Annotated in this window: 349 protein-coding genes, 1 tRNA gene and 2 pseudogenes (1 of these 352 only partly in view); 192 read left to right on the forward strand and 160 right to left on the reverse strand. The window is 71.2% G+C overall.

Annotated elements, in window-relative coordinates; all coding sequences use genetic code 11:
• Positions 1 to 351: 351 nt before the first annotated feature.
• The 3 genes from LV79_RS08365 to imuA' form a co-directional block, all read right to left on the reverse strand.
• Entirely contained in the window at positions 352 to 3,648 is a 3,297-nt protein-coding gene (locus LV79_RS08365) for an error-prone DNA polymerase (RefSeq protein WP_253833815.1), read from the reverse strand.
• A gap of 122 nt (positions 3,649 to 3,770) precedes the next feature.
• Positions 3,771 to 5,264 (reverse strand): DNA polymerase Y family protein, encoded by a 1,494-nt coding sequence (locus tag LV79_RS08370; protein ID WP_253835918.1) that lies wholly within the window; start codon positions 5,262 to 5,264, stop codon positions 3,771 to 3,773.
• Between the two features lie 50 nt (positions 5,265 to 5,314).
• Positions 5,315 to 5,980: a DnaE2-dependent mutagenesis accessory factor ImuA' gene (imuA', locus tag LV79_RS34905; RefSeq protein WP_490240419.1), complete on the reverse strand. Its 666-nt coding sequence runs from the start codon at positions 5,978 to 5,980 to the stop codon at positions 5,315 to 5,317.
• A gap of 437 nt (positions 5,981 to 6,417) precedes the next feature.
• Between imuA' and LV79_RS08380 the strand changes: the two genes are divergently transcribed.
• Positions 6,418 to 7,167, forward strand: coding sequence for an acyl-CoA thioesterase (locus tag LV79_RS08380; RefSeq protein WP_253833817.1), 750 nt, complete (start codon positions 6,418 to 6,420; stop codon positions 7,165 to 7,167).
• 290 nt (positions 7,168 to 7,457) lie between these two features.
• Here LV79_RS08380 and purH read toward each other — a convergent pair whose 3' ends face one another.
• The 8 genes from purH to LV79_RS08420 form a co-directional block, all read right to left on the reverse strand.
• On the reverse strand, positions 7,458 to 9,035 hold the full coding sequence (gene purH, locus LV79_RS08385; protein WP_253833818.1) for a bifunctional phosphoribosylaminoimidazolecarboxamide formyltransferase/IMP cyclohydrolase: 1,578 nt from the start codon (positions 9,033 to 9,035) through the stop codon (positions 7,458 to 7,460).
• A complete protein-coding gene (gene purN, locus LV79_RS08390) occupies positions 9,032 to 9,661 on the reverse strand; it encodes a phosphoribosylglycinamide formyltransferase (RefSeq protein WP_285469864.1) in 630 nt (209 codons plus the stop codon). The genes purH and purN overlap by 4 nt, the downstream gene beginning before the upstream one ends.
• Positions 9,662 to 9,726: 65 nt before the next feature.
• A complete protein-coding gene (locus tag LV79_RS08395) occupies positions 9,727 to 11,136 on the reverse strand; it encodes a cell division protein PerM (RefSeq protein WP_253833821.1) in 1,410 nt (469 codons plus the stop codon).
• Between the two features lie 138 nt (positions 11,137 to 11,274).
• Positions 11,275 to 11,946, reverse strand: a complete 672-nt coding sequence (locus LV79_RS08400; RefSeq protein WP_253833823.1) for a DUF5336 domain-containing protein — start codon at positions 11,944 to 11,946, stop codon at positions 11,275 to 11,277.
• Positions 11,947 to 12,106: 160 nt separating this feature from the next.
• Positions 12,107 to 12,997: a succinate--CoA ligase subunit alpha gene (sucD, locus tag LV79_RS08405; RefSeq protein WP_092777868.1), complete on the reverse strand. Its 891-nt coding sequence runs from the start codon at positions 12,995 to 12,997 to the stop codon at positions 12,107 to 12,109.
• A gap of 2 nt (positions 12,998 to 12,999) precedes the next feature.
• Positions 13,000 to 14,169, reverse strand: coding sequence for an ADP-forming succinate--CoA ligase subunit beta (sucC, locus tag LV79_RS08410; protein ID WP_253833832.1), 1,170 nt, complete (start codon positions 14,167 to 14,169; stop codon positions 13,000 to 13,002).
• Between the two features lie 158 nt (positions 14,170 to 14,327).
• Complete coding sequence (locus LV79_RS08415) at positions 14,328 to 14,582, reverse strand: hypothetical protein (RefSeq protein WP_253833834.1); 255 nt, start codon at positions 14,580 to 14,582, stop codon at positions 14,328 to 14,330.
• Complete coding sequence (locus LV79_RS08420) at positions 14,579 to 16,264, reverse strand: hypothetical protein (RefSeq protein ID WP_253833836.1); 1,686 nt, start codon at positions 16,262 to 16,264, stop codon at positions 14,579 to 14,581. Before LV79_RS08420 ends, LV79_RS08415 begins: the two co-directional genes overlap by 4 nt.
• Before the next feature lie 596 nt (positions 16,265 to 16,860).
• Between LV79_RS08420 and LV79_RS08425 the strand changes: the two genes are divergently transcribed.
• Both LV79_RS08425 and LV79_RS08430 read left to right on the forward strand, forming a co-directional pair.
• Positions 16,861 to 17,688, forward strand: a complete 828-nt coding sequence (locus LV79_RS08425) for a M23 family metallopeptidase (protein ID WP_253833838.1) — start codon at positions 16,861 to 16,863, stop codon at positions 17,686 to 17,688.
• 429 nt (positions 17,689 to 18,117) lie between these two features.
• Complete coding sequence (locus LV79_RS08430) at positions 18,118 to 19,278, forward strand: serine hydrolase domain-containing protein (RefSeq protein WP_253833847.1); 1,161 nt, start codon at positions 18,118 to 18,120, stop codon at positions 19,276 to 19,278.
• 17 nt (positions 19,279 to 19,295) lie between these two features.
• Here the strand turns inward: LV79_RS08430 and pcrA are convergent, their stop codons facing one another.
• Positions 19,296 to 21,665 (reverse strand): DNA helicase PcrA, encoded by a 2,370-nt coding sequence (gene pcrA, locus LV79_RS08435; protein ID WP_253833849.1) that lies wholly within the window; start codon positions 21,663 to 21,665, stop codon positions 19,296 to 19,298.
• Positions 21,666 to 21,943: 278 nt separating this feature from the next.
• On the opposite strand from pcrA, the gene LV79_RS08440 reads away from it, so the two are divergent.
• The 8 genes from LV79_RS08440 (at position 21,944) to LV79_RS08475 (ending at position 29,413) form a co-directional block, all read left to right on the forward strand.
• Positions 21,944 to 22,249, forward strand: coding sequence for a chorismate mutase (locus LV79_RS08440; protein WP_372495284.1), 306 nt, complete (start codon positions 21,944 to 21,946; stop codon positions 22,247 to 22,249).
• Positions 22,250 to 22,341: 92 nt separating this feature from the next.
• The gene (locus LV79_RS08445; protein ID WP_253833852.1) at positions 22,342 to 22,647 is read left to right on the forward strand and encodes a hypothetical protein; all 306 of its coding nucleotides are present in this window, start codon (positions 22,342 to 22,344) and stop codon (positions 22,645 to 22,647) included.
• A 109-nt stretch (positions 22,648 to 22,756) separates the two neighbouring features.
• Positions 22,757 to 23,488: a PIG-L deacetylase family protein gene (locus LV79_RS08450; protein WP_253833853.1), complete on the forward strand. Its 732-nt coding sequence runs from the start codon at positions 22,757 to 22,759 to the stop codon at positions 23,486 to 23,488.
• A 25-nt stretch (positions 23,489 to 23,513) separates the two neighbouring features.
• The gene (locus LV79_RS08455; RefSeq protein ID WP_253833854.1) at positions 23,514 to 24,572 is read left to right on the forward strand and encodes a hypothetical protein; all 1,059 of its coding nucleotides are present in this window, start codon (positions 23,514 to 23,516) and stop codon (positions 24,570 to 24,572) included.
• Positions 24,573 to 24,846: 274 nt separating this feature from the next.
• A complete protein-coding gene (locus tag LV79_RS08460) occupies positions 24,847 to 25,689 on the forward strand; it encodes a hypothetical protein (RefSeq protein ID WP_253833855.1) in 843 nt (280 codons plus the stop codon).
• Between the two features lie 241 nt (positions 25,690 to 25,930).
• Positions 25,931 to 27,262, forward strand: a complete 1,332-nt coding sequence (locus LV79_RS08465; RefSeq protein ID WP_253833856.1) for a serine/threonine-protein kinase — start codon at positions 25,931 to 25,933, stop codon at positions 27,260 to 27,262.
• A 17-nt stretch (positions 27,263 to 27,279) separates the two neighbouring features.
• Positions 27,280 to 28,890 (forward strand): serine/threonine-protein kinase, encoded by a 1,611-nt coding sequence (locus tag LV79_RS08470; protein WP_253833858.1) that lies wholly within the window; start codon positions 27,280 to 27,282, stop codon positions 28,888 to 28,890.
• Between the two features lie 262 nt (positions 28,891 to 29,152).
• Positions 29,153 to 29,413: a metallothionein gene (locus LV79_RS08475; RefSeq protein WP_253833859.1), complete on the forward strand. Its 261-nt coding sequence runs from the start codon at positions 29,153 to 29,155 to the stop codon at positions 29,411 to 29,413.
• Positions 29,414 to 29,502: 89 nt separating this feature from the next.
• On the opposite strand, the gene LV79_RS08480 is transcribed toward LV79_RS08475, so the two are convergent.
• On the reverse strand, positions 29,503 to 30,312 hold the full coding sequence (locus tag LV79_RS08480; protein ID WP_253833867.1) for a metal-dependent hydrolase: 810 nt from the start codon (positions 30,310 to 30,312) through the stop codon (positions 29,503 to 29,505).
• Positions 30,313 to 30,369: 57 nt separating this feature from the next.
• Here LV79_RS08480 and LV79_RS08485 point away from each other — a divergent pair, with 57 nt between their 5' ends.
• Positions 30,370 to 30,969, forward strand: coding sequence for a GNAT family N-acetyltransferase (locus LV79_RS08485; protein WP_253833869.1), 600 nt, complete (start codon positions 30,370 to 30,372; stop codon positions 30,967 to 30,969).
• Here LV79_RS08485 and LV79_RS08490 read toward each other — a convergent pair.
• A complete protein-coding gene (locus LV79_RS08490) occupies positions 30,919 to 31,311 on the reverse strand; it encodes a hypothetical protein (protein WP_372495285.1) in 393 nt (130 codons plus the stop codon). The two genes, LV79_RS08485 and LV79_RS08490, sit on opposite strands and share 51 nt — an antisense overlap.
• Before the next feature lie 123 nt (positions 31,312 to 31,434).
• Here LV79_RS08490 and LV79_RS08495 point away from each other — a divergent pair, with 123 nt between their 5' ends.
• The 4 genes from LV79_RS08495 (at position 31,435) to LV79_RS08510 (ending at position 34,690) form a co-directional block, all read left to right on the forward strand.
• Entirely contained in the window at positions 31,435 to 32,652 is a 1,218-nt protein-coding gene (locus tag LV79_RS08495) for an NADP-dependent isocitrate dehydrogenase (protein ID WP_253833871.1), read from the forward strand.
• A gap of 176 nt (positions 32,653 to 32,828) precedes the next feature.
• Positions 32,829 to 33,146 (forward strand): SH3 domain-containing protein, encoded by a 318-nt coding sequence (locus LV79_RS08500; protein ID WP_308208929.1) that lies wholly within the window; start codon positions 32,829 to 32,831, stop codon positions 33,144 to 33,146.
• Positions 33,147 to 33,167: 21 nt separating this feature from the next.
• Positions 33,168 to 33,974, forward strand: a complete 807-nt coding sequence (locus LV79_RS08505) for an exodeoxyribonuclease III (protein ID WP_253833873.1) — start codon at positions 33,168 to 33,170, stop codon at positions 33,972 to 33,974.
• A 413-nt stretch (positions 33,975 to 34,387) separates the two neighbouring features.
• Positions 34,388 to 34,690, forward strand: coding sequence for a hypothetical protein (locus tag LV79_RS08510; RefSeq protein ID WP_253833875.1), 303 nt, complete (start codon positions 34,388 to 34,390; stop codon positions 34,688 to 34,690).
• Positions 34,691 to 34,752: 62 nt separating this feature from the next.
• Here LV79_RS08510 and LV79_RS08515 read toward each other — a convergent pair whose 3' ends face one another.
• The gene (locus tag LV79_RS08515) at positions 34,753 to 36,273 is read right to left on the reverse strand and encodes a S8 family peptidase (RefSeq protein ID WP_253833877.1); all 1,521 of its coding nucleotides are present in this window, start codon (positions 36,271 to 36,273) and stop codon (positions 34,753 to 34,755) included.
• Between the two features lie 161 nt (positions 36,274 to 36,434).
• Between LV79_RS08515 and trpS the strand changes: the two genes are divergently transcribed.
• Positions 36,435 to 37,454: a tryptophan--tRNA ligase gene (trpS, locus tag LV79_RS08520; RefSeq protein WP_253833879.1), complete on the forward strand. Its 1,020-nt coding sequence runs from the start codon at positions 36,435 to 36,437 to the stop codon at positions 37,452 to 37,454.
• Here trpS and LV79_RS08525 read toward each other — a convergent pair.
• The gene (locus tag LV79_RS08525) at positions 37,451 to 38,116 is read right to left on the reverse strand and encodes a RhiA family protein (RefSeq protein ID WP_253833881.1); all 666 of its coding nucleotides are present in this window, start codon (positions 38,114 to 38,116) and stop codon (positions 37,451 to 37,453) included. The genes trpS and LV79_RS08525 overlap by 4 nt on opposite strands.
• Positions 38,117 to 38,301: 185 nt before the next feature.
• Here LV79_RS08525 and yhjD point away from each other — a divergent pair, with 185 nt between their 5' ends.
• Together yhjD and LV79_RS08535 are read left to right on the forward strand one after the other, a co-directional pair.
• Positions 38,302 to 39,309, forward strand: a complete 1,008-nt coding sequence (gene yhjD, locus LV79_RS08530; RefSeq protein ID WP_372495286.1) for an inner membrane protein YhjD — start codon at positions 38,302 to 38,304, stop codon at positions 39,307 to 39,309.
• On the forward strand, positions 39,306 to 39,878 hold the full coding sequence (locus tag LV79_RS08535; RefSeq protein WP_253833884.1) for a nucleotidyltransferase domain-containing protein: 573 nt from the start codon (positions 39,306 to 39,308) through the stop codon (positions 39,876 to 39,878). The genes yhjD and LV79_RS08535 overlap by 4 nt, the downstream gene beginning before the upstream one ends.
• A 501-nt stretch (positions 39,879 to 40,379) precedes the next feature.
• Here the strand turns inward: LV79_RS08535 and LV79_RS08540 are convergent.
• Entirely contained in the window at positions 40,380 to 41,726 is a 1,347-nt protein-coding gene (locus LV79_RS08540; protein ID WP_253833886.1) for a D-alanyl-D-alanine carboxypeptidase family protein, read from the reverse strand.
• Between the two features lie 91 nt (positions 41,727 to 41,817).
• On the opposite strand from LV79_RS08540, the gene LV79_RS08545 reads away from it, so the two are divergent.
• From LV79_RS08545 to LV79_RS08560, 4 genes are all read left to right on the forward strand, one after another.
• Entirely contained in the window at positions 41,818 to 42,030 is a 213-nt protein-coding gene (locus tag LV79_RS08545) for an SCO4848 family membrane protein (RefSeq protein ID WP_253833888.1), read from the forward strand.
• A 2-nt stretch (positions 42,031 to 42,032) separates the two neighbouring features.
• Entirely contained in the window at positions 42,033 to 42,374 is a 342-nt protein-coding gene (locus tag LV79_RS08550) for a hypothetical protein (RefSeq protein WP_253833891.1), read from the forward strand.
• Positions 42,375 to 42,405: 31 nt separating this feature from the next.
• Entirely contained in the window at positions 42,406 to 43,572 is a 1,167-nt protein-coding gene (locus LV79_RS08555; RefSeq protein WP_253833893.1) for a saccharopine dehydrogenase family protein, read from the forward strand.
• Positions 43,573 to 43,730: 158 nt separating this feature from the next.
• Entirely contained in the window at positions 43,731 to 44,414 is a 684-nt protein-coding gene (locus LV79_RS08560) for a hypothetical protein (RefSeq protein ID WP_253833901.1), read from the forward strand.
• Positions 44,415 to 44,461: 47 nt separating this feature from the next.
• Here LV79_RS08560 and LV79_RS08565 read toward each other — a convergent pair whose 3' ends face one another.
• Genes LV79_RS08565 through sdhC form a run of 4 tightly spaced genes read right to left on the reverse strand, consistent with a single transcriptional unit; the run spans position 44,462 to position 47,902 of the window.
• On the reverse strand, positions 44,462 to 45,247 hold the full coding sequence (locus tag LV79_RS08565) for a succinate dehydrogenase iron-sulfur subunit (RefSeq protein ID WP_092777926.1): 786 nt from the start codon (positions 45,245 to 45,247) through the stop codon (positions 44,462 to 44,464).
• A complete protein-coding gene (gene sdhA, locus LV79_RS08570) occupies positions 45,247 to 47,010 on the reverse strand; it encodes a succinate dehydrogenase flavoprotein subunit (RefSeq protein WP_253833903.1) in 1,764 nt (587 codons plus the stop codon). The genes LV79_RS08565 and sdhA overlap by 1 nt, the downstream gene beginning before the upstream one ends.
• A gap of 44 nt (positions 47,011 to 47,054) precedes the next feature.
• The gene (locus tag LV79_RS08575) at positions 47,055 to 47,468 is read right to left on the reverse strand and encodes a succinate dehydrogenase hydrophobic membrane anchor subunit (RefSeq protein WP_372495287.1); all 414 of its coding nucleotides are present in this window, start codon (positions 47,466 to 47,468) and stop codon (positions 47,055 to 47,057) included.
• 2 nt (positions 47,469 to 47,470) lie between these two features.
• On the reverse strand, positions 47,471 to 47,902 hold the full coding sequence (gene sdhC / locus LV79_RS08580) for a succinate dehydrogenase, cytochrome b556 subunit (protein WP_253833905.1): 432 nt from the start codon (positions 47,900 to 47,902) through the stop codon (positions 47,471 to 47,473).
• Between the two features lie 549 nt (positions 47,903 to 48,451).
• On the opposite strand from sdhC, the gene LV79_RS08585 reads away from it, so the two are divergent.
• The 6 genes from LV79_RS08585 to LV79_RS08610 all read left to right on the forward strand — a co-directional run bounded on the left by LV79_RS08585 (position 48,452) and on the right by LV79_RS08610 (position 55,220).
• Entirely contained in the window at positions 48,452 to 49,504 is a 1,053-nt protein-coding gene (locus tag LV79_RS08585; RefSeq protein ID WP_253833907.1) for a BMP family lipoprotein, read from the forward strand.
• A 131-nt stretch (positions 49,505 to 49,635) separates the two neighbouring features.
• Positions 49,636 to 51,180, forward strand: coding sequence for an ABC transporter ATP-binding protein (locus tag LV79_RS08590; protein WP_253833909.1), 1,545 nt, complete (start codon positions 49,636 to 49,638; stop codon positions 51,178 to 51,180).
• Positions 51,180 to 52,298 (forward strand): ABC transporter permease, encoded by a 1,119-nt coding sequence (locus LV79_RS08595; protein ID WP_253833911.1) that lies wholly within the window; start codon positions 51,180 to 51,182, stop codon positions 52,296 to 52,298. Before LV79_RS08590 ends, LV79_RS08595 begins: the two co-directional genes overlap by 1 nt.
• Positions 52,295 to 53,551 (forward strand): ABC transporter permease, encoded by a 1,257-nt coding sequence (locus LV79_RS08600; RefSeq protein WP_253833912.1) that lies wholly within the window; start codon positions 52,295 to 52,297, stop codon positions 53,549 to 53,551. Before LV79_RS08595 ends, LV79_RS08600 begins: the two co-directional genes overlap by 4 nt.
• Positions 53,548 to 53,946, forward strand: coding sequence for a cytidine deaminase (locus LV79_RS08605; protein ID WP_253833914.1), 399 nt, complete (start codon positions 53,548 to 53,550; stop codon positions 53,944 to 53,946). Before LV79_RS08600 ends, LV79_RS08605 begins: the two co-directional genes overlap by 4 nt.
• Positions 53,946 to 55,220: a thymidine phosphorylase gene (locus LV79_RS08610; RefSeq protein WP_253833916.1), complete on the forward strand. Its 1,275-nt coding sequence runs from the start codon at positions 53,946 to 53,948 to the stop codon at positions 55,218 to 55,220. Before LV79_RS08605 ends, LV79_RS08610 begins: the two co-directional genes overlap by 1 nt.
• Positions 55,221 to 56,090: 870 nt before the next feature.
• Here the strand turns inward: LV79_RS08610 and LV79_RS08615 are convergent.
• Positions 56,091 to 56,804 carry a TetR/AcrR family transcriptional regulator gene (locus LV79_RS08615; protein ID WP_253833918.1) on the reverse strand — a complete coding sequence of 238 codons (714 nt, stop codon included), beginning with the start codon at positions 56,802 to 56,804 and terminating at the stop codon, positions 56,091 to 56,093.
• Between the two features lie 93 nt (positions 56,805 to 56,897).
• On the opposite strand from LV79_RS08615, the gene LV79_RS08620 reads away from it, so the two are divergent.
• Entirely contained in the window at positions 56,898 to 58,367 is a 1,470-nt protein-coding gene (locus tag LV79_RS08620; protein WP_253833920.1) for an MFS transporter, read from the forward strand.
• 81 nt (positions 58,368 to 58,448) lie between these two features.
• Here LV79_RS08620 and LV79_RS08625 read toward each other — a convergent pair whose 3' ends face one another.
• Entirely contained in the window at positions 58,449 to 59,897 is a 1,449-nt protein-coding gene (locus LV79_RS08625; RefSeq protein ID WP_372495288.1) for a hypothetical protein, read from the reverse strand.
• Between the two features lie 246 nt (positions 59,898 to 60,143).
• On the opposite strand from LV79_RS08625, the gene LV79_RS08630 reads away from it, so the two are divergent.
• On the forward strand, positions 60,144 to 61,247 hold the full coding sequence (locus LV79_RS08630; protein WP_253835927.1) for an adenosine deaminase: 1,104 nt from the start codon (positions 60,144 to 60,146) through the stop codon (positions 61,245 to 61,247).
• 58 nt (positions 61,248 to 61,305) lie between these two features.
• On the opposite strand, the gene LV79_RS08635 is transcribed toward LV79_RS08630, so the two are convergent.
• The 5 genes from LV79_RS08635 to LV79_RS08655 form a co-directional block, all read right to left on the reverse strand.
• A complete protein-coding gene (locus tag LV79_RS08635; RefSeq protein WP_253833922.1) occupies positions 61,306 to 62,559 on the reverse strand; it encodes a SatS C-terminal domain-containing protein in 1,254 nt (417 codons plus the stop codon).
• Positions 62,560 to 62,643: 84 nt separating this feature from the next.
• Entirely contained in the window at positions 62,644 to 63,306 is a 663-nt protein-coding gene (locus tag LV79_RS08640; protein ID WP_253833924.1) for a YbaB/EbfC family nucleoid-associated protein, read from the reverse strand.
• Complete coding sequence (locus LV79_RS08645; RefSeq protein ID WP_253833926.1) at positions 63,303 to 63,707, reverse strand: YbaB/EbfC family nucleoid-associated protein; 405 nt, start codon at positions 63,705 to 63,707, stop codon at positions 63,303 to 63,305. Before LV79_RS08645 ends, LV79_RS08640 begins: the two co-directional genes overlap by 4 nt.
• Before the next feature lie 14 nt (positions 63,708 to 63,721).
• Entirely contained in the window at positions 63,722 to 64,846 is a 1,125-nt protein-coding gene (locus tag LV79_RS08650) for a C40 family peptidase (RefSeq protein WP_253833928.1), read from the reverse strand.
• Positions 64,843 to 65,205 (reverse strand): hypothetical protein, encoded by a 363-nt coding sequence (locus LV79_RS08655; protein WP_253833930.1) that lies wholly within the window; start codon positions 65,203 to 65,205, stop codon positions 64,843 to 64,845. Before LV79_RS08655 ends, LV79_RS08650 begins: the two co-directional genes overlap by 4 nt.
• A 198-nt stretch (positions 65,206 to 65,403) precedes the next feature.
• Here LV79_RS08655 and LV79_RS08660 point away from each other — a divergent pair, with 198 nt between their 5' ends.
• Positions 65,404 to 65,997, forward strand: coding sequence for a type II toxin-antitoxin system antitoxin SocA domain-containing protein (locus tag LV79_RS08660; RefSeq protein ID WP_253833932.1), 594 nt, complete (start codon positions 65,404 to 65,406; stop codon positions 65,995 to 65,997).
• A gap of 58 nt (positions 65,998 to 66,055) precedes the next feature.
• A complete protein-coding gene (locus LV79_RS08665; protein WP_253833934.1) occupies positions 66,056 to 66,634 on the forward strand; it encodes a Fic/DOC family protein in 579 nt (192 codons plus the stop codon).
• A gap of 85 nt (positions 66,635 to 66,719) precedes the next feature.
• On the opposite strand, the gene LV79_RS08670 is transcribed toward LV79_RS08665, so the two are convergent.
• From LV79_RS08670 to LV79_RS08695, 6 genes are all read right to left on the reverse strand, one after another.
• Positions 66,720 to 67,637 (reverse strand): dioxygenase family protein, encoded by a 918-nt coding sequence (locus LV79_RS08670; RefSeq protein WP_253833936.1) that lies wholly within the window; start codon positions 67,635 to 67,637, stop codon positions 66,720 to 66,722.
• A 145-nt stretch (positions 67,638 to 67,782) separates the two neighbouring features.
• Positions 67,783 to 68,634, reverse strand: coding sequence for a helix-turn-helix transcriptional regulator (locus LV79_RS08675; protein WP_253833938.1), 852 nt, complete (start codon positions 68,632 to 68,634; stop codon positions 67,783 to 67,785).
• Positions 68,635 to 68,806: 172 nt separating this feature from the next.
• Positions 68,807 to 69,673: an aldehyde dehydrogenase family protein gene (locus LV79_RS08680; protein ID WP_253833940.1), complete on the reverse strand. Its 867-nt coding sequence runs from the start codon at positions 69,671 to 69,673 to the stop codon at positions 68,807 to 68,809.
• The gene (locus LV79_RS08685; RefSeq protein WP_253833942.1) at positions 69,666 to 71,096 is read right to left on the reverse strand and encodes an aldehyde dehydrogenase family protein; all 1,431 of its coding nucleotides are present in this window, start codon (positions 71,094 to 71,096) and stop codon (positions 69,666 to 69,668) included. Before LV79_RS08685 ends, LV79_RS08680 begins: the two co-directional genes overlap by 8 nt.
• A complete protein-coding gene (deoC, locus tag LV79_RS08690; protein WP_253833944.1) occupies positions 71,097 to 72,032 on the reverse strand; it encodes a deoxyribose-phosphate aldolase in 936 nt (311 codons plus the stop codon).
• Positions 72,011 to 72,622, reverse strand: a complete 612-nt coding sequence (locus LV79_RS08695; RefSeq protein WP_253833946.1) for a DUF4386 domain-containing protein — start codon at positions 72,620 to 72,622, stop codon at positions 72,011 to 72,013. The genes deoC and LV79_RS08695 overlap by 22 nt, the downstream gene beginning before the upstream one ends.
• A gap of 54 nt (positions 72,623 to 72,676) precedes the next feature.
• Between LV79_RS08695 and LV79_RS08700 the strand changes: the two genes are divergently transcribed.
• Positions 72,677 to 73,321, forward strand: coding sequence for a TetR/AcrR family transcriptional regulator (locus LV79_RS08700; RefSeq protein WP_253833954.1), 645 nt, complete (start codon positions 72,677 to 72,679; stop codon positions 73,319 to 73,321).
• 73 nt (positions 73,322 to 73,394) lie between these two features.
• Here the strand turns inward: LV79_RS08700 and LV79_RS08705 are convergent, their stop codons facing one another.
• Entirely contained in the window at positions 73,395 to 74,033 is a 639-nt protein-coding gene (locus tag LV79_RS08705) for a DUF1707 SHOCT-like domain-containing protein (RefSeq protein ID WP_253833956.1), read from the reverse strand.
• 81 nt (positions 74,034 to 74,114) lie between these two features.
• On the opposite strand from LV79_RS08705, the gene upp reads away from it, so the two are divergent.
• A complete protein-coding gene (gene upp / locus LV79_RS08710) occupies positions 74,115 to 74,738 on the forward strand; it encodes a uracil phosphoribosyltransferase (protein ID WP_253833958.1) in 624 nt (207 codons plus the stop codon).
• Here the strand turns inward: upp and LV79_RS08715 are convergent.
• Positions 74,735 to 75,343 (reverse strand): TetR/AcrR family transcriptional regulator, encoded by a 609-nt coding sequence (locus LV79_RS08715; protein WP_253833959.1) that lies wholly within the window; start codon positions 75,341 to 75,343, stop codon positions 74,735 to 74,737. The two genes, upp and LV79_RS08715, sit on opposite strands and share 4 nt — an antisense overlap.
• A 911-nt stretch (positions 75,344 to 76,254) precedes the next feature.
• Between LV79_RS08715 and LV79_RS08720 the strand changes: the two genes are divergently transcribed.
• The 3 genes from LV79_RS08720 (at position 76,255) to LV79_RS08730 (ending at position 78,619) form a co-directional block, all read left to right on the forward strand.
• Positions 76,255 to 76,641, forward strand: coding sequence for a MerR family transcriptional regulator (locus tag LV79_RS08720; RefSeq protein ID WP_092777986.1), 387 nt, complete (start codon positions 76,255 to 76,257; stop codon positions 76,639 to 76,641).
• The gene (locus tag LV79_RS08725) at positions 76,638 to 77,618 is read left to right on the forward strand and encodes an aldo/keto reductase (RefSeq protein WP_253833960.1); all 981 of its coding nucleotides are present in this window, start codon (positions 76,638 to 76,640) and stop codon (positions 77,616 to 77,618) included. Before LV79_RS08720 ends, LV79_RS08725 begins: the two co-directional genes overlap by 4 nt.
• Before the next feature lie 68 nt (positions 77,619 to 77,686).
• Positions 77,687 to 78,619, forward strand: coding sequence for an aldo/keto reductase (locus LV79_RS08730; RefSeq protein WP_253835929.1), 933 nt, complete (start codon positions 77,687 to 77,689; stop codon positions 78,617 to 78,619).
• Positions 78,620 to 78,757: 138 nt separating this feature from the next.
• Here LV79_RS08730 and LV79_RS08735 read toward each other — a convergent pair whose 3' ends face one another.
• The 6 genes from LV79_RS08735 to LV79_RS08760 form a co-directional block, all read right to left on the reverse strand.
• Positions 78,758 to 80,284, reverse strand: a complete 1,527-nt coding sequence (locus LV79_RS08735; RefSeq protein WP_253833961.1) for an FG-GAP-like repeat-containing protein — start codon at positions 80,282 to 80,284, stop codon at positions 78,758 to 78,760.
• A gap of 154 nt (positions 80,285 to 80,438) precedes the next feature.
• Positions 80,439 to 80,891: a flavodoxin family protein gene (locus tag LV79_RS08740; protein ID WP_253833964.1), complete on the reverse strand. Its 453-nt coding sequence runs from the start codon at positions 80,889 to 80,891 to the stop codon at positions 80,439 to 80,441.
• 762 nt (positions 80,892 to 81,653) lie between these two features.
• The gene (locus LV79_RS08745; RefSeq protein ID WP_253833965.1) at positions 81,654 to 83,297 is read right to left on the reverse strand and encodes a phospho-sugar mutase; all 1,644 of its coding nucleotides are present in this window, start codon (positions 83,295 to 83,297) and stop codon (positions 81,654 to 81,656) included.
• The gene (locus LV79_RS08750) at positions 83,294 to 84,106 is read right to left on the reverse strand and encodes a purine-nucleoside phosphorylase (protein ID WP_253833967.1); all 813 of its coding nucleotides are present in this window, start codon (positions 84,104 to 84,106) and stop codon (positions 83,294 to 83,296) included. The genes LV79_RS08745 and LV79_RS08750 overlap by 4 nt, the downstream gene beginning before the upstream one ends.
• Positions 84,103 to 84,549: an ABA4-like family protein gene (locus LV79_RS08755; protein ID WP_253833969.1), complete on the reverse strand. Its 447-nt coding sequence runs from the start codon at positions 84,547 to 84,549 to the stop codon at positions 84,103 to 84,105. Before LV79_RS08755 ends, LV79_RS08750 begins: the two co-directional genes overlap by 4 nt.
• Positions 84,546 to 85,448: a hypothetical protein gene (locus tag LV79_RS08760; protein ID WP_253833971.1), complete on the reverse strand. Its 903-nt coding sequence runs from the start codon at positions 85,446 to 85,448 to the stop codon at positions 84,546 to 84,548. Before LV79_RS08760 ends, LV79_RS08755 begins: the two co-directional genes overlap by 4 nt.
• Before the next feature lie 66 nt (positions 85,449 to 85,514).
• Between LV79_RS08760 and LV79_RS08765 the strand changes: the two genes are divergently transcribed.
• Complete coding sequence (locus tag LV79_RS08765) at positions 85,515 to 86,189, forward strand: MerR family transcriptional regulator (RefSeq protein ID WP_253833973.1); 675 nt, start codon at positions 85,515 to 85,517, stop codon at positions 86,187 to 86,189.
• Positions 86,190 to 86,257: 68 nt separating this feature from the next.
• Here the strand turns inward: LV79_RS08765 and LV79_RS08770 are convergent, their stop codons facing one another.
• Complete coding sequence (locus LV79_RS08770) at positions 86,258 to 87,931, reverse strand: serine/threonine-protein kinase (RefSeq protein ID WP_253833975.1); 1,674 nt, start codon at positions 87,929 to 87,931, stop codon at positions 86,258 to 86,260.
• A 130-nt stretch (positions 87,932 to 88,061) separates the two neighbouring features.
• Between LV79_RS08770 and LV79_RS08775 the strand changes: the two genes are divergently transcribed.
• The 5 genes from LV79_RS08775 to LV79_RS08795 all read left to right on the forward strand — a co-directional run bounded on the left by LV79_RS08775 (position 88,062) and on the right by LV79_RS08795 (position 94,932).
• The gene (locus LV79_RS08775; RefSeq protein ID WP_253833977.1) at positions 88,062 to 89,900 is read left to right on the forward strand and encodes a methylmalonyl-CoA mutase family protein; all 1,839 of its coding nucleotides are present in this window, start codon (positions 88,062 to 88,064) and stop codon (positions 89,898 to 89,900) included.
• A complete protein-coding gene (gene scpA, locus LV79_RS08780; protein ID WP_253833979.1) occupies positions 89,897 to 92,080 on the forward strand; it encodes a methylmalonyl-CoA mutase in 2,184 nt (727 codons plus the stop codon). Before LV79_RS08775 ends, scpA begins: the two co-directional genes overlap by 4 nt.
• Complete coding sequence (gene meaB, locus LV79_RS08785; protein ID WP_253833981.1) at positions 92,073 to 93,071, forward strand: methylmalonyl Co-A mutase-associated GTPase MeaB; 999 nt, start codon at positions 92,073 to 92,075, stop codon at positions 93,069 to 93,071. The genes scpA and meaB overlap by 8 nt, the downstream gene beginning before the upstream one ends.
• 42 nt (positions 93,072 to 93,113) lie before the next feature.
• Positions 93,114 to 93,422: a hypothetical protein gene (locus tag LV79_RS08790; RefSeq protein WP_253833983.1), complete on the forward strand. Its 309-nt coding sequence runs from the start codon at positions 93,114 to 93,116 to the stop codon at positions 93,420 to 93,422.
• A gap of 205 nt (positions 93,423 to 93,627) precedes the next feature.
• Positions 93,628 to 94,932, forward strand: a complete 1,305-nt coding sequence (locus LV79_RS08795; protein WP_253833985.1) for a M20 family metallopeptidase — start codon at positions 93,628 to 93,630, stop codon at positions 94,930 to 94,932.
• A gap of 56 nt (positions 94,933 to 94,988) precedes the next feature.
• Here the strand turns inward: LV79_RS08795 and LV79_RS08800 are convergent, their stop codons facing one another.
• The 3 genes from LV79_RS08800 to LV79_RS08810 form a co-directional block, all read right to left on the reverse strand.
• Positions 94,989 to 95,540 carry an AMIN-like domain-containing (lipo)protein gene (locus LV79_RS08800; RefSeq protein WP_253833987.1) on the reverse strand — a complete coding sequence of 184 codons (552 nt, stop codon included), beginning with the start codon at positions 95,538 to 95,540 and terminating at the stop codon, positions 94,989 to 94,991.
• Positions 95,541 to 95,552: 12 nt separating this feature from the next.
• The gene (locus LV79_RS08805) at positions 95,553 to 96,119 is read right to left on the reverse strand and encodes an AMIN-like domain-containing (lipo)protein (RefSeq protein WP_253833989.1); all 567 of its coding nucleotides are present in this window, start codon (positions 96,117 to 96,119) and stop codon (positions 95,553 to 95,555) included.
• 99 nt (positions 96,120 to 96,218) lie between these two features.
• Positions 96,219 to 96,680: a gamma-glutamylcyclotransferase family protein gene (locus LV79_RS08810; protein WP_092778361.1), complete on the reverse strand. Its 462-nt coding sequence runs from the start codon at positions 96,678 to 96,680 to the stop codon at positions 96,219 to 96,221.
• 139 nt (positions 96,681 to 96,819) lie between these two features.
• Here LV79_RS08810 and LV79_RS08815 point away from each other — a divergent pair, with 139 nt between their 5' ends.
• The 3 genes from LV79_RS08815 to LV79_RS08825 all read left to right on the forward strand — a co-directional run bounded on the left by LV79_RS08815 (position 96,820) and on the right by LV79_RS08825 (position 99,426).
• On the forward strand, positions 96,820 to 98,220 hold the full coding sequence (locus LV79_RS08815; protein ID WP_253833991.1) for an NAD(P)H-quinone dehydrogenase: 1,401 nt from the start codon (positions 96,820 to 96,822) through the stop codon (positions 98,218 to 98,220).
• A gap of 183 nt (positions 98,221 to 98,403) precedes the next feature.
• On the forward strand, positions 98,404 to 98,556 hold the full coding sequence (locus tag LV79_RS08820) for a hypothetical protein (RefSeq protein ID WP_253833993.1): 153 nt from the start codon (positions 98,404 to 98,406) through the stop codon (positions 98,554 to 98,556).
• A 642-nt stretch (positions 98,557 to 99,198) separates the two neighbouring features.
• Complete coding sequence (locus LV79_RS08825) at positions 99,199 to 99,426, forward strand: hypothetical protein (RefSeq protein ID WP_253836059.1); 228 nt, start codon at positions 99,199 to 99,201, stop codon at positions 99,424 to 99,426.
• Positions 99,427 to 99,446: 20 nt separating this feature from the next.
• On the opposite strand, the gene glpK is transcribed toward LV79_RS08825, so the two are convergent.
• Together glpK and LV79_RS08835 are read right to left on the reverse strand one after the other, a co-directional pair.
• A complete protein-coding gene (gene glpK, locus LV79_RS08830; RefSeq protein WP_253833996.1) occupies positions 99,447 to 100,964 on the reverse strand; it encodes a glycerol kinase GlpK in 1,518 nt (505 codons plus the stop codon).
• A gap of 34 nt (positions 100,965 to 100,998) precedes the next feature.
• Complete coding sequence (locus LV79_RS08835; protein ID WP_253833998.1) at positions 100,999 to 101,739, reverse strand: MIP/aquaporin family protein; 741 nt, start codon at positions 101,737 to 101,739, stop codon at positions 100,999 to 101,001.
• A 216-nt stretch (positions 101,740 to 101,955) separates the two neighbouring features.
• On the opposite strand from LV79_RS08835, the gene LV79_RS08840 reads away from it, so the two are divergent.
• Positions 101,956 to 103,719 (forward strand): glycerol-3-phosphate dehydrogenase/oxidase, encoded by a 1,764-nt coding sequence (locus LV79_RS08840; RefSeq protein WP_253834000.1) that lies wholly within the window; start codon positions 101,956 to 101,958, stop codon positions 103,717 to 103,719.
• 102 nt (positions 103,720 to 103,821) lie between these two features.
• Here the strand turns inward: LV79_RS08840 and LV79_RS08845 are convergent, their stop codons facing one another.
• From LV79_RS08845 to LV79_RS08870, 6 genes are all read right to left on the reverse strand, one after another.
• Positions 103,822 to 104,553 (reverse strand): ESX secretion-associated protein EspG, encoded by a 732-nt coding sequence (locus tag LV79_RS08845; RefSeq protein WP_253834002.1) that lies wholly within the window; start codon positions 104,551 to 104,553, stop codon positions 103,822 to 103,824.
• Positions 104,554 to 104,567: 14 nt separating this feature from the next.
• The gene (locus LV79_RS08850) at positions 104,568 to 105,908 is read right to left on the reverse strand and encodes a PPE family protein (protein ID WP_253834004.1); all 1,341 of its coding nucleotides are present in this window, start codon (positions 105,906 to 105,908) and stop codon (positions 104,568 to 104,570) included.
• Positions 105,909 to 105,922: 14 nt separating this feature from the next.
• Positions 105,923 to 106,300 carry a transcriptional regulator gene (locus LV79_RS08855; protein ID WP_253834006.1) on the reverse strand — a complete coding sequence of 126 codons (378 nt, stop codon included), beginning with the start codon at positions 106,298 to 106,300 and terminating at the stop codon, positions 105,923 to 105,925.
• Positions 106,301 to 106,452: 152 nt separating this feature from the next.
• The gene (locus LV79_RS08860; RefSeq protein ID WP_253834008.1) at positions 106,453 to 107,001 is read right to left on the reverse strand and encodes a GNAT family N-acetyltransferase; all 549 of its coding nucleotides are present in this window, start codon (positions 106,999 to 107,001) and stop codon (positions 106,453 to 106,455) included.
• Positions 107,002 to 107,042: 41 nt separating this feature from the next.
• Positions 107,043 to 107,543, reverse strand: a complete 501-nt coding sequence (locus LV79_RS08865) for a DUF1707 SHOCT-like domain-containing protein (RefSeq protein ID WP_253834010.1) — start codon at positions 107,541 to 107,543, stop codon at positions 107,043 to 107,045.
• Between the two features lie 55 nt (positions 107,544 to 107,598).
• The gene (locus LV79_RS08870; protein WP_253834012.1) at positions 107,599 to 109,371 is read right to left on the reverse strand and encodes an acetyl/propionyl/methylcrotonyl-CoA carboxylase subunit alpha; all 1,773 of its coding nucleotides are present in this window, start codon (positions 109,369 to 109,371) and stop codon (positions 107,599 to 107,601) included.
• A gap of 142 nt (positions 109,372 to 109,513) precedes the next feature.
• On the opposite strand from LV79_RS08870, the gene LV79_RS08875 reads away from it, so the two are divergent.
• A complete protein-coding gene (locus LV79_RS08875) occupies positions 109,514 to 110,215 on the forward strand; it encodes a hypothetical protein (protein WP_253834014.1) in 702 nt (233 codons plus the stop codon).
• Positions 110,216 to 110,734: 519 nt separating this feature from the next.
• Here LV79_RS08875 and LV79_RS08880 read toward each other — a convergent pair.
• The 7 genes from LV79_RS08880 to LV79_RS08905 form a co-directional block, all read right to left on the reverse strand.
• Entirely contained in the window at positions 110,735 to 112,099 is a 1,365-nt protein-coding gene (locus LV79_RS08880) for a dicarboxylate/amino acid:cation symporter (protein ID WP_253834016.1), read from the reverse strand.
• A gap of 44 nt (positions 112,100 to 112,143) precedes the next feature.
• Complete coding sequence (locus LV79_RS34775) at positions 112,144 to 112,221, reverse strand: putative leader peptide (RefSeq protein ID WP_372495334.1); 78 nt, start codon at positions 112,219 to 112,221, stop codon at positions 112,144 to 112,146.
• A gap of 110 nt (positions 112,222 to 112,331) precedes the next feature.
• Positions 112,332 to 112,946, reverse strand: coding sequence for a Maf family protein (locus LV79_RS08885; RefSeq protein ID WP_253834018.1), 615 nt, complete (start codon positions 112,944 to 112,946; stop codon positions 112,332 to 112,334).
• A 327-nt stretch (positions 112,947 to 113,273) separates the two neighbouring features.
• Positions 113,274 to 115,100 (reverse strand): Xaa-Pro dipeptidyl-peptidase, encoded by a 1,827-nt coding sequence (locus tag LV79_RS08890; RefSeq protein ID WP_253834020.1) that lies wholly within the window; start codon positions 115,098 to 115,100, stop codon positions 113,274 to 113,276.
• An 11-nt stretch (positions 115,101 to 115,111) separates the two neighbouring features.
• Positions 115,112 to 116,716 carry an MFS transporter gene (locus tag LV79_RS08895; protein ID WP_253834028.1) on the reverse strand — a complete coding sequence of 535 codons (1,605 nt, stop codon included), beginning with the start codon at positions 116,714 to 116,716 and terminating at the stop codon, positions 115,112 to 115,114.
• A 208-nt stretch (positions 116,717 to 116,924) separates the two neighbouring features.
• On the reverse strand, positions 116,925 to 117,137 hold the full coding sequence (locus LV79_RS08900) for an acyl-CoA carboxylase subunit epsilon (protein ID WP_253834030.1): 213 nt from the start codon (positions 117,135 to 117,137) through the stop codon (positions 116,925 to 116,927).
• A gap of 10 nt (positions 117,138 to 117,147) precedes the next feature.
• Positions 117,148 to 118,770, reverse strand: a complete 1,623-nt coding sequence (locus tag LV79_RS08905) for an acyl-CoA carboxylase subunit beta (protein WP_253834032.1) — start codon at positions 118,768 to 118,770, stop codon at positions 117,148 to 117,150.
• A gap of 169 nt (positions 118,771 to 118,939) precedes the next feature.
• Between LV79_RS08905 and LV79_RS08910 the strand changes: the two genes are divergently transcribed.
• The 8 genes from LV79_RS08910 to LV79_RS08945 all read left to right on the forward strand — a co-directional run bounded on the left by LV79_RS08910 (position 118,940) and on the right by LV79_RS08945 (position 125,751).
• The gene (locus tag LV79_RS08910; protein ID WP_253834033.1) at positions 118,940 to 119,734 is read left to right on the forward strand and encodes a biotin--[acetyl-CoA-carboxylase] ligase; all 795 of its coding nucleotides are present in this window, start codon (positions 118,940 to 118,942) and stop codon (positions 119,732 to 119,734) included.
• An 84-nt stretch (positions 119,735 to 119,818) separates the two neighbouring features.
• Positions 119,819 to 120,409, forward strand: a complete 591-nt coding sequence (locus LV79_RS08915) for a PH domain-containing protein (protein WP_253834034.1) — start codon at positions 119,819 to 119,821, stop codon at positions 120,407 to 120,409.
• A gap of 1 nt (position 120,410) precedes the next feature.
• Entirely contained in the window at positions 120,411 to 121,352 is a 942-nt protein-coding gene (locus LV79_RS08920; RefSeq protein WP_253834035.1) for a hydroxymethylglutaryl-CoA lyase, read from the forward strand.
• A gap of 55 nt (positions 121,353 to 121,407) precedes the next feature.
• Entirely contained in the window at positions 121,408 to 122,136 is a 729-nt protein-coding gene (locus LV79_RS08925) for an SAM-dependent methyltransferase (RefSeq protein ID WP_253834036.1), read from the forward strand.
• Between the two features lie 134 nt (positions 122,137 to 122,270).
• On the forward strand, positions 122,271 to 122,696 hold the full coding sequence (locus tag LV79_RS08930; RefSeq protein WP_253834037.1) for a YbaB/EbfC family nucleoid-associated protein: 426 nt from the start codon (positions 122,271 to 122,273) through the stop codon (positions 122,694 to 122,696).
• A complete protein-coding gene (locus LV79_RS08935) occupies positions 122,696 to 123,001 on the forward strand; it encodes a WXG100 family type VII secretion target (RefSeq protein ID WP_253834038.1) in 306 nt (101 codons plus the stop codon). The genes LV79_RS08930 and LV79_RS08935 overlap by 1 nt, the downstream gene beginning before the upstream one ends.
• A 9-nt stretch (positions 123,002 to 123,010) precedes the next feature.
• Complete coding sequence (locus LV79_RS08940; protein ID WP_253834039.1) at positions 123,011 to 125,482, forward strand: glycohydrolase toxin TNT-related protein; 2,472 nt, start codon at positions 123,011 to 123,013, stop codon at positions 125,480 to 125,482.
• Complete coding sequence (locus tag LV79_RS08945; RefSeq protein ID WP_253834041.1) at positions 125,479 to 125,751, forward strand: hypothetical protein; 273 nt, start codon at positions 125,479 to 125,481, stop codon at positions 125,749 to 125,751. The genes LV79_RS08940 and LV79_RS08945 overlap by 4 nt, the downstream gene beginning before the upstream one ends.
• On the opposite strand, the gene hisN is transcribed toward LV79_RS08945, so the two are convergent.
• The gene (hisN, locus tag LV79_RS08950) at positions 125,728 to 126,507 is read right to left on the reverse strand and encodes a histidinol-phosphatase (protein ID WP_253834043.1); all 780 of its coding nucleotides are present in this window, start codon (positions 126,505 to 126,507) and stop codon (positions 125,728 to 125,730) included. The genes LV79_RS08945 and hisN overlap by 24 nt on opposite strands.
• 39 nt (positions 126,508 to 126,546) lie before the next feature.
• Between hisN and LV79_RS08955 the strand changes: the two genes are divergently transcribed.
• Positions 126,547 to 127,215, forward strand: coding sequence for a response regulator transcription factor (locus tag LV79_RS08955; RefSeq protein ID WP_092778371.1), 669 nt, complete (start codon positions 126,547 to 126,549; stop codon positions 127,213 to 127,215).
• Between the two features lie 2 nt (positions 127,216 to 127,217).
• Positions 127,218 to 128,516 carry a sensor histidine kinase gene (locus LV79_RS08960; protein ID WP_253834045.1) on the forward strand — a complete coding sequence of 433 codons (1,299 nt, stop codon included), beginning with the start codon at positions 127,218 to 127,220 and terminating at the stop codon, positions 128,514 to 128,516.
• Here LV79_RS08960 and LV79_RS08965 read toward each other — a convergent pair.
• Positions 128,513 to 129,052: a GtrA family protein gene (locus LV79_RS08965; RefSeq protein WP_253834047.1), complete on the reverse strand. Its 540-nt coding sequence runs from the start codon at positions 129,050 to 129,052 to the stop codon at positions 128,513 to 128,515. The genes LV79_RS08960 and LV79_RS08965 overlap by 4 nt on opposite strands.
• Positions 129,053 to 129,123: 71 nt before the next feature.
• The gene (locus LV79_RS33760) at positions 129,124 to 131,397 is read right to left on the reverse strand and encodes a sigma-70 family RNA polymerase sigma factor (RefSeq protein ID WP_285469433.1); all 2,274 of its coding nucleotides are present in this window, start codon (positions 131,395 to 131,397) and stop codon (positions 129,124 to 129,126) included.
• Positions 131,398 to 131,579: 182 nt separating this feature from the next.
• Here LV79_RS33760 and LV79_RS08980 point away from each other — a divergent pair, with 182 nt between their 5' ends.
• The 11 genes from LV79_RS08980 to LV79_RS09030 all read left to right on the forward strand — a co-directional run bounded on the left by LV79_RS08980 (position 131,580) and on the right by LV79_RS09030 (position 142,354).
• Positions 131,580 to 132,407 (forward strand): GGDEF domain-containing protein, encoded by an 828-nt coding sequence (locus tag LV79_RS08980; RefSeq protein WP_253834048.1) that lies wholly within the window; start codon positions 131,580 to 131,582, stop codon positions 132,405 to 132,407.
• Positions 132,408 to 133,459: 1,052 nt separating this feature from the next.
• Positions 133,460 to 134,488 (forward strand): glycosyltransferase 87 family protein, encoded by a 1,029-nt coding sequence (locus LV79_RS08985; protein WP_253834049.1) that lies wholly within the window; start codon positions 133,460 to 133,462, stop codon positions 134,486 to 134,488.
• A gap of 12 nt (positions 134,489 to 134,500) precedes the next feature.
• Positions 134,501 to 135,685 carry a 5-(carboxyamino)imidazole ribonucleotide synthase gene (locus LV79_RS08990; protein ID WP_253834050.1) on the forward strand — a complete coding sequence of 395 codons (1,185 nt, stop codon included), beginning with the start codon at positions 134,501 to 134,503 and terminating at the stop codon, positions 135,683 to 135,685.
• A gap of 145 nt (positions 135,686 to 135,830) precedes the next feature.
• The gene (gene purE / locus LV79_RS08995; protein ID WP_253835930.1) at positions 135,831 to 136,301 is read left to right on the forward strand and encodes a 5-(carboxyamino)imidazole ribonucleotide mutase; all 471 of its coding nucleotides are present in this window, start codon (positions 135,831 to 135,833) and stop codon (positions 136,299 to 136,301) included.
• 76 nt (positions 136,302 to 136,377) lie between these two features.
• Entirely contained in the window at positions 136,378 to 137,187 is an 810-nt protein-coding gene (locus tag LV79_RS09000; RefSeq protein ID WP_253834051.1) for a hypothetical protein, read from the forward strand.
• A 104-nt stretch (positions 137,188 to 137,291) separates the two neighbouring features.
• Positions 137,292 to 138,131 carry a hypothetical protein gene (locus LV79_RS09005; RefSeq protein WP_253834052.1) on the forward strand — a complete coding sequence of 280 codons (840 nt, stop codon included), beginning with the start codon at positions 137,292 to 137,294 and terminating at the stop codon, positions 138,129 to 138,131.
• 84 nt (positions 138,132 to 138,215) lie between these two features.
• Entirely contained in the window at positions 138,216 to 139,037 is an 822-nt protein-coding gene (locus tag LV79_RS09010) for a hypothetical protein (protein ID WP_253834055.1), read from the forward strand.
• Between the two features lie 2 nt (positions 139,038 to 139,039).
• The gene (locus tag LV79_RS09015) at positions 139,040 to 139,840 is read left to right on the forward strand and encodes a hypothetical protein (protein WP_253834056.1); all 801 of its coding nucleotides are present in this window, start codon (positions 139,040 to 139,042) and stop codon (positions 139,838 to 139,840) included.
• 77 nt (positions 139,841 to 139,917) lie between these two features.
• A complete protein-coding gene (locus tag LV79_RS09020; protein WP_253834058.1) occupies positions 139,918 to 141,078 on the forward strand; it encodes an acyl-CoA dehydrogenase family protein in 1,161 nt (386 codons plus the stop codon).
• Between the two features lie 374 nt (positions 141,079 to 141,452).
• On the forward strand, positions 141,453 to 141,680 hold the full coding sequence (locus LV79_RS09025; protein WP_253834059.1) for a hypothetical protein: 228 nt from the start codon (positions 141,453 to 141,455) through the stop codon (positions 141,678 to 141,680).
• A 143-nt stretch (positions 141,681 to 141,823) separates the two neighbouring features.
• Positions 141,824 to 142,354, forward strand: coding sequence for a DinB family protein (locus LV79_RS09030; RefSeq protein WP_253834060.1), 531 nt, complete (start codon positions 141,824 to 141,826; stop codon positions 142,352 to 142,354).
• Here the strand turns inward: LV79_RS09030 and LV79_RS09035 are convergent.
• The 3 genes from LV79_RS09035 to LV79_RS09045 are packed head-to-tail and all read right to left on the reverse strand — an operon-like array spanning position 142,314 to position 145,460.
• Positions 142,314 to 143,111, reverse strand: a complete 798-nt coding sequence (locus tag LV79_RS09035) for an SDR family NAD(P)-dependent oxidoreductase (protein ID WP_253834061.1) — start codon at positions 143,109 to 143,111, stop codon at positions 142,314 to 142,316. The two genes, LV79_RS09030 and LV79_RS09035, sit on opposite strands and share 41 nt — an antisense overlap.
• The gene (locus LV79_RS09040; protein ID WP_253834062.1) at positions 143,111 to 143,776 is read right to left on the reverse strand and encodes a TIGR03089 family protein; all 666 of its coding nucleotides are present in this window, start codon (positions 143,774 to 143,776) and stop codon (positions 143,111 to 143,113) included. The genes LV79_RS09035 and LV79_RS09040 overlap by 1 nt, the downstream gene beginning before the upstream one ends.
• Before the next feature lie 10 nt (positions 143,777 to 143,786).
• Positions 143,787 to 145,460 carry an LCP family protein gene (locus tag LV79_RS09045; protein ID WP_253834063.1) on the reverse strand — a complete coding sequence of 558 codons (1,674 nt, stop codon included), beginning with the start codon at positions 145,458 to 145,460 and terminating at the stop codon, positions 143,787 to 143,789.
• Between the two features lie 180 nt (positions 145,461 to 145,640).
• Between LV79_RS09045 and rfbB the strand changes: the two genes are divergently transcribed.
• Both rfbB and rfbD read left to right on the forward strand, forming a co-directional pair.
• On the forward strand, positions 145,641 to 146,633 hold the full coding sequence (rfbB, locus tag LV79_RS09050; protein WP_253834064.1) for a dTDP-glucose 4,6-dehydratase: 993 nt from the start codon (positions 145,641 to 145,643) through the stop codon (positions 146,631 to 146,633).
• 8 nt (positions 146,634 to 146,641) lie between these two features.
• Complete coding sequence (gene rfbD / locus LV79_RS09055) at positions 146,642 to 147,523, forward strand: dTDP-4-dehydrorhamnose reductase (protein WP_253834066.1); 882 nt, start codon at positions 146,642 to 146,644, stop codon at positions 147,521 to 147,523.
• A 592-nt stretch (positions 147,524 to 148,115) separates the two neighbouring features.
• Here rfbD and LV79_RS09060 read toward each other — a convergent pair.
• Positions 148,116 to 149,198 (reverse strand): glycosyltransferase family 4 protein, encoded by a 1,083-nt coding sequence (locus LV79_RS09060; RefSeq protein ID WP_253834067.1) that lies wholly within the window; start codon positions 149,196 to 149,198, stop codon positions 148,116 to 148,118.
• A 390-nt stretch (positions 149,199 to 149,588) separates the two neighbouring features.
• Between LV79_RS09060 and LV79_RS09065 the strand changes: the two genes are divergently transcribed.
• Positions 149,589 to 150,452 (forward strand): glycosyltransferase family 2 protein, encoded by an 864-nt coding sequence (locus LV79_RS09065; protein ID WP_253834068.1) that lies wholly within the window; start codon positions 149,589 to 149,591, stop codon positions 150,450 to 150,452.
• Between the two features lie 641 nt (positions 150,453 to 151,093).
• Here the strand turns inward: LV79_RS09065 and LV79_RS09070 are convergent.
• Complete coding sequence (locus LV79_RS09070) at positions 151,094 to 151,483, reverse strand: hypothetical protein (protein WP_253834070.1); 390 nt, start codon at positions 151,481 to 151,483, stop codon at positions 151,094 to 151,096.
• A gap of 131 nt (positions 151,484 to 151,614) precedes the next feature.
• On the reverse strand, positions 151,615 to 152,721 hold the full coding sequence (locus LV79_RS09075; RefSeq protein ID WP_253834071.1) for a mannose-1-phosphate guanylyltransferase: 1,107 nt from the start codon (positions 152,719 to 152,721) through the stop codon (positions 151,615 to 151,617).
• A 76-nt stretch (positions 152,722 to 152,797) separates the two neighbouring features.
• On the opposite strand from LV79_RS09075, the gene LV79_RS09080 reads away from it, so the two are divergent.
• Complete coding sequence (locus tag LV79_RS09080) at positions 152,798 to 153,700, forward strand: DNA-3-methyladenine glycosylase family protein (RefSeq protein WP_253834072.1); 903 nt, start codon at positions 152,798 to 152,800, stop codon at positions 153,698 to 153,700.
• A 7-nt stretch (positions 153,701 to 153,707) separates the two neighbouring features.
• Here LV79_RS09080 and LV79_RS09085 read toward each other — a convergent pair whose 3' ends face one another.
• From LV79_RS09085 to LV79_RS09105, 5 genes are all read right to left on the reverse strand, one after another.
• On the reverse strand, positions 153,708 to 154,199 hold the full coding sequence (locus LV79_RS09085) for a tetratricopeptide repeat protein (RefSeq protein ID WP_253834073.1): 492 nt from the start codon (positions 154,197 to 154,199) through the stop codon (positions 153,708 to 153,710).
• Between the two features lie 124 nt (positions 154,200 to 154,323).
• Positions 154,324 to 154,851 carry an NUDIX hydrolase gene (locus tag LV79_RS09090; RefSeq protein ID WP_121389778.1) on the reverse strand — a complete coding sequence of 176 codons (528 nt, stop codon included), beginning with the start codon at positions 154,849 to 154,851 and terminating at the stop codon, positions 154,324 to 154,326.
• Positions 154,848 to 156,179 carry a coenzyme F420-0:L-glutamate ligase gene (locus LV79_RS09095; RefSeq protein WP_253834074.1) on the reverse strand — a complete coding sequence of 444 codons (1,332 nt, stop codon included), beginning with the start codon at positions 156,177 to 156,179 and terminating at the stop codon, positions 154,848 to 154,850. Before LV79_RS09095 ends, LV79_RS09090 begins: the two co-directional genes overlap by 4 nt.
• Positions 156,172 to 157,170 carry a 2-phospho-L-lactate transferase gene (gene cofD / locus LV79_RS09100; protein WP_253834075.1) on the reverse strand — a complete coding sequence of 333 codons (999 nt, stop codon included), beginning with the start codon at positions 157,168 to 157,170 and terminating at the stop codon, positions 156,172 to 156,174. The genes LV79_RS09095 and cofD overlap by 8 nt, the downstream gene beginning before the upstream one ends.
• A gap of 70 nt (positions 157,171 to 157,240) precedes the next feature.
• On the reverse strand, positions 157,241 to 157,990 hold the full coding sequence (locus tag LV79_RS09105) for a site-2 protease family protein (RefSeq protein ID WP_253834076.1): 750 nt from the start codon (positions 157,988 to 157,990) through the stop codon (positions 157,241 to 157,243).
• Between the two features lie 230 nt (positions 157,991 to 158,220).
• On the opposite strand from LV79_RS09105, the gene LV79_RS09110 reads away from it, so the two are divergent.
• Together LV79_RS09110 and LV79_RS09115 are read left to right on the forward strand one after the other, a co-directional pair.
• Positions 158,221 to 158,535 carry a WhiB family transcriptional regulator gene (locus LV79_RS09110; protein ID WP_092778108.1) on the forward strand — a complete coding sequence of 105 codons (315 nt, stop codon included), beginning with the start codon at positions 158,221 to 158,223 and terminating at the stop codon, positions 158,533 to 158,535.
• A 172-nt stretch (positions 158,536 to 158,707) separates the two neighbouring features.
• Positions 158,708 to 162,070 carry a glycosyltransferase gene (locus LV79_RS09115; RefSeq protein ID WP_253834077.1) on the forward strand — a complete coding sequence of 1,121 codons (3,363 nt, stop codon included), beginning with the start codon at positions 158,708 to 158,710 and terminating at the stop codon, positions 162,068 to 162,070.
• On the opposite strand, the gene LV79_RS09120 is transcribed toward LV79_RS09115, so the two are convergent.
• Positions 162,028 to 162,486, reverse strand: coding sequence for a metallopeptidase family protein (locus tag LV79_RS09120; protein WP_204448825.1), 459 nt, complete (start codon positions 162,484 to 162,486; stop codon positions 162,028 to 162,030). The genes LV79_RS09115 and LV79_RS09120 overlap by 43 nt on opposite strands.
• 107 nt (positions 162,487 to 162,593) lie before the next feature.
• Between LV79_RS09120 and LV79_RS09125 the strand changes: the two genes are divergently transcribed.
• The 6 genes from LV79_RS09125 to LV79_RS09150 all read left to right on the forward strand — a co-directional run bounded on the left by LV79_RS09125 (position 162,594) and on the right by LV79_RS09150 (position 168,101).
• Positions 162,594 to 162,953, forward strand: coding sequence for a DUF3499 domain-containing protein (locus tag LV79_RS09125; RefSeq protein WP_253834078.1), 360 nt, complete (start codon positions 162,594 to 162,596; stop codon positions 162,951 to 162,953).
• Positions 162,954 to 163,075: 122 nt separating this feature from the next.
• Positions 163,076 to 164,428 (forward strand): phosphomannomutase/phosphoglucomutase, encoded by a 1,353-nt coding sequence (locus LV79_RS09130; protein ID WP_253834079.1) that lies wholly within the window; start codon positions 163,076 to 163,078, stop codon positions 164,426 to 164,428.
• 71 nt (positions 164,429 to 164,499) lie between these two features.
• Positions 164,500 to 164,715: a Trm112 family protein gene (locus tag LV79_RS09135; protein ID WP_253834081.1), complete on the forward strand. Its 216-nt coding sequence runs from the start codon at positions 164,500 to 164,502 to the stop codon at positions 164,713 to 164,715.
• The gene (locus LV79_RS09140) at positions 164,712 to 165,806 is read left to right on the forward strand and encodes a hypothetical protein (protein ID WP_253834083.1); all 1,095 of its coding nucleotides are present in this window, start codon (positions 164,712 to 164,714) and stop codon (positions 165,804 to 165,806) included. The genes LV79_RS09135 and LV79_RS09140 overlap by 4 nt, the downstream gene beginning before the upstream one ends.
• Positions 165,807 to 165,894: 88 nt before the next feature.
• A complete protein-coding gene (manA, locus tag LV79_RS09145) occupies positions 165,895 to 167,124 on the forward strand; it encodes a mannose-6-phosphate isomerase, class I (protein ID WP_253834086.1) in 1,230 nt (409 codons plus the stop codon).
• A 53-nt stretch (positions 167,125 to 167,177) separates the two neighbouring features.
• On the forward strand, positions 167,178 to 168,101 hold the full coding sequence (locus LV79_RS09150) for a cation diffusion facilitator family transporter (protein WP_253834088.1): 924 nt from the start codon (positions 167,178 to 167,180) through the stop codon (positions 168,099 to 168,101).
• Between the two features lie 57 nt (positions 168,102 to 168,158).
• Here LV79_RS09150 and LV79_RS09155 read toward each other — a convergent pair whose 3' ends face one another.
• From LV79_RS09155 to LV79_RS09165, 3 genes are all read right to left on the reverse strand, one after another.
• Positions 168,159 to 169,466: a glutamate mutase L gene (locus LV79_RS09155; protein ID WP_253834090.1), complete on the reverse strand. Its 1,308-nt coding sequence runs from the start codon at positions 169,464 to 169,466 to the stop codon at positions 168,159 to 168,161.
• Positions 169,467 to 169,477: 11 nt separating this feature from the next.
• The gene (locus tag LV79_RS09160; protein ID WP_253834091.1) at positions 169,478 to 171,016 is read right to left on the reverse strand and encodes an APC family permease; all 1,539 of its coding nucleotides are present in this window, start codon (positions 171,014 to 171,016) and stop codon (positions 169,478 to 169,480) included.
• A gap of 82 nt (positions 171,017 to 171,098) precedes the next feature.
• Positions 171,099 to 173,423 (reverse strand): alpha/beta hydrolase family protein, encoded by a 2,325-nt coding sequence (locus LV79_RS09165; RefSeq protein WP_253834093.1) that lies wholly within the window; start codon positions 173,421 to 173,423, stop codon positions 171,099 to 171,101.
• Between the two features lie 135 nt (positions 173,424 to 173,558).
• Between LV79_RS09165 and ahcY the strand changes: the two genes are divergently transcribed.
• The 3 genes from ahcY to LV79_RS09180 all read left to right on the forward strand — a co-directional run bounded on the left by ahcY (position 173,559) and on the right by LV79_RS09180 (position 178,617).
• A complete protein-coding gene (ahcY, locus tag LV79_RS09170) occupies positions 173,559 to 175,049 on the forward strand; it encodes an adenosylhomocysteinase (protein ID WP_253834095.1) in 1,491 nt (496 codons plus the stop codon).
• 279 nt (positions 175,050 to 175,328) lie between these two features.
• On the forward strand, positions 175,329 to 175,967 hold the full coding sequence (locus tag LV79_RS09175) for a dTMP kinase (protein WP_253834096.1): 639 nt from the start codon (positions 175,329 to 175,331) through the stop codon (positions 175,965 to 175,967).
• 19 nt (positions 175,968 to 175,986) lie between these two features.
• Positions 175,987 to 178,617, forward strand: coding sequence for an NACHT N-terminal helical domain 7-containing protein (locus LV79_RS09180; protein WP_253834097.1), 2,631 nt, complete (start codon positions 175,987 to 175,989; stop codon positions 178,615 to 178,617).
• On the opposite strand, the gene LV79_RS09185 is transcribed toward LV79_RS09180, so the two are convergent.
• On the reverse strand, positions 178,543 to 179,025 hold the full coding sequence (locus LV79_RS09185; protein ID WP_253834098.1) for a VOC family protein: 483 nt from the start codon (positions 179,023 to 179,025) through the stop codon (positions 178,543 to 178,545). The genes LV79_RS09180 and LV79_RS09185 overlap by 75 nt on opposite strands.
• A 92-nt stretch (positions 179,026 to 179,117) precedes the next feature.
• Here LV79_RS09185 and mtrA point away from each other — a divergent pair, with 92 nt between their 5' ends.
• The 6 genes from mtrA (at position 179,118) to secA (ending at position 188,461) form a co-directional block, all read left to right on the forward strand.
• Positions 179,118 to 179,795: an MtrAB system response regulator MtrA gene (gene mtrA, locus LV79_RS09190; protein WP_121391040.1), complete on the forward strand. Its 678-nt coding sequence runs from the start codon at positions 179,118 to 179,120 to the stop codon at positions 179,793 to 179,795.
• A 13-nt stretch (positions 179,796 to 179,808) separates the two neighbouring features.
• Positions 179,809 to 181,479, forward strand: coding sequence for an MtrAB system histidine kinase MtrB (gene mtrB / locus LV79_RS09195; protein ID WP_253834100.1), 1,671 nt, complete (start codon positions 179,809 to 179,811; stop codon positions 181,477 to 181,479).
• On the forward strand, positions 181,476 to 183,191 hold the full coding sequence (locus LV79_RS09200) for an LpqB family beta-propeller domain-containing protein (RefSeq protein ID WP_253834102.1): 1,716 nt from the start codon (positions 181,476 to 181,478) through the stop codon (positions 183,189 to 183,191). The genes mtrB and LV79_RS09200 overlap by 4 nt, the downstream gene beginning before the upstream one ends.
• A gap of 90 nt (positions 183,192 to 183,281) precedes the next feature.
• Positions 183,282 to 183,995, forward strand: a complete 714-nt coding sequence (locus tag LV79_RS09205; RefSeq protein WP_253834104.1) for a ComF family protein — start codon at positions 183,282 to 183,284, stop codon at positions 183,993 to 183,995.
• 526 nt (positions 183,996 to 184,521) lie between these two features.
• A complete protein-coding gene (gene hpf / locus LV79_RS09210) occupies positions 184,522 to 185,226 on the forward strand; it encodes a ribosome hibernation-promoting factor, HPF/YfiA family (RefSeq protein WP_253834105.1) in 705 nt (234 codons plus the stop codon).
• Positions 185,227 to 185,590: 364 nt separating this feature from the next.
• Complete coding sequence (secA, locus tag LV79_RS09215) at positions 185,591 to 188,461, forward strand: preprotein translocase subunit SecA (RefSeq protein ID WP_253834106.1); 2,871 nt, start codon at positions 185,591 to 185,593, stop codon at positions 188,459 to 188,461.
• A gap of 209 nt (positions 188,462 to 188,670) precedes the next feature.
• On the opposite strand, the gene LV79_RS09220 is transcribed toward secA, so the two are convergent.
• Positions 188,671 to 189,105: an Rv3235 family protein gene (locus tag LV79_RS09220; RefSeq protein WP_253834107.1), complete on the reverse strand. Its 435-nt coding sequence runs from the start codon at positions 189,103 to 189,105 to the stop codon at positions 188,671 to 188,673.
• Positions 189,106 to 189,196: 91 nt separating this feature from the next.
• Between LV79_RS09220 and LV79_RS09225 the strand changes: the two genes are divergently transcribed.
• Positions 189,197 to 189,616, forward strand: a complete 420-nt coding sequence (locus tag LV79_RS09225; protein ID WP_253834108.1) for an HAD-IA family hydrolase — start codon at positions 189,197 to 189,199, stop codon at positions 189,614 to 189,616.
• Here LV79_RS09225 and LV79_RS09230 read toward each other — a convergent pair.
• Positions 189,554 to 190,342 carry a TrmH family RNA methyltransferase gene (locus tag LV79_RS09230; RefSeq protein WP_372495289.1) on the reverse strand — a complete coding sequence of 263 codons (789 nt, stop codon included), beginning with the start codon at positions 190,340 to 190,342 and terminating at the stop codon, positions 189,554 to 189,556. The two genes, LV79_RS09225 and LV79_RS09230, sit on opposite strands and share 63 nt — an antisense overlap.
• Positions 190,343 to 190,408: 66 nt before the next feature.
• On the opposite strand from LV79_RS09230, the gene LV79_RS09235 reads away from it, so the two are divergent.
• The 3 genes from LV79_RS09235 (at position 190,409) to pruA (ending at position 194,122) form a co-directional block, all read left to right on the forward strand.
• On the forward strand, positions 190,409 to 191,812 hold the full coding sequence (locus tag LV79_RS09235) for a WS/DGAT/MGAT family O-acyltransferase (RefSeq protein WP_253834110.1): 1,404 nt from the start codon (positions 190,409 to 190,411) through the stop codon (positions 191,810 to 191,812).
• A gap of 5 nt (positions 191,813 to 191,817) precedes the next feature.
• Complete coding sequence (locus tag LV79_RS09240) at positions 191,818 to 192,321, forward strand: DUF6912 family protein (RefSeq protein ID WP_253835931.1); 504 nt, start codon at positions 191,818 to 191,820, stop codon at positions 192,319 to 192,321.
• A gap of 172 nt (positions 192,322 to 192,493) precedes the next feature.
• Complete coding sequence (pruA, locus tag LV79_RS09245; protein WP_253834111.1) at positions 192,494 to 194,122, forward strand: L-glutamate gamma-semialdehyde dehydrogenase; 1,629 nt, start codon at positions 192,494 to 192,496, stop codon at positions 194,120 to 194,122.
• A gap of 63 nt (positions 194,123 to 194,185) precedes the next feature.
• On the opposite strand, the gene LV79_RS09250 is transcribed toward pruA, so the two are convergent.
• The 3 genes from LV79_RS09250 to aroA all read right to left on the reverse strand — a co-directional run bounded on the left by LV79_RS09250 (position 194,186) and on the right by aroA (position 197,383).
• Positions 194,186 to 195,022, reverse strand: a complete 837-nt coding sequence (locus LV79_RS09250) for a PhzF family phenazine biosynthesis protein (protein WP_308208930.1) — start codon at positions 195,020 to 195,022, stop codon at positions 194,186 to 194,188.
• Between the two features lie 86 nt (positions 195,023 to 195,108).
• Positions 195,109 to 196,113, reverse strand: coding sequence for a ribosome small subunit-dependent GTPase A (gene rsgA / locus LV79_RS09255; protein ID WP_253834112.1), 1,005 nt, complete (start codon positions 196,111 to 196,113; stop codon positions 195,109 to 195,111).
• Position 196,114: 1 nt separating this feature from the next.
• Complete coding sequence (gene aroA / locus LV79_RS09260; RefSeq protein ID WP_253834117.1) at positions 196,115 to 197,383, reverse strand: 3-phosphoshikimate 1-carboxyvinyltransferase; 1,269 nt, start codon at positions 197,381 to 197,383, stop codon at positions 196,115 to 196,117.
• A gap of 135 nt (positions 197,384 to 197,518) precedes the next feature.
• Between aroA and LV79_RS09265 the strand changes: the two genes are divergently transcribed.
• The 4 genes from LV79_RS09265 to LV79_RS09280 all read left to right on the forward strand — a co-directional run bounded on the left by LV79_RS09265 (position 197,519) and on the right by LV79_RS09280 (position 200,092).
• The gene (locus LV79_RS09265) at positions 197,519 to 198,274 is read left to right on the forward strand and encodes an SOS response-associated peptidase (RefSeq protein ID WP_253834118.1); all 756 of its coding nucleotides are present in this window, start codon (positions 197,519 to 197,521) and stop codon (positions 198,272 to 198,274) included.
• A 4-nt stretch (positions 198,275 to 198,278) separates the two neighbouring features.
• Positions 198,279 to 198,899 (forward strand): alpha/beta hydrolase family protein, encoded by a 621-nt coding sequence (locus LV79_RS09270; RefSeq protein ID WP_253834119.1) that lies wholly within the window; start codon positions 198,279 to 198,281, stop codon positions 198,897 to 198,899.
• Positions 198,900 to 198,976: 77 nt separating this feature from the next.
• Positions 198,977 to 199,804: an SCO4651 family lipoprotein gene (locus LV79_RS09275; RefSeq protein ID WP_253834121.1), complete on the forward strand. Its 828-nt coding sequence runs from the start codon at positions 198,977 to 198,979 to the stop codon at positions 199,802 to 199,804.
• A gap of 99 nt (positions 199,805 to 199,903) precedes the next feature.
• The gene (locus LV79_RS09280) at positions 199,904 to 200,092 is read left to right on the forward strand and encodes a hypothetical protein (protein ID WP_092778166.1); all 189 of its coding nucleotides are present in this window, start codon (positions 199,904 to 199,906) and stop codon (positions 200,090 to 200,092) included.
• Positions 200,093 to 200,135: 43 nt separating this feature from the next.
• Here the strand turns inward: LV79_RS09280 and ybaK are convergent, their stop codons facing one another.
• Complete coding sequence (ybaK, locus tag LV79_RS09285; protein WP_253834123.1) at positions 200,136 to 200,612, reverse strand: Cys-tRNA(Pro) deacylase; 477 nt, start codon at positions 200,610 to 200,612, stop codon at positions 200,136 to 200,138.
• Between the two features lie 191 nt (positions 200,613 to 200,803).
• On the opposite strand from ybaK, the gene LV79_RS09290 reads away from it, so the two are divergent.
• Complete coding sequence (locus tag LV79_RS09290; protein ID WP_285469432.1) at positions 200,804 to 201,430, forward strand: sigma-70 family RNA polymerase sigma factor; 627 nt, start codon at positions 200,804 to 200,806, stop codon at positions 201,428 to 201,430.
• Entirely contained in the window at positions 201,427 to 201,747 is a 321-nt protein-coding gene (gene rsrA / locus LV79_RS09295) for a mycothiol system anti-sigma-R factor (protein WP_253834125.1), read from the forward strand. The genes LV79_RS09290 and rsrA overlap by 4 nt, the downstream gene beginning before the upstream one ends.
• A gap of 79 nt (positions 201,748 to 201,826) precedes the next feature.
• Here rsrA and LV79_RS34780 read toward each other — a convergent pair whose 3' ends face one another.
• Positions 201,827 to 201,901: a 50S ribosomal protein bL37 gene (locus LV79_RS34780; RefSeq protein WP_096498094.1), complete on the reverse strand. Its 75-nt coding sequence runs from the start codon at positions 201,899 to 201,901 to the stop codon at positions 201,827 to 201,829.
• A gap of 152 nt (positions 201,902 to 202,053) precedes the next feature.
• Between LV79_RS34780 and LV79_RS09300 the strand changes: the two genes are divergently transcribed.
• Complete coding sequence (locus tag LV79_RS09300; protein WP_253834127.1) at positions 202,054 to 202,269, forward strand: biotin/lipoyl-binding carrier protein; 216 nt, start codon at positions 202,054 to 202,056, stop codon at positions 202,267 to 202,269.
• A gap of 2 nt (positions 202,270 to 202,271) precedes the next feature.
• The gene (locus LV79_RS09305) at positions 202,272 to 203,783 is read left to right on the forward strand and encodes a sensor histidine kinase (protein ID WP_253834129.1); all 1,512 of its coding nucleotides are present in this window, start codon (positions 202,272 to 202,274) and stop codon (positions 203,781 to 203,783) included.
• A 373-nt stretch (positions 203,784 to 204,156) separates the two neighbouring features.
• Here LV79_RS09305 and LV79_RS09310 read toward each other — a convergent pair whose 3' ends face one another.
• Positions 204,157 to 204,411, reverse strand: a complete 255-nt coding sequence (locus tag LV79_RS09310; protein WP_054051690.1) for a WhiB family transcriptional regulator — start codon at positions 204,409 to 204,411, stop codon at positions 204,157 to 204,159.
• A 265-nt stretch (positions 204,412 to 204,676) separates the two neighbouring features.
• A complete protein-coding gene (locus LV79_RS09315; protein ID WP_253834131.1) occupies positions 204,677 to 205,606 on the reverse strand; it encodes a diacylglycerol/lipid kinase family protein in 930 nt (309 codons plus the stop codon).
• 276 nt (positions 205,607 to 205,882) lie between these two features.
• Here LV79_RS09315 and LV79_RS09320 point away from each other — a divergent pair, with 276 nt between their 5' ends.
• Together LV79_RS09320 and LV79_RS09325 are read left to right on the forward strand one after the other, a co-directional pair.
• Entirely contained in the window at positions 205,883 to 206,281 is a 399-nt protein-coding gene (locus LV79_RS09320; protein WP_253834133.1) for a hypothetical protein, read from the forward strand.
• On the forward strand, positions 206,278 to 206,754 hold the full coding sequence (locus LV79_RS09325) for a GNAT family N-acetyltransferase (RefSeq protein WP_253834135.1): 477 nt from the start codon (positions 206,278 to 206,280) through the stop codon (positions 206,752 to 206,754). The genes LV79_RS09320 and LV79_RS09325 overlap by 4 nt, the downstream gene beginning before the upstream one ends.
• Here LV79_RS09325 and LV79_RS09330 read toward each other — a convergent pair.
• From LV79_RS09330 to sodN, 3 genes are all read right to left on the reverse strand, one after another.
• A complete protein-coding gene (locus LV79_RS09330; protein ID WP_253835942.1) occupies positions 206,735 to 207,199 on the reverse strand; it encodes a GNAT family N-acetyltransferase in 465 nt (154 codons plus the stop codon). The genes LV79_RS09325 and LV79_RS09330 overlap by 20 nt on opposite strands.
• Positions 207,200 to 207,201: 2 nt before the next feature.
• Positions 207,202 to 207,738, reverse strand: coding sequence for a histidine phosphatase family protein (locus tag LV79_RS09335; protein WP_253834138.1), 537 nt, complete (start codon positions 207,736 to 207,738; stop codon positions 207,202 to 207,204).
• Between the two features lie 125 nt (positions 207,739 to 207,863).
• Positions 207,864 to 208,271: a superoxide dismutase, Ni gene (gene sodN, locus LV79_RS09340; RefSeq protein WP_092778191.1), complete on the reverse strand. Its 408-nt coding sequence runs from the start codon at positions 208,269 to 208,271 to the stop codon at positions 207,864 to 207,866.
• Between the two features lie 64 nt (positions 208,272 to 208,335).
• Here sodN and LV79_RS09345 point away from each other — a divergent pair, with 64 nt between their 5' ends.
• Positions 208,336 to 208,656, forward strand: coding sequence for a S26 family signal peptidase (locus LV79_RS09345; RefSeq protein ID WP_253834140.1), 321 nt, complete (start codon positions 208,336 to 208,338; stop codon positions 208,654 to 208,656).
• On the opposite strand, the gene LV79_RS09350 is transcribed toward LV79_RS09345, so the two are convergent.
• Positions 208,653 to 209,255 carry a dTDP-4-dehydrorhamnose 3,5-epimerase family protein gene (locus LV79_RS09350; protein ID WP_253834142.1) on the reverse strand — a complete coding sequence of 201 codons (603 nt, stop codon included), beginning with the start codon at positions 209,253 to 209,255 and terminating at the stop codon, positions 208,653 to 208,655. The two genes, LV79_RS09345 and LV79_RS09350, sit on opposite strands and share 4 nt — an antisense overlap.
• 389 nt (positions 209,256 to 209,644) lie before the next feature.
• Between LV79_RS09350 and LV79_RS09355 the strand changes: the two genes are divergently transcribed.
• Together LV79_RS09355 and LV79_RS09360 are read left to right on the forward strand one after the other, a co-directional pair.
• Positions 209,645 to 210,826: an NAD(P)-dependent malic enzyme gene (locus tag LV79_RS09355; RefSeq protein WP_253834144.1), complete on the forward strand. Its 1,182-nt coding sequence runs from the start codon at positions 209,645 to 209,647 to the stop codon at positions 210,824 to 210,826.
• A 61-nt stretch (positions 210,827 to 210,887) separates the two neighbouring features.
• Entirely contained in the window at positions 210,888 to 213,446 is a 2,559-nt protein-coding gene (locus tag LV79_RS09360) for a bifunctional diguanylate cyclase/phosphodiesterase (RefSeq protein ID WP_253834146.1), read from the forward strand.
• Positions 213,447 to 213,912: 466 nt separating this feature from the next.
• Here LV79_RS09360 and LV79_RS09365 read toward each other — a convergent pair whose 3' ends face one another.
• Positions 213,913 to 214,740, reverse strand: coding sequence for a hypothetical protein (locus LV79_RS09365; protein ID WP_253834148.1), 828 nt, complete (start codon positions 214,738 to 214,740; stop codon positions 213,913 to 213,915).
• A gap of 94 nt (positions 214,741 to 214,834) precedes the next feature.
• Between LV79_RS09365 and LV79_RS09370 the strand changes: the two genes are divergently transcribed.
• Entirely contained in the window at positions 214,835 to 215,269 is a 435-nt protein-coding gene (locus tag LV79_RS09370; protein WP_253834150.1) for a hypothetical protein, read from the forward strand.
• On the opposite strand, the gene LV79_RS09375 is transcribed toward LV79_RS09370, so the two are convergent.
• Positions 215,253 to 216,740 carry a bis-aminopropyl spermidine synthase family protein gene (locus LV79_RS09375; protein WP_253834152.1) on the reverse strand — a complete coding sequence of 496 codons (1,488 nt, stop codon included), beginning with the start codon at positions 216,738 to 216,740 and terminating at the stop codon, positions 215,253 to 215,255. The two genes, LV79_RS09370 and LV79_RS09375, sit on opposite strands and share 17 nt — an antisense overlap.
• 163 nt (positions 216,741 to 216,903) lie before the next feature.
• Between LV79_RS09375 and LV79_RS09380 the strand changes: the two genes are divergently transcribed.
• From LV79_RS09380 to LV79_RS09405, 6 genes are all read left to right on the forward strand, one after another.
• Positions 216,904 to 218,028, forward strand: a complete 1,125-nt coding sequence (locus LV79_RS09380; RefSeq protein ID WP_253834154.1) for an ABC transporter ATP-binding protein — start codon at positions 216,904 to 216,906, stop codon at positions 218,026 to 218,028.
• The gene (locus LV79_RS09385; protein WP_253834156.1) at positions 218,025 to 218,714 is read left to right on the forward strand and encodes an ABC transporter permease; all 690 of its coding nucleotides are present in this window, start codon (positions 218,025 to 218,027) and stop codon (positions 218,712 to 218,714) included. The genes LV79_RS09380 and LV79_RS09385 overlap by 4 nt, the downstream gene beginning before the upstream one ends.
• Entirely contained in the window at positions 218,711 to 219,436 is a 726-nt protein-coding gene (locus tag LV79_RS09390; protein WP_253834158.1) for an ABC transporter permease, read from the forward strand. Before LV79_RS09385 ends, LV79_RS09390 begins: the two co-directional genes overlap by 4 nt.
• Positions 219,437 to 219,450: 14 nt before the next feature.
• The gene (locus LV79_RS09395) at positions 219,451 to 220,380 is read left to right on the forward strand and encodes an ABC transporter substrate-binding protein (RefSeq protein WP_253834160.1); all 930 of its coding nucleotides are present in this window, start codon (positions 219,451 to 219,453) and stop codon (positions 220,378 to 220,380) included.
• Between the two features lie 42 nt (positions 220,381 to 220,422).
• Positions 220,423 to 221,199, forward strand: coding sequence for a class I SAM-dependent methyltransferase (locus LV79_RS09400; RefSeq protein ID WP_253834162.1), 777 nt, complete (start codon positions 220,423 to 220,425; stop codon positions 221,197 to 221,199).
• A gap of 673 nt (positions 221,200 to 221,872) precedes the next feature.
• Positions 221,873 to 223,069, forward strand: coding sequence for an MFS transporter (locus LV79_RS09405; protein WP_285469431.1), 1,197 nt, complete (start codon positions 221,873 to 221,875; stop codon positions 223,067 to 223,069).
• A 150-nt stretch (positions 223,070 to 223,219) separates the two neighbouring features.
• On the opposite strand, the gene LV79_RS09410 is transcribed toward LV79_RS09405, so the two are convergent.
• Positions 223,220 to 223,600, reverse strand: coding sequence for a hypothetical protein (locus LV79_RS09410; RefSeq protein ID WP_253834166.1), 381 nt, complete (start codon positions 223,598 to 223,600; stop codon positions 223,220 to 223,222).
• A 284-nt stretch (positions 223,601 to 223,884) separates the two neighbouring features.
• A complete protein-coding gene (locus LV79_RS09415) occupies positions 223,885 to 224,664 on the reverse strand; it encodes an IclR family transcriptional regulator (protein WP_253834167.1) in 780 nt (259 codons plus the stop codon).
• Between the two features lie 72 nt (positions 224,665 to 224,736).
• On the opposite strand from LV79_RS09415, the gene LV79_RS09420 reads away from it, so the two are divergent.
• The 9 genes from LV79_RS09420 (at position 224,737) to hutI (ending at position 234,734) form a co-directional block, all read left to right on the forward strand.
• Complete coding sequence (locus LV79_RS09420) at positions 224,737 to 225,234, forward strand: SigE family RNA polymerase sigma factor (protein WP_253834168.1); 498 nt, start codon at positions 224,737 to 224,739, stop codon at positions 225,232 to 225,234.
• A complete protein-coding gene (locus tag LV79_RS09425; RefSeq protein ID WP_253834169.1) occupies positions 225,231 to 226,238 on the forward strand; it encodes a hypothetical protein in 1,008 nt (335 codons plus the stop codon). Before LV79_RS09420 ends, LV79_RS09425 begins: the two co-directional genes overlap by 4 nt.
• 86 nt (positions 226,239 to 226,324) lie before the next feature.
• Entirely contained in the window at positions 226,325 to 226,831 is a 507-nt protein-coding gene (locus LV79_RS09430) for an RNA polymerase sigma factor (protein ID WP_372495293.1), read from the forward strand.
• Positions 226,828 to 227,853, forward strand: a complete 1,026-nt coding sequence (locus LV79_RS09435; protein ID WP_253834171.1) for a hypothetical protein — start codon at positions 226,828 to 226,830, stop codon at positions 227,851 to 227,853. The genes LV79_RS09430 and LV79_RS09435 overlap by 4 nt, the downstream gene beginning before the upstream one ends.
• A gap of 81 nt (positions 227,854 to 227,934) precedes the next feature.
• Positions 227,935 to 229,461 (forward strand): histidine ammonia-lyase, encoded by a 1,527-nt coding sequence (gene hutH / locus LV79_RS09440; RefSeq protein WP_253834172.1) that lies wholly within the window; start codon positions 227,935 to 227,937, stop codon positions 229,459 to 229,461.
• Positions 229,458 to 231,119 carry a urocanate hydratase gene (gene hutU / locus LV79_RS09445; RefSeq protein ID WP_253834176.1) on the forward strand — a complete coding sequence of 554 codons (1,662 nt, stop codon included), beginning with the start codon at positions 229,458 to 229,460 and terminating at the stop codon, positions 231,117 to 231,119. The genes hutH and hutU overlap by 4 nt, the downstream gene beginning before the upstream one ends.
• Positions 231,116 to 232,306: an allantoate amidohydrolase gene (locus LV79_RS09450; RefSeq protein ID WP_253834178.1), complete on the forward strand. Its 1,191-nt coding sequence runs from the start codon at positions 231,116 to 231,118 to the stop codon at positions 232,304 to 232,306. Before hutU ends, LV79_RS09450 begins: the two co-directional genes overlap by 4 nt.
• The gene (locus LV79_RS09455; protein ID WP_253834180.1) at positions 232,303 to 233,580 is read left to right on the forward strand and encodes a formimidoylglutamate deiminase; all 1,278 of its coding nucleotides are present in this window, start codon (positions 232,303 to 232,305) and stop codon (positions 233,578 to 233,580) included. Before LV79_RS09450 ends, LV79_RS09455 begins: the two co-directional genes overlap by 4 nt.
• Entirely contained in the window at positions 233,577 to 234,734 is a 1,158-nt protein-coding gene (gene hutI, locus LV79_RS09460; RefSeq protein ID WP_253834182.1) for an imidazolonepropionase, read from the forward strand. Before LV79_RS09455 ends, hutI begins: the two co-directional genes overlap by 4 nt.
• Here hutI and LV79_RS09465 read toward each other — a convergent pair.
• Positions 234,682 to 237,174 (reverse strand): NACHT domain-containing protein, encoded by a 2,493-nt coding sequence (locus LV79_RS09465; protein ID WP_253834184.1) that lies wholly within the window; start codon positions 237,172 to 237,174, stop codon positions 234,682 to 234,684. The two genes, hutI and LV79_RS09465, sit on opposite strands and share 53 nt — an antisense overlap.
• A 124-nt stretch (positions 237,175 to 237,298) precedes the next feature.
• On the opposite strand from LV79_RS09465, the gene LV79_RS09470 reads away from it, so the two are divergent.
• The 6 genes from LV79_RS09470 (at position 237,299) to LV79_RS09495 (ending at position 245,593) form a co-directional block, all read left to right on the forward strand.
• The gene (locus LV79_RS09470) at positions 237,299 to 238,291 is read left to right on the forward strand and encodes an aldo/keto reductase (protein WP_253834186.1); all 993 of its coding nucleotides are present in this window, start codon (positions 237,299 to 237,301) and stop codon (positions 238,289 to 238,291) included.
• A 246-nt stretch (positions 238,292 to 238,537) separates the two neighbouring features.
• Entirely contained in the window at positions 238,538 to 238,849 is a 312-nt protein-coding gene (locus LV79_RS09475; RefSeq protein ID WP_253834188.1) for a hypothetical protein, read from the forward strand.
• Between the two features lie 72 nt (positions 238,850 to 238,921).
• Positions 238,922 to 240,541, forward strand: coding sequence for a SulP family inorganic anion transporter (locus tag LV79_RS09480; RefSeq protein WP_253834189.1), 1,620 nt, complete (start codon positions 238,922 to 238,924; stop codon positions 240,539 to 240,541).
• Complete coding sequence (locus LV79_RS09485) at positions 240,538 to 243,243, forward strand: YbcC family protein (protein WP_253834190.1); 2,706 nt, start codon at positions 240,538 to 240,540, stop codon at positions 243,241 to 243,243. Before LV79_RS09480 ends, LV79_RS09485 begins: the two co-directional genes overlap by 4 nt.
• Positions 243,240 to 244,457: a proton-conducting transporter transmembrane domain-containing protein gene (locus LV79_RS09490; RefSeq protein ID WP_253834191.1), complete on the forward strand. Its 1,218-nt coding sequence runs from the start codon at positions 243,240 to 243,242 to the stop codon at positions 244,455 to 244,457. Before LV79_RS09485 ends, LV79_RS09490 begins: the two co-directional genes overlap by 4 nt.
• Positions 244,458 to 244,567: 110 nt before the next feature.
• Entirely contained in the window at positions 244,568 to 245,593 is a 1,026-nt protein-coding gene (locus LV79_RS09495) for a hypothetical protein (protein WP_253834192.1), read from the forward strand.
• A 596-nt stretch (positions 245,594 to 246,189) separates the two neighbouring features.
• Here LV79_RS09495 and LV79_RS09500 read toward each other — a convergent pair.
• From LV79_RS09500 to LV79_RS09545, 10 genes are all read right to left on the reverse strand, one after another.
• Positions 246,190 to 246,369: a DUF6104 family protein gene (locus LV79_RS09500; protein ID WP_253834193.1), complete on the reverse strand. Its 180-nt coding sequence runs from the start codon at positions 246,367 to 246,369 to the stop codon at positions 246,190 to 246,192.
• Between the two features lie 69 nt (positions 246,370 to 246,438).
• The gene (locus LV79_RS09505) at positions 246,439 to 250,245 is read right to left on the reverse strand and encodes a multifunctional oxoglutarate decarboxylase/oxoglutarate dehydrogenase thiamine pyrophosphate-binding subunit/dihydrolipoyllysine-residue succinyltransferase subunit (RefSeq protein WP_253834194.1); all 3,807 of its coding nucleotides are present in this window, start codon (positions 250,243 to 250,245) and stop codon (positions 246,439 to 246,441) included.
• A gap of 946 nt (positions 250,246 to 251,191) precedes the next feature.
• Positions 251,192 to 255,010: an ABC transporter ATP-binding protein gene (locus tag LV79_RS09510; protein WP_253834195.1), complete on the reverse strand. Its 3,819-nt coding sequence runs from the start codon at positions 255,008 to 255,010 to the stop codon at positions 251,192 to 251,194.
• A 79-nt stretch (positions 255,011 to 255,089) separates the two neighbouring features.
• Entirely contained in the window at positions 255,090 to 255,989 is a 900-nt protein-coding gene (locus LV79_RS09515; RefSeq protein WP_253834197.1) for a hypothetical protein, read from the reverse strand.
• The gene (locus tag LV79_RS09520) at positions 255,989 to 257,446 is read right to left on the reverse strand and encodes an ABC transporter ATP-binding protein (protein ID WP_372495294.1); all 1,458 of its coding nucleotides are present in this window, start codon (positions 257,444 to 257,446) and stop codon (positions 255,989 to 255,991) included. Before LV79_RS09520 ends, LV79_RS09515 begins: the two co-directional genes overlap by 1 nt.
• Positions 257,447 to 257,572: 126 nt before the next feature.
• Entirely contained in the window at positions 257,573 to 258,067 is a 495-nt protein-coding gene (locus LV79_RS09525) for a hypothetical protein (protein WP_253834199.1), read from the reverse strand.
• Between the two features lie 7 nt (positions 258,068 to 258,074).
• On the reverse strand, positions 258,075 to 258,275 hold the full coding sequence (locus LV79_RS09530) for a hypothetical protein (protein ID WP_253834201.1): 201 nt from the start codon (positions 258,273 to 258,275) through the stop codon (positions 258,075 to 258,077).
• A 650-nt stretch (positions 258,276 to 258,925) separates the two neighbouring features.
• The gene (gene ald, locus LV79_RS09535) at positions 258,926 to 260,041 is read right to left on the reverse strand and encodes an alanine dehydrogenase (RefSeq protein WP_253834203.1); all 1,116 of its coding nucleotides are present in this window, start codon (positions 260,039 to 260,041) and stop codon (positions 258,926 to 258,928) included.
• 158 nt (positions 260,042 to 260,199) lie between these two features.
• The gene (locus LV79_RS09540) at positions 260,200 to 261,735 is read right to left on the reverse strand and encodes a PucR family transcriptional regulator (protein WP_253834204.1); all 1,536 of its coding nucleotides are present in this window, start codon (positions 261,733 to 261,735) and stop codon (positions 260,200 to 260,202) included.
• A 55-nt stretch (positions 261,736 to 261,790) separates the two neighbouring features.
• Positions 261,791 to 262,660, reverse strand: a complete 870-nt coding sequence (locus tag LV79_RS09545) for an SGNH/GDSL hydrolase family protein (RefSeq protein ID WP_253834206.1) — start codon at positions 262,658 to 262,660, stop codon at positions 261,791 to 261,793.
• Positions 262,661 to 262,803: 143 nt separating this feature from the next.
• Here LV79_RS09545 and LV79_RS09550 point away from each other — a divergent pair, with 143 nt between their 5' ends.
• Both LV79_RS09550 and metX read left to right on the forward strand, forming a co-directional pair.
• Complete coding sequence (locus LV79_RS09550; RefSeq protein ID WP_253834208.1) at positions 262,804 to 264,108, forward strand: bifunctional o-acetylhomoserine/o-acetylserine sulfhydrylase; 1,305 nt, start codon at positions 262,804 to 262,806, stop codon at positions 264,106 to 264,108.
• Positions 264,105 to 265,184, forward strand: a complete 1,080-nt coding sequence (metX, locus tag LV79_RS09555) for a homoserine O-acetyltransferase MetX (protein WP_253834211.1) — start codon at positions 264,105 to 264,107, stop codon at positions 265,182 to 265,184. Before LV79_RS09550 ends, metX begins: the two co-directional genes overlap by 4 nt.
• A 576-nt stretch (positions 265,185 to 265,760) precedes the next feature.
• Here the strand turns inward: metX and LV79_RS09560 are convergent.
• The 4 genes from LV79_RS09560 to LV79_RS09575 form a co-directional block, all read right to left on the reverse strand.
• A complete protein-coding gene (locus LV79_RS09560) occupies positions 265,761 to 266,258 on the reverse strand; it encodes a hypothetical protein (RefSeq protein ID WP_372495295.1) in 498 nt (165 codons plus the stop codon).
• A 78-nt stretch (positions 266,259 to 266,336) separates the two neighbouring features.
• On the reverse strand, positions 266,337 to 268,400 hold the full coding sequence (locus LV79_RS09565) for a diguanylate cyclase domain-containing protein (RefSeq protein ID WP_253834225.1): 2,064 nt from the start codon (positions 268,398 to 268,400) through the stop codon (positions 266,337 to 266,339).
• Between the two features lie 11 nt (positions 268,401 to 268,411).
• Entirely contained in the window at positions 268,412 to 269,233 is an 822-nt protein-coding gene (locus LV79_RS09570) for an SAM-dependent methyltransferase (protein WP_253835952.1), read from the reverse strand.
• 219 nt (positions 269,234 to 269,452) lie between these two features.
• Positions 269,453 to 270,040, reverse strand: a complete 588-nt coding sequence (locus tag LV79_RS09575) for an SACE_7040 family transcriptional regulator (RefSeq protein WP_253834227.1) — start codon at positions 270,038 to 270,040, stop codon at positions 269,453 to 269,455.
• A gap of 162 nt (positions 270,041 to 270,202) precedes the next feature.
• Between LV79_RS09575 and LV79_RS09580 the strand changes: the two genes are divergently transcribed.
• The 5 genes from LV79_RS09580 (at position 270,203) to LV79_RS09600 (ending at position 276,488) form a co-directional block, all read left to right on the forward strand.
• Complete coding sequence (locus LV79_RS09580) at positions 270,203 to 270,991, forward strand: SGNH/GDSL hydrolase family protein (protein ID WP_253834228.1); 789 nt, start codon at positions 270,203 to 270,205, stop codon at positions 270,989 to 270,991.
• A 293-nt stretch (positions 270,992 to 271,284) separates the two neighbouring features.
• On the forward strand, positions 271,285 to 272,898 hold the full coding sequence (locus LV79_RS09585) for a carboxyl transferase domain-containing protein (RefSeq protein ID WP_253834229.1): 1,614 nt from the start codon (positions 271,285 to 271,287) through the stop codon (positions 272,896 to 272,898).
• A gap of 2 nt (positions 272,899 to 272,900) precedes the next feature.
• Complete coding sequence (locus tag LV79_RS09590; RefSeq protein WP_253834230.1) at positions 272,901 to 274,880, forward strand: acetyl/propionyl/methylcrotonyl-CoA carboxylase subunit alpha; 1,980 nt, start codon at positions 272,901 to 272,903, stop codon at positions 274,878 to 274,880.
• Between the two features lies 1 nt (position 274,881).
• Complete coding sequence (locus LV79_RS09595) at positions 274,882 to 276,036, forward strand: acyl-CoA dehydrogenase family protein (protein ID WP_253834231.1); 1,155 nt, start codon at positions 274,882 to 274,884, stop codon at positions 276,034 to 276,036.
• 56 nt (positions 276,037 to 276,092) lie between these two features.
• The gene (locus LV79_RS09600; RefSeq protein ID WP_253834232.1) at positions 276,093 to 276,488 is read left to right on the forward strand and encodes a hypothetical protein; all 396 of its coding nucleotides are present in this window, start codon (positions 276,093 to 276,095) and stop codon (positions 276,486 to 276,488) included.
• 4 nt (positions 276,489 to 276,492) lie between these two features.
• Here the strand turns inward: LV79_RS09600 and LV79_RS09605 are convergent, their stop codons facing one another.
• From LV79_RS09605 to LV79_RS09615, 3 genes are all read right to left on the reverse strand, one after another.
• Positions 276,493 to 277,686: an acyl-CoA dehydrogenase family protein gene (locus LV79_RS09605; protein ID WP_253834237.1), complete on the reverse strand. Its 1,194-nt coding sequence runs from the start codon at positions 277,684 to 277,686 to the stop codon at positions 276,493 to 276,495.
• A 19-nt stretch (positions 277,687 to 277,705) separates the two neighbouring features.
• Entirely contained in the window at positions 277,706 to 279,001 is a 1,296-nt protein-coding gene (locus LV79_RS09610; protein ID WP_253835954.1) for an acyl-CoA dehydrogenase family protein, read from the reverse strand.
• A gap of 114 nt (positions 279,002 to 279,115) precedes the next feature.
• The gene (locus tag LV79_RS09615; protein WP_253834239.1) at positions 279,116 to 280,072 is read right to left on the reverse strand and encodes a D-2-hydroxyacid dehydrogenase; all 957 of its coding nucleotides are present in this window, start codon (positions 280,070 to 280,072) and stop codon (positions 279,116 to 279,118) included.
• 793 nt (positions 280,073 to 280,865) lie between these two features.
• On the opposite strand from LV79_RS09615, the gene shbA reads away from it, so the two are divergent.
• On the forward strand, positions 280,866 to 281,432 hold the full coding sequence (shbA, locus tag LV79_RS09620; protein WP_253835963.1) for an RNA polymerase sigma factor ShbA: 567 nt from the start codon (positions 280,866 to 280,868) through the stop codon (positions 281,430 to 281,432).
• A gap of 360 nt (positions 281,433 to 281,792) precedes the next feature.
• Here the strand turns inward: shbA and LV79_RS09625 are convergent, their stop codons facing one another.
• On the reverse strand, positions 281,793 to 282,401 hold the full coding sequence (locus LV79_RS09625) for a class I SAM-dependent methyltransferase (RefSeq protein ID WP_253834241.1): 609 nt from the start codon (positions 282,399 to 282,401) through the stop codon (positions 281,793 to 281,795).
• A gap of 105 nt (positions 282,402 to 282,506) precedes the next feature.
• Positions 282,507 to 283,154: a TetR/AcrR family transcriptional regulator gene (locus LV79_RS09630; RefSeq protein ID WP_253834243.1), complete on the reverse strand. Its 648-nt coding sequence runs from the start codon at positions 283,152 to 283,154 to the stop codon at positions 282,507 to 282,509.
• A 101-nt stretch (positions 283,155 to 283,255) separates the two neighbouring features.
• Here LV79_RS09630 and LV79_RS09635 point away from each other — a divergent pair, with 101 nt between their 5' ends.
• Together LV79_RS09635 and LV79_RS09640 are read left to right on the forward strand one after the other, a co-directional pair.
• Complete coding sequence (locus tag LV79_RS09635) at positions 283,256 to 284,746, forward strand: MFS transporter (RefSeq protein WP_372495335.1); 1,491 nt, start codon at positions 283,256 to 283,258, stop codon at positions 284,744 to 284,746.
• Positions 284,747 to 284,866: 120 nt separating this feature from the next.
• Positions 284,867 to 285,619, forward strand: a complete 753-nt coding sequence (locus LV79_RS09640) for an SAM-dependent methyltransferase (protein ID WP_253834245.1) — start codon at positions 284,867 to 284,869, stop codon at positions 285,617 to 285,619.
• Positions 285,620 to 285,779: 160 nt separating this feature from the next.
• On the opposite strand, the gene LV79_RS09645 is transcribed toward LV79_RS09640, so the two are convergent.
• Positions 285,780 to 285,938 carry a hypothetical protein gene (locus LV79_RS09645; protein ID WP_253834247.1) on the reverse strand — a complete coding sequence of 53 codons (159 nt, stop codon included), beginning with the start codon at positions 285,936 to 285,938 and terminating at the stop codon, positions 285,780 to 285,782.
• Positions 285,939 to 286,468: 530 nt separating this feature from the next.
• Between LV79_RS09645 and LV79_RS09650 the strand changes: the two genes are divergently transcribed.
• The 5 genes from LV79_RS09650 to LV79_RS09670 all read left to right on the forward strand — a co-directional run bounded on the left by LV79_RS09650 (position 286,469) and on the right by LV79_RS09670 (position 291,130).
• Positions 286,469 to 287,350, forward strand: coding sequence for a helix-turn-helix domain-containing protein (locus tag LV79_RS09650; RefSeq protein WP_253834248.1), 882 nt, complete (start codon positions 286,469 to 286,471; stop codon positions 287,348 to 287,350).
• Positions 287,347 to 287,556, forward strand: a complete 210-nt coding sequence (locus LV79_RS09655; protein WP_253834249.1) for a DUF397 domain-containing protein — start codon at positions 287,347 to 287,349, stop codon at positions 287,554 to 287,556. Before LV79_RS09650 ends, LV79_RS09655 begins: the two co-directional genes overlap by 4 nt.
• Before the next feature lie 226 nt (positions 287,557 to 287,782).
• Positions 287,783 to 288,022, forward strand: a complete 240-nt coding sequence (locus tag LV79_RS09660; protein ID WP_253834250.1) for a hypothetical protein — start codon at positions 287,783 to 287,785, stop codon at positions 288,020 to 288,022.
• A gap of 185 nt (positions 288,023 to 288,207) precedes the next feature.
• Positions 288,208 to 289,683 carry a serine/threonine-protein kinase gene (locus tag LV79_RS09665; protein WP_285469427.1) on the forward strand — a complete coding sequence of 492 codons (1,476 nt, stop codon included), beginning with the start codon at positions 288,208 to 288,210 and terminating at the stop codon, positions 289,681 to 289,683.
• A 100-nt stretch (positions 289,684 to 289,783) separates the two neighbouring features.
• Positions 289,784 to 291,130: a WS/DGAT/MGAT family O-acyltransferase gene (locus LV79_RS09670; RefSeq protein WP_253834251.1), complete on the forward strand. Its 1,347-nt coding sequence runs from the start codon at positions 289,784 to 289,786 to the stop codon at positions 291,128 to 291,130.
• A gap of 38 nt (positions 291,131 to 291,168) precedes the next feature.
• Here LV79_RS09670 and LV79_RS09675 read toward each other — a convergent pair whose 3' ends face one another.
• Together LV79_RS09675 and LV79_RS09680 are read right to left on the reverse strand one after the other, a co-directional pair.
• Complete coding sequence (locus tag LV79_RS09675; protein ID WP_253834252.1) at positions 291,169 to 291,366, reverse strand: DUF5302 domain-containing protein; 198 nt, start codon at positions 291,364 to 291,366, stop codon at positions 291,169 to 291,171.
• Positions 291,367 to 291,449: 83 nt separating this feature from the next.
• A complete protein-coding gene (locus LV79_RS09680; RefSeq protein WP_253834253.1) occupies positions 291,450 to 291,872 on the reverse strand; it encodes an SRPBCC family protein in 423 nt (140 codons plus the stop codon).
• 83 nt (positions 291,873 to 291,955) lie between these two features.
• On the opposite strand from LV79_RS09680, the gene LV79_RS09685 reads away from it, so the two are divergent.
• The 4 genes from LV79_RS09685 to LV79_RS09700 all read left to right on the forward strand — a co-directional run bounded on the left by LV79_RS09685 (position 291,956) and on the right by LV79_RS09700 (position 294,666).
• Positions 291,956 to 292,465, forward strand: coding sequence for a hypothetical protein (locus tag LV79_RS09685; protein ID WP_253834254.1), 510 nt, complete (start codon positions 291,956 to 291,958; stop codon positions 292,463 to 292,465).
• Between the two features lie 84 nt (positions 292,466 to 292,549).
• A complete protein-coding gene (locus tag LV79_RS09690) occupies positions 292,550 to 293,023 on the forward strand; it encodes a cupin domain-containing protein (RefSeq protein ID WP_253834257.1) in 474 nt (157 codons plus the stop codon).
• A 66-nt stretch (positions 293,024 to 293,089) separates the two neighbouring features.
• The gene (locus LV79_RS09695) at positions 293,090 to 293,440 is read left to right on the forward strand and encodes a hypothetical protein (RefSeq protein ID WP_253834259.1); all 351 of its coding nucleotides are present in this window, start codon (positions 293,090 to 293,092) and stop codon (positions 293,438 to 293,440) included.
• Positions 293,441 to 293,697: 257 nt separating this feature from the next.
• Positions 293,698 to 294,666: a LysR family transcriptional regulator gene (locus LV79_RS09700; RefSeq protein ID WP_285469426.1), complete on the forward strand. Its 969-nt coding sequence runs from the start codon at positions 293,698 to 293,700 to the stop codon at positions 294,664 to 294,666.
• Positions 294,667 to 296,156: 1,490 nt separating this feature from the next.
• On the opposite strand, the gene LV79_RS09705 is transcribed toward LV79_RS09700, so the two are convergent.
• From LV79_RS09705 to LV79_RS09725, 5 genes are all read right to left on the reverse strand, one after another.
• Positions 296,157 to 297,119, reverse strand: coding sequence for an MFS transporter (locus LV79_RS09705; RefSeq protein WP_253834263.1), 963 nt, complete (start codon positions 297,117 to 297,119; stop codon positions 296,157 to 296,159).
• A gap of 103 nt (positions 297,120 to 297,222) precedes the next feature.
• Positions 297,223 to 298,080: an SMP-30/gluconolactonase/LRE family protein gene (locus tag LV79_RS09710; RefSeq protein ID WP_253834265.1), complete on the reverse strand. Its 858-nt coding sequence runs from the start codon at positions 298,078 to 298,080 to the stop codon at positions 297,223 to 297,225.
• A gap of 156 nt (positions 298,081 to 298,236) precedes the next feature.
• Positions 298,237 to 299,205: an XRE family transcriptional regulator gene (locus LV79_RS09715; protein ID WP_253834267.1), complete on the reverse strand. Its 969-nt coding sequence runs from the start codon at positions 299,203 to 299,205 to the stop codon at positions 298,237 to 298,239.
• Between the two features lie 219 nt (positions 299,206 to 299,424).
• Positions 299,425 to 300,054, reverse strand: coding sequence for a hypothetical protein (locus tag LV79_RS09720; protein ID WP_253834269.1), 630 nt, complete (start codon positions 300,052 to 300,054; stop codon positions 299,425 to 299,427).
• Positions 300,055 to 300,077: 23 nt separating this feature from the next.
• On the reverse strand, positions 300,078 to 300,575 hold the full coding sequence (locus LV79_RS09725) for an HIT family protein (RefSeq protein WP_308208931.1): 498 nt from the start codon (positions 300,573 to 300,575) through the stop codon (positions 300,078 to 300,080).
• Between LV79_RS09725 and LV79_RS09735 the strand changes: the two genes are divergently transcribed.
• The 3 genes from LV79_RS09735 (at position 300,559) to LV79_RS09745 (ending at position 303,698) form a co-directional block, all read left to right on the forward strand.
• Positions 300,559 to 301,179: a TetR/AcrR family transcriptional regulator gene (locus LV79_RS09735; protein ID WP_285469424.1), complete on the forward strand. Its 621-nt coding sequence runs from the start codon at positions 300,559 to 300,561 to the stop codon at positions 301,177 to 301,179. The two genes, LV79_RS09725 and LV79_RS09735, sit on opposite strands and share 17 nt — an antisense overlap.
• A gap of 849 nt (positions 301,180 to 302,028) precedes the next feature.
• A complete protein-coding gene (locus LV79_RS09740; RefSeq protein WP_253834273.1) occupies positions 302,029 to 303,177 on the forward strand; it encodes a trans-sulfuration enzyme family protein in 1,149 nt (382 codons plus the stop codon).
• A 47-nt stretch (positions 303,178 to 303,224) separates the two neighbouring features.
• Positions 303,225 to 303,698 carry an Lrp/AsnC family transcriptional regulator gene (locus LV79_RS09745; RefSeq protein ID WP_253834275.1) on the forward strand — a complete coding sequence of 158 codons (474 nt, stop codon included), beginning with the start codon at positions 303,225 to 303,227 and terminating at the stop codon, positions 303,696 to 303,698.
• A 51-nt stretch (positions 303,699 to 303,749) separates the two neighbouring features.
• Here the strand turns inward: LV79_RS09745 and LV79_RS09750 are convergent, their stop codons facing one another.
• Positions 303,750 to 304,391: an LPXTG cell wall anchor domain-containing protein gene (locus tag LV79_RS09750; RefSeq protein WP_253834277.1), complete on the reverse strand. Its 642-nt coding sequence runs from the start codon at positions 304,389 to 304,391 to the stop codon at positions 303,750 to 303,752.
• Positions 304,392 to 304,723: 332 nt separating this feature from the next.
• On the opposite strand from LV79_RS09750, the gene LV79_RS09755 reads away from it, so the two are divergent.
• Both LV79_RS09755 and LV79_RS09760 read left to right on the forward strand, forming a co-directional pair.
• Positions 304,724 to 305,185 carry a hypothetical protein gene (locus LV79_RS09755; protein ID WP_253834279.1) on the forward strand — a complete coding sequence of 154 codons (462 nt, stop codon included), beginning with the start codon at positions 304,724 to 304,726 and terminating at the stop codon, positions 305,183 to 305,185.
• Between the two features lie 72 nt (positions 305,186 to 305,257).
• Entirely contained in the window at positions 305,258 to 306,334 is a 1,077-nt protein-coding gene (locus LV79_RS09760; protein WP_253834281.1) for an MBL fold metallo-hydrolase, read from the forward strand.
• 6 nt (positions 306,335 to 306,340) lie between these two features.
• Here LV79_RS09760 and LV79_RS09765 read toward each other — a convergent pair whose 3' ends face one another.
• Positions 306,341 to 307,348 (reverse strand): hypothetical protein, encoded by a 1,008-nt coding sequence (locus tag LV79_RS09765; protein WP_253834283.1) that lies wholly within the window; start codon positions 307,346 to 307,348, stop codon positions 306,341 to 306,343.
• A gap of 43 nt (positions 307,349 to 307,391) precedes the next feature.
• Here LV79_RS09765 and LV79_RS09770 point away from each other — a divergent pair, with 43 nt between their 5' ends.
• From LV79_RS09770 to LV79_RS09790, 5 genes are all read left to right on the forward strand, one after another.
• The gene (locus LV79_RS09770) at positions 307,392 to 307,913 is read left to right on the forward strand and encodes a GNAT family N-acetyltransferase (protein WP_253834285.1); all 522 of its coding nucleotides are present in this window, start codon (positions 307,392 to 307,394) and stop codon (positions 307,911 to 307,913) included.
• Between the two features lie 57 nt (positions 307,914 to 307,970).
• Complete coding sequence (locus LV79_RS09775) at positions 307,971 to 309,464, forward strand: hypothetical protein (RefSeq protein ID WP_253834287.1); 1,494 nt, start codon at positions 307,971 to 307,973, stop codon at positions 309,462 to 309,464.
• Between the two features lie 538 nt (positions 309,465 to 310,002).
• Entirely contained in the window at positions 310,003 to 311,091 is a 1,089-nt protein-coding gene (locus LV79_RS09780; RefSeq protein WP_253834289.1) for a hypothetical protein, read from the forward strand.
• A gap of 53 nt (positions 311,092 to 311,144) precedes the next feature.
• The gene (locus tag LV79_RS09785) at positions 311,145 to 311,588 is read left to right on the forward strand and encodes an SRPBCC family protein (RefSeq protein WP_253834291.1); all 444 of its coding nucleotides are present in this window, start codon (positions 311,145 to 311,147) and stop codon (positions 311,586 to 311,588) included.
• A 41-nt stretch (positions 311,589 to 311,629) separates the two neighbouring features.
• Positions 311,630 to 312,085 (forward strand): hypothetical protein, encoded by a 456-nt coding sequence (locus tag LV79_RS09790; RefSeq protein WP_253834293.1) that lies wholly within the window; start codon positions 311,630 to 311,632, stop codon positions 312,083 to 312,085.
• 181 nt (positions 312,086 to 312,266) lie between these two features.
• Here the strand turns inward: LV79_RS09790 and treZ are convergent, their stop codons facing one another.
• The 4 genes from treZ to LV79_RS09810 all read right to left on the reverse strand — a co-directional run bounded on the left by treZ (position 312,267) and on the right by LV79_RS09810 (position 319,709).
• Positions 312,267 to 313,982 carry a malto-oligosyltrehalose trehalohydrolase gene (treZ, locus tag LV79_RS09795; RefSeq protein ID WP_253834295.1) on the reverse strand — a complete coding sequence of 572 codons (1,716 nt, stop codon included), beginning with the start codon at positions 313,980 to 313,982 and terminating at the stop codon, positions 312,267 to 312,269.
• Positions 313,982 to 316,219 (reverse strand): malto-oligosyltrehalose synthase, encoded by a 2,238-nt coding sequence (treY, locus tag LV79_RS09800; protein ID WP_253834297.1) that lies wholly within the window; start codon positions 316,217 to 316,219, stop codon positions 313,982 to 313,984. Before treY ends, treZ begins: the two co-directional genes overlap by 1 nt.
• The gene (gene glgX, locus LV79_RS09805) at positions 316,219 to 318,339 is read right to left on the reverse strand and encodes a glycogen debranching protein GlgX (protein ID WP_253834299.1); all 2,121 of its coding nucleotides are present in this window, start codon (positions 318,337 to 318,339) and stop codon (positions 316,219 to 316,221) included. Before glgX ends, treY begins: the two co-directional genes overlap by 1 nt.
• A 173-nt stretch (positions 318,340 to 318,512) precedes the next feature.
• Positions 318,513 to 319,709 carry a serine/threonine-protein kinase gene (locus LV79_RS09810; RefSeq protein ID WP_253834301.1) on the reverse strand — a complete coding sequence of 399 codons (1,197 nt, stop codon included), beginning with the start codon at positions 319,707 to 319,709 and terminating at the stop codon, positions 318,513 to 318,515.
• 289 nt (positions 319,710 to 319,998) lie between these two features.
• On the opposite strand from LV79_RS09810, the gene LV79_RS09815 reads away from it, so the two are divergent.
• The 3 genes from LV79_RS09815 to LV79_RS09825 all read left to right on the forward strand — a co-directional run bounded on the left by LV79_RS09815 (position 319,999) and on the right by LV79_RS09825 (position 322,389).
• The gene (locus tag LV79_RS09815) at positions 319,999 to 320,265 is read left to right on the forward strand and encodes a hypothetical protein (RefSeq protein ID WP_253834303.1); all 267 of its coding nucleotides are present in this window, start codon (positions 319,999 to 320,001) and stop codon (positions 320,263 to 320,265) included.
• Positions 320,262 to 321,518, forward strand: coding sequence for a cupin domain-containing protein (locus LV79_RS09820; protein WP_253834305.1), 1,257 nt, complete (start codon positions 320,262 to 320,264; stop codon positions 321,516 to 321,518). Before LV79_RS09815 ends, LV79_RS09820 begins: the two co-directional genes overlap by 4 nt.
• Positions 321,519 to 321,588: 70 nt before the next feature.
• The gene (locus tag LV79_RS09825; protein WP_372495299.1) at positions 321,589 to 322,389 is read left to right on the forward strand and encodes a sucrase ferredoxin; all 801 of its coding nucleotides are present in this window, start codon (positions 321,589 to 321,591) and stop codon (positions 322,387 to 322,389) included.
• Here LV79_RS09825 and LV79_RS09830 read toward each other — a convergent pair.
• The 5 genes from LV79_RS09830 to LV79_RS09850 form a co-directional block, all read right to left on the reverse strand.
• Positions 322,383 to 323,744, reverse strand: a complete 1,362-nt coding sequence (locus LV79_RS09830; RefSeq protein ID WP_253834310.1) for a DUF2867 domain-containing protein — start codon at positions 323,742 to 323,744, stop codon at positions 322,383 to 322,385. The genes LV79_RS09825 and LV79_RS09830 overlap by 7 nt on opposite strands.
• On the reverse strand, positions 323,741 to 324,070 hold the full coding sequence (locus LV79_RS09835) for a hypothetical protein (RefSeq protein WP_253834312.1): 330 nt from the start codon (positions 324,068 to 324,070) through the stop codon (positions 323,741 to 323,743). The genes LV79_RS09830 and LV79_RS09835 overlap by 4 nt, the downstream gene beginning before the upstream one ends.
• A gap of 63 nt (positions 324,071 to 324,133) precedes the next feature.
• Positions 324,134 to 325,162, reverse strand: a complete 1,029-nt coding sequence (locus LV79_RS09840; RefSeq protein ID WP_253834313.1) for a hypothetical protein — start codon at positions 325,160 to 325,162, stop codon at positions 324,134 to 324,136.
• Between the two features lie 109 nt (positions 325,163 to 325,271).
• On the reverse strand, positions 325,272 to 326,963 hold the full coding sequence (locus LV79_RS09845; RefSeq protein WP_253834314.1) for a dynamin family protein: 1,692 nt from the start codon (positions 326,961 to 326,963) through the stop codon (positions 325,272 to 325,274).
• A gap of 89 nt (positions 326,964 to 327,052) precedes the next feature.
• Positions 327,053 to 328,405, reverse strand: coding sequence for an IniB N-terminal domain-containing protein (locus LV79_RS09850; RefSeq protein ID WP_253834315.1), 1,353 nt, complete (start codon positions 328,403 to 328,405; stop codon positions 327,053 to 327,055).
• Positions 328,406 to 328,646: 241 nt separating this feature from the next.
• On the opposite strand from LV79_RS09850, the gene LV79_RS09855 reads away from it, so the two are divergent.
• Both LV79_RS09855 and LV79_RS09860 read left to right on the forward strand, forming a co-directional pair.
• Positions 328,647 to 329,927: an Hsp70 family protein gene (locus tag LV79_RS09855; protein ID WP_253834316.1), complete on the forward strand. Its 1,281-nt coding sequence runs from the start codon at positions 328,647 to 328,649 to the stop codon at positions 329,925 to 329,927.
• On the forward strand, positions 329,924 to 332,296 hold the full coding sequence (locus LV79_RS09860; RefSeq protein WP_253834317.1) for a helix-turn-helix transcriptional regulator: 2,373 nt from the start codon (positions 329,924 to 329,926) through the stop codon (positions 332,294 to 332,296). Before LV79_RS09855 ends, LV79_RS09860 begins: the two co-directional genes overlap by 4 nt.
• A 60-nt stretch (positions 332,297 to 332,356) precedes the next feature.
• Here LV79_RS09860 and LV79_RS09865 read toward each other — a convergent pair whose 3' ends face one another.
• The 3 genes from LV79_RS09865 to LV79_RS09875 form a co-directional block, all read right to left on the reverse strand.
• The gene (locus LV79_RS09865; RefSeq protein ID WP_253834318.1) at positions 332,357 to 332,770 is read right to left on the reverse strand and encodes a DUF1707 SHOCT-like domain-containing protein; all 414 of its coding nucleotides are present in this window, start codon (positions 332,768 to 332,770) and stop codon (positions 332,357 to 332,359) included.
• Positions 332,771 to 332,790: 20 nt separating this feature from the next.
• Complete coding sequence (locus LV79_RS09870) at positions 332,791 to 333,351, reverse strand: YceI family protein (protein ID WP_253834319.1); 561 nt, start codon at positions 333,349 to 333,351, stop codon at positions 332,791 to 332,793.
• A gap of 35 nt (positions 333,352 to 333,386) precedes the next feature.
• Positions 333,387 to 333,461 (reverse strand) — tRNA-Cys (locus LV79_RS09875).
• Positions 333,462 to 333,576: 115 nt separating this feature from the next.
• On the opposite strand from LV79_RS09875, the gene LV79_RS09880 reads away from it, so the two are divergent.
• Positions 333,577 to 334,776 carry a cysteine desulfurase-like protein gene (locus tag LV79_RS09880; protein ID WP_253834327.1) on the forward strand — a complete coding sequence of 400 codons (1,200 nt, stop codon included), beginning with the start codon at positions 333,577 to 333,579 and terminating at the stop codon, positions 334,774 to 334,776.
• 75 nt (positions 334,777 to 334,851) lie between these two features.
• Here the strand turns inward: LV79_RS09880 and LV79_RS09885 are convergent, their stop codons facing one another.
• Positions 334,852 to 335,979 carry a S1 family peptidase gene (locus LV79_RS09885; RefSeq protein WP_253834329.1) on the reverse strand — a complete coding sequence of 376 codons (1,128 nt, stop codon included), beginning with the start codon at positions 335,977 to 335,979 and terminating at the stop codon, positions 334,852 to 334,854.
• Positions 335,980 to 336,254: 275 nt separating this feature from the next.
• Between LV79_RS09885 and LV79_RS09890 the strand changes: the two genes are divergently transcribed.
• Genes LV79_RS09890 through LV79_RS09900 form a run of 3 tightly spaced genes read left to right on the forward strand, consistent with a single transcriptional unit; the run spans position 336,255 to position 339,060 of the window.
• Positions 336,255 to 336,515: a hypothetical protein gene (locus tag LV79_RS09890; RefSeq protein ID WP_253834331.1), complete on the forward strand. Its 261-nt coding sequence runs from the start codon at positions 336,255 to 336,257 to the stop codon at positions 336,513 to 336,515.
• 23 nt (positions 336,516 to 336,538) lie between these two features.
• Positions 336,539 to 337,432, forward strand: a complete 894-nt coding sequence (locus tag LV79_RS09895) for an alpha/beta hydrolase (RefSeq protein ID WP_253834333.1) — start codon at positions 336,539 to 336,541, stop codon at positions 337,430 to 337,432.
• Positions 337,429 to 339,060 carry an ABC-F family ATP-binding cassette domain-containing protein gene (locus LV79_RS09900; protein ID WP_253834335.1) on the forward strand — a complete coding sequence of 544 codons (1,632 nt, stop codon included), beginning with the start codon at positions 337,429 to 337,431 and terminating at the stop codon, positions 339,058 to 339,060. Before LV79_RS09895 ends, LV79_RS09900 begins: the two co-directional genes overlap by 4 nt.
• 40 nt (positions 339,061 to 339,100) lie before the next feature.
• Here the strand turns inward: LV79_RS09900 and LV79_RS09905 are convergent, their stop codons facing one another.
• Entirely contained in the window at positions 339,101 to 339,298 is a 198-nt protein-coding gene (locus LV79_RS09905) for an antitoxin (protein WP_253834337.1), read from the reverse strand.
• A gap of 91 nt (positions 339,299 to 339,389) precedes the next feature.
• On the opposite strand from LV79_RS09905, the gene LV79_RS09910 reads away from it, so the two are divergent.
• On the forward strand, positions 339,390 to 340,094 hold the full coding sequence (locus LV79_RS09910) for a TetR/AcrR family transcriptional regulator (RefSeq protein ID WP_253834339.1): 705 nt from the start codon (positions 339,390 to 339,392) through the stop codon (positions 340,092 to 340,094).
• Here the strand turns inward: LV79_RS09910 and LV79_RS09915 are convergent.
• On the reverse strand, positions 340,034 to 340,861 hold the full coding sequence (locus LV79_RS09915; RefSeq protein WP_253834341.1) for an isocitrate lyase/PEP mutase family protein: 828 nt from the start codon (positions 340,859 to 340,861) through the stop codon (positions 340,034 to 340,036). The two genes, LV79_RS09910 and LV79_RS09915, sit on opposite strands and share 61 nt — an antisense overlap.
• A gap of 120 nt (positions 340,862 to 340,981) precedes the next feature.
• On the opposite strand from LV79_RS09915, the gene LV79_RS09920 reads away from it, so the two are divergent.
• Both LV79_RS09920 and LV79_RS09925 read left to right on the forward strand, forming a co-directional pair.
• A complete protein-coding gene (locus tag LV79_RS09920; protein ID WP_253834343.1) occupies positions 340,982 to 342,430 on the forward strand; it encodes an AlkA N-terminal domain-containing protein in 1,449 nt (482 codons plus the stop codon).
• 20 nt (positions 342,431 to 342,450) lie between these two features.
• Complete coding sequence (locus LV79_RS09925) at positions 342,451 to 342,621, forward strand: hypothetical protein (protein ID WP_253834345.1); 171 nt, start codon at positions 342,451 to 342,453, stop codon at positions 342,619 to 342,621.
• Positions 342,622 to 342,857: 236 nt separating this feature from the next.
• On the opposite strand, the gene LV79_RS09930 is transcribed toward LV79_RS09925, so the two are convergent.
• Positions 342,858 to 344,102, reverse strand: a complete 1,245-nt coding sequence (locus LV79_RS09930; protein WP_253834354.1) for a nucleotide sugar dehydrogenase — start codon at positions 344,100 to 344,102, stop codon at positions 342,858 to 342,860.
• An 18-nt stretch (positions 344,103 to 344,120) separates the two neighbouring features.
• Complete coding sequence (locus tag LV79_RS09935) at positions 344,121 to 344,450, reverse strand: hypothetical protein (protein ID WP_253834356.1); 330 nt, start codon at positions 344,448 to 344,450, stop codon at positions 344,121 to 344,123.
• Positions 344,451 to 344,605: 155 nt separating this feature from the next.
• On the opposite strand from LV79_RS09935, the gene LV79_RS09940 reads away from it, so the two are divergent.
• Complete coding sequence (locus LV79_RS09940) at positions 344,606 to 345,583, forward strand: DUF3050 domain-containing protein (RefSeq protein ID WP_253834358.1); 978 nt, start codon at positions 344,606 to 344,608, stop codon at positions 345,581 to 345,583.
• A complete protein-coding gene (locus LV79_RS09945; protein WP_253834360.1) occupies positions 345,580 to 346,116 on the forward strand; it encodes an EF-hand domain-containing protein in 537 nt (178 codons plus the stop codon). The genes LV79_RS09940 and LV79_RS09945 overlap by 4 nt, the downstream gene beginning before the upstream one ends.
• Positions 346,117 to 346,801: 685 nt before the next feature.
• On the opposite strand, the gene LV79_RS33765 is transcribed toward LV79_RS09945, so the two are convergent.
• From LV79_RS33765 to LV79_RS09980, 7 genes are all read right to left on the reverse strand, one after another.
• Positions 346,802 to 348,088: an FAD-dependent oxidoreductase gene (locus LV79_RS33765; RefSeq protein WP_285469422.1), complete on the reverse strand. Its 1,287-nt coding sequence runs from the start codon at positions 348,086 to 348,088 to the stop codon at positions 346,802 to 346,804.
• Positions 348,085 to 348,483, reverse strand: a complete 399-nt coding sequence (locus LV79_RS09955; RefSeq protein ID WP_253834362.1) for a DUF6917 domain-containing protein — start codon at positions 348,481 to 348,483, stop codon at positions 348,085 to 348,087. The genes LV79_RS33765 and LV79_RS09955 overlap by 4 nt, the downstream gene beginning before the upstream one ends.
• Positions 348,484 to 348,537: 54 nt before the next feature.
• The gene (locus LV79_RS09960; RefSeq protein ID WP_253834370.1) at positions 348,538 to 349,464 is read right to left on the reverse strand and encodes a Gfo/Idh/MocA family protein; all 927 of its coding nucleotides are present in this window, start codon (positions 349,462 to 349,464) and stop codon (positions 348,538 to 348,540) included.
• On the reverse strand, positions 349,464 to 350,540 hold the full coding sequence (locus LV79_RS09965; protein WP_253834373.1) for an Ldh family oxidoreductase: 1,077 nt from the start codon (positions 350,538 to 350,540) through the stop codon (positions 349,464 to 349,466). Before LV79_RS09965 ends, LV79_RS09960 begins: the two co-directional genes overlap by 1 nt.
• Positions 350,541 to 350,631: 91 nt before the next feature.
• Positions 350,632 to 351,927: a M20/M25/M40 family metallo-hydrolase gene (locus LV79_RS09970; protein ID WP_253834375.1), complete on the reverse strand. Its 1,296-nt coding sequence runs from the start codon at positions 351,925 to 351,927 to the stop codon at positions 350,632 to 350,634.
• Between the two features lies 1 nt (position 351,928).
• Complete coding sequence (locus LV79_RS09975) at positions 351,929 to 352,759, reverse strand: sugar phosphate isomerase/epimerase family protein (RefSeq protein ID WP_253834377.1); 831 nt, start codon at positions 352,757 to 352,759, stop codon at positions 351,929 to 351,931.
• Entirely contained in the window at positions 352,756 to 353,763 is a 1,008-nt protein-coding gene (locus LV79_RS09980; RefSeq protein WP_253834379.1) for a Gfo/Idh/MocA family oxidoreductase, read from the reverse strand. Before LV79_RS09980 ends, LV79_RS09975 begins: the two co-directional genes overlap by 4 nt.
• 249 nt (positions 353,764 to 354,012) lie before the next feature.
• Here LV79_RS09980 and LV79_RS09985 point away from each other — a divergent pair, with 249 nt between their 5' ends.
• From LV79_RS09985 to LV79_RS10015, 7 genes are read left to right on the forward strand one after another with little or no spacing between them, the layout of a single operon-like run.
• The gene (locus LV79_RS09985) at positions 354,013 to 355,206 is read left to right on the forward strand and encodes a DegT/DnrJ/EryC1/StrS family aminotransferase (protein ID WP_253834381.1); all 1,194 of its coding nucleotides are present in this window, start codon (positions 354,013 to 354,015) and stop codon (positions 355,204 to 355,206) included.
• The gene (locus LV79_RS09990) at positions 355,203 to 356,327 is read left to right on the forward strand and encodes a DegT/DnrJ/EryC1/StrS family aminotransferase (RefSeq protein ID WP_253834383.1); all 1,125 of its coding nucleotides are present in this window, start codon (positions 355,203 to 355,205) and stop codon (positions 356,325 to 356,327) included. The genes LV79_RS09985 and LV79_RS09990 overlap by 4 nt, the downstream gene beginning before the upstream one ends.
• Positions 356,324 to 357,280, forward strand: a complete 957-nt coding sequence (locus LV79_RS09995; RefSeq protein WP_253834385.1) for a UbiA family prenyltransferase — start codon at positions 356,324 to 356,326, stop codon at positions 357,278 to 357,280. The genes LV79_RS09990 and LV79_RS09995 overlap by 4 nt, the downstream gene beginning before the upstream one ends.
• Positions 357,277 to 358,587 (forward strand): protoporphyrinogen/coproporphyrinogen oxidase, encoded by a 1,311-nt coding sequence (locus tag LV79_RS10000; protein WP_253834387.1) that lies wholly within the window; start codon positions 357,277 to 357,279, stop codon positions 358,585 to 358,587. Before LV79_RS09995 ends, LV79_RS10000 begins: the two co-directional genes overlap by 4 nt.
• Positions 358,580 to 359,377 (forward strand): class I SAM-dependent methyltransferase, encoded by a 798-nt coding sequence (locus LV79_RS10005; protein ID WP_253834389.1) that lies wholly within the window; start codon positions 358,580 to 358,582, stop codon positions 359,375 to 359,377. Before LV79_RS10000 ends, LV79_RS10005 begins: the two co-directional genes overlap by 8 nt.
• Positions 359,361 to 360,950, forward strand: coding sequence for a class I adenylate-forming enzyme family protein (locus LV79_RS10010; RefSeq protein WP_253834391.1), 1,590 nt, complete (start codon positions 359,361 to 359,363; stop codon positions 360,948 to 360,950). The genes LV79_RS10005 and LV79_RS10010 overlap by 17 nt, the downstream gene beginning before the upstream one ends.
• A gap of 19 nt (positions 360,951 to 360,969) precedes the next feature.
• Positions 360,970 to 361,632, forward strand: coding sequence for a DUF1990 domain-containing protein (locus tag LV79_RS10015; RefSeq protein WP_253834392.1), 663 nt, complete (start codon positions 360,970 to 360,972; stop codon positions 361,630 to 361,632).
• 674 nt (positions 361,633 to 362,306) lie between these two features.
• Here the strand turns inward: LV79_RS10015 and LV79_RS10020 are convergent.
• The 3 genes from LV79_RS10020 to LV79_RS10030 form a co-directional block, all read right to left on the reverse strand.
• Positions 362,307 to 363,299, reverse strand: coding sequence for a family 2 encapsulin nanocompartment cargo protein polyprenyl transferase (locus LV79_RS10020; RefSeq protein WP_301320939.1), 993 nt, complete (start codon positions 363,297 to 363,299; stop codon positions 362,307 to 362,309).
• Between the two features lie 179 nt (positions 363,300 to 363,478).
• Positions 363,479 to 364,888 carry a family 2B encapsulin nanocompartment shell protein gene (locus LV79_RS10025; RefSeq protein WP_285469421.1) on the reverse strand — a complete coding sequence of 470 codons (1,410 nt, stop codon included), beginning with the start codon at positions 364,886 to 364,888 and terminating at the stop codon, positions 363,479 to 363,481.
• A 68-nt stretch (positions 364,889 to 364,956) separates the two neighbouring features.
• The gene (locus tag LV79_RS10030) at positions 364,957 to 366,384 is read right to left on the reverse strand and encodes a family 2B encapsulin nanocompartment shell protein (RefSeq protein ID WP_253834395.1); all 1,428 of its coding nucleotides are present in this window, start codon (positions 366,382 to 366,384) and stop codon (positions 364,957 to 364,959) included.
• Positions 366,385 to 366,777: 393 nt separating this feature from the next.
• Between LV79_RS10030 and dprE2 the strand changes: the two genes are divergently transcribed.
• Positions 366,778 to 367,515, forward strand: a complete 738-nt coding sequence (gene dprE2 / locus LV79_RS10035) for a decaprenylphospho-beta-D-erythro-pentofuranosid-2-ulose 2-reductase (protein WP_253834396.1) — start codon at positions 366,778 to 366,780, stop codon at positions 367,513 to 367,515.
• 5 nt (positions 367,516 to 367,520) lie between these two features.
• On the opposite strand, the gene LV79_RS10040 is transcribed toward dprE2, so the two are convergent.
• From LV79_RS10040 to LV79_RS10055, 4 genes are all read right to left on the reverse strand, one after another.
• Positions 367,521 to 370,442 (reverse strand): helix-turn-helix transcriptional regulator, encoded by a 2,922-nt coding sequence (locus LV79_RS10040; protein WP_253834398.1) that lies wholly within the window; start codon positions 370,440 to 370,442, stop codon positions 367,521 to 367,523.
• A gap of 548 nt (positions 370,443 to 370,990) precedes the next feature.
• A complete protein-coding gene (locus LV79_RS10045; RefSeq protein ID WP_253834401.1) occupies positions 370,991 to 371,419 on the reverse strand; it encodes a hypothetical protein in 429 nt (142 codons plus the stop codon).
• Positions 371,412 to 371,789: a hypothetical protein gene (locus LV79_RS10050; RefSeq protein ID WP_253834403.1), complete on the reverse strand. Its 378-nt coding sequence runs from the start codon at positions 371,787 to 371,789 to the stop codon at positions 371,412 to 371,414. The genes LV79_RS10045 and LV79_RS10050 overlap by 8 nt, the downstream gene beginning before the upstream one ends.
• A gap of 151 nt (positions 371,790 to 371,940) precedes the next feature.
• Positions 371,941 to 372,690: a thioesterase II family protein gene (locus LV79_RS10055; protein ID WP_253834405.1), complete on the reverse strand. Its 750-nt coding sequence runs from the start codon at positions 372,688 to 372,690 to the stop codon at positions 371,941 to 371,943.
• 423 nt (positions 372,691 to 373,113) lie between these two features.
• Here LV79_RS10055 and LV79_RS10060 point away from each other — a divergent pair, with 423 nt between their 5' ends.
• Positions 373,114 to 375,606, forward strand: coding sequence for a helix-turn-helix transcriptional regulator (locus LV79_RS10060; RefSeq protein WP_253834407.1), 2,493 nt, complete (start codon positions 373,114 to 373,116; stop codon positions 375,604 to 375,606).
• A gap of 557 nt (positions 375,607 to 376,163) precedes the next feature.
• Here the strand turns inward: LV79_RS10060 and LV79_RS10065 are convergent.
• On the reverse strand, positions 376,164 to 376,874 hold the full coding sequence (locus tag LV79_RS10065) for a thioesterase II family protein (RefSeq protein WP_253834409.1): 711 nt from the start codon (positions 376,872 to 376,874) through the stop codon (positions 376,164 to 376,166).
• 197 nt (positions 376,875 to 377,071) lie between these two features.
• On the opposite strand from LV79_RS10065, the gene LV79_RS10070 reads away from it, so the two are divergent.
• The 4 genes and pseudogenes from LV79_RS10070 to LV79_RS10085 all read left to right on the forward strand — a co-directional run bounded on the left by LV79_RS10070 (position 377,072) and on the right by LV79_RS10085 (position 408,096).
• A complete protein-coding gene (locus LV79_RS10070; protein WP_253834411.1) occupies positions 377,072 to 378,313 on the forward strand; it encodes a cytochrome P450 in 1,242 nt (413 codons plus the stop codon).
• A 150-nt stretch (positions 378,314 to 378,463) separates the two neighbouring features.
• A pseudogene (locus tag LV79_RS10075) lies at positions 378,464 to 393,622 on the forward strand (type I polyketide synthase); the annotation flags it as partial.
• 19 nt (positions 393,623 to 393,641) lie between these two features.
• A pseudogene (locus LV79_RS10080) lies at positions 393,642 to 397,859 on the forward strand (type I polyketide synthase); the annotation flags it as partial.
• A 46-nt stretch (positions 397,860 to 397,905) separates the two neighbouring features.
• Positions 397,906 to 408,096 carry a type I polyketide synthase gene (locus LV79_RS10085; protein WP_253834415.1) on the forward strand — a complete coding sequence of 3,397 codons (10,191 nt, stop codon included), beginning with the start codon at positions 397,906 to 397,908 and terminating at the stop codon, positions 408,094 to 408,096.
• A 10-nt stretch (positions 408,097 to 408,106) separates the two neighbouring features.
• Here LV79_RS10085 and LV79_RS10090 read toward each other — a convergent pair whose 3' ends face one another.
• Positions 408,107 to 409,273 (reverse strand): MFS transporter, encoded by a 1,167-nt coding sequence (locus tag LV79_RS10090; RefSeq protein WP_253834416.1) that lies wholly within the window; start codon positions 409,271 to 409,273, stop codon positions 408,107 to 408,109.
• A gap of 91 nt (positions 409,274 to 409,364) precedes the next feature.
• Here LV79_RS10090 and LV79_RS10095 point away from each other — a divergent pair, with 91 nt between their 5' ends.
• From LV79_RS10095 to LV79_RS33770, 6 genes are all read left to right on the forward strand, one after another.
• On the forward strand, positions 409,365 to 410,930 hold the full coding sequence (locus LV79_RS10095; RefSeq protein WP_253834417.1) for an acyl-CoA carboxylase subunit beta: 1,566 nt from the start codon (positions 409,365 to 409,367) through the stop codon (positions 410,928 to 410,930).
• Positions 410,931 to 411,738: 808 nt separating this feature from the next.
• On the forward strand, positions 411,739 to 412,527 hold the full coding sequence (locus LV79_RS10100; protein WP_253834418.1) for an ABC transporter ATP-binding protein: 789 nt from the start codon (positions 411,739 to 411,741) through the stop codon (positions 412,525 to 412,527).
• Positions 412,512 to 414,395 (forward strand): permease-like membrane multi-spanning protein, encoded by a 1,884-nt coding sequence (locus tag LV79_RS10105; RefSeq protein ID WP_253834419.1) that lies wholly within the window; start codon positions 412,512 to 412,514, stop codon positions 414,393 to 414,395. The genes LV79_RS10100 and LV79_RS10105 overlap by 16 nt, the downstream gene beginning before the upstream one ends.
• 201 nt (positions 414,396 to 414,596) lie before the next feature.
• Complete coding sequence (locus tag LV79_RS10110) at positions 414,597 to 430,850, forward strand: type I polyketide synthase (RefSeq protein WP_253834421.1); 16,254 nt, start codon at positions 414,597 to 414,599, stop codon at positions 430,848 to 430,850.
• Positions 430,851 to 430,875: 25 nt separating this feature from the next.
• Entirely contained in the window at positions 430,876 to 454,443 is a 23,568-nt protein-coding gene (locus LV79_RS10115) for a type I polyketide synthase (protein WP_253834423.1), read from the forward strand.
• 48 nt (positions 454,444 to 454,491) lie between these two features.
• Positions 454,492 to 461,373, forward strand: partial view of a type I polyketide synthase gene (locus tag LV79_RS33770; protein ID WP_285469407.1) — the 5' portion only. Its footprint extends 15,594 nt past the window's final position; 6,882 of the gene's 22,476 nt are visible here — the first part of the coding sequence; its start codon is at positions 454,492 to 454,494; its stop codon lies beyond the right edge, outside the window.

Here is a 461,373-nt window from a genome sequence, read left to right on the forward strand (position 1 = left end):
GGCCTGACCCCCATCGAATGGGGGCACTTCCAGTCGCGAGTGTCGACGGGTCGCCGAACATCGGGGACATCACGTGTGCGCGCTCCTACCCGGTGAGTCCCGGTGCGGGTCTTGGAAGTCTCCAGGCTCGAGCACGTCGAGGCGGTGGCGCTGTTGGCAGAGGCCGCGGGTACCGCGGACGCGCGAGATCGACGACGCGTGAGGAGGGCGTCGCCCTGTGGCGGCTCGGTGGTGTTGCTCGGCTGTCCGGTGATCGGCTTGCCGCGACCAAGTGGTGGTTGGCGGCTCGTGAGTGCCTCTATGCGATTGGGGCCAAGGAAGCCGCAAGTGTCGACCGCGACCTGAGTGGGACTACCTGAAGTCGCGGGATTTGGATTCTATGTGCATGGGGAGGTTCTGGAGGTGGTCGGCGTAGAGGCTGATTACGCCTTCGTGTTTCTCCAGGGTGCCGCGGATGAGGAGGGCGGCGCTGGTGCGGGCTATGCGGCGGTAGCGGGTCCAGAGGCCGGGGGAGCAGACCACGTTGACCATGCCGGTTTCGTCTTCGATGTTGAGGAATGTGACCCCGCCCGCGGTTTGGGGGCGTTGGCGGTGGGTTACGGCGCCGCCGAGGAGGATTCGGGTGCCGCTGTCCATTGTGGATAGTTTGGCCACGGGGAGGGCGCCGATGCGGTCCAGGTGGGGGCGGATGAACTGGGTGGGGAAGGTATCGGGGGACAGGCCGGTGGCCCAGACGTCGGCTATGGCTTGGTCGAGGGTGTCCATGCCGGGCAAGGTGGGGGCGTTAGTGCCAACGGCGGTGCCGGGGAGGTGGCCCCGTCCTTCGGTGACAACGGCACCGGCGGTCCATAGGGCTTCCCTGCGGTGTGGGGTGAAACAGCCGAAGGCGCCGGCGGTGGCTAGAGCCTCGATCTGCGGGCGCGTCAGTTCGATCCGGCTTGCCAGGTCGGCCATGGTGGTGAACGGGACGTCGCCGCGGGTTTCGGTGATGCGGGTGGCGAGTTTGTCGCCGATGGTGCGGATGGTGCTTAGGCCAAGACGGATGGCGGGCCGTTCGCCCAAGGGTTCGAGGGTGGCGTAAGAGAGGCTGGCGTTGATGTCCGGACCTAGGACCGTCACGCCGTGCCTACGAGCGTCGGCTACTAGAGACTGCGGTGAGTAGAACCCCATGGGTTGCGCGCGCAGCAGGGCGGCGCAGAAGGCCTCTGGGTAGTAGAGCTTGAACCAGGCACTGGCGAAGACAAGGTAAGCGAAGCTGAGTGCGTGGCTCTCCGGGAAGCCGAAGTTCGCGAACGCCAGCAGTTTCGCGTAGATGCGGCCCGCCAGGTCTTCGTCGATGCCGTGCGCGGCCGCGCCGGAGTAGAACCGCTCCCGCAGCCGTTCCATCCGCCGGGTGGACCGCTTGGCGCCCATCGCGCGGCGCAGTTCGTCGGCCTCCGCCGGGGTGAAGTCGGCGATGTCCACGGCCATCTGCATCAGCTGCTCCTGGAACAGCGGCACGCCCTTGGTCTTGTGCAGCGCCTTCTCCAGCAACGGGTGGTCGTAGGTGATCTTCTCCTTCCCATTCTTGCGCCGGATGTACGGGTGCACTGACCCGCCCTGGATCGGACCGGGCCTGATTAGCGCTACCTCCACCACTAGGTCATAGAACTCGCGTGGCTTCAAACGCGGCAGGGTCGCCATCTGCGCGCGGCTCTCCACTTGGAACACGCCAACCGAGTCCGCCTTGCACAACATGTCGTACACCGCCAGATCGGACAGGTCGAGCTCACCGAGGTCGATAGACCTACCGTGGTGCTCTTCCACCGTCTCCACCATGTAGCGCAACGCCGAGAGCATCCCCAGCCCCAGCAGGTCGAACTTCACCAGCCCGACGGCGGCGCAGTCGTCCTTGTCCCACTGCAGCACCGTCCGGTCGGCCATCCGCGCGGGCTCGACCGGGCACACCTCGCTCACCGGCCGGTCGCAGATCACCATGCCGCCGGAGTGGATGCCCAGGTGCCGGGGGAAGTCCTCCAGCTGCCCGGCCAGCTCCAGCACCGCGTCCGGCACGTCCAGGTGGTTGTCGCCGACCGTGCTGGTCAGCGGGCCCCAGCGGTCGATCTGCTTGCTCCACGCGTCCTGCTGCCCCGGCGAGTACCCCAGCGCCCGCGCCATGTCGCGCACCGTCGACTTGGACCGGTAGGTGATCACGTTCGCCACCTGCGCCGCGTGCCGCCTGCCGTGCTTGGCGTAGACGTACTGGATCGCCTCCTCCCGCCGGTCCGACTCGATGTCCAGGTCGATGTCCGGCGGCCCGTCCCGCGCCGGGGCGAGGAACCGCTCGAACAGCAGCTCCCAGCGCACGGCGTCGACGTTGGTGATCCCCAGCGCGTAGCAGACCGCCGAGTTCGCCGCCGAGCCCCGGCCCTGGCAGAGGATCCCGTTCGACCGGCAGAACCGCACGATGTCCCACACGATCAGGAAGTAGCCGGGGAAGCCGAGTTCCTCGATCACCGCCAGCTCGTGCGCGATCTGCGCGTGCGCCCGGGGTGCCTCCGCCGCCGACCCGTACTTCTTGGCCGCACCCAGGTGCACCAGCTCACGCAGGTAGGTCACCTCGTCGTGGCCGTCCGGCACGTCGAACGGCGGCAGCTCCGGCGCCACCACCTTGAGGTCGAACGACAACGCCACGCCGAGGACCGCCGCCCGCTGCACCGCCCCCGGGTACCGCGCGAACCGGGCCGCCATCTCCGTCCCGGTCCGCAGGTGGGCCGTGGGCGCGGGCGGCAGCCACCCCTCCAGGTCGTCGAGACTGCGCCGCGCCCGCACAGCCGCCATCGCCGCTGCCAGGCGACCTCGGCCTGGGTGCGCGTAGTGCACGGCGTTGGTCGCCACGGTCGGTAGGCCTAACTCCGTTGCCATACCTGCGAGAAGGTCGTTGCGGACAGAGTCGTCGGGGTAGCCGTGGTCGACCAACTCGACGAACACTTGGTCCTTGCCGTAAGCGACCGTGAGCAGCCTCAACTGCTCAAAGGCTGCGGTAGGGCCACCTTCGCGGAGAGCCTTGCGAACGGCCCCTTTGCGGCAGCCTGTGAGGACGACGCAGTGGTCCCGCGTCTCTTCCACTATCTCCTGTAGGTCATATAGCGGCTTGCCCTTCTCCTCACCGTTCAGGTGGCCAGAAGTGAGGACCCGGCACAGTCGGTGGTACCCGCTCTGCCCGGACGCGAGGAGGAGGAGATGCTCCCCCTCGGGATCGGCCACCCCGTTCTGGGGGGCCGTCAACCCGAGGCTGAACTCCGTGCCGAAAACGGTCCTTACCCCTACCTCCCGCGCGGCCTCGGCGAACCTGACCACCCCGTACATGCCGTCGTGGTCAGTGATGGCGATGGCATCTAGCCCGAGGAGCGCCGCGGCCTCCACCAACTCCTCGGGGTGGGAGGCGCCATCCAGGAAGCTGAAGTTGCTGTGGCAGTGCAATTCGGCGTAGGGGACCCGGCCGTCGCCGTCGGCCTCATCGGTGATCGAGTTGCCCACCGACGAGACGTACCGCTCGCGGTGCCGCGTCCACGCTGGGCTGTCGCCACCGTCCCCGATCTGCGGGGCGCGGCCGGACAGGATCCGCTCCAGCTCCGACCAGCGGACCGGGGGATTGCTCCAGCCCACCCGCCCTCCTCGTTTCGGCTACCGCGCCCCGGTCTCCTCCGGTGACTTGCGCTGCTCGGGGATCAACTCGGCCAGGTCGAACAGGTCGAGCCACTCATCCAGGATCGGATCAGTCGGGGACATCAGTCGTAAACCCCTTCCACGGTCCACTTCTCGTTCTCGCGCACCAGCAGGAGCGCGTCTTGGTTGTCCACCTCGGACCGCTCGGCCAACAGGACCTGCAGCCGCGCCCGCCGCCGCCCGCCGTCCTCCTCCCACCACCGCTCGTCGGCGGGCCAGGGACCGGCCCAGGCGATCACTCGCCGGGTGTTGCCCGCTACCGCTACCTCGTCCGGTGGCGCTGTCAGCGTGAACCGTCCGGTTACGCCTACCTCGCCGCCGTCGCGGTCTATGACTGTCGCGGGGACTCTTTGGGCGGGGATGGTGGCTGGCGAAGGGGCCGGTAATCGGCCGGGCCAGGGGAGGTCTGGATCGCTGCTCGGGGTTTGTTCATCGCCCCACGGAGTCAGGGATACCTGGTCGTTCGGGCCACGGCCGCCGTTGATGGTGGGGGTGAAGACGCCCTCTTGGCCTAAGAGACCTTGGACGTGAACCATCGCGCGCGAGGCCCGTGAAGCCTGCTCGTCGTTGCCGCCCTGCCATAGACCCAACTGGAGCGCGTGGCCGTCGACCGTCTCCTCAGGCTCTAGGCGCAGCAACGTGATTCCGGCCGAGGGACGATCGGACCCGCGTAGCCATCCGTCTAGCTGCCAGCGGACACGGTCGGAGATTCCGGACGGGGTAAGAGGATCCGCACAGCGCCAGAGGCGGATGAGGTCTTCACCGTTGGCTGTGCTGGCGTGGATGGCTAGGCGGGTGCAGGCCAGGCCATGCGCGGCTAGCAGCGTGTGCAACTGGTCGCCCAGGGTGCGGGCGATGAAGGCGGCAGCGTCGACCCGGTCGATCGGCGGGTCAGGGGTATGCGTGACCGATAGGTCTACCGGCGGCCGTCTACGGGAAGGAGGACGTTGCTCCAGACCGCTGGCGAGGCGGTGGGCGTAACCGGCGTCCGCACCGAAACGGGACGTGACGTCGTTGTGGGACAACGCGGCGAAGGCGCCTAGGGTCTGGATCCCCAACCGCCGCAGCAGGTCCACCAGGTCGGGTCGGTCGGTCAGCTCGCGGATGTCCAGCGGCGCCAGGAACTGCGCGCTCTCGCCCGCCGGGATGACCAAGCCCCGGTGCGCGGCCAGCGTCGCGGCGAACAACCCGTCCGCCACGCCGACCTGCGACTCGGCGCCGGTGCGGATCGCCACCTGGTCGATCACCCGCTCGGCGGCCGACTCCTCGGACCCGAAGTAGCCCGACGGCCCCCGCGCGGGCACCGCGACCACCCCGGGGGCGACCACCTCGACCCCCACCGCCAGCTCCTCCACCGCGGCGGCCACCGGCTCGAACAGCCGCGCGTCGCGGTCGGGATCGGCGGGCAGCACGGCGATGTCCGGGCACCGGCCCTGCGCCTCCCGGCGGCGCAGGCCCGGCCGCACCCCCTCGCGGCGCGCCTGGGCGTTCGCGGAGACCACGCGGTTCGCCGCGACCACCACGGCGGGCGCGTCCACGGTCAGCCCCGCCGCCATGCCCGCGGCGACCACCGGCCACTGCGGGCACCACAGGACGAGCAGGCGGGTCACGGGTTTCTCCTGGTGGCAGCGGTGTTGGTGTCGAACATATGTTCGAACACCGGTGGCGTCAAGGGTGTCTCACCCCGCAAGGTGAACGCCGCGCGCCGGGGCCGGGCGGCCGCGCCGCGACCCCTGGCGCGCACCTCCACCCGGTGGTCGGTGAGGTGCCCGTGGCCAGTTCCCAAGCCGGACCAGCGGCCGCGCGCGACCGTCAACTCCAGCTCGGCACCCGGCCACGGCCCGACCGCGATCAGGACCGCGCCTCGGTTGCGAGCACGCGCGGACAGCTTGCGCGCGAGCTGCTCGCCGATCCGGTTGGCGGCCACCGCGACGAGGTCGAACCCGTCCAAGAGCGCTGCGACGACCGCGGCGATCTCCGCGCCAGGTTGGGGTATCAGGGCGACTCGCTGGACAGCCATACCTGCCTCGGAGGCGGCTAACACCCCGAGGTTGGGCATACCTACTACGGCAGTCCAAGAGCCCTGCGAACTCGCCTCTGAGAGCAGAGCGAATAAGAGCCCAGATGACCCCTGGACCGAGATCGTGCCGCCGCGCCGCAGGCCGCCCCAGGGGAACAGGCCGGACAGGTCGCGGTGGACAGGGAGGACGCGCGGACCGGCGAGAGCGCCTGGTTCGACGCGGAAGGGCTGTGGGCTCGAGTGCGCCGACATGCTCAGCCGCCGCAGGGTGAGGCAAGCGCGCCGTGGGCGCGTTGGGGCTTGAGGGGTTCTAGGACCGTTCCGCGATAGCGGGCCGATCGGGTGTCGCGGGGCGCTTACCGCTAACGGTGCGCCTATGGAGAAATGGTCGCTACCTGCTTCCGCGTACTTCCCCGCGACGGAAGCAGGTAGCGACCGCACCGCATACCTCCCACGGGTCCATCGCACGCGCCGCTCATTTCGCGTACGACCTGCCGTGGGGAGACGGCGGTTCCCGAACGTCCGGCCTCGACTCCGACCGCCCGGATCGAACAAGTGTTCGATGACAGAAGAGTACCCCACCCGGGGCCGGTGTCAAACGGGTCCCGCATGACGTAGATCTCCGCGCGTCGCCCCGTACCGGGCAGTAGGGTCGGTTGCGTAAAACCACTGACCACGGGGTGTGCCGCATGACTGTCCTGGCCGATGTCGAACGCGTCGACGAGAGCTGGCGCTCGTGGACCGGTGCCCACGGTGGACTCTTGGCGGGCATCGCGCTAGAGCACGCGGGGAGGCTGGTTTCGGGGCTACCGGCGCGGGCCGTGCACGTGTCGTTCCTCTCGGCAGTGCGGTCGGACGAGGTTCGCGTATCGGCTGACTTGGTCAAGTCGGGTCGCAGCAGCTCCACCGTCACCGCGCGTCTGGAGGCGGAAGACAAGCTTGCCTTGCTTGCTACCGCTACCTTCGGCGGTGGGGATACCGGGCCGGATAGCCCGGCGCTGGCTTTGCCGCCGGTCCCCGATGTCAATGACCTGGCGCCGTTCACGCTGCCGCCGGGGTTGGTGCCGTTCGCGCAGCACATCGAGTTCCGTCCTGTTGGGAGCGTCCCTCTTAGCGGCGGCGATAGTCCTGTCTTGACCTCTTGGGTCCGACTTGTCGCCCCGCCCGCGCGGCCCGAGTCGGCGGCGACGGTGCTGTTGGACGTCCTCGCACCCGCTCTCTATGCCACTCGCACGACCCCGGTTCCGATCCCGACGGTTGAACTGGCGGTGCACTTCACCGAGGCGGCCCACACGTTCCCCGCGGCGGACTGGGCCTTCGCGCGCATCCACACCGAACACGCGACCGCGGGCTGGTGCGTGGACGCCAGCGAACTCTGGACCCGCGACGGCACCCTCATCGCCACCGCCCGCCAAACCCGCCGCATCCTCGCCGTCTGACCGCAGGGCTCGACCAGGGCTGGGCATGACTAGCCTCCGCCAGCCCAGGCCGGGCGGCCATCGCCGCCGCCGCGAGCAGGCGCCCGCACCCGCCCATCACACCTTCGGGCGAAGCCCCTTGACGCTCCCGGGGGCCCTCCCCAAGCCTGGCCCGGCCCCCACCCTCTCCGGGGGGCGTCCCTGGGCCAGTTTACCGGCACCCACCGACAGTGGATCTTGGGAGCGCCCCCGTGGAGATCGACATGTGGATAACTTCTGTCGCCCGTAAGAGGGAAATTCGGCGGGGGTGGTCAGTGGGCGAAGTGGCGGGTTCCGGTGAGGTAGACGGTCACGCCCGCGGCTTCGGCGGCGGCGATGACCTCGGCGTCGCGGACGGAGCCGCCGGGTTGGACGATGGCGCGGATACCTGCTTCTACCAGGACTTCCAGGCCGTCGGGGAAGGGGAAGAAGGCGTCGGAGGCGGCTACGGCGCCGCGGGCCCGGTCGCCTGCTCGGGCGACCGCGAGGCGGGAGGCGTCGACGCGGTTGACCTGGCCCATGCCCGCGCCGACGGTGGCGCCGTCCTTGGCGATGAGGATGGCGTTGGACTTGACCGCGCGGCAGGCGCGCCAGACGAAGGCCAGGTCGGCGAGGGTGGCGTCGTCGGCGGGGGTGCCGGTGGCCAGGGTCCACTTGGCCGGGTCGTCGCCCTCGGCCTCGACCGTGTCGATGGTCTGCACCAGCAGGCCGCCGGACACCGGGCGCAGCTCCGCGCCCGCGCGGCGGGGCGGCTCGGCGAGCAGGATCCGGATGTTCTTCTTGCGCGCCAGCACCTCGACCGCGCCGTCGGCGTAGGCCGGGGCCACGATGACCTCGGTGAAGATCTCCGCGACCTGCTCGGCCATGGCCACGCTGACCTCGCGGTTGGCCGCGATCACGCCGCCGAACGCGCTGGTCGGGTCGCAGGCGTGCGCGTTGCGGTGCGCCTCGGCGATGTCCACCGCGGACACCGCGATGCCGCACGGGTTGGCGTGCTTGATGATCGCCACGCAGTCGGCGGCGTGGTCGTGCGCGGCGCGCCAGGCAGCGTCAGCGTCGACGTAGTTGTTGTACGACATGTCCTTGCCGTGCAGCTGCGTCGCCGTCGCCAGCCCGGACGAGCCGTCGCCCTGCACGTACAGCGCGGCGCTCTGGTGCGGGTTCTCCCCGTACCGCAGCACGTTCTTGCGCTGCCAGGTGGCGCCGACCCAACCGGGGAAACCCGAGCCCTCGTCGTCCGGCGCGAGCGTGCTGCCGATCCAAGAGGCCACCGCGACGTCGTAGGACGCCGTGTGCCGATACGCCGACGCGGCGAGGGACTGCCTGTCGCGCAGGGTAAAGCCACCTGCGGCGACCTGCTCCAACAGCCACGAGTACCGCGACGGGTCGACGACGACCGCGACGCTCGCGTGGTTCTTGGCCGCCGCGCGCACCATCGCCGGGCCGCCGATGTCGATCTGCTCGACGCACTCGTCCGGCGACGCGCCCGAGGCGACCGTCTTGACGAACGGGTACAGGTTGACCACCAGCAGGTCGAACGGCGCGATCTCCAGCTGGTCGAGCTGGGCCACGTGCGCCGGGTCGCGCATGTCGGCCAGCAGGCCCGCGTGCACCCTCGGGTGCAGCGTCTTGACCCGCCCGCCGAGCGACTCGGGGAACCCGGTGACCTCCTCGACCGGGGTCACCGGCACCCCGGCGTCGGCGATGGTCTTCGCGGTGCCCCCGGTGGACACGATCTCCACCCCGGCCGCGTGCAGCCCGGTCGCCAGTTCCAGCAGGCCGGTCTTGTCCGACACGCCGATCAGCGCGCGGCGGATCGGCCGCCGCTCGGCCGCCTCGGTAACGGTCACGGGATGCTCACCTTTCGTCCGTCCACGGTGTAGCCGGCCGCGGCCAACTTGGCGACAACGTCGACAAGCAACCGCCGCTCCACCGCCTTGATGCGTTCGTGCAGTGCCGCCTCGTCGTCGCCGACCAGCACCGGCACGGGTTCCTGGGTGATGATCGGCCCGGTGTCCACGCCGCCGTCGACCAGGTGCACGGTCGACCCGGTGACCAGCACGCCGTAGCCGAGCGCGTCGCGCACCGCGTGCGCCCCGGGGAACGCGGGCAGCAGCGCGGGGTGGGTGTTGATCACCCGGCCGCCGAAGCGGGCCAGGAACGCGGGGCCGAGGATCTTCATGAAGCCCGCCGAGACCACCAGGTCCGGCTCGTGCGCGGCGACCGCCGCGGTCAGCGCGGTGTCCCACGCGCCGCGGTCGGCGTGGTCGCGGGTGCGCGCGGTGAACGTCGCGACGCCCGCGCGCTCGGCCCTGGCCAGGCCCTCGATGCCGGTGCGGTCCGCGCCGACGGCGACGACAGCGGCCGGGTACCCCGGGCGCGCGCACTCGTCGAGCAGGGCCTGCAAGAGGGTGCCTGACCCGGAGACCAGGACGACGACCCTGGCAGGCGCGGTGGGCGGGTACTGGGCGCTCAGCGTGGTCTCCTGCGACGGCCGGAACGGGGGTGTCCCCAGCGTATGCGGTGCGCAGTCGATCTTGTTCAGCGGCCCGACGCGGGCTGCTCCCCGGCGTCCGCGGGCGCGTCCTCGTCCGCCGGGTCCGCGTCCTCAGCGGGCTCCTCGGCCGGGTCGTCCTCAGCCTCATCCTCGGTCAGCTCGGCGGCGCCCGAGTCCTGGAGGTCGTCATCGGAGTCGTCGGCGTCATCCGAGTCGTCCAGGTCGTCCAAGTCGTCCTCGTCGAAGTCCGAGTCCAGGTCGGAGTCCGGTTCCGGTTCCGGTTCCGGTTCGACGCGCAGGGGCTGCGGTCCGGCGGTCCACGCGACCACCGCGCCGGGCACCGCCACCCAGGCCACCAGCGCCACCGAAAGCCACGCCGCGCGCAGGTCGAGCGGGTCGAACGGCCCGCCGCCGAGCGCGCCCCCCGCCGCGCCGCCGAGCACCGCGAACGCCATCGCCACCACGACGGAGGCGACCACCACGGCCCGCACCCGCACCTTGGGCGACTCGTCGACCTCGCGCAGCACCCACCCGACCAGCGTCCCCACCGCGGCCGGGAACGCGAACAGCACCAGCCACCACGCCTGCCCCTGTTCTGGCAGGGCGCCGAGCAAGGGCAGCGGCGGCACAGTCCCACCGGTGAAGTCCATAGGCGACACCACAACCGACCCGAGCGCGAACCCGGGCCCTGCCGAGAACGCCGTCGCCGCTACCACCGCGTTCGGCAGGTATCCCAGCGACAGCAACAACATGCCGATCCCGCCGCCAAAGTCCTCTATGGCGAACAGGTGTCGCACCGTCGAGAAGGACAGCGCCAACGCGAGCGTCAGTACAAGTGCGCCCGCCGCCAGCAACGCCGCTACAGCGAGCAAACCGGCTCGCAGACCTCTCAGCGCTACCGCGTCCATCCGTTCCGACAACACACGCGACAACCCCGCGCGCGGCAACACACCTGCCACGGCAGCGATACCGGACAACAGTGCCGGGTAGTACAAACCAGCCAAGGGATCGATGGTGACCGTGCCACCAGAACACAACAACGCCAACGACAACCCTACTGCGGCGTGCGCACCGACGATCGCGCCTACGACCTGCGCGGCCTCTCGTGGCGTCTCGACGCCCAGGCGTTCCGCAGCGCTAGCCGCCGTCCGCCACACCAACACCAGCGCCAGCAGGGTCGGCAGCAGCGGCAACGCACCCAACTCGTGGCCCTCGATGCGCACCGGCACCTGGTAGGCGCCCAACCAGCCGGGCACCGCCGCGGCCAGCACCCCGGTGGTGGTGAACAACGCCCGCGCCGCGATCGCGGTGACCAGCGCCAGCACCGCGGCCACCGCCGCGTACCCGGTCAGCACCGGTCCGACCGCCGCCACCGCGAGCACCCGGACCCGCGTCGACCGGGCGATCTCGGCCCGGTCCTGCTCCACGGCCTCCAGCAGGTCGGTGTGCGGCATGGCCCCCACTCTGGCACCAGCGTTGCGCCGATCGGGTCAGGCACGCCGCCGCGTCACCATCCGGTGCGCCCCGGAAACGCGGAACGGGCGAGGTGGCCGGTGTTCCCGGTCACCCCGCCCGTTCGGCGAGAAGGCGCGTCAGCCCTGCTGCGGGTACCCGCCGGGCGGGGTGCCCGGCGCGTGCGGCGGCTGGCCGAACTGGCCCTGCTGCGGGGCGAACGTGGTCTGCGCACCCGGCTGCTGCTGCACCGGCGGCTGGCCGTAGGGCTGCTGGAACTGGCCGGAGGCCGGGTTCGGGTTGTAGCCGCCCGGCTGGCCGAAGTGCCCGTGGTGCTGGCGCGGCGCGGGCGGCTTGAGCACACCGGCCTCGAACAGGAACGCGGCGATCGCGCCGATGGCCTGCAGCAGCGCGAAGATCAGCACCATGATCCCGCCCGCCTTGAGCTCGGCGGGGATGGTGAAGACGGTGAACAGGAACGCCAGCGTCGTGCTGAGCACCACGGCGACCGAGCCGGGGCCGACCTTCTTGTCACCGGGCAGCACCGCGGGCAGCGCGAGCAGACCACCGGCGAACAGCAGACCCGGCACCCACCCCGCGAGGCCCTCGTAGAAGCTGGTGCTGGTCACCACCGGGGCGAACCCGAGGAACAGGTTCAGCGCACCGAGGCCGATGACCACCAGGTGCAGCGTCTGCGCCAGGGTGAACCGGCTGCCGACCGGCGGCGGTCCGAAGCCCGGCTGCGGCTGCTGCGGCGGCTGCTGCGGTTGTCCCGGCCCCGGGTATCCGCCCGGCGCACCTGGGTAGGTCATCGCGTGCTCTCCTCAGCGACGAAGAAACATCAGAGCCAACGAAAACGCTAGCCCATCCCTGCCCGTTCGACGTCGGCCGGTCGCGACCGGTTCCCGAACGGATGAACGAAGGTGGGGCCGGACGCTACCAGCGCCCGGCCCCACGTCCCACCGCGACGGTCTAGCCGCGCGCGGTGAACAGCTCCCTGGCGAGGGCGGCGGTCTCCGACGGCGTCTTGCCGACCTTGACCCCGGCGGCCTCGAGGGCCTCCTTCTTCGCCTGCGCGGTCCCGGCCGAGCCGGACACGATGGCGCCCGCGTGGCCCATGGTCTTGCCCTCGGGCGCGGTGAAGCCCGCGACGTAGCCGACGACCGGCTTGGTCACGTTCTCCTTGATGTAGGCCGCGGCCCGCTCCTCGGCGTCGCCACCGATCTCGCCGATCATCACGATCAGCTCGGTCTCGGGGTCGGCCTCGAACGCGGCGAGCGCGTCGATGTGCGTGGTGCCGATGATCGGGTCGCCGCCGATGCCGACCGCGGACGAGAAGCCGATGTCGCGCAGCTCGTACATCATCTGGTAGGTCAGCGTGCCCGACTTGGACACCAGGCCGATCTTGCCGGGGCCGGTGATGTCCGCCGGGATGATGCCCGCGTTGGACTTCCCTGGGCTGATCAGGCCGGGGCAGTTCGGGCCGATGATCCGGGTCTTGTGCCCGGTGGCGACCGCGTGCGCCCAGAAGTAGGCGGAGTCGTGCACCGGGATGCCCTCGGTGATGACGACCGCGAGGCCGATCTCGGCGTCGATCGCCTCCAGGACGGCGTCCTTGGCGAACTTCGGCGGCACGAAGATGACCGACACGTCCGCGCCGGTCTCGGCGATCGCCTCGGCGACGGTGGCGAACACCGGCAGCGACTGGCCCTCGATCTCGACCTTGGTGCCCGCCTTGCGCGGGTTCACCCCGCCGACGACGTTGGTGCCGGACTTGAGCATCCGCGCGGTGTGCTTGGTGCCCTCGGAGCCGGTGATGCCCTGGACGATGACCTTGCTGTTCTCGGTCAGGAAGATAGCCATGATCAGACCCCCGCAGCCGCGAGCTCGGCAGCCTTGTCGGCAGCGTTGTCCATAGTGTCGACGACGGTCACCAGCGGGTGGTTGGCCTCGGCCAGAATCCGCCGACCTTCGTCGACGTTGTTGCCGTCCAAGCGGACGACCAGCGGCTTGGTGGCCTCGTCGCCCAGGATCTGCAGCGCCGCGACGATGCCGTTGGCGACCGCGTCGCACGCGGTGATGCCGCCGAAGACGTTGACGAACACCGACTTCACGTCCGGGTCGCCCAGGATGATGTGCAGCCCGTTGGCCATCACCTCGGCCGAGGCGCCGCCACCGATGTCGAGGAAGTTCGCGGGCTTGACGCCCTTGTGCTTCTCACCGGCGTACGCGACGACGTCCAGGGTGGACATGACCAGGCCCGCGCCGTTGCCGATGATGCCGACCTGGCCGTCGAGCTTGACGTAGTTGAGGTCCTTGGCCTTGGCCGCGGCCTCCAGCGGGTCCTCCGCCTCCTTGTCGACCAGCTCGGCGTGGCCGGGCTGGCGGAAGGACGCGTTCTCGTCCAGGGTCACCTTGCCGTCGAGGGCGATGACCTTGTCCTGCGGGTCGCGCACCAGCGGGTTGACCTCGACGAGGGTGGCGTCCTCGCTGACGAAGGTCTCCCACAGCTTGACGATGACCTCGGCGGCCTGCTCGAGCACCGCGGCCGGGATCTTGGCCTGGGTCGCGATGTCGCGCGCGGTGTCCAGGTCGACGCCCTTGATGGCGTCCACCGGCACCTTGGCCAGCGCGTCCGGGCGCTCGACCGCGAGCTGCTCGATCTCCATGCCGCCCTCGGCCGACGCCATCGCCAGGAAGGTCCGGTTGGCGCGGTCGAGCAGGAAGGAGAAGTAGTACTCCTCGGCGATGTCGGAGGCGACGGTCACCAGCACCTTGCGGGTGATGTGGCCCTTGATGTCGAGACCGAGGATCGCCTCGGCCTTCTCCTTGGCGCCGTCGGCGGTGTCGGCGAGCTTGACGCCACCCGCCTTGCCCCGGCCGCCGGTCTTCACCTGCGCCTTGATGACGACGGTCTGCCCGAGCCGCTCCGCGATCGCGTGGGCTTCCTCGGGGGTGCTTGCCACGTCGCCCGGCAGGACCGGGACCCCGTGGGCGGCGAAGAGATCCTTCGCCTGGTACTCGTACAGGTCCACTCGACAGTCTCCTGACTTACGGTGTCGACGTGCTGCTGCTTAGGGGGCGGCAGGGCTTGCCTGACTCGGCGCTGCCGCCACGACACGGGAACCCTAGCGACGTGGGATGGGGCTTGACACTTCGCACCCGGTGAGGTCCGTCACGACCGGTGGTGACCTCACTCACCGGCCGTGTCGACCACCCAGGACACGATCGAGTCCACGCCGACCACGGCGATGTCCACCGCGCCATTGTCCGCCAGGAGCGCGGTGATCGCCGGGAGAGCGCCGGGCGCCGCGATCGCGTCGGCGTCCTCCTGCACGGCGGTGCGCACCAGCCCGAGCGGGTCGGCCCCGGCCAGGTAGACGACCTCGACGCCCCGGTCGCGCAGGTCCGCGGCCACCGACGGGTCGCCGACCAGGACGACCCTCACCGGCGGCTCAGCACCATCAGCCCGGCGACCACGAGGGCGCCTGCGCAGGCCAGCGCCAGCCACAGGCCGGGGCCGGGCACCGATCCGGCGGCGCGGGCGGCGGTCAACGGGTACTCCAGCACCCGCACGCCGACCAGGCCCGCGCAGCCGAGCAGCAGCGCGCCCGCCCGGTGCGGTCGGGACACCGGGGTGAGCGCGACGGCCACCACGATCGTGAGCACGGCGAGCAGCAAGCCGAGCGAGGCCAGCCGGAACTCGGTCCAGATGCCCGGCGGGACCAGGCCCTTGGCCTTGACCACCGGCAGCCCGAACGCGCCGACGGCGAGCAACCCGGCGACGGCGAGCGGGGCGAACAGCACCAGGTCGAGCGGCCGCTCCTCGGGCTCGCCGCGTTCGGCGCTCCCGGCGACCAGCGCGGTGACGGCGGCCGCCGCGGCGAGCACCCCGGCCGCGCCGGTGAACCAGACCGCCGCGCCGGTGCCGACGGTGGCGTCCACGGCGGTCGCGGTCACCACGGCGTCCAATGTGGACATCCCGGCGAGCGGGATGGCGGCGAGCGCGGCGGCGAAGGCCGGTCGCACCGGTGCCGCGCTCGCGCGGAAGAGAAGAGGTATCGACAGCGCGGCGACGAGGATGCCCGCGGGGTGGAACAGCCGGTTGGAATAGGTCTCCTGCGCGACACCGTTCACCGCGATCACGGTGGTGGTCGCGGCGGCGATCCCGGCAAGACCGGCGAGCAGACCGAGCGCGCCCGCGACGCGGAGCGGGTCGGCCTTGCCGTGCGCCCTGGTGGTCACCCACACCGACACCGCAAGTCCGGCCGCGCACACCAGGGCGACGTACGGACCGGGCGCGGCGTCGAGCAGGGGCACCCACAGCCCGGCGGCGATCTGCGGAGCGGTGATCGCGAGCACACCGAGCGCCGCGCCGAGGCTCACCCCGCGCGCGACCGACGGCCGGGACCCGGCGCCGACCAGGGCGGCCGCGACCACCCCGGCACAGGCGACGAGCAAGGCGAACCGGAGCAGCCACGGGCTGTCGATCAGGCCCTCGGCGAGCAGGAAGGCGTTGCCGGAGGTGAACGGGGACAGCTGCAGCCCGAACGCGGCGGCGATCCCGGCGACCAGACCCAGCGGCGCCGACCGCTGCCGCACCTCGTCGTCGAGCTCGGCGGCATAAGGGGTGCCGTAGGGAGCGCCCGCCCGGTTGGCGGCCAGCACGCCCGCCGCGATCACCAGGAGGTGCCCGATGAGCAGCGGCCACAGCCCGGCACCCGCCCGCAGCGGGGCGAGGCTCGTGGGCACCGTGATCTCCGGCCGCGACACGACCAGCGGGTCGAGCAGGAACTGCAGGTCGCCGAGTACCCGGCCCGGGGCGAGCAGCGCCGAGCCGACCAGGACAGCGGCGCCGACGATCGGTCGGCCGCCGACCGCGAACGCCGTCGCCACCACCGGAGGCAGCAGGGCGAGCGCGATCAGCAGGGGGAGCGCGGTGAACGCCGCGGGCGGGGCCGCGTCGACCACGCCGATCAGGGGACCCGCGATCTGGGCCACCGCCCCGGCCGCGGCCACCGCGAAGGCGAGGCGCAACCGGGCTGGGCTCTCCGCCCACCCGATCCGCGGACCGGTGCTGGCGTCGGCGGCCGAGTCGGCGGCGGGCGGGGTGCTGATCCGCAGAGTCATCGCGGGCAACGCTAGCAAGCAGCGCGGTCCGGCGCGGGGCAGCGGGCGGGTGCCGGGCGCGACTGCCGCCCCTGCGCACCCGCGTGATCACCCTGGGTTCGCACCCGGACCGGCGCGCACTCCCGTGTGCGGTCCGTACACAGAATTAGCGGTGGGTGCTGCGGTGGCGGGTGGGGCGTGCGGCGTGCATGTGGGTGAAGGCGGCGTTGACGCTCCGCAGTAGCCGGGCCGTGACCTGCGGCGGGTGGCGGACGGACCCGGCAGAAAACCGGTTGCCACCCGGATGGCTGATTGAACGGAGACGCAGCTCACACTAAGGGTGTGACTTTGGGTTAACTTTGCGTGATCGTCGCTGGGTGTCGCGGTCTGACCGTAGGGCGTGCGCTGAGATCCGGGTGAGCGCTGTTGCCTGCGGCGCTGCCGCCCCGTTACTGTCCCCGGGTCCGTTGTCACGGTCCGGTCACGAATAGGGCCGGGGTGGAATCCAGCCGGAAACCACCTCAGCCGGGTCCCCCGCCCGGTGCCCTGCACCAGCGCTCGTCCCCCGCGAGCAGGTGTCGACGCGATCGGACTCCCCGAAGGCGGAAGGCTAGGTCTTGTCCCGACACCGCTCCACCGGCGGCGAACCCGAGTTCGCCGCTCTTGACGAAGCGCTCGAACGCGGCGCCCGCCGCGCCAAGGGTGCGCACCGGATCGCCCCGCCGTCCTCGGCGCTGCGCGGTCGCGTGGTCGTCGCCGCTGTCGCGGTCGGCGCCTTCGCCGCCGCTGCCGCCGGGCAGACCATCCACGCCGTCTCCGGCGACGGAGGCAGCACCGGCGCCGCCGCGGACGAGATCGTCCCGGTCGCGGGCGTCCGGCAGGCCGCCGCTTCCATGGGCATGGGCGGTGACGCACCCGCCGCACCCGAGCTGCTCGCGCTGGCAGGCGAGGCCGACGGCACGCTCGAGGCCCAGAAGATGGCCACCACCGAGCGGCTCACCCAAGCCAAGGCCGAACGCGCCGCCGCGCTCAAGGCACAGCAGGACGAAGCGGCCCGGCCCAAGTTCGTGCGGCCAGCCGTCGGCACCTTCACCTCCGGCTTCGGCGCCCGCTGGGGCGTCACGCACTACGGCGTGGACATCGCCAACCGCATCGGCACCCCGATCGTGTCCGTCGCCGACGGCGTGGTCATCGAGGCGGGTACCGCGAGCGGCTTCGGCCTCTGGGTCCGCGTGCAGCACGCCGACGGCACCGTCTCGATCTACGGCCACGTCAACGACTACGTCGTGCGCGAGGGCCAGAAGGTCAAGGCCGGTCAGCTGATCGCCCACGTCGGCAACCGCGGCCAGTCCACCGGCCCGCACTTGCACTTCGAGATCTGGGACGCCGACGGGCGCAAGATGAACCCCACCCCGTGGCTGGCCGCGCGCGGTATCGCTCTGTAAGGGTCTCCGCCACGCGGTGCTCTCAACAGGGATCCGCCACGCCATGACCGCTACCCGGTCGTCCTGACCGTGGTCGGTGTTCGGTGCGCTGTCCAGCTCGACGCTGTTCAGTTGTGGCGCCCCGGTCGTCACCGTGCGCTGCTGCTCACCGTGCACTAGCAGAATGCCCCCTCCGGCACGGAACCAAACACCCCTGTCACCCGACTGTGTCAGGACCGGCCCGGGACAGGCGTGGGCTCCACCGACCCGCCGGGGCCGCCACGCGCGGGGTGAACAGGCGGGTGACCTGCACCCGCGCATCGGTCTCCACCGGGCGTGGCCCGGCTGCCCTGGCCAGCAATCCTGACTGCCTCGTGTCCATGTTGGGAGTCAACCGCAGGGGTACGACAATTCTCGAACCCCTGTGCGATGTCGGCTAGGTTGGCGGCCATGGATCAGGTGAGGCTCGCCCGGCACCGGGACGTCATGGCCCGGCACGTCGACAGCGGCGCCGTCCCCGGGATCGTGTCGCTGCTCGACCACGGCGGCGAGACCCACGTGACCGCCCTCGGCGACCTCCCGGCGGGCGCGGACACGATCTTCCGCATCTCGTCGATGACCAAGCCCGTGACGGCGGTCGCCGCGCTGGTCCTGGTCGAGGAGTGCGTCCTGCGCCTCGGCGACCCCATCGGCGACCTGATCCCGGAACTGGCCGAGCCGCGGGTCCTGCGCGCCATCGACAGCCCGCTCGACGACACCGTCGCGGCGCGCGGCCCGATCACCGTGCGCCACCTGCTGACCTCCACCTTCGGGCACGGGGTGATCATGGCGCCGCCGGGGACCTACCCCGTCCAGGCCGCGATCGCCGCCGCCGGTCTGGAACCCGGACCGCCCAACCCGGCGTCCACACCGGACTCGGCGGAGTTCATCCGGCTACTTGGGACACTGCCGCTGCTGAGCCAGCCCGGCGAGAAGTGGTGGTACGACACGGCTTACGACGTCCTGGGTGTCCTCATCGAACGCGCGGCCGGGCAGCGGCTGGCCGAGTTCCTCGCCGAGCGCGTCTTCGCCCCGCTGGGCATGCGCGACACCGGGTTCCACGTCGGACCGGACGAGGTCGCCCGACTCGCCACCGCCTACTCGACCACCGACAGCGGCGAACGCACCGTCTACGACCCGGCCGAGGGCGGCCAGTGGAGCACCCCGCCCGCCTTCCAGTCCGGCGCGGGCGGCCTCGTCAGCACCGCCGCCGACTACCTCGCCTTCCTCGGCATGCTGCGCCGCGGCGGCGCGCCGGTGCTGTCCCGGCCCTCGGTGCTGACCCTGTCCACCGACCAGCTCACCAGCGCGCAGAAGGCGGGCGGCGGCCTGGTCGACGGCTTCTTCGACACCAGCGGCTGGGGCTTCGGCGTCAGCGTCGTGACCGCCCGCGACGACATCCACAAGACCCCCGGCCGCTTCGGCTGGGAGGGCGGCCTCGGCACCTCCGGGCAGGTCGACCCGGCCGAGGACCTCATCACCGTCCTGCTCACCCAGCAGGCGTGGACGTCCCCGGCCGGACCGCGGGTCTACTCCGACTTCCTGACCTCGGCCTACCAGGCGCTCGACTAGAGCTCCGCCACGGCCTGCTAGAGCTTCACCATCGGGACGCTGCCGATCAGCATCAACCGGATGGTGCCCGACGAGCCGAAGTCGATGGTCGCGGTCGCCCTGGCGCCCTGGCCGTCCGAGGCGACCACGGTGCCGAGCCCGTACTTGTCGTGGTTGACCCGGTCGCCGACCGAGAGCGACAGCGACGGCGTGTCCTGCCAGCCCTTCATCGGCGACGTGCGCTGCCTGCTCGCCTGCACCGACTCGCTCGACCGGCTGCCCCAGGTCGTCGCCCTGGTCGGCATCGACCGCTCCGGGCCGACCCGGCGCCAGTCGAGCAGGTCGGCTGGGATCTCGTCGAAGAACCGCGAGGCCGGGTTGGTCATCGGCTGGCCCCACGCCGAGCGCACGATCGCCCGCGACAGGTACAGCCGCTCCCTGGCCCTGGTGATGCCCACGTACGCCAGCCTGCGCTCCTCGGCCAGCTCGACCGGATCGCTGAGCGCGCGCATGTGCGGGAAGATCCCGTCCTCCCAGCCGGTGGAGAACACCACCGGGTACTCCAGGCCCTTCGCGGTGTGCAGGGTCATCAGCGTGACCACCCCGCCGGTGTCCTCCGCGTCCGGGATGGAGTCCGCGTCGGCCACCAGCGACACCCGCTCCAGGAACGCCGCGAGCGACCCGGCGGCCGGTCCGGTCAGCTCGACCGGCTCGATGCCCTCGGGCGCGTCGTCGGGCGCCATCACCTCGGGCGCCTCGGTGAACTCCCTGGCGACGGTGATCAGCTCGTTGAGGTTCTCCAGCCGGGACGCGTCCTGCGGGTCGTCGCTGGCCTCGAGCTCGCCGCGGTACCCGGTCTGCTCCAGCACCGCGTCGAGCACCTCGGCCACGTCCTGGCCGTCGTCGACGAACCGGCGCAGGCCGTCGACCAGCTCGACGAACCCGGAGATGGCCCGCTGCGAGCGCGGGTTGAGCATCGGGACCTTGCCCTCGGTCGCCGCGCGCAACGCGGTGGCGAACGAGACCCGCTCGCGGTCGGCGTAGGTCGACACGCAGGCCTCGGCCCGGTCGCCGATGCCGCGCTTGGGCACGTTGAGCACCCGGCGCAGGCTGACCGTGTCGTCCGGGTTGGCCAGCACCCGCAGGTAGGCCAGGGCGTCGCGGATCTCGCGGCGCTCGTAGAACCGCACGCCGCCCACGACCCGGTAGGGCAACCCGAGCCGAATGAAGATCTCCTCGAACACCCGGGACTGGTTGTTGGTCCGGTAGAACACCGCCACGTCGCTGTTGTTGGCGACACCGGAGTCGACCAGCCGGTCGATCTCGTTGGCGACGAAGTTGGCCTCGTCGTGCTCGTTGTCCCCGACGTAGGCGACGATCTTCTCGCCGTCGCCGGTCGCGGTCCACAGCCGCTTGTCCCGCCGGTTCGGGTTGCGCGCGATGACCGCGTTCGCCGCCGTGAGGATGTTCTGCGTGGACCGGTAGTTCTGCTCCAGCAGGACGGTCGTCGCGGTCGGGTAGTCCCGCTCGAACTCGACGATGTTGCGGATCGTCGCGCCGCGGAAGGCGTAGATGGACTGGTCGGCGTCGCCGACGACGCACAGCTCCGCGGGCGGCAGGCCGTCGGTCCCCTTGCCGACCAGCTCGCGGACCAGCGTGTACTGCGCGTGGTTCGTGTCCTGGTACTCGTCGACCAGCACGTGCCGGAACCGGCGGTGGTAGTACTCCGCGACGTCCGGGAACGCCTGCAGCAGCTCCACCGTGCGCATGATCAGGTCGTCGAAGTCCATCGCGTTGGCCTGGGTCAGCCTGCGCTGGTACTCGGCGTACACCTCGGCGACCCGGCGCTCCAGGTCGTTGCTCGCGTCCTGCGCGGCGGTCTCGGCGTCGACGAGCTCGTTCTTCAGGTTCGAGATGTGCACCGACAGCGTCCGCGCCGGGTACCGCTTCGGGTCCAGGTCCAGGTCGCGGGCCACCAGGGTGAGCAGCCGCCGCGAGTCGTCGGCGTCGTAGATGGAGAAGCTCGACCCCATCCCGAGCGCCTTGGCCTCCCGGCGCAGCACGCGCACGCACATCGAGTGGAACGTCGACACCCACATGGCGTTCGCCCGGCGGCCGACCAGGTCGGCCACCCGCTCCTTCATCTCGGCGGCGGCCTTGTTGGTGAAGGTGATGGCCATGACCTGGCCGGGGTGCACGTGCCGCTCGGCGAGCAGGTGGGCGATGCGCCTGGTCAGCACCCTGGTCTTGCCGGAGCCCGCGCCCGCGACCACCAGCAGCGGGGTGCCCGCGTGCTGGACCGCGCGGCGCTGCGGGTCGTTGAGGTCGTCGAGCAGGGCGGCGACGCCTGCCGGGCGCGCGGCGGCCGGGGCCGGATCCGGGGCGGGGAGGTCGAAGAGAGCTTCCATCGTGGCGACCACGGTACCGGGGGCGACCGACGATCCGGCGCCGCCACCGCCTCCCGGGATCGTCGTCGGGAATTCACACAACCGCTCGACCCCCGCGCCGGTGGTGTGCCAGACTCGTCACGTGCTGACCTGCTACGAGTTTTTCTACGGGACCCGGACTCCGGCTCCCGTAGTGGTGTAGGCGCACACAGCAGACCACCGCGAAGCCCCGAGTCCACGGACCCGGGGCTTCCGTTGTCTCGGGAACGTGACCTGGTGCCAGAGATCACCGAGGGAAGATGATGAGCCCGATCACCGAGAACAAGCCCGAATCCGAGAAGCCGAGCGTCGAGCTGCCAGCACCGGAGGAGGTCGCCGAGCTGCGCAAGGAGATCGACTTCCTCGACCAGGAGATCCTGCGCCTGGTCAAGCGCAGGGCCGAGGTGTCCAAGGCGATCGGCGCGTCCAGGATGGCCGCGGGTGGTCCGCGCATCGTGGTCAACCGCGAGATGGACGTGCTGGCCCGCTACCGCGAGCTCGGCCCGGCCGGTCGCACCCTCGCGCTGGCGCTGCTGGACCTGAGCCGGGGCAAGCTCGGCCGCTGATCCGCCACCGCCCGGTCACCGGGCGCTGAACCAGGGGCGGACTAGGGGGAATCCCCCATCTCCGCCCGGCCGGGGTGGGGCAGACTGGGACCATGGTGGATCTCATCGCGGTCCTCGTCGCCGTCATCGCCCTGGTCGCCGCGCTCGGCCTGGTCGGGTACCTCGCGCTGCTGAACTCGGCGGCGCGCAAACGCGGGGCGAGCGGCAACGCCGTCGCCACGTACGTCCGCAGCCGGTGGCCCGTCGCCGGGATCACCACCGCGGGAGCCGCGCTCGCCTGGTTGCTGACCAGCGGCGGCGGGTTCCTCGACGTGGTGGCGATCCTGATCGCGGCGGGTTCCGGCGCGGTCGCGGGCAAGGAGCTGTCCCGCACCATCGAGCGCTACCGCACCGAGTAGGTGAACCGAGCGCTCACTTTCTCCCTTCATGTCACGCGAACGTGTGGCGTGGGCCGGGGGACCTCGGCGCAGGCGAAACAACGGCGCGTAACCGCATAGTCTTCTCCGCGTGATCGGAGCTACCCCACGCGACGACGTGCGCCGGGCCCTGGTGGTCTGCGCGCACCCCGACGACGTCGACTTCGGCGCCGCGGGCACCGTCGCGAGCTGGACCGCCGCCGGGGTCGGGGTCACCTACTGCGTCGTGACCAAGGGCGAGGCGAGCGGCGACGGCACCCGCCCGCGCGGCGAGGTCGGCGCGATCCGCCAAGCCGAGCAGCTGCACGCCGCCGACCTGCTCGGGGTCGGCGAGGTCGTCTTCCTCGACCACCCCGACGGCGCCGTCGAGTCGACGACCGCGCTGCGCCGCGACCTGACCAGGGTCATCCGGCGGGTCCGCCCGCACCGCGTGCTCACCTGGTCCCCTGAGATCAACTGGGACCACGTGCCGACCGCCCACCCGGACCACCGCGCGGTCGGCGCGGCCACCCTGGCCGCGGTCTACCCCGACGCGCGCAACCCCAACGCGTACCCGGACCTCCTCGCCGAGGAGGGGCTGGCGCCGTGGGTGGTGCCGGAGCTGTGGATCACCGACGGCCCCCGGCAGCTGCGCGACCACTGCGTGGACACCACCGAGTTCTTCGACCGCCGGATGGCCGCGCTGCGCTGCCACGTCTCCCAGGTCGGTGCCGACACCGAGCTCGAGACCCGGATGCACGCCCACTTCACCGACACCGCCGCCAGGTACGGCCTGCCCAGGGGGCGGCTGGCCGAGGAGTTCCAGGTCGTCAACACCGGCTGATCGCCGAAGAGGAGTCGCACGCACGATGGCCCCCAGTGACGGCCAGGCCGAGGACAGCCCCCCGCCCGACGACGACCCCCGGGCGGGCCGGTCCCGCGCCGAGGTGCCCGGTGACCCGTTCCCCGAGGACGGCACCGATCCCGCCGACGACGACAACCAGGGCAGGCACCGGGCGTACCGGGCCAGGGTGCGCCGCGTGCGGGGAGCGGGGGCGCACGCCCTGAGCAGCACCGCCCGCGCCGCCGACGAGACCGACGTGCTGCCGGTCATCGGCGCCACGGTCCGGGTCGACCGGCCCGCCACCGGGTTGGCCAAGTTCGACCTGGGCAGCATCCCGGCCTCGGTCACCCCGCCCCGGTCCTGGCGGCACGCGGCCTGGTTCGCGGTGACCTCGGCGATCCTGGTGGTGATCGGCCTGACCTACGCGGCGGCGACGCTGATGTCCGGTCCGCGCCGCCCGGACGTGGTGGAGGCGCTGCCCGGCCTGCCAAGCCAGTTCCCCCGGCCGCTGACCGACGGGCCGTCGAACCTCACCGCCACCCCGGACCAGCAGCGGGAGACCGCCGCGCCGACGACCACGACCGCCGACTCGCCGACACCGGGCCCGCCCGCGCCGCCACCGACCGAGCAGCCCTCGACGGCGGAGGGCCCGGGGTCCTCCGCGCTGGCGCAGTCGAGCAGCCCGACGAGCAGGCCCGGCCCGTTCTTCCGGCCGGAGGAGTCGCCGAGCGCGGCACCGCGCAGCACCGTGGTCACCCCGATGCTGGTCGTCCCGGCGAACGACCCGGTCACCATGGGCGACCGCACCGAGGCGTACTACCGGCGCGTGGTCACCGACCCGGACGCGGCGTTCGCGATGACCAGCGGCTCCCTGCGCCGCCAGGGCCAGGAGCAGATCCAGCGCCGCTACGCCGGTGTGAGCAAGGTGCAGGTGGAGCGGATCGTGATCGACCCGACCCGGGCGCGCACCCGATCGGTGCTGCGGGTGTACCGGAAGGACGGTTCGGTGACCACCGAGGAGCGCGAGCTGACCTTCTCCTACGGCGAGGACCCGCTCATCACCGCCGACAAGACGGCGGACTAGCCGTGGACAGCGGGAGGTTCACCTCTTGCGCCTGGTCAGGCATGATGGGTGCGGTGGGGCCGAGGTGATGGACCGCGCGGCCCCCGGTGTTGGTCCGATCGCACCCGAGTCAGCGGGTTCCGGCCGGAGCCGTGTGTCACCACTGCTCTTTTCGAGTGAATCTGGACGCCGCCTATCGCCTCGATCGGGTGATGCGCCGAGAAAGAGTGGTGTGAGCACCCGGCAGCAGGGTACGAGTGGCCCCGACGAGCGAGTCAGGCGGAGGAAAGCGGCAGTGGATCGTCCGACGACCGGTAAGCGCCGGGTGCGCACCGGGTCGGTTCGCGTCGCGGACCTGATCCGGCGGCAGCCGGAACCCGGTCCCGACCCCGTGGACGCCCCCGTTGCGTTCACCCCGACGGTCGACACCCAGTCGGTGCGGCCTGCACCCGAGCACGAGGACGGCGACGAGGCCGTCGCGGCCTCGCGCACCGCGCGGCTGGCCAAGCTCACCGGGCTCGGCGTCGCCGTGGTCACCCTGTGCGGCGCTGTCGCCGCTTCCACGATCATCGCCCGCGACCGGGACGCCGCCCGCGGCTCCGCGGTGGTGGCCGGTCAGATCACCGGCGAGCGCGCGCTGCTGCCGCACCAGCTCGGCCGCGTGGTCGCCGGTGAGGCCGACACGCCGGTGGTGTCCGAGGTCACCGGGGCCGCTTCCGGCAGCATCAGCCCGCCGCCGACCAGCACCAGCAGGCCACCCACGGCGAGCGGCGGGCCGCGCAGGGGCACCGGCGACACGAACCCGGCGCGCTCCGAGCGCGACCAGCGGGCGCTCACCTCCAACCGCGAGCTGGTGCTGGAGTACTACCGGCTCATCGAGGTCAACCCGCGCTCCGCCTTCGAGCTGATCGCGGGCGACGTGCTGGGCACCACGCTCGGCGAGTTCCTCGGCTCGTGGACCGAGGTCAGCCGCATCGAGGTGCTCGACGTGGTCGAGCGGCGCGACGGGGTGCTCGCGGTGATCCGGATCCACCTGCGCGACGGTGTGCACTTGCGGGTGCAGCAGCTACTGACGGTCACCAGGACCGTGCCGCAGCGCATCGTGGACGCCGAATTGGTCTCCGCGCAGCGGGACTGAGGTCCGGTGTGGTGCCCCCGTTAGGGCACGATTGTGACAGTATGTAGCCGTCACCGGCGCCGCCCCCGTGGTAGTGGGACTGCGTTCGTGCGCGCTGCGTGAACGCCTAGCCTGGGACGGTCGGCCAACCCCGGATCCGAACCGGCGACGCCGGTGCCGGGGTGTGCTCCGGTGGCGCGCACCCGCGCCGTTGACGAACAGCCCGCGAAGCGCTTCGCGGGTGAGGGAGGTTCCGGTCGGGATGAGCGACGAGGGCCGGCTGGTCGCCGGGCGCTACCGGCTGGAGCGACGCATCGGCAGCGGTGCCATGGGCGTGGTCTGGCAGGGCGTCGACGAGCGGCTGAACCGGACGGTGGCGATCAAGAAGCTGCTGCTGCCGCCGGGGTTGCCCGAGGACGAGGCCGAGGAGGCGGTGGCCCGCTGCAAGCGCGAGGGCCGCATCGCCGCCCGGCTGCACCACCCGAACGCGATCGCGGTGTTCGACGTCGCCGACGAGGACGGCGCGCCCTGCCTGATCATGGAGTACCTGCCGTCGGTGAGCCTGGCGATCGCGCTCAACGAGCGCGGTCCGCTGGCCCCGGAGGAGGTCGCCGCGATCGGCGCCCAGGTGGCCGCCGCGCTCGCCGCGGCGCACGCCGCCGGGATCGTGCACCGCGACATCAAGCCGGGCAACATCCTGCTCGGCGACGACGGCTCGGTGAAGATCACCGACTTCGGCATCTCCCGGGCCACCGACGACGTCACGGTCACCAAGACCGGCCTGATCGCGGGCACCCCCGCGTACCTGGCCCCCGAGGTCGCCGTCGGCCGCGACCCGTCCGCGGCCTCCGACGTGTTCTCCCTCGGTTCGACGCTCTACGCGGCCACCGAGGGCGAGCCGCCGTTCGGCCTGTCGGAGAACACCCTGGGGCTGCTGCACGCGGTCGCCTCCGGCAAGATCAACCCGCCGAGCCGCTCCGGCCCGCTCACCGACGTGCTGGTCGCCCTGCTCGCCGGGGACGTCGAGGACCGGCCGAGCGCGGCCAAGGCCCGCGACATGCTGATGGCCGTCGCCAGGGGCGAGGACCCGGACGTGCCGCCGGTGCCGACCGGGTCCGACTCGCGCACCAGGCTGGTCGCCGCGGGCGCGCCGACCACCGTGGTCGGGCGCACGGCGCAAAGCAGGCCGGGGATGGCCAGGGTCGCCCCACCGCCGCTGCCGCCGCGCTCGCGGATGCCGCTGGTGGTCGCCGGGGTCGGGCTCGCCGCGATCCTGGCGGTCGGCACGTTCTTCATGATCAACAGGGACACCGGCGCCGGGCCGTCGCAGCAGCCCAACACCGTCGACAACCCGTCGCCGTCGGTCGTGCTGCCCACCACCAGCGCGGAGAAGCCCGAGGTGGAGACGACGACCAGGGTCGTCGTGCCGACCACCAGCCAGCCCAAGCAGACCACGGTCGTGACCACCACGACCACGCCGTCGGTGCCGACCACCACGACCACGACGCCGCCTGCGTCCACCACGACGACCACCCAGGTCACCACGACGACCCCCGACCCGTCGAGCGCGACCCCACCGACCCCGAACCAGTAAGCCAGGAGCGGCAGCACATGACCAGCGAGCAGACCTTGGTGGCCGGGCGCTACCGGCTCGGCGCGCGCATCGGCAGCGGCGCCATGGGTGTGGTCTGGCAGGCCCGCGACGAGCGGCTGCACCGCACCGTCGCGGTCAAGCAGTTGCTCTCGCAGCCGGGGCTGAGCTCGGACCAGGCCGAGGAGGCCCGGCAGCGCGCGATGCGCGAGGGCCGGATCGCGGCCAGGCTCGCGCACCCCAACGCGATCACCGTCTACGACGTGGCCGAGCACGACAACGAGCCCTGGCTGATCATGGAGTACCTGCCGTCCAAGAGCCTGGCGGCGGCACTGACCGAGCGCGAGGTGCTGCCCCCGGTCGAGGCGGCCCGCATCGGCACCCAGATCGCCGCGGCCCTGGTCGCCGCGCACGCGGCCGGGATCGTGCACCGCGACGTGAAGCCCGCCAACGTCCTGCTCGGCGACGACGGCACCGTCAAGATCACCGACTTCGGCATCTCCCGCGCGACCGGCGACATCACGGTTACCGCTACCGGGATGCTCGCGGGTACACCGGCCTACCTGGCGCCAGAGGTCGCGAAGGGCGAGGCGCCTACCCCTGCGGCAGACGTCTTCTCACTGGGGTCGACGCTCTATACGGCGGTAGAAGGGCATTCGCCGTTCGGTCTATCGGAGAACACGCTCGCACTGCTGTACGCGGTCGCGGCGGGCAAGGTGACGCCCCCGCGCCAGGCAGGGCCTCTTACGGCTCTGCTGATGCAGTTGCTGCGCGCCGACCCGACCGAGAGACCGACCATGACGGCGGCGAAAGAGGCACTTGCCGCTGTCGCCTCCGGTAAGCCGCTGCCCGCCGTGGCGATGCTCAACCAGCGCACTGTTCCCGCGCCCCGGCCGACGACCCTGCCGCCGCCCGCTGGCGGCACCCGCTTGGACGTCAACCCGTTCGCCGAGCCGAACCCGTCCGGCCCGATGCGCCAAGCGGCCGTCCCGCCGCCCCCGCCGCGCAACTACACCGGCCCCCGCACCCCACCGGGCGGCGCCGTCCGCCAGCCCCCGGCCCCGGAGCGCAAGAAGAAGCACGACGTCCGGTCGGTCCTGCTGACGGTCCTGGCCATCGTCGCGGCCGCCCTGATCGGCATCCTGGTCGCCAGCATCGTCAGCAAGAACAACTCCCAAGCGGGCGGCCCGTCCACGACGACCACCCCCGCCCCGACGACCACCACGGCCGGCAGCACGGCCCCCCGCACCACCACGAGCGCCCCGACGACGACGTCGTCCCGCCCGACCACCACCAGTTCCGCGCCCCCCGCCACCCCCACCCCGGCGGAACTCGAAGGCGCGCTGCGGAACTACTACTCCCTGCTGCCCGGCAACACCAAGGCCGCCTGGGACCTCCTCACCGACAAGGCCCGCGACAAGTCCCGCGGCTGGGAGAGCTTCACCAAGTTCTACGACGGCCTCTCCGCCGTGGAACTGCTCGAGGCCAAGGCCGAGGGCAACCGCGTCGCCGCCCAGATCAAGTTCACCCACAAGAACGGCAAGGACTCCAAGGAGCCCTACGTCTACGCCTTCGTCCAGCAGGACGGCGTCCTCAAGATCGACAACTTCACCCAGGGCCGCAACGGCTGATCACCGCTTTTCCCGCAGGGGCCCGAATCTCTGCTGGTTCTACCGTGCTGTCACCGAATTTCCGTTGGTGGGCCGCGAGTGTCGCGCGGAGTGGTCGACGCGATGAGCCCGCACGTGCCGTTCCCGTGACGGCAAGATCGCGTTCCGTGGCGGGCACCCGGTGCAGGATCACTCGATCGTGGGGGTTGGGGCGGGGATCGGGGTTCTGGGTTGCCGGGGGCGGGGCTGGGGCGCAGGGTGCGGGGGAACGAGAGGAGCCCCGATGGCGATCTGCGACACCTGCGGGAATGACTACTGGATGGCGTTCGAGGTGCGGACCGTCAGCGGGCAGGTCCACACGTTCGACTGCTTCGAGTGCGCGGCGACGAAGTTGGCGCCGGTGTGCGAGCACTGCTCGTGCCGGATCCTGGGGCACGGGGTCGAGGTCGAGGGGCGCTTCTACTGCTGCGCGCACTGCGCCCGGTCGGTGGACGACCGGTTGGGGGCACGGATTCGGGACGCCGTGGGGGCGCATCCCGGGTGAGGCAGGCCCGGCCCCGACCGCGCGGGGTGGTGGGGCCGGGTCGCCTGCAAGTGGTCAGGACGCGGGGGCCAGGACCAGCCTGCGAGTAGTCAGGACCAGGGGGCGAGCGGGACGCCGTCGAGCATCGGCAGGACTCCGGTGCGGTGCAGTGCGATCGCCGACATCCAGACCGCGACGACGGTCAGCGCCGGGCCGACCAGGGTCATCTCCACCCGGCCGCCGGTGCGCATGCGCATGATCTTCGGTGGGGCGATGGGGAACCAGGTCTTCCACGCGATCGGCACCGGCCACAGGATCGGGCAGCCCTGTTCGGTGATCGCGTCGCCGAGGTAGTGCGCGATGCAGCCGATGCCGACCGCGACCCCGCAGGCCGCCGCGTCCGCGGTCGTCTGGTCGGTCCACTTCAGGCAGGCGTAGGTCAGCAGCAGCGCCGTCCCGGTGATCCACAGCGCGTCGTTGCGGGGGCACCACTTGTGCATGATCCCGCGCACCGCGAGCCCGCTGAAGAAGAACATCAGCACCGGCAGCGCCCACGACTGGCTGGTCTGGATGATCGCGGTGGTCACCACGGTCGCGATGAGGGCGAACACCAGGGTGTGGGTGAGGCCGCGGTGCCCGCCGTCGCGGTTGGAGTCGCGCTTGGTGCGGGTCAACCGGTACACGCCGTGGCTGATGCCGTTGAACACCTTGGACGCGGCCTGGGTGACCGGGCCGAAGGTGGACGAGACGGTCGACTCGGGGTGGTCCAGGTCGGGTAAGAGGGCCGCGCCGGTGGCCAGGACCGCGCCGACCAGCCAGCCCTTGGCCGACAGGCTGCCGAGGTTGTGCCCCTCGGCGAGCGCGGTGACAGCAGCCCACGCGGCAAGACCGCTCATCGCGTGCGTAGGACCGGTCGACACCGGTGACCCCCAGGAAACTCGAAGCCGACAAACCCCGCCCACTCTAGGATCCAGGGGGTGCCGCTCCCCTCGTTTCCGATCAAGACCCGCCGACTCGTTCTCCGCCGCTACGCCGCCGACGACCTCGACGCGCTGCACCGGGCCCAGTCGCGCGAGGACGTGACCCGGTACCTCTACTGGGGACCGCGTTCGCGCGTAGAGGTCGAGCAGGCGCTGACCGAGCGGACAGGTCTAACTGAGCTGAGGGCCGAAGGCGACCGCTTGGTGCTAGCGGTGGAACTCGTCGAGACCGGGGACCTGCTCGGTGAGGTGCACCTGTTCTGGGTGAGCAAAGAGCACCGGACAGTGGAGATCGGCTACATCTTCCACCCGGACTTCGAGGGCCACGGTTACGCCACCGAGGCCGCCGCCCAGTTCATGCGCGTCGCGTTCGACGACCTCCACATGCACAGGGTCATCGCGCGGCTCGACGCGGATAACACTGCCTCGGCGCGGTTGCTCGAACGGCTGGGGATGCGGAAGGAGGCCCACTTCGTGCAGAACGAGTTCGTGCGCGGCCGGTGGGCCGACGAGGCCGTCTACGCGATGCTGGCCAGCGAGTGGCCGTCAGCCCAGCTCGCGGAACCGTTCGTGCGCGGCCTGCCGGGTGACGCCTAACGCCTGGCCGACGTCGGTCCAGGACGCCCCGGAGGTGCGGGCGGCGGCGACCGCGCGCTGGGTCAGCGGCCGGTGCCACGACTCGACCTCGCGCAGCAGCTTGAGCGCCACCTCCGGCCGGGTCCTGATCAGCTCCTCCACCTGCTCGCGCAGCACGTCGGACTTGACCAGCAGCCAGGACGGCGGCTGGGACTCGACCTCGGGCAGGGCGTGCGCCCGGAACCAGTGCTCGACCGCCTCGCCGCTGGTGCGGAAGTGCCGGTCGGCCGCCCAGCCGCAGTCGCAGTGCGGGCGCAGGTCGGTGATCGCGCCGCGGTGTCCCGGCAGGTCCATCTCGTCCACGTCTGTCAGGATACCTTGACGGACCTACCATCCGGGTGACCGTGCCCACAGGCGCTGTGCGCCCGGGTAGCAGTACGCTTGTACCGTTTGAGGCGTAGCAAGGCGAGAGGAGCACCGCGGCTCATGGCCAAGATCAAGGTCCAGGGGAAGGTCGTCGAACTCGACGGCGACGAGATGACCCGGATCATCTGGCAGTTCATCAAGGACAAGCTCATCCACCCCTACCTGGACGTGGACCTGGAGTACTACGACCTGGGCATCGAGCACCGCGACGCCACCGACGACCAGGTGACCATCGACGCCGCGAACGCCATCAAGCAGCACGGGGTCGGCGTCAAGTGCGCCACCATCACCCCGGACGAGGCGCGGGTCGAGGAGTTCGGCCTGAAGAAGATGTGGGTCTCGCCCAACGGCACGATCCGCAACATCCTCGGCGGCGTGGTCTTCCGCGAGCCGATCATCATCTCGAACATCCCGCGGCTGGTGCCCGGCTGGACCAAGCCGATCATCATCGGCCGCCACGCGCACGGCGACCAGTACAAGGCCACCAACTTCAAGGTCCCCGGCGCCGGTGAGCTGACCATCACCTTCACGCCAGAGGACGGCTCCGAGCCGATCAAGCACGTGGTGGCCAACTACGGCCCCGACGGCGGCGTGGCCATGGGCATGTACAACTTCACCAAGTCCATCGAGGACTTCGCGCGCGCCTCCTTCTCCTACGGCCTGCGCCGCGACTACCCGGTGTACATGTCGACCAAGAACACCATCCTCAAGGCCTACGACGGCGCCTTCAAGGACATCTTCCAGGCCGTCTTCGAGGCCGAGTTCAAGGCCGAGTTCGACGCCAAGGGCCTCACCTACGAGCACCGCCTCATCGACGACATGGTCGCCGCGGCGATGAAGTGGGAGGGCGGCTACGTCTGGGCCTGCAAGAACTACGACGGTGACGTCCAGTCCGACACCGTCGCGCAGGGCTTCGGCTCGCTCGGCCTGATGACCTCCGTGCTCTCCACCCCCGACGGCAGCACCGTCGAGGCCGAGGCCGCGCACGGCACCGTCACCCGGCACTACCGCCAGCACCAGGCGGGCAAGCCGACCTCGACCAACCCGATCGCGTCCATCTACGCGTGGACCCGCGGCCTGGCGCACCGGGGCAAGCTCGACAGCACCCCCGAGGTCACGGGCTTCGCCGAGACCCTCGAGCGCGTCGTCATCGAGACCGTGGAGAGCGGCCGGATGACCAAGGACCTCGCCCTGCTGGTCAGCAAGGACCAGGAGTGGCAGACCACCGAGGAGTTCCTCGCGACGCTGGACGAGAACCTGCAGAAGGCCGCTGGCTGACCGCTGCTCGTCCGGACGGCCCCCGCACCTCGTGCGGGGGCCGTTCCCGTGCCCGCCGTGACGGTCCGTGCCCGGCGTTGGCCCCAGTGGGTGGTTCCGGTCACCGGCACTGGCGCGGGTCCGGTCGGGTGCGGGACCGTGGTGGGGAGCCGTCCGCGCACCGTGGAGTGTGAGTCGTGTTGCTGCCCAAGGGCACCCTGCTCGTCGGCGGCGGGATCGTCGCCGTGGCCATCATCTACTCGATGGGGGTCGACCCGCCCAACAGCGAGTCGTCGCCGACCAGCGCCGTGAGCGGCTGCCGGGTCGAGGTCACCGCCGACGTGCTCAACGTGCGCGCCGCCCCCGAGCAGGCCGCCGAGATCGTCGGCAAGTTCAAGACCGGCGCCGAGACCGACGCGGACAAGCTCGTGCAGAACGGCTTCCGCAAGCTCGGCGAGAACCGGTGGGCGGCGGCGGAGTTCCTCAAGCCGCTGGCCGGGCGCGACTGCGGGTAGGCCCCGCCCTAGGGTGTTCGCGTGCTGACTGTCTCCACCGTCAACGTGAACGGGCTGCGCGCGGCCGCCAAGAAGGGCTTCCTGGAGTGGCTGGCCGCCACGCGGGCTGACGTGGTGTGCCTGCAGGAGGTCCGCTCGCCGGTCGATGAGCTGCCCGCCGAGGTCAGCGAGGGCTGGCACACCGTGCACGCCGAGTCCACCCTGCTGCGCGGCCGCAACGGCGTCGCCATCTACTCGCGGGAAGAACCGGAGGCCACCAGGGTCGGCTTCGGCGTCCCCGAGTTCGAGGCCAGCGGCCGCTACGTCGAGGCCTGGTTCCCGAACCTGGTCGTCGCCAGCGTCTACCTGCCCAGCGGCGAGGTCGGCACCCTGCGGCAGGACCAGAAGGAGCGCTTCATGGCGACCTTCCTGCCCTACCTCGTCGAACTGCGCGCCAAGGCCGCCACCGACGGCCGCGAGGTCCTCGTCTGCGGCGACTGGAACATCGCCCACCAGGAGATCGACCTCAAGGCCTGGAAGGCCAACCGCAAGAACGCCGGCTTCACCCCCGGCGAACGCGCCTGGATGACCCGCGTCTTCGACGAAGCCGGTTACCGGGACGTGTTGCGCGTCCTGCACCCCGACGGCCCGGGCCCGTACACGTGGTGGTCCTACCGCGGCAAAGCCTTCGACAACGACTCCGGCTGGCGCATCGACCTGCACGTCTCAACCCCGCGCCTGGCCACCCGAGCCCACACCATCACCGTCGAACGCCCCGAGACCTACGACGCCCGCTGGACCGACCACGCCCCCGTCACCGCCACCTACGACTGGCCCCCCGCGGACTGACGCTCACGACGGAACCCTTGAGGGACTGAAGCCGTCGCTGGCTGAAGACCACACCCTGAGCCCGTGGTGACCGCTCGGCAGGCCACGTCGGGCGGGTGTGCCGCGGCTGGTTGGGGTCACTCGTGTGGGTGGAGTGTGGGGCGCCTGTGGGTCACGGGGTGCGGTCGGGTGGGTACTGGCTGTTCCGCTGGTCGGGGTCGGCTTCTGTGAGCGGTGCCACGTGGCTGGTGGCCGGGTGGCGGTGTGGTGATCGACTACCCCGTGCCGCACGGGGTTCTGGTGGGGGATAGTCTCGCTCGGGTCAGCCGAACGTGCGGTCGTGGCCGCCACGATCGGTCGCGGGTTCCGGGGACCAGGCCGATGGTGCTAGTCCAATCGAGGGACGGTAGAGCAGTGTCCAAGGGTGTCGATTCGTGAGCGCGTGGTCTGCGCGCGCGCTGGGGTCGCGCATGGCGGTCGCCGGGTCGGTGGCCGTGGTCTTCCTGGTCGGGTCGGCGCCTGGTGCGGTGGCCGGGACCGGGGGGACGGTCGAGAGCAGTGTCCCGTTCACCGTGGCCGGTCCGGTCGGGATCGCGGCGGTGATCGTGGGGGTCGGTGGGCTCGCGGTGGGTCTGCTGCGCAGGCGCAAGGCGTCGAAGGCGCCGGTTGTGCCCGTGGTGGTCGCGCCGCTGAAGGTGCCCGCTCCGCGTAGGTCTCAGGCCGACAACCCGGCCTAAGACCACCAGAACGCACAAGAGCCCCCCGCCTCACCAAGGCGGGGGGCTCTTGTCGTCTGGAACTAGCGGACCGCCGCCAAGGCGTCGATCAGGCCGGAACCGTAGAACCCGCGACCCGACTTGCCGCCCTCACAGGTGGCGAGCCACGCGCCGGTGCCGTCCGGGTCGTACACGCCAGCCGGGCACGGCAGGCGGTCGGCGCCGACGTGCAGGGCGCCGATGACGACCGGGGCGGGCCAGTTGCGGTGCGTCGAGCGGATCAGCGCGACCACACCGGCGGCGTGCGGGGACGCCATCGAGGTGCCCTGCTTGTAGCCCCACGCGCCACCGACCACGGTCGAGAGGATGCGGCCGTTGGCGTCGGGCGTGCTCGGGACCTGCATGCGGTCACCGCCGGGGGCGGCCACATCGGTCTCGGTGATGCCGTAGTTCGAGAAGTACGACTTCTCGTTCTTCACACCGGTCGACGAGACGCCGACGACGCCGTCGATCTCGCTCGGCAGGTTGAGGCACTCGGGGCCGGTCTCGCGGGTCGTCGGGGTGCCGTTGTTCGGACTGCCCGAGTCGGTGATGTCGTGCGAGAGGTCCCAGTTGCTGTTGCCGAGCGCGGCGACGTTGACCACGCCGCGGCGGGCCGAGTAGTCGACCGCGCGGGTCACGGCGGTGATCACGGCGCGCTGGTCGGCGTCGGTGCGGCACCACAGGAACCACGGGTCGATGAAGTACGAGTTGTTCGTGACGTGGATGCCCTTCTCGGCCGCCCACACGAACCCGCAGATCGCGTACTCGGGGTAGATGTAGCCCTCGTCGTCGACGACCTTCACCGAGGCCAGCTTGACGTTCGGGGCGACGCCGACGACGCCGACACCGTTCTTGGCCGCGGCGATGATGCCCGCGACGTGGGTGCCGTGGTCGCTGGTGGTCGGCGCCCAGGCGGCCGGGGTGGTGTCCGGGACGCCCTCGTTGGTGCAGCCGACCGAGCGGGACGCGTCGACGTTGGCCGCGAGGTCGGGGTGGGTGGCCTCGATGCCGGAGTCGAGCACGCCGACGACGACGTTCGAGCTGCCGCCGGAGCGCGCGTGCGCCTGGTCGGCCTTGATCGCGCCGAGGTTCCACTGGTTGACGCTCAGCGGGTCGCCCGGGTCGGTCGGCTTGCCCTTGCCGCCGTTGGTGACGACGGCCTCGGTCGCCTCCAGCGCCTTGGCGTTCGCGCCTGCCGCGATGCGCGCCGCGGGCGGGGTGGTGGCCAGCTCGGCCAGGTTGCGGGTGGCGCCCGCGCCTCGCACGCCGTTCTTGCGGCGCACGACGGTGGCGAAGTCGGCCTTGTCCGACGTCGCGATGACGACGCCGATCTGCGGCCAGCTCTTGAGCACGGTGCCGCCGGAGTCGCGCACCGCGCGCTCGACCTGGGCCAGGCCGCGGTGCTCGTCACCGAGGACGACGAAGTGCGCCGCGCCTGCCGCCGACACGGCCGGGGCTGCGGGGGCCGCTGTGGCCTGGCCCGCCGCGGTCGCCAGGCCGGTCGCGGCCGCGGCGATCACCACCGCGGCGCCGAGCAGGCGGACTCGGGAACGTCTGTGCACTGGGGGAACCTCCAGGTCGGGGATCGGGGCCTGCCGACGCCGGTAGGCGCGCACGAGATGCGGCGAGGCCTGCGCAGAACCTGTCACCTTGGGACGGTGCGCACAATCCGCCGGTTGGGCCAGCGCACCTGGCGGGGGCCGTGCCTGCGACACTGGGAGCCGTGTCCACAGACAGCAGCCCGACACCGGAGCGCAAGCCGCGCGTGTTGTCCGGCATCCAGCCGACCGCCGACTCCTTCCACCTGGGCAACTACCTCGGCGCGGTCCGCCAGTGGGTGGCGCTGCAGGACACGCACGACGCGTTCTACTTCCTGGCCGACCTGCACGCCATCACCGTCGAGCACGACCCGAAGCTGCTGCGCAAGCGCACCAGGGTCTCCGCCGCGCAGCTGCTCGCGCTCGGGCTTGACCCGGCCAAGGCCACCCTGTTCGTGCAGAGCCAGGTGCCCGAGCACGCCGAGCTCGGCTGGGTCATGCAGTGCCTGACCGGGTTCGGTGAGGCCAGCCGGATGACCCAGTTCAAGGACAAGTCGGCCAAACAGGGCGTGGTCAGCGTCGGGCTGTTCACCTACCCGGTCCTGCAGGCGGCCGACATCCTGCTCTACCGGCCGCAGTACGTGCCGGTCGGCGAGGACCAGCGCCAGCACCTGGAGCTGACCCGCGACCTCGCGCTGCGGTTCAACTCCAGGTTCGGCAAGACGTTCACGCCGCCGGAGCCCTACATCCTCAAGGACACCGCCAAGATCTACGACCTGCAGGACCCGACGGCGAAGATGAGCAAGTCCGCCTCGAGCCCCAACGGCATCATCGAGCTGCTCGACGAGCCGAAGGTGTCGGCGAAGAAGATCCGCTCGGCGGTGACCGACACCGGCCGCGAGGTCGTGTTCGACCCCGAGAACAAGCCCGGGGTCAGCAACCTGCTCGGCATCTACTCGGCGCTGACCGAGCGGACCGTCGAGGACCTGCAGGCGGCCTACGACGGCAAGGGCTACGGCGACCTGAAGAAGGACCTCGGCGAGGTCGTCGCCGAGTTCGCCACGCCGGTGCGCGACCGGGTCAAGTCCTATTTGGACGACCCGGCCGAGTTGGACAAGGTGCTGCGCGCGGGCGCTGAGCGGGCCAGAGAGGTCGCCTCGGCCACGCTCGCGCGGGTCTACGACAAGGCGGGGTTCCTCGCCTAGCGGTAGTCCACGGTCCAGGTCGTGCCGGTGAAGACCGCGTGCGCCCTGGTCTTGCCGCCGGGGAAGGTCAGCCTGACGGCCTGGGTCGAGCCCGGGTCGACGACGGCGCCCGCGGCGTAGCGGGCCAGGGTGAGCCAGTACTCGGGGTGCGGGTCGAAGGTGAGGTCGACCCCGGGCTCGGTGGCCGCGACGAAGGTGGCGGCGCCGTCCATGCCGATGCCGACGCAGCCGCGCCGGTAGGCGCCCTGGCCGGGGACGGTGTCGTCCTGGAAGACCGCCAGCACGCCGTCGGGGTGCTCACCGATCTCCCTGCGGAACCCGAAGTTCCCGGCGCGGTAGGACAAACCGGCGACGTTGTAGCGGGCGAGCCTCGCGTCCAGGATGCCCGCTGCCCCGTAGTCGACGCCGTCGTGCAGGTTGCCCTGCCTGCCGTGGACGAAGCAGTAGTCCAACGTCCATTCGAGCGCGACCGTCGTCCCGGGGCGGGACAGCCTGGCGCGCCAGGCGAGCGGGACGGCGTTGTCCGGCAGTGACGGCGAGCCCTGGAACAGGACGGCGTTTCGACCGTCCACAGTGGAGTTGTTGGTCACGGCGACGGAGTGCTGGGCGCCCAGCGACGGGACCAGGTCGGCGACGTCGACGCCCTGGAGGGTGTGGGTCATGGTGACCTTTCATGATCGGCTCGAAAACGCGGATTCCGCCGACGTTAGGGGTCGGTCGGTCCGTGGTGAACGATCATCACCCGATCTCCGGCCAACTGTCCCCGTTCGGGCGATGATCTGGTCTGAAACCCGCCCGCCTGAAGATCTTTCGCGTTGCGGCCGTGGCCTGGGCGGCTAGAGTTCCCGTGGTGACCGAGAACGAGTCGGCGCTGACCCGGCTGCGTGCCAGGCGGCCAGCCATCGACCACCTGATCCGGGCCTTCGACGCGTTCACCGAGCGCTACGGCAACCACTTCGCCGCATCGATCACGTACTTCAGCGTGCTGTCGCTGTTCCCGCTGACGCTCATCGGTGTCGCTGTCCTCGGTTTCGTGCTGACAGGCCAACCGGAGACGTTGGAGGAGCTGCGTAAGAGCATCGTCAACGCGGCCCCCACGAGCATCCGCGAGACGCTGAACGACCTTGTCGACACGGCCATCAACGAGCGCGGCAAGGTCGGGATCATCGGTCTGCTCACCGCCGCGTACACCGGTCTCGGCTGGATGAGCAACCTGCGCGACGCGCTCACCGCGCAGTGGGGCCAGAAGTTCGTATCCCCCCCGTTCTTCAAGGGGATGCTGATGGACCTGTTGGCGCTGCTCGGCTTGGGCGCCGCCATGGCCGTGTCGTTCGGTCTTAGCGCGATCGGCAGCGGTCTGGCTGACACGTTGCTGGACGCGGTAGGCCTAGGCGGCTACGGGTGGGCCAAGGTCGTGCTGTTCATCGTCGCGACTGTCTTGTCGATCGGCGCCAACTGGCTCGTGTTCCTGTGGGTGATCGCGCGGTTGCCTCGCAAGCCGGTGAGCGTGAAGAGCGCGGTTCGCGGGGCTCTTGCCGCCGCCATCGGGTTCGAGGTCCTGAAGCTGGTCGGCGCGCTGTACTTGAACACCGTGCTGGGCGGGCCGCTGGGCGCGATCATCGGCCCGATCGTGGGTCTGCTCGTGTTCGCGAACCTGGTCTCCCGCTTCCTCCTGCTCGTCACGGCCTGGACCGCGACGGCCAAGGAGAACATCATCAAGGAACCCCCCGCCGCACCCCCGCCCGCCGTGATCCGCCCGGTGGTGGAGGAGGCCCGAACCCCCCGCCTCCGCGAAGCCATCGGCCTCGTCGGCGTCGGCGCATTGCTCGGCTTGGCCTGGCGCCGCCGCAAGTGACCTGGGAGCCCTTGCCGGTCACGGAGGTCGCCCGGCTGTTCGCGGGCTTCGAGGCCCCCTGGTGGATCGCTGGGGGCTATGCGATCGAGTTGGCGCTAGGTCGGCCGATACGCGAGCACGACGACATCGATGTCCTGCTGCTGCGTCGAGACCACGTAGCCGTGCAGGAGGTCTTAGCAGGCTGGGAACTGTGGGCCGCTGACCCGCCGGGCAGCCTCCGGCCGTGGCTGCCGGGGGAGTCACTGCCGTTCGGGATCCACGACATCTGGTGCCGCCGCGGCAACGGCCCGTGGCAACTCCAGCTGATGATCGACGAGTCCTCGACCACCGACTGGATCTCCCGCCGCGACCCCCGCCTACGCCGCCCCCTCCCCACCCTCGGCGCCCTGGACACCCGCGGCATCCCGTACCTCGCGCCCGAGGTGCAGCTGTTCTACAAGTCCCAAGCCCCCCGCCCAAAAGACTGGACCGACTTCACCGCCGCGTTGCCTATCCTCACCGAGGCCCAGCGCCACTGGCTCACGGCCGCACTCCCCGCGGACCACCCGTGGAAGCCCCACCTGACCTGACAGCCCCTGCGCCGCCACTTGGGGCGCTGCCACTCGCGTCGCCTTGGGCGCGGCCACCGGCGCCACCCAGGACGCCACATCGCCGGGCAATCCTCGGAGGCGCTCCCCAGTTCCGCCGCGCCGACCAAGATCACCGACCCCAGCCCCCACCCTCTCCGGGGGGCGGCCCCGACGCCAGTTTACCGAGAGTCAAGGGGCGACGGGGTGGGGCGGTGGGGGCTGTGGATAACTTGGGGCGTTGTGGATAGCGGCGACCTGGGCGGATGGTGGTCGTGGGTGGTGGGAGCGGAGAAGTTCGCCCAGTAGGGCGACAGTGGATCGCTTGCCTCGGGGCTCCCGGAGGCTGGCAAGTGGCGGGTCGGGATGGCCGCAAGAGGGCCCGCAGCGGCCGGACAGGGCGCACAGGGGAGTGCCTAGCGATGAGCCCAGCGAGAGGCCCAGTCCCAGCAAAAAAAGCCCCGCCCGGCCAAAGCGGCCGGACGGGGCCAACAGAGACCTTGATCAGCCTGCGGCGACGCGGCGGGCGCGGGCGGCGCGGGCTCGTTTGCGGCGGAACCAGAGGGCGAACGAGACGAGGATCGCGACGCCTGCCAGGCCGACCAGGGGGGCGCCGAAGTTGCCGAACGCGGAGCGCTGGGCGTCCGGGGGGAGGGCGTCGTTGTTGGTGTTGGCGGCGTTGGTGGGCTGCTGCGAGTCGCTGGCGGAGGTCGTGCCCAGGCCGGTGCCCTGCTTGGGTTGGGCCTCGGGGGCGTGGTCCACCAGTTGACCGACGCCCTTGGTGTTCTCGGCGGCGAGGGCGAAGCCGTAGTCGAGCAGCCGGGAGGCCTGTTCGGCCAGCGGGTTCGGGTTCAGCTCGCCGCGCAGCAGGACGACGGCGATGCGGGCGGTGCCGCGCTTGGCGCCGCCGACGTAGGTGTGCCTGGCGTCGTCGGTGAAGCCGGTCTTGCCGCCGGTGAAGCCCTGGTAGCGGCCGAGGAGCTTGTTGTCGTTGATGACCTTGTAGCCGGGCTTGGTGCCGTAGCCGGGGAAGTCGAGCGACTTGGTCCCGATCGCCTCGGCGAACTCCTTGTGCTTCATCGCGGCGCGGAAGACCAGGCTCAGGTCGTAGGCCGAGGTGCTCATCCCGGGGCCGTCGAGGCCGGACGGGGTGGCGGCCCTGGTGTCGAACGCGCCGAGCTCCTTGGCCAGGGCGTTCATCTTGTCCAGCGCCTTGGGCACGCCGCCGAGCTGGGCGGCCAGCGCGTGCGCCGCGTCGTTGCCGGAGCGCATGAGCAGGGCGAACAGCAGCTGGCGGACCGTGTACTGGCCGCCGGGGCCGATGCCGACCTTGGTGCCCTCCTGGTTCGCGTCCTCCTGCGTGCCGGTGACGACCTCGTCGAGCCGCAGTTCCCGGATGACCACCACGGCCAGCAGCGTCTTGATCAGCGACGCTGGCCGCTCCCTGGCGTGCGGGTCCTTGGCGGCCAGCACCTCACCGGTGTCCAGGTCGGCGATCACCCAGGACGCGGAGGTGATGTCCCCGGCGATGGCGGCCTTGGCGCCGTTGGGCACCACCAGACCGCACTCGCCCATCCTGGTCCCGCCGACCGGCTCCTTGGGCACCGGGAGCGGCTCGGGGCTCGGCTGGCCCGGCTTGGGCTCCTCCGAGGTGTCCACCGGGGGCGGCGGCCGGTCGTGGTTCTGGCACTGGGCGCTGTTCTGCGACGGTGCCTGGGTCCCCGTTGTCTGCTGCTGGCCCTTGCGGACCACCGGCTGCGCGGCCACGGGGGTCGCGAGCACCGCCCCGAACAGCAGGGCGCACAGCGGGACGAGGAAGGCGGTCACGGTCCTGCGGGCTGCGAAGCGCACCCCTGCAGGGTAGGGCCTGTCACGATCAGGGCACGATCCGGCCTGTCACCCACACGTGGGCGGCCGGACATCCGCGCTGGATACTGCCCGTATGAGTAAGCGCTCGGCGTTGTTCCTGGTGGGCTTCGGTGTGTGGTCCTGGCTGATCTGGCCGAACTTCCTGCGCAACATCTGGTCGGACCCGCGCTCGTTCGACGGCGGACCCACCGGGTTCTTCGTCGTGCACGCCCTGCTGACGGCGGCGTCGTTGCTGTTCGGCACCATGATCGGGGTCATCGGCTGGCGGGCCTGGAGAAGGGGTTAGGCGTGGAGTTCGTCCGACACTCGCTTGTCTTCCTGCACCTGCTCGGCATGGGCGCGCTGATCGGCGCCCTGCTGCTGCAGTTCCGTTCCCCCGAAGAGGTGAACAAGGGCTGGCTGCACGGCGCGGGGTTGCAGTTGGTGACCGGGATCGCCCTGATGGTGCTCGCCCCGCTCACCGGGGCTGAGTACAACCACATGAAGCTGGGCATCAAGCTCCTGGTGGTGCTCGCGGTCCTCGGGCTGGCGTTCGCGTTCACCGCGAAGAAGACCAACCCGCGCTGGCTGCCGCCGACCCTGGGCGGTCTGGTCGTGCTCAACGTGGGACTCGCCGTCTTCTGGACGTGAGCATCGGGTTACCGGCCGGTAGGGTGTGGTCATGCCTACCGGCCGCAGGTTCGACATCGTGTTGTTCGGGGCTACCGGGTTCACCGGCCAGCTGACCGCCGAGTACCTCGCTGAGCACGCGCCCACCGGCCTGCGCTGGGCGCTGGCGGGGCGCAACCCGGCGAAGCTGGCGGCTGTCCGCGACCGCCTCGGCATCGCGGACCTCGAGCTGCTCACGGCCGATGTCAACGACCCGGCGTCGCTCACCGCTGTCGCGGAGGCGACCCGGGTCGTCATCACCACTGTCGGCCCTTACATCACCTACGGCGATCCGCTGGTAGGCGCATGTGCGGCCGCTGGCACTGACTACGTCGACCTCACCGGTGAACCTGAGTTCGTCGACCGCACTTACCTGCGCCACCACGCGAAGGCAGTCGAAACGGGCGCGCGGCTGGTCCACTGCTGCGGGTTCGACTCGATCCCCTATGACCTGGGTGTCCTCTATACGGTCAAGCAGCTCCCAGACGACGTACCGCTAACTGTCGACGGTTACCTCACCGTCTCGGCTTCGATCTCCGGCGGCACGTTCCAGTCGGCCGTGAACGCGTTCTCCCGGCTCAACGACATGCGCAAGGCCGCCGCCGAGCGCCGCAGAGTCGAACCCCGGTCGGTGCGTCGGGTGCGCGGTAAGGCCCACGGGGGCAAGGTGCAGGACCTCGGGATCTGGGCGGTACCGCTACCGACCATCGACCCGCAGATAGTCCTGCGCTCCGCGCGCGCCTCCGACCGGTACGGGACGGAGTTCACCTACGGCCACCACCTGGCCGTCAAACGCTTGCCCACGGCCCTGGGGGTCGCTGGGGGAGCGGCTGGCCTGATCGCGGCCTCCCAGGTCCGCCCGCTGCGCAACTGGCTCCTGTCCCGCAAGACCTCCGGCGAGGGCCCGACCGCCGCGCAACGCGAGCGCTCCTGGTTCAAAGCCACCTTCATCGGCACCGGCGGCGACACCCGAGTCCACACCGAACTCACCGGCGGCGACCCCGGCTACACCGAAACCGCCAAGATGCTCGCCGAATCCGCCCTAGCCCTAGCCCTCGACGACCTCCCCCCAACCGCGGGCCAGGTAACCCCCGCCACCGCCATGGGCGACGCCCTCACCACCCGCCTCATCACCGCGGGCATCACCTTCACCACGATCTCCACCGCCGTCCGAACCTGACTCACCTCGACCCGATCGCCGCCCGCCAAGGAGGTGCGGGGTTCGGTTGTCTGGGTACGACCGCACATCCGGCGAGGACCTGTCGCGTGGCTAGGCCGCTGGTCGCGGGAAGGACGCATCGGGGTGCGTTCACTCGATCGTGAGTAGCGTCACCAGGTATGCGGATGGGGTTGGTGGCGCTGGTGCTGGTGGCCGGGTGCGGTGCGGAGCCGGTGGAGGGGCCGGTGACGGTGGCTGAGTACGACGTGCGGGTGGTGCCGGTGATCAGTGGGGCCGCGTTGGCCGATGTGTTCCCCGAGACCGCCGGGCAGGTGTTGTGCCAGGCCCTGCCGTGGGGTGAGGTCGCGGGGCCCGTGCAGGGGTCTGTGACCGCCGCTGGGGCTTGTGTTCTGCGGGGTGGGGATCGGGTGGTCACGGTGCGGCTCGGGGGGCCTGGGCTGGATCTGGGGGCCACATCGGTGAATGTCACTGTGGAGCCGGAAGACAAGGCGTTGGTGGATCACGCGTTGGAGGCGTTGCGGCCGGTGCTGACCGCGCCCACGGATCTCACCGGCGTCAGCATCGTCGACCTCCCCAAGGAAGACCGCACCAAGCGCCTCTGCGAGGTCCTAGAGGCCACCCCAGTGCAGGACAAGTGCACCGCCGGACGCAACGAGATAGCCCTAACCACAAGCCTGCAAGACACCTCCGCCTACGGGGAGCATGTAGGCGGCCGTCCCGCGCGGATCAGCGGTGCCACCGTCTTCGTCCGCCTCCGACCCGACGTCCCCGTTGACCTGACCGTCTCCGGTGAAGGCGCGCGCGTACTGGCCGAGGCAGCGGTACCGAAGCTGCGCAACTGAAAGAGGCCGCGCCCCGGGCAAGGGACGCGGCCTCTAGCAGGAAGAACTCAGCGGCGGAAGAGCAGGGCGCGCTTGACCTCTTGGATCGCCTTGGTGACCTGGATGCCGCGGGGGCACGCGTCGGTGCAGTTGAAGGTGGTGCGGCAGCGCCACACGCCCTCGGCGTCGTTGAGGATGTCCAGGCGCTCCTGGGAGCCCTCGTCGCGGGAGTCGAAGATGAAGCGGTGGGCGTTGACGATGGCCGCGGGGCCGAAGTAGCTGCCCTCGTTCCAGAACACCGGGCACGACGTGGTGCAGCAGGCGCACAGGATGCACTTGGTGGTGTCGTCGAAGCGCTCGCGGTCGGCGGCGGACTGGATCCGCTCCCGCGTGGGCTCGTTGCCGTAGGTGATGAGGAACGGCTTGACCGCCCGGAACGCCTCCATGAAGGGTTCCATGTCGACCAGCAGGTCCTTGTGCACCGGCAGGCCCTTGATCGGCGCCACGGTGATCGTGGTGTGCTTGCCGCCGCCCGACATCAGGTCCTTGACCAGCACCTTGCACGCCAGCCGGTTCACGCCGTTGATCTGCATGGCGTCCGAGCCGCAGATGCCGTGCGCGCAGGACCGGCGGAAGGTCAGCGTGCCGTCGAGGTACCACTTGACGTAGTGCAGCAGGTTCAGCACCCGGTCGGTGGGCAGCGCGGGCACCCCGAAGGACTCCCAGCGCGGCTCGGAGTCGACCTCCGGGTTGAACCGCATGATCTTCACGGTGATGGTGATCGCACCGTCGGGCACCGGCGGCTGGTCCCCGCGCGCTCCAGAGGTCTCCCGGTCCACAGTGGCCGCAGTCATCAGTACTTCCGCTCCATGGGCTTGTACCTGGTGAAGGTCACGGGCTTGTAGTCCAGCCGGATCTCGCTCTTGAGACCATCGCCCTGCTTGTAGAACATGCTGTGCCGCATGTAGTTCGTGTCGTCGCGGTTGGGGTAGTCCTCGCGCGCGTGACCGCCGCGGGACTCCTTGCGCTCCAGCGCGCCCACGACCAGGATCTCCGCCAGCTCGAGCAGGAAGCCCAGCTCGACGGCCTCGAGGAGGTCGGTGTTGAACCGCTTCCCCTTGTCCTGCACGGAGATGTGCGCGTAGCGGTCCTTGAGCGCCTGGACGTCGTGCAGCGCCTGCTTGAGCGTCTCCTCGGTCCGGTACACCGAGGCGTTGGCGTCCATCGTGGCCTGCAGCGCCGTGCGGATGTCGGCGACGCGCTCGCGGCCGTGGTCCGACAGCAGCAGCGACACCTGGTCCTGCACGACCGTCGCCGGGTTCTCCGGGAGGTCGATCAGGTCGTGGTTGGCCGCGTAGTTCGCCGCGGATAGGCCTGCCCTGCGGCCGAACACGTTGATGTCCAGCAGCGAGTTCGTGCCGAGCCGGTTGGCGCCGTGCACGGACACGCACGCGCACTCACCGGCCGCGTAGAGGCCGGGGATGACGTTGTCGTTGTCCCGCAGCACCTCGCCGTGGATGTTGGTGGGGATGCCGCCCATCGCGTAGTGCGCGGTCGGGTACACCGGCACCGGCTCGGTCACCGGGTCCACCGCGAGGTAGGTCCGGGCGAACTCGGTGATGTCGGGCAGCTTGGTCTCCAGGACCTCGGCGCCCAAGTGGGTGCAGTCGAGCAGCACGTAGTCCTTGTTGGGACCGGCGCCGCGACCCTCCAGCACCTCCAGGGCCATCGAGCGGGCGACGATGTCGCGCGGCGCGAGGTCCTTGATGGTGGGGGCGTAGCGCTCCATGAACCGCTCGCCGGAGGCGTTGCGCAGGATCGCGCCCTCGCCGCGGGCGCCCTCGGTGAGCAGGATGCCCAGGCCCGCGAGGCCGGTCGGGTGGAACTGGTAGAACTCCATGTCCTCCAGCGGCAGGCCCTTGCGGAAGATGATGCCCATGCCGTCACCGGTGAGGGTGTGCGCGTTGGACGTCGTCTTGAAGACCTTGCCGAAGCCGCCGGTCGCGAACACGACGGCCTTGGCCTGGAACACGTGGATCTCGCCGGTGGCCAGCTCGTAGGCGACCGCGCCGGTGCAGACCGGACCGGACTCGGTCTCGGTGAGGCAGATGTCGAGCACGTAGAACTCGTTGAAGAACTCGATCCCGTGCTTGACGCAGTTCTGGTAGAGCGTCTGCAGGATCATGTGGCCGGTGCGGTCCGCGGCGTAGCAGGCCCGGCGCACGGCGGCCTCGCCGTGGTTGCGGGTGTGCCCGCCGAAGCGGCGCTGGTCGATGCGGCCCTCGGGCGTCCGGTTGAACGGCAGGCCCATCTTCTCCAGGTCGAGGACGGCGTCGATGGCCTCCTTCGCCATGACCTCGGCGGCGTCCTGGTCGACCAGGTAGTCACCGCCCTTGATCGTGTCGAAGGTGTGCCACTCCCAGTTGTCCTCCTCGACGTTGGCCAGCGCGGCGCACATGCCGCCCTGCGCCGCGCCGGTGTGCGACCGGGTCGGGTACAGCTTCGTCAGCACCGCGGTGCGCGGCGCGTGCCCGGCCTCGGTGGCCGCCGCCAGGGCCGCGCGCATGCCCGCGCCACCTGCCCCGACGATCACCACGTCGTACTTGTGGAACTGCATGGGTCAACCGCTTCTTCCGACTCGGGTGTGGTGGGTGCGCGCGCTCAGTGCGTGGTCGGGATCGTCGCGTCGAAGGTGAAGATCACGTAGGTGCCGAGGAACAGGATCAGCACCACCGACACGTAGAGCATGATCTTCAGCCAGAACCGGGTGCCGTCCTTGCGCGCGTAGTCGTTGATGACCGTGCGCAACCCGTTCGCGCCGTGCAGCTCGGCCAGCCACAGCATCAGCAGGTCCCACACCTGCCAGAAGGGGCTCGACCAGCGACCGGCGACGAAGGCGAAGTTGATCCGGTGCACGCCGCCGTCGAGGATGTTCATGATGAACAGGTGCCCGAGCACCAGCACGATCAGTGCGAGCCCCGACACCCGCATGAAGACCCAGCTGACCAGCTCGAAGTTGCCCCGGCGGGCGGCTGGGCGGCGCGGTGCGCGCGGCTTGTCCAGTGCGAGCGTCATGCTCAGTTGCCCCCGAACATCTCGCGCACGGTGCGCTCCAGCATGAAGTAGGTCCCGGGGATCATCACCACGACCCAGATGCCCAGGATCGTCCACAGCATCGGCTTCTGCAGCCGGGGGCCGTGCTTCCAGAAGTCGACCAGCAGCACCCGCAGGCCGTTGAGCGCGTGGTAGAGCACCGCGCCGACCAGGCCGACCTCGAGGAGGTTGACCACCGGGGTCTTGTAGGTCTCGATGATCTCGTCGTAGGCGTTCGGCGAGACCCGCACCAGCGCCGTGTCGAGCACGTGGGCGAAGAGGAAGAAGAAGGTGAGCACGCCGGTGATCCGGTGCGCCACCCAGGACCACATGCCCGGGTCGCCGCGGTAGAGCGTCCCGGTGCGCCGGGACCCGCGCGGCGCCACCTGCTCGGTGGCGATGGCCGAGTCGGACATCGAGGCAGGCCTCCTGCGTCGCTGGTGGACTAGCCGCTGACGACTAGCGGGTGGGTGCCGCGGCGTGTGGGCACTCCACACGAAACGGGCCTTGACCCAACGGATGCTAGACCCGACGAGCGGACCGCACCCAACCCGCCGATCCCCTCTGTGACGGACGAGACACGCACCCGACCGTCGTCCCCCGCTGGTGGAGCCACTGCGCCCGAGCCGGTCGGCGGTTTCGGTGACGCAGCGTCGCGGCCGCCGCCCGGTTGGGGACCCAGTGGTGCTGAATCGATTCCGGCCCACCCCTGTTGTCCGGCCGCCCTCCCCTACCGGCGGCCCCTATTCGTCCACTGAGGACTGACGAAGGCGCCGGTCCGACCCTGGTCACGGCCGCGGCCACCCGGTCGGGTCCTCGACTGGCCACCCTGGGTGGTGCCAACCAACAATTGGGTCACACCCTGCGTCGTGCCGGGGAAAGGTCCGTACCGGGGAGTACGGTCCTGCGACAACGGCAGCGTCCGAGGACGCGCGGAGATCCGGAAGGAGAAAGCCTTGCGTCGAATGCGGGGACTTCGTCTCGCGGCAGGCCTGATGGCGCTGGGGCTCACCCTGGCCGCTTGTGGCTCCAAGAACGACACCGGCTCCGGTGGCACCACCACCGGCGGCAGCAGCGCGGCCGCGTCCAGCCTCAAGATCGGGCTGGCCTACGACATCGGCGGCCGCGGCGACCAGTCGTTCAACGACTCGGCCGCGCGTGGTCTGGACAAGGCCAAGTCCGAGTTCGGCATCGACATCAAGGAGCTCGAGGCCGCGGCCGGGGAGACCGACGCGCAGAAGGAGGACCGGCTCCGCCAGCTCGCCGAGGGCGGCTACACCACCATCATCGCCGTCGGCTTCGCCTACGAGACCGCCATCGAGAAGACCGCCAAGGACTTCCCCGAGGTCAAGTTCGCGATCATCGACAGCGCGGGCCCCGCGGCGGACAACGTCGCGAACCTGACCTTCGCCGAGCAGGAGGGCTCCTTCCTGGTCGGGGTGGCCGCCGCGCTCAAGAGCAAGACCGGCAACGTCGGCTTCATCGGCGGCGTCAACGTCCCGCTGATCCAGAAGTTCGAGGTCGGCTTCACCGCGGGCGTCAAGGCCGCCAAGGCGGACGCGACCGTGCAGGTCAAGTACCTGACCCAGCCGCCGGACTTCACCGGGTTCAACGACCCGGCCAAGGGCGAGACCGCCGCCAAGGGCATGTTCGACGCGGGCGCCGACATCGTCTACGCCGCCGCGGGCGGCTCGGGCAACGGCGTGTTCAAGACCGCCAAGGCCAACGGCAAGTTCGGCATCGGCGTCGACTCCGACCAGTACAACCTGCCCGCGCTCGCCGACGTCAAGGACGTGATCATCACCTCGATGATCAAGGAGGTGGACGTCGCGGTGTACGACTTCATCACCTCGGTCAAGGACGGCAAGTTCGCCAAGGGCGAGAAGGTCTACGACCTCAAGGCCGGTGGCATCGACTACGCCACCAGCGGTGGCAAGATCGACGACATCAAGACCAAGATCGACGAGTACAAGACCAAGATCACCTCGGGCGAGATCAAGGTCCCGTCGACCAAGTAAGCGGGCGCCCCACTCGCCGACGGACCCGGGTCCCGCGACCAGCGGCCCGGGTCCGTCGCGTTTCCCCACCCTGCTCCACCCGCCCTGCTCCTCCCACCCTGCTCCTCCACCCCAGCGACAAGGACTCGGCCGTGTCACCGGAGCCACCAGCGGGCGGTGCGCCCGCCCCAGCCGTCCAGTTGTCCGCGATCACCAAGCGCTTCCCCGGCGTGGTCGCCAATTCCGATGTCAACATCACCGTCCGGGCGGGCACCGTGCACGCGCTGGTGGGGGAGAACGGCGCGGGCAAGTCCACCCTGATGAAGATCCTCTACGGCATGCAGCAGCCGGACGAGGGCACCATCGCCATCGACGGCGCACCGGTGGCCTTCTCCTCGCCCGCTGACGCCATCCGCGCCGGGATCGGCATGGTGCACCAGCACTTCATGCTCGCGGACAACCTCACCGTGCTGGAGAACGTCGTCCTGGGCAGCGAGCCGCGCAAGGGCGTCGGCCTCGACTTCGCCGCGGCGCGCGCCAAGATCACGGAGATCTCCACCGCCTACGGCCTCGGCGTCGACCCGGACCGGTTGGTCGACGACCTCGGGGTCGGCGAGCGGCAGCGGGTCGAGATCCTGAAGGTCCTCTACCGCGGCGCGCGGACGCTGATCCTGGACGAGCCGACCGCCGTGCTGGTGCCGCAGGAGGTCGACGAGCTGTTCGGCAACCTGCGCGACCTCAAGGCCGAGGGCCTGACCATCCTGTTCATCTCGCACAAGCTCGACGAGGTGCTCTCGGTCGCCGACGACATCACCGTCATCCGGCGCGGGACGACAGTCGCGAGTGTCTCGCCGGAGGGTGTGACCGCGCGCAAGCTGGCCGAGTTGATGGTCGGTAGCGCACTCCCGGTTCCCGAACTGCGCGAGTCCACCGTGACAGATGCGACTGTCCTGTCCGTCGAGGGTCTTACAGTGCTCAGCGCTGATGGCCGGACGGTGCTCGACAACGTCTCCTTCACCATCCACGCCGGTGAGGTACTGGGTATCGCTGGCGTTGAGGGCAACGGGCAGGCGGAACTGGTCGAGGCTCTTATGGGTATCAGGTCGTGCAGCGCGGGCAGGATCACCTTGTCCGGTCAGGACATCACGCGCGCGACGACCCGACATCGCCGTGAGGCCGGTATCGGCTACATCCCCGAGGACCGCCACCGCCAGGGTCTGCTCCTAGAGGCGCCCCTGTGGGAGAACCGGATCCTCGGCCACCAGACCAGCGCGCCCAACGTGCGCGGGCCGCTGCTCGACCGCAAGGGCGCCAAGCGCGACACCGAGCGGATCGTGGACGAGTACGACGTCCGCACCCCGGGCATCGGCGTCAACGCCTCCGCGCTCTCCGGCGGCAACCAGCAGAAGCTGATCGTCGGCCGGGAGATGAGCGGGTCGCCGGTGCTGCTGATCGCCTCGCACCCGACCCGCGGCGTCGACGTCGGCGCGCAGGCCGCGATCTGGGAGCACATCCGCCGGGCCCGCGCCGAGCAGCTCGCGGTGCTGCTCATCTCCGCCGACCTCGACGAGCTGATCGGCATGTCCGACACCCTGTCGGTGATCCTGCGCGGCAGGCTCGTCGCCGACCACGACCCGGCGGCGGTGACCCCGGAGCAGCTCGGCTCCGCGATGACCGGCGCGGGGAGGGAAGACTGATGCGCAACCTCACCCCCCGCTCGGTCCTGCTCGGGCTGGCCGCCCCGCTCGGCGCGCTGGTGTTCGCCGCCCTGGTGTGCGGGATCATCCTGGCCGCGACCGGGAACTCGCCGATCGACACCGTCGACGCCATGGCCACCGCGGCGCAGCGGCCGAGGACCCTGGTCAACTCGGTCAACAGCGCCACCGTCTACTACCTGGCCGCCGTCGCCGTCGCGATCGGCTTCCGGATGAAGCTGTTCAACATCGGCGTGGACGGGCAGTACCGGCTCGCCGCGATGCTCTCCGCCGCGCTCGCCGGTGCCGCGTTCATGGACAACCTGCCCTCGTTCCTGCGGATCGCGCTGACCATCGCGGTCGCCATGCTGGTCGGCGCGGGCTGGGCCGGGCTGGCCGCGCTGCTCAAGGTCACCCGCGGCGTGTCCGAGGTGATCTCGACGATCATGCTCAACGCCATCGCCACCTACCTGGTGTCCTACCTGCTCAACCCGGCCCGGCTGGCCGAGACCACGGCGGGCAGCAACAACATCGGCACCGCGAAGATCACCGAGGGTGGGCAGGTGCCGGGCTTCGAGGTGTCCGGGTCGACCACGAAGGTGTTCGGGCTGATCCTGCTGGCCGCGATCGTCGGCGTCGTGTACTGGTTTGTGTTGTCTCGCACGAAGTTCGGGTTCGAACTGAAGGCGACAGGGCTATCGGAGTCCGCGGCCGTTGCCAGCGGGGTCAGTGTCAAGAAGATGGTCGTCATCTCGATGCTGCTGTCGGGGGCCGTCGCTGGGCTCGTAGGCATGCCGCAGCTGCTTGGGGCCTCTTACACGTACTCGCTGGACTTCCCTCCGGGACTGGGGTTCGTCGGTATCGCTGTCGCGCTGCTGGGGCGCAACAACCCGGTCGGCATGGCGGTCGCCGCACTGCTGTGGGGGTTCCTGGACAACGCGGCGAACGCGCTGGACATCTCCGGTGTGCCGCGCGAGATCGTCCTGATCATGCAGGGCGTGATCGTGCTGTCGGTCGTCGTCGCCTACGAGCTGGTCCGCCGCTACCGGGTGCGCGCGGAACAACAGGCCGTGGGCAAGGCGCTCGGCCGCACCAAGACGCTTGAGGAGGTGTCCGCATGACCGTCGGCGGACTGTCGGTGGGGATCGAGACCGCCCCCGCCCGGCGCGGCAAGCGGCTGTCGCCCATGGTCTACCTGCTCGTCGCGGTAGGCGCGCTTCTTGTGCTCTCGGCCGTACGGGCGCTGAGCGGTGCAACGGACCTGACGTCCGCTGGCACTGTGCAAGCCGCGTTGACGGCAGCGGTACCGCTCGCTATGGCCGCGCTCGCGGGCCTCTGGGCGGAACGCGCCGGTGTGGTCAACATCGGTCTTGAAGGCATGATGGTTCTAGGCACGTTCGGCGCCGGTTACGCGGGCTACCAGTGGGGGCCGTGGGCGGGTGTGGTGTTCGGGTTGTTCCTGGGCATCATCGGCGGTCTGCTGCACGCGGTCGCGACGGTCACTTTCGGCGTGGACCACATCATCTCCGGTGTCGCCATCAACCTCTTGGCGCCAGGGGCCGCGTTGTTCCTGTCCAAGCTGTACTTCGCGGACGCGCCGGGTGGCGGCCAGAAGCAGTCGCCACGCATCGAGGACGCCGCGAAGGTGACGCTGCCTGGGTTCTCAGACCTGATGGGGACTATCGAGGGCAAGCGCTGGTTCTTCGTGTCGGACCTAGCGGGCGTTCTGCGCGGTCTTACGACGGAGATCTCACTGCTCACCCTGCTCGCCGTAGTGCTGATCGTCGCTACCGGGTGGGTGCTGTGGCGGACGCCGTTCGGGCTGCGGCTGCGGTCGTGCGGTGAGTCGCCCTCCGCCGCGGAGTCGCTGGGCGTGAACGTGCTCAAGTACAAGTACCTCGCGGTGACGGCGTCGGGTGCGTTCGCCGGGCTGGGTGGCGCGTTCCTGGCTGTGAGCTCGGGGCAGTACCGCGACGGGCAGACCGGTGGGCGCGGGTTCATCGGTCTGGCGGCGATGATCTTCGGCAACTGGCGGCCAGGCGGTCTGGCTACTGGTGCGGGGTTGTTCGGGTACACCGACGCTATGGCGTTGCGTGGCTCTAACGCTGTGCACGCCCTCTTGCTGTTGCTCGGGATCGCGCTGGTTGTTGTCGCGGTGATCCAGTACCGGTCGGGCCACAACGTGCTGTCGGGGGTCGCGGCGGCTATCGGGGTGCTGTTCGGCTGGTGGTACTTCGCGAGCAGTGAGGTGCCGCCGGAGTTGGTCGGTGCGGCGCCGTACGTCGTCACGCTGCTGGTACTCGGGTTGGCCTCGCAACGCTTGCGGCCACCCAAGTTCGTCGGTGAGCCCTACCGGAAGGGGCACGCGGTATGACGGTCGACTGGGACTCACTGCGCGCGGCAGCGGTATCTGCGGCTGCGTTGGCGTACTGCCCCTATTCGGGACTGCAGGTCGGCGCCGCTGCCCTGGTCGACGACGGCAGGGTTATCACCGGGTGCAACGTCGAGAACGCCTCTTACGGCTTGGCGCTGTGCGCGGAATGCACCCTGGCTGGACAGTTGAGGCTGACCGGCGGAGGTCGCCTTGTCGCACTCGCTTGCCGTAGCGGGGAGGGCGAGCTGTTGATGCCCTGTGGCCGGTGTCGACAGGTCATCTACGAGCTCGGTGGCCCTAACTGTCTCGTCGACACGCCCGACGGTCCGCAGCCGATGACGGTGGTGCTACCGCACGCCTTCGGCCCGGAAGACCTGCCCGCGAAGGGGATCTGATGTTCACCGCCATCGACGTCATCCGCGCCAAGCGCGACGGCCACCGGCTCCGCGACGACCAGATCGACTGGGTGGTCGACGCCTACACCCGCGGCGTGGTGGCCGACGAGCAGATGTCCGCGCTCGCGATGGCGGTGTACCTCAACGGGATGGACGCGGCCGAGACCGCCCGCTGGACCGCCGCGATGGTCAACTCCGGTGAGGTCCTGTCGCTCGCGGTCGACCGCCCGACCGTCGACAAGCACTCCACCGGCGGCGTCGGCGACAAGATCACCCTGCCGCTGGCCCCCCTGGTCGCGGCCTGCGGCGCGGCGGTGCCCCAGCTCTCCGGTCGCGGCCTCGGCCACACCGGCGGCACGCTGGACAAACTGGAGTCCATCCCCGGCTGGCGCGCGCAGTTGACGGTGGACGAGGTCCAGCAGCAGTTGCGCGAGGTCGGCGCCGTCATCTGCGCCGCGACGACGGGATTGGCGCCCGCGGACCGGAAGCTCTACGCGCTGCGCGACGTGACGGCCACGGTCGAGTCGATCCCGCTGATCGCCAGCTCGATCATGAGCAAGAAGCTGGCGGAGGGCGCGTCGGCCCTGGTCCTGGACGTCAAGTTCGGCTCCGGCGCGTTCATGAAGACCCTCGCCGACGCCCGCCGCCTGGCCGACGCCCTGGTGTCGATCGGCCAGGCCCACGGTGTGCGCACCTCGGCTCTGCTGACCGACATGTCCGTGCCCCTGGGCCGCGCCGTCGGCAACGCCGTCGAGGTAGCCGAGTCCGTCGAAGTACTCCAGGGCGGCGGCCCCGCGGACGTCATCGACCTGACCCTGGCCCTGGCCCGCGAGATGCTCTCCCTGGCCGGTCTGTCCCATGTGGACCCCGCCCCCGTCCTGGCGTCCGGTGAGGCCTTCGAGGTCTGGGCCCGCATGATCACCGCCCAAGGCGGCGACCCCGCGGCACCCCTGCCCCGCCCCACCCACACCCACACCGTGGTAGCCCCCACCGACGGCATCCTCACCTCCCTCGACGCCTACTCCATCGGCGTAGCCGCCTGGCGCCTGGGCGCAGGCCGAGCCCGCAAGGAAGACCCCGTAGACCCCGCCGCAGGCATCCTCTGCCACACCAAACCCGGCACCCCCGTCCGCGCGGGCGACCCCATCCTCGAACTCCACACCACCAACCCCACCACCATCCCCGCCGCCCTCACCACCCTGGACGGCTCCTTCACCATCGGCTCAGCCGCCCCCGCTCCCCGCCCCCTGATCGCCGACACCATCCGCCCCTGACCCCCTTGGTTTCCCACGCCTGCGCAGACTTCATCTACTGGCAGCAGATCGCCCCCTACCTCCAGCGCCCCCGCCTGCTCTTACGCGCCCGCGCCCCGGGCTCACTTGGTCGTCAACACCCCGCCACGCTCAAGCCGCCCACGCCCCGCTCTTACGAGTAAACGCCCCTTAACGCACTTCCCCGCTCCCTCGCGGCCCCACCCGACCTCTTCGCCCGCGCACACGGCCCCACCCCCGTTTCGCGCCCGCCGTCCCGCCCCCGCTTCGCGCGCCCGCAGTCTCGCCCCGCGCAGCCCCCGCTCTATCGCCCCCGCGCAGCCTCCCCGCTCTACCGCCTCGCTTCGCGCGCGCTCCCAGTCAACCGCCCCCGTTTCGCGCCTGCGATCCCACCCGGCGCACCGCCTCCCCGCACCGCCTCCGCGTAGCGCCCGGTCCCACCCGCGCAGCCTCCCCGCCCTGCCGTCCCCGCTTCGCGCACGCCTGCGGGTCCCGCCGCCGCTGCACCGCCCCTGCTTCGCGCAGCCCGCCCTAACGCCCCCCGGCACGGCGATCCCATCCCCCGCAGAGCCCCGGCGCTACCGCCCCCGCTTCGCGCCCGCGCGCGGTCCCACCCCTGCCCAGCCCCCACCCTCTCCGGGGGGCGGCCCTGGTCCAGTCTACAAGGACCCCCCGACAGTCGATCTTGAACCAACCCCCGCAGAGATCCACATGTGGATAACTTCTGTCACCCGGCCGAATGAAATGCAGACGCCCGCGACGGTGGTTGCGTTGCGCCTGAACGGATCCTGAGTCCGGCGCCACCAAGGCGAAGCTCACCGCAGCGATCTGTCTAATTCGGACCGGGCACGGCGGGGTGGTCGTTCGGATGGGTTACTGGCCTGACTTTGCCTCGATCAATGCGGCGAGGCCGTCGAGGATGCGGGCGAGGGACCAGGTGAATTCGACGTCGGGGTGGTCGTCTTGGGTCATGACGTCGGTGTTGAGGATGCCCAGCAGGTGGGGGAAGTCTTGCGGGGGAAGGATTTGGCGGAGGGTTTGGGCGTAGGTGGGCATGAGGTCGCCGGGGTTGCCCAGGTCGTGGGCGAGGGTGGCGTCGTTGCGGGCTATGCCGCTGAGCAGGAGTAGGGCGCTCATCTTCTCGGCGGCGGTCAGCGGCGTCGGGGCGAGGGCGGCCAGGCCGGTTTCCAGCCAGCGGAGTTGGTGCGGGGTGACCGGGGGGCCGCTGATGGGGATGCGGACAGCCCAGGGGTGGGCGCGGTAGGCGCGCAGGCAGCCCCAGGCGAGTTCGGTGAGGGCGGGGCGCCAGTCCGGGGACGTGACCGCGGCGGCGTCGACGAAGATCGCGTCGGTCATCAGGGTCAGGAGTTCGTCCTTGGCCGAGACGTAGCGGTACAGCGACATCGCGCTGGTGCCGAGTTCGCCCGCGACCCGGCTCATCGACAGCGCGTCGAGGCCGTCGGCGTCGGCGACCGCCACCGCGGCGGTGACGATCCGGTCGAGGCTCAACGCGCGCTTGGGTCCTCGGCTCGGCGGCAGCACGCCCCAGGCCGCGGCGATGCTGGCCGGGAGTCCGGTATCGGTCATGTCCTCGTTCCCTGGATCGGCTTGACGTCCCACCCTACCTCTGCGTATAACATAAACGAAAGTGCGTATGACGTAAACAGCAAGGGGTTGGTCATGGTCGAGGGTCGTGCCGGGCGCGGGGAGTGGATCGGTCTCGCCGTTCTCGTCCTGCCGTGCCTGCTGGTGTCGATGGACGTCAGCGTGCTGTTCTTCGCGTTGCCGTTCATCAGCGCGGACCTGCAGCCCAGCGGCACCGAGCAGCTGTGGATCATGGACGTCTACGGCTTCGCGCTCGCCGGGTTGCTGATCACCATGGGCGCGCTCGGCGACCGGATCGGGCGGCGCAGGCTGCTGCTGGTCGGCGCCACCGCGTTCTGCGCCGCGTCGGTGCTCGCCGCGTACTCCTTCTCGCCCGAGGTGTTGATCATCACTCGCGGCCTGCTCGGCGTCGCCGGGGCGACCCTGATGCCGTCCACGCTCTCGCTGATCCGGGTGATGTTCCACGACCCGGCGCAGCGCAAGACCGCCATCGCGGTGTGGACCGGCGGCCTGACCCTCGGCGCCACCGTCGGCCCGATCGTCGGCGGCTTCCTGCTCGACCACTTCTGGTGGGGCTCGGCGTTCCTGATCAACGTGCCCGCCATGGTGCTGCTGGTCGTGCTCGGCCCGGTCCTGCTGCCCGAGTACCGCAACCCCGCCGCCGGGCGGTTCGACGTGCGCGGCGCGCTGCTGTCGCTGGTCGCCCTGCTCGCGGTGATCTACGGCATCAAGAAGCTCGCGGTGGACGGGTTCGCGCCGGTGCCGGTCGCCGCCCTGGTGGTCGGACTGCTGCTGGGCGCGGTGTTCGTGCAGGGGCAGCGCACCGGGCGGTCACCGCTGGTGGACGTGGCCCTGTTCCGGGTGCGGGCGTTCAGCGGCGCCGTGGTCGTCAACGTGGTCGCCATGTTCTGCTTCATCGGGTCGACGTTCTTCACCACGCAGTACCTGCAGCTGGTGCTCGGCCTGCGCCCGTTCACCGCCGCACTGTGGTCGCTGGCCGCGATGCCGCTGATCATCGTCGGGATGACCGTCACCGGGGTGCTGGCCACCAGGGTCCGGGTCGCCACCCTGGTCGCGTCGGGCCTGGTGGTGCTGGCATCGGCGTTCGTGGTGCTCACCCAGCTGACGCCGACGTCGCCGCTGTGGCTGGTCCTGCTCGGCGCGGGCGGCGTCGGCGCGGGCGTGCTGATGACCACGTCGCTGACCTCCGACCTGATGCTCACCGCCGCCCCGGCCGAACACGCGGGCGCCGCCTCCGCGGTGTCCGAGACCGCCAGCGAACTCGGCGGTGCCCTCGGCATGGCCATCCTCGGCACCATCGGCGCCGCCATCTACACCGCCGACCTCCCCAACGGCCCCGCAACCCTCGGCGAGGCAACCGCCACCGGCGACGCCCCACTCATCGCCGCCGCCCGAGAAGCCTTCACCCACGGCTTAACCGTCACCGCAACGGTTACCGCCGTCATCGCAGGCGCGCTAGCCGTGATCGCTTACCGCACCCTGCGCCACATCCCCGCAACCGCCGAGGACCCCGTCGCCGCCTAGAGATCGAAGGGCTGGGTTCGGTGGGGGAAAAGAGAAGTGGGGCCACCCGGAGAGGGTGGCCCCACTTGTCGACCTCACACGTCAGGCGCCTGCGGCGATGTCGTTCTCTTCGGTGTTGTCCTTGTCGGACGGCTTAACGCCCTTGCCGTTGGTGGTGCGGCGGCGGGTGCCCTGGCGGGGCAGGGTGGTGGGCGGGGGCGGGGTGGGCTGGCCGCCGCCGAGCATGAGTTCGGCGAAGGTGGCCATGGCCTCGTCGAGGTGGCCGCCGATGCGGCGGACGGACTCGTCGTTGCCGCGCTTGACCAGGGTTTCCACCGAGTCGGCGTCGGGGCGGTGGGAGAGGGTGCCCTCGACCTTGCTCAGGCCGCGTTCGATGGCGCCGCCCAGGTCGCCGAGGCGGGCGGTGAAGCCGTCCTCGACGGTGTCGAGGCGGGTGGCCATCTCGTCGAGCCGCGCGGTGACCTTCTCCAGCCGCTGCGCCAGCGACTCGAGGCGGTCGCTCGCGTCCACGGTCTCCTTGGTCTCGCGCAGCGCCTCCTGCAGCGCGTCGGTGGCCTCGTCCAGGCGGCCGCGCACGGCGTCACCGGACTCGCCGACCGCGCTGCGCAGCTCGGCCAGCGCGGCCGCGGCGGCGTCGTGCTTGCCGTGCAACGAGTCCGAGGTCTCAGTGACCTGGCCGTGCAGCGCGTTCGTCGAGTCGCCGACGACGCCGCGCAGGTCGGTGACCGCGCCGTGCAGGGAGTCCGCGGACTCGCGCACCGCCGCGGTCGACTCGGACACCGCGGTCCGGACCGACGTGGTGGACTCCGACACCGCGGCCCGCACCGATGTCGTGGACTCGGAAACCAAGCCGCGCACCGTGGTCGTGGACTCCGCGACCGCGCCGCCGACCTCGGTCACCGCCGCGCGCACGGTGTCGGACTGCTCGCCGACCACCCGCGCCAGCGCGTCCTTGGTGCCGTCCAGGTGCTCGTGCACGCCCTCGTCGACCTCGTCGATGCGGCCGCGCAGCGCGGTCTCCAGGATCTCGATGCGCTCGCGCACCGGGCCGTGCACCGCGCCGGGCACCTGCTCCAAGCGGTTGTCCTGCTTGTCCAGGTGGCTGTCGAGCTCGTCGATGCGCCGGTGGATGCTGGAGAGCTTGTCCTCGAGGCCGTCCATCCGCCCCGCGACGCCCTCGAACCGGCCAGCGACCCCGTCGAGCCGACCGTCGAGCTGCGCGAACGGCGTGGCCAGCTTGTCCACGACGCTCTCCACCGCGCGGCCGATCGACGCGATCGCCGCGTCCTGCGCGTCCAGCTTCGCCAGCGCCGCGTCCAGCCGCTCGGCCAGCACGCTGACCTCGGTGCGGTCGGGCATCTCGGACAACCGCTTGCGCACCGACCCGATGGACTCCAGCGGCGCGAGCCTGGCGTGGATCTCGTCCAGGGCGTCGAAGATCTGCTGCTGTTCGCTCTCACGGATCTCGGCCGCCCGGGTGAGCATGTTGCGCATCCGGTCGAACGACACCGTGGGGTTGTTCTCATTCACGGAGGTGACCTTCGTCCTGGGGAGGGGAGAGGGGGCTTGGCTCGGTTTCGGGGCGGACGCAGGGGAGCCTAGCCAGTCCCAGAACGCGTCCATACACCACCCGTGGCTCGTAAGTCGGTCCCGACACGACGGATTACCCCGATCGGTCGACGGCCATCCAGCGGTACGCGGACGCCCGGACCTACCTTACGTGACCACCCCGCTACCCGATCGGGTGGAGGCGGGGGCATGGGTACCGTGATCGCCATGGCCACCCCCCAGTCGGTGCCGCTGACCGCCGACACCATCCGCGACGCCCCGAAAGTCCTGCTGCACGACCACCTCGACGGTGGTCTGCGCCCCGCCACCGTGGTGGAGTTGGCGGCCGCCGCGGGCTACGACGCGCTGCCGACCACCGACCCGGAAGCCCTCGGCGGGTGGTTCCGGGAGGCCGCCGACTCGGGTTCGCTGGTGCGCTACCTCGAGACCTTCGCGCACACCTGCGGTGTCATGCAGGATGAAGAAGCACTCGTTCGGGTGGCAGCCGAATGCGCGGAAGACCTTGCTGCGGATGGAGTCGTCTACGCCGAGGTCCGGTACGCGCCCGAGTTGTTCACCGAACGCGGGCTCGACCTCGACACCATCGTGGGCGCCGTGCAGGCGGGCTTCCGCGAGGGTGAGCGCCGGGCCGCCGCCGCGGGCCGGGTGATCCGGATCGGCACGCTGCTGTGCGCGATGCGGCAGAACGCCCGCTCGCTGGAGATCGCCGACCTCGCCGTGCGGCACCGCGCCGAGGGCGTGGTCGGGTTCGACATCGCCGGGCCGGAGGCGGGCTTCCCGCCCACCCGCAACCTCGACGCGTTCGAGTTCCTGCACCAGCAGAACGCGCACTTCACCATCCACGCGGGCGAGGCGTTCGGGCTGCCGTCGATCTGGGAGGCCATCCAGCACTGCGGCGCCGAGCGGCTCGGGCACGGCGTGCGCATCGTCGACGACATCACCCTGACCCCGGACGGCCCGGTGCTCGGCCCGCTCGCCGCCTACGTGCGCGACCGGCGCATCCCGCTCGAGCTGTGCCCGACGTCGAACCTGCAGACCGGCGCGGCGAGCTCGATCGCCGAGCACCCGATCGGGCTGCTGACCGCGCTGCGGTTCCGCGTGACGGTCAACACCGACAACCGGCTGATGAGCGGCTGCACGGTGAGCAGCGAGCTGGCGGCGCTGGTCGACGCGTTCGGCTACGACTGGGTCGACCTGCGCTGGTTCACCATCAACGCGATGAAGTCCGCGTTCATCGACTTCGAGCAGCGCCTCGACATCATCGACAACACCATCAAGCCCGGGTACGCCAAGCTCCTCGGCACCGCCTGAGCGCTCAAGCCCGGACATGACGAAGGGGGCCACCCTCGGGTGGCCCCCTTCGCGTGCGTCAGCTCTCGGTGCTGAGCCGGTCCTGGAAGTCCTGCACCAGCTTGGTCCACTTCGCCGCGTCCTCGGTGAACGGCGGGCTCGGCGGCAGCCGGGTCGGGTCCGGGGCCAGGATGAAGCTGACCAGCCAGCCCAGCGACTCGGACTGGTTGAGCGCCTCGGCGACCGTCTCGTCGCCCGCCCAGTCGGCGGCGTCGGTGAGCAGCTCGACGGCCAGGTCCAGCTGCACCGGGTCCACCGCGTCGATGCCCTCGGCCAGGTCGTCGCCGAGACCGTCGAGCACGTAGGTGTTGTCGGTGTCGACGGTGATGTCCAGGCTGCCGTCGGTCGCCTTGGTGGCGACCTCGTCCCAGGTGGAGACCTCGGCCAGGTCGTTGTCGGCCAGGTCGGCGGTGGCCAGCAGCTTGGCCAGCCCGCGCGCGGACGGCGCGGTCACGATGCGGCCCTCGTGCCCGAGGAACACCGGCTCGTCGTCGAGGTAGCAGCGCAGCGTGTAGTACTCGGTGCCGCCGGTGATGACCTTGATCGGGTCGATGCCGACCTCGCCCCAGAAGCCGACCGGAGCGGCCTCTTCCTCCTCGGCGCCCTCGGTCTCGTCCGCGTCGACCGGCTCGATGTCGTCCTCCTCGGCCGCGGCGGCCTCAGCGGCGTCGGCGTGGAACGCGGCCAGCTCCTCGGCGCTCTTCTCCAGCGCGGTCTCGTCCACGTCCGGGACGGTCACCACCGAGTCCAGCGCGTCGAGCACCTCGTCCCAGCGCTCGGAGATGGTCTCGGCCATGTCGGTCCACAGCCGCTCGCCGTCGCGACCGGTGAACGGGAAGGTGCCCTGCTCCAGCACGGCGAACCCGCCGGCGGAGTTGAGCACCTCGTGCACCTCGTCGAGCTCGCACACGTCGGCGAGCGCGCGCACGATGGCGACGATGTCGGCGAGCTCGCCGACCGTCCACGTGTCCGGCTCCTCCGCCACCAGCTCCGGGACGCCGACCAGGTCGTACTGGTGGTCCTCGGACGGCATCAGCTCGGCCACCGACAGCGCGGGCACCAGGTGCCAGGCCGGGTGGTCGGACAGGTCGTGCTCGCTGGTGGTGCGCACGAACGCCGCCAGGTGCGCGGCGTCGGGGAAGGCGTAGAGGTCGTCCTCGTGGCCGAGGAACGCCTCCCACTCCTCACCGTCTTCCCGCCACCGCGGCGCCCACAGCGTGACGACGTCACCCTGCGGCAACCCCAGCTCGATCGGGACGATGTCCTGGGCCATTGGAGGTCCTCCTGGTCGCGCAGCCATCGGCGTACGGTGCGCGCGCACACCCGCGCGGCGCGTCGGCAGCCTACGGGGTCCGGATCACCGGTCGGAACGTAGGGAGGACAGGTCGAACGAGAGCGGGTCGTCGGGGTCGAACCCGTCGTCGGCCCGCCCGGTCGAACCCGGTCGCCCCGGCCCGTCACCCGTCCGCGCCGCCGCGTCGCCAGGTCCGCCGCGGCCACCCGCCGCTGCCGCCGGATGTGCTTGCCCGCCAATGGTTCCCGCACCCGGCGTAGGTTGTCCACCGGTGTCCCCGCCCGCGTGGGAACCGCCCTGCCGCGCGTGCATCCGCTCATCGCGTCTGCGCTGGAACTCCTCCGCCGTGATCCCGGGACCTGCGTCACGCCGCGCGGGAGCGGCTCGACCGGACAACACCTCGATCGCCTGGGTCATCGAGTCGCCCAGGATCGGACCCAGCTTGTTGTAGCCGGCCTGGGTGGCCTGGGCGAGCGCGGCGTCGGCGACCGCGACGACCAACCGGCCGAGCTGCTCCGGTCCCCAGCGGACCGCGTCCGCGCGCAACCAGAGGTCGACCAGCTTCCCGCGACCGTCCACCGTGACCCGGACGCTGCCGTGGGTGTCGTACGCCGTCCCCTGGACCGAGGCCAGGACGGTGTCGACGTTGGCCATGGCCTCCTGGCGCGCTCGGCCGTCCGCGATCAGCTGCCGGGTGCTGCGCTCGACGGGGACCCGCTCGGTCATCGGCGCGGCCTCCTCGGCGGCGGCCCGAGCGGGCTGTCGAACACCGGGTCCTCGCCCTCGTCCTCGATCGGCTCGTACCCCAGCGAGGCCAGGTGCCGCTCGCCCTCCGGCCCCAGCACCGGCGCGAGCGCCTGGTGCATGGCCGCGCCCGCGCGCCTGGTCGCCTGACCGGCGAGCACCATGATCTGCGCCGCGAGCGCCTCCGCGCCGCCCGCCAGGGCCGCCGGGGTCAGCTGGACCTGGGAGAGCTGGCCGCCGGGGCGGACCTCCACGGTCACCGCGCCGTTGGACGCCTGCCCGGTGACCGGGCCGACCCGCTCCAGCCTGGCCGCCGCCCGCTGCTCGGTCTGCTCGACCCGGCGCGCGACCGCGTCCAGCTCGTAGTCGATGTCGATCTCCACGTGCGCCCCCGCCGTCAGCCGGTCGGCCGGTAGAAGCCGACGAACGGCATGCCGGAGTTGGTGGTGCGCAGCGGACCCACCTGCACCGGGTCGCCCGCCTCGACGATCTGGCCCTCGCCGATGTACATCGCGACGTGGCCCTCCCAGCACACCAGGTCGCCGGGGAGCAGCTGGTCGGCGGAGGGGACCTCGGCGCCGATGTCCTGCTCGCGGGAGGTGCGGGGGATGTCGAGCCCGCCCTCGCCGTACGCGTACTGGGTGAGCCCGCTGCAGTCGAGCCCGACGCCCGGCGACGTGCCGCCCCAGACATAAGGCACACCGAGCTGGCTCAGCGCCGCGCGCACCGCCCTGGCCGCTGTCTCGTTCGGTGCCATCACCGTGCTGCCGTCCGGCAGGTTGATCGCCACGCCGGTGCCCGGCTGCGGCGGGATCGCGACCGGCAAGCGGCGCTTGGTGACCCGACCGCCGCCACCTCCGCCGCCCCCACCACCGGCGAAGCCACCTCCGCCGCCGCCGCCCCCACCGCCGCCGCCCTGCTGCTGGTTGTACGCGGCGGGCGGGGGTGGCGCGGTCGCGGTGGCGCTGGACGCCGAGGTCGAGCCCGCGTCCCCGGTCAGCGCCGTGACGACCCCGGAGAGCTGGGTCATCACGGTGTCGAGGTTGGTCGACGTGTCGCCGGTCAGCCGGGACGCGTACTGGGCCAGCTCGGTCAGCTTCTGCTGCGCCCCCGCCGGGTCACCGGCCCGGCGCAGCGCGGCCGCGGCCTGCAGCAGACCGGCGGCGACCCGGTTGAACTCGTCGATCTGGGCCTGGTTGACCCGCTGGCCGACCTTCAGGATCTCCCCGGCGTCGCGCACCGCGCGCTGCACGTCGGCGCCGTACTGGCTCAGGTCGGCGCCAGCGGCCTGCTGGGCCACCACGTCCTGCTGGTGGCGGGCCGAGCCCTGGCCGGACCAGCCCTGGCGCAGCGAGCTCGCGTAGCGGGTGGCGTCCTCGTCGACGGTGGCGAACGTGCTGCTCATCGCGCCGTGGGCGTGGCCGAGGCGGTCGATGGCGTCGTCGTCGGTCGCCAGGTGGCGCTGGGCGGTCGCGGCGGGCTGGACCATCGGGTCCAGCAGGTCGCGGACGTGGGCGGTCACGCGGGCTCACCCGCCGCCCGGCGCAGCGCGGTGCCCGAGTCGTGTTCGGTGGCCTCCAGGTTCGTCCAGGTCGCGCGGACCGCGTCCGCGGTGCCGCCGAGGCTCTCGGCCAGGCCGCGCGCCCCGTCGAGCTGCCGCTGGGTGGCCACCCGCAGCGCCTGGGCCAGGCCCACCTCGCTGCCGATCTTGGAGAACGCGTGCTCGTCGAACGCGCCGGGGCCCGCCAGGCCCCGGTCCGCCGACTCCCGCAGCTGGTCGGCCAGCGGCCGCACCCCGGCGGTGTAGGCGTGGAAGGCGTCCTCCTCGCCCCGGTACCCCGAGGTCACCACCCGCTCGCCCGCGTCCGACTCGCCACCCATCCCCTGTCCCCTCTCCGACCTGCCCGCACCCACCCGCCGTACGTGGGACGCACCCCGACGGCGAACGGCTCCCCTGACTGCCGACCCAGGTTAGGACAAAGCCGCGACCGGGGCGGGCGGTTGTCCACAGCAGGGCCCGTTCGCCGGGGAAAGGCCGTATCATTGAGGGGTAACCGCGAGGGACGAGGGAGCGTGGTCGTGGCCTCCGTGCACGACGTGGTGGCGGCGATCCTGGACCGCACCGGTCCCGAGTCGCCGATGAAGCTGCAGAAGCTGCTGTACTACACCCAGGGCTGGCACCTGGGCCTCACCGGCGAGGTGCTGTTCCCCAACCGGATCGAGGCGTGGACCGCCGGGCCGGTGGTGCCCGACGTGTACCGCTGCCACGAGGGCTCGCGCGAGGTGGCGGCCTGGCCGGATGGCGACGGGAGCCGGTTGAGCGAGTCCGACGCCGACCTGGTCGACACCGTGGTCGAGCGCTACGGCTGCTTCGACCGCCACCAGCTCAGCGCCATGACGCACGAGGAAGAACCGTGGCGCACCGCGCGGGGCGACCTCCCGGACACCGCCCCCAGCAGCGCCCGGCTGTCGGAGACCGTGATGGCCCGGTTCTTCGGCCGGATGATCACCGACCCGGTCACGGCGGTCGCCGAGGCCAGGGCCAGCGCCTACCTGGAGGGCCTCGAGGTCTCCGCAGGCGCGCTCGCCGCCTCGGAAGCGGTCGCGAACGGCGTCATCAGCACCGATGACGCGGTCCAGCGGAGGTTGCGCGAACTGCTCAACACCGCCTGAAGCACAAGGAAGAACCCCGGGTGTTATCCCCGCCGCGCAGGCCCAGCGGGCCGCGCACGTGACCGACCCGTACGTCGACCCCGCGACCGGGGTCCTGCGCAACATCCACGACATCACCGACGCCGCGAAGCTCACCGAGGCCGAGCGCGACCTGGCGTTCCTGCGCGACGAGCAGCTCAAGCGGTTCCCGTTGCCGGGCGCCTGGGACACCGCGCACCTGCTCGCCTTCCACCGGCACCTCTTCGGCGACGTCTACGCCTGGGCCGGGCAACCGCGGCAGGTCGACCTGAGCCGCGACGGATCCCCTTTCGCGCACTGGCGGCACGTCGAACCCGCGTTGGCCGACTTGTTCGAGAAGTTGCGCGCGGAACGGATTCTGGGTGGTCTCGCGCGGCCGGAGTTCCTGGCGCGGTTCACCTACTACTTCGCCGAAGTCAACGTCGTGCACCCCTTTCGCGAAGGCAATGGCCGGACCCAAAGAGCCTTTTTCCGGCAGTTGGCGCTCTTCGCCGGGTGGCGGGTGGACTTCAGCCTCGTCGACCGCGAGCGGTACCTGCTCGGGTGCGCCGCGGCGATGGTCGGCGAACTCGGCGTGCTGGCCGAGCAGTTCGCGACCGCGCTGGTCGGCCGGGCCTGAACAAGCCGGTGCCCCGGCGGGTCGGGACCCACCGGGGCACCTGTCCTCGGCACAGGGCTACCGAGGTCGGCTCAGTAGAGCGTGATCAGCCGACGCGCCACAGGGCGGGCACGTTCGGCGGCTCCCAGCCCGGCTGGGCCTGGTGGCCCTGCAGGCAGGTGTAGCTCGAGCCGCCGTAGGTGACCTTGGCGCCCGCCGCGTAGTTGGTGCCCGCGGCCCACGTGCCGCCGGGGACGCCGGTGGTGGTCGTGGTGGTGGTGGTGGTGGTGGTCGGGTTGGTCGGCCGGGTGGTGGTCGTGGTGGGGCGGGTGGTGGTGGTCGGCCCGGTGACGTTGAGGACGAAGTCGAACGACGCCTCCTTGCCGTTGCCCACGGTGCGGACGTTCATCAGCAGCCGCGAGTCGAAGATGGTGTCGGTGTTGTTGCGCGGCTCACCGGGGAAGTACGTCTGCGTGGTGAGGATCCGGCCGCCGGGGTTCTGCACCTTCATGTGGATGTGCCGGGTGCGGCCGGGGTAGAGGCCGGGCACGATCGTGGTCAGGGTGTACTTGCCGGTGGCGTCGGTGTACTGGTGGCCGCGGAAGCGGTAGGTGGTGTTGTCGTAGTTGCCGCCGTTGTCGGCCTGCCAGAAGTCCAGCAGCACGTTCGCCAGCGGCTGGCAGTTGCGACCGAACACGTATCCGGTGACGGTCAGCGGGGTGCCGGGGTAGCCCGGCTCGACCAGCGAGGTCCGCTGCGGCGAACCCGGCTTGAAGTACGGGCCCTCGGTCTGCGCGATGGTCGGCGCGTCGCCGTCGTTGCACTCCGGGGTGAGGTCGAGCAGCGTGCCGCTCGCGGCCTCTTCGGCCTTGGTGCGGGCGAGGGCGGGCACACCGACCAGTGCGATCGGTGCGGCGACACCGGCGGCCAGCGCCGCGCGCAGCACCGCCTTGCGGCTGATCTGCTTGCCGTCAGCCGGTGGCTGTCCCTCGGTCGAGCCTTCGCCGTGCAGGGGCGTGTCCATGCCTAGCTCCTTGTGGGTGGGGGAGGCCGGGAATGAACACGAACCTACGTACGGGATTCACCGGCGACGATGGACTCATTCGGTCGGACGTGGTGAATCCCAGGGTGGCTGTTGCCATAGTGCGGAACATTCACATGTTCATCATTCACAGGAACGGTCGTTCCACCGACTCCCCGTGCCTGCGGAAATCGCCGGGGCTGACCCCGGCCTCGCGCCGGAAAAAGCGACAAAAATACGCGGCGTCGGTGAACCCGACCCGATCGGCCACCTGCCGCACGGTCAGGTCGGTGCGCGCCAGCAGCCGCTTCGCCTCCGCGGCGCGCGCCTGGCGGACCAGTTCCGACGGGGTCCGGCCGGTGGCCGCCTTGACCGCCTCGGTGAGGTAGCCGGGGGTGACGCCGATGTGCTCGGCGTAGGCCTGCACCGACCACAGGTCCAGGTCGACCCGGCTGGTCAGCATGGTGAACTCCTCGGCGACCGACCCGGCGCGCGCCGGTGGGGCCGGGACGGCGGCCGGGGTCTGCGGCAACCGGCCCGCGCGCACGACCAGCACGTGCAGCAGCGCCCGCAGCACGGTGTGCCAGTCGTCCTCACCGCGCTCGTACTCGTGCGCGAGCTCGGCGACCAACCTGCCGGTGCTGTCGTCCTCCGCGGCGCTGAGCGTGGTCCACGGCCGTTCGCTGAGCCTGCGCAGCCGGTCCCGGTCGGCCGGGTGGTCGAGCAGGAAGTCGTCGGTGAACAGGACCACCGAGCCGCGCAGGTCGCGCACGTCCTCCCAGTGGTGCACCTGGCCGGGGGTGATCACGCACAGGTGCGGCGGGCGCAGCGGCTGGCGGGCCATGTCCAGGACGTGGCTGCCGCTGCCGCCGGTGACGTGCACGATCTCGTAGAACGTGTGCCGGTGCGGGAACGACGCCCGCGACAGCGGGCCGACCTGCTCGAAGGTGCCGATCACGAACGGCAGCGCGGTCGGCGCGGGCACCTCCAGCCGGTGCATGGGCAGCTCGCCGCCACGCGGCTGTCTGCAGGGCGTGCCTGGTAAGACGGTGCTACCGCGCATGTCCCGTTCCCCTCGCTCACGCAGGACAAAAGGTCCAGACCAATGATCGAGGGTCCACGATGGCACGTGCGGCGCCGGTGGGAAACAGACGGGGACATCCCAACCGGTACTAGACGCCCATGGGATGCCAGACGGTCTTGGTCTCCACCAGCGCGCGCAGCCGGGCGATGTCGGGCCGCTCGGTCCAGTCCGGCTCGGTGGTGGGCACCCTCGGCACCCGCTTCACCGTGCCCGCGGCCGACCGCTCCAGGTCGACCCGCAGCTCCGGCGGCGCCCCGGTCAGGTCCAGCGCGTTGACGTCGGCGTGCGCGGCCAGCCACGGCGCCAGCTCCGCGGTGTGCCCGGTCAGCAGGTTGACCACCCCGCCGGGCACGTCCGAGGTCGCCAGCACCTCCGAGAGGGTGATCGCGGGCAGCGGCCGGTCCTGGCTGGTCACCACGACCGCGGTCGCGCCGACGGCCAGCACCGGTGCCAGCACGCTGACCAGGCCGAGCAGCGACGACCGCTGCGGCGCCAGCACCCCGACCACGCCGGTCGGCTCCGGCACCGAGAAGGAGAAGTACGGGCCCGCCACCGGGTTCGCCGCACCGAGCACCGTGGCGATCTTGTCGGTCCAGCCCGCGTACCAGACCCAGCGGTCCACCGCGGCGTCCACCAGCGCCTGCGCGCGCTTGGCAGGCACGCCCTCACCGGCAGCGACCTCGTCGGCGAACTGCTCGCGCCTGCCCTCCAGCAGCTCCGCGACCCGGTACAGCACCTGGCCGCGGTTGTATGCCGTCGCGCCGGACCACTTGCCGAACGCGCCGCGCGCGGCCACCACCGCCTCGCGCAGGTCCTTGCGGGAGGCCTGCGCGGCGTTGGCCAGGAACCGGCCCTTGCTGTCGGCGACCGGGTAGGTCCGGCCGGACTCCGAGCGGGGGAACGCCCCGCCCAGGTAGAGCTTGTAGGTCTTGGACACCGTCACGCGGTCAGACATCGAGGTACGCCTCCAGCCCGGCCCGGCCGCCCTCGCGGCCGAAGCCCGACTCCTGGTAGCCGCCGAACGGGGCGGTCGGGTCGAAGCGGTTGAACGTGTTGGCCCACACCACGCCCGCGCGCAGCCGGTCGGCCATCCACAGGATGCGCGAGCCCTTCTCGGTCCACACCCCTGCGGACAGGCCGTAGGGGGTGTTGTTGGCCTTGGCCAGCGCCTCGTCCGGGGTGCGGAAGGTCAGCACGGACAGCACCGGGCCGAAGATCTCCTCGCGGGCGATGCGCATGGACTGGGTGACCCCGGCGAACACCGTCGGGGCGAAGAAGAAGCCCTTGTCCGGCAGCGGGCACGGGCTCGACCAGCGCTCGGCGCCCTCCTGCTCGCCGGAGGCCACCAGGTCCTGGATCTTGGTGAGCTGGTCGCGGGAGTTGATCGCGCCGACGTCGGTGTTCTTGTCCAGCGGGTCGCCGACGCGCAGGGTGCTGACCCTGGCGTGCAGCTTGGCCAGGAACTCCTCGGCGATCGACTCCTGCAGCAGCAGCCGCGACCCGGCGCAGCAGACGTGGCCCTGGTTGAAGAAGATGCCGTTGACGATCCCCTCGACGGCCTGGTCGAGCGGGGCGTCGTCGAAGACGATGTTGGCCGCCTTGCCGCCCAGCTCCAGGGTCAGCTTCTTGCCGGTGCCCGCCAGCGCGGACTGGATGACCTTGCCGACCTCGGTCGACCCGGTGAACGCGACCTTGTTCACCCCGGGGTGGTTCACCAGCTCGGCGCCCACGTCCCCGGCGCCGGGGACGATGTTGACCACACCGGGCGGCAGCTCGGCCTGCTGGATGATCTCGGCCAGCACCAGCGCGGAGAGCGGGGTCGTCTCGGCTGGCTTGAGCACCACGGTGTTCCCGCAGGCCAGCGCCGGGGCGATCTTCCACGCGGCCATCATCAGCGGGAAGTTCCACGGGATCACCTGACCGGCCACGCCCAGCGGCTTCGGGTCGGGACCGAGGCCCGCGTAGTCGAGCTTGTCCGCCCACCCCGCGTGGTAGAAGAAGTGCGCCGCGGCGGTCGGGACGTCGGTGTCGCGCGACTCCTTGATCGGCTTGCCGTTGTCCAGCGACTCCAGCACCGCCAGCTCGCGGGCGCGCTCGGCGACCATCCTGGCGATCCGGAAGATGTACTTGGCCCGCTCGGTGCCCGGCATCCGGCCCCAGGTCTTGTCGTGGGCCCGGCGCGCCGCCTTCACCGCCCGGTCGACATCGCCCGCGCCCGCGGTGCTGACCTCGGCCAGCACCTCCTCGGTCGCCGGGTTGACCGACTTGAGCGGCTCACCGGCGCCCTCGACGAACTCGCCGTCGACGAACATCCGGTAGCTCGGCTTGAGGTTGGCGATCGCCCGCGACTCAGGAGCGGGCGCGTATTCCCAGGTCATCTAGTCCACCGATACGTAGTCGGGGCCGCTGTAGTGGCCGTCGAGCTGGGTGCGGCGCTGCATGAGCAGGTCGTTGAGCAGGCTGGAGGCGCCGAAGCGGAACAGGTCCGGGGTCAGCCAGGCCTCGCCTGCCACCTCGTGCACGGCGACCAGGTGCCGGATGGCGTCCTTGGTGGTGCGGATGCCGCCTGCGGGTTTGACGCCGCGGTGCTCGCCGGTGACCTCGTGCCAGTCGCGCACCGCTTGCAGCATCAGGTTCGTGACCGGCAGCGTGGCCGCGGGGGAGACCTTGCCGGTCGAGGTCTTGATGAAGTCGCCGCCCGCCAGCAGCGCCAGCCAGGACGCCCGGCGCACGTTGTCGTAGGTGGCGAGCTCGCCGGTCTCCAGGATCACCTTGAGGTGCACGTCCCCGCACGCGGCCTTGATGGTGCGGATCTCGTCGAACACCTGCCCGTAGCGGCCCGAGAGGAACGCGCCCCGGTCGATCACCATGTCCACCTCGGTCGCACCCGCCTCGATGGCGAACTCGGTGTCGGTGAGCTTGACCTTCATGCTGGAGCGGCCGGACGGGAACGCGGTGGCCACGCTGGCGATGTTCACCGGCGCGCCGCCCAGCGCCGCCTTCGCGGTGGCCACCATGTCCGGGTAGACGCAGACCGCGGCGACCGGCGGGATGCCCGGCTCGGGTTGTCTCGCCTTCGCGCACAGCGTGCGCACCTTGCCGGGGGTGTCGGCGCCTTCCAACGTGGTCAGGTCGACCATGGAGATCGCGGTGTCGATGGCCCAGAGCTTGCTGGCCTTCTTGATGCTGCGGGTCGCGAGACCGGCGCTGCGCTGCTCGATCCCCACCGCGTCGACACCGGGCAAGCCGTGCAGGAACCGCCGCAGCGACGCCTCGTCCCGGGTGACGTCGGTCAACTCTGTCGTGCCGCCCATGCGCCCGAGTCTAGGGGGTTCTTGGTCGCGCTAGGGCGCACGCGGACGGCGAGCACGACGAGCCACACGGTGTAGAGGATGTAACCGATGAAGTTGGCCATGTCCGTGCCGGGTACCCCTAGCGGGATCAAGACGCCGAGCGCGACAAGACCCGCGGCGGGGTAGGCGAGGAACTTGAGGCCGTAGTAGTGGGCGACGCGGACCGTCCAGATCGCGGTTAGCGCGTAGCCGAGCGTCTCGCCGATGACGGTACCGAGCACAGTGGACACTGCCGTGAAGGTGTCGGGGTCGTCGATGAACGGGACGATCAGCGGCCAGCGCATCAACCCGATCACCTGCACCAGCGCGGCCGCGGTGCCCAGCTCGGTCAGACCCGGTCTGTCGAGCCGCTTGGAGATGGGGATCAGCAGCGCGGCGCTCGCGGCCAGCAGCACGAACAGCGCGGAGACAGCCAGTTGGTTGTCGTTGAACGCGATCAGCACGTCCGGGGCGGGCTTGGCCAGGACGTCGGGGTAGTCGAAGACCACGCCGAGGCCGACGAAGGCGAGGTTGGCGCCGAGGGCACCGGCGATGAGCAGCAGGGAGAGCATGTCGCTCCGATCTCTGTACGGTGTGCAATGTTGTCCACTGTACAGTGATGCGCCGTGGACGAGAAGACCCGACCGGGACCCAAGCGCAGCCTCACCGCCGAGCAGATCGTCGACGTGGCACTGGAACTGTTCGACGGGGAAGCGCCGTCCATCCGCGGTGTCGCCGCGAAGCTGGGGGTGCGGCCGAACACGCTCTACACGTACCTGCCGGACCGGGGCGCGATGGAACGCGCGCTCGTCGACCGGTTCCTGGCCATGGCGGACCCGGACCTGCTGGTGGGGCGCCGGGTGTGGCGGCGCAGGGTGGAGGACTACGCGTGCGCGCTGCGGTCGGTGCTGCTCGGGCACCCCGGCGCGGCCGCGCTGCTGCACACGGCGCCGATCGACGGCCCGACGGCGGCACTGGTCGGCGAACGGCTGCTGGCCGTGTTCACCTCAGCGGGCCTGAGCACCGCCGACGCGGCGCGGTCGACCTACGCGGTGATCGTCCACGTGCTCGGCTCGGCCACGCTCACCGCAGCCGACCTGCGCGGCGGCACGGAGGCCGACATCGTCGCGGCGCGGCTGGAGATGGTCATCGACCCCGGCTTCCTCCCGCTCACGGCGGCGGCGTGGCCGGTGGTCGCGACGTGGAACACCGAGGAGCAGTTCCGCTGGTCCCTGCGCACCCTGCTCAATGGCTGTGTAGACGCTCGCTAGATCGCGTCGCTTGACCTGCCAAGTCGGGAACGATGCCGGGCGGGGACGTGGGGGCGGATGGCGGGAGGGAGTGTCACTGAATTTCTTTGTTCTTCTTCGGCTTCTTCGGGGGCTTGACCTCGACGCCGCCCATGATGGCCATTCCGGTGATCCGCACGACCGGGCTCCCCGGCGGGCCCTGGGTGCGCACGGTGTTGCTGAAGCCGCCCATGAACCCGGAACCGGTGACGTAGACCGTGATGTCCGGCGGGACGGTGATCTCGATGCCGCCCATGATGGTGAAGGCGTGGATGACCGTCTCCTGCGCCTCGAAGGTCGCCTGCGTCAGGTCGATCTCGACGCCGCCCATCATCGCGACGGCGTTGAAGGTCGGCGGGATCGTCCAGTGCCCCTTGCGCTCGGACCCGGACATGACCGCGATGGCGCTCGACGAGGTGCCCCGGCCACCGATCCTGGCCGGGTTGGCCGCGGCGACCGGTTGCGGCACGGCGGCCTGGTAGGCGACCAGTTGCTGGTTGGGCAGGTCGCGCACCAGCGGCTCCAGTTCGCCGAACGTGCGCGCCGCGTAGACCTGGTCCAGCCGCTCCTCGAGTTCGGTGACGGTGAGCCTGCCCTCGGCCATGGCGTCGTGCAGGACCTTCGCGAACCTCTCCCGGTCGCCGTTCGACGCGCGCATGTCGTGTGGACCGGGGAGGCTGGGCTGCTCACTCACGGACACGAGGGTAGCGCTCCCCACCACCGATAGGGCACGTCCGCGACCGCGGATAAGCGGACCCGTCTACCGTGTCCGGCCATGGACGTGCTCACCGTGGACCACCCGCTGGCCAAGGCCAGGCTCACCGTCATGCGCGACGCGCGCACCGACAGCGCGACGTTCCGGGCCGCGCTGCACGAGCTCACGGTGATGCTGACCTACGAGGCCACCCGGACCGCGCCGCTGCGCACCGAGCGCATCCACACGCCGGTCGCCAGGACCGAGGGGTACTGGCTGGCCACCCCGCCGCTGCTGGTCCCGGTGCTGCGGGCCGGTCTCGGCATGGCCGACCAGGCGCACAAGCTCATCCCCGACGCGCAGATGGGGTTCGTCGGCTTGGCCCGCGACGAGCGCACGCTGCTGCCGACCCCGTACATGGAGTCGCTGCCCGAGGACCTGTCCGACCGCCCGGTCTTCGTGCTCGACCCGATGCTCGCCACCGGCGGGTCAATGGTCCACACCATCCGACTGCTGGTCGACCGGGGCGCCACCGACATCACGGCAATCTGCGCCCTGGCCGCCCCCGAGGGCATCGCGCACCTGGCGGACGCGGGCCTCCCGGTCCGACTGGTCACCGCCAGCATCGACGAACGCCTCAACGACTCCGGCTTCATCGTCCCCGGCCTCGGCGACGCGGGCGACCGCCAGTACGGCGCGGTCTAGACCTCCCGGTCCGCCGCTGTGGCCGTCCAGCCCGCCGTGTTGGCCCGCAGCGCCCGTTCGTAGGTCGCGGCCAAGTCCAACCCGGGCGGTAGGTTGCCCAGCAGCTCGAGCGACACCAGGCCGTGCACGATCGCCCAGCACGCCACGGCCATCGTGCCATCGGTGTTGGTGAACACTCCGGAGTGGACACCGGACCCGATGACCGCCAACAGCGGGTCCAGCGCGGCGCGCGAGTGCTGGGTCGCGTCGTCGTCAGGCTCGAAACCGGGAATCGCACCACCGAACATGACGGCGTAGAGATGCGGATCCGCCAACGCACTGGCCCGGTAAGCGATACCCAGGCGGACCAGGTCCTCGACAGGGTCACCGGTAGCCGGAACAGCACGCAGACGGGTACCGAGGCGGTGGAAGGCCTCCAGGTAGAGCGCGCGAACAAGCCCGGGCTTACCACCGAAGAGCGAGTAGACCGCGGTGGTCGACGTACCCACATCAGCAGCCACCCTGCGCAAGCTCAACGCCGCCGCACCCTCCCGCGACAACAACTCCCCCGCCCGATCAAGCAACCGCACCCGCAGCGCCTCATCATGCGTCCTAGGTCTAGGCACACCCCAACCCTATCCGTTCCATAACACCGTCACGGCCAACCCGCCCACCGCCAACCTTGACCCCAAGCACCACCGACGTTGGCCCCCGCACCCCCGCAGACAACGTTGGCCCAAGGCGCCCGCCGACGACGTTGGCCCCAAGACCGCCCGCCAAACGACGTTGGCCGACACCCGCTCCACCACGGCGCTGGTGCCAAGTGCTCGATGGGGCGGACTTGTTTTGTGTGGGGGGACGGCACCCGTAGCGTCGACAGGCACAAGGGAGGGCCGCACTGTGGCCCCCTGCTTTTAGCCCTTCCCCGGGTGTCGTAGGGGCCCCGCGCAAAACAAGTTCGCCCCATCGAGCTCTGCTCGAAACTCGCGTCACGACGATGGCGCAGCCGAGGCGTCCACCGCAGCGCAGCGAAGGCCCGAAAGCCGGAGATCCCCAGCTCAACGCTCCAGCCAGCCGCCCAGCAGCCCGGACCCGTTCACACCTTCGAGCGACCCACCTTGACACCCCCGGGGGCCACCCCCAAGCCCGGCCCGGCCCCCACCCTCTCCGGGGGGCGTCCCTGGGCCAGTCTACCGCCGCCCCCCGACAGTGGATCTTGAAACCAGCCCCGCAGAGATCCACATGTGGACAACTTCTGTACCCCACAAGCATGAACATCCAGCCCCCCAAATCAGAGAATCCCCTGGTCGCACCCCCCACCCTTCACCCACCCGAGCACCCACCAACCGACTCGCTCTTGACCAACCCCAAGACTCCACAGTGGATCACCATCCCGCGATCCGGACCGCCTGATGTGACCCCCACCAGCCGCCAAGCCCAGAAAAGTGCCCCCCACCTGCGGACAGACCACCCAGCCGAGCACCACGCACCCGAACCGGGTTGACCTGGAGCGCACTCCAGCTTCTACGGTCGTCCGGTGACGTACGCGATCGCTGAGGCGGCTCATCGGACCGGGCTGTCGATCGACACCCTCCGGTACTACGAGCGGATCGAGTTGGTGGACCCGCCCGCGCGGGATTCCGGGGGGCGGCGGGCCTACTCGGACGAGGACCTGGCGTGGTTGGGGTTCCTGACCAGGCTGCGGACCACCGGGATGCCGATCAAGTTGATGCGGGAGTACGCCAGGTTGCGGCACCAGGGGATCGCCTCGGCCGGGCAGCGCAAGCGCATCCTGGAGCGGCACCGGGAGGACGTGCGGGCGCGCATCGAGGAGCTCCGCTCGTGCCTCGGCGCGCTGGACTACAAGATCGACAACTACGAGCGGGTCATCGGCAGCGACCACATCCAGGAGGCCTCGGCATGACCGTCCCCACCCGCGCGCTCGGCGCGCTCACCGTCAGCGCGCAGGGCCTGGGCTGCATGGGCATGAGCCAGGGCTACGGCACCGGCGACGACACCGAGTCGGTGGCCACCATCCACCGGGCCATCGAGCTCGGCGTCACGTTCCTCGACACCGCGAACGTCTACGGCGACGGGGTGAACGAGGAGCTGGTCGGGCGCGCCATCCGGGACCGCAGGGACCAGGTCGTGCTGGCCACCAAGTTCGGCATCGCCGGGCGCGGTCAGGACGGTCCGGCGGTGCGCGGCGACGCGGCGTACGTGCGCGAGCAGGTCGAGCTGTCCCTGCGCAGGCTCGGCGTCGACCACATCGACCTCTACTACCAGCACCGGGTCGACCCGGACACCCCGATCGAGGAGACCGTCGGCGCGATGGCCGAGCTGGTCGCGGCGGGCAAGGTGCGGCACCTGGGCCTGTCCGAGGCGGGCGCCGAGACCATCCGCCGCGCGCACGCCGTGCACCCGATCGCGGCGCTGCAGAGCGAGTGGTCGCTGTGGACGCGCGACATCGAGGCCGAGATCCTGCCGACGTGCCGCGAGCTGGGCATCGGCGTCGTGCCGTTCTCCCCGCTCGGCCGGGGCATGCTCACCGGCAAGCTCGACGCGTCGACCTTCGGCCCCGGTGACATGCGCGCCGGGCTGCCGCGCTTCGCCGCCGACAACTTCGACCGCAACCGCGCCGTGGTCGCCGCCGTCGAGGCAGTCGCGGCGGAGCGCGGGGTGACGCCCGGTCAGCTGGCGCTGGCGTGGGTTCAGGCCAAGGGCGCGGACGTCGTCCCCATCCCCGGCACCAAGCGGCGGGCGTACCTGGAGGAGAACGCCGTCGCCGCCACCATCGAACTGTCCGAGGCCGACATCGCGGCCATCGAGGCGACGGCCCCCGCCGACGCCTTCGCCGGGGAGCGCTACGCCCCCGCGATGCTCCGCGCCGTCGGCAGATAGGAGAACCAACCACAGTGGACACCCGAGTGCTCGGCGGTCTCACCGTCGGCGCCCAAGGCCTCGGCTGCATGGGCATGAGCGACTTCTACGCCGGCCGCGACGACACCGAGTCCGTCGCGACCATCCACGAGGCGATCGACCGGGGCGTGACCCTGCTCGACACCTCCGACATCTACGGTCCGCACACCAACGAGGTGCTGGTCGGCGCAGCGATCCGGGAGCGGCGCGACGAGGTCGTGCTGGCCACCAAGTTCGGCGTCATCCGCGACCCGGCCAACCCGCTCACCCGGGGAGTGCGGGGCGACGCCGCCTACGTCAAGCAGGCCTGTGACGCGTCGCTGCGCAGGCTCGGCGTCGACCACATCGACCTGTACTACCAGCACCGGATGGACCCGAACACGCCCGTCGAGGAGACCGTCGGGGCGCTGGCTGAGCTGGTCGCGGCTGGCAAGATCCGCCACGTGGGCCTGTCCGAGGCGGGCGCGGAGACCCTGCGCCGGGCGGCGGCGGTGCACCCGATCGCGGCGCTGCAGAGCGAGTGGTCGCTGTGGTCGCGCGACATCGAGGCCGAGATCGTGCCCACCGCGCGGGAACTGGGCATCGGCATCGTGCCGTACTCGCCACTGGGGCGCGGGTTCCTCACCGGCCGCTACACCTCGGCAGCGGACTTCGGCGAGGGAGACTTCCGGGCGGCGCAGCAACCGCGCTTCCAGGAGGAGAACATGCGCAAGAACCTGGCCATTGTGGACGCTCTGCGCGCCCTCGCCGAGGAGCGCGGGGTCACCGCGGGTCAGTTGGCGCTCGCTTGGGTTCAGCACCGTGGTGCTGATGTCGTCCCGATCCCGGGGACGAAGCGGCGCGGCTACTTGCGGGAGAACATCGCCGCTGTCGACCTCGAACTGTCCGAAGAGGACTTGAAGGTGATCGAGGCGGCCGTACCGGTCGACGGGGTCGCCGGTGAGCGCTACCCCGAGGCCGCGATGCGGATGCTCGGCCGTTAGCAGGTCTCGCTCGCCAGCAGGCCGCTGAAAGCGAAAAAGAACGGGTTCCGCCGCGGTGGGGGCATCACCGCGGCGGAACGCCGTTCATCTGGCGTGGCCGCCGAAAGGAGGGGGACGGCGGCCACGCCATGCACCGGGTCAGACGCCGCCGGGGGTCGGCCCGCAGATCGCCAGGATGAAGCCCAGCGTCGTGCAGCTGGCCGGGGCGGCCACGTCGTTGGTCGGGTTCGGGTCGGCCGGGACGCTCGCGGTCCGCTTCGCGGTGACCTTGAACGTGCCGATGGTGAACAGCGCCAGCGGGGCGGAGAACGTCTTCACCGTGGAGGCGCCGACCGCGAGCGGTCCGACCTCGCAGGTGACATTGCGGCCGCTGACCGTGCAACCCGGGCCGGGGACCGCGTTGAGCGGCGTCGGCAGGGTCGCGGTGACGGTGCCGGAGGTCAGCGCCTGCGGACCGACGTTCTTGACGGTGATCGCGTACTGCAGCGCGGGCACCAGCACGCCGAAGCGCGGCGACGCCACCAGGCTGACCGCGAGGTCGCTGGCCGGGGGGACCGGCTTGGTGGTGCGGTTGAGCAGCACCGAGATGCCGTCGGCGTAGCGGTTGGTGGTGATCAGGTCCGCGCGGTTGTCGGCGTCGAGGTCCGCGGCGTGCACCTCGGTCGGCGTGGTGCCGGTGCCGAGGCTGGCGGCCTGCTCGAAGGTGCCGTTGCCGTTGTTGAGCACGGTGACGCTGTCCGCACCGGACAGTGAGACCGCGAGGTCCGGGTCACCGTCGAGGTCCAGGTCGGCCACCGCGACGCCGAACGGGTTCGGGCCGATCGCCTTGGGGGTCGGCAGGCCGAAGGTGCCGTTGCCGTTGCCCAGCAGCACCGAGACGGTGCCCGCGCCGTAGTCGGCGGTCGCCAGGTCGAGCTTGCCGTCGCGGTTGAAGTCACCCGCGGCGATGTCGATCGGGTTGACGCTGGCCGGGAACGGCAGCGGGAGGCCGAAGGTGCCGTCGCCGTTGCCGATGAACACCGTGACCGTGCCGGTGAAGAACCCGCCGATCGCGATGTCGGTCTTGGTGTCGCCGTTGAGGTCGGCGAGCACGACACCGCGCGAGTAGCCACCCGCCAGCAGGTCCGTGCCCGCGCCGAGGGTGCCGTCGCCGTTGCCCAAGAGGACGGTGATGCCCTCGGGGCGGCTGATGACGACGTCGACCTTCTTGTCGCCGTTGAGGTCGCCCGCGGCGATGCCCTCAGCGCCACCGCTGACCGGGAACGCGGCGCGCGGCTTGAACGTGCCGTCACCGTTGCCCAGCAACAGCGACACGGAACCCGCGGTGGTGACCGCGACGTCGGCCTTGCCGTCACCGTTGAAGTCGGCGCTGGCCAGGGCGGTCGGCTCGTCGCCGGGGTAGACGGTGGTGCGCGGGCCCAACGCGCCCGCGCCGGTGCCGAGCAGCACGGTGAGCTGCCACTCGTAGCGGTCAGCGGTGATCACGTCCGCCTTGCCGTCCCCGTTGAGGTCGGCGTCGATGACCGCCTCCGGGTGGTTGCCGGTCGAGTAGTCGACCCGCGGCGCGAAGGTGATCGGGTTCGCCGCGGCGGCGGGCACCGCGGCCAGGGTCACGGTGGTCGCCGCGACAGCCAGGACTGCGAGCGCCCGGGTACGAGCGGTCATGGGTGGGAACCTCCTCAACTGGCGGCTCCTACACGAGCGCCGTATGACCGCGGCATCGCTGCCACCCGAGCGCGCGTTTCGCGTTTTCCCACTTACCTCGCTGCGTGTCACGTCCGATTCGGACAGTGACCGGTCCAGACCAGCCGGAAAACCCCTACCCGAGCACCGCCGCCGCCACCCCCGCCCCCAGCTCCCAACACGACTCGATCACCTTCTTGACCGGTTCACCTTGAACGACAACGGGAGACGCCACCCGCCGCCACCCCAAACCCCCGGTGACGGACTCCACAGACCGCACCGCGCCCTCGGTCCCCTGGTTCCCGTGCACGTAGAACCCGAACGGGAGCCCGGCGGTGGCATCGAGACAGGGGTAGTAGACGGTGTCGAAGAAGTGCTTCAACGCCCCCGACATGTACCCGATGTTGGCAGGCGTCCCCAAGATGATCCCGTCCGCCGCCAACACATCCACCGCCGTCGCCGCCAACGCGGGCCTGCGGACGACCTCCACCCCAGCCAGCTCCGGATCGGTCGCTCCGCTCACCACCGCCTCGAACATGACCTGCATAGCGGGCGACGGTGTGTGGTGGACGATCAGCAACCGGGGCACACGCCGAGCCTGCCGAGAATCGCCTACGCAGGCAACCTGTGACGGTTCGGCCACGCTATGCTGACAACGTGAGATGTCCGGCGCGTGCCGGTGCCGACGGGACCCCTCTCGGAACTGCCCAATCCGAGGTGAGCGAGGGTGAATGTCGGAAAAGGGGAGTATCTCGCGTGCGAGACGGACGACCAATACCGCAGCACAACGACCTGCTGGCTCACCGGCGGGCATAGTCGTTGTGGAGTCGTCATGTCGGTGTGGTGGGCCGCTGTAGCCGTCGCTGTGCCAACCCTGGCCAGCCTCATCCGCCGGTGGATGGTGCTGCGTTTCCTGCGCCGGGTCTATGAACACGGTGGTGTCGAGGCGATGAAAGCTGCCGCGGAGTCTTTGCGGCGTACCCATTCCTGGACAGTGGCCGAGAAGGTCGCACGCAACGGTGGGGCGATCACGCGCGGTCGGGGGCCTCGCGACCCGTGATACCGATCCGGTCGGTGACCGTCTGGTCACCCGATGCTTTCGGGTAATAGGTGCGTGGGCGTCGATGTGATACCTGGTGCTGAGAAGTATCCGCAGCACCAGGCATTCAGGGATCGCAGTTGAGGGTATTCAGCGCCGTGCTGGTGTGACGCGGTGGCCTGATCGGCGAACGCACTTTCCGCATGTTGTCGGAGGGCACGCCGATGTTGGGTGGCGTGTCCGAGATGATGTCGTTTCCCGCTGTGGGCCCTGGTGCTGTCGTGGACAGTGCTGGGGTGGGATCGGCTGTGCTCAGGCTTCGAGGAGGGCGGCGACCGCCGCGGTTGTCTCGGCCAGGTGGTGGGCGGCCGTCGCGTGGGCCTGGGGGAGGGAGTCCCGGGGCGTGGCGGGGGACGAGGATTCCAGGTAAGCCTTGATCTTGGGTTCGGTGCCGGACGGGCGGATCAGGACGCGGATGCCGTCGCCGGTGTAGCGGAGGACGTCGGCCTCGGGCAGGAGGTCCTCGGCGGTGACGGGGATGCCCGCGAAGGACGTCGGCGGGGTCGCGCGCAGGCGGGACATGAGGGCCGGGATGGTGGCCAGGTCGGCGACGCGCAGGGAGATCTGCTTGGTCAGGAAGACGCCGTGTGCGACGGCTAGGTCGTCCAGGGCGTCGAGCAGGGTTCGGCCTTCGGCGCGCAGGGTGGCGGCCAGGTCGCAGGCCAGGACCGCCGCGGAGATGCCGTCCTTGTCGCGGACGTGGGACGGGTCGACGCTGTGGCCGAGGGCTTCCTCGTACGCGTAGACCAAGCCCTCCCCGGCGCGCATGAGCCACTTGAAGCCGGTCAGCGTCAGCGCGTGCCGGGCACCGTGGGCGGCCGCGATCGAGCCCAGCAGCGACGACGAGACGATCGTGGTCGCCACCAACGGGTCTGGGGAGTCCGTTGTGGACAAGATGTGCGACCCGAGCAGCGCGCCGGTCTCGTCCCCCGACAGCATCCGCCACTCGCCGTCGCGCCCGCGCACCCCGATCGCGCACCGGTCGGCATCCGGGTCGAGCGCCACCGCGATATCAGCGTCCACTTCGGATGCCTTGGCCAGCAGCAAGTCCGTTGCCCCAGGCTCTTCCGGGTTGGGGAAGCCCACGGTCGGGAAGTCCGGATCGGGCAACGACTGCTCGGCCACCAGCGCCACGTCGACGAATCCGGCCCCGTGCAACGCCAACGCCAACGGCCCGGCCCCCACGCCGTGCAAAGCCGTGGCGGCGACCCGGAGCTGGCGCGCAGTCCCCCGAGGCAGCACGTACACACTGTCCAAATAGGCCTGGAGCGCGTCCTCGCCAAGCGTCGTCACGTTGCCGCCCAACGGAACCGACACGGCTGGCCCCACCGCGGCGATGGCGGCCTCGATCTCCCGGTCCGCGGGCGGGATGATCTGCGCCCCGCCGTCCACGTAGAGCTTGTACCCGTTGTCCGCGGGCGGGTTGTGCGACGCCGTGATCTGCACCCCCGCGACCGCTCCCAGCGACCGCGTCAGGAACGCCAGCACCGGCGTCGGCAGTGGATGCGGCAGCGCCCGCACGTCGAACCCCGCAGCGGCCAGCACTCCGGCGGCGTCGGCCGCGAACTCCTCCGACCCGTGCCGGGCATCCCGCCCGACCACCACGACCCCGCCCGCGTGCCCCTTGGCCACCAGCCACGCCGCGAGCCCGGCCGTCGTCCGCACGACCACGGCCCGGTTCATGCCGTTGGGTCCCGCCCGGACCGGACCGCGCAGCCCGGCGGTCCCGAAGGTCAGCGGCCCGGCCATCCGGTCCGCCAGCTCGTCGGCCGCCCCGGGGACCCCGCCCATCGCCCTGGCGACGACCTGTTGCAGCTCGGCCCGGGACGCGGGGTCGACGTCGTCGGCGATCCAGCGGAACGCGCGGTCGCGCAGGTCCGGTGTCAGCCCGCTCACGAGCGCACGACCAGCTCGCGCAGCAGCCCGCCCATCCCCTCCGCGGCCTTGCGCCCGGCCTCCAGCACCTCGATGTGGTCCAGTGGCTCACCGGTGATGCCCGCCGCCAGGTTCGTCACCAGCGACAGCCCGAACACCTCGACCCCGGCGGCGCGCAGCGCGATGGCTTCCAGCACCGTCGACATCCCGACCAGTCCCGCGCCGAGCACCCGCAGCATGTGGATCTCGGCGGGGGTCTCGAAGTGCGGACCGGGCAGCCCGGCGTAGACGGCCTCGCGCAGCGTCGGGTCGATCTCCTTGGCGACCGCGCGCAGCCGGGGGGAGTACAGGTCGGTCAGGTCGACGAACTCGGCCCCGACCAGCGGCGAGCGCGCGGTCAGGTTGAGGTGGTCGCTGATCACCACCGGCTGCCCGACCTGGACGCCCTCCATCAGGCACCCGGCGGCGTTGGTCAGCACGACCGCCTTGACGCCCGCCGCGGCCGCCGTCCGGACGCCGTGCACCGCGCGCGCGACCCCGTGGCCCTCGTAGAGGTGCGTGCGCCCGAGCAGCACCAGGACCCGCTTGTCGCCGACCACGATGGACCGCGCCGTGCCGCCGTGGCCCTGGACAGTGGGGGCCAGGAAGCCGGGCAGCTCCGCCATCGGCACCTCGACCTCGGGCGTGCCGAGCTGGTCGACGGCGGGGCGCCAGCCGGAGCCGAGCACCAGGGCGAGGTCGTGGCTGTCGGCCCCGGTGCGGTCGGCGAGCGCCTTCGCCGCCTGGTCGGCGGCGTGGCGGGGATCGGTGTCAACGTCGAGAGCGGTCACCCACCGGAGCCTACGCGGACCTGCTCGTCGCGTGCTGGGAATCCCAGGCGCACCAGCAGGTACAGCGGCAACCCGATCGGGGACAGCAGGATGGTCAGCACCATGATCGGCGCCATCAGCAGCGGGTTGATCCCCCTGGCGCGGCTGTCGAGGTAGATCCACCGGCCGAGGAACAGGTCCCACGCGAGCACCTGCGCCCAGACGGCCACCACGGCGTTGTCGTCGCGCAGGAAGTCCAACCAGAACGCCAGCGTCGGCTGGGTGACCCCGGTGACGAGGTCGCCGAACACCGGGACGGCGGCGACGGCCCACACGACGAGTCCGGGCAGCACGATCCACGGCGACCCGGCGATCCGCCGGGTCCACGACCAGGTCGGGACGATGATCATCAGCGCCCAGAACGGGGCGACGGCGTAGAAGGCGAGGTCGAACAAGGTGCTCATGAGGGGATCCTCTCGGCTTCGACGGGCGGCGCGCTGACCTCGGGCTGACGCGGCGCCGACAGCACGCCGAGCGCGACCCCGACCACGAGCGCGCCGAGCGCGGTCCCGGTGACCCAGTCCGGGGAGAACAGCGGCTGCCCGCGCAGCGCCTGCCAGGTCGTCAGCACGACCAGGCCCAGGTAGCCCACGCTCGCCGCCCACACGATCCGCTTCGAGACGCGTTCACCGCGCCCGCGGATGGCCAGCGCGAGCAGCGGCAGCAGTTGCAGCGCGTGCATGCCGATGAAGTGCGGTGCCCGCAGGTCGCCGCCGGTGGTGCTCCACCCGGTCAGCGGCATGCCGGGACCGCCGTCGAGCACACCGACGCTGTGCGCGCCGGTGATGCCCTCGACGCCGCTGCTCGCGGTCGTCATCAGGATCCCGACGGCCATGCCCAGCAGCGAGATCCCCATGCCGAACCGGATCGCCAGCAACTCGGCGGCTGGCGCGAGGCGGCGCGCGGCGATGTAGATGCTGAGCACCATCGTGGCCAGCAGCAGGATCGCGACCGTCGCGCCCATGACGCTGAAGAGCATCGAGTCCAGCGCGGTGCCGGTGTTGAAGTGGCTCTGCTTGCCGCGCACCACCTGGCCGATGATGATCACCATCTCCAGCAGCGAGGCCGCGATGATCACCCACGCGGTGCCGCCGAGGAACCGGGGCCTGCGCTCGGGCAGCGACAGCAGCCACGCCCAGGACAGCCCGAAGGCCACGAACGAGAGGCTGAACTTCAGCGGCTTGAGCCAGATCGGCGCGCCGAGCAGTTCGCGGTCGTCGACCAGGAGGCCGACCACCGAGGCCACCGCCGTGACCGCCATCAGCGCGCTGAAGACCACTAAGGGTCGGTACCAGGTCCGCATCTCTCGCCCCTCGAATAATGGATAGTAGTGCTGTCTGCTTTCGATAAGTACACTATCCATCTCGGGATGTCGAGTGGCGGGAGCGATGTGCGGATCGGCGAGTTGAGCAAGCGGACCGGCGTCGCGGTGCCGACGATCAAGTACTACCTGCGCGAGGGCATGCTCCCGCCGGGCGAGCGCACCAGCCCCAACCAGGCCCGCTACGACGAGACGCACATCCACCGGCTGCGCCTGGTGCGCGCCCTCATCGACGTCGGCGGCCTGCCGGTCGCCAAGGTCAAGGAGGTCCTGACCACCGTCGACTCCCCGTCCGGCGACATCGAGAAGCTGCTCGGCACCGTCCAGCGCGCGGTGTTCCCCGCCCTGCCGACCAGCGCCGAGGTCGAGATGCAGGCGGCGGCCGAGCAGGAGGTGCACGCGCTGCTCGACGAACTCGGCTGGTACTGCCGCGACAACCACCCGGCGCTGAGCGTCCTGGCCACCGTTCTGGTCTCCGCGCAAACCCTCGGCCACAGCGGCTTCCTCGACACCGTCCGCCGCTACGCCACCATCAGCGAGCAGATCGGCGTCGCCGACCTGGACTACATAGCCGACAAGCGCGGCGTCGACGGCATGCTCGAAAGCGTCGTCGTGGGCACCATCCTCGGCGACACCGCCCTCATCGCCCTCCGCCGCCTGGCCCAGGTGGCCGAGTCCGCCAAGCGCTACCCCGACCGCCGCCGCCCCGACGACCCGGCCTAGCCCGCACATCCCGCCCCGCTGTCGGACGACCGCGGATCGCTACCCGGGCCGCCGCCGGACGGGTCGGTTCAGCCGCGGCTGAGGACGCGGAACTCGGGGGCGACTCGGGCGAAGAGGCCGCGGCTGCCGGTGTCCTCCTGGTCGATGGGGACGGTGACGCTGACGACCCAGAGGTCCTTGGTGGTGGGGAGGATGTTGGCGATCGAGGTGCGGTTGAGGGCGCTGCCGGTCGAACCCGCCGCGACGGGCTCGGTGGCGCGGTAGGTGAATTGGAGGCCTTGTTCGGAGGCGCCGAGGTCCAGGGGGGTGCTGCCGACCACCCGGTAGCCGGGGGTGCGGCCGTCCAGGGCCCACAGGTAACGCTCGATGGTGTACTTCGGGTAGAAGTTCGGGAACCGCTCGACGACGATCTCCGAGGTGCCGTCCGGGGACACCCAGTGCACGCGGGTGCTGTTGGGCAGGTTGCGGACCGAGCGCTGCTCGACGAACTTCACCCAGTCGCCGGGGACGGGGACGCTGAAGCTGCCGCCCTGTTCGCCCGCGAGCGTCGCGGCGTCGGCCGTGCGCACCGCCAGTTCCCGCAGCGGCGCGGCGGCCTGCTGGGAGATCGCGGGGGTGGACACCGGCAGCACCGGCTGACCGGCCACCGACCTGGTCAGCGCGAACCCGCCGACCGCCGCGCCCGCGAACAGCACCACCGAGGCCGCGCCGAGCGCCACCGCCGTCGACCGGCTGCGCCGCTGCCCCGCGCGCTGGAACGGGAGCGGTCCCGGTACCGGGGCCAGCGGCGGGCTGGTCTCGGTCGGCGCGTCCAGCGACACGTACGGCTTGGTGATCACCGTCCGGGCGTCCTCGGGCGGCTCGGGGTCGAGCCGCAGGCTGTCGTAGACCGGGCTGCCGGGCGCGGGCATCAGCGGGTGCAGCCGGTCGCGGACCTCGCGCAGCGACATCCGGGCGTCCGGGTCCTTGGCCATCAGGCCGATGATCACCTCGCGCAGCGGCCCGTCGTGCGAGGGCTGCGGCACCTCGCCGTTGACCACCTGGCTGACGATCTCCATCGCGGGCGCCTCGGCGTCGTAGGGCGCGTGGCCCTCCACCGCGGCGAACAGCGTGGCGCCGAGGCCCCACAGGTCGGCCCGCGGCGTGACGGCGCCGCCCGAGGCGATCTCCGGTGCGATGTAGCAGGGCGAGCCCAGCATGATCCCGGTGCTGGTCAGCGTCCGCTCGGCCAGGTTGCGGGCGATGCCGAAGTCGGTCAGCTTCACCACACCGTCCGGGCTGACCAGCACGTTGCCCGGTTTCACGTCCCGGTGCACGACCCCGGCGGCGTGCGCGGCGGAGAGCCCGGCCGCGACCCCGTGCCCGACGATCGCCGCCTGCGCCACGTCCAGCGGCCCGTTCGCGCTCACCAGTTCGGCCAGGCTCGCCGCGACCACGAACTCCATCACCACGAACGGCTCGTCGCCCTCGCGCGCCACGTCGTGCAGGGTGATCACGTTGGGGTGCGACACCACCGCGATCGCCCGCGCCTCGCGCAGGGTCCGCTCGCGCAGCTCCTCGATCTCCTCCACCGGCGAGTCGTCGGCGGGCAGCCGCACCTGCTTCACCGCGACCGGGCGGCGCAGGAACTCGTCGTAGGCCTCCCAGACCGTCCCCATCGATCCCTGGCCGAGCTGCTTGCGCAGGCGGTAGCGCCCGGCGACCAGGCGCTGGGGCGTCTCAGGGGCGGACACGGGCGACATTGTCACCCACCCGGACGTGCGCCAAGGGTGAAAACCCGAACGTAGCCTGTATGTACTGACCGGTAACCGCGATCAGCCTCACACACCGCCCACCTGGTGCGGCCCCGGCGTTTCCGTAGCATCACGGGTCATGACGGCCCCCGACTTGGTCCTGGCAGGTGAGTTCCCCGCCGCCGACCACGTGCGCTGGCAACACCTGGTCGAGCGGGTGCTGCGCCGCACCGACGCCGTGCCCGACGGCTACGACCGGCCGGTCGAGGACCTCCTGGCCACGACGACCTACGACGGCATCCAGGTCAAACCGCTCTACACCGCCGCCGATCCGGCACCCGCCACCGGCTACCCCGGCCTGGCCCCGTTCACCAGGGGTTCCCGGCCCGACGGCCACGTCGCCGCGGGCTGGGAGGTGCGGCAGCGGCACGCCGACCCGGCGACCACCGCGCGCGACGTGCTGGCCGACCTGGAGAACGGCGTCGGCTCGCTCTGGCTGGTCGTCGGCGCCGCGGGCATCCCGATCGCCGACCTCGGGACCGTGCTGGCCGACGTGTACCTGGACCTCGCCCCCGTCACCCTGGACGCCGGACCCGAGTACCGCGCCGCGAGCACCGAGCTGCTCACCCTGATCGCCGACCGGGGCATCCCGCACGCCGACGCGGTCGGCACCCTCGGCGCCGACCCGCTCGGCCACCAGGCCCGCACGGGCGACCCGGCGGACCTCGCCGAACTCGCCGCCCACGTCGCCGAGACCGGGCACTACCCGCGACTGCGCGCGGTCGTCGTCGACGGCCTGCCCTACCACCAGGCGGGCGGCTCGGACGCCCAGGAACTCGGCGCAGCGCTGGCCACCGCCGTCGCCTACCTGCGCGCGCTGACCACCGCGGGCATCGACGTCGACACCGCCATCGGCCTGATGGAGTTCCGCTTCGCCGCCACCGCCGACCAGTTCCTCACCATCGCCAAGTTCCGCGCCGCGCGCAGGCTGTGGTCCCGGGTGGTCGAGGTCGTCGGCGCCAAGCCGGTCGGGCAGCGCCAGCACGCGGTCACCTCCCCGGCGATGCTCACCGCCCGCGACCCGTGGGTGAACATGCTGCGCACCACCCTCGCCGCCTTCGGGGCCGGGGTCGGCGGCGCGGACGCGGTCACCGTGGTCCCGTTCGACTCGGCCATCGGCCTGCCGGACGCGTTCGCCCGCCGCATCGCCCGCAACACCCAGGCGGTGCTGCTGGAGGAATCGCGGCTGGCAGGCGTGATCGACCCGGCAGGCGGGTCCTGGTACGTGGAGAGCCTGACCGACGACCTGGCCAAGGCCGCTTGGGCGTGGTTCACCGAGATCGAGCGCGCGGGCGGTCTGCCGAGTGCGTTGACCAGCGGCCTCGTCGCCGACCGCTTGGCCGCGACCTGGGCCGAGCGCGAGCGCAACCTCGCCACCCGCGCCGACGCGATCACCGGCGTCAGCGAGTTCCCGAACCTCGCCGAACGCGCCCCGGTCCGCGCCCCCGCGCCCCCGGCCCCGACCGGTGGCCTCCCGGTGCACCGCTACGCCGAGGCGTACGAGGACCTGCGCGACCGTTCCGATAGGACACTCGAAGAAGCCGGCGCCCGGCCCAAGGTCTTCCTCGCCACCCTGGGTCCGGTCGCCGCGCACACCGCCCGCGCCACCTTCGCCGCCAACCTGTTCCAAGCGGGCGGCATCGAGACGCCGAACGGCGGCGTGATCACCTCCCCGGAGGAGGCCGCCGCCCGGTTCACCGAGAGCGGTGCGACCGTCGCCTGCCTGTGCGGCTCGGAGAAGTCCTACGCCGAGCTGGCCGCCCCGGTCGTCGAAGCACTGAAAGCGGCGGGCGCGGTGCGGGTCCTGCTGGCAGGCAAGGGGCATCGTGAGTCCGGAGTGGACGGACACGTGTACACCGGCTGCGATGCGGTCGCCGTCCTGCGCGACACCCTGCTGACCCTGGGAGTCCCGGCATGACCATCCCCGACTTCGGCGGCATCGACCTCGGTGCGCCGACCCCCACCACCGCCGCCGACTGGCGCGCCGCGCTGCACGACGCGACCGGCAAGGGCGCCGACGCCCTGACCTGGGAGACGCCGGAGGGCATCGCCGTCAAACCGGTCTACACCGCCGACGACACCGCCGGGCTCGACTTCCTCCAGACCTACCCGGGCATCGCGCCCTACCTGCGCGGCCCCTACCCGACGATGTACGTCAACCAGCCGTGGACCATCCGCCAGTACGCCGGGTTCTCCACCGCCGAGGAGTCCAACGCCTTCTACCGCCGCAACCTCGCCGCGGGCCAGAAGGGCCTGTCCGTCGCGTTCGACCTCGCCACCCACCGCGGCTACGACTCCGACCACCCGCGCGTGGCCGGGGACGTCGGCATGGCGGGCGTGGCCATCGACTCGATCCACGACATGCGCCAGCTGTTCGACGGCATCCCGCTGGACAAGATGAGCGTGTCGATGACCATGAACGGCGCCGTCCTGCCGGTGCTGGCGCTCTACGTCGTGGCCGCCGAGGAACAGGGCGTCGCGCCGCAGCAGCTCGCCGGGACCATCCAGAACGACATCCTCAAGGAGTTCATGGTCCGCAACACCTACATCTACCCGCCGGGCCCGTCGATGCGGATCATCTCCGACATCTTCGCGTTCACCTCGCGGAACATGCCGAAGTACAACTCGATCTCCATCTCCGGCTACCACATGCAGGAGGCCGGGGCGACCGCCGACCTGGAGCTGGCCTACACCCTCGCCGACGGCGTCGAGTACATCCGGGCCGGTCGCGCCGCCGGGCTCGGCGTCGACGAGTTCGCCCCCCGGCTGTCGTTCTTCTGGGCGATCGGGATGAACTTCTTCATGGAGGTCGCCAAGATGCGGGCCGCCCGGCTGCTGTGGGCGCGGCTGGTCAAGGGCTTCGACCCGGCGCAGGACAAGTCGCTGAGCCTGCGCACCCACTGCCAGACCTCCGGCTGGTCGCTGACCGCCCAGGACGTCTACAACAACGTGGTCCGCACCTGCGTCGAGGCGATGGCCGCCACCCAGGGCCACACCCAGTCGCTGCACACCAACGCCCTCGACGAGGCGCTCGCGCTGCCGACCGACTTCTCCGCGCGCATCGCCCGCAACACCCAACTGCTGCTCCAGCAGGAGTCCGGCACCACCAGGGTGATCGACCCGTGGGGCGGCTCCGCGTTCGTCGAACGGCTCACCTACGAGCTGGCCGCCAAGGCCTGGGGCCACATCAGCGAGGTCGAGGCCGCGGGCGGCATGGCCAAGGCGATCGACGCGGGCATCCCCAAGCTGCGCATCGAGGAGGCGGCCGCCCGCACCCAGGCGCGCATCGACTCCGGGCGCCAGCCGGTCATCGGGGTCAACAAGTACCAGCTCGCCGACGACGAGCAGATCGACGTGCTCAAGGTCGACAACGCGGGTGTGCGCGGCCAGCAGCTGGCGAAGCTGCGCAGGCTCCGCGAGGAGCGCGACGCCGACAGCGTGGCCGCCAAGCTCGACGCGCTGACCAGGGCCGCCGACGGCACGGGCAACCTGTTGGAGCTGGCCATCGACGCCGCCCGCGCGAAGGCCACCGTCGGCGAGATCTCCGAGGCGCTGGGCAAGGTCTGGGGCAGGCACGCCGCGCAGATCCGTACCATCTCCGGGGTGTACCGCGACGAGGTCGGCAAGTCGTCGACCACCGTCGACGAGACCAGGGCGGTCGTCGACGCCTTCGCCGACGCGGAGGGCCGCAGGCCGCGCATCCTGGTCGCGAAGATGGGCCAGGACGGGCACGACCGGGGCCAGAAGGTCATCGCCACCGCGTTCGCCGACCTCGGCTTCGACGTCGACGTCGGCCCGCTGTTCTCCACCCCAGGCGAGGTCGCCCGCCAGGCCGTCGAGGCCGACGTGCACGTCGTCGGGGTGAACTCGCTGGCCGCCGGGCACCTCACCCTGGTGCCCGCGCTGCGCGCGGAGCTCGCCGCGCTCGGCCGCGACGACATCGTCATCGTCGTCGGCGGCGTCATCCCGCCGCAGGACTTCGCCGAGCTGCGCGCCGCCGGGGCCGCCGAGATCTTCCCGCCGGGCACGGTCATCGCCGACGCCGCCGCGCGGCTGCTGCGCACGCTGGCCGAGCGGCTCGGGCACCGGCTTGGCTGACCCGCTCGGCATCGACACCTACGCCGACGGCGTCCTCGCGGGCGACCGCGGCCTGCTGTCGCGGGCGATCACCCTGGTCGAGTCCCGGCGCGCCGACCACCGCGACCTCGCCCAGCGGCTGCTGGTCCGGCTGCTTCCGCACGCGGGCGGGGCGCACCGGGTCGGCATCACCGGAGTCCCGGGCGTCGGGAAGTCCACCTTCATCGACGCGCTCGGCACCACCCTCACCGCCGCCGGGCGCAAGGTCGCCGTGCTCGCCGTCGACCCGTCCTCCACCCGCACCGGCGGCAGCATCCTCGGCGACAAGACCAGGATGGCGCGGCTGGCGGTCGACCCCGCCGCGTTCATCCGCCCGTCGCCCACCTCCGGCACCCTCGGCGGCGTCGCCAGGGCCACCCGGGAGACCATCGTGCTGATGGAGGCGGCCGGGTACGACACCGTGCTGGTCGAGACCGTCGGTGTCGGCCAGTCCGAGACGGCGGTGGCCAACATGGTCGACTGCTTCCTGTTCCTCACGCTCGCCCGAACGGGTGATCAGCTGCAGGGCATCAAGAAGGGCGTGCTGGAACTCGCCGACGTGATCGCGGTCAACAAGGCCGACGGCGACCACGCCGTGGAGGCCCGCAAGGCCGCCCGTGAGCTGGCCAGCGCCCTGCGGCTGCTGCGCAACCCCGACGCCACCTGGACCCCGCCGGTGCTCACCTGCAGCGGCTTGGAGAACGACGGGCTCGACGCGTTGTGGGAGCAGGTCGAACAGCACCACGTGAAGCTGACCGCCACCGGCGAGCTGGCCGAGAGGCGCAGGCAGCAGCAGGTCGACTGGACCTGGGCGATGGTCCGCGACACCCTGCTGGCCCGGCTGCACGAGCACCCCGCGGTCCGCGAGCTCACCCCCGGCGTCGAGCGGGACGTCCGCGCCGGTCGGCTCACCGCGACGCTGGCCGCCGAGAGGATCCTTTCGGCCTTCGCGGACAGTGACCACTCCGACTAACCTGGTGATCGTCTTGCTCCCCCCGACCTGGAGGGCTGGCCCTTGTCCGTCCGTGCGCCCCGGTTCCTGCCCGCCGTGCTCCTCGGTGTCCTGCTCGCCCTCGGTACCTCCCTCGGTGCCGCTGTCGGCCCCGCCGCCGCCCAACCGGTCGTCGCCCGATCGGTGACCAGCCAGTCGGTCACCGCGTTCGCCCAGGAGCAGACCGCCCCCGGCGTCGACCTCCCGCAGGCGCCGACCGAGGCCGACAAGGAGAACGCGAAGAGCAAGATCGTCGTCGGCGTGGTCGCCGTGCTGCTGCTCGGCGCCGTCGTCTGGGGCAACCGGATCCGGGCCAAGCGCAAGAAGAAGTGAGCTCCCGGCGTTCACCCCGGCACGCGCACCGGTCGTCTTGATCATCCAAACAGTGCGGCCGAACCCGCCCGACCGTTGGTCGCAGACCCGGTACCGCGGACCGTACGGTCGGTCCAACGGCGCTGAGTGACGCCCGCCATAGGGCAGGATCGTGGCAAATGGAAACCGCAACCACGACCGAGAAGACCATCGCCGGAGGGGTCGCGTGACTGTGTTGGATTCACGGCGCGACCTGCCGTCGGAGAGCGGCAGGGGTACCCGGGCGGCGAAGTCGGACCCGGAGTCCGCCGTGCTGATCACCTCCAGTGGGGTCACTATGCCCCCTGTGGAGGATCTCGGTGCGGGGCGCGGGCCCGCGTGGCTCGACCAGTGGCTCGCCGCCAACGCCGCCGACGTGCTGGCCTGGTTCCGGCACATCCACGCGCACCCGGAGCTCTCCCGCCAGGAGTTCGCGACCACCGAGCTGGTGGCAGGCCTGCTCAAGTCCTTCGGCCTGCAGCCGGAGCTGCTCGCCGGCGGCAACGGCCTGATCTGCGACATCGGCACCGGGGAGCGCTGCGTCGCGCTGCGCGCCGACATGGACGCCCTGCCGATGACCGAGGCGACCGGCCTGCCCTACGCGTCGACCACCCCCGAGGCCGCGCACGCCTGTGGGCACGACGCGCACACCACGATCCTGCTGGCCACCGGCATCGCGCTCGCCTCGGCGCCCGCGCTGCCCGGTCGGGTCCGGCTGATCTTCCAGCCCGCCGAGGAGGTCATGCCCGGCGGCGCCCTCGAGGTCATCGACGCGGGCGGCCTCGACGGCGTGGAGCGCATCTTCGGCCTGCACTGCGACCCGCGCACCGAGGTCGGCCGGGTCGGCACCCGGGTCGGCGCCATCACCTCGGCGACCGACCTGCTCGAGCTGCGGCTCACCTCGCCCGGCGGGCACACCTCCCGCCCGCACCTGACCGCGGACCTGGTGCACGCGCTGGGCACCGTCATCACCGGCCTGCCCGCGCTGCTCTCCCGCCGCGTCGACCCGCGCTCCGGCACCGTCCTGGTGTGGGGCGCCGTGCACGCCGGTGAGGCGCCCAACGCCGTCCCCCAGGACGGTCTGCTGCGCGGCACCCTGCGCACCGGCGACCACGACATCTGGGCCGACCTGGAGCCGCTGGTGGCCGGTCTGGTGCAGTCCCTGCTCGCCCCCACCGGCGTCGGCTACGAACTGCACCACCGCCGCGGCGTGCCGCCGGTCATCAACGAGCGCGAGAGCACCCAGTACCTGCGCACCGCCATCGAGTCCGCGCTCGGCGAGGACGCCCTGGCGGGCACCAAGCAGTCCGCCGGTGGCGAGGACTTCGGCTGGTACCTGGAGCACATCCCCGGCTCGTTCATGCGCCTCGGCGTGTGGCCGGGCGAGGGCCCGATGCGCGACCTGCACCAGCCGACGTTCCAATTGGACGAACGCGCGCTGCTCGCAGGCATCCGGGTCATGACCCACACCGCGCTCGCCGCGCTGTCCTAAGACGACCCGGGGGTCCGCGTGCGGAACGCGGGCCCCCGGGGATTTACCTCACGCGATCACCAGAGGTGCGCGACGTCCACCACGATGCGGGTGCCGCCGTTGTCCCTGGGCAGGGTGAACACCCGGAACGGCAACCGGGCCCGCAGGCCGATGCCGAGCGTCGTGTCCCCCTCGTAGGTCCCGGCCCACACGACCTGCCGGAACGTCCGCCACCCCGTCACGTTCACCAGTTCGCTCCAGTTCGCCGGGTGGTAGGTCAGCTGCCCGTTGTCGTCCCAGGCCCGCCCGAGGGCCTGGATCTGCAGCTTCCCCGCCCCCCGCGTCGGGACGACGTGCCCCGAGCCGTCGGCGGTGATCTCGTCGACGTACTTCACGTAGTAGCCGTGCCCACCAGGGGCGTCCAGGTCGATCACGAGCCGGTCGAAGCACTCGTGCTGCCCGCCGCGCACGTCCCTGAAGAAGCCCGTCTCGTTGAAGCCCGCGGCCTTGAGCCCTGAGCCCCAGGTGATCCCGCAGTACGGGTCCGCGGCCGAGGCGGCCACCGGGGCGAACACCACGATCGAGAAGGCCACCGCCACCGCGGCGATGACCGAGAACAAGCGTTTCACCACAACTCCCCCTTACCAGGCGTGTGCGACGTCGATGATCAGCCGTTTGGTCGCGCCGTCGTCGAGTTCGAGGACGCGGAACGGCAGCCGCGCCCGCACCCCGAGCGCGAAACTGTTGTGCAGGACCCGACCGCCGAGGTCGTGGAGCTGGCGGAAGGTCCGGTAGCCGGTCAAGTCGACCACCTCGGCCGGGTTCGACGGGTGGAACACCATGTCCCCGGCGTCGTTGTAGATCGAGGCTTCCAAGGCGATCCACAGCCCGGCGCCACCGCGCACCGTGACGGGATTGCCTGCGATGTCCTCGAACTCGTTGACGTAGCCGACGCCGTAGCCGCGCACCCCCGCGCTGCGGACGTCGAACACGAGCCGGTCGAAGCAGTCGTGCCTACCCGCCCGGACGCCGGTCAGCGTCGCGAACCCCGGCGTGGAGTCGCCGAACTTGGATTGGGAGCCCCAGGTGATGCCGCAGTAGGGCGCGGCGGGGGCGGAGGTCGGGTCAGCGGCCGCGGGGGTCGCCGACAGGATGGCCGCGGCGAGCGCCGCCACCAGGGTTATGAGCCAGGATCTTCGATGTGCCATGTCCGTTCTCCTCGGTCCGACCGCGGGCGCGGTCGGTGAGTGGTGCGGCCGGGACTCGGCCGTACCAGAGGAGACGTGCGACACATCCCGGCGTTGTGCCTAGCTGGCCGCGGCTGGCCCGATTCCACTGCATGGCCTAGTGCGCAGGTCCTCGACGTAGTCCGCCGGCGCACCGGCGGCCTCCGCGGCGTCCGCGACCACACCCAGGTAGCGGGCCGACGGCAGGCCGCCCTCGTAGGCGTCGAGCACGTAGAGCCAGGACAGCACGGAGCCCTCCAGGGTCTGCACCCGCAGCCGGATCTTGGAGTGCAGCCCCAGTTCGGAGCCCTCCCACCGGTCGAGGTTGCGCTCGTCGTCGGTGACGTCGTAGAGCACGACGAACACCTGCGAGTCCTGGTCCTCCACGATGGTGGCCAACGCGCCTTCCCACCCGAGGTCCTCACCCCCGAAGGTCAGCCGCCAGCCGACGAGCCACCCCGTCCCGGCCATCGGCGAATGCGGGGCTCGCTGCATCATCTGGCCCGGATCCATGTTCGACCCGTAAGCGGCATAGAGCGGCACGCCGGACAGCCTAGTCACACAGTGCGGTGTCGGCAGGCATCCGCGCGCAGGGATCACCTTTTCGCGGCCACCCCAGACCCGGTCGTGCACTCCCGGCTACCGTGTCCGCTGGACGCGCGCGGGTGAAGTGGAGGACCAGGTGACCCGGATCGTGATCATGGGTGGCGGCCCGGCCGGGTACGAGGCGGCCCTGGTGGCCGCCCAGCACGGGGCCGAGGTGACCGTCGTCGAGCGGGACGGCCTCGGCGGCGCCTGCGTGCTCTACGACTGCGTCCCGTCCAAGACGTTCATCGCCTCCGCGGGCGCGCGGGTCGCCTTCCGCGACGCCGACGAGCTGGGCATCGGCACCGACGACGTCGACTCCACGGTGCACCTGCCGGTGGTCCGCGGCCGGGTCAAGGGCCTCGCGCTCGCCCAGTCCGCCGACATCCGCAACCGGGTCCAGCGCGAGGGCGTGCGGGTGGTCACCGGCACCGCGCGGTTCTGCGACGACCGCACCGGGATGGCCGCGCACCGGGTGTCGATCACCTCCGGCGACACGACCGAGGTGCTGGCCGCCGACGTCGTGCTCATCGCCACCGGCGCCACCCCCCGGGTGATCCCGGGTGCCGAGCCCGACGGGGTCCGGGTGTTCGACTGGCGCCAGATCTACGACCTGCCCGAGCTGCCCGAGCACCTGGTGGTGGTCGGCTCCGGGGTCACCGGCGCCGAGTTCGCCTCCGCGTTCATCGAGATGGGCGTCAAGGTCACGGTGATCTCCAGCCGGGACCGGGTGCTGCCGCACGAGGACGCCGACGCGGCCGCGGTGCTCGAGGACGTGTTCTCCGAGCGCGGCACCACGCTGGTCAAGCACGCCCGCGCGGAGAAGATCGAGCGCGATGGCACCGGCGTCACCGTGCACCTCAAGGGCGGCGAGACGGTCCGCGCCAGCCATGCGCTGATGACCGTCGGCTCGGTGCCCAACACCGAGGACATCGGCCTCGACAAGATCGGCATCGAGCCGGGGCCGGGCGGGTTCATCACCGTCGACCGGGTCTCGCGCACCGGGGTGCCCGGCGTGTACGCCGCGGGCGACTGCACCGGGGTGCTCATGCTGGCCTCGGTCGCGGCCATGCAGGGCCGGATCGCGATGTGGCACGCCCTCGGCGAGGGCGTCGCCCCGATCAAGCTCAAGACGGTCGCGGCGAACGTGTTCACCCACCCCGAGATCGCCACCGTCGGCATCAGCCAGGCGACCATCGACAGCGGCGAGGTGCCCGCGCGCACCGTCACGCTGCCGCTGGCCACCAACGCCAGGGCCAAGATGGAGGGCCTGCGCCGCGGCTTCGTGAAGCTGTTCTGCCGCCCGGCGACCGGCGTGGTCATCGGCGGGGTCATCGTCGCCCCCAGCGCCAGCGAGCTGATCCTGCCGATCGCGCTCGCGGTGCAGAACCAGCTGACCGTCGACGACCTCGCGCTGACCTTCTCGGTGTACCCGTCGCTGTCCGGTTCGATCACCGAGGCGGGCCGCCAGTTGATGCGGCACGACGACCTCGACTGAAATTCGCCCAGATCGATGGTTTGTGCCCCAACTTCACTCCTTCGTGCATATTGTGGGGGCCGACACTGCCTTCTCAGTTACCAGATTTCCACGAGAAGGAGTGAAACTCTCGTGTCGGTCTTTTGATCGACCTACCGAGCCGGTACCCCTGGGGGACCGAACCGTTACGTACGGAGGCTGACCATGCCGCGTCGGAATGAATGCCCGGAATGCCTGGGCTCAGGACTCGCCCCCAACCGCAAGGACTTCTGCCCGCGCTGCGGCGGGATCGGCCAGATCCCCCGCGTCCGAGCGCTGTTCCTCGCTCCGCTCACCCTGGGCAGAACCCAGGCCTGATCGGCGGGTCCTGACCGCTCGGACCACCCTTGGAGGCGGGGGTGGTCCGAGCGGGTTTTCCCACGACTTGACACATTTCGACTTCAGTTCGCATCCGGGGGACGGCCGCGCGCGGGAAATCGACCCGCGAGTCGACCGATCGCGCCCCGGTGCGGTTTTCCCCACCGAGAGGCAGGCACCCCACCGATGTCGCGACCAGTCCCACCCGGTCCGGCGCCCTGGCAGCACCCCGGCGGCCCGCCGCCCCCGCCCACGGCCCAGCCAGTCCCGACCGCCCAGCCCGCCCACTCCGTCCCGGCGGCCCAGCCCGGCCCGGTCGCCCAGCCCTTCCCGGCGGCGCGTCCCGCCCCGACGGGTCAGCCGTTCCCGGCGGCGCCACCGCTGCGGACGGCTCACCCCCCGCTCCCAGTAGTGCGCGCGGTCCCCGTCGTACCCCTGTTCCCCGTCGGGCACCCGTCCCCGCCCAGCCCGCCTTCCCCGCCACAGCCCCCTCTGCAACCGCCTGTCGGACAGCACTATTCGCAGCAGCCCTACCCACCACAGGGCTACCCGCCGCGACCCCACGCGCAGCAACCCCAGCCGTACCTCGGCCCGCCCTTACCCGGCCCCGGGCCCACCCCACCCCGATCCGCACAAGGCGGGGTGGCCATCGCAGGCCTGGCGTGCGGGGCGATCGCCCTCGTCCTCATATGGTTCTCGGTCATCGGCTTGGTGGTGGCCATCGCAGGCGTCGGCCTGTCCGTGATCGGACTGACCAGAGCGGACCAAGGCCACGCGGACAGCAAGGTCGTCGCAGGCATCGGCCTAGCCAGCGCCGCCGTCGCCACCCTAGCCTGGCTGACCTTCTTCGCCGTGGCCATCTTGTCCTAGCGGGGAAGTCCTCTGTGGACTCAGTCGGTGTCCTCGTCGACCCAGTCCAGGGTTCGGGTGACGGCTTTCTTCCACTGGCGGTAGGCGCGGTCCCTGGTGTCTTCGGCCATGGCGGGGGTCCACCGCTTGTCCTCGGCCCAGTTCGCGCGGATGTCGTCGAGGCCGGACCAGTAGCCGACGGCGAGACCGGCGGCGTAGGCGGCGCCGAGGGCGGTGGTTTCGGCGACCACCGGGCGGATCACCGGGACGTCGAGGATGTCGGCTTGGAACTGCATGAGCAGTTCGTTGCCGACCATGCCGCCGTCGACCTTGAGGGCGGTCAGCGGGACGCCGGAGTCGGCGTTCATCGCCTCGATCACCTCCCTGGTCTGGAAAGCGGTCGCCTCGAGCACGGCGCGGGCGAGGTGGCCCTTGGTGATGAACCGGGTCAGGCCGACGATCGCGCCCCTGGCGTCGGCGCGCCAGTGCGGGGCGAACAGGCCGGAGAAGGCGGGCACGAAGTAGCAGCCGCCGTTGTCGTCGACCGAGCGGGCGTGCTCCTCGATCTCGGCTGCCGAGCTGATCATCCCGAGGTTGTCCCTGATCCACTGCACCAGCGAGCCGGTGACCGCGATCGAACCCTCCAGCGCGTACACCGGGTCTTGGTCGCCGATGCGGTAGCACACCGTTGTGAGCAAACCGTTCTCGCTCATCACCGGTTCGGTGCCGGTGTTGAGCAGCACGAAGTTGCCGGTGCCGTAGGTGTTCTTGGCCTCGCCGGGGGACAGGCACGCCTGCCCGAAGGTCGCGGCCTGCTGGTCGCCGAGGATCCCGGCGATCGGCACCCCGCCCAGCGCGCCGCGTTCGCGGACCTTGCCCAACTCCGCCGAGGACGAGGCGATCCTGGGCAGCATCGACAGCGGGATGCCGATCTCCTCGGCGACATCCGCGTCCCAGTCCAGTGTGGACAGGTCCATCAGCAGCGTGCGGCAGGCGTTGGTCGGGTCGGTCGCGTGCACCCCGCCGTCGACGCCGCCGGTCATGTTCCACAGCAGCCAGGTGTCCATGTTGCCGAACAGCAGGTCGCCCGCCTCGGCCCTGGCCCGCGCGCCGTCGACGTTGTCCAGGATCCACCGGACCTTGGGGCCGGAGAAGTAGGTCGCCAGCGGCAGCCCGGTCTTGGCCCGGTACCGCTCCTGCCCGCCGCCGAGCTCGCCGAGCGCGGTGGCGATCTTGTCGGTCCTGGTGTCCTGCCAGACGATCGCGTTGTACACCGGTTCCCCGGTGCGCCGGTCCCACACCACGGCCGTCTCGCGCTGGTTGGTGATGCCGACCGCGGCGATGTCGGGGGTGTGCAGGTCGGCCTTGGCCAACGCGCCCGCCACCACCGCGCGGGTGTTCTCCCAGATCTCCAGCGGGTCGTGCTCGACCCATCCGGCGCGCGGGAAGACCTGCCGGTGCTCGCGCTGGTCGACCGCGACCACCTCGCCCGCGTGGCTGAACACCATGCACCTGGTCGAGGTGGTGCCCTGGTCGACGGCGGCGACGTACTCGGTCATCGGTGTCTCTCCCTCTTCGCCCAGGGTGGTGTGATCATGTTGGCAGGACGCGGGCAAGCAGGCCCGCCAGCACCGCGCCGAGCAGGGGCCCGACGACCGGCACCCAGGCGTAGCCCCAGTCCGGGTCGCCCTTGCCGCGGATGGGCAGCACCGCGTAGGCGATGCGCGGCGCCAGGTCGCGGGCCGGGTTGATGGCGTAGCCGGTCGGCCCACCCAGCGAGGCGCCGATGCTGATCACCACGAACGCCACAGCGGCGTAGCCCAGCGCGGCGTTGCCGAACTGCGGTAGCCCGCCGGTCTCCACCTTCGCGCCGGGGCTGGTCAGGATCCAGAACACCAGCACGAACGTGCCGATCACCTCGGTGACCAGGTTCCACGGCAGGTTCCGGTGCACCGGGCCGGTGGCGAAGATCCCCAGGGTGTTCTCGGGCTCGTCGTGCGCGTCGAACTGCAGCTTGTAGGTCAGCCAGCACAGCACGGCACCGAGGAACGCGCCTGCGAACTGGCCGGTGAGGTACGCGGGGACCTCGGCGACGGGCAGGTCACCCGCGGTGAACAGGCCGATGGTGACCGCGGGGTTGAGGTGCGCCTGGCTCGGCGCGGCGATGCTGGCGCCGACGAACACCGCGAAACCCCAGCCGATGTTCACCAGCAGCCAGCCGCCCTGGTGGCCGAGCGAGCCGCGCAGCACGGTGTTGGCGACCACGCCCGCGCCGAGCAGGATCAGCGCCGCGGTGCCGAGTAGTTCCCAGAGGACGATGTGCCAGAAGCCCATGGTGTCTCCCTCGCACTGCCGGGTGGCGAGAGGTAGGCGCGGCCGGTCGGGGGACGGGTCGGGGACTGGGACGAATGGCGGCGGCGCCCACACTGAGTGAGATCGGACGTTACCCCCGGTTCGCTCGACTGTCCACGGGTCGACTGCCCAACCCGGTCCGGGCGGGTAGCGTGGTGCTCCTCGGACGACGCCCAAGGCCCGCGCAGGGAGGCGATCATGGCCAGCCGCAAGCCCACCGCGCCACCCGAACTGTCCACTTCGGACACCGAACGGCCCGGCGGGCTGCTCGGCCCGGCCGAACGGGCGCTCGCCTGGCGCCGGTTGGCCGACGAGCCGTTCGACGTGCTGGTGATCGGCGGCGGTGTCGTCGGCGCAGGCGTCGCGCTGGACGCCGCCACCCGCGGCCTGCGGGTCGCGCTGGTCGAGGCGCGCGACCTCGCCTCCGGCACGTCCAGCCGGTCGAGCAAGCTGTTCCACGGCGGATTGCGCTACCTGGAGCAGTTGGAGTTCGGCCTGGTGCGCGAGGCCCTGCGCGAGCGGGAGCTGATGCTGACCACCCTGGCGCCGCACCTGGTCAAACCGGTCAGCTTCCTCTACCCGCTCACCCGCAGGCTCTGGGAACGCCCGTACACCGCCGCGGGCCTGCTGCTCTACGACTCCATGGGCGGCGCGCGGTCGGTCCCCGGCCAGAAGCACCTCACCCGGGCGGGTGCCCTGCGGATGGCCCCGGCGCTGCGCCGCTCGGCCCTCATCGGCGGCATCCGCTACTACGACGCCCAAGCCGACGACGCCCGCCACACCATGACCGTGGCCAGGACCGCCGCCCACTACGGCGCCGTCGTGCGCACCTCCACCCAGGTCGTCGGCTTCCACCGCGAGGCCGACCGGGTCAGCGGCGTGCGGGTGCGCGACGTCGAGGACGGCGCCGAGGTCGACGTGCGCGCGAACGTGGTCATCAACTGCACCGGCGTGTGGACCGACGAGCTGCAGCGGGCCTCGGGCAGCAGGGGCCGGTTCCGGGTGCGGGCCAGCAAGGGCGTGCACATCGTCGTCCCGCGCGACCGGATCGTCGCCGAGACCGGGCTGATCCTGCGCACGGAGAAGTCCGTGCTGTTCGTCATCCCCTGGCGCAACCACTGGATCATCGGCACCACCGACACCGACTGGAACCTGGACCTGGCGCACCCCGCGGCCACCGAGCGCGACATCGACTACCTGCTCGACCACGTCAACTCGGTGCTGGCCACCCCGCTCACGCACGCCGACATCGAGGGCGTCTACGCGGGCCTGCGACCGCTGCTGGCCGGGGAGAGCGAGGAGACCTCGAAGCTGTCCCGCGAGCACGCCGTCGCCAGGGTCGCCCCGGGTCTGGTGGCCATCGCGGGCGGCAAGTACACGACCTACCGGGTGATGGCCGCCGACGCCGTGGACACCGCCGCTGTCGACCTCCCCGGCCGCCTGCAGCCGTCCATCACCGACCGCGTCCCCCTGCTCGGCGCCGACGGGTACCACGCCCTGGTCAACCAGGCCGACCTCCTCGCCGCCCGCTGGGGCCTGCACCCCTACCGCGTCCGCCACCTCCTGGACCGCTACGGCTCCCTCCTGCACGACGTCCTCGCCCACGCCACCCACCCCGACCACCTCAAACCCATCGACGCCGCCGCCGACTACCTGCGCGTCGAGGCCATCTACGCGGTAGCCGCCGAGGGCGCCCTGCACCTGGAAGACGTCCTCACCCGCCGCACCCGCATCTCCATCGAGTACCCCCACCGCGGCGTCGCCTGCGCCCGCCAGGTCGCCGAACTCATGGCCGAGGTCCTCGGCTGGACCCCCGCCCAGGTCGACTGGGAGATCTCCGTCTACCAATCCCGAGTCGACGCCGAACGCACCTCCCAGACCAAACCCGACGACGCGGCCGCCGACAACATCCGCGCCAACGCCCCGGAATCCCGCCGCCACCTCGCCGAACCCATCCTCTGACCTTGCTGTGCTCAGATCGCCTGTAGGTGCATCCCCGAGATGGACCTTCGGGCGGGGAGTGGTTCGTCGTTGTGTGCGCGCGACTCGACCCGCGGTAGTGCCTCAGGCCGGGAGCAGCTCGGCGATGTGGTGGTGCAGGCGGCGGGTGTCGGTGGGGGCGATGGTGGTCCACGCCTCGCCGGTGGGGGTGGTGGTGCGGGTTTGCAGGTAGCGGCCCTGGGCGGTGTCGAAGTAGCCGACGACGCGGGGGGTGCGGTGGCGGCGGCCCCAGCGGTCGCGGGCGGCGGCGCCGAACTGGCCGTGGGCGCGGACCGGGGTGATCATCTCGGCGAGCGTGGTGGCGTCGTCCGGGCGGATGCCGCGGGCGCGCAGGCCCGCGGCGAGGGGGCCGGGGGCGGCGGCTTCGAAGTCCGCCGTGGGGACCGAGACCGAGCGGCCGGGGCCGGGCGTCGCGGCGGGGAGGAACGACAGGACGTGGCGGGGGAGGCCGGTGGCGTCCGCGGGGGACAGGGTGACGGTGTCCGCTGACAGGGTGGCCAGGACGGCGTCGTCGGCGGTCGCGGCGGCCAGCACCCGGATCGAGCTGTCCGTCCACAAGCGACCGTCGACCTCGCGGTCCGGGCGGTCGAGCAGGCGCACCAGCGACGCCAGCAGCGGGTCGACCCGACCGGGCGTGCCGAGACCGCGCGCCGACAACCCGCGCCACGCCTGGTCGACCAGGGCCGCCCGCTCGGTGTCAGTTCGCCCCGGGGAGGGCACGCGCAGGGTCAGCGGCACCGGCTCGACGCCGAAGTGCTCGGTCAGGACGTCGAACTCCAGTGCCGTGACCGTCACCGCGGTCACCTGGCTCAGCCGCCGATCACGCCGGGCGGCAGGTGGTGGTCGTCGCCGTAGAGGCTGACCGACTCGGTGACCGGCTCGTCGTCGCGTGCCAGCTCGCGCCTGCGGCCACCCAGGTTGCGGGTGGACGACGCGGACGAGGACGAGCCCGAGCCCGACGTCGACTCCTGGGTGTCGGCGAACCACTGGCTCGACCCGAGGGTCTCACCACCGAGGCGCCGCGCGCCCAGCCTGTTGTCGCCCGAGAGCGGACCGCCGCCACCCACGCCTGCGCCACCACCGGCGGGCGCCATCGGCGTCGCCGCGGCGTTCGACCCGGGAGACGCGAGACCCTGACCCGTCGACCCGGACGAGTTGAACCCGTCAGCGCCGATCGAGGAGCTACCCGACACCGGGCTGCCGCCGCTGAGCGGACCGCGCGGCGCGGACCCCGCGGGCGCGCCCCGCCGGTCGGACCGGTCGCTGGTCGTGTCGTTGGTGCCGCCCACCCGGCCGAGACCGATCACCGAGCCCTCCGGCGCCATCGGCGCGGCGCCGCTGAACATCCCGGGGGCCATCGGCCTGCGGGTGATCTCCGGCGCGTCGCCGAGCGCGGCCGACGACAGGCCGACGCCCTGGCCGCCCCCACCCCAGTGGTGGTCGCCTGCACCGCCGTGGCCGAGGCCCTGCTGGCCGAAGCCGTGGTACGCCGCCGGGCGCGACTGCTCGAACCCGCCCACCGGCTGCGCCGCGACCGGGTTGCCCGCGAAGGACGTGTGCGTGGTCTGCGTGACGCCGTCGCCGCGGTGCCGGTGGTCGGCCTGACCGCCGAGCAGCTCGCCCGGGCGCGCGAAACCGCCCCTGGCGCGCAGGTTCGTCCTGGAGTTCAGCTCGTAGGTCGCCATGACCTCGTACGCCTTCTGCGCACCGGCCGACCTGGCCTGCTCGACGGCCTCGGCGTCACCCTGCATCGCCAGCACCTGCACGGCGGCGGGCGCGGTCGGGTCGGGCGCGTGCGACGACTCGCCGTCGGGCACGGGCATCTCCGCGCGCGCCGTGGCGATGTAGGTGCCCTGGTTCTCGACCGCCAAGCGCATCCCGTCCGCCTCGTCGGCGGCGGTGCGCGCCCAGGTCACCAGCGTGCTCAACCGGTCCTTCGCCGCCCCGGCCGCCCGGCCCGCCCACACCGCGGCGGACCCGTCGAGGGTGGCCGCGAGGTCCTGGCCGACCTCGTTGAGGGTGGCGGTCAGCTCCGTCCAGCGCCGCGTCGGTTCCGCGGACGCCTGCGCGCCGGGACCGTCGTGCAGCAGCTGGTACAGCTCCTTGTGGCTGAACCCGCGCCAGCGCGTCCCGCTCGACTGCTCGGTCATCGCTCGTCCCCTCCTCAGCCGCCGGTGCCCTGCTGCGTGACAGTGGCGGCGTTGTCCTCTTCGAGCAGGTGGTACTGCGCCGCCACGCGGTCGAGGGTGTGCACGGCGGTGTCGAGCTGGGTGCGGTAGGCGCGCAGCGCGTCGATGGCCGCCCGCTCGTGGTCTGCGGTGAGCTGGTTGACCCCCGTGGTGGCCTCCTGGCTCACCGGGTCCTTCGCCCACGGCTGCACCCGCAGCCCGCTCTCGCTGAGCTCCAACTGCCTGGCCACCCGGTCACGGGCGTCGGCGAAAGCCGCGCGCAGCGCCGGTACCGCCTCCGGCGTGACGTCGAGCAGGTCCGTGCGGTGCCCGCCGTTGTGTCCCCCGTGCTGCCCGCCGTGTCCTGGTGGCACGTCGCCGCCTCCCCACCGTTGCCGGATCCCCGTCACTACCCGTGGTGCCTTAACTCTATCGAGTCGCCATGATCGGTTTCGACCGTTCCCCTGTGGTTTCGTAGACGTGCACCGGATCGGCTGGGTTCCGTCCCCGCACATCTACACACCGTCTACCCAACGACCGGTTCCCCCGGGGCGTTACGGGCCACCAGGACGACGATGTCCGCGGGCACGGCCAGGCCGTGGTCACGGAACGTGCTGAACCCCAGCTTCGCCGCCACCCGGCCGGAGGCGGTGTTGCCCCTCGAGTGCTGGTAAGTGATCTGCGTCAGGCCCAACCCGCCGAACGCGAAGCGCAACACCGCCGACAGCGCGAGCGTCGTGATGCCCTTGCCGCGCGCGTCCGGGTGCGCCCAGATGCCCGCCTCGGCCGTGCCCGCCGCGAGGTCGACCTCCTTGAGGAGCACCTCGCCCAGCATCACCGCGGTCAGCGGATCCGCGACGGCCCACGAGTAGCGGCGGTCGGCGGCCCAGTCGGCGGCCCGGCGCGCGATGTAGTCGCCCGCGGCCGCCAGGTCGGGGATCCGGATGTGCGGCAGCCACCGGACGAACTCCGGGTCGTTGAAGCCCTCGAGGATCCGCTGCCGGTCGTTGATGCGGGAATCGTCGCGCATCGCGCGCAGGTAGTACGCGCCAGCGTTGATCTCCACCGGTTCCACGGCAGCACGCTACCGCGCACCACTGACACCCGCGGAACGAGTCAGTGCCACCCGCGGTTGTAGTGGCGGCGCCGCTGCCCGGGCCCGAACGGGCGGTGCCCGTGCCCGCGTCCCCGGTTGTCGCGCCAGTCCTCGCCGAAGAGAGCGCCGCCGATCACGGTCACCACGACCGGGAGCAGCAGCAGCGGCCACGCGTGCACGACGAACAGGAACAGCGACAGTCCCGTCAGCGCCGAGATCGGCACCAGCGCGGCGAACAGGCGCTGGCCGAGCGGCCGTTCCGCCCAGGCGACCGGCTGCTGCGGCGGTGGCGGGGCGACCGGGAGCGCCGGGGGAGCGGGCGCGCCAGGCTTGGGTGCCGGGAGGTCGGCGAACAGCGCCGTCAGCTCACCGGCCGTCCGCGCGGCGGTGATCTTCGCGCTGCGCTCGCCGTACTCGTCGATGTCGATGCGGCCGGCGCTCATGTGCTCGCCGAGCGCGCGCAGGGCGTCCTCCCGCTCGGCGTCGCCGACGCGCAACCCGCTCGGGGGGATCTGGTCCACACCACGATGCTACGGAAGGTCGGGCCGGTCGTGACTGAGATTCATCTCAGCCGGGCTAGTCCTTGAGCTCGCAGATGACCGAACCGGTGGTGACCGTCTCACCGGCGGCGACGACCAGGCCGGTGACCGTGCCCGACTTGTGCGCGGTGACCGGGTTCTCCATCTTCATCGCCTCGAGCACCACGATCAGCTCGCCCTGCGCGACGACCTGGCCGTCGGCCACGGCGATCTTGACGATCGTGCCCTGCATCGGCGCGGCGACCGCGTCACCGGACACCGCGGCACCCGCCTTGCCACCGGCCCGCTTGCGCGGCTTGGCCTTCGTCGCCGTGCCACCACCGCCGCCCAGGGACAGCCCGGCGGGCAGCGACACCTCCAGCCGACGGCCACCGACCTCCACCACGACGCTCTGCCGCGGCTCGGCCTCCTCGGCGTCCGCGCCACCGGTGAACGGCTCGATCCGGTTGTCGAACTCGGTCTCGATCCAGCGGGTGTGCACGCCGAACCCGGTCCCGTCGCCGATGAACGCCGGGTCGCGCACGACCACCCGGTGGAACGGCACGACCGTGGCCATGCCCTCCACCACCAGCTCGTCGAGCACCCGCCGCGACCTGGCCAGCGCCTCGTCGCGGTCCGCGCCGGTGACGATCACCTTCGCCAGCATCGAGTCGAACTGGCCGCCGATCACCGTGCCCGACTCCACCCCGGAGTCGACCCGCACGCCGGGGCCGTCCGGCGCACGCCACGTGGTGACGGTGCCGGGGGCGGGCAGGAAGCCGCGGCCCGCGTCCTCGCCGTTGATCCGGAACTCGATCGAGTGGCCGCGCGGCGTCGGGTCCTCGGTGAACCGCAGCCGCTCACCGGCCGCGATCCGGAACTGCTCGCGCACCAGGTCGATCCCGGTCGTCTCCTCCGACACCGGGTGCTCGACCTGCAGCCGGGTGTTGACCTCCAGGAACGAGATCGTGCCGTCCGTGCCGACCAGGTACTCCACCGTGCCCGCGCCGCTGTAGCCCGCCTCGCGGCAGATCGCCTTCGCCGAGGAGTGGATCTCGGCGCGCTGCGCGTCGGTGAGGAACGGCGCGGGGGCCTCCTCCACCAGCTTCTGGTGGCGGCGCTGCAGCGAGCAGTCGCGGGTGCCGACCACGATGACGTTGCCGTGCTTGTCCGCCAGCACCTGCGCCTCGACGTGGCGCGGCTTGTCCAGGTAGCGCTCCACGAAGCACTCGCCGCGGCCGAACGCGGTCACCGCCTCGCGCACCGCCGAGTCGAACAGCTCGGGGATCTCCTCCAGTGTGCGGGCGACCTTGAGGCCGCGCCCGCCACCGCCGAACGCGGCCTTGATCGCCACCGGCAGCCCGTGCTCCGAGGCGAACGCGATGATCTCCTCGGGGCCCGACACCGGCTCCTTCGTGCCGGGCACCAGCGGGGCGCCCGCGCGCAGCGCGATGTGCCGGGCGGTGACCTTGTCGCCGAGGTCCCGGATGGCCTGCGGGTCCGGCCCGATCCAGGTCAACCCGGCGTCGATGACGGCCTGGGCGAACTCGGCGTTCTCCGAGAGGAACCCGTACCCGGGGTGGATGGCGTCCGCGCCGGAGCGCTTCGCCGCGTCCAGCACCTTCTCGACCACCAGGTAGCTCTCGCCCGGGGTCGACCCGCCCAGCGCGAACGCCTCGTCGGCGAGCCGGGTGAACGGCAGGTCGCGGTCGGGGTCGGCGTACACGGCGACGCTGGCCAGCCCCGCGTCGCGGCAGGCCCGGATCACCCGGACCGCGATCTCGCCCCGGTTGGCCACGAGGACCTTGTTCAACTCGGCCGACTCGGACACGCCGGTTCCTCCTTGGTTGGATCGCCGCTGGGGGGAGTTTACGGACGACCCGCGACCCGGGAACCGAGAGCAACCCCACACTCACCGGTTACCCTCCCCCTGACGTTGGCCGTTGTCGATTCCCCGCCGAGGAGGTGCCGTCGTGGCCGGTCGGCGCGCCCCCACCGCCGTCGTGCTGGCGATGGTGATCTGCGGCCTGGTCGTCGCCGCCTCGCTCACCGGCGCCGCCGTGCTGCGGGTCCGCGCCGCGCCTGCCAACGCCACCCCGGGCACGACCTCGGAGACCACCACGTCGACCACCGCGGTCACCTGCCGCCGCGATCCGTGCAGGCTGCTCGGCACGGCGACCGTGGGTGGCACCGTGGTCGAGCTGATCGGCGACTCCGGCCTGGTGTCCGGCCGGGTCCGCATCGGCAGCCCCGGCACCCAGCAGGTCATCGAGATGACCATCACCGACCTCGGCGTCTACCTCGACGACCAGTCCCTGGAGTGCGCCCCCGGCGCGGTCTCCGCCTGCCTGGTCCGCGGCTCCGGCGACAAGGGCACCGCAGGCCAGGTCGTCGTCGGCCGCTCCGACAAGTGGAGCGCCCAGGGCCGCGCCTTCTTCTCCGAAGCCAACTACCTCAGCCTCGCCAACGTCGACGGCGACTCCGCCCCCGAGGTCATCGCCGTCCAACTGGACTGCGCCACCGGCGCCGACTGCTCCAAACGCCCCGTCTACGCCCAGGTCTTCGGCCTCGGCGGCCAGGAGTTGGGCTGCACCCGCCTCTACCCCCGGATCGACCAACTCCCCGGCTACCCCACCATCCTCCCCACCGCCACCCAACTCCGCGACTGCCCGTAGACGACGCCGCCCAGCTTCGCGACTTTCCGTATACCTCGGCGGAGGGTTAACTCGGCGGTTCGTGGCCCAGACGGTCACTCAGGTTCCGCGACCGTATGTGAACGTTAAGCGCCATAGCCTCGCGGGTGGCTGCGGTCTCCGGCAGGCCACTTCGCGGGTGGCCTTGGACGCCGTGGGTCAGGCCGCAGACGACTGCGACCGCCCCTGGCTGTCAGGGGCGGCCGCAGTGTCTCTTGTGTCGCTGTGCTTATCGCGGTCGGTTCGTGCCGCCGTTGCTCGTTGCGCCGTCGATTCGCTGCTTTTCCGCTCGCGTCAGCAGCGAACCACCCGATCGAGTCGCCCACCCCGCCCCACCGGAGACCCGCCCCGGGGCCCGCCCGACCTTGATCAACTCGCGTGGTGGGGCCCACCCTCCCGGGGTCTGAGGTCCCACGTTCGAGCCTAGCGAAGTCGGGGGTTTGTCAAGAGGGGCGCGGGGAGGCTGTGGATGGGGCGGGGGGTTGTGGACAAGTGCCGGGGCTAGGCGGTGACCAGGTCCTTGTCCTTGGGCTCCGGAGCCGGGGTGGGGGCGGGCTGGTCGTCGAGGAGCGGGGGGCCGCTGGGGGAGTTGAGGACCTCGTCGTCGAGGAGGTTCTCGCTGCGGGCCACCAGGACCGGGACGGTGATCTGGCCCGCGACGTTGGTGGCGGTGCGGATCATGTCCAGGATCGGGTCGACCCCGTAGACGATCGCGACGCCGGTGGCCACGACCTCCGGGGGCAGGCCGATGGTGCTCAGCGTCAGGGTCAGCATGGTGAACCAGCCCGTGGTGCCCGCGGTGGCGAACGCGCCGAACACCGCGACGGCCACGATGCCGACGTACTGCCAGAAGCTCAGGCTCACCCCGAACAGGTTCGCGATGAAGATCGTCGCGATGGCCGGGTACAGCGCCGCGCAGCCGTCCATCTTGGTCGTGGTGCCCAGCGGGACCGCGAACCCGGCGTACCCGGGCTCCACGCCGAGGTTCACCGCCGTCTGCCTGCTCAGCGGCAGCGTCGCGCCCGACGAGCGGGACACGAACGCGAACTGCAGCGCCGTCCACGACTTCGCGAAGAACGTGCGCGGGCTGACCTTGCCGACCACCCGCAGCAGCACCGGGTAGACCACGAACAGCACCAGCAGCGCGGCGATGTACACGGCGGCGATCAACGACAGCAGCGGCTTGAAGAACTGGTTGCCGTAGGTGGCGAACGCGGTGCCGATCAGCCCCAGCACACCGATCGGGGCCAACCGGATGATCCAGCCGAGGACCTTCTGGATGATGTCGAACGCCGCCTGGTTGAACGCGACGAACGGCGCCGCCCGGTCGCCGAGCACGAAGGTCGCGATCCCGACGAGCACCGCGACGAACACGACCTGCAGCACCTCGCCGTTGCTGAACGCGGTGAACAGGTTGTCCGGCACCAGACCGTTGAGCACGGTCAGCCAGTCGCCCTGCGCGCGGTCGGCCAGGCGCTTGACGGTCGCCTCGCTCGGCTGGACGCTGACACCCTTGCCGGCGCCGGAGATCAGCCCGACGGCGATGCCGATGAGCACGGCGATGAGCGAGGTGATCCCGAACCACAGCAGCGTCTTGCCGCCGAGCCGGGCCGCGGTGCGCCCGCCACCGAGGCCGCGCAGGCTGGTGACGCCGACGACGATCGCGGTGAACACCAACGGGATCACGGTGAACTGGAGCAGGCTGGTGAAGATGTTGCCGATGGTCTTGAGCGTGGTGGTCAACCACGCGGTCTCGGTCTGCTTGGCCACGAAGCCGAGCAGCGCGCCGAGCACGAGGCCCGCGAGCACGGCCAGTCCGAAGTAGAGGGTGCGCCGGTTTGTCCTGGTGGACACGTCGGTGGACATGGGGACTCCAGGGGGATGGGGAGAGGAGAGAGTTGGGGTGGCTCCTAACCTCGACACAGCGCGCTGGCCTGCCGCCGGAGATCGACGTGCAGGCGCTCGGTCAGCGCTGGTGAGTACCTCATCACCGCGATCCAACCAGCCGGTCGGGGGGAAACTTCCCCTCTCACCCGGAGAGCGGCATCACTCCCACCAGATGGAACAACCCCTGGTCACCAGGAGGTACGGCCTTGCCTCATGTGGTGGACCGCCACAGCTCGGTGACGCTGACCCCGACCTCGGCCAGCAACCGCCGCGTCAACGGCAGGCTGATCCCGACGACACTGGACGCGTTTCCCTCGATGCTGTCCACGAACCACCCACCGAGCCCGTCGATGGTGAACGCCCCCGCGACCGCCAGCGGTTCCCCTGACGCGACATAGGCATCGATCTCGTCCTGAGTCGGCGCGGAGAACCGGATGGTGGTCGCCTCCACCCCCGTCGCACTCCCGACGACCTCACCACCGACGACCCGCAGCACGGCGTGCCCGGTGAGCAACACCCCGGTCCCACCCGCCAACTTCCCCCACCGCTCCCGCGCCCGCTCCGCGGTCCCCGGCTTCCCGACCAACTCCCCGTCGAAGTGCAACATCGAGTCGCACCCCACCACCACGGCATCGTCCCCAGCCGCGACCACCGTCCGAGCCTTCGCCTCGGCCAACACCCCCACCACCCGCTCCGGCGTCGGATCCACCACCCCCGCCGCCACCGCGTCCTCATCAACCCCGGACACCCGAACCACCGGATCAACCCCCGCAGCCCGAAGAACCCCAAACCGAGCAGGCGACTGCGACGCAAGAATGAACTCCACGCCCCGCAGGCTAGCCGCCCCGCTCTTACCCCACCCCACCGCTCCGCGCGCGCCCGCGGTCCCACCCCAACCCGGCCCCCACCCTCTCCGGGGGGCGTCCCTGGGCCAGTCTACCGGCACCCCCCGACAGTGGATCTTGATACGACCCCCGCAGAGATCCACATGTGGATAACTTCTGTCACCCGCAAGCATGAAATCGGGGGACCGCTGGGGAAGGCATTGCCTGGTGGCGGGCATGGTCGCCACCAGGCAATGGGTCGTGGGGCCAAGTCGGGGGCGTGGGTGATCGACTCGCGCGCCAAACAACGGCAACTAGTCCACAGTGGACTAAAGAGAACCGACCAGGGGGAGGCGGAGGGTGGTCTTGCTGAGGTCGATCGTCAGTTTGGGGTTGGTGCCCGCGGAGCTGATGAAGGAGGTGTCGGTGCTGCCGATGACCAGGGCGAGGCGGTGGCCCGCGGGGATGAGCTGGTCGGTGGAGGCCAGGTTGAAGGTGATCGTGTACGGGGTGCCCGCGGTGAGGGTGCGGCGGGTGTCGAGGCCCGCGTAGTGGCCGAGGTCCGCCCAGCCGCGGGCGATGATGTTCTGGGAGACGGTCGTGGTGTTCGCGGCCGTGTCGAGGTAGCAGGCGCTGTCGCCGGTGGTGCTTTCGCCCCAGCAGGAGCGGGTGGTGAGGTTGCGGATGCCCTCGCCGGTGGTGCGGTAGTTGCGGATTGTCGCCGAGCCGTAGTCGACCAGCACCGCCGACAGCCGCGCCGCGCTCTGCGACGGGGTAGCCGTGACGGTGATCTGCGTGGTCCCGGAAATACGCACGTCATCCCGCAGCGCGTCGGTCCGGTAGATCACCCGCGCCGAGGACGTGGTGGTCGGATTGTTGATCCAGTCGTACGAGCTCGTGCGGTTGTCGGTCAGGCTCGCGGTCGACCCGGCGGGCGGCGCGGTGGTGCCCAGCGTGCCCACCCCGGCGGTGGTGCCGGGCCGCGGCCGCACCGTGGTCGGCGACACGGCCAGCGGCCACGACGCGTCGTCCTTCCACACGTCCGGCTTCTGCTCCACAGTGGACGCGGGCTCGCGCTCGATCCCGTTGTCGATCCCCAGCAGGTAGTGGTCGAACCACCGGTGCAGCGTGTCCACCCACACCGAGCGGCGGAAGTCGAACGGGTCGACGTGGCCGGTCTGCGAGAGCCAGATCTTGCGCTCGACCCGCGCGGGCAGCGCGTTCCACCACTGGCCGAAGTTGATCGTCTTCACGTTGAGGTCGTTGAGCCCGTGCACCGCGAACACGCTTGCCTTCACGTTCGCGGCGTTGACGACGTAGTCCCGCTCGCGGTACATGGCGGTGTAGTCGCCGCTAGAGGGCGACCCGGAAGTCAAAGTTGTCTTGACCGACCCGCAGTTTGCGGCGCCTGCCGAGTTCTCCACCACCTGTGCGAGACCGGCAGGGCTGCCGCTCGTGAAGGTAGCGCCCGACGCGCGGTAGTAGTCGTACCAGGAGCTGATCGCGCCGATGGGCACGATGGTCTTGAGCCCGTCGACGCCGGTAGCGGCAACGCCGTTCGCGATGGTGCCGTCCCACGACTTGCCGATCATCCCGACAGCGCCGGTCGACCAGCTCGCGGTCGCGGTAGTGCTACCTGTCGCGGACGTGTAGCCGCTCGCGCGGCCGTTGAGCCAATCTACGACCGACTTCGCCGAGGCAATCTCAGAGCGCCCGCCCACGTCAACGCAGCCGTTAGAGCGGGCTGTGCCGGAAAGGTCAACGAGCGCGACAGCGTAACCGCGCGGCACGAAGTAGTTGTCGTAGTGCAGCGGGAACTGCACCGGCTTACCGGCGCTGTCGTACGTCTTCTTCTGGCTCTCGTTACCCCGCCCAAGCGTGGAGTAATAAGGGCTCGCGTCCATGATTACCGGAACGCGGCCGGTCGCCTCGCGCGGGCGGATGATGTCGGTGGCGACCCGCACTCGGGAACCATTCGGCGCTGTTAGACCTGTGTCGACCCAAACGGTCTCACGCACGGCGTTCGCGTAAGAGTAGATGGGATCGCTACGCAGCGCGGCAGGCGCTACCGGTGCTGCCGACGCGGGGACCGTGGTGGCGCCAAGTCCCGCGATAACAGCAACGGCCGTGGTGAGCAAGGATCGCCGTATAGCCATGTGTGCAGACGCTACGGTCCGACCCGTTCGCTGGGCAGCCCCGAGTTTTTCGCGTTACCAGTTGGCGATGTCCGAATGCCCGCCGCGCACACCATCCCCAGGATGAGGACCACAACCGGCAACACCAGCGTCGCCTTGGCCGCGTTGGTGAACCCGAGGTGGAACGCGTCCGTGGCCAGTTCGCGCACCTTCTCGACCACCGCGGGCGACCAGTCCGACGGGACGGCCGGGCCCTCGCCGCCGAACTGGCTCGCGGTCTGCGCGGCGGCGGTGATCCGCTCGACGAACTCGTCCACGTAGCGCGGCGGCAGGAACTTTGCGTACTCCCGCGCCGCCTGCGGGACCGCGAAACCGAGCCCGACCTGCAGCAGCAGTCCGGTGGTCGCACTGCCAAGCACCCCGCCGACCTGCCGCGACGTGTTGAACACCCCGGAGGCGGCGCCGATCAGGTGCGGCGGCATCCCGAGCGTCGCCGACGCGGTCAACGGGGAGAACACCAGCCCGATGCCCAGCCCGGCGACCACCAGCCCCGGGACGAGGATGAGCGGCTCGGTGTCCGGCTCGGCGAGCAGCGCGAGCACCACGGTCCCGGCAGCCAATCCGCCGAGGCCGGTCATGATCAGCGTCCGCCCCGGCACCCGCGACCGCCCGGCCACCCAGGCCGCGCCGCCCGCCGCCACGGCCATCGGGGCGCACAGCAGGCTCGACGCGACCGGGTCCAGGCCCAGCACCGACTGCACGTAGATGACCAGCGGCAGGAACATCCCGGTCGTGGCGAACCCCAGCGCGGCGTGCGTCAGGTTGGCGTAGCTGAAGATCGGGTTGTCGAACAGCCCGCGCGGCAGCAGCGGGTCGCGGGCGCGCCGCTGGTAGACGGTGAACCCGCCGATGAGCGCCAGCCCGATCCCGATCACCGGCAGCACGCCGACCGGTCCGACGATCGTCCCCCAGTGGTAGTGCTGGCCGTTCTGCAGCCCGAACACCAGCAGCCCGAGCCCCGCCGACGCCAGCAGCGCGCCGGTCGTGTCCAGCCGCACCCGCCCGGCCGGTCGCCAGTCCGGCAGCAGCCAGACCCCCAGCACCAGCCCGACCGCCCCGATCGGCAGGTTCAGCAGGAAGATCCACTGCCAGCCGACGTGCTGCACCAGCAGCCCGCCGACCACCGGCCCGGTGATCGTCGCGACCCCCGCGACCGCACCCCACACCGCGATCGGCGCGCCGCGCTTCTCCGGCGGGAACAGCCCGGTGATGAACGAGAGCGTCTGCGGGGTCATCGCCGCCGCGCCGAGCCCCTGCACCGCCCGCGCCGCGATCAGCGACCCGGCCGAAGTCGACAGTCCACACCAGAGCGACGCGCCGAGGAACAACACCAGGCCGAAGACCAGCACCCGCTTGGGCCCGAACCGGTCCCCGAGCCGCCCGGTCAGCAGCAGCGGCACCGTGTTGGCCAGCAGGTACACGCTGTTGACCCAGATCACCTGGTTCAGCGTGGCGTCCAGGCTCCCCAGCATCGCCGGGATGGCCACGGTGACGATGGTGGAGTCGAGCATGACCATGAAGAAGCACGCGCACAGCGCCGCAAGCGCCACCCACGGGCCGCGCACCCCACCGCTCATCTACCCAACTCCAGCCCCGGACCCCGCCACCCGGGCCACCGCCCATGAGCCTAAGGCCCGGCTTTCCCCCGGTTCGGCCCGCCCGGGGGAGCGACCTCAAGATCAAACCGCGCTGAGCGGCCCCCGACTCACAGCCTATCGAGGGTCATGAGCCGAGCAGGCAGTCACGCCGTGGCGCTGTGGACAACTCGGGCCCATGTGGATCGAGCTACCGGGGGAGGCCGGAACTGCGCCAGGCGCCCGGGCCGTGGGGCAATGGGCGACGGACCAGTGAGCTCTTGTCTGACCACGCGCTTGTCGACAAAGGAGCCGGGGGTTCCGCGGGGGCGCTAGCGGCAGCCGCTACCACTACCGTCAGCGCCGCCAACTCGGCTGCGTCAGGGTTACCTCGGACGACACGGAGTACGGGTTCAGGGCTCACGGTTGCTCCTCTACAGGGGGATGTTGCCGTGCTTCTTCGGGGGAAGAGTCTCGCGCTTGTCCGCAAGCAACCGGAGCGCACGCGCGATGTAGCCACGAGTGTGCGAAGGCGGGATTACCGAGTCCACGTAGCCCCGCTCCGCCGCGACGTACGGGTTCAGCAGGGTGTCCTCGTACTCGCGGTCCAGCTTCGCGCGTAGTGCGTCCACGTCCTCGCCCGCGTCTAGAGCGGCCTTCAACGTCTTGCGGTGGAGGATGTTCGACGCCCCGGAAGCACCCATGACGGCGATCTGCGCGGTAGGCCACGCGAGGTTGATGTCCGCGCCGAGGTGCTTGGAGCCCATGACGTCGTAAGCGCCGCCGTATGCCTTGCGCGTGATGACCGTGACTAGAGGGACGGTGGCCTCGGCGTAGGCGTAGATGAGCTTGGCGCCGCGGCGGATGATGCCGTCGAACTCCTGGTCGGTGCCCGGGAGGAAGCCCGGGACGTCGACGAAGGTCAGGACCGGGATGTTGAACGCGTCGCAGGTGCGGACGAACCGGGCCGCCTTCTCGGAGGCGTCGATGTCCAGGCAGCCCGCGAACTGGGTCGGCTGATTGGCCACGACGCCGACGCTGCGGCCCTCGACGCGGCCGAAGCCGACCACGATGTTGGGCGCGAACAGCGGGTGGACCTCCAGGAACTCGCCCTCGTCGACGACCCGGGTGATGACCTCGTGGATGTCGTAGGGCTGGTTCGCCGAGTCCGGGATCAGGGTGTCGAGCTCGCGGTCGCCGTCGGTGAGGTCCTCGGTGACCGGGGCGTCGGCGGTGAACCCGGGGAACACCGGCGGCTCGGACAGGTTGTTCGACGGCAGGTACGAGAGCAGTTCCTTGACGTAGGCGATCGCGTCGTCCTCGTCGGCGCCCATGTAGTGCGCGACGCCGGACTTGGTGTTGTGCGTGCGCGCGCCACCCAGCTCCTCCAGCGTCACCTCCTCGCCGGTGACCGTCTTGACCACGTCCGGGCCGGTGATGAACATCTGCGAGGTCTGGTCGACCATCACGATGAAGTCGGTCAGCGCGGGCGAGTACACGTGCCCGCCCGCGTTCGCGCCCATGATCAGCGAGATCTGCGGGATGACCCCGGAGGCCAGGGTGTTGCGGCGGAAGATCTCGCCGTAGAGGCCGAGGGAGACCACGCCCTCCTGGATCCGCGCGCCGCCGCCCTCGTTGATGCCCACGATCGGCCGGCCGGTCTTGATCGCCAGGTCCATCACCTTGACGATCTTCTCCCCGTACACCTGGCCGAGCGACCCGCCGAACACGGTGACGTCCTGGCTGAACACGCACACCGGGCGGCCGTCGACGGTGCCGTAGCCGGTGACCACGCCGTCGCCGTAGGGCCGGTTCTTCTCCAGGCCGAAGTTCGTCGACCGGTGCCGCGCCAGCTCGTCGAGCTCGATGAAGCTACCCGGGTCGAGCAGCGCGTCGATCCGCTCGCGCGCGGTCTTCTTGCCCTTGGCGTGCTGCTTCTCGACCGCGCGAGCCGAGCCTGCGTGGACGGCCTCGTCGTAGCGCCGGTACAGGTCGGCGAGCTTGCCTGCCGTGGTGTGTGTGTCCGGCTCGCCCGTCGGCTCGGTCGCGCTGCTCATGGCCCGGCAGCCTAGCGACCGAGAGGTGAAACCAGGGGCGAGGCGTAGGGCACACCACAGGCCTCTTGACCTCTACCGAGGTTGAGATCGCAGAGTCTTATCCGCCGCCCCCACCCGGTCGTTCCGCTCCGACCGGCCGGGTCAGGGGGTCGGCTCTACTCTTGGGCGCATGGCAGCTCTAGACGCCGAGGCACTGCGCGCCGCCTTGCACGGCACCTACGCCGCGGTGGACGTGGTCGACTCAACCGGCTCCACCAACGCGGACCTCGTCGCAGCGGCAGGTAGCGCCGCCGACCGGACGGTGCTCATCGCCGAGCAGCAGACCGCCGGACGCGGTAGGCGTGCCCGGGACTGGGTCTCCCCTCCCGCCACTGGGCTCTACCTGAGCGTCTTGCTCCGGCCAGAGGGTGTCCCGGTGTCCCGGTACGGCTCTCTCTCCCTGGTCGCAGGGGTCGCCCTGATCCGCACCGCGCGCCACGCCGGGGTCATCGCCTCACTCAAATGGCCTAACGACTTGCTCGCTGGCGTCAACATGGCCAAGTGCGCCGGGGTCCTCGCCGAGGCCACCCCGAACGCGGTCGTCGTCGGCGTCGGGCTCAACGTCGCCGCGCTGCCCGGTGAGGTCCCGGTCGGCCCAGGTGGGCTGCCCGCGACGTCCCTGGCCCAAGAGGGCGGTAGCGGCGACCGCACCGAGGTCGCGATCGCGCTGCTGCGGGCGTTCGCCGAGGCCGAGCGGTCTTGGCGCGGCGCACAGGGCGATCTGGTCACCTCCGGCCTGCTCACCGAGTACCGCGGCAGCTGCGCAACTCTGGGCCAACGCATCCGGGTAGAGCTACCTGACGGGTCGAACCTGCAGGGCCTCGCGACCGATGTCGACGGTGAGGGCCGACTGGTCGTTGATGTGAACGGCACCGCGCGCACGCTGTCCGCAGGCGACGTCGTCCACGTGCGCCCGGGGACGTGATCGCGGAGTTCACCACTCCGCACTCCCACGGGGTCCCGGCCCGAGTACGGTAGCCGCGTCACCAGTGATGATCGGGAGGACACCGTGGCATACCCCGATGACGTGCTCAGCGAAGGCGAGCAGGTCGTGCTCCACCGGCACCCGCACTGGAAGATGCTGCTGCTGCCGTACGTGATCCTGCTGCTGACCCTCACCGCGGGCATCTGGCTCGCCGTGCTGGCGCAGGACCTGTCCTGGGCGATGGTCGCCTACATCATCCTCGGCGCGGTCGCGCTGGTGCTGATCATCTGGGGCTTCCTCGCGCCGTTCGTGCGGTGGCGGACCACCCACTTCATCGTGACCACCGACCGGGTGATGTTCCGGATGGGCGTGGTCAAGCGCACCGGCATCGACATCCCGCTGGCCAGGATCAGCAGCGTCCGGTTCGAGCACGGGCTGGTCGACCGGATCGTCGGCTGCGGCACCCTGATCATCGAGTCCAGCTCCCAGGAGCCGCTCGAGTTCGACGACATCCCCAACGTCGAGAAGGTGCACACCCTGCTCTACCGCGAGGTGAACGACAACCCGTACGACGACTTCGGCCGTGCGCCCCGCGAGGACGACCGCCGCGGCGCCGTGCGCGAGGAGTACCGCGGTCCGCGGGAAGGTGACTACCCCGAGCAGGGACGGCGCTGACGTGGGTGCCCGTGAGGTAGGCCTACCGGCGACGGTCAAGGCCAACGGACTCCCCGAGCGCGTCACCATCTGGGAGGTGGGCGCGCGCGACGGACTGCAGAACGAGTCCACGGTCGTGCCGGTCGACGTGAAGCTGGAGTTCCTGGCCCGCCTGGCTGACGCGGGCTTGGGCGTCCTGGAGGCGACGAGCTTCGTGCACCCCAAGTGGGTCCCCCAGCTCGCTGACGCCGAAGAGCTGCTGGCAGGCCTGACCAAGGTCGACGGTGTCTCTTACCCCGTCCTCGTGCCGAACGAGCGAGGCCTGGACCGGGCTCTAGCCGCAGGCGTGCAGCACATCGCGATCTTCGGTAGCGCTACCGAGACCTTCGCCAAGCGCAACCTCAACCGCACCCTGGACGAACAGTTCGGCATGTTCGACCCGGTCGTCACGCGCGCCCGCGCCGAGGGCTTGGACGTGCGCGCCTACGTGTCGATGTGCTTCGGCGACCCGTGGGAGGGCGCCGTTGCCGCCGACCAGGTCGCTTCGGTAGGCAAGCGCCTGATGGACATGGGCTGCTCGCAGCTGTCCCTCGGCGACACCATCGGCGTCGCCACCCCCGGCCAGGTCGAGTCCGTCATCGCCGCCACCTCGAGCGTCGGGGTCCCGATCGGCGACATCGCGGTTCACTTCCACGACACCTACGGCCAGGCCCTGTCGAACACCCTCGCCGCGCTGCGGTTGGGCGTCACCACGGTCGACTCGTCCGCGGGCGGCCTCGGCGGTTGCCCCTACGCCGAGTCGGCCACCGGCAACCTCGCCACCGAGGACCTGGTGTGGATGCTCGACGGCCTCGGCGTCCAGACCGGCGTCGACCTGGACAAGCTCGCCGACACCAGCGCGTGGATGGCGGGCCGGCTGGGCAGGCCCGCGCCGTCGCGGGTGGTCCAGGCGCTGCGCGGGTGACACGCCGTTGACAGGCCGCCACGCTCGGTGAGACGTTGGGCGGGGAGGTTCGACGATGGCCGCCAGCCCCTTGCCCACGTGGTCCCCGTCCGCCCACGGCGCGCTCTACGACCTGTGTCTTGGTCCTAGTCACCACATCGGCGCGTGGCTGGCCACTGACGACCACACCGGAACCCCCTGGCAGTGGCTCGACTGGGCCCAGGAGCGCGTCGTCGGCCAGGTCGCCGACCTGCTCGGGGTCCGCGCGGGCGACCACGTCCTGGACATCGGCTTCGGTTCCGGTGCCGCCCCGGTGCGGATGGCGGCGACCAGGGACATCCGGATCACCGGCTGCTCGGCCAACCCGGTCGAGGTCAGCACCGCCGCCGACCTGCGCACCTCCACTGTCCACTTCGAACACGCGGGTGCTCGGCTGCCCTACCCGGACGCCGCGTTCGACGGCGTCTGGGTCAAGGAGAGCGTCGAGCAGCTGCCGGAGGCGCGGCGGGTGCTCCGGCCCGGAGGGCGCGCTGTGATCACCGTCCCCGTCCCCGACCTGCACGGGCTCGTGGACGCCGTGCACGACACCGGACTGCGGGTCGAACGTGTGCGCGACCTCGGCGCGGGACCGCGGGTCGGCCGCACGTGGGACATGTGGGCGCAGTTGTTCCAAGAGCACCACCTGGCGCTGTTCGACCGCTACGGTGCGGAAGGGGTCGTGGCCATGGACAACGGCATCACCGTGCTGCTGTCGGTGGTCACCGGCGAGCTGAACTGCGCCGTCGCGGTGGCGCACAACGGCTGAACCGCAACGCGGGGACCGGCTCCGGCGACTACTCGGGTGGGGTTGGCGTGATCATCGAGCGGAGTGGGAACCTGGCGCGGGCGGGTCGCGTCCAACGCGAGCCCGGTGGCTGCCGATAAGCTGAGGAGGTCGTGGTGACCGATCACCGAGCCCAGGTCGAGGACCTCCTCGCCGACTACCGGCGGGGGCGGGACCAGCTCGCCGAGGTGCACCGGGCGTTGTCGGCGATCAGTGAATCCGCCACTAGTGACTGCGGCGTGGTTACCGCGACCGTGTCCGCCCAAGGCGCCCTCACCGCGTTAGACCTACGCGACGACGCTTACCGCGTGTACCGGCCCGCGGATCTTGCCGCCGTGATCGTGCGCACCGCCGCCGTTGCCGACGCTAGAGCCGCCAGCGCGGCAGGACACGCCGTTGCCCCTGTCTTGCCCTCTGGCACCGACCCGGAAGCTCTACTGCGGGGAACCGCGGACCTGCACCGCGCGGAGATAACGCCGCCGGTCGTAGAGGACAGCTACGAGAACGTGGCCTGGCTTGAGCCGGACGCGGGGAGGCCGTGATGGACAGGTTCCAGGTAGACAGCGACCGGCTCGCGCACCGCGCCGGGCAATTCGACGGCCTGGCCTCCCGCGTCGGTGGCATCCACCGCGAACTGGCCGACCAGGTCAGCTCGGCGGGCGCGTGCTGGGGCGGCGACGACATCGGGTTGCGTTTCTCCTCGACCCACGCCGGGCCCGCGCACGAGACGCTGCAAGCGCTCGGCGCGCTCCCCGGCAAGCTCGACGACGTAGGCGACCGCTTCCGCGAGACCGCCCGCGCCTACCGGCACACCGACGACCACAACGCAGGCGTGCTCGACGCCTAGGGGGACGTGATGGGGATCCAGTTGCCCGCCGAGCTGGCCGGTGTCGCGGCCAAGGTCGGTGTCCGCTGGCCGCAGGCCGACGAGGACAAGATGCTCGTCTCCGCGAAGGCGTGGCGGCACGCGGGCACCCAGGTGGCCGCGCTCGCCGGTGACGCTGACAGCGCCGCGCACGCCGCGTTGTCAGCGTTCGAAGGTGACTCCGCCGACGCCGCCGCGCGGTACTGGGCCCGGTTCGTCAAGGCCGACAACGGCCACCTCACCGCCACCGTGAAGGGCTGCAACGCCGCGGCCGACCGGTTGGAGCACGCCGCCGAGGAGATCGGCGCGGCCAAGGTGAAGATCCTGCGCAAGCTGTTCGCGCTGGCCAAGAACCTGGACGCGATCGACGCCGCCACCGCCGCGGGCAACGAGAACGCCCGGCTGAACCTGGACTGGTTGATCCAGGGCACCGCCGCCAACGTCGCGCACATCCGCAACTCGCTGCTCAACACCGTCAGTCAGCCGGGTACCAGCGTCCACTTCGCCAACGACCTGGTCAACGACAGCCCCGGCGCCATCGGGTCCGGCCTCGGGCTCGGCGGCCTGCTCTCCACCGTCCTCACCCCGCTCACGAAGATCGTCAAGGACATCCCCGGGCAGGTCGGCCACGTCGTCCGGGGCGTCATCGACGGCGCGGGCGAGACGCTCAACGGCATCACCAAGCCGGTCGCGGGGCTCAAGGACGCGATCTCCACCGCGCCCGTGCTCAAGCCGGTGCAGGACGCGGTCACCAACCCGGGCGCGGTCATTCCCCCGGTGGCGCCGGTGGTCGACCCGATCGTGCACACGCCGCCCGCCGCGCAGACACCACCGGTGACGCTCCCCGGGGTCCAGCCGCCCTCGGTGACGCTGCCGGAGATCCCCGGTCAGGCGCCGCCGCCACTGCCCGTGGTCACCCAGCCGACCCCGCACATCGGCGTGCCCACCGATGTCGTCCAGGCCGCCTCCGCCGCCGTCATCGACGCGCCCAGCCAGGTCTCGTCCCCCGTCGGCCAGCAGCCGGGTTCCTCCTCCGGTGGTGTGCCGGTCGGTGGCGTCAACCAGGGCGGCACCACGTCCGCGCCGCCGTCGGGCACCCCGGGGGGCGGCAGGCTCTCCGGCGTGAGCCCGGGTGGGCTCCCCGCGCTCGGTGGCGTCCCGACCGCGTCCAGCCCCTCCGTCGCGCCCCGTCCGGCCGCCCCGGGGCTCGTTCCCGGCGTGCCCGCGCAGAACGCCGGGGGCAACAAGCAGCTGGCTCCGCCGCCGCAGCAGAAGCCGCAGCCGGTCCGGTCCGAGCCGGGCGCCAAGGCAGCCGAGCAAGCGGCCAAGACCGGTGAGACGTCGCGTTCGCAGCCCGGCGCCAAGGGCGCCAACATCGCCGCCCGCGTCGGCGACCCGACCAGTCGGCCGTTGGGCGACCCCGGCGGGAAGATCTCCGAGGCGCCGAAGTCCGCGCCCAGGTCCGGGGAGCCCGGCGCGAAGGGGCAACCGGGCGCGCGCCTGGCCGACCTGACCGCGAAGACCGTCGACTCCCAGCCGGGGCGCATCGCCGAAGCACTGCAAACCGGCAAGCCCGGTGACACGGCGAAGCCCGGCGACACTGCTAAGAGCGCTGACGGGGCTAAGACCGCTGACGGCGCCAAGGCAGACGCGGGCAAGCCGGGGCCGGGCAGGCTTACCGGCGTCGCACCGCAGCCGGACCAGTCGCTCCCCGCGCCCGACCACAGCGACAACGGCACCGACAAGCGAGAGCAGTCCGATAGCGCCACCGTGATGGCCGTGGCCGTCGGTGTTCCCGGCCTGCGGTCGGACAACAAGCCCCAGCCGAGCAAGTTCCTGGCGCAGATGTTCCCCGAGGGGCACCTGCCGGTCAGGTCGAGCAAGCCCGCGCAGCAGATCCCGCCGCCGCCCGAGGCTGTCGACTTCGCGGCTGGTCTGCGCTTCCCGCCCGGCGACCACCCCAGGTCCGACCTGGCAGACAACGCCACCCCCGTGCAGCACGCCACCCCGTCGCGCGGCCGCACGGCGCCAGACCTACTGCACGCGTACGACCCGCTCGGTGGGCTTAACGAGCGCGACTGGGACCACCGGTTCCTCGTCCGCCCGTTCGACCCCAGCACGCGGCGCACCACCGAGTACGCGTGGCCGACCAGTGAGCTGTTCCCGGAAGGGGGGTCCGCGCCAGGTGAGGCTGTCGTGCTCCCCGAGGGCACACTGATTGACCGGTTCGGTACGTCTAACGGCCGCGTCTTCAGCGCCGACGGCACCCGGTTCGCCCGCCGCGCGCTCCCCCCGCTGCACGCGGGGTCCGGCTACCGGCGCTACCGCGTGCTCCAGCCGCTACCGGTGTGGCGGACCCTGTCGGCGCCGTGGTTCGGACAGCCGGGCGGCGGTGAGCGCTACCGCGCCACCCACTCCGCGGCCGAACTCGTCGCCCTCGGTCTGCTGGAGGAGACCCCGTGAACATCGAGACCATCGCTGGCCTGCTCGCCGCGATTGGCATACCGGCCGAGTTCGTGTCCATCGGCGAAGAGTCCGACAACGCCTGGTGCCTGCTCCACCACCCCGACCAGGGCAGCTGGGAAGTCTTCTGGCGCGAGCAGGGCAACCGGTACGACTGGGCGAACTTCACCAACGAGCAGGTGGCCTGCCACTACCTCTTCGGCAGGCTCACCTGGTCGCAGGTCGTGCGCGGTGTTGTCGGGGTCCTACCGGTCACCGAGAAGGCTTAGCGCTGCCTCGTGCAGGTGGCCGTTAGAGGTCAGGACAGAGCCGCCGTCGAACCGGTTCGCCCCGCTCAGGTCCGTGAACCCGCCCCCGGCCTCCTCCACCAGCACCTGGAGCGGCGCGACGTCCCACGGGTTCACGATCGCCTCCGCCGCGAGGTCGATCGCGCCCTCCGCGACCAGGCAGTGCTGCCAGAAGTCACCGAACGCCCGGGACTCCCAGCACGCGTCGAGCAGCGCCAGGTAGCGCTCACGCGAGTGGTACTTGACCCACGAACCCAGGTGCGTGGTGGACAGGTAGGCGTCTTCGAGCGACCGCACCCCTGAAACCGAGATCCGTTCGGCCGCCCCACCACCACGGCTCACCCACGCGCCCTCACCGCGCGCGGCCCACCACCGGCTACCGAGCGCGGGCGCGCTAACCACGCCTACTTGCGGCACACCGTCGACGACCAGCGCGATCAACGTCGCCCACGCGGGTACCCCGCGCAGGAAGTTCTTGGTGCCGTCGATCGGGTCCAGAACCCAGGTCCGACCAGCGCGGATGTCCCCGCCTCGCTCCTCACCGGCCACGCTGTCGGCGGGCAGGGACTCGGCGAGCAGGGCCCGCACGGCGTCCTCGACGGCGGTGTCCGCGTCGGTCACCGGAGTCCGGTCCGGCTTGCGCTCCACCAGCAGATCGATGGCCTGGAAGCGGTCCCGGGTGATCGCGTCGGCCGCGTCGGCCAACCGCAGGGCGAAATTGAGGTCGTCGCTTGACACGGGCGCGATCGTGTCACGCCTACTCTGGAGCACGTGAGCGTGGTACTGCTGGCCGAGGACGACGCGGCGATCGCGGACCCCCTCTCGCGTGCACTGCACCGAGAGGGCTATGAGGTGCGGGTTGTCGGAGACGGCCACGCCGCGCTGGAGGTGGCCTCCACCGGCCACCCCGACCTGCTCGTCCTCGACCTCGGGCTGCCCGGGATCGATGGACTCGACGTCTGCAGGCGGTTACGCGCCGCGGGCCGCGGGATACCGGTGCTGATGCTGACCGCCCGCGCCGACGAGGTCGACTTCGTCGTCGGCCTGGACGCGGGCGCCGACGACTACGTGGCCAAGCCGTTCCGGCTGGCCGAGCTGCTGGCCAGGATCCGGGCCCTGCTGCGCAGGCAGGCACCGGGGGCCATCGACGTCAACGGCGTGCGGATGGACCTCGCCGCCCGCGTGGTGACCGTCGACGGCACCGAGATCACCCTGGCCAACAAGGAGTTCGAGCTGCTTCGGGTGCTGATCCAGCGCGCGGGCCAGGTCGTGACCAGGGAGGAGATCCTCACCGAGGTGTGGAGCGATCCCGAGCTCAAGACCAGCAAGACCCTGGACATGCACATGTCCTGGTTGCGCCGCAAGCTCGGTGAGGGCGGGCCGCGCTCCACCGAGCGGCGCATCGCCACCGTGCGCGGTGTCGGCTTCCGGTTCAACGCCGAATAGCCGTGCGCCGCCGCATCCTGCTCGCCATCCTGCTCGCGGTGACCATCACCGCGTGCGCGCTGGGCATCCCGCTCGGCCTCACGGCGCTGCAGGTCGTGGAGAAGCTGACCAGGGAGGACCTGGCCGTCCGGGCCCAGCAGGTCACCGCGACGCTCGACGACGAGATCGCCAACGGCAAGCAGGTGGACCTGACCAAGGTGCTCCTGGCGGTGCCGACCGGCGGCAGGCTCACGGTGAAGATCCCCGGTGAGGGCACACGCGTCCTGGGCTCTCTTGGCCCGGACCCGGTCGAGGACGTGGTGGCCGAAGAGGCGCCGATGTCGCGGCAGGGCACTGTGCTGCTGGAGATCGACGCTGGGCCTATGCGCACCAGGCAGACCCAGGTCGCTGCCTTGGTCGCCTTGGTGGTGGTGCTAACCGTCGCGGTTGGCACTGTCGTCGCCATGGTTACCGCGCGCAGGTTGGCTAGACCGCTGCGTCACGTCGCGGAGCGGGCCACGAAACTCGGTGCTGGAGACTTCCGGCTCGACCGCTCCCGCTACGACCTCTACGAGCTAGACATGGTCGCGGAGGCTCTAGACGCATCCGCGACCGCGCTGGCCCAGCTCGTGCAGCGGGAACGAGATCTCGTAGGAGACGTCTCGCACCAGCTGCGCAGCAGGCTCACCGCGCTCCAGTTGCGCCTGGAGGCGTTGACCATGGTGCAAGACACGGACGCGGCGGCTGAGGCGAGCGAGGCCCTCAACCAGGCCGAACGCCTCGCCGACGTGCTCGACGAGCTGCTCGCCGCCGCCCGCGAGGCCCGCGCCGTCGACGCCGAACCGGTCGACCTCGCCAGGGAACTCACCGCCATCGCCAACGAGTGGCGCGAGATGCTGCGCTCCGAGGGCCGCACGCTGCGGATGAAGCTCACGCCCGGCCTGATGGCCAGGGTCACCCCGGCGCGGCTGCGCGAGACCATCGGCGTGCTCCTGGAGAACGCCCTGCGGCACGGCGGCGGCACCGTGGCCCTGTCCTCGCGCGCGGGGGAGTCCGTCGGCGGCGAGACCGTGGTCATCGAGGTCTCCGACGGGGGCGCGGGCGTGCCGGACGAACTGGCCCAGCACATCTTCGACCGGGGCGTGTCCGGCGGCGGGTCGACCGGCCTCGGGCTCGCGTTGGCCAGGGCCCTGGTCGAGTCCGACGGCGGCAGGTTGGAGCTGTCCACGGCCCGACCGGCCACGTTCACCGTGTTCCTGCCGGTGCCCAAGGCGGGCAACATCCCCGGTCTGCGCTGGCCGACCGAGCGGTCACCGCGCTAGGCGGCCTGCTCGTCCTCGTCGGTCGGCACCACGCGCAGCGGCCGGACCCGGCCCTCGGCCTCGGGGAACACCCACTTCTTGAACGCCCACCAGCGGAACACCATCGCGATCAGGGTGCCCAGGATGATGCCGAAGCCGAAGTCGGCGATCTCCTGGGTCAGCAGCGTCACGTGCGGGACCTCGAGGTCGAACAGGTACCGCGACACCCACAGCGGCAGCGCGTTGAGGCCGACGCCGATCCCGCTGATCAGGAAGAACAGCGCGGCCTCGTGCGGGCGCTCCCGGCCGCCGCGGTCGCGGAAGGACCACTCGCGGTTGAGGATGTACGACACGATGGTCGCGATGATGACGGCCACGATCAGGGCGGTCACCGGGTTGCGGTTGAGCACGGTGAGCTTGAGCGCGTAGTTGACCGCGTTGGTCACGACGAAGCACACACCGCCGACCACCGCGAACTTGAGCATCTCCCGGTGCTTGATCAGCAACGACCGCACCGGCTGGGGCAAGCGGGCCAGCACCGTGTCCACGAAGGCCATGGCGGCGAAGTCTATCCGCCCAGTTCGCGGGGGGCCCGGCAACCGGGGTGGGTAGTCGCGTCGGTCACTGTTCAGCAGTCCCAGTTCCACCGGTTCGGCCGCGAAAGTCCGATTTGCAGGCAGATCTGGAGCAGTGGCCGGTCCGTTGGCTTCGTCGTCGCCGGTGGTTTCGGCTTCGTCGTTGTTGTGGGCTTAGGGGGCGTAGGCAGGGTTGCCGTCGGCGGCGTGGTTGTCGTTGTTGTGCCGGTGGTCGTCGGCGGGTTCGTGGTGGTGGTGGTGGGCGGCGACGTCGGCTTGGTGGGCTGCGGGGCCGTAGTCGTCGGCTTGGGGTCCGGGCGCGGGATGTGTTCGCAGCAGATCGGCCACCACGGGAGTCGGAGCGTCACGCTGTCGGTAGCGGTACCGAGCGCCGCTGTGACTGTCAGCTTCCGGTTCTCCCTCAGGCGCCCGCGGGTCTCCGCGACCACCTTCAGCTGCTCGCCCGGCCGGAGCGAGGCAGTGCTCACGCAGTTCAGGAAGGCCTCTGCTTCCGTGCAGACGACCTCGCGGTCCGACGTCACGAAGTGGGCCTTGCGGTCGAACGTGACCGCGACCGGCTTGGAGCTCTCACCGGTGTTGGTCGCCCACGCCGCTACGCGTACCTCGCGTCCCCAGGGCAAGAGCCGTTCGACGAGGCCTTGGTCGTCTATGGCGGCGGTGAGGTCAACGCCGTCAGGTAGCGGTGTCACCTCGATGCCGATGGTGAACGGCACTTCGATCTGCGCGCCCGCGGTCAGCGTCCCCGAGATCTGCGCGGTGAGCTGGGCGTCGTCGGCCACCAAGCGGTACACCAGGGTGACGGTCTCGCCGGGGTTGAGCCCTCTGCCGGTGCCGCACACGACCCGTCCGGTGCCCGCGGGGCAGTCGACGGTGGTGGCCTGCGCGTTGAGACGCAGCAGCGGGGGCGCCGACAGCCGGTTAGGGGACACGGCTCGCACACCCGTGGGGAGAGGTAGGACTGCCACGACGGGCTCCGAGACAGCGTCACCGGAGTTCGTCACGGTGATGGGCACCTCGGTCGGTGCACCTGGGGTGAGAGAGACCGGACCACCTGGGCCTGACGCCGACAGGTTGGGGCGGGTAGGCGGCTGTGGCGGTTCCGGCGGAGGAGTGGTCGTAGTAGTAGGCGCAGGCGTTGTGGTGGTGGGCTGCGGCGTTGTGGGTTCTGTCGTCGTCGTGGGCGCCGGGGTTGTCGGCTCGGTGGTCGGCTCCGGAGTGGTCGGTTCCGGTTCCGCCGGCGTGACGGGAGGCGTCTGCGGCGCGGGGGAGTTCGTCGTGCGGGGGGCTGTGGTCGTCGTCGGCACGGTCGCCGTCGCCGCTGCCGGGACCTGGTTGTTGTTGGGAGCGGCTACGAGCCCAACGGCCACGGCAGCCACTAGAGCCGCACTCGACACCGCGACCGTCATGGCCTGCCGGGGGGCGCTCGTGATCGCGCTGAGCACACCGCCCCCGGTGGCACCGGTCGCTGCCGCACCGGCGCCCGCCACGGCCGTCGCCTTGGCCGCGCCGAGGTACCCGGCCACCGCCACCGGCCCCAGCACCAGCGGCGCGATGAACAGCCGCAGGCCGCTGTTGACGTCCGCCAGCTCCGCCGCGAGCGCCCGGCACCGGTCGCACTCGTCCAGGTGCGCCTCGACCTGGGCCTTCTCCCGCTTCGACAGGCCGCCGCGCACCCACGCGCCCAGCCGGTCCGCCGTCGCCCGGCAGCGCTGGTCGCCGGACTCGGCCAGGTGTACCTGCAGGTAGGCCTGCTTGAGGCCCTCCCTGGCGCGGTAGGCCAGCGCGGACACGCCGTTCGGGGTCAACCCGAGCAGCGGCGCGACCTCGGCCGGGGACTGGCCCTCGATCTCGGTGTGCCACAGCACCGCTTGCCACCGCTCCGGCAGCTTCCGGAACGCGCGCGCGGCCATCGACCGCTCAAGACCCGCGAGGGCCGTATCCGAGAACGGCACGCTTACCGCGTCCTGGTTGATACCGCTCACCTGGGACACGTCGTCGGAGAACTCGACCTTGCGGTCGCGGCGGGTCTTGTCGTAGGCGGTGTGCCTTAGCGCTGTCAGCAGGTACGCGCGGAACGCCGCATCGGGGCCGCGACCCTGCCGCAGCGTCTCAAGCACCTTCGCGAACGCCTCGGACACCAGGTCGTCGGCCTCGGTCTGCGAGCGCGCCAATTGCCTGGCCAGGTTGCGCGCGGCCGCGGAGTGGCGCTCGTAGAGCGAGCCGTACGCGGCGGCGTCGCCCGACCGCACCGCATCGATCAGCTCGGCGTCACTCGGGCCGTCGAACTCGGCCGGAACCGTCGGCACTGTGCTCCCCTCACCCGCTCCACCCCCGCGTCGCGACCAAGTGTGACTGACGCTCACCGTTACGTCACGCATCACTCACGCGGGGGAGATTGCTTCACGCACAATCGATTCACCCGTTTCGCGTCACAACCGCAACCGAGCCGCGTCTTCTCCTTCGGGAACCGGCGAAGGGACTCGGAGCTGTGGCGGTGCGAGAAGCGGGGTCGCGGAGGCACCGTGACGATGCCCAAGGTACTTCGTGCGCGCTCCAGGAGCTGCGTTCGCGGTGGCGCACGGCCAGCACACGCGCGGGTTGGCGCTTCCCCAGCGACTGGGGCGCCCCCGAGGTCGACGAGGTCTGCGCCGCCGTCCTCACCGGCGGCGACCTGCTCGCCGCGCTCGGCGACCTCGCCCGTGCCCGCGCGTTCGCCGGTGCCGACCTGGACGAGACCCTGGCCGACCTCGCCGCGCTGCACGCCGTCCTGGAGTCCCGCGACGAGTCCGAGTGCCTCGACCTGGACACCACCCCCGCCGCCCTGCTCCGCTCGGTCGCCGTCGCCTGGGCCGACGCCGCCCTGAGCCGCCTGCACGCGGGCGACATCACCGACACCCTCTCCGGCCAGGCCAACGCCGACTACCTGCGCGTCCGCCTCGGCGAGATCTACGCTGAGTGCCGCCGCAAGGGCGTCTGCCCCGCCGAGCGCTACGTCCTGCTAGTCGCCACCCTCGACCTCACCAAGGTCGACGGCTGGTCCCGCCTCATGGCCATGGTCCTGGTCGGCGACGTCCTCCGCTCCGTCTTCGACGGCGGCGAGAGCGTGGCCGTGCTGGGGCCTTCGGTCGCCGTGGTGCTGACGGAACGTGACCCGGCGCTGGCAGAACGGGCTGCTGACGCGCGGATTTTGATCAAGGACCGGCTGACGGTGGATCCGGATCTGGGGCCGGGGGCGACTCCGGAGGTGCGGATCCAGCGGTTGCCTGCTGGGGAACCGGCTGCGGTGAACTTGTTGCGGGACATTAGTCGGGCGTAATTCGTTCGAGGGTTGCTGGGTTTGGTGGATGTGCTGGTGGGGGCTGGGGTGGGCTGCGTTTCTTGGGGCGGATGTTCATGCTTGTGGGGTACAGAAGTTGTCCACATGTGGATCTCTGCGGGCATGGTTTCAAGATCCACTGTCGGGGGGTGGCGGTAGACTGGCCCAGGGACGCCCCCCGGAGAGGGTGGGGGCCGGGCCAGGCTTGGGGGTGGCCCCCGGGGGTGTCAAGAGGGGTCGCTCGAAGGTGTGATGGGGCGGTTCTGCCTGGGGCGGTTTGGCTGGGCGGTGGGCTGGGGGAAGTCCGGGTCTCGTGCCTTCGCTTCGCTGCGGTAGACGCCTCGGCTGCGCCATCGGACTGACGCGAGTTTCGAGCTTTGCTCGATATGGGGCGAACTTGTTTTGCGCGGGGCCCCGAGACCACCCGTGGCAGGACCGCAAAGCAGGGGCCGAAAAGCGTGGCCCTGTCCGCTGAACGACGCTACGGGTGGTCCTTCCCCACGCAAAACAAGTCCGCCCCATCGAGCACTTTGGGTGGCGCGTCTTGGTGGAGCGGTGGTGGGCAACGTCGTCGGCGGGTGAGTGGGGGCCAACGTTGTTGGCGGGCGTGTGGGGGCAATGCGGTCTGGTCTTGGCCAGTCGTTGGCGGGTGGGCTGGGATTGGGCGTGGGGGCTTGGTGGGGCGCGGGCGGGAATGAGAGCGGGCCTGGTGGGGCGCGGGGCGGCCGACGTCGTGCGGGGGCTAGGTGTGCGGGTGGGGTGGTGTGCGGGTGGGGTTACGCAGGGTTAAGCGTTGGGTGCGGGTGGGGGGTTCGTCCGGTGTGGACGTTGTGTGGGGGAGGAGGGTGGGTGATCGCTTGGGGGGTGGGAGCGGGGGTGGGGAGGGGCGTGGTTGGGTGTGGGGTGTGACCGGGTCTGGTGGGCGTGTTCGGCCATTGTTGGTGGCTTTGGTGTTGCCGGTCGTGTGTGTGGTGGCGGGGGTTGTGGGGTGGGTGCTGGGGTGGCACCTGGGGGTTGACAACGCTGTGTACCGGTCTGGGGCGGTGGCGTTGGTGCAAGGCGAGCCTCTCTATGACCGGATGTTCTTGAGTGCTGAGCCGTCGTGGGCGCGGTTGCCGTTTACGTATCCGCCGACGGCGGCGGTGTTGTTCGTGCCGTTGGCGTTGGTGCCCACGCAGGTGGCGTGGGGGGTGTTGGCGGCGATCTCGCTGCTGCTGCTGACCTACGTGATCAAGGTGTGCGTCGAGGCGCTGCCGGAGCGTCCACAGTGGATGGAGCCGACGAGGACCGCGGTCCTGTTGGGGGTCGTCCTGCTGGGACTGGAGCCGGTGTGGCGGACGGTGTTCCTCGGGCAGGTCAACATCGTGCTGATGGCGATGGTCGTCATCGACGTGCTGGTGCTCGGGGCGCGCGGGAGCCGGTTCGGGGGTGTGCTGATCGGGGTCGCGGCGGCGGTGAAGTTGACGCCGCTGGTGTTCGTGGGGCACCTGCTGCTCAGGAAGCGGTGGGCGGACGCGGCGCGGGCGGTGGTGACGTTCGTGGTGTTCCAGGGGCTGGTGTACCTGCTGATCCGGCACGACTTCAGCCAGTTCTGGGGGCACGCCGTGCAGGACCCGCAGCGGATCGGGCCGATCTACTGGGCGGGCAACCAGTCGCTCAACGGGCTGGTGCTCCGGTTGACCGACAACGCCGACTGGTCGATGGTCGTCGTCGCCCCCATCGCCCTGGTCCTGGCCGTGCCGTGCGCGCTGTGGGTGCGACGGATGAGCCCGCTGCCCGCGCTGCTCGTCACCGCGTTCTTCGGACTCCTCGTTAGCCCTGTCTCCTGGTCTCACCACTGGGTGTGGGCTGTCCCACTGGTCGTCTTCCTCCTCTCACGCCTCCCGGACCGCGATCCCAGCCGCAAGCAGATAGCGCCAACTGTCGCAGTTGTCCTTGTCTTCGCCAGTTGCGTCCTTCTGGCTATGCGCAACGGAAAGGCCGTCGAGTTCGACTGGACGGTCCTGGAGTACGTGATCGGTAGCGCCTACCTGCTGGTCCCTCTGGTGGCTGGCGCCGTTCTGCTGGCCAGGCGCAGGTAGAGTCCCCTGCTCGTGGACGCACGTACCGGTTTCCCCGTGGTCGGGATGGTCGGCGGTGGGCAACTGGCGCGGATGACGCACCAGGCCGCCGTCGCGCTCGGCCAGTCGCTGCACGTGCTCGCGGTCGACCCCGCCGAGCCCGCCCCCCTGGTGTCGCCGAACGTCAGCATCGGCCACCACACCGACCTCGACGCGCTGCGCGGGTTCGCCGAGGGCGTCGACGTGGTCACCTTCGACCACGAGCACGTCCCCACCGAACACCTGCGCGCGCTCGTCGCCGACGGCGTGAAGGTCCACCCCGGACCGGACGCGCTGGTGCACGCCCAGGACAAGCTGGTCATGCGCCGCAAGCTCGCCGAGCTCGGGCTGCCGATCCCGGCGTTCGCCGAGGTCAACGCGGTCGAGGACGTCGTGAAGTTCGGGGACGCCGAAGGCTGGCCGTGTGTGCTCAAGGCCGCGCGCGGTGGCTACGACGGCCGCGGCGTGTGGATGCTCGACGACGCCGACGAGGCCGCCGCGCTGATCCCCGACCTGCTCGCCGCGGGCACGCCCCTGCTGGTCGAGCAGCGGGTCGTGATGCGCCGCGAGCTGGCCGCGCTGGTCGCCAGGTCCCCGTTCGGCCAGGGCGCCTGCTGGCCGGTCGTGGAGACCGTGCAGGTCGACGGCATCTGCGTCGAGGTCATCGCCCCCGCGCCGGACCTGTCCGCGGACCTGGCGCAGCACGCCCAGGGCCTCGCGCTGCGCGTCGCCGACGAGCTCGGCGTGGTCGGTGTGCTGGCCGTCGAGCTGTTCGAGACCGACGCGGGCGTGGTCGTCAACGAGCTCGCGATGCGCCCGCACAACTCCGGGCACTGGAGCATCGACGGCGCGCTGACCTCGCAGTTCGAGCAGCACCTGCGGGCCGTCTTGGACTACCCGCTCGGCGCGACCGACCCGGTGGCCCCCGTCGTGGTGATGGCGAACGTGCTCGGTGCCGCGCAGGCCCCGGCCATGGGCGTCGACGAGCGGGTGCACCACCTCTTCGCCCGGTTCCGCGACGCGCGCGTGCACAACTACGGCAAGCAGGAGCGCCCCGGTCGCAAGGTCGGGCACGTGACCTTCCTCGGCACCGATCTCACCGAGACCCGCACGCGCGCCAAGCTGGCCGCGCACTGGCTGTCCACCGCTGAGTGGCTCGACGGCCACGAGATCCACTAGCTCTACCGGATCCACTAGCCCTACCGCGCGGCCGGATCCGTTAGCCCTACCGCGCGCGGGCAGGCAGTGAGACCTGCCCGCGCGTCCCGAGTTCCCCGAGACAGGAGCACAACCGGTGTCCGACACCCCCGCCGTCGGCGTGATCATGGGCAGTGACTCGGACTGGCCCGTCATGCGGCTGGCCGCCGAGGCGTTGGCCGAGTTCGACGTGCCGCACGAGGTCAGCGTCATCTCCGCGCACCGCACCCCGCAGCGCATGCTCGACTACGCCACCACCGCGGCCGAGCGCGGCCTCAAGGTGGTCATCGCCGGGGCCGGGGGCGCCGCGCACCTGCCGGGCATGGTCGCCTCGGCCACCGTGCTGCCGGTCATCGGCGTGCCGGTGCCGCTGAAGTACCTCGACGGGATGGACTCGCTGCTCTCGATCGTGCAGATGCCCGCGGGCGTGCCGGTCGCCACGGTGTCGGTCGGCGGCGCGCGCAACGCGGGCTTGCTCGCCGTGCGGATCCTCGCGGCGGCTGACGAGTCCTTGCGCGCCAGGATGGCCGAGTTCCAGGCGTCGCTGGAGGCGTTGGTGCTGGAGAAGGACGCCGCGCTGCGGGCGTCGCTGGGCTGACCGGACCAGCAGGGGTAACGCGGGCAGGTCAGAACCGACAGGCCGGGTGTCTCGTTCGATCTTGCTGAGGAGCCCGATGACCACGACCGCCCCGCCCGGCGTCACCGCCAGGGCGTTGGTGCCCGGTGGCCTGCTCGTCCTGCTGTTCCTGGCCGTCGGCGTGCTCGCCCTGCTCGCCCCGCGCACCGGTGACGACGCGGACATCAGTGAGATCCACATCGCACTGGGCAGCGTCCACGACATGACCGTCCCGCACGAGGTGCTGGAGTGCGCGCGGCAGGACCGGACCGCCACCTGCACGGTGGACATCCTCGGTGAGCCGCTGCGGGTCGCCATGACCCACGGCGGCACGGACGGCGACCGGTACGCGTCGTGCTCGGCGACCTACGCGGGCCGGTCCACGTCGTGCGCCCCGAGCTACGCGATGGACCCGGACTACACCGTCGGCGCCTACCTGCCGGGGCTCGACCTGACCCCGGAGGAGTTCGAGCTCGCCGCCGACCAGGTGGTGCCGTGGTGGCGGTTCCAGGAGGGCGGGCACATCCTGTTGCCTGTCGTGGTCTTCGTGCTGCCGCTCGTCGCCGCCCTGGTCGTCGGGTTCACCGGCCGCACCCGCGCCGCCGAGGCACCGCTGCTGATGATGGCCACGGCCGTGGGGTGGTTCGCGCTGCTCGTCTTCGCGACCGCGGTGCACACGGACCGGATGATCGACCTGCTGATCCCCGCCGCCGTCATCGGCGGCATCACCGTGGTGGCCTGGCAATGGGCGCTGACCAGACCGGGATGGCGCACCGGGTTCGCCCGCGGCCTGGAGACGCTCGTGCTCAGCGGCCTGACCTGCGTGACGGCGATGGTGTTCGTCCTCCTCGGCGGCGCGACCATCTAGCGGCGGGCGGTCCACTCGGCCGGGGCTGACCGGGTGAGGCTCGTAACGCGCCGGTGGGCAAGGCGACACGGTGGGTGTCGAGCTAGGTCTCCGGGAGGAGCCTGATGTCCACGATCGCGCCGGTCACCACACCAGATGTCGCCGCACCAAGCGTCACCGTCCGGGCGTTGGTGCCCGGTGGGCTGATCGTCCTGCTGTTCCTCGCCTGCGGCGTGCTGGCGCTGCTCGCGCCGAACAGGGATGACGGCCGCGGTATCTCCAGGATCACCATCGAGCACGCCGACGGGCTTTACGCTCTCATCCCGGGCGAGGTGTTGGACTGCGTGCGGCAAGACGACCGGACCGCTGTCTGCACGATGGACGTCTTAGGAAAGCCGCTGCGAGTCGCGACGACCTACGACGAGTACCCGAGTCGCGATGCGACGTGCGTTGCCTCTTACGCGGGCCAGGCGCGGTCGTGCGTGCCCAACTACAGCTCGGACACGTCCCTGTCCCTCGGCGCGGTCTTGGCCGACGGTCTCGGCCTGACCCGTGCCGAGTTCGACACCGTCGCCGCTGGCGCCATGCCGTGGTGGCGCTTCGACAACGGCATGCCGATCGTGGTGCCGTTCATGCTCTTCGTGCTGCCCCTGGCGGCCGCCCTCGTCGTCGGTTTCTCGGGACCCGCGCCTGCCGCGAAGGCCACGCTGCTCATGGTGGGCGTGGCGGTCGGCTGGCTCGCGCTCCTCGCGTTCTCCAAGGCGCTGTTCAGCGGCGTGTTCGCCGACTGGCTCCAACCTGCGGCGGTGATCGGCGGCTGCACGGTGCTGGCCTGGCAGTGGGCGCTGACCCGACCTGGATGGCGCACGGGATGGGCCCGTGGCGTGGTCGCGTACGTGGCAGGCACGGTGCCCTGCGTGGTGGCGCTGGCCTTCATGCTCGTCGGCGGTGGGTACGTCGACTAGCTGGGCTGACCGGGTGAGGCGGGTAACGCGCGCCTGGTCAGGACGAAACGGTGAATGTCGAGCAAGGTCTCCCAGAGGAGCCTGATGTCCGCGATCGCTCCGGTACGCCCGCCCCGGCTCACAGCTCGGGCAGCGCTACCTGGTGCTCTACTCCTGGTCCTGTTCGGTTTGGCCGTCCTGCTCTCGTTAGCTGCACCTGGTCGCGGTGACGACGGGCAGATCTATGCCGTGTCCATCAACAACGGCCAAGACGACTGGGTCTACATCCCGCGTGCGTCACTGGAGTGCGCGCGGGACGGCCAGGTCTCGACTTGCTCGGTGGAGGTCGCGAACCGGCGCCTCGAGGTCTCTATGCACTACAGCGCAAGCGAGAGCAGGGAGATCGCCTGCAGGTCCGCGACCTACGACGGCAAGTCTGTGCGGTGCTCGGCGACCTACGCCTATTCGGCTACCGGTGTTGGCGCCGTCGCGCTCCTGACCGAGGGGCTCGACCTCACCGCCGCCGAACGCGACCTGGTCGCCGAGGGCAGGCCGTGGTGGTCGCAGCCGGACAACGTGGTCGCGGTCATCCCGTACGTCATCCTGGCGCTCGCGCTCACCGCCGCCGCGGTGGCCGGGTTCGGCAGCCGCGCACCGGTCGACAACGCGCGGGTGCTGCTGGTCGGCACCGGGGTGGGCTGGCTGGTGCTGCTGGTCGCCAGCCCCTTGCTGCTCGGCGGCGACATCCTGATGCTGCTCCCCGGGGTCTTCGTCATCGGACCGCTGCTGGTGCTCTGGCAGCACCGGCTCGCCGCACCGAGCCGTGCGCGCGCGATCTGGCGTGCGGCCGAGGCCCTGGTGGTCACCGGGTTCGTCTCCGCCGCCGCGCTGTGGCTGTTCCAACTCGGCGCGGCGTACATCGACTAGCGATGGCACACCAGGAACCCACACCCCGCCTGACCCCGCGGGCGGCACTGCCCGGCGTGCTGCTGCTGGTGCTGTTCGGCGCGTGCGTCCTGCTCGCCGTGGTCGCGCCGAGCCGGGGTTACGAGCAGATCCACTACGTCGCCGTCGCCACCGACCAGGACAACTGGGCGACCATCCCGCGCGCTGCCCTGAGCTGCGCCGAGGTCGACCGCACCGAGACCTGCGCGGTGGACGTCGTCGGCAGGCGGCTGGAGGTCCTCCTGCGCCGGGGGATCACCGACGGCGGACCGATCAGCTGCACCGCCAACTACGCCGGTGCCCCGAAGCCCTGCGACGCCACCTTCGCCTACTCCGAGGGCGGCGACGGGGCCGTCGCCGTGCTGTCGATGGGCATCGGCCTGACCCCGGCCGAGGCCGAGCTGCTGCCGAAGTGGTCCGTCCCGGCGGGCGTGGTGGGGGTCGGGCTCGGCGTCGTCGGCCTGCTCGCCACCGCGGCGGCACTGGTCGCCGGGTTCGGCGGCCGCAAGCCCGTGGACAACGGGTTCACCCTGATCTGGACCGCCGGGCTCGGCTGGTTCGTGCTGCTGTTCGCCGCCCTCGCCCTGCTCGGCGGCACCCTCGACGCGCTGGCGCGCCCGGAGACCGCGCTCGTCGCCGTCCTGCTCATGGTCTGGCAGTGGACCCTGACCAGACCCGGGTACCGGCTGGGCGTCGCGCGGGCCGTCGGGGCGTTCCTGATGACCGCCGTGACCGGCGTCGTCGCGGCCTACGTGTTCCTCATCGCGGGCGGGTTCATCGCCTAGCGGCGCAGGACACAAGGACACCGATGTGAACGAGTACTAACATCAGGTCCGACGCTGGCCTACCGGGAGGTAATGACGTGGACGCGGGCTACGGGCTCTACCAGCTCGGCGACGAGCACGACGCGTTGCGCGCGGCCGTGCGCGACCTCGCCGAGAAGGAGATCGCGCCGCACGCGGTCGAGGTCGACGAGGACGAGCGGTTCCCGGTCGAGGCGCTCGCCGCGCTCAACAAGGCCGGGTTCGCCGCGCCGCACATCGCCGAGGCCTACGACGGCCAGGGCGCGGACTCGGTGGCGACCAACATCGTCATCGAGGAGGTCGCCCGGGTCTGCGGGTCGTCGTCGCTGATCCCGGCGGTCAACAAGCTCGGCACGATGAACCTCATCCTGGGCGGCTCCGAGGCGCTCAAGAAGCAGGTGCTGCCCGCGATCGCCAACGGGGAGATGGCCTCGTACGCGCTGTCCGAGCGGGAAGCGGGCTCCGACACCGCGTCCATGCGGACCAGGGCGCGGCTCGAGGGCGAGACCTGGGTGCTCAACGGCACCAAGTGCTGGATCACCAACGCGGGCGAGTCCAGCTGGTACACCGTGATGGCGGTGTCCGACCCGGACGCGGCCAAGCCCGCCGACGGCATCTCGGCGTTCATGGTGCACAAGGACGACCCCGGGTTCGTCGTCGGCCCCAAGGAGCGCAAGCTCGGCATCAAGGGCTCGCCGACCCGCGAGATCTACTTCGAGAACTGCGAGATCCCCGCCGACCGCATCATCGGCGACCCCGGCCAGGGCCTGCGGCTCGCGCTGCGCACCCTCGACCACACCCGGCACTCCATCGGCGCCCAAGCCCTCGGCATCGCCCAAGGCGCCCTCGACGCCGCGGTCGCCTACGTCAAGGACCGCAAGCAGTTCGGCAAGACCATCGCCGAGTTCCAGGGCGTCCAGTTCATGCTCGCCGACATGGCCATGAAGGTCGAAGCCGCCCGCCACCTCGTCTACGCCGCCGCCGCCAAGGTCGAACGCGGCGACCCCGGCGGCTCCTTCGCCTCCAGCGCCGCCAAGACCTTCGCCTCCGACACCGCCATGGAAGTGACCACAGACGCGGTCCAGCTGTTCGGCGGCGCGGGCTACACCCGCGACTTCCCCGTCGAACGCATGATGCGCGACGCCAAGATCACGCAGATCTACGAGGGCACCAACCAAATCCAGCGGTTGGTCATGGCCCGGGCTCTGCTCAAGGGCTAGAGGTTTTCGCTTCAGGGCGGTCCGACCACTTGGTCGGGCCGCCCTCTTTTTGTCCACATGGGACTCTCGGGTCACCTTGCGGGCCACGGTCCACTCTCGGCGCGACCTCGCGGAGCCCCTCCCCGATCGCCGCCTCGCCGCCGTTCCGGAGGCCGCCCCCGCGAACCCCGGCCCCCACCCTGTCCCGGGGGGCGTCCCCAGGCCCAGTCTACAAGGACCCCCTCGCCCGAAGGGGTGACGGCGAAAAGCTGTGGACAACTCGGGGGCATGTGGACAACGCGACCTGGGGGTGGGCGGAGTGAGGGGGCGAAGTTCGCCCGGGGGTGGCGTCGGATCTGGCATGTTTGTGGGGTTTATGGGGGAGGGGTGTGGGCGTGTCGGGTGAGCGGGAGTTGCCGTCGTTCTTCGGGTGGCTGGTCCGGAACGAACGGGGGCGTCGGGATCTGTGGTTCGTCGGTGCCGCGGTCGTGGTGCTGGCCGTCGGGGGGCTGGTGGGTGAGCGGTCGCTGTGGTTCTTCTTGTCGCTCCCGGCGGTGGCGGTGGTGCACACGTTGATGACCTACCGCTGGTGGCGCAAGGACGAACTCGCCAACCGGGAGTAGCGGCGGGGTAATCGCGCAACGTGATCGGGTAGCTCTGTTGGGTGAGATTGCGGAAGTTCCTCATTGCGGACCGGAGTTGTCCGCATGGGGTCCTAGAGTTGTCCTCAACGAAGCCGCGAGTCACCCCAGTAAGGACGCAGATCATGAGCAGCCCGCTTGACCTCTCCCTCACCCCGACCGCCGCTGACCTGGATGGGGAGCGGGCCGACCTGCTGCAGACCCTCGCCGTGCACCGGGGGTTCCTGCGCTACACCGCGCAGGGGCTGACCGATGCGCAGGCGGCGGAGAAGTCGACCGTCAGTGCGCTCACCGTCGGCGGGTTGATCAAGCACGTGGCCGCGACCGAGGCTGCCTGGTACCGGTTCATGGTCGGTGGGGCCGCGGAGATGGAGAGCGTCGCGTTGGACTGGGAGGACGAGCACCGGATGAACCCGGGGGAGACGCTCCAGTCCTACCTGGACAACTACGCCGCGATCGCCGCGAAGACCGATGAGCTCGTCAAGAACGCTGACCTGAACAAGTCCTACCCGCTGCCCGAGGCGCCGTGGTTCGAGGCCGGGGCGGTGCGGTCGGTGCGCCGGGTGCTGCTGCACATCATCGCCGAGACCGCGCAGCACGCCGGGCACGCGGACATCATCCGCGAGAGCCTCGACGGGCAGCGGACGATGGGCTGAAGACCCGGCGGACCAGCGGCTGGTACCAGGAGCCGAGCAGTCGCGGGAGCAGGTCGATGAGGTAGGCGTCCGGGCCGACCAGGACGCGCGCGCGGTCGCGGCGGACACCGTCGAGGATGACGCGGGCCGCGCGCTCGGGTGAGGTGATCGCCACCCGGTCGAGGGACCGGCTGAACGACTCCCGGTCGGCGGGGTCGGAGGTCCTGGCGGTGCGGGCGATCGCGGTCTTGATGCCGCCCGGGTGCACGCAGGTGACGCCGACGACGCCGGAGACCTCCTGCCGCAGCGACTCGGTGAAGCCGCGCACCGCGAACTTCGCCGCGTTGTAGGCGCTCTGCGTCGGCACCCCGATCAGCCCGAACACGCTGGACACGTTCACCAGGTGCCCGCGCGTGGCCACCAGGTGCGGCAGGAACGCCCGCGTCCCGTGCACCACGCCCCAGAAGTCGATATCCATCACCCAGCGTAGGTCGTCGTCGCTCATCTGGGCGACGGTGCCCATCAGCGCGACCCCCGCGTTGTTGACCACCAGGTCGACCCGGCCGAAGTCGGCGACCACCTGCGTGGCGTGCGCGTACACCGCGTCCCGGTCGGCCACGTCCAGCCGGTACGCGCGCACCCCGGCGCTCGGTTCGACCTCGTTCACGTCCGAGGCCGCCACCTGCGCGCCCTCCGCGACCAAGGCCGCCACCAGGGCCGCGCCGATGCCCGACGCCGCACCGGTCACGACGGCGACCTTGCCCGCGAACGACCGCATCAGACCAGGTCCACCGTGGTCCGCTCGGCGCCGCGGTGCGCGTCGAGCCGTGCCGGGTTGCTCACCTGCACGACCGACCCACCGGCCAGCAGCGGCGCCACCAGGGCCGCCAACACGCCGTCCGGCACCGTCCACTCACGAGTCGAGAGCACCCGCGAACCGGGCGCCAGTCCCGCGGCCCGCGCCAGCACCTCGTCGACGGTCAACCCGGCCAGCGCCGGGGTCGAGCCGGGGACGGGTGCGCCGAAGTAGTCGTCGCCGAAGAGCCGGGCCTCGCCGACGAAGTCGATCACGCCGCCGGACGAGCCGCCCAGGTCGCGGCCCATCGGGTCCAGCGACACCGCCGCCGTCAGCCCGGACGCGGACTCCCCGGGTGCGACGAAGGTCACTGCCGCCGGGCCGTCGGCGACCACGTGCGCGCCCGCCCACCACGCGCCGAGCAGGACCCCCGCGGTCTGCCAGTGCGCGGGCAGCCGCACCGCGACCGGGGTGCCCGGTTCGACGTCGTGCTCCTCGACCAGCCAGTTCGCCGTCTTCGCCGCCCAGTTCGCGGTGGTCGCGACCGACAGCTCGACCCGCGTCCCCGCCGCGTCGTCGTAGTGGGTGACCAGCGGTTTCGCCGACGAGGCACGCAACGGGCGCAGGAGGGTCTCGGTGAGGCTCACCCGGCCAAACCTAGTTGACGCACTTGAGGCTGCCCGCCGCGACCGTGGGCGCGTCGACCACGGTGCTCGGCTGCGAGGTCCCGGTCGCCCCCGCCGACGACCTGGTGGGCGGGGGCGTGCTGGTCGGGGTGAGGTTCAGCACCGACTCCCCGGTCGTGCCCTGCCCGTACGAGGTGCCCAGCACGACGCGCACGTGCCCGGTGTCGAGCGTGCTGTCCTCGGTGAAGGTGAACGCCGTGCCGGGCAGGGTGCTGGCGACCGCGGTGGCCTTGGCCAGCTCGCCCTGGGCGTAGCGGACCACCGAACCGCGCTGCACCGCCGCGTCGCCGACCTGCCCGCGCAGGAAGCCGTGACCGGCCAGCCGGTCGAGCACGACGCCAGCGAGGCCCTTGGTGTTCGACCCGTTGCGCACGTCCACCGTGATGGCGCCGGTCGGCTTCGCGCTGGTGGTGGTCGGCACCAGCGGCAGCGCGCCGCCCCCGGAACCGGTGGTGCCGCCGGGAGCGCCGGTGGTGCTGCTCGGCCTGCTCATCACCCCGTCGGCCTGGTCGATGACCTGCTTGACGGTGGCCGCGACCTGCTCCGGGTCGACCTTGATCACGTCGGCGCCGCCGATCTTGGCGTCGCCCTGGTTCGGGATGGTCCGGAACTCGATGTTGCCGCTGCTCAGGCCCTGCATCTGGGCGGCGAAGCGGGACAGGTTCCAGTTCGACGACAGCACGACCGACTTCTGCACGGCGGTCACCAGGTCCCTGGCCCGGCCCGGGTCGGTGAGCAGGTCCGCGGACAGGACCTTGTTGGCCAGCGCGCCGAGGAAGGTCTGCTGCCGCACGATCCGGTCCAGGTCGCCGTTGGGCAACTGGTAGCGCTGCCGCACGAACGACAGCGCGGCCGCGCCGGAGATCGTCTGCCGCCCGGCCGGGAACCGGGCACCGGACTTGGGCTCGTCGACCGCGTTGTTCAGGCACACCTCGACCCCGCCGACGGCCTTGGTGACCTCGTAGAAGCTGGCCAGGTTCACCTCGGCGTACCGGTCGATGGTGACGGCCTTGCCGATCAGCCGCTCGATCGTGGCGATCAGGTTCTTGCGGCCCGCGACGACCGCCTTCGCCTCGAGCTCCTTGGCGTCGTGGACGCCCTGCTCCTGCAGGGTCCTGCGGGCGTCGTTGTAGGCGTACACGAACGCCGAGTTGAGCTTGTGCTTGCCGAAGCCGCCGCCGATGTCGACCCACGAGTCGCGCGGGAAGGAGAACGCCACCGCACGCTTCCCGCCCGCCGGGATGTGCACCAGGATCATCGTGTCGGTGTTGCGCTCGCCGTCGGCCTTGCCGCCGTTGAGCATGGCGAGGACCTCCTTCGGCAGCGGGTTGCCGAAGGCGTCGGTGCGGCTGTCGATGCCGACCAGCAGGATGTCGGTCGCGGTGTCGAGCCGGTCGGTGCTCGAGCGCCCGGTCGCCGGGTCACCCGGCTGCGCGTCGATGACGTCGGTGGTGGCCACGTTGTCGTCCAGGCCGCTGAAGGCCCACCAGCCGTAGCCGAAGGCCGCGACGACCGCCACGGACACGACGGTCACCACGACGCGCACCGCCACGGTGCCTATCCGCAGAAACAGCGACGGACGACGCGGCACGGGTAAGTCACCCCCGTGCTCGGCGTCGACCACTCCGCGCGCACGCTCGCCCACGCACGCTCCTCCCCGGTCTGACCTGACAGAACCAGGTTACCCACGTCCGTGTGGTCCGGCAGTCAGCGTCCTCGTTCGGTAACACGGATTGGTGAGCCCCGACGTTTACTGCGACAGGGGACAGACGTGGAAGACTTCTCGCGGCGAGTCCGCGCGGAGTGTGAGGACGGTGGGACCTACATGCGGGTGCTGGTAACGGGCGGGGCGGGCTTCATCGGGTCGCACTACGTGCGCCAGGCGTTGAGCGGGGCGTACCCCACGCTCGTCGACGCCGAGGTCGTGGTGCTCGACAAGCTCACCTACGCGGGGAACCGGGCCAACCTCGACCCGGTCGCCGACAGCGAGCGGCTGCGCTTCGTCGAGGGCGACATCTGCGACCCCGAGGTGGTCAAGGCCACCATGGCCGGGGTCGACCTGGTCGTGCACTTCGCCGCCGAGTCGCACGTGGACCGCTCGATCCTGGGCGCGGCCGACTTCGTGCTGACCAACGTGCTCGGCACCCAGGTGCTGCTGCAGGCCGCCGTCGACGCCGGGGTCAGCCGGTTCGTGCACGTCTCGACCGACGAGGTGTACGGCTCGATCGACGAGGGGTCGTGGAGCGAGTCGGTGCTGCTGGAGCCCAACTCGCCGTACTCGGCGTCCAAGGCGTCCTCGGACCTGATCGCGCGCTCCTACGCCCGCACGCACGGGCTGCCGGTGTCCATCACCCGGTGCTCGAACAACTACGGGCCGTACCAGTTCCCGGAGAAGGTCATCCCGCTGTTCACCACCAACCTGATGGACGGCGAGAAGGTCCCGCTCTACGGCGACGGCCTCAACGTGCGCGACTGGCTGCACGTCGACGACCACTGCCGGGGCATCCAGCTGGTCGCCGACGGCGGGCGCGCGGGCGAGATCTACAACATCGGCGGCGGCACGGAGCTCACCAACCGGGAGCTGACCAGCCTGCTGCTGGCCGCCACCGGCACCGACGAGTCGTTCGTGCGGCCGGTCATCGACCGCAAGGCGCACGACCGCCGCTACTCGGTCGACATCACCAAGATCTCCACCGAGCTCGGTTACCAGCCCCGGGTGTCCTTCCAGGACGGTCTCGCCGCGACGGTCGCGTGGTACCGGGACAACAGAGCGTGGTGGGAACCGCTGAAGAACCGCGCCGCGCTACCCGGGAGCTGACGAACACCGTGTCCCTAGTCCTGCTCGTACCCGGCGGCTCCGGGCAGCTCGGCCGCGAACTGGCCGCGCTCGACGGCGTCGAGGTGATCGCCCCCGGCTCGGCCGAGCTGGACATCACCAGCGCGGGCTCGGTCATCGAGGCGGTGTCGACCATCGCGGGCAAGAACGCCGTGGTGGTCAACGCCGCCGCCTACACGGCCGTCGACAAGGCCGAGACCGACCAGGCCCGCGCCTTCGCGGTGAACGCCGACGGCCCCCGGGTCCTCGCCGCGGTGTGCTCGTCGCGCGGCGTCCCGCTGGTCCACGTGTCAACGGACTACGTCTTCCCCGGCGACGGCACAGCCCCGTACGAGGTCGACGCGGCACCCGGCCCCCGGTCGATCTACGGCCTGACGAAGCTCGCAGGCGAGGACGCGGTCCTGGGCTCAGGCGCCGACGCGTGGGTGGTGCGCACGTCGTGGGTGTACGGGGCGTGGGGCAAGAACTTCGTCAAGACCATGGCGCGGCTTGAGGCTTCACGGGACACACTGTCTGTTGTGGACGATCAGGTGGGGAGTCCCACGTGGACTTACGACTTGGCGCGCGGGTTGGCGGAGCTGGCTTCTCGGATCGTTGCGGGGGAGGGGCCTGAGTCGCGGGTGCTGCACGCTACTGCGGCGGATTCGGTTACCTGGGCTGGGTTCGCGCGGGCGATCTTCGAGGAGTTGGGTGCGGATCCGGGGCGGGTCAAGTCTTGCGGGACTGAGGATTATCCGCTGCCTGCTCGTCGGCCTGCGTATTCGGTGCTGTCGAACGCGGCCTGGGTGGCTGGCGGGCTGACGCCGTTGCGGGGGTGGCGGGAGGCGTTGGGGGAGGCGTTCGCGCGGCACGGGGATGAGTTTCGGGGGTGAGGCCGTTGTTGGCCCTTGCGGTGGGGGTAGGCGCGGGTTGAGGTGTTGGGTTGTCCACATGGGGCTGGGTTGTCCACAGGCTCTGGTTTCAGCCTCTCTGGCTTTGCGTTCCCTTGGGTAGGCTGTGTATTCGGGGGTCTTTGGTTCGGGTTGATCTTGGGGCCGTGGGCGGCAAGGCGTTGAGCTGGGGATCTCCGGCTTTCGGTGCCTTCGCTTCGCTGCGGTGGACGCCTCGGCTGCGCCATCGAACAGGCGCGAGAATGCGAAGAGCTCGATGGGGCGAACTTGTTTTGTGCGGGGCCCCTGAACCACCCGTGGCAGGACCGCAAAGCAGGGGCCGAAAAGCATGGCCCTGTCCGCTACCGACGCTACGGGTGGTCCTCCCCCACACAAAACAAGTCCACCCCATCGAGCAGGCCTGGCACCAGCGCCTTCGTGGAGCGGTGGGCGGCCAACGTCGTCGACGAGCGCTTGGGGGCCAACGTTGTCGGGTCTTCGCCAGTCGTCGGTGGTGGGCTGGGAGTGGCGTGGGGACGTGGTGGAGCGCCGGGCGCTAGGGAGGTGAGGCGATCGGACTTGGGGGGTGTGGGGGTTAGCGGCCTGCGGCGGCGCGGTAGGCGGAGACTGTCAGTTCGGCGCAGCGGCGCCAGGTGTGGGTGGCGGCGTGGGTTCGGCGGGCGCTGATGGTGGTGGGGGAGAGGGAGTTTTCCAGGGCTTCCACCAGGGCTGTGGCGATGGCGTCGATCTCGCCGAAGGGGACGAGGGTGGCGTGGCCGCCGGAGACCTCGCGGAGGGCGGGGACGTCGGTGCAGACGACGGGGACGTCGCAGGCCATGGCCTCGATCACCGGGAGGCCGAAGCCCTCGTCGCGGGAGGGGAGGGCCAGGGCGGAGGCGCCTGCCATGACGCTGCGGAGGTCTGCTTCGGACACGTAGCCGGTGGTGCGGACGCGGCCGCCGGATGCCGTGTGACCCGGGCCGACCAGGACGAGCGGCGGCAGGGACGGCGTGTTCGCGTGCGCCTTGATCAGCCAGTCCAGTGCCTTGCGCGGACCCGCGGAACCCACGTACAGCAGGTACTCCCGGGGCAGGTTGAGCCGCCGGGCCAGGTCCGGGTTCGGGGGGCGGGCGGTGAACCACGCCGGGTCGACGCCCAGGGGGGTGACCCTGACCTTCTCCTCCGGCACCCCGAGGCGCGAGACCACGAGGTCGGCGACCGCCTTGGACGGGGTGCAGATGACGCCCGCCCGGTGCGCGGAGACCCGCACGAGCTCCGGCAGCGTCGTGTCGAAGCGCGAGAGTTCTTCCGGGTAGTCCAGGAAGCTGAGGTTGTGGACGGTCAGCACACCGCCGGCGCGGAAGGTCGCGGGGAGCACGAAGTTGGTGCCGTGCACGACATCGGTGAGCCCGGCGAACAGCTCGACCGGCGGGTACGGGCCGCGCAGCCACGCCGCGCGCAGCAGACCGGCGGGTGACGGGATGCCGCGCGCCCGGACCCCGTGCGGCAGGACGCGGCGCAGCGCGCGCCAACCGCGCAGGGTGAACGCTACCGCGCGCATGTCCACATGGGACGACGAAGCGAGTTCCTCGGCCAGCGCGGCGGTGTAGCGGCCGATGCCGGTTCGGTTGCCAAGCAGTGGTGTTCCGTCGATCAACACCCGGATCGGCTTAGGCATGCGGACGTCCCCCTGACTCGCGTGCGGTCACGGCGTTCGGCCCGCGCGCGGGGTCCGCCTGGGTGCCCTCGGCCAACCCTGCCTCCTCGCCGTGCTGCTACCGCCGGTCGGGCGGCCGTGGCCGCGGTGCCACCAGCCATAGCGTGCCTCATCGCAGCCCGTGATGGGTGCTCAACCGCGCGAAACGCCGCGCGCGCACGGGCACCCGCACGCGCGCGGCCGTGCCCTACCCCGATCGCCCCAACCGGCCGCGTCCGGTTGGCGCACACCGGCCGGGTATGTCCAGAGTGGAGGGTGGAAGTTCACCCGTTAGGGGGCGAGCTGGTCGGTTGGCGCGTGCGCGCTGGGTGAGCGGCCGGGCGCGGGTGGCGTCGGGCACAATGTCGGGTCGTGACCGCTGAACCCACCGCCTACGGCGACCGGCTCGCCGTGGTGACCGTGACCTACTCGCCCGGCGACACGCTGGAGCGGTTCGTCCAGACCCTGGCCGCCGCGACCAGCCGCGACGTGCGGGTCGTGCTCGCCGACAACGGCTCGGTCGACGGTGCCCCCGAGGCCGCCGCGGCCGCCCACGACCACGTCGACCTGGTCCGCACCGGCGGCAACCTCGGCTACGGCGGCGGCGCCAACCGCGGTGTCGCCGCGCTCGGCCCCGAGTACGGCTGGGTCGTGGTGGCCAACCCCGACCTGGAGTGGGCCCCCGGTTCGCTCGACGACCTGCTCGCCGCCGCCGAGCGCTGGCCGCGCGGTGGTTCGTTCGGGCCGCTGATCACCGAACGCGACGGCGCGGTGTACCCGTCGGCGCGCGAGGTGCCCTCGTTGAGCAAGGGCATCGGCCACGGCCTGCTCGGCAAGGTGTGGCCCGCGAACCCGTGGACCCGCGCCTACAAGCAGTCCGCGACCGACGTGCGCGAGCGCGAGGCGGGCTGGCTGTCCGGTTCGTGCCTGCTGCTGCGCCGCGCCGCGTTCGATTCCGTTGACGGGTTCGACACCCGCTACTTCATGTACTTCGAGGACGTCGACCTCGGCGAGCGGCTGAGCCAGGCCGGGTGGCAGAACGTGTACGTGCCGTCGGCGAGCGTCATGCACATCCAGGGCGTGTCCACGGCGAAGGTCTCGGAGAAGATGCTCGTCGCCCACCACGACAGCGCCTACCGGTTCATCGCCGACCGCCACCGCGGCCCGGCGTGGGCTCCTCTGCGCCTGGCCATCAAGGCTGGATTGGCTGTGCGGCTGCGGCTTGAGACGCGCTGACTGTCCTAGTGGGACTGTTGCGGTGATCTTCGGGGCAGGTTGTCCTGCTGCGCAAGTTCCGTCTTCTGGGTGACAGAAGTTATCCACATGTGGATCTCTGCGGGGGTTGGTTCAAGATCGACTGTCGGGGGGGTCCTTGTAGACTGGACCAGGGCCGCCCCCCGGAGAGGGTGGGGGCTGGGCGGGGGTGGGACCGCGTGCGCGCGAAGAGGGCGCGGTGGGGGTCTTACCGGGCTGGGCATAGGACTGCGGCAGGGGTTAGAGGCGTGGCGGGGGCCTAGAGGGCGCGGCGGGGGCTGGGCCTAGAGGGGTGCCGTTGAGGGGCGTGCCGGGGCTGGGCTAACGGGCGCGGTGGGGTGCCTGCGGTGGGGTGTCTTGTGGGGTTAGGCCTGTGGTGGGGCTTGCGGGGAGTGGCCTAGAGGTACGGGCGGGGAGTCACGCGGGGCAGTGTCTGGAGGCTGCTGCGGGCTCTGCCTCGTGGGTCAGTGCGGTCTTGGGGCCATGCGGGGTGGGCTGCGTCGAGGCGTCTGTGGGTGTGAGGTGGACGCGTCGAAATGAGCTGTTGGGGGTTTCTTGCGCGGACGGCTGCTCGGAGGACCTGTCGCGCGATTAGAGAAGTACTAGAGGGCGTGCAGCCCCGCTCAGTGGTCGCCGTCTAGGCGTTGGGAGAGGGAGGGGCGGTGCTGGGGGTGTTGGGGGCGCGAGGTGGGGAGGAGGCCGTCCTGGTGGGGGCGGGGGGTGGGGTGGGGGCGCGGCGGGCGGGGTGGGGCGGCCACTGATTGGGTGGCGGCTTCCTGCGCTATCGCGGGGAGTTCCTCGGTGGGGCGGTGGGGGTCCGGGGGGAAGGACTCCACCGGGAAGACCATGGTGATGTCGGGGTCCTCCGCGTCGATGGCGGCGACGACGGCCCGGGGGATCTGGAGGGTCGCGGCGGCGTCCATCGGGGAGATGGCGCTGTCCGGGGTGACGACGAAGGCGCCGCGCGCGCGGGCCCGCGCCAGGATGGCATCGGCCCGGTCACGGGGGTCCATGTGGCGGCCTTCCTGCGTCGCTGCCAGTGGTGCTCGGTGCTGCTGTACTTCTCCTGCAACCCCGTCAGAGTATCCCGCCCGGCACGCCGCGTCATCGACCCAGGCCGATCACCGCGGAATCCGAGCCGGATTCACAGGTAGTCGGCCTCGCCGTGCTCGCGCAGGATCTCGGTCAGCCGCTTGATGTCCTGCGCGCGGTCGCGGTCGCAGACCAGCACGGCGTCGTCGGTGTCGACCACGATCAGGTCCCGGACGCCGAGGGTGGCCACCAGCCGACCGCTGTTCGGGACCACGATCACGTCCTCGCCGTCGACGACGACGGCCCGGCTGCGGGTCGCGGGCGAGAACGAGCGGCCGCCCTGGCCGACGTCGGTGCCGAGCAGCCGGACCACGGTCTCGAAGTCGCCGATGTCGCTCCAGCCGAAGTCGCCGGGCACGGTGGCGACCTTGCCCTCCTCGGCGGCGGGCTCCATCACCGCGTACTCGACGGCCACCTTGGGCACCGTCGGCCACAGCTCGGCGAGCACGTCCTCCTGCTCGTCGGTGTCCCACGCCGCCGCGATCGCCGCGATCGGCCCGGCCACGTCCGGCCTGCGGGCCGCCAGCTCGGCGAGGAACAGGTCCGTCCGCCACACGAACATGCTGGCGTTCCACAGGTACGAGCCGGAGGAGACGTAGCGGCTGGCGACCTCCAGCGACGGCTTCTCCTTGAACTCCAGCACCGGCTGGATCACCCCGCGCTCGGCCTGCGCGCTCAACCGCAGGTAGCCGTACCCCGTCTCGGGCCGGGTCGGGGTGATGCCGATGGTCATCAGGTAGCCCTCGCGCGCACCCGCCACCGCCCGCTCGACCGTCCGCGCGAACTCGTCCGTGTCGGTGATCAGGTGGTCCGCGGCGAACGACGCCATGACCGCGCCGGGGCTGCGCCGCTCGATCACCGCGGCCGCCAGCGCGATCGCCGCGCACGAGTCGCGGGCGAACGGCTCGACCAGGATGTTGCTGTCGGGCAGGTCCGGCAGCTGCCGGGCGACCCCGGCGGCGTGCGCGGTGCCGGTGACCACCAGCAGCCGCTCCGGCGGGGCCAGCGGCGTCAGCCGGTCGAAGGTCGCCTGCAGCAGCGAGCGGTCGGTCCCGGTGAGCGCGTGCAGGAACTTGGGGTTGCTCGCCCGCGACAACGGCCACAGGCGGGTCCCGCTGCCACCCGCGGGAACGACTACGAAGAGTTCTGTCAGCGTCACTGGCAGGTGTCCTTGGTGGTGGGGGCAGGGCTCCGGCAGCACTAACTGTAACCAACGGGGCGGTACGGTCCTCGTGATGACGTCGACCCGCGCCTGGCGCCCCGGCTTCCCGCTCGACCTGGCCCAGGTCCTGCGGCCGCTGCGCCGCGGCGCCGGTGACCCCGCCTTCCGGCTCGACCCGTCCGGGGCGTGGCTGGCAGCGACCACCGACGACGGTCCGGGGACCCTCTTCCTGACGAGGTCCTCGGCGGAGGTCCAGGCCACCGCTTGGGGCCCCGGCGCGGGGGTGCTGCTCGACGGCGTGCCCGCGCTGCTCGGCGCGGAGGACGACGACAGCGGGTTCGAACCGCTACACCCGGTGATCGCGGAAGCACGCCGCAGCAGACCGGGGATCCGCCTCGGCGCCACCGGTCGGGTGTGGGACGTCCTGCTCGCCGCCGTCCTCGAGCAGAAGGTGACCGGCGAGGAGGCGCGCCGCTCCTGGCGGGAACTGGCTAGGCGGTTCGGCGTCCCGGCCCCGGGGCCCGCGCCGGAGGGCATGTCCGTCCCGCCGACCCCGGTGGCCGTGCTGGGCATCCAGGACTGGGAGTGGCACAAGGCGGGCGTCGACTCGGCGCGCAGGCGGGCCATCACCGCCGCCGCGCAGGTCGCCGGTCGGCTGGAGCAGGCCGCGCGGCTGCGCGGGGTCGACGGCAGGCTGTTCCTGCGCAAGGTGCCCGGCATCGGCGTGTGGACGGCCGCCGAGGTGGCGCAGCGCGCCTGGGGCGACCCGGACGCGGTGAGCGTGGGCGACTTCCACATCCCGGCACTGGTCGGTTACGCGCTCGCGGGCCGCAAAACCGACGACCGGGGCATGTTGGAACTGCTGGCCCCGTACGCGCCGCACCGGCAACGGGTCGTCCGCTACATCGAGGCGAGCGGATTCCGCAAACCCCGGTTCGGACCGCGGCTCTCGGTGAAGGACTACCGCGGGATGTGAGCGGAGTTCACCGCGTCAGGTCGAGCAGCGCGCAGTTGTCCCAATCGTCGTGCGCCAGTCCGAGTGCGCGCCTGCACCGGTGCCGACCCATGAGCAGGCTGTTCGCGTAGCTCAGGTGCGCGTCGGCGTGGTCCAGTTCCGCCATTTCGTGCGGCAGCAGGTTCGCGATGGCCAGCGAATACCACTCGGCGGCCGAGCGGAGCTCACCGCGCTCGGCGTGCATCTCGGCGGCGAGCTCGCAGGGCGCCGGGTGGATCGGCAGCTCGTCGCGCAGCAGGTCGAACTGGATCTCGGCCTCCAGCGGCCGACCGAGGTCGAACATCAGGTCGGCGAGGGCGACCCTGGCGAAACCGCGGTCCTCACCGCCGAGCGCGATGGCCGCGTCCAGGTATCCGATAGCGGCGCTCGACTCGCCCGCCCGGCGTTTGGCGTGCGCCGCCTCCAGCAGAATGTCGCCGCGGTCGTCGTAGCGGAACAGCCAGGCGAATTCCTCGGTCATGGAGATAAAGCTAGCAACATCGCGCGCCGGGGGTCGGCCGGACGACCTCTTCGCGGTAATGAGAAACAATTCTCTCGGCCGTCCGGCAAAACACCCACAACTTGCATCGCCTAAGAAGGTGAACTCACCGGAGAACGGCCAGGATCGGGTCGATTTCCACGCCGCCGTCGGGTAATGCGTCCACCGGCCACCAGCGCAGGTCAAGCGACTCGGCGCTGCGCACCGGCTGCGCCCCCTCGGGCGCCCGCACCGCGAACCGCACGTCGAAGTGCCGGGTCGGCAGCCCCAGCGAGCAGGTGATCGGGTGCACGTCCACGTGCAGCGGGACCGGGTCAATGCGCAGTCCGGCGATCCCCGACTCCTCGGTCGCCTCGCGCAGCGCCGCCCCGGCCAGCGTCCGGTCCGAGGGCTCGCAGTGCCCGCCGAGCTGCAACCAGCGGCCCACCCTCGGGTGCAGGGTCAGCAGCACGTACTCGCCGTGCGCGTCGAACACCAGCGCCGACGCGGTGATGTGCCCCGGCTCGCACGCGCGCAGGCACGCGTCCGGCCGGGCGAGCAGGAACCCGAGGAAGGCCTGCCGCAACGACTCCTGGGTCGGGTCGGCCGGGCGCCAAGCGGACATCGTCGCGACCGCGTCGGGGTGCGGGCTCACAGTTCCAGCAACTCCTCGTCCCGCGGCTCGCGCGGGGTCAGCTCCTGCGGGGGCCGCCCGACCGCGACCGCGCCGAGGGGCTCCCAGGACGCGGGCAGCCCCAGCACCGAGCGCACCACGTCCGGGCAGAAGATCGTCGAGGATACCCAGCAGGACCCCAGGCCCTCCGCGCCAAGGGCCACCAGCAACCCCTGCACCGCGGCACCACCGGCGACGGTGAACATCGTCCGCTCCGCAGCTGCCCGGCGCGGGTCCGGGTACTCGTGCGCCCCGTCGCGGACCAGGAACGGCAGCACGATCTCCGGCGCCGCCACCAACAGGTCCCCGCGCTTGACCCGCCGGGCGACCGCCGCGTCGTCGAGCCCGTCGCCGCGCAGGTCCGACTCCCAGGCCTCCCGCATCGCCGTGAGCAGCTCCGACCGCCGGGCCGCCAGCCGCACGAACCGCACCGGGCGCGTGTGGTGCGGCGCGGGCGCTGTGGCCGCCGCCGCCGCCGCGCGCCGGATGGCACCGACGTCGACCGGCTCGTCGGCGAAGGACCGCAGCGACCGGCGCAGCAGCACCGCCTCCCGCCGCCCCCGGGTGATCGCCTCCGCCGTGCCCAGGCGGAACAGGTCGTCCTCGGGCGCGCGCACCAGGTCGCGCGCGGTGGACTTGTCGTCGCCGATCTCCAGGCCGCGCACGATCGCGACCGGCACGCCGCCGAGCTTGCCCTTCACCAGGTCGGCCGCCGCGGCCACCTCGTCGGCCACCGCGACGACGGTCACCGCCAGCTCGTTGCCGTGCTGGTCGACCGCGCCCGCGTAGGAGTGCAGCACGCCCAACCCGGACGAGCCGATCGCCGCGTCGGTCTGCCCGACCCGCCAGGCCCGGCCCATCGTGTCGGTCACCACGACCGCGACCTCCACGCCGAGCCGCTCGCGCAGGCCGTTGCGCAGCGCGATCGCCGAGCCGTCCGGGTCGGCGGGCAGCAGCGCGATCTCGTCGCGGGCCACGTTCGACGCGTCCACCCCGGAGGCCGCCTGCACCACGCCGATCCGCTTGTTGACCGTGATCAGCGTCGCGCCCTTGGCGGCGATGACCTGGTCGGCCTCCTCCAGCACCGCGCGCCGCTTGGCCGCCTCCCGGCCCGCGGGGTCGCTCGGCACCCGGTAGAGCCTGCCCTCCACTTTGGACACGATCTTGCTGGTGACGACCACCACGTCGCCCGAGCGCAGCCACGGGGCCGCGGCCGCGATCGCGCCGGTGAGGTCGTCGCCCGGTCGGAACTCGGGCAGCCCGGTCACCGGCAGGATCTCGACGCTGCCCCGCGCGCCGTGCTCAGCCAAAGTCGACCCCGCCGAGGTCGACGGCCGCGCGCACCATCGCCGCCGTCGCGTCCACATCGGACATCAGCAGCGGGACCGCCCGGACGGCCACCCCCGGCACGTCCGCGGTGTCGCCGGTGGCCACCAGCCACCCGTCGAGCACGCCGTTCTCCGAGCACGCGCGCGACCCGTAGTGCCGACCGACCGCCTCGGCCGTCGTCGGCAGCCCGATCGCCGCCAGGCACGCGTCGGCCATCCCGCGCACCGGCTTCCCGCCGATGATCGGCGAGACCCCCACCACCGGCGCCTCGGTCTTGCGCAGCGCGGTGCGCACCCCGGGCACCGCCAGCACCGTGCCGACGCTCACCACCGGGTTCGACGGCGCCAGCAGCACGATGTCGGCGTCGGTGATCGCCTCCACCACGCCGGGCGCGGGCGTCGACTCGTCCGCGCCGACCGGGACGATCGACTGCGCCCTCGGCTCCGCGCGGTAGCGGACCCACCACTCCTGGAAGTGCACCGCCTTGCGCTCGCCGGTGCCGGGCTCGTCGATCACCACGTGCGTCTCGACCCGGTCGTCGGTCATCGGCAGCAGCCGGACCCCCGGCTTCCAGCGGTCGCTCAGCGCCGCGGTGATGTCGGAGAGCTCGTAGCCCGCGCGCATCATCCTGGTGCGCACCAGGTGGGTCGCGATGTCCTTGTCGCCGAGGCCGAACCACTCCGGGTCCGCGCCGTAGGCCGCCAGCTCCTGCTTGACCGTCCAGCTCTCCCCGGTCCGGCCCCAACCCCGCTCGGTGTCGCTACCGCCACCGAGGGTGTACATGCAGGAGTCCAGGTCCGGGCAGATCCGCAGCCCGTGCAGCCAGATGTCGTCCGCGGTGTTCACGATCGCGGTGACCTCGTGCGCGCCGGGTGAGTCCGATTCGCCCTCCGGCGGTAAACCGAGGAACTTCTTCACACCGAGCAGGAACCGGGCTCCCCCGACCCCGCCGACGACAACCACTACCTTCACGGTCGGCGACCCTCGCAAGCTCAGTCGGTGACCGGTCGCCCGGCCACCGAGATGGTTTTCACATTCGGGTTTACTGCCAGAAGAAGAACGCGCGCTGCCCGAAGTACGCGGCGGTCTCGTCGCCGCCCAGGGCGCCGAACAGGGCCTGCACCACGTCCCAGAACGCCTCGCTCACCCCGGGAACGCCGATCAGCACCGCGAACAGGATCAGCGGCGCCCACTGCCTGGCCTTGGCGCCGAAGCGGCGCGCCTCGTAGGACAGGTACGGCTCGATGGCGCCCCACCCGTCCAGGCCGGGCACCGGCAGCATGTTCAGCACGAACGCCGCGAGCTGCAGCAACGCCAGGAACGACAGGCCCCAGGCGATGCCGGGGGCCGGGTCGAAGACGTTCACCGACACGGTCAGCAGGAAGGCGATGACCAGGTTCGAGAACGGCCCGGCCAGCGAGACGGCTGAGTCCACCGCTCGGGACCGCAGCGCGTGGTGGTTGATCCACACCGCCCCGCCGGGCAGCGGGATGCCGCCGATGGCCAGGAACAGCAGCGGCAGCAGCAGGCTCAGCACCGGGTCGGTGTAGCGCCGCGGGTCGAGTGTGAGGTAGCCCTTGAAGTAGACCTCGCGGTCGCCACCGCGGAAGGCGACGATCGCGTGCCCGAACTCGTGCAGGCACAGCGACACCGCCCAGCCGCCCATGACGAGCAGGAAAACCCCTGCGCGCAGGGCGGTTTCGCCCTTCAGCAGGGTCAGCAGGGCACCACCCACGGTGAGCACCACGAGGGCGAGGAAGACCGGTGACGGGCGAACCGCTGATCGCTGCACGACACAAGTGTGGCAATGTCGGCCGGTTGGCGGGTGACCGGACCGGCATTCGCCGCGGTTTCGGCAGGTACACGATCGGGTACGGGGTGCACATATCCCATCACCCGCTCGGGGGCCGCGCTTGACCCGCCGCGGCGACACGGGTGTAATCACATCGATGTCATTCGCCACGGGGACGGCCGATGGCATCCGCCAGCCGGGGAGTGCGGAAGGCGAGGAGGCGGGCGATCATGCAGGGATTGGGTGACGGGGGCCGCGTCGTGGAGTGGGGCGAGCGGTCGACAGAGGACCTCGGGGTGTTCTCCGGGTTCTTCGACGAGTCCGAGGAGCAGGAGTGGCAGGAGCGCGCACTGTGCGCGCAGACCGACCCCGAGGCGTTCTTCCCCGAGAAGGGCGGCTCGACCAGGGAGGCCAAGCGGATCTGCCTCGGTTGCGAGGTCCGCTCGGAGTGCCTGGAGTACGCCCTGGCGCACGACGAGCGCTTCGGCATCTGGGGCGGTCTGTCCGAACGGGAGCGGCGCAAGCTCAAGAAGCGCGCGGTCTAGGTCTGACCGCGGACAGCACGCCGAGGGCCTGTACTGGGGAGTCCGGGCTCAAGGTGGTCGCGGGAACGGTCGATAACGCGGGCTGACCGCCCGCGCCTTCACCACGGTCCAGCGCGTCCCGTCGTACGGTGGGCGGTCACATGACCCGCCAACGAGGGAGGTGTGCTGGCCCGTGCCCGCCCGGTCCCGGTCGGCACTGGCGCGCGGCGCGCCTGTGCTGCGCACCGCGCCGGTGCTCGCCGTCCTGGTCTGCCACGACGGCGCCGAGTGGTTGCGGCCCGCGCTGTCGGCGCTGCGCCGGTCCAACCCCCGACCGCGGCACGTGCTGGCGGTCGACACCGGTTCGACCGACGGCACCGCCGAGCTCCTCGCGGCCGCCGCACGTGGTCCGGACCAGGTGCTCGACGGGGTCATCACGCTCGACGCCGCGACCGGGTACGGCCAGGCGGTGCACGCCGCGCTCGAGCACGCCGTCGAGCGCTGGGGCGACCCCGGCGGCTGGATCTGGCTGCTGCACGACGATTCCGCGCCCGACCAGGACTGCCTGGCCACCCTGCTGCTCGCGGCCGAGGTGTCGCCGCGGGCCGGTGTGCTCGGGCCGCTGGTGGTGGACTGGCAGGACCCCCGGCTGGTGGTCGAGGCCGGACTTTCCACCGACGCGGCCGGGCACCGGCAGACCGGCCTCGGACCGTCCGAACTGGACTGGGCGCGGCTCGGCCGGGGCGGCGACCGGGGCTTCGAGCAGAGCACCGAGGTGCTCGCGGTGTCCTCGGCCGGGATGCTGGTGCGCCGCTCGGTGTGGGACGCGCTCGGCGGGTTCGACCCGGCGCTGCCGCTGTTCGGCGAGGACGTCGACCTGGGCTGGCGGGCCAACCGGGCAGGCCACGTCGTCCTCTGCGTCCCCAAGGCGCGGATCCGGCACGCCCGTGCGGTGTCCACCCGGCGCAGGCGGATCGACGTCGGCGTGCCCCGGCTCGGTGGCACCCCGCGCGCGCTGGCCAGGGGGCACGGGCTGCGCACCTTCCTGGTGAACTGCTCGACGTTCTCGTTCGTGGTCGGCGTGCCCCGGCTCGCGGTGCTGTGTCTGCTGCGGGCACTGGGTTTCGCAATGCAACGCAGGCTGGCCGACGCCCGCGCGGAACTGCGCGCGCTGGCGTACCTGCTCGGCGGCGGCGCGGGGTTGCGGGCAGCGCGCGCGGACCGGGCCACGCGGACGACGCGGTCAGGGAGTGTTCGCGGACTGTTCACCAGCCGTGCGACCCGGCTGCGCAACGCGGTGCGTGGCGCGGTCTCGACCATGGTCCGCAGGCGGGTGGCCGCCGATGCCGCGCTGGGCAGGCTGCCCGACGACTACGACCCGGTGTGGCTGGAGCCGGAGGCGGTGCCTCGGCCGCCGGTGAGCCCGGACGCCTTGCCCGCGGGGGCGGACGGTCGTCCTCGGCGTGCGGGGTTGCGCCGACCGGAGAAGGCGATCGCGGTCCCGTTGCTGCTCACCGAACCGCCGACCGGGTTGGCGCCGAGTCCAGGACCACGACCGTCGCCGGTGCGCCGGGACGGGACGTCGCCGGAACCGGCGCCGGTGCTCGTCCAGGTCGATCGGTCCAGGGTGCTGCGGCAGATCGCCTTCGCGCCGCCGTTGCTGTTGGTGCTCGGCTTGGTGGCGCTGGCGTTCGTCGTGAACTCCGGCAGGCTCGGGCTGGACCTCGCGGGCGGACGCCTGGCGCCGGTCGGGTCGCTGGATCAGGTGTGGGCCGAGTACCTGGCGACCTGGCACGGCATGTCCGGTGGCACGGCCGCACCCGCTCCGGCGGCGCTGGCAGTGCTGGGCGTCTTCGGAACTGTGTTCGCACCCGTGGGCGGTCCGCAGGCCGTAGTGGCGTTGCTGTTGCTCGCGGATCTGCCGCTGGCAGGCCTAAGTGCGTACATCGCGACTAGAAGGGCGCCGGTGCGCCGCTGGGTGCGGGCACTGCTCGCGCTGGGGTACGCGCTGCTGCCCCCCGCCACGGCGGCCGTCGCGCAAGGCAGGCTCGACGCGGTCGTAGTGCACGTCCTGCTCCCGTTGGTGGCCTCCGGGATCGCCGCGCTGATCGGCCGTCACCGGGTCGGTCAGGGGGCCTGGCTGTCGACCACGGCGGGCACCGCGCTCGGGTTGGCGGCCATCGGGGCGTTCTCCCCGTTGACCCACCTGACGTTGGTCGTCATGGCGCTCGGCGCGTTCGTGCTGGTGCCCGCCGGTGGCACGCGGCGCGGTGCGGCGCTGTTCCTGCTGGTGCTCATGCCGCTGGCGTTGCTGCTGCCGTGGCCCGCCGTCGTGATCCAGCACCCCGGCGTCGTCCTGCACGGCATCGGCACGGTGGTCGAGTCGCCCGCAGCCTCGCTGGTCGACCTGATGAGCCTCAATGCCGGTGGACCCGGGGCGTGGTCGTTCGTCGGGTTCGCGATCCTGGCGGCGGTCGCGGCCGGGATCGCTTTCGGTGCACGGCGGGCTGTGCTACCTGGGTTGGGTTTCGCGTTACTGGGCGCGGTCACCGTCGTCCTCGTGCGACTGGTGCCCGCGACACCGCTGAGTGGTGGCCCTGCTGTGCCCGCGTGGACCGGGGTGCCGCTGCTGATGGTCGGCTGGGGGCTGGTGTGGGCGCTTCTAGGCGCTGTGCGCACCGGGAGGACGCCGGTAAGACTGCCTGCCGTGTTCGCTGGTGCGGCCGCGTTGGGTGTTCTTGTCATCGGCGTGGTCATCCCCGGTCGACAGGGCCCGCTCGACGACTCCGGCGGCGAGAAGTTGGCGACCACGTTGACCGCCGAACTCGCCAACACCAACCGGTCCCTTTTGGTCCTCTCCGACCAACCACCCCGACAGGTGACGGGTCGCGCACCGCTGTTCGGGGATGACGACCTCGCCCCGACCCCGTCCGCCAGTCCCCGGCTCGCCGCGCTAGAGCGCGAACTGCGCTCGGATGACTCGGACCGAGTCCGGTCCGCGGTGCACAAGGCCGCCGCAACGGGTGTGCTGTTCGTCGTGGTCCCGCAGGCCGAGGCGCAGCGCTTCCAAGACCGCGCAGGCACTCTTGTCGCGAACGCACCGGCAACGTCCACTGGAGCCGCCGTGTTCCGGCTCCTACCGCGTTCCGGTTCGGCCTACCTACTTCCGCCTGACGAAGCGCATCTAGCCCTCACCGGCGGTACGCCCACAACCGACGCCGCGGTGCCGATCGACGCCGCCCCACCGCAGATCGCCGTCAAGGTGTCCGATGGCGCTGAAGGACGGTTGCTTGTGGTCACCGCCGAGGAAGAACCCGGCTGGGAAGCCACAGTCGACGGTAGGCCTGTCGCGGTCGTGCGGGCATGGGGCAGTTCGGTCGCGGTAGCGGTACCCATCCGAGCGGCTGAAGTGCGCCTAGAGCAGCCCACGACGTTGCGCGGCTTGCTGTTGCTCATCCAGGCCGCTGTGATGCTGTTCGCCCTGCTGACCGCGATCCCGGCGCGCGGCCGGGGTCAGGACTCGCCGTCGATCACGCCCGGGTCCAACCCCAGGTAGGCGGCGACCTGCTCGACCAGCACGTCGTGCACCAGGTCGGCCAGGTCGGCGCTGTCCTTCGCGCGCGCCTCCAGCGGCCGCCGGTAGAGCACGATCCGCGCCCTGGTCGGCTGGCCCCTGCGGTCCACGCCCGCGCGCACCAGCCGGGCGAGCGGGACGCCGCTGTCGGCGAGCACCCCGTCCGGGGTGTCCGGGGTGACCTCGGGCACGTCGTCGACCGCGACGTCGAGCTTGGTCAACTCGGTGCGCCAGCGCGCCTCGATGGGCTCGAGCGCGTCGAGCACCAGCGCGTCGAACTTCTCCGCGCGCGTGCTCGCCGCGGGCAGCGTCGACGGGTACAGCGGACCGCGCAGACCGCGTCCGTGTCGATCGCGATTGCGCCGTCCGCGCCGCCGGGAACTGCGAGCCGTCACCACCCTGAGCAGGGTACGCGGGTCCCCTGCTGGGCCGGTTGGGCGTGTCGGGGGCGTGTCGTGCGGCACTTGGGGCGCGAGGGGCCGCGGAGGCGCTATGGTCACCGATCGTGCGGAGCGTGCGGCGGTGTTCACGGACCGGGTGTCTCGACCCGGCCGTCGCCACGCTGACCTACGCCTACGCGGAGTCCACCGCGGTCGTCGGACCGCTGGCCACCTACTCCGAACCGCACAGCTACGACCTCTGCGAGGAGCACGCGCTGCGGCTCACCGTCCCGCGCGGCTGGGAGGTCGTGCGCCACGACGGCGCCTTCGCCCTCCCGGAACCCTCGGTGGACGACCTGACCGCGCTGGCCGAGGCCGTGCGCGAGGCCGGTCGGGTCGACCGCCCGGTCGAGCAGCCGGACCAGGCCGCGGGCGCGGGCAGGCGCGGTCACCTGCGGGTACTGCCCGACCCGGTCACCGAATAACGACCGACCCGGTGGGCCACTGGCGACGCTGGGCGTCGCCACCGCGTCGCCGCCGGTAGGCTCCTGGCGAGTAGTCGCGGGCTGCCGCAGGGCCAGCCTGCCCGACCCCCTGGGAGTACCCCGTGCGCGACCTGTCCGGTGTCTTCAAGGCCTACGACATCCGCGGCGTGGTGGGCGAGCAGATCGACACCGACCTCGTGCGCGCCATCGGCGCCGCCTTCGCCAGGCTGGTCGGCGGGCCCGCCGTGGTGATCGGGTACGACATGCGCGACTCGTCGCCCGGCCTGGCCGACGCGTTCGGCGACGGGGTCACCTCGACCGGCGTCGACGTGGTCAACATCGGTCTGGCCAGCACCGACATGCTGTACTTCGCCTCCGGCAGCCTGCAGCTGCCCGGCGCGATGTTCACCGCCAGCCACAACCCGGCCGAGTACAACGGCATCAAGCTCTGCCGGGCCGGTGCCGCTCCTGTTGGCCAGGACTCGGGTCTCACCGAGATCCAGGCCGATGTGGAGGCTGGGGCCGAACACGCGGCGGCTGAGACCAAGGGGTCTGTCGAGCACAAGGACCTGCTCGCCGAGTACGCCGCGTACCTGCGCAAGCTGGTCGACCTGTCCGACATCCGGCGGCTCAAGGTCGTCGTGGACGCGGGCAACGGCATGGGCGGGCACACCGTCCCCAGCGTGTTCGCCGACCTGCCGATCGACGTCACCCCGCTGTACTTCGAGCTCGACGGCAGCTTCCCCAACCACGAGGCCAACCCGCTCGACCCGAAGAACATCGTGGACCTGCAGGCCAAGGTGCGCGAGGTCGGCGCGGACGCGGGGCTGGCCTTCGACGGCGACGCCGACCGCTGCTTCGTGGTCGACGAGAACGGCGACCCGGTCTCGCCGAGCGCCATCACCGCCCTGGTCGCGGTGCGCGAGCTGGCCAAGGACCCGGGCGGCACGGTGATCCACAACCTGATCACCTCCGACGCGGTGCCCGAGATCGTCGCCGAGCACGGCGGCAAGCCGGTGCGCACCAGGGTCGGCCACTCGTTCATCAAGCAGGAGATGGCCCGCACCGGCGCGATCTTCGGCGGCGAGCACTCCGCGCACTACTACTTCCGCGACTTCTGGAAGGCCGACACCGGCATGCTCGCCGCGCTGCACGTGCTGGCGGCGCTGGGCGAGCAGCCGGGCACGCTGTCCGCGCTGACCAGGGAGTACAACCGCTACGCGGCCTCCGGTGAGATCAACTCCACGGTCACCGACCAGGCCGGGCGGCTGGCCGCGATCCGCGCCGAGTTCGGCGGCCGCGACGGCGTCGAGCTCGACGAGCTCGACGGGCTGACCGTCCGGCTGCCCGCGGGCGGCTGGTTCAACCTGCGCGCGTCCAACACCGAGCCGCTGCTGCGGCTCAACGTGGAGGCCGCCGACGACACCGCGGTCGCCGCCATCCGCGACGAGGTGCTGGCGATCGTCCGGGCCTGAGCCCGCGCGGCCCGCGCTTGCGCTGCGGGCACCGGCACCGGCCTGGGACACTGACACTGAGGAGGACGACCATGGCAGTCACGCTGGACCAGCAGTTGTTGGACATCCTCGCCTGCCCGTCCGACGACCACGCCCCGCTGCGCGTCGGCACCCCGGACGACCCCGACGCCGACGTGCTGACCTGCACCGAGTGCGGCAGGCGGTACCCGGTCACCGACGGCATCCCGGTGCTGCTGCTCGACGAGGCCGAGCACCCCACCGACCGGACGACCGCGGACTCCCCGTGAGCGGCGTGGCCGACGACACCCTCCTCGACGACCCCGCCCGGTTGGGCGAGGCCGACGTCGACGGGCTGCTGCGCGCGGGTGCCATGGCAGGCGCCCAGGTGCGGGCCACCACGGAGGCCGCGGCGGAGGCGGGCATCGGCAGGCTCGCCGGTGTCCGACCGCGCGCGTTGGTCCTGCTGACCCGTCCCGGCCTCGGCCCCGCGGTGTCGCGGCTGCTCGCCGAGCTGCTGCTGCCCGCGTGCCCGGTGCCGCTGGTGGTCACCGACGTGGTGCCGCCGTGGGTCGGCGCGTTGGACGTGGTCATCGCGCACACCGACGACCCGGGCGACCGCCAGCTCGCGGAGGACATCGACCGGGCGGGCCGTCGCGGCGCGGGCGTCGTGCTGACCGCGCCGTCCGAGGGCCCGGTCGCCGCCGCTGCCGCGGGCAACGCGGTGCTGATCACGCCGCGGCTGGTCGTGCGGCCCGGGTTCGGCTTCGCCAAGGCGTACACCAGCGGGCTGCTCGCGCTCAAGGAGCTCGACCTGCTGCGCTTCGACGCGGACATGCTGGCCGACGAGCTCGACCGCGAGGCCGAGCGCAGCCACCCGCAGCACGAGTCGTTCGTGAACCCGGCCAAGACGCTGGCGCTGCGGCTGGCCGAGCACTCCCCGCTGCTGTGGGGTCTCGACCACGTCGCCACCGCCGTCGGCCGCCACGCCGTGCAGGTGCTCGGCACGCACACCGACCTGGTGTGCGACGTCGTCGGCTACCCGCAGGCCAGCAGCCGCACCGCGCTGCACCGGGCCGCGGTCCGGGCCACCTCCGAGCGCGACATCTTCGCCGACCCGGACTCCTTCGACGGCCCGACGGCGCTGCCGCCCCGGGTCCTGCTGCTCGCCGTGCGCGCGCTGCCCTCGGACCCGGTGCGCAGGCAGGCGCACGAGACGCTGCCCGCCGCCGACGTGATCGCGCCCGCCGAGGAGATCACCGCCGACGAGCCGACCAGGGCAGCCGTGCTGGCCCTGCGCTTCGAGCTCGCCGCGCTCTACCTGGGCCTTGCCGCAGGCACGACCGGCGGTACCGGCCGTTACGCTCCCGCGAGCGCGTGACCAGGGGGTCTGGTCCGAGGTGACAGTGGGAGCGAGCCCGGTGGTCGATGCCGACGCCACCGGGTGGTCCGAAGGAGTGAGTAGTCAGGTGGAGCTGCTGCGCAATGCGGTGCGCCCGTATGCGTGGGGGTCGCGCACGACTCTCGCCGAGCTGCTGGGCAGGCCGGTGCCCGCGCCGCACCCGGAGGCGGAGCTGTGGATGGGCGCGCACCCGGGCGACCCGTCCCGGTTCGTCGACGTCGACGGCGCGGAGCACTCCCTGCTCGACCGCATCGACGCCGACCCGCGCGGGCAGCTCGGTGACGCCACCGCGGTCAGGTGGGGTAATCGGCTGCCGTTCCTGCTCAAGATCCTCGCCGTCGAGGAGCCGCTGAGCATGCAGGCCCACCCGTCGGCGGCGCAGGCGGCGGAGGGCTACGCGCGCGAAGAGGCCGCGGGCATCACCCGGGACGCGGCCAACCGCAACTACCCGGACCCGACCGCGAAACCGGAACTGGTCTGCGCGCTCACCGAGTTCCACGCCCTCGCGGGCTTCCGCGACCCGGTGCGCACCATCGCGCTGCTGGAGCAGCTGCGCACCCCCGGCTTGTCCGCGCACATCGACCTGCTGGTCGGCCAGCCCAACTCCGACGGGCTGCGCGCGCTGTTCACCACCTGGATCACGCTGCCGCAGACCGCGCTGGAACGGCTGATGCCGGACCTCATCGACGCCTGCGTCGCGCACATCAAGGCGCACGGCGAGTTCTCCCTGGAGTGCCGCACCGTCCTCGAGCTCGGCGAGGACTACCCCGGTGACGCGGGCGTGCTGGCCGCGCTGCTGCTCAACCGGCTGGTGCTCGGCCCCGGCGAGGCGATCTACCTGCCCGCCGGGAACCTGCACGCCTACCTGCACGGCACCGGCGTGGAGATCCTCGCCAACTCCGACAACATCCTGCGCGGCGGCCTGACCCCCAAGCACGTGGACGTCCCGGAACTGCTGCGGGTGCTCGACTTCGGCTGCGGCGACATGCCGGTGTCCAGCGGGGAGCAGGTCGGGCGGCTGCACACCTACCGCACCGACGCGCCCGAGTTCGAGCTGTCCCGAGTGGAGTGGGCGCCAGGTCAGCGCGACCGGGTACCGCTGCCGGACGGGCGGCCGCGGATCATGGTGTGCACCGGCGGCGCGGTGGCGGTCGGCGGTCGGCGGCTGGGCCGCGGCCAGTCGGCGTGGGTGCCCGCCACCGAGGTGGCCCTGGCGCTGCACCCGGTAGGCGAGGGTCACACCCAGGTGTTCGTGGCAACCGTGGGCGCCGAGGCGGCCGACCGTGACACGCTCTAGGCTGCCACCCGTCTGATCGACCCGACATATCGGACTAGCACCTGGGAGCGACTGTGTCCGCTGGAGGCAGCACCAAGGCCATCCTCGCCGCGCTCGGCGCGAACGCGGGGATCGCCGTGGCCAAGTTCGTCGGCTTCCTGGTCACCGGGTCGTCGTCGATGCTGGCCGAGGCGGTGCACTCGGTCGCCGACACCTCCAACCAGGGGCTGCTGCTGCTCGGGCAGAAGACCTCGCAGCGGCGCGCCACCACGGAGCACCCGTTCGGGTTCGGCCGGGACCGGTACTTCTACTCGTTCATCGTCGCGCTGATGCTGTTCTCGCTCGGCTCGGTGTTCGCGCTCTACGAGGGCACCCACAAGATCACCCACCCCGAGGCGCTGACCTCGCCGTGGGTGGCGGTCATCATCCTGGTGCTGGCCATCGCCCTGGAGTCGTACTCCTTCTACACCGCGATCGCGGAGTCCAAGAAGATCAAGGGCGACGCCACCTGGTGGGGCTTCATCCGCCAGTCGCGCACCCCGGAGCTGCCGGTGGTGCTGCTCGAGGACGCGGGCGCGCTGCTCGGCTTGGTGCTCGCGCTCGGCGGCGTCGGCCTGACGCTGGCCACCGGCGAACCGGTCTGGGACGGCATCGGCACCCTGTGCATCGGCGTGCTGCTCGGCATCATCGCGGTCATCCTGATCGTGGAGATGAAGTCGCTGCTCATCGGCGAGGGCGCCACCCCGGCCGAGCTGGCCAAGATCGAGGACGAGCTGGCGACCGGCAAGGTGCAGCGCATCATCCACCTGCGCACCCAGTACATCGGGCCGGACGAGCTGCTGGTCGCCGCGAAGATCGCGCTGCGCCCGGGGCTGCCGATGGAGGACGTCGCCCAGGCCATCGACGACGCCGAGGCACGCGTCCGCAACGCGGTCCCGGCGGCACGGTTGATCTACCTGGAGCCGGACCTCTACCGCACCACGGTCAGCACTCCCTGACCGGCTCTTCCAGCGGGGTCCCCGCGCCGAGGAAGTTCACCCCATCGAGCCCCTCGCTCACCGCCTCGAGCTGGTCGCCTCGCCGATCCTGAGGCCGCGCAGGAGCTGGGCCCCCACGTGGGCCTTGCCTGCCTCGGTGAGCAGGCCCGCGGGGGCCAGGACGTAGTCGCGGTCGACGGTGATCCGGGCGGTGCGCAGGACCGGGCGCAGGACCGGGTCGGCGCGCAACGCCTCCTCGATCGCCGCCTGGGCGCGCGGTGTGGCGTGGCGGAACACGCCTCCGGACAGCACCAGCAGGCCCGCGCCCTGGGGGCCGAGGCGGTTGTCGATCATCCTGAGGTGCCTGCGGACGGCGATGATGGCGGCCAGGGCGGCCAGCCGGGCGTCCACTTCGGACTCGACCGGGGTGGACGGGACGAAGTCGACGGTGGCGGCGCGGTGCCGCGCGGCGCCCGCGAGGTCGTCGTCCGCCTCGATCAGCTGCTCCGCCAGGGCTTCCGCGACGATGCCGGGGGCGGACCAGCGCATGCCGATGTCGCCCTCGACGCTCCTGCGGTCGGCGGGCATCGCGACCGTGGCGCCTGTTTCCTCCACTGTGGACACCGCGGAGTAGACGTCCGTCGTCGCCCCGCCGACGTCCACCACCAGGACCGCGCCGGGGTCGTCGTCGCTGGCCAGCAGGTGCGCGAGCAGGGAGACGCCGATCAGGACCGCGTCCGGGGTGACCGCGCTGACCAGCGAGCGGAACCGCTTGCCGCGCGAGAGACCCTTGCCGCCGATGACGTGGTCCAGGAAGACCGAGCGGATCGCCCCGCGGGCCGGGCCCGGGTTCAGCTCACCCACGTCCGGCAGCACGTTGTCGGTCGGGACGACGGTGCGGCCGTCGAGCAGCGCGAGGGCCTCGGTGCGCGCGTGGGTGTTGCCCGCCAGCACGATGGGGATCTTGATCCGGCTCTCCGCGAGCCTGCCCGCGTTGTGCAGCAGGACGCTCTCGTCGCCGCCGTCCGTGCCGCCAACGAGCAGCACCACATCGGGGTGGTCGATGCGCAGCGGGCGGATGCTGCCGAGCTTGCCCGCCGAGACGTGCACGACCTTCGCGCCGGCCGAGAGCGCCACCCGGTACCCCGCCTCGGCGCTGACCAGCCGCTCCTGGCCGATGACCGCGAGCCGCAGGCCACCACCCGCCGACGAGCAGGCGAGGATATCGGCGTCGGGACCACCCAACGCCGATATCACGCTCTCGATGCCGTCGAGCACCTCCGGTGGCGTCGTCGCGTGCTGGGCACTGCCCAGCAGCTCGCCGTTGTGGGCGACCAGGGCGCCCTTCGTCCAGGTCGAGCCGACGTCGAGGCAGAGGTAGGGCACAAGGTGGCATCCTACGGTTCTGGCTGCTCAGCCTGCTCGTTCGCTTGGCGCTGCCCGAGCAGGGACCGGCGCCTGCTGTAGGCGAAGTACACGATGACGCCGAGGACCATCCAGGCCACGAACCGCAGCCAGGTCAGCACGGTCAGGTTCAGCATCAGCCACACGCACGCGATGATCGCCACGATCGGCAGCACCGGGACCCACGGCACCCGGAACGAGCGCTTGAGGTCCGGCCGCGTCTTGCGCAGCACGATCACACCCGCCGACACGAGGATGAACGCGAACAGCGTGCCCACGTTGACCATTTCCTCGAGTTTGTCCGCCTCGAAGAAGGTGGCCGCGATCGCGACCAGCACGGCCACGGCGACGGTCGCGCGGACCGGTGTCTGCTTGGCGCTGGTGCGCGCGAGCTTGCGCGGCAGCAGGTGGTCGCGCGACATCGCGTAGATGATCCGGATCTGGCCGAGCATCAGCACCATCACCACGGTGGTCAGCCCGGCGAGCGCGCCGACCGAGATCAGCTGCGCCGCCCAGTCGACCCCGTTGAGGGAGAACGCGGTGGCCAGCGTCTTCTTGTCCTCGCTGCCGTCGGGCTTGAGGGTGGTGGCGAGCTGGTGGTAGGACACCATGCCCACCAGCACCAGCGAGACCGCGACGTAGAGCGCGGTCACGATCGAGAGCGAGCCGAAGATGCCGCGCGGGATGGACCGCTGCGGGTTCTTGGTCTCCTCCGCGGTGGTGGCGACGATGTCGAACCCGATGAACGCGAAGAACACCAGCGACGCGCCCGCCAGCAGCCCGAACGCGCCGTACGTGCCGCCGTCGCCGCCCGCGATCACCGAGAACAAGGACTGCTCGATGCCGCTCTTGCCGATCTCCGGCGGCTGCGCCTCCGGGATGAACGGCGTGTAGTTCGCCGCCTTCACGTAGAACAGGCCGAAGACGATGACGAACAGCACGATCGCCACCTTGATCCCGGTGATGACCGCGCTGACCCGCGAGGACAGCTTCGTGCCGATGGCGAGCATGGTGGCCAGGAAGACGACCAGGACGAGCGCGCCCCAGTCCATCGTGAGCCCGCCGAGCTTGAGCAGGGTGGCCGTGCTCTGCGACGGGTCGAAGTCGAAGACGTAGCCCAGCACGGTGTTCAGGTAGACCGACCAGCCCTTGGCGACCGCGGCGGCGCCGACGGCCAGCTCCAGGATCAGGTCCCACCCGATGATCCACGCGACGAACTCGCCGAAGGTGGCGTAAGAGAAGGTGTACGCGCTACCCGCGACAGGCACGGTTGACGCGAACTCGGCGTAGCACAAGGCGGCCAACGCGCAGGCCACCGCGGCGATCACGAACGCGATCGACACCGACGGCCCGGCGAGGTCACCCGCCGTCCGCGCCGTCAGGGTGAAGATCCCGGCCCCGATGACCACCGCGACCCCGAAGACGATCAGGTCCCAGGTCGACAGGTTCCGCCGCAGCTTGGTGTCCGGCTCATCGGTATCCGCGATCGACTGCTCGACGGACTTCGTCCGCCACAGCCCGTTACCTGGCACCGGTTGCCCCCTCTCCTCGCGGGTGAATTAGCCACGAGAGGGTATCCTTTCCGGTGTCTTTCCGCCGGACAGTGACCGTCGCCTACCGCTCAGGTGACAGCGAGCGCGGCGGCCAGCTCATCTCGGACTTGGGTTCCTCCGGGTCCAGCCCGGCGGCCATCGCGATGGCGCGGTCCCACTCCGGGTCGGCCGTGTAGTTCCCGTGGCCCAGCACGCCCGCGACCCAGCGGCGGCCGGTGAACGGGCCGCGCATCGGGTCGGGGAGCCAGTGGTCGCCGCCCAGGACGAGGGCTCCGGTCGGTGACACGGTCGCGGCGGGCAGCGGGCCGATGGTGCCGTCGGGGCGGAAACCGGTGCCGAGCAACTGGTTGTCGCAGACCTGGCGGTCCCAGGTGGTGACCGCGCCACCGAGCGGGTCGGTGCCACGGCACAGGGAACGCCACCGGGTGCCGAGGCGCTGGGACAGCTCCGCCAACGACGCGTGCGGCACAGCGGCCGGGAACGCGCGCGGGTACGCCCACTGCAACTGCGACCCGACAGTCACCAGACCCACCCGCTGCCGCTCGGGCTCGTTCAGCGACTCCATCAACCGTGCGGCGGTGACAGCCACGAGCAGACTGCCCTGACTGTGGCCGGTTAGCACTACCCGCGTAGACGGGTCCGTGAGGTGTTCAATCACCCGCGCCGCTAGCTCTGGCGCGACCTTCAACGCATAACACGGTGGCACTGTCGGATGCGCTTCTCTAGGCCAGAACGACGCCAGGTCAGCGATAACGCCCAGCCGTCGCCCCGCCTCGGGCTCTTGCGCTGCCGTGTACACCGCGCGCAACAACGCGACGACGAGTGCGCCGAGCGTCAGGATGCCCATGGTGGGCAACGGGTCCATCCACTGCGGGGGGTGCAGTTCCGCGATCCGGGTCGTCACCGAGATAACCGTGCCTGCCGCAAGAACGCCCGCTAGAGCTAAGAGCACCCGGTGCGCGTTACGTCGCTGCCAACCTGCCTTGCGCCAACCGCGTAGGGCTGCGGCGGCGTCGTTGGCCCGCCCTTTGTGCAAGAGGCCGACTTCCGCGTACCCGCCGGGCGACAACAGCAGTCGCACGGCCGCGACCACACCGATCGGGATCGCCACCCCGAGGCCGATCACCGCCGCCGCACCCCACAGCAGGGTCACCTGCTCGTAGCCGCGCGGGAGTTCGATCCCGCTGGAGCCGACCACCTTGCGCAGCGAGATCGCCAGGCCTGCGCCGAAACCGCCGCCGATCAACGCGCTGATCGCCAGCACCGGCGCCGCCATCCACCCCCCGGCCCACGGCCGCAGGTGCTTGGGCTGGTGCGCCCACGTCCGCCTGGCGATCAGGGCGGCGGGCACCAGGAACAGGCCGAGCAGGATCACCACCGCGATCAGACCGGCCGCGATGGCCTCCACGGTCGGACCGGTGCCGACCATCCTGGCGGGCAGCGGGTTGGTGATGACGCCCGCGACGACCGCCAGCGCGGCCCCGGCCAACAGCAGGACGGTCCTCGGCACCCGGCCCAGGACGGTCCTCAGGTGTCGACCGGCAGTTGAGGGTTCGGTTCCCCGCGGGTCGTCCAGAGCGAGTACGCATAGAACACATGTGCCCACCACGGCCAGCGCCGCGACCCACACCGACCGGGACAGGCCGTGCGCCGGTGGCGTGAACGGGCCACCCAGCGGCAGCAGCGCCACCAGCGCCAACGCGGCGGTCAGGTGCAGCGCGCGCAGCGCCGGGGTGTCCGGGTCGGAGACCAGGTTGCGGCCGGGCAGCTCCACCTTCTGGTTCGGCTGGGCGTCGGGCGGGTTCGGCGCGGCCGGGGTCTCCCAGGCCACCGTCGACACCCGGTGCAGCACCGCGATGCCCGCGAGCACCGGGACCAGCCCGACCACCTGGCGCAGTGACGTGGTCGACCGCAGCCAGTCCGGCACCCAGTCCAGGCACCCGGTGCCCGGCGCCAGGCACTGCGCGGCCACCAGGTCCATGCTGACCACGGCGGCCTGCGACACCAGCAGCCCGGTCAGCAGCAGCGCGGCCAGCCGCAGCAGCGACCGGTTCAGCCCGCCGAGCAGCCGCGCCGTCCGGTGGCCGCTGGGGATCGGTGGCAGCATCCAGTGGGCCATGTTCGCCAGCGAGAACGGGAACAGCAGCGCCCAGGTCGCCTTGGCCATGCCGCCGGAGGTCATCGCGCCCCAGACGTACCCCTCGACCACCCTGGGTACCGACCGGCCCTCGGCGCGCAGCACCGGACCGGGCGCGGGCCGCAACAACCGGTCGGCCGGGCGCACGATGCGGCCGACGCCGTCGCCCGCCACGTCGACCGCCGCCACGGCGGTGACCAGGTTCTCCGCGGAGGTGCCCATGATCCCGTGCACGCGCAGCTCGACCACGCGAGTTTCCGAACCCGTTAGCAGCACGTCCCTCCCCGGTCACTCTCCGGCACGGATCACTCCTTTTGGTCGCCCCGCGCCCCCTGCTCCAACGGTAGTGTTCGACAGGAACCAGAAGTCTGGAGGATGTTTTCGATGACCGCAGAAGACACGCGGGCCGCGATCGGAGCGAGCTTCGCGCAGAACCGAAACGGCATCGACTTCGCCGTGGCGGACCTCTCCCTGGCCGAGTTCGGCCGCAAGGAGATCCGCCTCGCCGAGCACGAGATGCCCGGCCTCATGGCGTTGCGCCGCGAATACGCGGAGGTGTACCCGCTGCGCGGGGCACGGATCTCCGGTTCGCTGCACATGACCGTGCAGACCGCTGTCCTGATCGAGACCCTCGTCGCGCTCGGCGCCGAGGTCCGCTGGTGTTCGTGCAACATCTTCTCCACCCAGGACCACGCCGCCGCGGCCGTCGTCGTCGGCCCGCACGGCACCCCGGAGGAGCCCAAGGGCGTCCCGGTGTACGCGTGGAAGGGCGAGACCCTGCCGGAGTACTGGTGGGCGACCGAGAAGATGCTGACCTGGCCGGACGGCCCGGGCCCGAACATGATCCTCGACGACGGCGGCGACGCCACGCTGCTGGTGCACAAGGGCGTGCAGTACGAGAAGGCGGGCGTCGTGCCCGCCACCGAGGACGACGACCCCGAGGAGTGGGGTCTCATCCTGGAGACGCTGCGCAACTCGCTGGCCGCCGACTCGGGCAAGTGGACCAAGATCGCCGCCGACATCCGCGGCGTCACCGAGGAGACCACCACCGGCGTGCTGCGGCTCTACCAGCTCGCCGCCGCCGGTGACCTGCTGTTCCCGGCGATCAACGTCAACGACTCGGTCACCAAGAGCAAGTTCGACAACCGCTACGGCATCCGGCACTCGCTTGTCGACGGCATCAACCGCGGCACCGACGTGCTGATCGCGGGCAAGGTCGCGGTCATCTGCGGCTACGGCGACGTCGGCAAGGGCTCCGCGGAGAGCCTGCGCGGCCAGGGCGCCCGGATCATCGTCACCGAGATCGACCCGATCTGCGCGCTGCAGGCGGCGATGGACGGCTACGAGGTGCGCACCCTCGACGAGGCCGTCGGCGAGGCCGACATCATCATCACCACGACCGGCAACAAGGACGTGGTGACCGTCGAGCACATGGCCCGGATGAAGCACCAGACCATCCTGGGCAACGTCGGGCACTTCGACAACGAACTCGACATCGCGGGCCTCACCCGGTACCCGGGCATCCGCCGGGTCAACATCAAGCCGCAGGTCGACGAGTGGGTGTTCCCGGACGGGCACACGATCATCGTGCTCTCCGAGGGCCGCCTGCTCAACCTGGGCAACGCCACCGGGCACCCCAGCTTCGTGATGTCCAACAGCTTCTCCAACCAGGTCATCGCCCAGGTGGAGCTGTACGGCAAGCACGAGGAGTACGACCGCGAGGTCTACCGGCTGCCCAAGAAGCTCGACGAGAAGGTCGCCCGCATCCACCTGGAGGCGCTCGGCGGCACCCTCACCAAGCTGACCAAGGAGCAGGCCGAGTACATCGACGTCGACGTCGAGGGCCCGTTCAAGTCGGAGCACTACCGCTACTGACGAGTACGCCCGTACTGGGCGGTAGGCCGTTCTTCCGGGCCCCGGCACGCAACCCGCGTGCCGGGGCCCGCGTCTTATGTCACCGAAAGGTGTAACACGCGGACCCGATCGAGCGATCTTGTGTAGTTCTGGCCTGCGCAGGGGGCAAGCCAGAGCCCAGGAGCCGCCCCGGGGGGTGGATGGCACCGTGGACGGCGCCGACCCGGAGGGGAGAGCCGGGCAGCGCCGTCCACGGCTGTCAATACCGACGTCGGCGGGGGACTCGGTAGGGTCACGGCCGTGGGACGCCTGATCGTCATCGAGGGGCTGGACGGTGCCGGTAAGCGCACCCTGGCCGACAAGCTCACCGCCGCTTTCGCCGAGCAGGGCGCGACCGTGGGGACCCGCGCGTTCCCCCGGTACGGCCTGTCGGTCACCGCGGACTTGGTGCAGGACGGGTTGCACGGTCGTCTCGGCGGGCTTGGTGACTCGGTCTATGGCATGGCCGTGCTCTATGCGCTGGATCGCCAAGGGGCCCGCGATGACCTCTTGTCCGACCTCGCGTCCTTCGACGTTGTGCTGCTCGACCGCTTTGTAGCGTCGAACGCCGCCTATGGAGCCGCACGGCTGCACGAGTCCGCTGACGGTGACTTCGTCTCTTGGGTCAAGTCTGTAGAGATCGACCGTTTCGGCCTCCCAGTACCGCACGCGCAGCTGCTGCTTAGGGTCTCCGCGGAACTGGCCGCCGAGCGCGCGACCCACCGCGAGAACGTCGACGCGCGCGTGAGGGACAACTGGGAGTCGGACACCCCGCTCCAGGTCCGCGTCGGCCAGGTGTACGACGAGCTGGCCGCCAAGTCCTGGCTGTCGCCCTGGCACGTCGTGGACGGCAGCACTGACCTTGACGTCTTGTCGCTAACCGGCACCTTGCTCGCCTGAGCGCCGCTATCGTGATCACGTGCGACGTGATCCCCCGATCACCCTGCGTGGCGCCCTCAAGATCCTCGGCCGCGACGACCACCCCTGGCTGACGCGGATCAACAGCCTGCTCGGCGGCGTCGTCCTGGTGTCCGGTCCGCTGAGCCTGGTCGGGGCGGCGTTCGGCGCGATCTGGCAAATGGTCGACCAGAAGTCCGAGGCGAACACGCGGATCCGCGAGGTCCTGGACACCATCGGCGGCCGCCTGATGGGCACCAGCGGCCTGCACCGGCAGGACCTGGTCGTCGCCGCGCACTCCACGATCGTGCTCGCCGCGTACTCCACCGCCGTCACCAAGCACATCGACGTGCAGCTCAGCGACGAGCAGAAGGCGCTCATCGCCGACCTCCGCCGCGCCGAGGGCCAGAAGCTGGTGGAGGCCCTCTACACCGCCGAGATCCCCACGCCGTCGGCCGTCGCGTCGTTCGAGGCCAACCTCGCCGCTCTGGAGGACTGGGCCAAGCTCGTCGGGTTCGTGGTCTTCGACGTGTTCGGCCTGCCCGGCGACTGGACCACGATCAACCGCCGGATCATCGACGACTTCGCCGACCAGTACCGGTCGTACTTCCTGACCCTCGCCGCGCAGGTCCCCGACTTCAAGGTGTGGGCCGACCAGGTCGCGCAGGAGAACGTCGCCAGGGGCCTGGCCGCCATCACCGACCTGCTCGGCCACGGCCCGACCGCCGACCCGCGCGACCACCGGTCCCTGGTGGCCATGGCCAACCGCGCCGAACTCGACAAGCCGATCGTCGACGCCGCCGACTCCCTGGTCCGCTTCCCGCCGGTCTCGGACGTCTTCCTCACCCCGCGCTACCGCCTGACCCTCTCCGGCGGCGAGGGCCGCATCAGCAACGAGAAGTGGTGGCAGTTGCGCCCGGTCCACCACGACCTCGCGGTCATGCTGGCCAGGCACTTCGGGACGCCCACCGCGCTCACCCGCCCGCTGCTGCTGCTCGGCCACCCCGGTGCGGGCAAGTCCGTCCTGATGACCGCGCTGGCCGCGATGCTGCCCGCCTCGGACTACACCGTCGTCCGGGTCCGCCTGCGCCACGTCGACGCCGGTGCCTCGGTCGCCGGTCAGGTGGCCCAGGCCCTGGAACTCGCCACCAACAACCGCGTCGCCTGGTCCGACCTGGACGGCTCCGGCGACACCGTCCGGGTGGTCCTGCTCGACGGCCTGGACGAGTTGCTGCAGGCCACCACCGCCGACCGCACCGGCTACCTCCGCGACGTCGAGCAGTTTCAACGCACCGAGGCTGTGATGGGGCAACCGGTCGCCGTGGTGGTCACCTCGCGCACCCTCGTAGCCGACCGCGTGACCGTCCAACCCGGCACGCCCGTCGTGAAGATCGAAGAATTCGACGAGGGGCAGATCAAGGCCTGGCTCTCAGTCTGGAACCGAACCAACGTCGACACCCGCTCCTTACCCGTAGCGAACGCGTTAGCCCTACCCGAGCTAGCCAGCCAGCCGCTGCTCTTGATGATGCTGGCCATCTATTGCGCCAACCCCGACGTGCCCCTCCCCGATGAAAATATGTCGCTGTCCGACCTCTACGACAAGCTCCTAGCCAGCTTCGCCGAACGCGAGATCGAGAAGTCGGCCGACTCGGTCGACAAGCTGCTCTGGCGCCTGTCGATCGCAGCCATCGGCATGCTCAACCGCGGTGCGCAATATCTGTCCGAGGCAGACTTAACTGCTGACTTGGCCGCTCTTGGTGACAAGTCCCTCTCTGGCGGTCAGGTGCTAAGTCAGTTCTTCTTCATCCACGCCTCTGAAGCCACAACGGCAAGAGGCAGCGTCCGAGGCTACGAATTCCTCCATGCCACCTTCGGCGAGTACCTAGTCGCCAGCCGAGTCGTCGAAGTCCTCCGCGACGTCGCCGACAGCTCTCACGGCAGGCGAGCTGTCCACGAGCCGGACGACGACCTGCTTTTCGCTCTCATGTCGCACCAACCCTTGGCCACTCAGCGCCCCACCATCGAGTTCATCGGCGAACAACTACGGCTCCTCGACGCGGACGAGCGCGAGAGCGTCGAGCGCACTCTGGACCACCTGCTGCGGACATTCCGCCGCCGCAACCCGGTGAACCGGTACCCGACCTACCTGCCGGACGCGAGCGACCAGGTCACCGGGCTCGCCACCTACTCGGCCAACCTGGTCCTGCTGCGCCTGCACCTGGCGGCGGGCTTCGACCACGAGAAGCTCTGGCCCGATGACGGCTGGGAGGCCGTTCTGCGGCTGTGGACGGCCGGACTCGACCAGCAGGGCCTGTCCGCGGTCGTGCGTTGCCTGGTACGCCGCGGCGACCGACTCGAGCCCGCTGGACCGACGCCCGCGCGCACCGCTCTGCTCGTGGCCGGGCTCAGCGATGACACGTGGACCGCCGAGCGAATCCGACTCGGCACCGTCTTCCTGGACGACGTCCCCCGTTCGGGCAACCGGCGAGCCCCGAAAATGCTCGCGCACGCCCTGGTCCGGATGCTCATGCCAGAACTCCGGATAAGCCCCTCGGACGTTGTAGCCGAGCTAATCGAACTACAGCGCCCCGACCAGGTCAGTTCCCCAGACGGCGATTTCGGCGTCGATGTCGAGTGGCCGGGGCGGGCCTGATTGCTCCATCTCCGCTGTCACCCGGTCGCGGGGGACGAACCAGGAGACCTCGAACTCCACGCCGTCCGGGTCCTTGGCGTACAGGGACTTGGAGACGCCGTGGTCCGAGGCGCCGACCAGGGCGCCGGCGTCGGTCAGGACGCGCTTGAACTCGGCCAGTTCCGCCAGGGTCCGCACCGACCACGCCAGGTGGTAGAGCCCGACGCCGCCCTGGACCTGGCCGGGGGCGTCCAGTCCGACCTGGAACAACCCCAGGTCGTGGTCGTTGTCGGAGTCCGGTGCGCGCAGGAAGGCGGCGCCGGGGAACTCGGTGATCGGGCGGAAGCCGAGGACATCGCCGTAGAAGGCCACGCTGCGCGCCACGTCCCGGACGTAGAGGACGGCGTGGTTGAGCCTGCGGATGCCCATGGGTGCTCCTGCCGGTCGGCCTGTTCAAGTTTCAACGATACTCGACGGCGGGTGCTGCGCGGGCAGCCGCGCAGCAGTGCGACGATGTGCGCATGAAGGCACGAGTGCTCGTGGTGGACGACGACCCGGCCCTCGCCGAGATGCTCACGATCGTGCTGCGCGGCGAGGGATTCGACACGGCCGTGGTGGCGGACGGCTCCCGGGCGCTGCCCGCGCTGCGCGAGCTGAAACCCGATCTCGTGCTGCTGGACCTCATGCTGCCCGGGATGAACGGCATCGACGTGTGCAAGGCGATCCGCGCGGAGTCCGGCGTGCCGATCGTGATGCTGACGGCCAAGAGCGACACCGTCGACATCGTGCTCGGCCTGGAGTCCGGCGCGGACGACTACGTCGTCAAGCCGTTCAAGCCCAAGGAACTGGTCGCCAGGGTGCGCGCCCGGCTGCGCCGGACCGAGTCCGAACCGGCCGAGACGCTGGGCATCGGCGACCTGACCATCGACGTCCCCGGCCACGAGGTCACCCGCGACGGCAAGGCGATCCAGCTCACCCCGCTGGAGTTCGACCTGCTGGTGGCGCTGGCCCGCAAGCCGCGCCAGGTGTTCACCCGCGAGGTCCTGCTCGAGCAGGTCTGGGGCTACCGGCACGCCGCGGACACCCGGCTGGTGAACGTGCACGTCCAGCGGCTGCGGTCCAAGGTGGAGCGCGACCCCGAGCACCCCGAGGTCGTGCTGACCGTGCGCGGCGTCGGGTACAAGGCGGGCCCTCCGTGATCGCGACCGCGCGGTGAGCGGCCCCGGGCGGTGGCTCGTCGACGCCGCCCGCGGCCTGGTCGCCGCGAGCAGGCGCCGCTCCAGCGCGTTCAGCGAGCTGTGGCGGCGCTCGCTGCAGCTGCGGGTGGTGGTGAGCACGCTCGCCCTGGGCTCCGCGGTGATCTTCGTGCTGGGCATGGTGCTGCAGAACCAGATCACCGAGCGGCTGCTGGGGACCAAGGAAGAAGCCGCGATCGCGCAGACCCGGACCGCGGTCCAGATCGCCGAGCGGGAACTAGCCGGGACGAACGCGGCCGACCCGATCCGCGACCGGCTCAACAGCGCGCTCAACAAGCTCACCAGCTCGTCGCCCGACCAGTCCGGGGCGGGCTCGGCGGGCGCGTTCGAACCGGTTCTCGTCAACGACGCCCCGTACATCTCGCCGGGTGACGTCAAGGCCGCGGGACCGTACGAGAGCATCCCGCAGTCGCTGCGTGACTTCTTGCTCAGTGCGCCCAACCGGACCGTTTCGCAGATCTACACCGTAGAGCGCAACAACGAGCGGGTGACCTACCTGATCGTCGGCGTTCCGGTAGCGGCTACCAACACCACCGTGCAGCTCTACATGCTCTACCCACTAGCGACTGAGCAGCGCACCATCGACGTCGTCCAGAGCACGCTTGTAGTGGGCGGTCTGGTTCTTCTGCTTCTCCTGGCCGGTATCACCAACCTCGTGACCCGACAGGTAGTCCTGCCTGTCCGGCGCGCGGCTAGAGCCGCTGAGCGGTTCGCTGATGGTGAGTTGGGCGAACGGATGGTCGTCGCCGGTGAGGACGACGTGGCGCGGTTGGCCCAGTCGTACAACGAGATGGCCGCGAGCATCGAACGGCAGATCCGGCAGCTGGAGGACTTCGGCCAGCTGCAGCGCCGGTTCACCTCGGACGTCTCGCACGAGCTGCGCACCCCGCTGACCACCGTCCGGATGGCCGCCGACGTGCTGCACGCCTCCCGGGCCCAGTTCCCGGCTGGCCTGGCCCGCTCCACCGAGCTGCTGGTCGACGAGCTGGACCGGTTCGAGTCGCTGCTCGGCGACCTGCTGGAGATCTCCCGGCTCGACGCGGGCGTGGAGGAACTCGTCGCCGAGCACGCCGACCTGCGGGCCATCGCCCGGCGCGCGGTCGAGTCGGTGCGGGTGATCGCGCGCAACGCCGGGTCTGAGATCGTGCTCGACCTGCCGGAGAGCGACGACGCGATCGCCGAGGTCGAGTCCCGGCGGGTCGAGCGGATCCTGCGCAACCTGCTCGCCAACGCCATCGACCACGGCGAGGGCAAGCCGGTCGAGCTGCGGATGGTGCTCGACGACCACGCGGTAGCGGTAACCGTGCGCGATCACGGTGTGGGACTGCGCACCGGTGAGGCTGACCTGGTGTTCAACCGGTTCTGGCGCGCGGACCCGTCCCGCAACCGGCACACCGGCGGCACCGGTCTCGGCCTGGCGATCAGCCTCGAAGACGCGCGCCTGCACGGCGGGGGCCTTGACGCGTGGGGCGAACCGGGTGAGGGTGCCTGTTTCCGGTTGACCCTGCCCAGGACGCAAGGCGAGGAGTACGAAGGCAGCCCGTTGCCGCTACCTCCCGCTGACGTCCGCCCCATGACCCACCCAGCCCCACTGCCGATCTCGGTTCCGGAGGAGGTCTACCCGTGACCCGGCTCGTCCTCGCCCTGTTGTGCGCCGCCATGCTCACCAGCTGCGCCAACATCCCGGACCGGACGCTGCCCAGGGTCGTGCTGGACGCCACCGAGGAGCAGCCGCGCCAGGTCGGCAAGCCCGCGCCGGGGCTGGACCCGTTCAACCTGGTGCAGGAGTTCGTCAAGAACGCGGGCACCCCGGACGCCGCGCGGACCTACCTGACCGAGGAAGCCAAGCCGAACTGGAAGAGCGCGGCGGCGCCGACGATCATCCAGGACGAGATCAAGACCGTCCCGCAGTCGGTGCCGGAGGGTCGCGACCCGGCGACCGAGCAGGTCGTCATCCTCACCGCCACCTCGATCGGCAGCCTCTACAGCGACTGGTCGTTCGTGCCGCAGGTGCAGTCGCTGGAGTACCGGCTGGTCATCAAGCGGCAGGACGGGCAGTGGCGCATCGCCGAGCCGCCGAACGCGGTGCTGATCCGCGAGGCCGACTTCGCGAAGAGCTACCGCCGGGTCAACCTGGAGTTCTTCGACCCGGAGCAGCGGGTCATGGTCTCCGACCCGCGCTACGTGCAGATCGAGCCGCGCCAAGGCCTGTTCGGGCGCGTGGTGGACCTGTTGCTGGGTGGGCCGTCGGAGTCGCTCAAGGGCGCGGTGCGCAACCAGCTCGACGGGTTGGAGCTGAGCACCAACGTCCTACCGGAGTCCGACGGCGCCATCCTCATCAACCTCGGCAAGATCGATAAGCCTGTCGAGGACAGACAGCGCATAGCGGCGCAGTTAGTCCTGTCCTTGCGTGAGGTCACCACCAGCCCACTGCGGATTCGCAGCCAAGGTCTGCCGTTGGTGCCAGGTCACGAGGACTGGACTATCGGCGACGTCGGCACGTACGACGCACTGTCCGCCTTGAAGGCAGACCTGCTCGGACTCGCTGTGGTCGGCGGTCGTCTCTTGTCCTTGCGTGACGGCAGGCCGTTGGAAGGGCCGACTGGCGAGGGCGCCTACGACATCGTCAGTGCTGCCCAGTCGCTGGATGGCAGCCTGCTGGCGGTCGTGCAGCGAACCGCGGGCGGGATGAAACTCCGCGTCGGTAAGACTGACGGCGAACTCCCCGAGGTAAGCCTGCCCACCGCGGCAACGCTCACCAGGCCCACGTGGCTGTTCGCGGGATCTAACGAGGCGACGCCGAACGAGGTCTGGACGGTGCAAGACGGGACGCTGGTGGTCCGCGTCTCCCGCACCAACGACGGCAAGTGGGAGGACTTCCCGGTCGACGCCTCGGAGTTCACCCGCAACGGCGGCACGATCACCCAGCTCCGCCTCTCCCGCGACGGCGCCAGGGTCGCCGCCGTGGTCAACGGCGAGGTCCGGGTCGCCTCGGTGGTCCGCAACAACGACGCCGTCATGATCCGCTCCGGTCGCACCCTGCAGGCGGGCATCGTCAAGGACGTCGTCGGCCTGGACTGGCTCGACCGCCTCACGGTGATCGCCGCGACCGAGCAGCCGATCCGGCCCGTGGTCAGCCTGTCCGTCGACGGGTACGCCTACACGCCCTACAACAAGACGAACCTGACCGTGCCGGTCACGGCGGTCACCGCGGCACCCGGCCGGTCGACGATCGTGACCGACGGCTCGGGGATGTGGACCACGGGCGAGGCGGGCAAGGTGTGGCAGTACCACCAGTACAACCTCGGGCCGGGCTCGCTGCCGTTCTTCCCCGGCTGATCCTGTCGGTCTGACCAGGGCTTCTCCGATGCCGAGCTGGCCTGTGGACAACTTCGCGCACGGTTTTCCGCGGTGCGCCACGCTGCTCGCATGCGGATGCTGCTGGATCTCCTGATCCCCCTGTTCTGCGCCGGGTGCGGCGCGCTCGGCACCTCCTGGTGCGCTCGGTGCGCCGCGACGCTGGTCGGGTTGCGCGCGGTCGAACGGACGGCCACCAAGGGCGTGCCGGTCTTCGCCCTCACCGCGTACGGCGGTCCCGCGCGGCGGGCGATCATCGCCTACAAGGAGCGCGGCAGGCGGGCGTTGGCCGAGCCGCTCGGTCAGGCCATGGCCGCCGCGCTGCCCGCGCTGGCCGAGCGGCTGCGCGCCGACCCGCCGCCGGTCACCCGGTCGCGGGCCGGTCCACCCACGCCCGGCGTCGCCCGACCGGGCGACCCGCTGTGGCTCGTCCCGGCCCCGTCGCGGCGGGTCGCCGTGCGGCGCAGGGGCGGTCACCACATGGTCCGGGTGGCCGAGGTGGTGGCCGGTCGGCTGGCGCTCGCCGGTGTGCCCGCCCGGGTCGCGCCGGTGTTGCGGCTGCGCGGCCGCGCGCGGGACTCAGTCGGTCTCACTGTGCACGCGCGGCAACGGAATCTGGCCGAGAACCTGTGTCTCGCGGCGGCGGGCGTACCACCGGCGGGTGCACCCGTCCTGGTGCTCGACGACGTCGTCACCACCGGTTCGACGGCGGCCGCGTGCACCCGGGTCCTGCGCCGGGGCGGGCTGTCGGTACTCGCCGTGCTCGCGTGCGCGGCGACCGTGTGACGGGAGACTCGTCTCACAGTCTGGTACCCCCGAAAGAGTGATGGCGAGTGGGGAACCGTACGCCGTTCGGGTCCGTTGGCCGGGTATGCGGACGAGCAGGCGAGTGGTCTTGGACCCGGTGGCGCACCGGCCGGGTCCGCTCGCCCGAACACGGCCCGCCGCTGCTCGGCCGTCAGCTCTGGGCCGCCCGGGCGAACGGGTTCGCCGCGCTGGTCGCCCGGCCCGCCCGGCTGGGCCGGGGGTGGTCGCTCGATCGTCGCGCGACGTCACGCTCGGTCGCGAACGGATGTCGCCCGCGTCGGGGGCTGTTGCTCGGCCGGAACGAGAGCTAACGTGCATCGCTATCACCGTTCCCGGCCTGCGGGGAGGAGGCGAGGAGCCCATGACCCTGGCGCCGGTGGAGCGCTGACCGCACGGGGCATCGCCCCAGGTCACGTCCCTGTCCTGGACTTGGAATCCAGGACCAGCCCGGCGCCAAGCACGCAAAGCCGCAACCAGGACTCGCCGTCAGCGAGGGAGGTCGTGTATGGACATCGTGGTTAAGGGCCGTAACGTCGAGGTTCCGGAGCACTACCGGACACACGTCGAGGAGAAGCTGACCAGGCTGGAGCGCTACGACCGCAAGGTCATCCGCTTCGACGTGGAGCTGTTCCACGAGCCCAACCGCAGGCAGTCGAAGAGCTGCCAGCGGGTCGAGATCACCGGGAAGGGCAAGGGCCCCGCCGTGCGGGCGGAGGCAGTGGCAGGCGACTTCTACGCCGCGCTCGACCTGGCAGTCAGCAAGATCGAGAACCGGCTCCGCCGCCAGCACGACCGCAGGCGCGTGCACCACGGTCGGCGCACCCCCACCTCGGTCGGCCAAGCCGTCGCCGCCGCTACCCCCATCACCAACGGGAACGGGTCGGGCCTGCACGCGGGCAGCACCACGCTGCTGCAAGCCCCCGAGTACGACGGCGCCACCAACGGCAGCCACCTCGCCGCGGACCTGGAAGCCGAGTACGGCGGCGTCCCGATGCCCCGCCGGCGCTGGGAGGACGACGAGGACTCCCTCCCCGGCCGCGTGGTGCGCGAGAAGGAGCACCCGGCCAAGCCGATGACCGTCGACCAGGCCCTCTACGAGATGGAACTGGTCGGGCACGACTTCTACCTGTTCGCCGACGCCGACACCGGCACCCCCAGCGTCGTCTACCGGCGCCACGCCTTCGACTACGGCGTGATCAAGCTCGTCTGAGCGCTGATCCCACGCACCGCGTGCCCCGGGGGACCAGCGCCCCCGGGGCACCGCCATGCCCGCTCCCGCCCGGCCCGACCGGGTGCCGAGGCCGTTTCGGTGGGCCACTCCGTGCCCGCCCCGAGCCGCTGACCGGCGGAGATCGGCCGCGCCGGGCCGACCGCGGTCCGTTCCCAGTTCACATCTGGGGGTAACGCGGAACCTCCTGGCCTGGTGAGCCGTTGGTGCTGTGGCGGGCCTCACCCAGGTAGCCTCACCGCGCCGCTTGGCGGCGTCGGTACACGCCGCTGGGCGGGGTGCCTACGATGACGAACAGGAGCGTCCGTAGCGGGCGCACGACTATCAGCTAGCGAGGTCGACTCGGATGGTGCTGTCCCGGATCCTGCGCGCGGGCGAGGGCAAGATGCTCAAGCGGCTGCGCAACATCGCAGCGCACATCAACTCGCTGGAGGACGAGGTCGTCGCGCTCTCCGACGAGGAGCTGCGCGACAAGACCGCCGAGTTCCAAGAGCGCTACCGCGGCGGTGAGTCGCTCGACGAGCTGCTGCCCGAGGCGTTCGCGGTGGCCAGGGAGGGCGCCAAGCGGGTGCTCGGCCAGCGGCACTTCGACGTGCAGCTCATGGGTGGTGCCGCGCTGCACCTCGGCCAGGTCGCCGAGATGCGCACCGGTGAGGGCAAGACCCTGACCGGTGTCCTCGCCGCCTACCTCAACGCGCTCGCCGGTGACGGCGTGCACGTCATCACCACCAACGACTACCTGGCCAAGCGCGACGCGGACTGGATGGGCCGCATCCACCGCTTCCTCGGCCTGACCGTCGGCGTGATCCTCTCGGAGATGACCCCGGCCGAGCGCCGCGAGGCCTACAACTGCGACATCACGCACGGCACGAACAACGAGTTCGGCTTCGACTACCTGCGCGACAACATGGCCTGGTCGCTCGACGACATGGTGCAGCGCGGCCACCACTTCGCCATCGTCGACGAGGTCGACTCCATCCTGATCGACGAGGCCCGCACGCCGCTGATCATCTCCGGCCCGGCCGACCAGTCCTCGCGCTGGTACCAGGAGTTCGCCCGGCTCTCCCCGATGCTGCGCCGCGACACCCACTACGAGGTCGACGAGCGCAAGCGCACCGTCGGCGTCACCGAGAAGGGCGTCGCGCTGGTCGAGGACCAGCTCGGCATCGAGAACCTCTACGAGGCCGCGAACACGCCGCTGGTCGGCTACCTCAACAACGCGCTGAAGGCCAAGGAGCTCTACAAGCGCGACAAGGACTACATCGTCCGCGACGGCGAGGTGCTCATCGTCGACGAGTTCACCGGCCGCGTGCTGTCCGGTCGCCGCTACAACGAGGGCATGCACCAGGCGATCGAGGCCAAGGAGGGTGTGGAGATCAAGGCCGAGAACCAGACCCTGGCCACGATCACCCTGCAGAACTACTTCCGGCTCTACACCAAGCTCTCCGGGATGACCGGTACCGCCGAGACCGAGGCGGCCGAGTTCCACACCACCTACAAGCTCGGCGTGGTGCCGATCCCGACGAACCGGGACATGGTCCGCAAGGACCAGCCGGACCTGATCTACAAGACGGAGGAGGCGAAGTTCCTCGCCGTCGCCGAGGACATCGCCGAGCGGCACGCCGAGGGCCAGCCGGTGCTGGTCGGCACCACCAGCGTCGAGCGCTCCGAGTACCTGTCGAAGCTGCTGCTCAAGGCGGGGGTACCGCACAGCGTCCTCAACGCCAAGCACCACGAGAAGGAAGCCGCGATCATCGCGGGCGCCGGCCACAAGGGCGCGGTGACCGTCGCGACCAACATGGCCGGTCGCGGTACCGACATCGTGCTCGGCGGCAACCCCGAGCACATCGCCGAGGAGTCGCTGCGCGCGCGCGGCCTCGACCCGATCGAGACCCCCGAGGAGTGGCGCGCCGCGCTGCCCGCCGCGCTGGAGAAGGCCGAGCACGAGGTCAAGGCCGAGAAGATCGAGGTGCAGAAGGCCGGTGGCCTCTACGTCCTCGGCACCGAGCGGCACGAGTCGCGGCGCATCGACAACCAGCTGCGCGGCCGCTCCGGCCGCCAGGGCGACCCGGGCGAGTCCCGGTTCTACCTGTCCCTCGGCGACGAGCTGATGCGCCGGTTCAACGCGGGCATGGTCGAGCGGGTCATGACGGCGATGAACGTGCCCGAGGACCAGCCGATCGAGGCCAAGATCGTCACCAGGGCGATCCGCAGCGCGCAGACCCAGGTCGAGCAGCAGAACTTCGAGATCCGCAAGAACGTCCTCAAGTACGACGAGGTGATGAACAAGCAGCGCAAGGTGATCTACGCCGAGCGGCTGCGGGTGCTGCAGGGCGAGGACCTGCGCGAGCAGATCCTGCGGATGCTCAACGACGTCATCGAGGCCTACGTCGTCGGCGCCACCGCGGACGGGTACTCCGAGGACTGGGACCACGTGAAGCTGTGGACCGCCCTCAAGCAGCTCTACCCGATCTCGGTCGACTGGGAGCGGCTGGTCGACCAGGCCGAGGCCGAGGGCAAGGACATGGACCACGAGTTCCTGCTGCGGGCCATCACCGAGGACGCCGAGCGGGCCTACACCGCCCGCGAGGCCGACATCGACGGCAAGGTCGGCGAGGGCGCCATGCGCGAGGTCGAGCGCCGGGTGATGCTCTCCGTGCTGGACCGCAAGTGGCGCGAGCACCTCTACGAGATGGACTACCTCAAGGAGGGCATCGGGCTGCGCGCGATGGCCCAGCGCGACCCGCTGATCGAGTACCAGAAGGAAGGCTTCGAGATGTTCAGCGCGATGCTCGACGCGCTGAAGGAGGAGTCGGTCGGCTTCCTGTTCAACGTCCCGGTCGAACCGGCCGAGCCCGAGGTCCAGCTGGCCCCGCAGCCGACCGCGCTGCCGTCGGTCAGCGCCAGCCCCGAGGCCCAGGCCCGCCAGGCCGAACTGCAGGCCCGCCAGGCCCGCGCCCAGGCCGTCCAGGACCGGGTCCGCGCCGAACAGGCCGCCGCCGCTGCCGCGGGCGAGAAGCTACCCCCCGCCCTGCGCGGCAAGGGCCTCGACGGCCCCGCCCCGCAGCGCCTGAACTACTCCGGCCCCACCGAAGACGGCGGCGTCGAGTCCCACTCGGACACCACCGGCGACAACGGCGCTGCGGGCACCCGCCGCGAACGCAGGCAGGCCGCGCGTGACCAGGCGAAGAAGGGCCGCAAGGGTCCGCGCCGCTAGGGTCAGTGCTCTGTGAACTGGGTGGTGGACGGATCTCCGTCTGCCACCCAGTTTGCTTTTTCCCTTGCCCCACAAGGGCGACCGTCCCCCACCAAGGGTGAACCGGGCTGAAGACCCCCCCAATACACAGCCTATCGAGGGGGTGGGGTGGGGTCCGAGGGTGAAAGTTGGGCCTGTGGACAAGTGCGGGCCTTGTGGACAGTTCGGGGTCAGAAGCCGATCAGGCGCAGGATTGTGCAGTGCCAGTGTCCTTCCAGTTGTTCCATGCGGCCGAAGCAGGTTTTGGCGTGCCAGGAGTCTGGGTGGTCGGCGCGGACGATGCGGATGGTTGCGGCTAGTTCCACCACGCCCGGTGCTACCTCCGAGGTGTGCAGGTGGGCCAGGCGGTACAGGGTTCGGCCGTTGCCCTTCGCGCGGGTGAGGAGGCCCTCGTACACGGCTGGGGGGAGCATGCCGTGGAGGTGGGCGACTTGGCGTTTGCCCTCCAGGGCTTCCAGCAGCAGGGTCACCAGGCGCCAGGTGGCTTCTCGGGGGGCGCCGCGGATGGTTCGGTTGGGGGAGGGGCTGGCGGGCGGGGTGAACCAGCGTTCTTCGTCGGCCTCGGCCAGTGGGGGCTCGTAGTCGGGCAGGGCGTTGATGCGCACTGGGCTCCTTCCGGGTGGTTTACCGGGAGAGAGCGCCCGAAACACGTTGTCGCGCACCGGGGTCACCGGAAGCGGTGACAGGATCAGCGCCATGGACGCGTTGGTCGTGGATTACGCGGGTGTGTTCACCGAGGACGGCATGCCCGAGGTCGTCGCGCGGGTGCGGGCGGCCGGGTTCAAGACGGCGCTGCTGTCCAACGCGGACGCCGTGCCCGCGCCGCTGCCGGACGTGTTCGACGCGGTGGTCGTGTCCGGCGCAGTCGGGTTCGCCAAGCCGGACGCCGCCATCTACCGGCACGCGGCGGCGGTGCTGCGGGTCGACCCGAGCCGGTGCGTGTTCGTCGACGACGTCGCCGAGTACGTGCGGGGTGCGGCGCGGGTGGGCATGGTCGGCGTGCACCACCGGGACGTGGAGTCCACAGTGGAGGAACTGGTCGTGCTGCTCGACCTACCGGCCGCGGCGGACCAGTTCGAAGCACAGGACGGCGGCGGCGGTCGCGACGTTGAGTGACTCCACCCCGCCCGCCATCGGGATCGACAGCCAGCGGTTGACGTGCGGTCGCACCCCGTCGGTCACCCCCGAGGTCTCGCTGCCCAGCACGAACGCCGCCTGACCGGGCAGGTCCGCGTCGAACACGGTGCGCCGCGCGCCCGCGTCCAGCCCGTAGAGCGGGTACCCGGCGGCGCGCAGGTCGGCCGCCGCCTCGGCCGCTGTGGCCACGCGCAGCACCGGTGCGGTGAACGCGACCCCCGCCGAGGCCTTGACCACCAGCGGGTCCAGCCCGGCCACCCCGCGCCTGGGCACCACGATCCCGCCGATGCCCGCCGCGGTGGCGGTGCGCAGGATCATGCCCACGTTGGCCGGGGTGGTGATCCCGTCGAGCAGCAGCACCGACGACGGCCGCCGCGACGAGGCCAGCGCGTCGGCCAGCGTGCGCATCCGCGGCGCGACGACATCGGCCAGCACGCCTTGGTCCTGCTTGCCGTTGCCCGCCAACACCTTCACCCGGTGCGGGGTCGCGCGCTGCACCTCGACACCCCGCTCGCGCGCGGCGTCGATGATCTCGCGGGCCGCCAGGCCGTGCGCGTTGTCGGCCAGCACCACCTTGTCGACGGTCAGGCGGGTGTCGGCCAGCGCCTCCAGCACCGGCTTGCGCCCGTAGACGGTCACGAACCGGTCCTTGGGGGACGTCGCCTGCTCTCGGTACTCGCGGGGCGCGGATCGCTCGTGGGGCACGGCGAGCAGCATCGCACGCCCCGCGTCCGGCCCTCCGCGCCGCCCGGGTTGTGCCAGTATCGGGCCATGCCCGACCGCCTGTCCGCCATCGACGCGTCCTACCTCTACCTGGAGGACGCGGCGACGCCGATGCACGTCGGCGGGGTCGCGGTGTTCCGCAAGCCCAAGGCCGGGTTCGACCACGCGCGGCTGGTCAAGCTGATCGAGCAGCGGCTGCCGCTGGTGCCGCGCTACCGGCAGCGCGTCGCCGAGGTCCCGGGCCACCTGGCCCGCCCGGTCTGGGTGGACGACCCCGGCTTCGACGTCAACTACCACGTGCGCCGCTCCGCCCTGCCGCGCCCGGGCAGCGACGAGCAGCTGCACGACCTGGTCGCCAGGCTGATGGCCCGCCCGCTCGACCACACCCGGCCGCTGTGGGAGGCCTACCTGGTCGAGGGCCTCGCCGACGGCCACGCCGCGCTGATCACCAAGACGCACCTGGCGCTGGTCGACGGGATCCGCACCATCGACTTCGGCCAGGTCATCCTGGAGCCGCACCCGCAGGCCGACGACCAGCCCGACGACGAGCCGTGGGAGCCGCGCAGGCTGCCCGGCCCGGCCAGGCTGGTGCTCGACGCGGTCACCGAGACCGTGCAGCGGCCCCGCGAGGTGGTGGAGAACGTGCGCGCCGCCGTGGGGGACGCGCTGGCTACCACCCAGAAGGTCGCCGGGGTGCTGGGCACCGTCGTGTCCGCCATCGGCATCGCGGCCCGACCGGCGCAGGCCAGCCCGCTCAACGCCCCGGTCGGCCGGGCCCGCCGCTACGCCGTGGCCACCGCCGGGCTCGACGACCTGCGCGACGTGCGCGCCCGCCACGGCGGCACCGTCAACGACGTGGTGCTCACCGTGGTCGCAGGGGCGCTGCGGTCCTGGCTGCTCTCCCGCGGCCTGCAGCTCACCGCGTCCAGCACGGTCCGCGCGCTGGTGCCGCTGGCGGTGCGCGACTCCGACGGCTCGGTGCCCGGCATGCTCGGCAACCAGGTCACCCCGCAGCTGGTCGACTTACCCGTCGGCGAGCCGAGCCCGTTCGTGCGGTTGCACCACATCAGCCACGCGCTGCGCCCGCACAACGACTCGGTCCGCTCGGTCGCCGCCTCGGCGCTGCTGCGGGTCGGCGGGTTCGCCCCCCCGACGCTGCACTCGCTCGGCGCGCGGGCGGCCGCGTCGTTCTCGCAGCGCATCTTCAACGTGGTGGTCACCAACGTGCCGGGTCCGCAGGCCCCGCTGTACCTGGGCACCGCCAGGATGACCCGGATGGTCCCGGCCATGCCGCTCACCCGCAACCAGGCGCTGGCCATCGGCGTCACCTCCTACGACGGAGGGGTGTACTTCGGGCTGACCGGGGACCGCACGGCCATGGCCGACGTGGACGTGCTGGCGCGAATGCTGGAAGAGTCGGTCGAGGAACTGTTGACGACAGTGAGAGCGTGAGTGAGTTGAGGGTCTTCATACCAGCCACCGTGGCGATGCTGCGGGCGCTGAACGCCGACGGCGAGCTCGCCCCGATCACCGGTACCGCGTTCGCGCTCACCCCCGCGCTGCGCGAGTCCTACGCGACCGGCGGCGACGAGGAACTGGAGTACGTGGCCATGCTCGACGCGGCGAAGGCCTCGCTGCGGCTGCTGGGCGCCGAGCTGACGAGCGACCCCGAGGTGTCGATGCGCCGCGCGGTCATCGCCGCCGACGTCGACGGGGTGGAGCTGCGGCCGGACCTGGACCACTCGGTGGTCAAGCTGTCCGGCACGGTCCCGCTCAAGGTCGTGGCCGCGGTCCACCTGGACACCGAGGAGGCCGCCGTCGCCGTGCGGGCCGCCGTGGCCGCGGTCGACGCCGCCGACATGGGCGACCCGGACGCCGAGTTCGTGCTCGGCGACGCCGAGGACCACGAGCTGGCGTGGTACGCGCCGCAGGAGTTGCCCTTCCTGCTGGAGCTGCTGTAACCGGGAGGTCATCCCATGACAGGATGTACGCGTGCGCGGGGGCCACGAGAGCGCTGACGACCGGTCAGCGCCACCTCGGGGGCACCGGCCTGACCGCACACCCCGGATAACAGCACCGCCCTGACGACAGCACCGCCCTGATGACACGACCACGAGGGAGGCGAGCCACACGATGGACGCCGTTTCGTCCGTTCCCGACCCGTCGAACGAGCCGATCAACTCCTACGCGCCCGGCACCCCGCAGCGCGAGTCGCTCGCGCGCCGGATCGCCGAGCTGGAGGCCGAGCAGCCCGAGCTGACCATGACCATCGGTGGCAAGCAGCGGCTGGCCGGCGGTGACCGGATCGACGTGGTGCAGCCGCACGACCACCAGCACGTCCTCGGCGTCACCGCGCAGGCCACCACCGCCGACGTCGCTGACGCGGTCGCCGCCGCGAAGGCCGCCGCCCCCGCGTGGCGCGAGCTGCCCTTCGACGAGCGCGCCGCGGTCCTGCTGCGCGCCGCCGACCTGCTGGCGGGCCCGTGGCGCGACACCATCAACGCCGCCACCGTGCTCGGCCAGTCCAAGTCCGCCCAGCAGGCCGAGATCGACAGCGCCTGCGAGCTGATCGACTTCTGGCGGTTCAACGTCTCGTTCGCGCGCAGGCTCATCGAGGAGCAGCCGGTCTCCTCGCCCGGTGTGTGGAACCGGTTCGACCACCGGCCGCTCGACGGGTTCGTCACCGCGATCACCCCGTTCAACTTCACCGCCATCGCGGGCAACCTGCCGACCGCGCCCGCGCTGATGGGCAACACGGTCGTGTGGAAGCCGTCGCCGACCCAGCAGTTGGCGGCGCACCACACGATGCGCCTGCTTGAGGCCGCAGGCCTGCCCGCCGGTGTGATCAACCTGGTCACCGGCGACGGTCAGGCGCTCTCCGAGGTCGCGCTCACCGACCCCGACTTCGCGGGCCTGCACTTCACCGGGTCGACCAAGACCTTCAAGCACCTGTGGCGCCTGATCGGCGACAACCTGGACACCTACCGGTCCTACCCGCGCATCGTCGGCGAGACCGGCGGCAAGGACTTCGTCGTCGCCCACCCGTCGGCCGACATCGCCTCCGTCGTCATCGGCCTGGTCCGCGGCGCGTTCGAGTACCAGGGCCAGAAGTGCTCGGCGGCGTCGCGCGCCTACGTCGCCCGCTCGCTGTGGGAGGGCGGCCTGCGCGAGCAGCTCGCCGACATCACCAAGTCCCTGACCTACGGCGACGTCACCGACTTCGACAACTTCGGCGGCGCCGTCATCGACGCCCGCGCGTTCGCCAAGCACAAGGACGCCCTGTCCGCGGCCGCCGCGAACTCCTCCATCGAGGTCCTCGCCGGTGGCACCGCGGACGACTCGGTCGGCTACTTCGTCCAGCCCACCGTGCTCGTCGGCAGCGACCCGCTGCAGGACGTCTTCACCACCGAGTACTTCGGCCCGATCCTCGCCGTGCACGTGTACGAGGACGCCGAGTACGCGAAGGTCCTCGAACTGGTCGACACCTCGTCGCCGTACGCGCTGACCGGTGCCGTCTTCGCCACCGACCGCGCCGCCGTGGAGCAGGCCCACAAGGCGCTGCGCTTCTCCGCGGGCAACTTCTACGTCAACGACAAGCCCACCGGCGCCGTCGTCGGCCAGCAGCCCTTCGGTGGTTCCCGCGCGTCGGGCACCAACGACAAGGCAGGCAGCATCTACAACCTCCAGCGCTGGGTGAGCCCCCGCTCGGTCAAGGAGACCTTCGTCCCCCCGGTCGACCACCGCTACCCGCACATGGGCTGATCAGGTCAGACGCGAACAGGGCAGGTGCCACGGCACCTGCCCTGTTCTTCGTCCGGTGGTCCGCTAGATCGGGACGGCGGTGCCGGTGACGTGGATGCCCGCGCTCGGGTCGGTCGGGATGCTGACCGTGATCACGCCTGGCCTGCCCAGGTCGTCGCCCTGGTGGATGGTGAGGGCGGCCGGGAGGGTGACCAGGCCGAGTTCGCGCAGGTAGCCGCCCAGGGCGGCCGCCGCGGCACCGGTGGCGGGATCCTCGACGACACCGCCGGGCGGGAACGGGTTGCGGGAGTGCACGACGGTCTCGGAGTCGCGGTGGACGAGCTGGATGGTGGTCCAGCCGTGCTCGGTCATCAGCTCCGCCAGCGCCGGGTAGTCGTAGGCCAGGTCGGCCAGCCGCTCCCGGGTGCGCGCGGCCACCACCGGGTGCCAGGCGCCCGCGTACGCGGCCCGGAGGGGGAGCGCGGGGTCGAGGTCGGCCTCGTGCCAGCGCAGCGCCGCCAACAGGGCCGCCTGGACCTCGGGGGCGATGTCCTCGGTGCGCGGGCCGACGCTGACCAGGGTGGCGGTGATGTAGCCGTCCTCGGTCTCGCTGGTGCTGACCTCCACCAGCCCCGCCCTGGTGTGCAGCCGCAGCGGCCCGGAGCCGTTGGCCGCGGCGTGCGCCACGGACGCGGCGATGGTCGCGTGACCGCAGAACGGCACTTCGGCCAGCGGGCTGAAGTACCGCACGTCCAGGGCGCCGTCGGGGCGGGGCACGAGGAACGCCGACTCGGAGTACCCCACCTCCGCCGCGGCCGCCTGCATCTCGTCTTCGGGCACCCCGGTCGCGTCCAGGACGACACCCGCGGGGTTGCCGCCGCTGGGGTCGGTGGTGAAAGCGGCGTAGCGGAGGATCTGCACGATCGCAGGCTAGCGCCCAGACCCCGCGTCCATCAGCCCAGACGACGACGTCCACCGTCCGGGACGGCCAGGCGCTGTCCTCCGACTTAGCCGTCCTCTGATTTAGAGGCCAGCAGCCTGCGCAGCGAGGCGAGCCTGCCGGGGGTGGCCGTGCCCTCCTCCACCACCGTGTCCAGGTAGCAGTCGGGATCCTCCGGCGCGCCGAGGTGCCCGCAGCCCGACGGGCACTCCTCCGCCGCCGCGTGGAACTCCGGGAACGCGGTCACGATGTCGTTGGGCTTGATGTAGGCCAAGCCGAACGCGCGCACGCCGGGGGTGTCGACCACCCAGCCGCCGCTGGGCAGTGGCAGGGCCACCGCCGAGGTCGAGGTGTGGCGGCCCTTGCCGATCCCGCTCACGGCCCCGATCGCGCGCTCCGCGTCGGGCACCAGCTTGTTGACCAAAGTGGACTTGCCGACCCCGGAGTGCCCGACCAGGGCGGAAAGCCGGTCCACGAGCAGGTCCCGCACCTCGTCGGGCTCCTCGTCGAACCGGTTCACCACGACCCGCAGCTCGAGTTCCTCGTAGAGCGCGATCAGCTCGGCCGGGTCACCGAGGTCGGCCTTGGTCAGGCACAGCACCGGCTCCAGGCCACCGGCGAACGCGGCGACCAGGCAGCGGTCGATGAAACCGGTGCGCGGTGGCGGGTCGGCCAGCGCGCAGACGATCAGCAGCTGCTCGGCGTTGGCGACGACGACCCGCTCGTAGCCCTCCATGTCGTCGGAGGTGCGGCGCAGGACGCTGGTGCGCTCGGCGACGCGGACCATCCTGGCCAGGGTGTCCGGGGCGCCGGTGGTGTCGCCGACCAGTTCGACCTGGTCGCCGACGACCACCGAGGTGCGGCCGAGCTCGCGGGCCCGCATCGCCACGACCAGGTGCTCCGGGTCCTTCTCGACCGCGCAGGTCCACCGGCCGCGGTCCTTGCCCACGACCATGGCGCTGACCGCGTCCGCGTGCTCGGGGCGGAGCTTCGAGCGTGGCCGCGACCCCTTGCCCGGTCGTACCCGCACATCGGCCTCGTCCAGCCTGCTCCAGTCGCCCCGCCTCGCCACGTCAGCGCGCCTCGCCGAGCAGGTCTGCCCACATGGCGGGGAAGTCGGGCAGCGTCTTGGCGGTCGTCGCGATGTCGTCGACGCGCACTCCGGGCACGACCAGGCCGATGATCGCGCCCGCGGTGGCCATCCGGTGGTCGGCGTAGGCCTGCCAGGGCCCGCCGTGCAGCTTCGCCGGGCGGATCGTGAGGCCGTCCTCGGTCTCGGTGGCGTCACCGCCGACGGTGTTGATCTCGGCGACGAGCGCGGCGAGGCGATCGGTCTCGTGGCCGCGCAGGTGGGCGATGCCGCGCAGGACGGACGGGCTGTCGGCGAGGGCGGCCAACGCGGCCACGGTCGGGGTCAGCTCGCCCACGTCGCGCATGTCGATGTCCACACCGGACAGTGTCGCCGGGCCGCGTACGGTCAGCGCGCCGTTGGCGAGGGTCACCTCAGCGCCCATCTGCGCCAAGATGTCCCGGATAGCGTCACCGGGCTGCGTGGTCTGAGAAGGCCAACCGGTCACGGTGACCTCACCGCCGGTGACAGCCGCGGCGGCCAAGAACGGCGTCGCGTTGGACAGGTCCGGCTCGATCACCCAGTCGACAGCGCCAACGGGACCCGGTTCGATCCGCCAGGTGTTGGGCTCCTCGTCGTCGACCGCCACACCCGCCGTGCGCAGCATCTCGATGGTCATGTCGATGTGCGGCGTGGACGGCACGGGTTTGCCGTCGTGGTGGATGGTCAACCCCTTGTCGTAGCGGGCGCCCGAGAGCAGCAGTCCGGAGACGAACTGGGAGGAGCCCGACGCGTCGATGGTGACCGTGCCCCCGGCGATACCACCGGTGCCGACCAGCGTGAACGGCAGCGAGTCGCCCTCGACGACCGCGCCGAGCCCACGCAGCGCCTCCAAGATGGTGCCCATCGGCCGCTCGCGCGCGCGGGGGTCGCCGTCGAAGCGCACGTGCCCGTCAGCGAGAACGGCGGCAGGTGGGACAAACCGCATGACCGTGCCCGCGAGGCCGCAGTCGATCTCGGCCGGTCCGTGGAACCCGCCGTTGGCGTTGACGGAGACGGTGGTGCCGTCGACCGACATCGGCACGCCCAGCGCGTGCCAGGCGGCGACCATCAGGTCTGAGTCACGGCTGATGAGCGCTCCGGAGAGGGTGCTCGGCCCACTGCTGAGGGCGGCGAGCACGAGCGCGCGGTTGGTGATGGACTTCGAGCCGGGGATGGTGACGGTGGCGCTGACGGGACCCGAGGCGACCGGGGCTGACCAGGGCTGCGGCATGCCGCAATCCTCCCGCACCGGCCGCCGCATCGGGTGACCGGCTCGCCTCCACCTGCCGGGCATGTCACGATTCGCTCACACCGTGGGTGGCGGTGGCGCTCCCCCCGGGGAGCGGGAGAGGGAGGGTGGTCGACCGTGTGCGGCAGGTACGCGTCCGCGAAGGACCCGGCGACGCTGGCCGCGGAGTTCGACGCCGTCGACGCCATGGGGGACGGCGCGCCGGACCTCGACTACAACGTCGCGCCGACCAAGAGCGTGGTCGCGGTCGTGCAGCGGCACCCGCGCGACGCCGACGGCGAGGTCGACGAGAGCCGGACCGAGCGCACGCTGCGGGTGATGAAGTGGGGCCTGGTGCCCGCGTGGGCCAAGGACTCCGCAGGCGGCGCCAAGATGATCAACGCCAGGTCGGAGACCGCCGCCGAGAAGCCCGCGTTCAAGAAGTCGCTTGCCCAGCGCCGCTGCATCCTGCCCGCCGACGGCTGGTTCGAGTGGCGCCGCGACAAGACCGCCAAGCAGCCGTTCTTCACGACCCCGCGCGACGGCAGCAGCCTGGCGATGGCGGGCCTGTGGACGACCTGGCGGGACAAGGCCGACCCGTCCGCCCCCGTCCTGGTGACCTGCGCGGTCCTGACGACCGACTCGGTCGGCCCGCTCGCCGAGGTCCACGACCGGATGCCGCTGCTGCTCGACCGCGGCGCCTGGGCGACCTGGCTCGACCCGGACGCCACCGACGTCGCCGACCTGCTGGCCCCGCCCGCGCTGGACCTGGTCGACGCGCTGGAGATCCGACCGGTGTCGCAGGCGGTCAACAGCGTCCGCAACAACGGCCCCGAGCTGCTGGAGCCGCTCGCGGAGCCCGTGGACCTCGACCTCTTCGCACCCCGGACCTGACCCGGTGAACCGCGCCGAGATCGACACGCCGCACGGCCCCGCGTTCGCCGAGCTGCACTGCGCCGCCGAGGGCCGCGCGGGGCTGCTGCTCGGGCACGGCGCGGGCGGCGGCATCAGCGCGCCCGACCTCGTCGCCGCGACCAGGGGCGCCACCGCGGCCGGGGTGCACGTCGCGCTGATCGAACAGCCCTACCGGGTCGCCGGTCGTCGTGCGCCCGCCCCGGCCGCGCAGCTGGACGTGGCCTGGCTCGCGGTCTCGCGGCAGCTGTCGACGATGTGGTTCGAGGGGCTGCCGCTGCTGTTCGGCGGCCGGTCGTCCGGGGCGCGCGTGGCGTGCCGCACGGCGGAGGCGGGGGAGGCCGTCGGCGTCGTGTGCCTGGCGTTCCCGGTGCACCCGCCGGGCAAGCCGGACAAGACCAGGCAGCCCGAGCTGGACGCGGTGACCGTGCCCACCCTGGTGGTCCAGGGCGAGAGCGACCCGTTCGGCCAGCCCGAGTCCGCCCACCTGCGCGAGATCGCGCGGATACCGGGCGACCACTCGCTGAAGAAGGACATCCCGGGCATATCCCGTGTCGTCGAGGAGTGGCTGCACCGTATCCTTCGACCGTTGGACCAGCTCGGCTGAGCACGACAGGTGCACCCTGTTTCGCGGGTCGCACGTCTCTGGGGAAGCGCACTGACATTCGAGGGGATCGCACCACCATGGGGTTTTTCGGTAAGTCACGCCTGCTCGCGGCCGCCGCGGTCGCGGCGGCGCTCACGCTGACCGCCTGTACCAGCGGCTCGACGCAGTCCGGCGGCACCGTCGCGGCCGCGCCAAGCTCCGAGGCCAAGAAGAGCGGCTTCGACACGCTGCGCGGCCTGTCCGACGCGGTGAAGGCCAAGAGCACCAACGCCAAGTCCGCGCACTTCACCTTCACCGGCGACATGGCCGGTCAGAGCATGACCGGTGAGGGCGACTTCACCTTCGGCGCGACGCCGAACATGCAGATGGCGATGAAGACCCCGGACGGCGACGTCGAGCTGCGGCTCATCGGCACGCTGATGTACGTCAAGACGCCGACCGAGGTCGAGCCGGGCAAGTCGTGGGTCAAGCTCGACCTGACCGACAAGGACAACCCGCTCGTCGCGATGCTCGGCAAGTCGCTGGAGCAGGCCCGCCAGGTCGACCCGGCCGCCACCCTGGTGCAGCTCGCCGGCGTCGGCGAGATCACCGCGGTCAAGGCCGAGGACGTCAACGGGGAGAAGGCCACCCGCTACTCGGTGACCGTCGACACCGCCAAGCTCAAGGGCAAGGCGGGCGAGATGGGCATGGAGGAGGCCTCGGTCGCCGAACTGGAGAAGATCGGGGTCAAGTCCATCCCCGCCGACATCTGGATCAACGGCGACGACCTGCCGGTCCGCTACCGGATGGAGCTGCCCGTCCAGTCGCAGAAGGTCACCATCCAGGCCGACTACACCGACTGGGGCAAGGCCGTCCAGATCACCGAGCCGCCCGCCGCCGAGGTCGCCGAACTGCCCGCGGGCTGAGGTTCTCCCCCCGCGCCCCCGCACTGGTTCCCGGTGCGGGGGCGCGCAGTTACCCGGGGTTGGCATGATGACCCCCTGACCGGAGGGAAGTGGGCACGGGTGGACGACGAGGACGAGGACGTACCAGAGCGCGTGCAAACCATCTGCCCCTACTGCGGCGGCGGCGGCATGGTCGCCGACCCCAAACACGCCGTGATAGGCGGCTCCCCCCGCACCATCGACAACGGCCGCCCCTGCCCCCACTGCGACACCGAGGGCCACTTCCCCGGCATCATCCCGCCCCTCTAGCCCCACCTTGTGGCGCGCTCGGGAAGGTCAACCACCCCGAGGGCTATCGAGCGGCGATGTCCGCGACTGTGGCGTCCGAGAGGGCCACCAGGTCGGCCGCGGCCAGTTCGATCTCCAGCCCCCGTCGCCCGCCTGAGCAGAACATCGTCGGGAACGAGGTGGCCGAGGCGTCCACCACGGTGCGCAAGCGTTTGCGTTGGCCGAGGGGGGAGATGCCGCCCGCCACGTAGCCGGTTGTGCGTTCAGCCACAGCGACCTCGGCCATCTTCGCCTTCTTGCCGCCGACCGCGGCTGCCAATGCCTTCAGGTCCAGTTGTGCGTCGACCGGGACGACGCCCACTGTCAGTACCCCGTCGACCTCCGCCAACAGGGTCTTGAACACCCGGGACGGCTCCACCCCCAGCGCTGCCGCGGCCTCTAGACCGAAGGATTCGCGCGGGTCGTGCTCGTAAGAGTGCACCTTGTGCGTGACCTTGCGCTTAGCCAAGAGCGCCGTCGCGGGGGTTCCCTGTCCTGCCACGGCGGTGAGCCTAAGGGAATGCGGCGCGCGCGCCTGGTGTTGACCGGGACGTGCAGACAGGTGTGTTGCCAGACCGGCGGATCCCCAAGGTCACGCTTCCGGCTAGCGGCTCCCCCAGCGAGAGCCGCGTAAGCTCGGGGGTGACATATGCGCACCTGAACACGGGTGTGCGCGCCCCCGAAAGGAGCCCGGTGCCCCGCACCGACGCCCAGACCGACCCGGCGAGCCAGGCCGCCCCGGAGACCCCGGCGATGCGGGCCGACCGGTTCGAGCGCGACGCCATGCCGCTGCTCGACCAGCTGTACTCGGCGGCGCTGCGGATGACGCGCAACCCCGCCGACGCCGAGGACCTCGTGCAGGAGACCTTCCTCAAGGCCTTCGCCGCGTTCGAGTCCTTCGCGGCCGGGACGAACCTCAAGGCGTGGCTCTACCGGATCCTGACCAACACCTACATCAACGGGTACCGCAAGCGGCAGCGGCAGCCGGTGCAGGCGCCGACCGACGAGATCACCGACTGGCAGTTGGCGAAGGCGGAGAACCACAGCTCCACCGGGCTGCGCTCGGCCGAGGCCGAGGCGATGGACCTGCTGCCCGACGACGACGTCAAGCAGGCGCTGCAGCAGCTGCCGGAGGAGTTCCGGCTCGCGGTCTACCTCGCCGACGTCGAGGGCTTCGCCTACAAGGAGATCGCGGAGATCATGGGCACGCCGATCGGTACCGTGATGTCCCGACTGCACCGGGGCAGGCGCCAGCTGCGCGACCTGCTCGCCGATGTCGCCCGCGACCGCGGGTTCGTCCGGGAGGTGAGCGGCGCGTGAGCGGCCAGGAGAAGGAGCCGTGCGCGGACGTGCTGTCCGAGGTGTGGCTGTTCCTCGACAGCGAGTGCGACCTCGACCGGCGCCAGGCGCTGCAGACCCACCTGGACGAGTGCGTGCCCTGCCTTGAGCAGTACGGCCTGTCCGAGCACCTCAAGGTGCTGCTCGGCCGCAAGTGCGGCGGTGACCAGGTCAGCCACGAGTTCCGCGAGCGGGTCCGCGCCTCCATCCGGCGCACCGTCATCCAGCACCGCGGCGCGCAGGTCGAGATCACCAGCACCCGCGTCGAGCTCGGCCAGGTCGAGCAGCGCGGCGACTGAGCCCGGCCGCGCGGCCCGACCACGCGAAAGGCCCCGATACCGCTGGTATCGGGGCCTTCGACTTGTCCGGAGCTGATGCTCAGGCGTTGGGGCGCTTGCCGTGGTTCGCGCCACCCTTCTTGCGGTCGCGACGCTTGCGGGCGCGCTTCGACATGCTGCCTCCTCGGTCGAGCCTGGCTGAGTGGCCAATTTTGCCACGTGCCGCTCCCGGGCCCACGAGGGGTCGCCGGTGACCAGCGCGTGGTTGGATGGTCGCCGAGGGGGACCGTGCCGAACTGCGCGCTAGCGAAGGGGATGGGGCGGCCGATGGCCCACGAGATCCACGCCGAGATGGTGGCCAACGTGCTCACCGTGGTCGCCGCCGAGGGCGACCCGCTGACCGAGGGCGACACCGTCGTCATCCTGGAGTCGATGAAGATGGAGATCCCGGTGCTCACCGAGGCCGACGGCGTGCTGACCAGGCTGGCCGTGCGCGCGGGTGACGTCGTGCAGGAGCACGACCTGATCGCCGTCGTCGGTTAGCCGTGTCCACCCTCTCCGACCTGCTCGCCGAGCACACCGGGCTCTCCGGCGGCGCCGTCGACCACCTGCAGACCGTGGTCGCGGAGTGGCAGCTGCTCTCCGACCTGTCCTTCGCCGACTTCCTGCTGTGGGTGCCGGAGACCGCCGCCGACGGCGCGCCGCTGCCGCCCACGGTCGAGAAGCGCTACGTGTGCGTCGCCCAGGCGCGGCCGACGACAGGGCCGACGGCGCACCCCGAGGACGTCGTCGCCAGCCACACCACCGCCGACGAGCACCCGCAGCTGCGCCGGGCCATCGCCGAGCGGCGCATCTGCCGCGAAGAGGACCCGCGCTGGTACCTGGGGGTGCCGGTGCGCCGGGAGGCCATCCCGGTCAGCTTCGGCGGCGAGGTCATCGCGATCCTGTCCCGGGAGACGAACCTGGCGGTGCCGCGGGTGCCGAGCGCGCTGGAGATCGCGTACCTCGGGATCGCGGGCGACCTGTGCCAGATGGTGGCCGACGGGACGTTCCCGACCACCGAGCCGTCACCGGACGTGCACACCAGCCCCCGGGTCGGCGACGGCCTGCTGCGCCTGGACACCGCGGGCGCGGTCGTGTTCGCCAGCCCCAACGCGCTCTCGGCGTACCACCGGATGGGCCACGCGTCCGACCTCGTGGGGGTCCGGCTGGCGCCGCTGACCCGGTCGCTGATCGCCGACCCGTTCGACGCGACCGAGGTGGCGCAGCGGATCGTGTCCGCGCTCGACGGCCAGCCGGGGATGCGCACCGAGGCCGAGTCCCGGCGGGGCGCCGCGGTGCTGTTCCGGGCGCTGCCGCTGCGGCCGGGCGGGAAGGCGGCAGGCGCGCTGGTGCTGTGCCGGGACGTCACCGAGGTGCGGCGGCGGGACCGGGCGCTGCTGTCCAAGGACGCCACCATCCGCGAGATCCACCACCGGGTGAAGAACAACCTGCAGACCGTGGCCGCGCTGCTGCGCCTGCAGTCGCGGCGCACCAGCAGCCCGGAGGCCAAGGAGGCGCTGGCGGAGTCGGTGCGCCGGGTGGCCGCGATCGCGATGGTGCACGAGACGCTGTCCACTTCGGTGGACGAGCGGGTCGACCTGGATGCCTTGGTGGACAAGGTGATCCCGGTCGTCGGTGATGTCGCGGTCGCCGAGAGCCACGTCCAGGTGCGCAAGAGTGGACAGTTCGGTGTCGTCGCGGCCGAGACCGCCACACCGCTGGTGATGGTCCTCACCGAACTCATCCAGAACGCCGTGGAGCACGCCTTCCCGCCGGGGTCGTCGGGCGAGGTGGAGGTCTCCGCGACCCGCTCGGCGCGCTGGCTGGACGTGGTGGTCTCCGACGACGGCCGCGGCCTGCCCCCCGGTTTTTCCCTCGAACGGACCAACGGCCTCGGCCTGCAGATCGTCCGCACCCTCGTGGAATCCGAACTCCGCGGCTCCCTCTCCCTGCGCCGCCGCCCCGAAACCGGTACCGAAGCCGTCCTCCGAGTACCGCTTTCCCACCGCCGCTAGCCCTTGACGATTTTCGACAATCCCCGCCGAATCCTCGCCAATCAAGCGAATACCCCCACCGTCAGCAAACACCCATCAACAAACCCAATAGGTCCCCGCTATACCTGTTAATGAACAGCCACAGTGGCAAAGCACTCAGCCAATGACAACCCAACCCATGGCATAAGACCCGGACAACCCCCGAGGGCAACCCGAACAACGGCCCGAGGACTCAGCCAAACACCGGCCGCCCCCCGCATCGCCGACCTGGTCCGGGGGTCCGGGGGGCGAAGCCCTCCCGGCTGGGGGCGTGGGGGCTAGGCCCCCACACAACACAGAGAACGGCCCTTGTCTGCGCTTTCCGCAGACAAGGGCCGCCCCGGTCGTTCTTCGCTCAGGCGTTGCTGCGTGCCCGTGTGCGAGCGTTGCGGCGCTTCAGCGCGCGGCGCTCGTCCTCACTCATACCGCCCCAAACGCCAGCGTCCTGGCCGCTCTCGAGCGCCCATGACAGGCAGTTGGAAGCGACGGGGCAGCGGTGGCAAACGGCCTTCGCCTCGGAGACCTGCAGGATCGCAGGACCGCTGGTTCCCACTGGGAAGAACAGCTCGGGGTCCTCGTCACGGCAGGCCGCGCGGTGGCGCCAGTCCATTTCTACGTGCTCCTCGCTCGGGCGCGGTTGGACGCGCCTCTAGTGGTGATCCGGTCGTCGGGGTGCTTGTGAATGCTTTCACGAACCCGGGAGATGTCAAGGGTTGTTCTCCGCCCGGTGAGTGACCTCACCCGAAAGTGGCAGGTCAGCGGACTCCGGCTGCGGAGAGCAACGATTTGATCACGACGGTACCGGATCTCGACCTACGGCTGGGGGCAGTGTTCTCACTCGGTCGGGCAGTGCTGTCACCACTGCGTTTTGTGGTCTAGACCACAGCGACCGAGAGTGCGGAGGGGACGGACACGAACTCGACTCGCGTGCGCTCGCCGATGAGGTCCCCGTCGCACTGCAACCGCACCGGCTCGGGCGCGCTCACCACGATCCTCGAGACGTCGTCGCGGCGCACCAGGTTTTTCCCGCGCCGCACGCCCTTGTCGCTCAGCGCCTGCCGGAAGTGGCGCAGCACCGTCGGCAGCCCGAGGGTGCCCAACGCGAACAGGCCGAGCCCGGTCTCGAAGCCGCACCCCGGGTTGAGGTGGATCGGGCGCGCGCCGAGGTAGGTCCACGGGTCGGTGTTGGAGACGAACGCGAGCCGCAGCCCGGTGATCGGGTCCTCGCCCGGCAGCTGCACGGTCAGGTCGGGGCGGTTGTGCCGCGGCCGCGCGTAGCGGGCGATGGCGACCCGGGCGTAGAGCGACGGGCTGGCGCGCTTGCCCCGCCTGCGGTCCACGTCGGCGACGACGTCGGCGTCCCACCCCATGCCCGCGTTGAAGGTGAACCACCGCCGCGACGGTCCGGACTCGACCAACCCCAGCCCGACCCGGCGGCTCTGGCCCTCCTCGATCGCGCGCAGCAGCACGTGCGTCGCCTCGACCGGGTTGCGCGGCAGCCCGAGCGCGCGGGCGAACACGTTCGCCGACCCGCCCGGCACCACGCCCAGCATCGGCGTCGCCCCGGAGGGACCGGCGGCGAGCAGGCCGTTGACGACCTCGTTGACCGTGCCGTCACCGCCGTGCGCGACCACCAGGTCGGCGCCGTCCACGGCCGCCTGCGCGGCGGCGGTGAGGGCGTGCCCCCGGTAGTCGGTCTCGACGACCTCCAGCTTCACCTGGCTGGCCAAGGCGTGCGCCAGCACGTCCCGGCCCGCCGGGGTGGTGGCGGTCGCCTGCGGGTTCACCACGAGGACAGCGCGCATTACCCGAGGGTAAGCGAGGCGCGCCGCAAACCCGACCGCCGTGTGGTGAGACCCGGCACACGCCTGTTCCCGGGCAACGCCCCTTCCCGTCGCGTTGGCCTCAGGTTCGGCAGGTGCACCCAGACGACCGTCTGTCCTGTCGATCCGCGAGGAGCTGACACCCCAGATCTTCCCTCGCCCGCTCGCGCCAGACGACCGGCCGTCCGGGTGGCGATAGCATCGACGTCGTGCACGCAGGGTCATCGTGCGCCAGCCACCGACTCGGGAAGGCCGCCCGTGCGACTGTCCTCCACCGCCCCCCGCACCGTGCTCGGCGCCGGTGCCCTGGTCTGCCTGCAGGGGCTCGCCGCGCTCGTGTTCACGGTGTTACTGCTGGTCAGGGGCCTGTCCGGCGATTCGGAGATGGGCACCAACGTCTTCGGCGAGGCCGCCTACTTCGCCGTGCTCGCGGCCGGGGTGCTCGCCTGCGGCGGCGGGCTGCTGATCGGCAAGACGTGGGCGCGCAGCCCGGCGGTCGTGCTGCAGGTCCTGCTGCTCGGCGTCGCCTGGTACGCGATCGGGCCGTCGGGGCGCCCGGAGTACGGGACGCCGGTGGCGGTGCTGTCGCTGGTGACCCTCGTGCTGCTGTTCCGGCCCGCCACCAACCTGTGGGCGCAGGGGGAGGAGCAGGAGTGACCATCCGACTGGCCGAGGCCGCCGACTGGGACGCGATCTGGCCGGTGTGGCACCGCGTCGTCGCCAGCGGCACGACGATCATGTGGGACCCGGCGACCCGCTACGAGGACGCCCGCGCGCTGTGGATGTCCGGCGAGGTCTTCGTCGTGCTGGAGGGGGCGGCGGTGGTCGGCACGGCGCTGCTCAAGCCCAACCAGCCCGGCCTCGGCGACCACATCGCCAACGCCGGGTTCATGGTCGACCCCGACCACGCGGGCCGGGGCATCGGCCGCCGCCTCGCCACCGCGGTCATCGACCACGCCCGCTCCAGCGGCTACACCGGCATGCAGTTCAACGCCGTGGTCTCCACCAACACCGGCGCGGTCGCCCTGTGGCGCTCCCTCGGCTTCGAGGTCGTCGCCACCATCCCCGGCGGGTACCGGCACGCGTCGCTGGGACCCGTGCCGATCCACATCATGTACCGAGATCTGTGAGCGCTTGGTCGGTGAGCCGGTAGACGGTCCACTCGTCCATCGGCACCGCCCCGAGCGACTTGTAGAACCCGATGGCGGGCTCGTTCCAGTCCAGCACCGACCACTCGAGGCGCTGGTACCCGTTGTCCACGCACTCCTTGGCCAGCGTCCGCAGCAACGCCTTGCCCAGCCCGTGCCCGCGCTTGCTCGGGGTGACGTAGAGGTCCTCGAGGTAGATTCCGTGCACCCCGCGCCAGGTGGAGAAGTTCAGGAACCACAAGGCGCAACCGGCAACTTCACCGTCCACTTCGGCCACGTGCCCGAACAGAGCAGGACTCTCACCGAACAGCGACCGGTGCAACTGCTCGGAGGTGAGGTGGCACTCGTGCCGCGCCCGCTCGTACTCGGCCAACTCGTAGACGAGCCCGACAATGCTGTCCACATCGGACTCTTGCGCCCGCCGGATGGTCAAGAGGTAGCTCCTACTCGTGCGATCTGGGGAGACTCGCGCTCGTGGTCGAGCACGGTGAAGGTAGCCGGGTCGTGTCGGAAGTGGACACCGAACTCGGCCGTCTGGCCGATCCACACCGCCGCCAGGACCCGGCTGAAGTGCCCGTGCCCGACGAGGATGACATCGTCGGCCCGCGCGAGGACCCGCCGCGCACGCTCGGTGACCTGCTCAGCGGTCTCACCGTTGGGACAGGGGTGCGTCCACACGGTCCACCCCGGAACCCTCTCCCGGATCTGCGGCGTGGTGAGACCCTCGTAGTCGCCGTAGTCCCACTCGGCCAGGTCCTCGGTGACCTCGGTGACCGTGAGCCCGGCCAACTCGGCAGTGTCCAGAGCTCGCGACCTCGGACTACTGACCACAGGAAGATCCCGCGGCAACCGGACCCCCTTGGCCCTGTCCCGCCCAACCTCCGTCAACGGCACATCCGTCCGCCCGGTGTGCCTGCCCGTGTCCGACCACTCAGTAGCCCCGTGCCGCAACAGGTAGACGCCCATACCCGGGATCTAACCACGCCCACCTGACCCCACCCGGCGCCCTCGCGACCACCTCGATGGTCGCGACCCAAGACAAACGGCGCCGACCAACAGAGTTGGCCAGCGCCGTCAGAGGCGTTGGGGCCTCAGGCCTTCTTGGTCTCCCAGAAGATCTTGTCGATCTCGGCGATCAGGTCGAGCAGGGCCTGGCCGGTGGCCGGGTCCATGGAGCCCTTGGTCCCGCTCGCGCCCGCGGCCTTGGTGGCGCGGTTGAAGAGGTCGTGGAGGTCGGGGTACTTCTCGAAGTGGGGGGGCTTGAAGTAGTCGGTCCACAGGACCCACAGGTGGTGCTTGACCAGGTCGCTGCGCTGTTCGGCGATGAGGATGGCGCGGGTGCGGAACTCGGGGTCCGAGTTGTCCTGGTACTTCTGCTGGACCGCCTTCACCGACTCCGCTTCGATGCGGGCCTGGGCGGGGTCGTAGACGCCGCAGGGGAGGTCGCAGTGGGCTGTGGCCTCAAGGCGGGGGGTAAGCAGGCGCGACAGGAGTCGCATTGTTCCTCCATGGGCAGGATGCTCCGACGGGACCGACCCTACTCCCGGCATCATCGTGGGGCAGGTGGGAGGTGATCAGGTGGTGATGGGCAGGCTGCCCGTGCGCAGGGTCCTGATCAAGGGGCCGTCGATGTCGCCCGCGCTCCAGGACCGGGACGTGGTCGTCGCGGTCGCCAGGAAGCCGAAACCGGGCGACGTCGTGCTGGTCACGTGGGACGACAGGCCCGGCCAGATCTCGGTCAAGCGGGCGAAGGAGCCGTCGGACGACGGCTGGCACGTCGAGGGCGACAACCCCTTCGCGTCCACCGATTCCCGCACTCTGGGACCGGCGAGGGTTCACGCGGTCGTCACGTTCCGGCTCTGGCCCCGCCCGCGACGCCTCTAGTTCGCCCGCAGCTTCTCGTACCGGGCCACGCAGTCCGAGTACAGCGGCAGCAGCCCGGCGGCGGCGGCCTCGGCCAGCGTCGGCGCGGACGTGTCCTTGTCCGACATCAGCGGCTCCAACTCCGGCGCCCACGGCAGTGCCAGGTCCGGGTCCAGCGGGTTGATCCCGTGCTCCGCCGACGGGTTGTAGCCCGTGGAGCACAGGTACGAGATGACCGTGTCCTCCTCCAGCGCCACGAACCCGTGCCCGACGCCCTCCGGCACGTACACCGCGCGGAAGTCCACCGGGTCGAGCCGGACCACGTCCCACGCGCCGAAGGTCGGCGACCCGACCCGGATGTCGACGACGTAGTCCAGCAGCGCGCCCTGCGGGCAGTACACGTACTTGGCCTGGCCCGGCGGCACGTCGGCGAAGTGCAGGCCGCGGATGGAGCCCTTGCGGGACCGGCTGTGGTTGGTCTGCGCGACGGTCAACGGGTTGCCGACCGCCTTGGTGAAGGCCTCGCCCTGGAACGGGGAGACGAACACGCCGCGCGAGTCGGGGAACGAGCGCGGGGTGAACTCGAAGGCGTCCGGGACGCGCAGTTCTCGTGCCTGCATGGGTGCAGCGTAAGGCGCCTCGCCGCGGCCCCCGCACGCCCCGCTGGTCACGCAGCGAAAACGTTAGCCGGCGATAGCAAGCCGGACGGACGTCTTGGGAAAAGCCCCTCTGACCTGCGGAAAATGCCGCCAGGATGTGATCCCCACCGCAGACACCGGTGTCCGGGTGCTGGCAGACTGTGCCCACCGAAGCGCCGTCCGCTCGCGCGTCCCACACCCCGGGGCGCCCGCCCGGGCCCGCACCATGGCAGCCGAACCACCGACTCCGCACGTCCCGCGGACCCCCTCCGAGCACACCAGCTGTGCCGTTGGCGCGCGTCCGCGACACCCATCCGCTCCGCGCCAGCCCTGCGTCGAGCACTCACGTTGAGCGAGATCCAGGAGGACGCATGACCGCGTTGAACGAGAGGGCAGGCAGTCCCGTCACCGACGAGGAGATCTTCGCCGCGCACGAGGGCGGCAAGCTCGGCATCGCGGTGACCAAGCCGCTGTCGGACCCCAGGTCGCTGTCGATCGCCTACACCCCCGGGGTGGCCAAGGTCAGCCGCGCGATCGCCGAGGACGGCGCCCTCGCCGCCCGCTACACCTGGGCGTCGCGCCTGGTCGCGGTGGTCTCCGACGGCACCGCGGTGCTCGGCCTCGGCAACATCGGCGCGGCCGCGTCGCTGCCGGTCATGGAGGGCAAGGCGGCGCTGTTCAAGACCTTCGGCGGGCTCGACTCGATCCCGCTGGTGCTCGACACCACGGACGTGGACGAGATCGTCGAGACCCTGGTGCGGCTGCGGCCCTCGTTCGGCGCGGTCAACCTGGAGGACGTCTCCGCGCCGCGCTGCTTCGAGCTGGAGGCGCGGCTGATCGAGGCGCTGGACTGCCCGGTCATGCACGACGACCAGCACGGCACCGCCATCGTCCTGCTCGCCGCGCTGCGCGGCGCGAACACCGTGCTCGGCAAGGACATCGCGGGCCAGCGGGTCGTCATCGCCGGTGCGGGCGCGGCCGGGGTGGCCTGCGCGAAGATCCTCATCGCGGCGGGCGCGGGTGAGGTCACGATGCTCGACTCGCGCGGGATCATCCACTCCGGGCGGGACAACCTGAACCCGGTCAAGGTCGAGCTGGCCGAGGTCACCAACGGCTCCGGGCTGCGCGGCGGCCAGGCCGAGGCGCTGCGCGGCGCGAACGTGTTCGTCGGGCTCTCGGCAGGCACGGTGCCGGAGGAGCTGGTGGCGACCATGGCCGACGACGCCATCGTGTTCGCCCTGTCCAACCCGGACCCGGAGATCCACCCCGAGGTGGCGGCCAGGCACGCGGCCATCGTCGCGACCGGCCGCAGCGACTTCCCGAACCAGATCAACAACGTGCTGGCCTTCCCCGGGATCTTCCGCGGCGCGCTGGACGCCGGCGCGCGGCGGATCACCGAGTCGATGAAGCTGGCCGCCGCCGACGCCATCGCCGCGGTGGCCGCGGACGACCTCGCCGCGGACCGGATCGTGCCGAGCGCGCTGGACCCGAGGGTCGCCCCCGAGGTCGCGGCGGCTGTCGCACGGGCGGCGCTGGCCGACGGGGTAGCCTGAGAGCCGGCGGGATGCTCGGCAGGTGCCCCACCCGCCTACTCGAGGGTGGAGGGAACGCGCCGTGGCCGAGCATGTCGTGCGCGCCGGACTCCCCGGGGTCGCGCTGCCGCCCGGCGGGTTCGACAGCGACGCCGGTCGGGTGCTCGCGCCCGACCCGGCACGACCGGACGTCGGCGTTCTGGCCGACGACCCGGCGGTGGAGCGCGCCCTGCTGCTGGAGGCCCAGCGGATAGCGCGGATGGGCAGCTGGACGCTCGACGTCCGCACCGGGCAGGCCTACCTGTCCGACGGGTTGCGCGGCCTGTGCGGGCTGCCCGCGCGCGCCACGCTGACCGATCTGCTCGCCCTCGTGCACCCCGAGGACCTGCCCGTGCTCGACGACTTCCAGGTGGCCCTGCGCGCGCGGCGCTCGTCGCAGCCGCTGGAGCTGGAGGTCCGCGACGACACGGGGAAGCGGTCGTACCTGGTCCGCGCCCGCCCGGAGTTCGAGCCGGGTGGGCGCGTGGTCCGGGTGCACGGCACGGTGCAGGACTTCACCCGGTTCCGCGCGCTGGAGCGGCAGCTGAGCCAGGACGGGCGGCTCTTCCGCGAGGCGCAGCGGGTGGCCCGGCTCGGCACCTGGGAGTGGGACACGGTCACCGGCGAGTGCCTGTGGTCGTCGATGCTCTACGAGCTGTTCGGCGTCGAGGCGGGCACGAAGATCACCTACCGGGACTACCTGCAGCTGGTGCACCCGGACGACCGCAGCTGGGTCGACCAGCGGTGGCAGGAGCTGGCGGGCACCCGCCGCCCGGTCGAGTGCGAGCACCGGGTGATCCGGCCGGACGGCAAGCGCCGGGTGTTCCGGGTGCGCGGCGAGGCGGCGGGCACCGACGGCGACCGCAGCGTGATGATCGGCACCGCGCAGGACGTCACCGAGCAGCGCTCGACCGAGACCCGGATGCAGCGCTCCAGCAAGCGGTTCACGGACCTGGTGGCCATAACGCCGGTCGGCATCGCCCTGTTCGACGACTCGGAGCGGCTGGTCGACGCGAACGACGCGCTGTGCTCGCTGCTCGGGTTGGACCTGGAGCGGCTGCGCGGGATGACCGCCGAGCAGCTCACCCACCCGGATGACCGCGACGCGCGCCGGGGTCGGGAGTCGCACTCGTTCCACAGCGGCCAGCGGGTGCTCGTCACGGCCACCGGCAAGCCGGTGTACTGCGAGCTCAACGCCACGGTGTCGGTCGCGGACGACGGCCAGCGGTTCTGGCTGGTGGTCTTCGCCGACGTCACGGACCGTCGTCGGGCCGCCGAGCGACTGCGCTACCAGGCGACACACGATGAGCTGACGGGCCTACCGGGTCGGGCGGCGGTGAAGGAGCTGCTCGGCAAGCTCCTCGGCGGCCGCGACTACGAGCGGATCGCGCTGCTGTTCTGCGATGTGGACAACTTCAAGCGGGTCAACGACTCGCTTGGCCACGATGTCGGCGACGAGCTGATCACGGCGCTGGCCAGGCGGTTGGAGCGCGGCCTGCCGCCGAGCTGCACCGTGGCCAGGATGTCGGGCGACGAGTACGTGATCATCTGCTCCGACGTGGAGGAGGCGGGCGGGGTCGAGGCGCTGGCCAACCAGGTCGCCAGCCTGCTGCGCACCGCGGTCCCGGTCCGCGACCAGTTGTTGCGGGTCTCGGCGTGCATCGGCGCGGCCGTGCCCAGCGGCCCGGAGACCAGCGGCGCCGACCTGCTGCGCTACGCCGACGCCGCCATGTTCGCCGCCAAGGCCCGCGGCACCGGCCGGGTCTCGATCGCCTCGGACAAGCTCATCGCGTCGGCCAACAGCCAGATGCTGCTGGAGGGCCAACTCCGCGAGGCCATCATGAACGACCAGCTGGTGCTGCACTACCAACCCGTAGTCGGCCCGGACGGCACGGTCCTCTCCGCCGAAGCCCTGGTCCGCTGGCCCCACCCCGAACGCGGCCTCCTCTACCCGGGCGACTTCCTCCCCGTCGCCGAACAGGGCGACCTCCTCGGCGAACTCGACCGCTGGGTCCTGCGCGCGGCCTTCATCGAGGCAGCCGAATGGCCCCAACTGTGCGGCGGCATCCTCGGCGGCGGCGTCGGCATCGCAGTCAACCTGGCCGGCTTGGTGCCGGGTGACCCGGAGTTCGTGGACGTCGTGTCCGCAACCGTTGCGGCGACAGGGATCGCGTGGGATCGGGTTGTGTTGGAGCTGGTGGAGACCAGCTTGATCGACTTGCCGTCCCGCAGCCGGGAGGCGATGGCTGAGCTCGTGGAGCGCGGGGTTCGGTTCGCGGTGGACGACTTCGGGACTGGGTACTCGTCTTTGGCGCGGCTTAAGGAACTCCCCGCCCAGATCATCAAGATCGACCGCCGCTTTGTGTCCGGTGTGGCTACGGACGCCTCGGACTTCGCTGTGGCGCGTGCTTTGGTGGACATGGCGCGGGCGATGGGGCGGAGTTGTGTGGCTGAGGGCGTGGAGAACGCTACCCAGTTCCATGTGCTGCGGGGGGTGGGGGTGGATGCTTACCAGGGGTGGTTGTTGTCGAAGCCGTTGCCTGCCAAGGAGTTCCGGGAGATCTTGAAGCTGGGGCCTGTGCACATTCCTCGGGGGAACTAGGTTTCAGGTTGATCTTGGCGGCCGTGGTTGAGTAGGCGTTGAGCTGGGGGACGTCCGGGTCTTGGGCCTTCGCTTCACTGCGGTAGACGCCTCGCCTGCGGCATCGAACTGGCGCGAGTTTCGAGCTTTGCTCGATGGGGCGAACTTGTTTTGTGCGGGGCCCCTACGACACCCGTGGCAGGACCGCAAAGCAGGGGCCGAAAAGCATGGCCCTGTCCGCTACCGACGCTACGGGTACCGCTCCCTCACACAAAACAAGTCCGCCCCATCGAGCCGGCCTGGCACCAGCGCCGTGGTGGAGCGCGTGTCGGCCAACGTCGTTTGGCGGGCATTGTTGGGGTCAACGTTGTCTAGGGGTCGTGGGGCAATGCGGGCGGGGTTCTGGCCAGTCGTGGGTGGTGGGGCTGGGGCGTGGGGAGTTGGTGGAGTGCGTGGCGGTGGTGTGGGCGGGGTGGAACTTGGGTTGTCACCACGGGGTGGGGCCGATGACGGCGGCGCTCGAGGTGATTGTGGCGTCTTCGGTGTGGTCGCAGCGGATTGTGAGGCTGAATTGGGTGTCGCCGGTGGTTGGCCAGAGGGTGGGGAGGTTGTGGGCCAGGTAGTGGATGACGCCTAGGGAGCCGTGGGCGGTGATTCCTGCGATGTGGATGACCACTCTGCCGTCGATCAGGTGGCGGGCCAGGTAGCCGAGGTCGGAGTTGGTGGGTGTCGGGTCGTTGCGCGGGGAGCCGTGCCGGGTGCCGGTTTCGCGCTCGACGATCCACCAGCGGCCGTTGGACTTGGACATGTCCAGATGCGGGTCGCGGGCCAGGAGTGCGGCGCCCACCGGGGCCGATTTGGGGCCGCAGATGACAACTGCGTCACCCTCGAAGGGCGTTGTGCGGTCGGGCATGATCGAGTGTGCTGTTGGCTGGAGGGAGAGTTCGGCCAAGAGGCTCTCGACGGTCCGTTGGGCGTTCGCGTCGGCTGCGTCGATGTAGGTGCGTTTGCGGTCGTCCTCGCCGGAGCGCAGTGGTACGCCGACGGCGACGGGCCCGATGCCGAAGAATGCTCGCTCGGCCGGTGGAGCGGTGTTCCTGATCTGGGTGATCCGGCCCTTGCTCACCCCTGACGCAGCGGCGATCTCGGTGTAGCTCAACCCTTGCGCCCTGGCCTCGTCGATCGCCACCCGACGGAGGCGGGCGAGTTCGTGCTGCCGCTGCCGGTACACGTCCGAGAGTTCCGCCGCCCGCCGCACCCGCCGAAGCGGATCCCGGTCGTCGCGGACCTCATCGAGCTCATCCTTCCAGCTCATAGGCTTGTTTAGACCCCCTTGAACGTGGCTTGCGGCTGGCAGTACAGTCAAAGTTTATACCCCCTCAACATCGCTGGCTCAACAGGAGCGGGACATGACGAGAACCCTGATCGCCCAGGACGGCCTCGCCGCACTGTGGGCGGAACTGCCCAGGTTGATCGACTCGGCGCACGGGCATGTTGATCGCCATCCGGCGCTGGAGGTGGCCAGTCTCGATGTCTGCGCGGATGGAGTCGGGGCTGGGCGTGTGGAGATCTACGTGTCAGGATCGCGGTCGCTCGCTTGCGCGCGTTTGCTCGACTGGCTCGACACTCTCACGCGTACCTCGCTGTGCCTGCAGGTCGAAGGCAATCCGCAGCAGCCGAGGGCGATGGTCTTTGGCCGCCTGCACGATGGGACTTCCGCGACAGTGATAGCGCCGTTGGCCGAGGAGGACGCGGAAGTCATTGTTCGCGACCGGATTGGGGACTGGGTCCTGCACTGGCTCCGACTGCAAGCTGTGGATGCTGTGGCTAGTCCACGGAGGTGAGGATGGTGCGGATTCGGTGTAGGGGGAGGTCGATCAGGCGTTCGTCCAGGTCGGTGGGGGAGGCTAGGGATGCGACTTGTTCTCGGGCTTCTCGTTTGGTCAGAGGCGTGGGGGAGTGGGTGATGAGGGCTTCGCGCCAGGTGTTGGTTAGTTTGCCGTGGACTCGGGTGAGGATGGTGCGGCGTGGGGAGTCGGTGGGGGTGGGGGTGGCCAGGACTACGGCGTGGCGGCCGCCTGCGAGACTGCGGTGGTAGGTGAGGGTGTACTTGCCGCGCACTAGTTCGGCGAGGGCTTGCTGGCCGCGTTGGTCGGAGATGTCGGGGTGGTTGTTGGCGACCAAGGCGCCGACGGTTGATAGTGGGCCTGCTAGGAGGACGCGGGCCAGCCAGGAGCCGGGGTCCGAGGTGAGGTCGTACGCGCAAGGGTTGTTGCCGCGCGGGGGATCTGTCCACGTAGGAATCGTGGGCGCGACACCGGTCAGGCGCGTCAGTTCGGCCAGAGCCGCAACGGGAGTGCCGCCGGACTCGATCGACTGCGGCCCGTGGGTGTAGATACCTGACACAAGCTCACGAACCGCCGACTCCGCCAGTCGTGACGAGCGCGAAGTCTGTTGCAGCACATACAGATCGCTGGCGCTGCCGACCGCCTGCGCGCCGTGGTAGCGGTTGAAGGCGGGCAGCACGGCCTCGAACACGAGACCCAGCCGCTGGATCTCCTGCTGGACCTTCAACCCCAGCGCCGGGGTGCGGTCGCTGTAGCCGTACGCCACGATCGCGCGGCCGTCCGGGTCGCGCAGGGACTCGATGGCGCGCGCCAGGAACAGCCGCATGCCCTCCGGGGTGTACGGGGGGTCGGTGAACACGAGGTCGGCCGTGCCCACGGTGGACGGCGGCAGGGCGAACCGGAAGTCCGCGTACCGGCACTGGATGTCCAGACCACGTGCCGCGGCCGTCTTGTCCACGTACTCCAGCAGCCGTTCGTCCACGTCCACCACCGTCGCCGACAGCTCCGGGCGCAGCGTGCACACCGCCAGCGCGGTCAGGTCGTGGTCGCCGACGCACAGCAGGCGGGCGCCCGCGAGGTCGTAGGTCTGGTCCAGCCACCGGGCGCGGCGCAGCATCGTCGCGGCGTCGGCCTGGACGTGGTCGAGCGCACGCGAAGGTGCCGGTACGCCAGTGAGATAGCCCTCGTAGGCCGCCGCGAGCTCCGCGTCCGGGATGTCCGGTCGTGGCGCGGTCAGCGCGCGGTAGCCGTCCACCCTGGACGGCACGACGCGCCACGAATCGCCGTCGCGCTCGACGTCGTCGCCCAGCGCGGCGATCAACTCCTGGACGCTGCGGCGCGGCACCGCGGTGGTCCTGACCAGGTCGTCCAGGCTCTGCCAGCCCGAGCTGAGCAGGCCGACCACGGCTCGCAGGGGACGGGCGTGCACGCCCCGGGCAGTGAGGTAACTGGTCACGGAGTCGGCCACAAGCCGATTAGCGTAGGAGAGCGCCCCGCGCCACCCCGACCCGGCCGTGCGTTCGCCGCCGAGCCGCCGCCACATCGTGGAACGGCCTGCCTGTGTCAGCCGTTCGGGTTAAGGTCGTCCGACCTGCGGCTACCAGGGGGCCGTGCCGACCCGAGGGGTCCGAGTGATCGAGTTCCAGTCCGTGACCAAGCGCTACCCGGACGGCACGGTGGCGGTGGACGCGCTGGACCTGACCATCGACGCAGGAAAGATCACCGTGCTGGTGGGGCCGTCCGGCTGCGGCAAGACGACCTCGCTGCGGATGATCAACCGGATGGTCGAGGCCAGCTCCGGGACCATCCTGGTCAACGGCGCCGACGTCCGGGCCCAGCGCCCGGCGACGCTGCGCCGCGGCATCGGCTACGTCATCCAGAACGCGGGCCTGTTCCCGCACCGCACGGTCGTCGACAACATCGCGACCGTCCCGATCCTGCTGGGCACCAAGAAGGCCGCCGCCCGCCGCCGCGCCGAGGAGCTGCTCGACACCGTCGGGTTGCCGCGCGAGCTGGGCGGGCGCTACCCGGCGCAGCTCTCCGGCGGTCAGCAGCAGCGCGTCGGCGTCGCCCGCGCCCTGGCCGCCGACCCGCCCGTGCTGCTGATGGACGAGCCGTTCAGCGCCGTCGACCCGGTGGTCCGCGACGACCTGCAGGAGGAGCTGCTGCGGCTGCAGTCCGAGCTGGGCAAGACGATCGTGTTCGTCACCCACGACATCGACGAGGCGATCAAGCTCGGCGACAAGGTCGCGGTGCTGCGCGTCGGCGGCACGCTCGCCCAGTACGACACCCCGGCAACGCTGCTGGCCAAGCCGGTGGACGACTTCGTCGCCTCCTTCGTCGGCCGCGACCGCGGGTACCGCGCGCTGGGCTTCCTGTCCGCGCACGGCGCCCAGATCGCGCCGCTGTCGACCGTCCCCCTCGGCAGCCCGGTCGACGCCGCGCGCGCCGCGCTGGAGAACGGCTGGGCCGTGGTGGTCGACGAGGGCAAGGCGCCGCTCGGCTGGGTATCCTCGACCTCTCTGTCCACTGTGGAAGGTGAGCTGCGCTCGGCCGACCTCGTCTCCGGCGGCTCGCTCTACGCCGCGGACGCCAAGTCCGGTTCGCTGCGCACCGCCCTCGACGCCGCGTTGAGCTCCCCCTCCGGCATCGGCATCGCGGTCGACTCGGACGGCGCCGTCGCCGGGGGCGTCACCGCGGAGTCGGTCCTCAAGGCGCTCGACGAGGCACGCCGGTCCGGTGGGGTGCCCTCGTGAACTGGATCCTCGACCACATCCCGGACCTGCTCGCCGCCAGCGGTGACCACCTCCAGTTGGCGCTGATCCCGGTCGTCGTCGGCCTGGTGCTGTCGCTGCCGCTCGGCTGGGTGGCCAACCGCTGGACCGTGGCGCGCGCGATCATGGTCCCGGTGTCCGGGCTGCTCTACACGATCCCGTCGCTGGCGCTGTTCGTGATGATGCCGCTGCTGCTGGGCACCAAGATCCTCGACCCGATCAACGTCCAGGCCGCGCTGACCGTCTACACCGTCGCGCTGCTGGTCCGCTCGATCGCCGACGCGCTGGCCGCGGTGCCCGAGTCGGTCGTCCAGGCCGCCTCGGCGATGGGGTACCGCACCGCGGGCCGGTTCTTCGCCGTGGAGCTGCCGCTGGCCGTCCCGGTGCTCGTCGCCGGGGTGCGGGTCGCGGCGGTGTCCAACATCAGCCTGGTCGCCGTCGGGCAGATCATCGGCGTCGGCGGCCTCGGCTACTTCCTGCTGCACGGCGCCCAGACCAGCCCGCCGAACTTCCAGGAGATCATCGCGGGCATCGCGCTGATCGTGGTGCTGGCGCTCATCGTCGACGGACTGTTGGCCCTGGCTGGTCGGGCGTTGACTCCGTGGACTCGCCAGCAAGTGGGTCGGGCGGGCGGGGGCCGTCGAAGCCGCGCAGTGGTGGTCAAGTGAGCGTCTTCGACCAGGTCGGCGACTGGCTGACCAACCCGGACAACTGGAAGACCACCCTCGGCATCGCGGGCGTCCCGCAGCGGCTGGGCGAGCACCTGCACTACACCGGGCTCGCGGTGCTCATCGCCGCGGTGATCGCCATCCCGCTCGGCGCCTACATCGGGCACACCGGGCGCGGCGGCACCATCGTGGTCGGCGTGGTGAACTCGTTCCGCGCGTTGCCCGAGGTGGGTCTGCTGATCCTGCTGGTGCTGGCCATGGGGCTGACGTTGGCGCTGGAGGCGGTCACCATCGCACTGGTGCTGCTGGCCGTGCCGGTGTTGCTGGCGGGCACCTACTCGGGCGTGCGCAACGTCGACCGGGCCGCTGTGGACGCCGCGCGCGGCATGGGCATGAGCGAGTGGGAGATCCTGCTCAAGGTCGAGCTGCCGAACGCGCTGCCGCTGATCCTCGGCGCCGTCCGCTCCGCGACCCTGCAGGTGATCGCCACCGCCAGCATCGCGGCCGTGGTGTCGCTCGGCGGGCTCGGCCGGTTCGTCATCGACGGCAACGCGCTGCGCGAGTACGACCAGATGGCGGCGGGCGCCGTGCTCATCGCCGGGCTCGCGATCGTGGTGGAACTGCTGCTGACCGGCCTGCAGTGGCTGGTGGTCTCCCCCGGTCTGCGCAAGAAGACCAGCAGGCGCACCCGCGCCCGCACCGCTGTCCCAACCTCCGGATGACAGGAGTTCCCCGAATGAAGCGCGTACTCGCCGCAGTGGCGACCGCCGTGGCGGCCACGCTCACCCTGACGGCGTGCGGCGGCTCGTCGGACCCGTTGGCCAACCAGCCCACCACCGGCGGCGGCTCGGCCGCCCCGGCCCCGACCGGCACCATCGTCATCGGGTCGGCGAACTTCCCGGAGAGCACGCTGCTCGCCGAGATCTACGCCAGCGCGCTGGAGGCCAAGGGCGTCAAGGTGTCCAAGAAGCTGGGCATCGGCAGCCGCGAGGCGTACTACCCGGGTCTGCAGGACGGCTCGATCGACCTGATCCCCGAGTACACCGGCTCGCTGCTGACCCACATCGACAAGAAGGCCGCGCAGACCAGCCCCGACGAGGTCTACACCGCGCTCAAGGCCGCGCTGCCGGAGAAGCTGGTCGTGCTGGACAAGTCCACCGCCGAGGACAAGGACGCGGTGGTGGTCACCAAGGAGACCGCGACCAAGCTCAACCTCAAGACCATCGAGGACTTCGCCAAGACCGGCGCGGTCACCTTCGGCGGCCCGCCCGAGTTCCAGAAGCGCACCGACGGCCTGCTCGGCCTGAAGGAGACCTACAACCTGGAGGTCTCGGAGTTCAAGTCGCTCGACGCCGGTGGCCCGCTGACCGTCGACGCGCTCAAGACCGGCGCGGTGCAGGCGGCCGACCTGTTCACCACCGACCCGGCGATCACCGCCAACGACTTCGTGGTGCTCGAGGACACGAAGAACAACTTCGCCGCGCAGAACGTGGTCCCGCTGATCACCAAGAGCAAGGCCGACGACACCGTCAAGCAGGTCCTCAACGCCATCACCGCGAAGCTGACCACCGAGATCCTGATCGAGCTCAACGGCAAGCTCAGCGCCCCGGACAAGCCGGACGCCGCCAAGGTCGCCAAGGAGTGGCTGGCCTCGGTCGGCATCTGATCACTGCTCGCGCCGCGACCGGGTCCACCCCATGATGGGGGTATGACGGACCCGGTCGCGTTGCGCGCGAGGATGTACGGCGAGGACGACCTCAGCTCGATCCCGGTGTTCGGCGGCGGGTTCATCAACTTCGGCTTCTGGCGCGACATCCCGCTTACCGGCGAGCTCACCGAGCAGGACCGGGTGCGCAGCCAACTCGACCTGTACCGGCAGGTGTACGCGGGCGTCGGTCCCGCTGACCGGGTCGTCGAGATGGGCAGCGGTCTCGGTGTGGGGGCGGCTTGGGCGCTCGAGGAGCTGGGTCCGGTGTCGATCACCGGGGTGGACCTGAACCCGGCGCAGGTGCGGCGGGCTCGGGCTCTGCAGGCTGATCGGCTCGAGTTCGTGGTGGGTGCGGCTTCGGCACTGCCGCTGCCCGAGGCGAGCGCGGATGTCGTGCTGTCGCTGGAGGCGGCGCAGCACATGGACGACCTGCGCGGGTTCGCGATCTCGGCGCACCGGGTGCTGCGACCGGGCGGGCGGTTCGTCGTCTCGACCTTCTTCGTACCGGACGCGTCGACTGTGGGACGGGTGGCGGAGCGGCTCGAGACGTTCGCCTCGGGGGTCGACCGCGAGCACCCGCTGCCCCTGTTCCTGGACGACCTGGCTTTCGCCGGGTTCACCGACGTGACTGCGACGTCGATCGGGGCGCACGTGTGGCCCGGTCTGGACCGGTGGATCGCGCAGCTCGGATTCGCCGAGGACACCTGGCCCCGCCACTGGCTGACCTCATACCGCGACGGGCTGCTGGACTACTACGTGGTCACCGCCCGCGCCTGACTGGTGCGGCTCCGGAATGCTGCGGCTTCGGTTCGTGGACTGCTGCGGCTTCGGTCTGGTGACCGCGAGGGTGCCGCAACTGGGCGGTCAAGAGCCACTTCTTGCTGGCGCTAGCTCACAACCGGGGCGTGTGGCTGTGACCATCGGATCTTTGTCTGGTCCTGCCCCGATTTTCCCACTTATGGGGTACAGAAGTTATCCACATGTGGATCTCTGCGGGGGTAGTTTCAAGATCCACTGTCGGGGGGTCCCGGTAGACTGGCCCAGGGACGCCCCCCGGAGAGGGTGGGGGCCGGGCCCAGGTTGGTGGGGGCGGCGGGGATCGTCAAGGGGGTTCGCCCGAAGGTGTGATGGGGCGGGGTTTGCGGGGGTGCCGGGACGGCTCGTTGAAGGCGCGGCGGGCGGGGGGCTGGCGCGGGTGGGGGAAGTCGCGGGGCTTGTCGGCGGGGGTGAGGTCGTGGGCGGGCGTGGTGTTGTGGGTGGGCAGGCGGGGTGCGGGGTTCGCTGAGGTGCTCTAGTCGGAAGTTGTTGTGCCACTGGATGTTGGGGCCTGGAGGCGCTTGAGAGTTCCCCGCCGCCGTGTCCTGGGGATGGAGCGGCCGTGAGGGGCTGGGCGCGGGGGTGGGGAGTCTGATCCACTGGAGATCCGGGTGGCTGGGCGCTGGGGGGCGTGGTGTTGGGGGCGTTGCGGGTCAGGGATTTTCGGTTGCTGTGGTGTGGGCGGCTGGTCAGCGCACTGGGGTCGTGGTTGCTGGTCGTCGCGGTTCCGGCGCAGGTGTTCGCGGTTACCGGGTCGTTGGTGGCGGCTGGGTTCGCGTTGGCGGTGGAGTTCTTGCCGCCGGTGCTGTTGGGGCCGGTCGCGGGGGTGGTGGCTGATCGGTGGGATCGGCGGTGGGTGATGGTGGCCGCGGACCTGGTGCGGGCCGGGGCGGTGGTGCTGCTGCTCGCGGGGGACGTGGGGGTGGTCTACCTCGCGTTGTTCGTGGAGAGCGTGGGGTCGGTGGTGTTCCGGCCCGCGGCGCAGGCGTTGGTGCCGGTGGTGGTGGGGACCGGACCGGCTTTGAGTGGTGCCAACGGGTTGAACGCGGTCACCGACGGGGTGGTTCGGCTGCTGGGGCCGCCGCTGGGTGGGGTGCTGTTCGTGGTGGCGGGGTTCGAGTGGCTGGTGTGGGTGGACTTCGCCACCTACCTCGTGTCGGCGATAGCGATCTTGCGCACGACTCCGCGACCGACGTCCACAACGGGACGGCGGCGGGTGATGCCGGAACTGCGCGCGGGAGTGGCGTTCGTCGCCGGTAATCGCGCGGTGCGGTCATTGTTGGTGGTGTCGGCGCTATTCCTCGGCGCGAACTCGTGCCTCGCCGCGATTGTCGTGCCCTATGGCATGACGGTGCTCGGCGGCAGCGCGCAAACCGGCGTGCTGATGTCCGCCCTGGGAATTGGCTTTCTCGCGGGCGGTGCCGTGCTGCCGGTGGTGGTCGACCGAATACCGATCACGTCCCTGCTCGCTATCGCCTTGGGGATGACCGGGGGTGGATTCGCGCTCCTGTTCTCGGTGGGTGCCCTGGCGGTCGCCGTGGTCGCCGCGGTGGTGATCGGGCTCGCTGGGTCAGTGGTGCTGGGGACGACGCAGACCGTGGTGCAGCGGGTCACGCCGAACCCGGTGCTGGGGCGGGTCAGCGCGGCCCTGTTCACCGCCGAGGCGATCGCGGCGTTCGCCGGGGCGGTCGTCGGGCCGCTGTTCGCGCAGGCCACGTCGTTGACCTGGGCCGGGTGGGTGGCGGGTGGGCTGACCGTGCTCAGCGGTGCGGTGGCCGCTTCCCTTGGATCACTCGATCAGGCGATGGAGCGCAGCGATCCACCGGGGTGATCGTTAACCTGGTCTGCCCGCGCGGATGCACGTGCAAGCGTGGCCAGCGGCCCACCCGGGGACCTTCACAGAGCCGACCCGGGCGGACCGCTGTCCTGGACAGGAGGGGGGAGGCTGGTGATATCAGCACCAGCCTCCCCCCTCCGCCCGCTAAGGGTGGGGACGCTTGCGGAACTGAGCGGTGAACGCCGCAATGAACGCGGCCGCCAGGGCGAGGGCGACGGGTGGGAGGACCTCAGGGGCGACCGCCCAGTAGAGCAGCAGGATGCCCGCCATGACCGCGCTCATGGTCAGCACGGTGATGGCGAAGTCGGTCCGCTCGGCCCGGCGCTCGGTGTGCCGCTCGACAGCCGCGGCTTGCCGCTCGACGACCTCGGCCACCCGGCGCAGGAACTCCTGGTCGGATTGGACGAGCGTCGGGTAGGGCCGCTCGAGCAGTGCCCGCACCAGGCGGTGGGTGGTGGCGCAGTCGGAATGGGTGCCCGGGTGTTCGGGTGGCGAGTCGCGTGCGGTGGGGTCGATCAAAGTCATCGGAATGGACGACTCCGTTTCAGGAGAAGGGTGATCCGCGCGGTGGCGGGTGTTGATCACGCGGCGCCCGGTCGGGAATGACCAGAGGTGGCGACCGCGGTGCGGGTGGGGAATCGTGATGTGTTCGTACGCACACACTATCCGGAACAGCCGTTGTGCTGAAGGCAATTGCCACCCGGGTCAACCTATTGGGTGGAAGGTAACCGAAAACGGTACCGTCGGCCCGCCAATCTGGCCGATTGCTGGCCAATAACTCACTCGAAAGAGTGGCAACCCGGTGGCGGTCAGGAACGTCGCCCACCGATCCGGGTGGCCAGTTCGGCCGCCGCGGCCAGGGTGGGTTCGGCCAACTCGGGCCACAGCTGCCCGCATTCGGTGTCGCAGTGGTGGCGGAACGTGGTGCTGATCGCGGCCACCGGGTGGCCGGTGTGGTCGAGCACGACAGCGGCAACGGAGGCAAACCCCGGTGTCACGTAACCGTCCTCGACAGCCCAACCTCGCCTGCGTTCCGTGGTGAGCAACCCCCGTAGAGCCGGGAGGTGCACAGGTCCGCGACCGGTGCGGTCGACGAAAGCGGCGCGGGTCGGGAAGAGCGCGCGGACTTGCGCGGGCGGTAGGTACGCCAACATCGCGCGGCCGGACGCGGGCAGGTGTGCGGGAAGTCGGACGCCGACCTCGGTCACCACCGTGTGCGGGTGTCGGGGCTGTTCGCGAAGCAGATAGAGCGCCTCACGACCGTGCAGTACGCCTAGATGCGCCGTGTGGCCCGTGCGTTCTATCAGCCGCGACAGCACTGGGCGGGCAAGCCGCTCCAGCGGGTCGTGCCGCAGGTAGGCCGACCCCAACTCGAACGCGCCGAGGCCGAGGGCGTAGCGGCGCTCCTCGGGCAGGTGCGTGACGAAACCGGCTTCGACCAACTCCGCGAGCAGGTGGTAGACGGTGGACCTGGGCAGCCCGAGCTCCCTGGCGACGGCAGCCGCCGCCACCGGACCCGCCTTCCCCGCCAGCAGCCGCAGCACGGCGAGCCCGCGGCGGAGAGCAGGCACATCGCTGCTGGCACCCATGGGCACCCACCCTACGACGAGACTCAACAGATCCGGTCCAGCACGCGTTGACAGGGCGGAAAGGGGGCGGATGTGACCTTTGATGAGTTCCTCGCGCACCGGCTGGACGGCCTCTTGCGCTACGCCACCACGCTTACCTGCGACCCGCACCAAGCGCAGGACATCGTGCAAGAGGTCGTGTTGCGCGCGCAGCAGCGGTGGGGGCGGATCGGGCAGGTAGAGCAACCTGGCGCCTACGTCACCAAGATGGTGACCAACGAGTTCCTGTCGTGGCGACGCCGACGACGAGACATCTCGATCGCGCCCCAGGCGATGGGGCAACTGGGGGCCGCTACGGCAGACCACGCCAGCCGCGTAGACGACCGGCAGGTCCTACTGGCGGGCATCGCCCAGTTGCCGCGCAAGCAACGAGCCGCGGTGGTGCTGCGCTACTACCTGAACCGCACCGACGACCAGATCGCCGACGAACTCGGTTGCTCTATCGGCACCGTGCGCAGCCATGTCTCCCGCGCCGTCGCGACGTTGCGGGCGGGTCTTACGAGCATCGAACGAGTGGAGGAGGTCCGATGAGGACGGATGAGTTCGAGGGCCTCTTGCGGGACGCCCTAGACCACCAGGCAGCGCAAGCACCGAGCGGCGCGCGCGTCCTGGCCGCGTTGGCACCACGGTCCCGCCGCCGGTGGTGGATACCTGTGGGAGGCGTGGTCGCCGCGGCGTTGGTCGGTATCGCGATGCTGCCCACGGGTGAGCAGAACCAGCAGGTAGCGCCAGGGACGAGCCTTGGCGTCACCTCACCCGCCGCGGCAGGGCAGCTGGTCTGGGAACCCGCATGGGTGCCGCCCGGCATGGTGGAGCGGGAGCGCTCGGCAGGCCCCGACGGCCCGTGGTCCGCGTCGAAGTGGTCGAGTGGATCGGCTACGACAGCTCCCCAGGTGAACGTCATGGTCACCGAGTTGAGCCAAGACGATCAGATGGGACCGGACGCCTCCCGCGAGCAGGTGGTGGTCAACGGTCACCCCGGCCAGTGGTACGACAACGACAACGGCCACGACGAGTACATGATCGCCTGGTGGACCGGCTCGAAGCGCTTCACGGTGACCTCTTACGCGATCCCCGAGCCCCGGCCGGTCCTGCTCCGGGTCGCGGAATCGCTGCGCGCCGCCGTCGGCGAGCCGGTCCAAGTGCCGATCACGATGCCCGAGCTGCCCGGCACCGTGCACGGCTGGGTTGGCGTCCGTGGCGATCAGCCCGACCAGGCGGTGATGTTCTCCCAGGTCTACCTCGACCGCGTGGGCACCGTGCGCGCCGAGGTCCGCCCGGAGCGGCCGAGCACCGAGGGAACGCGCGTCCCGGTACGGGGTGGCGACGGCTGGTGGTACCGGGTGGGTGCGGCGGACCCGAACGAGCCGACCGAGGTGCTGATGGCCGACCTGGGTGGTCGGTGGCTGGTGGTCAGCTTCGCCCCCTACGACCCGCACGACGCCACTGAGCGGCTGGACCTGCTCACCACCGTGGCCAACTCGGTCACCGCGGGTTCCACCCCGGCCGCGCCCTGGCTCGGCCGGACACCGTAAGAGGCCGGGCACCGTAAGAACCGGCGGCACCGCACACTCCACATACCGCCGTGCTCGGGCGTTGTATGGGCGAGAGGGGGTGTGCGGTGCCGACGACCTTCGAGCAGTACGTGCACGACAACGCCCGCGACCTGCTGCGGTACGCGACCGCGCTGTCCTGCGACCCACACACGGCGCAGGACATCGTGCAGTCGGTGTTGATGCGGGCCGCGCAGCGGTGGTCGGGTATCGAGCAGTTGGCGGTGCCCGGCGCCTACGTGCACCGGATGGTGACCAACGAGTTCCTGTCCTGGCGCAGGCGGGCCGTGCGGACGGTGTCGCTGCCGCAAGGGGTGCTCGACGCGGTGACGCCGCCGTACCCGGACGAGACCGACGCGGTCGACCAGCGGCAACTGGTGTTCCAGGGCATCGCGCTGCTGCCGCGCAAGCAACGGGCGGCGATAGTGCTGCGGTACTACGCCAACCGGACGTTCGCGGAGATCGCCGGTGAGCTCGGCTGTTCAGAGGCCACCGCGCGCAGTCACATCTCTCGCGGATTGGCTGCCCTAAGAGACCGGATCCCGGCGCTAGAGCGTGCGAAGGAGGCGTTGTGAAGACCGACGAGCTGGAGACCCTGGTCCGAGACGCCCTCGGTGATCACGCCGACCGCGCCCACGAGCCTGCCGACACGATCGCTGCAGTGCTGGCTCCTAGTCGTCGTCGACCGGTGGTCGCCTACGTCGCCGCCGCCGTCGTAGCGCTACTCCTTCTGGTGGTGGCGCCGATAATGCTCAAGGACAAGAACCAGGGGACGCTTCTCACTGGCTCTATGCCGATGCTGGCGCCGGCGCCGCTGACCGTGCCCGCGCGCACCGGCCCGACCTGGCTGCCCGATGGTCTAGTCGAGGTGGACCGCATAACCACACCCAACGGCCAGGTGCTGCGCCGCACGTGGGCGCGTACGGTGCCGTACCGACCGTACGCGGACGCCGGGGTCAGCGTGACGATCGCGCGTACGGGCAATGCCGATTGGTGGATGGACCCCTGCTACGACAAGAGCGAGCCGGTGGACGTCAACGGTCTCCCCGGCACGCTGCACTCCGCGGGGCCAGGTCCCCGGGAGTCCTGCCTCCTGTTCGACCTCGACGTGGTCACCCACGTGCGGGTGGCGGTCACCAACGTCCCGGACGAGAAGGCGGTGGCACTGCGGATCGCCCGCTCGATCAGCCCGGTCAGCTCACCCCCACTGGTGGTCGCCGCCGAGTTCGGCCCGCTGCCCGCCGAGTTCGACACCGTCCTGCTCAGCGTGGCCAAGACCCCGAACGGCGTCAGCACCCAGTTGACGGCCGCGCCCGAGGCCGGTGGGGACAGCGTGACCGTCGAGTGGACCGACGAGCGGGTGGACCCGGAGCGCACGAACGGCTACCCGGTGACCGTGCGGGGCAGGCGTGCCACGTTCTACCCGATGTCCCAGACCAGCGGTGACCAGCTCTGGACCGACTTCGGCGACAAGCGCCTGCTCGTCGAGTACCGCGGCAGCACCCAGCTGCGCCCGGAGCGCGAGGTGTGGGTGATGGGTATCGCGGAGTCGGTGTCCATCGGGAGCGACCCCAACGACTGGATCGGGCAGCGGTAGCCGGTGACAATGTCTGGGGTACCAGACACTGTCACCCGATCCTGGGTCGTGCGCGGGCGGGGATAGCGCTGTGATGACCCCATGGAACCTGTTGCGCTCGACGGCGGTCCGCTGACCGCCGGGGACGTGGTCGCGGTCGCCCGCGGTGGTGTCGGGGTGGCGCTCACCCCCGGGGCGCTCGAGGGCGTCGCCGCGACCAGGGCGCACATCGAGAAGCTCGCCGACGCGACCGAACCCACCTACGGCGTGTCCACCGGGTTCGGCGCGCTGGCGGTCCGGCACATCCCGGTCGAGCGGCGGGCCGCGCTGCAGCGGTCGCTGATCCGCTCGCACGCCGCCGGTGCCGGGCCGGAGGTGGAGCCCGAGGTGGTCCGGGCGCTGATGCTGCTGCGGCTGCGCACCCTGGCCACCGGCCGCACCGGGGTCCGGCAGTCCACTGTGGAGACCCTGGCCGCCGTGCTCAACGCCGGGATCTTGCCGGTGGTGCACGAGCACGGCTCGCTCGGCTGCTCCGGTGACCTCGCCCCGCTCTCGGCCGTCGCGCTCGCGCTCATGGGCGAGGGGCAGGTCCGCTACCACGGTGAACTCCGCCCGGCGGCCGACGCGCTCGCCGAGGCGGGCATCGAGCCGGTCGCGCTGGTCGAGAAGGAGGGCCTCGCGCTGATCAACGGCACCGACGGCATGCTCGGCATGCTGGTGCTCGCGATCGCCGACCTGCGGCGGCTGCTCGACGTCGCCGACCTCACCGCCGCGATGAGCGTGGAGGCGCTGCTGGGCACCGACCGGGTGTTCGCCGCCGATCTGCAGGCGCTGCGCCCGCACCCCGGTCAGGCCGAGTCCGCCGCGCGGATGACCGCGTTCCTGGCCGACTCGCCGATCATGGCCAGCCACCGCGGTCCGGACTGCCCCCGCGTCCAGGACGCGTACTCGCTGCGCTGCACACCCCAGGTGCACGGCGCCGCCCGCGACACCGTCGCGCACGCCGAACTCGTCGCGGGCCGGGAGCTGTCCGCCGCCATCGACAACCCGGTGGTCCTGCCGGACGGCCGGGTCGAGTCCAACGGCAACTTCCACGGCGCCCCGGTCGCCTACGTGCTGGACTTCCTGGCCATCCCGGTCGCCGACGTGGCGAGCATCGCCGAGCGGCGCACCGACCGGATGCTGGACGTGGCCCGCTCGCACGGCCTGCCGCCGTTCCTCGCGCACGACCCGGGCGTCGACTCCGGGCACATGATCGCCCAGTACACCCAGGCCGCCGTGGTCGCCGAGCTCAAGCGGCTGGCCGTGCCCGCCTCCGTCGACTCCATCCCGAGCTCGGCGATGCAGGAGGACCACGTCTCGCTCGGCTGGTCGGCGGCCCGCAAGCTGCGCAAGGCCGTCGACGGGCTCACCACCGTGCTGGCCGTGGAGTACCTCACCGCCGCCCGCGCGCTCGACTTCCGCGCCCCGCTCACCCCCGCGCCCGCCACGGCCGCCGCCGTCGCCCTGCTGCGCGAGCACGTCCCCGGTCCCGGCCCGGACCGGCACCTGGCCCCCGAGATCGCCGCCGCTGAAGACCTGATCCGTTCCGGCGCCCTGGTGGACGCCGTGCAGAGGAGGACCGCGTGACCACCCCCGGACCCCGTCCCGTGCGCGCCGCGCGCGGCACCACGCTGACCGCGCGCAACTGGCAGACCGAGGCCGCGCTGCGCATGTTCCACAACAACCTCGACGCCGAGGTGGCCGAGCGCCCCGACGACCTCGTGGTCTACGGCGGCACCGGCAAGGCGGCCCGCAACTGGGCCAGCTTCGAGGCGATCAGCCGGGAGCTGACCACGCTCGCCGAGGACGAGACGCTGCTGGTGCAGTCGGGCAAGCCGGTCGGCGTCATGCGGACCCACGAGTGGGCGCCCCGGGTGCTGATCGCCAACTCCAACCTGGTCGGCGACTGGGCGACCTGGCCGGAGTTCCGCCGCCTGGAGGCCGCCGGGCTCACCATGTACGGGCAGATGACCGCCGGGTCGTGGATCTACATCGGCACCCAGGGCATCCTGCAGGGCACCTACGAGACCTTCGCCGCCGTCGCCGCCAAGCGGTTCGGCGGGTCGCTGCGCGGGACGCTGACGCTGACCGCGGGCCTGGGCGGCATGGGTGGCGCGCAACCGCTTGCGGTGACGATGAACGGCGGCGTCGCGCTGGTCGTCGAGGTCGACCCGGTGCGCGCGCGGCGCCGGGTGGAGACCCGCTACCTGGACGAGCTCGCGCTGGACCTCGACGACGCGGTGGCGCGGGTGGAGCGGGCCAAGCGCGAGGGCGAGGCGCTGTCGGTCGGCGTGATCGGCAACGCCGCCGAGGTGCTGCCCGAGCTGCTGCGCCGGGGCGTCGAGGTCGACATCGTCACCGATCAGACCTCCGCGCACGACCCGCTGGCGTACCTGCCGCGCGGCATCGACCTGGCCGACTGGTCGGACTACGCGGCGAAGAAGCCCGACGAGTTCACCGACCGGTCCCGCGACTCGATGGCCGAGCACGTGGAGGCCATGGTCGGGTTCATGGACGCGGGCGCGGAGGTGTTCGACTACGGCAACTCCATCCGCGGCGAGGCGAAGCTGGGCGGGTACGACCGGGCGTTCGACTTCCCCGGGTTCGTCCCCGCCTACATCCGGCCGCTGTTCTGCGAGGGCAAGGGCCCGTTCCGCTGGGCCGCGCTGTCCGGGGAGGCCTCCGACATCGCCGCGACCGACCGGGCGATCCTGGAGTTGTTCCCGGACAACGAGCCGCTCGAGCGGTGGATCCGGATGGCGGGCGAACGCGTTGCCTTCCAAGGGCTCCCGGCGCGCATCTGCTGGCTCGGGTACGGGGAGCGGCACGAGGCCGGGCTGCGGTTCAACGAGATGGTCGCCTCCGGTGAGCTCGCCGCGCCGGTCGTGATCGGCCGCGACCACTTGGACTGCGGCTCGGTCGCCTCCCCGTACCGCGAGACCGAGGCGATGGCCGACGGCTCCGACGCGATCGCGGACTGGCCGCTGCTCAACGCGCTGGTCAACACCGCGTCCGGGGCCAGCTGGGTGTCCATCCACCACGGCGGCGGGGTCGGCATCGGCCGGTCCATCCACGCCGGGCAGGTCACCGTGGCCGACGGGACCGCGCTGGCCGGGCAGAAGATCGAGCGGGTGCTCACCAACGACCCGGCCATGGGCGTGATCCGGCACGTCGACGCGGGCTACGACCGAGCGGACGAGGTCGCCGCCGAACGCGGTGTCGCCGTGCCGATGGCGCGGTCGTGACCAGCCTCGCCGACATCGCGGGGGTCGGCACCGACCCCCGCCGGGGCGGCTACTCGCGGCACGGGTTCGACCGGGTCGAGCTGGAGCTGCGGACCTGGTTCACCGAGGAGGCCGGTCGGCGCGGGCTCTCGGTCGAGTGCGACCGGAACGGGAACCTGTGGGCGTGGTGGGGCGCTCCGGGGGACGGGGCTGTGGTCACCGGGAGCCACCTGGACTCGGTGCCCGGGGGCGGTGCGTTCGATGGGCCGCTCGGTGTGGTGTCGGCGTTGGAAGCTGTGGATATTTTGCGGGCCAAGGGGTTCGTGCCGGGTAAACCCTTCGCGGTGGTGGTGTTCGCGGAGGAGGAAGGTGGGCGGTTCGGGGTCGCTTGCCTCGGGTCGCGGTTGTTGACTGGTGCCATTGCGCCGGATGCGGCGTTGCGACTGTCTGATTCGGACGGTGTGACGTTGGCTGAGGCGGTGCGGGCGGCGGGGCTGGATCCCGCGGGGTTCGGGCCGGACGCCGAGGCGCTGCGGCGCATCGGGGTGTTCGTCGAGCTGCACGTAGAGCAGGGGCGCGGGCTGGTCGACCTCGGGGTGCCGGTCGGGGTCGCGAGTTCGATCCTGGCGCACGGGCGGTGGCGGTTCAGCATCAGCGGGGAGGGCAACCACGCCGGTGCCACGCTGATGGTCGACCGGCGAGACCCGATGGTGGCCGCCGCTCAGGTCGTGTTGGCGGCCCGCCGGGCGGCGACCTCCGTTGACGGTGCCCGGGCAACGGTGGGGCGGCTGATTCCCAACCCTGGCGGGACGAACGTCATTCCGTCCAGTGTGGACCTGTGGCTGGACGCGCGGGCTGATGATGACGCGCGGACCCGGGCGGTGGTCGCGGAGATCAGTGCCGCCGCGTCGGAGGTCGCTGCCGAGGAGGGATGCTCGGTGACGGTGTCCGAAGAGTCCTATGGGGAAACTGTGGTGTTCGACGCTGGTCTGCGGGACAAGGTCTCCGACGTGCTCGGGGGTGTCCCGGCGTTGCCGTCGGGGGCGGGGCACGACGCGGGCATCCTTGCTGGGCACGTGCCGACGGCGATGCTGTTCGTGCGCAACCCGACCGGCGTGAGCCACGCGCCGGAGGAGTTCGCCGAGGCCGACGACTGCGCGGCGGGGGTCGTCGCGCTGGCGTCGGTGTTGGAGGAGTTGGCGAGGTGACCGCGTACTGGTGCGCATCGGCCTGGCTGCCGGACGGGGTGGCGACCGGGGTGCTGGTCGACGTTGCCGACGGCGTGATCACCTCGGTGACGCAGTCCGACCCGGGGGACGCTACGGTGCTGCCCGGGATCGTGTTCCCCGGGTTCGCCAACGCCCACTCGCACGCGTTCCACCGGGGCCTGCGCGGCCGAACCCACGGCGACGGCGGCACGTTCTGGACCTGGCGCGACCGCATGTACGACCTCGCCGACCGCCTCGACCCCGACTCGTACTACCTGCTGGCCCGCGCCGCCTACGCCGAGATGGCCCTCTCCGGCATCACCTGCGTCGGCGAGTTCCACTACCTGCACCACGCCCCCGGCGGCGCCCGGTACGACGACCAGAACGCCATGGGCCACGCGGTGATCCAGGCGGCTCGGGACGCGGGCATCCGGATCACGCTGCTGGACACGTGCTACTTGGCAGGCGGCATCGGGAAGTCGGTTTCCCAGCAGCAGCAACGGTTCTCCGACGGGGACGTGCTGTCGTGGGCCGCACGCGTCGCGGATCTCAGTCCCAGCCCGGACTCCCGCATCGGCGCGGCGATCCACTCGGTGCGCGCCGTACCCCTGGACGCGCTGCCGGTCGTGGCCGGGTTCGGCGGTCCGGTCCACGTGCACCTGTCCGAGCAACCCGCGGAGAACGAGGCCTGCCTCGCCGCGTACGGCCGCACCCCGACCCAGGTCCTGGCCGACGCGGGCGCCCTCGGCCCCCGCCTCACCGCCGTCCACGCCACCCACCTCACCGCCGACGACATCCACCTCCTCGGCACCTCCGGCACCGGCGCCTGCTTCTGCCCGACGACGGAAGCCGACCTGGCCGACGGGATCGGCCCGGCCCGCGCCCTCGCCGACGCGGGCTCCCCCCTGTCCCTCGGCAGCGACCAGCACGCCGTCGTCGACATGCTCCTCGAAGCCCGCGCCCTGGAACACGGCGAACGCCTCCGCACCGGCCACCGCGGCCGCTTCACCCCCGCCGACCTGGTCACCGCCATGACCGCCCACACCAGCATCGGCTGGCCAGAAGCAGGCCGAATCGCCGTCGGCGCCCCCGCGGACCTCGTCGCCGTCCGCCTGGACTCCGTGCGGACCGCCGGGTCACTGCCGGAACAGGCGGTGCTGGCGGCCACAGCGTCTGATGTGGACACAGTGGTGGTGGGTGGCCGGGTCGTGGTGCGCTCGGGTGAGCACGTGCTGGGTGATGTGGGCGAGTTGCTGATGGAGGCAATCGGATGAGTGTGTTGGTGACCAACTTGGGGGAGCTGACCACCAACGATCCCGAGTTGGGGGTGGTGAGTGACGCGGCGGTCGTGCTGGATGGGGATCGGGTCGCTTGGGTGGGGAAGGCCAAGGGGGCGCCGGAAGCGGACTCCCGGGTTGACGCTGAGGGGCGTGCGGGGCTGCCGGGGTGGGTGGACAGTCATACGCACCTGGTGTTCGCGGGGGATCGGACCGCGGAGTTCGGGGCGCGGATGGCTGGGGAGCCGTACACCGCCGGGGGGATCGCGGTGACGGTGGCGGCGACCAGGGCGGCGGGTGACGACCAGCTGCGCGCGGGGTTGCGCAAGCACGTGGCCGAGGCCGTGGCGCAGGGCACGACCTGCATCGAGACCAAGACCGGCTACGGGTTGACCGTCGCCGACGAGGTCCGGTCGGCGCGGTTGGCGGCCGAGTTCGCCGACGAGGTCACCTACCTTGGCGCGCACCTCGTCCCCCCGGGCGCCGACCCGGACGAGTACACCGACCTGGCCGCCGGGGAGATGCTCGACGCTGTGGCGCCGCACGTGCGGTGGGCGGACGTGTTCTGCGAGACCGGCGCGTTCGACGAGGCGCAGTCCCGGCGGGTGCTCAAGGCCGCCGCCGCGCGTGGGCTCGGACTGCGGGTGCACGGCAACCAGCTCGGCCCCGGACCCGGCGTCCGACTCGCGGTGGAACTGGGCGCGGCGAGCGTCGACCACTGCACGCACCTGACCGGGTCTGATGTGGACGCACTGGCGGGCTCAGACACCGTCGCCACCCTGCTCCCCGCGTGCGACCTGTCCACCCGCCAGCCGCTGCCGGATGCCCGACGCTTGCTCGACGCCGGTGCCACCATCGCCTTGGCCAGCAACTGCAACCCCGGCTCGTCCTACACCTCGTCGATGGCCTTCTGCGTTGCCACCGCCGTACTCCAAATGCGACTCTCGGTCCCCGAGGCGATCCGCGCCGCCACCCTCGGCGGCGCCCAAGCCCTGCGCCGCACCGACGTCGGCATCCTGTGCCCCGGCGCCCGAGCCGACCTCCACCTCCTCGACGCCCCCTCCGCCACCCACCTCGCCTACCGCCCCGGCGTCCCCCTCACCTGGGCCGTCTGGCGCTCAGGCTCTCCGGCGCGTCCGCCGCGAGGATGATCACCTCACTGCGCTCCCGCTTCCCACTGCGCCACTGATCCCACAACGTCGCCGCCGCCGCGAGCTTGTACAGCACGGCTGGCTTGTCGACGTCCGTAGCGACCATCAGTGCCATCATTCGCATGCGCCTCGCGCGGCTCGGGCTGAGTGAACCGGTCGTGTCCCAGTCGGACACCATGTCCTGCAACAGCTTCAACGTGGCTATCGACCAGGGTTGTTGCCTGTGCCCCGTGTCGTACAGCTGCGGTACCACGGTGCCGACGTCGCCGATCGGCTCGGGGTGCCACGTCGTCTCACGGGCCTGCTGGAGGACCTGTTCCCAGACCAGGCGCATCAGCGCGGTTGCCTCCGCGCCGTCACCTTGCTCGGTGAGAAAGGCTTGGTCGGATTCGTGTTGTTCCGTGAAGAAGGTGGTGAACAGGATCCCGATCCCCACCCGGTGCGCGGAGATGTCAGTGGTGCTCCATCGCATCAGAGCCCGCATTCGGTCCGGCCTCAGGTCTTCTCGCGCCGCGTTCAGCACCTCGTCAAGAGTGACCAACCGCGGGCTGGGGCCGTGCGACCACGGCACGAGTGTGTGCGCCCGCGTATCCACGATCCACACGGACAGGGACTTCACTATGGGGAGAACAGTGGGATCGTCCAGATCGGCGGCCTGCGCAAGGCGGAATCGATAGGGCGACGAGGAGGTACGCCATAGCGACTCCACGAATTCCAGTGCGTCGAGCGCATCCATCCCCCGCGCAGGCTCATCTCCAGTGCCCTTGACGCCAGGTGAGGCTTGTAGCAGGCGGTACAACGCCGCCGGGACCGGATTGCGGCACACCAGTACTCCGCTTTCGGTGCGCACCACAGATCGGGCGTGCCGGGCCATCATGGCCTGCACCACCTTGCCCCGGAGTTCGGGGTCGTTCGCCGCAGCGTCCACGACGCTGTCCAATTCGGACCGCAGCCTCTCGTCCAGCTCCACCCCCTCCGCGACGCAATCCAACGCCAGACCGAGCGCCGCGGACGTGCGGGAAGTGAGGCAGGCCTCGACTACTGGATCGGCGTCGGACCCGGCCACGTACAGCAGAGTCGTCTCCCGCCACCAGTCGTCGTCCACCGCGTTGTACAGGGTGTCGATCAGGTTCTTCTCGCGGATGTAGGCGGCGGCGAGGTATTCCTGGAAAGTCAAGTGCGCGAAGGCGAACTGGTCCCGTTCCCACTCGACGAGCATGCCGTCGGACACGATCCGGGCGAGGTGCCCTTCGGCGTCGAGCGGGGTGGACAGCCGTCGCAGCAGGCGGTCGAACTCGGCCAGGAGCACCTCGCGCGGCAGTTGGCGCACGCCGTTGGTCATCATCAGGTACGCCAAAGACCGCAGCAGCACCATCTTGTGCCGGTTGTTGCCGACGGCGACCAGCTTCTTGGCCTCGTCGCGGTGCCACAGCACGACCTCGCAGATCTCCCGGTAGAGATCCGCCCGCGAGCCGGGTAGCGCGCCGCGGAACTGGTGCACCGTGGCGATCATGGTGAGCAGCAACGGGTTCACCGTGAGGTCACCCAGCGCCGGGGCGCTGTCCAGGCGGGTGAGCAGGTCCTCGGCCTCCTCCGCGGCGCGCTCCTCGGCGTCCTGGGTGATCGTGCCTGCAACCGCGCGGTACCAGCCGTGCACGAACTCGCGGACCTGCGTCGGGGTGAACGGCCGCACCTGCAAAACCACCGCACCATCTACGGGCGCGTCCTGGAAACCCTGCCGCCGGGAGGTGAGTACGAAGTCGTTGTCCGGGAACGCGGTGATCTGCCGCTCGACCCACGCCGACACCGACCGGCGGTCCTCCGACCTGGCCACCTCGTCGAGCCCGTCGAGCATCACCACGCACCGGCCGGAGCGCAGCCTGCGGGCGACCCACTCGTGCGGGTCGGCCAGGTCGTACCTGGCCAGCGTGCCGGTCACGATCTCGGGCAGGCTCGCGCCGCGCAGGATCTCGGTGAGGTGGTCGCGCAGGAACAGCAGGATCGGGGTGCCGGTGTCGCAGATGGCACGGGCGGTCTTGCGCAACAGGGTCGTCTTGCCGCTGCCCGGCCCGCCGAGCACCGCGAGCACCTGCGGGGTCTCGGAGCTGAGGAAGTGGTCGAGCGGCCACCGCCCCTGGACGGCCTCCGGCAACCCCGCCAGCACGTCGGTACCCACCCGGTGCGGAGCCCGCCGCACCAGCCCGACGTCGACGTACACCTTGTCCAATTCCAGGCTGGAGTGGCTCGCCGTCTGCAACCCCTTGAGGTCGACGTAACGCAAACCGCGGCGGACGCGAGCGAGGTACTCCTGCTCGAACAGTTCGTCCGGGGTCAGGCTCGGTGACGGGGCCGGCCGGGATGTGCGGCGCCAGATCATCACCGTCACGCCGAGGGCCAAGGCTCCAATTGCTGTCGCGAGCACCGACATCAAACTGTCCACGCGCGGGGCCCCTTCCTGTGGTACCCCGTACGATCCCACACCCGACCTGGAGTTGGTCCGGGGTTGGCGCCCGGACCCAACGGTGACAAGCGACCTGGAGCTGGTCCGGGGTTAGGTTGGAGCCATGGAGTACACGCACCTAGGCCGTAGTGGTCTGTCGGTGTCCCGGCTGGTGCTGGGCACGATGAACTTCGGCCCGGAGACCACCGAGGTCGACAGCCACCAGATCATGGACCGGGCGCTCGAGCACGGGATCAACTTCTTCGACACCGCGAACGTCTACGGGTGGCAGAAGGGGGAGGGGGTCACCGAGCAGATCATCGGCCGGTGGTTCGCCCAGGGTGGGCAGCGGCGGGAGAAGACCGTGCTGGCCACCAAGCTCTACGGCAGCATGGGCGACTGGCCGAACGAGACGCACCTGTCCGCGTTGAACATCCGGCGCGCCGCGGACGCCTCGCTCAAGCGGTTGCAGACCGATTACCTCGACCTCTACCAGATGCACCACGTCGACCGGGCCACCCCGTGGGACGAGATCTGGGAGGCGTTCAGCGTCCTGCGCCAGCAGGGCAAGGTGCTCTACTTCGGTTCGTCCAACTTCGCCGGGTGGCACATCGCCCAGGCGCAGGAGGCGGCCAGGGACCGGCACTTCCTCGGGCTGGTGTCCGAGCAGTCCATCTACAACCTGCTCACCCGCTGGGTGGAACTGGAGGTGCTGCCCGCGGCCAAGCACTACGGCCTCGGCGTGATCCCCTGGTCGCCGCTGCACGGCGGGCTGCTCGGCGGCATCCTGCGCAAGCAGCGCGAGGGTGGCGCTTCCCGCGGCCTGTCCGGGCGTTCCGGCGACGCGCTCAAGCAGCACCACGACACCATCGCGGCCTACGAGAAGTTCGCCGCGGAACTCGGTGAGGACCCGGCGCACCTCGCGCTGGCGTGGTTGTTGTCCCGCGAGGGCGTCACGGGGCCGATCATCGGTCCGCGCACCGCCGAGCAGTTGGACGGTTCCCTGCGGGCACTGGAGATCACCCTCGACGCGGACGCGCTAGCCAAGCTCGACGAGTTGTTCCCAGCACCTGGACCCAACGGCGACAAAGCTGCCCCCGAGGCTTACGCCTGGTGATCACGATCAGCCCCCGGTCCCACCTGGGCCGGGGGCTGACGTATTCCCACAAAAGGGACATAGCCGTCTGCTATGGTCCCCGGGTATGTCACAGCGTGTTTAAACGCGAATACTCTCCCCTTGACGACGCTTCCGCGTGGTCGGGATGATCGATAAGTCCTGGTCGCCACCGACGGCACATTCTGTGAATCGCAGAGCCCATTCCCGGTGACCACCAGGCTCGAATTCCGAGCGGGGGAGGTCGTCGTGCGCGTTCTCTCGCTCGTCTTGGCGGCCATCCTCGGCGCGGTCGTCGGCATCGGCGCGGGCACCCCGTGCGCGCTGCCGCACCGCGGCACCCCGGTCGAGCAGATCCGCGCGGACCAGGAAACCCTGGTGCGCGGCTTGGGTTTCTCGGCCGTCGAGCAACACAACGACCTGGTGGACGACGGTGTCGCGGTCGCGGCCTCCGACCACACGGCCACCGGCAGGACCCCGGCCGACCCCGGCCTGCGGGTCATCGCCGCCGAATCCACCTCGGCAGGCCTCCTCGCGCGCGGACCTCCGCGCGGGCGCTGATTCCCTTCCCAACGCCTCGTCGGCAAATCGACGCAGGCGCCCCAGTCGCGCCCGAAGAACGAGGAATTCACGATGTCCGAACAAACCGAAGCGCCGGTTTCCGGCAAGGCGGACCCGGCTAGACGCCGCTTTCCGTTAGGCGACGTCAAGTCCGGTTTCCTGGTCTCGCTCATCGCCCTGCCGCTGTGCCTCGGCATCGCCCTGGCCAGCGGTTTCCCGCCGATCGCCGGTGTGCTCACCGCGATCGTCGGCGGCATCCTCGGCGGCCTGCTCGGCGGTGCGCCGCTGACCATCAAGGGGCCTGCCGCCGGGCTCATCGTCATCGCCGTCGGCGCGGTGCACGACCTGGGCCAGGGCGACGCGGTCGCCGGTTACCGCAGGGCGCTCGCGGTCGGCGTGGTCGCCGCGCTGATCCAGATCCTGTTCGCCGCGGTCCGCGCCGCGGGCATCGGCGTGGCCATGTCGCCGTCGGTCGTGCACGGCATGCTCGCCGCGATCGGCGTCATCATCATCGCCAAGCAGGCGCACGTCGTGCTGGGCGTGAAACCCACCGCGGACACCCCGCTCGGCCTGCTCGCCGAGATCCCGCGCAGCGTCGCGCACGCCAACCCGCTGATCGTGCTGATCGGCGTCGTCGCGCTGCTGATCCTGTTCGGGTTACCGCTGGTCCGCGCCAGGTGGAGCAAGTCGGTGCCCGCGCCGCTCGTCGTGCTGGCCGTGGCGATCCCGATCGGGCTGCTGCTGCACCTGTCGAGCCCGCACGACTACCGCCTCGCCGACGCCTCCCACCACCTCGGCCCCGAGTTCCTGGTGCGGCTGCCCGGATCGGTGCTCGACGCCATCACCTTCCCCGACTTCTCCCAGGTCTTCAGCGGCACCTCGCTGCAGTACGTGGCGATGTTCGCGCTGATCGGCACCATCGAGTCCACCCTGACCGTGCTCGCGGTCGACTCGATGGACCCGGCCAAGCGCCCGTCGGACCTCAACCGGGACCTGTTCGCCATCGGCGCGGGCAACCTGACCGCCGCGTTCATCGGCGGCCTGCCGATGATCTCGGAGATCGTGCGCAGCAAGGCGAACCTGGACGCGGGCGCCAAGTCCCGCTGGTCCAACGTCTGCCACGGCGCGATCCTGCTGCTGTTCGTCGCGCTGATCCCCGGCTTGGTGCAGACCATCCCGCTGGCCGCGCTGGCCGCCATGCTCGTCTACACCGGGTTCCGGCTGGCCAACCCGCGCGAGGTCGCGCACGTCGGCAAGATCGGCTGGGACCAGCTGCTGCTGTTCCTGACCACGCTGGTCGTCACCCTCGCCACCGACCTGCTCGTCGGCGTCGCGGCCGGGCTGGCGCTCAAGATCGTGCTGCACCTGGTGCGCGGCGTCCCGCTCTTCGCGTTCCTGCGGCCCCGCCCCGAGGTCACCCGCGATGGCGAGGTGCTGCGGGTCCGCATTCCCGGTGCAGCCGTGTTCCCCGCGCTGCTGCCGTTGCGCCGCGCGATCACCAAGAACGGCGACGGCGTCACCGAGATCGTGGTGGACGTGCGCGACGCCACCCTCGTCGACCACACCTTCCTGACCAGGCTCGACCAGCTGGCCAAGGAACTGCCGGAGGCCACCCTGCGGGTCGAGGGGCTCGACGGGCTGGACCCGGTGTCGGCGCACCCGCAGGCGCTGCGCCGCAGGCCGCGGTCATGATCGGCCCCCTCGTCGAGCGGGCCGCCGAGCTGCTGCCGCAGCAGGGGCCGTTGCAGACCTTCGTGCACCACAACACGTTGCACGCCTTCGAGGACCTGCCCTTCCACGACGCCGTGGTCCGGGCGGGCGTGCTGCTGGGCGCCGAGCCGTTCCCCAGCGAGCAGGAACTGCACGGGTACGTGGAGCAGGGGCGGATCACCGACGCCGACCTGGTCGCGGTCGTGGTCGCGGAGGTCGCCGACGACGGCGTCCCGGTCGTGCCCGGCGGCCCGACCCGCCGCGAGTTCCACACCAGCAGGCTCCGCCACTTGCTCGACGTACCGCGCGGTCCCGCGCTGCGGTGGGTCTTGGCCGAGGCGGGAGACTTGGGGCCCGCGTGGTCGGCGCTGGTGGCCGCCGCGCCTCGCGTCGTGCCGACTGCGGAGCCGACTCCCCGCCCGGCTGACCGGGTACGTGCGGAGACCGGTGTCGACCCGGATGCGTTGGTGCACCCGGTGTTGATCCGGCTCACCGCCGCGTTCCTCGACCAAGGCGTGGCGTATTGGCCGATGCCCGACCGGGACCGAGGGCTCCTCGCCGCGTTCCGGGCGCTCTACGGGCGTGCGGGCGGGCCGCCGGACCGGTTCCTGCGTGGCCTGGGCGCGACCCTGCGCGGCCAGGAGCGCTGGGACGCCGAGCGCACGGTGGCGTGGGCGTTGACCGAGCTGGAGGTCCCGGAAACCGAGTGGGGCGAGGCGATCCTGGCCACCCTGCTGTCGTTGCGCGGGTGGGCGGGCATGGTCCGGCAGTTCGAGGTGCGGCCCGACCGCGCCCCGGTCGCCGCGCCGCCCGCCCGGCTCGTCGACTTCCTCGCCGTGCAGTTGACGCTGGACGTGTTCGCGCTGCGGCACGTGCTCGCCGAGCACCCCGGCCACGGTCCGGTCGTCGAGGTGACCGCCCGGCCGGACGTCGAACTGGCCTACGAGGCGTTCGTGCTCGCCGAACTCATGGCTGTCGACCCGACCCCGGATGCGGCGGCCTGGTTGGCGCTGGTCGCCGACTGCGACGGGCTCGAACGGCGTCGGCTGCTGCACGCCGCCTACGAGCGCAGGCACCGGGTCGGTGTGCTCGACGGGCTCGCCGCGCACCAGCGGATGTCCACTTCGGACCCGTCGTCGGTCGAGTTCCAGGCCGTGTTCTGCATCGACGAGCGCGAGGAGTCGCTGCGCAGGCACCTGGAGGAGAACACGCCGGTCGCGCAGACCTTCGGGTTCGCCGGGTTCTTCGGCGTGGCGATGAACTACCAGGGCGTGCACGACGTGCGGCCGCGTCCACTGTGTCCGGTCGTGGTCACACCGACGCACGACGTCGTCGAACGGCCCGTCGCACCCGCTCGCGGGGTGTTGCGGCGGGTTCGGGGCGGTTGGAGCCACCACGTCGGTGTGGGGAGCCGGACCTTGGCCCGCGGTGGGCTGTTCAGCCTCGCGCTGGGGGCGGTGAGCTTGACATCGCTGGTCGGGCGGTGCCTGTTCCCCCGTCAAGCGCAACGCTGGTCCCACCAGCTCGACGGACCGCACCCGGTCACCCGGCTCGACATCGGTTACACGGTGGCGGAAATGGCGGGCATCGTCGGCACTGTCCTGCGCACGACGGGAATCCTCGCCGCGCCCGCGCCGATCGTGCTGCTGGTGGGGCACGGGTCGTCGAGCATGAACAACCCGCACGAGTCCGCGCACGACTGCGGCGCCACCGGCGGCGGCCGGGGAGGTCCCAACGCCCGCGCTTTCGCGGCGATGGCCAACCACCCGGAGGTCCGTGCGGCGCTCGGCCTGCCGGACGACACCTGGTTCGTCGGGTCGTACCACAACACGTGCGACGACTCGATGACCTACTTCGACGAAGACCTTGTGCCGTCGCGGTTCCAGGCGGATCTGGCTCGGGCGAAGAACTCCGTGGCCCGGGCGTGCGTCCTCGCCGCGCACGAACGGTGCCGCCGGTTCGAGACGGCGCCACCGGATCTGGCGCTGGACGACGCGCTCGCCGAGGCCGAGACGCACGCGGTCGACCTCGGGCAGCCGCGACCGGAGTACGGGCACGCGACGAACGCCGTGTGCGTCGTTGGTCGCCGGTCATTGACCCGTGGGCTCTACCTGGACCGACGCGCCTTCCTGGTGTCCTACGACCCTGCGGCCGACACAGACGACGCACTGCTGACGTCACTGCTGCAGGCGGTCGGGCCAGTGTGCGCGGGGATCAACCTGGAGTACTACTTCAGCTACGTGGACCCGGCCAGGTACGGGTGCGGCACCAAGTTGCCGCACAACATCACCGGCCTGCTCGGCGTGATGGACGGGCACGCGTCAGACCTGCGTACGGGCTTGCCGTGGCAGATGGTCGAGATCCACGAACCGGTGCGGCTGCTGCTGGTCGTGGAGGCCACACCCGCCCGGCTCGCGGCGATCCTGTCCGCCAACCCCGGTCTGGCCCGGCTCGTGGGCAACGGGTGGATCCAGCTCGTGGCCTGGGTCCCGGACGACGACGCGATGTTCCTGTTCCAGGACGGCACCTTCCAGCCGTACGTCCCGGAGGTCGCGGAGTTCCCGGTCGTGTCGCGGTCGGTGGAGGTCTACGCGGGCGAGCGCGGGCACCTGGGGTGCGCGCACGTGCTGGCGGGGGTGGACCTGCCGGTGCCGGTCCTCGCCGCCGCACAGGACGCCAGGTGAACGCCCTGGTCATCGCCGGGGTCGGGGTCCCGCTGGTGACGTTCCTGGTGCTGGCCGTCGCGCTGTGGTTCGGTCTCGTGTGGACGGAACGTGTGGTGTCCGGCCTCGTCGTCGGAGCCGCCGCTTTGTCCGCGCTCGTCGGTCTCGCGCTGGCTGTTGTATGCATTGTGGAGGGACCGTCCGCGGTGTCGCTGGGGACCTGGTTCGCCGGGTTCCCGTTGCGGCTCAGGGCCGACTGGTTGTCGGTGCCGATGGTCGTGCTGTGCGGGCTGTTGGGGTGCCTCATCGGGGCGTTCTCGCAGCGGTACCTGCACCGCGACCCGGGCTACCGGCGGTTCTACCTGCTGCTGGCGCTGTTCGTCGCGGCGGTGCAGGTGGTGGTGCTCGCGGGGACCCTGGACCTGCTCGTGGTCGGGTGGGAACTCGCAGGCTTGGCCTCAGCCCTGCTCATCGCGTTCTTCCACCACCGGCCCGGTCCGGTCGCGGGCGGGCTGCGGGCGTTCATCACGTACCGGATCAGCGATATCGGCCTGATCGGTGCGGTGATCGCCGAGCACCACCGCGCGGGTCACGGTGTCGTCGGCTTGCTGCTGCTGTGGGCCGTCCTGGGCAAGTCCGCCCAGTTCCCCCTCGGCGGCTGGCTGCCTCGCGCGATGGAGGGGCCAACGCCGTCCAGCGCGATCTGCTACGGGGCGATCTCGGTCAGCCTCGGTCCGTATTTGTTGCTGCGCAACGGGGTTGATGGACCGGCGGTGGTGGCGGTGGGAGTTGTCACTGCCCTGTACGCGACCCTGGTCGGGCGTGCGCAGACCGACATCAAGAGCAGTCTGGCCTTCGCGTCAATGACCCAGATCGCCTTGGTGCTGATCGAGGTCGGTTTGGGCTGGAACGTCCTCGCACTCGTGCACCTGATCACTCACGCGGTCCTCCGCAGCGGTCAGATCCTCCGGTCACCAAGCCTGCTGCACGACCACCACCACTTGGAGCAATCCCTAGGCGCCCCAGTCCCCACAACCGGACGTCACTTCGAGCGCTTGGTCCCGGCCAGGCTCCGAACCTGGCTCTACCGATTCGCCTTGGAACGCGGGTACGTTGACGCCTTCCTGGTCGACCGACTCGTCAACCCGTTGGTCCGCACCGTGAACCGTGCGGCCGCCGCGGAAGACCGCTGGACCACCACCGTGGCCGCGAACCGCCAGGCGGTATCCAGATGATCGCGCTTGGGCCGCTGGCCGTGGGATTGGTTTGGCTGGTTGGCGCGATCGTGGTTGGGAGGGTCACCGATCCGCGGCAGGCTCGACGAGCCGCGACTTGGACCGCGTCTGTGGCGGTGGGGGTCTCGGCGGTCGCGTTGACCTTGCCGGAGGCGCCGTTGGGCGGCTCGGTGAGTGCGGGCGCGGGGGCCGTGGGGTGCCTGGCGATCAGCTTGGCGGGATTGCTGGTGGCGGCGGTGAGTCCCGTGGAGGGCGCTGCTCCTGTCATGGCGGCCAGGCTGTTCGCAGTCGCGTGTGGACTATTGGCGTTCCAGTACGCGGTGGTGGACGCGGTCCTGCTGGCGTTGTCCACGTACCTCGTGTGGTCCGGCGACCGGTTGTTCGCGCGCTATCAGTTCCCCGGTGCGCTGCTGCTGATTGTCGGTGCCGTGCTACCCGGTCCTGCTGGGACGGTCTTGCTCGCCGCTGGCATCGTGATCCGCATGGCGGCGTTCCCGGCGCACGCGTGGTTCCCGCGCTTCGTCGACCGCACGCCCGTGGGCGTCGTGGTCGCATACCAGGCGGCACCGGTGGTGTTGCTGGAACCGTCCACTGTGGTCCTCACGGTGATCGGGGCAATCACGGCACTGACGGCAGCGGTGTTCGCCGCCGCTTCCGACGACGGACGCCGTTCGCTGGCATACCTGCTGATCGCGACGAACGGCTTGGTCATCGCGGGCGCGTCCTGGCTGGTCGGCACCCTCGCCACCGCTGGTCTCGCCATGACCGTCGGAGCGCTGGCCGCTCGCCGGGAGTCGTTGTCGCTGCACGAAGGCGGTGACTTCGCCGCGACACCGCGACTGGCCGTGGCTTACCTGGTTTTCGGCCTGTCCCTGGCTGGATTCCCACTCCTGGCCGGTTTCGCGGAAGGGCACCACCTGCCGCACGCGGTCGCGACCCCGATCGGCATCGTGGTGGTGATCGCGTTGTCAGTCACCGGGATCGCGGTGATGCGCGGCTTCCTCGGCCTCTTCACCCGCCGCCGCGCCGCCAACGGCGAACGTGACCTGACTCCGTTGGAGAACTACGGGGTCGTGGTGGCCATGGCCGTCCTGGTCGTGGTCGGGCTGGCCCCGGGCCTGCTCACCTGGGTGTGAGGGTCGGTGGGGCGGAAATCCCGCCCCACCGACCTCGCCCGTCTGGGAGCCGAGGGCGTCGTCCATGTGCAATGAGTCGAGAAAGCGTTGGCGCCGGTCGGGGCTCATCGCCCACCGGCATCCCAAAGACGCCCTCTCGGCTTCTTTCGCCGAGCACCACGACTGCGGCCAAGCGACGAACCGCATGCCTCGCCTCGTCCGCACCGGCGAACCCTGGCGCGACCTGGCCGCGAACCTGTTCGACGGCAACGGTTCCTAGGGCAACGACGCCGTCATGCGCGCCGCCCCACTCGGCGCCTGGTTCGCCGACGACTTAGCGTTGTCCGTCCGGGGCTCCGATGACCTGCTCGCCGAGGCCCTGCCACACCAGCGCCCTGGGCACCGTCCCGTTCGCCCTCTGGGTATCGTGGCCGCCCCACCACCCCACTGGCTGGCCGCGCGCGAACCCTTGTTGCCAAGGTCGAACTCACCAACTGTGACTCGGTTGACCTCTCGCCGTTGGCTGAGCTCCCAGACCTTGCCCGCGTGGAGGTCCTCGCTGTGGGTGAGGTGTTGGGGCTGGAGGCGTTGGGGCCGCAGGTGGAGGTGGTTCGGGACTAGTCCTCGATGTCGTCGTCGTCGCGGGCTAGGAAGGTGGCGAAGCGTTCGGTGGCGGTTTCGAATTCTGGGTTGTTGTCGACGAAGGCGCGCATGCGGTCGGCTAGCCAGGCGAGGGTTACTTCTTCCTCGCCTCGGCGGGTTTCGAGTTCTTCGATGCCGCGGTCGGTGAAGTACACGGTGGGTTCCCCGGGAATGAGAGCGGGGCCGCCGGGAGGTGAAACCGGCGGCCCCGACAACGAACGGTGTTACTCGAAGGCCTTCTCGATCAGGGACCGCTGCTCGAGCTCGTGCACCTTGCTCGACCCCGCCGAGGGGGCCGACATGGGGCGGCGGGAGACGCGGGTGATGCGGGTGACGCGGTCCGGGAAGAGCTCCGGCAGCGCCAGGCCGTAGAACGGCCACGAGCCCTGGTTGGCCGGTTCCTCCTGCACCCAGCGGATGTCCTGGGCGTTGGGGTACCGGTCGAAGATGGCCCCGATCTTGCGCTGCGGCACCGGGTAGAGCTGCTCGACCCGCACGACCGCGACGTCGGTGATGCCGCGCTTGGCCTGCTCGGCGGCCAGCTCGTAGTACAGCTTGCCGGAGACGAACAGGATCTTGCGCACGCCAGCCGGGTCCGGCCTGGTCGGGTCGTCGATGATCGACTGGAACCGGGTGTCGCCGGTGAAGTCCTCGACCGGGGACACCGCGGCCTTGTTGCGCAGCATGGACTTCGGCGTGAACACCACCAGCGGGCGCTGCACGCCGTCGAGGGCGTGGCGGCGCAGCAGGTGGAAGTAGTTCGCCGGGGTGGAGGGCACCGACACGGTCATCGACCCCTCGGCGCACAGCTGCAGCCAGCGCTCGATGCGGCCCGAGGTGTGGTCGGGGCCCTGGCCCTCGTGCCCGTGCGGCAGCAGCACCACCACGTCCGACACCTGGCCCCACTTGGCCTCCGACGAGGAGATGTACTCGTCGATCACCGACTGTGCGCCGTTGACGAAGTCGCCGAACTGCGCCTCCCACAGCACCAGCGCGTCCGGGTTGGCCACCGAGTAGCCGTACTCGAAGCCCAGCGCCGCGTACTCCGAGAGCGCCGAGTCGTAGACCATGAACTTGCCCTGGTCGTCGGACAGGTTCTGCAGCGGCAGGTACTCGCGGCCGGACTTGCGGTCGATCACCGCGGCGTGCCGCTGGGTGAAGGTGCCGCGGCGGGAGTCCTGACCGGCCAGCCGCACCGAGCGGCCCTCCAGGGTCAGCGACCCGAACGCCAGCAGCTCGCCGAACGCCCAGTCGATGCCGCCCTCGCGGGCCATCTTCTCCCGGCGCTCCAGCACCGGCTTGACCCTCGGGTGCACGGTGAAGCCGTCCGGCAGGTTCACGTGCGCGTCGGCGATGTGCTCCAGCACCGAGCGGTCCACACCGGTCGACAGCTTCGCCGGGACCTGCTGGTCGCGCTCCACCGACGGGCTCGGCGAGATCGGGTGCTTCTCCAGCTCCCGCACCTCGTTGAACACGTGCTCGAGCTGGCTGGAGAAGTCCCGCAGCGCCTTCTCGGCCTCTTCCACCGAGATGTCACCGCGGCCGATGAGCGCCTCGGTGTAGCCCTTGCGGACACTGCGCTTGGTGTCGATGATGTCGTACATGCCCGGCTGGGTCATCGAGGGGTCGTCGCCCTCGTTGTGGCCGCGGCGGCGGTAGCAGACCAGGTCGACCACGACGTCCTTGTTGAACGTCTGCCGGTAGTCCATCGCCAGCCGCGCCACCCAGTAGCACGCCTCCGGGTCGTCGCCGTTCACGTGGAACACCGGCGCCTGGATCATCTTCGCCACGTCGGTCGCGTACTGCGACGAGCGCGAGTGCTCCGGCGCGGTGGTGAACCCGACCTGGTTGTTGATGACCACGTGCACGGTGCCGCCGGTGCGGTACCCGCGCAGCAGCGCCAGGTTCAGCGTCTCGGCGACCACGCCCTGACCGGCGAAGGCAGCGTCGCCGTGCAGCGCGACCGGCAGCACGGAGAACCCGACGCCGCTCTCGTCGCCCTTGTCCAGCAGGTCCTGCTTGGCCCGCACGATGCCCTCGAGCACCGGGTCGACGGTCTCCAGGTGCGACGGGTTCGCCGTCAGCGACACCCGGGTCTCCCCGTCGCCGAACATCCGGAAGTACTTGCCCTCGGCGCCGAGGTGGTACTTCACGTCGCCGGAACCGTGCGCCTGGCCCGGGTCCAGGTTGCCCTCGAACTCCTGGAAGATCTGCGAGATCGGCTTGCCGACGATGTTGGCCAGCACGTTGAGCCGACCGCGGTGCGGCATGCCGATGACGACCTCGTCGAGCTCGTACTCGGCCGCCTTGTCCAGCAGCGTGTCCAGCAGCGGGATGACCGACTCGCCGCCCTCGAGCGAGAACCGCTTCTGCCCCACGTACTTGGTCTGCAGGAAAGTCTCGAACGCCTCGGCCGCGTTGAGCTTGCTCAGCACGTACTTCTGCACCGCGGCGGCGGGCTTCTCGTGCGCGACCTCGACCCGCTCCTGGATCCACCGGCGCTCGGCCGGGTCCAGGATGTAGGTGTACTCCACGCCGACGGTGCGACAGTAGGAGTCGCGCAGCACGCCGAGCACGTCGCGCAGCTTCATCCGCTCCTTGCCGGCGAACCCGCCGACCGGGAACTCGCGGTCGAGGTCCCACAGGGTCAACCCGTGCGAGCGGACGTCGAGGTCCTCGTGCTTGCGCTGGCGGTAGTTCAGCGGGTCGGTGTCGGCCATCAGGTGGCCGCGGGTGCGGTAGGCGTCGATCAGGCCGATGACCCGCGCGGTCTTGTCGACCGGGCCCTCGGAGATGTCCTCGGTCCAGCGGATCGGCTCGTAGGGGATCCGCAGCGAGGTGAAGATGTCGTCGTAGAACCCGTCCTCACCCAGCAGCAGGTGGTGGATCTCGCGCAGGAACTCGCCGGACTCCGCGCCCTGGATGATCCGGTGGTCGTAGGTGGAGGTCAGCGTGATGATCTTGCTGATGCCCATCTCGATCAGCGTCTTCTCGCTGGCGCCCTGGAACGGGGCCGGGTACTCCATCGCGCCGACGCCCAGGATCGCGCCCTGGCCGACCGACAGGCGCGGCACCGAGTGGTTGGTGCCGATGCCGCCGGGGTTGGTCAGCGAGACCGTGGTGCCCGCGAAGTCGTCCGCGGTCAGCGAGCCGCTGCGGGCCTTGCGGATCAGGTCCTCGTAGGCCTGCCAGAACTGCTGGAAGGACATCCCCTCGCAGCCCTTGATGGAGGCCACCACCAGGTTGCGGCTGCCGTCCTTGCCCGGCAGGTCGATCGCCAGGCCCAGGTTGACGTGCGCCGGGGTGACCCCCTGCGGCTTGCCGTCGGTCTCGGCGTAGTGCCGGTTCATGTTCGGGTACGCCTCGAGCGCCCGGAGCATGGCGTAGCCGATGAGGTGGGTGAAGGAGACCTTCCCGCCCCTGGTCCGCTTCAGGTGGTTGTTGATCACGATGCGGTTGTCGGCGAGCAGCTTCGCCGGGATCGCGCGCACGCTGGTCGCGGTCGGCAGCGCCAGCGACGCGTTCATGTTCTTCGCGATCGCGGCGGCGGCACCGCGCAGCGGCTTGCGCTCCTCCTCGCCCGCGGTGGCGGGGGGCTGGGACGGCTTGGCCGGGTTCTTGTTGTTCGCGGGCGCGACGGCCTCAGCCGAGCGCGCGGGCGCCGCGGCGGCGGTCGCGGGCGAGGTGGTGGCCACCCGGCCGTTGCCTGATGCGGGCTTGGCCCGCTCGGGCGCCCCGGTCGGCGCCTCGGCCTTCGCGGTGGCCTGGTTCGCGGCCACCGGCTGGGCGGTGGCCGCCTTGGCGGTGCTCGGCGCGGCGGCGGCGGCCTTGGTCCGCGCGGCACCGGTGTCGGCGGCCGTCTTGGCCTGCGCGGCACCCTGGGTCGCCGCCCGCGGTGTTGGCTTGTAGTCCGCGAAGAAGTCGTGCCACGCGGGGTCTACCGACGACGGGTCCGCGAGGAACTGCTCGTACATCTCCTCGACGAGCCACTCGTTCGCACCGAACTGTGACGCAGGGCTGCTGCTGGACACGGCTGGCTCTCGCCTCTATCCATCTCGATCTCGACTTGAACACACTCCCCGTCAGGCTAGTCCCCCGGTCAGGACGGTGGTCACTCAACCAACCGGCCGTGGCGCACCTCTCGTGTGGCGCCGCCAACTGTATCGGTTGAGGAACCGATCATGTGGGGTAAGTCGCCGCCCGGATCCCACCGCCCGTCCACCCTGTGGGCACTCCTCCCCACCCCGATCACCCCACCGAGTGATCGCCGAACGGTCGCCGAATGGTCCCCATCCACACGCCAAGCCCCCGGGAACGGAAGCCGAACGGTCACCGCCCACCCACCCCTCCCGGCACCCACCCGGCACCCGAGCGGGGGTTCCCCACCACCCCGCCGAAAAACCTCCCGAAGCTTGTGGATCACGCAGGTGAACCCCACCCGACCGCCAGATGTCGCGACGACCGCTTGATCTAGGCGCTGGCGGGTCCCCGAGCTGTGAGGTGTGGATTTGTAGGCCACGAATGTGATGCCTGCGGAGGTCTGCCTGCTACACGGGCTGGGCATCGCCCGACGGCGCCAACGAAGTGGCGAGTGTGTGTTGAAGGTTGGCGCGTGGGCGGTGTGGCGAAGGAAGAGCGTTCGGGTGGCGTGTTGAGACCGAGTGGTGCGCTGGGGTGGGGATTCCGGTGTGAGTGGTGCCGGAAGCGCGGATCAGTGGGCGGGGAGAAGCCGGGGTGGCGGCCCTGGTGGATCTAGGTGTCGGCGCGAGGTGGGTTGGCGGGCGCTGGTTCAGGAGTCCGCGGGTGGGGACGGGTGGTGACAGGGAAAGGCGGGTTGGGGGGTTGAGAGGGATGGGTGTGGGGCTGCGGAGGGGCGCATTTGGTGGCGGGCGGTGGGGTGGGGGACGTGGGTCGAGTTGTGAGGCTGGGTGGCGCGGGCGGGGTTGGTGTCGGGCGGCGGGGCGGTGGGAGGGCGGGTTAGTGGGTGGGGGTGGTGTTGGGTGGTCGGGTGGTGGCTGGGCGGGAGTTGGGTGGTGGGGTGATGGGCTGGAGGGGGTCCGGGGGTGGGGTGTGGGGGTCGAGGGTGCCTTGGTGCCATAGGCGGGCGTAGGGGCCGTTGGCGGCTAGGAGGGTGGGGTGGGGGCCTTGTTCGATGATGCGGCCGTTGGCTAGGACGAGGATGTGGTCGGCTTGGGCGGCGGTGGCGAGGCGGTGGGCGACGACGAAGGTGGTGCGGTGGGCGGTGAGGTGTTGGCTGGCTTGGAGGACGGCGGTCTCGGTGGCCGGGTCCAGGGCGGCGGTGGCCTCGTCGAGCAGGAGGATGTCGGGGGCGACGAGTTCGGCGCGGGCTAGGGCGATGAGTTGGCGTTGGCCCGCGGACAGGCCCTGGCCGCGTTCGCCGACGGGGTGGCGGAAGCCGTTGGTGAGGGTGGCGACCATGGGGAGGGCGCCGACGTCGCGGGTGGCGGACTCGATGGCCGACGGCGGGGAGTCGGGGCGGCCGTAGGCGATGTTGCGGGCCACGTCGCCGGTGAACAGGTGGGCTTCCTGGGGGACGACGCCGAGGCGGGAGCGGTAGTCCGACGGGGTGTAGGACCGCAGGTCGACGCCGTCGACCAGGACCGCGCCCTCGGTCGGGTCGTAGAACCGGGCGATCAGCTTGACCACAGTGGACTTGCCCGCCCCCGTGGCACCGACCAGCGCCACCGTCTCCCCGGCCCGCACCTTCAGCGACAGCCCGGACACCGCCGGGCGGTCCGTCCCCGGGTAGGTGAAGGTCACGTCCCGCAGCTCGACCTCCCCGGCCAGCCGCGTCGGCACCGGTGTCGGGTCGGTCGGCGGCACCACCGAGGTCGGCGTGCGCAGCAGGTCGGCGATGCGCCGCAGCCCGACCCTGGCCTGCTGGTACCCGTCGAACACCGTCGACAGCTGCTGCACCGGCGCGAAGAACAGCCCCAGGTACAGCAGGAACGCCAGCAGCACCCCCGGGCTCAGGTCCCCGGTCGCCACCCGGTTCGCGCCCACCACCAGCACCGCGGCCTGACCGAGCCCGGACAGCATCGTCACGAACGGGAAGTACGTCGAGATGTAGCGCTGCGCGCGCAGCCTGGTCCGCCGGTAGGCGTCGCTGCGCGCCTCGAACCGCTGCGCCGACACCTCTTCCCGCGTGTACGCCTGCGCCACCCGCAGCCCGGTCACGTTCTCCTGCATGTCCGCGTTGACCGCGCTGACCTCCTCCCTGGCCTGCGTGTACGCCGAGGACGCCAGCCGCTGGAAGACCACCGTCGCCACCACGAGCACCGGCACCGCCGCCAGCGCGACCAAGGCCAGTGACAGGTCGGTCGCCAGCAGCGCCACCGTCACCGCGGCCACGGTCACCACGCTGGCCACCGCCGTGGTCAGCCCGGTCTGCAGGAACGTGGACAGCGCGTCGACGTCGGTCGTCATCCTGGTCATGATCCGACCGGCCAGCTCGCGCTCGTAGTAGTCCAACCCGAGCCGTTGCAGGTGCGCGTAACTGCGGACGCGCAGCAGGTAGAGCAACCGCTCGCCGACGCGCGCGGTCAGCACCGTTCCCGCTGCCGTGTTCAGCCACATGATTACGACCAACCCGGCCGCCAGCACGGTCACCACCACCAACGTGCTCACCGTCCCGGTCAGCACACCCGCGTCGATGCCGTGCCGGAACAGCGCGGGCATCGCCACCGCCGTCACCGAGTCGAGCACCACCAAGCCGAGCACCGCCGCCAACGCCCACCGCGCGTGCCGCAGCAACCCGCGCAGCCGGAACCCCGGATCGGGCTTCGTCGGGTCCTCACCGCGCAGCTGGGGCACGTCCACCGCTGGTGGCAGAGCCCGCACCCTGGCCAGCAGGTCCTCTGTCGCAGGCAACCCGCTCAACGCCGCCGCCGCGCTCCCGCCCATCCGGCCACCCCGACCCCCGGGCGGCCCGATCGACGGCTGCGCGTTCCGCACGGTCGCCTCCGCCTCGGGCGCGTCGTCAGGCCACAGCGACGCGGTGATCCCGTCCGGACCCGGCGCCACCGGGGCTACACCGGCCCGTTCCTCGATCGCCTCGCCAGGACCGGCCAGCAGCAACCGGTACAGCTCGCACCGCGCGGTCAGCTCCTGGTGCGTGCCCACGTCGACCACGGTGCCCTTGTCCAGCACGGCGATCCGGTCGGCCAGAGCCAATGTGGACCGCCGGTGCGCGATCAGCAGCGTCGTCCGCTGCGCCGTCACCGCGCGCAGCGTGTCGTGGATGGCCGACTCGGTCAGCGTGTCCACCGCCGAGGTCGCGTCGTCGAGCACCAGCACCCTGGGGTCCGACAGCAGCGCCCTGGCCAGCGCCACCCGTTGCCGCTGCCCGCCGGACAGCGTCAACCCGCGCTCACCGACCACCGTGTCGTACCCATCGGGCAGTTCGGTGATGAACTCGTGCGCCTGCGCCGCCCGCGCGGCCGCCTCCACGTCCGCCGCCGTCGCGTCCGGTCTGCCGTAGGCGATGTTGGCGCCCACCGAGTCCGAGAACAGGAACGCCTCCTCGAACACCACCCCGACCGTGCCGCGCAACGACGCCAACCGCAGATCCCGCAGGTCGACCCCGCCGATCCGGATCGCACCGGACTGCGCGTCGTAGAACCGGGGCAGCAGCAGCGACACCGTGGACTTGCCCGACCCCGCCGTCCCCACCAGCGCCAGCGTCTCCCCGGGCGAGACCCGCAGGCTCACCCCGTCGAGCACCGGCTCACTGCGCGTGTACCCGAACCGCACGTCGTCCAGCTCGACCGCGACCGGACCGGCGGGCACGTCGACCGCGTCCGGCTTCTCGGTCACGTCCGGCTGCGAGTCGACCAGTTCGTAGACCCGCTCCACCCCGGCCCTGGCCAGCTGCGCGTTCACCAGCAGCCCCGCCAACATCCTGGTCGGCCCCACCAGGTTCGCCACGTACCCGGCGAAGGCCAGGAACGTCCCCAGGGTGACCTGCCCGCGCAACGCCATGTACCCGCCGAGCGCCAGCACCGCCACCTGCCCGGCCGCGGGCATCGCCACCAGCGTCGCCGCGGGCCTAGAGGTGATCCGCGCGCTGCGCATCCGTTCCGCATAGAGCTTGCGCGCGGCCCGCTCCAGCTGAGTGACCTCTCGCGCCTCTTGCCCGAAACCCTTCACCACACGGACCCCGGTGACGGTCTCCTCCACCTGCTGCGCCACGTCGGCAGCGCTCTGCTGCGCCGACCACGTCGCCGGGAACAGCCGCGTCCTGCTCCGCGCGGCCACCACCGCCACCACCGGCGTCACCACCAGCGCGACCACGGTCAACAACGGCGACAGCCACAACATCGCGGCCAGCGCCAGCACGGCGAACACCACCGTGCCGACCGACAGCGGCACCATCATCAGCAGCCCCTGCACCAGTTGCAGGTCGGTGATCGAGCGGGACACCACCTGCCCGGTGCGCAACGCGTCCTGCTTGCCGCCGTCGAGCCGCTGCACCGCGCGGAACACCGCCTGGCGCAGGTCGTGCTGCACGTCCAGGGCCAGCCTGCCGCCCAGGTAGCGGCGCAGGAACGCGCTGGTGAAGGTCAGCACCTCCAGCCCGACCAGCCCGGCGACCAGCCAGCCGAGCCCGTCGGTGTGGCCCGCGACCGCGCCGTCGATGACGAACTTGACCAGCAGCGGCCCGACCGCCTGGAAGCCGACGCCGACCACCGACGCCGCCAGCGAGAGCAGCACCAGGGCGCGGTGCCGCCAGCAGGCGGTGCTGAGTCGGCGGATCCAACCGGGGGATGTCGTCACCCGGCCAGCGTAAGCACGAGGCCGCCCTCCGCGGGGAGGACGGCCTCGGCTGTGCACAACCCAGGGGGTTGTGGATAACTCAGGTGATGTCGCGCTTGGCGTTGCGGGCCAGCCCGGCGCCGAAGAGCGCGGCGGTCCAGGCCAGGAAGATCAGGCCGCTCACCCACAGCGAGAACGCGCCGGGCGCACCGGCGCCTGCCCGCACCACCGACTCGACGTTCTCCTTGGTGTCCGCGCTGATGTCGCCACCGCGGCTGAGCACGATCTCCTGGATCTGCTCGAACAGCAGCGTGCTCGCCGTCGACCCGGTCAACCCGTTGGCCGACCCGTTGAGCATCACGCCCGCCAGGTTCGGCACGTCCGTGCTGGCCAGCAGCAGCTCGCTGACCGGTCCGACGATCAGGGAGTAGACCAGCAGGATGACCACCGCGCCGGTGGTCGAGCCGATCAGCGCGCCGACGCCGACGCCGACCAGCGTCCACAGCACGATCTGGATGATCCCGGCGAGCAGGATCAGGAACCACTGCTTGCCGTCGGGCAGGTAGTTGCTCGACGCCCCGGTCGCGGTGCCCGCGCTGACCAGCAGCGCCACCGCGACGCCGTAGATCAGGCCCCAGATGACGTAGGTGACGGCCTTCGCGCCGAGCACCGCCGCCCTGGTCGGGCTGGTCAGGAACGTGGTGGTGATGGTCCGGTGCCGCAGCTCCGAGGAGATCGCCAGCGCGCCGAAGACCATCGGGAAGATCGAGGACAGGTTGATCGCCCTGGTCAGTGCGATCACCGACCAGGAGATCTCGTCGATGGGCACCTCGAACCGGGAGAACACCGAGTCGTTGGCCAGGCCGTCGGCGACATCGGTGGCCAGCGCTGACCAGCCGAGGGCGACGAAGAAGGCCATCGCGAGCGCCGGGATGAGCAGCGCCCACCACAGCTTGGTGGTGAGGATCTTGCGGAACTCCGCCGTGATCAAGTCGCCCATCAGGCCTTGCCCTCCTCGCCCGTCGAGCCCTGGCTTGGAGCCTCGCCGCTAGGTGTGTCCGGTGTGGTCGTGTCCGCTGCGTCCGGGGGCGGCGGCGCGGGGGCCACCTCGACCGGACGGGGTTCTGGGGTCGTGGCCTGCGTCGGCTGCTCTTCGGACAACGCGCTCGGCGGCATAACAGCGGGCGGTTGCTCTACCGGCGGCACGGCGGTCGGAACCACCGGCGGCTGGTACGGCGACGTGGGCTGCGGTGCCTGGTAGGGCGAGGTCTGCTGGTACGGCTGCTGGTACTGCGCCTGGTTCGGATCCTGCGGTGGTAGCTGCGGGACGACAGGTGGCGCTACCGGCTGCTGGTACCCGGTCTGCTGGTACGGCGAAGGCTGCTGGAACTGCTGGGGCTGCTGGAACTGCGGAGGGGCCTGGTAGCCCCCGTACTGCGGCGCCTGCTGCTGGTACCCGCCGTACTGCGGGGCCTGCGGCGGCGGGATCGGGCTGCCGAAGCCCGCCACCTGCTGCCCGCTGTCGTACCCGGGCGGCGCGTAGCCCTGCGCGCTGTACTGGCCGCTGGTCAACCGGAAGAACAGCTGCTCGAGGTCTGCCTGCTCCTCCTGCACCCCGTAGAGCGCGATCCCCGCCTTGGAGGCGATGTCACCGACCTGCTGCACCGTCGCGTCGACCACCGCGAGCCGACCGTCGGGCAGCAGCGTGACCGAGGAGTGCCCGGCCTCCTGCAGCGCCTTGGCCAGCGCCTGCGGGTCGGCGGGCTGCACCAGCACCCGGCTCTGCTGCGAGCGGCGCAGGTCCTCCAGGCTGCCGTAGTACACGGTCTGCCCGCGGCTGACGATCACCACCTGGTCGATGGTCTGCTCGACCTCGGCCAGCAGGTGGCTGGAGATCAGCACCGTTCGCCCGGACGCGGCGAAGGACTTGAGGAACGTGCGCAGCCAGGCGATGCCCTCCGGGTCCAGCCCGTTGGCAGGCTCGTCGAGCACCAGCACCTGCGGGTCGCCCAGCAGGGCGGTGGCCAGCGCCAGCCGCTGCTTCATGCCGAGCGAGAACCCGCCCGCCTTGCGGCCCGCCGCCCCGCCGAGGCCGACCAGCATCAGCACTTCCATCGCGCGCTGGTCGGGCAGCCCCATGGCCGCCGCGTACACCCGCAGGTGGTTGATCGCCGTGCGCTTGGGGTGGAAGCCCTGGGCCTCCAGCACCGCGCCGACGACCCGACCCGGGTTGCCCAGCTGGTGGAACGGCTGCCCGTTGATGGTGGCCTCGCCCGAGGACGGGTTCACCAACCCCAACAGCATCCGCAACGTCGTCGTCTTCCCGGCGCCGTTCGGCCCGAGGAACCCGGTCACCGAGCCCGGCTCCACCTGGAAGCTCAGGTTCTGCACCGCGGCCACGTGACCGAAGTTCTTGGTCAGGCCACGCACCACGATGCGACCACTACCGTCCTGCACAGGCTCCTCCAGCTCGCCGCCCCGTCGTGGCGGACATCTTGCCCCATGCCCACCCCGTTCCGTGGGGGCCTGGTCGACAAAACCGCCGGAACCCGCTGAATCGTTCACCCCGTGCGGACCTGGGGGTCACCCCGCGTCAGCGTGCCGTTCGCCAGGGGAGTCGTCGCGCACAACCGGTATCCGGTCGGTCACCTCGCATGGCGACTCGGGCGGCACCAACCGGGCCTGCCTGGCGAACGGGTTGCGCAGCGGCCGCTTCCGGTCCCGGTGCGGCACGCCCTCGCCGATCAGGTGCTCGTGCGCCATCCGCCAGACCTGGCAGGGCCACCGCTTGCCGCGCAACCCGCGCAGCCCCGCCGGGCACGCCTGGCAGCGGCTGTCCTCGTCGGGCTGGTGCACGGTCAGCAGCAGCCGCCAGCCGTCGGCGAGCCTGCTGATCTCGGCGCGGGCCAGGGGGAGCAACGTGGAGGCGTCGGCCGACCCGGCCGCCTCGTCCAACAGCGCCAACCGGCGCAACACCGCGGCGCGCAGCGGCTCACCCGCGTCGTCGGGACCGGCCTGCCCAGCGTCGTCCTGGGACCGGCCTGCCCGCTCGCGATCGGGACCGCCCGCGCGCCACATGGCGCGATCAGCCCGTCGCGCCGTCGAGCGCCCGACCGGCCGCCTGGTCCAACACCAACCCCAGCGAGCGCGTCTGCTGGGCCGAGAGCACCGCGGAGGCACCCGGCGGCGGCACCAGCACCACCCGGTCGTCCTCGACCAGCACGGTCAACGCGCGGTCCCTGCCGAACGGGTCGTGGCACCCGACGCACCAGCGAGGCTCAGTCACCGATCAAACATCGACCGAACCCGACCGCCACCCAAGTGACCACCGGTGGATTCACCTGATCGCGAGCTTTCTCACCCGATGGGGCTCAATGCCGTTCGACAAGTAATCACGACACCCACCCCCCAGTGCGGCGCCATCAAGCGTTTGCCCTTAAGCTGGATCTCGGTGGCCCGCTCCCAGTGACCCCCAGGCTGGTTGAGCGGGCCGCCCCTACACAACACCCCCCTGTGTCCACGGAGATCGTGGACCGGGGGGTTGTTTCGTTGTATCGCCCGGGGGCCGAGCCCCCGGACCCCCACGGTGCGATCGGCGGCGGACCCAGCGGGTTCGCTTGACCTTCGGTGGTCTCGTCGAGGTGTGCGACCGGTGGGGTTGTCGCCTATGGGTGCGATCGGCGCCGGACCCAGCGGGATTCGTTTCGGTAATGGGTGGCGACTATTCGCCGCGGTCTTGCTATTGCGAATTGCTCTCGACAAGGCGGTCGACCGCGGCGGGATTCGAGGTCGGCGTACCGGCTCCCTGATCCCTGCGTGCAGGGAGCCGGTACACCTCGATGGCCGTTCGAAGTGGTGATCGGCACCGGGGGAAACCGGGTCCGAACGGCGCTGCGGTCCTGGTGGCGGGGGCCCCGTCGCCGGGGCCCCGACCGACTACGCGAGCACGGTCTCCAGCGGGGTGCTGGGCAGGGAGTGCGCCTCGGCCACGGGGGCGTTGGTCAGGTGGCCCTGGTGGGTGTTGAGGCCGAGCGCGAGGGCCTTGTCGGCGGTGAGGGCCTTGTGCCAGCCCTGGTTGGCCAGCGCGACGGCGTAGGGCAGCGTCACGTTGGTCAGCGCGAACGTGGAGGTGTTCGGCACCGCGCCCGGCATGTTCGCCACGCAGTAGAAGATCGAGTTGTGCACCGGGTAGGTGGGCTCGGCGTGCGTGGTCGGCCGGGAGTCCTCGAAGCAGCCGCCCTGGTCGATGGCGATGTCGACGAGCACCGAGCCCGGCTTCATCTGCGCGACGAGCGCGTTGGAGATCAGCGTCGGCGCCTTGGCGCCGGGCACCAGCACCGCGCCGATGACCAGGTCGGCGTCCTTGGCGGCCTGCTCGACGGCGTAGCGGTTGGACGCCAGCGTGCGCACCCGGCCGTTGAACTGGGCGTCGAGCTGGCGCAGCCGGTCGACGTTGGTGTCGAGCACGGTCACGTCGGCGCCGAGGCCGAGCGCGATGGTGGCCGCGTTCACGCCGGAGACGCCGCCGCCGATGACCGCGACCTTGGCCGGGAGCACGCCGGGGACGCCGCCGGGCAGCACGCCGCGGCCGCCGGAGGGCTTCATCAGGGCGAACGCGCCGACCTGCGGGGCCAGCCGACCGGCGACCTCCGACATCGGGGCGAGCAGCGGCAGCGCGCCGTTGGCGGTCTGCACGGTCTCGTAGGCGATCGCGGTGGTGCCCGCCGCCAGCAGCGCCCTGGTCAGCGCCTCGTCGGCGGCCAGGTGCAGGTAGGTGAACAGGGTCTGGCCCGCGCGCAGGCGGGGGTACTCGACCGCGATCGGCTCCTTGACCTTGAGCACCAGGTCGCCCTCGGCCCACACGTCGTCCGCGGTGGCCAGGACCTTGGCGCCCGCGGCCAGGTACTCCTCGTCGGTGATGGCGGAGCCGAGGCCCGCGCCCGCCTCGACGAACACGTCGTGGCCGCGGGAGGTCAGCTCGTGCGCCCCTGCCGGGGTCAGCGCGACCCGGTACTCGTGGTTCTTGATCTCACGGGGAACGGCGATCTTCACCGGGGCTGTCCTCTCGGGTCCGTGGCTAGGCCATCTGGGGTGTCGTGTACCACGGTCGTGCAGCGCACGGCGCCTGTCATCGTTCTGACGCACCGAGAGTAAAGGCGTCTGGTAGTGCTCGCAGCACAATCCCCGACGGCGTACCCCGACCGGGTGGCTCAGCTCCAGCGGAGCGCGACGAGCTGGATGAGCAGCGCCAACCGGGTGTCCGGGTCGCCCAGGTCGGCGTCGACCGCGGCGGTGACGCGCGACATCCGGTACCGCAGCGTGTTGGGGTGGATGGTGAGCGCCGCGGCCGCGGCCCTGGGGTCGCCCGGGTGCCTGAGCCACTCGTAGAGCGTGTCGAGGTACCAGTCGGCGTCTTCCCGCGCGCGTAGATGCGCCAACGGCCCCACGTGCGCCACACCGGCCCCCGTCGACGCGACGGCAGTGCGGTGCAGTACCAGCACGGCCCACACGTCGTCGTGCGCGGCGACCGGCCCGGTGACCAGCCCGGCCCGCAGCAGGCTCAACGCCTCGTCCGCCTCGGCCCTGGACCTGGCCAGGTCGCTGACCGGGACCGGCGTGCCCGCGGCGGCCAGCGGACCGGTCGGCACCGCCAGCGCCTCCCGCAGCGCCGACCACCCGCCGGGCCCCGACCCGTCCGGCACGATCGCGTACAGCACGCCGTGCAGGTCGGCCACCACCGGCCGCCGCCCGACGCCGCCGGTCAGCCGTTCCAGCAGCGCCAGCCGGATGCCCTCGGCCCTCGGGTCGTCGGCCTGGGCGTCGATGGCCACCACCCGGTGCAGCTCGTCGGCGAGGTCGAGTTCGGCGGCCACCAGCCGGGCGCTGCCGGTCCCGTCGAGCACCGACCGCACCAACTCCGCCGAGCGCCTGCGGTCGCTGTCCTCGCGGGCCCGCCTGCGCAGCAGGTGCAGGGCGACCACGGGTGCGGCGTCGGCGAACGCGGCCGCGCGCTCGTCGGAGACCGGCCCCGCCACCACCGCCCACATCGACCCGAGCAGCTCGCCGCCCATCCGCACCGGGACGATCAGCCGCGGCAGCGTGCCGTCCTTCTGCGCGGGCACGAAGATCGCGGTGCGGCCCCGGCTCAGCTCCCGGAACACCCCGCGCGAGCGGAACCGGGCGAGCACGTCGTCGGGCACCCGGCGGCCCATGATCGTCGATACCCGCGCCGGGTCGGTGCGGTCCTGCCGCGCGGAGTAGGCCAGCACCCGGGAGTTCGCGTCCTCGATGGTGACCGGCGCGTCCACCACGGCGGCCGCGGCGTCGGCGAGCCGGAACAGGTCGCCGAACGGGCCGGGGTTGAGCGCGTCGGTCGCCTCGTCCGCCGCCGCGTCGAGCACCGAGCGCAGCAACCAGACCAGCTGCGCCCACGCCGTCGCCGCGTGCACCTCGACCAGCGCGACCCCGGCCTTCTGCGCGGCGGTGCGCACCGCGGTCCGCGCGGCGTGCGGCGGCTTGAGCAACACCGCGGCCGCGCTGTGCTGCCCGCACAGGCGCACCAGTTCCACCGCGTCCGCCGTGGACGCCGTGGCGACGCCGAGCACGAGGTCACCCGCCGACACCTGGGTCCGCTTGGCCGCCTCGGCGATCACCACGTCGGTCACGACCGGCGTCGGGTCGGGGGTGTGGACGGTGCGCAGCAGCGTGGGACCCATCCGGTCCACCACGCCGGGCACCGTGATCATCGCGCCACCTCCAGGTGGTCACGGTAGCCGCCCGCGCCCGGTCGCCTGTGGACGGTCAGCGGGCGGTGGCGGCCGAGAGCCAGGTAAGGCCCGCCACCGAGGTCATGCCCGCCTCGTTGGGGTGCATCGGCACCGCGGGCGCGGCGGGCCGCAGCGGCTCGACCCAGCGCCGGTGCGCGGGCTGGCACGCGTCGTGGGTGATCGAGTACGGGTACGGGTTCACGAACCGGGCACCCGCCGCCCGCGCGCGCTCACCCAGCGCGGTGTTGAGCGCCTTCTCGGCCCGGTCGAAGTACGCGGTGTCCCCCGCGGCGAACGGGACCTGCGGCCAGCAGCCCTTGGTCGGCGGCAAGATCCTGAGGTAGCCGACCACGATGACCGTCGCGCGCGGGGACCGCTGGTGGATCTCGGCGAGCACCCGGTCCACGAGGCCGCCGACGCGGGCGACCCGGTCGAGCAGTTCGTCGCGACCGCCCGCGGTGTAGTGCTCGCGGCACGGCGACCCGCTCGGGTCCTGCGCGCCGAGCCGCGCGCAGGTCGCCAGGATCTCGCCGAAACCGAAGTCGTTGCCGCCGATCGTGATCGTCACGAGGTCGGTGTCCGCGCGCAACACGTCGAATTGCGGAGGATTCTCGCCTTCCGGCACCGCTTGCGGGCGCGTCATGTGCACGGTTGTCGCGCCACCGCAACTCACGTCAACAAATCGGGTGACACGCAGCCACCGGGCCAACTTGCCCGCGTAGTTCGCCGATGAACGTCCACAGCCGGTCGGCGTCCCGTTCTGCCGCGGGATACCCGGTCCGGCAGCGTAAGAGTCGCCAAGTGCGACGTAGTGCTGGAACACCGGTCGCGGCGTCACGGCCACCGCGGGCGTCGTCGAAGCGCAGACGAGGAACACCGAGAGGGCGATCGCGGCGACGCGCATGCCCCGATCCTCACCCGAGCGGGTGGTATCAGCAACCGTTTCGGATATTCCAGACTGTGGACGGTCTGCCGGGCACCCGGTCAGCGCAGCTAGCTTCCTCCATACGGCTGTCAGCTAGACGATCAATCCCGAGGAGACCGAAGATGACCGACTCCGCCGCCTGGTCGTTCGAGACCAAGCAGGTCCACGCGGGCGCCGCGCCGGACCCGACCACCGGCGCCAGGGCGACCCCGATCTACCAGACCACCTCCTACGTCTTCCGCGACAGCCAGCACGGTGCCGACCTGTTCGCCCTCGTCGAGCCAGGCAACATCTACACCCGGATCATGAACCCGACCCAGGACGTGCTCGAGCAGCGCGTCGCGGCGCTGGAGGGCGGCGTCGCCGCGCTCGCGTTCGCCTCCGGGTCGGCGGCCACCACCGCGGCCATCCTCAACCTCGCCCAGTCCGGCGACCACATCGTCTCCAGCCCGTCGCTCTACGGCGGCACCTACAACCTGTTCCACTACACGCTGCCCAAGCTCGGCATCGAGGTCAGCTTCGTCGAGAACCAGGACGACCCCGAGCAGTGGCGCGCGGCGTCGCGGCCCAACACCAAGGCGTTCTTCGCCGAGACCCTGGCCAACCCGGGCAGCAACGTCCTCGACATCCGGACCGTCGCCGACACCGCGCACGAGGTCGGCGTTCCGCTGATCGTCGACAACACGGTGCCCACCCCGTACCTGCTGCGCCCGATCGAGCACGGCGCCGACATCGTGGTGCACTCGGCCACGAAGTACCTCGGCGGCCACGGCACGACCATCGCGGGCGTCCTGGTCGACGGCGGCACCTTCGACTTCGGCAAGGACCCGGCCCGCTTCCCCGGCTTCACCGAGCCGGACCCGAGCTACCACGGCCTCAAGTACTGGGAGGCCCTCGGCCCAGGCGCCTACGCCGCCAAGGCCCGCATCCAGGGCCTGCGCGACACCGGCGCGTCCATCTCGCCGTTCAGCGCCTTCCTGATCCTGCAGGGCATCGAGACGCTGTCGCTGCGCATCGAGCGGCACGTCGCCAACGCCCAGGCGCTCGCCGAGTGGCTCGAGCAGCGCGACGAGGTGGAGAAGGTCTACTACGCCGGTCTGCCGTCGAGCCCGTTCCACGCCGCGGCGCAGAAGTACCTGCCGCGCGGCGCCGGTGCCATCGTCTCCTTCGACCTGCGCGGCGGCGTCGAGGCGGGCCGCAAGTTCGTCGACGGCACCGAGCTGTTCAGCCAGCTGGTCAACATCGGCGACGTGCGCAGCCTGATCGTGCACCCGGCCAGCACCACCCACAGCCAGCTGGTCGAGGAGGAGCAGCTGTCCTCCGGCGTCACCCCGGGCCTGGTCCGGCTGTCGGTCGGCATCGAGAACCTCGAGGACCTCAAGGCGGACCTGGAGGCAGGCTTCCGGGCCGCCAAGGCCGAACTGTGAGCACCGCCCCCCTTCCCGCCACCGGTGCGTGGCGGGAGGGGGACCCCTCGGGGCGCCGCCAGTGGGTCGCGCTCGAGGGTCCAGTCCCCGGCGCGCGCATCGCCTACGAGACCTGGGGGACGCTGGCGCCGGACCGGTCGAACGCCGTCCTCGTGGAGCACGCGCTCACCGGCGACAGCCACGCCGCCGGACCCGCCTCGGAAGGCCACCCGACCGCCGGGTGGTGGGACGGCCTGATCGGACCGGGCCGGGCAGTCGACACCGACCGGTACTTCGTGGTCTGCCCCAACGTCCTCGGCGGCTGCCAGGGCACCACCGGCCCGTCGAGCCCCGCCCCGGACGGCCGCGCCTGGGGGAGCCGGTTCCCTTCCGTGGGGATCCGCGCGCAGGTGGCCGCTGAGGTCGTCCTAGCCGACGCGCTGGGCATTTCCCGATGGGCCGCCGTGCTGGGTGGCTCGATGGGCGGCATGCGCGCCTTGGAATGGGCTGTCGCCACGCCTGACCGGGTCGCCGCGCTGCTACTCCTCGCGTGCCCGGCGGCCGCCTCAGCTGAGCAGATCGCTTGGGCTTCGCCGCAACTGCACGCGATTCGCTCGGATCCGTACTGGCAGGGCGGGGATTACCACGACACCCCTGCGGGTCCGTCTGACGGCCTGGGGATCGCGCGGCGGATCGCTCATGTGACGTATCGCAGCGAGCCGGAGTTGGCTGCTCGGTTCGGCCGGGATGTGCAGCCGGATGGACGGTTCTCTGTCGAGTCCTATTTGGACTATCACGCGGCCAAGCTGGCTTATCGCTTTGATGCCGCTAGTTATGTGCTGCTGACTGAGGCGATGAATGGGCATGACGTGGGGGTGGGGCGGGGTGGGGTTGAGGCCGCTCTGTCTCGTGTTTCGGCGCGGACGGTTGTGGCTGGGGTGGACAGTGACCGGTTGTATCCGTTGGCGCAGCAGCAGGTGCTGGCAGATGGGATCCCGGGGGTGGATGGGTTACGGGTCATCACGTCCACGGCTGGGCATGATGGGTTTCTGACGGAGACGGGGCAGTTGTCGGCGTTGCTGAAGGAGTTGTTGTAAGGCGGGGGTGTTGGGTGCCTGTGGAGGGCTGGGTGGCGGCTGCGGGTTGGTTGTCCACAGGGGGCTGAGTTGTCCACAGGCCCTGCTTTCAGCCTCTCTGGGCTTGCGTTCCCTTGAGTAGGCTGTGTATTCGGGGGTCTTTGGGGCGGGTTGATCTTGTTGGCTGTGGGCGGCAGGGCGTTGAGCTGGGGGAAGACCGGGTCTCGGGCCTTCGCTTCGCTGCGGTAGACGCCTCGGCTGCGCCATCGACTTGACGCGAGAAATGCGAAAAGCTCGATGGGGCGAACTTGTTTTGCGCGGGGCCCCTACGACACCCGGGGAAGGGCTAAAAGCAGGGGGCCACAGAGCGGCCCTCCCCTGCCCCTGACGACGCTACGGGTGCCGTCCCCCCACACAAAACAAGTCCGCCCCATCGAGCAGTTGGCACCAGCGCCTTCGTGGAGCGCGTGGGGGCCACCGTCGTCAGCGGGCGTCTCGGGCCACCGTTGTCGAGGTCTTGGCCAGTCGTAGGTGGTGGGCTGGGACTGGGTGTGGGGACTTGGTGGGGCGTGAGGCCTGTAAGAGGGGCCTGGGGGGTTAGGCCTCGTGGAGCCAGGTGGGGATGGGGAGGGCTCGGTTGAGGCATTCCTCGGACAGGCGGAGGGTCCAGCGGAGGGCTTGGACCATGAGGGTGGCCATCTCCTCCGGTGCCGCGTTGGTCAGGGCTATGTCGATTTGGGCTTTGGCGCCGTCGGTGTCGCCGTGGACTTGGGCCAGGAGGGTGCGGACGGCGGTTCGGACGGGGGGATCTGCCTCGTCGATGGGGACTTCGTGGCCGTCGTCGTCGTAGACCTGCATTTTGACGGGGGTGGTGCCGCCGGAGCCGAGGGCGGAGACCATGGCGCTGCACTCGTGGAAGAGCAGGAGCATGAGTTCGCTGGCGTCGGCGTGGCTGTCGGGGGTGGCGCGGACGGCGGCGGCGACGCGGTCGAGGGCGCCGTCGTCCTCACCGGCGCGCATGGCGGCCAGTGCGCCCGCGGCGGCCTCGGTGAGGCGCTTCCTGCGCGCCGGGTCGGAGTCGTCCACGTCCCTCATCCTGCAACAGCGGGCCGCCGCGCGGGGAGATCCGCCGTCGTCGATTCGCTCAGTTGGCGGTGAGCGGCGCGTCGGGGTTCAGCCGCGCCCGGGTGCGATGTCGTCCACCCCACCCGGACAGCCGAACGCCGGTCCCTCCGCTGTGCGGACGCCCTGCTCGGCCCACCAGGTGGCCTCGGCGTGGTCGCGGACGCCGAGCACGCCGACCGAGGCGCCGGTCGAGCGCAGGGCCGCGATCAGCTCCGTGGTGGCCCGGACCGGCACGGCCTCGCGCGGCAGCCAGTCGGGTCGCCAGCCCTCGAACGGGTCGGACAGCACCACCGTGCGCACGCCGAACCGCTCCACCATGGCCACCTCGCGCGGGCCGCCGGTGAACCCGTGCACCGCGGTGACGACGCCGATGTCGCTGAGCGTGCGCAGGTTGTCCTGCGCGTCGCCGCGGCAGCCGAGGACGGCGGCGGTGTCGAGGCCGATCTCCAGCGCGCCCGGGTCCACGCAGGTCGCGCCGAGCACCGCGTTGACCGTGGCCGACAGGTCGGCGTCGGCGGACTGGGTCGGGGACAGCAGGACCCGCTGGACGGCCTCGCCCTTGTCGGCGACCGGGGCGAACCGCGCCGACCAGCGGTCGAGGTGTTCGGCGGACTGCGTGAGCAGCCACGGCCCCAGCGGCACCGACAGGCCGGTCAGCTCGGCCAACTCCGCGGTGTCGCGGTCGGCGGGCAGGTGCGCCAGCGCCCGCACCCGGACCGTGGTGAGGTCCGCGAGCCGCACGACCGGCTGGTAGGCGACCCGCAGTTCGCCGTTCTCCCAGGCCGCGGGCAGCCCGGTGGCCAGGGTGCCGAGCTTGCGCGCCGCCCGGTCGGCGTGGGCGTCGAACTCGGTCCACTGGTGCCTGCCCAGCGACCGCGCGTGCCGCTGGGCCGCGTCGGCCGCCCGGAACATCTCGGTCGCCGACATCTCCGCCTTGGTGCACCGGACCGCGCCGGTGGTAGCGCTAACTGCCAGGCCGACGCCGCCGCCGTCGTAGTCCGGTTCAGACAGTTCGGCCTCTAGCGCACTGACCAGCGTGGACACTTCCGGCGGCGGGGACTCGTGCGCGATAAGAACGGCGAACTCGTCACCGCCGATCCGCGCCACCAACGCCTGCTTACCCTCTACCGCCGCCGTGAGCCGGTTCGCGACCGTGCGCAGCATCCGGTCGCCGGTCGCGTGCCCGTAGGTGGTGTTGACCAACGCGAAGGCGTCTAAATCCAGGCAGAGCAGCGTCAACAGCCGCTCCGGTGGGGTCTGCGCGTGCATCGCTTCCAGCCGCGACTCGAAGTGCAGCCGGTTCGGTAGACCGGTCAACGCGTCGTGCAGGCTCTGGTGGCTGAGTTGGTTGCCCAGCAGTTGGATCTCGCTGAGGTCTTGCACCATCGTCACCCGGTAGCGCGCGACCCCGTTGTCGTCACGCAGCATCGACGTCGTCAGGTAGACCCACGCGGTGTCACCGTTCGGTCTGACCACTCTTCGACGGTCTGCCTCGCCGACCACGAGCGGCGGCTCGTCGTCGTCGGCGATGAACTCGGCCAGTGTGCGCTGCCGCAGGTCCTCGGTCGGACGGCCCAAGATCGTGGCGAGCGCCGGGTTGGTCTCGACGAAGGTGCCGTCCAGCTCGGTGATCGCGATACCGACGGCGGCCGCGTCGAACACCTCCCGGAACCGGCTCTCGGTGGCCCGGCGGTCGCGTTCGGCGCGCTGCTTGGCGGTCAGCAGCGCCAGCTTCATGTTCTCCTGCTGGGCCAGCGTCCGCTTGCGCAGCGCGGCGGCGTACCCGGCGGCGACCGAGGCGAGCAGCCCGGCCACCGGCCGCGCGCCGAACCCGGCGTCGGCGAGCCCGTCGGCCAGCACGCCGAGGGAGCCCTCCAGGGTCTTCTCCCCGGTCAGCGCGCCCTCCACCATCAGCTCACCCACCCGCGACCCGACCGAGGAGTCCGAGTCGCCGGTGGCCAGCGCGGTGGTCAGCCTGCCGAGCAGGCCGGTGAGCAGGGCGTGCACCTCGGTCGACGACCTGGGCACGTAGGCGGTGGCGGCGACGACCCGCACCCAGGCGAGGACGAGACCCGCTTGGTCGCCGTCCGGGTCGTTGGCTGCGTCAGGCATGGCTCACGGCGTCAGCGCTTGCGCCCGACGCCGGCGTAGATCCCGGCCCGGTTCGGGTCGCCGCCGTCGTCGAAGCCCAGGTCCGGTCGCCACAGCGCGGTCGGCACCACCCCGGGCTCCTCCAGGTCGAACCCGGCGAACAGGGCGGTGATCTCGGCCAGCGAGCGCGGGTACATCGGGTCCCGGCTCGACTTCATCACCTCGACCACCCGGTCCATCTCGGCGGGCATCAGGTCCCTGGTGAACTGCGAGAACGCCAGGTACGAGCCGGGGGCGATGGCGTCGCGGTAGCGGGCGACCAGCGCGGCGGGGTCCTTCTCCGGCGGCACGAAGTGGAACACCCCGGCCATCAGCAGCCCGATCGGCTGGTCGAAGTCGAGCAGCTCGCGGGTCTGCGGCGCGTCCAGGATGTCCTGCGGGCGGGTCAGGTCGGCCTGCACGATGGTGGCCAGCGGGTTGTCGGCGAGCATCAGCGTGCTGTGCGCGTAGGCGACTTCCTCGTAGTCGACGTAGACCACCCGGGAGGTCGGGTCGGCGGTCTGCGCGATCTCGTGCACGTTGCCCACGGTCGGGATGCCGGAGCCCAGGTCCAGGAACTGGCGCACCCCGCGCTCGACGAGCATCAGCACCGAGCGGCGCAGGAACGAGCGGTTGTGCCTGGCGATCTCGCGGGCGTTGGGCTGCGCCTTGATGAACCGCTCCGCCAGCTCCCGGTCGTGCGCGAAGTTGTGCGCGCCACCGAGCAGGTAGTCGTAGAGCCGCGCCGCGCTCGGCCGCTCCAGATCGATCCCATCCGGGACCCAGCTGGTCGCGTCCGCGCCCGCCCGGTCCATCCCCGGCACGCTCACCCGTCGCCGCCCGTCACTTGGTCTGCTCACCGCTCGGTGACCGGAAGGTTACTCACCCGACAGGGTAGCCGGACAGGAGCCGAACGTCTTGCCCTGACAGGGACGTTGGGCTCGCCGGACCGGGGGCCGGGTGGACACCGGCATCCGCCCAGGTGGGCAGTGGTCTAGGCCTATGTCACCCGCCGACCGCCCTCCCGGCGGAGGCTAGGCGCGGGCGGGTACTAGAGCTGCTAAAGCCATCGCGGTGAGCAGGTCGGCCATCTGGGCGCGGTCGAGGTGCCTGCTGTGCGGGGTCGAGTTGATCAACCCGAACACCGCGTGCGCCTGGGCCCGCGCGGTCGGCTCCTCGGTCGCGGGCACCGCCGTCCGGACCACCTCGACCCACAGCTCGACGTAGCGCCGCTGCAGCCCGCGCACCTTGCGCCGGTCCGGGTCGGTCAGGTTGCCCAGGTTGCGCTCCTGGACGGTGATCAGCGCCGGGTTGTCCAGCGCGAAGTCCACGTGGAAGCGGACCAGGTCCTCCAGCGTGTCGTGCGGTGAGCGGGCGGCGCCGACCCTGGCCTGGCCGCCGTCGAGCAGCACCTCGCTGATGGCCGTGAGCATCTCGCCGAGCATCGCGTCCTTGGACCGGAAGTGCCGGTAGAGCGCGGGGCCGGAGATGCCGACCGCCGAGCCGATGTCGTCGATGCCCACCCCGTGGAACCCGTGCCTGGCGAAGAGCTCGGCAGCCGCCGCGAGGATCTGCTCCCGCCTGCTCGGCTTGTCCGCGACGGGTTCCGCTGCTGGTGGCACCAGTTCATCGTATGGCAGGGGTGCGTAGGGGGTTAGCGGTGACTAACCGGATGACGTTCACCAACTGGCAAGGGTGAATAAGTTACCGAACGGTTCCGTGTTCGCCTGGTGGCTGGTAGTGATGATCGTGTCGGGAATCCCTCCCTGCCCCGGAGGCTTGCAATGCGTGTCCCCAAGTCCCTGCCCGTCCTCGTCCTGGCCGCGTTAGCCCTGGTCGGCCTGGCCACCCCCGCCTCAGCCGCCGTCGGCAAGTACGTCGCCCTCGGTGACTCCTACTCGTCCGGTCTCGGTGCCGGGAGCTACGGCAGCAGCGGTTCGTGCAAGCGCAGCGCGAACGCCTACCCCCAGCTCTGGGCCAACTCGCACGCGCCGTCCGCGTTCACCTTCGCGGCCTGCTCCGGCGCGGTGACCCAGGACGTGCTCAACGGCCAGGTCGCGTCGGTCACCGCCGACACCGCCCTGGTGACCATCTCCATCGGCGGCAACGACGCCGGGTTCGCCAGCGTCATGACCGACTGCAACCTCAGCTCCGACTCGGTGTGCGTCAGCCGCAACCAGACCGCGCAGAACTTCGCCCGCACCACCCTGCCGGGCAGGCTCGACTCGGTCTACCGCGCCATCCGCGACCGCGCCCCCTCGGCCCGTGTCGTCGTGCTCGGCTACCCGCGCATCTACAAGCCGAGCGGCTCCTGCGTCGTCGGCCTCAGCGAGACCAAGCGCGCCGCCATCAACCAGTCCTCGGACGTGCTCGCCACGGTCACCTCGGCCCGCGCCGCGGCCCACGGCTTCACCTTCGTCGACGCCCGCACCGCCTTCTCCGGCCACGAGATCTGCGCCTCGGGTGCCCGCTGGCTCAACAGCGTCACCTGGCCGGTCGAGGAGTCCTACCACCCCAACACCGCAGGCCAGAACAGCGGCTACCTCACCGCCCTGCGCTCGGTCACGGGCTGATCCACCCCCGATGGGGGCCACCCGGGAAACCGGGCGGCCCCCATCGGTCTGTCCGCACCCCTTACCCCTGTTCGACGCTGCGTGCCCCCGCGCGTCCGTGACCCCCTGATCCGGTCCACCGCCGTCCCTCGTTCGGGTGTGCGGCCGGTGCGCGCCGCGGTGGCGTCCCACCATGGAGGCACCCCCCGCTGGGCGAGGTGGTCGGCGCTACCCCGCCGGTCGCTGGACCTGGGTGTTAGCGAGCGCTAACATCGGGGGAGTAGTTAACGGTGGCTAACAGCGCGAGGAGCGGGATGGACGCGCCAAGGTTGCGCAGTGCCGTGGATCCGGCGGACGAGGGTTTCCAGCGCAACGCCAAGTCGCACGACGAGTTGACGCACGACCTGCGGGAGCGCTTGGACCAGGCGGCGCTCGGTGGGCCGGAGAAGGCGCGGGCCCGGCACGTCAGCCGGGGCAAGCTGCTGCCCAGGGACCGGGTCGACTCGCTGCTGGACCCCGGGTCGCCGTTCCTCGAGCTCTCCCCGCTGGCCGCGACGGGCCTCTACGGGGACGACGCGCCCGCCGCCGGGATCATCACCGGGGTCGGGCGGGTGTCGGGCCGGGAGGTCGTGGTCGTGGTCAACGACGCCACGGTCAAGGGCGGCACCTACTACCCGATGACGGTCAAGAAGCACCTGCGCGCCCAGGAGGTGGCGCTGCAGAACAACCTGCCCTGCGTCTACCTGGTCGACTCCGGCGGCGCGTTCCTGCCCAAGCAGGACGACGTGTTCCCCGACCGCGACCACTTCGGCCGGATCTTCTTCAACCAGGCGACCATGTCCGCCAAGGGCATCCCGCAGATCGCGGCGGTGCTCGGCTCGTGCACCGCCGGGGGCGCCTACGTCCCGGCGATGAGCGACGAGGCCGTCATCGTCCGCGACCAGGGCACGATCTTCCTCGGCGGTCCGCCGCTGGTGAAGGCCGCGACCGGTGAGGTCGTCAGCGCCGAGGATCTCGGCGGCGGCGACCTGCACTCCCGGGTCTCCGGGGTCACCGACCACCTCGCCGACGACGACGCGCACGCGCTGCGCATCGTCCGCTCCATCGTCTCCACCCTCGGACCGCGCGCCCCCCGACCGTGGGACGTCGCCGAGGTCGAGGAGCCCGCCGTCGACCCGTCGACCCTCTACGGTGTCGTGCCGACCGACTCGCGCACCCCCTACGACGTGCGCGAGGTCATCGCCCGCGTCGTCGACGGCAGCCGGTTCCGCGAGTTCAAGAAGGAGTACGGCTCGACCCTGGTCACCGGGTTCGCCCGGATCCACGGCCACCCGGTCGGCATCGTCGCCAACAACGGTGTGCTCTTCGCCGAGTCGGCGATGAAGGGCGCGCACTTCATCGAGCTGTGCGACCAGCGCTCCATCCCGCTGCTCTACCTGCAGAACATCACCGGCTTCATGGTCGGCCGCGACTACGAGGCGGGCGGCATCGCCAAGCACGGCGCGAAGATGGTCACCGCGACCGCGTGCGCCAGGGTGCCCAAGTTCACCGTGGTCATCGGCGGCTCGTTCGGCGCCGGCAACTACTCGATGTGCGGTCGGGCGTACTCGCCCCGGTTCCTGTGGATGTGGCCCAACGCGCGGATCAGCGTGATGGGCGGCGAGCAGGCCGCGTCGGTGCTCTCCACCGTGCGCCGCGACCAGATCGAGGGTGGCGGCGGCGACTGGTCGGTCGAGGACGAGGAGGCGTTCAAGGCGCCGATCCGCGACCAGTACGAGGCGCAGGGCAACCCGTACTACTCGACCGCCCGGCTGTGGGACGACGGGGTCATCGACCCCGCCGACACCCGCCAGGTGCTCGGCCTGGCGCTGGCGGCCTCGGCCAACGCGCCACTGGAACCTGTCCGCTACGGCGTCTTCCGGATGTGAGCATGTTCTCCAGCGTTCTGATCGCCAACCGGGGCGAGATCGCCGTCCGGGTCATCACCACCCTGCGCCGGATGGGCATCCGGTCGGTGGCCGTCTACAGCGACGCCGACGCGGGTGCCCGGCACGTGCGCGAGGCCGACGTGGCCGTGCGCATCGGGCCTGCCGCCGCGCGTGAGAGCTACCTGGCCATCGACAAGGTCGTCGCGGCCGCGCTAGAGACCGGCGCGGAGGCGGTGCATCCGGGGTACGGGTTCCTCGCGGAGAACGTCGAGTTCGCGCGGGCTTGCGCCGCCGCGGGCTTGGTCTTCATCGGCCCACCCGCGTCCGCCATCGACGCTATGGGCGACAAGATCCGGGCGAAGCTGACCGTTAGCGCTGCCGGGGTGCCTGTCGTTCCTGGGCGTACCCAGCCAGGTATGTCTGACGACGACCTAGTGGACGCCGCGGAGGAGATCGGCTACCCGGTACTCCTCAAGCCGTCCGCGGGCGGTGGCGGTAAGGGCATGCGGCTGGTCGAGGCGTCGGACGGGCTGCGCGCGGCCATCGAGTCCGCGCGGCGCGAGGCCCGCGGGTCCTTCGGCGACGAGACGCTGCTGATCGAGCGGTTCGTGCTGCGGCCCCGGCACATCGAGATCCAGGTGCTCGCCGACTCCCACGGGCACGCGATCCACCTCGGCGAGCGCGAGTGCAGCCTCCAGCGGCGGCACCAGAAGATCATCGAGGAAGCGCCGTCGCCACTGCTCGACGAGGCGACCCGGGCGCGGATGGGCGCGGCGGCGGTGGACGCGGCCAAGGCCGTCGACTACAGCGGCGCGGGCACCGTCGAGTTCATCGTCTCCGCCGACCGGCCCGACGAGTTCTTCTTCATGGAGATGAACACCAGGCTCCAGGTCGAGCACCCGGTCACCGAGCAGGTCACCGGCCTCGACCTGGTCGAACAGCAGATCCGGGTGGCGGCGGGGGAGCCGCTGGCGCTCGTGCAGGACGACGTGGTGCTGCGCGGGCACGCCGTCGAGGCCCGCGTGTACGCCGAGGACCCGAGCACCGGCTTCCTGCCCACCGGCGGGCGCGTGCTCGACGTGCGGTCGTCCGGGGCGGACTGGGCGCGGCTGGACTCCGGTCTGCTGCCCGGGTCGGTGGTCGGCTCCGACTACGACCCGATGCTGGCCAAGGTGATCACCTGGGGTGCCGACCGGGCGCAGGCCATCGACCGGCTCTCAGCGGCGCTGGGGTCGACGGCGGTGCTCGGCGTCGGCACGAACATCGCGTTCCTGAGGGCGTTGCTCGCCGACGCGGACGTGCGCGCGGGCAGGCTCGACACGCAGCTGGTGGAGCGCAGGCTCGACGAACTGACCAGGGCCGAGCCGGTGCCGGACGAGGTGTTCGCGGCGGCGGCGCTCGACGAGCTGCTCGCGTTGCAGCCCGCCGGTGGCGTCGTCGATCCGTGGTCGGTGCCCAGCGGGTGGCGGGTCGGCCGCCCCGCGCCGATCCCGTTCCGGCTGACCTGCGGCGACCGCGATGTGACCGTGTCGGTGACCGGGTCACCCGCCGCCGCGCGGGTCCAGGTCGGCGACGGGTCCGCTGTGGACGCGTCGGTGTCGCGTGTGGACGGCGAACTGCGGGTGACCCTCGGTGGTCGGAACCTGCGCTACGCCAGGGCGTTGGACGGCGACACGTTGTGGCTGGCGGCCGAGGGCCGCACCTGGGCGGTCGCCGAGCACTCCGCGCTCGAGGGCGCCGCGGCCACCGCGGCTGGCGGCGGCCCGATCACCAGCCCCATGCCCGGCACGGTGCTGGTGGTCAAGGTCTCGGCGGGTGAGCGGGTGGTCGCGGGCGCGCCGCTGCTGGTCGTCGAGGCGATGAAGATGGAGCACACGATCACCGCGAAGGTCGGTGGAGTCGTCTCCGAACTGCTGGTGCAGGCGGGCAACCAGGTCGCGCTGAACCAGACCCTTGCCGTGGTAACCCCATCGGAGGACTGACGTGATCGACCTGACCCTGCCCGAGGAGCACGAGGCGCTGCGCAAGACCGTGCAGGAGTTCGCCCGCGAGGAGGTCGCCCCGGTCATCGGCGACTTCTACGAGCGGGAGGAGTTCCCGTACGGGATCGTCGCCAAGATGGGCGCCATGGGCCTGTTCGGCCTGCCCATCGCCGAGGAGCACGGCGGCATGGGCGGCGACTACTTCGCGCTGTGCCTGGCGCTGGAGGAACTCGCGCGCGTCGACTCCTCGGTCGCGATCACCCTGGAGGCCGGGGTCTCCCTCGGCGCCATGCCGCTGGCGCGCTTCGGCACCGACGAGCAGAAGGAGCGCTGGCTGCCCGCCCTCGCCGCCGGTGAGCGGCTCGGCGCGTTCGGCCTGACCGAACCGGGCGGCGGCTCCGACGCTGGCGCGACCCGGACCACGGCCCGCCTCGAGGGCGGCGAGTGGGTGATCAACGGGTCGAAGGCGTTCATCACCAACTCCGGCACCGACATCACCTCGCACGTCACGGTCACCGCGGTGACCGGCGTGAAGGCCGACGGCCGCAAGGAGATCTCGACGATCATCGTCCCGGCGGGCACCCCCGGGTTCGCCGTGGGCAAGAAGTACTCCAAGGTCGGCTGGAACGCCTCGGACACCCACGAGCTCGCCTTCGACGACGTGCGGGTGCCGGAGGCGAACCTGCTCGGCGCGCGCGGCCGCGGGTACGCCCAGTTCCTGTCCACTTTGGACGAGGGCCGGGTGGCCATCGCCGCGCTGTCGGTCGGCCTGGCCCAGGGCTGCGTCGACGAGTCGCTCAAGTACGTGCACGAGCGCGAGGCCTTCGGCCGCAAGATCGGCGAGTACCAGGTCATCCAGTTCAAGATCGCCGACATGGAGACCCGGGTGCACACCGCCCGCCTCGCCTACTACGCCGCCGCCGCCAAGATGCTGCGCGGCCAGCCCTTCAAGCGCGAGGCCGCCATCGCCAAGCTCGTCGCCTCCAACGCGGCCATGGACAACTCCCGCGACGCCACCCAGATCTTCGGCGGCTACGGCTTCATGAACGAGTTCCCCGTCGGCCGCTTCTACCGCGACGCCAAGATCCTGGAGATCGGCGAGGGCACCAGCGAGGTCCAGCGCATGCTCATCGCCCGCGAACTCGGCCTCCGCTAGCCGGTCCCAACCCGCTCGGGGGACACCTGCCCGGTCCCCCGAGCTAGGTTGTCCCGGTGGACGACCTCAAGACCTTCCGCGGCACCTGCCACGCACTGGCCCGCCGCACCACGGCGACGCATGTCGAGTTCCGTGTCGCTACCGGCGTCACTCCGAACTTCCACGAGTGCGTTCTCACCTACCGCACCGAGACGATCGCCGTTGTCGCCACCCGCACGCACGCCTTCACCGCGGTCGCAAGGCCCACCGTTTCGCTTGACGCCGGGCCCTTGACCTTCGTCGATCACCCTGCCCTGCTCGCCGAACTGCGCTCGACCCCTTACCGCGCACTGTCGTTCGCCGAACTGGACGCCCCCTTCCGCGCCGAGGACTGGCCGCACGTCCTGCCATCCGACATCAAGTACTGGCACCCCACCACCGTCGGCGAAGCCCTCTTCAACCACTGGGACTAGGCCCTCACTTCAGTTCAGTGGACGACTTCCCGAGCAGGCGGCGGGCGACGATCAGCTGCTGGATCTGCTGGGTGCCTTCGAAGATGTCGAGGATCTTGGAGTCGCGGGACCACTTCTCCAGCAGGGAGTTCTCGCTGTAGCCGAGGGAGCCGGTCAGCTCTACGCAGCGCAGGGTGATGTCGGTGGCGGTTCGGCCCGCTTTGGCCTTGGCCATGCTGGCCTGCAGGGAGTTGGGCTTGCGGTTGTCGGCCATCCACGCCGCTTGGAGGGACAGCAGGTAGGCGGCCTCCCAGTCGGCTTCCAGTTGGAGGTAGGTGGCGGCCGCGGCGGGTTGGGTGAGGGCGGGGCGGTCGTAGTCGATGGGGATGCCCGCCTCGGTGAGGATCCGGTGGGTCTCCTCCAGTGCGGCTCGGGCGACGCCGACGGCCATGGCGGCGACCAGCGGGCGGGTGTTGTCGAAGGTCTGCATGACCCCGGCGAAGCCCTGGATGTCGGGGCTGCCGAGGAGGTTGTCCTTGTGCACCCGGACGTCTTCCAGGCGGAAGTGCGCGGTGTCCGACGCGCGGATGCCGAGCTTGTGCTCCAGGCGCACCAGGGTGAAGCCGGGGGTGCCCCGGTCGACCACGAAGGACTTGATGGCGGCCTTGCCCCGCGAGCGGTCCAGGGTGGCCCACACGACGACGCAGTCGGCGCGCTCACCGGCGGTCACGAAGATCTTCTCGCCGTTGAGCACGTAGTGGTCGCCGTCGAGCACGGCGGTGGTGCGGATCGCGCCCGAGTCGGAGCCGGTGTCCGGTTCGGTGATCGCCATCGCCGCCCACTTGCCCTGGTAGCGCGCTAGTTGCTCGTCGTTGGCCACGGAGGCGATCGCGGCGTTGCCCAAGCCCTGGCGCGGCATCGACAGCAGCAGGCCGACATCGCCCCAGCACATCTCGATGGTGCCGAGCAGCAGCCGCAGGTTCGCGCCGTTCTGGTTGCCCCCGGCCTGGGCGCCACCCCGCCGCACACCACCGGCACCCGCGCCGCCGCCGGACGCGGCCAGCCCGTCGAGCAGCGCGGCGAGCATGTCCAGTTCCCTGGGGTAGGTGTGCTCGGCCTGGTCGTACTTGCGCGAGTGCGGGCGGAAGAACTCCGCAGCCGCCTGGTGGGCTTGGTCGACCAGTTGGGCGAACTTGGCCGGGACGTCAAGGTTGATCATCGCGTGCTCCTCCGCGCCCTCAGACGAGGACGATCCCCTCGGCCAGCCCGACCGCGCGCAGGTCGCGGTACCAGCGCTCCACCGGGTGCTCCTTCACGAAACCGTGCCCACCGAGCAGTTGCACGCCGTCGTTGCCGATCCGCATGCCCTGCTCCGCGCACAACCGGCGCGCCAGCCCCGCCTCCCGCGCGTACGGCTTGCCCTGCTCGGCCCGAGCCGCCGCCCGGTAGGTCAGCAACCGCATGCCTTCCAGCTCGATGCCGATGTCGGCCACCTTGAACGCGACGCCCTGCCGGTGGCTGACCGGCTCCCCGAACGCCTCGCGGTTGTTCACGTACGGGATCACGTAGTCCAGCACGGCCTGCGCGGTGCCGACAGCCAAGGCGCACCAACCGATCCGCGCCAGCCGGACGCACTCGGCGTACACCTCCGCCTTGCCGCCACCCAGCAACGCCGCCGCCGGGACCGTCACCTGGTCGAGCCGCACCTTCCCCATTCCCGCCGCGCGCAACCCCATCCCGGGGTCGGACTCCACCGACACGCCGGAGCTCCGGGATTCCACAATGAACAGTGCGGGCCCACGACCGTCCACATCGGCCGCGACGACGAACAGCTCTGCCTCCGCCGCGCGCGGGACCATCGACTTCACGCCGTCGAGCACGAACCCGCTCGGCGTCCGGTATGCCTTGGTGCGCAGGGAGAACGGGTCGAACAGCGCGCGCGGTTCCTGGACCACCAACGCCGCGGCGGGCACGTTGTCCCCGACGAACGACGGCAGGTAGGTCGCTTGCTGCTCCGCGTCGCCCCACAGCACGAGCGCCGTGCTCACCGCCGACGGTGCCAGGCACGCCACGGCCAACCCCATGTCACCCTGCGCCATCGCCTCGGCGACCAAGACGTTCGTCACCGCTGACCGCTCGTCGCCGACCCCGCCGAGCGCCTCCGGCACCCCGACCAGGGTCACCCCCATGTCGGCGATCGTGCGCAGGACGGTCGCGGGCGCCGCGCACCGGGCGTCGGCCTCGACCGCGGCCGGGCGCAGTCGCTCCGCGGCGAACTCGGCCACCGTCTCCCGGATCATCGCCTGGTCCTCGGTGGGAGTCAGGTCGAACAGGCCGGGGTCGCCGCTGGGCTTCGGACGTTGCGGCGCAGCTAGCTTGCGCGCGCTCGTGAACGCCCGGCCAGCGGCGCCTGCAGCGGTGAAGCCACCCTTTGTCGCCTGGTAGACCCCGCGCTCCACCGGCTTGCGCAACCCGAGCCGGTCCAGGACAACGGTGCCTGCCAGCCGGTTCAGCACGGCCAACGCCGCGCCCATGGCATCGCGCCTGGGTTGATCGCTGCCCGCCATCGCGCTCCTCGTGCTCGCCGCTCGCGGGGAGCCCGTGCCTACCCCGCAGTACCTACTCTAGAGTAGCAACGGTGCGGCCGACTAGCGCGACTTGTCCACCACGTTGGCCAGCGGTAACCCGGCCGCGTACCGCTCCAGGTTCTCGGCGAACCGGCGGACCAGTTCCTCCCGCCTGCCCGCGACGTCGCCGGACAGGTGCGGGGAGATCAGCACGTTCGGCATCCCCCACAGCGGCGAGCTCGGCGCCAGCGGCTCGTCGGCGAACACGTCGAACGCCGCGCCCGCCAGCCGCCCGGAGTCCAGCGCGTCGACCAGGTCGGCGGTGATCACCAGCCCGGCCCGGCTGATGTTGACCAGCCGCGCGGTCGGGCGCACCACGCGCAGCAGCTCGGCGTCCACCAGGCCCGAGGTCTGCGGGGAGAGCGCCACCGCCAGGATGATCCAGTCGTGCTCGGCGACCGCTGCTCTCAGCTGCGACATCGGCTGCACATCACCCAGGTCAGGGTCACCCGTGCGGGCGGTGGGACCGATGGCGTTGACGGTCACCCCGACCGCGCCCAGCTTGCGCCCGATGGCCCGCGCTATCGGCCCGGTGCCCACCACCAGCGCGCGCGACCCGGCCACCCGCTCGGTCTGCCGGTGCTGCCACCGGCGCCGCTGCTGGTCGCGCAGCGTGGTCGGCAGGTGCTTGGCGAAGGCCAGCAGCAGGCCGAGCACGTACTCGGCCATCGGCTCGTCGAAGACGCCGGTCGCGTTGGTGAGGGTGACGTCGCTGCCGCGCAGGGCGGGGAACAGCAGGTGCCCGACCGCGGGGCTGGCGACGTGCACCCAGCGCAGCGCGTCGGCGGCGGGCCAGACGCGCTGCAGGGCGGTCGTGCGGGTGTCCCAGACGAACAGGACGTCGGCGCCGTCGAGCGCGCCGCCGAGCCGGTCGGCGGTCGTGCGCCGCACGGTGGCGACGGCCTCGACCCGGGTGAGGTCGGGCGGCCGGTCGGTGCCGTGCAGGACCACGACGGTCGGCCGTGGGCGGGTGTCCATACGAGTGGGGCTCCCCGTTCGGGTGATGGCCGTGGCCAGACAAGCAGGCAACGCTAGGAACCGGTCGGGCGGGTGTCAAACCACCGGCTGATACCGCATTCTCCCAGGTCAGCACGGGTGTCTGCCACGGTAGGGGGATACCTTCAGTGGATCATGCTCGTTTCTGTATGCCTAGTCTTACTCCATTCGTGAGAATGAGTACACGAACGGAGTAAGCATGATCCTTACTCTCGGGTACCGCCCGGCGCCGAGATGGATCAAGGTTGCCTGGCCAGCGAGAAAACGACCCCCCGAAGGTGGTTCCCGGATCGGGTCAACGTCGCTACAGTACGTCCCACCTGGGGATATCCCGAGCCGCACGGACCATGCACCGAAGTGACCCAGACCACTGACCAGGGGCATGGCGGACCGGGCTGTCCGTGAACCGGGGTCCAACCACGGGCCGGATAGGGTCGTTGTGCCCTTCCGGCTGTGAGGTTGAATACGAAAACATCCCCCGTATGCAGCAGCGATACCCCTGGTGCACAGTCAGCGCCCCGGCTACCATCACTCTGCGTCAGGGCCACCATCGCATCCGACTGTCAAGCGGGTGGATGGGACGGTGAGCCGGGACACCAACGCCGTTCCGGACCTCGACGGCGTACCTCCTGCTTTAACCGGTGCGCCGCAACATCTGGGGGCTCATGTGAGTGCGACAGCTTCCTCGTCCGTGTCTGAAACGGCCCCGGCGCAGCTTCCGGTTGCCCAGCCCGCCGCCACCAGGACCCCGGGGACCGACGCCGTGTTCGCCCGTTTGAAGAGCTCGGCCTTCCACGAACTGGTCGCCGCCTCGCTCGACGGTGACCAGGAGGCCATCGGCACCCTGTTCACCTGGATCAACCCGGCCATCACGCGCTACTGCCGCGCCCGCATCGGCCGCACCGGCTCCGCGTTCTCCTCCGCCGACGACGTCGCCCAGGAGATCCTGCTCGCCGTCCTCGGTGCCCTCCCACGGTACTCCGACGACAAGGAGTCGTTCCTGCCGTTCGTGTACGGCATCGCCTCCCACAAGGTCGCCGACTACTACCGCCGCTCCGGCCGCGACCGCTCCGACCCCGTCGCCGACGTCCCCGACACCGTGGACCACAGCCTCGGCCCGGAGCAGGTCACGCTGCGCGCCGAGATGCGCTCCCGCCTCGCGGGCCTGCTCGACACCCTGGCCCCCCGCCAGCGCGAGATCCTGGTCCTGCGCCTGGTCGTCGGCCTCTCCGCCCAGGAGACCGCCGCCGCCATCGGCCTCACCGCCACCGCGGTCCGCGTCGCCCAGCACCGAGCCCTCACCCGCCTGCGCGGCAGCCTCACCGCCACCGACTGGCTGTAAGCCCCCAAGCCTTCTCACCACAGGCCGCTGGGTCGCGTTGTGTGCCGCGACCCAGCGGTCGCTGGTTTTCCCGGCCCAGCCGCCGCAAGTCCTGATCGTCCGGCCACACCGCACCGCCGTCGAGCGATCTCCAACCCCGGCGGCGAGCCCGCTCCGCCGCCGACCTCCGGCCGCACGGCAGACCCCACCCACCCGGGGGCCACCCACACTCAGCCTGCCGTTTTCCGGCCGCTGTCAAGGGGTGACCAGGGTGGTTGTGGACAAGTCGAGCCCTTGTGGACAACTCCCCGCGAATCCCGCCGTGGGCCACAGTGGATCGGGCGTGCGGCTCTGGCGGCCGAACGGGAGCGAGCGCCGGGGTCAGGCGGCGCGGGCGCGGAGGTAGAGCTGGACCTCGATGCGGCCCGGTTCGGCCTCGGCCTCGAACTCGCGGAGGGTGACGTCGGTGAAGCCCGCGTCGGTGACGATCTGGCGGAGTTGGTCCGGGGGGTAGGCGGAGACGGTGGTGGGGGCGCCGAGGAAGTTGACCGGGAAGGTGTCGAAGTCGCCCTGGACCATGCTCAGGAGCAGGAGGCGGGGGCCGGTCAGGACGCCGTGGATGGCGCGCAGGGTGGACTCGATCTCGGCCTTGGGCAGCATCAGCAGCGCGAAGAACGCCACGACCGCGTCGAACTGACCCAGGTCGTCGAGTTCGCGCAGGTCGCCGTGCCGGAAGTCGCCGCCGGGGGCGTGGTCGGCGGCGAGGTCCAGCATGACCTGGGACTCGTCGACGCCGACGACGGACAGGCCCGCCGCGAGCAGCTGCTGGGCGGTCGGCAGGCCGCTGCCGCAGCCGAGGTCGAGCACGCGCGCCCCCGCGGGCAGCTGCTCGACCAGCCACGCCGCCTCGGCGATCTGGACGTCGCGCTCCACGAACGACTCGTCGTACCGCTTGCCGATCAGGTCGAACGCTGGGTTCTCGGTAGCCACGCGCACAGCATGCCGCCGTAGTCGCGGGTGGTCCAGGGGTGTGCCCGGATGAGATCAACCCCGACCGCCGCCACCCGGGCGCCCGGGAGCGTCCACAGTGGTCGGTCACAGGCGCGCCGAGCTGATGGCCTCCATGAGCGCGGTGTGCGACACCCGGTTCGGCGGCAGCTCCGAGGTCCCCGGGGCGCGGATGCCGTCGAACACCAGGGCCAGGTAGCGGCGCCACAGCCCCGGGTCCGCGCGCCGGGTGGCGATGCCCACGGCGGACAGCATGACGATCACCGGCGCGATGTCGGTCCCGGTGAGGTCCGCGCGCACGAGGCCCGCCGCCTTGGCCCGCGTGACCAGGCCCTCGACCGCCGGGGTGTAGTGCTCGGCGATCCGGTCCAGGTGGCCGAAGTCGGCCTTGGTGCAGATCTCGAACACGCCCCGGTCGCCGGACTGCCGCTCCAGGACGTCGGTGACCAGCCCGATCAGGCCCGCCAGCGGGTCGGGGTCGGCGGCGTACCCGTCGATCAGGTCGGTGATCTCGGTGACCACCTGGTCGAACACCGCCGACAGCAGGGTTTCCTTGGTCGGGAAGCGGCGGTAGAGGGTGCCGATGCCCACCCCGGCGGCGCGCGCGACGTCGTCGAGGGACGCGGCGATACCGTGTTCGGCGAAGACCACCCGCGCGGCCTCGACGATCCGCGCGCGGTTCCGCTCAGCATCGGCGCGCAGCGGCCGATTACCGCTTTCGGTGTCTGAGGTCACGCTCTCAGCTTAGCGCAAAAGCGGAGGGAACTCCTCCGCTTCTGTGTTAGCGTCGCCTGACACCACAGTGGACATCCGCAGCGGGGGAGAAAACCTTGACTCTGTCCGATTCCAGCCTGCCCGTGAAGACGTCGGCACCGCCGGAGGAGCAACCGGACCACGGTCACGCGAAGCGCTGGCTGATCCTCGCGGTCATCGCCATCGCCCAGGTGATGGTGATCCTCGACGCCACCGTGGTGAACATCGCGCTGCCGTCGGCGCAGGAGGCGCTGCGGTTCACCGACGACCAGCGGCAGTGGCTGATCACCGGCTACGCGCTGAGCTTCGGCAGCCTGCTGCTCATCGGCGGGCGCGTCGCCGACCTGTTCGGCCGCAAGATCACCTTCCTGGTCGGCGTCGCGGGCTTCGCGCTCGCCTCCGCCGTCGGCGGCGCCGCGGGCAGCTTCGAGGTCCTCGTCGCCGCCCGCGTCGGCCAGGGCGTGTTCGCCGCGCTGCTGGCCCCCGCCGCGCTCTCCCTGCTGACCACCACGTTCACCGACCCGGCCGAGCGCGGCAAGGCGTTCGGCATCTTCGGCGCCATCTCCGGCGCGGGCGGCGCGATCGGCCTGCTGCTCGGCGGCGTGCTCACCGAGTACCTCAACTGGCGCTGGTGCATGTACGTCAACCTGTTCTTCGCCGCGATCGGCTTCATCGGCGGCATCGCGCTGCTGGCCAAGGGCCGCGAGTCGACCGAGCGCCCGCGCATCGACCTGATCGGCGTGGTCACCGCCACCGCGGGCATGTTCGCGCTGGTGTTCGGCCTGGGCAACGCCGAGTCCAAGTCGTGGAGCGCGCCGGACACCTGGGGCTTCCTGATCGCCGGTGCGGTGCTGCTGATCGGCTTCATCGCCTGGCAGACCAAGTCCGCGCACCCGCTGCTGCCGCTGCGCATCCTGCTGCACCGCAACCGGGGCGGCTCGTTCCTCGCCATCTTCGTGCTGTGCGCCGGGATGTTCGTCATCTTCCTGTTCCTGACCTACTTCATGCAGGTCAACCTCGGGTTCTCCCCGGTGGAGAGCGGTCTCGGCTTCCTGCCGATGATCGGCACGCTGATGGTCGGCGCCACGCTGGCCACCACGGTGCTGCTGCCCAGGGTCGGCCCGCGGCTGCTGGTGACCGTCGGCATGCTGCTCGCCGGTGCGGGCATCGGCCTGCTCGCGCTGCTTGAGGCGGACAGCAAGTACGCGGGCGCGGTGCTGCCCGCGCTGCTGATCGCGGGCTTCGGCATCGGGCTGACGATGGCGTCGGCGATGAACGTCGGCATCGCCGGTGTCGACCCGCAGGACTCCGGGGTCGCCTCCGCGGCGATCAACGCCGTGCAGCAGATCGGTGGTTCCATCGGCACCGCGCTGTTCAGCACCATCGCCGCCACCGCGGTCACCGACTCGCTGGTCTCCGGCGCGAACCCGATGGCCGCCGCGGTGTCGGGCTACAGCGCGGCGTTCACCTGGAGCGCCATCCTGTTCGGCGTCGGCGGCGTCATCTGCGCCTTCGTGCTGCGCCCCGGCGTGCCGGAGGAGCTGCGCACCGCGGGACCCGCTGTCCACATGTGACAGTCCACAAAGGGCCCCCGACCGACCGGTCGGGGGCCCTTCGCGCGTTTGCGGGGTGCCGGGGCGCCCGGCCGGCTACGATTGCCGCACGGCAAGGGAGCGCGGGCCTGGAGGACTGACGTGGCGGAGATCGATCCGGACCGGCCGCACCCGGCGCGGATCTACGACTACCTGCTCGGCGGGGCCTGCAACTTCGCCCCCGACCGCGCGTTCGCCGAGCAGTTCCTGCGGGTCATGCCCGGTGCCGCCGACGCGGCCCGGCTCAACCGGGGGTTCCTGCGCCGCGCGGTCCGCTTCGGTGTCGACGCGGGTGTCACCCAGTTCCTCGACCTCGGCTCCGGCATCCCGACGGTCGGCAACGTGCACGAGATCGCCCCCGGTGCCCGCGTCCTCCACGTCGACAACGACCCCATCGCCATCGCGCACAGCGAGATCGAGCTGGCGGACGCGCCCAACGCCACCGCCGTCCTCGGCGACCTGCGCGACACCGACGCCGTGCTGGCCGCCGCGGCCGAGGTCCTCGACCTCACCCGGCCGGTGGGGCTCCTGATGCTCGCGGTGCTGCACTTCGTCGACGAGCCGCACGAACCGCTGCGCCGCTACACCGACGCCATCGCCCCGGGCAGCTACCTCGCCATCACCCACGGCACCGCCGACGGGGCACCGGACAAGCGCGAGGACGTCCTGCGCCTCTACGCCAGCAGCGGCTCCCCGGCCACGCCGCGCGACCGCGCCCAGGTCGCCGACTTGGTCGACGGCCTGGTGGTCGAGCCGCCCGGTGTGGTCTGGACCCCGCTCTGGCGACCGGACGAACCGGCCGCCGGGAACCCGGCCCAGTCGCTCACCTACGCGGTCGTGGCCCGCAAGGTCTGAGGAACCCCCGGTGGACCGAGTCCGCGCCGCGTCCCGTTTGGCCAGGTCAACGGCATCTGGCGGCTCGGTCGACGGTGTCGCGGCGCCGACCGGTGCGACTTGGTCGCGATCACCGTGACCAGCACGACATTTCTGCCGTCGGTGCCGGGGTTTCGCCTGGTCAGCGCACCTGAGCGGAGATCGCCGCGATCGCGCCGGTTGCCCGGCGCGGTCGCCGATCTCGGCCAAGGAGCACGTCAGGGCGGTCGGGGGCGCCGATCACGATCCGCAGTCGGCGGCGGTCGGCACCCGGGACGGCCGCTACCTCGTTGCTGGCCACCGAAGTCCGTCTACGCCACTGTTCTGTCTGCGCCAGTGGCAACCAGGCCACTGGCGCGGCGGACGGCGGGCGCCGTCGCGGGCCGCGGCGCCGGGGCGGGACGGGAGCGAGGTGGTGATCATGAACAGCGCCTTCGCGGCTTTCGGTCGCCGCCGAACCCGCGCCGCCGCCGTCATCCCGCCGCGCGCCCGCACCGAGGGGACCGCCCGCCGGGGCGGCAACGCAAGTCCGTCCGCAGATTCCGAAACTCAAGTCCATGGGGCAAGTGTCATGCGCAACTACACAATGCGATTGCACGGAAAATTGGCCACTCGCCGTCGCTCCGTACACCGTTCGGGGAACCCCCATCCGGGTGTCATGCAATTGCACCACGCAAGCTCGGGCCGTCCGGTCCTCAGTGGATCGTGCCTGGTCACAGGTGGCGGGAACAGGCCGTCCGCTGGTCGTGCCGAGTTCAACCAGTGGTACCGTCGAACATCGATCCGGGCGAGCAATCCCGTCCGGCAATTGCATGGCGCGAGGAGGCGTTGATGCCGTCGCAAACGCCGTTGATCCCGCGGCGTCGCCTTGGGCAGGAACTGCGCAGGCTCCGCGAGCTGCGCGGGCTGCACCTGGAGGACGCGGCCGACCACCTGGAGTGCTCGCCGTCGAAGATCAGCAGATTGGAGACGGGGCAGGGGGTCCCGAAGGCTCGGGACGTGCGCGACCTGCTCGACCTCTACGGGGTGGGCGACCAGCGGTTGCGCGACCAGTTGCTGCGGCTGGCCGGGGACGGCCGCAGGCAGGCGTGGTGGCAGGACCTGGCGGATGTGGTGTCCAGTGCGATGGACACCTTCATCTCGCTGGAATCCGAGGCCTCCAACATCCGCTACTACGTGCAGTCGACATTTCCCGGGATGTTCCAGACGGAGGAGTACGCGCGCGAGTTGTTCCGCGCGATCTACCCCCGGGACGACGATGTCGAACGCGAGAAGCGGGTACGCCTGCGCCTCAAGCGCCAGGATATTCTCGTCGAGCGCGAGGACCAGCCCAGGATCGGCGTCATCGTCGACGAGGCGACGCTGCACCGCGTCGTCGGATCGCCGAAGGTGATGGCCGACCAGCTGGCCGCGTTGTTGCAGGCGAGTGAGCGTCAAGGTGTCACCCTGCGCGTCTACCCCTTCGCGGCAGGGCCCGATATCGCCATCCAGTGCACGTTCGTGGTCTTCACGTTCGAGAGCGAGTACGACCGCAACTCGGTCCACATCGAACTCAGCGCTGGTGATCGGTGGCTCGAACAGGAGAGCGACATCACCCGCTACACGCGGATATTCGATGATCTCGGCCGCAAGTGCCTCTCCGCCGAGGCCAGCCGGGACATGATTCTTTCGATGATGGAACACTATTCGAGCAAGGAAGAACAGCCCCGATGAACACCACTTACCGGCAGAGCAGCTTCTGCTCCACTGGCGGCTGCGTCCAGGTCGCCGTGCTCGCGGACGGCACCGTTTCGCTGCGCGACTCCAAGAACCTGACCATTCCCGCGCACACCTACACCGCACAGGAGTGGGTGGCCTTCACCGCGGGGGTCAAGAACGGTGAGTTCGACCTCGTGCCAGGTGGATTGCTCGCAGGCTGACGTCCACCCGCTCCCGCGCCGACCCTCCGCTGCCCGCCTCGAGACGCGGCCGCGGAGGGTCTTGGCGCGTCTGGTAACCATCCGGTAACCTCGGGTGACGAGGTCGTCCGACACCGCCGATCCGAGCACGGGGACCGCCCACCGCGTGATCGCCCGCGCCCGGGGTTGCCGCGCCCCTGCGCGCCGCCGCCTGGTCATCGGTGTCGGGGCTGGGAGGGGGCGACCCATGTCCGGTGCGCTGCTGTCGAATGAGCCAGAACCCGAACCAGGACCGGTGGTGAACGCCGGTTTCCGGCGCGCTTCCCGGTGCACCACCGGTGCGTGCGTCCTGCTCTCGTTATCCGGCGACCGGCTGCGCGTGCGCGGCAACGCCCCGCACCGCGAGCTGGGTTTCCCGGCCGCCGCGGCCACCCGGCTGGTGCGTGCGATCGCCGGTGGTCTGCTCACCCCGGGCCCCGATCGGTGATCACGGAGGGGGCACCGGCGTGCGGTGCGGACCCGCGGACGTGAACTCGCTGTGACGAACCGAATCCAGCGCACCACCAGGCGTGGATGGATGATCGCCCGTCGGTGTGATTCGCTACTCTCGGTCCCTCCAGTCGGGGGTCGGTCCACGCACGCGAGGAGTACCTGGTCATCGAACAGGGTCAGTTGATCGCAGGCCGCTACCGGCTGGAGGAGTCCGTCGGCAGCGGGGCCATGGGCGTGGTCTGGCGGGCGCGCGACGAGCGCCTGGAGCGGGTCATCGCGCTCAAGCGGTTGATCATCCGGCCAGGGCTGACCCCGGCGCAGGCCGACGAGGCGCGCCGCAGGGCGATGCGGGAGGCGCGGATCGCCGCGCGGCTGCAGCACCGCAACGCCATCGCGATGCTCGACGTCGCCGAGCACGACGGCGACCCCTGCCTGGTGATGGAGTTCCTGCCCTCGCGCAGCCTGTCCGCGGTCATCGCCGAGGACGGGCCGCTGCCGCCGGAGCAGGTCGCCGCCATCGGCTCCCAGGTGGCCGCCGCGCTCGCCGCCGCGCACGCGGCCGGGATCGTGCACCGCGACGTGAAGCCGGGCAACATCCTGCTCGGCGCGGGCGGCACGGTGAAGATCACCGACTTCGGCATCTCCCGGGCCATCGACGACGGCACCGTCACCGAGACCGGCATGCTCGCGGGCACCCCCGCCTACCTCGCCCCGGAGATCGCCCGCGGCCACGACCCCAGCCAGTCCTCCGACGTGTTCTCCCTGGGCGCCACGCTCTACCACGCCGTCGAGGGCGCGCCGCCGTTCGGCCTGAACCCCAACCCGCTCGCCTTGCTGCACGCGGTGGCCTCCGGCGAGGTCACCCCGCCGCGCGGCGCGGGTGCGTTCACCCCGACCCTGATGACGCTGCTGCGCGCCGAGCCGACCGACCGGCCGACGATGGAGGAGGCGGCGTCCATGCTGGCGCTGCCCACCGCGCCGCTGCAGGTCCCCAACTTCGAGCAGCGCACGGTGCCCGCCGGGCCGAACCCGATGCACGAGCAGCCGACCCGCCAGGTCGGGCCGAAGCGCCAGCCCAAGCGCCAACCGCCGGTCGACCACGGCGCGCCGCACCCCGCGCCGCAGCCGCAGCAGCAGCCGCAGGCCCCCAACCGGGTGGTGCTGATCGCGTTGCTGCTCGGCGTCGTGGTGCTCGCGGGCGCGGTCACCCTGGTGCTCACCGGCTCCTCGGACACCCCGGGCACCAACACCGTCACCACCACGATCGTGACGGTCAGCCAGGACCCGCCCACCACCCAGCCACCGACCACCTCCGCCCAGCCGGTGGTCTCGCAGAAGATCGGCGACTACCCGGCGGCGGGCCGCGCGGTCATCGCCTACTACGGCAGCGACAGCTCGCCGCAGCAGCGCTGGGAGATGCTCGGCCCCAACGGCAAGGCGGTCTTCGGCGACCTCGCGGGCTTCCAGCAGTACTGGGGCCAGTTCCAGTACATCGCCTCCCGCAACGCCAACGGCGTCACGTCCAACCAGGACGGTTCGGTGAACGTGCCGGTCGACGTCACGGTCAAGGGCGCGGCGGGGGAGGTCGCGAACAAGAAGACGGTGAAGGTCGTCCTGCTCGATGGGCGCTACCTCATCGACTCCGATTCACGGTGACGGGCAGCGGGTACCTGCTCGCGGTGCGGCGATTGCGCGGCGCGGCCCCCGGTGGCAGCGTTCGACGGGTCCGCGCACACCGAGCCGGAGGAGGCCGACCGTGCCGCTGATGCCCGTCACGGAGTCGATGTTCCTGCTCGGCGAGTCCCGCGAGCACCCGCTGCACGTCGGCGGGTTGCAGCTGTTCGAACTCCCCGAGGGCGCCGGACCGGACTACGTCGGCGAGCTGCACCGCGCGCTGCTGGCCGCCGACGACATCCACCCGCTGCTGCGGCGCAGGCCGCGCGGCCCGGTCAGCACGGTCGGGCAGTGGGTGTGGACCGACGACGACCGGCTCGACCTGGATTACCACGTCCGGCTCTCCGCGCTGCCCACCCCGGGGCGGGTCCGCGAACTGCTGGAGCTGGTGTCGCGGCTGCACGGCTCGCTGCTCGACCGGCACCGCCCGCTGTGGGAGGCGCACCTGGTGGAAGGCCTGCGGGACAACCGGTTCGCGCTCTACACCAAGGCCCACCACGCGCTGCTCGACGGCGTCTCGGCGCTGCGGCTGCTGCAGCGCTCGCTGACCACCGACCCGGCCGTGCGCGATCCCCGACCGCCGTGGGCGAACCGGGAGGACGAGCGGCCCGAGGTGGCCACCCGGCCGCGCGCCGGGGTCGGCGCGGTGCTGCGCGACATCGCCGGCCTCGGCCCCGCGTTCGCCAGGTACGCCAACGAGGTCTTCCGCGCGCAGACCGCCACACTGCCCTTCGCCGCGCCCCGGTCGATCCTCAACGTGCCGATCACCGGTGCCCGCCGGTTCGCCGCGCAGGGTTGGCCGCTGGCGCGGGTCCGCGCGGTCGGCGAGAAGGCCGGTGCGACGGTCAACGACGTCATGCTGGCGATGTGCGCGGGCGCGCTGCGGCGGTACCTGCTCGAGCTCGACGCGCTGCCGGAGCGCCCGCTGGTCGCCGCCGTCCCGATGTCGCTGCGCGGTGGCGACGACAGCGCGGGCGGCAACGCGCTCGGCATGATCCTGTGCACCCTGGCCACCGACCTGGCGGACCCGGCCGACCGGCTCGCCGCGATCACGGAGTCCACCCGCAGCGGCAAGGACGTCTACCGCGGCATGTCGCAGCTGCAGGTGACCGCGCTGAGCGCCATCCCGTTCGCCCCGCTCGCGCTCGGCCTGCTCCCCGGGGCCGTGCGGCTCACCCCGCCCGCGTTCAACCTGATGATCAGCAACGTCCCCGGGCCGACCGAACCGCTGTACTGGAACGGCGCGCGGATGCTGGGCGTGTACCCGGTGTCCATCCCGTACGAGGGCCAGGCGCTCAACATCACGGTGACCAGCTACAACGGCTCGCTGGAGTTCGGTCTCACCGGCTGCCGCCGCACCGTCCCGCACCTGCAGCGGCTGCTCACCCACCTCGACACGGAACTGGCCGACCTCGAGAGCGCGGTGTAGAGCGCTCGAGGCCGGCCAGTGGGGAGTGCGTCCTGGGATCAGCCGCTCTTGCGGCGGAACTGGCGCTTGGCGCCCGCGCGACCGTGCGCGTCGTGCACCTTGGACCCCGAGTCGGCGTGGCCCTGGCCGTTCTTGGACTGGGCCTGCTTGCGGGCCAGCGCCTCGCGGAAGCGGGCCTTCACGTCCTCGGTGTCCGCGCCAGGGGTTTCCTCGGTCTGGCCGGGCTGTTCGGACATGGTGGTGACCTCCAGGCAAGACGGGTGGTCCTGCCAGCCTCGCACGTGCGCGCCGATCGGTCGACCCGGTTTCGCTCAGGGCGTCACCGGGTGCCCTCGGCGCGCGCCTTGAGCCCCTCCGCTTCCAGGGCCAGGTACCGGTCGGTGAGGCCCGCGGTGAGCTTCGCGATCACCAGCCCCAGCGGTCCGGTCATCTCCAGCGTCAGCACCGCCCGCGCGCCGTCGCCGAGCGGCTCGACCGTGTGCGTGGCAACCGTTCGCGCGCCGGGACCACCCGCGACCCAGGTCCACGACCGGCCGTCCTCGAACTCGGTGATGGTCCAGACCGTGGTGGGCAGCCGGGGTTGCCGGATGCGCGCGCGGGATCCGACGCGCAGCGGACCACCGCCGAGCGCGGTGATCGAGGTCACCGACGCCGTCCACTCGGGCCACCACTCGATGTCGCGGTAGACCTCCCACACGCGTGCCGCCGGTGCGGCGATGTCAACCCGGGTACCGAACCGCATCGACCAAGGGTAGCGCCGATGATCAGCGGCGGGCGGCACCTGGCTATCCTCGGCGGTGGATCTTTCTCGGCGGAGGACGACTGGTGAACCTGCTGGACCACATCGCGGCTGTGGCGCAACTGGCGGAGGGCACCGAGTGCGACCAGCGCGCGCTCGGCGCCGACCCGGCCAGGCGGGTGGCCTGGTACCGAGCCGCCGACCCGCCCGACGAGGCCGAGTTCCTCGCCGCCGTGCTGCGCGACCCGGACCGGGCGACCGCGAACGCCGCCGCCATCGCCCGCATCGACGACCGGGCCCAGCGCGGCCCCGGTTTCGGCCGGTGGGCGGCGAGGGTGCGGCCCGCGGTGGCGGTCGCGGAACCGGTCGCGGCGCGGTTGGCCGAGTGGTGCCTGCTGCACGACGCGTTCGCGGGCAAGCCCATCTCGCACGGCGCGGTGCTCGCCGCGTCCGACTGGGCGCAGCGCACCCTCGCGGCCACCGTCGACGGCGAGCTGCTGGCGCTGCTGGCCGTGCACGGCAGGACCAGGCGCGTGCGGGCGATGACCAGGGTGCCCCGCCCGGTGCGCACCAGGCGCCTCGCCTGCGACGACTGAGTGTCCTCTCTGGATGGTGCGCGCCCGGGTGGTGCGCGCAACGGCCCCGTGGTGGGAGAGTGTGCTCCTGGCGAGAGGAGAACCATGTCGTACCTGGGGACCACTGGTGAGCACAGCGCGCTGTTCCGGCCGGTGGACGAGATCACCGTGCTCGACCGGCCGACCACCTCGGCGCACTTCGTCGCACCGGGAACGGTCACCGGTGGGCAATTCGGACTGTTCCGCTGGGACATGGCGCCGCAAGCGGGCGGCCCGAAACCGCATTTCCACCGCACGATCTCCGAATCGTTCTACATCATCGAGGGCGCGGTCCGGTTGTTCGACGGGCAGCGGTGGGTGACCGCGACACCCGGCGATTTCCTGTTCGTCCCGGAAGGCGGCGTGCACGCGTTCGCGAATGAATCCGACGAACCCGCCTCGATGCTGATCCTGTTCGCGCCGGGGGAACCGCGCGAGGACTACTTCGTCGAACTCGCCGAGATCCGGGAATCCGGCCGGGAACTCACCGAGGCCGAGTGGACCGAGTTCTACGCCAGGCACGACCAGTACCACGTGTAATGGGCCAGCCGGGTGTTCCGCGCCGGTTCCGGTAGCGGATCCCCGGCGGGCGCCGATGCGCCGTACATGGTGCGAAGGTCGCTGCTCGGCCGCTGCGCGGTCGCCTCGGCGCTCGTGGTGGGCACCGGGGTGGCCGGGTGCGGCGCCGAGGACGACACGTGGCACTGCACGGCGACCCGGTGCGAGGTGGCCGTCACCGGGTCGCCGACGCTGGAGGTGCTCGACGCGCGGCTCAAGGCCGAGGTCACCCGCGACCGGGTGCGGGTGGCGGGCGGCGGGGTCGACATCACGCTGAACCCGGGCGACGCCGCGGTGGTCGACGGTCTGGTGGTGGAGCTGCGCGGGGTCGACGACGGGGTGGCCCGGCTGGTGCTCTCCCCGGTCGACGCCCGTTTCGCCCGGCTCGACGAGGGGTAACCCTGGTGTGGGAGCACCCCGCAGACCCGGCCGTTGGACGCGCCCACCGCCCTCCCCCCGGGCACGGGCAGCGCGGCGGTCGGCCGGGCAGGCCTCGGCACACCCCCCAAGCCGAGGCCTGCCGCTCCCGATAACGCCAGGGTGCGGGGCCGGGAACGATCCCGTCGGTCGGCACCGGGGCGGGGCGCGATCCGGTGGTTGCTCTCACCCGCGTTCCCCATGTCGGCCGCATAATCCAGGGCCATAACATGTGGACCATGGAACTGGAGTTCCGACACCTGCGGATTGTCATCGCGGTGGCCGACGAGGGAAGTATCACCAAGGCCGCCGCGGCACTCGGTTTGTCCCAACCTTCGTTGACTTCTCAACTTCAACGGATTGAACGAGCCATGGGCGCGCCCCTTTTCGAACGCGCCAGAACCGGCGTGGTGCCGACCTCCTTCGGGCGCACCGTGCTGGCCAGGGCCCGGTCCGTGGTCAACGAGATGGCCGACCTGCGCGGCGAGGCGAACGCGCTGGCGACCCCGCGCGGCCCGGTCGAGCTGAAGATCGGCGGCAGGCCGAGCCCGCTGCTCTCGGTCGTCGTGCCGCTGCTGGGTGCCGCGTACGCCGAGTTACACGGCCCCGACGTGGCCCCGTTGAGCGTCCAGGTGCACACCGACCCGTCGGCGGCGGCCCTGCAGGGGCGGGTCCGCGCGGGCAGGCTGGACGCGGCGGTGCTCTGCGACGTCATGGGGTTCGAGATCGGGACCGCCGAGGGGGTGCGGCGCGAGGTCGTGGTGGAGCGCGAACCGGAGTTCGTCGGGCTCTCGGACCGGCACCGGCTCGCCGCCCACGACGTCATCGACCTCGCCGACCTGGCCGAGGAGAACTGGATGATCGACCCGCAGGAGGACCACGGCGGCATCGGCCCGCTGCGCGCGGCCTGCCGGGCGGCCGGGTTCGAGCCCAGGATCACCCACGAGATCAGCGACTCCACCTCGGCCCGCGAGTTCATCACCAGCGGCCAGTGCGTCAGCCTCGCCCAGCCGACCTCCAGCGAGGGCCGCGGCCTGGTCATCCGCCCGCTGCGCGGCGACCCGATCTGCAACCGGCTCGAACTGGCCTGGAAGGACCTCGGCCCGATCGACCCCGAGATGCTGCGGCGCGCGGTCACCGAGGCCTACCACCGGCTCATCGACCGCAACCCCAGCTACCCGGTGTGGTGGGCTCAGCACAACGGATGACCCCTGATCGGCTCGGGCCCGCTGACCTCCGCCAATCGGGCCTTAATGCAACAAACGCTTGTTTGTGGGATGCGCGACTGCCGCCACACCCAACCTCGGCCCCCCGACCACGCCGCCACCACCCACTGACGCCCCACGATGCCCGGAAAGTCCGATTCGACCGCACCTGGCGGCCCGTCCGCTGAGCCAAAAGAGTGTAGTCGCTCGCTCGCACCCGGTGAGTTAAGAATTTAGATGACCGCTAAGTGATGGACGTCGTTGCCGCGAACCGCAGAACCGGGGACCATTGCCGTCGGAACGGTGGACCGCGCCGTGCAGGGTCGGCAGCGGATCACCGTCCGTCCGCATCGCCTCTGCGGTCGCCGCGGCCGGGACACCGCGCACCGCGCCCTCGCGCGATGGGGACGGCGGGCCCCGGAGGTCGGGTGGAGCCGACACCGGGGCCTGTCACGCCTCTCGGGCCCCTTAGGGCCCCGTGACAGGTCTCCTCGGCCGCACTCGCCCTCCTGCCCGACCACCCCGCCGCGCCCGCTGCCTGATGCCACGCGGCCGCCCCTGTCGCCGGACGCGGGCCATCCGGACCGTGGACCGCCTGCTTGTGCCGTCTGCAGTCGCCAACGCCGCAGAGCGCCGGTGGTGCGCGGGGCGGGTGGCGCCGCTCCTCGTGCCCCAGCCAGCCATACGAGACCAGGGCTGCCACGCGCCGTTCTTCTCGTGCAAGCTGTGGCCCGCTGGCTGAGTCCGGCAGGCTGAGCCGGGCCCGCCTCGAGCACACTCACCCCACCTGAATCCGCGTTCCGGTCAAATCCGTCCCGCCCGCCCAACGAACCGCGGTTCGCCCCCATCCCAAGCACTCACCCGCTCCGCCGCGATTCCCACTCCGCCCCCGCGCTTTGTCCGCCCCCGCGATCGAGTCAAGTTCCGGCTCCACACAGCGGCGACATCATCAATCGCATTCCCGGCCCACCCGCCCCACCGCCCGACAATCCCCCCAACGCATTCCGCAGCCGGAGCCCCACTCCCAGATCCACAGTGGATACCCAACGACCGCGACCCGACTCCCGTCGCCCGTCCACCCGCCTGCCCCGCCCAGCCACAAGCAACGCCGTCTTACTCCACAACGCCCGCTTCGCGCCCACACACAGGCGAGACCCCACCCACACCGCCCGGCTCGCCGCCCCATCCCGCAGTACCCGCTTCGCGCCTGCGTGCGCCGCCCCCACCCCGCAACGCCCGCTTCGCGCCCGCGCGCGCAGGCAACCCCCTGCCCAGCCCCCACCCTCTCCGGGGGGCGTCCCTGGGCCAGTCTACCGGGACCCACCGACAGTCGATCTTGAACCGACCCCCGCGGAGATCCACATGTGGATAACTTCTGTCACCCAGAAGAGGGAAATTCCGAGCCACCCCAACAACAAATCCCCAGTTCATGCTCCCGAGTGGACGGTAGAAGCAGGCGGGGAGCCCAACTGCCTACCGGGTGATCAACTGGGTCAGCGGGCGGAGGTCGAGTCCTCGGGTTCGTCGAAGTCGCCGTGGTCGCGGTTGCCCCGGGGCCAGAGGGGTTGGTCCGGGGCGTCGGAGACGGGGAGGCTTCGTCTGTCCTCTTCGGAGGGTCCGCCGATTCGGGGCCAGCCGACGGCGCTGAGGGTGGGGCGTTCGTCGAGGCGCTCGGCGTACTGGGGGGCGATCTCGGTCTTGGTGACGGCGGCGGTGATGCGGGCGAAGGTGGGGATGAGGTCGGCCGCTTCCCTGACCTGCTCGGGGTGGCGGGCCAGCCACCAGACGACGGCGGTGCCCGGGTCGGTGAGGATCTCGTCGGCCAGGTACGCGCGGGTCCGCTGCTCGAGTTCCTGCTCGTGGTGGCGGACCTGCTTCTCCTTGCGCAGCTCCGTCAACCGGTCCAGCCGCCTGGCGTCCTCGTCCGGCACGGTCAGCCCGACGTTCTCCGCCCACGCGATGATCTGCCCCGACCGGTCCGGCGCCATCGCCCCGAGTTCGGCCGCCAGTCGGGTCTGGACCACCTCGGCCTCCGTCGGCGACCCGGTGACTGTGACCGACCGCGCGCGCTCCAGGATCGAGTGCACCGCCAGCCCGCGCAGGTTCCCGTGCTGCGGCAGTCCGGCGCTGGGCTGCCAGCAGACCGTGCACGCGAGGATGAACCGGTAGTACGGCTCGGCGCTGTCCACCGGGATCGCGGGCACGTGGTGCTCGGCGTGCGGGGCCGGTTCCGGCGCGGGCTTGGCGCGTTCCCTGGCCACCTCGGCGCGCAGTTCCCGTTGTTCGCGGTGGAACAGCACCTGCTTGACGACAAGTCCGGCGATGCCGAGCGCGACCAGCATGACCGGCACGGTCACCCAGTTCGCCCAGCCGAGCGCGAAGCCTGCCGCGAGGGGGGCGAGCGCGGCCACCCCGAGGATGACGGCGGGCGCGCGCCAGTGCGCTGCAGTGTCCACACCTAGGTGGGTACCTGGTGGCGCCGTAGAGTTGTAGACCGATCAAGCGGATTCGCTCGAACATACGAACCGGCCGCAGCGGTCGGTGATCACCCTGCTCTGGTCAGGGGAACGCGGGCGCGTCCGTCCTGCCCCGTCCGGGCAGGCCCATCCAGCGCACCGACGGTGCCCCGGTCGTGCCCGGCTCGCACGCGTGCACCTCGCCACCGGCCGTGGTGATCAACAAGGTCGACCCGGCGAAGCAGCAGCCGACCGCCGTCGCGTCCGCCAGTCGGACGATCGTGTACGCGACGCCGGTGTGGTCCACCCGCCGCACCGTGTTGCCACCGGCGACCCAGGCGAACCCGTCGACGTCCACCGCGACCCCGCGCGCCGAGGACACCAGCGGTCGCGCCGCGCCGGTCGTGCCGTTGGCGAGGTCGAACTCGTGGGCGACCAGGCCGCCGTCGCACACCCGGTACATGGTGCGGGTGTCCGGGCTCCAGGCCAGCGCGTCGGTCGGGCCGTCGAGCACGCTCAGCACCCGCCCGCCGAGGTCGACCCGGTGCAGCGCGTGTCCGGTGTCGAGCCACAGCCGCCCGGCCGGGTCGCACCAGATCCCCGTGCACGGCGGCAGGTCGAGCCCGACGACGCGGCCGTCGCGGCGCAGGAACGCCGGGTCGCCGCCGATCACCCAGCCGCCGTCGGCCGGGACGGCGCCGGTGACCCGGCCGTCGAGCACCAGGGTCGCGACGTGCCGGGGGCCGAGCGGGGTCATCCGGCCCAGTTGCAGGCTGCCGCCCAGTTGCCCGCCCGGGCCGCCTGTCTCGTGCGCCTCCGGCTCGGACGGGCCGGAGGCACCGGTACCCGCCCGTGTGGTGTCCACCCAGGACAGTTGGCGGCCGGTCCAGTGCGGCCCGCGCACCCGTCTGCCCAGCAGGCCGACGCACACCCCGGCGGTCAGCTCGGTAGGCCTGATCATCGCCATCTCGCCCCCTGGTGGTCTGAACCATTAAGTGGTCTGAACCAATGTGTCCGGCGGCGGGGGAGAAAGCAAGTCCCCGGACGTCCCATTTTCCCGACCCCGCGCACCGACGGTAGCCGGGTCCGGCACGCCCGGTGCCGGTCTCGGGCGGAATTAGCGCACGGCGGTGAGGTGTCGTCCCACCACAGCCGGGACAAGCCCGAGCAACCCGGTGACGGTGCGCGGCGGCACGCGCAACGTTGCCGACAGCTCGGTCACCGGATCGGCGAACGCCATCCGCGCGGCCTCGATGAGCATCGAGGGCTCGTCTACGGGCAGGCGACCGTCCCTGATCGCACCGTTGCGACTCTGCTCGGCGTTGAGCACCGTGAGCGCGTCGCCCGCGACCGCGCGGAGCCGGATGCCCAACCCCCTGGCCCGCCTGACCAGCCGGTCCATCGGCACGCCGAAGCCTGCGGCGAGCTCGACCGGATCACGACCGGCGCACGTCAACGCGTCGGCGGGCAACAACAACTCCGCGGCGAACGCCGTTGCGGACGCCTGCCCGGTGCCGGTCAACAGGTGCCCGAACTGCTCCGCGACCGACCACCGCAGCTCCACCTGCGACATCGTTGCGACCACGCCGATCACCGTGTGCCCGGGCAGTTCCGCCGCGCACCCCGTCCCCGGCACGTACGCGACCAGGACGCCCTGGCCCTCCAGGTGCTCGATGAGACCCGGCAGCGGCCCGGTCGGGACACCCCAGGCGGTGCGGACCCGGTGCGCGAGCGCGGTCGGGAACGTCGGCGGCCCGAACCGGGCGGCAGGCAGGTCGACGTGCTGGCCGACCTCGCACAGCACCTCCCACAGCAACTCCAGCGCCGCGGCCGTCCGGTCGGCGCCGCGCGGCAGGGAGGTGCGGGCGAGGTCGAGGTGCAACCGGGGGCGGCCGGGGTGGAAGAACGCGACCGGCACGTCGAGCGCCCTGGCCAGGTCGCGCAGGGTGGTGGCGCCGGGGTACGCCTGACCGAGCTCGAACGGCTCGACGTCCACCCCGACCCGCTCGGACAGCGGACCGACCCCGAGACCCGCGAGCCGTCGCGCCATGGTCAGCCGAGGCGGGTCGAAGGGCTCGCTCGGCACCGGTCGGACTCCCACCTACGACGACAGCAACCGCGCCATCCTCGCCTACCGCCCGTGTTCGCGCCGCCGCAGGGCCCAAGTCGCTGTCCTGCAAGTCTGGTACGCGCTATCCGCGCCCGCACGACCCTTGACGCATGGCCGGAAGAGCTCAGTACGAGAGCTTTCCGCCCGCACACCGCGCGGGCCACGAACCTTCGCGCCAGATCTATGGGGTAGCCCCTAAGCGAAGTCCCGGTGTGCACGCGGTCGCGGGCGGCGAGGACCGGTGGGGAACAGCGCGGCCTGCCCGTTGCCGCCGGTCAGGTCGAGCTCGACCAGCCACTCCCAGTCCACCCGGCTGCCCTCGCCCCGCTGCCGGACCCCCTTGCCCGCCCACAGCCCGACCAGGCCCGCGTCCTCGTTGCCCTGCCAGGGCAGCAGGACCAGGTCGCGGCCCTCCACCCACAGCTCGCGACGGCTGAGCAGGGCCAACTCCTGCCGCTCGCCCTCGCCGAGCAGCTCCCGGCGCAGGTCGCTGGCCATGCCGAGCGGACCGTCCGGGCCCTGCGGCGCGCTGAGCGGGTAGAGCGCCGCGCGCGGCAGCTTCAGCAGCAGCGACTGGAAACCGCGGTCCGGCTGCAGGTCGTCGACCTCGGTGCACAGCGAGGCCGCCGTGGTCACCAGGTACTGGTAGCGGTCGGTCCCGTAGCTGACCGGGTTCGCCCACACCCCGCGCTCGTCGTCGCGGCGCAGTTCCTGCAGCTCCGCGGCCGCCCGGTGCCCGTCCCACAGCCAGCGGGCGAGCACCGCGGTCAGGTGGGCGACCGGCACGGGGGAGATGAGGTCGGTGAGCTGGTCGGCCGAGTCCATCGCCGCTCCCTGGGGTCGACGCGCTACTGACCGTTATACCCCAGGTGATCGCGGATCTTGGCGGCGTACTCCTCGGCGGGGTGCTCGGCGTCGTAGGGGTGGCGCGGGCCGAGCCAGAACCGCAGCCCGTCCTTGCGGTGCCGCGGGATGACGTGCAGGTGCAGGTGCGGCACCGACTGGCTGATGATGTTGTTGATCAGCACGAGCGACCCGTCCGCGCCGAGGCCGTCCTCCACCGCCCGCTCCAGCCGCTGGGCCGTGCCGAAGAACGGGACCAGTTGCTCGGCAGGCAGGTCGCTGAGGACGGTCACGTGCTGGCGGGGCACGAGCAGGACGTGCCCGCGGAACAACGGGCGGTGGTCCAGGAACGCGACCACGTCAGTGTCCTGGTGAACCATGACAGCGGGCAGCTCCCCCGCGATGATTCGGCAGAACACGCATGTTTCCGACAAGGATTCCTCCACCTGGGCCGAACGTCCGAATCCATCTGGGCACAATGGCCGCGTGACCGTTCCAGACACGCCCTACCGGGTCCGGCGCACGCCCACCCAGTATCGGGCCAGCCGCCAGATCGAGCGGATCCTCGACGCCGCGGCCAGGGTCGTCGCCGACAAGGGTTACGCCGCCACCACCACAGCGGACATCGCCAAGGCCGCCACCGTCTCGATCGGATCCGTCTACCGCTACTTCCCCGACAAGACCGCCGTCATGCGCGCCGTCGTCGAACGCAACACCCGCCGCTTCCAGGACCGCGTCCTCGCCGACCACACCCCCACCCCGACCTGGCGCGCCGCTGTGGACCGCGCCTACGCGGTCTATGTGGACATGTGCCGCACCGAGGACGGCTTCCGCGCCATCAGCGGTGCGGGCCTGGCCGCGGGCGAACTGGAGCAGGCGGACGACACAAGGGACCCTCTGGCGGAAGCCTTCGCCACCCTGCTGATCCGCCACTTCGCCTTCCCGGACACCCCCGCCCTCCGCACCACCCTCTTGCAGTGCACCACCCTCGCCGACGTCCTCACCCGCCTCGCCTTCCGCCTCTCCCAAACCGGCCACCAGGACACCCTCGACCAAACCCGAAGAATCATCGAAAACCTGGTAGCCGCCCACGAACCAGCCCCCTAGGCGACGGGGCCGCCTACCCACGGACTCGAAAGCCGATCCGCTCTCCTTGCGCCGCCGCGCGACGACAGCGTCTGTTTGGACGCCCGCCTCGCCGTCGCACACAGATGGCGTCAGCCCAACCGCGTGCTCGGCCACGACGCTCGCCCTGCCCACTCGGACCTCGCCCACGCACACTCCCGCGAACGCCTGCCCTGCTGGATCCACCACCGCACGAAAGCGTTTGCCCAATCCGCGCGCCGCGCTGCCGCATGCCCGGGCGGTACTCGATCCGCCCTCATCACCCCGTGCTGGAGGTCGTCTGCCTGCCCCCCAAGCCGACCCCCGCAGCCACTCATCACCCCGCACCGGGCGTCGTCTGCCTGACCCCCAAGTCGCCGCCCCGGCCGCCCCCGCAGCCGCCCCCGTCACACCTTCGGGCGAACTCCGTTGACGCCCCCGGGGCCCCACCCCAAGCCTGGCCCGGCCCCCACCCTCTCCGGGGGGCGTCCCTGGGCCAGTCTACCGGGACCCACCCACGGGCGATCTTGAAAAGGCACCCGCAGAGATCCACATGTGGACAACTTCTGTCGCTAGTAAGAGTGAAATTTGAGGCGCCGAAGAGGGCCGCTAGCCAGAGGTCGCCTGGTCAGCGCAGGGGAGGTCAGGAGCGGGTCGGGTGAGTGGCGAAAGTGGGGCTTGTGGGTGTCCGGGGTCTGCAGGGGGCGAATCGGATTCGGTTTGTGGGGGTGGGGAGGTGGGGGCGCCGAACCGGGAGGAGGTCGGGTGAGGGGGGAAGGCGGGTGGGTTCGGGGAGTGGTCCGCGAGGGGGAGATGCGGCTCATTCTTTGGGGGACCTGAGGAGGGTGCGGGATGAACAGTCTGGCCACCATGGCGGTGCACGCGGGGCGGGAAGATCTCGCGGGGCTTGGGGTGCATGTTCCGCCGATAGACCTGTCCACCACCAACCCCATTCCGGACGTCGAGTCCGGTGGGGCTGCCTACGAGGCCCTCGCGACCGGGGGTCTACCGCCCGCCGAGGGTGGGTTGGTCTACCAGCGCCTGTGGAACCCCACGGTCGCGCGCTTCGAGACGGCGTTGGCTCAGCTAGAGACTGCCGACCAGGCCGTCGCGTTCGGTTCGGGGATGGCAGCGCTAGCCGCGTGTCTTACGGCCACCGTCGCTGCTGGGAAGCCCCATGTTGTGGCCGTGCGTCCGCTCTATGGCGGTTCCGACCACGTGCTCGCAACCGGCCTCTTAGGCACCACGGTCACCTGGGCGACCCCCGATGGCATCGCGGCCGCGCTGCGTAAGGACACCGGGCTTGTTCTGGTCGAGACCCCAGCCAACCCCACCCTCGAACTGCTGGACCTCAAGTCCGTCGTCGAGCAGGCCAACGGCGTCCCGGTCATCGTCGACAACACCTTCGCGACGCCGGTCTTGCAGCGTCCGATCGAGCACGGCGCCACCATGGTTCTGCACTCGGCGACCAAGTACCTCGGGGGACACGGTGACGTCATCGGCGGCGTTGTCGCTACCTCCGCAGAGTGGGCTACCAAGCTGCGGCAGGTCCGCGCGGTCACCGGCGGCCTGATGCACCCTCTCGCCGCCTACCTGCTCCACCGCGGCCTCCAGACACTCCCGATCCGCGTCCTAACCCAGCAGGACAACGCTAAGAAGATCGCGGCCTGGCTCACCGACCACGAGTACGTACGAAGGGTCTACTTCCCGTCGGGCGCTCTTATCGGCAGCCAGATGTCCGGCCCTGGCGCGATGATCGCCTTCGACGTCGCAGGCCCGGAGGAGGCAGCGCGCACGGTCAAGGCTGTCCGGCTGATCACCCACGCCGTGTCCCTGGGCGGGGTCGACACCCTCATCCAGCACCCCGCCTCGCTCACCCACCGGCCGGTCGCGGCACCGGCCAAACCGCACGCGTCCGTGCTTCGAATGTCTGTTGGGCTCGAGCACGCCGACGACATCCAGGCCGATCTCGACTACGCGCTCAAAGAAGCCCACCGCTGACATAAGTTCGGGGAGACCGATCCGCGGCAGAGGGACACAGAAGACGCATGGGCCAGCCAACCGACATCGACGCAACCGACCTCGCGATCCTGCGCGAGCTGCAACGCGACGCGAGGTTGCAGAACAAGGAACTCGCCTCGATAGTCGGCGTCGCCCCGTCGACCGCGCTGGAACGTGTGCGATCGCTACGGCGGCGCGGTGTGCTCACCGGCTTCCACGCGACGGTCAGCCTTGCCGCGCTCGGTAGGCCCATCAGTGCGCTGCTGTCGGTACGGGTAAGGCCCCACCGGCAGCGCGTGGTCGAAGAGTTCAAGGCGTTCGTGTTGGAGCAGCCGGAGACCGTGTCGCTGCTGCACGTCGCGGGCCCCGACGACTACCTGATCCAGGTAGCCGTACCGGACACCACGCACCTGCAGCAGCTGCTGATCGCCCGGTTGCTCAACCGCTCGGAGGTGGTCTCGGTCAACACCATGCTGGTGTTCGAGGCGATCACGAGTCCTGTTCAGACTCCGACCCCGTAAAACGTGAAACGGCCGGGCCCACCGGGGCCCGGCCGTTCCGCGTTCACGTGACTAGTTGCTGCTGCCGCGCTTCGCCCGGCGCGCGGCGAACAGGGCGCCACCGCCACCCAGGACCAGCAGGCCACCGATGGCCAGCGGGAGCCCGACGTTCGAGCCGGTGTCCGGCAGGTCGTTCGGGTTGGTCGTGGTGGTCGGCGCGACCACGGTGCTCGCGGTGGTCGGCGCGGACGACGACGGCTTGGTCGTGGTCGGGGCCACCGTGGTGGTGGTGGTCTCGCTCGGCTTGGTCGGCTTCGTCGTCTCGACCTTGCACGCCTTCACGGTCTTGGACTCGTGCAGCTCCCAGGTGGGCTGGTTCGGGTCCGGCGTGATGTCGACGTCGAAGGTGAGCTTGTGGTCGACGCTGCCGTCGAGCTGCCACGTCTTCTTCTCGAGCTTGGCCCGGAAGGTCTCGTTGATGAGCACCTTGTCGCCGTCCTTGACGACCACCGTGTTCTTGACGTTGTCGGACGGGTCGTAGGCCTCGGCCTTGATCCAGACCGTGGTGACACCCGTTTCCCGGTCGCACTCGGCCCCGTAGGTGGGCGTGTGCGCGCTGGCGGTGCCCGCGAGCAGCGGCAGCGAGAGACCGGCGACGGCGGTGATGACGGCGGTGCGGCCCGCGAGGCGGAGCCAGTCGCGGGAGAAGGACATGCGCAAGGGAACTCCATCCTCAGCAGGGCGTCCGTGGCCCCCGACACGAACGAGTCACAGTCGAGCCACCGACGGTGGTGCGCCGTGAGACTAGTCACCCGTTTGAGTGGTCCTAGCAGCGGGTGGGTACCGGCAGTGCAGCGTTTACCCGGTCGATACCTCGCGAGCTATCACCCGCAGGTGTGGGACCATCGATATGTGTCTTCTTTGTGTCATTGACATCACTCCACCCCCGTGGGTCATTCGGGTGGGGTAGACAGACAGCACGAACACACCGTGTCATCACCGCCTGCGGCATCTCGGCGATGGCACCGGCCAATCGGGTGATGACGATGAGCCAGCCCTGCCAGCAGTCACAACCGTCCGAACTCACGGAGATCGACGACCTGCTCCGCTCGGTCGTCTCGGACGGCTTCACCGTCTACCTCTGCGGGGGCGCCGACCGGCCTGAGGCCATCGTCGCGACCTACGCGTGGGAGACCCACGTCGACTACGTGGTGATCAAGGACGCGCACGACGTGACCGCGGCGAGATCGCGGATCGTGCGGGACTGGGACGTGTTCGCCGCCGAGTCCGTGGTGTGGTCCTACCAGGGCCACGCCCGTTGGGCGCTACGCGCGATCCTCGACCTCTTGCCGCCAGAGCACCCCAACGCGCCGCACGAGGACTATCCGGCGCCGGCGAGTCTGCACGTTGACCCTGCCTTCCTCAGTTCGGTGTCAGTGCGCTCGCCCCGCCCTGGGCTGGTCGCGCGGCGTGCGATGCGACTGCGGCTAGCGGCTAGAGAGCGCTAGAGGGGACGCTGTGACCTGGATCGCGGCGCCCTCTGAGAGCGATCACAGGCAGCCGCGAGGACCATCGACGGAATGAAGCGAGTCCTGACCGCGCTAGCGGTTACTGCTGCCGCCGCCGCTTGGGTCGCCTGGGACGTGCCGGTAGCCCTCGGAAGGCGACCGCGCGGAGACAGGGTCACCAAGTCCCCCCAGTACAGGGATGGTGCGTTCCGCAACCAGGCCCCTGCGACGCCTCCGGGCCCGGACACCATGCGTGACACGTTGCGGGCGGTCTCCCGCAACTGGCACCTGCGTAAGCCTGCCGGTCCGATCCCGGTCGTCGAGCCTCTAGGCCCGGTCGACACCGGTCTCCACATCACCTGGTACGGCCACGCCACCAGCCTGGTCGAGCTGGACGGTGCGCGAGTGCTGCTAGACCCGGTGTGGAGTGACCGGGTCTCCCCGTCCCGGCTGGTCGGACCGCGCAGGCTGCACGCGCCACCGCAGTCCATAGAGGCACTCCCGCGGTTGGACGCCGTAGTCATCTCGCATGACCACTACGACCACCTCGACCTCACCGCCATCCGCGCGCTTGTACGCACCCAAGACGCGCCGTTCGTCGTGCCGCTGGGCATCGGTGCGCACCTAGAGCGCTGGCACGTCCCCGCCGACCGGATCATCGAGCTCGACTGGCACGAGTCAGTCGACATCGGCGAGGTGACCCTGACCGCGACCCCCGCCCAGCACTTCTCCGGTAGGGGCTTCAAGCGCGACGGCACCCTCTGGGCTTCCTGGGTCGTGGCGAGTCCGAAGAAGAAGGTGTTCTACACCGGCGACTCCGGCTACTTCGCGGGCTACAAGGAGATCGGCGAGCAGTACGGCCCGTTCGACGCGACCCTCGTGCAGATCGGTGCCTACGCGCCGGGCTGGCCCGACATCCACATGACACCCGAGGAGGGCATCGCCGCCCACCTCGACGTGCGCGGTGAACTGCTGATCCCGGTGCACTGGGCGACCTTCAGCCTCGCGCCGCACCCGTGGACCGACCCGGTCGACCGGCTGCTCGTGGAAGCCGAGAAGCACGGGGTCGCGGTCGCCATCCCCAAGCCGGGCGAGCACGTCGACGTCGCCGCGCCGCCGAAGCTCGACTACTGGTGGCAGGCCTGCTAGGTCGACCTAGATCGACACACCCAACCGGACCAGGGCCCGGGCGTAGGCGTGCTCGCCGCTGTAGGACCACGGCAGCGACGACGGCCGGTTACCCACCCGCGCCAGGTGCCAACGGGCTCGGTCCAGCTCACCGGACTCCAACATGGCCCACCCGAACAGGTTGTGAACCTCCTTCGCGAAGACGCCGGAGGCGGACCCCTTGGTGTCCGCCTCCACCAACTCCGCGCGTAACTCCGAACTGAAGTACCGCGCGTTGAGCTTCACGTAGGCCCACGCGCTGCCCTCGGCGATGAACCTGTCGCCCTCGTTGAGCAGGTACTCCGCGTGCGCCGTGGGCAACATCGCGACTAGAGGACTGCCCGGCGCGGCCTTCGCGACAGTGTCACGCGCGAAAGACAGCATCTCCTCGTGCGACCCACCCCACTTCAACGCGAGCGTCTGCAACCGCCCGGCGTGCGCGGGATAAGAGGTTGGGCACCGCTGCATCGCCTCTAGCCACACGAAGTCCCGCTGTGGCCGGTCCAACCGCATCCCCCGCGCGTACCGCTGCAACTCCACCCACGGCGTCGCGTCGTCCGGTGCCAGCTTCGCCGCGGCCATCAACGGGTCACGCGCCTCACGCAGCCGGGACGAGAACAGCTTCAACCGCTCCTCGCCGACACCGCGCGCCGACCCGCCACCGCGGATCTTCCACGCCTCCGCGATCAGCGTGCTCCCCAGCCACAGCAGCACATCGGCGGCCGCCTCCTTGTCCAGCTCGTCCGCCGTGAGCAGCTCGCGGATGTCGGTGGACTGCCCGACGGCCGCGTCGGCGAGCGCGCGGACCCGCTGCGTGCGCGTCTCGTGGTCGTCGCGGCTCTCGCCCAGCAACGCCAGTGCCGCCTTGCGGTGCCCGTCGGCGACAGCGTCAACGCCGACGTCGAGGGCGAAGTCGTCCCAGCACCGGTCCAGCACCAGGTGCTCGGTGAGCGCGGCGGCCTCCGCCTTGGCCTTCCTGCGACCGAACAGTCCCATGCGGGCAGCGTAGTCACCGGCCGTCGCGGGTTAGGCTCGGTTCGTGCTCACCTTCCGCCGCGCCACGACCGACGACGTGGACGCCCTGGTACCCCTGGTCGAATCCGCCTACCGGGGCGAAGCGAGCCGTGCGGGGTGGACCACAGAGGCCGACCTGCTCGACGGCCAGCGCACCGACCCGGCGGGCGTCGCCGAGGTCATCACCGCGCCCAAGAGCGCGGTGCTCGTCGCCGAACAGGACGGTGCTGTCGTCGCCTGCTGCCACGTCGCCGAGGTGGACGGTGCCGGGTACTTCGGCATGTTCGCCGTGGACCCGACCCGGCAGGCGGGCGGCATCGGGCGGCTGACCCTGGCCGAGGCGGAGCGCCACGTCCGCGAGGACTGGGGACTGCCCGAGATGCGGATGAAGGTGCTGACCGCGCGCGCGGACCTCATCGCCTGGTACGTCCGCCGCGGCTACGACCGGACCGGCCTGCTCATCCCGTTCCCCTACGGCGACGACCGCTTCGGCCAACCGCGCCGCACCGACCTCGCCTTCGAGTTGCTCACCAAGCGCCTGGGCTGAGCGCCGGGTGCCGGGTTGGTCGCGGGCGGTGTCGGATGCGCGCGCGACAATGGGTGCGTGCCCTCGATCCACGACCACATCACCGGTCACCTCGATCCCAGCGGCCGCGGCCTGCTCCCCGGCGGGGACGAGCTGCCGGACGCCCAGATCGACCACCGGCGGGGCGGTGGTCTGGTCCCGTGGTCCGACGGCACCGCGCTGACCCACCACCCGGCCGACGTCACCACAGACCTGCCCGCGCTGGTCGCCGCCGCTGTCACCGGTGGCGACCACGAACCGCTCTACACCGCGCTGTGCGAGCGGGAAGTCCTCGCCGAACTCGACGAGGTGCTGGCGGGCGTGCGCGCGCTCGACTTGGCCGGACCGGTGCACGACCTGGGCAGGCGGCTGGCGACCGAGTCCGAGCACCGCGCGCCGGTCAAGTTCGGCATCGCCCTGCTCGGTCTCGGCGCGGACAGCGGGGATGTCGAGGTGCTGCTGCGGTTGGGCAGGCACGAGGAGTTCACCCTGTTCGCCTTCGCCGCCGTGGAAGCGACCCAGGCCGATCCGGAACCGGCGCTGCTCGCACTGGCGGACGGCGTCGAGGGGTGGGGGCGGATCGGCGTCGTCGAGCGCCTCGGCGACCAGACCGGTCCCCGGCTGCGGGAGTGGCTGCTGCGCGGCGGTTTCCGCAACACGGTGCAGGACGGGTACCTCGCGCACCGGGCCGCGACGGTCGGCGGGCTCGTCCCCGCGCTGTCGGTGCCGGAGGTGGACGACGAACTGCTCGACGCCGCCGCCGACATCCTGTGCGCGCTGATCGAGGGCGGTCCCGCGGAGGACATCGACGACTACGCCGACGCGCCCATCGCCCTGTCGCTGCTCGTCGGCCACCTCACCCGGCGCGCGCACGGCCTGCGCCACTTCGTCGCCACCGCCCGCGTCGACGAGTTCCTCGCGGGCCCCGATTGGGACCGGCGCTACGCGGCGGGCTGGGACCTCACCCGCCACGACACCCTGGTCCGCGGCTGCCGCGACCTCATGGCCGAACCCCGCTGGCGCGACCTGACCCTCGCCGACCTCGACTCCACCGACGACCGCACCTTCCACGACGCCTGCTACGCCGCCGCCGTCCTCGGCATCGACCGCTTCCCCGCCACGATGCGCCGCGTCCGCACCGACGCGACCCCGGCCGACTGGGCAGGCCTCCTCGCGCAGGCGACCGAGGAACGACTGCCGGACATCCTGGACATCGCCTCGGACGTGCTGCCACTGGCCGACCTCGGCACCGGCCCGGACGACATCGCGGGCATCGGCGCGCGGTGGACGGACCACGCGGTGTTGGACGTGGTCGTGACAGCGTTGCGCGAGTTCCCCGGGCAGGGGGTCGAGTTCGTCCTGACATCGCTACGGTGCCCGGTGGTCCGCAACCGTGTGATGGCGGTGCGGACGTTGACCGGGTGGGGACCGGAGTCCTGGCAGCCGGACGTGCAGTCGGCTCTGCGGAGCGCCGTGGCCGCGGAACCGGACCCGACGGTGCGGGAGAGCATGGCGCAGTTGCTGACTCATTGAGCCGTCAAGGGCGGGTTTGTTTCGGCGGCGCTCGGGGACCCTGCCTCGGTTTGTGCTTCCCCAGGTTGGGGCGCATGTACGGTTCGCGGAGTTCCCTCTTCTGGGCGACAGAAGTTGTCCACATGTGGATCTCTGCGGGTGCCTTTTCAAGATCGCCCGTGGGTGGGTCCCGGTAGACTGGCCCAGGGACGCCCCCCGGAGAGGGTGGGGGCCGGGCCAGGCTTGGGGTGGGGCCCCGGGGGTGTCAAGGGGGTTCGCTCGAAGGTGTGATGGGGCGGCTGTGCGGATGGGGCGCGCGCACGCGTTGGTGGTGCCGCCCGGGTCGCGGACTCTCGGGTTCGTAGTCCACGGCCGCGAGTTCGGCTGGGGACCTCGCGGGCGCAGGGGGTGCGTTCGTCCCAAAAGGACTGGCTACCGCTAGGGGTCTGTCCGCCGAGGCGCTGGACTGTTCGGGTGATGGCCGTCGCATCCCGGAACGTTGTTGTTGCTCGCCGGTATAGATGGAGTGCTGCGGGGGGCACGGGGCGAGGGGGCGGCGGTGGGGAACTTCGAGGTCGAGTACCGGGGTCGCGAGATCACCGGTTACTGGGCGAAGCGCTTGGGCTGTTTCTGGCTCGTGGCGCTGTCCCTGCTCATGGTGCTGCTGTACGCGTCGGTCGGGGCCGTGTTCGCGGCGTTGAGCCTTCCCGAGGGGACCGCGAAGCTGACCGCCCGGGAAGGGTGGGCTCCGCTGCGGTGGCTGGCGGACGCCAGTGCCGCGGTCAACGAGGCGCTGCCCGCGTACCCGCTGCTGCTGACCTGCCTCATCTGGGCGACGGGGGCGTTCCTGCTGGCGGTCCTCGCCCTCGCCGCGCGATACCGGGAGCCCGCGTTCGCGGTCATCGCGCTGCTCACGGCTCCCCTCGCGGCGGCCGGGCTGCACGCGGTGGCGTGGGTGGGCGCGGCGGTGCACTGGGTGGTCAGGACCTTCGGTCCGTGGTTGCTCGCGGCGTCCGCGTGGATCCGCGGCTGGGACTGGTGGGTGTGGGTCCTCGTGGTGGCACTCGCCGCCCTGTCGGCCATCGCGTACTTCTCGGACGGGCCCGCGTACGTGACCGTGCTCGGGGCGGTGGGCTGGGTGGTCATCGGTACCGCCTTGAGCGTCGGGCTCGGCCTGCTGTTCGTCGGACTCGTCTTCGAGATCCCGTTCTTGCTGTTCCTGGTGGCGCTGAGCGTCCTGTGCCTGCTCGGGCAACTGGTCGTCGACCAGCTCACCGGGACCGTGAAGGCGGGGCGCGGGTACCGGGGCGTGCTGCTGGGCGCGCTGGGCGTCGGCACGTCCTGGTCGATGCTGATGGTCGTCGGGGACGTCGGCGGCAGCCACTCCCTCTACCCCCAGGTCGCGCGCGACTGGGTGGCGAACAACGTGCTGGGCAACAGCCCGCCGCAGTTCGACGCGTTGATGGCCCTGGTCGTCGTGGCCGGGTCGGCGCTCTCGGTCCTGGCCAACGTGCACCGCATGCGCGAGGAGCCCACGCACGAGCAGTTCACGCGGTCGGTCGTGTTCACCCTCTACAGCATGGTGTTCGCCACGATGATCGCCGCGGTCGGGCACCGGAGCGAGACCGGCGGGGACCGCCGGGGCTGACCGGCGGGGGATCTGGTCACCCGAATGCGCGTACCGGCGAGTAACATGCGGGCATGACGGAGAAGCGGGTGAGTGCGAGCAGGGTGGTCGGGGTGCCTGCTCCGGTGCTGTTCGAGATGCTGGCGGATCCCGCGCAGCACCCGGTGATCGACGGGTCCGGGTCGGTGGTGGCGTCGCGGGGGAGTGCGGGGCGGCGGCTGGGGCTGGGGGACCGGTTCGGGATGGACATGCGGATCGGGCTGCCGTACAAGATCTTGAACACGGTGGTGGAGTTCGAGGAGGGGACGCGGATCGCGTGGCGGCACTTCTTCGGGCACCGGTGGCGTTGGGAATTGCGGGACCTCGGTGACGGGCGGACCGAGGTGACCGAGACGTTCGACTGGTCCACCGCCAAGGCCGGGTTCCTGCTGGTGTGGGTCCGGTTCCCGGGCAAGAACCTGCACGCGATCCGGGCGACCCTGGATCGGCTCGCGGAGCGGTACCCGGCTGGCGGCTGAGTTGTCAAGCAGGGGGCACCCGGTGGTGCGACCATGGGTGCATGACAGTTCCGCAAGAGCCTGACCCGCGGCGGACCCAGCAGTTACCGGTGGACCGGGACGACCAGTACATCCGTCCCGCCCACGAGGAAGTGGTCAACGAACGGGTCGAGGACAGCTACGCGAGCCGGGTGCGCACCGTGCGCATGGTGAGCTCGGCCATCACGTTCGTGGTCGGTCTGTTCGCGGTCGTGCTGGTCGCGCAGATCATCCTGGTCCTCGCCGAGGCCAACCCCCGCAACGGGTTCGCCTCGTTCGTCGACGGGTTCTCCTCCGGGGTGTCGCTCGGTTTCGACGGCCTCTTCACCCCGGCCTCGGAGAAGGCGGCGGTGCTGTTCAACTACGGCACCGCGGCCATCGTGTGGCTCCTCATCGGCGCCGCGCTGACCTACCTCATCCGCAAGTTCGCGCTACCCGGCCCCCGCAGGGAGATCCGGTACCGGCGCACCGTGGAGTGATCGACCCCGGTGTCGCAGGTCTTGGCCGTGTCCCGCACGACACGGCCAAGACCTGTGTCCGGACCAGGTGAACAAGATCGAACCGCGCTGAGCAGCTCCCGATGTACAGCTTACCGGGAGGCGCCGACGGGTTCGGTCCATTGCGGACGGGCTGTGGATAACTCGGCCCCAGGGGGGATCGCTAGAGCCCGACCACGGCGAAGGTGTTCGGGGGGAGGATCAGGCTGTCCGACCCGGTGGTGACTGCTTCGCTGGTGAGCAGGATGGACTTGGCGCGGAGGGGGACCGTCGCTGGTCCGGTGCCCAGGTTGACCGCTACGCGCAGGGATCCCCGGTGCAGCAGCAGGCAGCCGTCGATCTCCTGGACGGTGAAGCGGTCCAGGCGGGGGTCGGCCAGCTCGGGGTGGTTGCGGCGCAACGAGATCAGGGACCGGTAGGTCTCCAGCACCGATCGGTGATCGCCTGACGCGGGTTCCGACCAGTCCAAAGTGGATGCCGCGACGGTGGCGGGGGACATCGGGTCGGGGACCTCCGACTCGCCCCAGCCGTGTTCGGCGAACTCGCGGCGGCGGCCGGTCCGCACCGCCTCGGCCAGCTCCTGGTCCGGGAACGACGCGAAGAACTGCCACGGTGTCGACGCCGCCCACTCCTCGCCCATGAACAGCATCGGGGTGTACGGGGAGCAGAACACCAGGGCAGCCCCGCACAGCAGCCGCGCCGTGGGCACTGTTGCGGTCAACCGATCCCCGGTCGCACGGTTGCCTATCTGGTCGTGGTTTTGCAGGTACGCCAGGAATCGGTGCCCGGGCGTCGTGAGCGGGTCAACGGGACGGCCGTGTGTGCGGTGCCGGAATGAGGACCACGTTCCAGCGTGGAAGAAGGCCGAGCGCAACGTTGTCGGTAGGGCGCCTTCGAAGTCCGCGTAGTAGCCCGAGGTCTCCCCGGTCAGCGCGACGTGCAGCGAGTGGTGGATGTCGTCGCACCATTGCGCGTCCAAGCCCAGGCCGCCTGCGGCTCGCGGGGTCACGTGCCGCGGGTCGTTGAGGTCGGACTCGGCGATCAGCGACAGCGGCCGACCCAGCCCGGTGGACAGCACCTCGACCGCGACCGCCAACTCCTCCAGCAGGTGCGTCGCGCGGGTGTCCACAAGGGCGTGCACGGCGTCGAGCCGCAGGCCGTCGATGTGGAAGTCGCGGAGCCAGCCGAGGGCGTTCTCGATGACGTACCGGCGGACCTCGTCGGAGTCCGGGCCGTCCAGGTTCAGTGTGGGGCCCCAGATGTTCTTGCCCGCGAAGTACGGCCCGAACCGGTCCAGGTACGCGCCCGACGGCCCCAGGTGGTTGTAGACGACGTCCAGGATGACGCCCAGGCCGCGCTGGTGGCAGGCGTCGACGAACCGCTTGAAGCCGTCCGGGCCGCCGTAGGGTTCGTGCGTCGCGCCCCACAGCACGCCGTCGTAGCCCCACCCGGCGACGCCGTCGAAAGCGTTGACCGGCAACACTTCCACGAAGTCGACGCCGAGGTCCACCAGGTGGTCCAGCTTCTCGGCCGCACCGGCGAAGGTGCCTGCCGGGGTGAACGTCCCGATGTGCAGCTCATAGATCACCCGGCCCGCGACCGGTCGCCCGGTCCACGCCGAATCGCCCCACTCGTAGGCCCGGTGCTCGTACCGCCGCGACGGCCCGTGCACCCCCTGCGGCTGCCACAGCGACCGCGGGTCCGGCAGCGGCGTCTCGTCGTCGTCAAGCAGGAACGCGTAATCCGAGCCCGGCCCGGCCCCGGGAACCTCCGCGTGCCACCAACCCCGGTCGTCCCGGGCCATCTCGTGCCGCGCACCGTCGACGTACAGCCGCACCCGCGACCGCTGAGGTGCCCACACGCTGAACGGCTCGTCCATCACGCCCCCCGAACCAGCAGTGCCACCGGGTAATCGGCCAGCGTGTCCGCCAACCGCCCATCCGTCGCCCGTCCTGTCAGCTGGTCGACCCACTCGCCATCCGGCAGGTCGAGCACGGTGTCACCCCAACCGGGAAGCGCCACCGGGAGCCGTGTCGCGACGGCGATCAGGCCGGACCGCTCGAACGCGACGACGTGGTGCGCAGCAGAACCGCTCGCGTACACCGGCGCGTACCCGGTGAACAACGACGGGCGCTCACGCCGCAACCGCAGCACCGTGCGGACCAGGTGAAGCTTCACCGCTCCGGTCTCGTCGATCGGCGGCGGCCACCCGGTCGCGAGCTTGGACACCAGATCCGCCCGGTCGGCGAAGTCGACCGGGCGCCGGTTGTCCGGGTCCACAAGGGACAGGTCCCACAGCTCGGTGCCCTGGTACACGTCCGGAATGCCCGGCCCGGCCAGTTGCAGCAGCTTCTGCCCCAACGAGTTCGACCACCCGAACGGCGTGATCCGCGCCGCGAACGCCTTCACCTCGGCGAGCAGGCCCGGGTCGCCGAGCACCGCGCGCGGCCAGGCCCGCACAGTCTCCTCGAACTCCTCGTCGTGCTCGGTCCACGACGTGCGGATCTTCGATTCCTTCGCCGCCTTGTCCAGGTACGCCGAGAGCCGGTCCGGGTTGATCGGCCAGGCGCCCAGCAGGGTCTGCCACGCCAACAGGTTCAAGCTCGGCTCGGGGATCCCGCGCTGAGCCGTCCACCGGCGCACCGCGTCGCCGAACTCGTCGGGCAGCTCCGCCAGCACGGCCATCCGCGCCCGGACGTCTTCCGACCGCTTGGTGTCGTGAGTGGACAGTGCGGTCATCGCCAGCGGGTGGTTGGCCTCCCGGTGCGCCTGCGCGGTGTGGAACTCCGCGACGCTCACGCCGAAGTGCGAGGGGTCGCCGCCGACCTCGTTGAGCGCGGCGAACCGGGTGTAGCGGTAGAAGGCGGTGTCCTCGGTCCCCTTCGCCACCACCATCCCCGACGTCTGCTGCAACCGGGTGGCCAACTCGCCCCTGGCCCGCAGCTGGGTGTCGATGGCGGCCAACGCCTCGCCCAGGTCCGGCCGCTGCGATCGCGCGCGGGCCAAGGCGGCCGTCAAGTACTCCACGCCCTCTGGCAGGTACGACCGGTAGACCGGGAACGACACCATCAACTCGGCGACCGCTTCCCGAGCCACCGCCGGGTCCACATCGGACACGTGCGAGGCGATCCGCCGGACCTCGGCGGCCAGCGACTGGGAGGTGATCAGCCTGCGAGACTCGTCCAGTACCGCGGCGTAGTCCGTCGGCACCTCCAACGAGTCCGCGAGCTTGGTGAACGCGTCCTCGGCACTCTGGTCGACAAACACCCCGCACACCTCGCGCAGCGCGTCGTACCCCGTCGTCCCCGCCACCGGCCAGGACGCGGGCAGGTCCTCGCCCGGCTCCAGGATCTTCTCCACGACGATCCAGCACCGAGCTCGCTCCGCCAACCGCCGCACGTACCCGCCCGGGTCGGCCAAGCCGTCCGGGTGGTCGATCCGCAGGCCCTGCACATCACCCTCGCTGACCCACCGCAGCACCTCGCCGTGGGTCGCGTCGAACACCTCTGGGACCTCGACGCGCACGCCCGCAAGCGTTGTCACGTCGAAGAACCGCCGGTAGTTCAGCTCCTGCCCAGCACGGCGCCAGTCGATCAGTCGGTAGTGCTGCCGGTCGTGCACCTCGGCAGCGTCGCCTTCCCCCGTCCCTGGCGCGATGGGGAACGTGTGGTCGTAGTACCGGAGCACGTCACCGTCGACGCGAAGCTCCGAAACGTCCTCATCGGACCCCAGGACCGGCAGCAGCACCGGGAACGACTCGATGTCGAAGTACCCGGCGTAGCGCGACTCGGGACCATGAGCCAGCACGTCCCACCACCACTTGTTGGCAGAGGGGACTTCCACCGCCATGTGGTTCGGCACGACGTCGACGACGAGGTCCAACCCCGCTGCCCGCAACCGGTCCACCAGCGCCCGCCGCCCGGCCTCCCCGCCCAGCTCCGGGTTCGCCCGCGTCGGGTCGACAACGTCGTACCCGTGCGTCGAACCGGGGGTGGGCGTCAGGATCGGGGACGTGTAGAACGCCCCGACCCCGAGGTCGGACAGGTAGTCGACGATCGCGGCGGCCTCGGCGAACCCGAAGCCAGGCCGCAGCTGAACCCGGTAGGTCGACCGCATCACTCGCTCCCGGTGCGTCGCAACACGATGAGGGACCGCGAAGGCAGGACCAGCTCGCTCTTGCCGGAGTACTTGGCGGGTTGCGGAGCCGAGACCTCACCGGTCGCGGTGTCGAGCACGACCTCCCACTCGGCGCCGTAGTCGCCGTCGGGGACGATCGCCGAGATGTCCTCGTGGTGGGCGTTGAAGCACAGCAGGAACGAGTCGTCGGTGACCCGTTCGCCGCGGGCGTCCAGGTCGGGGATGCCCTCGCCGTTGAGGAACGTCACGATGCACCGGCCGAACCCGGATTCCCAGTCCTCGTGCGACATCTCCTGCCCGCCGGGGGTGAACCAGGCGATGTCGCGCAGCTCGTCGCCGCGCCGGATCGGCCTGCCCGCGAAGAAGCGCCGCCGCCGGAACACCGGGTGCCGCGCCCGCAGCGCGACCACCCCGGCGGTGAAGTCGATGAGGTCGGAGTTGGTCTCGGCAAGCGACCAGTCCACCCAGGACAGCTCGCTGTCCTGGCAGTAGCCGTTGTTGTTGCCGTCCTGGGTGCGGGCCATCTCGTCGCCGTGCAGCAGCATCGGCACACCCTGCGAGAGCATCGTGGTGGCGATCATGTTGCGCCGCTGCCGGGCCCGCAGCTCGGTGACCTCGACGTCGTCGGTCGGGCCCTCGACCCCGCAGTTCCACGACCGGTTGTCGTCGGCCCCGTCGCGGTTGTCCTCGCCGTTGTCCTCGTTGTGCTTGTCGTTGTAGGAGACCAGGTCGTTGAGGGTGAACCCGTCGTGCGCGGTGACGAAGTTGATCGACGCGAACGGCTTGCGGCCGTCCTCCTGGTAGAGGTCCGACGAGCCGGTGATGCGCGAGGCGAACTCGCCGAGCGTCGCCGGTTCCCCGCGCCAGAAGTCGCGAACGGTGTCGCGGTACTTTCCGTTCCACTCCGTCCACAGTGGTGGGAAGTTGCCGACCTGGTAACCACCGGGCCCGACGTCCCACGGCTCGGCGATCAGCTTGACCTGGCTGATCACCGGGTCCTGCTGCACGATGTCGAAGAACGCCGAGAGCCGGTCCACGTCGTAGAACTCGCGGGCCAGGGTGGCCGCCAGGTCGAACCGGAACCCGTCCACCCGCATCTCGGTGACCCAGTACCGCAACGAGTCCATGATGAGCTGCAGCGTGTGCGGGTTGCGCACGTTCATGGAGTTGCCGGTGCCGGTGTAGTCCATGTAGTAGCGCTGGTCGTCCTCGACGAGCCGGTAGTACGCCTCGTTGTCGATGCCGCGCATGGACAACGTCGGCCCGAGGTGGTTGCCCTCCGCGGTGTGGTTGTAGACCACGTCCAGGATGACCTCGATGTTGGCCTCGTGCAGGGTCCGCACCATCGCCTTGAACTCCGCGACCTGCGCGCCCTGGGCGGTCTGCGCCGCGTACTCGGCGTGCGGGGCGAAGAACGCGATCGTGTTGTAGCCCCAGTAGTTGCGCAGTCCGCGCTCCTGCAACCCGTGGTCGTGCAGGAACTGGTGCACCGGCATCAGCTCGATCGCCGTCACCCCGAGCCGCTGCAGGTGCTCGATCACCGCCGGGTGCGACAGGCCCGCGTACGTCCCGCGCAGCTCCTCGGGAACCCCGGGGTGCCGCATCGTGAGCCCGCGCACGTGCGCCTCGTAGATCACGGTCTCGTTGTACGGGGTCTTCGGCGGCCGGTCGTTGGCCCAGTCGAAGAACGGGTTGACCACCACGCCCTTGACGGTGTGCGCCGCGGAGTCCTCGTCGTTGCGCTGCTCCGGCTCGCCGAAGGTGTAGCCGAACACCGACTGGTCCCAGTCCACCGCGCCGCCGACGGCCTTGGCGTACGGGTCGAGCAGCAGCTTGGTCGGGTTGCACCGCTGGCCCGCGGTCGGGTCGTGCGGGCCGGTGACCCGGTAGCCGTAGTGCTGGCCGGGCAGCACCCCGGGCAGGTAGCAGTGCCAGACGAACCCGTCGACCTCCGGCATCCGCACCCGGTGCTCGGTGCCGTCGGCGTCGAACAGGCACAGGTCGACCCGGCTGGCCGCCTCGGAGAACACGGCGAAGTTGGTGCCCGCACCGTCGTAGGTGGCGCCGAGCGGGTAGGGGGTTCCAGGCCAGGGCCGCACACGGTCTCCTCGGTCTTGCCCGGCCGCGGGGTACGGCGCGAGGCGGTCACATCTCGGGTGGCAGTCGCGCGCTCCCAGCCTATGGGGAGCAGGGGCCGGGCCGCAGGATGGCGAACGGGGCGGGACCGCAGTTCAGGACCCGCTGTGGGTGGGGTCACCGATCGGGGGCGCGATCACCCGCCGTGCCCCCAGTCGCCCCACCCGCCCGGGTAGGTCGGCCACGGGAACCGGGGCCGTTGCTCCTCGCGGGTGATCGTGACCACCCGGGTCTGCACGGTCGGCACCTCGATCACCCCGGTCGCCGCGCGCACCGGCATCGGCGCCATGCCCAGCGTCGTGGTCGGCACCGTCGTCAGGGTGACCGCTGCGGGGGACGGGCTCGGGTCGGCGTTCGACGCACCCGCCGAGAGCAGCGCGGCCACCCCGCCGACCAGCAGCGCACCGGCCACCAGGCTCGCGTGCACCAGGCGGGACGGGGTCCGGCGGGCGCGCAGCTCGTCGGCGAAGTCCATCGGCGCCTCGGTGGTGGCGTCCTGTCGGACCTGCCGGGGCGCGGGCTTCGGCGCCTGCACCGGTGCTTCACCAGCCGCCGCGGCGAGCAGCACCACGCACTCGGCAGCGTCGGGTCGGTCGGACGGCTCCCGCTGGGTCATCGCGGTGATCGCGTCCGCCCAGGTCTCGGGCAACCAGTCGGGGATCTCCGGGTCCCGGGTGAGCCGAGCGATCGCGGCCTCGATGTCGGACCCCTCGTACGCGGTCGTGCCGGTGAGGCACTCCAGCAGCACGAGCCCGAGTGAGTAGATGTCACCGGCCGGTCCGGTCAGCTGACCCCGGATCTGCTCGGGTGCGAGGTAGGCCGCCGTGCCGACGCAGTGACCGGTGGAGGTCAGGCGGGCCCCACCGAGGGCCCGCGCGATGCCGAAGTCGACCAGGCAGCAGGCGCCCTCGTCGTCGATGAGCACGTTGGACGGCTTGACGTCGCGGTGCACGATCCCCCGCGAGTGCACGTACCCCAGGATCTCGGCCAGCCGGATCCCGATCACGGCCACATCGGTCGCGGGCAGCGGCCCCCGGTCCAGCCGGTCGCGCAGCGTGCCGCCCTCGACCAGCTGCATCACCAGGTACGGCCGCTCGTTCTCCACGGCGACGTCGAACACGCGGACGACACCGGGGTGCGACAACCCGGCCAACACCCTGGCCTCGGTGTCGAGCCTGGCCACGGTTCCACCATCCGCCTTCGGGTGGAACAGCTTGACCGCGACCGGACGCCCCAACCGGGTGTCCACCGCACGGTGCACATCAGCCATGCCCCCTGAACCGATGAGCTCGCCGACCAGATACCGGTCGTCGAGCAACGTCGGCGTCCCCATCGCACCTCCCGCGCGTCACGCCCCGCCCGGAGATACCCGACCCCCACCCGGGGCAAACGTGAACCCCAACGGGTGGACTCGCCACCCGCCGTGACCCATTCAAGGACGGTGCGCAAGCCCGCAGGCCTGATTGATGGACGTGCCGCTCGGCGTGACCGATTCGGGGCCACCAAGGAGCAGGACCAGGCCTGGATGGCTCGATGGGTGGATCCGATGCATGGTGTGCCCCGTTCGGGGGTACAAAGGCCGGGACTCATCTGGATGGGTCGCCCACCACGAGGAGGTAGCCATGTCTCTGGAAGACGACGACATCCGCAGCGGCCACACCGCGGGTTCTGACGGCGGGGCCGATGGTGGCGCTGACGGCGCGGCCGGGACCGCTGACCACGGCGCGTCCGGTGTGCCCGGTGGCCACGACGGCGGTGCTGACGGGGGCGCGGACGGTGGGGCCGACGGCGGTGCGGACTCCGGGGCCGGGTCGGACCACGGTGCCAAGGACGGTGGCGCGGGCGGCGACGGCGGCGCGGACGGCGGTGCCGACGGCAGCGCCCGATGACGGCGAGTCCCGTTGCCTCGGCGGCCGGGTGGTCCAGCACGGACCGCCCGGCCGTCCGGCGGTGTGTCGGGGTCGAGCCCGACGAGTTCGCCGCGCGGCACTGGGGCGCGCGGCCGCTGCTCACCCCCGCCGGTGGGCTGCCCAAGGGCTTCGACGACCTGCTGACCCTGGCCGACGTGGACGAACTGCTGTCCCGGCGCGGCCTGCGCACCCCGTTCCTGCGGGTCGCCAAGGACGGCGCGGTGCTGTCGTCGAACCAGTTCACCTCGGGCGGCGGGGTCGGCGCGGAGATCGGTGACCAGGTCGACGACACCTCGGTCGCGCGGCTGTTCGACGGCGGGGCGACGGTGGTGCTGCAGGGGCTGCACCGGCTGTGGCCGCCGCTGATCGACTTCGCCGGGCAACTCGGTGTCGACCTCGGCCACCCGGTGCAGATCAACGCCTACATCACGCCGCCGTCCTCCCAGGGCTTCTCGGCGCACTACGACGTGCACGACGTGTTCGTGCTCCAGGTCGCGGGGCAGAAGCGGTGGCGGATCCACGCGCCGGTGCACCAAGACCCGTTGCGTGACCAGCCGTGGGACCAGCGTGCCGACGCCGTGGCCGCCCGCGCGCAAGAGACGCCGTTGATCGAAGAGACGCTGAACCCCGGTGACGCCCTCTATCTGCCGCGCGGCTACCTGCATTCCGCGACCGCGCTCGGCGAGGTGTCCGCGCACCTGACCGTCGGCGTGCACGTGCTGACCCGGTACACCCTGGTCGAGGCGCTGCTGGGGTTGGCGGGCCGGGACGACGACCTGCGCGCGACCCTCCCACTCGGCATCGACGTGGCCGACCCGGACCAGATCGCCCCGCACCTCGCCGCCACCGTGGAAGCGTTGGCCCGGGTGCTCAAGGACACGCCCGTGGACGAAGTGGTTCGACGGGTGAGGAACCGGGTGTGGCACGGAACACGGCCGGAGCCGATCGGGCCGCTGGCGCAAGCGTCCGCCGCGCAAACTGCCGGAACAGGCTCTGTCGTGCGATTGCGCGCCGGACTGCGGCACCGTTTGCGCGAAGAGGGCGACAAGGTCGTTCTGGAGATCCCAGGTGACACGTTGTCCCTACCCGCCAGCACCGTTGCGGCGATGAGGGCGCTGTTGACCGGAGAGCCCCGCGTTGTGGGCGAATTGCCGGATCTCCCGGTGGCCGATCAGATGGTCCTCGTGCGGAGACTGCTGCGAGAGGGAATCCTCGTGCCTTGTGACCACTGAGCCGGCTGTGGAGCGCTGTTCCGACGGGTGCCTACGCCGGGGGGACCCACTCGGCGCCAGCGCACCCCCGGTGCGGCACTGGCTCTTGGTCGAACAGCCGGGTCCGTGGGGTCCGCACCCGTGGCGGGACTCGTCGTTACCGGAGGACGTGGTTGCCGCTATCGCCGCCCAAGCGTCGGCCGCCCACGCGCGGGTACTGCTGATCCGCCGTCCTGGCCGGGCGCAGCCGGGTCCACGGCGGTGGGCTTTCGTGGAATCGACCCCGGGCCGGGAACGCGCGTGGTGGAGCCAGTTCGCCGATCCCAGCGAGCTGACCGACCTCGGGCTGGCCGAACCGCGTGGCGAATTGTCGACCGCGCCGATCTACCTCGTGTGCGCCCACGGTCGCCACGATGCGTGTTGCGCGATCCGGGGTCGACCTCTTGCTGCGGCGTTGGCAACGTTGCGCCCCGAGGAGACGTGGGAGTGCACGCATGTCGGCGGTGACCGGTTCGCGGGCAACATGATCGCCCTCCCGCACGGCCTCTACTACGGCCAAGTGCCACCGGAGAAGGCAGAACACATCGCCTGCAGGTACGAGGCTGGACTCCTCGAGCTGGAACACTTCCGTGGCCGATCGACGTACGCGGCACCTGTGCAGGCCGCCCAGGAACTGGCCCGATCGCACTCCGGCAACGCAGGCGTCGACTCGTTCCGGCCCTTGAACGTGAGCCACAGTGGACACGAGCAATGGCTGGTCGAACTGGAGGGTGCGACACTCGAAGTGCGGGCCGTGTTCCACCGCAGCGATTCCCCGCTCACCTGCTCGGCGACGGTACCCGCGGCGGTGCGCGGCTTCGAACTCGTGCGGTGGCTGGAGAAACCTCACTGACCCTGCTGGGCCAACGCGTGCGCCCTGGTGACCTGCTTGCGCGCCATCACCCGGAACACGACCAGGTGGATCGGGTACACCGCGCGCCAGTACACCCAGCCCAGCAAACCCTTGGACCGCAACGCGCCGACCTGCCGCAGCGTGGTCCCGCTGATCCGGTAGCCGAGCCAGGCCTCGCCGCAGAACCACTTCTCGGTGCGCAGCACGATGTGCTGGTCGCCGAACTCCGCGACCGTCCACCAGTCCACAGTGGCCCCCTTGGTCACCTTGTCCGGCCGGTGCAGGGTCAGCCGCTCGCCGAAGAGCCTGCCGAGCAGCATCCGCAGCCACCACGCCCACGCCCAGCCGTACCAGCGCAGCGAACCGCCGCAGCGGCGCAGGTCGAGCCGGGCGGCCGGGGTGTCGGACCGGGGGATCTCGACCTCGGTCGACAGGGTGAACACGCCGTCGAGCACGCCGTTGGTGAACCCGAACGCCTTGGCGGCTATCCGGTCCCGCTGTTCGTCCATTGTGGACTTGATGGCCTCGGTCATCGGCGTCGGCTCGATGTCGAAGGCCGGGCTGGGGGTGGTGACGACGACGTCGGTGGTGAGGCTGTCGATCAACGACCGGCTGACCGCGCGGTCGACCGGCGTCACCAGGTTGACCCAGTGCGCGGACAGACCCGGTGTCAGCAAGGGGACCTGGACGATCCGGCGGCGCGGCAGACCGCGCACGGACGCGTAGAGCTGCATGAGGTCGTGGTAGGTCAACACATCCGGCCCGCCGACCTCGTGCACGCCTGCGGGGACCTCGGGATCGGCCGCCCGCACCAGGTGCGCGACCAGGTCGGCCTCGGCGATCGGCTGGACCTTCGTGCACACCCACCGCGGGCAGATCATCACCGGCAGCCGTTCGGTGAGGTAGCGCAACATCTCGAACGAGATGCTCCCGGACCCGATGATCACCGCGGCGCGCAGTTCGACCACAGGCACACCGGCCTCGGCCAAGACCCGGCCGACCTCCTGCCTGCTGGCGAGGTGCCGAGACAGCTTCCCGTGCCCGAGTCCACCCAGGTAGATGATCCGCCCGACCCCGGCCGCCTTGGCCGCCGCCGCGAAGGAGGCCGCGGTGTCCCGGTCGCGTTCGGCGAAATCCCCGCCTGCCGCCATGCCGTGGACGAGGTAGTAGGCCGTCTCCACACCGCGCAGGACCTCGGTCAACGCCCCGGTGTCGGTGACGTCGACGGCGACCTTGCGCACGTTCTCGCCGTCGGGCAACGCCTCCGCGCGCCGACCCAGGGCCAGCACCGGCCTGCCAAGCGCGCGGATCAACTTGCGGCCGACGTACCCGCTCGCGCCTGCGACCGCGATCATGCCAACACGGGCAGGTGCCGGGTGAAACCGCGGACCGCGACGACCCTGGCGTGCGGGTCCACCCCCGACCGCGGCGTCTGGTCCAGCCACGCGGCGAACCGCACGCCCGCCTGGATCTCGTCCGGGTTCGCGTACGGGGTCAGCGCCTCCACCAGCCGCGCGACGACACGGGCGCGGCCTTGGTCCCGGTTGAGGTCGGGGCGGCCGTGCAGCGAGGCGACGACCTCCACCGTCAGATCACCGACCAAGCGCTGGTCGGGGACGCAGCAGCCCACGCACCGGTAGACGAACGCGAGCAGCCGGTCGTGTCCAGAACCCCACAGCACGCTGGCAACTCCTCAACTACCACGGACAACCGAGGTGACGGTATCCCGGCGCAGGACCAGCCGCTATTCGACGACCCCCACCGCGACCAGCGCCGCGCAGCTTCGGGCGACGGTCGCCGCCGCGCGCTGTTCGTCGTGGGTGAGGTCGGGGGACTCGGTGAGCGCCTGCCAGCGCAGGTGGGCGGGGTAGGCGTCACCGCTGACCGCGAGCCGGGCGGCGGGGGACGTGCCGTGCGCGCCGAGCAGGTACCTGGCCTCCTCGTCCCGGTGCCCGAAGCTGACCCGACCCGCGTCGAGCGCCGCCAGGAGCCGCAACTCGTGGGGCTCGTGCGCGCTGGCCAGGACCCGCTCGACGTCGGCGGACAGCGGGTGGCCGCGCAACAACGGGGTGATGGCGAGCAACGCCGCCCGCGCCCGCAACACGCCCGCCCGCGCCAGGAAGTGCGTGTCGACCGCGTCCAGCAGGTCCTGGACGCCGCTGTGGTGCACCAACCCGGACGGCACCGCCGCGCCCTGCCGGACCAGCTCCACCGCCACCCGCACGCCGAACATCCCCAGCTTGTCCGGCAACGCGGCGCCTACCCGCGCCCTTAGCCGGTCGACGGAGAGCAGTGCGTCCGGCTCGTGCACCAACGCCGCAAGGGCGTTCGCATCGTCCCTGGTCAGCCGCAGCCCACCTACGGCAGGCAGCGCAGCGACCGCAACGACCGCCTGGCACCGCTCGCCCAGGTCTTCCCGCGCATGCCGTGCCGCAACCCTGCCCGCCGCCGCCACCGCGTCGACCCGGCCCCCACCCAGTTCGTCCGCACGAGCCAGCACCACGATCGTGGACACCGCATCCGCCACAACGGCCTCATCCGGCCTCCGCACCAACCACAACCGAACCGCGGCGTCCCCCTCCACCACCTCGAACGGCGCCCCAGCCAACGCCCGCACCACCGTGCTCCGCCCCACCCCTGGTGCCCCGACGACACCAACCCGCAGCGGCCCTTGCAACCGCGCCAACCACTCGCCTGCCACCTGCGCGCTGGGTGGTGCTTCGCGGGTGGCTCGTTCGAGCAGGCCCCAGGTGATCGTGGGCAGGTCAGTCATGGGCTCTCACTTGGGGGTTTCGATCCACTCGATCGTGACATGGCGTCGGGGCTGCTTTGCCGCGGGCGGCCATGTCGAGCGGCCCTCAGGTGGTCGTGCGGTGAGGTGGTCACCTGGCGGCTTCGATGCGGGTGCGGAGGGCCAGGAGGCGTTCCAGGTCGCGGCGGACCTGGGTCAGGCGGGCGGTGTTGCGGGCGGATTCGGCCTCGAGTTCGGTCTTGATGACGCGAGCGGACTCGGCCGCTGCCTCGCGCAGGGAGTGGGCCACCTCGGTGCAGCGGTCGCGCAGGGCGCGGTGCACGGTGCGGGTCGCGTCCTTGGCTTCCTTGCCGTAGCGGAGGAAGAAGTCGTCGACGTGGCGCTGGGCGGCGGTCTTGGCGACCGCTTGGCGGCGTTTGAGGCGGGCGCCGCGTTCCTCGAAGACGCTGCGGGCGCCGAAGGCCGCGCCCGCGCCGAGGGAGATCGGGTTGATCAGCGGCAGCCCGGCCAGGGTGGTCGCCAGGCCGGACATCAGCAGGCCGCTGTAGGACCCGCGCAGGCCGACGAACACCTTCTGCGCCGGGGAGAACCGCTCGATGTTGGGTTTGCGCAGGTCGTCGTGCCAGCTGCCGCCCAACGCGCGCAGCATCTCGCCGGGGACGACGTCGTTGCCGGGCAGGGCCTTCCTGGCGACCCGGGTGGCGATCCACTCGAACCGCTCGACCAGCCAGCCGGAGTTGACCTCGGCCACCGCCGTCAGCGCGTCGTGCATCCAGTCGCTGAACTCGTCCCACACCGTGCCCGGGTCGGCCGCGTCGAAGTAGTCGTCCACCTCGCGCAGGATCCGCCTGGTGCGTTCGCGCAGGTCGAAGTCCAGGTCCGCCAACAGGTCCCCGACGTCGTCGGCGAGCTGGGTCTGCCAGCGCGCGCTCTCCCGCTGCAGCCGCTCCACCCGCCGCCCCGCGGACTGCCACTCGGAGAGCGCACGCGTGTCGGTCGGCGCGAGTCCCGCGTCGAACTCCGCGCGCAGCGGGGTGATCAGCTGCTCCAGCGCCAACCCGCTCGTCGCCGCGGCGGCCCGGGCCGCGACCCGCGCGGGGTCGGTGAGCACGTCGCGGCGCAGGCAGCCGATCAGGTCGGCGAACCCGGATTCCTTGTTCAGCTCGGCGTCCTCGGTGCGCACCGCGGCCGCGCGCAGCACCGACGACACCGGGATCAGCGGCGCGACCACCCCGACCTCGGCCAGCCTGCCCCGGTCGACCTCGGCGACCCGGCGCCACCCGGGCACCAGGTCGATCTTGGTCAGCGCGACCAGGACGGTCGGGCACAGCCTGCTGACGTGGACCAGCAGTTCCAGCTCCAGCGCGCTCAGCTCACTGGTCGCGTCGGTCACCACCAGCACCGCGTCGGCGTCGGCGAGCACCGCCAGCGCCCGCGCGGTCCGGGGGCAGCCGGGCGCGCCGAACCCGGGGGAGTCGACCAGCACCAGCCCGGCACCCAGCAGCGCGCGCGGCAGCCCGACGTCGCGACCCGCCGAGCGGTCCGAGGCCTCCAGCAGCGGCGTCGGTCTCTCCGCGTGCCGGACGACGGTGGGCGCGATCGTGGTCAGGTCCGTGCCGACCGGGCACACGTCGGCGCCGACCAGGGCGTTCACCAGCTCGCTCTTGCCCTTGCCCGGGTACCCGGCGACCACCACGCGGCGGCCCGGCTCCAGCAGACCGGCGCGCCGGTCGAGCAGCCGGTCGACCAGGTCGTGGCGCTCGTGGGTCGCGCAGGCGCGGATGGTGTCGTCCAACAGGTCCAACCAGGGAGGCGCGGTCATCACCCTTTTGAGAATGCCTTGTTCCCCCGGATAGGTGAAGACGGCGGGGCCTGTCGCTGGGACAGACCCCGCCGCCACCGCGGGTCGGCTCAGTGGCCGAGGTCCAGGTCACCGGTGAGGCCGCCGACGTCGGGCAGGCCGTGGTCGCCGAGCGCGCCGTCGGTCAGGCCGCCCACGGAGTGGGACACCTGGCTGGCCACGTCCGGCAGCGGGTTGGCCACCGGGAGGTCGGGGACCTCCACCGGGAGCTGCGGCAGGTGCGGCAGGTCGACCGGGAGCTCGGGCAGGTGCGGGAGGTGCGGGAGGTCCGTGGGCAGGTGCGGCAGCCCGCCGGGCAGCTGCGGCAGGTGGTCGGTCGGCAGCCCGCCGGGCAGCTGGGGGAGCTCCGGCAGCTCGGGCAGCGCGCCGGTGTCGACCGGGAGGTGCTGCGCGGGCTCCGGTGCGGGGACCGGCTGCGGCAGGGTGGCCCGCAGGTGCTCGCTGATCTCCTCGACGTGGTCGAGCGGCGAAGAACCGGTGAGGAACCCGCCGAGGTCGACCGGCGAACCGTGCAGCAGCTCACCGCCGGAGCTGACGAAGTCCGCCACGGTGCCCGCGGTGAGGTCGGTGCCGCGCAACGAGTCGGTGTCCAGCGCGCCGGTCGGGTCGATGCCGTGCAGGTCGGTGCCGGGCAGGTCGAACCGGTCGGTCAGGCCCGTGGTGCTCAGCGAACCGGTGCCCGCCACGCTCACCTCGACCTCGGGCAGCGCGACGGCGTCGAGTGCGGCTGTCGGGTCGGAGTAGTCCACAAGGGACAGGTCGACGTCGACATCGGCGTCGAACCCGGCCGCGCCAACGGCCGCGGCCGCACCGGAGGACGAGGCGGCAGCGGCGGCGGAGCCGAAGTCGGTCCCGGCCGCGGCGGCGACGCGGTCGTCGGCGAACGCGACCTGGCCGGACCCGGTGACCTGCTCGGACTCCAGGGCGAACGCGCCGACGAGCGAGTCGTCGTCGACGGTCAGGTCGGCGGCGTAGCCGAAGTCGTTGGTGGCACCTGCGGTGACGGCGTGCAGGCCGCCGTTCTGCTCGAACGCGCTGGCGCTGGAGAACCAGTCGGAGCCGATCTCGAGCTCACCCGCGGCCGCGCTCGGGTCCAGGTCGCCGGTGGCCGTGGTCGCCGAGGTCAGCACCTCGGACACCTCGCGCAGGTCGGCGGCGGGGGCGTAGTCGGCGACGAAGGGCAGCGCGTCCTGCAGGTCCTGCACCGAGACGTCGCCGAGGCCCGCGCCAGCCAGGGTGCCGGAGGGGTCGGCGGCGAAGGCGGTGCGGGCGGCGTCGTCGGAGATCAGGCCGAGCACGAACTCGTGCAGGGTCTGACCGGCGTCCGTGCCGGTGAGCGGCTCGGCGGGCTGGGCGGTGGGCTGGGCGAGCGGGGTGGGCTGGCCGGAGCCGGAGCTGGACAACTGCTTCTCCTCGGGGGATGGCGACGGGCGGGGACTCGGCCAGGGGACCGGGGCATCGACCCTGGCTGATGATCGACAACGGTAGGCCGGATGGCGGATGCCGCCATCGGGGATCACTCCCTGTCTCAATCCCCCACCGAACGGTCGGTGACTATTCACCTATTAGGGGGTTAGGGAGTGTTGTGCGTACCACTCGGGGTTGCTGACGGGGGTTGGTCGCCTGGTACGAACTGGGGCACCAGTGACCGAGGAGGACCGCACCGCCATGCCCGGTTCCCCGTCCTACCTGCTCGGCGTCGACATCGGCCGCACCCGGTGCGCCGCCGCCGTGCGCCGCCGCGCCGGAACCGGGTTCGGGCCGGTCGAGGTGGTCGCGCTCGACGGGTCCGCGCGCTGGCTGCCGTCGGCGATCTTCCTTGGCGCACAAGGGGAAGTGCTGGTCGGCGCGGCCGCGGAACGAGCGGGGGCCGAGCAGCCGGAGCGGATCGCGCGCGCCGTGCTCGACCGGGTCGGCGACGACGTCCCGGTGCTGGTCGCAGGCGAGCTCTACCCGGCGGAGAACCTGGTCGCGGCCATCGCCGGGTGGGTCGTCGACGTGGTCGCCGAGGCCGAGGGCGGGCCGCCGAGCAGGCTCGCTGTCACCCACCCACCCGAGTGGGGGTCATACCGACAGGCGCTGCTGTACGACGCGCTCACCGAGGCCGGGCTGCCCGGGGTCACCCTGCTGCCCACCGTCACCGCGGCCGCCGAGGCGCACCACGCCGAGACCCCGGTCCCGGCCGGATCGCCGCTGGTGGTGTCGCTGCTCGGCGGGCACCGCGCGGATCACGCGCTACTCGTGCGTAACCCGGTGGCCTTCGACGTCGTTGCCCATGGTGTGACCCCTCGCGCGGGCGCCGCGGTCGACGACGCCCTGTACCGCCACGTCGTGCTCTCGGCGACCCCACCGGCCGCGATCACGGGCAGCACCGACCTCGAGACGACCGCCGTGCTCGCCCCGCAGCCCGACCCGGCGCTGCTGGTGGCGTTCCGCGCCGCCTGCGCCACCGCCAAGGAGCGGCTCTCCGCCGCCACCGAGGTCCGCGTCCCCGTGCCGCACCTGCGCACCGACGTCACCGTCACCCGCGCCGCGTTCGCCGAGTTGGCCGCCCCGGTGCTGCTGCCCGCCCTGGCCGCGACCCGCGCGATGCTCGGCAAGGCCCCGACCGCCGTCGTCGCGGGCGGCACGGCCAAGATCCCGCTGGTCGCCGCCCTCGCCCCCGGACCGGTGCTCGACGACCCGGCCACCGCCGCCGCCAGGGGCGCGGCGCTCGCGCTGGCCCCGCACGCGCCTGAACTGCCCTCCGCTGTGCGGAAACCGGTGCCTGACCCGGAAAGCGAACCGGCGCTGTTCCCGGTGCTGGACTCCACTGTGGACGGGATCGACGTGTCCGAGGAACCGCCGCCGCGACCACCGGTCGAGGTCGTCCCGCTGGAACCGCCCGCGCGCGGCTTCCGGTTCGGCCGCCGGGGTGCCCGGTGATCCCGGGGCACGCGACCCCGGACGAGCTGGTGCTCGACGACCCGACCCGCAGGCTGTGCGCCGCGATCACCAGCGGCGACCTCGCCCCGGTGCGGCTGGCGGTGATCGCCCCCGGCGGCTACGGCAAGAGCGCGCTGCTCGACCTGCTCGCCACGGCGAACGGCGCGCGCCGGTACCGCAGCGGTGCCACCGGCGGTCTCCTGCTGGTTGATGACGCACACCTGTTGTGCGACAAGGATTTCGTCGAACTCGACGCGCATCTCGCCGACGAGTCGGCCGGGTTGGTCATCGCCGCACGCCCGCGTCCGCGCCCGACAGGGCTGACCACGCTGCTCGGCCGGTTGCGGGGGCAGGTCGTCCTGCGGGCGTTCGACGTCGACCGCACCGCCGCTTGCCTGGGCGCACTCGGGGCTGACCCGGGCCTGGCGGCGTTCGTGCACTGCCAGACCGGCGGTGTTCCCGGCCTGGTCCACCGGCTCGCGCCGCACCTGTCCCAGGGGCAGGACACCGTGCCAGCCGCAGCCATCGACGAGTTCCGGCTCGACCTGGACCAGCTCACCGCCGACCAGGTGCACGCACTGTTGGCCGCCGAGGTCAACGCCGACGCAACGTTGCTCGGTGGGCTGCTCGGCGTGCCCCCGACGGTCGCCGCTGCCCATGTCGATGCGGCACGGGCGACTGGGTTGCTCGCCGCGGACGGGTCGTTGCTGCCGTTGGCCGCCGCGGTGCTGCGTGCGCTCGTCCCGGCTGATCAGCGCACCGCCGCGCTGGGTGGGCTCGCGGAGTTGCGCCTGGCTCGCACCGGTCCGACCGGCGAGTTCGCTGCCGCGCTCCTGGCCGCCTCCGCTTCTGGTCCCGCTGCTGGTGCCGTCTATGCCGCTGCAGCCGCCGAGGCCGAGCCGGGTTTCGCGGTCCAGTTGCACCAAGCGGCGGAGAACGCGGGACACCCGGTCGACGAGATCGGTCGCGCTGAGGCCGAGGCGCGCGCCGGTGATCTTGATGCCGCGTTGCGCAGGGCGGACACGCTCCTCGCCGCCGGTGAGCCGCGTGCCGCCCACGTTGCCGCCGCCGCGTTGGCGCACCGGGGACAGGCCACGCGGAGCGCCGAGATGTACCGGTGGGCGGGCGCGGGTGCGCTGGCCGCCATCGGCTTGGCCGGGACGGGCAGGCTCGCGGAGGCCAAGTCCGCCATGCCCGCCGACTCCGCCGCGCCGCCGACGCTGTTCAGCACGGCCATCTCCCTCGCGGCCAAGGGGATTCTCGACTCCATCGGCGGCGACGCGGGCGCACTGTCCACTGTGGTGCGTGCGGCCGAGGTGATGGAGCCGGTCGGCCGGGACGTGCTGCTGCCCGACAGCCCCGCTGCGCTCGGCGCCATCCTGGCCATCAACACCGGGGCGACCGGTATCGCCGAGCCGCTGCTGGCCAGGGCGTGCACCGGTGGCGAGCTGCTGCGCACCCGGCACGCGCTGCTGGCGGCGTGGCCCGCGATGCTGCGCGGGGAGTCGGTTCCGGTGCCCGACGGCAGGCAGACGCCGCGCGACCGGCTGTTCGCCGTCGGCCTCGCGGTCGGCGCCGCCCGCCGCGACGGCGACCTCGCCACCCTGCGCCGGGTCTGGGACTCGGCCAACGAGGCCGTCGTCCGCCACGACATCGACCTGTTCACCCTGCTCCCGCTCGGCGAGTTCGCCATCGCCGCCGCCCGCCTCGGTGAACTCGACCGCTTCACCCCGCACCTGGACCGCGCGTGGACCCTGCTCGCGGCGCTCGACAACCCACCCGCCTGGACCGCTTTCCCCCGGTGGCAGGCCTTCCACGCCGAGATCACCGCCTCGCGCGTGCCAGCCGCACGTGATCACGTCGAGGTGCTGTCGGGGTCCACCGAGCAGTTCCCCGCAGCTCTGGCCGAGGCCGCCCGCTGCTGGCTGGATGTCCTGGCGGGCAACGTCAACGCCCCCCGCGTCGAATCCGCCGCCCGCGCCCTGCACGCCGTCGGCCTGCACTGGGACGCCGCCCGCCTGGCAGGCCAAGCCGCCACCCGCACCGCCGACCGCAAGCGCATGCTCGCGCTGCTCGACTGCGCCCGAACCCTCCAGTCCGGCGCCGCCCGCGAGGAAGCCGCCACCGACCCCACCGGCAAATCCCGCCTCAGCGGCCGCGAACTCCAGGTGGCCGAACTGGTCCTAGCGGGCCTGACCTACAAGCAAATCGGCGACCGGCTCTTCATCTCCGCCAAAACCGTCGAACACCACATGGCCCGCATGCGCTCCCGCCTAGGAGCCACCAGCCGCACCGACCTCCTCACCCAACTCCGCGACATGGTCACCCCACAGCCTCCACAGAGGACCAGCCCAGCCCTGGCCCCATAACTTCTCAGGGCCGCGGAACACGTGAACCCGCTTCGCATCGCGACTCAAGCAGGTGGCGTTCTACGAGGTGAAGACCAGGATGAGTGCCAGGATGGCCAGGGGTGCCAGTGCCCACCAGGTGGAGGTCACGGCGACCACGCCCAAGGTGCACACGCCCGCCACGCCCAGGAACAGGGCCAAGCCCCGGTTGTTGCGGCGTGCCGCTGGGCGTTCCAGCAGGGGGTCGCGGACGACGACCACCGGCGCGGGTGCTGGGGCCCGCGCCGGTTCGTCGAAGGAGGGGTGTGGGTCGGGGAGGTCGTCGAACAGGGCGCGCAGGTCGGAGCGGGTTCGGGCGGCGGCGGCCTGGGTGACGCGTTGTTCGTACTCGGCGAGGTCGAGGCGCCCGTTGGCGAGGTGGTCGGCCAAGGCGGCCACGGCCTGCTCGCGCTCGGAGGTGCCGACCCTGATGTTGGCCTCCCGACCCGTCCCCATGCCGCCACTTTACGCCGGGATCAGGCCCCTTCGCGGAGTACGGCCTCGATTTCCACCAGTACGCGTACCTCGTCGCTGATCACGAAGTTGCCGTTGGCGAGGGTGGACTGGTAGGTCAGGCCGAACTCACCCCGGCTGATGGTGGTGGAACCGGAGAACGCCGTCTTCACCGCGCCGTCGATGCCGACGCCGAAGCCGAGGGCCTCGACGGCGAGGGTGACCGGGCGGGTGGTGCCCAGCAGCGTCAGGTCGACGTCGAGCAGGAAGTTCTCGCCGTCGGGGCGCAGGCCGGTGGACACCAGGGTGGCCGTCGGGTGCGTCTCGGTGTCGAGGAACTCGGAGCCGAGCAGGTGCCGGTTGAACACCTCGAGGCCGGTGTCGAACGACGTGGTGTCGATCTCGGCGGTGACCGTGGAGGCCAGCGGGTCGGCGGCGGTGACGATCACGCCGCTGAACCGCTCGAAGCTGCGCCGGTAGCGGGCCAGCCCCAGGTGGCGCACCACGAAGGACACGTCCGAGTGAATGGGGTCGATGTCCCACGTCCCGGCCAGGTAGCCGGGGATCTCGATGGCGGTGGTCACGGCACGTGCTCCTTGTGCTGGTCGAACGGGCTTGCTGGAGGTGAGGACGGGATTCGAACCCGCGTGCACGGCTTTGCAGGCCGCTACCTCAGCCACTCGGTCACCTCACCAGTAAGTGCTTACCGACAACTTGGCACCCGAGCCGGTCGCGGTCAAAGGTCAAGCAGCGGTTCCCGCTCTGCGGGACCGCGTGCGCCTAGGCTCAGCGGTGTGCTCAGTCATGGGATGAATTACGACGTGGCGGCGGTCCGGGCGAGGTTCCCCGCGCTGGCCGAGGGTGCGGCGCACTTCGACGGGCCGGGCGGCTCGCAGGTGCCCGTGGACGTGGCCGAGGCGGTGGCGGGCGCGATGCTCGCCGCCGTGGCCAACCGGGGGCGGGTGACGGCGGCGGAGCGGCGGGCCGACCTGATCGTCACCGATGCCCGCCAAGCGGTGGCCGACCTGCTCGGCGCCCACCCGGCTGGGGTGGTGTTCGGCCGCAGCATGACCCAGTTGACCTACGACTTCGCCAGGGCGCTGGCCAAGGACTGGGGCCCCGGCGACGAGGTGGTGGTGACCAGGCTCGACCACGACGCCAACATCCGGCCCTGGGTGCAGGCCGCCGCCGCGGTGGGGGCGACCGTGCGCTGGGCCGACTTCGACCGCGACACGGGGGTGCTGCCGGTCTCGGCCGTCGCCGACCTGATCAGCCCCAAGACCCGCCTGGTCGCGGTCACCGCCGCGTCGAACCTGCTCGGCACCCGGCCGGACGTCCCGGCGATCACCGCGGCCGCGCGCGCCGTGGGTGCCCTGTCCTACGTCGACGGCGTCCACTACACCCCGCACGCCCTGGTCGACGTCAAGGCGCTCGGGGCCGACTTCTACGCCTGTTCCCAGTACAAGTTCCTCGGCCCGCACCTGGGCTCCGTCGTGGCCGACCCCGAGCTGCTGGAGACCATCCGGCCGGACAAGCTGCTGCCGTCCTCCGACGCCGTCCCGGAGCGGTTCGAACTCGGCACCCTGCCGTACGAGTCGCTGGCGGGCAGCACGGCGGCGATCGAGTTCATGGCCAACCTGGTGCCGGGGGAGGGCACCCGCCGGGAGCGGCTGACCCGGTCGCTGGCGGCGCTGCACGAGCACGAGAGCGTCCTGCTCGCCCGCTTGGAGACCGGGTTGCGCGCCCTGCCCGGCATCCAGCTCTACGGCGATCCCCAGCGTGACAGGACATCCACCGTTCTGTTCACTGTGGATGGTGTGGCGCCCGCTACCGTCTACGAGCGGCTCGCCCTGGCCGGGGTCAACGCACCCGCGAGCCACTTCTACGCCATCGAGTGCGCCCGCTGGCTCGGCATCGGCGACGCGGGCGCGGTGCGGGCCGGGATCGCCCCGTACACCGACGTGTCCGATGTGGACCGGCTGCTCACCGCGCTGGCCGACATCGGCTGAGGCTACGGACAAGGACGGGGCGAGGCCCTGCCTGGCGCACCCCAGGCAGGGCCTCGGTCCACCGCGCCGCGCGGATCAGCCGGTGGCGAGTGAGAGCCCGTAGACCGAGAGGATCTCGTTGACCGGCTGGAAGTACGTCGTCCCGCCGGAGGAGCAGTTGCCGGACCCGCCCGAGGTCACGCCCTGGGCCTGGTCGCCGCTGACCCACGAGCCACCCGAGTCGCCGGGCTCCGCGCACGCGTTGGTCTTGGTCAGACCGGTGACGGTGCCCTGCGGGTAGTTGACCGTGGAGTTGGTGGCCTGGATGGTGCCGCAGTGCCAGCCGGTGGTCGAGCCGGACCGGCACACGCTCTGGCCGACGCCCGCCTCGGACGACCCGCCGACGGTCACGTTCCCGTTGCCGTACCCGTTGACGGTCGGCGACGGCGTCCACGACGAGTTGGTCGCGACCCACGCGTAGTCGTTGCCGGGGAACGAAGAACCCTGGAACGTGCCGAGGGCGCTCTGGTCGGAACCGGTCGTGGGCGAACCCTGGGTGCCGCAGTGGCCCGCGGTGACGAACCCGCCCTCGACGGAGAAACCGACCGAACAGCGGCTGGAACCGTTGATGTAGTAGGCGTTCCCGCCGACGACCGAACCCGCGAACGGCCGCGGCGCCTCAGTCGTCTCGGCCACGCGCACCGGTCCGGTCGTCTTGGCCTTGTCCACGAAGGACGTCACGTCCGCGCCCGTCGCGCCGCGCTGGACGGTGAGCACGACGGAGTTCGACGGCGCGTCGACGTACCAGCCGGTGACGGCGGTCGGAGCACCCGCGCCCGCCTGCTCGTCGATGGCGGCCTTGGTCGCGTCCAGGTCCGCCGCGCTGTGGGTGACCACGGCCGGGCGGGCGCCGGTCGAGCGGACCGCGTCCACCTTGCCCGCGTCGGTCACGCCGACCACGAGCGTGCCCTGGTCGAACCACGACCCGCCGAAGGCCTGGCCGGCCGCGTCCCGCGCGGTCGGTAACAGGGACCTGGCCGAGTTCTCGGTGGCGACCCGCTGGTGCACCTGCTCGGCGCTGAGGCCGAGGTCGCGCTGCATGGCCGGGACGAGCGCCGCGGGGGCGGCGGTGGCCGACGGGGTGAGCGCCACGGCCGCGACGGCGGCCAGTCCGGTGGCGCCGAGGGCGACGAGCACCTGTTTTCTGGTGGAGCTGCTGCGCATGGGGATGGTCCTCTTCCTTGCTCGCAGGGTCCCGGGGGTCCGGGTTGAGCACCCACCCGACCGTCACCCGGATCAGCGACCGCTGATCGTCGTGGCCGGTCGGTGTGATGGACTGACGCTAGAGTGACTCCGCGCAGGTGGGGCACCCTACGAAAGTCGGTTCTGTGATTTCTTCACCCATTGAGCCGTAAATCGGTTACCAACGGTGAGCGAACAGCACCGTCTCCAATGTCTCAGTTGGTTACATCATTCGAGTGAGAAGCGATGCGGGTGTCGTGACGATTTCGGGGGACCTCGGCGAGGCCGCGATGGACTGGCCGCCGCCGGGTTGGGTGATCACCTTCGACATGGTCGACTTCGACCGGGGCAAGCCCCGGTTCGTCGGCATCGGCGTGGTCGCGGGCCACCCCGAGCCGGACCCGTACCTGGACCGGTACCGGCTGCCGGTGCGCCCGCTCGGCCCCGACCACAGGCCAGTCCCCAATTGGGTTGGCCGGTCGGACATCATTGAGGCGGTCCCACCGCCGGGGTGGTGACCCGTGTCCCCCGGAGGTGTGTCGTGCTGCACCCGCAGGTGCGCGCCGTGGCCAAGGCCGGTGGCGTCCCGCCGCCGTTGACCGTCGAGACCCTGCCCGCGGCCCGAGCGGGCTTCGCGGCGACCACGCTCGCGGAAGCCGGGCCCGGCACGCCACTGGCCGCGGTGTCCGACGCCTCCGCGGGCGGTGTCCCGATCCGGCTCTACCTGCCCGCGTCGGACAGTCCACTCCCGGTCACCGTCTACTTGCACGGCGGCGGGTGGGCCATGGGCGACCTGGACACCCACGACCCGTTGTGCCGCTACCTCGCCGCGCTCTCCGGTGCCGCTGTCGTCGCCGTCGACTACCGGCTCGCGCCGGAGCACCCGTTCCCCGCCGCCATCGACGACGTCGACACCGCCGTCGCCTGGCTGCGCCGGGTCGGGTCCGAGATCGGCCTGGACGTCAGCCGGATGGCGATCGCGGGCGACTCCGCTGGCGCGCACCTGGCGACGGTGGCGGCCCGGCGCGCACGCGACCGCGGCCAGTCCTTCGCCGCGCAGGTGCTCGTCTGCCCGATCACCGACCACACCGCCGAACTGTCCGATGTGGATAGCCCGGGGTTGTTGCCGCAGGGACTCGAGTTCTGTTGGGACGCATACGCTCCCGAGGGCGTCGACCGCGATCAGCCCGACCTCGCACCGGGCACCGCCGACCTGGTCGGCCTGCCGCCGACGCTGGTGATCACCGCCGAGCACGACATCCTGCGCGCGTCCGGTGAGGCCTACGCGCAGGCGCTGGCCGAGGCAGGCGTACCCGCCGTCGCGGTCCGCTACCAGGGCATGATCCACGGCTTCTTCCGCCGCCTGGCCCGGTTCGACGCCGCGCGGCAAGCCGTGGCCCAGGTCGCGGCGAACCTCCGAGCGGAGCTGTCATGAGCGCGACGTTGGTGGCCAAGGGACTCGCGGCGGGCCACGGTGACCGCATTCTGTTCGACGACCTCGACCTGGTCGTGGCGCCGGGCGACGTCATCGGCCTCGTCGGCGTCAACGGAGCGGGCAAGTCGACGCTGCTGCGGACGCTGGCCGGGCTACTGCCCGCGGAGGAGGGCGACGTCCGGCTGAACCCGCCGACCGCGACCGTCGGCTACTTGCCGCAGGAACCGGAACGCCGCCCGGGGGAGACCGTCGGCGAGTTCCTCGCCAGGCGCACCGGCGTCGCCGAGGCGCAGCGGACCATGGACGCCGAGGCGGAGGCACTGGCGAACGGCGCCGACGGCGAGGCCTACACCGTCGCGCTGGAGCGGTGGCTGTCGCTCGGTGGCGCCGACTTCGACGAGCGCGCGGTCGCCGCCATCGCCGAGATCGGGCTCGGTGTGGGGCTCGACCAGGAGATGGTGTCGCTCTCCGGCGGTCAGGCCGCCCGCGCGGGCCTCGCCTCGCTGCTGCTGAGCCGCTACGACATCTTCCTGCTCGACGAGCCGACCAACGACCTGGACCTCGACGGCCTCGCCCGGCTCGAGGCGTTCGTCGGGGGCCTGCGCACCGGGGCGATCGTGATCAGCCACGACCGCGAGTTCCTCACCAGGACCGTCACCAGCGTGCTCGAACTCGACCTGCACCAGCAGGAGATCCGCGAGTACGGCGGCGGGTACGGCGCGTACCTGGAGGAGCGCGAGCTGGCCCGCAAGCACGCCCGCGAGGCCTTCGAGGAGTTCGCCGACACCAAGTCGGCGCTGGAGGCCCGGGCCCGCACGCAGCGGGGGTGGATGGACAAGGGTGTCCGCAACGCCCGCCGCAAGGCCACCGACAACGACAAGATCGGCCGCAAGCTGCGCGCCGAGTCCAGCGAGAAGCAGGCCGCCAAGGCCAGGCAGACCGAGCGGATGATCGAGCGGCTCGACGTGGTCGAGGAGCCGCGCAAGGAGTGGGAGCTGCGGATGGAGATCGCCGCCGCGCCCCGCACCGGCGCGGTCGTCGCGGCGCTGACCAACGCGGTCGTCACCAGGGGCGGTTTCACCCTGGGACCGGTCACCCTGGAGATCGGCTGGGCGGACAAGGTCGCCATCACCGGCGCGAACGGCGCGGGCAAGTCGACGCTGCTGGCCGCCCTGCTCGGCCGGGCGGAACTGACGTCAGGCTCGGCCTACCTCGGTCCGGGCGTCGTCGTCGGCGAGGTCGACCAAGCTCGTGGGCTCTTCCTCGGCGACGAGGAGCTGCTCGACGCGTTCAGCCGCCAGGTCCCGGACTGGCCGACCGCGGAGGTGCGCACCCTGCTGGCCAAGTTCGGCCTGCGGTCGGCGCACGTCCTGCGGCCCGCCGCCACGCTGTCGCCAGGCGAGCGGACCCGCGCGGCCATGGCCCTGCTCCAAGCCCGCGGGGTCAACCTGCTCGTCCTGGACGAACCCACCAACCACCTCGACCTCCCGGCCATCGAACAGCTGGAGGCCGCGCTCGCCGAGTACCCGGGCACCCTGCTGCTGGTCACCCACGACCGCAAGATGCTGGACGCGGTGGCCACCACGCGCGACCTGCGGGTCGACGCGGGCAAGGTGTCCGAGAGCTGAGCGGCAGTGGGCCGTCGTGGCGACGGCCCACCGCGCGTGGTCAGCGGGGTTTGGTCGCCGTGTGCACGCGGCGGACCGCGCTATCGATCTGGCGACTGTACTTGCCCCGGGTGCGCTGGTTGACGAAATGGCCCGCCTTCGCGGCCATCCGGTTGACCTTCTCCGGGTTCTTCTTCGCGTACTTGGTGGCCGCCGCGGCGGCACCCGCCAACGCGGTCAGCCTCTTCAGCAGTGGCATCGTCCGCTCCCTTCCGCTCACCTTCTCAACGGGTCAGGTACCCCCAAAGGTTCCGGACCACTCGCGTTGAGAGACCCATTACTGTGCACGTATGGCCACGTATGCATCAGTCAGCGGCAAGCGGCAGACCGCCGTCACCCCCGCGCGGATCGTGGCCGCCGCGCTCGGCCTGACCGCGCGGCACGGCCTGGAGAACTGGACGTTGCGCCAGCTCTCCGGCGAGATCGGCGCCTACCCGGCGGTGGTCTACCACCACGTCGGCGACCGCGAGTCGGTCGTGGCCGCGGTGCTCGACCAGGTCGTCGCCGAGTTACCGCTACCGGCCGAAGACCTGCCCTGGCGGCAGTGGTTCGAGCGGCTGCTCACCGACGCGCGACCGGTGCTGCGCCGCCACCCCGGCACCGCGCGCCGCCTCGCCGTCCGCGGCGACCGGGTGCCCGCGCTGCGCGAGCTCATCGACCGGGGCCTCGCCGTCCTGCGCCACGCGGGCTTCGGCGACGAGGCCGTCGCGGTCAACACCCTGCTGCTGACGCACGCCTGGCAGAGCATCGCGACCGAGGACGACCGCGACCGCGACGCCCCGGGCGATCCAGACATCAGTGGTCCGGAAGGGACTGACGAGGGCGGCGTCTGCCAGGTCGACGTGTGCCAGGTCGACGTCTTCCACTACGGGCTGGCGCGCATCCTCGACGGCATCGCGTCCCAACCGGACGGTCAGCGGACGCCGGTGGGCGGTCAGCGGGCAAGCAGCTCGTTGAGCTCGCCCCACGACAGCGCCTCGGCCACCGACTCGTAGGTCCCGGACACCAACAACTCCCGGGTCGCCCGGCGCACCAACGCGTACGCGGACTGCGCGATCGCGGCACCCAGGCTGATCCGCGCCACCCCCGTCGGCACCAGCTCGGCCACCGTCGGCGCACCCGGGTAGACCATCGCGTTGACCGGCGCCGGGATCTCGCGCGCCAACCTGGCCAGCACGTCCAGGTCGGTCAGGCCGGGCACGAAGATCCCCGACGCCCCGGCGTCGAGGTAGGCGCTCGCGCGCCGCACGGTGATCGCGAACCGCTCCGCCTCGTCGGCACCCGCCCCGCGCAGGTAGGTGTCCGTCCTGGCGTTGACGTACAAGGCGATCCCGGCCTGGTCAGCCGTCGACCGGGCCGCCACCAGCCGGTCCGCCTGCTCGTCGAGCGGGCGCAGGTCGTCGTCGTGGCTGTCCTCGATGTTCACGCCCACCGCGCCCGCGGCGAGCACCCCGCGCACCGTCTCGGCCACACCGTCGGGCGTCGCGCCGAAACCGGACTCGATGTCCGCGGTCACCGGCACGTCCACCGCGGACACCACGCGGGCGATCAGCGCGACCGCCGCCGCGCGCTCCAGGGCGTCGCCGTCGGGGGCGCCAAGGCCCCACGCGACACCGGCGCTGGTGGTCGCCACGGCGGGGACACCGGCCGCAGCGGAGACCACCGCGCTGGCCACGTCCCAGGCGTTGGCCAGCAACAACGGTGTGCCGGCGGTGTGCAGCGCGGTGAAGGCGGCGGCTCGGTCCTGTTGGGAAGTCGTCATGGGGGCATACAAGCAGGCCGCACCGACAGCGGCTGGCTGGATTCCGACGGCACTGCTTTCTGGACTGTCAAGTCGTTTTACCGCCAATGACGCTGTACGGCCGACCACCATCCTGTTCGGGTGCATGAGGATTTCGACCGCTGCGTCCGCGCGGTGCGGTCCAGGGACGCGCGTTTCGACGGCTGGTTCTACACCGCCGTCAGGACCACCCGCATCTACTGCCGACCCAGTTGTCCCGGGATGCCGCCCAAGGCGGAGAACATGACGTTCTTCCCGAGTGCGGCTGCCGCGCAACAAGCGGGCTACCGGGCCTGCAAGCGGTGCCGCCCGGACGCCAGCCCCGGGTCGCCGCAGTGGAACGAGCGCGCGGACCTCGCCGCCCGGGCCATGCGGCTGATCGCCGACGGTGTCGTCGACCGCGCCGGTGTGCCCGGTCTGGCCGCCCGGCTCGGCTACAGCGTCCGCCAGGTGGAGCGCCAGCTGCTCGCCGAGTTCGGCGCCGGACCGCTCGCGTTGGCCAGGGCGCAACGCGCGCAGACCGCCCGGCTGCTGATCGAGACCACCGCGCTGCCGATGAGCGAGGTCGCCGCCGCCGCCGGGTTCGGCAGCATCCGCACGTTCAACGACACCGTGCGCGAGGTGTTCGCGCTGCCGCCGACCGAGCTGCGGCTGCGCGCGGGCAGACAGGTCGCCAGCCCCGGTGTCCTGTCGCTGCGGCTGCCGTTCCGCCAACCGCTGTGCCCGGACAACCTGTTCGGCCACCTCGCCGCCACCGCCATCCCCGGCGTCGAGGAGTGGCGCGACGGGGCCTACCGGCGCACGCTGCGGCTCCCGCACGGCACCGGCATCGCGACCCTGCGCCCGACCGTCGACCACATCGCCTGCCAGCTCGCCCTGACCGACCTGCGCGACCTGGCCCGCGCCATCAGCCGCTGCCGCAGGCTGCTCGACCTCGACGCCGACCCGATCGCGGTGGACGACCTGCTCGCCGCCGACCCGGTGCTCGCCCCGCACGTGCGCCGCGAACCCGGCCGCCGGGTCGCCCGCACCGTCGACGGCGGCGAACTGGCCATCCGCGCGGTCCTCGGCCAGCAGGTCTCCATCGCCGCCGCCAAGTCCCACCTCGCCCGCCTCGTCCACGACCACGGCGACCCGGTGCACGACCCCGCGGGCGGCCTCACCCACCTGTTCCCCACGGCGGCCACCCTCGCCGAACTGGACCCGGACCGCTTCGCGCTGCCCCGCGCCCGCCGCGACACCATCGCCGCCCTCGTCTCCGCCCTGGCCAACAACGCCATCGACCTCGGCGTCGGCGCCGACCGCGAACGCGCAAGGGCCCGCCTCGCCACCCTCCCCGGCTTCGGCCCCTGGACCGTCGAGACCATCGCCATGCGCGCCCTCGGCGACCCCGACGCCTTCCTCCCCGGCGACCTCACCGTCCGCGCCGCCGCCCGCGCCCTCGGCCTACCGCACACCCCGTCCGCCCTCACCGCCCACGCCTCAGCCTGGCGCCCCTGGCGCGCCTACGCCGTGCAGTACCTTTGGGCCATCGGCGAACACCGGCTTTAACCGTCCACAGTGGAGGCATCGTGTCCCTGGAAGCCATCGAGGACGACTGCTGGGGACCCCCAACCGGCACCACCACCCGCCTGGTCGCCGAATGCCACCGCCTCCGCACCATCCCCCTCCCCCACCCAGACCTCATCGACCCCGTCACCAACGCCATCACCACCTTCCGCTCAACCACGAGGGGCCTCTAGCGTCGATGGCCCGGCAGAGCACAGGAATCGCTGAGGCTTATCCCGAGCAGGCACCGAGCTGGGTCCACGGACCGGTGCGGTAGCCAGCGCGGACGAATGAGATGTGCGGCTACCCGTTCGACCGTGAAACCGGGTTCGGTGCGACCATCAGCGAGTCCTGGCACATGCCGTCGATGCCAAGGCCCGCAAGCAGTTCCATGGCCCACCAGTCCACCAGCCATCGGTCGTTAGCCCAGCTACAGGCGCTCGACGTTGTCGCCGTCCAAGTGGCCTCGGGTGTCGAGGATGGCGCGGGCGGTGTGGGTGATGGTGGGGAGGTCGTAGCAGCGGTGGGCTTGCAGGAGGATGATCAGGTCGGCTGTGTTGTCCACATGGGACAGGGCGGGGACGGGTTCGTCGTCCACGGTGAAGGTGGGGGCGTGCGGGTCGTGGTAGGAGACGTGGGCGCCGAGGGCGCGGAGTTGGCGGACGACGCCGGTGGCGGGGGATTGGCGGAGGTCGGCGACGTCGGCTTTGTAGGTGACGCCGAGGAGGGTGACCTTGGCGCCGGAGACGCGGCCGCCGTCGCGCAGGAGGATGTCGCGGGCGCGGCGGACGACGTAGCCGGGCATGCCCGCGTTGACCTCCTGCGCGGTGGTGACCATGGAGCACGGCAGGCCCTCGGCGCGGGCGCGGTTGGCCAGGTAGCGCGGGTCGACCGGGATGCAGTGCCCGCCGACGCCGGGGCCCGGCGAGAACGGCTGGAAGCCGAACGGTTTGGTCGCCGAGCAGCGCAGCACGTCCCACACGTCGATGCCGAGCCGGTCGCAGAACACCGCGAGCTCGTTGACCAGCGCGATGTTGACCAGCCGGTAGCTGTTCTCCAGCAGCTTGGCCGTCTCCGCCTCGCGCAGCCCGGCCGCGACCACCACCGAGTCGACCAGCAGCTCGTAGAACGCCGCGCACCGCTTGGCGCACACCGGGGTCAGCCCGGCCACCACCTTGGGCGTGTTCTCCAGGACGTACTCGCCGTTGCCCGGGTCGATGCGCTCCGGGGAGTAGCCGAGGTTGAAGTCCACCCCGGCGACCAGCCCGGTGGACTCCAGCACCGGTAGCAGGACCTCCTCGGTGGTACCCGGGTAGCTGGTCGACTCCAGCACCACCAGGCTGCCCGGCCGCAACCTGGCCGCGACGGCCCGACCGGCGGCGAGCACCGCGCGCAGGTCGGGCTCGCCGTCGACCAGCCCGGTCGGCACGCAGATCACCACCGTGTCCGCTGTGGACACCGCGTCGAACTCCGCGCTCGCGGTGAAGCCACCGGCGCGCATCGCGTCGACGGCCTCGGCGCCGATGTCCTGCACGTGCGAGCGACCCGAGGCGAGCCCGCCGACCACCGCGGGATCGGTGTCCACCCCGACCACCGTGAGCCCCGCGCCGACCGCCCGCCTGGCCAGCGGCAGTCCGACGTACCCGAGTCCGACCACCACGAGGTCCGCTGCCACGGGATCGCTGTTCCTTCCTCAGACGCTGAAGCTGCCGACGGGGCTCACGTGCGTGCCGTTGCCCGGCTTGAGCTCCTGCACCGGCCAGATCGGGAACGTGCACTTGGGGTCGAAGTAGATGGTGACCACCCGGTCGGTCTGGTTGACCAGCACGTGCGAGGCGATCGGCAGGCTGTAGCAGCCGCTCGGGCTCTTGTAGACGGTGACCGGGGTGAACTCCATCTGGAAGACCACGACCTGGTCGGGCTGGGGCGCGGGTGGCAGCGCGGCGCTCGCCGAGGGTGCCGAGGCGAGGGTGGCCAGTGCCGCCGCGCCGAACGCGGCCGAGATCTTGCGGGCGAACCGCATGACGGTTCCTTCCTCGTGATCGGGTGCGTGCTGCCCATGCTGGTCATTTCCCGACCCCCTCGCAGTCGCTGAGTCGGGTATGTGTTTTCACCTCATTGATAAGTGGCGCGTGACCGCCGGTATCCCTACCGTCCGCTAGGTCAGGGGGCGGACCGGTGGGAGGCAAGGTGGAGATGACCCGCTACGACTGGGGGCGGTCACACCCCGGTGTCGACCACATCGTGGCCGGAGCCGCCCCGGTGCTCGCCGAGCTCAGCGCGCACCCGGTCTACCAGCGGATCACCACCCCGGCCGACCTCGCCGTCCTCATGGGCCAGCACGTGTTCGCCGTCTGGGACCTGATGTCGGTGCTCAAGGGCCTGCAGAACGAGCTCACCTGCGTGCGGGTGCCGTGGGTGCCGACCGGCGCGCCCATCTCCCGCAGGCTGGTCAACGACATCGTGCTGGTGGAGGAGAGCGACGAGTTCGGCGAGGGCTTCGCCAGCCACTTCGAGCTGTACCGGCACGCGATGACTGAGGTGGGCGCCGACACCCTCGCCATCGACGCGTTCCTCGACCTGGTGCGCGCCGGGGCCTGCGTGCCAGACGCGCTCGCCGACGCGGGTGTCCCCGGCCCGGCCGCCACGTTCGTGCGCGCGTGCGGCGCGTTGGTGAGCAGGGCGCCGGTGCACTGCCAGGCCGCCGCGTTCGCCTTCGGCCGGGACGACCTGCTGACCGCGACCGTCCACGTTGTCCAGTCGGAGCCGGGCGCGCGACCGCTGCTGCGGCACTACGCGCGTCGGCACCAGGAGATCGATACCGACCAGCACACGCCGATGGCGCTGCAGGTGGTCGCCGACCTCTGTGGACCGGACGAGGGGAAGTGGGCCGAGTGCGTGACCACTGTCGTGGGTGTGCTGCGGGCCAGGATCCGGTTCTGGGACGGGATCGTCGAGGCGGTGGACCGGCAGCGGACCGGGCGTGACTACCGGTGTCCCAATCGGAGGATCGGGAATACCCCCGATTTGGGGACACTTGCGCCGGGCCCGGTGGCGCCGGCGTTGCTAGTGTCGGCTGCGCGGGGCCAGCGGAACACCGATGTGGCAAGGCTCCCGCGTTCACACAGCCAAGCACATGAAGGAGCGAGGTCGTGACCGCTAGCGTCCAGGACAGCAGGCTCAAGCGCCGTTTCGAACTGTGGGACAACAACGGGGACGGGGCCATCGACCGGTCCGACTACGAGAGCGAGGCCAGGCGCATCCTGCAGGGCTTCGGCGAGCAGGAGAACTCCCCCAAGGGCCGCGCCCTGCTCTCGGCCTACTCGACCATGTGGGAGTCGCTCGCCGACAAGGCGGGCACCGGCCCGCAGGGCCAGGTGACCCTGGAGCAGTTCATCCAGATCACCGAGCGCGAGATCGTCCAGGCCGGGGACGCGGGCTTCGACCGCAACCTGCGCCCCTCCATCGAGGCCATCGTCGACATCGCCGACACCGACGGCGACGGCGAGGTCAGCTCCGCCGAGTTCAAGCGCTGGATGCGCGCGGCGGGCGTCGACGAGCGCCAGGCCGAGCAGTCCTTCACCCAGCTCGACACCAACCACAGCGGCACCTTGTCCGTCGAAGAACTCGTCGACGCGGTCCGCGACTACCACCAGGGCAAGCACGACATCTCCCTGCTGGGCAACTGACCCCGTAGCACCCTGAGAGACCTCTGTTCGCGGACAGCGCGGACAGGGGTCTTTCGCTATCCCGATCCCCTGCGGCAGAAGCCGCTGCCGGCCAAGGTGACCAGCGGTCTTGAATGGCACGCACTCTCCGCCGGAGACGCGGGAACGCAGGGTCGGAGCAGCGGCCTCGTCGTCGCGGTGGTCGACCACATCACGGTCTCGACTCGAAGATTGTTGGCGGGCAACATCATCAGATAGTCGGCGATCCGAGAGTCCGGCCCCTCGCCACCCGCGATGACCGCGTGATGGCGGCCGCGAGGACTTCGAACCCGGTCTCGCAACTGGGTCAGACTTCTGGTGGCCAGGTGACGCGGAGATCTGCTCCTTGTCCACCGACGTGCACCGCGTGATGTTGTGGTAACCGAGAACCGCCAAACCCACGGTCCCGCAGCCGCTGACAGGCTCACTTGGCCTGCCGGACAGCACTCGTGCCGTCTTCGTGCACCGAACTCGACACCTCCCCAGTCTTGGGCGACTCGGAGGATAGCGCGGAGCGACCGAGTCCTGGTTCGGGTTCGGTCTCTGCTCGCCTTTCCACCAAAGGGCGTCTGCACAAGCACACACAGGATGCCCGGGAGGAACCGCAGCTGCCGGTGGTCGGGTTCGCCGCATGGCATGTCGCGGGTCAGGGTGGGCAGCGAATGGGTCAGGGTTTGCGGAGGTTGGCTAGGAGGGTGCGGCCCAGGACGGTGGGGGTGAGCATGTCGGTGGGGCGGATGCGCATGTTGATGACTTCGGCGAAGCGCTGGGCTACTAGGGGGTCGGTCATGGCGGCGTGGTCGAGGGCGGTGGAGATGGCGCGTTGGAGGGGGTAGGTGAGGGGGCGGGTGGCGGTGACGTGGGGGAGGCGGAGGTCTTCGGTGGCGCTGGTTTGCCAGGCGGTGTCGACGATGACCTTGAGGCGGCGGAAGTAGGCCGTCGTGGGGTCGGTGGTGTCCAGCCAGGCGGCTAGGGCGGAGGCGTGCAGGGCGGCGGAGGGGACGCCCTGGCCGTAGATGGGGTTGAAGGAGGCCACGGCGTCGCCGATGGGGACCAGGCCGGTGGGGAAGGTCGGCATGGTGTGGAAGTCGCGGCGGATGCTGTGCGGGAAGCGGTGGGTGGTGACGGGGCCCGCGGGGGTGCCGGTCCTGGCGAGGGCGGCGAAGGCGTCCGCGGGTTCCAGGAGGCAGCGGGCGGTGAACTCGTCGGGGTCGCGGGTGGGGCGGTCGTCGCCGTAGCCGGAGATGGTGCACATCCAGCGGTCGCCGCGCACGGGGGCGATGCAGCTCACCCCCGGTCGCGCCGAGGTCGGTGACCGCAGCGAGTGCACGGCCAGCAGCCCGTCCAACCGCTCGTCCGGCGACCGGTGGAACAGCGCCGTCGCGTACCCCAGGTCCAGCCCGATCCGTTGGCGCGGCGGCGCCGGGAACCCGAGCTCCGCGAGCCAGGCACCCAACCTGCTGCCCCGCCCGGTCGCGTCGACCACCAGGTCCGCACCGTCCACAACAGACCCAGAGGCCAGCCGCACCCCGTGGACCCGTGATCCGCCAACCAACCCCACCACCCGGTCGGACACCAGCCGCACCGAGGGCAGCACGGCCTCCCGGATGTGCCACTCCAGCAGGGGCCGGTAGAACGGGACCAGCACATCCCCCGGCACCACCGGTCGCTGGCGGCCGTCCACGAACATCCGGCCGTCCTGCCCGGGCGTGCACACCACCGTTCCCGCCGCGACCAAGTCGTCGAGCAGGTCCGGGAACCAGTGCGTCAGCAGCTCCTGCGCCAACCCCAGCAGCACGTGGAACTGCTCCCCGTGCGCCGTCCCCGGCCGGTTGACCGGACCAGCGGGCAGCTGATCCGGTTCCACCACGACGACTTCGTCCGCCCGGTCGCGCAGCACCCGGGCCGCGAGCAGGCCGGCGATGCTGCCGCCCGCGATGACCGCCCGCTTCACGACGCCGACTGGACGAACTGGACGGTCGACTCCGGGGACAGCGCGATCTGCTCGCCGGTCACCGGTGACTCGCGGCGGATCAGGATGTTGTAGTGGTTGGGGAAGTGGCACGCGTCGAACCCGAGGACGGTGCCGACGACCTGACCGCCGATGCGCACCTCGTCACCCCGGTCGATCACCCCGCCGTGCCGGATCTCGGCGAACCCGAGGAACCCGACCCGGTCGATGCTCCCGTCGCCCACGGTGTGGTCGGTGGTCACCAGCTCGTGCACCTCGCCCTGCCGCACGCACCGGCTGGCGAACTCCTCCAGCCGCATGCCCCGGTCGTCGCGCTGGTGCACCAGGACCTTCACCAGCACCCCGGACACCGTGCGCTTGCTGCCGTCCTCGATCATGTCGTCTCCCCGATCACCGTTGCCACCGCTCAACCGCCAGGTCTCAGCGCCTGGTCACTTCGCCTCGCCGATCAGGGCGGGCCGCGACCACTGCTCGGCCCGGTAGGCGGCGTCGACCAAGGCGAGCGCGGCGAGGCCGTCGTGGTCGACGCCACCGGTGTGGATGGCCGAGGTGAAGGCGCGCAGGACACCGGCGTACTCGTGCCACAGCGACTGCTTGAAGCCCGCGAACCCGGCCAGCATGTCGGCGACCCACAACGAGCCGTCGGCCAGGCGCACCTCGACGTCCTTGGTCTCGCCCGGGTGGTCCCAGTCCAGCTCCACCGTGGCCCGTGCCCCTGACTCGGCGGTCAGTTCGACCACTGCGCGCCGATCGACGCCGAGGGAGTCCCGCGTGATGTCCACACCAGACACTTGAACGGCGCCGAGCACCTGCCGCACCAAGTCGAAGGCGTTAGGGCCGTTGTCAGCCACGCACCCGCCGCCGCAGCGGGTCGGGTCCAGGTACCAGCCGTCCTCGCCGACGTGGTCCTCGATCCGTTCCAGGTAGCGCACACGCACCGACTCGACCGGGATCCCGGACGGCAGTGACTCGACGAGCGCGCCGACCCGGGCGTTGTAGCGGCGGTGGAACGAGGTGAACAGCACCGCACCCCTCGTCGCTGCCAGGTCGGCCAGCGCGAGACCGTCGCGCAGCCGCGTCGCGAGCGGCTTCTCCACGCACACCGGCAATCCCGCGTCGAGCAGGTCGCGGCACACCGGGGCGTGCTGGTCGTTGGGCACCGTCACCACGACGCCGTCCAGCCCGCCCGCCGCGATCATGTCCCGGTGGTCGCGCCAGCACGGGACCTCGTCGCGGTACGGGGCAAGGGCTTCCGGGCGCACGTCACACACGGCGCCAAGTCGCACCGGCCCGCCCTCGCCGAGTGCCGCCAGGTAGTACCGGGAGATCACCCCGAGGCCGATCACACCGATGCGCATCAGCACACCTCCGGCAGCGCCACACCCAGCCGCTCGGCCAGGTCGACCAGTTCCGCGTACAGGGATTCGTCGAGCGGGACCCCGTCCCGGCGGGCAAGTTCGGCGTGCCGGGCCTCGGGCACACCCGGGTACGACACTCCCTCGCCGCCCGGCACTGGCGGGCACGCCAGCAAGGCCCCAAACAGCGCCCCGGCTTCCCGCTGGTAGGTCCCGGGCTGCCGCAGCGCCGCTGGGGCGATCGCCAGCACCAGGTATCCGATGTCGTCATCCGGCGTCCGGTCGACCGACAGCGCGGCCTGCGACGGTCCAAGCCCCGCACCCGGCACCAAGGCGGCAAGCACCTCGACCATCAGGCCAAGTCCGAAACCCTTGTACTGGCCGGACTCCGGCCCGCCGAGCCAGGTCAGATGCGCGTCCCCAGTGTCGAAAAGGGACGGATCGGTCACCGGCTCACCAGCGTCGTTCGCGAGCCAGCCCGCCGGGATGTCCGTCCCGGCGCGCGCCGCAGCCCGGACCTTCCCCGTCGGCACCGTCGTCGTGCTCATGTCCAGGAGGAACGGCGGGTTCGTGCCCGCGGGGGCGGCGACGCTGAGCGGGTTCGTGCCCAGCATCGGAACCCGCCCACCCGGCGGGCGCGCGATCCGCTGGTGCCCGCAGTTCGCGGCGACCACACCGATCATCCCGTGCTCGACGGCCCGCAGCGCGTGCGGACCGGCGCAGCCGAAGTGCGTGCCGCCGCGCACCGACACCAGACCGATGCCGTACTCGGAGGCCCGGCGCGTGGCCAGGTCCATCGCCTCGCCCGCCAGCCACAGCCCCAGTGCGCCTTGACCGTCGAGCAGCACCGTCGCGCCCCGGTCGGCCAGCACCCTCGGCTCGGCATCCGCGCGGGCCCGGCCGGAAGCCAGTAGCGGCAGGTAGATCCGGGTCAGGTTGATCAGACCGTGCGAGGTGGTGCCAGTGATGTCGCCGTGGCACAACGCAGTCGCGGCGGCCATCGAGCGGTGCGGAGGGATGCCGTGTGCGGTGAACACCTCGGCGGTGAACCGCAGCAGGTCATCATGGGAGACGCGCACTGCCGAGGGGTGAGCGGCAGCCGGGGACGAGCTGGTGGGGGATGGGGCAAGGTCGGTCATCGCCATGCCGTTCTAGTAGAGGGAACCGTCTTCATCGGGGGAGTCGACCGGTGGGGAGCGGGTTCATCGGCACCCGTGCGGTGGGCAGTCCACTGTGGCGCGAGGTCTCCGCGAAGGTGCGCACAACGCGGGAGACCTGACCGGCGAACGCCGTGAGGTCGGCGACCGCGACGAACTCGCCGTCAGCGTGCGCGTTGTTCACCGCGAGGTCGCCGGGCCCGAGCACGGCTGTCGCGGCACCCGGCACACCGGACATCCAGATCGCGTCGCAGGTGAACGCGGGCTCGTGCGCGGGCCACGCGGGCACGCCCGCCTCAGCCATCAGCGCGTCCAGCCAGGGATCGCTGGCCGAGAGCGCGGGCAGCCCGCGTTTCAACCAGTCCACAGTGGTCACTCTGTGCGCGTCCGCTGCCGTGCGGGCCAGCTCGGGGACGGCGGCGAAGGCCTGTCCGAAGCGGGCGATCCCCTCGGCCACGGCCCTGTCGAGCGCGTTGGTTAGCGCCTCGCCGTCGTCGGCGTAGGCCAGGTTCACCAGCAGGTCGCCGCCGCCGTAGACCCTGTTGTGCCTGGTTCCGGTGTGCAGGCCCGCGATGCACGCCTGCCTCCCCGCGAGCTGCCCCGCCAGGTGCTGTGCCAGGAACCCCAGCAGCACGGTGGCGTTGTGCCCGTCGCCCGGCCGGTCGTCGATCGACCCCATGCCCGCGACCCGGACCCGGGCTGTCGCCGACGCGGTCGCACGGGTCAGGTACCGCAGGCCGGTCGGCTCGCAGAACACGTTGAGGGCCCCGTAGTACCCGGCGTTGACCAACGGCCGGGTCCCGAACGTGCCCATCGCGCCACCCTCTTCGCCCGAAACAGCCTGGACGAGTACCGACACCTCGGTTCCCACCCTCGGGTCCCGTCGGACGGCATCCCGCAGCCCGGCCAGCAATGCCACCGCTGGCCCCTTGGCGTCGACCGCCCCGCGACCGTGGATCACTGCGCCGTCGTAGCGCCCCCGCTCGTGCCCGGCCACAGTGTCCAGGTGCACGTTGAACATCACCGTCGGCGCGTCGGCCGGGCCCAACCGCAGCACCAGGTTCGGTTGGTTGGCGAGGAACGTCGGGTCCTGCGCGGCCACCCGCACCGACTCCGGCACCCCCGGGAGGTCCATATCGGACCGCGCGGCAGGCTCGTGGTGCACCACGGAGAACCCAGCCGCCGCGTCGGTGTAGAGGTACTGGGCCTCCCACAGCAACGCGGGCTCGACACCCTCCATCGGCCCCGCGGTGGGCAGGTTGATCAACCGGAGCAGCAGGGCCGCGTCGGCGTCGGTGAACTCGGCCACGTCACCGGCCCGCTGGAGCGAGCAAGGCCTCAAGCGCGCGCCCGGCCGCGATGAAGCCATCCGCCGTACCGGTGTTCTGCTCGACCTCGTGCGGCCGCAACGTCAGGTGCGGCTCGATCGACAACGCGCCCTGGTACCCGTTCTCCGCCAACAACGCCAGACAGCCCGCGACATCCGCCTCGCCGTGCCCCGGGAGAGTCCACTCCGGACCTTCCGGTCCGACGAAGCCGTCCTTGATGTGCACGTGCGCGATGTGCGGCACCAACGGCCGCAGGTAGTCCGCGGATCGGTAGCCGTACGCGATGCCGTTGCCGGTGTCGAACAACAGCCGCAACGCCGGGCTGTCGGCCTCTTCCAGCATCCGAACCGCACGATCGGCCCCTGTGCCCGCCCAGCCGGCACAGTTCTCGTGCAGCAGAACCAGATCCGCCTGCTCGGCCCGCGCGGCCAGCTCCCGCATCCGGCGCAGCACCCGGTGTTCCCACTCGTCGGCGTGCAGCCCGTCGTTGGGGTACGACATCACCCGCACGTACCGGGTGCCCAGCCGCCCGCACCGCTCGGCCAGCACCCGCAGCTCCTCCAGGTCCCGCCCGAAGTCCGCGGTGATCGACGTCGACCAGTCGCCGATGCGCGAGTCGACGCACACTGTGCGCAGCCCCAGCTCCGCCAGTGTCGCGGCCACCGCGTCGAACGCGGCCTCGTCCAGCTCGGCGAAGGGCACCCCGTCCACCGTCCGCAGCTCGATCGCCGACCAGCCCAACTCGGCGATCGCGGCGACCTGCGCGGCCAGCCCCGGCCCGGCCTCGTCACCGATCCCGGCCAGCACCGTCACCTCGGGACCTCCACCGGCGCGCGCAGCCCGGCCACCCGCTTCGCCTCCGCCAGCAACGACACCACGGCCGCACCGGTGGCGGGCTCGTCGGTGATCGGCTCGGTGCCCTCGAAGTGCCGGTAGGCGCGGGCGATGAACGCCCCGAGCGAGTCGTCGCGGAACACCGAGTCGACCTTGCCGCCCTTGGTGCGCACCGAGAGCTGCGCGTACTCGTCGGCCGCGCTGATCGGGTAGTGCCCCACCAGCGTCCCGCCCTCGAGCTCCACGGTGATCCGCCGCTCCCGCACCGGGGAGGTCAGGTCGGCGCGGATGTCGGTGCGCACGCCGTCGGTGTGCCGCAGCCGCACCCACGCGCCGCCCAGCGCCGGGAACACCGCGTCGCCGAGCAGCATGTCCGTGCACCCGGCGGCGACCACCTCGCCACGCCCGGCGATCAGCAGCGCCACCGCGAGCGAGTGCGGGACCTCGACGTCGAACGCGCTGGGGTGGTCGTCACCGGCGAGCGTCCTGGCGAAGCGCGGCTTGGACTGGGCGAACTCCACCGACCGCAACCGGCCGAGCCGACCACCGGCCAGCACGCCGAGCAGCCGCGCGGTCAGCTCGCTGCACCGCCACTGCGCGACCGGCACCAGGTCGAGCCTGCCGTGGTCGCGCAGCCGCAGCACCTCGCGCAGCTCGACCTCGTCACCGGCCAGCGGCTTCTCCACCAGGAACCGGCGGAACCCCAGGTCCACCAGCTCGGTCAGCGGCCGCAACCGCGCGCTGGGACCGGTGCACAGGTGCACGACCGTCCGCTCCGGATCGACCAGGGTCGCCGCGTGCGCGGGCGAGTGCGCCACCGCGATGTCACCGAGTTCGGCGTCACCCAGCCTGCGCCGCGGGTCGTAGACGGTGATCGGCGGGCGCCCGAACGGCCTGCCGCCGCCGTGCCCCAGCCTGCGCAGCACCGGCAGGTGCAGGCCTGCGCCTGCCCGACCGAGCCCGACCACGAGCGTGCCCAGCATGGGTGGCGTGCCTCCTCCTGGCGACCTCGGGACGCGCCAAACCCTGGTCGCCGGTGGCCGGTGTGTCAACGTGGACCCGGCACCGCCACACGTCCGTGTGATCTTTTGTTTGCCTTGCCACGCAACGGATGCCCACCGCCTAGTTTGGACCCGCGGCGGGTGCCCGGTGTCGGTGCGGCGACGGGGCGGCGCCAGCGGCATCGCGTCCGCACAGGACGGTATCTCTCGAAGGACGGGCAGAGGACAGGCATGGAGCACGCCGCGGTAGTCGCGGACCGGGGGACCACGGCCGCGCCCGCGGTGCCCTTCTTCACCCAGGCGGCGTCGTTCACCGCGCTGTGGCCCGCGGTCAAGGCCAACCTGGACGCCGTTGTCGACCGCGGCAAGTACTCGCACGGCCCGCTGGTCGGCCGGTTCGAGCGCGCGCTCGCCGAGCACATCGGCGCCCGGCACGTGATCGGGGTCAACTCCGGCACCGACGCGCTGGTGCTGCTGCTGCGCGCGGCCGGACTGCAACCGGGCGACGAGGTGGTGGTGCCCGCGTTCAGCTTCGTCGCCTCGGCCTCGTCGGTGGTGCTGGCCGGCGGGCGGCCCGCGTTCGCCGACATCGACCCGGTCGGCTACGGCATCGACGTCTCCACCGTGCCGGTCACCGCGGCCACCCGGATGGTCATGCCGGTGCACCTGTTCTGCCAGCTCGCCGACCTCGGCGCGGTCACCGCGTTCGCCCAGCGGCACGCGCTGACCGTGGTGGAGGACAGCGCGGAGGCCATCGGGATGCGCTGGGACGGCCTGCACGCGGGCCTGCACGGCGCGGGCGGGGTGCTCTCGTTCTTCCCCACCAAGACCCTCGGCGCGCTCGGCGACGCGGGCGCGGTGATCACCGACGACGACCGGATCGCCGAGACCGCCGCCGCGCTGCGCCACCACGGCCGGTTCGGGCGCACGCTGGACAACTTCCCCGGCATCTCCAACGAGACGGTGCTGCCCGGCCTCAACAGCAAGATGGACGACGTGCAGGCCGCGGTCCTGCTGGCCAAGCTCGCCACCCTGGACGCCGACATCGCCCGCCGCGCCACCCTCGCCGAGCAGTACACGCGCGCGTTGCGCGGCTGCCCCGGCATCCGGCGCCTGCCCACGGTCCAGCACCGCGACGCGGACACGAACCCGGTGTTCTACGTCTACCTGGTCGAGGTGGACCACCGCGACGCTCTTGCCGCGTACCTCGCCGCGCACTCCGTCGGCACCGAGACGTACTACCCGGTCCCGCTGCACCTCCAGCCCTGTTTCGCCCACCTCGGCTACCGGCGCGGCCAGTTCCCGCACGCCGAGGCCGCGTGCGCGGGGGCGCTGGCGCTACCGCTCTACCCAGATCTCACCGAGTCCCAGGTCGACCGGGTGTGCTCGCTCGTGCGCGCCTTCTACGGCGGAGGCGGCGCGTGATCCTCCCGTTCTTCCCCCCGGACCTGTTCGACCGCGACCGCGACGTGCTGCTGGAGACGGTGTTCCGCATCGGCACCGCGCCCGCGCAGAAGTTCATCCTCGGCGACCGCACCGCCGCCTTCGAGCACGCCCTGCGGCTGCAGCTCGGGTGCGCCGACGTGGTGGCCTGCGGCAGCGGCACGACGGCGCTGACGCTGGTGCTGCGCGTGATGGGCGTCGGCGCGGGCGACGAGGTGGTGGTCCCCGCGTTCGGCTGCGCGCCGCTGGCGTCGTCGGTCATCTCGGTCGGCGCCACCCCGGTCTTCGCCGACGTGCACCCGTGGACCATGGTCGTCGAGCCCTACGAGGTCGAGGCCGCGATCTCCGGCCGGACCGCGGCGATCATGCCCGCGCACATGTTCTCGGTGATGGCGGACATGCCCACCATGCGCGAACTGGCGACCCGGCACGGCGTCCGGCTGGTCGAGGACTCCGCGGTCGCCCAGGGCGGGGTGCTGGCCGGGGTGCCCGCGGGCCGCTGGGGTGACGCGGGGGTGTTCTCCTTCGTCCAGGTCAAGACGTTCGGCTCGATCGGCGAGGGCGGCGCGGTGGTCACCGACGACCCCGAGCTGGGCCGGATGGTGCGGATGCTGCGCAACCACGGGCAGGACGGGCAGACCCGGTTCGTGCACCACGTGGTCGGCCACAACAGCCGCTTCGACGAGGTGATGGCCGACTTCCAGCTGCACCGGCTGCCCGGTCTGCCCGCCCGCCTGCGCCGCCGCGCCGAGATCGCCGACTACTACACCGAGCGGTTCACCCCGCTGGTCGAGCGCGGCGTCCAACCCCCGCCGCCCGGCCGCGACGGGCGCTGCTTCTACGTCTACTCCCTGCTCGCCGACCGCCGCGACGACCTCAAGCGGCACCTGGCCACCAGGGGCGTGGACAGCCACGTCTACTACCCCTCGCCGCTGCCCGCGCAGCCCGCGTTCGCCCCGTACGCCCGCCCGGGGCAGTACTGGCCGCACGCGGAGCTGGCCAGCGCCCGCACCCTCGCCCTGCCCATCTACCCGCACCTGACCGACGCCCAGGTCGAGCACATCGCCGACGCGGTCTGCGACTTCCCGGGGAGCCCCCGATGACCATGCCGCTGTCCCAGGGGCCGCTCACCGCGCCCGCCACCCGCCACCGGCTCGGCGCCTACGCCAGGCTGGCCAAGCTCGACGTCTGGGACTACTACCTGGCGCTGCCGCTGGCCTGGTCGCTGGCCGGGTTCGGCGCGTCCGCGCTGGTGGTGCTGCTGGTGTTCGGGCTCGGCACGGTGTGCGTGGTCGCCGGGTCGGTCGCCTTCGACGACGTCACCGGGTACCGCGACGGCAGCGACGCGGCCAACTACGGCCCGGACGCGCCCGCCCGCAAACTGGCCCGCAAGCCGCTGCTCACCGGGGAACTCAGCGAGGCCGAGGCGATCCGGTTCGGGTGGCTCGCGGTCAGCGCGGGCGCGGCGCTGTGGTCGTTGGCCATCGTGATCGCGCCTTTTGCTCCACTGTGGACTGTGCTGGTCGCGGCGCTGTGCCTCGGCTCGGCGGTCCAGTACTCGTGGGGCCTCAAGATCAGCTACCGGGGCTGGCAGGAGGTGTTCCTGGCGGGCTTCGGCACCGGGCTGGTGCTGGTCGGGGTCGGCCTGTCCACCGGCGGCCTCACCGGGTTCGGCGCCGTGCAGGCCGTCCTGTTCGGACTCGGGCCGCTGCTGTTCGGGGTCTACTCCAACACGCGCGACGCCGAGGGGGACGCCGCCGTCGGTCGGCCCACGGTCGCCGCGATCGTGAGCAGGCAGGCCAACCTCGCGTTCATCACCGCGCTGACCGTCGCCGAGGTGGCCCTGATCGTCACCGTCGCGGGCCTCGGGCCGGCGCCGTGGTGGTTCGCCATGGCCATGCTGCCCGCCATGGGGGTCCGCGTCTGCCAACTGCGCCGCGGCGTCGGCCTCGGCGACCTGCTCGCCGCCCGACTGCTCGGCCTGCGCGCCCACCGCGCCACCACCGCGACGCTGGTCGCGGTCAACCTGATCCTCGTCGTTGGAGCCGGTTCGTGAGCCCAGATCTGGATGTCGCCGTCGTCGGAGCCGGGATCGCGGGGCTGGCCGCCGCTTACCGGCTGCGCGCCCAAGGCCGGTCCGTGCACGTCTTCGAGTCCGGCGAGCACATCGGCGGCCGCATGCGCACCGAGCGCCGCGACGGCTACCTCGCCGACACCGGCGCCGAGATGATCGGCAGCACCGGCTACCCGGCCACCTGGCGGCTGATCGAGGACCTGCGGATCACCGACGCCGAGGTGCCGCTGATCGGCGCCGACCTCGCGGTCTGGCGCGACGGCCGGGCCCGCGGGCACGTCGGCGACCCGCTCGGCCTGCTCACCGGCGCGGGCCTGGGCGTCCCGGCCCGGTTGACCCTGCTCGGCCTGCTCGGCGGCGCCGCGGCCCGGCGGCGCGCCTACGACGTCGACGCCCCGGAGGCCACCCCGCTCGGCGGCCGCACCATCGCCGAGATCTCCCGCGGCGACCTGCACGACTACCTGTTCCAGCCCCTGGCGGGCGGCTACTTCGGTTGGGACACCGCCCAAGCGTGCGCGGGTCCGTTCCTCAGCCACACCCTCGCTGTCGGCGCAACCAAGACCTTCCGCACCTTCCGCGACGGCATGGACACCCTGGCCCTGCGCCTGGCCGACCAGGTCGAGGTCAGCACCGGCGTCCCGGTCCGCGAGGTCGTCACCACCGACACCGGCGCCCGCCTGGTGGCCGACCGCACCCCGCTGACCGCCCGCACCGTCGTGCTCGCGGTCCCGGCCCCGATCGCCGTGGACCTGCACCCGGGCGCGCCGGAGTACGTGCGCCAGTGCCAGTACCGCCCGATGGTCAAGGTCGTGTGCCTGCTGTCCCAGCCCCTGGAAGGCCTGGGCCGCTCCTTCGCGCTCGCCGTACCGGAGGTCGAGAACCAGGTCCTGGCAGGCCTGGTCATCGACGACCGCAAACACCCCGCCCGCGTCCCCACCGACCGCGGCATGGTCAGCCTCGTCGCCACCCCGTCGGCCGTCCCCGCCCTGCTCGACCAAACCGACGACGAGATCAGCCGCACCCTGATATCCCACGCCGAGCGCTACCTCCCCGGCATCGCCCACGCCCTCCGCACCACCATCGTCAGCCGCTTCACCCACGGCCTCCCCATGCCGACCCGAGCCGCCCTCGGCGTGCGGACGGAGTTCGCGGGTCGGGCACCGTCGTCGGTGGAGTACGTGGGTGATTGGTACGCGTTGCGGCCGAGTAGTGAGGCTGCGGTGCGGTCGGCGGAGTTGGTGGCGGAGCGCTTGTCCGTTGTGGACGCACCGGCGGTGGCTCGTGGTTGAGCCTGCGACGATCAGTTATGTGTTCGCGACGTCGTTCGCTCGGGAGGAGGAGCGGCTGTCGTTGGGGGAGCACCTCTGGGACCCGGGGACGACGAGTCGGTTGGCGGGGTTGGGGGTTGGGCGGGGGACTCGGTGCCTGGAGATCGGGGCCGGGCACGGGTCGATCGCGGCGTGGATGGCGGAGTGCGGGGCTTCGGTCACGGCGGTGGACATTGACACCTCCAGGTTGGGCTGGTTGCGCGGGTGCGGGGTCTCGGTGCACCGGAGCGACATCAGCCGCGATCCCTTGCCTGGCAGCGGGTACGACGTGGTGCACGCCCGGCTCGTGGTGCAGCACCTGGCCGACCGGGTGGCGGCGGTGCGGCGGATGGTGAGCGCGTTGCGGCCCGGTGGGTACCTCGTGCTGGAGGACACCGACACCGCGACGACGCTCGCGACGGCGGAGGGTGTGCTGCGGCCCCGGGTCCGCGACGCGGCGTACGCGGTGATGGCCGAGTCCGGGTACCACCCGCGCTGCGGGCTGCTCGACGTCGACCTCGCGCTGTCCGCCGGTCTGCGGGACGTGCGCGCCGAGGGACGAGCCGAGGTCATCACCGGTGGGACGCCGCAAGGGCGGTGGTTCGCGCTGTGGCTCGAACACCTGCGGCCCGCCATGGTCGAGCGCGGCCTGGTGACGCGGTCCGAAGTGGACGCCGCGATCGCCGAGCTGGACGACCCAGGGACGCGCTGGCTGTCCCAGGTGATGATCACCGTCATCGGGCGGAAGGGCGCCGATGAGCGGGCCGCGTGACCTGGGCACGTTGTTCGACGACCTGGTCGCCCGCCGGGTGCGCACGAGGGTGGTGCTCTCCCGCCCGCTCGACATCGCACCCGAGTTCGGCACGAGCTACGACATGCCCGCGGTGGCCGCCCTGGTGCGCAACGTCGCCGGGTGGCTGCACGCCGCCGGGGTCCGGCCGGGTGACCGGGTCGCCGTGGTCAAGCGCAACCACTGGGACTACGTGCTCATCGCCTGCGCCGCGATCCGGGTCGGCGCCGTCCCCGCGCTGCTGTCGGACCAACTGGCCCCGCACGCCCTCGAGGTCCTGCTCGAGCGGCTCGACCCGGCTCTGCTCATCACCACCCGCGCCGTCCTGGACACCGCCCGCGCACACGGCATCACCCTGATCGCCCGCGCCGCGCGCACCACCACGCTCGAGGGCCGCTACCCGGACACCATCAACCTCGAACGCCTCACCGGCCACGAGCCGCCCGCACCGTCCCCCCGCGACGATGACGACCCGCTGCTGATCGTGCACACCTCCGGCACCACGGGGGTTCCGAAGCTGGTGGTGCACACCAACCGCACCCTGGTGGACGGCCTGGCCGCCGCGGAGGCGACCCGGTTGCCGATCGTCTCCGCCCGGAGACGCGACACGGTGTGCTCGGCGATCTCCTACAGCCACGGCCGCGCGGTCCCGTGGACGGCGAGCGTGCTGTGGTTGGCCCCGCGGGAAGTCGTCATCATCGACGCCCCGGACACGGCCGAGACCGTGCTGCGCGAGCACCCGCCGACGACGCTGGAAGCGCTGCCGTCGACCTTCGTCCGGTGGCGCCCGCTGCTGGAGCAGCCCGACCACCCGCTGCGCGGCGTCCGCCTGTTCATCAGCACCTTCGACGCCGTCCACCCGCCGACCGTGCGCGCCTTCCTCGCCGCGACCCGCAGGCGACCGCTGTGGGTGCAGGTCTGGGGCCAGACCGAGACCGGACCGCTCACGTTCCGGTTCCTCACCCGCCGCTCCCTGGCCGCCCGCGACGCGCGGCACCCGACCACGCGCAACCTCGGCCGACCAGCACCCGGCCGCACCCGCCTCCGCGTGGTCGACCCGCGCACGTTCCAACCGGTCCCGCGCGGCACCCCCGGCCTGGTCCTGGCCAAGACCCCTACCCGCTGCGTCGACTACGTCGGCGAGCACGACCGCTGGCTGGCCAAGACCGACGGCGAGTGGTGGAACACCGGCGACATGGGGATGCGCACCCGCTGGGGCTCGTACCTGATGCTGGACCGGGAGGTCGACGTGCTCCCCGGGCAGAGCTGCGTGGAACTCGAGGACGTGCTGGAGGAACGCGTCACCAACGTCGTCGAGTGTGTGGTCTTGGCCACCCCGGGACGCTTGCCACAGCCGGTCGTGGTGACCCGCGACGGGCAGTTGGACGTGGGCCAGTGGCGGCACGCCCTGCGCGACCTGCCCGCGCTGGCCGATCCGGTCGTGCTGGCGTGGGAGCAGATCCCGCGCACCGGCACCGGGAAGGTCCGGCGGATGGAGCTGCGGGCGGTCCTGCGCTCCGGCCAGGACACCTTCGGGACCGGTCGCTGGACCTGACCCGTGGCACCCTGGTCCCATGCGCGTCGTGCTGTCCAGGCCGGACCAACCATCGACCCTGCTCGCCGACCTGACCGACCGCCGGATCAACTACTCGCCCACCGAAGTCGGCCGCGGTTGGTTCGCCGACGACCACCCCCGCGTCCTCGGGTATGAGCGCCCGGGGCCGCCGGGGGAGTTGTGGGCCCGCGCGCGGGAACTGGTCGCGGGCTACGAGTTCGCGCCGCCGGAGCTGATCCAGGCGCACTACGCCACGGGCTCGCCGCTGCTGGGTCGGCACATGGTGCTGGAGGGCCGGTTCCTGTTCGCCCGGTTCCTGATGGGCGTCCGCGTCACCGAGGTGATCGACGAGTCAACACCCACCTGCACCCGCTGGGGCTGGTCCTACGAAACCCTCACCGGCCACTTGGAACGCGGCAAGGTCACCTTCCAGGTCACCAAGTCCCACACCACCGGCCGCGTCGAGTTCCGCGCCACCTCGTACTCCAAACCCAGCCACACCGCCCACCCCCTCATCCGCCTCGGCTGGGCGATCTTCGGCCGCGCCACCCAACGCCGCTTCTACCGCAGAATCGGCGAGCAGATGGTCGCCTTCACCGCCCCCACCCCCATCACCACCGCCCCAACCCTTCGCTCCACCCCCCACACCCACCCCGCCCTAACCCTCATCGACGCCGGCTAGCCGCGGCCTAGCTCCACAACGCCTTCTGGCGGCTGTTTCGCGTCTGAGTGCCCCGCCCGTGAGTTCACGGCTTCCGCCCGGCTCACGCGGCATCCAGGCCCCTCGAATCGCCGTGTGCCCGGCGCTTGGGCATGCCAGACCCGACCGCCACCCTCCCGGGAGAACCCCTTCACGGCCCCCGCCGCCCTCGCCGGGCTTGGCCGAGCACCGCCACGGCCCCCTGGCCATCCGCATCGCGGTCGACCCCGAGGGGGCATCCCCATCAAGCGGCCTCGAGGCGACCCCACCAAGCCTCGCCCATCACACCTTCGGGCGAACCCCCTTGACGCCCCCGGGGGCCACCCCCAAGCCTGGCCCGGCCCCCACCCTCTCCGGGGGGCGTCCCTGGGTCAGTCTACCGGGGGGCACCGACAGTGGATCTTGGAAGTACCCCCGTGGAGATCCGCATGTGGATAACTTCTGTCACCCAGAAGAGGGAAATCTCAGCGCCAGGCTGAGAGAAACCGCAGGTCAGGGGTGTCCGATCGACCAGGGAGGCGTCGTCAACGACAGATAGCCCGTGAGTGATCAACAAAGACCCGATCGCCACCCAGAGCGTCCACAGTGGACTAAGGCTCAGTGGGTCAAGCCTCAGTGGACCGAACCTCGGTGGCCAAGCCTCAGCGGACCAAGCCTCAGTGGTCCCGGCGGATGACCATGTCCGCGAGGGCCATCAGTTCGCCTTCTGCCCGGGCCGTCGGCATCGCCGCGGCCAAGTGATCTGCCGCATCCGCCATCAGGTCGTCCGCGCGCGTCCGTGCCCACCCACGACCACCGGCCGTCTCCACAAGATCAGCCGCGCGCACCAGCTCAGCAGCTGTCAGGGTCGTGTCCCGGTGGTACAACGCCCGCAGGTCCCGGGCCGCTGTGGTCTCCGTCGTCAGAGCGGCCACCACCGGCAGGGACTTCTTGCGGTTCTCCAGGTCCGAGTACACCGGCTTGCCGGTCGTCGACGGGTTGCCCCAGATGCCCAGGAGGTCGTCGACCAACTGGAACGCCAGGCCCAGGCGTTCGCCGAAGGAGCGCATGTGGTCCACCTGGCTGGGGGAGGCGCCGCCGAGGAGGGCGCCGAGGGAGGTGGCGCCGCCGAGGAGGGCGCCGGTCTTGCCCTCGGCCATGCGCAGGCACTCGGCGAGGGTGACGTCGGCGCGGCGTTCGAAGGCGAGGTCGGTGGCCTGGCCCTCCTGGACGGCCAGGACGGCGGCGGACAGGACGCGGGCGGCGGGCTGGGCGCGCGGGTGGTCGCTGGCGGCGAGGACGTCGAAGGCGAGGGTCAGCAGGGCGTCGCCCGCGAGGATGGCGGGGCCGAGGCCGAACACGCTCCACGCGGTGGGGCGGTGCCGCCGGGTGCGGTCGCCGTCCATCACGTCGTCGTGCAGCAGGGTGAAGTTGTGCACCAGTTCCACCGCGACGGCGGCCGGGAGGGCCTCGGCCGGTGATCCGCCGACGGCCTCGGCGGCGGTGAGGACCAGCGCCGGTCGGATGGCCTTGCCCGCGTCCGCGTCCGTCGGCCTGCCCTGCTCGTCCCACCAGCCGAAGTGGTAGCCCGAGATGTGCCGCATGGCCTCGGGCAGGGTGTCGACGGCGGCGCGCAGCGCGGGGGTCAGCAGCGCTCGGCTGTGCGCCAGGACGTCCCGGGCGCCCCGGTGGGCGACGGTGCCGCCCTCGTCGGCGCGCCGGGCGCCGGGGACGTGGACGGTGGGGTTGGTGGACACGGGCCGGTCCTCGATTCGCGGGAGGTCTACGGGCGGTGCCCGGAGGTGGGAAAACCGGTGGCCCGCGGGCGAACGCGGGCCACCGGCGGGTGTCACAGTCCGATCTGGACGTTTTCCAGCACGCCGAGCGCGTCCGGCACCAGCACCGCGGCGCTGTAGTAGGTGCTCACCAGGTACGACATGACGGCCCGGTCGTTGATGCCGGTGAACCGCACCGACAGGCCGGGCTCGTACTCGTCGGGCAGGCCGGTCTGGTGCAGGCCGATCACGCCCTGGTCGGACTCGCCGGTGCGCAGCACGATGATCGACGTGGTCCCGGTCTCGGTGATCGGGATCTTGTCGCTGGGCAGCAGCGGCACCCCGCGCCACGAGTGCACCTGCTTGCCGCCCACCTCGACGGTCGGCGGGTACAGGCCGCGCTTGGTGCACTCGCGGCCGAACGCGGCGATCGCCCTGGGGTGGGCCAGGAAGAAGTTCGACCGGCGGCGGCGCGCCAGCAGCTCGTCGAGGTCGTCCGGGGTCGGCGCGCCCTCGCGGGTGTGCAGCCGCTGGCGCAGGTCGGCGTTGTGCAGGAAGCCGAAGTCGCGGTTGTTGATGAGCTCGTGTTCCTGGCGCTCGCGCAACGCGTGGATGGTGAGCCGCAGCTGCTGCTCGACCTGGTCCATCGGCTGGTTGTAGAGGTCGGCCACCCTGGTGTGGACCTTGAGCAGGGTCTGCGCGACGGACAGCTCGTACTCGCGCGGGCTGCCCTCGTAGTCGACGAAGGTGCTCGGCAGCTCGTGCTCACCGGAGTGCCCCGACGACATGGCGATCTCGGCCTCGCCGTGCTTGTTCGCCTTGGCGGGCGTGGCGGCCCGGAAGGCGTCCACGTGCGCGCGCAGCGCGGCCGAGCGCTCCTGCAGCGACAGGAACTCCGAGCGCGACAAGGACATCACGATGCACGCCGTGCTGGCCTTGGCGGTGAAGTCCCAGGTGGCGTCGGCGTCGATGAGCCCGCGGTCGCCGAAGAACTCGCCGTCGGCCAGGACGGTGAGCACGGCCTCGTCGCCGAAGTGGCCCTCGGTGTAGGTGGTGACCCGGCCGTGCGCGATCAGGTGCACCGCGTCAGCGGGCCGACCGCGCTCGACGATCACCTCGCCCGCCCGGTACTCGCGCTGGGCGAAGCGGTTCGCCAGCTCGGTGAGCGCGGCCTCGTCGGCGAGCCCGCGCAGCAGCGCCAGCTCGCGCAGCTCGGTCGGCACGATGTCGACGTCGGCGCCGGTGTTGGTGAAGGTGACGCGCCCGTCGCCCAGGGTGTAGCTGAGCCTGCGGTTGACCCGGTACACCGCGCCCTGGGCCTCGACCCACGGCAGCATCCGCAGCAGCCAGCGCGGGCTGATCTCCTGCATCTGCGGTACGGACTTGGTGGTGGTCGCGAGGTTGCGCGCCGCCCTGGTGCTGAGGCTCTGCTGGTGCTGCTCGGACTCGGAGTCGAGAAGACCGGTCACGCGGGGAACCCCCATCGGGTAAGGAAGGTGGTTGGTGCGAGGACTGCGCGGGTCCCGCGCCGGGCACGGGACCCGCGGCTGGGCTAGAGGCCGATCTGGACGTCGTCGAGCACGGCCAGCGCGTCGGGTACCAGCACGGCGGCCGAGTAGTAGGTGGTGACCAGGTAGGACAGGATCGCCTTGTCGTTGATGCCCATGAACCGCACCGACAGGCCCGGCTCGTACTCGTCGGGCAGGCCGGTCTGGTGCAGGCCGATCACGCCCTGGTTGTCCTCGCCGGTGCGCATCGCGATCACCGAGGTGGTGCGGGTGTCGCTGATCGGGATCTTGCTGCACGGCAGCACCGGGATCCCGCGCCAGGACGGCACCTGGTGCCCGCCGATGTCGACGTTGGCCGGGTAGATGCCGCGCTTGCTGCACTCGCGGCCGAACGCGGCGATCGCCTTGGGGTGGGCCAGGATGACCGACGGGTCCTTCCACACCTTGCTCAGCAGCTCGTCGAAGTCGTCCGGGGTGGGCGCGCCGGTGCGGGCGTGCACCCGCTGGCGCGGGTCGGCGTTGTGCAGCAGGCCGAACTCGCGGTTGTTGACCAGCTCATGCTCCTGGCGCTCGCGCAACGCCTCGATGGTCAGCCGCAGCTGCTGCTCGACCTGGTCCATCGGCTGGTTGTAGAGGTCGGCCACCCTGGTGTGCACCTTGAGCACGGTCTGCGCGACCGAGAGCTCGTACTCGCGCGGCGAGACCTCGTAGTCCACAAAGGTCTCGGGCAGCTCGACCTCGCCGCTGTGCCCGGCGGCCAGGTTGATCGGGACCTCGCCGTCCTGCTCGTGCGCCCCGCTGGCCAGGTAGGCCTCGACGTGCGCGCGCAGCGACGGCACCCGCTCGAGCAGCTCCTGGAACTCGCTGCGGCGCACCGAGAGCGCGGTGACCGCGGTGACCGCCTTGGCGGTGAAGTCCCAGATCCGCTCCTGCAGCAGGCCCCACTGGTCGAAGTACTCGCCGTCGGTGACCACGCCGACCACGGTCTCGTCGCCGTAGTGGCCCTCGGCGCGCTGCTCGACCCGGCCGTGCGCGATGACCAGGAAGCGGTCCTCGGCGTGGCCCCACTCCACCAGCGTGTCGCCTGCGGCGTACTCCTCCTGCCGGAACAGCGCGGCCAGCGCGGAGAGCGCCTCGTCGTCGTCGAAGTCGCGCAGGAACGACAGTTCGCGCAGGTCGCCTGCCACCACGCGGGGCTGGGCGTCGCCGCGGTTGACGGTGATGCGGCCGTCGCCGACCACGTAGTCGATGGCGATGCGGCCGTCCCCGACGACGTAGCTGCGCCGCTGGTTGACCCGGTAGGTGCCGCCACCCACGTGGCTCCACGGCAGGACCCGCAGCAGCCAGCGGGAGGTGATCTCCTGCATCTGCGGGACGGACTTCGTGGTGGTCGCGAGGTTGCGCGCCGCCTCGGTGGTGAGGCTCTGCTGCTGGCCAGCCTCGCCGCCAACAGGGCGCAGTGTCTCGGTCACGGTGCTACCGCCAATCGCTTGTCCAGGCGTGTCGGAAAGAGGTGGAGTCGGTTGGGACGTGGTCTGGACAATGTCGAGGACACCGATTGCCGAATCCGCGAATGGTGTGGCGGAACGCGTCTCACCCTCATGTTCTCGCTGGTAAGAGCGGCGGTCTCCGCCTCGGTCGCCGCGTCGCCATTGTCGACGGCGTTGAAGCTAGCGCGCGAATTTGTGACAGTACAGTCCCCGAATCGGCTGGTGATAACCCAAGAGAACAGACCGGATCTCGCGATCAGGCAGACCGCGAGTAGTCATGTGCTCGTCCCATCACTCGATCTTGCGCTCGATTGGGCCAGGCGTGACGCAGGGATACCACGAACGGACGCAGGGTGAGCGCGACACACTGTCCCGATGAGCGGTGCACTGGTCGTCCTCGGCGGGCGAAGCGAGATCGGATTGGAACTGGCGCGGCTGCTGGCGCCCGGGCGGGTGGTCGTGCTGGCCGTCAGGCGGGCCGGTGACCTTGATCACCAACAGCGGTCGCTGCTGGACAGTGGGGCCGCCGCGGTGCACGCGGTGGAGTTCGACGCGGACGACCTCGCCGCGCACGAGTCCGTGCTGGACGGGATCACCGCGGCGCACGGTCCGATCGGCACTGTCGTCGTCTCGTTCGGGATCCTCGGCGATCAAGGGAAGGCGGAGACCGACGTGGCGCACGCGGTGTCGATCGTCCACACCGACTATGTCGCCCACGTGGCTGTCTTGACACATCTCGCCACACGCCTTAGGCGCCAAGGCAGCGGCGAGATCGTCGTGTTCTCGTCGGTCGCCGGTGTGCGGGTGCGGCGGGCCAACTACGTCTACGGGTCGGCCAAGTCCGGGTTGGACGGGTTCGCCAGCGGGCTCGCCGACGCACTCGCGGGCTCCGGCGTGCGCCTGCTGCTCGTGCGACCGGGGTTCGTCGTCGGCCGGATGACCGAGGGCATGCCGCCCGCGCCGTTCGCCAGCACCCCCGCGCAGGTCGCGAACGCCACCGCCCGCGCCTTGCGGCGCGGGCGGGGTGAGGTGTGGGTGCCTGGCGTGCTGCGACCCGTCTTCTTCCTGATGCGGTTGTTGCCCCGGGCGCTCTGGCGGCGGTTGCCCAGGTGAGTCGCCTACCGGTCCTCGGCCGCCGCCAGCAGCTGCCGGGGTAGACCGGCAGGCAGGTCCGTGCGGCGGCTGACGTTGAGCTTGCGGTAGACGCGGGTCAGGTGCTGCTCGACCGTGCTCACCGTGATGTAGAGCTTCCCGCCGATCTCCCGGTTGGTGTGCCCGAGCGCGGCGAGCACGGCCACCCGGCGCTCGGCCTCGCTCAGCGCGTCCATCCCGGTCGGCTCCTGGTGGCGCCCGCTCTGCTCGGGCACCTCCGGTTCCCGGCCGGGCAGCAGCTCCCGGCTCAGCGGCTCGGCCTGGCAGCCCTTGGCCATCTGCAGCGCGCGCCTGGCCACCGTGCGCGCCTTCTCGCAGTCCCCGGCCGCGCTGTGCGCGTGGCTGAGGTCGAGCAGCGCGCGGGCCAGTTCGAACCGGTCGCCGCCGGTGTGCAGCAGCTCCACCGCCTCCGACAGCAGCGGGACGCGCCGGTCGGCGGTCGAGGCGGCGGCCAGGATGCGCAGGGTCGCGCCGCGGGTGCGGGCACCCTCGCAGCCGGGCCGGGTGAGCTGGTCGGCCATCAGCGCGCGGGCGACCTCCCGGTTGCCCAGCGCCAGTTGCGCCTGCGCGGCACCGGAGCGCCACGGCACCAGCGCCGGCAGGTCGACGTCCCACCCGGACATCAGCTCGCCGCAGCGCTGGAAGTCCGCGAGCGCGGCGTGTGGACGGTCGGTGGCCAGGTAGTGGGAACCACGCGCGTAGAGGTACTGCAGACCGAACTGGGTCTGGTACATCGAGTCCGGGACCGGCACCCGCAGCAGCGCCGCGGCTTCCTCGTGCCTGCCCATCGCGGTGGCCGCGGCGACCTTCGTCGAGAGCGGCACCCCGATCGCGACACCCCACCCCTGCGGGGAGAGCTTCTCGAACGCGGCCGTCGCCAGCTCCTCCGCCGCGGGCAGATCCCCTTGGCGCAGGGCGACTTCGGCGCGCATGGCACCGATCACCGCCTGCCAGGTGAGCGCGCCGCGCGCTGTGGCGTCGGAGAGCAGCGAGTCGCACCAGTGCGCGGCCCGGTCGTTGCGGTCGGCGTGCACCAGCGCCGCCAGCGCGGACAGCTGCGAGCCGAGCGTCTGCTCACCGAGCCTGCAGCTCTGCAGGATGTGCTCGGCGGCGACGACGATCTCCTCGCGCGGGCCGCCGAAGCGCACCCGGTCGAGCATCGCCGACGCGCGGGTCCACGGGTTGGCCAGCAGCGGCTGCGGCTGCCCGGTCTCCGGCGCGGGCACCCCGGCGACCACCGGCGGGTACAGGAACGCCAGCCAGTGGAACACCAGGCTCAGCTGGCCCGCCATCGGCGCCGCGCGGTCGGCGGCGGAGGCGGCGAGGTCGGACAACGTGCCCGAGAGCTCCTCGGTGTGGCCGTACCAGAGCAGGAACTTGGCCAGGTGCACGGCGTTGCGGTCCGACAGCTTGCCCTGCGCCCGCGCCGCGCGCAGCGACGGCAGGTGCCTGGCGGCGGCCGACGGGTTGCGCCGCCACTCCACGCGCAGCATCTGGGTGGTGATGTCGGCGTGCTCGTCGACGTCCCTGCTGGTCCGCGCGGCCAGTTCCAGCCTGCGCACGGCCAGGTCCATCCGGTCGGCGACCAGGTCCTCCTGCGCGGCGTGGCGCAGCACCTCGACCGCCCACGTCTGCTCGCCCGGCTCCTCGGCGCCGTCCGCGGCGGTCAGGTGCCTGGCGACCTCGTCGGCGGGGGAGCCGTCGCGGTAGAGCAACCGGGCCGCGCGGGCGTGCAGGGCGCGGCGGTCGGCGGGGGCGATGCTGTCGAGCACGGCGGCCTTGGCCACCGGGTGCCGGAAGCGGCCGCCGTCGAGCAGACCGGCCAGCTCCAGCACGTCGAGCACCTGGGCGGCGGCGTCGGAGGTGATGTCGAGCAGGCTGCCGAGCAGCACCGGCGACCCGGCGTCGCCCAGCAGCGCCAGCCCGCGCGCCACCTGCAGCATCGCCGGTTCCCAGCGGTGCAGGCAGGCCAGCACCGCGGTGCCGAACTCCTGGCCGACCACGACGGCGCCGTCACCGGGGCGCAGGCCCGACCGCACCGCGGCCCGGTGGTCGTTGATCAGCGCGGTGACCAGCAGCGGGTTGCCGCCGCTGACCGCGTGGTGCACCGGGGCGAGCGCCGCGGCGGTCGCCGGGTCGAGCCTGCCCGCGAGCAGCTCGGCCACCCCGGCCAGGCTCAGCGGCGCCAACCGCAGGTGCGTGGTGTTGGGCTGGCGGGTGACCTCCGCGCGGAACACCGCCTGCGTCGGCCGCGGCAGCGCCCACTCGGTGAGCAGCACCAAGACCCTGGCGAACCGCATCCGGCGGCGCAGGTAGAGCAGCGCCTGCAGCGACTCGCCGTCGGCGAACTGGACGTCGTCGACCGCGATCACCACCGTCCGGTCGGCCGCCAGCTCCAGCAGCGCCGCGCAGACCTCGTCGAGCACCCGCGCGCCCGCCCGGCCGATCGCCGTCGGGTCACCGGTCGGATCAGGGGTGACCCGCTCGACGCGGTCCCGTTCCGTGCCGGGCTGTCCTGTGCCGTTGTGCCCAGTGCCGTCCTGCTCCGCGCTGTGCTGCCCGGTGTCGTGTTGTCCTGCGCTGTCAGCGACTCCGCCGACCCCGCCGAGCAGTTCGGCGATGCCCGCGGCGACCGCGGGCGACAGCGCGGGACCGGCGAACAGCTGTCGCAGCACGCCGAAGGGCAGCGTGCGCTCGGCGCGCGACCCGGTCGCCGTCAGCAGGGCCGCGCCGTCGGCGGCGACCAGGTCAGCGAAGGCGTGCAGCAACTCGGTCTTACCGCTGGCGACACCACCGCTGATCAACGCGACCTGGCCGCGACCACGACCGCTCTCGGCGTACAGCCGCCCGAGCGCGGCAAGTTCCTCTCCTCGTTCGACCAGCGCCATGCGCCCGCCCCTTCCCCTCCGGCCCTCGGCTCCGGTCCGGCCCCACCCCGCCCGAAGTCACGCTCGGTGATCGGTGTTTTCCCCGTTGCCCCACGCTCTGCGGTGAATCTAACGGCAATCACCACCGTTGTGGAAGGTTTGCCAATTGGCTGGATGAACAATGCGTGATGTTGATGCGTTCTCGCTTTCCGAGTGGACCAAGTGGAGCATCCGGTTAGGGCGCCAGCCGTACCGCGGTCCGATTGGTTTGGTTCGCATTCAACGACTTGCCGGGGCCGCACGCCTGTGACCGGGCGTCACAGCAAATACGGTGAGTCAGACACGAAGAGTTGGTGAATCGCCCACTGTGAACCTCAAGAGCGCCTTAAGTTGCCGCAGGTTAGGGGTGACCCCGGGGTTGCGCCCGCCGCGGACAGGGGTGGGAACGGGCCGCGGACGAGGCGACGAGACACCCGATGACCCTATCCCGGCGACTACAGCCGGTGACAGGTCTCGTCCCCCAATGGCCTAGTACGAGACGCGGGGCCGCGGTTGGGCCGGATTTCCGTTCACCTTGCGGTACGGCGGATCCAGAGCAATCCGAGAACGGGGAGGATGAGCGGCACGAAACCGTATCCCATACCGAATACCGACCACACCGTCGCGTCCGGAAATGCGCTCGGCGCGACCAGGCTCGCCGTTCCGATTAGCAGCACACCGGCGAGTTCCACCGCGCACGAGACGACCGCGACCCGGCGGGACGTCTTGGTGCCCCTGGCCAGGCACACGGTCGCCACGACGTAGACCGCGGCGGCGAACGCGGACAGCAGGTAGGCCAGCGGCGCCCGCTGGAAGTGGGTGCTGATCTGGCTGGCCGACCGCGCGCACGCCGCCAGCGCGAAGATCGCGTACACCGCGATCAGCAGCCTGCCCGGCCCGGAGCGGGTCGGGTTCGACGGCACCGCGTCCGGTGGCGCTGGGCTCGACGGCTCAGCCATGGGCCCACACCTGCCCGAGGCGCACGATCATCACCGGGATCACCAGCGCGCCGACGACCAGCACCGCCGTGCCCCAGCGGGTGCGCTCGGCCAGCGACCAGTACAGCGCGACGGGCAGGATCAACAGGGAGCCCAGCAGGTAGCCGCCGTAAGACAGGGCAGGCACGTCGTGGTCGGCGGTGGCGAGCTTGATGAAACCCAGGACCGCCTGGGCGAGCAGCCCGACCTCGATCAGCGCCAGCAACCCGAGGTAGGCCTTGCCGTCCGGGCGGTCCACCGGCAGCGGGCGGTCGGCCAGCACCAGCACCAGCGCCCACACCGCCGCCCCGACCGCGACCCAGGTCAGGGCGGGGGACAACACGTCGATCATCGCTGCGGCTCCCAGGCTCCGTCGTGACCCGGTGAGCCTCGCACGCCCCGCGCCACCAGCGCCGCGCGGGTGGGCGGCACACCACATGCTCTGCGCTGTCCGGGATGCGCGGGTGAGCCGGTCCGACTGGTGAGCTGGTCCGCCTGGTGATCTAGTCCACAGTGGAGAGCGAGCCGATGTGCGCGCGGATCCGGTCGAGCACCGCGGGCACGTGGCTGTTGAGGTAGAAGTGCCCGCCCGGGTAGACCTCGCGCTCGTAGCCGCCGTCGGTGTGGTCGGCCCACTTGTCCACCTCGGCCAGGGTGGCCTTGGGGTCGCTGTCACCGGTCAGCGCCAGGATCCTGGCCCGCAGCCGGGGACCGTCGGTGCGCCGGTAGATCTCGGCCGCCTTGTAGTCGGCGCGGATCGACGGCAGGACCATGCGCAGGATCTCGTCGTCGTCGAGCAGCTGGGTCTCGGTGCCGTCGAGCCGCTTGATCTCGCGGATCAGGCCGTCGTCGTCGAGCTCGTGCACCCGCTCGTCGCGCAGCGCGGACGGGGCGCGCCGACCGGACACGACCAGGCCGTGCACCACCGTCCCGCGCTCCTGCAGCCGCAGCGCCACCTCGAAGCCCAGCGAGGCGCCCATGCTGTGCCCGAACACGGTCAGCGGCTTGTCCAGGTACGGGGTGAGCACGTCGGCGACCTGGTCGGCCAGCTCGGCGATCGTCTCGACGCACGGCTCGAGGCGCCTGTCCTGCCGACCGGGGTACTGCGCGGCGATCACCTCGACCCGGGGGCTCATCGAGCGCGACACCGGGAAGAAGTAGCTGGCAGAGCCACCGGCGTGCGGCAGGCACAACAGCCGCGTGGCCGCGTCCGGCGCCGGGTGGAACCGCCGCAGCCACAGGTCCGTGCTCATCCCTCTGGTCCCCTCTCCCCTGGGTGCGTCCCTGTAGGGGATGTTGCCACGTATGTCGACGACTGGCGGTCGCCCCGGCCGTCCGCGAGCCAGGGGAATACGGCCCACACCGTTTCTCCCCGGCGTCGGATCCGCCGGATTTCGACGATCCCAGTCCCGGTCGGCGCCGGACAACCCCCTATGCCGAGTCGCACACCCCGGCCACCGGCGATATCGGTCCTGACCTGCGAGTAGGTCCGATGTCGAGCCGCGTTGTCGACCCCTGTCCACCCCTATTCGACCGGGCGTCGGGAAAAGTCCAGCTATCCCGAGGCGTTAACGGGAAAATGACTTCCCGGCAATCGCCGTCACTTCTCCGACACCCGCCGACCGGAGTAGATTGCCGGGTCGGACGCCGCTCGCCGGGTGTGGAGGGAAGGCCGGATGGCACTGGTCGAACGCGGCAGCGCGGTCGAGGCGTTGGTCGGCCACCTGGCCGAGTGCGCGTTGGGCGGGGCCCGGGTGGTCGCGGTGGCGGGTGGACCCGCCAGCGGCAAGTCGTGCCTGCTCGACCTGTTCGCCGACCGCGTCGCCGACTCGGGGGCGCTGCTGCTCACCGCGTCCGGATCGCGCGGGGAGCGGGAGATCCCGTTCGGCGCGCTCCGGCAGCTGGCGGCGGGCCTGCCCCCGGCCGAGGGCGACTTCGTCGACCGGGTCATCGCCGCGGCGCGCGAGCGGTCGGTCGTGCTGGCCGTCGACGACGTCCAACACCTCGACGGCGACACCCTCGGCCTGCTGGCGCGGGTCCGGGCCGAGGCCGTCGGGCTGCCGGTGCTGCTGGTGGTCACCGACTGGGAACCGCTGTCCGGGCCGCTGACCGCGCACGCCGACCACCGGTTGCGGTTGGGGCTGCTGACCGAGACCGGGGTCGCCGAACTGCTGCGCGCCGAACTCGACGACGACACCGCTGCCGCCGCGTACCACCGGACCACCGGCGGGAACCCGCTGCTGCTGCACGCGCTGATCGCCGACAACCGGTCCGACCCGGCCGCCGCCGAACCGGGCCTCGCGTTCCGCCAGGCCGTGGTCGCCTGCCTGCACCGCTGGGAGCCCCGGCTGCTCGCGGTCGCCAGGGCGCTCGCGGTGCTGGAGACCTGGTCGTCGCCCGCGGCGCTGGCCGAGCTGACCGACCAGACCGAGGCCGTGGCCGCGCGGCTGACCGGGGTGCTGACCTCCGCCGGGGTGCTGGTCGGCTGGCGGCTGCGGCACGAGGCGATCCGCGACGCGGTGCTCGGCGGCCTGACGCCGACCGAGTCCGCCCGATTACACCTGCGCGCGGCGCGGGTCCTGCACCAGCGCCGCGCGCGGCCGGTGGACGTGGCCCGGCTGGTGGTCGCGTCCGGGGAGGTTGATGACCAGGTCCTCGACGAGTGGGTCGTCGACGTCCTGCGGGCCGCGGCGCTCGACGCGATCGCCACCGACCGGGGCGAGTTCGCGGTCCGCTGCCTGGAGCTTGTGCTGCCGATGACCACGGGCCGGGTCCGTGCGCAGACCGCCGCGGACCTGGCGGGCGCGGTGTGGCGGCACAACCCGGCGGATCTGCTGTGTCTATCCGAAGTGGACCCGGTGACGGCGCTGCGGTTCACGTTGTGGCACAACGACCCTGAACGTCCGACTGAGGACGCCGGGCTCGCCTTGGCCAACGAGTGGATCCGGGGCTGCCGCCTGCCGACGCGGGTGAGCACGTCGTGGGAACGCGCGTCTGCCGCGCTGATGCCGGGACTCACCCGTGGGGCGCTGGGTGAGGTCGTCGCCAACGCCGAGCAGGTGCTGCACGGGTGTCCGCTGGGGGACCGGACCGTTGAGGTGTTGGCCGCGGCAGTGACGGGCCTGATGCTCGCGGACCGGGTCGACCTGGCCGAACGCTGGTGCGTCAAGCTGACGGCGGCGGCGGAGCAGCGCAGGGCGACCACCTGGCTCGCGCTGCTCGGCGCGGTCACGGCCGAGGTCGAACTCCGGCAGGGCGCGGTGCGGTCGGCTTACGCGACGGCGCAACGAAGTCTGGACCTGTTGCCCGCGCGGTCCTGGGGCGTGCTGATCGGTCTACCGCTGGCGACGATGATCGCGGCCGACACGGCCATGGGGATCACCGACAGCCCAGCGCTGCGCGAGGTCGTCCCGGACAACATGGGCGACACGCTGATCGGCGCCAGGTACCTGCGTGCGCGGGGGCACCATTACCTTGCCTCAGAACGGGTTCTCGCCGCGATCGCCGACTTCCAGGCGTGCGGTCGGGTGGTCACGGCCGCCGGCGCCGACCTGCCCGGGCTCGTGCCGTGGCGGACCGACCTCGCCGAGGCACACCTCCGATTCGGCCGCCGCCGCGCCGCCATGCACCTGGCCCGCGGCCAATCGGAACTCCCCGCGGCCGCGGCGCAACACACCCGCGCCCGGACCGTGCGAGTCTTCGCTTTGGCGGGCCACCAACCCATCCGCCTGCTGCAAGAAGTCACCGAATCCTTCCGAGCCTGCGGCGACCGCTACTCAGCCGCGGTGGCCATGGCCGAACTGTCCGCCGCCATCGCCGCCCGAGGCGACACCGCCCGAGCCCGCCGCGTCGCCAAATCCGCCGCCGACGAAGCCACAGCCTGCGGCGTCGGCGGCCTCCTAGACCGAGTCCCCACCCGCCGCGGCGACCCCAACGACCACACGGCTACAACTTTGAGCGACGCCGAACACCGAGTCGCAAACCTGGCAGCGTTGGGGCATACGAACCGGGAGATCGCGCACAAGTTGTTCATCACGATCAGTACGGTGGAGCAACACCTGACGAAGATCTACCGGAAGCTCGGAGTGCGACGACGGGCGGATCTACACGCGGGGCTGGCTGTCCACAGTGGTCGGGTGGCGGACCTGGGCCGCAGCCCGGTCCGGTGACAGGGCTGGCCGGTGGTGGGTTGTCCACAGGGGTGGAGTTGTCCACAGGCTCTAACTTCAGCCTCTCCGGCCCTGGGTGGTTCTCGGTAGGCTGTATATCGGGGGCTGCTTTGGGCGGGTTGATCTTGGGGTAGTGCGTTGAGCTGGGGATCTCCGGGTCTCGGGCCTCCGCTTCGCTGCGGTGGACGCCTCGGCTGCGCCATCGAACAGGCGCGAGAATGCGAAGAGCTCGATGGGGCGAACTTGTTTTGTGCGGGGCCCCTAGACCACCCGTGGCAGGACCGCAAAGCAGGGGCCGAAAAGCATGGCCCTGTCCGCGCAACGACGCTGCGGGTGGTCCTCCCCCACGCAAAACAAGTCCACCCCATCGAGCCGACCTGGCACCAGCGCCGTGGTGGAGCGCGTGTCGGCAACGTCGTCGGCGGGAGGTTGGGGCAACGTTGTTGGGTCTTCGCCAGTCGTTGCGGGTGGGCTGGGAGTGGCGTGGGGACTTGGCGGAGCCCGGGGGACTACGTGGGCTGGGTTGGTGGAGCGTGGGGCGGCAGCGCCGGGCGTGGTTAGCCGGGGCAGAGGGTGGTGATGCGTTCGGAGACGGTGTTGGCCACTGTGGACACGAAGGACGTCAGGTAGCCGTGGCCGCCTGCGAAGAGTTGGAGTTCGAACCAGCCGCTGGTTACCTCGCGCCAGGCGGGGGCGTGGGGGGCGGCTGGGTCGGTGTCGCCGACCATGGCGAGGATGTGGCAGGAGACCCGGTTGGCGGGGTGCCAGCGGTAGGTCTCGGTGGCGCGTTGGTCGTCGCGCAGGGTGGTCAGTGGGGTGGGTGCGGGGGAGCGGGTGGGTTGGGTGAACTCGCCGGTGTCGAGGTAGGCGGGGGTGCCCAGGCGGGACGGGCTGGGGGCGCCGGAGGCGAAGAGGGCGAGGGGGCGGTGGCCCGCGCGTTCCACCCGCACCGCCGTTTCGAAGGCGACCGCCGCGCCGAGGCCGTGGCCGAGCAGGGCGATCGGCAGGTCGGTGCGGTCGAGTTCGGCGCTGACCCGGTCCGCCAGCTCGGTCACCGAGGTGACCGGGGGTTCGTGCCTGCGGTCGCGCCGACCCGGGTACTGGACGCCGAGGACCTCGACCGGGCGGGCGATGGACTGGGCCAGTTGCAAGAAGAACGTCGCCGACGCGCCCTCGGGTGGGAAGCAGACCAGCCTGCAGCCGGGGGTGCGGGCTGTGCGCAGCCGGTGGACCCACGGGTGTCCCGCCGCGTTGCCGTGCGCGACCATGGCCTCCGGGTCCTCTCCGCGCGCGGGCGTTGGGGACTTTCCGGCGCCTGGGGGCCAAAGTGCCGGCAGCTGGTCACGCTGGGCAACCCCTAGCACCGGTGCGAGCCGGTGTCCAAGGTGCCCACGGCGAACGGCGCGCCTGCGTTAGGGGTTGAGGTTAGGGGGGACGCGCGGTCTAGCGTGGCGCGGGAGGGACCATGACCGACCTCGCGGACCGCCAGGCGCGGGCGCAGATGGTGCTGTGGCAAGACCACTTGCGTGCCGTGAGCGACCGTGGCGACCCGTACGCACAACTGCTGCGCGCCCCGGAGGACCCGTACCCGCTCTACGAGCAGGTGCGCGCCCGGGGACCGCTGCACCGCAGCGGGCTCGGCGTGTGGGTGACCGCGAGCCACAAGCTGGCGAACAAGGTGTTGCGGGACAAGCGGTTCGGCGTGCGCCGCGCGGACGGCACGAAGGCGCCGGAGTTCATGCCGTTCGACAACTCCATGCTCGGGCTCGACCCGCCGGAGCACACCAGGTTGCGCAAGCTGTCGGTGCCCTCGCTCAACCCGCGCAGGCTCCAGCGCTGGACTCCGCTCGCCGAGCAGGTGTGCGACGAGCTGATCGACCGGATCCTGGCCGGGCGCGCGGAGTTCAACCTGATGAGCGCCTTCGCCCAGCAGTTGCCGCTGCGGGTGATCGGCGACCTCGTCGGCATCCCGGAGCGGCACCGGCGGGCGTTCTTCCAGCTCAGCAGGCGGATGGCGTACCTGCTCGACGGGGTGGCCTCGGTCGAGGTGGCCAGGGACGTGCGGGCGGCGATCGCGGAGATGACGGTCATGTTCACCGACATCGTCGCCGAGCGCCGGGCCGACCCGGCCGACGACCTGATCAGCGACCTGCTGCCCGCCGTCGACGACGGTCGGCTGGCGATGGACGAGCTGGTGCCGCTGTGCATGTTCCTCCCGTTGGCGGGCACGGAAACCACGGTCAACCTCATCGGCAACGCGGTGCGCGCGCTGCTGCGCAACCCCGAGCAGTGGGCCGCGTTCAAGGCCGACCACACCCTCGCGTCCGCCGTGGTGCAGGAGACGCTGCGCTACGACACCCCCGTCCAGCAGTACCGGCGGATCGCGCACACCGACGTGGAGCTCGACGGCCACCTCGTGCCCGCGGGCGCGGAACTGGCGATCTGCGCCGGTGCGGCCAACCGCGACCCCGAGGTGTATTCGCGCCCGGACCGTTTCGACATCACCCGGGAATCAGGGCCGGACACGTTGTCCTTTTCCGCCGGAATCCATTTCTGCCTCGGTGCGGCGTTGGCCAGGATCGAGGCCGAGATCGCGCTCGTCGCACTCGCCGCGCGGCTGCCGGACCTGCGCCGGGTCGGCCAGGTGCGGCGCCGGGATTCCTTTATTATCAGGGGCATGCTCCAGTTTCCGGTCGCGGTGCGCTAGTAGGGGCCCGCTAGGGGTTGTCCGGTCCGGACCGGCGTCTTTATGGTTGGCGCGCGGAGAGGTGGAAATGCGCGCGGGCGGTTTCCGCGTGCGCCCGCAGCCGGTCGTGCGCCGCCCGAGAGGTCCTGGTAGATGGCAGACAAAGAGACCCTCCGCGACTACCTGAAACTGGTCACGGCCGATCTGCGGCAGACCAAGGCCCGGCTGCGCGAGGTCGAGGAGGGCGCGCGCGAGCCGATCGCGGTGGTCGGCATGGCCTGCCACTACCCCGGCGGCGTCCGCTCCCCGGAGGACCTGTGGCGCCTGGTCGCCACCGGCGCCGACGGCATCACCGCGTTCCCCGACGACCGGGGCTGGGACGTCCGCATCGCCGACGACCCCGACGTCCCCGGCACCAGCTACGTCGACGCGGGTGGCTTCGTCGCGGACGCGGCCGAGTTCGACCCGGCGTTCTTCGGGATCTCCCCGCGCGAGGCCCTGGCCATGGACCCGCAGCAGCGGCTGTTGCTGCGCGCGTCCTGGGAGGCGCTGGAGCGGGCGGGCATCGACCCGGAGTCGTTGCGCGGCAGCCGGACCGGGGTGTTCGCGGGCACCAACGACCAGAGCTACCTGTCGCTGCTGGTGGGCGACCCGCAGGGCACCGAGGGCTACCTGCTGACCGGCGGCGCGACGGCGGTGACCTCGGGCCGGGTCGCCTACGTGCTCGGCCTGGAGGGCCCGGCGGTCACGGTCGACACGGCGTGCTCGTCGTCGCTGGTCGCGATGCACCTGGCGGCCCAGTCGCTGCGCAGCGGTGAGAGCGCCCTCGCGCTGGCCGGTGGCGTGACGGTCATGGCGACCGCCGGGGTGTTCACCGAGTTCAGCCGCCAGCGAGGTCTCGCCGCGGACGGCCGCTGCAAGTCGTTCGCCGACGCCGCCGACGGCACCGGGTGGTCCGAGGGCGTCGGTGTCCTGGTCCTGGAACGCCTGTCCGACGCGGAGCGCAACGGCCACCGGGTGTTGGCGTTGTTGCGCGGCTCGGCGGTGAACTCCGACGGCGCGTCCAACGGGCTGACCGCGCCGAACGGGCCGTCCCAGCAGCGCGTGATCCTCTCCGCGCTCGCCGCCGCTGGCCTCGGTCCGTCCGATGTGGACGCTGTGGAGGGGCACGGCACCGGGACCGTGCTCGGCGACCCGATCGAGGCGCAGGCGCTGCTGGCCACCTACGGCCAGGGTCGGGAGACCCCGCTGCGGCTCGGCTCGATCAAGTCCAACATCGGCCACACCCAGGCGGCGGCGGGTGTCGCGGGCGTGATCAAGGTGATCGAGTCCCTGCGCCACGAGACCCTCCCGGCCACCCTGCACGTCGACACCCCGTCCCACCAGGTCGACTGGTCCGCGGGCGCGGTGTCCCTGCTGACCTCGGCCGAGCCGTGGCCGCGTGGTGACCGGGTCCGCCGCGCGGGTGTGTCGGCGTTCGGGGTGAGCGGCACCAACGCGCACGTGATCGTGGAGGAGGCCCCTGCGCCGACGGCCTCCTCGCCTGCCGAAGCGGGTCGGTTCGGTGGGACACCGTTGGTGGTGTCGGCCCGCTCTGACGCGGCGTTGTGCGAGCTGGGTGCGCGGCTCCAGGACGTCGAAGCAGACCTGGGTGATGTCGCGTGGTCCTTGGCGACGACGCGAACGAGCCTTGACCGGCGCGCGGTCGCGTTCGGGGCCGAGGGCTTGCGAATGCTGGCGGCGGGCGTTGACTCGCCTGCTGTGGTGCGCGGTGAGGTGACACCGGGGAAGGTGGCGTTCCTGTTCACCGGGCAGGGGTCGCAGCGGCTGGGCATGGGGCAGGGACTACGGGTCTTCCCGGCGTTCGCTGCCGCGTATGACGAGGTCTTGGCGTTGTTGCCCGGCTTCACGCTGGACTCGGCGGAGGCCCTGGAGCAGACCGCCAACGCGCAGGTGGGCCTGTTCGCCCTCGAAGTCGCCCTGTTCCGCCTGCTGGAGTCCTGGGGCGTCCGATCCGACGTCTTGATCGGCCACTCCATCGGTGAGGTAGCCGCCGCCCACGTCGCTGGCATCCTCTCCCTCCCCGACGCCTGCACCCTCGTCACCGCCCGCGCCCAGCTCATGCAGGCCCTGCCCTCCGGCGGCGCCATGCTGGCCATCGAGATCTCCGAGCCTGACCTGGCCCTCGAGTTCCCCGACGGCCTCCCGGCAGGCGTCGACCTCGCCGCAGTGAACGCCGATCGTTCACTTGTAGTATCGGGGGATCGTAGGATTGTTGAACAGTTGGAACGTAGGTTTGGTGAACAATCACGGCGGGTGAAGGCGCTCGCGGTGTCCCACGCGTTCCACAGCCACCTGATGGACCCCATGCTGGACGAGTTCCGGCAGGTCGTGGCCGGGCTCTCGTTCGGCAGCCCGACGATCCCGGTGGTCAACACCGCCACGGGCGACCCGAGCACGCCGGAGTACTGGGTCAGGCAGGTCCGGGAGACCGTCCGGTTCGCCGGAGCGGTCGAACGGGCTGAGGCCACTCACCACGTGGAACTCGGGCCGGACGGCGTTCTGTCCGCGATGGTCGGCGGCACCGCCACCCTGCGCGCGGGACGGGACGAACCCGAGACCCTCCTCCGCGCCGTGGCGGCACTCCACGTCACGGGGGTCTCCGTCGATTGGCGGGCCGTGCTCGGCGGCGGCACCGTCGTGGAACTCCCCACCTACCCCTTCGCCCGCGAGCGCTACTGGCCGCGCCCCGGCATCTCCGCCGCCTTCGGTGCCACCGGCCACCCCCTGCTCACCGGCGAGGTCGCGGGTCCGGACAGCCACCTGTTCACCGCCCGCCTCGACGCGGCCACCCACCCCTGGCTCGCCGACCACGTCATCAACGGCCAGATCGTCCTCCCTGGCACCGCGTACGTGGAGATGGCCCTGCACGCCGGTGCGCGCCTCGGCACCCCCGCGCTCGCCGAACTCGTCCTGGAATCCCCGCTAGTCCTCCCCGCCGCCGGTCCGGTCGAACTCCGCCTCACCGTCACCGGCCACGACCTGACCGTCCACTCCAGACGAGACGGCGCTTGGACCCGGCACGCTACCGGCACCCTGGCACCGCTCGATGCACACGACCACGACCCCATCCCGTGGCCGCCGCCGGACGCCGACCCAGTCGACCCCACCCACGTCTACGACCGGCTCGCCGCCGCGGGGCTCGGCTACGGTCCGACCTTCCAGGCCATCCGCGAGGTCTGGACCAGCGGCGACGACGTCTACGTCGACCTGGCCACCGACGAACGCGGCTACCTCGTCCACCCTGCCTTGCTCGACGGCGCACTCCAGGCCGTCGCCGCGCGCGGTGGCAACCAGGAAGCGGGCATTCCCTTCACCTGGGCCGGGGTCACCGTCGGCAAGTCCGGCGCGTCCGAGTTGCGCGCCCGCGTCTCACCGACCCCGGGTGGCGGCGTCAGCGTCGTCGCGGTCACCCCGGCGGGCGAGTTCGTCGTCGCGGTCGAGCGGGTCATCACCCGCCCCCAGCGCGCCGACGCCGCCGATCTCTACGACGTCACCTGGTCGCCGGTCGCCACGGACAAGCCGATCCCGCCGCACACGGTGATCGAAGCCTCCGATGTGGATGGTCTGCTTCCCCAGCTGCACAAGGCTCTCGCGGGCAGCGACGTGCTGGTGGTCCGCACCGACAACGCCGTCCGAGCCGTTCCCGGCGACGACGTGGACCCGGTCAAGGCGGCCATCTGGGGTCTGGTCCGGTCCGCCCAGTCCGAGCACCCCGGCCGCATCGTGCTCGTCGACGGCCAGGACACCGACAAGGCGCTCGCCACCGGTGAACCGCAGATCGCCATCCGCGCCGACGCCGCCCTCGCCGCCCGATTGTCCCCTGTGGACACCGGGCTCGCCGCGCCGAATGGCCCGTGGCGCCTGGACATCACCGAGCGCGGCACCGTGGACAACCTGGTCCTCGCTCCCGTCGATCCCCGCCCGCTGGACGCGCGGGAGGTCCGCGTCGCCGTCCGGGCCGCCGGGCTCAACTTCCGGGACGTCCTCAACGCCCTGGGCATGTACCCGGGCCAGGTCGACCTCGGTGGCGAGACCGCCGGTGTGGTCACCGAGGTCGGCTCCGCGGTGACCGGGTTCCAGCCGGGTGACCGGGTGTTCGGGCTGGTCACCGGCGCCATCGGCACCGAGGCGATCACCGACGAGCGCCTCCTGGTCGGCATCCCCGCCGACTGGTCGTTCGTCACCGCCGCCGCGATCCCCGTCGTCTACGCCACCGCCTACTACGGCCTGGTCGACCTGGCGAACCTCCGCGCGGGCGAGTCCGTCCTCGTCCACGCCGCCGCCGGTGGGGTCGGGACGGCCGCCGTTCAGCTCGCCCGCCACCTCGGCGCCGAGGTCTACGGCACCGCCAGCCCGGCCAAGTGGCCCGCCACCGGGCTCGCCGACGACCACCTCTCGTCGTCGCGGGATCTCGCGTTCGCCGACAAGTTCCCCCAGGTCGACGTGGTCCTCAACGCCCTGGCCGGGGAGTTCGTCGACGCCTCGCTCGGGCTGCTGCGCCCCGGCGGCCGGTTCATCGAGATGGGCAAGACCGACGTCCGCACCGGCGTCCCCGGCTACCGCGCGTTCGACCTCGGTGAGGCCGGACCGGACCGCATCGGCGAGATCTTGCGCGCGGTGATGGCCCTGTTCGCCGCCGGTGAGCTCACCCCGCCGCCGATCCGAACCTGGGACGTCCGACGCGCGGCCGAGGCGTTCCGGTTCGTCGGCCAGGGCGGCCACACCGGCAAGGTCGTGCTCACCCTGCCCCGCGCGCTCGACCCGGACGGCACCGTCCTGATCACCGGCGGCACCGGTGCGCTCGGGCAGGTGTTGGCCCAGCACCTCGTCGGCAGCGTGCGCAACGTTGTCCTGGTCAGCCGGTCCGGCGCGGCGGTTGTCGATGGGGCCACGTCTGTTGCCTGCGACATCACCGACCGGGCGGCCCTGGGCGAGTTGATCGCAAGCTTGCCGAAGCTCACCGGAGTGTTCCACCTCGCTGGCGTGCTCGACGACGGCCTGGTCGAGTCGCTGACTGCCGACCGGCTGCATGCCGTGCTCGCCCCGAAAGCGCTTGCGGCCCAATACCTGCACGAGCTGACCGACCCGGATGTCTTCGTCCTGTTCTCCTCCATCGCGGGCACCTTCGGCAGTCCCGGCCAGGCCAACTACGCCGCCGCCAACGCCTACCTGGACGCCCTCGCCACCGCGCGCCAGTCCGCTGGCTTGCCCGGCCTGTCGCTGGTCTGGGGCGCTTGGGCGACCGAGGGCGGCATGCTGGGGTCCCTCGGGGACGCCGAGGTCGCCAGGATCGCGCGGTCCGGGTACCCGCCGCTGACTGTCCACCGTGGTCTGTCGCTTCTCGACAGTGCGCTCGCCCTGCCCGGTCCGGTCATCGTCCCGGTCGCCCTGGACCGCCCGACCCTGGTCGGCAAACCGGTCCCGCCGCTGCTGACCTCGCTCATCCGGCCGACCGCGACCGCCGGGGTCGACCCGTCCCGGCTCGACGACCTGGTCCGCGCCCAGACCGCCGCCGTGCTGGGGTTCCCGTCCGCCGCGTCGATCGACCCCCGCAGGCCGTTCAAGGACCTGGGCTTCGACTCGCTCACCGCCGTCGAACTCCGCAACACCCTGGCACTCAAGATCGGCAAGCCGCTCCCGGCCAGCCTGGTCTTCGACCACCCCACGCCCGCCGCCGTCGCCGATCACCTGCGCGAACTCCTCGCCGCTGCTGCCCCGCGCACCACCACCGGGCGCACGACCACCAAGCAGGTCGCCGACGACCCCATCGCGATCGTCGGCATGGCCTGCCGGTTCCCCGGCGGCGCGAACACCCCCGAGGCGTTGTGGCAACTCGTGTTCGACGAGGTTGATGCCATCGGCGCGATCCCCGGCGATCGGGGCTGGACCGACCAGGGCTTCGTCGGCGGCTTCCTGCACGAGGCGCCGGACTTCGACGCGGGCTTCTTCTCGATCTCCCCGCGCGAGGCCCTGGCCATGGACCCGCAGCAGCGTCTCCTGCTGGAGACGTGTTGGGAGGCGGCCGAGCGCGCGGGCATCGATCCGACCCAGCTCAAGGGCAGCCGCACCGGCGTGTTCATCGGCACCGCCACCTCCGGCTACGGCATCGGCCCGTTCGACATTCCCGACGGCTCCCGCCCGCACATGCTCACCGGCGCCGCGACCAGCGTGATCTCCGGCAGGCTCGCCTACGCGCTCGGCCTCGAAGGCCCGGCGCTCACCGTCGACACGGCGTGCTCCAGCAGCCTCGTCGCGTTGCACCTCGCCATCCAGGCCATGCGCAACGGCGAGTGCGACATGGCCCTGGCGGGCGGCGTCACGATCATGACCACGCCCGGGATGTTCGTCGACGCCGCCCAGGGTGGGGCGCTCGCCGCTGACGGCCGGTGCAAGGTGTTCGCGAAGTCCGCCGACGGCACGGGCTGGGGCGAGGGCGTCGGGATGCTGCTCGTCGAGCGGCTCTCCGAGGCGGTCAAGCACGACCACCCTGTGCTGGCCCTGGTCCGGGGTTCGGCGGTCAACTCCGACGGCGCGTCCAACGGTCTCACCGCCCCGAACGGCCCGGCACAGCGGAAGGTCATCGAGCAGGCGCTGGCGGGCGCGGGCCTCGATCCGTCCGAAGTGGACGCGCTGGAGGCGCACGGGACCGGCACCGAGCTGGGCGACCCGATCGAGGCCCAGGCGGTCATCGCGACCTACGGCGGCGATCGGGAACACCCGCTGCTGTTGGGTTCGGTGAAGACCAACATCGGCCACACCCAGTCGGCCGCCGGGGTCGCCGGGGTGATCAAGATGGTGCTGGCGCTGCGCCACGGCGTGCTGCCCCGGTCGCTGCACATCGACGAACCCACCCCGCACGTGCCGTGGGACCAGGGCGTTCGGCTGCTGACTGAACGACAGGACTGGCCTGCCACCGGTCGACCGCGCCGCGCTGCGGTGTCGTCGTTCGGCATGAGCGGCACCAACGCCCACACCATCCTGGAGCAGGCTCCCGACACCGAACCGGCCCAGGTCCAGCGCCGACCTGGCCCGTGGCTGGTGTCCGCCCGATCCGCGGCTGGGTTGCGCGCACAAGCCACCCAGCTCCAAGGGCTTGACGCGGACGCCGCAGACATCGCGTTCACGTTGGCCCAGCGGTCCAGGTTCGAGCACCGTGCTGTCCTCTTAGGGCCTGACTTCACCGCTCAGGTAGCGGCCCTTGCTGACGACCTTCCCGCGCCGGGTCTCGTGCGCGGCCTGGCGGGTCGCACCGGCCGGACCGTGTTCGTCTTCCCTGGTCAGGGCTCCCAGTGGCCGGGCATGGCGGACGCGCTGATGGCCGAATCCGACGTCTTCCGCGAGTCGGTGCGTGAATGCGCCGCTGCCCTGGAGCGGCACCTCGACTTCGCCGTCGAGCCCGCGTTGCTCAACCAGCCCCGCGCGGCGTCATTGGACCGGTTGGACGTGGTCCAGCCGGTGCTGTTCGCGGTGATGGTGTCGCTGGCCGCACTGTGGCGGGACCGGGGCATCGAGCCGGACGCGGTGGTTGGCCACTCCCAGGGCGAGATCGCCGCCGCGCACGTCGCCGGGGCGTTGACTCTGGCCGACGCCGCGCTGATCGTCGCCGAGCGCAGCAAGCTGCTCACGCGGTTCGTCGGTCAGGGCGCGATGGCGGCCGTCTCGCTTCCGCCCGACGAGGTCACTGCCCGCTTGGAGCGCTTCGGCGGCGCGCTGACCATCGCTGCCGTCAACGGTGCGCGCTCCGCCGCAGTGGCCGGACCCCATGCCGAGCTGGACGAACTCGTTGCCGAGTTGGAGGCTGAGCAGGTCCGCGTCCGCAAGGTCCGGATCAACGGCGCCGGGCACTCTCCGGTCGTCGACACCATTCGTGCTGAGGCGCTGGCCGTGCTCGCTCAGGTCTCCCCGCGCCCGTCGGACATCCCGTTCTACTCGACCGTGACCGGCGGCAGGCTCGACACCTCCGGCCTGGACGCGCACTACTGGTTCACGAACATGCGGCGCCCGGTCCAGTTCGCCGCCGCGACCCGCGCCCTGCTCGACGACGGCCACGGCACGTTCGTCGAATGCAGCCCGCACCCCGTTCTGGCGAGCGGGATCGGTGAGACAGCGGATGACTCCGGTGCACCCGAGCCGATCGTGCTGGCCACCCTGCGCCGCGACGAGGGCGGCGTGGACCGGTTCGGCGTGTCGCTGGCCGAGGCGCACGTGCGGGGGATCGAGCCGACGTGGGACCACAGTGGATACCGGGTCGAGCTGCCCACCTACCCGTTCCAGCGTGACCGGTACTGGCTGGAGGCTGTTGAGGGCGCCGAGTCGACCGCCGATGACGCCAAGTTCTGGACGGCCGTCGAGCGCGGCGATGCCGATGCCCTGGGGATCGACCCGAGCAGCCTCCCGGCCCTTGCCGCCTGGCGGGCCAAGGCTCACGAAGAGTCCACAGTGGCCGAGTGGTCGTACCAGGTCGTGTGGCGGCAGGTAACCGTCCCGAAGGCCGTTGAGTTGAACGGCGTCTGGGCTGTCGTCGCTGGTGATCAGGACGAGCTGGCAGCTCGGTTCGCCGCCGCGATCACCGCCGCTGGTGGCGAGGCGCAGGTCTTCCCGTTCGTGCCCGCTGGGGGCCCGTTCGCCGGTGTGGTGTCCTTGCTGGACTTGGGCACCGCGCCGGACCAGGTGTTGGAACTCGTCAAGTCCGAAGGTCCACTGTGGTTGGTCACCAACGGCGCTGTCTCCATCGGCCGGACCGACCCGGTGCGCGACCCCGGTCAGGCCACGACCTGGGGGCTCGGCCTGGTCGGCACCCTGGAGCGCCCCGGGCAGGTCAGCGGGGTGATCGACCTCCCCGCCGAGGTCGACGACCGCGCCATCGCCCGCGCGTTGGCCGTGTTCGCCGGAGACGAGGACCAGGTCGCCATCCGACCCTGGGGCGTGTTCGGGCGCCGCATGGTCCGCGCAGGCGCGCTTGCTGCCACGCGGTCATGGCGTCCACAGGGGACTGTTCTGGTCACCGGTGGCACGGGCGCACTGGGTGCTCGGGTCGCTCGCTGGCTCGTTGACAACGGTGCCGACAAGGTCGTCCTGACCAGCCGCCGCGGCCTGGATGCCCCCGGTGCGCGTGACCTGGTCGATGAACTGGGCGTTGTCGTCGCCGCGTGCGATGTCGCCGACCGCGAGGCCGTCGCCGCGCTCTTGGCCGAGCACCCGGCGAACGCGATCATTCACGCCGCCGGTGTCGCCCAGTCCACGCCGATCGCGGACATCACCGCGGACGAGTTGGCCGAAGTCACCGCCGCCAAGGTCGCGGGCGCCGCGCACCTCGACGAACTCGCGGGTGAGCTGGACGCGTTCATCCTGTTCTCCTCCGGTGCCGCGACCTGGGGCGGGGCAGGTCAGGCCGCCTACGCCGCAGGCAACGCGTACCTCGACGCTCTCGCTCAGCACCGCCGCGCCCACGGCCGTCCGGCGACGTCGATCGCCTGGGGCGGCTGGGCAGACGGAGGTATGGCCGATGCCGCCGCTGTCGCCGCGCTCGGTCGACGCGGTCTCCGTCCGATGGCCCCGGATTCCGCCATCGCCGCACTTCAGCGGGCCATGGACGCCGACGTCACCTGCCTCACCGTCGCCGACATCGACTGGCCGCGCTTCGCCCCCGGCTACACCGCCGCCCGCTCGCGCCCGCTGATCGCCGAGATCCCCGAGTCCGAAGTGGACGAGATCGCGGCCGAGAGCGACGACCTGCGGGACAGGGTCACCGCCCTGCCTGAGGCCGACCGCTCGGGCTTCCTGCTCGACCTGGTCCGCACCCAGGCCGCGGCTGCGCTCGGCTATGCCGATGCCACCACGGTCGAACCGGACCGGGCGTTCCGGGACCTCGGGTTCGACTCGCTCACCGCCGTCGACGTCCGCAACCGGCTCACCGCCGCGACCGGCAGGCGGCTCCCGGCGACCCTGGTGTTCGACTACCCGACGCCGCGCGCCCTCGCCGGTCACCTGCTCGCCGACGTCCTCGGGCTGGAGGCCGTCGCACACGTCGCGGCCCGCGCCTCCGACGAACCCATCGCGATCATCGGCATGAGCTGCCGCTATCCGGGTGGGGTCGACTCGCCCGAAGACCTGTGGCGCCTGGTCATGGCGGGTACCGACGCGATCACCGGCTTCCCCGACGACCGGGGCTGGGACCTCGAAGCCCTCTACCACCCGGATCCCGACCACCCCGGCACCTCGTACGTGCGGGAGGGCGGGTTCGTCCACGACGCCGGGCACTTCGACGCGGAGTTCTTCGGCATCAGCCCGCGCGAGGCGACCGCGACCGACCCGCAGCAGCGGATGTTGCTGGAGGCCACCTGGGAGGCGTTCGAACGCGCGGGCATCGACCCGGCCACCCGGCGCGGCAGTCGGGCGGGCGTGTTCGTCGGGACCTCCTTCGTCGGGTACGGCATCGGTGCGCTCGCGCCTGGCAGTGACGCCGAGGGCTTCTTCCTCTCTGGCACGGGAACGGCCGCCGCGTCCGGGCGCGTGTCGTACACGTTCGGCTTGGAAGGCCCGGCGGTCACGGTCGATACGGCGTGTTCGTCCTCTTTGGTCGCCATCCACCTCGCGGTGCAGGCGTTGCGGCGGGGCGAGTGCGACCTCGCGGTAGCCGGTGGCGTCGCGGTGCTGCCGTCACCGACCTCGTTCACGGAGTTCAGCAGGCAACGCGGACTTGCCACAGACGGCCGCTGCAAGCCGTTCTCGGCGGCCGCCGACGGGACCGGCTGGGGCGAGGGCGTCGGCGTGATCCTCGTGCAGCGGCTGTCTGACGCACTGCGGGACGGGCACCGCGTCTTGGCCGTCGTGCGGGGGAGCGCGATCAACCAGGACGGCGCGTCCAACGGCTTGACGGCGCCGAACGGGCCGTCGCAGCAGCGGGTGATCCGGGCCGCGCTCGACGACGCGGGGCTGACGCCGTCCGATGTGGACGTGGTGGAGGCGCACGGCACCGGGACCACCCTGGGTGACCCGATCGAGGCCCAAGCGGTGATCGCGACCTACGGCCAGGGCCGGGACGTCCCGCTGCTGCTGGGATCGGTGAAGTCGAACATCGGGCACACCCAGTCCGCGTCCGGGGTCGCAGGCGTGATCAAGACAGTGCTGGCCCTGCGGCACGGCGTGATCCCGAAGACCCTGCACATCGACGAGCCGACACCGCACGTGGACTGGACGGCGGGCGCGGTCGAACTCGCCGCCGAGACCGTGCCGTGGCCCGCCGTCGACCGGGCCCGACGGGCTGGCGTGTCGTCCTTCGGCGGCAGCGGGACGAACGCGCACCTGGTGCTGGAGCAGTACGTCGCCGATGAGCCGGAGCCCACCGCGGTCGTCGCGCCGGTGCCGTGGGTGCTCTCGGGCCGGTCGCCTGCCGCTGTGCGTGATCAGGCCGCCAAGCTGCGTGACTACCTGCTTGAGGAACGGCCGTCGGCCGCGGATGTGGCGTACTCGCTGGCGACCACTCGGGCCCGGTTCGACCACCGAGCCGCGTTCGTCGCCGCTGATCTCGACACAGCCGTGTCCGCTTTGGACGGTTTGGACGCGGCGGTCTGGGGGGAGGCGCGTGACGGCAAGGTCGCGTTCGTCTTCCCAGGTCAAGGGTCCCAGTGGCTCGGGATGGCGGCAGAGCTGGCGAGGTCGAGCGAGGTGTTCGCCGCCGAGCTGCACGCTTGCGCCGACGCCATCGCCGAGCACGTCGACTGGAACCCGTTGCACGCCCTGACCACCGGCGAAGGCCTGGAACGGGTCGACGTGGTGCAGCCGGTGCTGTTCGCGGTGATGGCCTCGCTCGCGGCGCTGTGGCGGTCGCACGGGGTCGAGCCGGACGCGGTTGTCGGGCACTCGCAAGGCGAGATCGCGGCCGCCTACGTCGCAGGCGCGTTGAGCCTCGCGGACGCGGCGCTGGTGGTGACAAGGCGCAGCAAGGCGATCGTCGCGCTGAGCGGACACGGCGGCATGGTGTCGGTGTCGCTGCCCGCCGTCGACGTCCGTGACCGGCTGGCCCGCTACGACGGCGCCGTCTCGGTCGCGGCGGTCAACGGGCCCGGCACGGTCGTCGTCGCTGGCGAGGTCGAGCAGTTCCTGGCCGACTGCGAGGCGGACGGCGTTCGGGCCAAGCGGATCCCGGTGGACTACGCGTCCCACTCGGCCCAGGTCGAGCGGATCGCCGACGAGCTGCGCCGGGTGCTCGCCGGGATCACACCCCAGTCCTCCCGCGTGCCGTTCCGCTCGACCGTGACCGGTGAGTGGCTGGACACGACCACTTTGGACGCCGAGTACTGGTACCGGAACCTGCGGCACACCGTGGAGTTCGAGTCCGCGACCCGCGAGCTGGCCGCCTCGGGGTACCGGTTCTTCGTCGAGGTCAGCCCGCATCCGGTGCTGACCCCGGCTATCGGCGAGACCGTGGACGACGTCGTCGCCGTGGGGACCCTGCGCCGGGACGAGGGCGACCTGGCCCGGTTCCTGCTGTCCGCCACCGAACTGCACGCCCACGGTGCGCCGGTCGACCTGGGTGCCGCGTTCGCCGACCTCCCAGTGCGGGCCATCGAGCTGCCGACCTACGCGTTCCAACGGCAGCGGTACTGGCTGGAGCTGGTGTCCGGCGGACTGGGCGACGTCGCGGCTGCCGGGCTGGCATCCGCTGATCACCCGCTACTGGGCGCCGCCGTTCCGCTGGCCGGTGGCGATGGGCTTGTGCTCACCGGGCGCATCTCGCCGCGTACGCACCCCTGGCTGGCGGATCACACCGTCCTGGGGACGATCCTGTTGCCGGGTACGGCGTTCGTTGAGCTGGCTGCCCACGCGGGTGCCCGGGTCGACTCGCCGGACGTCGTGGAGTTGACGCTGGGGACCCCGCTGGTACTTGGCGAGCAGGACGCTGTGTCGTTGCAGGTGGCGGTGGGTGCGCTGGACGACGAGAGTCGCCGGTCGATCGCGATCTACTCCAGTGTGGACAGTATCGAGTGGACTAAGCACGCGTCTGGTCTGCTCGGGGCAGCCCAGACGCTGAACTTCTCCTGGTCTGACACCCGCGAGCCGGTTGCGCTAGAGGGCTTCTACGAGTCGATCGCGGACCTCGGATACGGCTATGGCCCGGCGTTCCAAGGCTTGACGGCCGCGTGGCGGGGCAACAAAGAGGTGTTCGCCGAGGTCACGTTGCCGGAGGACGTGCCGTCGGCCGGGTTCGCGGTGCACCCGGCGCTGCTCGACGCGGCTCTGCACGGCATCGGGCTGCTGCGCCAAGGCACCGACCGGCCTGCGGAACTGCCGTTCTCTTGGTCCGGCGTGACTCTACGGTCGACCGCCGACAAGACGCTGCTCGCCCGGATCAGCGAGAGCGCGGACGGTGTTGACCTGCAGGTCACAGACTCGCGCGGTAACCCCGTGGCGCACGTGCGGTCGTTGCTGGCTCGTCCGATCGGTGCTGAGCTGTCGACGGCGCGTCGGTCCATCGTGGACGCCCTGTTCCTGCTCGACTGGTCGACCCCGATCACCCTCGCCGACCCGGGGACATCCCGGTGGGCGCTGCTCGGCGCCGACGATCTCGGTCTTGGCGCTGCCCTGGCTGGCGCGGGCAACGAGGTAAGCACGCACGCGGATTTGGACCACCTGTTGGAGAACCTCGCGGCCGACGTCGTGGTCGCCCAGTTCACTGGCGGCGACGGCGAGCTGGCCGAGTCCGCCGAGCAGGCCACGGTCCGGGCGCTGGAGTTGGTGCGCGCCTGGATCTCCGACGAGCGCGTCGCCGCTGTGCCGCTGGTCATCGCCACCCGTGGCGCGGTCACGTCGGATGTGTCGGACCTGGTCGCGGCCCCGGTGTGGGGCTTGGTGCGGTCAGCGCAGTCTGAGCACCCGGACCGGTTCCTGCTGGTGGACGTTGACGAGCCAGGGCTGCTCGCGGCCGCTGTGTCGTCGGGTGAGCCGCAGGTCGCGGTGCGTGGTGGGCAGGCGTTCGCGCCTCGCCTGGTCCGGCAGCCGATCACGCCGGGCGAGACCGGGCTGACTGGGACCGTGCTGGTCACCGGGGCGACCGGCACGCTCGGCGCCGCGCTGGCACGGCACCTCGTGGTGGCGCATGGGGTTCAGGACCTGCTCTTGACGAGCAGGTCCGGGCCGAGCGCGGCGGGCGCTGGCGACCTCGTCGCTGAACTGACCGGCCTCGGCGCGAATGTCACCCTGGTGGCCTGCGATGTGGCCGACCGGGACGCCGTGGTCGCGTTGCTCGCCGAACACAACGTGAACGCTGTCGTGCACACGGCTGCGGTGCTCGACGACGGCGTGCTGACCGCACTCACGCCGGAGCGGGTCGCGACTGTGCTGGCGCCCAAGGTCAAGGGTGCGGTCAATCTGCACGAACTGACCTCCGACCTGTCGGCGTTCGTCCTGTTCTCTTCTGCGGCCGGGGTGTTCGGTGGCGCGGGCCAGGCCAACTACGCCGCCGCCAACGTGTTCCTCGATGCCCTAGCCCAGCACCGCCGGGCCCAGGGGCTGCCGGGCGTGTCGCTGGCGTGGGGGCCGTGGGCCGAGCGGACCGGGATGACCGGGGACCTGACCGAGGCCGACGTCCGACGGGTCATGCGGTCCGGCTTGGGTCAGCTGTCCACTGAGGACGGCATGGCGCTGTTCTCGGCGGCGTCGGGTATGACCGAGTCGGCGTTGGTGCCGATGGTGTTCAGCCCGGGAGCGCTGCGGGGTCGCGGCTCAGTGCCTGCGGTGTTGCGAGCCTTGGTGCGGACGGATATCCGAGCCGGTGCGGATGTGCGAGCGAGGCTGGACGCCGCGTCGGACGCCGAACGCGGCCGGATCCTGCTCGACCTGGTTCGCGGTCAGGTGGCGGCGGTGCTCGGCTACCCGGACGCGTCAGCGGTGGCACCGGACCGGGGATTCCTGGACCTGGGGCTCGACTCGCTCACCGGCGTCGAACTGCGCAACCGGCTCGCCGCCGCGACCGCGCTGCGACTGCCCGCGACGCTGGTGTTCGACCACCCGTCGGCGGGTGCCGTGGCGGAGTTCCTGCGCGGCGAACTGGCCCCGGCGTCGGCGACCGACGAGGTGCTGGCGGAGCTGACCAGGTTGGAGCTGACGCTCGGCGGGGTCGAGCAGACCGCTGACCGGGAGCGGGTCGCGGCCCGGCTGCGGGCGCTCGCCAGCAGGTGGGAGACCAGGGCGGAGACCGAGGACCTGGCGGCGGCGTCGGCGGACCAGATCTTCGACCTGCTCGACAGCGAGTTCGAGAAGTCCTGAGAGGACGGTCATGGCGCAGGCCGACGAGGAGAAGCTGCTCGCCTACCTCAAGCGGGCCACCGGCGAGCTGCGCGCGGCGCGGGAGCAGGTGCGCGAGCTGCAGGACCGGGCGACCGAGCCGATCGCCATCGTCGGCATGGCCTGCCGCTACCCCGGCGGGGTCGGTTCGCCCGAGGACCTGTGGGACTTGGTCGCGGGTGGTGTGGACGCGCTGGGTCCGCTGCCGGTCGACCGGGGGTGGGACCTCGCCGCGCTGCCCAGCTCTGCTGAGGGCGGGTTCCTGACCGATGCGGGCGACTTCGACGCGGGGTTCTTCGGCATCTCGCCCCGCGAGGCGCTGGCGATGGACCCGCAGCAACGGCTGTTGCTGCACACCAGCTGGGAGGCCATCGAGCGCGCAGGTATCGACCCGCACTCGTTGCGCGGCAGCCGAACCGGTGTGTTCGCGGGCGTGATGTACAACGACTACGCAACCTCGGTACCCGCCGAGGTGCTGGACGGGTATTTGGGGACCAGCAACGCGGGAAGTGTCTTGTCCGGACGGGTGTCCTACTGCCTCGGCTTGCAGGGGCCCTCGGTCACTGTGGACACGGCGTGCTCATCGTCGCTGGTCGCGCTGCACTTGGCCGCGCAGGCCCTGCGCTCCGGTGAGTGCACGTTGGCGCTGGCGGGCGGCGTGACGGTGATGGCGGGTCCGATGATGTTCGCGGGCTTCGGCTTCGATGAGGGCACTGCGGCTGACGGTCGCTGCAAGTCCTTCGCGGCATCCGCTGACGGCACCGGGTGGGGTGAGGGCGTCGGCGTGCTCTTGCTGGAGCGGCTGTCTGATGCTCGCCGCAACGGGCACCACGTGTTGGCGACGGTTGTCGCATCCGCCGTGAACTCGGATGGCGCCTCCAGTGGGCTTACCGCTCCGAACGGCCCTGCTCAGCAGCGGGTCATTGAGCAGGCCTTGGCGGCCGCTCGCTTGCTTCCGTCCGATGTGGATGCTGTTGAGGCGCACGGCACCGGGACTGTGCTCGGCGACCCGATCGAGGCGCAGGCGTTGTCGGCCACCTACGGCCAAGGCCGCGAGACGCCGTTGTGGTTGGGGTCGGTGAAGTCCAACATCGGCCACACCCAGGCCGCGGCGGGCGTCGCCGGCGTGATCAAGATGGTGCAGGCGCTCCGGCATGCCACTCTGCCTGCGACTTTGCACGTCGACGCCCCGACTCCGCACGTGTCGTGGGGGGACGTCCAGCTCCTGACCGAGTCGCGTCCGTGGCCCAGCCAGCCTCGTCCCCGGCGTGCCGCGACCTCGTCTTTCGGGGTCAGCGGTACCAACGCGCACGTGATCCTGGAGCAGGGCGACGGCCCGGCTGAAGTCTCGGAGTCGATGGCTGGAGAGGTGTTGCCGTTCCTGGTGTCGGGGCGGTCAGCGGAGGCCTTGCGGGCACAGGCGCGGCGGCTGCTGGAGGTCGCGGCGGAGCCTGCGGACCTGGCGCGGTCGTTGGCGCTGACGCGGGGGTCGATGGAGTACCGGGCCGTGGTGGTGGCGGCTGATCCATCGGACGGGTTGCGGGCGCTGGCTGAGGGTCGCGAGTCGGCCGAGGTTGTGGTCGGAGTACCGAGCAGCGGGCCGGTGGCGTTCCTGTTCACTGGGCAGGGTTCTCAGCGGTCCGGCATGGCGTTGGCCCTTCGGGCGTTCCCAGTCTTCGCGGAGGCACTTGACGAGGTATGCGCGGAGCTGGGGCTCGGGTTGGCGGTCTTTGAGTCTGATGTGGACCACACGGCGGTCGCTCAGCCTGTCCTGTTCGCGTTCCAGGTCGCGCAGTACCGGCTGCTGGAGTCCTGGGGCGTTGCTCCGGACTTTCTGATCGGGCACTCCATCGGTGAGCTCGCCGCCGCGCACGTCTCCGGGATCCTCTCGCTGGCGGATGCCTGCACCCTGGTCGCCACTCGGGCTCGGCTCATGGGCGCTCTTCCGGCAGGCGGCGCCATGCTGGCCGTCGAGATCTCCGAGGCCGAGTTGGCTGCCGAGTTCCCCGACGGCCTCCCCACGGGAGTCGATCTCGCCGCCGTCAACTCGGATCGTTCACTTGTAGTATCGGGAGATCGTAGGATTGTTCAACAGTTGGAACGTGGGTTTGGTGAACAATCGCGGCGGGTGAAGGCGTTGACGGTGTCGCACGCGTTCCACAGCCACCACATGGACCCGATGCTGGCCGAGTTCTCGCTGGTGGCGCGTGGTCTGGTGTTCCGCGCTCCTGGGACTCCGCTGGTGGGCACGGCGACGGGGGATCCGAGCACGCCGGAGTACTGGGTGCGGCAGGTCCGGGAGACGGTGCGGTTCGCGGACGCGGTCGGCGTCGTGCGCGAGCAGGGGGTGCGCCAGTTCGTGGAGCTGGGGCCGGACGGGGTCCTGTCCGCGCTGGTCGACGGCATACCCACGCAGCGCGCGGGCCGGGACGACGTGGTGACCCTGCTTCGCGCCTTGGCCGCCGCTCATGTCTCCGGCATCCCTGTCGACTGGCGTGCGTTCTTCGGTACCCGGGGACGGATCGTCGACCTGCCGACCTACGCCTTCCAGAGCACGCGGTACTGGCCCACGCGCCAGGCCGATACCGCGCTGTGGCGTTATCGGGCTGAGTGGGTTCCGGTGGACCCGCCCCCGGTGCGCGGACTGGCGGGGACCTGGCTGCTGCTCGACGCGCCGGAGTCCGTGGCCCGCGCGCTGAAGGCCCATGGCGCTGTCGTGGTTCGGGAAGACACGGGCGCTGAGCTGGCCGGTGTGATCACGTGCCAGGACCTCGCCGCCACTCTCCGTACTGTGCAAACGTTTGCTCCTCGGTCAACCGCGGTCTGGGCGGTGACCGTCGGTGAAACGCCTGCGGACTCGGCCCTGTGGGGGTTCGGCCGGTCGGCGGCACTGGAGTACCCGTCGAGCTGGGGTGGGTTGGTGCGGCTGTCCGAGGACTTCGACCCGGGACTGCTGGTCAGCGTGCTGGGTGGCGATGAGGATCAGGTTCGGGTTGGCGGTGTCGTTGAGGCTCGTCGACTGCGCAGGGCACCGGCGCCGCAGGGCAGTTGGCGTCCACACGGGACTGTTCTCGTCACCGGTGGGACTGGGGCGCTTGGGCAGCACGTCGCCAGGTGGGCGGCTGCTAGCGCCGACCGGGTCGTGCTGGTGAGTCGGAGTGCGCCGGAGGTCGACTTCCCGGCGACGGTGGTGGCCTGTGATGTGTCCGACCGGGACGCTGTGGCCGCACTGGTTGCCTCGTACCGGCCCGATGTGGTCGTGCACGCGGCTGGCGTGGGCGGTCTTGGCCGGATTGACGGGTTGGACGCCGCCGCTCTGGAGCACGTGTTCGCGGGCAAGGTGCAGGGGGCGCGCAACCTCGCTGACCTGTGCCCGGACGCCGAGTTGGTCCTCTTCTCATCCGCCGCCGCGACGTGGGGTGGCGCGAACCAGGCTGCCTACGCCGCAGCGAACGCCTACCTGGACGGCCTTGCCGAGAGTCGGCCGCGCACCACGTCGATCGCGTGGGGCCCGTGGGCAGGTGACGGGATGGCCGCCGGGGCTGACCTTTCGCGCCAAGGGCTGTTCCCGCTCGCCCCGGACCAGGCACTCACCGCCTTGTCGGAAGCGGTCGCGGGTGACAACCGGGTGATCACCATCGCCGGTGTGGACTGGACCACGTTCGTCCCCGTCTTCACCGCCGCCCGCCCGAGCCCGCTGCTGTCCGAGCTGGTGGAGACCCCGGCTGTGTCGGCGGACACCGGTTGGTTCCGGGACCGCTTGACTGAGACGCCTGCCCATGAACGCGCCGACCTGGTCGCGCACCTCGTCCTCGCCGAAGCCGCCACCGTCCTCGGCCACAACGACCTGGGTGGCATCGACCCCAGCCGCCCCTTCAGGGACCTCGGCTTCGACTCCCTCACCGCCGTCGAGATGCGCAACCGCCTAGCCACCGCCACCGGCCTGCCGCTACCGCCGACGATCGTCTTCGACCACCCGACCCCGGCCGCCCTGGCCACCCACCTCCTCACCGAACTAACCGGCGGTGAGGACGCGGAGACCCGAGCCGCCATCGCCGCCATCCCCCTCTCCCGCCTGGCGTCCGCAGGCCTCCTAACCCCCCTCCTCCGCCTAGCGGGCCTAGCCCCCGAGGAACCCACCCCCGACCTCCCCCTGGACACCATGACCGGCGAAGACCTCCTCCGCCTGGTCACCACCGGAGACGGGGACCCCGAATGACCCCGACCTTGCCGCACACGATGACCGCCCACACCGGAGACCCACGATGAGCGCGTCTGTTGAGCAGTATGTTGAGGCGCTGCGGAAGTCGCTCAAGGAGAACGAGCGGTTGAGGGCGCGGAATCGAGATCTGGCCGGGGCCGCGCACGAGCCGGTCGCGATTGTGGGGATGGCGTGCAGGCTGCCGGGTGGGGTCGAGTCGGCGGATGACCTGTGGGATCTGGTCGCCAGGGGTGGGGATGGGATCTCGGGGTTTCCGACAGATCGGGGTTGGGATCTGGAGCGGTTGTACGACCCGGAGGCCAGCGCGGGCACGTCGTACTCGCGCGAGGGTGGTTTTGTGCACTCCGCGGGGATGTTCGACCCGGCGTTCTTCGGGATCTCGCCCCGCGAGGCCGCGGCGATGGATCCGCAGCAGCGTCTCCTGTTGGAGACGTCCTGGGAGGTGTTCGAGCACGCCGGGATCGACCCGACCGCCGCGCGGGGCAGCAAGACGGGGGTGTTCGTCGGGGCCGCGACCTCGGGCTACGGCTACGCGACCCCGGACGAGGGCTACGGGCTGACCGGCTCGGCGACCAGTGTCCTCAGTGGACGAGTCGCCTACGTGTTCGGGCTTGAGGGTCCCGCGGTCACCGTCGACACGGCGTGTTCGAGTGGCTTGGTGGCGTTGCACCTCGCGACCAAGGCGTTGCGGGCAGGCGAATGCGACCTCGCCATCGCCGGTGGTGTGACGGTCATGGTCAACCCGTCGGCGTTCGTGGAGTTCAGCCGACAGCGCGGGCTCGCGGCGGACGGGCGGTGCAAGTCCTTCGCGGCGGGCGCCGACGGGACCGGGTGGTCCGAGGGTGCCGCCGTCCTACTGGTCGAGCGGCTCAGTGACGCGGTCCGACTGGGGCACCGGGTCTTGGCGGTCGTGCGCGGATCGGCGGTCAACTCCGACGGTGCGTCCAACGGGCTCACCGCACCCAACGGCCAGTCCCAGCGGCGAGTGATCCGCGACGCCCTGGCCGACGCCCGACTCGCACCCGCCGACGTCGATCTTGTGGAGGCGCACGGCACCGGCACCGTCCTCGGCGACCCGATCGAGGCCTCCGCGCTACTCGCGACCTACGGGCAGGACCGGGGGGTCCCACTTTTTCTGGGGTCCATCAAGTCCAACATCGGCCACACGCAAGCCGCCGCGGGGGTCGCGGGGGTCATCAAGGTCGTGCAAGCAATGCGCCACGGCGTACTACCCGCGACCTTGCATGTGGACGCTCCGTCACCCCACGTCGACTGGTCCGCAGGGGCTGTCGAACTGCTCGTCGAACCGCGCCGGTGGTCCACAGTGGATGTTCCGAGGCGCGCCGCGGTCTCCGCGTTCGGCGTGAGCGGGACCAACGCGCACACGATCCTCGAACAGGCTACTCCAGCCGAGCCCACGCCGCCCGGCGAGGCCGACCTCCCGTGGCTTATCTCCGCGCGAACCCCAGAAGCCTTGCGCGAGCAAGCATCCAGGCTGCTAGAGCACGCGGCTGACTCAGGTGGCATCGCGTTCTCCCTGGCCACGACCCGTGCGGCACTAGAGCGACGCGCGGTGATCCTTCCCGGCGCCGACCGCCCCGCCGCGCTCGCCGCTCTGGCTGGCAACGTGCCGCATGAGTCCACAGTGGTCGGTGAGGCCGCACCGGGCAAGACCGCGTTCCTGTTCACCGGCCAGGGTTCCCAGTACCGCAGCATGGGTCTCGACCTGCGCCGACTCCCAGTCTTCGCCGAGGCGTTCGACGCGCTCTGCGACCGCCTCGGTGTCAATCCCGCCGAAGACCTGGACCGCACCGAACTCACCCAGCCCGCCCTGTTCGCGCTGGAAGTGGCCCTTTTCCGCCTGGTCGAGTCCTGGGGGATCACCCCCGACTACCTCGTCGGCCACTCCATCGGCGAGCTGGCCACCGCACACGTCTCCGGCATCCTCTCCCTGGACGACGCCTGCACCCTGGTCGCCGCCCGAGCCCGCCTCATGGGCGCACTCCCGTCCGGCGGAGCCATGCTGGCAGTCGAGATCTCCGAGTCCGACCTGGCCACCGAGTTCTCCGACGGTCTCCCCGCAGGCGTCGACCTAGCGGCGGTGAACTCGGATCGTTCACTTGTCCTATCGGGGGATCGTGGGATTGTTGAACTGTTGGAACGTGGGTTTGTTGAACAATCGCGCCGGGTGAAGTCGCTGGTGGTGTCGCACGCGTTCCACAGCCACCACATGGACCCGATGCTGGCGGAGTTCGAGCGGACCCTGCGCGGACTTTCGTTCAACGATCCGACAATCCCGCTGGTGGGCACATCGACCGGTGACCCGAGCACGCCGGAGTACTGGGTGCGGCAGGTCCGGGAGACGGTCAGGTTCGCCGACGCGATCACCGCGGTGGCGGCCAAGGGCGTCGTCCGGTTCCTGGAGATCGGGCCGGACGGGGTGCTGTCGGCGGCCGTGCGCGACCAGCTGCCGGACGCCACCGCCATCCCGCTCCAGCGCGCTGGTCGCGATGGCGTCGAGACGTGGTGGCGCGGCCTGGCCCAAGCGTTCGTCTCCGGAGCGGCGATCACCTGGCCCGAGCCGGGACGCCGCGTCGACCTACCGACCTACGCCTTCCAGCGGACCCACTTCTGGCCGGTCAACACCACCAACCTCCGCTACCGGGTGACCTGGAAGCCCGTCCAGGCGCCCACAATCTCCCTCACCGGGACCTGGCACGTCCTGACCCGCGACCCGGACTCCGCGCTGGCGACCTGGTGCGCCAACGCACTCCGCACGCACGGCGCCGCCCTGACCGACGACCCAGCCCAGGCCGACGCGATCCTCTCGCTGCTCACCAGCACCGACGAGCACCCCGATTTCCCCGTCCTCACCCAGGGCCTCGCCGACACCCTCGAGCTGCTCCGCGCCGACGGACCACCGATCTGGCTGGCCACCCAGGGCGCGGTCGCGGTGGACGAGCCGCTGGCCAACCCGGCGGCGGCACCGCTGTGGGCGCTGGGCCGGGTCGCTGCCCTCGAACTGCCGCGCCGGTGGGGCGGTTTGGTCGACTTGCCCGAGATCGCCGATGACGCCGCTGCCGCCCGCTTCGTTGCCGGTCTTCTCAGCGGCGAGGACCAACTCGCCATTCGGCCTAGTGGCCTGTTCGCGCGCCGACTCGCGCCATCGCCCGCCGAAGCCGCCGCACCATGGCGTCCACAAGGGACTGTTCTCATCACCGGCGGCACGGGTGCGCTGGGCAAACACGTCGCCCGGTGGCTGGTCGAACGCGGCGCCGAACACCTCGTGCTGGCCAGTCGCCGCGCTCTCGAAGCGGTCGATTTCGCGCAGGAACTCGAGTCGAGCGGCACCCGCGTCACCTTGGCCGCCTGTGATGTCGCAAATCCTGTTGCCTTGACGGAACTCCTGGCCGAGCACCCGCCCACCTCGGTGTTTCACGCGGCAGGCAGCGGTGACTACGCGCCCATCGCCGAGGCGGACCTGGCGCACTTCGCCGCCACGCTCAACGCCAAGGTCGCCGGTGCGCGGATCCTGGCCGCGCTACCTGACCTCGATCGACTCGTCCTGTTCTCCTCGGTGTCCGCTACCTGGGGTAGCGGCTCACAATCGGCCTACTCGATGGCCAACGCCGCCCTGGACGCCCTCGCGGAGGCCTCGGGTGGCACCGCCATCGCCTGGGGTCCGTGGGCGGGCGCGGGCATGGCCGGAGCCGACAGCACCGCCGACTACCTGCGCAAACGCGGTCTCAACCCGCTCGATCCGACCGTCGCCATCGCCGCTCTGGCGCAGGCGGTGGACCAGCGGGACACGTGCGTCACCGTCGCGGACATCAACTGGGACCGGTTCGTCCCCTCGTTCACCAGCGCGCGACCCCAGCGCCTGTTCGACGACCTCATCGAGGCGCCCGCACCGGCCGTCGAGCAGCCGAGCGCGCCGAGCTACGCCCATCTGTCCGAAGAGGAGCATCGGCGCACTCTGCTTGACCTGGTGCGCACCAATGCCGCCGCTGTCCTCGGTCACGCCGACCGCGCCGCGGTGAAGCCCCAGCACGCCTTCTCGGACCTCGGCTTCGACTCGCTCACCGCCGTCGAACTCCGCGACCGCCTCGCCACCGCGACCGGCGCGCAGTTGGCCACCACCATCGTCTTCGACCACCCGAACCCCGTCGCCATGGCCGAGCACCTGCTCCGGTTGGCCCGCCCCAAGGCCGAGGCGACCGAGCAGGTCAGGACGGCCGTCGACGGTGAGCCGATCGCGATCATCGGTATGGCCTGCCGCTATCCCGGTGGCGTTCGGTCGCCAGAAGACCTGTGGCGCTTGGTGTCCGAGGGCCGCGACGGCATCGGCGAGTTCCCGACCGATCGTGGTTGGGACAGCGTCTACGACCCGGACGGCGGCGACGGCACCTCGTACGTCCGTGAAGGCGCCTTCATTGACGGCGTCGCCGAGTTCGACCCGGTCTTCTTCGGCATCTCCCCGCGCGAAGCACTCGCCATGGACCCGCAGCAGCGGCTCCTCCTACAGGCCTCCTGGGAGGCGTTTGAGCGCGCGGGCATCGACCCGGATGCGGTGCGCGGCAGTCGAACCGGCGTGTTCGCGGGAACCAGCGGCCAGGACTACCCGGCGCTCCTCGTCGGCGCGCGCGACGTCAGTGAAGGCCATCAGGGGACGGGCAATGCCGCAGCTGTGCTGTCGGGCCGCGTCGCGTACACCTTCGGGCTTGAAGGGCCGACGCTCACCGTCGACACAGCGTGCTCCAGCAGCCTCGTCGCGCTGCACCTGGCCGTCCGAGCGCTGCGGCAGGGCGAGTGCGAACTAGCGCTAGCCGGTGGCGTGACAGTCATGTCCACACCGTCCGCGTTCGTGGAGTTCAGCCGCCAGTTGGGTCTCGCCGCTGACGGTCGCTGCAAATCCTTCGCGGCGGCCGCCGACGGCACCGGCTGGGGTGAGGGTGTCGGCGTCCTGCTGGTCGAGCGCCTGTCTGACGCGCAGCGCAACGGGCACCGAGTGCTGGCGGTCGTTCGCGGTTCGGCCATCAACTCCGACGGCGCCTCCAACGGCCTGACAGCACCGAACGGCCCATCGCAGCAGAGGGTCATCCATGCGGCGCTCGCTGACGCGGGCCTGGAGTCGTCCGAAGTGGACGTCGTGGAAGCGCACGGCACCGGAACCCGCCTCGGTGACCCGATCGAGGCAGAGGCGTTGCTGGCCACCTACGGCCAAGGTCGCACAGAGCCGTTGTGGCTGGGCTCGGTGAAGTCCAACATCGGGCACACCCAGGCGGCGTCCGGCGTGGCGGGCGTGATCAAGACGGTCGCGGCGCTCCAAGCCGGTGTGCTGCCGGCGACCCTGCACGTCGACGAGCCGTCGCCGCAGGTGAACTGGTCCGCCGGTGCCGTGTCGCTGCTGACCGCCGCACAGCCGTGGCCCGCGGGTGATCGGCCGCGACGGGCGGGTGTGTCGTCGTTCGGGATGAGCGGCACCAACGCGCACGTAGTGCTGGAATCAGCGCCCGCGCAAGCAGAAGCAGAGCCGGTCGGGTCACCGCCCGCGTTGGTCGCCCTGCCGGTGTCGGCGCGCACCGATCACGGTCTGGTCGCACAGGTTGAGGCCATAAGGGACAGTGGGCACGACCTGGTGGACCTCGCGCGCTCCCTGGCCACAACGCGAGGCGTGCTCGAACACCGCGCGGTTCTGTTCGGCGAGGTCTCGCTGGACGGCGCGGTCACCGGTCGCGCGGACGACGGCCGCACGGGTTTCCTGTTCACCGGCCAGGGATCGCAACGTCCCGGCATGGGCGCGGGTCTGTACGCGGCATTCCCGGTGTTCGCGGCCGCGTTCGACGAGGTCTGCGCCAGGATCGACCCGGCGCTCGACGGCGGCGACCTCAAGCGGGTCGTCTTCGGTGAGGGCCTGGATCTGGACCAGACCATCTACACGCAGACCTCCCTGTTCGCGTTGCAGGTCGCGCTGTTCCGGCTCGTGGAGTCCTGGGGTGTGCGCCCCGATGTGCTGATCGGCCACTCGATCGGCGAGGTGGCCGCCGCCCACGCCGCCGGGATCCTCACCTTGGACGACGCCTGCGCCTTGGTCTCCGCGCGCGCCCGGCTGATGCAGGACCTGCCGCCGGGTGGCGCGATGCTCGCTGTCGAGATCTCTGAGTCCGACCTAGCGCTCGAGTTCCCCGACGGCCTCCCCGAAGGCGTCGACCTCGCCGCGGTGAACTCCGATCGTTCACTTGTCGTATCGGGGGATCGTAGGATTGTTGAACTGTTGGAACGTAGGTTTGTTGAACAATCGCGGCGGGTGAAGTCGCTGGTGGTGTCGCACGCGTTCCACAGCCACCTGATGGAGCCGATGCTCGCGGACTTCGGCCGCGCCGTGGCTGGACTGTCGTTCGCCAGTCCGACGATCCCGTTGGTCAGCACTGCGCCGGGTGATCCGGGCACGCCGGAGTACTGGGTCGGGCAGGTTCGGGAGACGGTCCGGTTCGCTGACGCAGTGGCACGGGCGGAGGACGTCACCCGGTTCTTGGAGCTGGGGCCGGAGGGGGTGCTGAGCGCGGCGGTCGAGCAGGCCGCGTTCCCCGCGCTGCGGACGGGGCGCGACGAGGTCGAGACGGTGCTGCGAGCCGTCGCCGAGGTGCACGTGCGGGGCGCGCGGGTCGACTGGGCCGCCGTGACCGAGGACTGGGGCGGGCGCCGGGTCGACCTGCCCACCCGGGCCTTCGCCAGGGAGCACTACTGGCCCGCCCCCGCTGTCTGGGCGGGTGATGTCGCGGCGGCCGGGCTCGGGGTGACCGATCACCCGCTGCTCGGCGCCGGGGTGGGCGTGGCGGGCGCGGACGGTGTCCTGTTCACCGCCCGCCTGTCGACTCGCACCCACCCGTGGCTGGCCGACCACCGCGTCCACGGCCGAGTCGTCTTCCCCGGGACCGCCTTCCTAGAGCTGGCGGTGCAGGCGGGAGACGCAAGCGGCCTACCGGTCGTCGACGAGTTGATCCTGCACGCGCCTCTTGTCCTGCCTGAGCGGGGCGCGGTCCAGGTCCAGGTTGCGGTGACCGGCACCGGTGACGTCACCATCCACGGTAGGCACGCCGACGACACTGGCTGGTCGGACCTGCCTTGGACCCTGCATGCGACTGGCACTCTTACCCAGGAGTCCCCGGTCAGCGCTGACCTGGGTCTATGGCCACCGCAAGCCGAGTCCGTCGACGTCAGTGGGCTTTACGGCCAGCTAGAGGGGGCCGGGCTTGCCTATGGGGAGATGTTCCGGGGACTGCGCGCGGCTTGGCGGACTGAAGAGGCCGTCTATGCGGAGGTAGCGCTACCGGATAGCGCCGACGCGTCGCGGTTCGGCCTACACCCCGCGCTGCTCGACTCTGCCCTGCACGCTCTTGCCGTCTCAGCGACGGGTACGGGAGCTGCTGGGGTGCCGTTCGCCTGGTCGGGGGTCCGGCTGGCGGCGACCGGGGCCACCACGCTGCGGGTGCGACTCACCAGCGGGCCGGATGGGGCCGCGCTCGTCGCCGTCGATCCCGCGGGCACGCCCGTGATCACCGTCGACAAGGTCGCGCTCCGGCCGGTCACGATCGCTGCGACCACCGCGCCGCCGCTGCACCGGGTCGCGTGGCAGCCCGTCCCGCTGGTCGAACCGGCCACCAAAACGTGGGCGGTGCTGGGTGAGGACGTGTTCGGCGCGGCGCGGGGACTCGCTGCGGCCGGGGCCGAGTTGTCCGACAGTGCCGACCGGGTGATCGTCAGCTCGGCCGGGCCGGACCTGCTCGACCGGGTCACCGAGGTGCTCGCGCTCGTGGGCGAGGTGATCGTCCTGACCAGGGGAGCCGTGGCCGCAGAGCCCGGGGACGACGTGCCGGACCTGCCGGGCGCCGCCGTCTGGGGCCTGCTCCGGGTCGCCATGAGCGAGGACCCCGGCCGGGTGCGGCTGATCGACATCGACGGGGACCCGTGGGCCGCCCTGCTCCGCTGCCCCGACGAACCGCAGCTCGCGATCCGGTCGGGGGCCGCCTTCGCGCCGCGGGTCGTCCCCGATCCCGGTACCGACCTGGTCGCGCCGGACGGGCCATGGCAGCTCGACACCACCGGTCGCGGCACGTTGGAGAACCTCGTCTTGGCGCCGGTAACCCCGCCTGACCTCGGGCCGGGGGAGGTCCGGGTCGCGATCCGGGCCGCGGGTCTGAACTTCCGCGATGTGCTCAACGCGCTCGGTATGTACCCGGGTGAGGTCGCGATCGGCGGTGAGGCGTCCGGTGTGGTCACCGAGATCGGGCCGGACGTCACCAGGTTCGCGGTGGGGGACCGGGTGCTCGGGCTGTTCTCGGCGGCGTTCGCTCCGCTGGCGGTGACCGACGAACGGTTGCTGGTAGCGCTGCCGGACGCGTGGGACTTCGTTGCGGGCGCCAGCGTGCCGATCGTCTACGCGACCGCGTACTACGGCTTGGTCGACCTCGCTCACCTCCAGCGGGACGAGTCGGTGCTGGTCCACGCCGCCGCTGGTGGTGTCGGGATGGCGGCGGTGCAGCTGGCGCGCCACCTCGGGGCTGAGGTGTACGGCACCGCGAGCCCGGCGAAGTGGCGGGCAACCGGGCTGGCCGACGATCACCTGTCGTCGTCGCGGGACCTGGCGTTCGCCGCCAAGTTCCCCCGGGTGGACGTGGTGTTGAACGCGCTGGCCGGGGAGTTCGTCGACGCGTCGCTCGGGTTGCTGCGCGCGGGCGGCCGGTTCCTGGAGATGGGCAAGACCGACATCCGCACTGGGGTGTCCGGTGTGGACTACCGGGCCTACGACCTGGCTGAGGCGGGGCCGGATCGGATCGGGCAGATCCTCAGCCAGGTCATGGCGCTGTTCGCTGAGGGTGTCTTGAGTTTGCCGCCGCTGCGGACGTGGGACGTGCGGCAGGCGCGGGAGGCGTTCCGGTACATGAGCCAGGCCAAGCACGTCGGCAAGGTGGTGCTGACGCTGCCTGGCGGGCCTGATCCGGATGACGCTGTGCTGATCACTGGCGGCACCGGTGCGTTGGGCGGGGTGCTCGCTCGTCACCTGGCGGCTTCTGGTCGGCGCAATATCGTTCTGCTGAGCCGGAGTGGGAAGGCATCGGAATCTCTTGTGTCCGATGTGGAGGAGTTGGGTGCCACTGTTCGCGTCGTTGCGGGGGATGCGGCGGATCGGGATTTGGTGGCGGGTCTTGGTGTCCGCTCGGTGTTCCACGCGGCTGGTGTGCTTGACGACGGCGTGTTCTCCAGCTTGACTCGTGAGCGGCTCGCCTCTGTGTTACACGCCAAGGCTGAGGCGGCGCTGGCGTTGCATGAGGCCGTGCCCGACGCGGTCGAGTTCGTGCTGTTCTCCTCTGTCGCCGCCACCATCGGTACTCCGGGTCAAGCTGCTTACGCCGCTGCGAATGCCTTCTTGGACGGCCTCGCCCACCACCGGCATGTTCGCGGTTTGCCTGCCCGTACGCTGGCGTGGGGGCCGTGGGATCTGGATGGCGGCATGCTGGGTGCGTTGACCGACGCGGATCGTGACCGGTTGTCCCGCACCGGGTTCCCGCCGATCACGCCGTCGGTGGGTATGGCGATGCTCGACCGCGCGCTTGCCGACCCGACCCCGGCCGTGGTCGCCGCGACCATCGATGCCCGCGCGCTCGTCGACCCGCCTGCCATCCTCGGCGCCCTCGCCCGCCCTGCTCGTCGGGTGGCGGAGACCGTCGCCGCGCCGGTCGACCTGGGTGCACGACTTCTCGCACTCCCTGCTGGGGAACGGGTTCGCGTGCTGGTCGACCTGGTCCGCGCCAACGCCGCCACCGTCCTCGGCTTCCCCAGCACCGACGCCATCGACCCGGCCAGGGCCTTCTCCGACCTCGGCTTCGACTCCCTCACCGCCGTCGAACTCCGCAACCGCCTCACCACCACCACCGGCGTCCGCCTCCCCGCCACCCTCGTCTTCGACCACCCCACCCCCCTCACCATGGCCGAACGCCTCCTGGCCGACCTGGTCCCCGCCCCACCCAGCCCCACCGCCACCGCCCTGTCCGACCTGGACAACATCGACGCCGTCCTCCCCACCCTGGCCGGCCCCGACGCCGACCGCATCCGCGCCCGCCTCACCGCCCTCCTGGCCAAATGGACCCCTACGGCGCCCGAAGCCGACGACGACCTAGACGCCGCCACCGAAGACACCATCTTCGCCCTGATCGACAGCGAACTGGACGCCTAGCCGGAGGTAGCTAGTCGGCCGTGCGGAATGGGGTGGCCAGGAGGGCCAGGGCGGCGATGGCCATTCCGGTGCTGCCGACGATCATCGCCGCGTGGAGGGAGACCAGGTCGCCGATGAGGCCGCCGAGGGGGGCGCCGATGGTGATCATGCCCCAGTTGAAGGAGCGGATGGTGGCGTTGCAGCGGCCCTGCAGCCGGTCCGGGGTCACCCGCTGCCGGTAGGTGACGTCGTGCGGGCCCTCGAACCCCAACCCGAGGCCCAGCAGGAGTTGGCCGCCGTACACCGCCCAGTCACCGGTGACGAGCAGGAGGAAGCCACCGGCGGCCAGGAGTCTGCCCAGGACGATCGTCTTCGCCAGTCCCAGTCGCCGGTGGAGCCGCAAGGACACCGCGCCGCCTGCGACGGTCCCCACCCCGGCCGCCGCGTACGCCAACCCGAGCCCCGTAGGCCCCACGGTGTGCACCGCGAACGGGACGAAAGCCGTGCTCGCCATGGCGGTGAACAGGAACCGGGCGTGCGAACTGACCGCCAACGGAGCCAGCATCCGGTGCCGGTAAACCCAACGCAAGCCTTCGCGGAGTTCCGTGAGGATGTGCCGCTCAGCCGGATCCGGTTTCGTCTCCTCAACCCGCAAAGTGGCGACCAGCAACCCGGACACCGCATAGGACACGGCGTCAGCGAGCACGGCCATCGGCGCACCCAGGACCTTGATCAGCCCACTACCCAACAGCGGCCCCGTTGTCTGGGCGACCGCCGCCGTCTGCTCGATGCGCACGTTCGCCCACGAGAGCCGTTCGCGGTCGACGATGCGCGGCAGGAACGACTGGAAAGCCGCGTCCCCGAACAGCGACAGCGCCCCGACCCCGAACACCACGGCGACGAGCACCGGGAAGCTGAGCTGGTCGAACACCGCGAGCAGCGGGATCACCGCGAGCAGCACCGCCCGCCCCAGGTCCGTGCCGATCATCATCGGCCGGCGCCTACACCGGTCGACGATCACGCCCGCGATCAGCCCGAACAGCAGGTACGGCAGCCACCGCGCCGCGTTGAGGACACCCACCTCGGTCGCCGACGCCGACAGCGCGACCACGGCGATCACCTGGACCGCCACCGTGGTGACGTACGTCCCGAACATCGAGATCGCGTCAGCCAGCCAGAACCTGCCGAATACCCCCATGCGCCGACCCTAACCAGGGCAGGGGGGACTAGGGGTACCTGCCCCCGCGGGCACGACCTACCTTGGGCTTGAGCCGTGAGGAGGACCGGGCATGTCGACGACCGCGGACCGGATTTCCGACCTCACCGCTCGCCGGGCCCAGGCCGTCGAGATCGCCGAGAAGCGCGCGGTCGACCGGCAGCACGCCAAGGGGAAGCTGACCGCCCGCGAGCGCATCGACCTGCTGCTCGACCCCGGGTCGTTCACCGAGCTCGACGAGTTCGCCCGGCACCGGTGCACCGACTTCGGCATGGAGCAGAACCGGCCCTACGGCGACGGCGTCGTCACCGGGTACGGCACGGTCGACGGTCGCCAGGTGTGCGTGTTCTCCCAGGACTTCACCACCCTCGGCGGCAGCATGGGCGAGGCGTTCGGGTCCAAGGTGCTCAAGGTGATGGACCTGGCGCTGAGCATCGGCTGCCCGGTGATCGGCATCAACGACTCCGGCGGCGCGCGCATCCAGGAGGGCGTCGTCTCCCTGGCGCACTACGCCGAACTCGGGATGCGCAACGTGCGGGCCTCCGGTGTGGTGCCGCAGATCTCGCTGCTGATGGGGCCGTGCGCGGGTGGCGCGGTGTACTCGCCCGCGATCACCGACTTCACCGTGATGGTCGACAAGACCTCGTACATGTTCGTCACCGGCCCCGAGGTCGTCTCCGCGGTGACCGGCGAGAACACCACGCTCGACGAGCTCGGCGGGCCCGCGGTCAACAGCGAGGTCTCCGGCAACGCGCACTACGTCGGCGACGACGAGCACGACGCCATCGCCTGGGTGCAGGCGCTGCTGGGATACCTGCCCAGCAACAACATGGACCAGTTGCCGGTGTACGACCACGTCCACGAAGCCGCTGTGACCGAAGAGGACAGACGGCTCGACACGCTCATCCCCGACGCGGAAAACCAGGGCTACGACGTCGCCGAGGTGATTCGCGCCATTGTGGACGATGGCGACTACCTCGAGGTGCAACCGGAGTACGCCCGCAACATCATCTGCGCGCTGGCCAGGGTCGACGGCAACTCGGTCGCGGTCGTGGCCAACAACCCGCTGGTCAACGCCGGTGCCATCGACATCGCCTGCTCCGAGAAGGCCGCCAGGTTCGTCCGCTTCTGCGACGCGTTCAACATCCCGATCGTCACCCTGGCCGACGTCCCCGGCTACCTGCCCGGCGTCGTCCAGGAGCGCAGCGGCATCGTCCGGCGCGGCGCCAAGCTGATCTACGCCTACGCCGAGGCCACGGTCCCCAAGGTCACCGTCGTGCTGCGCAAGGCCTACGGCGGCGGCTACGCGGTCATGGGCTCCAAGCACCTGGGTGCCGACGTCAACCTGGCCTGGCCCACCGCCGAGATCGCCGTCATGGGCGCCACCGGCGCGGTCCAGATCCTGCACCGCAAGACCCTGCAGGCCGCCGACCCCGCCGACCGCCCCGCCGTCGCCGCGGGCCTGGTGGACGAGTACCGCCGAGCCTTCAGCAACCCGTACGCCGCCGCCGAACGCGGCTACGTGGACCGCGTGATCCAACCCGCCCGCACCCGCCTCGAGATCTCCACCGCCCTCCGGCTGCTCCGCAACAAACGCGCCGCCACGCCGACCCGCAAGCACGGCAACATCCCGCTGTAGCTGTCCACTGTGGAGTGTTGGTGTGGTGTTGGGGCCGTTGTTGATCGCTCGCGGGGCGACTTGCGCTCGGGGGTGTCCGCAGCGGGCTCTCGCTGCGACCCTGTGGCCCCTGACCTGGGGATTTCTTTCTGGTGCTGCTTCGAAATTCATGCTGATGGGTGACAGAAGTTGTCCACATGTGGATCTCCGCGGGTGCCGGTTCAAGATCGACTGTCGGTGGGTCCCGGTAGACTGGCCCAGGGACGCCCCCCGGAGAGGGTGGGGGCCGGGCGGGGGGTTGCCTGCGCGCGCGGGCGCGAAGCGGGCGTTGTGGGGTGGGGGCGGTTGTGGGGCGCCGGGGGCGTTTCGGCGATGGGGCGTTGCGCTCCCGCCTGCGACACTCAGCTTACCTGCGAACCCCGCCTTGCCTGCTACACCATCACCGCCGAAGCTGGCCACCGCGGCCAAGCCGAGACATCCCCACTCCGCCACCTCCGGGCCCTCGGTGCCCCACCGCCGAAGCTTGCGGTGCGTCGAGTTCGGGGATCGACCCCGACTGGGGATCGGCGCGTCGGATTTCGGGGCCGTCGTCACGTCGGAGCGTGCCGGAGGCGAACCGTAGTGGACTGTGGTCCAGACCGGTCTGGGAGCGCTCACGGTGGTGGAATGGGGGATCCGCAACGGAGAAGTGTGATGTGGGGTTCACCGTGGTGACGGCGAGCAACGGTACGATCACCGCCGCCACGGGTCGGACCGGGCAAATCCGGCACGGCCACCGCCTTGGCGAGAATCCGCTGGGCGGCCACCAGCCTGAAGGGGATCCCCAAGCGTGAACGCGGTGCAGCCACAGGTGGAGGGTGGGTCGGCGGCGTTGCGGCTGTTCGGCCTGCACAAGGTGTTCGGTGAGTACACGGCGGTCGAGCGCGCCGATCTCACCGTCGCGGCGGGCTCGTTCTACGGCCTCGTCGGTCCCAACGGCGCGGGGAAGACGACCGCGTTGTCCATGGCGGTCGGTCTCCTGCGCCCCGACGAGGGCCGGTCGGAGGTGTTCGGCGTGGACGTGTGGGCCGATCCGCTCGCCGCGCGCAAGCTGATGGGTGTGCTGCCCGACGGCCTCGCCCTGCCCGAGCGCCTCACCGGTCGGGAGTTGCTGACCTACCTCGGTCAGCTGCGCGGCCTGGACCCCAAGACCGTCGCCGAGCGGGCCGCCGAGCTGCTCGACGTGATGGAGCTGGCGGGCGACGCCGAGCGCACCCTGGTGGTCGACTACTCCACCGGCATGCGCAAGAAGATCGGTCTGGCCACCGCGCTGCTGCACGGTCCCCGGTTGCTGGTGCTCGACGAGCCGTTCGAGGCGGTCGACCCGGTGTCGGCGGCCACGATCAAGCGCATCCTCAACCGGTTCGTCGCCGGTGGTGGCTCGGTCCTGCTCTCGAGCCACGTGATGGCCCTGGTCGAGCAGCTGTGCGACACGGTCGCCGTGATGGCCAAGGGCCGGGTGGTCGCCGAGGGCCCGCTGGACCAGGTGCGCGGCGGGGCGTCGCTGGAGGACACCTTCGTCGAGCTGGTCGGCGTCAAGGTCGGCGGCGGGGAGGGGCTGTCGTGGTTGGCGTCCTGATCCGGATGAAGCTGGCCGTGCTGCGGCACACCATCGCCGGGCCCAAGGCGACCTGGATGCTCACCGGCGGCTTGGTCGGCCTGGTCATCGCGGCCGGGACGATCGGGCTGGCCACCACCGACGCCGCCCCCGGCACCGTGGCGGACCTGCTGGCGGTCACCTTCGCCATCTGGGCGCTCGGCTGGATGCTCGGTCCCTCCTTCGGCGGCGACCCGGTGCTGCGCGCCGAGCAGTTCGCCATGGAGCCCGTGCCGCGCACCCGGCTGGCGCTCGGCCTGCTCGGGGCCGCGTTCGTCGGCGTCACCACCGTGGTGACCCTGGTCGCGTTCACCGCGCTGGTCGTGTTCGCGGCCCGGTTCGGCGCGGCGGCGGTCGTCGTGTCGATCCCGGCCTTGGCGCTGCAGTTGACGCTGGTCGTGCTGCTGTCGCGGCTGGCGGCCCGGTTCTTCGGCGCGCTGGCCCGGTCCCGCACCGGCGCCGCGGTGACGGCGGTGATCACGGCGACGATGATGGTGCTCAGCCAGTCCGGCTGGATCGTGTTCGTCGCGCTGGACGTGGTGCTGGAGACCGGGTTCTCCCGCGCCTTCTCCCTCACCGTGCGCGCCCTGCCGTCCGGTTGGGGCGTTGTGGCCGTCGAGGCCGCCGCGCGCGGGGACTGGCTGTGGGTGGTCGGTCCGCTGGTCGCGCTCGCGGTCTTGGTCGCGCTGCTGGTCGTGCTGTGGGGCCGGGTGCTCGGTCCGCAGCGGCTCGCCCGTCCGGTCGTGCGCGGCAGCTCGGCGTCGTCGGCGGCGAAGTGGGCCGATCGCGGACCGGTGGCCGCCGTGTACGTCAAGGAGGTCCGCACCTGGCTGCGGGACCCGTTGCGGGTGCAGGGCTTGCTGGTGGCACCGGTGTTCGCCATCCTCAGCGGCCTGCTGCCCGTGCTGTTCGGCTCGACCGCGCTGCTGCCGTTCGTCGGCGCCATCACGGCGTTGCTGGCGGCCACGACCACCGCGAACCTCTACGGCCAGGACGGCACCGCGCTGTGGCTGACGCTGATGACCCCGGGCACCGAACTCGCCGACGTGCGGGGACGGCAGCTGGCCTGGCTGACCTGGTTCGGGCCGCTGTCGGTCGTGCTCACCGTCGTCGGCACCGCCATCCACGGCGGCCTGTGGCCGTGGGCGATCGCCGCGACCACCGCCGTGCTCGGTGGCGGCGCGGGACTCGTGGTGCTGGTCGCGGTCGACCAACTGGTGCCCGGACCTGACCCGCACAAAGCCAAGAACTCGCCGCTGGAGCACGGGGACGTCACCGGACAGGGGTTCGTCACGCTGTTCCTCGTGCTCGGTGCCGCTTCCCCGGCGCTGTGCGTGGTGCTCGCCGGTGAGCTGCTCGACCTGCCGCTGCTGGCCTGGGCGGGCGGCCCGGCAGGTGTGCTGACCGGGATCGTCGGGTACGGGGTGCTCGGTGGGCTCGCGGCCAAGCGGCTGGCCGCGCGCGGTCCGGAGCTGCTGTACCTGATGCGCGCGGGCAAGGAGCACGAGGCGGCGCTGAGCGCGGAGACCTCGGTGATCAAGGCGATGTCCCGGCACCGGCGCGGCCTGCTGTGGACCAGCTTCTTCATCGGCTGCCTGGCGACGTTCCCGCAGGGTCTGGTGCCGCTGGGGATGAAGCTCAGCGGTGAGATCGAGCGGGTCTGGTTCCTCGCGCTGTACCTGCCCGAGGGTCTGCAGTGGCCGGTGATCGCGCTGATGCTGCTGATCGGGCTGTCCGCGTTCGGGCTGGCCGGGTGGGTCTACCTGGTCGAGTCGCGCAAGCTCAAGGCCCGGCTGGAGCGCACGGCCGAGGAACGCGAGCGGGTCGAGGAGCCCGTGGCGGTCGGCTGAACACCGCACTCGCCAGGACGGCCCCTGTCTTCGGACGGGGGCCGTCGTCGTTCCCGCCTTTAGGGGCGGGCTAGGGGTGTTCGGGCCGGTAGCGGCTAACTAGGGTCCCGAGTGAGGAAATGGAGGATTTCCGCACGGGTTTCGGGCTTCGGGTGGGTTTCCGCGCGGGAACCCGCGGTATCGAGTGGGTTTGAGGCATTCATGTCGCACGTGCGCGCCGAGGCCATCGCGGTGGTCGGGTTCTCCTGCCGTTTCCCCGGTGCCGACGACCCGGGGTCCTATTGGGCGTTGCTGCGTGACGGCGTCGACGCGACCACCCCGGCGGACCGGTGGCGGCTCCCCGAGGTCCCCCGCGGCGGTTTCCTCACTCACGTCGACCGGTTCGACGCCGCGTTCTTCGGCATCTCCCCGCGCGAAGCCGCCGGGATGGACCCCCAGCAGAGGCTCGCGCTGGAGTTGGCGTGGGAAGCCATCGAGGACGCGCGACTGTTGCCCCGGGCGTTGCGCGGTAGCCGTACCGGCGTGTTCGTGGGCGCGATCTGGGATGACTACACGACCCTGTTGCGCCAAGACAGCGCTATCGACCGGAACACGCTGACCGGTACTCACCGCAGCATCATCGCCAACCGGGTCTCTTACCTGTTCGGGCTGCGTGGACCCAGCCTGGCCGTTGACGCTGGGCAGTCGTCGTCTCTGGTGTCGGTGCACCTGGCCTGCGAGAGCCTGCGCAACGGTGAGTCTGACCTGGCCATCGCTGGTGGGGTGAGCCTCAACCTCGCCGAGGAGAGCACCGTCAGCGCGCTCCGCTTCGGGGGGCTTTCGCCCGACGGCCGGTGCTACACCTTCGACGCTAGAGCCAACGGCTTTGCCCGGGGTGAGGGCGGCGGGCTGGTCGTCCTGAAGCCTCTGAAGGCAGCGCTAGCTGACGGCGACAGGGTCCACGCGGTGATCTTGGGGAGTGCCGTAAACAACGACGGTGGCGGTGCCAGCCTGACGGCACCTAGCCGCTACGCCCAGGAAGACGTGCTCCGGGCCGCGCACGTGAATGTCGACCCCAACGACGTCGGCTATGTCGAACTCCACGGCACCGGCACGCCGATGGGCGACCCGATCGAGGCGGCCGCCCTGGGGGCGGCACTCGGCGTCGCACGGTCCGCGCCGCTGCCCGTGGGGTCGGCCAAGACGAACCTCGGGCACCTGGAGGGCGCGGCCGGGATCGCGGGCCTGATCAAGGCCGCGCTGGTCGTCGAACACGGACTTGTTCCGCCGAGCCTCAATTTCTCGACGCCGAACCCGCGTATTCCGCTGGATGAGCTGAATCTGCGCGTGCAGACGGAATTGGCGCCGTTGAACGGTCCGGGAATCGTCGGCGTCAGCGCGTTCGGCATGGGCGGGACCAACTGCCACATCGTTCTCGGCGCGGGCTCGGAGAAGTCTTCCGACACCGCGGCTGACGGGCCGACTATCGCTTTGGTCAGCGGGAAGACAAAGGCCGCGCTGCGGGAACAAGCGCGACGGCTGGCCACGGTCGACGCGCCGGTTCGGGACATCGCCCACTCGCTGGCGACCACCCGGACCGGTTTCGAGCACCGCGCCGCTGTCGTCGCGGCGTCCGGCGATGAGCTGAAGACCGCACTGGCCGCTGTTTCCGCTGGTCTGCCCGCTGCCGGGGTGGCGGCGGGCAGGCTGGTCGCGGGCAAGGTCGCGTTCCTGTTCTCCGGGCAGGGCTCGCAGTGGGCGGGCATGGCCGTCGAGTTGCTCGACACCGACCCGGTCTTCGCCGCGAAGATCGCCGACTGCGCCGAGGCACTCGCCCCGCACGTCGACTGGTCGCTGCTGGACGTGCTGCGGTCGGGGGAGTTCGACCGGGTCGACGTCGTGCAGCCCGCGCTGTTCGCGGTGATGGTGTCGCTGGCGGCGGTGTGGCGGTCGTTGGGGGTCGTGCCGGACGCTGTGGTCGGGCACTCGCAAGGGGAGATCGCCGCCGCGCACGTCGCCGGGGTGTTGTCGTTGGCGGACGCGGCGAAGGTCGTCGCGTTGCGTGCCAAGGCGATTACCGCGTTGGCCGGGCAAGGCGGGATGCTGTCGGTGGCCGCGCCGGACGCGGACGTGCGGGACTGGTTGGCGGAGTGGCCCTCGCTGTCGGTGGCCGCGGTGAACGGTCCGGCGGCGGTCGTCGTCGCGGGTGACCCGACATCGCTGGACCGGTTCGCCGAGTCGGTTTCCGTTGACACCAAGCGGATCCCGGTGGACTACGCGTCACACTCGGTGTACGTCGAGTCCATTCGGGACGAATTGCTGACGGTGCTCGCCGGGGTCGAGCCGCACGCGGGGGATGTGCCCTTCCTGTCGACCGTGACGGGGGAGTGGACTTCCGAGCTGGATGCCGACTACTGGTACCGCAACCTGCGTGGCACCGTGGAGTTCGCCGCCGCCACCCGGACCCTCGTCGACTCGGGCTTCCGGTTCTTCGTCGAGTCGACACCGCACCCGGTGCTCGCCGCCGCTGTCCGGGACACAGCGTCCGAAGTGGACGCCGTGGTCGTCGGGACGCTGCGCCGCGACGACGGCGGTCGGGACCGGCTGTTGGTCAACGCCGCTGAACTGCTGGCTTCCGGGGTTGACGTCGCGGTGCCGCCGGGCACGGTCATCGACCTGCCGACCTACGCCTTCCAGCGGGAACGGCACTGGCGGCCGGGCAATGCCGAGGTCACGCAGGCCGCGCAGGTCGACTCGCCGCGGGACGTGCTGGACCTGGTCCTCGCCCACGCCGCCGTGGTCGGCGGGTTCAGCGGGGCGGTCGACCCGGCACTCACCTTCAAGGACCTGGGGTTCGAGTCGCTGACGGCGGTCGAACTGCGGGACCGGCTCGCGGCGGCCGCTGGGGTTCGGCTGCCGACCACGTTGCTGTTCGACCACCCGACGCCGCGTGCGGTCGCGGAGTACCTGCGGGGGCGGCTCGGCGGGGCGACACCGGTCGTGCGTCGACGGCGGTCGACGGCATCGGACGAGCCGATCGCGATCGTGTCCATGGCGTGCCGGTTCCCCGGGGGCATCGACTCGCCGGAAGCCCTGTGGCGCCTGGTGATCGATGGTGGCGAGGCGCTGAGCCCACCGCCGTCGGACCGCGGGTGGGACCTCTCGGGTCTGCCGGAGCGCGGCGGGTTCCTCGCCGATATCGCCGGGTTCGACGCCGCGCTGTTCGGGGTGTCGCCGCGCGAGGCGCTGGCGATGGACCCGCAGCAGCGGCACCTGCTCGAGGTCACCTGGGAGGCCATCGAACGCCTCGGTGTCGACCCGGCTTCGTTGCGCGGCAGCCGAACCGGGGTCTTCGTCGGCGCGATGGCCCAGGAGTACGGGCCGCGCATGCACGAGGCGGGCGACGACACGGCGGGCTACCTGCTCACCGGCAACACAGCGAGTGTCGCATCAGGACGGATCGCGTACACCTTCGGGTTCGAGGGACCGGCGATCACGCTCGACACGGCGTGCTCCGGTGGACTCGTCGCCCTGCACCTGGCAGCGCGCTCCTTGCGTTCCGGTGAGTGCGACCTGGCCTTCGCGGGCGGTGTGACGGTGATGTCGACTCCCGGCATCTTCGCCGAGTTCACCCGCCAGGGCGGCCTGTCCGCTGACGGCCGGTGCAAGGCCTTCGGTGCGGACGCCGATGGGACCGGGTGGGCGGAGGGCGTGGCGGTTGTCGCCGTCCGTCGACTCTCCGACGCCCTTCGTGATGGTGACCGCGTCCTGGCGGTCGTCCGAGGTACAGCTATCAACTCCGACGGTGCGTCCAACGGTTTGACTGCACCGAATGGGCCCGCCCAGCAGCGGGTGATCCTGGACGCCCTGGCCGCAGCTGACCTTGAGCCATCCGATGTGGACGTGGTGGAGGCGCACGGCACCGGCACGACCCTGGGTGACCCGATCGAGGCTGGCGCTCTTCTGGCGACCTACGGTCAGTCCCGGGCGACTCCGCTGTGGCTGGGGTCGGTGAAGTCCAACATCGGCCACACCCAGGCCGCCGCTGGTCTGGCGGGACTCATCAAGCTCGTCGAATCCCTGCGGCACAACACGTTGCCGCCGACTCTGCACGCCAGCACGCCCACCCCGCACGTCGACTGGACCACCGGCTCGGTCGAACTCCTCACCGCGCCCCGCCCTTGGCTGCCCACCGACGCACCCCGCCGCGGTGCTGTGTCGTCGTTTGGCATCAGCGGTACCAACGCCCACGCCATCATCGAGGAACCGCCTACACAACCGGTCGCCGAGTCGGCCGGTGTCGGGTCGTTCCCGCTGGTGCTGTCTGCTCGGTCCACGGAGGCTTTGCGCGCGCAGGCCGGTCAGTTACTCGGGCTGGACGTCGAGCCGCCTGCGTTGGCCAAGGCGCTGGCGACTACCCGGTTCGCGTTGGACCACAGGGCGGTGGTGCGCGCGGGTGATCCGGACTCGATGCGCGCTGGGCTGGCTGACCTTGCCGCGGGTCGGGGCTCCGCACTGGTCAGCACTGGCCGGGCTGAGGCGCGGAAGGTCGCGTTCCTGTTCACCGGTCAGGGGGCACAGCGCCACGGGATGGGGCAGGACCTGCGGGTCTTCCCGGTGTTCCGTGCCGCGTTCGATGAGATCCGCGACCGACTGCCGTTCGACGACGACGCCATCGACCAGACGGTGAACGCCCAAGCCGCCCTGTTCGCCTTCGAGGTCGCGACCTTCCGCCTGCTCCAGTCCTGGGGCATCCACCCCGACGCCCTGGTCGGCCACTCCATCGGGGAGGTGGCTGCCGCCCACGTCGCTGGCATCCTCTCCCTCCCCGACGCCTGCACCCTCGTCACCGCCCGCGCCCAGCTCATGCAGGCTCTGCCCTCCGGCGGCGCCATGCTGGCCATCGAGATCTCCGAGCCTGACCTGGCCCTCGAGTTCCCCGACGGCCTCCCGGCAGGCGTCGACCTCGCCGCAGTGAACGCCGATCGTTCACTTGTAGTATCGGGGGATCGTAGGATTGTTGAACAGTTGGAACGTAGGTTTGGTGAACAATCGCGGCGGGTGAAGTCGCTCGCGGTGTCGCACGCGTTCCACAGCCACCACATGGAGCCGATGCTCGCGGACTTCAGCCGCGCCGTGGCCGGGCTGTCGTTCGCCAGTCCGACGATCCCGTTGGTCAGCACTGCGCCGGGTGACCCGAGCACGCCGGAGTACTGGGTGCGGCAGGTCCGGGAGACCGTTCGTTTCGCCGACGCCGTGGCCGGGCTGGATGGGTCGGTGTTCGTCGAGCTGGGGCCGGACGCGGTCCTGTCAGCGCTGGTCGCTGACGGGATCCCGGCGGCCCGGGGCGCGCGACCGTCGACCGAGGTCATCGCCGACGCGCTGGGTGAGCTGTGGGTCCGCGGCGCCGACGTGGACTGGCAAGCTGTCCACGCTGGTCCCAGGGCACTGATCGACCTGCCGACCTACCCCTTCCAGCACGAGCGCTTCTGGCCGACGCCCACCACCTCCGGCCTGGCGGCAGCGGGGCTCGCTTCCACCGAACACCCCTTGCTCGGCGCGGCGATCACCCTCGACGACGGCATCGTCCTCACTGGCCGGTTGTCGCTCGCGACTCACCCGTGGCTGGCCGACCACGCTGTGCGCGGCACCGCTGTTCTTCCCGGCACCGCCTTCGTCGATCTCGCTCTCCATGCAGGCGCCCAGATCGGCAAGCCCGCGATCACCGAGTTGACCCTCCTCGCCCCTCTTGTCGTCCCCGCCAGCGAGTCGGTTCTGCTCCGCGTGACGGTCACCGGTGCCAGCGTCACCATCGCCACCCATGCCGATCAGGACTGGACCACCCACGCCACCGGGACCCTCACCGACTCCGAGTTCGCTTCCCACCCAGTCGTCCTCCCCGCTGACGCACCCGTGCGGCCTGACTACGACGCCTTGTCCGACCTGGGACTCGACTACGGACCGGCCTTCCGCGGCCTGCGTGCTGTCTGGCAGGACGGTGACACCACATACGCCCAGGTCGAGCTGGACGGCCCGCAGGCGGCTGTGTTCGACGCTGTCCTGCACGCTCTGGGTCCCGCTCTGGGGCGCGACGGAACCCCGCTGCTCCCGTTCGCGTGGTCCGGGGTGGCGCGGCACTCCGTTGCGACCACTGTGCACGCGCGGATCACCCGTCACGGTCAAGACGAGTACGCGCTGCACGCTGCTGACGACAGAGGGAATCCGGTCCTCACGGTTGACTCCCTGACGTTCCGGCCGGTCTCCGCCGCGCAGCTCCGGGAGCGCGGCGTCGCCTATGTCCAGGAATGGCAGCAGGTCCCGTCTGCTGGCCCCGTCGGTGAGACCGCCGTCGTCGAGATTCCCGAGGGCGACCTCGTCAACCGGGTCCACGCTGCTTCACGAGCGGCACTCTCCTTGGTTCAGAACTGGTTGACCAAGGATTCAGGCGAGTTGGTCATCAACACCGCTGGCGCTGTGTCCACTCAAGACGAGTCGGTGGACCCGGCATTGGCCGCTGTGTGGGGCTTGGTGCGGTCGGCCCAGACTGAGCACCCTGGCCGGTTCGTCCTCGTCGACGGACAACTCCCGTCGACGCTCCCTGCGGGTGAGCCGCAGGTGGCCATCCGCGCAGGCCAAGCCTTCGCGCCTCGGCAGGTTCGCGTTCCGGTCGACGGTCAGGCCGAGTGGGGCGACAAGGTCCTGATCACGGGCGGCACCGGTGGCATTGGCGCGCACGTCGCTCGACACCTTCTCGGGCTCGGTGTCCAGGTCGTCCTGGTCAGTCGTCGAGCCACGGCCAGTCCATCGGCGTCGGAACTGGCTGAACTCGGCGCCGCCATCGTTGATTGCGACGTCACCGATCGCGCGGCGGTGGCTGAACTGCTCGCTGCCCACCCCGTCACCTCGATCATCCACGCGGCCGGGACGCTCGACGACGCTCCCGTTCACACGCTGGATGGCGCCCGACTGGCAGCTGCCTTGCAGTCCAAGGTGGATGGTGCGGTCCACCTCCACGAGCTGAGCCGCGACCTCACCGAGTTCGTGCTGTTCTCCTCGGTGGCGGGCACCTTCGGGACCGCTGGCCAGGCGGCGTACGCGGCAGCCAACGCGTTCCTCGACGCTCTCGCGGTTCACCGCCGTGCTTCGGGCTTGCCAGCACGGTCTCTGGCCTGGGGGCACTGGGCGGACGGCATGGGCGCGTCCGTCGATCGCTCGCGGTTCGCGCACCTGGGTGGCACCCTCACCGCGGCCCAGGGCATGACGCTGCTGGACCACGCACCGGATCGCGCCCACGTCCTGGCCGTGGCGACTCCCTTCCGGGCCAAGCAGGTGGCGGCCGCCGTCTCGGCTGCCGATGTCGATTCCCTGGTGCTCAAGAGCATCGCGAACATCCTGGGCCACTCGTCGACCGACCGCGTCGATCCCAATCGGACGTTCAAGGACCTCGGGTTCGACTCGCTCACCGGCGTCGAGCTGCGCAACCGGATCGCCGCCGCGACCGGGCTGACACTGCCCGCGACCATCGTGTTTTCCCACCCCACGCCCGCCGCGCTCACCGAGTTCGTCGAAGCGGAGCTGGCGCCAGGACCGAAGCGGTCGACCGTGGTCACGACCGAGGTGGTCGACGAGCCGATCGCCATCGTCGCCATGGCTTGCCGCTACCCGGGCGGCGTGGACAGCCCGGAATCGTTGTGGCAGATGGTCATCGACGGCCGCGACGGGATCAGCGAGTTCCCCACCGCGCGCGGCTGGGACCTCTCCGGGCTCTACCACCCCGATCCGGACAACCCCGGAACCACGTACACCCGCCACGGCGGCTTCCTGCACGACGCCCACCTGTTCGACCCGGAGTTCTTCGGCATCTCCGCACGCGAGGCGCTGGCAATGGACCCGCAGCAGCGGATCATGCTGGAGCTGTCGTGGGAGACCTTCGAGCGGGCGGGCATTGATCCCACCTCGCTGCGTGGCAGTCGGACCGGCGTGTTCGCGGGTGTGATGTACCACGACTACGCCTCCGGCAGTGTTCCGTCTGATGTGGAGGGTTACATCGCCACGGGCGGTGCGGGCAGCGTGGTCTCCGGGCGACTGGCCTACACCTATGGCTTTGAGGGACCGGCGGTCACGGTCGACACGGCCTGTTCGTCTTCGCTTGTGGCACTGCATTGGGCCGCACGCGCGCTGCGGTCGGGCGAGTGCGACATGGCGTTGGTCGGCGGCGTGACGGTGATGTCGACGCCGACGGTGTTCGTGGACTTCAGCCGTCAGCGAGGGCTCGCGGCTGACGGTCGGTGCAAGTCGTTCTCGGCCTCCGCCGACGGGACGAGCTGGGCTGAGGGCGCCGGGCTGCTGCTGGTGGAACGCTTGTCGGACGCGCAGCGCAACGGCCACACGGTGCTCGCTGTGGTCCGGGGAACGGCCGTGAACTCCGATGGCGCGTCCAACGGGTTGACGGCACCCAATGGTTTGGCGCAGGAGCGAGTCATCCGGGCGGCACTGGCGGATGCTGGGCTTGCTACGTCTGATGTGGACGCTGTTGAGGCGCACGGGACGGGAACGGCGCTCGGCGACCCCATTGAGGCGTCCGCGCTGCTTGCCACATACGGCCAGGAACGCGACGAGCCCCTCTGGCTCGGCTCTTTCAAGTCCAACGTCGGCCACACCCAGGCGGCGGCTGGCGTCGGCGGCATCATCAAGATGGTCCAGTCGATGCGGCACGGCACACTGCCACCGACGTTGCATGTGGGCACTCCGTCACCGCACGTGACGTGGTCGGCTGGTGCGGTCTCTCTGCTCACCGAGGCTCAGCCGTGGCCGGATGCCGCCCGGCCGCGTCGTGCCGGGGTGTCGTCGTTCGGTATCAGCGGTACCAATGCCCACGCCATCCTGGAGCAGGCACCGCCGTCGGCTGCCGTCGAGTCCGGCGCTGCTGAGGAGCCCACGGTGGTGCCGTGGTTGCTGTCGGCGGCGTCGCCATCTGGGCTGGTTGCCCAGGCCGCGCGACTGCTTGACCTGGATGCGGATCCGGTGGACCTCGCGGTGTCACTGGCCGCTCGCCCGCTGTTGACGCATCGTGCCGCCGTGTTCGGGCGTGCTGGATTGGCCGATCTGGCGGTGGACCGGGTGTCTGGCTCGGTGGTCCGTGGTGAGGCGAGCGTGCAGAAGGTGGCGTTCCTGTTCACTGGTCAGGGCTCCCAGCGGGCTGGGATGGGGTCTCAGCTCCGCGTCTTCCCGGTGTTCGCTCGCGCCTTTGATGAGATCCGGGCTCGAGTGCCGTTCGATGACGCCGCGATTGATGAGACGGGGAACGCGCAGCCCGCGATCTTCGCGCTCCAGGTGGCGCTGTTCCGGCTGCTGGAATCGTGGGGTGTGCGCCCGGACGTGCTTGTCGGCCATTCCATCGGTGAGGTGGCCGCCGCGCATGTCGCCGGGATCTTGTCGCTGGACGACGCTTGCACCCTGGTTTCCGCGCGTGCCCGTTTGATGCAGGCGTTGCCGCCGGGTGGCGCGATGGTGGCGGTCGAGATCTCCGAGGCCGAGTTGGCGGTGGAGTTCCCCGAGGGGCTTCCCGAGGGCGTGGACTTGGCCGCGGTGAACTCCGATCGTTCACTTGTTCTATCGGGGGATCGTAGGACAGTTGAACTGTTGGAACGTAGGTTTGTTGAACAATCTCGGCGGGTGAAGTCGCTGGCGGTCTCGCACGCGTTCCACTCGCATCTGATGGACCCGATGTTGGCGGAGTTCTCGCAGGTCGTTGAAGGTCTCTCGTTCGCTGCTCCGGCGATTCCGGTGGTGAGCACGTCGACTGGGGACCCGAGCACGCCGGAGTACTGGGTGCGGCAGGTCCGGGAGACGGTGCGGTTCGCGGGGGCGGTGCCGGACGGGGTGCGGTGCCTGGAGCTCGGGCCGGACGCCGTGCTGTCGGGGCTTGTTGAGGCAGGCACTCCGCTGTTGCGATCTGGGCAGGACGAGCGAGCATCGGTGCTGCGCGCGGTGGCCGTCTCGCACCTCAAGGGGACCGGGGTCGACTGGTCGACGGTGTTCGAACCCTGGGGCGGCCGTCGGATCGACCTGCCGACGTACGCGTTCCAGCGCACGCCGTTCTGGATCTCCCCGGCAACGGTGCCGCCGGTCGACGGTCGGTTCTGGGCGGCGGTCGAGCACGAGGACATCGAGTCCATCGCCGCAACGTTGCGCCTCGATGGCGGTGACCTCGCAAGCCTTGCCCGCGTCCTGCCCGCCCTCGCGACCTGGCGGCGTTCCCAGGCTCTCGTGTCGAAGGTCGAAGACTGGCGTTACCGCATCGCATGGCAGCCACTGGACCTTCAGGCCGAGCAACTCGACGGCACATGGGCTGTGCTGGGGCCTGATCTCGACAACGTTGCTGACGCTGTGCGCGCGGCTGGTGCCACCGTCGTCGCTGAGCCGACTGACGTCACCGGCATCATCTCGACCGGCGGGCTGGACGAGGCGCTTCACCTCGTGCGGACGACCGCGGCTCGTGTCTGGTGTGTCACCCGTGGGGCCGAGGTTGACCCTGATCAGGCCTCGGTCTGGGGCTTCGGCCAGGTAGCGGCCCTGGAACACCCTGACCGCTGGGGTGGGCTCATCGACATCACGGAACCGCTCACGCCGCGCTCTGCGGGCCGACTTGCCGCTGTCCTCAATGGACGCGAGAACCAGGTGTCCGTTCGCCGGTCCGGGGTTCTGGCCCGACGGTTGGAGCGGGCCGCACCTGCCTCGCCGCGACCAGCCTGGCAGCCGACCGGTCCCGTTCTCGTAACAGGCGGAAGCGGTGCGATCGGTGCGCACGTCGCGCGCTGGTTGGCCGATCGTGGTGCCACGGAGATCGTCCTCGCCAGCCGCCGTGGCCTGCTTGCTCCTGGCGCGGCCGAGCTGGTGGCTGAACTTGCTTCCCTTGGCGCCCGGGCCGAGGTTGTCTCCTGCGACGTGAGCGACCGTGATTCCGTCGCCGCCCTGTTCGCCAGCCACCCGGTCGCCGCTGTTTTCCACACGGCGGGCACGGTCGACGATGGTGTCATTGAATCCCTTACTCCAGAGCGCTTTGCCGCGCTCATGCGGGCCAAAGTGGACTCAGCGCGGCACCTCGATGAACTCGCTGGGGACCTCACCGCGTTCGTCGTCTTCTCGTCGCTCGCGGGTGTCATCGGGAACGCGGGCCAGGCCAACTACGCCGCCGCCAACGCCGCGCTCGATGCCCTCGTCGCCCGCCGTCACAGCGAAGGCCGCACTGGCACTGCCGTCGCGTGGGGCCCCTGGGCAGACGCGGGCATGGCAGCGGGCCCCGTCGCCGACAGGCTCCGCCGCACCGGCCTCAACCCCATGCCCCTCGTGGCCGCCCTCCTCGCCCTGGCCCAGGCCGTGGACGCCGACGAGCCGCACACCGTCGTCGCCGACATCACCTGGTCCCGCTTCCCCGCCCGCCCCGACCCCCTGCTGTCGACCTTCGTCGACGCCACCCCGCTGCCCGACCTCCCCCCGGCCGACCTGGCCCGGCACCTGGAAACCCTCGTCCAGACCCACGCCACCGCCATCCTCGGCCGCCCCACCCCCGTCGCCCCAGACCGCGCCTTCCGCGACCTCGGCTTCGACTCCCTCACCGCCCTCGAACTCCGCAACGCCCTGGCCGCCGCCATAGCCCACCCCCTCCCCGCAAGCGTGGTCTTCGACTACCCCACCCCCACCGCCATGGCCGCCCACCTGCGGACCTTGGTTATCCACAACCCCCCGACCCATCCACAGGCCCCCGCCGCACCCCCCGCCGACCCCCCACCCCCGGTAGACTGGACCAGGGCCGCCCCCCGGAGAGGGCGGGGGCTGCCGACGCCCGCAGGCGCGCGCGAGCCGCGCCCCGCCGACGCGGTCAAGTCACCCGATGGGCTGGACTCGGCCCCCACCGGCACTCCTGCGCTCGCCAGCCGCTCTGCCACCAGCCGCTCGCACCAAGCCACCAGCGACCTCCAGTTACCCAGCCGAGGCGACGTCACTACCCCGCTGGGAGCCGACACCGCCCACCATCCCGTCGCTCTGGACCAACGGCCTCCTGCCCTAGGCACGCCCCTCGCAGCGCTGGCTGCTGGGTCCGAACCACCCGCATCCGCGATCGACCAAGGCCACGCCGCCCGCCAGCCCGGCGCATCAACTACGCCTGCCGGTCAGGGTGCACAGCCGACTAACGTAGCCCTCCACCCTGGTGCAGAAACGACTCCTCACCCGTCAGGCGTTGAGCTCGATGGGACGCGCGCTGGCACCGTCCAAGAGGCGCCGCATGCGGGGGATGTGGTGGTTGTGGGGATGGCGTGTCGGTTCCCCGGTGGGGTGAAGGGTCCGGAGGACCTGTGGCGGTTGGTCAGCCAGGGGGAGGACGCCGTTGGGGGGTTTCCGCGGGATCGGGGGTGGGATTTGGCGGGGGCGCCTGCGTTTGCGCGGGTGGGTGGGTTCCTGGACGACGTTGCGGGGTTTGATGCGGGGTTGTTTGGGGTTTCGCCGCGTGAGGCGTTGGCGATGGATCCGCAGCAACGCTTGCTCCTGGAGACCACCTGGGAGGTGTTCCAGCGGGCCGGGATGGATCCATTGGGGCTCAAGGGAAGCAGCGTCGGTGTCTTCGCGGGGACGAACGGGCAGGACTACGCGCCCCTGGTCGCCGCCGCGGGTGAAGGGCTTGAGGGGCACCTTGCGATCGGTAGTGCCGCGGCGGTGCTTTCCGGGCGGGTCGCGTACGCGTTCGGGCTGGAGGGTCCTGCGCTGACCGTGGACACCGCGTGTTCGTCCAGTCTGGTCGCGTTGCACCTCGCCGTGCGGGCGTTGCGGGGCGGGGAGTGCGACATGGCCCTCGCCAGCGGGGTGACGGTCATGTCGACGCCCACCGCGTTCGTGGAGTTCGGCCACCAGGACGGGCTCGCGGCGGACGGGCGCTGCAAGGCGTTCGCGGCCTCGGCGGACGGGACCGCCTGGGGCGAGGGCATCGGCGTCCTGCTGCTCATGCGGTACGCCGACGCGGTCGCCGCAGGCAGGCCCGTGCTCGCGGTCGTCCGCGGCACCGCCGTCAACCAAGACGGCGCCTCCAACGGCCTCACCGCCCCCAACGGCCCGTCGCAGCAACGAGTCATCCGTGCCGCCCTGGCCGACGCGCGCCTGCAACCGTCTGATGTGGACGTCGTCGAGGCGCACGGCACCGGCACCGCCCTGGGCGACCCGATCGAGGCCCAAGCCCTCCTGGCGACCTACGGCCAAGACCGCCCCCGACCCCTGTGGCTCGGCTCCGTCAAGTCCAACATCGGCCACACCCAGGCGGCGGCGGGCGTGGCCGGGGTGATCAAGATGATCGAGGCCATGCGGCACGGCACCATCCCCCGCACGCTGCACGTCGACCACCCCACCCCGCACGTCGACTGGTCCGGCCCCATGCGCGTCCTCACCGAGGACCAGCCCTGGGACACCGCGAACCGCCGCGCGGCCGTCTCCGCCTTCGGTATCGGCGGCACCAACGCGCACGTCATCCTGGAGCACGTCCCCGCCCCGCCGCCCGCCCCAGAGCCGCAGGCGCCGACAGCAATGGTGCTCTCCGCGGCCACCCCTGAAGCACTCCGTGCGCGTGCCGCTGCGCTGGTGCGGCTCGACCTGCCTGTAGGCGCAATATCGCGGACACTCGCCGCAACGGATGCGCGACTCAGGTACCGCGCGGCCATCGTTGCGGGCACCGACCTCCGCGACCGGCTCGCCGACATCACCCCGGTCGACCCCACGGCCCACCTGGCGTTCCTGTTCACCGGTCAGGGCTCCCAGTACGCGGCCATGGGCCAACGGCTCTACGACGCCTTCCCCACCTTCGCCGACGCCTTCGACGCGGTCCGGCTCCGCGTCCCGTTCGACGACGGCGCGATCGATCAGACCGGCAACGCCCAGCCAGCGATCTTCGCCCTCCAGGTGGCCCTGTTCCGGCTCCTGGAGTCGTGGAACATCCGCCCGGACTACCTCGTCGGCCACTCGATCGGTGAGGTCGCGGCCGCCCACGCCGCCGGGATCTTCTCCCTGGACGACGCCTGCACCCTGGTCGCCGCGCGGGCCCAGCTCATGCAAGCCCTCCCCGCCGGCGGCGCCATGCTCGCCGTCGAAATCTCCGAGCCCGACCTGGCCCTCGAGTTCCCTGACGGCCTCCCCGCTGGCGTCGACCTCGCCGCAGTGAACTCGGATCGTTCACTTGTGGTATCGGGGGATCGTAGGATTGTTGAACTGCTGGAACGTAGGTTTGTTGAACAATCTCGGCGGGTGAAGTCGCTGGTGGTGTCGCACGCGTTCCACAGCCACCTGATGGACCCCATGCTGGGCGAGTTCCGCCGGGTGGTCGACCGGCTGACCTTCGCCACCCCGTCGATCCCCCTGCTGAGCACCGCCACCGGCGACCCGAGCACGCCGGAGTACTGGATCGGGCAGGTCCGCGAAACGGTCAGGTTCGCCGACGCGGTCGGCCAGGTGCCCGCCGACGCCAGGTACCTCGAGCTAGGCCCGGACGGCGTGCTGTCCGCGCTTGTGCCCACCGCGGCCCCAACGTTGCGCCGCGACCGCGACGAGATCACAACCTTGCTCGAGGCAGTGGGCCACGACTACGCCCGCGGTGGAAATCCACAGTGGACCGTCATCCTGCCGCAGGGCGCCCCGGTCGAACTCCCGTCCTACCCGTTCCAGCACCAGCGCTTCTGGCCCAAGACCAACCCGGCCGACTCCTGGTGGTACGAGGTCGACTGGACGCCCACGACCCAGCGCCCCAGCACCCCGACCGGCACCTGGCTCCTGGTCGACCCCACGGACGACATCACCGCGGCATTCGCAGGCGTAGACACCATCACCCGCACCAACGTCACCCCGGACGATGTCCGCGACCTGACTGTCACTGCCGTCCTCGCCGCCGCGCCCACCCCCGAGACCGCCCTCGTCCTCCTCCAGAACGTCGACGCTCCCCTCTGGTGCGCGACCCGAGGCGCCGTCACCACTCCCGACGACCCGGCCCGAAACCCCCACCAGGCAGCCATCTGGGGCCTCGGTCAAGTCGCGGCCCTGGAACTCCCACGCCGCTGGGGTGGCCTCCTCGATCTCCCCGAAACCGTTGACCCTCAACAACTCCACGCCGCACTGGCCGGGGATGAAGACCAGCTGGCCCTCCGTGACGCGGGCACCCTGGTCCGCAAACTCGCCCGCACCAGCCCTAGGCCGACCCGTGACTGGACCCCCACCGGCACTACCCTCGTCACCGGCGGCACCGGCGCGCTCGGCACCCACGTCGCCCGCTGGCTCGCCGACCGGGGCGCCCCGCACCTGCTGCTCACCAGCCGACGCGGCCCGAACGCTCCCACTGCCGATGCCCTGGCCGCTGATCTCCGTCGCCGCGGCGCCGAGGTCACCATCGTCGCCTGCGACGTCACTGACCGCGACGCTCTCGCTCGCCTCATCGCGGAACACGACATCACCACGGTCTTCCACACGGCAGGAACCGTCCATGATGGAGTGATTGACACTCTCACGCCTGCCCAGCTCGACACCGTCTGGCAAAGCAAGGCCGCCGCGCGTCATCTCGACGACCTGCTCCCGGACGCCCACCTCGTGCTGTTCTCCTCGTTCGCAGGTGTTGTCGGCAACCCCGGCCAGGCCAACTACGCTGCCGCCAACGCCTACCTCGATGCCCTCGCCGAACACCGCCGCGCCCAAGGTCGACCTGCCACCGCGATCGCTTGGGGCCCTTGGGCGGGAACCGGCCTGGGTGCTGAAAACGCTGCGGCAGAACAGCAACACCGCACCGGTGTCACCGCTCTCGAACCTGACCAGGCAATCGCGGCACTCGCCACGGCCCTTGACGCGGACCTGACGACCGTCGCCGTCGCCGCCATCGACTGGCCCCGCTTCGCCGCGGGCCGCCGCACGACCTTGTTCGAACGCCTGACCGGGACAACCCACGCCCCCGGCCCCGACTTGCGTGCCGCGTTGGCCGAATCCCCGGTCGGCCAACGGGGTGCGCTCCTGCTGGACCTGGTCACGACCCGTGCGTCCACCGCACTCGGCCACCGCGCGGGCGAGCTGATCGATCCCCGCCGCGCCTTCCGCGACCTCGGTTTCGACTCCCTCACCGCCGTCGAGCTGCGCAACCAGCTCGACGCCGCCACCGGTCTCGCGCTGCCCGCCGGTGTCGTGTTCGACCACCCGACCCCCGAGGCCCTGGCCGCGTACCTGCTCGACGAGCTGACCGAGGACCCCGGGTCACCGGCCGTCGCCGAGCTGGACAAGTTGGAGGCCGCGCTCGCCGAGCTGCCGCCGACCGAGGCCGAGGCGGACGCGATCACCACCCGGCTGCGCGGACTGTTGGCGCGGTTGGAATCCGAGCAGCAGGCGGCGGGCGACGACCTCGCCGACGCGTCCGCCGACGAGCTGTTCGACCTGATCCACAAAGAGTTCGGCAAATCCGGATGATGCTCGTGGCTGGGAGTCGCTGATCATGGCGGATGAGAAGAAGCTGCTCGAGAACCTCAAGTTCGTCACCGGCGAGCTGCGGGTCGCGCGGCGCAAGCTGCGTGAGGCGGAGGAGCGGGCGGCCGAGCCGATCGCGATCGTGGCGATGAGCTGCCGGTTCCCCGGCGGCGTCGAGTCACCCGACGACCTGTGGCGGCTGGTCAGCGAGGGCCGTGACGCCATCGGCCCGTTCCCCGGTGACCGCGGCTGGGACCTGGACTCGCTGTACGACCCCGACCCTGACACCGTCGGCACCAGCTACGGCCGCACCGGCGGCTTCCTGGACAGCGCCACGGAATTCGACGCCGGGCTGTTCGGGGTGTCACCGCGTGAGGCGACCGCGATGGACCCGCAGCAGCGGTTGCTGTTGCAGGCGTGCTGGGAGGCGTTGGAGCACGCGGGCATTGATCCGACGTCGCTGCGGGGTGAGTCGGTCGGTGTCTTCGCTGGCACCAACGGTCAGGACTACGCCAGTGTGATCGCCGCTGACCCTGAGGCCGCGGAGGGCTATCTGGCCACGGGTAGCGCCGCTAGCGTCCTTTCTGGACGGATTGCGTACTCGTTCGGGCTTGAGGGTCCGGCAGTCACTGTGGACACGGCCTGCTCGTCCTCGCTGGTCGCGCTGCACCTGGCCATCCAGTCGCTGAAGGCGGGCGAGTGCCGGCTGGCGCTGGTCGGCGGTGTGACCGTCATGGCGACCCCGGCGGCGTTCATCGAGTTCAGCCGCCAGCGCGCGCTCGCACCGGACGGGCGGTGCAAGGCGTTCGGTGCTGGCGCGGACGGAACCGGCTGGGGCGAGGGCGTTGGCGTCCTGGTGGTGGCGAAGCTGTCTGACGCACTCGCCGCAGGGCATCGGATCCTGGCCGTGGTGCGGGGGAGTGCGGTCAATCAGGACGGTGCGTCCAATGGGCTGACTGCGCCGAATGGTCCTGCGCAGCAGCGGGTGATTCGGGCGGCGCTGGCCGACGCGGGCCTCGCTCCGTCTGATGTGGACCTGCTGGAGGCGCACGGAACCGGCACCCGACTCGGGGACCCGATCGAAGCCGAGGCGCTGCTGGCCACCTACGGCCGCGACCGCACCGAACCGCTGTGGCTGGGCTCGGTGAAGTCCAACATCGGCCACACCCAGGCCGCCGCCGGTGTCGCAGGCATCATCAAGGCCGTCATGGCCCTACGCCACGGCATCCTCCCCGCCACCCTCCACGCAGACACCCCAACGCCCCAGGTGAACTGGTCCACCGGCGCCGTCTCACCCCTCACGACGAACCGCCTATGGCCCACCCTCGACCGCCCCCGCCGCGCCGCAATCTCCTCCTTCGGCGTCAGCGGAACCAACGCCCACACGATCCTCGAGCAAGCCCCAGAACCAGAACCGCTCCCGACGGCCACCGACCCCAGCGCCGTACCACTGCTGCTCTCCGGCCGCACCGAGGAAGCCCTCCGCGCCCAAGCAGCAGCATTGCGCGTATCCGGCTTGCTCGATACGGCGTTTTCGCTGGCCACGACGCGGGCGGCGCTGGCCTATCGTGCGGTTGTCGTTGCCAGGGATGCGGCGAGTGCTGATGCGGCGTTGGCTGAGATTGCCGCCGGTGGCGTGCCCGCGTCTGCTGAGTTCGGGGTTGAGACGCCGGGCAAGTTGGCGTTTCTGTTCACCGGGCAAGGCTCGCAGCGGGCGGGGATGGGTGCGGGGCTGCGCTCGTTCGAGGTCTATCGGGCCGCTGTCGACGAGATCAGTGCTCGGTTGGGGTTTGACGAGGCGGACCTGGAGCAGACCGGGAATGCCCAGCCTGCGTTGTTTGCCTTGCAGGTAGGGCTGTTCCGCCTTCTGGAGTCGCTCGGTGTCCGGCCGGATCTGTTGCTCGGCCACTCCATCGGTGAGGTCGCCGCCGCGCATGTCGCCGGGATCCTCTCGCTGGAGGACGCCTGCGCCCTGGTTGGCGCGAGGGCTCGGCTCATGCAGGCCCTCCCCACCGGCGGTGCCATGCTGGCCGTCGAGATCTCCGAGGCTGACCTGCTCCGCGAGTTTCCCGGCGGTCTCCCTACGGGTGTAGACCTTGCGGCGGTCAACTCGGATCGGTCGGTTGTGCTCTCGGGCGACCAAGAGGCCGTCGACCTCGTGAAACACCGGTTCGCTGACCGGCGGGTGAAGGCCCTGGCGGTGTCGCACGCCTTCCACAGCCACCTGATGGACCCCGTGCTGGACGAGTTCCGGCGGGTGGTCGACCGGCTCACCTTCGCCGCCCCGGCCATTCCCGTGGTGAGCACGTCGACCGGCGACCCGAGTACGCCGGAGTACTGGGTCCGCCAGGTCCGCGAGACGGTCCGCTTCGCCCCGGCCGTGAGCGAGGTCCGCAGACGAGGCGCCAACCGGTTCCTGGAGTTGGGTCCGGACGGCATCCTCAGCGCCCTAGTCGATGATGGTGCGGTCCCCGTGGTCCGATCAGGACGGGACGACCAGGTCTCGCTGCTGCACGCCCTCGGCCGCGTCCACACCCTCGGTTCGCGCGTCGACTGGGCCGCGCTTCTGCCTGGCGGCAACAGGATCGACCTGCCGACCTACCCCTTCGAGCGCGTTCGCTACTGGCCGCGCCCCTCCGCCCGCGCTGACGTCACCGCCGCTGGTCTGGTCACCGCCGAGCACCCGATGCTGGGTGCTGCCGCTCCCCAACCGGATGGCGGACACCTGTTCACCGGCCGCCTCAGCCCGACCACGCACGGCTGGCTCACCGACCACCAGATCCAGGGTGACGTGCTCGTCCCCGGCACCGCCTTCGTCGAACTGGCCCTGCACGCGGGTGACCAGGTCGGCAATCCCGTCCTGGACGACCTGACCATCTCTGCCCCGCTGCCACTGGCAAACGCTGTTCGCATCCAGGTCAGCGTTTTGCCGCTGGCCGATGACGGCACAAGGTCGGTCGAGATCCATTCCAGTGTGGATGGATCGGACTGGACCCGGCACGCCGAAGGACGGCTGTCCCAGGCCGCCACATCGTCCTCACTGGAATGGCCACCAGCAGGCGAGCCGGTCGACCTAGACACCTTCTACGCAGCGGCCGCGGACAACGGATTTGGCTACGGCCCCCTCTTCCAAGGCCTCCGCGCTGCCTGGCGGACCGACGGCGCGTACTACGCCGAGGTCGCACTCCCCGAGTCCGCGCACCGCGACGCCACCCGCTTCGGCCTGCACCCCGCGCTGCTCGACGCCGCCCTCCACCCGACCGGCCTCGATCCCGCCAAGGCAGGCCTCCCGTTCGCCTGGTCTGGCGTAACCCTCCACGCCACCGGAGCGACCGGCCTCCGCGTCGCCATCAAGACCACGGGGACCGACACCTACTCCTTGGTTGCCACCGATCCCGCGGGCGCTCCGGTCATCACGATCACCACGCTGACCCTGCGCAGGCCCGCCCAACGCGACGCGGACCTGTTCGCCGTCGACTGGACGCAGGTGTCGGTCGCGGAATCCGCCAAGTCGGTCACGCGCGGCAACCCCGAGGACTGGACCTCCGCCGACGCCGCGCTGTGGCAGATTCCTTCGGGTGATGTCCAGTCCACTGTGGTCGATGTGCTCGCCGGGCTCCAGGCCTGGCTCGCCGACGACCGGTTCGCCGCATCAATCCTCGTCCTGCACACACGGAACGCAGTCGCAGCGCTACCGGGCGACGAGATCGCAGACCTGGCAGGCGCCGCAGTCGGTGGCCTGGTCCGATCGGCCCAGTCCGAACACCCCGGCCGCCTCCTGCTTCTCGACTCGGACAACGAGCCAACGGACGACCTCATCGCGTCCTTGCTCGACCTGGACGAGCCACAACTCGCCGTGCGCGGTGGTGAGGTATACGCACCCAGGCTGGCCCGTGCGACCGGCCTGCTCCCGCTGCCCACTACCCCGACCTGGCGCCTAGACCCGAGCGGCGACTCCCTCGACGCGCTAACCCTGGCACCCATCACAGTGGACGCTCCCGGCCCCGGCGAAGTCCAGATCGCGGTCCGGGCGACCGGCGTCAACTTCCGTGACGTCCTCATCACCCTCGGCCAGTACCCGGAACGCGCGCTGCTCGGCTCCGAGGGCGCGGGTGTGGTGACTGCCGTCGGGTCCGATGTGGACTTGAAGCCAGGCGATCGCGTATTCGGCCTGTTCGTTGGAGGTTTCGGCCCGTCGGTCGTGGTCGACCGGCGGATGGTCGCGCGGATGCCGGACGGCTGGACGTTCGCCGAGGCCGCGACCGTCCCGATGGCATTCCTCACCGCCTACTACAGCCTGGTCGACCTCGCGGGCCTGCGGCGAGGGGAGCGGGTGCTCGTCCACGCTGCCGCCGGTGGGGTCGGCATGGCGGCCGTGCAGGTCGCGCGGTATCTGGGCGCCGAGGTCTTCGGGACCGCGAGTGCCGGGAAGTGGCACGCGACGGGACTCGACGACGAACACCTCGCGTCGTCGCGGGACCTCGGGTTCGCGACCAAGTTCCCGACCGTCGATGTCGTGCTCAACGCCTTGGCGGGCGAGTTCATCGACGCCTCCGTGGGAATGCTCGCCGAGGGCGGCCGGTTCATCGAGATGGGCAAGGCCGATCTGCGCAACGGACTCCCGGGCTACCGCGCGTTCGACTTGAGCGAGGCCGGGCCGGACCGCCTCCAGGAGATGCTCGTCGAGGTGCTGGACCTGTTCGCGCGCGACGTGTTCACGGTGCTGCCGTGGCGGGCCTGGGACGTGCGGGAAGCGCAGGCGGCCTTCCGGTTCGTGGGTCAGGGAAAGCACATCGGCAAGAACGTGCTCACCATCCCACGGCCAGTTGATCCACAGGGGACGGTCCTCATCACCGGCGGTACCGGCGTGCTTGGGCGGATCATCGCCGACCACCTGGCTGCCGAGTACGGGGTCACGAAGTTCGTCCTCACCAACCGCAGCGGCACGGGTGACGTGCCCGGAGCGCGGATCGTCGCCTGCGACATGGGCGACCGTGACGCCGTGGCCGAACTCCTCGCTGGGATCCCGGATCTCACCGGTGTCATCCACGCCGCTGGCATCGCCGACGACGGCATCATCGACTCGCTTACACCGGATCGGGTCGCTGTTGTGTTGGCCCCGAAGGCGACTGGCGCCACGGTGCTGGACGAGCTGGTCGGTGACGTCCCGCTGTTCGCTCTGTATTCGTCGGCGTCATCGGTCTTCGGCTCGCCAGGGCAGGCGAACTACGCCGCCGCGAACGCGGTCTTGGACGCTGTCGCAGTCCGCCGCCGGTTCCGGGGCCTGCCCGCTGTGTCGATGTCCTGGGGCCTGTGGGCGACCGCCAGTGCCATCAGCGGATCGCTCGACACCGTCGACCTCGCCCGCGCGACCCGCGTCGGACCGGCCCTCACCGAGGCACAAGGCTTGGCCCTGTTTGACGCCGCCCAGCGCGACGGCCGATCGCACCTGGTCACCCTCGCGTACGACCCGGCGACCGCGCGCAAGCTTGCCCCTGTTCCGGCTCTGCTGCGCGGACTTGTGCAGGCACCCCGTCGCGCGGTACGTGCCGGCTCGGTCGACCACCTGCGCACCCTCGGACCTGCTGAGGCGGGTCGCGCGCTGCTCACGACCGTGCGCGCCGAGATCACCGCCGTCCTCGGCCACACGACGACCGACACCGGCCGCCCGTTCAAGGAAATGGGCTTCGACTCGCTCACCGCCGTCGAGTTCCGCAACCGGCTCAACACCGCGACTGGCCTGCGCCTCCCGGCCACCGCGATCTTCGACTACCCGACGCCCACCGCGCTCGTCGACCACCTGGTCTCCTTGCTTCCCAAGCAGGAACGACGTGCGGCTGTGGTCGAGCGGCGGCAGTCGACGGACGAGCCGATCGCGATCGTCGGCATGGCCTGCCGATTCCCGGGCGGCGTCGACACCCCGGACGACCTGTGGGACCTCGTCGTGCAGGGTCGCGAGGGCATCGGCCCGTTCCCGACCGATCGCGGCTGGGACCTCGGCGCGCTCTACAACCCGGACGCCGACGTGGTGGGCACGACATACGCCCAGGCAGGCGGGTTCCTGGACGACGTTTCCGGTTTCGACGCGCGGCTGTTCGGGGTGTCGCCCCGGGAAGCGACCGCGATGGACCCGCAGCAACGGCTGCTGCTGGAGTCCACTTGGGCGGCGTTCGAGGATGCCGGGATCGACCCCAACACCGTGCGCGGGTCCCAGACCGGTGTTTTCGTCGGGGTCGCGCATTCCGGCTATGGCGTGGGAATCGCGTTGCCGGAGGGGGTTGAGGGGCACTTCCTGACCGGCAGCTCGACCAGCGTGGCGTCGGGCCGGTTGGCGTACTTCTTCGGACTTGAGGGTCCAGCGGTCACTGTGGACACCGCGTGTTCGTCGTCGCTGGTGGCACTGCACTTGGCTACCCAGGCGCTGCGGTCGGGCGAGTGCTCGATGGCTGTGGCCGGTGGCGTGACGGTCATGGTGGGTCCGGGCATCTTCACCGAGTTCTCCCGCCAGCGCGGGTTGTCGGCGGACGGCCGGTGCAAGTCGTTCTCGGCCGAGGCTGACGGGACCGGGTGGTCCGAGGGCGTTGGCGTGCTGGTGGTGGAACGCCTGTCGGACGCGGTCGCCCGTGGTCATAGCGTCTTGGCAGTCGTGCGCGGGTCGGCAGTGAACCAGGACGGCGCGTCGAACGGCTTGACCGCACCCAATGGTCCCTCGCAACAGCGGGTGATCCGATCGGCTTTGACGGCAGCGGGGTTGGCATCGTCCGATGTGGACGCGGTTGAGGCCCATGGAACCGGCACTGTGCTCGGTGACCCCATTGAGGCCCAGGCGTTGCTGGCGACCTACGGGCAGGCCCGGGTCGACCCGCTGTGGTTGGGGTCGCTGAAGTCGAACATCGGGCACGCCCAAGCGGCGGCTGGTGTCGCCGGGATCATCAAGATGGTGCAGGCGCTGCGGCACGGGGTGCTGCCGCCGACCCTGCACGCCGACGTTCCGTCTCCGCACGTCGACTGGGCGTCAGGCTCGGTGTCCCTGCTGACGGAGTCGCGACCGTGGGCCCGTGGGGATCGGCCGCGTCGGGCCGGGATCTCGTCCTTCGGGGTCAGCGGCACGAACGTGCACACGATCATCGAAGAGGCCCCGCTGGTCGATGAGCCCGCGACCGTTGAGCCAGGGCACCCGGTGCCGATCGTGGTCAGTGGTCACTCGCCCCAGGCACTCGCCGCCCGGCTGGACCAGGTGCGGGAGCGTGTCGACTCGATCAAACCGGTCGACCTGGCCCGTGAACTCGCCACCCGCGCCCGCCACCCGCACCGCGTCGCCTTCGCCGCGACCACCCCGGCCGACGTGGTCGACGGCCTGACCTCCGCCGTGCCCGCAGTGGCCGCTGGTGAGGTCGCGTTCCTGTTCACCGGCCAGGGTGCGCAACGTGCGGGTATGGGGTCTGAACTGCGGGTGTTCCCGGTGTTCGCCGACACCTTCGACGCCGTGCGCGCCCGGCTTCCGTTCGATGACGCGGCCATCGACGAGACGGGCAATGCCCAGCCCGCGATCTTCGCCCTCCAAGTGGCGCTGTTCCGGTTGCTGGAGTCCTGGGGCGTCCACCCTGATGTCTTGATTGGTCACTCCATCGGCGAGGTGGCCGCTGCCCACGTCGCGGGGATCTTGTCCCTCGATGACGCCTGCACCCTGGTCTCGGCGAGGGCCCGGCTGATGCAGGCGCTCCCGGCTGGTGGCGCCATGCTGGCGGTCGAGATCTCCGAGGCCGAACTGGCGGTGGGGTTCCCGGACGGCTTGCCGGTCGGGGTCGATCTGGCGGCGGTGAATTCCGATCGTTCACTTGTCCTATCGGGGGATCGTAGGATTGTTGAACTGTTGGAACGTAGTTTTGTTGAACAATCGCGGCGGGTGAAGTCGCTGGCGGTGTCGCACGCGTTCCACTCGCACCTGATGGGCCCGATGCTGGCCGAGTTCGAGCAGGTGCTGAATGGACTCGCGTTCGCCACTGCGGTGATCCCGCTGGTGAGCACGTCGACCGGGGATCCGAGCACGCCGGAGTACTGGGTCAGGCAGGTCCGCGGCACGGTCAGGTTCGCCGACGCGGTGCGCACGGCGGGGGCGGACACCCACGTCGAACTCGGGCCGGACGGCGTGCTGTCGGCGTTGGTCGAACACGGCATCCCGACTCTGCGGGCAGGCCGAGGTGAGGTTGACACCGTGCTCTCCGCTGTCACCGGAGCCCACGCACGCGGCGCCAGTCTCGACCTCGCCGCGCTCATTCCCGCTGGTGGCCGGGCCGCGCTGCCGACCTACCCGTTCCAGCGCGAGCGGTTCTGGCTGCAGCACACGCCCACCGTCCCCCCGTTGGACAACTACCGCGTCACCTGGGCTGAGATCGACCCGAAGCCCGTCGACGGCGTGTGGCTCGTCCCCAGCGACCTCCAGGCCCCACTCCGCGCGGCAGGCCTGACGATCACCGACGATCTGACAGCAGCGACCGGCGCGGTGGTCGAACCAGACATTGCTGACATCCCCGCCCTGCTCAACGACACTCCCGTCCCGCTCTGGGTGATCACCCGCGGCGACACCCGGGCCACCGCCCAGATCTGGGGCCTCGGCCGGGTCGCCGCCCTCGAACACCCGCAGCGCTGGGGCGGCCTCATCGACCTGCCGGAGACCCTGGACGACCAGGCGATTCGACGGTTGGCGGCGGTTCTCGGCGGGGCGCAGGACCAGGTGTCCATCCGGCCAGACGGGGTGTTCGCCCGTCGACTCACCAAGGCCGACACCGCAGCCGCGACGTGGCATCCACAAGGGACGGTCCTGGTCACCGGCGGCACCGGGGCACTTGGCGCCCAGGTGGTCCGGCACCTCGCGGCCCGGGGCGTCCGCGTTGTGGTCGCCAGCCGCACCGGACTTGCCGCGCCGGGAGCCGCCGACCTGCCTGCCGAGGTCGTGACCTGCGACGTCACCGACCGGGACGCCTTGTCCGCGTTGCTCGCGACGCACCTGGTGGCGGCTGTCGTGCATGCCGCCGGTGTCGGCGAGGACGCCCCGCTGGCTGACCTCATCCCAGATCGACTCGCCACCGTGCTGCGCCCCAAGGCTGACGCGGCTTGGCTTCTGCACGAGCTGGCACCTGAGGCCCACCTCGTCCTGTTCTCCTCGATCGCCGGGGTGTGGGGAAGCGGTGGCCAGGCCGCCTACGCCGCCGCGAACGCCGACCTCGATACCCTCGCCGAGCACCGCGCCGCCGCAGGCCTTCCCACGACATCGATTGCCTGGGGTCCCTGGGCCGACGCTGGCATGGCCGCTGGTGAGGCCGCCGCATACCTCCAGCGCCGTGGTCTACGCCCGTTGAGCCCCGCCCGAGCCCTGGCCGCGATGGACGCCGCTATCGCCAGCCCGCACCCCACCCACGTCGTCGCGGACGTCGACTGGCCTACCTTCTTGGCGGCCTTCACCTCCGCCCGCCCGAGCCCCCTGCTGGCCGAGTTCGCCGCGCCCACGCCGACGACCGACAACACCGAGTTCGCGGCAAAGGTGGCCGCGATGTCCACTGTGGAGGGGAAGCGCTCGGTTCTGGACCTGGTGACCACGACCGTCGGCAGCGTGCTCGGCTACCGCGACGCCGTCGACCCGTCGGCGACCTTCCTCGACTTGGGCTTCGACTCGCTCACCGCGGTCGACTTCCGCAACCGCCTCACCGCGGCGGTCGGCTTCGCCCTGCCGTCGACCCTGATCTACGACCACCCGACGGCGATCGCCCTTGCCGACCACCTGCTGGAGCGGGTCGGATCGCCAGCCCCTGAGGTCACGGTCATCAGGCGCGATGTCAGCGGTGACGACCCGATCGTCGTCGTGGGCATGGCGTGCAGGCTCCCGGGCGGGGTCACCTCGCCGGACGAGCTGTGGGACATGGTCGTCGAAGGCCGGGACGGTGTTGGTGCGTTCCCGGTCGACCGGGGGTGGGACCTCAGCGGCGCCGACTTCCCGCTGGTCGGCGGGTTCGTGCACGACGCCAGCGGGTTCGACGCCGAGCTGTTCGGGATCTCGCCGCGGGAAGCCGTGGCGATGGACCCCCAGCAGCGGGTGCTGCTCGAAGCCAGTTGGGAAGCGGTCGAGCGAGCGGGGATCGACGCGGGCACGGTCCGGGGGACGCGAGGTGGCGTCTTCGTCGGCGCTTCCGGCTCGGGGTACGGGTTCGCGCAGGACTCGGCGGAGGGCGCGGGCCACCTGATCACGGGGACGGCGACCAGCGTGATCTCCGGTCGCGTCGCGTACACCTTGGGGCTCGAAGGTCCGGCGCTCACTGTGGACACTGCGTGTTCCAGTGGCCTGGTGGCGTTGCACCTCGCGGCACGCGCGTTGCGGCACAACGAGTGCGACTTTGCGATCGTCGGCGGCGTGACGGTCATGCCGAGCCCTGCCGGGTTCGGTGAGTTCGCCAAGCAGGGCGGGCTCGCGCCGGACGGCCGGTGCAAGGCGTACGCGGAGGCCGCTGATGGCACCGGCTGGTCCGAGGGCGTCGCGGTTGTCATCGTCGAGCGACTGTCGGACGCACTCGCCAAGGGCCACACCGTGCTGGCGGCGGTTCGTGGATCGGCGGTCAACTCCGACGGCGCTTCGAACGGCTTGACGGCACCCAACGGTCCCGCGCAGCAGCGGGTGATCCGGGACGCGCTCGCCGATGCCGGGATCGCCGCGTCCGAAGTAGACGTTGTGGAGGGTCACGGGACCGGCACTCGGCTCGGTGATCCGATCGAGGCCCAGGCTTTGCTGGCCACCTACGGGCAGCACCGGGAGCGGCCGCTGTGGCTGGGGTCGGTGAAGTCCAACATCGGGCACACCCAGGCCGCGTCCGGGCTGGCCGGGCTGATCAAGACCATCCAGGCCATGCGGCACGGGGTGTTGCCCAGGACCCTGCACGTCGATACGCCATCGTCGCATGTGGACTGGGCTGCTGGCGATGTCCGGCTGCTGGCGCAAGAGCAGCCTTGGCCATCGGTCGACCGCCCTCGCCGGGCTGGTGTCTCGTCGTTCGGGATCAGTGGCACCAACGCGCACGTGATCGTCGAGTCGGTCCAGCCTGAGGTCGCCGCCGAGCCCGAGCGGGAGTCAACGCCGGTGGTGCCACTGGTGCTGTCGGCTCGGAGTGCTGTGGCGTTGCGTGCTCGGGCCGCTGACCTGCTGCAGGTTGACGCTGAACCGCTGGACGTGGCGCACTCGTTGGTGACCACGCGGGCCACATTGGACCATCGAGCCATCGCGCTCGACAGCTCTGCGTTGATGGGTCTGGCTGAGGGGGTCGAGGCGCCTGGGCTGGTGACGGGGATCGCCGCGCCCGGTCGGCTGGCGGTCCTGTTCACCGGTCAGGGGTCGCAGCGCTCGGGCATGGGCCAGGCGCTGCGGGTGTTCCCGGTGTTCGCGGCGGCGTTCGACGAGGTCGTGGCCCGTGCGCCGTTCTCCGACGAGGCCATTGACCAGACCGGCAACGCCCAGGTCGCGTTGTTCGCGCTCGAGGTCGCCCTGTTCCGCTTGGTCGAGTCCTGGGGTGTCCGACCGGACGCCTTGGTCGGCCACTCCATCGGCGAGTTGGCCGCCGCGCACGTCGCCGGGATCCTGTCCCTGGACGACGCGTGCACCTTGGTGGCGGCCCGCGCTCGCCTCATGCAGGCCCTGCCCTCCGGCGGCGCCATGCTGGCCGTTGAGATCGCCGAGCCCGACCTCGCAGCCGAGTTCCCCGATGGCCTCCCGGCAGGCATTGACCTCGCTGCGGTGAACTCCGATCGTTCACTTGTCCTATCGGGGGATCGTAGGATTGTTGAACAGTTGGAACATAGGTTTGTTGAACAATCGCGGCGGGTGAAGTCGCTGGCGGTGTCGCACGCGTTCCACTCGCATCTGATGGACCCGATGCTGGACGAGTTCGCGCAGGTCGTGCGGGGTCTGTCGTTCAACCAGCCGCGGATTCCGGTAGTGGGCACGTCGACTGGGGACCCGAGCACGCCGGAGTACTGGGTGCGGCAGGTCCGGGAGACCGTCAGGTTCGCGGACGCGGTCAAGGGCGCGCGCGGTCTCGGGGTGACCAGGTTCCTGGAGCTCGGCCCAGACGGGGTACTGACCGCTCTGGCGCGGGAGAGCGGCGACGGGGTGTTCGCGGCCGGGTTGCGGGCGGGACAGCCGGAACCGGACTCGCTGGTCCGCGCTGTGGCGACCCTCCACGTCCACGGCATTGACGTCGACTGGAGTGCCCTCCTCCGCGGCGGCCGCAAGATCGACCTCCCCGTCTACCCGTTCCAGCGCAAGCACTACTGGCTCGGCGCCGACCGCCTCCCCGCCATCGAGAGCTGGCGCTACTCGGCCGAGTGGGAACCGCTGCCCGCCTCGACTGACCCCGGTGACGGCCGGTGGTTCGTGATCGGCCAGGTTCCCGACGACATCGCGGCGGCGGTCACGACCTGCGACGATCTCGCCGAGGCGACCGGCATCCTCCGCTTGGCCGACTCACCGGCGGATGTGCTGTCCGTTGTGGACGCCGAGTTGCCGGTGTGGGTGATCACCAGGGACGCGCTCGGCAGCGTCGATGGCGCCGCTACCTGGGGCCTCAGTCGGGTCGCCGCGCTGGAACTCCCGCACTGGCGCGGGAGCATCGACCTCCCACCCGTCCTGGACGACCACACAGCCACCCTGTTCCGCGCTTCCCTAGCCGGGGATGAGGATCAGGTCGCGATCCGCCCCGATGGCGCCTTCGCGCGCAGGCTCCGCCGGGCCGCGCTCTCCGCCGCCGAGCCGTGGCGCCCGAAGTCCGTGCTGGTCACCGGTGGTACAGGTGCCCTTGGTGGACACGTCACGCGCTGGCTCACCGCGCGTGGGGTCGACAAGATCGTCCTTGTCAGCCGCAGTGGACCGGGCGCACCCGGGGCCAACGACCTCCGAGCCACGGTTGTCGCGTGTGACGTGACTGATCGCGAGGCGCTCGCGGCCGTGCTCGCCGAGCACCCGGTCGACGCGATCATCCACACCGCTGGGGTCATCGACGCGGCACCGCTGGTCGAGACCACCCCAGAGCGGCTCGCCGATGTGGCGCGCGCGAAGGTCACCGGCGCGGTCAACCTGCACGAACTCGCCCCGGACGCCCACCTCGTGCTGTTCTCCTCCATCGCCGGGACGTGGGGCGCGGGCGGGCAAGCCGCGTACTCCGCCGCGAACGCCGCACTCGACGGGCTCGCCGAAAACAGGCGCGGATTGGGTTTGCCGGTCACCAGTGTGGCGTGGGGGCCGTGGGCTGGTGCGGGCATGCTCACCACGGACGGCGCGGAGGACTACCTGCGTCGTCGCGGCCTGCGGCCCATGCGGCCCGACTACGCCCTCGCCGCTCTCGCCCAGGCACTCGACCACCCGACCACCGCCGTCACCATCGCCGACGTCGACTGGCCTCGCTTCACCGGCACCTTCACGGCGGGACGTCCCAGTCCACTGTTGACAGACTTCATCCCTGTGATCGAGCCGCAGGTTCGTCCGGTCGCGGTTCGCAAGGACCTGGTGGTGTTGGTCCGCACCGAGGCCGCCGCGGTGCTGGGGCACGACTCCGTCGACGTCATCGCCGCTGAGCGGGCGTTCGCCGACCTCGGGTTCGACTCGCTGACCTCCGTCGAACTGCGGGACCGGTTGGCCGAGGCGACTGGAGTGGCGCTTCCCGCTGGCCTTGTCTTCGACTACCCGACGCCCGCAGCGCTCGCCGCCTTCCTCGCTGGCGGATCCACTGTGGACGAGCACGTCGCGGCAGTGCCGGTGGACGACCCGATCGCCATCGTGGCCATGGCCTGCCGGTTCCCGGGTGGTATCGATACCCCCGAAGACCTGTGGGACGCGCTCGTCAGTGAGCGGGACGCCACGGGGCCGTTCCCGGCCGACCGCGGGTGGGACCTCGCCAACCTGGTGAACCCGGACCCGGGTAACCCGGGAACTTCCTATGTGGACCGAGGTGCGTTCCTGGTCGACCCGGCGCGGTTCGACGCCGACCTGTTCGGGATCTCACCGCGCGAGGCCGTGGCGATGGACCCCCAGCAGCGGGTGCTGCTGGAGGCGACCTGGGAGGTCTTCGAGCGCGCGGGCATCGACCCGAGGTCGCTGCGGGGAAGTCGGACCGGCGTGTTCGCGGGCACGAACGGGCAGGACTACACCCGGCTCACGCTCGCGGTCGATGTGCCCGAGGGGCATGTCGCCACGGGTGGCGCCGCGAGTGTGATGTCGGGGCGAGTGGCGTACGTGTTCGGGCTGGAAGGCCCGGCGCTCACTGTGGACACTGCCTGTTCGTCGGCGTTGGTGGCTCTGCACCTGGCAGCACAAGCGGTGCGCAACGGGGAGTGCGGGCTCGCGGTGGCCGCCGGTGTGACGATCATGGCGACACCGGGCGCTTTCATCGAGTTCAGCAGGCAGCGCGGGCTCGCGGCGGACGGGCGGTGCAAGCCGTTCTCTGAGGCTGCGGACGGCACCGCGTGGGGCGAGGGCGTTGGCGTCCTGCTGGTGGAGCGGCTATCGGACGCTCGCCGCAACGGACACCCGGTGTTGGCAGTGCTCGAAGGCTCAGCGGTGAACTCTGACGGTGCTTCGAACGGGCTGACCGCGCCGAATGGCCCGTCGCAGCAACGCGTTATCCGTGCCGCTCTTGCGTCCGCGGGTCTCCGGTCATCCGACGTGGACGTCGTGGAAGCGCACGGAACGGGAACCACGCTGGGTGATCCGATCGAGGCTGAGGCGCTGCTGGCGACCTACGGGCGTGACCGGTCGGAGCCGTTGTGGCTGGGGTCGGTCAAGTCGAACATCGGGCACACCCAGGCGGCGGCCGGTGCCGCGGGCGTGATCAAGACGGTGCTGGCGCTGCGGCACGAGACCCTGCCCGCGTCCCTGCACGCGGACACGCCGACTACGCACGTTGACTGGTCGACTGGTTCCATCGAACTGCTTGCCGCCGCACGGCCCTGGCCCGTGGGTGAGCGGACCCGCCGGGCGGGTGTCTCGGCCTTCGGGATCAGCGGGACCAACGCGCACGTGATCATCGGCGAGGCACCGGGCGCACCGGCGGTAACGCGAGGCATCCCTGCTCCCGTTGCTGTGCCGTGGCCGGTTTCGGGTCACTCGGCGTCTGCGCTGGCTGCTCAGGTGACGCGCTTGAGCTCGGTTGACGCTGACAGGGTCGACGTCGCGCACACGTTGGCGGCGCGGGCTGCTTTGCCGCACCGGGCGGTGTTGCTGGGTGATCGGACCATCACCGGAAGCACGCGGGGGCTGGGGTTCTTGTTCACCGGCCAGGGTTCGCAGCGTGCGGGTATGGGAGCTGGCCTGCGGGTGTTCCCTGTCTTCGCTGAGGCCTTCGATGCTGTGCGCGCGCGGGTTCCGTTCGATGACGCGGCCATTGATGAGACGGGGAACGCCCAGCCCGCGATCTTCGCCCTCCAGGTGGCGTTGTTCCGGTTGTTGGAGTCGTGGGGGCTGCGTCCCGATGTGCTTGTGGGGCATTCGATCGGTGAGGTTGCTGCCGCGCACGTCGCGGGCATTCTGTCGCTGGACGACGCGTGCACTCTGGTGTCGGCTCGGGCTCGCCTGATGCAGGCGCTGCCGTCGGGTGGGGCGATGCTGGCTGTGGAGATCTCCGAGGCCGAGTTGGCGGTGGAGTTCCCGGATGGCCTGCCGGTTGGGGTGGATTTGGCGGCGGTGAACTCGGATCGTTCACTTGTCCTATCAGGGGATCGTGGGATTGTTGAATTGTTGGAACGTGGGTTTGTTGAACAATCTCGGCGGGTGAAGTCGTTGGCGGTGTCGCACGCGTTCCACTCGCACCTGATGGATCCGATGCTGGATGAGTTCGCGCGGGTCGTTCGGGGGTTGTCGTTCAGCCAGCCGGTGATTCCGGTGGTGAGTACGTCGAGTGGGGATCCGAGTACGCCGGGGTACTGGGTGCGGCAGGTCCGGGAGACGGTGCGGTTCGCCGGTGCGGTCGCGGGTGTCGCGGGACCGACGGCGTTCGTGGAGTTGGGGCCGGACGGTGTCCTGTCGGCGCTGGTCGACGCTGGGGTTCCGGTGCTGCGACGGGACCGGGATGACGTCGAGACGGCCATGGCGGCGGTAGCGCACGCGTTCACCACCGGTGCCGATCTTGATTGGTCGGCGGTGTTCGCCCCTTGGGGCGGGAAACTCGTTGACCTGCCGACGTATCCCTTCCAGGGTGAGCGCTACTGGCAGCGGGTCACGGCGACCAAGCCCGCGGGCCTCCGCTCGGCGGATCACCCCCTGCTCGCGGCCACCATCGCTCCGGCGGCTGGCACGCGGACGTTGTTCACCGGAGTCATCTCCACGGCCACCCACCCCTGGCTCGCTGACCACCGCGTCCACGGCACGGTGATCGTTCCCGGGACCGCTGTCCTGGACCTCGTCCTGCACGCGGCCGCGACCACCGCGACGCCTGCTGTTGACGAGTTGACCTTGCACGCCCCGCTCGCCCTGGAAGGTCCGACCGAGCTGCAGCTGGCGCTCGACGGCACGATCGTCACGCTCCACGCCCGCCTGGGCGATGGTGACTGGGTTCACCACGCGTCGGCGACGCTCACCGCGCCGTCGACACCAGCTGCGATCCCTGCGGCGGACGGGGCAGAAGTCGACCTCGCTGACCACTACCCGGCCCTGGCTGAGGCTGGCCTTGTCTACGGGCCTGCGTTCCAAGCTCTTGCTGCCGTACGACTTATGGAGTGTGCCAGCGAGTCGGAGTGGTTGCTGCACAGCGAGATCCGGGCGTCCGTCGCGATCGAGGATGGCGCGCGCTTTGGGGTGCACCCGGCGTTGCTCGACGCGGCTATCCAGGCTGTCGCGGCGGCTGAACCTGGTGGCCCGGCTCGGGTTCCATTCGTTCTCAGTGGCGTCACGCTGCATTCGGCTGGTGCGTCTCGGCTTGTCGTTCGTATCGTTCCGACCGGTCGCGACACCGTGCGGATGCACGCGGAGGACCTGGACGGCCGCCCGGTCATCACGATCGAGTCGCTGACCCTTCGGCCTGCCGTGGCTCCTCGGGCGGGCAGCCTGTTCGAGATCGAGTGGCAGCCCACTGACTTGGCGGGGATTCGGCCGGACAACGTGTGCCGACCCTCTACTGTGGAGGAAGCGCTCGCGGCGATCCTGGATTGGCTGAACCGAGACGCCGGGACGCTGGCTGTGGTGACAGAGGGCGCGGTCGCGGCGGTTCCGTCGGACACGATCGCTGACCCGGCGTCCGCGGCTATCTGGGGTTTGGTCCGCTCGGCGCAGTCGGAGCACCCGGATCGGTTCGTACTCGTCGACACGGACGGTGAGCCGGTCGTCATTGCTGGCGAGCCGCAGGTTGCTGTGCGCGCCGGGGCCGCGTATCTGCCGCGACTCGTGCGCGCTCGACCGATGATCACGTTGCCGGATGGCCCGTGGCGCTTGGTTCCCGGCGGGAGCACCCTTTCCTATCTGCGGGCCGTGGAGGTGCCGCTTGTCGGGCTGGAGCCTGGTGAGGTCCGGGTGTCGGTTCGCGCTGCTGGGGTCAACTTCCGGGACGTGCTGATCACTCTGGGCACGTATCCGTCGCGGGCCGACCTTGGCTCGGAGGGTGCTGGGATCGTCACGGAGGTTGGGGCTGGGGTCACTGACCTGCGGGTCGGCGATCGGGTGTTCGGTCTCGTCGGTGGCGGGTTCGCGCCCAGCGTCGTCGTGGACCGGCGGTTGCTCGCGTCCATTCCGGACGGTTGGTCGTTCGCCGAGGCTGCTGCTGTTCCGATGGCGTACCTCACGGCGTACTACGCGCTGGTCGACCTCGGTGGACTGGCGGCTGGTGAGCGGGTGTTGATCCACGCGGCCGCCGGTGGTGTGGGTGGCGCGGCTGTGCAGATCGCGCGGCACCTCGGCGCTGAGGTCTTCGGCACGGCCAGCCCGGCTAAGTGGGGTGCGACCGGGCTTGATGACGCCCACCTCGCGTCGTCGCGGGACCTGGGGTTCGCGGCGAAGTTCCCCGAGGTCGACGTCGTGCTCAACGCGCTGGCGGGTCCGTTCATCGACGCTTCGGCCGGGTTATTGCGGTCGGGCGGGCGGTTCTTGGAGATGGGCAAGGCCGACCTGCGCACCGGGATCGCCGGGTACCGCGCGTTCGACCTGTGGGACGCCGGTCCTGAGCGCTTGCGGGAGATGCTTGCTGAGGTCATGGGGCTTTTCGCTGGAGGCGCGCTTTCGTTGCCGCCGGTCCGAGCCTGGGATGTGCGCAACGCGTCAGCCGCGTTCCGCTTCGTCGCGCATGGTGTTCATGTCGGCAAGAACGTGCTGGTGGTGCCGCAGGGAATCGCTCCACATGGGACTGTGCTGATCACCGGTGGTAACGGTGCACTTGGGACGTTGCTCGCTCAGCATCTCGTCGCCGAGCACGGGGTCGGCGAAGTTGTGTTGGCCAGCAGGAGCGGGGTGGGGCCGGATCTTGGCGCGGCTGTGCGGCACGTGGCCTGCGATGTGGCTGACCGTGCTTCGGTGGCCCGGCTTGTCGATAGCCTCCCCGACGTGACCGCTGTCATCCACGCGGCTGGCACCACTGACGACGGCTTGGTGCAGTCGCTCACTCCGGACCGGCTTCGGTCGGTGTCGGCCAAGTCCGAAGGCGCGCTGCACCTGGCGGAGTTGGCGGGCGACGCGTTGCTGGTGCTGTACTCCTCGGTTGCCGCGACTCTCGGCACGCCTGGTCAGGGCAACTACGCCGCCGCCAACGCCGTCCTCGACGCCGTCGCCCACCACCGTTCCGCCCGAGGCCTTCCCACGGTGTCGATCGCCTGGGGCTTGTGGGACCGCGCCAGCACCTTGAGCAGCCACCTCGACCCCACCGCCCGCGCCCGCGCCACCCGCCTAGGCACTCCCCTCTCCGACACCGACGGCCTGAACCTCTTCAACACCGCCCTCCATCACGGCCACCCCCACCTCATCGCCGCCGCCCTAAACCCCACCCACCTCACCACCGACGCCCCACCACTCCTCCGCGGCTTCGTTCCCACCCCCAGGAAACCCGCCCCTCCGGCACGCCTGGATGCCAAGGTCTACGGCTCCGAGCCGTCACTCGCCATCGTCCGAGCTGAGGTCGCTGCGGTCCTAGGTCACTCCACTCCGGACAGAGTCGACCCGACTCGGCCTTTCACCGAACTAGGTTTCGACTCCCTCACCGCCGTCGAGCTTCGAAACCGCCTCACGACCGCCACCGGGCAGCGCCTTCCCGCCACCCTCGTCTTCGACTACCCGACCCCCGCTGCTCTCGCCGCCCACCTCGATGCCACCGCCGATGTGATCGGCTCCGAGGATGCTTTCGACAACCCAACCCTCGTCGGACTACCTGGCACCGGAGCAGGAATTGTGCGGACGCCGGTGGATGAGCCGATCGCGATTGTGGCGATGAGCTGTCGGTTCCCCGGAGGCATTGAGTCGCCGGAAGAGTTGTGGCAGATGGTGGTTGACGGAGGCGATGCGGTGGCGGCGTTCCCGGGGGATCGGGGGTGGGATCTGGATGAGTTGCTTCATCCGGAGACCGGCACCAGTGATACCGACCGTGGTGGCTTTGTGTTGGGGGCGGGTGAGTTTGACGCTGCGCTCTTTGGGATTTCGCCGCGGGAGGCGTTGGCGATGGATCCGCAGCAGAGGTTGTTGCTTGAGGCGGCCTGGGAGGTCTTCGAGCGCGCTGGCATTGACCCGACATCGCTGGCCGGGACGGACGCAGGCGTGTTCATCGGGGCCGCGGCGTCGCTGTACGGGGCGGCGGTGCGGTCGTCCGAGGTTGAGGGGCACCAGATGACCGGCACCGCGACCAGCGTGGCGTCCGGTCGGCTGGCGTACTTCTTCGGCCTCGAAGGCCCAGCGGTCACTGTGGACACCGCGTGCTCCAGCAGCCTGGTGGCGCTGCATTGGGCCGCCAAGGCACTGCGGTCCGGCGAGTGCTCGTTGGCCCTCGTCGGCGGCGTCGCGGTGATGGCCACCCCTGGGATGTTCACCGAGTTCTCGCGGCAAGGCGGGCTGGCGGCGGATGGTCGCTGCAAGTCGTTCTCCGCCGACGCCGACGGCACCGGGTGGTCCGAGGGCGTCGGTGTCCTGCTGGTCGAGCGGCTCTCGGACGCCTTGGCCAACGGCCACCAGGTGCTGGCCGTCGTGCGCGGCTCCGCCGTCAACCAGGACGGCGCGTCCAACGGCCTGACCGCCCCGAACGGCCCGTCCCAGCAACGGGTGATCCGCGCGGCCCTGCGGTCGGCGGGGCTCCAATCGTCCGATGTGGACGCTGTGGAGGCCCACGGAACCGGAACGGTGCTAGGCGATCCCATCGAGGCGCAAGCCCTCCTCGCCACCTACGGCCAAGACCGCGTCGACCCGCTGTGGCTGGGATCCCTCAAGTCCAACATTGGCCACACCCAGGCCGCGGCAGGCGTGGCCGGGATCATCAAGATGGTCCAAGCGCTGCAACACGAAGTCCTGCCGCGAACTCTGCACGCCGACACACCCTCCGAGCACATCGACTGGGAGTCCGGCGCGGTCTCCTTGCTGACCGAGTCGCGTCCCTGGGTGCGCGGCGATCGTCCGCGCCGCGCGGGTATCTCGTCCTTCGGCGTCAGCGGCACCAACGTGCACACGATCATCGAGGAAGCCCCCGCCCACGCCAAACGGCCCACCCCGGCAGACCCCACGCCTGCGGTGATCCCACTGGTCGTCTCCGCAGCCACCCCGGCCGCCTTGGACGCCCAGGTAGCCCTCGTCCGTACCGTCGACGCGCCCCAGGTCGAGGTTGCCCGAGCCCTGGCGGCGACCCGCGCCGACCTCCCGCACCGCGCCGTCCTGCTCGACCCTCAAGCCCCACTCGTCGCCACCGGCATCGCAAGCCCCGGCCGCCTCGTGTTCCTGTTCACCGGCCAGGGTTCGCAGCGGGCAGGCATGGGGCAAGACCTCCGTGTCTACCCCGCTTTCGCCAAGGCCTTCGACGCCGTCCGCACCCGGATCCCCTTCGACGACGGCGCGATCGACGAGACCGGAAATGCCCAGCCCGCGATCTTCGCCCTCCAGGTGGCCCTGTTCCGGCTCCTGGAGTCCTGGGGCGTGCGACCTGACGTCCTGGTCGGCCACTCCATCGGCGAACTAGCCGCCGCCCACGTCGCCGGGATCCTTTCCCTCGACGACGCCTGCACCCTGGTCGCCGCGCGGGCCCGCCTCATGCAGGCCCTGCCCTCCGGTGGCGCCATGCTGGCCGTGGAGATCTCCGAAGCTGACTTGGCCGCCGAGTTCCCCGAGGGCCTTCCTGCGGGCGTCGACCTCGCCGCGGTGAACTCGGATCGTTCACTTGTCCTATCGGGGGATCGTAGGATTGTTGAACTGTTGAAACGTAGGTTTGTTGAACAATCTCGTCAGGTGAAGTCGCTGGTGGTGTCGCACGCGTTCCACAGCCACCTGATGGACCCCATGCTGGCGGAGTTCGCGAAGGTCGCGCGCGGGCTATCGTTCAACAATCCCACAATCCCGCTGACCAGCACGTCGACCGGGGACCCGAGGACGCCGGAGTACTGGGTCAGGCAGGTCCGCGAAACCGTCCGATTCGCCGACGCCGTGGCTGGCCTCGCGGACGCGACCTTCCTGGAGTTGGGCCCGGACGGCGTGCTGTCGGCCCTGGTCGGGAGCGGCGCGCCCATGCTGAGGGCCGGGCAGGACGAGCCGACCACCGCGATCACTGCCCTGGCCTCGGCCCACGTCCGCGGGGCATCCGTGAACTGGACCGCCGTCCTCGGTGATGGGCCGCGCGCGGTCCTCCCCACCTACCCGTTCGACCGCACCCACTTCTGGCTCACTGCCGAGCCCACGACGGCCGAAGACTGGCGCTACCGGGTCGACTGGACCGAGGTCGCCCCAGAACCCGCGACTGGCCACTGGCTCGTCGTCGGTGACAACGATCCCGCCATCGTCCAGGCACTCCGCAAGACGGCCGACGTCACCGAGGTCCGCGTCGACCAGGTAGCCGACACCCCGGCCGACGGAATCCTGGTCCTGCCGAGCGCGGCCGAGACCGTCCTCTCTGTACTCAAGGCAAACCCCGTCGCACCCGTCTGGGCCGCCACCCGTGACGCCCGCACCGACCCTGACCAAGCACGGGTCTGGGGTCTCGGCCGGGTCGCCGGTCTCGAACGCCGCTGGGGCGGACTCATCGACATCGACGGCGACCCCACCACGCTTCCCCTGTCCGGCAACGAAGACCAGCTCACCCTCCGCGACGGCCGAGTGCTCGCTCGCCGCTTGGTCCGCGCGCCGAAGCCCGCCGGAACCCGGTGGACCCCCGACGGCCCGGTCCTGATCACCGGCGGTACCGGCGCCCTCGCCGCGCACGTCGCCCGCTGGCTCGTCCGCCGCGGCGCCACCCACCTGGTGCTCACCAGCCGTCGCGGCCCGGACGCGCCAGGTGTCGCCGCACTGGTGTCCGAGCTGGGCGTCCGCGTCGACGTGGTTGCCTGCGACGCAGCCGACCGGGACGCGTTGGCCGCCTTGGTCGCCGAGTACCAGCCGACCGTGGTCGTGCACGCCGCGGGGGTCGCGGGAACCACCCCGATCGCCGATCTCGATGACCTCGCCACGACCCAACGCGCCAAAGTGGATGGTGCTCGCCATCTCGACGAACTCCTCCCCGACGCGCACTTGGTCCTGTTCTCGTCCATCGCGGGCGTGTGGGGCAGCGGCGGGCAGGCTGCCTATGCCGCCGCGAACGCCGCGCTCGACGCCCTCGCCGCTCGACGCCGCGCCCGGGGGCAGAAGGCGACCGCTGTGTCGTGGGGTCCCTGGGCCGACGGTGGTCTCGCCTCGGGCGACGCCGAGTCCTACCTGCGTGAACGAGGTCTGACGCCGATGTCTCCCGCCCGCGCCGTCGCCGCGCTCGGGGAGGCCTTGGCGGCCAACGAGACCCAGGTCGTCATCGCGGACGTCGACTGGGACCGGTTCCTGCCCACCTTCACCGCGACCCGACCCAGTCCGCTGTTGGCGGCGTTCCAATCAGCCCCGACCGACGCGGGCGGGCTCACCGACTTCGCCACCCGCTTGTCCACCGCGACCCCGGCCGAGCGTCAACGCGCGTTGCTCGACCTGGTCCGCCGAGCCGCCGCGGAAGTGCTCGGGCACACGTCGACCTCAGCTGTGTCCGCGCGCGCCAGCTTCGCTGATCTGGGCTTTGACTCCCTCACCGCGGTGCGCGTGCGAACCAAGCTCGCCGAGGCCACCGGGCTCGACCTCCCTACGGGCCTCGTCTTCGACTACCCGACACCGGTGGCGCTCGCCGACCACCTCGCCGACGAACTGGCCTTCGACCATGAATCGCTCCCTCCGGCCACCCACTCCCTCGCCCGGCCTGACCCGGAGGAAGCCGAGATCCGCCGCGCGCTGGCCGAGATCCCGCTCGACCGGCTCCGCGCGGCGGGAATCCTCGACCTGCTTCGGGTGGTCCCCGAACCGTCCACCACGGACAGTGTGGACAGTTCGGACATCGACCTGATGGACGTCGACGCCCTCATCCAGTCCGCTTTAGACAATCCGGGTGCGTGACCCGGTGAGCCTCCCGCCAGCCCCCGGCGTGAACCCGTGGAGTCGAGCATGAGCCGTGAGCAGCAGGTCGTCGAGGCGCTGCGGGCGTCGCTGAAAGAGACCGAGCGGCTGCGCAAGCACAACCGGGAGCTGGTCGCCGCGGCTGGGGAGCCGGTGGCCATCGTGGGGATGGCCTGCCGGTTGCCCGGTGGCGTGACCTCGCCGGAACAGCTGTGGGACCTGGTCGAGCGCGGTGGCGACGGCATCAGCGGGTTCCCCGGCGACCGGGGCTGGGACCTGGTCAGCGAGGTCGACTACGCCAGGGCGGGCGGGTTCGTCGACAGCGCGACCACGTTCGACGCCGGGCTGTTCGGGATCTCGCCCCGGGAAGCGCTGGCGATGGACCCGCAGCAGCGCTTGTTGCTGGAGGCCAGCTGGGAGGCCCTGGAGCGCGCTGGGATCGCGCCGGACTCGTTGCGCGGCAGCGCGACCGGTGTGTACGCGGGCGCGTCCAACTCGGGATACGGCGCCGGGGTCGACCTGCCCGCCGAGGTCGCGGGCCACGCGCTCACCGGCACGGCCAACAGCGTCATCTCCGGGCGGGTCGCCTACGCGCTTGGGCTAGAGGGGCCCGCTGTCACCATCGACACGGCGTGCTCGTCATCGTTGGTGGCACTGCACATGGCGATGCGCGCGTTGCGGGCGGGCGAGTGCTCGATGGCGCTGGTCGGCGGGGTGACCGTCGTGCCGTCGACCGCGGTGTTCGCGGAGTTCGCTCGGCAGAACGGATTGGCCGCTGACGGCCGGTGCAAGTCGTTCGCGGCGGCCGCCGACGGGACCGGGTGGTCCGAGGGCGTCGCCGTGCTGGTCGTCGAGAAGCTGTCGGACGCCATCGCGAACGGGCACGACGTCCTGGCCGTGGTGCGCGGGTCGGCGGTGAACTCCGACGGTGCGTCCAACGGCTTGACGGCGCCGAACGGTCCGTCGCAGCAGCGGGTGATCCGGGCGGCGCTGGAGTCCGCTGGGATCACTCCGTCCGATGTGGACGTCGTGGAGGGGCACGGTACCGGGACGCGGCTGGGAGACCCGATCGAGGCGCAGGCGTTGCTCGCGACCTACGGGAAGGGCCGCGCGGAGCCGTTGTGCTTGGGGTCTCTGAAGTCGAACATCGGCCACACCCAGGCCGCGTCCGGCGCCGCTGGTGTGATCAAGATGGTGATGGCGCTGCGGCACGCGACTCTGCCCAAGACGCTGCACGTCGACGCGCCCACACCGCACGCTGCCTGGGGCCGGGGCGCGGTATCGCTGCTGACCGAGGCGCGGCCGTGGCCCGAGGTGGACCGTCCCCGGCGCGCGGCGGTGTCGTCGTTCGGGATCAGCGGGACCAATGCGCACATCATCCTGGAGTCCTACGCCGCTGAACCCGCTGCTCCAGTCGAGTCCGACCCGGTCGTGGTGCCGTGGGTGCTGTCGGCGCGGAGCGAGGAAGCACTGCGGGCCCAGGCGGTTTCGCTGGCCGAGGTGGATGAGTCCGGTGTGGACATCGGCTGGTCGCTGGCCACTACCCGGGCGATGCTGGACGAGCGGGCGGTTGTGCTCGATGGCCTGGCCGGACTCGGTGCGTTGGCTCGTGGGGAGTCGGCGCCCGGAGTCGTTCGAGGCACGGCGGTCGATGGTGATCTGGCGTTCTTGTTCACCGGCCAGGGGTCTCAGCGGGCGGGCATGGGGCAGGAGCTGCGCATCCACCCGGCGTTCGCTGAGGTCTTCGACGACATCCACGCGCGCCTGCCGTTCGACGACGACGCGATTGACCAGACCGGGAACGCGCAGCTCGCCCTGTTCGCGCTCCAGGTAGCGCTGTTCCGCCTGGTCGAGTCCTGGGGTGTGCGCCCCGATGTGCTGGTCGGCCATTCCATCGGTGAGGTGGCGGCCGCACACGTCGCCGGGATCCTGTCGTTGGACGATGCCTGCACGCTGGTTTCGGCGAGGGCGCGGCTCATGCAGGCGCTCCCGCCTGGTGGGGCGATGCTGGCCGTCGAGATCTCCGAAGCCGACCTGGCTGCTGAGTTCCCCGAGGGCCTTCCGGCAGGCGTTGACCTAGCTGCGGTGAACTCGGATCGTTCACTTGTGGTATCGGGGGATCGTAGGATTGTTGAACGTCTGAATCGTAGGTTTGTTGAACAATCGCGGCGGGTGAAGTCGCTCGCGGTGTCGCACGCGTTCCATTCGCATCTGATGGACGCGATGCTGGGTGAGTTCGAGCAGGTCGCGGGTGGGTTGTCGTTCGGCCAGCCGGTGATTCCGCTGGTGAGCACGTCGACCGGGGACCCGAGCACGCCGGAGTACTGGGTGCGGCAAGTCCGGGGAACGGTGCGGTTCGCGGACGCGGTCGGCAGTTTGGACGAGAGCACGCGATACCTGGAGCTCGGGCCGGACGGGGTGCTGTCCGCCCTGGTGGGCGGCGTGCCCACACTGCGGGCCGGCTATGACGAGACTGCCGCGCTGACTACCGCCATGGCGCGACTGCACGTGATCGGCGTGCCCGTGGACTGGACCGCCGTGCTCCCGCGCGGTCGGCGCGTGCCCCTGCCCGTCTACCCGTTCCAGCGCTCTCACTACTGGCTCGCACCGGCGTCGTCGGCAGCCGCGGTCGACGACTGGCGCTATCGGATCGACTGGACCCCGGTGACACCACGCCCAGCCACGAACCAGGGCTGGCGTGTCATCGGCGACGACCCCACCCTCGCTGACCTGCCCCGGAGCGACACCCCAGCCGCCATCGTCGTGGCGCCTGGTGCTGACGCGGCAACCGTCATCGACCTGCTGCGCACGGCGACCGCCCCGATCTGGGTGCTCACCCGGGGCGCCGTCTCCACCGGTCCCAACGACCCGGTGACCGAACCGGCAGCCGCCCAACTGTGGGGGCTCGGCCAGGTAGCGGCCCTGGAACACCCTGATCGCTGGGGTGGCCTTGTTGACGTGGATGCCAGCCCCGACCTGACCCGACTCGCCGCCGTGCTCACCGGCGACGAGGACCAGGTCGCCCTCCGCGCCAACGGCACCTACGCCCGACGACTCGCCCCTGCGCCCGCCGCCAGCGGAACACCTTGGCGCGCAACGGGAACCGTCCTCATCACCGGCGGGACCGGAGCATTGGGCGGGCACGTCGCCCGGTGGCTCGCGGGTCGGGGTGTGCAGCACCTCGTGCTCACCAGCAGGCGCGGACTCGCGGCTCCCGGTGCCGCTGAGCTTGTCCAGGAGTTGGCAGATCTGGGTGCCAGCGCTGAAGTCATCGCGTGCGATGTCGCCGACCGTGACGCTCTCGCCGCGCTGCTCGACAACCACACCGTCACCGCGGCGTTCCACACCGCTGGCGTCGTCGCGTCGAGCCCGCTCACCGAGACCACAGTGGACGAATTCACCGCCGTCACCCGAGCCAAGGCGGACGGCGCCACTCATCTGCACGAACTGCTGCCCGACGCGCACCTGGTTCTGTTCGGGTCCATCGCGGGCGTGTGGGGCAGTGGCGGTCAGGCCGCCTACGGTGCCGCGAACGCACACCTCGACGCGATCGCTGCGCATCGACGTGCACACGGTAAGGCCGCTACCTGCGTGTCTTGGGGGCCGTGGGCCGGATCGGGCATGCTCACGGACGCCGACGCCGAGGACTACCTGCGCAAACGCGGTCTGACCCCGATGGTGCCCGCTCGGGCCGTCGCCGCCTTGGGCCGCGCGCTGGACGCGGGCGACACGAACGTCACCGTCGTCGACGTCGATGGCCCCCGGTTCGCGGCCGTCTTCACCTCAGGCCGACGGAGCCGACTCCTCCCGTGGTCTACGCCTGAGGTCGCTACCAAGTCCACCTGGGACGAAAGCGGCGCGCTTGACCTGGTGCGCGCCGAGGTCGCCACCGTGCTCGGGTACACCGGGTCCGTCGACGCGAAGAAGTCGTTCAAGGACTTGGGCTTCGACTCGCTGACCGCCGTTGAACTGCGTGATCGGTTGACACAGGTGACCGGTCAACGCCTGCCTGCGTCGTTGGTCTACGACTACCCGACCGCGACCGCCCTGGCCGAACACCTCGGCCGCCAGGCACGTGGCGAGACCGTGCGACTACGCACCGAGGTCGCCACGCGGGTCGACGAACCCATCGCGATCATCGCCATGAGCTGCCGGTTCCCCGGCGGTGTGGACTCGCCAGAGGCGTTGTGGGACCTGGTATCCAGTGGCCGCGAGGTCGTCGACGAGTTCCCCACGGACCGTGGCTGGGATCTCGACGCCCTGCGGTCGAGTTCGCACTCCCTGCGCGGCGCGTTCTTGCGGGGCGCTGCTGAATTCGACGCCGACCTCTTCGGGATCTCGCCGCGTGAGGCCACGGTGCTGGACCCGCAGCAACGACTCCTGCTGGAAGCCACCTGGGAGGTGTTCGAGAGGGCCGGGATCGACCCGTCGTCGCTGCGTGGCGAGCCGGTCGGCGTGTTCGCGGGCACCAACGGGCAGGACTACGCCGGGGTGGCGTTGGCATCAGAGGCGTTGGCGGGCTACTTGTCGACAGGGATCACCGCGAGTGTGCTGTCCGGCCGGATCGCCTACAGCTTCGGGCTTGAAGGCCCGGCGGTCACTGTGGACACGGCCTGCTCATCGTCTCTTGTGGCACTGCACCTGGCCGCGAAGGCGTTGCGGGACGGCGAGTGCTCGATGGCCATCGCCAGTGGCGTGACGATCATGGCGACCCCTGGCGCGTTCGTCGAGTTCACCCACCAGCGGGGACTTGCCGCTGACGGCAGGTGCAAGCCGTTCGCGCAGGCCGCTGACGGAACGTCGTGGGGCGAGGGCGTCGGCGTGCTCTTGGTCGAGCGGCTGTCGGACGCGGTTGCCAACGGTCACCGGGTGCTGGCGGTCGTCCGCGGCTCGGCGGTGAACTCCGATGGTGCGTCCAACGGCTTGACGGCGCCGAACGGGCCCTCGCAGCAGCGGGTCATCTTGTCCGCCTTGTCCGCCGCCGGGCTTGAGCCGTCTGATGTGGACATTGTGGAGGCGCACGGAACGGGCACCGTGCTGGGCGACCCGATCGAAGCGCAGGCGTTGCTGGCCACCTACGGGCAGGGTCGCACGGAGCCGTTGTGGCTGGGCTCGGTGAAGTCCAACATCGGGCACACGCAGGCCGCCGCCGGTGTCGCAGGCGTGATCAAGATGGTGCAGGCCATGCGGCACGGGGTGCTGCCGCGCTCGCTGCACATCGACGCGCCGACGTCGCATGTGGACTGGTCAGCCGGGTCGGTGTCGCTGCTCACGGAGTCCAGGCCGTGGACATCGGGCGCGCGCCGGGCGGGAGTTTCGTCGTTCGGGGTGAGCGGGACCAACGCGCACGTGATCTTGGAGTCGGCGCCCGACTTCGAACCTGCTGCTGGGACGGGTGAGACCGCTCCGGCCTGGGTGCTGTCGGCAGGGTCTGTGGCCGGTCTCCGTGACCAGGCCAGCCGGTTGCTGCGGTATCTGACGGTCAACCCCGATGTCGATCGGGACGCGGTCGCGCACACGCTCGTCCACGGGCGGGCCGCGCTCACGCACCGGGCAGTTGTGCAGTCCGGAGACCTTGGGGCATTGACGCGGCTGGCCGAGGGCGGCGACGTCGTTCAGGGCTCGGTGGTCGACGGGAAGCTCGTGTACCTGTTCACCGGCCAGGGTTCGCAGCGGGCGGGGATGGGCCGCGACCTGCGGGTGCACCCGGTGTTCGCGGCAGCGTTCGACGAGGTCGTGGCGCGAGTCCCGTTCTCCGACGAGGCCATCGACCAGACCGGCAACGCCCAGGTCGCGCTGTTCGCCCTGCAAGTCGCCCTCTTCCGGCTGCTCGAGTCCCGTGGCGTCCGGCCCGATGTGCTCGTGGGCCATTCCATCGGCGAGGTCGCGGCCGCGCACGTCGCGGGGATCCTGTCCCTGGACGACGCGTGCACCCTGGTGGCGGCCCGCGCTCGCCTCATGCAGGCGCTCCCGGCTGGTGGGGCGATGCTGGCGGTCGAGATCTCCGAGGCCGAGTTGGGTGTCGCCTTCCCGGGTGGACTTCCCGACGGGGTGGACCTCGCGGCGGTGAACTCGGATCGTTCACTTGTAGTATCGGGAGATCGTAGGATTGTTGAACTGTTGGAACGTGGGTTTGTTGAACAATCGCGGCGGGTGAAGTCGCTGGCGGTGTCGCACGCGTTCCACTCGTACTTGATGGACCCGATGCTGGACGAGTTCGCGCAGGTCGTGCGGGGTCTGTCGTGCAACCAGCCGCAGATGCCGGTGGTGAGCACGTCGATCGGAGATCCGAGCACGCCGGAGTATTGGGTGCGGCAGGTCCGGGAGACGGTGCGGTTCCACGACGCGGTCAGCGGACTCGGCGATGTGGGCGCGTTCGTGGAACTGGGGCCGGATGGGGTGCTGACCGCGCTCGTCCAGCAGAGCGTCGACGCGGTCGCGGTGCCGGTCCTGCGGGCGGGCAAGTCCGAACTGGACACTGTAGACCGGGCGTTGGCCACCCTCTTCACCTGCGGCGTTCCGGTGCACTGGCCGACTCGCGGACCTGGCGCGGATCTACCCACCTACGCCTTCCAACGTCGCCACTTCTGGGCCAAGCCCAAGCCCGCCCTCACCGGCGTGCACCCGGCGAACCACCCGCTGCTCTCCGGATCGACTCCCCTTGGCGACGGCGGCCACCTGTTCACCGGCACGCTCCCCGCCGAAGGCTGGCTGGCCGACCACGTTGTCCACGGCACGGTCGTGCTCGCCGGAACCGCCCTCGTCGAACTCGCTCTGCACGCCGGAGCGACCACAGGGACTCCGCGTGTGGACGAACTCACCATCGAGGTCCCGCTCAGTCTCCCTGCGGACATCCAGCTCGCTGTCGCCGCTCCTGAGGCCGATGGCACGCGCGCGTTCGCGATCCACTCCGGCAGCGGCAACGCCTGG

It is taken from the genome of Actinokineospora globicatena, from assembly GCF_024171945.1.
Classification (GTDB): Bacteria; Actinomycetota; Actinomycetes; order Mycobacteriales; family Pseudonocardiaceae; genus Actinokineospora; species Actinokineospora globicatena.

What these genes read in the sequence shown, in the direction of transcription:
- LV79_RS08370 (WP_253835918.1), bottom strand. Translation starts at nt 5,264, where the DNA reads ATGGCGGCGGGGCTGACCGTGGACGCGCCCGCCGTGGTGGTCGCGGCG.
- imuA' (WP_490240419.1), bottom strand. Translation starts at nt 5,980, where the DNA reads ATGTCGGCGCACTCGAGCCCACAGCCCTTCCGCGTCGAACCAGGCGCT.
- LV79_RS08380 (WP_253833817.1), top strand. Translation starts at nt 6,418, where the DNA reads ATGACTGTCCTGGCCGATGTCGAACGCGTCGACGAGAGCTGGCGCTCG.
- LV79_RS08395 (WP_253833821.1), bottom strand. Translation starts at nt 11,136, where the DNA reads ATGCCGCACACCGACCTGCTGGAGGCCGTGGAGCAGGACCGGGCCGAG.
- LV79_RS08400 (WP_253833823.1), bottom strand. Translation starts at nt 11,946, where the DNA reads ATGACCTACCCAGGTGCGCCGGGCGGATACCCGGGGCCGGGACAACCG.
- sucD (WP_092777868.1), bottom strand. Translation starts at nt 12,997, where the DNA reads ATGGCTATCTTCCTGACCGAGAACAGCAAGGTCATCGTCCAGGGCATC.
- LV79_RS08420 (WP_253833836.1), bottom strand. Translation starts at nt 16,264, where the DNA reads ATGACTCTGCGGATCAGCACCCCGCCCGCCGCCGACTCGGCCGCCGAC.
- LV79_RS08430 (WP_253833847.1), top strand. Translation starts at nt 18,118, where the DNA reads ATGGATCAGGTGAGGCTCGCCCGGCACCGGGACGTCATGGCCCGGCAC.
- pcrA (WP_253833849.1), bottom strand. Translation starts at nt 21,665, where the DNA reads ATGGAAGCTCTCTTCGACCTCCCCGCCCCGGATCCGGCCCCGGCCGCC.
- LV79_RS08440 (WP_372495284.1), top strand. Translation starts at nt 21,944, where the DNA reads ATGATGAGCCCGATCACCGAGAACAAGCCCGAATCCGAGAAGCCGAGC.
- LV79_RS08445 (WP_253833852.1), top strand. Translation starts at nt 22,342, where the DNA reads ATGGTGGATCTCATCGCGGTCCTCGTCGCCGTCATCGCCCTGGTCGCC.
- LV79_RS08455 (WP_253833854.1), top strand. Translation starts at nt 23,514, where the DNA reads ATGGCCCCCAGTGACGGCCAGGCCGAGGACAGCCCCCCGCCCGACGAC.
- LV79_RS08465 (WP_253833856.1), top strand. Translation starts at nt 25,931, where the DNA reads ATGAGCGACGAGGGCCGGCTGGTCGCCGGGCGCTACCGGCTGGAGCGA.
- LV79_RS08470 (WP_253833858.1), top strand. Translation starts at nt 27,280, where the DNA reads ATGACCAGCGAGCAGACCTTGGTGGCCGGGCGCTACCGGCTCGGCGCG.
- LV79_RS08475 (WP_253833859.1), top strand. Translation starts at nt 29,153, where the DNA reads ATGGCGATCTGCGACACCTGCGGGAATGACTACTGGATGGCGTTCGAG.
- LV79_RS08495 (WP_253833871.1), top strand. Translation starts at nt 31,435, where the DNA reads ATGGCCAAGATCAAGGTCCAGGGGAAGGTCGTCGAACTCGACGGCGAC.
- LV79_RS08525 (WP_253833881.1), bottom strand. Translation starts at nt 38,116, where the DNA reads ATGACCCACACCCTCCAGGGCGTCGACGTCGCCGACCTGGTCCCGTCG.
- LV79_RS08545 (WP_253833888.1), top strand. Translation starts at nt 41,818, where the DNA reads ATGAGTAAGCGCTCGGCGTTGTTCCTGGTGGGCTTCGGTGTGTGGTCC.
- LV79_RS08555 (WP_253833893.1), top strand. Translation starts at nt 42,406, where the DNA reads ATGCCTACCGGCCGCAGGTTCGACATCGTGTTGTTCGGGGCTACCGGG.
- LV79_RS08560 (WP_253833901.1), top strand. Translation starts at nt 43,731, where the DNA reads ATGCGGATGGGGTTGGTGGCGCTGGTGCTGGTGGCCGGGTGCGGTGCG.
- LV79_RS08565 (WP_092777926.1), bottom strand. Translation starts at nt 45,247, where the DNA reads ATGACTGCGGCCACTGTGGACCGGGAGACCTCTGGAGCGCGCGGGGAC.
- sdhA (WP_253833903.1), bottom strand. Translation starts at nt 47,010, where the DNA reads ATGCAGTTCCACAAGTACGACGTGGTGATCGTCGGGGCAGGTGGCGCG.
- LV79_RS08575 (WP_372495287.1), bottom strand. Translation starts at nt 47,468, where the DNA reads ATGACGCTCGCACTGGACAAGCCGCGCGCACCGCGCCGCCCAGCCGCC.
- sdhC (WP_253833905.1), bottom strand. Translation starts at nt 47,902, where the DNA reads ATGTCCGACTCGGCCATCGCCACCGAGCAGGTGGCGCCGCGCGGGTCC.
- LV79_RS08585 (WP_253833907.1), top strand. Translation starts at nt 48,452, where the DNA reads ATGCGGGGACTTCGTCTCGCGGCAGGCCTGATGGCGCTGGGGCTCACC.
- LV79_RS08595 (WP_253833911.1), top strand. Translation starts at nt 51,180, where the DNA reads ATGCGCAACCTCACCCCCCGCTCGGTCCTGCTCGGGCTGGCCGCCCCG.
- LV79_RS08600 (WP_253833912.1), top strand. Translation starts at nt 52,295, where the DNA reads ATGACCGTCGGCGGACTGTCGGTGGGGATCGAGACCGCCCCCGCCCGG.
- LV79_RS08605 (WP_253833914.1), top strand. Translation starts at nt 53,548, where the DNA reads ATGACGGTCGACTGGGACTCACTGCGCGCGGCAGCGGTATCTGCGGCT.
- LV79_RS08610 (WP_253833916.1), top strand. Translation starts at nt 53,946, where the DNA reads ATGTTCACCGCCATCGACGTCATCCGCGCCAAGCGCGACGGCCACCGG.
- LV79_RS08615 (WP_253833918.1), bottom strand. Translation starts at nt 56,804, where the DNA reads ATGACCGATACCGGACTCCCGGCCAGCATCGCCGCGGCCTGGGGCGTG.
- LV79_RS08620 (WP_253833920.1), top strand. Translation starts at nt 56,898, where the DNA reads ATGGTCGAGGGTCGTGCCGGGCGCGGGGAGTGGATCGGTCTCGCCGTT.
- LV79_RS08630 (WP_253835927.1), top strand. Translation starts at nt 60,144, where the DNA reads ATGGCCACCCCCCAGTCGGTGCCGCTGACCGCCGACACCATCCGCGAC.
- LV79_RS08635 (WP_253833922.1), bottom strand. Translation starts at nt 62,559, where the DNA reads ATGGCCCAGGACATCGTCCCGATCGAGCTGGGGTTGCCGCAGGGTGAC.
- LV79_RS08640 (WP_253833924.1), bottom strand. Translation starts at nt 63,306, where the DNA reads ATGACCGAGCGGGTCCCCGTCGAGCGCAGCACCCGGCAGCTGATCGCG.
- LV79_RS08655 (WP_253833930.1), bottom strand. Translation starts at nt 65,205, where the DNA reads ATGGGTGGCGAGTCGGACGCGGGCGAGCGGGTGGTGACCTCGGGGTAC.
- LV79_RS08670 (WP_253833936.1), bottom strand. Translation starts at nt 67,637, where the DNA reads ATGGACACGCCCCTGCACGGCGAAGGCTCGACCGAGGGACAGCCACCG.
- LV79_RS08675 (WP_253833938.1), bottom strand. Translation starts at nt 68,634, where the DNA reads ATGCACCGGCTGGAGGTGCCCGCGCCGACCGCGCTGCCGTTCGTGATC.
- LV79_RS08680 (WP_253833940.1), bottom strand. Translation starts at nt 69,673, where the DNA reads ATGTCTGACCGCGTGACGGTGTCCAAGACCTACAAGCTCTACCTGGGC.
- LV79_RS08685 (WP_253833942.1), bottom strand. Translation starts at nt 71,096, where the DNA reads ATGACCTGGGAATACGCGCCCGCTCCTGAGTCGCGGGCGATCGCCAAC.
- deoC (WP_253833944.1), bottom strand. Translation starts at nt 72,032, where the DNA reads ATGGGCGGCACGACAGAGTTGACCGACGTCACCCGGGACGAGGCGTCG.
- LV79_RS08695 (WP_253833946.1), bottom strand. Translation starts at nt 72,622, where the DNA reads ATGCTCTCCCTGCTGCTCATCGCCGGTGCCCTCGGCGCCAACCTCGCC.
- upp (WP_253833958.1), top strand. Translation starts at nt 74,115, where the DNA reads ATGGACGTGCTCACCGTGGACCACCCGCTGGCCAAGGCCAGGCTCACC.
- LV79_RS08725 (WP_253833960.1), top strand. Translation starts at nt 76,638, where the DNA reads ATGACCGTCCCCACCCGCGCGCTCGGCGCGCTCACCGTCAGCGCGCAG.
- LV79_RS08730 (WP_253835929.1), top strand. Translation starts at nt 77,687, where the DNA reads ATGGGCATGAGCGACTTCTACGCCGGCCGCGACGACACCGAGTCCGTC.
- LV79_RS08735 (WP_253833961.1), bottom strand. Translation starts at nt 80,284, where the DNA reads ATGACCGCTCGTACCCGGGCGCTCGCAGTCCTGGCTGTCGCGGCGACC.
- LV79_RS08755 (WP_253833969.1), bottom strand. Translation starts at nt 84,549, where the DNA reads ATGAGCACCTTGTTCGACCTCGCCTTCTACGCCGTCGCCCCGTTCTGG.
- LV79_RS08760 (WP_253833971.1), bottom strand. Translation starts at nt 85,448, where the DNA reads ATGCGGACCTGGTACCGACCCTTAGTGGTCTTCAGCGCGCTGATGGCG.
- LV79_RS08765 (WP_253833973.1), top strand. Translation starts at nt 85,515, where the DNA reads ATGTCGAGTGGCGGGAGCGATGTGCGGATCGGCGAGTTGAGCAAGCGG.
- LV79_RS08770 (WP_253833975.1), bottom strand. Translation starts at nt 87,931, where the DNA reads ATGTCGCCCGTGTCCGCCCCTGAGACGCCCCAGCGCCTGGTCGCCGGG.
- LV79_RS08775 (WP_253833977.1), top strand. Translation starts at nt 88,062, where the DNA reads ATGACGGCCCCCGACTTGGTCCTGGCAGGTGAGTTCCCCGCCGCCGAC.
- scpA (WP_253833979.1), top strand. Translation starts at nt 89,897, where the DNA reads ATGACCATCCCCGACTTCGGCGGCATCGACCTCGGTGCGCCGACCCCC.
- LV79_RS08805 (WP_253833989.1), bottom strand. Translation starts at nt 96,119, where the DNA reads ATGGCACATCGAAGATCCTGGCTCATAACCCTGGTGGCGGCGCTCGCC.
- LV79_RS08820 (WP_253833993.1), top strand. Translation starts at nt 98,404, where the DNA reads ATGCCGCGTCGGAATGAATGCCCGGAATGCCTGGGCTCAGGACTCGCC.
- glpK (WP_253833996.1), bottom strand. Translation starts at nt 100,964, where the DNA reads ATGACCGAGTACGTCGCCGCCGTCGACCAGGGCACCACCTCGACCAGG.
- LV79_RS08835 (WP_253833998.1), bottom strand. Translation starts at nt 101,739, where the DNA reads ATGGGCTTCTGGCACATCGTCCTCTGGGAACTACTCGGCACCGCGGCG.
- LV79_RS08840 (WP_253834000.1), top strand. Translation starts at nt 101,956, where the DNA reads ATGGCCAGCCGCAAGCCCACCGCGCCACCCGAACTGTCCACTTCGGAC.
- LV79_RS08850 (WP_253834004.1), bottom strand. Translation starts at nt 105,908, where the DNA reads ATGACCGAGCAGTCGAGCGGGACGCGCTGGCGCGGGTTCAGCCACAAG.
- LV79_RS08880 (WP_253834016.1), bottom strand. Translation starts at nt 112,099, where the DNA reads ATGTCCACCGACGTGTCCACCAGGACAAACCGGCGCACCCTCTACTTC.
- LV79_RS34775 (WP_372495334.1), bottom strand. Translation starts at nt 112,221, where the DNA reads ATGAGGTACTCACCAGCGCTGACCGAGCGCCTGCACGTCGATCTCCGG.
- LV79_RS08890 (WP_253834020.1), bottom strand. Translation starts at nt 115,100, where the DNA reads ATGGCTATACGGCGATCCTTGCTCACCACGGCCGTTGCTGTTATCGCG.
- LV79_RS08895 (WP_253834028.1), bottom strand. Translation starts at nt 116,716, where the DNA reads ATGAGCGGTGGGGTGCGCGGCCCGTGGGTGGCGCTTGCGGCGCTGTGC.
- LV79_RS08905 (WP_253834032.1), bottom strand. Translation starts at nt 118,770, where the DNA reads ATGAGCAGCGCGACCGAGCCGACGGGCGAGCCGGACACACACACCACG.
- LV79_RS08910 (WP_253834033.1), top strand. Translation starts at nt 118,940, where the DNA reads ATGGCAGCTCTAGACGCCGAGGCACTGCGCGCCGCCTTGCACGGCACC.
- LV79_RS08925 (WP_253834036.1), top strand. Translation starts at nt 121,408, where the DNA reads ATGGCCGCCAGCCCCTTGCCCACGTGGTCCCCGTCCGCCCACGGCGCG.
- LV79_RS08935 (WP_253834038.1), top strand. Translation starts at nt 122,696, where the DNA reads ATGGACAGGTTCCAGGTAGACAGCGACCGGCTCGCGCACCGCGCCGGG.
- LV79_RS08940 (WP_253834039.1), top strand. Translation starts at nt 123,011, where the DNA reads ATGGGGATCCAGTTGCCCGCCGAGCTGGCCGGTGTCGCGGCCAAGGTC.
- LV79_RS08965 (WP_253834047.1), bottom strand. Translation starts at nt 129,052, where the DNA reads ATGGCCTTCGTGGACACGGTGCTGGCCCGCTTGCCCCAGCCGGTGCGG.
- purE (WP_253835930.1), top strand. Translation starts at nt 135,831, where the DNA reads ATGGGCAGTGACTCGGACTGGCCCGTCATGCGGCTGGCCGCCGAGGCG.
- LV79_RS09000 (WP_253834051.1), top strand. Translation starts at nt 136,378, where the DNA reads ATGACCACGACCGCCCCGCCCGGCGTCACCGCCAGGGCGTTGGTGCCC.
- LV79_RS09005 (WP_253834052.1), top strand. Translation starts at nt 137,292, where the DNA reads ATGTCCACGATCGCGCCGGTCACCACACCAGATGTCGCCGCACCAAGC.
- LV79_RS09010 (WP_253834055.1), top strand. Translation starts at nt 138,216, where the DNA reads ATGTCCGCGATCGCTCCGGTACGCCCGCCCCGGCTCACAGCTCGGGCA.
- LV79_RS09015 (WP_253834056.1), top strand. Translation starts at nt 139,040, where the DNA reads ATGGCACACCAGGAACCCACACCCCGCCTGACCCCGCGGGCGGCACTG.
- LV79_RS09030 (WP_253834060.1), top strand. Translation starts at nt 141,824, where the DNA reads ATGAGCAGCCCGCTTGACCTCTCCCTCACCCCGACCGCCGCTGACCTG.
- LV79_RS09035 (WP_253834061.1), bottom strand. Translation starts at nt 143,111, where the DNA reads ATGCGGTCGTTCGCGGGCAAGGTCGCCGTCGTGACCGGTGCGGCGTCG.
- rfbB (WP_253834064.1), top strand. Translation starts at nt 145,641, where the DNA reads ATGCGGGTGCTGGTAACGGGCGGGGCGGGCTTCATCGGGTCGCACTAC.
- LV79_RS09060 (WP_253834067.1), bottom strand. Translation starts at nt 149,198, where the DNA reads ATGCCTAAGCCGATCCGGGTGTTGATCGACGGAACACCACTGCTTGGC.
- LV79_RS09070 (WP_253834070.1), bottom strand. Translation starts at nt 151,483, where the DNA reads ATGGACCCCCGTGACCGGGCCGATGCCATCCTGGCGCGGGCCCGCGCG.
- LV79_RS09080 (WP_253834072.1), top strand. Translation starts at nt 152,798, where the DNA reads ATGACGTCGACCCGCGCCTGGCGCCCCGGCTTCCCGCTCGACCTGGCC.
- LV79_RS09085 (WP_253834073.1), bottom strand. Translation starts at nt 154,199, where the DNA reads ATGACCGAGGAATTCGCCTGGCTGTTCCGCTACGACGACCGCGGCGAC.
- LV79_RS09110 (WP_092778108.1), top strand. Translation starts at nt 158,221, where the DNA reads ATGCAGGGATTGGGTGACGGGGGCCGCGTCGTGGAGTGGGGCGAGCGG.
- LV79_RS09135 (WP_253834081.1), top strand. Translation starts at nt 164,500, where the DNA reads ATGGCAGTCACGCTGGACCAGCAGTTGTTGGACATCCTCGCCTGCCCG.
- ahcY (WP_253834095.1), top strand. Translation starts at nt 173,559, where the DNA reads ATGACCGCAGAAGACACGCGGGCCGCGATCGGAGCGAGCTTCGCGCAG.
- LV79_RS09185 (WP_253834098.1), bottom strand. Translation starts at nt 179,025, where the DNA reads ATGGGCATCCGCAGGCTCAACCACGCCGTCCTCTACGTCCGGGACGTG.
- mtrA (WP_121391040.1), top strand. Translation starts at nt 179,118, where the DNA reads ATGAAGGCACGAGTGCTCGTGGTGGACGACGACCCGGCCCTCGCCGAG.
- LV79_RS09205 (WP_253834104.1), top strand. Translation starts at nt 183,282, where the DNA reads ATGCGGATGCTGCTGGATCTCCTGATCCCCCTGTTCTGCGCCGGGTGC.
- hpf (WP_253834105.1), top strand. Translation starts at nt 184,522, where the DNA reads ATGGACATCGTGGTTAAGGGCCGTAACGTCGAGGTTCCGGAGCACTAC.
- secA (WP_253834106.1), top strand. Translation starts at nt 185,591, where the DNA reads ATGGTGCTGTCCCGGATCCTGCGCGCGGGCGAGGGCAAGATGCTCAAG.
- LV79_RS09225 (WP_253834108.1), top strand. Translation starts at nt 189,197, where the DNA reads ATGGACGCGTTGGTCGTGGATTACGCGGGTGTGTTCACCGAGGACGGC.
- LV79_RS09235 (WP_253834110.1), top strand. Translation starts at nt 190,409, where the DNA reads ATGCCCGACCGCCTGTCCGCCATCGACGCGTCCTACCTCTACCTGGAG.
- pruA (WP_253834111.1), top strand. Translation starts at nt 192,494, where the DNA reads ATGGACGCCGTTTCGTCCGTTCCCGACCCGTCGAACGAGCCGATCAAC.
- aroA (WP_253834117.1), bottom strand. Translation starts at nt 197,383, where the DNA reads ATGCCGCAGCCCTGGTCAGCCCCGGTCGCCTCGGGTCCCGTCAGCGCC.
- LV79_RS09275 (WP_253834121.1), top strand. Translation starts at nt 198,977, where the DNA reads ATGGGGTTTTTCGGTAAGTCACGCCTGCTCGCGGCCGCCGCGGTCGCG.
- LV79_RS09300 (WP_253834127.1), top strand. Translation starts at nt 202,054, where the DNA reads ATGGCCCACGAGATCCACGCCGAGATGGTGGCCAACGTGCTCACCGTG.
- LV79_RS09310 (WP_054051690.1), bottom strand. Translation starts at nt 204,411, where the DNA reads ATGGACTGGCGCCACCGCGCGGCCTGCCGTGACGAGGACCCCGAGCTG.
- LV79_RS09315 (WP_253834131.1), bottom strand. Translation starts at nt 205,606, where the DNA reads ATGCGCGCTGTCCTCGTGGTGAACCCGCAGGCGACCGCCACCACCCCG.
- LV79_RS09335 (WP_253834138.1), bottom strand. Translation starts at nt 207,738, where the DNA reads ATGGGCGTCTACCTGTTGCGGCACGGGGCTACTGAGTGGTCGGACACG.
- sodN (WP_092778191.1), bottom strand. Translation starts at nt 208,271, where the DNA reads ATGCGACTCCTGTCGCGCCTGCTTACCCCCCGCCTTGAGGCCACAGCC.
- LV79_RS09350 (WP_253834142.1), bottom strand. Translation starts at nt 209,255, where the DNA reads ATGCAGGCACGAGAACTGCGCGTCCCGGACGCCTTCGAGTTCACCCCG.
- LV79_RS09355 (WP_253834144.1), top strand. Translation starts at nt 209,645, where the DNA reads ATGACCGCGTTGAACGAGAGGGCAGGCAGTCCCGTCACCGACGAGGAG.
- LV79_RS09365 (WP_253834148.1), bottom strand. Translation starts at nt 214,740, where the DNA reads ATGAGCTGGAAGGATGAGCTCGATGAGGTCCGCGACGACCGGGATCCG.
- LV79_RS09370 (WP_253834150.1), top strand. Translation starts at nt 214,835, where the DNA reads ATGACGAGAACCCTGATCGCCCAGGACGGCCTCGCCGCACTGTGGGCG.
- LV79_RS09395 (WP_253834160.1), top strand. Translation starts at nt 219,451, where the DNA reads ATGAAGCGCGTACTCGCCGCAGTGGCGACCGCCGTGGCGGCCACGCTC.
- LV79_RS09400 (WP_253834162.1), top strand. Translation starts at nt 220,423, where the DNA reads ATGACGGACCCGGTCGCGTTGCGCGCGAGGATGTACGGCGAGGACGAC.
- LV79_RS09410 (WP_253834166.1), bottom strand. Translation starts at nt 223,600, where the DNA reads ATGACTTTGATCGACCCCACCGCACGCGACTCGCCACCCGAACACCCG.
- LV79_RS09415 (WP_253834167.1), bottom strand. Translation starts at nt 224,664, where the DNA reads ATGGGTGCCAGCAGCGATGTGCCTGCTCTCCGCCGCGGGCTCGCCGTG.
- LV79_RS09425 (WP_253834169.1), top strand. Translation starts at nt 225,231, where the DNA reads ATGAGGACGGATGAGTTCGAGGGCCTCTTGCGGGACGCCCTAGACCAC.
- hutH (WP_253834172.1), top strand. Translation starts at nt 227,935, where the DNA reads ATGGAACCTGTTGCGCTCGACGGCGGTCCGCTGACCGCCGGGGACGTG.
- hutI (WP_253834182.1), top strand. Translation starts at nt 233,577, where the DNA reads ATGAGTGTGTTGGTGACCAACTTGGGGGAGCTGACCACCAACGATCCC.
- LV79_RS09470 (WP_253834186.1), top strand. Translation starts at nt 237,299, where the DNA reads ATGGAGTACACGCACCTAGGCCGTAGTGGTCTGTCGGTGTCCCGGCTG.
- LV79_RS09480 (WP_253834189.1), top strand. Translation starts at nt 238,922, where the DNA reads ATGTCCGAACAAACCGAAGCGCCGGTTTCCGGCAAGGCGGACCCGGCT.
- LV79_RS09485 (WP_253834190.1), top strand. Translation starts at nt 240,538, where the DNA reads ATGATCGGCCCCCTCGTCGAGCGGGCCGCCGAGCTGCTGCCGCAGCAG.
- LV79_RS09515 (WP_253834197.1), bottom strand. Translation starts at nt 255,989, where the DNA reads ATGGGCGACTTGATCACGGCGGAGTTCCGCAAGATCCTCACCACCAAG.
- LV79_RS09525 (WP_253834199.1), bottom strand. Translation starts at nt 258,067, where the DNA reads ATGTGGCGCGCGGGCGGTCCCGATCGCGAGCGGGCAGGCCGGTCCCAG.
- LV79_RS09540 (WP_253834204.1), bottom strand. Translation starts at nt 261,735, where the DNA reads ATGATCACGGTGCCCGGCGTGGTGGACCGGATGGGTCCCACGCTGCTG.
- LV79_RS09545 (WP_253834206.1), bottom strand. Translation starts at nt 262,660, where the DNA reads ATGCGCGTCGCCGCGATCGCCCTCTCGGTGTTCCTCGTCTGCGCTTCG.
- LV79_RS09550 (WP_253834208.1), top strand. Translation starts at nt 262,804, where the DNA reads ATGACCGACTCCGCCGCCTGGTCGTTCGAGACCAAGCAGGTCCACGCG.
- LV79_RS09560 (WP_372495295.1), bottom strand. Translation starts at nt 266,258, where the DNA reads ATGAGGGACGTGGACGACTCCGACCCGGCGCGCAGGAAGCGCCTCACC.
- LV79_RS09565 (WP_253834225.1), bottom strand. Translation starts at nt 268,400, where the DNA reads ATGCCTGACGCAGCCAACGACCCGGACGGCGACCAAGCGGGTCTCGTC.
- LV79_RS09570 (WP_253835952.1), bottom strand. Translation starts at nt 269,233, where the DNA reads ATGGACCGGGCGGGCGCGGACGCGACCAGCTGGGTCCCGGATGGGATC.
- LV79_RS09580 (WP_253834228.1), top strand. Translation starts at nt 270,203, where the DNA reads ATGCGTGTCCCCAAGTCCCTGCCCGTCCTCGTCCTGGCCGCGTTAGCC.
- LV79_RS09585 (WP_253834229.1), top strand. Translation starts at nt 271,285, where the DNA reads ATGGACGCGCCAAGGTTGCGCAGTGCCGTGGATCCGGCGGACGAGGGT.
- LV79_RS09590 (WP_253834230.1), top strand. Translation starts at nt 272,901, where the DNA reads ATGTTCTCCAGCGTTCTGATCGCCAACCGGGGCGAGATCGCCGTCCGG.
- LV79_RS09605 (WP_253834237.1), bottom strand. Translation starts at nt 277,686, where the DNA reads ATGATCAACCTTGACGTCCCGGCCAAGTTCGCCCAACTGGTCGACCAA.
- LV79_RS09610 (WP_253835954.1), bottom strand. Translation starts at nt 279,001, where the DNA reads ATGGGCGCGGCGTTGGCCGTGCTGAACCGGCTGGCAGGCACCGTTGTC.
- LV79_RS09615 (WP_253834239.1), bottom strand. Translation starts at nt 280,072, where the DNA reads ATGGACACCCGCCCACGGCCGACCGTCGTGGTCCTGCACGGCACCGAC.
- LV79_RS09650 (WP_253834248.1), top strand. Translation starts at nt 286,469, where the DNA reads ATGCCGTCGCAAACGCCGTTGATCCCGCGGCGTCGCCTTGGGCAGGAA.
- LV79_RS09655 (WP_253834249.1), top strand. Translation starts at nt 287,347, where the DNA reads ATGAACACCACTTACCGGCAGAGCAGCTTCTGCTCCACTGGCGGCTGC.
- LV79_RS09660 (WP_253834250.1), top strand. Translation starts at nt 287,783, where the DNA reads ATGTCCGGTGCGCTGCTGTCGAATGAGCCAGAACCCGAACCAGGACCG.
- LV79_RS09675 (WP_253834252.1), bottom strand. Translation starts at nt 291,366, where the DNA reads ATGTCCGAACAGCCCGGCCAGACCGAGGAAACCCCTGGCGCGGACACC.
- LV79_RS09680 (WP_253834253.1), bottom strand. Translation starts at nt 291,872, where the DNA reads ATGCGGTTCGGTACCCGGGTTGACATCGCCGCACCGGCGGCACGCGTG.
- LV79_RS09690 (WP_253834257.1), top strand. Translation starts at nt 292,550, where the DNA reads ATGTCGTACCTGGGGACCACTGGTGAGCACAGCGCGCTGTTCCGGCCG.
- LV79_RS09695 (WP_253834259.1), top strand. Translation starts at nt 293,090, where the DNA reads ATGGTGCGAAGGTCGCTGCTCGGCCGCTGCGCGGTCGCCTCGGCGCTC.
- LV79_RS09700 (WP_285469426.1), top strand. Translation starts at nt 293,698, where the DNA reads ATGGAACTGGAGTTCCGACACCTGCGGATTGTCATCGCGGTGGCCGAC.
- LV79_RS09710 (WP_253834265.1), bottom strand. Translation starts at nt 298,080, where the DNA reads ATGATCAGGCCTACCGAGCTGACCGCCGGGGTGTGCGTCGGCCTGCTG.
- LV79_RS09720 (WP_253834269.1), bottom strand. Translation starts at nt 300,054, where the DNA reads ATGGACTCGGCCGACCAGCTCACCGACCTCATCTCCCCCGTGCCGGTC.
- LV79_RS09740 (WP_253834273.1), top strand. Translation starts at nt 302,029, where the DNA reads ATGAACAGTCTGGCCACCATGGCGGTGCACGCGGGGCGGGAAGATCTC.
- LV79_RS09745 (WP_253834275.1), top strand. Translation starts at nt 303,225, where the DNA reads ATGGGCCAGCCAACCGACATCGACGCAACCGACCTCGCGATCCTGCGC.
- LV79_RS09750 (WP_253834277.1), bottom strand. Translation starts at nt 304,391, where the DNA reads ATGTCCTTCTCCCGCGACTGGCTCCGCCTCGCGGGCCGCACCGCCGTC.
- LV79_RS09755 (WP_253834279.1), top strand. Translation starts at nt 304,724, where the DNA reads ATGAGCCAGCCCTGCCAGCAGTCACAACCGTCCGAACTCACGGAGATC.
- LV79_RS09760 (WP_253834281.1), top strand. Translation starts at nt 305,258, where the DNA reads ATGAAGCGAGTCCTGACCGCGCTAGCGGTTACTGCTGCCGCCGCCGCT.
- LV79_RS09765 (WP_253834283.1), bottom strand. Translation starts at nt 307,348, where the DNA reads ATGGGACTGTTCGGTCGCAGGAAGGCCAAGGCGGAGGCCGCCGCGCTC.
- LV79_RS09785 (WP_253834291.1), top strand. Translation starts at nt 311,145, where the DNA reads ATGACGGAGAAGCGGGTGAGTGCGAGCAGGGTGGTCGGGGTGCCTGCT.
- LV79_RS09790 (WP_253834293.1), top strand. Translation starts at nt 311,630, where the DNA reads ATGACAGTTCCGCAAGAGCCTGACCCGCGGCGGACCCAGCAGTTACCG.
- treZ (WP_253834295.1), bottom strand. Translation starts at nt 313,982, where the DNA reads ATGGACGAGCCGTTCAGCGTGTGGGCACCTCAGCGGTCGCGGGTGCGG.
- treY (WP_253834297.1), bottom strand. Translation starts at nt 316,219, where the DNA reads ATGCGGTCGACCTACCGGGTTCAGCTGCGGCCTGGCTTCGGGTTCGCC.
- LV79_RS09810 (WP_253834301.1), bottom strand. Translation starts at nt 319,709, where the DNA reads ATGGGGACGCCGACGTTGCTCGACGACCGGTATCTGGTCGGCGAGCTC.
- LV79_RS09815 (WP_253834303.1), top strand. Translation starts at nt 319,999, where the DNA reads ATGTCTCTGGAAGACGACGACATCCGCAGCGGCCACACCGCGGGTTCT.
- LV79_RS09820 (WP_253834305.1), top strand. Translation starts at nt 320,262, where the DNA reads ATGACGGCGAGTCCCGTTGCCTCGGCGGCCGGGTGGTCCAGCACGGAC.
- LV79_RS09830 (WP_253834310.1), bottom strand. Translation starts at nt 323,744, where the DNA reads ATGATCGCGGTCGCAGGCGCGAGCGGGTACGTCGGCCGCAAGTTGATC.
- LV79_RS09840 (WP_253834313.1), bottom strand. Translation starts at nt 325,162, where the DNA reads ATGACTGACCTGCCCACGATCACCTGGGGCCTGCTCGAACGAGCCACC.
- LV79_RS09845 (WP_253834314.1), bottom strand. Translation starts at nt 326,963, where the DNA reads ATGACCGCGCCTCCCTGGTTGGACCTGTTGGACGACACCATCCGCGCC.
- LV79_RS09865 (WP_253834318.1), bottom strand. Translation starts at nt 332,770, where the DNA reads ATGGGGACGGGTCGGGAGGCCAACATCAGGGTCGGCACCTCCGAGCGC.
- LV79_RS09880 (WP_253834327.1), top strand. Translation starts at nt 333,577, where the DNA reads ATGAATTACGACGTGGCGGCGGTCCGGGCGAGGTTCCCCGCGCTGGCC.
- LV79_RS09885 (WP_253834329.1), bottom strand. Translation starts at nt 335,979, where the DNA reads ATGCGCAGCAGCTCCACCAGAAAACAGGTGCTCGTCGCCCTCGGCGCC.
- LV79_RS09900 (WP_253834335.1), top strand. Translation starts at nt 337,429, where the DNA reads ATGAGCGCGACGTTGGTGGCCAAGGGACTCGCGGCGGGCCACGGTGAC.
- LV79_RS09905 (WP_253834337.1), bottom strand. Translation starts at nt 339,298, where the DNA reads ATGCCACTGCTGAAGAGGCTGACCGCGTTGGCGGGTGCCGCCGCGGCG.
- LV79_RS09910 (WP_253834339.1), top strand. Translation starts at nt 339,390, where the DNA reads ATGGCCACGTATGCATCAGTCAGCGGCAAGCGGCAGACCGCCGTCACC.
- LV79_RS09915 (WP_253834341.1), bottom strand. Translation starts at nt 340,861, where the DNA reads ATGACGACTTCCCAACAGGACCGAGCCGCCGCCTTCACCGCGCTGCAC.
- LV79_RS09935 (WP_253834356.1), bottom strand. Translation starts at nt 344,450, where the DNA reads ATGCGGTTCGCCCGCAAGATCTCGGCCGCGTTCGGCGCGGCGGCACTG.
- LV79_RS09955 (WP_253834362.1), bottom strand. Translation starts at nt 348,483, where the DNA reads ATGATCGAGGACGGCAGCAAGCGCACGGTGTCCGGGGTGCTGGTGAAG.
- LV79_RS09960 (WP_253834370.1), bottom strand. Translation starts at nt 349,464, where the DNA reads ATGCGCATCGGTGTGATCGGCCTCGGGGTGATCTCCCGGTACTACCTG.
- LV79_RS09980 (WP_253834379.1), bottom strand. Translation starts at nt 353,763, where the DNA reads ATGCTGGGCACGCTCGTGGTCGGGCTCGGTCGGGCAGGCGCAGGCCTG.
- LV79_RS09985 (WP_253834381.1), top strand. Translation starts at nt 354,013, where the DNA reads ATGGAGCACGCCGCGGTAGTCGCGGACCGGGGGACCACGGCCGCGCCC.
- LV79_RS09995 (WP_253834385.1), top strand. Translation starts at nt 356,324, where the DNA reads ATGACCATGCCGCTGTCCCAGGGGCCGCTCACCGCGCCCGCCACCCGC.
- LV79_RS10010 (WP_253834391.1), top strand. Translation starts at nt 359,361, where the DNA reads ATGAGCGGGCCGCGTGACCTGGGCACGTTGTTCGACGACCTGGTCGCC.
- LV79_RS10015 (WP_253834392.1), top strand. Translation starts at nt 360,970, where the DNA reads ATGCGCGTCGTGCTGTCCAGGCCGGACCAACCATCGACCCTGCTCGCC.
- LV79_RS10025 (WP_285469421.1), bottom strand. Translation starts at nt 364,888, where the DNA reads ATGGGGGTTCCCCGCGTGACCGGTCTTCTCGACTCCGAGTCCGAGCAG.
- dprE2 (WP_253834396.1), top strand. Translation starts at nt 366,778, where the DNA reads ATGAGCGGTGCACTGGTCGTCCTCGGCGGGCGAAGCGAGATCGGATTG.
- LV79_RS10040 (WP_253834398.1), bottom strand. Translation starts at nt 370,442, where the DNA reads ATGGCGCTGGTCGAACGAGGAGAGGAACTTGCCGCGCTCGGGCGGCTG.
- LV79_RS10045 (WP_253834401.1), bottom strand. Translation starts at nt 371,419, where the DNA reads ATGGCTGAGCCGTCGAGCCCAGCGCCACCGGACGCGGTGCCGTCGAAC.
- LV79_RS10050 (WP_253834403.1), bottom strand. Translation starts at nt 371,789, where the DNA reads ATGATCGACGTGTTGTCCCCCGCCCTGACCTGGGTCGCGGTCGGGGCG.
- LV79_RS10055 (WP_253834405.1), bottom strand. Translation starts at nt 372,690, where the DNA reads ATGAGCACGGACCTGTGGCTGCGGCGGTTCCACCCGGCGCCGGACGCG.
- LV79_RS10060 (WP_253834407.1), top strand. Translation starts at nt 373,114, where the DNA reads ATGGCACTGGTCGAACGCGGCAGCGCGGTCGAGGCGTTGGTCGGCCAC.
- LV79_RS10065 (WP_253834409.1), bottom strand. Translation starts at nt 376,874, where the DNA reads ATGGTCGCGCACGGCAACGCGGCGGGACACCCGTGGGTCCACCGGCTG.
- LV79_RS10070 (WP_253834411.1), top strand. Translation starts at nt 377,072, where the DNA reads ATGACCGACCTCGCGGACCGCCAGGCGCGGGCGCAGATGGTGCTGTGG.
- LV79_RS10085 (WP_253834415.1), top strand. Translation starts at nt 397,906, where the DNA reads ATGAGCGCGTCTGTTGAGCAGTATGTTGAGGCGCTGCGGAAGTCGCTC.
- LV79_RS10090 (WP_253834416.1), bottom strand. Translation starts at nt 409,273, where the DNA reads ATGGGGGTATTCGGCAGGTTCTGGCTGGCTGACGCGATCTCGATGTTC.
- LV79_RS10095 (WP_253834417.1), top strand. Translation starts at nt 409,365, where the DNA reads ATGTCGACGACCGCGGACCGGATTTCCGACCTCACCGCTCGCCGGGCC.
- LV79_RS10110 (WP_253834421.1), top strand. Translation starts at nt 414,597, where the DNA reads ATGTCGCACGTGCGCGCCGAGGCCATCGCGGTGGTCGGGTTCTCCTGC.
- LV79_RS10115 (WP_253834423.1), top strand. Translation starts at nt 430,876, where the DNA reads ATGGCGGATGAGAAGAAGCTGCTCGAGAACCTCAAGTTCGTCACCGGC.